General features: G+C 44.9%; 389 protein-coding genes, 8 pseudogenes and 4 riboswitches (2 of these 401 only partly in view). Of the genes and pseudogenes, 205 read left to right on the top strand and 192 right to left on the bottom strand.

The annotated features are described in order from the left end of the window. A protein-coding gene (locus tag A6E01_RS16340; protein ID WP_017028114.1) for a histone deacetylase family protein crosses the window boundary here: on the top strand, positions 1-587 show its 3' portion. The gene continues 331 nt to the left of window position 1, outside the view; only the last 587 of its 918 coding nucleotides appear in the window; its start codon lies beyond the left edge, outside the window; it ends in the stop codon at positions 585-587. 16 nt (positions 588-603) lie between these two features. Here A6E01_RS16340 and A6E01_RS16335 read toward each other — a convergent pair whose 3' ends face one another. Both A6E01_RS16335 and A6E01_RS16330 read right to left on the bottom strand, forming a co-directional pair. Next, on the bottom strand, positions 604-1,329 hold the full coding sequence (locus A6E01_RS16335; RefSeq protein WP_017028115.1) for a phosphatase PAP2 family protein: 726 nt from the start codon (positions 1,327-1,329) through the stop codon (positions 604-606). 126 nt (positions 1,330-1,455) lie between these two features. Next, complete coding sequence (locus A6E01_RS16330; RefSeq protein ID WP_065210731.1) at positions 1,456-2,271, bottom strand: thioesterase family protein; 816 nt, start codon at positions 2,269-2,271, stop codon at positions 1,456-1,458. A gap of 245 nt (positions 2,272-2,516) precedes the next feature. On the opposite strand from A6E01_RS16330, the gene A6E01_RS16325 reads away from it, so the two are divergent. Next, positions 2,517-3,074 (top strand): YceB family lipoprotein, encoded by a 558-nt coding sequence (locus A6E01_RS16325; protein WP_017032282.1) that lies wholly within the window; start codon positions 2,517-2,519, stop codon positions 3,072-3,074. 346 nt (positions 3,075-3,420) lie between these two features. On the opposite strand, the gene A6E01_RS16320 is transcribed toward A6E01_RS16325, so the two are convergent. Next, positions 3,421-4,803 carry an MATE family efflux transporter gene (locus A6E01_RS16320; protein WP_017032281.1) on the bottom strand — a complete coding sequence of 461 codons (1,383 nt, stop codon included), beginning with the start codon at positions 4,801-4,803 and terminating at the stop codon, positions 3,421-3,423. A 53-nt stretch (positions 4,804-4,856) separates the two neighbouring features. Here A6E01_RS16320 and A6E01_RS16315 point away from each other — a divergent pair, with 53 nt between their 5' ends. From A6E01_RS16315 to A6E01_RS21640, 4 genes are all read left to right on the top strand, one after another. Further along, positions 4,857-5,768: an AraC family transcriptional regulator gene (locus tag A6E01_RS16315; protein ID WP_065210730.1), complete on the top strand. Its 912-nt coding sequence runs from the start codon at positions 4,857-4,859 to the stop codon at positions 5,766-5,768. Between the two features lie 3 nt (positions 5,769-5,771). Further along, entirely contained in the window at positions 5,772-6,356 is a 585-nt protein-coding gene (locus tag A6E01_RS16310) for an acyl carrier protein phosphodiesterase (RefSeq protein WP_065210729.1), read from the top strand. A 39-nt stretch (positions 6,357-6,395) separates the two neighbouring features. Next, positions 6,396-7,667, top strand: a complete 1,272-nt coding sequence (locus A6E01_RS16305; RefSeq protein WP_065210728.1) for a DEAD/DEAH box helicase — start codon at positions 6,396-6,398, stop codon at positions 7,665-7,667. 166 nt (positions 7,668-7,833) lie between these two features. Beyond that, positions 7,834-7,965: a hypothetical protein gene (locus A6E01_RS21640; protein ID WP_257744253.1), complete on the top strand. Its 132-nt coding sequence runs from the start codon at positions 7,834-7,836 to the stop codon at positions 7,963-7,965. A gap of 268 nt (positions 7,966-8,233) precedes the next feature. Here the strand turns inward: A6E01_RS21640 and A6E01_RS16300 are convergent, their stop codons facing one another. From A6E01_RS16300 to A6E01_RS16290, 3 genes are all read right to left on the bottom strand, one after another. Beyond that, positions 8,234-9,268, bottom strand: a complete 1,035-nt coding sequence (locus tag A6E01_RS16300; RefSeq protein WP_065210145.1) for an IS110 family RNA-guided transposase — start codon at positions 9,266-9,268, stop codon at positions 8,234-8,236. Positions 9,269-9,609: 341 nt separating this feature from the next. Beyond that, positions 9,610-10,617, bottom strand: coding sequence for a low-specificity L-threonine aldolase (gene ltaE / locus A6E01_RS16295; RefSeq protein WP_017029914.1), 1,008 nt, complete (start codon positions 10,615-10,617; stop codon positions 9,610-9,612). Positions 10,618-10,628: 11 nt separating this feature from the next. Further along, entirely contained in the window at positions 10,629-11,147 is a 519-nt protein-coding gene (locus A6E01_RS16290; protein WP_065210727.1) for an NUDIX hydrolase, read from the bottom strand. A 259-nt stretch (positions 11,148-11,406) separates the two neighbouring features. Between A6E01_RS16290 and A6E01_RS16285 the strand changes: the two genes are divergently transcribed. The 3 genes from A6E01_RS16285 to A6E01_RS16275 all read left to right on the top strand — a co-directional run bounded on the left by A6E01_RS16285 (position 11,407) and on the right by A6E01_RS16275 (position 15,057). Next, positions 11,407-13,077 carry an ATPase RavA domain-containing protein gene (locus tag A6E01_RS16285; protein ID WP_065210726.1) on the top strand — a complete coding sequence of 557 codons (1,671 nt, stop codon included), beginning with the start codon at positions 11,407-11,409 and terminating at the stop codon, positions 13,075-13,077. A 9-nt stretch (positions 13,078-13,086) separates the two neighbouring features. Further along, positions 13,087-14,532, top strand: a complete 1,446-nt coding sequence (gene viaA, locus A6E01_RS16280) for an ATPase RavA stimulator ViaA (protein WP_017029917.1) — start codon at positions 13,087-13,089, stop codon at positions 14,530-14,532. A 111-nt stretch (positions 14,533-14,643) separates the two neighbouring features. Next, a complete protein-coding gene (locus tag A6E01_RS16275; RefSeq protein WP_017029918.1) occupies positions 14,644-15,057 on the top strand; it encodes a DUF3592 domain-containing protein in 414 nt (137 codons plus the stop codon). Between the two features lie 55 nt (positions 15,058-15,112). On the opposite strand, the gene A6E01_RS16270 is transcribed toward A6E01_RS16275, so the two are convergent. The 4 genes from A6E01_RS16270 to A6E01_RS16255 all read right to left on the bottom strand — a co-directional run bounded on the left by A6E01_RS16270 (position 15,113) and on the right by A6E01_RS16255 (position 20,778). After that, positions 15,113-16,771: an ABC-ATPase domain-containing protein gene (locus A6E01_RS16270; protein ID WP_065210725.1), complete on the bottom strand. Its 1,659-nt coding sequence runs from the start codon at positions 16,769-16,771 to the stop codon at positions 15,113-15,115. Between the two features lie 82 nt (positions 16,772-16,853). Further along, positions 16,854-18,758: a sensor domain-containing diguanylate cyclase gene (locus A6E01_RS16265; protein WP_065210724.1), complete on the bottom strand. Its 1,905-nt coding sequence runs from the start codon at positions 18,756-18,758 to the stop codon at positions 16,854-16,856. 171 nt (positions 18,759-18,929) lie between these two features. After that, entirely contained in the window at positions 18,930-20,123 is a 1,194-nt protein-coding gene (fabV, locus tag A6E01_RS16260) for an enoyl-ACP reductase FabV (protein ID WP_065210723.1), read from the bottom strand. Between the two features lie 58 nt (positions 20,124-20,181). Then, the gene (locus A6E01_RS16255; RefSeq protein ID WP_065210722.1) at positions 20,182-20,778 is read right to left on the bottom strand and encodes an arylesterase; all 597 of its coding nucleotides are present in this window, start codon (positions 20,776-20,778) and stop codon (positions 20,182-20,184) included. Here A6E01_RS16255 and A6E01_RS16250 point away from each other — a divergent pair. Next, positions 20,777-21,490: an ABC transporter ATP-binding protein gene (locus tag A6E01_RS16250; RefSeq protein WP_065210721.1), complete on the top strand. Its 714-nt coding sequence runs from the start codon at positions 20,777-20,779 to the stop codon at positions 21,488-21,490. The two genes, A6E01_RS16255 and A6E01_RS16250, sit on opposite strands and share 2 nt — an antisense overlap. An 8-nt stretch (positions 21,491-21,498) precedes the next feature. Continuing rightward, complete coding sequence (locus A6E01_RS16245; protein ID WP_065210720.1) at positions 21,499-23,955, top strand: ABC transporter permease; 2,457 nt, start codon at positions 21,499-21,501, stop codon at positions 23,953-23,955. A 362-nt stretch (positions 23,956-24,317) separates the two neighbouring features. On the opposite strand, the gene A6E01_RS16240 is transcribed toward A6E01_RS16245, so the two are convergent. From A6E01_RS16240 to A6E01_RS16230, 3 genes are read right to left on the bottom strand one after another with little or no spacing between them, the layout of a single operon-like run. After that, the gene (locus A6E01_RS16240; protein WP_065210719.1) at positions 24,318-25,265 is read right to left on the bottom strand and encodes a 5-oxoprolinase subunit C family protein; all 948 of its coding nucleotides are present in this window, start codon (positions 25,263-25,265) and stop codon (positions 24,318-24,320) included. Then, a complete protein-coding gene (gene pxpB / locus A6E01_RS16235) occupies positions 25,262-25,966 on the bottom strand; it encodes a 5-oxoprolinase subunit PxpB (protein ID WP_017029926.1) in 705 nt (234 codons plus the stop codon). Before pxpB ends, A6E01_RS16240 begins: the two co-directional genes overlap by 4 nt. Further along, a complete protein-coding gene (locus A6E01_RS16230; protein WP_065210718.1) occupies positions 25,963-26,694 on the bottom strand; it encodes a 5-oxoprolinase subunit PxpA in 732 nt (243 codons plus the stop codon). The genes pxpB and A6E01_RS16230 overlap by 4 nt, the downstream gene beginning before the upstream one ends. A 228-nt stretch (positions 26,695-26,922) precedes the next feature. Here A6E01_RS16230 and galE point away from each other — a divergent pair, with 228 nt between their 5' ends. Continuing rightward, positions 26,923-27,936, top strand: coding sequence for a UDP-glucose 4-epimerase GalE (gene galE / locus A6E01_RS16225; protein WP_017029928.1), 1,014 nt, complete (start codon positions 26,923-26,925; stop codon positions 27,934-27,936). Positions 27,937-28,370: 434 nt separating this feature from the next. Further along, complete coding sequence (locus A6E01_RS16220; RefSeq protein WP_017029929.1) at positions 28,371-29,258, top strand: LysR family transcriptional regulator; 888 nt, start codon at positions 28,371-28,373, stop codon at positions 29,256-29,258. Positions 29,259-29,307: 49 nt separating this feature from the next. Here the strand turns inward: A6E01_RS16220 and A6E01_RS16215 are convergent, their stop codons facing one another. After that, positions 29,308-31,674, bottom strand: a complete 2,367-nt coding sequence (locus A6E01_RS16215) for a bifunctional acetate--CoA ligase family protein/GNAT family N-acetyltransferase (RefSeq protein WP_017029930.1) — start codon at positions 31,672-31,674, stop codon at positions 29,308-29,310. A gap of 202 nt (positions 31,675-31,876) precedes the next feature. On the opposite strand from A6E01_RS16215, the gene A6E01_RS16210 reads away from it, so the two are divergent. Next, complete coding sequence (locus A6E01_RS16210; RefSeq protein WP_017029931.1) at positions 31,877-32,389, top strand: SPOR domain-containing protein; 513 nt, start codon at positions 31,877-31,879, stop codon at positions 32,387-32,389. A 30-nt stretch (positions 32,390-32,419) separates the two neighbouring features. Next, a complete protein-coding gene (locus A6E01_RS16205; RefSeq protein ID WP_017029932.1) occupies positions 32,420-33,412 on the top strand; it encodes a D-alanine--D-alanine ligase in 993 nt (330 codons plus the stop codon). Between the two features lie 18 nt (positions 33,413-33,430). Here the strand turns inward: A6E01_RS16205 and A6E01_RS16200 are convergent, their stop codons facing one another. Further along, the gene (locus tag A6E01_RS16200) at positions 33,431-34,396 is read right to left on the bottom strand and encodes a tyrosine-type recombinase/integrase (RefSeq protein WP_017029933.1); all 966 of its coding nucleotides are present in this window, start codon (positions 34,394-34,396) and stop codon (positions 33,431-33,433) included. Between the two features lie 166 nt (positions 34,397-34,562). On the opposite strand from A6E01_RS16200, the gene yciH reads away from it, so the two are divergent. After that, entirely contained in the window at positions 34,563-34,874 is a 312-nt protein-coding gene (gene yciH, locus A6E01_RS16195) for a stress response translation initiation inhibitor YciH (RefSeq protein WP_017029934.1), read from the top strand. Between the two features lie 98 nt (positions 34,875-34,972). Here yciH and A6E01_RS16190 read toward each other — a convergent pair whose 3' ends face one another. The 3 genes from A6E01_RS16190 to A6E01_RS16180 all read right to left on the bottom strand — a co-directional run bounded on the left by A6E01_RS16190 (position 34,973) and on the right by A6E01_RS16180 (position 38,326). Next, on the bottom strand, positions 34,973-36,346 hold the full coding sequence (locus tag A6E01_RS16190; RefSeq protein WP_017029935.1) for an NCS2 family permease: 1,374 nt from the start codon (positions 36,344-36,346) through the stop codon (positions 34,973-34,975). A gap of 100 nt (positions 36,347-36,446) precedes the next feature. Continuing rightward, a riboswitch (purine riboswitch) is annotated at positions 36,447-36,546 on the bottom strand. A 176-nt stretch (positions 36,547-36,722) separates the two neighbouring features. Then, entirely contained in the window at positions 36,723-37,295 is a 573-nt protein-coding gene (locus A6E01_RS16185) for an FMN-dependent NADH-azoreductase (protein ID WP_017029936.1), read from the bottom strand. Positions 37,296-37,432: 137 nt separating this feature from the next. Then, positions 37,433-38,326, bottom strand: a complete 894-nt coding sequence (locus A6E01_RS16180; RefSeq protein WP_065210717.1) for a LysR family transcriptional regulator — start codon at positions 38,324-38,326, stop codon at positions 37,433-37,435. Between the two features lie 173 nt (positions 38,327-38,499). Here A6E01_RS16180 and A6E01_RS16175 point away from each other — a divergent pair, with 173 nt between their 5' ends. After that, positions 38,500-39,195, top strand: a complete 696-nt coding sequence (locus A6E01_RS16175) for a pirin family protein (RefSeq protein WP_065210716.1) — start codon at positions 38,500-38,502, stop codon at positions 39,193-39,195. 298 nt (positions 39,196-39,493) lie between these two features. Further along, positions 39,494-40,084 carry an alpha/beta family hydrolase gene (locus tag A6E01_RS16170; protein ID WP_065210715.1) on the top strand — a complete coding sequence of 197 codons (591 nt, stop codon included), beginning with the start codon at positions 39,494-39,496 and terminating at the stop codon, positions 40,082-40,084. A gap of 484 nt (positions 40,085-40,568) precedes the next feature. On the opposite strand, the pseudogene A6E01_RS21560 reads toward A6E01_RS16170, so the two are convergent. The 10 genes and pseudogenes from A6E01_RS21560 to A6E01_RS16125 form a co-directional block, all read right to left on the bottom strand. Beyond that, positions 40,569-40,784: pseudogene (locus A6E01_RS21560) on the bottom strand (VOC family protein); the annotation flags it as partial. A gap of 226 nt (positions 40,785-41,010) precedes the next feature. Next, positions 41,011-41,244, bottom strand: coding sequence for a VOC family protein (locus A6E01_RS16160; protein WP_413329693.1), 234 nt, complete (start codon positions 41,242-41,244; stop codon positions 41,011-41,013). Positions 41,245-41,808: 564 nt separating this feature from the next. Beyond that, positions 41,809-41,964, bottom strand: coding sequence for a YoaH family protein (locus A6E01_RS21015; RefSeq protein WP_017029941.1), 156 nt, complete (start codon positions 41,962-41,964; stop codon positions 41,809-41,811). 22 nt (positions 41,965-41,986) lie between these two features. Beyond that, positions 41,987-42,868 (bottom strand): DUF2861 family protein, encoded by an 882-nt coding sequence (locus tag A6E01_RS16155; RefSeq protein WP_017029942.1) that lies wholly within the window; start codon positions 42,866-42,868, stop codon positions 41,987-41,989. Continuing rightward, complete coding sequence (vxrB, locus tag A6E01_RS16150) at positions 42,868-43,530, bottom strand: response regulator transcription factor VxrB (RefSeq protein ID WP_017029943.1); 663 nt, start codon at positions 43,528-43,530, stop codon at positions 42,868-42,870. The genes A6E01_RS16155 and vxrB overlap by 1 nt, the downstream gene beginning before the upstream one ends. Continuing rightward, the gene (vxrA, locus tag A6E01_RS16145; RefSeq protein ID WP_065210714.1) at positions 43,505-44,959 is read right to left on the bottom strand and encodes a sensor histidine kinase VxrA; all 1,455 of its coding nucleotides are present in this window, start codon (positions 44,957-44,959) and stop codon (positions 43,505-43,507) included. The genes vxrB and vxrA overlap by 26 nt, the downstream gene beginning before the upstream one ends. Positions 44,960-45,107: 148 nt before the next feature. Further along, complete coding sequence (gene pntB, locus A6E01_RS16140; protein ID WP_065210713.1) at positions 45,108-46,487, bottom strand: Re/Si-specific NAD(P)(+) transhydrogenase subunit beta; 1,380 nt, start codon at positions 46,485-46,487, stop codon at positions 45,108-45,110. A gap of 10 nt (positions 46,488-46,497) precedes the next feature. Continuing rightward, positions 46,498-48,036 (bottom strand): Re/Si-specific NAD(P)(+) transhydrogenase subunit alpha, encoded by a 1,539-nt coding sequence (gene pntA, locus A6E01_RS16135; protein ID WP_017243277.1) that lies wholly within the window; start codon positions 48,034-48,036, stop codon positions 46,498-46,500. Positions 48,037-48,216: 180 nt separating this feature from the next. After that, entirely contained in the window at positions 48,217-48,498 is a 282-nt protein-coding gene (locus A6E01_RS16130; RefSeq protein WP_017029947.1) for an HlyU family transcriptional regulator, read from the bottom strand. A gap of 212 nt (positions 48,499-48,710) precedes the next feature. Then, positions 48,711-49,688, bottom strand: a complete 978-nt coding sequence (locus A6E01_RS16125; protein ID WP_065210712.1) for a Solitary outer membrane autotransporter beta-barrel domain — start codon at positions 49,686-49,688, stop codon at positions 48,711-48,713. A gap of 298 nt (positions 49,689-49,986) precedes the next feature. Here A6E01_RS16125 and A6E01_RS16120 point away from each other — a divergent pair, with 298 nt between their 5' ends. Continuing rightward, positions 49,987-50,421 carry a DUF3069 domain-containing protein gene (locus A6E01_RS16120; RefSeq protein ID WP_017029949.1) on the top strand — a complete coding sequence of 145 codons (435 nt, stop codon included), beginning with the start codon at positions 49,987-49,989 and terminating at the stop codon, positions 50,419-50,421. 93 nt (positions 50,422-50,514) lie between these two features. Here the strand turns inward: A6E01_RS16120 and modC are convergent, their stop codons facing one another. The 7 genes from modC to nrdD all read right to left on the bottom strand — a co-directional run bounded on the left by modC (position 50,515) and on the right by nrdD (position 57,752). Then, positions 50,515-51,609 (bottom strand): molybdenum ABC transporter ATP-binding protein, encoded by a 1,095-nt coding sequence (modC, locus tag A6E01_RS16115; protein WP_065210711.1) that lies wholly within the window; start codon positions 51,607-51,609, stop codon positions 50,515-50,517. Further along, complete coding sequence (gene modB / locus A6E01_RS16110; protein ID WP_026026267.1) at positions 51,609-52,301, bottom strand: molybdate ABC transporter permease subunit; 693 nt, start codon at positions 52,299-52,301, stop codon at positions 51,609-51,611. Before modB ends, modC begins: the two co-directional genes overlap by 1 nt. A 7-nt stretch (positions 52,302-52,308) precedes the next feature. Next, entirely contained in the window at positions 52,309-53,058 is a 750-nt protein-coding gene (modA, locus tag A6E01_RS16105) for a molybdate ABC transporter substrate-binding protein (RefSeq protein WP_065210710.1), read from the bottom strand. 50 nt (positions 53,059-53,108) lie between these two features. Then, on the bottom strand, positions 53,109-53,756 hold the full coding sequence (locus A6E01_RS16100) for an ATP-dependent zinc protease family protein (RefSeq protein ID WP_017029953.1): 648 nt from the start codon (positions 53,754-53,756) through the stop codon (positions 53,109-53,111). Positions 53,757-53,789: 33 nt separating this feature from the next. Next, positions 53,790-54,971 (bottom strand): amino acid aminotransferase, encoded by a 1,182-nt coding sequence (locus A6E01_RS16095; RefSeq protein WP_017029954.1) that lies wholly within the window; start codon positions 54,969-54,971, stop codon positions 53,790-53,792. Between the two features lie 154 nt (positions 54,972-55,125). After that, entirely contained in the window at positions 55,126-55,596 is a 471-nt protein-coding gene (nrdG, locus tag A6E01_RS16090) for an anaerobic ribonucleoside-triphosphate reductase-activating protein (protein WP_017029955.1), read from the bottom strand. 35 nt (positions 55,597-55,631) lie between these two features. Next, positions 55,632-57,752 carry an anaerobic ribonucleoside-triphosphate reductase gene (gene nrdD / locus A6E01_RS16085; RefSeq protein WP_065210709.1) on the bottom strand — a complete coding sequence of 707 codons (2,121 nt, stop codon included), beginning with the start codon at positions 57,750-57,752 and terminating at the stop codon, positions 55,632-55,634. A 276-nt stretch (positions 57,753-58,028) separates the two neighbouring features. Here nrdD and A6E01_RS16080 point away from each other — a divergent pair, with 276 nt between their 5' ends. Next, positions 58,029-58,934: an exonuclease/endonuclease/phosphatase family protein gene (locus tag A6E01_RS16080; RefSeq protein WP_065210708.1), complete on the top strand. Its 906-nt coding sequence runs from the start codon at positions 58,029-58,031 to the stop codon at positions 58,932-58,934. A gap of 59 nt (positions 58,935-58,993) precedes the next feature. Here A6E01_RS16080 and A6E01_RS16075 read toward each other — a convergent pair whose 3' ends face one another. The 3 genes from A6E01_RS16075 to A6E01_RS16065 are packed head-to-tail and all read right to left on the bottom strand — an operon-like array spanning position 58,994 to position 60,214. Beyond that, positions 58,994-59,419 (bottom strand): YeeE/YedE family protein, encoded by a 426-nt coding sequence (locus tag A6E01_RS16075; protein ID WP_017029958.1) that lies wholly within the window; start codon positions 59,417-59,419, stop codon positions 58,994-58,996. Between the two features lie 4 nt (positions 59,420-59,423). After that, complete coding sequence (locus tag A6E01_RS16070) at positions 59,424-59,846, bottom strand: YeeE/YedE family protein (protein WP_017029959.1); 423 nt, start codon at positions 59,844-59,846, stop codon at positions 59,424-59,426. Between the two features lie 14 nt (positions 59,847-59,860). Then, positions 59,861-60,214, bottom strand: coding sequence for an ArsR/SmtB family transcription factor (locus tag A6E01_RS16065; RefSeq protein ID WP_017029960.1), 354 nt, complete (start codon positions 60,212-60,214; stop codon positions 59,861-59,863). A gap of 170 nt (positions 60,215-60,384) precedes the next feature. Here A6E01_RS16065 and A6E01_RS16060 point away from each other — a divergent pair, with 170 nt between their 5' ends. Together A6E01_RS16060 and A6E01_RS16055 are read left to right on the top strand one after the other, a co-directional pair. Then, the gene (locus A6E01_RS16060; protein ID WP_017029961.1) at positions 60,385-62,088 is read left to right on the top strand and encodes an FAD-dependent oxidoreductase; all 1,704 of its coding nucleotides are present in this window, start codon (positions 60,385-60,387) and stop codon (positions 62,086-62,088) included. A gap of 373 nt (positions 62,089-62,461) precedes the next feature. After that, a complete protein-coding gene (locus A6E01_RS16055; RefSeq protein ID WP_065210707.1) occupies positions 62,462-65,233 on the top strand; it encodes a glycoside hydrolase family 3 protein in 2,772 nt (923 codons plus the stop codon). 99 nt (positions 65,234-65,332) lie between these two features. Here the strand turns inward: A6E01_RS16055 and A6E01_RS16050 are convergent, their stop codons facing one another. Beyond that, positions 65,333-65,716, bottom strand: coding sequence for a thiol-disulfide oxidoreductase DCC family protein (locus A6E01_RS16050; protein WP_017032238.1), 384 nt, complete (start codon positions 65,714-65,716; stop codon positions 65,333-65,335). A 70-nt stretch (positions 65,717-65,786) separates the two neighbouring features. Next, positions 65,787-66,878: a ketoacyl-ACP synthase III gene (locus A6E01_RS16045; RefSeq protein WP_065210706.1), complete on the bottom strand. Its 1,092-nt coding sequence runs from the start codon at positions 66,876-66,878 to the stop codon at positions 65,787-65,789. A 156-nt stretch (positions 66,879-67,034) separates the two neighbouring features. Here A6E01_RS16045 and A6E01_RS16040 point away from each other — a divergent pair, with 156 nt between their 5' ends. Further along, on the top strand, positions 67,035-67,223 hold the full coding sequence (locus A6E01_RS16040; protein WP_017029964.1) for a DUF2986 domain-containing protein: 189 nt from the start codon (positions 67,035-67,037) through the stop codon (positions 67,221-67,223). A 98-nt stretch (positions 67,224-67,321) separates the two neighbouring features. Further along, positions 67,322-67,990 carry a YoaK family protein gene (locus A6E01_RS16035; RefSeq protein WP_065210705.1) on the top strand — a complete coding sequence of 223 codons (669 nt, stop codon included), beginning with the start codon at positions 67,322-67,324 and terminating at the stop codon, positions 67,988-67,990. Positions 67,991-68,040: 50 nt separating this feature from the next. On the opposite strand, the gene katG is transcribed toward A6E01_RS16035, so the two are convergent. The 4 genes from katG to A6E01_RS16015 all read right to left on the bottom strand — a co-directional run bounded on the left by katG (position 68,041) and on the right by A6E01_RS16015 (position 72,357). After that, entirely contained in the window at positions 68,041-70,203 is a 2,163-nt protein-coding gene (gene katG / locus A6E01_RS16030; RefSeq protein ID WP_065210704.1) for a catalase/peroxidase HPI, read from the bottom strand. Positions 70,204-70,447: 244 nt separating this feature from the next. Continuing rightward, entirely contained in the window at positions 70,448-70,939 is a 492-nt protein-coding gene (locus tag A6E01_RS16025; protein WP_017032235.1) for a LabA-like NYN domain-containing protein, read from the bottom strand. Positions 70,940-71,003: 64 nt separating this feature from the next. Next, positions 71,004-71,687 (bottom strand): HAD-IA family hydrolase, encoded by a 684-nt coding sequence (locus A6E01_RS16020; RefSeq protein WP_017032234.1) that lies wholly within the window; start codon positions 71,685-71,687, stop codon positions 71,004-71,006. Between the two features lie 115 nt (positions 71,688-71,802). After that, positions 71,803-72,357, bottom strand: a complete 555-nt coding sequence (locus A6E01_RS16015; protein ID WP_065210703.1) for a hypothetical protein — start codon at positions 72,355-72,357, stop codon at positions 71,803-71,805. A gap of 151 nt (positions 72,358-72,508) precedes the next feature. Between A6E01_RS16015 and A6E01_RS16010 the strand changes: the two are divergent. From A6E01_RS16010 to A6E01_RS15995, 4 genes and pseudogenes are all read left to right on the top strand, one after another. Continuing rightward, positions 72,509-72,982, top strand: a pseudogene (locus A6E01_RS16010) (CreA family protein); the annotation flags it as partial. A 197-nt stretch (positions 72,983-73,179) separates the two neighbouring features. Beyond that, positions 73,180-74,484, top strand: a complete 1,305-nt coding sequence (locus A6E01_RS16005) for an inosine/guanosine kinase (RefSeq protein ID WP_017028191.1) — start codon at positions 73,180-73,182, stop codon at positions 74,482-74,484. Between the two features lie 67 nt (positions 74,485-74,551). Further along, on the top strand, positions 74,552-75,181 hold the full coding sequence (locus A6E01_RS16000) for a thioredoxin domain-containing protein (protein ID WP_065210702.1): 630 nt from the start codon (positions 74,552-74,554) through the stop codon (positions 75,179-75,181). Positions 75,182-75,189: 8 nt separating this feature from the next. Then, positions 75,190-75,663 (top strand): FKBP-type peptidyl-prolyl cis-trans isomerase, encoded by a 474-nt coding sequence (locus A6E01_RS15995; RefSeq protein ID WP_017028189.1) that lies wholly within the window; start codon positions 75,190-75,192, stop codon positions 75,661-75,663. Between the two features lie 71 nt (positions 75,664-75,734). Here A6E01_RS15995 and A6E01_RS15990 read toward each other — a convergent pair whose 3' ends face one another. Further along, positions 75,735-76,352 carry a beta-phosphoglucomutase family hydrolase gene (locus A6E01_RS15990; protein ID WP_017028188.1) on the bottom strand — a complete coding sequence of 206 codons (618 nt, stop codon included), beginning with the start codon at positions 76,350-76,352 and terminating at the stop codon, positions 75,735-75,737. Positions 76,353-76,464: 112 nt separating this feature from the next. After that, a complete protein-coding gene (locus tag A6E01_RS15985; protein WP_065210701.1) occupies positions 76,465-77,175 on the bottom strand; it encodes a DUF1223 domain-containing protein in 711 nt (236 codons plus the stop codon). Positions 77,176-77,450: 275 nt separating this feature from the next. Here A6E01_RS15985 and A6E01_RS21670 point away from each other — a divergent pair, with 275 nt between their 5' ends. The 14 genes from A6E01_RS21670 to A6E01_RS15910 all read left to right on the top strand — a co-directional run bounded on the left by A6E01_RS21670 (position 77,451) and on the right by A6E01_RS15910 (position 91,509). After that, entirely contained in the window at positions 77,451-77,657 is a 207-nt protein-coding gene (locus A6E01_RS21670) for an SOS response-associated peptidase family protein (RefSeq protein WP_335673599.1), read from the top strand. Between the two features lie 50 nt (positions 77,658-77,707). Further along, positions 77,708-78,786, top strand: a protein-coding gene (locus A6E01_RS15975; RefSeq protein ID WP_167714325.1) for an IS3 family transposase whose coding sequence is annotated in 2 segments (ribosomal slippage) — positions 77,708-77,957 and positions 77,957-78,786 — 1,080 coding nt in all. Because the reading frame shifts where the segments join, the coding sequence is not laid out codon by codon here. A gap of 25 nt (positions 78,787-78,811) precedes the next feature. Next, complete coding sequence (locus tag A6E01_RS15970; protein WP_237334549.1) at positions 78,812-79,237, top strand: SOS response-associated peptidase family protein; 426 nt, start codon at positions 78,812-78,814, stop codon at positions 79,235-79,237. A gap of 95 nt (positions 79,238-79,332) precedes the next feature. Then, positions 79,333-79,875 carry a heme NO-binding domain-containing protein gene (locus A6E01_RS15965; RefSeq protein ID WP_017028185.1) on the top strand — a complete coding sequence of 181 codons (543 nt, stop codon included), beginning with the start codon at positions 79,333-79,335 and terminating at the stop codon, positions 79,873-79,875. A gap of 24 nt (positions 79,876-79,899) precedes the next feature. After that, complete coding sequence (locus A6E01_RS15960; RefSeq protein ID WP_017032226.1) at positions 79,900-81,609, top strand: ATP-binding protein; 1,710 nt, start codon at positions 79,900-79,902, stop codon at positions 81,607-81,609. Between the two features lie 220 nt (positions 81,610-81,829). Further along, positions 81,830-82,162 (top strand): STAS domain-containing protein, encoded by a 333-nt coding sequence (locus A6E01_RS15955; protein WP_017028183.1) that lies wholly within the window; start codon positions 81,830-81,832, stop codon positions 82,160-82,162. 53 nt (positions 82,163-82,215) lie between these two features. Continuing rightward, positions 82,216-83,043 carry an OmpA family protein gene (locus tag A6E01_RS15950; protein WP_065210700.1) on the top strand — a complete coding sequence of 276 codons (828 nt, stop codon included), beginning with the start codon at positions 82,216-82,218 and terminating at the stop codon, positions 83,041-83,043. Next, positions 83,030-85,114, top strand: a complete 2,085-nt coding sequence (locus A6E01_RS15945; protein WP_017028181.1) for an SLBB domain-containing protein — start codon at positions 83,030-83,032, stop codon at positions 85,112-85,114. The genes A6E01_RS15950 and A6E01_RS15945 overlap by 14 nt, the downstream gene beginning before the upstream one ends. Continuing rightward, positions 85,114-85,797 carry a P-loop NTPase family protein gene (locus A6E01_RS15940; RefSeq protein WP_065210699.1) on the top strand — a complete coding sequence of 228 codons (684 nt, stop codon included), beginning with the start codon at positions 85,114-85,116 and terminating at the stop codon, positions 85,795-85,797. The genes A6E01_RS15945 and A6E01_RS15940 overlap by 1 nt, the downstream gene beginning before the upstream one ends. Before the next feature lie 57 nt (positions 85,798-85,854). After that, positions 85,855-86,295: an Hpt domain-containing protein gene (locus A6E01_RS15935; RefSeq protein ID WP_065210698.1), complete on the top strand. Its 441-nt coding sequence runs from the start codon at positions 85,855-85,857 to the stop codon at positions 86,293-86,295. 32 nt (positions 86,296-86,327) lie between these two features. Then, entirely contained in the window at positions 86,328-87,845 is a 1,518-nt protein-coding gene (locus A6E01_RS15930; protein WP_065210697.1) for a sigma-54-dependent transcriptional regulator, read from the top strand. Beyond that, the gene (locus A6E01_RS15925; protein WP_065210696.1) at positions 87,823-88,896 is read left to right on the top strand and encodes a glycosyltransferase family 4 protein; all 1,074 of its coding nucleotides are present in this window, start codon (positions 87,823-87,825) and stop codon (positions 88,894-88,896) included. Before A6E01_RS15930 ends, A6E01_RS15925 begins: the two co-directional genes overlap by 23 nt. 160 nt (positions 88,897-89,056) lie before the next feature. Next, positions 89,057-90,588, top strand: a protein-coding gene (locus tag A6E01_RS21010; RefSeq protein WP_371955530.1) for an IS3 family transposase whose coding sequence is annotated in 2 segments (ribosomal slippage) — positions 89,057-89,519 and positions 89,519-90,588 — 1,533 coding nt in all. Because the reading frame shifts where the segments join, the coding sequence is not laid out codon by codon here. A gap of 33 nt (positions 90,589-90,621) precedes the next feature. Continuing rightward, positions 90,622-91,509 carry an IS5 family transposase gene (locus A6E01_RS15910; protein WP_065210695.1) on the top strand — a complete coding sequence of 296 codons (888 nt, stop codon included), beginning with the start codon at positions 90,622-90,624 and terminating at the stop codon, positions 91,507-91,509. A gap of 249 nt (positions 91,510-91,758) precedes the next feature. On the opposite strand, the gene A6E01_RS15905 is transcribed toward A6E01_RS15910, so the two are convergent. Together A6E01_RS15905 and A6E01_RS15900 are read right to left on the bottom strand one after the other, a co-directional pair. After that, the gene (locus A6E01_RS15905; RefSeq protein ID WP_017028176.1) at positions 91,759-92,331 is read right to left on the bottom strand and encodes a prepilin-type N-terminal cleavage/methylation domain-containing protein; all 573 of its coding nucleotides are present in this window, start codon (positions 92,329-92,331) and stop codon (positions 91,759-91,761) included. A gap of 205 nt (positions 92,332-92,536) precedes the next feature. Beyond that, positions 92,537-92,902 carry a hypothetical protein gene (locus A6E01_RS15900; RefSeq protein WP_237334548.1) on the bottom strand — a complete coding sequence of 122 codons (366 nt, stop codon included), beginning with the start codon at positions 92,900-92,902 and terminating at the stop codon, positions 92,537-92,539. Positions 92,903-93,159: 257 nt separating this feature from the next. Here A6E01_RS15900 and A6E01_RS15895 point away from each other — a divergent pair, with 257 nt between their 5' ends. The 7 genes from A6E01_RS15895 to A6E01_RS15865 all read left to right on the top strand — a co-directional run bounded on the left by A6E01_RS15895 (position 93,160) and on the right by A6E01_RS15865 (position 101,718). Continuing rightward, complete coding sequence (locus tag A6E01_RS15895; protein ID WP_065210694.1) at positions 93,160-94,392, top strand: glycosyltransferase; 1,233 nt, start codon at positions 93,160-93,162, stop codon at positions 94,390-94,392. Then, positions 94,382-95,542 carry a glycosyltransferase gene (locus A6E01_RS15890; protein ID WP_065210693.1) on the top strand — a complete coding sequence of 387 codons (1,161 nt, stop codon included), beginning with the start codon at positions 94,382-94,384 and terminating at the stop codon, positions 95,540-95,542. The genes A6E01_RS15895 and A6E01_RS15890 overlap by 11 nt, the downstream gene beginning before the upstream one ends. After that, positions 95,542-96,945 carry a lipopolysaccharide biosynthesis protein gene (locus A6E01_RS15885; RefSeq protein ID WP_065210692.1) on the top strand — a complete coding sequence of 468 codons (1,404 nt, stop codon included), beginning with the start codon at positions 95,542-95,544 and terminating at the stop codon, positions 96,943-96,945. The genes A6E01_RS15890 and A6E01_RS15885 overlap by 1 nt, the downstream gene beginning before the upstream one ends. Beyond that, positions 96,945-98,336, top strand: coding sequence for an O-antigen ligase family protein (locus tag A6E01_RS15880; RefSeq protein WP_065210691.1), 1,392 nt, complete (start codon positions 96,945-96,947; stop codon positions 98,334-98,336). Before A6E01_RS15885 ends, A6E01_RS15880 begins: the two co-directional genes overlap by 1 nt. A gap of 103 nt (positions 98,337-98,439) precedes the next feature. After that, the gene (locus A6E01_RS15875) at positions 98,440-99,186 is read left to right on the top strand and encodes an acyltransferase (protein ID WP_065210690.1); all 747 of its coding nucleotides are present in this window, start codon (positions 98,440-98,442) and stop codon (positions 99,184-99,186) included. Next, complete coding sequence (locus tag A6E01_RS15870) at positions 99,179-100,297, top strand: glycosyltransferase (protein WP_065210689.1); 1,119 nt, start codon at positions 99,179-99,181, stop codon at positions 100,295-100,297. The genes A6E01_RS15875 and A6E01_RS15870 overlap by 8 nt, the downstream gene beginning before the upstream one ends. Further along, positions 100,294-101,718, top strand: coding sequence for a GNVR domain-containing protein (locus tag A6E01_RS15865; protein WP_017028168.1), 1,425 nt, complete (start codon positions 100,294-100,296; stop codon positions 101,716-101,718). The genes A6E01_RS15870 and A6E01_RS15865 overlap by 4 nt, the downstream gene beginning before the upstream one ends. 83 nt (positions 101,719-101,801) lie before the next feature. On the opposite strand, the gene A6E01_RS15860 is transcribed toward A6E01_RS15865, so the two are convergent. The 3 genes from A6E01_RS15860 to A6E01_RS15850 all read right to left on the bottom strand — a co-directional run bounded on the left by A6E01_RS15860 (position 101,802) and on the right by A6E01_RS15850 (position 103,565). Next, the gene (locus A6E01_RS15860; RefSeq protein ID WP_017028167.1) at positions 101,802-101,981 is read right to left on the bottom strand and encodes a hypothetical protein; all 180 of its coding nucleotides are present in this window, start codon (positions 101,979-101,981) and stop codon (positions 101,802-101,804) included. A gap of 158 nt (positions 101,982-102,139) precedes the next feature. Continuing rightward, positions 102,140-102,898 carry a metal-dependent hydrolase gene (locus tag A6E01_RS15855; RefSeq protein WP_017028166.1) on the bottom strand — a complete coding sequence of 253 codons (759 nt, stop codon included), beginning with the start codon at positions 102,896-102,898 and terminating at the stop codon, positions 102,140-102,142. A gap of 259 nt (positions 102,899-103,157) precedes the next feature. Further along, complete coding sequence (locus A6E01_RS15850) at positions 103,158-103,565, bottom strand: VOC family protein (protein ID WP_065210688.1); 408 nt, start codon at positions 103,563-103,565, stop codon at positions 103,158-103,160. Positions 103,566-103,752: 187 nt separating this feature from the next. On the opposite strand from A6E01_RS15850, the gene A6E01_RS15845 reads away from it, so the two are divergent. Both A6E01_RS15845 and A6E01_RS15840 read left to right on the top strand, forming a co-directional pair. After that, positions 103,753-105,135: an MATE family efflux transporter gene (locus tag A6E01_RS15845; RefSeq protein ID WP_065210687.1), complete on the top strand. Its 1,383-nt coding sequence runs from the start codon at positions 103,753-103,755 to the stop codon at positions 105,133-105,135. A 141-nt stretch (positions 105,136-105,276) separates the two neighbouring features. Beyond that, on the top strand, positions 105,277-106,401 hold the full coding sequence (locus tag A6E01_RS15840) for a M14 family metallopeptidase (protein WP_065211024.1): 1,125 nt from the start codon (positions 105,277-105,279) through the stop codon (positions 106,399-106,401). 410 nt (positions 106,402-106,811) lie between these two features. Here the strand turns inward: A6E01_RS15840 and A6E01_RS15835 are convergent, their stop codons facing one another. From A6E01_RS15835 to A6E01_RS15820, 3 genes and pseudogenes are all read right to left on the bottom strand, one after another. Beyond that, positions 106,812-107,537, bottom strand: coding sequence for an SDR family NAD(P)-dependent oxidoreductase (locus A6E01_RS15835; RefSeq protein ID WP_065210686.1), 726 nt, complete (start codon positions 107,535-107,537; stop codon positions 106,812-106,814). 1,079 nt (positions 107,538-108,616) lie between these two features. Next, positions 108,617-109,623 (bottom strand): annotated as a pseudogene (locus tag A6E01_RS15825) (CobW family GTP-binding protein). Between the two features lie 35 nt (positions 109,624-109,658). Beyond that, positions 109,659-110,327 carry a DUF1826 domain-containing protein gene (locus A6E01_RS15820; protein WP_065210684.1) on the bottom strand — a complete coding sequence of 223 codons (669 nt, stop codon included), beginning with the start codon at positions 110,325-110,327 and terminating at the stop codon, positions 109,659-109,661. Positions 110,328-110,578: 251 nt separating this feature from the next. Between A6E01_RS15820 and A6E01_RS15815 the strand changes: the two genes are divergently transcribed. From A6E01_RS15815 to A6E01_RS15770, 10 genes are all read left to right on the top strand, one after another. Beyond that, positions 110,579-111,118: a helix-turn-helix domain-containing protein gene (locus A6E01_RS15815; protein WP_065210683.1), complete on the top strand. Its 540-nt coding sequence runs from the start codon at positions 110,579-110,581 to the stop codon at positions 111,116-111,118. Beyond that, positions 111,105-111,836 (top strand): AzlC family ABC transporter permease, encoded by a 732-nt coding sequence (locus tag A6E01_RS15810; protein WP_065210682.1) that lies wholly within the window; start codon positions 111,105-111,107, stop codon positions 111,834-111,836. Before A6E01_RS15815 ends, A6E01_RS15810 begins: the two co-directional genes overlap by 14 nt. Beyond that, positions 111,829-112,173 carry an AzlD domain-containing protein gene (locus A6E01_RS15805; RefSeq protein ID WP_065210681.1) on the top strand — a complete coding sequence of 115 codons (345 nt, stop codon included), beginning with the start codon at positions 111,829-111,831 and terminating at the stop codon, positions 112,171-112,173. Before A6E01_RS15810 ends, A6E01_RS15805 begins: the two co-directional genes overlap by 8 nt. 336 nt (positions 112,174-112,509) lie before the next feature. Then, positions 112,510-113,121 (top strand): thermostable hemolysin, encoded by a 612-nt coding sequence (locus tag A6E01_RS15800; protein ID WP_005464330.1) that lies wholly within the window; start codon positions 112,510-112,512, stop codon positions 113,119-113,121. 80 nt (positions 113,122-113,201) lie between these two features. Beyond that, positions 113,202-114,761: an AMP-binding protein gene (locus A6E01_RS15795; RefSeq protein WP_065210680.1), complete on the top strand. Its 1,560-nt coding sequence runs from the start codon at positions 113,202-113,204 to the stop codon at positions 114,759-114,761. A gap of 25 nt (positions 114,762-114,786) precedes the next feature. Continuing rightward, a complete protein-coding gene (locus A6E01_RS15790; RefSeq protein WP_005380662.1) occupies positions 114,787-115,470 on the top strand; it encodes a TenA family transcriptional regulator in 684 nt (227 codons plus the stop codon). 8 nt (positions 115,471-115,478) lie between these two features. Beyond that, positions 115,479-116,273: an SDR family oxidoreductase gene (locus A6E01_RS15785; RefSeq protein ID WP_005380660.1), complete on the top strand. Its 795-nt coding sequence runs from the start codon at positions 115,479-115,481 to the stop codon at positions 116,271-116,273. A 14-nt stretch (positions 116,274-116,287) separates the two neighbouring features. Continuing rightward, the gene (locus tag A6E01_RS15780) at positions 116,288-116,923 is read left to right on the top strand and encodes a tetratricopeptide repeat protein (protein WP_065210679.1); all 636 of its coding nucleotides are present in this window, start codon (positions 116,288-116,290) and stop codon (positions 116,921-116,923) included. A 3-nt stretch (positions 116,924-116,926) separates the two neighbouring features. After that, positions 116,927-117,583 carry a response regulator gene (locus A6E01_RS15775; protein WP_005393404.1) on the top strand — a complete coding sequence of 219 codons (657 nt, stop codon included), beginning with the start codon at positions 116,927-116,929 and terminating at the stop codon, positions 117,581-117,583. Further along, complete coding sequence (locus A6E01_RS15770; protein WP_065210678.1) at positions 117,573-118,991, top strand: sensor histidine kinase; 1,419 nt, start codon at positions 117,573-117,575, stop codon at positions 118,989-118,991. The genes A6E01_RS15775 and A6E01_RS15770 overlap by 11 nt, the downstream gene beginning before the upstream one ends. A 15-nt stretch (positions 118,992-119,006) precedes the next feature. Here the strand turns inward: A6E01_RS15770 and A6E01_RS21005 are convergent. After that, positions 119,007-120,538, bottom strand: a protein-coding gene (locus A6E01_RS21005) for an IS3 family transposase (RefSeq protein WP_371955530.1) whose coding sequence is annotated in 2 segments (ribosomal slippage) — positions 119,007-120,076 and positions 120,076-120,538 — 1,533 coding nt in all. Because the reading frame shifts where the segments join, the coding sequence is not laid out codon by codon here. Between the two features lie 778 nt (positions 120,539-121,316). On the opposite strand from A6E01_RS21005, the gene ltrA reads away from it, so the two are divergent. The 3 genes from ltrA (at position 121,317) to A6E01_RS15745 (ending at position 124,215) form a co-directional block, all read left to right on the top strand. After that, positions 121,317-122,789 (top strand): group II intron reverse transcriptase/maturase, encoded by a 1,473-nt coding sequence (gene ltrA / locus A6E01_RS15755; RefSeq protein WP_102328750.1) that lies wholly within the window; start codon positions 121,317-121,319, stop codon positions 122,787-122,789. Between the two features lie 433 nt (positions 122,790-123,222). Then, positions 123,223-123,825: a hypothetical protein gene (locus A6E01_RS15750; RefSeq protein ID WP_065210677.1), complete on the top strand. Its 603-nt coding sequence runs from the start codon at positions 123,223-123,225 to the stop codon at positions 123,823-123,825. Positions 123,826-123,834: 9 nt separating this feature from the next. Then, positions 123,835-124,215, top strand: coding sequence for a hypothetical protein (locus A6E01_RS15745; protein WP_065210676.1), 381 nt, complete (start codon positions 123,835-123,837; stop codon positions 124,213-124,215). 257 nt (positions 124,216-124,472) lie between these two features. On the opposite strand, the gene A6E01_RS15740 is transcribed toward A6E01_RS15745, so the two are convergent. The 4 genes from A6E01_RS15740 to A6E01_RS15725 all read right to left on the bottom strand — a co-directional run bounded on the left by A6E01_RS15740 (position 124,473) and on the right by A6E01_RS15725 (position 129,882). Next, positions 124,473-125,672 carry a hypothetical protein gene (locus A6E01_RS15740; RefSeq protein WP_065210675.1) on the bottom strand — a complete coding sequence of 400 codons (1,200 nt, stop codon included), beginning with the start codon at positions 125,670-125,672 and terminating at the stop codon, positions 124,473-124,475. Between the two features lie 172 nt (positions 125,673-125,844). After that, a complete protein-coding gene (locus A6E01_RS15735; protein WP_065210674.1) occupies positions 125,845-126,102 on the bottom strand; it encodes a hypothetical protein in 258 nt (85 codons plus the stop codon). Between the two features lie 128 nt (positions 126,103-126,230). Then, entirely contained in the window at positions 126,231-128,318 is a 2,088-nt protein-coding gene (locus A6E01_RS15730) for an AAA family ATPase (protein ID WP_065210673.1), read from the bottom strand. Positions 128,319-128,958: 640 nt separating this feature from the next. Next, entirely contained in the window at positions 128,959-129,882 is a 924-nt protein-coding gene (locus A6E01_RS15725; protein ID WP_065210672.1) for a LysR family transcriptional regulator, read from the bottom strand. 121 nt (positions 129,883-130,003) lie between these two features. Here A6E01_RS15725 and A6E01_RS15720 point away from each other — a divergent pair, with 121 nt between their 5' ends. Continuing rightward, the gene (locus A6E01_RS15720; protein WP_065210671.1) at positions 130,004-131,560 is read left to right on the top strand and encodes a carboxylesterase/lipase family protein; all 1,557 of its coding nucleotides are present in this window, start codon (positions 130,004-130,006) and stop codon (positions 131,558-131,560) included. Between the two features lie 165 nt (positions 131,561-131,725). Beyond that, a pseudogene (locus tag A6E01_RS15715) lies at positions 131,726-132,334 on the top strand (group II intron maturase-specific domain-containing protein); the annotation flags it as partial. A gap of 228 nt (positions 132,335-132,562) precedes the next feature. On the opposite strand, the gene A6E01_RS15710 reads toward A6E01_RS15715, so the two are convergent. The 4 genes from A6E01_RS15710 to A6E01_RS15695 all read right to left on the bottom strand — a co-directional run bounded on the left by A6E01_RS15710 (position 132,563) and on the right by A6E01_RS15695 (position 137,712). Further along, positions 132,563-133,471 carry an IS5 family transposase gene (locus A6E01_RS15710; RefSeq protein WP_017027019.1) on the bottom strand — a complete coding sequence of 303 codons (909 nt, stop codon included), beginning with the start codon at positions 133,469-133,471 and terminating at the stop codon, positions 132,563-132,565. 221 nt (positions 133,472-133,692) lie between these two features. Continuing rightward, entirely contained in the window at positions 133,693-135,138 is a 1,446-nt protein-coding gene (locus A6E01_RS15705) for a sucrose-6-phosphate hydrolase (RefSeq protein ID WP_065210670.1), read from the bottom strand. Beyond that, the gene (locus tag A6E01_RS15700) at positions 135,135-136,094 is read right to left on the bottom strand and encodes an aminoimidazole riboside kinase (protein ID WP_065210669.1); all 960 of its coding nucleotides are present in this window, start codon (positions 136,092-136,094) and stop codon (positions 135,135-135,137) included. Before A6E01_RS15700 ends, A6E01_RS15705 begins: the two co-directional genes overlap by 4 nt. A gap of 178 nt (positions 136,095-136,272) precedes the next feature. Next, positions 136,273-137,712, bottom strand: coding sequence for a sucrose-specific PTS transporter subunit IIBC (locus A6E01_RS15695; protein ID WP_065210668.1), 1,440 nt, complete (start codon positions 137,710-137,712; stop codon positions 136,273-136,275). Positions 137,713-137,946: 234 nt separating this feature from the next. Between A6E01_RS15695 and A6E01_RS15690 the strand changes: the two genes are divergently transcribed. After that, positions 137,947-138,933: a LacI family DNA-binding transcriptional regulator gene (locus A6E01_RS15690; RefSeq protein ID WP_065210667.1), complete on the top strand. Its 987-nt coding sequence runs from the start codon at positions 137,947-137,949 to the stop codon at positions 138,931-138,933. A 134-nt stretch (positions 138,934-139,067) separates the two neighbouring features. Here A6E01_RS15690 and A6E01_RS15685 read toward each other — a convergent pair whose 3' ends face one another. From A6E01_RS15685 to A6E01_RS15665, 5 genes are all read right to left on the bottom strand, one after another. Further along, positions 139,068-140,441, bottom strand: a complete 1,374-nt coding sequence (locus A6E01_RS15685) for a carbohydrate porin (protein WP_065210666.1) — start codon at positions 140,439-140,441, stop codon at positions 139,068-139,070. A 1,675-nt stretch (positions 140,442-142,116) separates the two neighbouring features. After that, positions 142,117-143,280, bottom strand: coding sequence for a dipeptidase (locus A6E01_RS15675; RefSeq protein WP_017029485.1), 1,164 nt, complete (start codon positions 143,278-143,280; stop codon positions 142,117-142,119). 127 nt (positions 143,281-143,407) lie between these two features. Beyond that, the gene (gene bla / locus A6E01_RS15670) at positions 143,408-144,769 is read right to left on the bottom strand and encodes a class A beta-lactamase (RefSeq protein WP_198598458.1); all 1,362 of its coding nucleotides are present in this window, start codon (positions 144,767-144,769) and stop codon (positions 143,408-143,410) included. Between the two features lie 225 nt (positions 144,770-144,994). Next, on the bottom strand, positions 144,995-145,180 hold the full coding sequence (locus A6E01_RS21310) for a hypothetical protein (RefSeq protein WP_026026117.1): 186 nt from the start codon (positions 145,178-145,180) through the stop codon (positions 144,995-144,997). Between the two features lie 448 nt (positions 145,181-145,628). After that, positions 145,629-146,120, bottom strand: coding sequence for a MarR family winged helix-turn-helix transcriptional regulator (locus A6E01_RS15665; RefSeq protein WP_065211022.1), 492 nt, complete (start codon positions 146,118-146,120; stop codon positions 145,629-145,631). A 97-nt stretch (positions 146,121-146,217) separates the two neighbouring features. Between A6E01_RS15665 and A6E01_RS15660 the strand changes: the two genes are divergently transcribed. The 4 genes from A6E01_RS15660 (at position 146,218) to A6E01_RS15645 (ending at position 149,899) form a co-directional block, all read left to right on the top strand. Next, positions 146,218-147,414: a multidrug effflux MFS transporter gene (locus A6E01_RS15660; RefSeq protein ID WP_065210664.1), complete on the top strand. Its 1,197-nt coding sequence runs from the start codon at positions 146,218-146,220 to the stop codon at positions 147,412-147,414. A gap of 138 nt (positions 147,415-147,552) precedes the next feature. Beyond that, positions 147,553-148,884, top strand: a complete 1,332-nt coding sequence (locus tag A6E01_RS15655; RefSeq protein WP_065210663.1) for an MFS transporter — start codon at positions 147,553-147,555, stop codon at positions 148,882-148,884. A 122-nt stretch (positions 148,885-149,006) separates the two neighbouring features. Further along, positions 149,007-149,273 (top strand): DUF3081 domain-containing protein, encoded by a 267-nt coding sequence (locus A6E01_RS15650; protein ID WP_017028156.1) that lies wholly within the window; start codon positions 149,007-149,009, stop codon positions 149,271-149,273. 128 nt (positions 149,274-149,401) lie between these two features. Then, positions 149,402-149,899, top strand: coding sequence for a CIA30 family protein (locus tag A6E01_RS15645; RefSeq protein WP_017028155.1), 498 nt, complete (start codon positions 149,402-149,404; stop codon positions 149,897-149,899). Positions 149,900-149,937: 38 nt separating this feature from the next. Here the strand turns inward: A6E01_RS15645 and A6E01_RS15640 are convergent, their stop codons facing one another. Continuing rightward, complete coding sequence (locus A6E01_RS15640; RefSeq protein ID WP_017028154.1) at positions 149,938-150,363, bottom strand: GNAT family N-acetyltransferase; 426 nt, start codon at positions 150,361-150,363, stop codon at positions 149,938-149,940. Between the two features lie 79 nt (positions 150,364-150,442). Continuing rightward, positions 150,443-150,616, bottom strand: a complete 174-nt coding sequence (locus A6E01_RS21470) for a hypothetical protein (RefSeq protein ID WP_167714329.1) — start codon at positions 150,614-150,616, stop codon at positions 150,443-150,445. Between the two features lie 199 nt (positions 150,617-150,815). On the opposite strand from A6E01_RS21470, the gene A6E01_RS15630 reads away from it, so the two are divergent. The 3 genes from A6E01_RS15630 to A6E01_RS15620 all read left to right on the top strand — a co-directional run bounded on the left by A6E01_RS15630 (position 150,816) and on the right by A6E01_RS15620 (position 153,451). Then, a protein-coding gene (locus A6E01_RS15630) for an IS3 family transposase (RefSeq protein ID WP_156744628.1) occupies positions 150,816-151,939 on the top strand; the annotation gives its coding sequence in 2 pieces (ribosomal slippage) (positions 150,816-151,068 and positions 151,068-151,939; 1,125 coding nt in all). A 175-nt stretch (positions 151,940-152,114) separates the two neighbouring features. After that, positions 152,115-152,765: a DsbA family oxidoreductase gene (locus tag A6E01_RS15625; RefSeq protein ID WP_065210662.1), complete on the top strand. Its 651-nt coding sequence runs from the start codon at positions 152,115-152,117 to the stop codon at positions 152,763-152,765. Positions 152,766-152,860: 95 nt separating this feature from the next. Continuing rightward, positions 152,861-153,451, top strand: coding sequence for a TetR/AcrR family transcriptional regulator (locus A6E01_RS15620; RefSeq protein WP_017028151.1), 591 nt, complete (start codon positions 152,861-152,863; stop codon positions 153,449-153,451). Between the two features lie 7 nt (positions 153,452-153,458). On the opposite strand, the gene A6E01_RS15615 is transcribed toward A6E01_RS15620, so the two are convergent. Further along, positions 153,459-154,049: a GNAT family N-acetyltransferase gene (locus A6E01_RS15615; RefSeq protein ID WP_065210661.1), complete on the bottom strand. Its 591-nt coding sequence runs from the start codon at positions 154,047-154,049 to the stop codon at positions 153,459-153,461. A gap of 41 nt (positions 154,050-154,090) precedes the next feature. Between A6E01_RS15615 and A6E01_RS15610 the strand changes: the two genes are divergently transcribed. From A6E01_RS15610 to A6E01_RS15595, 3 genes and pseudogenes are all read left to right on the top strand, one after another. Next, positions 154,091-155,212: an ISAs1 family transposase gene (locus A6E01_RS15610; protein WP_065209512.1), complete on the top strand. Its 1,122-nt coding sequence runs from the start codon at positions 154,091-154,093 to the stop codon at positions 155,210-155,212. Between the two features lie 362 nt (positions 155,213-155,574). Further along, positions 155,575-156,752 (top strand): IS3 family transposase gene (locus tag A6E01_RS15600; RefSeq protein ID WP_156744629.1). Its coding sequence is split into 2 segments (ribosomal slippage): positions 155,575-155,842 and positions 155,842-156,752, totalling 1,179 coding nucleotides; the frame shifts between segments, so codons are not numbered across the junction. Then, a pseudogene (locus A6E01_RS15595) lies at positions 156,749-157,897 on the top strand (Na+/H+ antiporter NhaC family protein); the annotation flags it as partial. The gene A6E01_RS15600 and the pseudogene A6E01_RS15595, both read left to right, overlap by 4 nt. 89 nt (positions 157,898-157,986) lie before the next feature. Here A6E01_RS15595 and A6E01_RS15590 read toward each other — a convergent pair. Continuing rightward, complete coding sequence (locus A6E01_RS15590) at positions 157,987-159,045, bottom strand: DUF1254 domain-containing protein (protein WP_017028148.1); 1,059 nt, start codon at positions 159,043-159,045, stop codon at positions 157,987-157,989. 202 nt (positions 159,046-159,247) lie between these two features. After that, positions 159,248-160,306, bottom strand: coding sequence for a DUF1254 domain-containing protein (locus A6E01_RS15585; RefSeq protein WP_065210659.1), 1,059 nt, complete (start codon positions 160,304-160,306; stop codon positions 159,248-159,250). A gap of 313 nt (positions 160,307-160,619) precedes the next feature. Here A6E01_RS15585 and A6E01_RS15580 point away from each other — a divergent pair, with 313 nt between their 5' ends. From A6E01_RS15580 to A6E01_RS15520, 13 genes are all read left to right on the top strand, one after another. Then, a complete protein-coding gene (locus A6E01_RS15580) occupies positions 160,620-161,588 on the top strand; it encodes an AAA family ATPase (protein ID WP_065210658.1) in 969 nt (322 codons plus the stop codon). Positions 161,589-161,599: 11 nt separating this feature from the next. Further along, the gene (locus A6E01_RS15575) at positions 161,600-162,529 is read left to right on the top strand and encodes a DUF58 domain-containing protein (protein ID WP_065210657.1); all 930 of its coding nucleotides are present in this window, start codon (positions 161,600-161,602) and stop codon (positions 162,527-162,529) included. 5 nt (positions 162,530-162,534) lie between these two features. Then, a complete protein-coding gene (locus tag A6E01_RS15570) occupies positions 162,535-163,038 on the top strand; it encodes a DUF4381 domain-containing protein (RefSeq protein ID WP_065210656.1) in 504 nt (167 codons plus the stop codon). After that, the gene (locus A6E01_RS15565; protein ID WP_065210655.1) at positions 163,031-164,056 is read left to right on the top strand and encodes a vWA domain-containing protein; all 1,026 of its coding nucleotides are present in this window, start codon (positions 163,031-163,033) and stop codon (positions 164,054-164,056) included. The genes A6E01_RS15570 and A6E01_RS15565 overlap by 8 nt, the downstream gene beginning before the upstream one ends. Further along, on the top strand, positions 164,049-165,032 hold the full coding sequence (locus A6E01_RS15560) for a vWA domain-containing protein (protein ID WP_065210654.1): 984 nt from the start codon (positions 164,049-164,051) through the stop codon (positions 165,030-165,032). Before A6E01_RS15565 ends, A6E01_RS15560 begins: the two co-directional genes overlap by 8 nt. After that, positions 165,026-165,655 (top strand): hypothetical protein, encoded by a 630-nt coding sequence (locus tag A6E01_RS15555; protein WP_017028141.1) that lies wholly within the window; start codon positions 165,026-165,028, stop codon positions 165,653-165,655. Before A6E01_RS15560 ends, A6E01_RS15555 begins: the two co-directional genes overlap by 7 nt. Next, on the top strand, positions 165,642-166,967 hold the full coding sequence (locus tag A6E01_RS15550; protein WP_065210653.1) for a BatD family protein: 1,326 nt from the start codon (positions 165,642-165,644) through the stop codon (positions 166,965-166,967). Before A6E01_RS15555 ends, A6E01_RS15550 begins: the two co-directional genes overlap by 14 nt. A 222-nt stretch (positions 166,968-167,189) precedes the next feature. Beyond that, entirely contained in the window at positions 167,190-167,831 is a 642-nt protein-coding gene (locus tag A6E01_RS15545; RefSeq protein ID WP_017028139.1) for a CatB-related O-acetyltransferase, read from the top strand. A 306-nt stretch (positions 167,832-168,137) separates the two neighbouring features. Further along, positions 168,138-169,220: a glycosyltransferase gene (locus A6E01_RS15540; protein WP_065210652.1), complete on the top strand. Its 1,083-nt coding sequence runs from the start codon at positions 168,138-168,140 to the stop codon at positions 169,218-169,220. 2 nt (positions 169,221-169,222) lie between these two features. Continuing rightward, complete coding sequence (locus A6E01_RS15535) at positions 169,223-170,395, top strand: glycosyltransferase family 2 protein (protein ID WP_065210651.1); 1,173 nt, start codon at positions 169,223-169,225, stop codon at positions 170,393-170,395. A gap of 25 nt (positions 170,396-170,420) precedes the next feature. Continuing rightward, on the top strand, positions 170,421-171,059 hold the full coding sequence (locus A6E01_RS15530; protein ID WP_017028136.1) for a sugar transferase: 639 nt from the start codon (positions 170,421-170,423) through the stop codon (positions 171,057-171,059). A gap of 248 nt (positions 171,060-171,307) precedes the next feature. Then, entirely contained in the window at positions 171,308-173,449 is a 2,142-nt protein-coding gene (locus A6E01_RS15525; protein WP_065210650.1) for an LruC domain-containing protein, read from the top strand. Between the two features lie 30 nt (positions 173,450-173,479). Further along, positions 173,480-173,974, top strand: a complete 495-nt coding sequence (locus A6E01_RS15520; protein ID WP_065210649.1) for a hypothetical protein — start codon at positions 173,480-173,482, stop codon at positions 173,972-173,974. A 425-nt stretch (positions 173,975-174,399) separates the two neighbouring features. Here A6E01_RS15520 and A6E01_RS15515 read toward each other — a convergent pair whose 3' ends face one another. The 5 genes from A6E01_RS15515 to nirB form a co-directional block, all read right to left on the bottom strand. After that, positions 174,400-175,248, bottom strand: a complete 849-nt coding sequence (locus A6E01_RS15515; protein ID WP_017028133.1) for a hypothetical protein — start codon at positions 175,246-175,248, stop codon at positions 174,400-174,402. Positions 175,249-175,467: 219 nt separating this feature from the next. After that, complete coding sequence (gene cobA / locus A6E01_RS15510) at positions 175,468-176,226, bottom strand: uroporphyrinogen-III C-methyltransferase (RefSeq protein ID WP_065210648.1); 759 nt, start codon at positions 176,224-176,226, stop codon at positions 175,468-175,470. A 139-nt stretch (positions 176,227-176,365) separates the two neighbouring features. Next, positions 176,366-177,211: a formate/nitrite transporter family protein gene (locus tag A6E01_RS15505; RefSeq protein ID WP_065210647.1), complete on the bottom strand. Its 846-nt coding sequence runs from the start codon at positions 177,209-177,211 to the stop codon at positions 176,366-176,368. 111 nt (positions 177,212-177,322) lie between these two features. Further along, positions 177,323-177,646, bottom strand: coding sequence for a nitrite reductase small subunit NirD (nirD, locus tag A6E01_RS15500; RefSeq protein ID WP_017032167.1), 324 nt, complete (start codon positions 177,644-177,646; stop codon positions 177,323-177,325). 12 nt (positions 177,647-177,658) lie between these two features. Beyond that, on the bottom strand, positions 177,659-180,217 hold the full coding sequence (nirB, locus tag A6E01_RS15495; protein WP_065210646.1) for a nitrite reductase large subunit NirB: 2,559 nt from the start codon (positions 180,215-180,217) through the stop codon (positions 177,659-177,661). A 585-nt stretch (positions 180,218-180,802) separates the two neighbouring features. On the opposite strand from nirB, the pseudogene A6E01_RS15490 reads away from it, so the two are divergent. The 4 genes and pseudogenes from A6E01_RS15490 to add all read left to right on the top strand — a co-directional run. After that, a pseudogene (locus A6E01_RS15490) lies at positions 180,803-181,621 on the top strand (sodium-dependent transporter); the annotation flags it as partial. A gap of 79 nt (positions 181,622-181,700) precedes the next feature. Continuing rightward, a protein-coding gene (locus tag A6E01_RS15480) for an IS3 family transposase (RefSeq protein ID WP_156744628.1) occupies positions 181,701-182,824 on the top strand; the annotation gives its coding sequence in 2 pieces (ribosomal slippage) (positions 181,701-181,953 and positions 181,953-182,824; 1,125 coding nt in all). Between the two features lie 54 nt (positions 182,825-182,878). Then, positions 182,879-183,493, top strand: a pseudogene (locus tag A6E01_RS15475) (SLC5/6 family protein); the annotation flags it as partial. 84 nt (positions 183,494-183,577) lie between these two features. Next, a riboswitch (purine riboswitch) is annotated at positions 183,578-183,675 on the top strand. Positions 183,676-183,705: 30 nt separating this feature from the next. Continuing rightward, positions 183,706-184,701, top strand: a complete 996-nt coding sequence (add, locus tag A6E01_RS15470) for an adenosine deaminase (RefSeq protein ID WP_065210644.1) — start codon at positions 183,706-183,708, stop codon at positions 184,699-184,701. 612 nt (positions 184,702-185,313) lie between these two features. On the opposite strand, the gene A6E01_RS15465 is transcribed toward add, so the two are convergent. From A6E01_RS15465 to A6E01_RS15455, 3 genes are all read right to left on the bottom strand, one after another. After that, positions 185,314-185,664 carry a YajD family HNH nuclease gene (locus A6E01_RS15465; RefSeq protein ID WP_017028127.1) on the bottom strand — a complete coding sequence of 117 codons (351 nt, stop codon included), beginning with the start codon at positions 185,662-185,664 and terminating at the stop codon, positions 185,314-185,316. Positions 185,665-185,748: 84 nt separating this feature from the next. Beyond that, positions 185,749-186,369: a LysE family translocator gene (locus A6E01_RS15460; RefSeq protein ID WP_065210643.1), complete on the bottom strand. Its 621-nt coding sequence runs from the start codon at positions 186,367-186,369 to the stop codon at positions 185,749-185,751. Positions 186,370-186,525: 156 nt separating this feature from the next. Next, positions 186,526-187,464 (bottom strand): LysR family transcriptional regulator, encoded by a 939-nt coding sequence (locus A6E01_RS15455; RefSeq protein WP_017028124.1) that lies wholly within the window; start codon positions 187,462-187,464, stop codon positions 186,526-186,528. Between the two features lie 129 nt (positions 187,465-187,593). Between A6E01_RS15455 and A6E01_RS15450 the strand changes: the two genes are divergently transcribed. The 3 genes from A6E01_RS15450 to A6E01_RS15440 all read left to right on the top strand — a co-directional run bounded on the left by A6E01_RS15450 (position 187,594) and on the right by A6E01_RS15440 (position 191,438). Beyond that, a complete protein-coding gene (locus A6E01_RS15450) occupies positions 187,594-188,676 on the top strand; it encodes a DUF1254 domain-containing protein (protein WP_017028123.1) in 1,083 nt (360 codons plus the stop codon). Between the two features lie 177 nt (positions 188,677-188,853). After that, a complete protein-coding gene (gene pdxY / locus A6E01_RS15445; RefSeq protein ID WP_017028122.1) occupies positions 188,854-189,726 on the top strand; it encodes a pyridoxal kinase in 873 nt (290 codons plus the stop codon). Between the two features lie 11 nt (positions 189,727-189,737). Beyond that, positions 189,738-191,438, top strand: a complete 1,701-nt coding sequence (locus A6E01_RS15440) for a cation:proton antiporter domain-containing protein (protein WP_017028121.1) — start codon at positions 189,738-189,740, stop codon at positions 191,436-191,438. A gap of 71 nt (positions 191,439-191,509) precedes the next feature. Here A6E01_RS15440 and A6E01_RS15435 read toward each other — a convergent pair whose 3' ends face one another. The 4 genes from A6E01_RS15435 to A6E01_RS15420 all read right to left on the bottom strand — a co-directional run bounded on the left by A6E01_RS15435 (position 191,510) and on the right by A6E01_RS15420 (position 198,051). After that, positions 191,510-193,825: a peroxidase family protein gene (locus tag A6E01_RS15435; protein ID WP_065210642.1), complete on the bottom strand. Its 2,316-nt coding sequence runs from the start codon at positions 193,823-193,825 to the stop codon at positions 191,510-191,512. A gap of 244 nt (positions 193,826-194,069) precedes the next feature. After that, a complete protein-coding gene (locus A6E01_RS15430) occupies positions 194,070-194,405 on the bottom strand; it encodes a PBPRA1643 family SWIM/SEC-C metal-binding motif protein (protein ID WP_017028119.1) in 336 nt (111 codons plus the stop codon). 117 nt (positions 194,406-194,522) lie between these two features. After that, positions 194,523-195,716 (bottom strand): acetate/propionate family kinase, encoded by a 1,194-nt coding sequence (locus A6E01_RS15425; protein ID WP_065210641.1) that lies wholly within the window; start codon positions 195,714-195,716, stop codon positions 194,523-194,525. 412 nt (positions 195,717-196,128) lie between these two features. Further along, positions 196,129-198,051, bottom strand: coding sequence for a DEAD/DEAH box helicase (locus tag A6E01_RS15420; protein WP_065210640.1), 1,923 nt, complete (start codon positions 198,049-198,051; stop codon positions 196,129-196,131). 398 nt (positions 198,052-198,449) lie between these two features. Between A6E01_RS15420 and rnb the strand changes: the two genes are divergently transcribed. The 3 genes from rnb to A6E01_RS15405 all read left to right on the top strand — a co-directional run bounded on the left by rnb (position 198,450) and on the right by A6E01_RS15405 (position 202,647). Beyond that, positions 198,450-200,435 carry an exoribonuclease II gene (gene rnb, locus A6E01_RS15415; protein WP_065210639.1) on the top strand — a complete coding sequence of 662 codons (1,986 nt, stop codon included), beginning with the start codon at positions 198,450-198,452 and terminating at the stop codon, positions 200,433-200,435. Between the two features lie 146 nt (positions 200,436-200,581). Continuing rightward, positions 200,582-201,364, top strand: a complete 783-nt coding sequence (locus A6E01_RS15410) for a helix-turn-helix domain-containing protein (RefSeq protein WP_065210638.1) — start codon at positions 200,582-200,584, stop codon at positions 201,362-201,364. Between the two features lie 134 nt (positions 201,365-201,498). Next, a complete protein-coding gene (locus A6E01_RS15405; RefSeq protein WP_065210637.1) occupies positions 201,499-202,647 on the top strand; it encodes an iron-containing alcohol dehydrogenase in 1,149 nt (382 codons plus the stop codon). Positions 202,648-202,717: 70 nt separating this feature from the next. On the opposite strand, the gene A6E01_RS15400 is transcribed toward A6E01_RS15405, so the two are convergent. Then, positions 202,718-203,158 carry an RNA-binding S4 domain-containing protein gene (locus A6E01_RS15400; RefSeq protein ID WP_017028666.1) on the bottom strand — a complete coding sequence of 147 codons (441 nt, stop codon included), beginning with the start codon at positions 203,156-203,158 and terminating at the stop codon, positions 202,718-202,720. A 57-nt stretch (positions 203,159-203,215) separates the two neighbouring features. Further along, positions 203,216-203,827, bottom strand: a complete 612-nt coding sequence (locus A6E01_RS15395; protein ID WP_017028665.1) for a glutathione S-transferase — start codon at positions 203,825-203,827, stop codon at positions 203,216-203,218. Between the two features lie 167 nt (positions 203,828-203,994). On the opposite strand from A6E01_RS15395, the gene A6E01_RS15390 reads away from it, so the two are divergent. Further along, positions 203,995-204,993, top strand: a complete 999-nt coding sequence (locus A6E01_RS15390; RefSeq protein WP_237334547.1) for a DUF4382 domain-containing protein — start codon at positions 203,995-203,997, stop codon at positions 204,991-204,993. 57 nt (positions 204,994-205,050) lie between these two features. Here A6E01_RS15390 and A6E01_RS15385 read toward each other — a convergent pair whose 3' ends face one another. From A6E01_RS15385 to A6E01_RS15370, 4 genes are all read right to left on the bottom strand, one after another. Further along, entirely contained in the window at positions 205,051-206,481 is a 1,431-nt protein-coding gene (locus tag A6E01_RS15385) for a coniferyl aldehyde dehydrogenase (protein WP_065210635.1), read from the bottom strand. Positions 206,482-206,708: 227 nt separating this feature from the next. Next, positions 206,709-208,010: a Kelch repeat-containing protein gene (locus A6E01_RS15380; RefSeq protein ID WP_065210634.1), complete on the bottom strand. Its 1,302-nt coding sequence runs from the start codon at positions 208,008-208,010 to the stop codon at positions 206,709-206,711. A 242-nt stretch (positions 208,011-208,252) separates the two neighbouring features. Next, a complete protein-coding gene (locus A6E01_RS15375) occupies positions 208,253-209,851 on the bottom strand; it encodes an isocitrate lyase (RefSeq protein WP_017030129.1) in 1,599 nt (532 codons plus the stop codon). 56 nt (positions 209,852-209,907) lie between these two features. Further along, a complete protein-coding gene (locus tag A6E01_RS15370; RefSeq protein ID WP_065210633.1) occupies positions 209,908-212,076 on the bottom strand; it encodes a malate synthase G in 2,169 nt (722 codons plus the stop codon). A gap of 170 nt (positions 212,077-212,246) precedes the next feature. Here A6E01_RS15370 and A6E01_RS15365 point away from each other — a divergent pair, with 170 nt between their 5' ends. Then, positions 212,247-213,800, top strand: coding sequence for a DUF3612 domain-containing protein (locus tag A6E01_RS15365; protein ID WP_082961389.1), 1,554 nt, complete (start codon positions 212,247-212,249; stop codon positions 213,798-213,800). 38 nt (positions 213,801-213,838) lie between these two features. On the opposite strand, the gene A6E01_RS15360 is transcribed toward A6E01_RS15365, so the two are convergent. The 10 genes from A6E01_RS15360 to A6E01_RS15315 all read right to left on the bottom strand — a co-directional run bounded on the left by A6E01_RS15360 (position 213,839) and on the right by A6E01_RS15315 (position 221,873). After that, on the bottom strand, positions 213,839-214,186 hold the full coding sequence (locus A6E01_RS15360) for a hypothetical protein (RefSeq protein ID WP_017032143.1): 348 nt from the start codon (positions 214,184-214,186) through the stop codon (positions 213,839-213,841). 338 nt (positions 214,187-214,524) lie between these two features. Beyond that, on the bottom strand, positions 214,525-215,142 hold the full coding sequence (gene thiE / locus A6E01_RS15355; RefSeq protein WP_065210631.1) for a thiamine phosphate synthase: 618 nt from the start codon (positions 215,140-215,142) through the stop codon (positions 214,525-214,527). Between the two features lie 10 nt (positions 215,143-215,152). Next, positions 215,153-215,944, bottom strand: a complete 792-nt coding sequence (gene thiM / locus A6E01_RS15350; RefSeq protein WP_065210630.1) for a hydroxyethylthiazole kinase — start codon at positions 215,942-215,944, stop codon at positions 215,153-215,155. Positions 215,945-215,972: 28 nt separating this feature from the next. Then, a complete protein-coding gene (gene tenA, locus A6E01_RS15345) occupies positions 215,973-216,638 on the bottom strand; it encodes a thiaminase II (protein ID WP_017032140.1) in 666 nt (221 codons plus the stop codon). A gap of 9 nt (positions 216,639-216,647) precedes the next feature. After that, positions 216,648-217,601: an ABC transporter substrate-binding protein gene (locus A6E01_RS15340; protein ID WP_065210629.1), complete on the bottom strand. Its 954-nt coding sequence runs from the start codon at positions 217,599-217,601 to the stop codon at positions 216,648-216,650. A 22-nt stretch (positions 217,602-217,623) separates the two neighbouring features. Next, complete coding sequence (locus A6E01_RS15335) at positions 217,624-218,577, bottom strand: ABC transporter substrate-binding protein (RefSeq protein ID WP_065210628.1); 954 nt, start codon at positions 218,575-218,577, stop codon at positions 217,624-217,626. A 33-nt stretch (positions 218,578-218,610) separates the two neighbouring features. Next, entirely contained in the window at positions 218,611-219,405 is a 795-nt protein-coding gene (locus tag A6E01_RS15330) for an ABC transporter permease (protein ID WP_017030120.1), read from the bottom strand. Beyond that, positions 219,398-220,168, bottom strand: coding sequence for an ABC transporter ATP-binding protein (locus A6E01_RS15325; RefSeq protein ID WP_065210627.1), 771 nt, complete (start codon positions 220,166-220,168; stop codon positions 219,398-219,400). The genes A6E01_RS15330 and A6E01_RS15325 overlap by 8 nt, the downstream gene beginning before the upstream one ends. 8 nt (positions 220,169-220,176) lie before the next feature. Continuing rightward, positions 220,177-221,001: a bifunctional hydroxymethylpyrimidine kinase/phosphomethylpyrimidine kinase gene (gene thiD, locus A6E01_RS15320; RefSeq protein ID WP_017030118.1), complete on the bottom strand. Its 825-nt coding sequence runs from the start codon at positions 220,999-221,001 to the stop codon at positions 220,177-220,179. Between the two features lie 61 nt (positions 221,002-221,062). Then, positions 221,063-221,160, bottom strand: a riboswitch (TPP riboswitch). Positions 221,161-221,213: 53 nt separating this feature from the next. Continuing rightward, positions 221,214-221,873, bottom strand: a complete 660-nt coding sequence (locus tag A6E01_RS15315) for a cupin domain-containing protein (protein ID WP_017030117.1) — start codon at positions 221,871-221,873, stop codon at positions 221,214-221,216. 76 nt (positions 221,874-221,949) lie between these two features. Here A6E01_RS15315 and A6E01_RS15310 point away from each other — a divergent pair, with 76 nt between their 5' ends. After that, positions 221,950-222,678, top strand: a complete 729-nt coding sequence (locus A6E01_RS15310) for a nitroreductase family protein (protein ID WP_065210626.1) — start codon at positions 221,950-221,952, stop codon at positions 222,676-222,678. 29 nt (positions 222,679-222,707) lie between these two features. Further along, positions 222,708-224,225, top strand: a complete 1,518-nt coding sequence (locus tag A6E01_RS15305; protein WP_065210625.1) for a phospholipase D family protein — start codon at positions 222,708-222,710, stop codon at positions 224,223-224,225. A gap of 54 nt (positions 224,226-224,279) precedes the next feature. Here A6E01_RS15305 and A6E01_RS15300 read toward each other — a convergent pair whose 3' ends face one another. Then, the gene (locus A6E01_RS15300; RefSeq protein WP_065210624.1) at positions 224,280-225,518 is read right to left on the bottom strand and encodes an OmpP1/FadL family transporter; all 1,239 of its coding nucleotides are present in this window, start codon (positions 225,516-225,518) and stop codon (positions 224,280-224,282) included. A 208-nt stretch (positions 225,519-225,726) separates the two neighbouring features. Between A6E01_RS15300 and A6E01_RS15295 the strand changes: the two genes are divergently transcribed. Next, positions 225,727-226,545, top strand: coding sequence for a LysR family transcriptional regulator (locus A6E01_RS15295; RefSeq protein ID WP_017030113.1), 819 nt, complete (start codon positions 225,727-225,729; stop codon positions 226,543-226,545). 72 nt (positions 226,546-226,617) lie between these two features. Here A6E01_RS15295 and A6E01_RS15290 read toward each other — a convergent pair whose 3' ends face one another. Together A6E01_RS15290 and A6E01_RS15285 are read right to left on the bottom strand one after the other, a co-directional pair. Then, a complete protein-coding gene (locus A6E01_RS15290) occupies positions 226,618-227,649 on the bottom strand; it encodes an HlyD family secretion protein (RefSeq protein ID WP_017030112.1) in 1,032 nt (343 codons plus the stop codon). A gap of 3 nt (positions 227,650-227,652) precedes the next feature. Next, positions 227,653-228,165 carry a magnesium transporter gene (locus A6E01_RS15285; RefSeq protein ID WP_065210623.1) on the bottom strand — a complete coding sequence of 171 codons (513 nt, stop codon included), beginning with the start codon at positions 228,163-228,165 and terminating at the stop codon, positions 227,653-227,655. Positions 228,166-228,615: 450 nt separating this feature from the next. Between A6E01_RS15285 and A6E01_RS15280 the strand changes: the two genes are divergently transcribed. The 4 genes from A6E01_RS15280 to A6E01_RS15265 all read left to right on the top strand — a co-directional run bounded on the left by A6E01_RS15280 (position 228,616) and on the right by A6E01_RS15265 (position 235,198). After that, positions 228,616-229,509 carry a LysR family transcriptional regulator gene (locus tag A6E01_RS15280; RefSeq protein WP_065210622.1) on the top strand — a complete coding sequence of 298 codons (894 nt, stop codon included), beginning with the start codon at positions 228,616-228,618 and terminating at the stop codon, positions 229,507-229,509. A gap of 85 nt (positions 229,510-229,594) precedes the next feature. Further along, positions 229,595-230,677 carry an efflux RND transporter periplasmic adaptor subunit gene (locus A6E01_RS15275; RefSeq protein WP_017032125.1) on the top strand — a complete coding sequence of 361 codons (1,083 nt, stop codon included), beginning with the start codon at positions 229,595-229,597 and terminating at the stop codon, positions 230,675-230,677. A gap of 8 nt (positions 230,678-230,685) precedes the next feature. After that, the gene (locus A6E01_RS15270) at positions 230,686-233,736 is read left to right on the top strand and encodes an efflux RND transporter permease subunit (protein WP_065210621.1); all 3,051 of its coding nucleotides are present in this window, start codon (positions 230,686-230,688) and stop codon (positions 233,734-233,736) included. Between the two features lie 10 nt (positions 233,737-233,746). Further along, positions 233,747-235,198, top strand: a complete 1,452-nt coding sequence (locus A6E01_RS15265; protein ID WP_017030106.1) for an efflux transporter outer membrane subunit — start codon at positions 233,747-233,749, stop codon at positions 235,196-235,198. Positions 235,199-235,269: 71 nt separating this feature from the next. Here A6E01_RS15265 and A6E01_RS15260 read toward each other — a convergent pair. From A6E01_RS15260 to A6E01_RS15250, 3 genes and pseudogenes are all read right to left on the bottom strand, one after another. Then, positions 235,270-236,112: pseudogene (locus A6E01_RS15260) on the bottom strand (polysaccharide lyase family 7 protein); the annotation flags it as partial. Positions 236,113-236,484: 372 nt separating this feature from the next. Continuing rightward, entirely contained in the window at positions 236,485-237,354 is an 870-nt protein-coding gene (locus A6E01_RS15255; RefSeq protein ID WP_026026280.1) for an endonuclease/exonuclease/phosphatase family protein, read from the bottom strand. Positions 237,355-237,509: 155 nt separating this feature from the next. Next, positions 237,510-238,274, bottom strand: a complete 765-nt coding sequence (locus A6E01_RS15250; RefSeq protein ID WP_065210620.1) for a TetR/AcrR family transcriptional regulator — start codon at positions 238,272-238,274, stop codon at positions 237,510-237,512. A 138-nt stretch (positions 238,275-238,412) separates the two neighbouring features. Here A6E01_RS15250 and A6E01_RS15245 point away from each other — a divergent pair, with 138 nt between their 5' ends. From A6E01_RS15245 to A6E01_RS15235, 3 genes are read left to right on the top strand one after another with little or no spacing between them, the layout of a single operon-like run. Next, positions 238,413-239,474, top strand: coding sequence for an efflux RND transporter periplasmic adaptor subunit (locus A6E01_RS15245; RefSeq protein ID WP_157935231.1), 1,062 nt, complete (start codon positions 238,413-238,415; stop codon positions 239,472-239,474). Then, a complete protein-coding gene (locus A6E01_RS15240) occupies positions 239,474-240,532 on the top strand; it encodes an efflux RND transporter periplasmic adaptor subunit (RefSeq protein WP_065210618.1) in 1,059 nt (352 codons plus the stop codon). Before A6E01_RS15245 ends, A6E01_RS15240 begins: the two co-directional genes overlap by 1 nt. A 2-nt stretch (positions 240,533-240,534) precedes the next feature. After that, positions 240,535-243,585 (top strand): efflux RND transporter permease subunit, encoded by a 3,051-nt coding sequence (locus tag A6E01_RS15235; RefSeq protein ID WP_065210617.1) that lies wholly within the window; start codon positions 240,535-240,537, stop codon positions 243,583-243,585. A gap of 90 nt (positions 243,586-243,675) precedes the next feature. On the opposite strand, the gene dkgB is transcribed toward A6E01_RS15235, so the two are convergent. Then, positions 243,676-244,479 carry a 2,5-didehydrogluconate reductase DkgB gene (gene dkgB / locus A6E01_RS15230; protein WP_017030100.1) on the bottom strand — a complete coding sequence of 268 codons (804 nt, stop codon included), beginning with the start codon at positions 244,477-244,479 and terminating at the stop codon, positions 243,676-243,678. 249 nt (positions 244,480-244,728) lie between these two features. Here dkgB and A6E01_RS15225 point away from each other — a divergent pair, with 249 nt between their 5' ends. The 3 genes from A6E01_RS15225 (at position 244,729) to A6E01_RS15215 (ending at position 248,848) form a co-directional block, all read left to right on the top strand. After that, complete coding sequence (locus A6E01_RS15225) at positions 244,729-245,109, top strand: DUF2750 domain-containing protein (protein WP_017030099.1); 381 nt, start codon at positions 244,729-244,731, stop codon at positions 245,107-245,109. A gap of 186 nt (positions 245,110-245,295) precedes the next feature. Further along, positions 245,296-247,056 (top strand): polysaccharide lyase family 7 protein, encoded by a 1,761-nt coding sequence (locus A6E01_RS15220; protein ID WP_026026278.1) that lies wholly within the window; start codon positions 245,296-245,298, stop codon positions 247,054-247,056. Between the two features lie 226 nt (positions 247,057-247,282). Beyond that, positions 247,283-248,848, top strand: coding sequence for a polysaccharide lyase family 7 protein (locus tag A6E01_RS15215; RefSeq protein ID WP_017030097.1), 1,566 nt, complete (start codon positions 247,283-247,285; stop codon positions 248,846-248,848). 129 nt (positions 248,849-248,977) lie between these two features. On the opposite strand, the gene A6E01_RS21300 is transcribed toward A6E01_RS15215, so the two are convergent. Both A6E01_RS21300 and A6E01_RS15205 read right to left on the bottom strand, forming a co-directional pair. After that, on the bottom strand, positions 248,978-250,117 hold the full coding sequence (locus A6E01_RS21300; RefSeq protein WP_237334546.1) for a DUF4382 domain-containing protein: 1,140 nt from the start codon (positions 250,115-250,117) through the stop codon (positions 248,978-248,980). 227 nt (positions 250,118-250,344) lie between these two features. Beyond that, positions 250,345-251,250, bottom strand: a complete 906-nt coding sequence (locus A6E01_RS15205) for a substrate-binding periplasmic protein (RefSeq protein ID WP_065210616.1) — start codon at positions 251,248-251,250, stop codon at positions 250,345-250,347. Between the two features lie 195 nt (positions 251,251-251,445). Here A6E01_RS15205 and A6E01_RS15200 point away from each other — a divergent pair, with 195 nt between their 5' ends. Continuing rightward, a complete protein-coding gene (locus A6E01_RS15200) occupies positions 251,446-255,255 on the top strand; it encodes a PAS domain-containing hybrid sensor histidine kinase/response regulator (RefSeq protein ID WP_167714328.1) in 3,810 nt (1,269 codons plus the stop codon). Between the two features lie 7 nt (positions 255,256-255,262). Further along, on the top strand, positions 255,263-256,291 hold the full coding sequence (locus tag A6E01_RS15195) for a response regulator (protein WP_017030091.1): 1,029 nt from the start codon (positions 255,263-255,265) through the stop codon (positions 256,289-256,291). Positions 256,292-256,723: 432 nt separating this feature from the next. Here the strand turns inward: A6E01_RS15195 and A6E01_RS15190 are convergent, their stop codons facing one another. Both A6E01_RS15190 and A6E01_RS15185 read right to left on the bottom strand, forming a co-directional pair. Beyond that, entirely contained in the window at positions 256,724-257,479 is a 756-nt protein-coding gene (locus A6E01_RS15190) for an SDR family NAD(P)-dependent oxidoreductase (RefSeq protein WP_017030090.1), read from the bottom strand. A gap of 260 nt (positions 257,480-257,739) precedes the next feature. After that, positions 257,740-257,949: a hypothetical protein gene (locus A6E01_RS15185; RefSeq protein WP_017030089.1), complete on the bottom strand. Its 210-nt coding sequence runs from the start codon at positions 257,947-257,949 to the stop codon at positions 257,740-257,742. A 569-nt stretch (positions 257,950-258,518) separates the two neighbouring features. Between A6E01_RS15185 and A6E01_RS15180 the strand changes: the two genes are divergently transcribed. After that, positions 258,519-259,454 (top strand): polysaccharide lyase family 7 protein, encoded by a 936-nt coding sequence (locus tag A6E01_RS15180; protein WP_017030088.1) that lies wholly within the window; start codon positions 258,519-258,521, stop codon positions 259,452-259,454. Between the two features lie 91 nt (positions 259,455-259,545). On the opposite strand, the gene A6E01_RS15175 is transcribed toward A6E01_RS15180, so the two are convergent. From A6E01_RS15175 to A6E01_RS15165, 3 genes are read right to left on the bottom strand one after another with little or no spacing between them, the layout of a single operon-like run. Further along, positions 259,546-261,102, bottom strand: a complete 1,557-nt coding sequence (locus A6E01_RS15175) for a hydantoinase/oxoprolinase N-terminal domain-containing protein (protein ID WP_065210614.1) — start codon at positions 261,100-261,102, stop codon at positions 259,546-259,548. Then, complete coding sequence (locus A6E01_RS15170; RefSeq protein WP_065210613.1) at positions 261,102-262,229, bottom strand: DUF917 domain-containing protein; 1,128 nt, start codon at positions 262,227-262,229, stop codon at positions 261,102-261,104. The genes A6E01_RS15175 and A6E01_RS15170 overlap by 1 nt, the downstream gene beginning before the upstream one ends. Next, positions 262,219-263,520, bottom strand: coding sequence for a cytosine permease (locus A6E01_RS15165; protein ID WP_065210612.1), 1,302 nt, complete (start codon positions 263,518-263,520; stop codon positions 262,219-262,221). The genes A6E01_RS15170 and A6E01_RS15165 overlap by 11 nt, the downstream gene beginning before the upstream one ends. A 118-nt stretch (positions 263,521-263,638) precedes the next feature. Here A6E01_RS15165 and A6E01_RS15160 point away from each other — a divergent pair, with 118 nt between their 5' ends. From A6E01_RS15160 to A6E01_RS15150, 3 genes are all read left to right on the top strand, one after another. Continuing rightward, complete coding sequence (locus tag A6E01_RS15160; protein WP_065210611.1) at positions 263,639-264,565, top strand: LysR family transcriptional regulator; 927 nt, start codon at positions 263,639-263,641, stop codon at positions 264,563-264,565. After that, positions 264,562-265,179: an NUDIX hydrolase gene (locus tag A6E01_RS15155; protein ID WP_065210610.1), complete on the top strand. Its 618-nt coding sequence runs from the start codon at positions 264,562-264,564 to the stop codon at positions 265,177-265,179. Before A6E01_RS15160 ends, A6E01_RS15155 begins: the two co-directional genes overlap by 4 nt. 945 nt (positions 265,180-266,124) lie before the next feature. After that, positions 266,125-267,159, top strand: coding sequence for an IS110 family RNA-guided transposase (locus A6E01_RS15150; protein ID WP_065210145.1), 1,035 nt, complete (start codon positions 266,125-266,127; stop codon positions 267,157-267,159). A 441-nt stretch (positions 267,160-267,600) separates the two neighbouring features. Here A6E01_RS15150 and A6E01_RS15145 read toward each other — a convergent pair whose 3' ends face one another. After that, complete coding sequence (locus tag A6E01_RS15145; RefSeq protein ID WP_065210609.1) at positions 267,601-268,260, bottom strand: NAD(P)H-dependent oxidoreductase; 660 nt, start codon at positions 268,258-268,260, stop codon at positions 267,601-267,603. 202 nt (positions 268,261-268,462) lie between these two features. After that, complete coding sequence (locus A6E01_RS15140; protein ID WP_065210608.1) at positions 268,463-270,280, bottom strand: cation:proton antiporter; 1,818 nt, start codon at positions 270,278-270,280, stop codon at positions 268,463-268,465. A 264-nt stretch (positions 270,281-270,544) separates the two neighbouring features. Between A6E01_RS15140 and A6E01_RS15135 the strand changes: the two genes are divergently transcribed. Then, positions 270,545-271,351 (top strand): hypothetical protein, encoded by an 807-nt coding sequence (locus A6E01_RS15135; protein WP_065210607.1) that lies wholly within the window; start codon positions 270,545-270,547, stop codon positions 271,349-271,351. 79 nt (positions 271,352-271,430) lie between these two features. Here A6E01_RS15135 and A6E01_RS15130 read toward each other — a convergent pair whose 3' ends face one another. The 3 genes from A6E01_RS15130 to A6E01_RS15115 all read right to left on the bottom strand — a co-directional run bounded on the left by A6E01_RS15130 (position 271,431) and on the right by A6E01_RS15115 (position 277,500). Then, positions 271,431-273,002, bottom strand: a complete 1,572-nt coding sequence (locus A6E01_RS15130; protein WP_017032106.1) for a polysaccharide lyase 6 family protein — start codon at positions 273,000-273,002, stop codon at positions 271,431-271,433. Positions 273,003-273,082: 80 nt separating this feature from the next. After that, a complete protein-coding gene (locus tag A6E01_RS15125) occupies positions 273,083-274,858 on the bottom strand; it encodes a sodium:solute symporter family transporter (protein WP_017032105.1) in 1,776 nt (591 codons plus the stop codon). Positions 274,859-275,718: 860 nt separating this feature from the next. Continuing rightward, positions 275,719-277,500 (bottom strand): sodium:solute symporter family transporter, encoded by a 1,782-nt coding sequence (locus A6E01_RS15115; protein WP_065210605.1) that lies wholly within the window; start codon positions 277,498-277,500, stop codon positions 275,719-275,721. 1,727 nt (positions 277,501-279,227) lie between these two features. Here A6E01_RS15115 and A6E01_RS15110 point away from each other — a divergent pair. The 10 genes from A6E01_RS15110 to A6E01_RS15060 all read left to right on the top strand — a co-directional run bounded on the left by A6E01_RS15110 (position 279,228) and on the right by A6E01_RS15060 (position 291,942). Then, positions 279,228-279,995 (top strand): carbohydrate deacetylase, encoded by a 768-nt coding sequence (locus A6E01_RS15110; protein WP_065211021.1) that lies wholly within the window; start codon positions 279,228-279,230, stop codon positions 279,993-279,995. Between the two features lie 513 nt (positions 279,996-280,508). After that, complete coding sequence (locus A6E01_RS15105; RefSeq protein WP_065210604.1) at positions 280,509-281,273, top strand: oligogalacturonate-specific porin KdgM family protein; 765 nt, start codon at positions 280,509-280,511, stop codon at positions 281,271-281,273. Positions 281,274-281,352: 79 nt separating this feature from the next. Then, on the top strand, positions 281,353-283,224 hold the full coding sequence (locus A6E01_RS15100) for a LamG domain-containing protein (RefSeq protein ID WP_065210603.1): 1,872 nt from the start codon (positions 281,353-281,355) through the stop codon (positions 283,222-283,224). Positions 283,225-283,579: 355 nt separating this feature from the next. Then, positions 283,580-284,688 (top strand): IS3 family transposase gene (locus A6E01_RS15090; protein WP_156744627.1). Its coding sequence is split into 2 segments (ribosomal slippage): positions 283,580-283,832 and positions 283,832-284,688, totalling 1,110 coding nucleotides; the frame shifts between segments, so codons are not numbered across the junction. Positions 284,689-285,449: 761 nt separating this feature from the next. Further along, the gene (locus A6E01_RS15085) at positions 285,450-286,208 is read left to right on the top strand and encodes an oligogalacturonate-specific porin KdgM family protein (RefSeq protein WP_065210601.1); all 759 of its coding nucleotides are present in this window, start codon (positions 285,450-285,452) and stop codon (positions 286,206-286,208) included. Between the two features lie 91 nt (positions 286,209-286,299). Further along, complete coding sequence (locus A6E01_RS15080; protein WP_065210600.1) at positions 286,300-287,532, top strand: right-handed parallel beta-helix repeat-containing protein; 1,233 nt, start codon at positions 286,300-286,302, stop codon at positions 287,530-287,532. Between the two features lie 156 nt (positions 287,533-287,688). Further along, complete coding sequence (locus tag A6E01_RS15075) at positions 287,689-288,636, top strand: polysaccharide lyase family 7 protein (RefSeq protein ID WP_065210599.1); 948 nt, start codon at positions 287,689-287,691, stop codon at positions 288,634-288,636. A 332-nt stretch (positions 288,637-288,968) separates the two neighbouring features. Continuing rightward, positions 288,969-289,730: an oligogalacturonate-specific porin KdgM family protein gene (locus A6E01_RS15070; protein WP_065210598.1), complete on the top strand. Its 762-nt coding sequence runs from the start codon at positions 288,969-288,971 to the stop codon at positions 289,728-289,730. Between the two features lie 463 nt (positions 289,731-290,193). Continuing rightward, positions 290,194-290,874 (top strand): oligogalacturonate-specific porin KdgM family protein, encoded by a 681-nt coding sequence (locus tag A6E01_RS15065; RefSeq protein WP_065210597.1) that lies wholly within the window; start codon positions 290,194-290,196, stop codon positions 290,872-290,874. 381 nt (positions 290,875-291,255) lie between these two features. Continuing rightward, positions 291,256-291,942 carry an oligogalacturonate-specific porin KdgM family protein gene (locus A6E01_RS15060; RefSeq protein ID WP_065210596.1) on the top strand — a complete coding sequence of 229 codons (687 nt, stop codon included), beginning with the start codon at positions 291,256-291,258 and terminating at the stop codon, positions 291,940-291,942. Positions 291,943-292,462: 520 nt separating this feature from the next. Here the strand turns inward: A6E01_RS15060 and A6E01_RS15055 are convergent. From A6E01_RS15055 to A6E01_RS15045, 3 genes are all read right to left on the bottom strand, one after another. Next, positions 292,463-293,170 (bottom strand): 3'-5' exonuclease, encoded by a 708-nt coding sequence (locus A6E01_RS15055; protein WP_017027875.1) that lies wholly within the window; start codon positions 293,168-293,170, stop codon positions 292,463-292,465. Between the two features lie 3 nt (positions 293,171-293,173). Then, entirely contained in the window at positions 293,174-295,039 is a 1,866-nt protein-coding gene (locus A6E01_RS15050; protein WP_065210595.1) for a DUF294 nucleotidyltransferase-like domain-containing protein, read from the bottom strand. 182 nt (positions 295,040-295,221) lie between these two features. Continuing rightward, complete coding sequence (locus A6E01_RS15045) at positions 295,222-295,941, bottom strand: FadR/GntR family transcriptional regulator (protein ID WP_065210594.1); 720 nt, start codon at positions 295,939-295,941, stop codon at positions 295,222-295,224. Between the two features lie 599 nt (positions 295,942-296,540). Between A6E01_RS15045 and A6E01_RS15040 the strand changes: the two genes are divergently transcribed. Continuing rightward, positions 296,541-297,251, top strand: coding sequence for a FadR/GntR family transcriptional regulator (locus tag A6E01_RS15040; RefSeq protein ID WP_065210593.1), 711 nt, complete (start codon positions 296,541-296,543; stop codon positions 297,249-297,251). Between the two features lie 227 nt (positions 297,252-297,478). After that, positions 297,479-298,768 carry an MATE family efflux transporter gene (locus tag A6E01_RS15035; protein ID WP_065211020.1) on the top strand — a complete coding sequence of 430 codons (1,290 nt, stop codon included), beginning with the start codon at positions 297,479-297,481 and terminating at the stop codon, positions 298,766-298,768. Between the two features lie 402 nt (positions 298,769-299,170). Here A6E01_RS15035 and A6E01_RS15030 read toward each other — a convergent pair whose 3' ends face one another. The 3 genes from A6E01_RS15030 to A6E01_RS15020 all read right to left on the bottom strand — a co-directional run bounded on the left by A6E01_RS15030 (position 299,171) and on the right by A6E01_RS15020 (position 305,478). Further along, complete coding sequence (locus A6E01_RS15030; protein ID WP_065210592.1) at positions 299,171-300,916, bottom strand: sodium:solute symporter family transporter; 1,746 nt, start codon at positions 300,914-300,916, stop codon at positions 299,171-299,173. 264 nt (positions 300,917-301,180) lie between these two features. Then, positions 301,181-303,322 carry a heparinase II/III domain-containing protein gene (locus A6E01_RS15025; RefSeq protein WP_065210591.1) on the bottom strand — a complete coding sequence of 714 codons (2,142 nt, stop codon included), beginning with the start codon at positions 303,320-303,322 and terminating at the stop codon, positions 301,181-301,183. Next, positions 303,322-305,478 carry a heparinase II/III domain-containing protein gene (locus tag A6E01_RS15020; protein WP_065210590.1) on the bottom strand — a complete coding sequence of 719 codons (2,157 nt, stop codon included), beginning with the start codon at positions 305,476-305,478 and terminating at the stop codon, positions 303,322-303,324. The genes A6E01_RS15025 and A6E01_RS15020 overlap by 1 nt, the downstream gene beginning before the upstream one ends. A 318-nt stretch (positions 305,479-305,796) precedes the next feature. Here A6E01_RS15020 and A6E01_RS15015 point away from each other — a divergent pair, with 318 nt between their 5' ends. The 5 genes from A6E01_RS15015 to A6E01_RS14995 all read left to right on the top strand — a co-directional run bounded on the left by A6E01_RS15015 (position 305,797) and on the right by A6E01_RS14995 (position 312,906). Beyond that, positions 305,797-306,132, top strand: a complete 336-nt coding sequence (locus A6E01_RS15015; protein WP_017027883.1) for a cupin domain-containing protein — start codon at positions 305,797-305,799, stop codon at positions 306,130-306,132. A 32-nt stretch (positions 306,133-306,164) separates the two neighbouring features. Further along, a complete protein-coding gene (gene kdgK, locus A6E01_RS15010) occupies positions 306,165-307,088 on the top strand; it encodes a 2-dehydro-3-deoxygluconokinase (RefSeq protein ID WP_065210589.1) in 924 nt (307 codons plus the stop codon). Between the two features lie 47 nt (positions 307,089-307,135). After that, entirely contained in the window at positions 307,136-307,759 is a 624-nt protein-coding gene (locus A6E01_RS15005) for a bifunctional 4-hydroxy-2-oxoglutarate aldolase/2-dehydro-3-deoxy-phosphogluconate aldolase (protein ID WP_017032088.1), read from the top strand. Positions 307,760-309,539: 1,780 nt separating this feature from the next. Then, complete coding sequence (locus A6E01_RS15000; RefSeq protein ID WP_017027886.1) at positions 309,540-311,294, top strand: sodium:solute symporter family transporter; 1,755 nt, start codon at positions 309,540-309,542, stop codon at positions 311,292-311,294. 409 nt (positions 311,295-311,703) lie between these two features. After that, positions 311,704-312,906: an ammonium transporter gene (locus A6E01_RS14995; RefSeq protein WP_017027887.1), complete on the top strand. Its 1,203-nt coding sequence runs from the start codon at positions 311,704-311,706 to the stop codon at positions 312,904-312,906. Between the two features lie 85 nt (positions 312,907-312,991). On the opposite strand, the gene A6E01_RS14990 is transcribed toward A6E01_RS14995, so the two are convergent. Beyond that, the gene (locus A6E01_RS14990) at positions 312,992-314,167 is read right to left on the bottom strand and encodes a patatin-like phospholipase family protein (RefSeq protein WP_065210588.1); all 1,176 of its coding nucleotides are present in this window, start codon (positions 314,165-314,167) and stop codon (positions 312,992-312,994) included. Positions 314,168-314,616: 449 nt separating this feature from the next. Here A6E01_RS14990 and A6E01_RS14985 point away from each other — a divergent pair, with 449 nt between their 5' ends. The 6 genes from A6E01_RS14985 (at position 314,617) to A6E01_RS14960 (ending at position 322,857) form a co-directional block, all read left to right on the top strand. After that, positions 314,617-316,266, top strand: coding sequence for a hypothetical protein (locus A6E01_RS14985; protein WP_418368976.1), 1,650 nt, complete (start codon positions 314,617-314,619; stop codon positions 316,264-316,266). A 234-nt stretch (positions 316,267-316,500) separates the two neighbouring features. Further along, entirely contained in the window at positions 316,501-318,639 is a 2,139-nt protein-coding gene (locus A6E01_RS14980; RefSeq protein WP_065210586.1) for a carboxylesterase family protein, read from the top strand. Between the two features lie 84 nt (positions 318,640-318,723). Continuing rightward, the gene (locus A6E01_RS14975; RefSeq protein ID WP_065210585.1) at positions 318,724-320,181 is read left to right on the top strand and encodes a phospholipase D family protein; all 1,458 of its coding nucleotides are present in this window, start codon (positions 318,724-318,726) and stop codon (positions 320,179-320,181) included. Positions 320,182-320,269: 88 nt separating this feature from the next. Continuing rightward, positions 320,270-321,118 (top strand): hypothetical protein, encoded by an 849-nt coding sequence (locus A6E01_RS14970; RefSeq protein WP_065210584.1) that lies wholly within the window; start codon positions 320,270-320,272, stop codon positions 321,116-321,118. Between the two features lie 69 nt (positions 321,119-321,187). Beyond that, on the top strand, positions 321,188-321,631 hold the full coding sequence (locus A6E01_RS14965; protein WP_065210583.1) for a hypothetical protein: 444 nt from the start codon (positions 321,188-321,190) through the stop codon (positions 321,629-321,631). Positions 321,632-321,699: 68 nt separating this feature from the next. After that, complete coding sequence (locus A6E01_RS14960) at positions 321,700-322,857, top strand: winged helix-turn-helix domain-containing protein (RefSeq protein WP_065210582.1); 1,158 nt, start codon at positions 321,700-321,702, stop codon at positions 322,855-322,857. A gap of 151 nt (positions 322,858-323,008) precedes the next feature. On the opposite strand, the gene A6E01_RS14955 is transcribed toward A6E01_RS14960, so the two are convergent. Together A6E01_RS14955 and A6E01_RS14950 are read right to left on the bottom strand one after the other, a co-directional pair. After that, the gene (locus tag A6E01_RS14955; RefSeq protein ID WP_065210581.1) at positions 323,009-324,712 is read right to left on the bottom strand and encodes an autotransporter assembly complex protein TamA; all 1,704 of its coding nucleotides are present in this window, start codon (positions 324,710-324,712) and stop codon (positions 323,009-323,011) included. A 146-nt stretch (positions 324,713-324,858) separates the two neighbouring features. After that, the gene (locus A6E01_RS14950) at positions 324,859-326,352 is read right to left on the bottom strand and encodes a DUF1254 domain-containing protein (RefSeq protein WP_237334545.1); all 1,494 of its coding nucleotides are present in this window, start codon (positions 326,350-326,352) and stop codon (positions 324,859-324,861) included. A 114-nt stretch (positions 326,353-326,466) separates the two neighbouring features. Between A6E01_RS14950 and A6E01_RS14945 the strand changes: the two genes are divergently transcribed. From A6E01_RS14945 to A6E01_RS14915, 7 genes are all read left to right on the top strand, one after another. Next, the gene (locus tag A6E01_RS14945; protein ID WP_026026123.1) at positions 326,467-327,405 is read left to right on the top strand and encodes a LysR family transcriptional regulator; all 939 of its coding nucleotides are present in this window, start codon (positions 326,467-326,469) and stop codon (positions 327,403-327,405) included. 101 nt (positions 327,406-327,506) lie between these two features. Next, positions 327,507-328,253, top strand: coding sequence for an amino acid ABC transporter ATP-binding protein (locus A6E01_RS14940; protein ID WP_017027898.1), 747 nt, complete (start codon positions 327,507-327,509; stop codon positions 328,251-328,253). Beyond that, the gene (locus A6E01_RS14935; protein WP_065210579.1) at positions 328,253-329,050 is read left to right on the top strand and encodes an amino acid ABC transporter permease; all 798 of its coding nucleotides are present in this window, start codon (positions 328,253-328,255) and stop codon (positions 329,048-329,050) included. The genes A6E01_RS14940 and A6E01_RS14935 overlap by 1 nt, the downstream gene beginning before the upstream one ends. Before the next feature lie 12 nt (positions 329,051-329,062). Then, a complete protein-coding gene (locus tag A6E01_RS14930; protein ID WP_065210578.1) occupies positions 329,063-329,872 on the top strand; it encodes a transporter substrate-binding domain-containing protein in 810 nt (269 codons plus the stop codon). Positions 329,873-329,949: 77 nt separating this feature from the next. After that, positions 329,950-330,867: an amino acid ABC transporter permease gene (locus A6E01_RS14925; protein ID WP_065210577.1), complete on the top strand. Its 918-nt coding sequence runs from the start codon at positions 329,950-329,952 to the stop codon at positions 330,865-330,867. 279 nt (positions 330,868-331,146) lie between these two features. Next, positions 331,147-332,754: an ATP-binding protein gene (locus A6E01_RS14920; RefSeq protein WP_065210576.1), complete on the top strand. Its 1,608-nt coding sequence runs from the start codon at positions 331,147-331,149 to the stop codon at positions 332,752-332,754. Next, a complete protein-coding gene (locus A6E01_RS14915; protein WP_017027903.1) occupies positions 332,751-333,440 on the top strand; it encodes a response regulator in 690 nt (229 codons plus the stop codon). Before A6E01_RS14920 ends, A6E01_RS14915 begins: the two co-directional genes overlap by 4 nt. A 33-nt stretch (positions 333,441-333,473) precedes the next feature. On the opposite strand, the gene A6E01_RS14910 is transcribed toward A6E01_RS14915, so the two are convergent. The 4 genes from A6E01_RS14910 to A6E01_RS14895 form a co-directional block, all read right to left on the bottom strand. Further along, a complete protein-coding gene (locus A6E01_RS14910) occupies positions 333,474-334,997 on the bottom strand; it encodes a tripartite tricarboxylate transporter permease (RefSeq protein ID WP_017243471.1) in 1,524 nt (507 codons plus the stop codon). Positions 334,998-335,009: 12 nt separating this feature from the next. After that, complete coding sequence (locus A6E01_RS14905; RefSeq protein WP_017027905.1) at positions 335,010-335,504, bottom strand: tripartite tricarboxylate transporter TctB family protein; 495 nt, start codon at positions 335,502-335,504, stop codon at positions 335,010-335,012. Positions 335,505-335,699: 195 nt separating this feature from the next. Next, positions 335,700-336,671, bottom strand: a complete 972-nt coding sequence (locus A6E01_RS14900) for a tripartite tricarboxylate transporter substrate binding protein (RefSeq protein ID WP_065210575.1) — start codon at positions 336,669-336,671, stop codon at positions 335,700-335,702. Between the two features lie 411 nt (positions 336,672-337,082). Then, positions 337,083-337,661 (bottom strand): uracil-DNA glycosylase family protein, encoded by a 579-nt coding sequence (locus A6E01_RS14895; protein ID WP_017027907.1) that lies wholly within the window; start codon positions 337,659-337,661, stop codon positions 337,083-337,085. 311 nt (positions 337,662-337,972) lie between these two features. Here A6E01_RS14895 and A6E01_RS14890 point away from each other — a divergent pair, with 311 nt between their 5' ends. Both A6E01_RS14890 and A6E01_RS14885 read left to right on the top strand, forming a co-directional pair. Beyond that, positions 337,973-338,203, top strand: coding sequence for a hypothetical protein (locus A6E01_RS14890; protein ID WP_017027908.1), 231 nt, complete (start codon positions 337,973-337,975; stop codon positions 338,201-338,203). A 216-nt stretch (positions 338,204-338,419) separates the two neighbouring features. Then, positions 338,420-338,791: a DUF2237 family protein gene (locus A6E01_RS14885; protein ID WP_026026124.1), complete on the top strand. Its 372-nt coding sequence runs from the start codon at positions 338,420-338,422 to the stop codon at positions 338,789-338,791. A gap of 150 nt (positions 338,792-338,941) precedes the next feature. On the opposite strand, the gene A6E01_RS14880 is transcribed toward A6E01_RS14885, so the two are convergent. Continuing rightward, positions 338,942-339,985, bottom strand: coding sequence for a GMP reductase (locus tag A6E01_RS14880; RefSeq protein ID WP_017027910.1), 1,044 nt, complete (start codon positions 339,983-339,985; stop codon positions 338,942-338,944). A gap of 674 nt (positions 339,986-340,659) precedes the next feature. Between A6E01_RS14880 and ggt the strand changes: the two genes are divergently transcribed. After that, the gene (gene ggt, locus A6E01_RS14875) at positions 340,660-342,396 is read left to right on the top strand and encodes a gamma-glutamyltransferase (RefSeq protein WP_065210574.1); all 1,737 of its coding nucleotides are present in this window, start codon (positions 340,660-340,662) and stop codon (positions 342,394-342,396) included. A gap of 64 nt (positions 342,397-342,460) precedes the next feature. Here ggt and A6E01_RS14870 read toward each other — a convergent pair whose 3' ends face one another. Beyond that, complete coding sequence (locus A6E01_RS14870) at positions 342,461-343,942, bottom strand: bifunctional ADP-dependent NAD(P)H-hydrate dehydratase/NAD(P)H-hydrate epimerase (protein WP_017027912.1); 1,482 nt, start codon at positions 343,940-343,942, stop codon at positions 342,461-342,463. Positions 343,943-344,137: 195 nt separating this feature from the next. Then, positions 344,138-344,494, bottom strand: a complete 357-nt coding sequence (locus tag A6E01_RS14865) for a hypothetical protein (RefSeq protein WP_017027913.1) — start codon at positions 344,492-344,494, stop codon at positions 344,138-344,140. 548 nt (positions 344,495-345,042) lie between these two features. Here A6E01_RS14865 and A6E01_RS14860 point away from each other — a divergent pair. The 3 genes from A6E01_RS14860 to A6E01_RS14850 all read left to right on the top strand — a co-directional run bounded on the left by A6E01_RS14860 (position 345,043) and on the right by A6E01_RS14850 (position 347,971). Beyond that, the gene (locus A6E01_RS14860; protein ID WP_017027914.1) at positions 345,043-346,275 is read left to right on the top strand and encodes an L-lactate MFS transporter; all 1,233 of its coding nucleotides are present in this window, start codon (positions 345,043-345,045) and stop codon (positions 346,273-346,275) included. Positions 346,276-346,474: 199 nt separating this feature from the next. Beyond that, positions 346,475-347,503, top strand: coding sequence for an acyltransferase (locus A6E01_RS14855; RefSeq protein WP_065210573.1), 1,029 nt, complete (start codon positions 346,475-346,477; stop codon positions 347,501-347,503). Between the two features lie 231 nt (positions 347,504-347,734). Beyond that, positions 347,735-347,971, top strand: a complete 237-nt coding sequence (locus A6E01_RS14850) for a hypothetical protein (RefSeq protein WP_017027916.1) — start codon at positions 347,735-347,737, stop codon at positions 347,969-347,971. Between the two features lie 72 nt (positions 347,972-348,043). Here A6E01_RS14850 and A6E01_RS14845 read toward each other — a convergent pair whose 3' ends face one another. The 3 genes from A6E01_RS14845 to A6E01_RS14835 are packed head-to-tail and all read right to left on the bottom strand — an operon-like array spanning position 348,044 to position 349,969. After that, the gene (locus tag A6E01_RS14845) at positions 348,044-348,595 is read right to left on the bottom strand and encodes a DUF805 domain-containing protein (RefSeq protein WP_065210572.1); all 552 of its coding nucleotides are present in this window, start codon (positions 348,593-348,595) and stop codon (positions 348,044-348,046) included. Continuing rightward, positions 348,596-349,519, bottom strand: coding sequence for a LysR family transcriptional regulator (locus tag A6E01_RS14840; RefSeq protein WP_017027918.1), 924 nt, complete (start codon positions 349,517-349,519; stop codon positions 348,596-348,598). A gap of 3 nt (positions 349,520-349,522) precedes the next feature. After that, positions 349,523-349,969, bottom strand: coding sequence for a methyltransferase family protein (locus A6E01_RS14835; RefSeq protein WP_017027919.1), 447 nt, complete (start codon positions 349,967-349,969; stop codon positions 349,523-349,525). A gap of 143 nt (positions 349,970-350,112) precedes the next feature. On the opposite strand from A6E01_RS14835, the gene A6E01_RS14830 reads away from it, so the two are divergent. From A6E01_RS14830 to A6E01_RS14820, 3 genes are all read left to right on the top strand, one after another. Next, positions 350,113-350,832 carry an SDR family oxidoreductase gene (locus A6E01_RS14830; RefSeq protein WP_017027920.1) on the top strand — a complete coding sequence of 240 codons (720 nt, stop codon included), beginning with the start codon at positions 350,113-350,115 and terminating at the stop codon, positions 350,830-350,832. An 842-nt stretch (positions 350,833-351,674) separates the two neighbouring features. Next, positions 351,675-352,877, top strand: coding sequence for an MFS transporter (locus tag A6E01_RS14825; RefSeq protein ID WP_065210571.1), 1,203 nt, complete (start codon positions 351,675-351,677; stop codon positions 352,875-352,877). A gap of 142 nt (positions 352,878-353,019) precedes the next feature. Beyond that, complete coding sequence (locus tag A6E01_RS14820) at positions 353,020-353,316, top strand: hypothetical protein (protein WP_026026125.1); 297 nt, start codon at positions 353,020-353,022, stop codon at positions 353,314-353,316. Here the strand turns inward: A6E01_RS14820 and A6E01_RS14815 are convergent. After that, positions 353,275-354,273 (bottom strand): tetratricopeptide repeat protein, encoded by a 999-nt coding sequence (locus tag A6E01_RS14815; protein ID WP_065210570.1) that lies wholly within the window; start codon positions 354,271-354,273, stop codon positions 353,275-353,277. The two genes, A6E01_RS14820 and A6E01_RS14815, sit on opposite strands and share 42 nt — an antisense overlap. Then, positions 354,273-355,604 carry an anaerobic sulfatase maturase gene (locus tag A6E01_RS14810; protein WP_065210569.1) on the bottom strand — a complete coding sequence of 444 codons (1,332 nt, stop codon included), beginning with the start codon at positions 355,602-355,604 and terminating at the stop codon, positions 354,273-354,275. Before A6E01_RS14810 ends, A6E01_RS14815 begins: the two co-directional genes overlap by 1 nt. A gap of 139 nt (positions 355,605-355,743) precedes the next feature. Here A6E01_RS14810 and A6E01_RS14805 point away from each other — a divergent pair, with 139 nt between their 5' ends. Both A6E01_RS14805 and A6E01_RS14800 read left to right on the top strand, forming a co-directional pair. Continuing rightward, positions 355,744-356,529, top strand: a complete 786-nt coding sequence (locus tag A6E01_RS14805) for a formylglycine-generating enzyme family protein (RefSeq protein ID WP_065210568.1) — start codon at positions 355,744-355,746, stop codon at positions 356,527-356,529. Between the two features lie 49 nt (positions 356,530-356,578). Next, complete coding sequence (locus A6E01_RS14800) at positions 356,579-358,252, top strand: alkaline phosphatase family protein (protein WP_065211019.1); 1,674 nt, start codon at positions 356,579-356,581, stop codon at positions 358,250-358,252. Positions 358,253-358,464: 212 nt separating this feature from the next. On the opposite strand, the gene thiC is transcribed toward A6E01_RS14800, so the two are convergent. Next, the gene (gene thiC, locus A6E01_RS14795) at positions 358,465-360,396 is read right to left on the bottom strand and encodes a phosphomethylpyrimidine synthase ThiC (RefSeq protein WP_065210567.1); all 1,932 of its coding nucleotides are present in this window, start codon (positions 360,394-360,396) and stop codon (positions 358,465-358,467) included. A 109-nt stretch (positions 360,397-360,505) separates the two neighbouring features. Continuing rightward, positions 360,506-360,604, bottom strand: a riboswitch (TPP riboswitch). Positions 360,605-360,828: 224 nt separating this feature from the next. On the opposite strand from thiC, the gene A6E01_RS14790 reads away from it, so the two are divergent. After that, positions 360,829-361,149 carry a hypothetical protein gene (locus A6E01_RS14790; protein ID WP_065210566.1) on the top strand — a complete coding sequence of 107 codons (321 nt, stop codon included), beginning with the start codon at positions 360,829-360,831 and terminating at the stop codon, positions 361,147-361,149. A gap of 335 nt (positions 361,150-361,484) precedes the next feature. Here the strand turns inward: A6E01_RS14790 and A6E01_RS14785 are convergent, their stop codons facing one another. The 11 genes from A6E01_RS14785 to A6E01_RS14735 all read right to left on the bottom strand — a co-directional run bounded on the left by A6E01_RS14785 (position 361,485) and on the right by A6E01_RS14735 (position 377,248). Next, a complete protein-coding gene (locus tag A6E01_RS14785) occupies positions 361,485-362,393 on the bottom strand; it encodes a LysR family transcriptional regulator (protein ID WP_065210565.1) in 909 nt (302 codons plus the stop codon). Positions 362,394-362,419: 26 nt separating this feature from the next. Then, positions 362,420-363,718, bottom strand: a complete 1,299-nt coding sequence (locus tag A6E01_RS14780) for a BatD family protein (protein WP_065210564.1) — start codon at positions 363,716-363,718, stop codon at positions 362,420-362,422. Beyond that, a complete protein-coding gene (locus tag A6E01_RS14775) occupies positions 363,708-365,402 on the bottom strand; it encodes a VWA domain-containing protein (protein WP_065210563.1) in 1,695 nt (564 codons plus the stop codon). The genes A6E01_RS14780 and A6E01_RS14775 overlap by 11 nt, the downstream gene beginning before the upstream one ends. Beyond that, on the bottom strand, positions 365,395-366,438 hold the full coding sequence (locus A6E01_RS14770) for a vWA domain-containing protein (protein WP_065210562.1): 1,044 nt from the start codon (positions 366,436-366,438) through the stop codon (positions 365,395-365,397). The genes A6E01_RS14775 and A6E01_RS14770 overlap by 8 nt, the downstream gene beginning before the upstream one ends. Next, complete coding sequence (locus tag A6E01_RS14765) at positions 366,431-366,979, bottom strand: DUF4381 domain-containing protein (protein WP_065210561.1); 549 nt, start codon at positions 366,977-366,979, stop codon at positions 366,431-366,433. Before A6E01_RS14765 ends, A6E01_RS14770 begins: the two co-directional genes overlap by 8 nt. After that, positions 366,976-367,920 (bottom strand): DUF58 domain-containing protein, encoded by a 945-nt coding sequence (locus A6E01_RS14760; RefSeq protein WP_065210560.1) that lies wholly within the window; start codon positions 367,918-367,920, stop codon positions 366,976-366,978. Before A6E01_RS14760 ends, A6E01_RS14765 begins: the two co-directional genes overlap by 4 nt. 21 nt (positions 367,921-367,941) lie before the next feature. Beyond that, entirely contained in the window at positions 367,942-368,940 is a 999-nt protein-coding gene (locus tag A6E01_RS14755; protein ID WP_065210559.1) for an AAA family ATPase, read from the bottom strand. A 73-nt stretch (positions 368,941-369,013) separates the two neighbouring features. Further along, positions 369,014-371,281 carry a multiheme c-type cytochrome gene (locus A6E01_RS14750; RefSeq protein ID WP_065210558.1) on the bottom strand — a complete coding sequence of 756 codons (2,268 nt, stop codon included), beginning with the start codon at positions 371,279-371,281 and terminating at the stop codon, positions 369,014-369,016. A gap of 109 nt (positions 371,282-371,390) precedes the next feature. Next, a complete protein-coding gene (locus tag A6E01_RS14745) occupies positions 371,391-372,938 on the bottom strand; it encodes an arylsulfatase (RefSeq protein ID WP_017027937.1) in 1,548 nt (515 codons plus the stop codon). A 138-nt stretch (positions 372,939-373,076) separates the two neighbouring features. Next, a complete protein-coding gene (locus A6E01_RS14740; protein WP_065210557.1) occupies positions 373,077-376,169 on the bottom strand; it encodes an efflux RND transporter permease subunit in 3,093 nt (1,030 codons plus the stop codon). A 2-nt stretch (positions 376,170-376,171) separates the two neighbouring features. Next, positions 376,172-377,248 carry an efflux RND transporter periplasmic adaptor subunit gene (locus A6E01_RS14735; RefSeq protein ID WP_065210556.1) on the bottom strand — a complete coding sequence of 359 codons (1,077 nt, stop codon included), beginning with the start codon at positions 377,246-377,248 and terminating at the stop codon, positions 376,172-376,174. Positions 377,249-377,669: 421 nt separating this feature from the next. On the opposite strand from A6E01_RS14735, the gene A6E01_RS14730 reads away from it, so the two are divergent. Both A6E01_RS14730 and gloA2 read left to right on the top strand, forming a co-directional pair. Further along, the gene (locus A6E01_RS14730; RefSeq protein ID WP_065210555.1) at positions 377,670-379,238 is read left to right on the top strand and encodes an arylsulfatase; all 1,569 of its coding nucleotides are present in this window, start codon (positions 377,670-377,672) and stop codon (positions 379,236-379,238) included. 108 nt (positions 379,239-379,346) lie between these two features. Further along, the gene (gene gloA2, locus A6E01_RS14725; RefSeq protein WP_065210554.1) at positions 379,347-379,730 is read left to right on the top strand and encodes an SMU1112c/YaeR family gloxylase I-like metalloprotein; all 384 of its coding nucleotides are present in this window, start codon (positions 379,347-379,349) and stop codon (positions 379,728-379,730) included. On the opposite strand, the gene A6E01_RS14720 is transcribed toward gloA2, so the two are convergent. The 6 genes from A6E01_RS14720 to nrfB all read right to left on the bottom strand — a co-directional run bounded on the left by A6E01_RS14720 (position 379,727) and on the right by nrfB (position 384,815). Continuing rightward, positions 379,727-380,107: a hypothetical protein gene (locus A6E01_RS14720; RefSeq protein WP_065210553.1), complete on the bottom strand. Its 381-nt coding sequence runs from the start codon at positions 380,105-380,107 to the stop codon at positions 379,727-379,729. The genes gloA2 and A6E01_RS14720 overlap by 4 nt on opposite strands. After that, on the bottom strand, positions 380,104-380,538 hold the full coding sequence (locus A6E01_RS14715; protein ID WP_065210552.1) for a cytochrome c-type biogenesis protein: 435 nt from the start codon (positions 380,536-380,538) through the stop codon (positions 380,104-380,106). The genes A6E01_RS14720 and A6E01_RS14715 overlap by 4 nt, the downstream gene beginning before the upstream one ends. Continuing rightward, positions 380,535-382,514 carry a heme lyase CcmF/NrfE family subunit gene (locus tag A6E01_RS14710; protein ID WP_065210551.1) on the bottom strand — a complete coding sequence of 660 codons (1,980 nt, stop codon included), beginning with the start codon at positions 382,512-382,514 and terminating at the stop codon, positions 380,535-380,537. Before A6E01_RS14710 ends, A6E01_RS14715 begins: the two co-directional genes overlap by 4 nt. Positions 382,515-382,586: 72 nt before the next feature. Continuing rightward, a complete protein-coding gene (gene nrfD, locus A6E01_RS14705) occupies positions 382,587-383,534 on the bottom strand; it encodes a cytochrome c nitrite reductase subunit NrfD (RefSeq protein WP_017027945.1) in 948 nt (315 codons plus the stop codon). Between the two features lies 1 nt (position 383,535). Next, positions 383,536-384,222, bottom strand: a complete 687-nt coding sequence (gene nrfC / locus A6E01_RS14700; RefSeq protein ID WP_017027946.1) for a cytochrome c nitrite reductase Fe-S protein — start codon at positions 384,220-384,222, stop codon at positions 383,536-383,538. A gap of 8 nt (positions 384,223-384,230) precedes the next feature. Continuing rightward, positions 384,231-384,815, bottom strand: a complete 585-nt coding sequence (nrfB, locus tag A6E01_RS14695; RefSeq protein ID WP_017027947.1) for a cytochrome c nitrite reductase pentaheme subunit — start codon at positions 384,813-384,815, stop codon at positions 384,231-384,233. Between the two features lie 506 nt (positions 384,816-385,321). Between nrfB and nrfA the strand changes: the two genes are divergently transcribed. The 5 genes from nrfA (at position 385,322) to A6E01_RS14670 (ending at position 390,456) form a co-directional block, all read left to right on the top strand. Next, entirely contained in the window at positions 385,322-386,707 is a 1,386-nt protein-coding gene (nrfA, locus tag A6E01_RS14690) for an ammonia-forming nitrite reductase cytochrome c552 subunit (protein ID WP_371958461.1), read from the top strand. A 90-nt stretch (positions 386,708-386,797) separates the two neighbouring features. Next, entirely contained in the window at positions 386,798-387,433 is a 636-nt protein-coding gene (locus A6E01_RS14685; protein ID WP_017027949.1) for a TPR domain-containing protein, read from the top strand. Positions 387,434-387,621: 188 nt separating this feature from the next. Continuing rightward, positions 387,622-388,983 (top strand): APC family permease, encoded by a 1,362-nt coding sequence (locus A6E01_RS14680; RefSeq protein ID WP_065210550.1) that lies wholly within the window; start codon positions 387,622-387,624, stop codon positions 388,981-388,983. Positions 388,984-389,226: 243 nt separating this feature from the next. After that, complete coding sequence (locus tag A6E01_RS14675) at positions 389,227-389,823, top strand: acetate uptake transporter (protein ID WP_017027951.1); 597 nt, start codon at positions 389,227-389,229, stop codon at positions 389,821-389,823. 240 nt (positions 389,824-390,063) lie between these two features. Then, positions 390,064-390,456 (top strand): 3D domain-containing protein, encoded by a 393-nt coding sequence (locus A6E01_RS14670; protein WP_156744626.1) that lies wholly within the window; start codon positions 390,064-390,066, stop codon positions 390,454-390,456. A gap of 102 nt (positions 390,457-390,558) precedes the next feature. On the opposite strand, the gene A6E01_RS14665 is transcribed toward A6E01_RS14670, so the two are convergent. The 6 genes from A6E01_RS14665 to A6E01_RS14640 all read right to left on the bottom strand — a co-directional run bounded on the left by A6E01_RS14665 (position 390,559) and on the right by A6E01_RS14640 (position 397,112). After that, complete coding sequence (locus tag A6E01_RS14665) at positions 390,559-390,945, bottom strand: DUF4174 domain-containing protein (RefSeq protein ID WP_237334544.1); 387 nt, start codon at positions 390,943-390,945, stop codon at positions 390,559-390,561. 86 nt (positions 390,946-391,031) lie between these two features. Then, entirely contained in the window at positions 391,032-391,250 is a 219-nt protein-coding gene (locus A6E01_RS14660) for a hypothetical protein (protein ID WP_017027954.1), read from the bottom strand. A gap of 31 nt (positions 391,251-391,281) precedes the next feature. Continuing rightward, complete coding sequence (locus tag A6E01_RS14655; protein WP_017027955.1) at positions 391,282-392,475, bottom strand: DEAD/DEAH box helicase; 1,194 nt, start codon at positions 392,473-392,475, stop codon at positions 391,282-391,284. Between the two features lie 133 nt (positions 392,476-392,608). Beyond that, positions 392,609-394,975: a glycoside hydrolase family 3 N-terminal domain-containing protein gene (locus tag A6E01_RS14650; protein ID WP_017027956.1), complete on the bottom strand. Its 2,367-nt coding sequence runs from the start codon at positions 394,973-394,975 to the stop codon at positions 392,609-392,611. Between the two features lie 145 nt (positions 394,976-395,120). Next, positions 395,121-396,224, bottom strand: a complete 1,104-nt coding sequence (locus A6E01_RS14645) for a helix-turn-helix domain-containing protein (protein WP_017027957.1) — start codon at positions 396,222-396,224, stop codon at positions 395,121-395,123. Positions 396,225-396,380: 156 nt separating this feature from the next. After that, on the bottom strand, positions 396,381-397,112 hold the full coding sequence (locus A6E01_RS14640) for an SDR family NAD(P)-dependent oxidoreductase (RefSeq protein ID WP_017027958.1): 732 nt from the start codon (positions 397,110-397,112) through the stop codon (positions 396,381-396,383). Between the two features lie 310 nt (positions 397,113-397,422). Between A6E01_RS14640 and A6E01_RS14635 the strand changes: the two genes are divergently transcribed. From A6E01_RS14635 to A6E01_RS21465, 3 genes are all read left to right on the top strand, one after another. Continuing rightward, complete coding sequence (locus A6E01_RS14635; RefSeq protein ID WP_017243425.1) at positions 397,423-398,544, top strand: ISAs1 family transposase; 1,122 nt, start codon at positions 397,423-397,425, stop codon at positions 398,542-398,544. A gap of 300 nt (positions 398,545-398,844) precedes the next feature. Further along, positions 398,845-399,789, top strand: coding sequence for a ribosome biogenesis GTPase YlqF (gene ylqF, locus A6E01_RS14630; protein ID WP_017027965.1), 945 nt, complete (start codon positions 398,845-398,847; stop codon positions 399,787-399,789). A gap of 124 nt (positions 399,790-399,913) precedes the next feature. Then, positions 399,914-400,075 (top strand): hypothetical protein, encoded by a 162-nt coding sequence (locus A6E01_RS21465; protein WP_017027966.1) that lies wholly within the window; start codon positions 399,914-399,916, stop codon positions 400,073-400,075. Between the two features lie 8 nt (positions 400,076-400,083). Here A6E01_RS21465 and A6E01_RS14625 read toward each other — a convergent pair whose 3' ends face one another. Beyond that, complete coding sequence (locus tag A6E01_RS14625; protein ID WP_167714327.1) at positions 400,084-401,103, bottom strand: AbrB family transcriptional regulator; 1,020 nt, start codon at positions 401,101-401,103, stop codon at positions 400,084-400,086. A 234-nt stretch (positions 401,104-401,337) separates the two neighbouring features. Beyond that, a complete protein-coding gene (locus A6E01_RS14620; RefSeq protein ID WP_065210547.1) occupies positions 401,338-402,318 on the bottom strand; it encodes a CobW family GTP-binding protein in 981 nt (326 codons plus the stop codon). Positions 402,319-403,267: 949 nt separating this feature from the next. Here A6E01_RS14620 and A6E01_RS14615 point away from each other — a divergent pair. Beyond that, on the top strand, positions 403,268-404,239 hold the full coding sequence (locus tag A6E01_RS14615) for a TDT family transporter (RefSeq protein ID WP_065210546.1): 972 nt from the start codon (positions 403,268-403,270) through the stop codon (positions 404,237-404,239). Positions 404,240-404,255: 16 nt separating this feature from the next. Here A6E01_RS14615 and folE read toward each other — a convergent pair whose 3' ends face one another. After that, positions 404,256-404,909: a GTP cyclohydrolase I FolE gene (folE, locus tag A6E01_RS14610; RefSeq protein WP_017032013.1), complete on the bottom strand. Its 654-nt coding sequence runs from the start codon at positions 404,907-404,909 to the stop codon at positions 404,256-404,258. Between the two features lie 171 nt (positions 404,910-405,080). On the opposite strand from folE, the gene moeA reads away from it, so the two are divergent. The 4 genes from moeA (at position 405,081) to A6E01_RS14590 (ending at position 408,718) form a co-directional block, all read left to right on the top strand. Then, on the top strand, positions 405,081-406,319 hold the full coding sequence (moeA, locus tag A6E01_RS14605) for a molybdopterin molybdotransferase MoeA (RefSeq protein WP_065210545.1): 1,239 nt from the start codon (positions 405,081-405,083) through the stop codon (positions 406,317-406,319). 8 nt (positions 406,320-406,327) lie between these two features. After that, entirely contained in the window at positions 406,328-407,080 is a 753-nt protein-coding gene (gene moeB / locus A6E01_RS14600) for a molybdopterin-synthase adenylyltransferase MoeB (protein WP_065210544.1), read from the top strand. A 135-nt stretch (positions 407,081-407,215) separates the two neighbouring features. Continuing rightward, a complete protein-coding gene (gene tal, locus A6E01_RS14595) occupies positions 407,216-408,172 on the top strand; it encodes a transaldolase (RefSeq protein ID WP_065210543.1) in 957 nt (318 codons plus the stop codon). Positions 408,173-408,511: 339 nt separating this feature from the next. Next, positions 408,512-408,718: a dodecin gene (locus A6E01_RS14590; protein WP_017028728.1), complete on the top strand. Its 207-nt coding sequence runs from the start codon at positions 408,512-408,514 to the stop codon at positions 408,716-408,718. Positions 408,719-408,766: 48 nt separating this feature from the next. Here the strand turns inward: A6E01_RS14590 and A6E01_RS14585 are convergent, their stop codons facing one another. Both A6E01_RS14585 and narQ read right to left on the bottom strand, forming a co-directional pair. After that, on the bottom strand, positions 408,767-409,372 hold the full coding sequence (locus A6E01_RS14585; RefSeq protein ID WP_017032008.1) for a response regulator: 606 nt from the start codon (positions 409,370-409,372) through the stop codon (positions 408,767-408,769). A 13-nt stretch (positions 409,373-409,385) separates the two neighbouring features. Next, complete coding sequence (narQ, locus tag A6E01_RS14580; protein ID WP_065210542.1) at positions 409,386-411,104, bottom strand: nitrate/nitrite two-component system sensor histidine kinase NarQ; 1,719 nt, start codon at positions 411,102-411,104, stop codon at positions 409,386-409,388. A gap of 177 nt (positions 411,105-411,281) precedes the next feature. Here narQ and napF point away from each other — a divergent pair, with 177 nt between their 5' ends. From napF to A6E01_RS14555, 6 genes are all read left to right on the top strand, one after another. Then, positions 411,282-411,800, top strand: coding sequence for a ferredoxin-type protein NapF (gene napF, locus A6E01_RS20980; protein WP_082961383.1), 519 nt, complete (start codon positions 411,282-411,284; stop codon positions 411,798-411,800). Beyond that, entirely contained in the window at positions 411,787-412,116 is a 330-nt protein-coding gene (locus A6E01_RS14575) for a chaperone NapD (protein ID WP_065210541.1), read from the top strand. The genes napF and A6E01_RS14575 overlap by 14 nt, the downstream gene beginning before the upstream one ends. Next, positions 412,113-414,602: a periplasmic nitrate reductase subunit alpha gene (gene napA, locus A6E01_RS14570; protein ID WP_017028724.1), complete on the top strand. Its 2,490-nt coding sequence runs from the start codon at positions 412,113-412,115 to the stop codon at positions 414,600-414,602. Before A6E01_RS14575 ends, napA begins: the two co-directional genes overlap by 4 nt. Before the next feature lie 68 nt (positions 414,603-414,670). Further along, on the top strand, positions 414,671-415,225 hold the full coding sequence (locus tag A6E01_RS14565) for a nitrate reductase cytochrome c-type subunit (RefSeq protein WP_017028723.1): 555 nt from the start codon (positions 414,671-414,673) through the stop codon (positions 415,223-415,225). A 32-nt stretch (positions 415,226-415,257) separates the two neighbouring features. Beyond that, positions 415,258-415,830 carry a NapC/NirT family cytochrome c gene (locus tag A6E01_RS14560; protein WP_065210540.1) on the top strand — a complete coding sequence of 191 codons (573 nt, stop codon included), beginning with the start codon at positions 415,258-415,260 and terminating at the stop codon, positions 415,828-415,830. Positions 415,831-415,839: 9 nt separating this feature from the next. Beyond that, positions 415,840-415,980, top strand: coding sequence for a TIGR02808 family protein (locus A6E01_RS14555; RefSeq protein ID WP_017028721.1), 141 nt, complete (start codon positions 415,840-415,842; stop codon positions 415,978-415,980). A gap of 629 nt (positions 415,981-416,609) precedes the next feature. On the opposite strand, the gene A6E01_RS14550 is transcribed toward A6E01_RS14555, so the two are convergent. Then, positions 416,610-417,688, bottom strand: a protein-coding gene (locus A6E01_RS14550; protein WP_167714325.1) for an IS3 family transposase whose coding sequence is annotated in 2 segments (ribosomal slippage) — positions 416,610-417,439 and positions 417,439-417,688 — 1,080 coding nt in all. Because the reading frame shifts where the segments join, the coding sequence is not laid out codon by codon here. A 444-nt stretch (positions 417,689-418,132) separates the two neighbouring features. Between A6E01_RS14550 and A6E01_RS21460 the strand changes: the two genes are divergently transcribed. Continuing rightward, complete coding sequence (locus tag A6E01_RS21460; protein ID WP_017029913.1) at positions 418,133-418,282, top strand: hypothetical protein; 150 nt, start codon at positions 418,133-418,135, stop codon at positions 418,280-418,282. Between the two features lie 98 nt (positions 418,283-418,380). Here A6E01_RS21460 and A6E01_RS14540 read toward each other — a convergent pair whose 3' ends face one another. Beyond that, on the bottom strand, positions 418,381-419,556 hold the full coding sequence (locus A6E01_RS14540) for a BamA/TamA family outer membrane protein (RefSeq protein ID WP_017029912.1): 1,176 nt from the start codon (positions 419,554-419,556) through the stop codon (positions 418,381-418,383). Between the two features lie 155 nt (positions 419,557-419,711). Here A6E01_RS14540 and A6E01_RS14535 point away from each other — a divergent pair, with 155 nt between their 5' ends. Then, positions 419,712-420,269, top strand: coding sequence for a DUF4136 domain-containing protein (locus A6E01_RS14535; RefSeq protein ID WP_065210539.1), 558 nt, complete (start codon positions 419,712-419,714; stop codon positions 420,267-420,269). Between the two features lie 437 nt (positions 420,270-420,706). Next, on the top strand, positions 420,707-421,384 hold the full coding sequence (locus A6E01_RS14530) for a MarC family NAAT transporter (protein WP_017029910.1): 678 nt from the start codon (positions 420,707-420,709) through the stop codon (positions 421,382-421,384). A 145-nt stretch (positions 421,385-421,529) separates the two neighbouring features. Here A6E01_RS14530 and A6E01_RS14525 read toward each other — a convergent pair whose 3' ends face one another. From A6E01_RS14525 to hutW, 5 genes are all read right to left on the bottom strand, one after another. Next, positions 421,530-423,311, bottom strand: coding sequence for an ABC transporter ATP-binding protein (locus A6E01_RS14525; protein ID WP_065211017.1), 1,782 nt, complete (start codon positions 423,309-423,311; stop codon positions 421,530-421,532). Positions 423,312-423,482: 171 nt separating this feature from the next. Continuing rightward, complete coding sequence (locus A6E01_RS14520; protein WP_065210538.1) at positions 423,483-425,639, bottom strand: TonB-dependent hemoglobin/transferrin/lactoferrin family receptor; 2,157 nt, start codon at positions 425,637-425,639, stop codon at positions 423,483-423,485. Between the two features lie 95 nt (positions 425,640-425,734). Then, complete coding sequence (hutZ, locus tag A6E01_RS14515; protein WP_065210537.1) at positions 425,735-426,316, bottom strand: heme utilization protein HutZ; 582 nt, start codon at positions 426,314-426,316, stop codon at positions 425,735-425,737. Next, positions 426,316-426,834, bottom strand: a complete 519-nt coding sequence (gene hutX / locus A6E01_RS14510; RefSeq protein ID WP_065210536.1) for a heme utilization cystosolic carrier protein HutX — start codon at positions 426,832-426,834, stop codon at positions 426,316-426,318. Before hutX ends, hutZ begins: the two co-directional genes overlap by 1 nt. A gap of 15 nt (positions 426,835-426,849) precedes the next feature. Further along, positions 426,850-428,247, bottom strand: coding sequence for a heme anaerobic degradation radical SAM methyltransferase ChuW/HutW (hutW, locus tag A6E01_RS14505; RefSeq protein WP_065210535.1), 1,398 nt, complete (start codon positions 428,245-428,247; stop codon positions 426,850-426,852). Positions 428,248-428,449: 202 nt separating this feature from the next. Between hutW and A6E01_RS14500 the strand changes: the two genes are divergently transcribed. The 6 genes from A6E01_RS14500 to A6E01_RS14475 are packed head-to-tail and all read left to right on the top strand — an operon-like array spanning position 428,450 to position 432,951. Further along, positions 428,450-429,148 carry an energy transducer TonB gene (locus tag A6E01_RS14500; protein ID WP_017029904.1) on the top strand — a complete coding sequence of 233 codons (699 nt, stop codon included), beginning with the start codon at positions 428,450-428,452 and terminating at the stop codon, positions 429,146-429,148. 24 nt (positions 429,149-429,172) lie between these two features. After that, entirely contained in the window at positions 429,173-429,844 is a 672-nt protein-coding gene (locus tag A6E01_RS14495; protein WP_017029903.1) for a MotA/TolQ/ExbB proton channel family protein, read from the top strand. Then, positions 429,841-430,260 carry an ExbD/TolR family protein gene (locus A6E01_RS14490; RefSeq protein WP_017029902.1) on the top strand — a complete coding sequence of 140 codons (420 nt, stop codon included), beginning with the start codon at positions 429,841-429,843 and terminating at the stop codon, positions 430,258-430,260. Before A6E01_RS14495 ends, A6E01_RS14490 begins: the two co-directional genes overlap by 4 nt. Further along, positions 430,260-431,105: a heme/hemin ABC transporter substrate-binding protein gene (locus A6E01_RS14485; protein ID WP_065210534.1), complete on the top strand. Its 846-nt coding sequence runs from the start codon at positions 430,260-430,262 to the stop codon at positions 431,103-431,105. The genes A6E01_RS14490 and A6E01_RS14485 overlap by 1 nt, the downstream gene beginning before the upstream one ends. 2 nt (positions 431,106-431,107) lie before the next feature. Next, the gene (locus A6E01_RS14480; protein ID WP_017029900.1) at positions 431,108-432,172 is read left to right on the top strand and encodes a FecCD family ABC transporter permease; all 1,065 of its coding nucleotides are present in this window, start codon (positions 431,108-431,110) and stop codon (positions 432,170-432,172) included. After that, complete coding sequence (locus A6E01_RS14475) at positions 432,172-432,951, top strand: heme ABC transporter ATP-binding protein (protein ID WP_017029899.1); 780 nt, start codon at positions 432,172-432,174, stop codon at positions 432,949-432,951. Before A6E01_RS14480 ends, A6E01_RS14475 begins: the two co-directional genes overlap by 1 nt. Before the next feature lie 213 nt (positions 432,952-433,164). Here the strand turns inward: A6E01_RS14475 and A6E01_RS14470 are convergent, their stop codons facing one another. Further along, positions 433,165-434,145 carry a bile acid:sodium symporter family protein gene (locus tag A6E01_RS14470; RefSeq protein ID WP_065210533.1) on the bottom strand — a complete coding sequence of 327 codons (981 nt, stop codon included), beginning with the start codon at positions 434,143-434,145 and terminating at the stop codon, positions 433,165-433,167. Positions 434,146-434,439: 294 nt separating this feature from the next. On the opposite strand from A6E01_RS14470, the gene A6E01_RS14465 reads away from it, so the two are divergent. Together A6E01_RS14465 and A6E01_RS14460 are read left to right on the top strand one after the other, a co-directional pair. Further along, positions 434,440-435,807 carry a thrombospondin type 3 repeat-containing protein gene (locus tag A6E01_RS14465; RefSeq protein WP_017029897.1) on the top strand — a complete coding sequence of 456 codons (1,368 nt, stop codon included), beginning with the start codon at positions 434,440-434,442 and terminating at the stop codon, positions 435,805-435,807. 18 nt (positions 435,808-435,825) lie between these two features. Next, positions 435,826-437,295: a hypothetical protein gene (locus tag A6E01_RS14460; protein WP_017029896.1), complete on the top strand. Its 1,470-nt coding sequence runs from the start codon at positions 435,826-435,828 to the stop codon at positions 437,293-437,295. A gap of 61 nt (positions 437,296-437,356) precedes the next feature. Here the strand turns inward: A6E01_RS14460 and A6E01_RS14455 are convergent, their stop codons facing one another. Further along, positions 437,357-437,704 (bottom strand): helix-turn-helix domain-containing protein, encoded by a 348-nt coding sequence (locus A6E01_RS14455; RefSeq protein ID WP_017029895.1) that lies wholly within the window; start codon positions 437,702-437,704, stop codon positions 437,357-437,359. Positions 437,705-438,248: 544 nt separating this feature from the next. Beyond that, positions 438,249-438,650, bottom strand: coding sequence for a VOC family protein (locus tag A6E01_RS14445; RefSeq protein WP_082961381.1), 402 nt, complete (start codon positions 438,648-438,650; stop codon positions 438,249-438,251). A 233-nt stretch (positions 438,651-438,883) separates the two neighbouring features. Here A6E01_RS14445 and A6E01_RS14440 point away from each other — a divergent pair, with 233 nt between their 5' ends. After that, positions 438,884-439,066: a hypothetical protein gene (locus A6E01_RS14440; RefSeq protein WP_026012716.1), complete on the top strand. Its 183-nt coding sequence runs from the start codon at positions 438,884-438,886 to the stop codon at positions 439,064-439,066. Between the two features lie 59 nt (positions 439,067-439,125). On the opposite strand, the gene queC is transcribed toward A6E01_RS14440, so the two are convergent. Continuing rightward, positions 439,126-439,833: a 7-cyano-7-deazaguanine synthase QueC gene (gene queC, locus A6E01_RS14435; RefSeq protein ID WP_133150924.1), complete on the bottom strand. Its 708-nt coding sequence runs from the start codon at positions 439,831-439,833 to the stop codon at positions 439,126-439,128. Between the two features lie 123 nt (positions 439,834-439,956). Between queC and A6E01_RS14430 the strand changes: the two genes are divergently transcribed. Beyond that, a complete protein-coding gene (locus tag A6E01_RS14430) occupies positions 439,957-440,412 on the top strand; it encodes a methylglyoxal synthase (protein ID WP_017029890.1) in 456 nt (151 codons plus the stop codon). Between the two features lie 121 nt (positions 440,413-440,533). Here A6E01_RS14430 and A6E01_RS14425 read toward each other — a convergent pair whose 3' ends face one another. From A6E01_RS14425 to helD, 3 genes are all read right to left on the bottom strand, one after another. Further along, the gene (locus tag A6E01_RS14425; protein WP_017029889.1) at positions 440,534-440,764 is read right to left on the bottom strand and encodes a hypothetical protein; all 231 of its coding nucleotides are present in this window, start codon (positions 440,762-440,764) and stop codon (positions 440,534-440,536) included. A 117-nt stretch (positions 440,765-440,881) separates the two neighbouring features. After that, positions 440,882-441,343 carry a hypothetical protein gene (locus tag A6E01_RS21555; protein ID WP_237334543.1) on the bottom strand — a complete coding sequence of 154 codons (462 nt, stop codon included), beginning with the start codon at positions 441,341-441,343 and terminating at the stop codon, positions 440,882-440,884. Positions 441,344-441,406: 63 nt separating this feature from the next. After that, a complete protein-coding gene (helD, locus tag A6E01_RS14415; protein WP_065210532.1) occupies positions 441,407-443,482 on the bottom strand; it encodes a DNA helicase IV in 2,076 nt (691 codons plus the stop codon). A gap of 207 nt (positions 443,483-443,689) precedes the next feature. Here helD and yccS point away from each other — a divergent pair, with 207 nt between their 5' ends. From yccS to A6E01_RS14395, 4 genes are all read left to right on the top strand, one after another. After that, complete coding sequence (yccS, locus tag A6E01_RS14410) at positions 443,690-445,852, top strand: YccS family putative transporter (protein ID WP_065210531.1); 2,163 nt, start codon at positions 443,690-443,692, stop codon at positions 445,850-445,852. 9 nt (positions 445,853-445,861) lie between these two features. Continuing rightward, positions 445,862-446,569 (top strand): DUF2057 family protein, encoded by a 708-nt coding sequence (locus A6E01_RS14405; RefSeq protein ID WP_017029885.1) that lies wholly within the window; start codon positions 445,862-445,864, stop codon positions 446,567-446,569. Positions 446,570-446,780: 211 nt separating this feature from the next. Continuing rightward, a complete protein-coding gene (gene glpD / locus A6E01_RS14400; protein WP_065210530.1) occupies positions 446,781-448,364 on the top strand; it encodes a glycerol-3-phosphate dehydrogenase in 1,584 nt (527 codons plus the stop codon). 325 nt (positions 448,365-448,689) lie between these two features. Further along, positions 448,690-449,517: an SDR family oxidoreductase gene (locus tag A6E01_RS14395; protein WP_065210529.1), complete on the top strand. Its 828-nt coding sequence runs from the start codon at positions 448,690-448,692 to the stop codon at positions 449,515-449,517. A gap of 18 nt (positions 449,518-449,535) precedes the next feature. Here A6E01_RS14395 and A6E01_RS14390 read toward each other — a convergent pair whose 3' ends face one another. Genes A6E01_RS14390 through A6E01_RS14370 form a run of 5 tightly spaced genes read right to left on the bottom strand, consistent with a single transcriptional unit; the run spans position 449,536 to position 455,048 of the window. Next, positions 449,536-450,495, bottom strand: a complete 960-nt coding sequence (locus A6E01_RS14390) for a hypothetical protein (RefSeq protein ID WP_065210528.1) — start codon at positions 450,493-450,495, stop codon at positions 449,536-449,538. Next, a complete protein-coding gene (locus A6E01_RS14385; RefSeq protein WP_065210527.1) occupies positions 450,489-453,017 on the bottom strand; it encodes a LuxQ periplasmic sensor domain-containing protein in 2,529 nt (842 codons plus the stop codon). Before A6E01_RS14385 ends, A6E01_RS14390 begins: the two co-directional genes overlap by 7 nt. Positions 453,018-453,019: 2 nt before the next feature. Then, positions 453,020-454,111, bottom strand: coding sequence for a substrate-binding domain-containing protein (locus tag A6E01_RS14380; RefSeq protein ID WP_065210526.1), 1,092 nt, complete (start codon positions 454,109-454,111; stop codon positions 453,020-453,022). Next, on the bottom strand, positions 454,108-454,383 hold the full coding sequence (locus A6E01_RS14375; RefSeq protein ID WP_065210525.1) for a GIY-YIG nuclease family protein: 276 nt from the start codon (positions 454,381-454,383) through the stop codon (positions 454,108-454,110). The genes A6E01_RS14380 and A6E01_RS14375 overlap by 4 nt, the downstream gene beginning before the upstream one ends. 11 nt (positions 454,384-454,394) lie before the next feature. Beyond that, positions 454,395-455,048 carry a YceH family protein gene (locus A6E01_RS14370; protein WP_065210524.1) on the bottom strand — a complete coding sequence of 218 codons (654 nt, stop codon included), beginning with the start codon at positions 455,046-455,048 and terminating at the stop codon, positions 454,395-454,397. Positions 455,049-455,256: 208 nt separating this feature from the next. Here A6E01_RS14370 and A6E01_RS14365 point away from each other — a divergent pair, with 208 nt between their 5' ends. From A6E01_RS14365 to A6E01_RS14355, 3 genes are all read left to right on the top strand, one after another. Continuing rightward, a complete protein-coding gene (locus A6E01_RS14365) occupies positions 455,257-455,571 on the top strand; it encodes a DUF496 family protein (protein WP_017029875.1) in 315 nt (104 codons plus the stop codon). A 163-nt stretch (positions 455,572-455,734) separates the two neighbouring features. Then, complete coding sequence (locus A6E01_RS14360) at positions 455,735-457,504, top strand: sensor histidine kinase (protein ID WP_065210523.1); 1,770 nt, start codon at positions 455,735-455,737, stop codon at positions 457,502-457,504. 2 nt (positions 457,505-457,506) lie between these two features. Beyond that, positions 457,507-458,844, top strand: coding sequence for a sigma-54-dependent transcriptional regulator (locus tag A6E01_RS14355; protein WP_065210522.1), 1,338 nt, complete (start codon positions 457,507-457,509; stop codon positions 458,842-458,844). On the opposite strand, the gene A6E01_RS14350 is transcribed toward A6E01_RS14355, so the two are convergent. From A6E01_RS14350 to A6E01_RS14340, 3 genes are all read right to left on the bottom strand, one after another. Continuing rightward, a complete protein-coding gene (locus tag A6E01_RS14350) occupies positions 458,841-460,202 on the bottom strand; it encodes a TRAP transporter large permease (protein ID WP_065210521.1) in 1,362 nt (453 codons plus the stop codon). The genes A6E01_RS14355 and A6E01_RS14350 overlap by 4 nt on opposite strands. A gap of 3 nt (positions 460,203-460,205) precedes the next feature. Then, positions 460,206-460,859 (bottom strand): TRAP transporter small permease, encoded by a 654-nt coding sequence (locus tag A6E01_RS14345; protein WP_017029871.1) that lies wholly within the window; start codon positions 460,857-460,859, stop codon positions 460,206-460,208. A gap of 137 nt (positions 460,860-460,996) precedes the next feature. Further along, positions 460,997-461,373: the final stretch of a TRAP transporter substrate-binding protein gene (locus A6E01_RS14340; RefSeq protein ID WP_017029870.1), read on the bottom strand. The gene runs 619 nt beyond the window's last position; only the last 377 of its 996 coding nucleotides appear in the window; its start codon lies off the right edge, out of view; it ends in the stop codon at positions 460,997-460,999.

Raw genomic sequence — 461,373 nt, 5'->3', positions numbered from 1 at the left:
CCATTGAAGAGGGTGTAGCGATACATCTTAGTGGTGGCTACCACCACGCGCATACGGATTATGGTAGTGGGTTTTGCCTGTTCAATGACTTAGTAGTTGCAGCCAATGAAGCACTAAAGCATCCAGACGTCGACTCAGTCATGATCATAGATAGCGATGTGCATCATGGCGATGGTACCGCCACCTTGTGTGCTGATAACCCAGATATTACGACAGTCTCATTTCATTGTGAGAAGAACTTCCCAGCGCGAAAACCCAGCTCTGATATTGATGTTCCTTTGGCAAGGGGAACCACAGATAGGGAATTTCTCGCCTCATTTACGTCAGTGGTTGAAATGGCGGTGAACCTTTATCGGCCTGATCTCATTTTATATGACGCAGGTGTGGATATTCACGAGGGGGATGAGCTCGGCTTTCTTGAAGTCAGCACTGAGGCTATTTACCAAAGGGATCGATTTATGCTTGAGGTTGCAACCGAGCGCAATATTCCCATTGCTGCAGTAGTCGGTGGGGGCTACCGCAGTGATCATTGCGACCTTGTGCCTATCCATATGCAGCTTTTTAAGGCTGCATTGGATCTCATCTAGATAAAATGTGATGACTCTAGTTTGAGTGAGAAGGTGCCGCTTGATTAGGCGCAGGTATCAATGCGGCGATAACAGCAACGACTACGCTAGAGCCGATCAGGTCTTCTGGACGATGCATGCCAAGCCACAATCGGCTATAGGCGACCGCTAGACCCCAAGCGAAAACAATGCCTAGCATTAGGTACTGTTTTCGTTTTACGAATAAACCGCCAAAGAAGAACACACACAGAGCCACGAATACAGTGTGACCCGATGGAAACGAATAATCCGTTTCTCCCTGCCAGTGAATGGTTCGCCAGTGAGATACCTTTTCGGATGCGACTTCTATGATGCTATTTTGGGTAGCAAAATCGAGCGTGTAAAAGCGACTTGGAGAATCAACCAGGTCCAACTGCGTCAATGCTTCGGTATACGGGCGAGGGCTTTGTGTGATCTCTTTCATTGCCGATTTTGCTGCAAAAGAGAGCACCAGTAGAACACCTAGTTGGATCAACAGTAGTAAGAGTTGCTTCTTGTTAGCGGTGCCGAGCGCAGTTATGGCAACAAAGAAGGCCAAAGTAATAAGAAACCCTTGTGAGCCGGCAGAGTAGGTGAGATAGGTAAGGATAGCGCCAAGGTAGTTTGATTCAGGGCTGAGTAGGTCGATGTTAGGGATTACGCTTGATAGCAGTCCAACCGCGAGCAAAAACCCGCCTAAAATGAGCAGCCCAGTTCTATTATTTTTCCAGTATTGCAATTGCATCGTCTAGCTTCGCTCCTTATCAATGGGCCGGTATTGTAGCGCGCTTAACCTAGACGTCATAAAACTGAAACTTATATTGCGCTTACTTGCTTGATACTTGAACAAAACTATGTACAAACGTTAAATTTAACTCGCTAAATCAACACTTTGGCGACTAATTGCGACGAGTCGATTGTCTTCACTCCAGATATTCGCCTCAACGTGAGCATAACCTCCTGCCATCTTTCTTATGTCTGATTGGTAGGCAAACCACTGCGTTCCTAAATCTTCATGATTGGCTGCAGGGAATTCTAAATTCCACATCATGATAGTCCCGGATTTTTGGTCCTTCATTTCTGAGCACGAGTACGTCGGCCATGCGTCAATGAGGCAGATAAGATGAGCGCCAGTGGTTCGCATTGGCGAGGTTTTTAGCTTCATCCACCCATGATTATGAGAGACATCTTGTGTGGCATCGGGTTGAGGTGATTTTGCTATAGCGAAGTCAACTTGCTCCGTGTATGTAAGAAGGTTACTTGCAGTTAGTTCTGTCGCTTGACCATTAGGGAGTTGTTCCACACGCGGTAGCGCAGGTGTTTGCTGAGGGGGATTCGATAAAGAAATATTTGCCATTGCTTCTTGACCAAAACAAGAGTGTTGAACCACGACTACCTCATCATTTTGCACTATACGCCCTGTCACTTTAGAGTGCCTGCTGTCTTCATTTAACAGTTCTATTTCAAAGGTAAAGGGCTGGTCGATAAGCAGTGAACTAATAAAATTGGTTTTAACTGAATAAAGGGGTCTACCCAGAGTGGCAAGGGGCGAGGTTACGTGGAACAACAGCGCGGCGGTTAGTCCGCCAAATACACTATCTCCCTGAGACCAATGCTGTGACACGACCATGCTCGTGTTGCCGGAAACGCACCGCTCGGCCATTTTTAAAAGCTCATCTATGTGCATACATAACCCCTATATGTTGCATGGTTGTAACGAGCAATATACTGGTCTAATCAGGTGGATCAATACAAACTCTTGTGGAGTGTGACTTAGGTTACGCAAATGTTAACGGTTTGTCCTATTTCCTAATCGTCAAAGGGTGAGGGTTTAGGACGTTGCAAAATCGAGAAGTGAAAGAAAACTTGACTCAAATGAGGTTTCACTCTTAGCTCTAGGTAGATTTAATTACTCAATGAGAGCTCAAGTTCATGATCAAAAAATGGCTACAAGGATGTGTTGTTTGTTTAGGGCTGCTTGTGAGTGGTTGTGCTAGTTACAGCATTACCGAAAAAGAAATGACTAACTATTTGCAGGACAACGTGAGCTTCGAGCAGTCAGTGGGCGTTGAGAATCTGCTTTATGCCCAAGTGTCGGTGGATGATCTCGAGGTAAGAATCGGGCGTGCAGATGTAGATCGTGTGTCTGTATTTGCCAGTACACTGGCAAAAATTCAAATGTGGGGAAATCAAAACCAAACCCTAGACCTGGATTTAGAATTTAGCGCTGTCCCTGAGTATGACGCGCAGAGCGGTGAGGTATTTTTAAAGTCGATACGATTAGAGCAGTTTAACGAGAAGGGCGATCAGCGCTTAGCCCCAGAGATCAAGCAGCTGTTAAAACCTGCGGTGTCGATGATTGGCTATGGTTTATCACAGCAACCCGTTTACAAGCTTGATAGTAATGTCGTTCAAGAGGCTTTAATTAAATCTGCTGAGCCCAGTATGGCTATCAAGGACAACAAGTTGGTGATTGAACTGTTTAACTAGCGGCCTCTTGTTACTACTAGGGTCTGTTGACCTTTTGCGATTAAATTTTGCTCGACCAGAAGTCATTTAATCAAGGCGAGGGACTTGCCGCCTAGTCATCTAAGCAAAAGTCGCTCAACGATGAGTAAATGGGTTCTGGACGAGCCCTTCGGGTAGCGCTTTGTTGGGCATTTCTACCGCGTTAGTCACTTTTCATGTGGAACCACCACACCTAAAAGCGACTGCCTTGTATTAATACCCAACAAATCGCTACAAAAACAACCTCAAAAGGTCAACAGACCCTAATCTATGCTAAATGGCTTAATACTAACGCCCATCGTAAAGATGGGCGTTAGTATTTCTAAAGCTAGGCTGGTGACAGTGTCAGGTTCTTAATCCATATGCGTTTCAAGAATCGGTGGAAACACAGGGCAAGCTTGACGATTTCTTCAGTGAGCATTAATGCGTAAACGTATTCAAAGCTCCATCCTGCGATGAATGCTCCCCATGCAAGGCATGGAATACCCACCATCCACATTGCAATAAAGTCCATCCTCAAACAGAACGAGTTCTCTCCGCCAGCTTTCAAGATACCGACAATGATCACCATGTTAAGCATGCGAATACCGAGCAATACGGTGAATACCATGATAGCTGGGGATGCCAGTTCATAAAGCTCTGGTTGGTTTAGGTTAAGGCCGACCAAAATAGACTCTCTGAACAAAAAGACCATTAACGCAAGCACGACTGAACAACCAAAAATCGTTTTGATAAACCAATTTGCCATGTTTCGAGCTTCATCGAATTCGTCATTGCCTAAAGACTGACCAATGAGAACCGCACACGCAATTGCTACTCCAAAGAACGCTGAATAACATAAGCCTTCAAAGGGGCCGAGCATACTGAATACAGCGAGCTCTGTAGTGCCCATATGCCCAAATATCACCTGATAGGATAGGGTACCCATACCCCAAATGATGGTGTTAGCGGTTGATGGAATCGCCAATTTACGAAATGACGTTGCTAACCTTTGTGGGTTTGGCAATACCTCTGATTTTATTAACCAGTGGTTTATCTTGAACAGGGCATAAAGGATAGCGACGACTTGGAAGACCCGTGCAATCGAGGTCGCTAAAGCGGCGCCTGCAACGCCCATAGGTTCTAAACCCATTCCGCCTTTAATTAGCCAAAAATTCAGGCCAATATTCAAGAAGACCGTCGCCCCGCCCAAATACAGAGGCAGCATTGCATTGCCTGAACTGCGAAGGCTAGACTCTGCAACAATGATCCAGTGTGTTAGCACTAGAACAGGTATGCTGTACCACAAATAGGTTGAACCTAGGCTTATCACATCAGGATCACTGGTTTGCAGTAGCATGATGTAACCAGAGAAAACCGTGATAATAAAGGTGAGCGGAACCATCAGCCAGGTGCCATACTTCAGCGCCAGCATGTTGACCGTTTTGGCAGAGCTCGCGTCTCGGCGTCCCCAATATTGCGCAACAAGGATGCCGTTGGCAGTGGCGATACCGGCAGAGACCATAATTATGACAAAGTGCCATTTAGTGGCGATCCCTACAGCGGCGGGTGCTTCTTTACCTAAATCACTCACCATCAGAACGTCTGCAAGCTGCAACATAGCCACTAGAGCACTTTGCAAAGCGACAGGTACGGCGAGGCGTGCAACCTTAGAGAAAAAACCATTTGGCATGGAATTCACACTTGCAACATTTTGCTTTTGACTTGACATAATAACCTCCCCGAAAATCAGGGTAACTATAGCCACACTGAATGGATAAAGGCATGTTCAAAGAAAGCCAAAACCTGTGCAAATCTGTCATGCAACTATTTTCACCTAAAAGTGAGTGGTCAGACAAAGTCTATTTAAGCGATGAGTGTAAAGAACGGTTTCTAACCAACACGGATATTCCCGAACTCGGCGAAAGTGGTTATTTTATGGCTGGTTTAGCTGAGCTAGAGGCAGGCTATGAAATCGAGCGTGAAGGTATTGGCATTCATACCCTGCTAGTGACCTTAGAAGGCAGTGGCGTGCTAATCACGCCGGAGTTTGTCAAAGAGCTAAAACCGTACAGTTTAACCGTGTTACCTGCAGGCTTACCTTATCGTTTTGAACTGCACCCAGATTTCACGCACTGGAAGATGGTTTGGATATTACTAGAGAAGCTCCCTAAATGGGATGACCTGATCTCTGGGGGGCAAGCGGTGATGCCGTTTGAGTCTAGCGAACAGGTATGGTCGCTAATGAACCTACTTCATTTGGAGATCAATGGCAGACCTGCATATCGACGCTTGCTAATTAGCGAGGTAAGCCGAATCTTGGCTCGGTTTGAAGCAAAGCCATATAGCTCTGCGATTCGAGTGCAAACCACATTTAACGATATAGAAGCCCAGTTGCATCATGACTGGACGGTTAAGTCGATTGCCGAGAGGTGCTTTATTAGTCAGGAACAGCTCAATCGTGTGTGCAAATCCCTATATGGGATGTCCCCAAGAAGTAAGCTTATTGCGCTACGTATGGATAAAGCGACGGATCTTCTGCGCTATGAAGATTGGGCAATCGCCATGATAGCTCAGCGACTGGGCTACAATGATCCCTATAACTTTACACATAGGTTTAGAAAATATTTTGGATGCTCACCACGAGAATATCGAAAACGCTTTAGAGAGGCAGACCCAAAGACCTCTGCGGGTTAATGAATGAATTTCTTAGGACACCTGCATCTTGCTGATGCGAGTAATAGCAGTCTTCTAGGCAATCTCCTTGGCGATTTTGTACGCGGAAACCCAGAAGGGCGTTACCCTCAAGAAATAACGCAAGGCATTCGCATACACCGATTTGTTGATAGCTTTACTGACAGCCATCCGCTAATTGCTGAGATAAAGCCATTATTTGGGGCAACGAGGCGTTTTTCGCCCATAGCTTTGGATGTGTTCTGGGATCACTGTCTAGCCAATCATTGGGACAAGTTTCATGCAAACTCCCTAGAAAGCTTTTGCTATCAAGCCAAACAAGCTACTCATCCTCGGTGTGTTGAAGCGTCTTTACCTGAACAATATCAGCGCGTCATAAGCTCAATGTGGGATAACCGCTGGATAGATTCCTACAGAGATCTGGATAACATCGGTTATGCGTTGGCGCGGATGTCAAACCGAAGTCCGCGCATGGGACCGCTAGCCGATTGCTTTGAAACGTTAGAGAAACACTATAAAGAGTTAGATCAGGTGTTTATGGATTTTTATCCAGACGTAATAGAGGCTGTAACTGAGACTAAATTCGAGTAGACTCACGCCCTAAAATGACCAAACAGTACGGAATTACCTATGTCTTCATCACAATTTGCTGCACTTGGCCTTGATGCTATTCTCGTTGAGCAGCTAGATAAGCTGAACTTTGTCACTCCTACACCCGTTCAACTTGAGGGAATTCCTCACGTTCTTGAGGGAAGAGACGTACTCGCAGCTGCTCAGACAGGCACAGGTAAAACCGCGGCATTTGGTCTACCTATTATTCAAAACTTGATGGGGCAGGTGAGCGTTCATAACACTCAATCGCCCTGCAAGGTAAAGGCATTGGTTCTCGTGCCAACACGAGAGCTAGCTCAGCAGGTGTTTGACGCTATTACGCAATACGCTGAGCCAACCGAAGTGAAGACGGTGGTTGTGTACGGCGGTACGAGCTTTAATGTACAGGCGAGTAACCTAAACAAGGGGTGTGATATCTTAGTCGCCACGCCCGGCCGTTTATTGGATCATCTGTTTAATAAGACACTCACTCTACAACATACGAAATATCTAGTGCTTGATGAAGCTGATCGAATGCTAGACATGGGCTTTATGCCAGATATTAAGCGTATTTTGCAAAAACTCAGCCCTGATCGCCAAACGCTATTCTTCTCCGCGACGTTCAAAAAAGGCGTAAAAAACCTTGCCTATAAGATCCTTGATAATCCTGTTGAAGTGGAAGTCAGCCCTGCAAATTCAACTGCTGATGCGGTCGAACAAATGGTTTACCCAGTCGATAAGAAGCGTAAACGAGAGCTACTTTCGTACCTGATAGGTTCAAGAAACTGGCAACAGGTGCTGGTCTTTACCCGCACTAAAGAAGGCGCAGAATCTGTTGCAAAAGAGCTTAAACTGGACGGAATCCAAGCGGCGTCTTTGCATGGTGATAAAAGCCAAGGCGCAAGGCAGCGTGCACTCGATGACTTTAAAATAGGTAAGGTGAGGGCGCTGGTGGCAACGGACGTTGCGGCACGTGGCATTGACGTGAAAGAGCTAGAGCATGTGATTAACTTTGATATGCCGTATAAAGCCGAAGACTACATACACCGAATTGGCCGTAGTGGACGCGCTGGCAACAAAGGCCACGCCGTATCATTAATGAGCCACAACGAGCAGTACTTACTTGAAGCGATTGAAAGATTGCTTGATGCCAAGTTACCTCAAGAGTGGCTAGAAGGCTTTGAACCAAGCCCAGAGTCTGAGATCCTTGAAGAAACAGGCGGTCACCGCCGCAGTCGCAGCGCCGAAAAGCGCAAAATGAAAGCGAAAATGGGCGTACATAAGAACCGAGGTAAGAGCCGCGGAAGGTAAGTTGATTTGATAGGAGTTCGGTAGTTTCTAAGATACTGGATAGCCACGTTGTGGCTTCCAGTATGACTAGGTTTGCTGACCTATCGGCACCATCACGTCATACTGGCGAAGGCCAGTATCTCAGAACGCACAAATCAGGCTAATTTCGTAATTGGTTTTTAAAACGATGAGTTGGGTTGTACCTAAGATACTGGATAGCCACGGTGTGGCTTCCAGTATGACGAAGTTTACTGAGCTATCGCCACCATCACGTCATACTGGCGAAGGCCAGTATCTTAGAACGCACAAATCGGACTAATTTCGCAATTAGCTTTCAAAACGATGAGTTGGGCTGTACCTAAGATACTTATATGGACCCCCTCGGTAAATCAACAAAGAATTTGGAAAACAAGTATAGATGCGCACTTATATACGGGCTTTATTGAGGAGCTACCTCGCCCTAAAATGTAGTCGCACCAGTAGGCTATTTCTCGATATCGGCAAGTCTACTGCCTCGAATCTTATCTAGCTCATACTGGTCGGTCTTACCTGTCTTACATCGCTCTTCGTTGACTATGCTCGGTCTATCATGACAATTTAATTGGCTGATAGTCCGAATCATTCTTTAATAAAGCATAAGCGGTTCGAACGGTTTTGTTCGCTAAAGCAATTGCAGCGATCTTTTTTCCTCGCCGTTCGACTAGCGCTTGTAACCACTGCTCTTTGTTTGTTGTCGCTGGACGGTTTAATACATGAGTGATAACGGAAAGCGCTCCTTGAAATAAAATTGAACGAAGTCGCTTATCCGCACTGTACTTAGATATATGTCCAATACGCTCTTTCCCGCCGGAACTGTTCTGTTTAGGTGTTAGCCCTATATTAGCGGATGCTTCTCGGCCATTAGAAAAGTTTTCACCTCGCCCTAATCGTAACGCTAACCCTAGCGCCCCTAACGGACCGACCCCTTCTAGCTTCATCAGCTTTTTGCAAATATGATGCGACTTAACCAAAGATTCGAGCTGCCTATCTAGTTCTTGCAAGTGTTCAATTTGGCACAATAAATGTGACCATGACCTGTGTAGCGCCGTTCTAAAACTATCAGGTAAAGAGTTATCAGCATCTTCTAGGATGAAAGGGATTTCCTTTCTTAACTTAGATAGGCCTTGCGGTAGAATAACTCCGAACTCAGCTAATACTCCTCGCATCTGGTTACTTTGTGCGACTAGTTGAACCTTAGCCAAGTGTCGCATACGCTCTAACGATTGAAGTGCCTGCTCCTCAGTTGAGTGAATATGAGTACCATGGATGTGCTCTTGCTGTGCTGCAACACCAATGGCTAAAGCATCATTCCTATCTGTCTTTTGCTTGGTTTGAAATGCTTTTACGGCTCTGGCGTTGATGACTTTTACAATGTGGCCTGCGCTAATTGCGAATCGAGCCCAGTAGTGTGCACTGCCACAGGCTTCCATAGCCACGAGGGCTTGTTTTTCATTTATCAGAATTTCTTTGAGTTTTGCTCGACTGACTTCGCGGTTGTAAATGACTTTTCCGTTAGGGCAGAGTTTGCAAACTTGGAATACATTCTTTGCTAAATCAATAGCTAATAGATTAGGCTTAGTCATGTATGGGCTCCTTTGGCTAATCTTTAGTCGGATTAAGACCGTAGCTCCTCAAGGAGAGGGAGTCCATACATCTGGATAGCCACGGTGTGGCTTCCATTATGACGAGGTTTACTGAGTTATCGGCACCATCACGTCATACTGGCGAAGGCCAGTATCTTAGAACGCACAAATCGAACTAATTAGGTAATTAGCTTTTAAAACGATGGGCTGGGTTGTACCTAAGATACTGGATAACCACGTTGTGGCTTCCAGTATGACGAGGTTTACTGAGTTATCGCCACCATCACGTCATACTGGCGAAGGCTGGAATGCCAGCCCAGCAATATCTTAGAGCGCACAGACTAACCTAGCTTTTCAGCCAACTTCTCTAGCAACACGTCAATATCATCCGTACTCACATCCTTATGCGTTACAAAACGAATAGGGTTGCTAGGGGTGATAGTGATGCCTTCTTTTTCTAGCTCCGCAGCGATATTGTCGATATCAACACTTTGGTCGAGCTTAGCAAACACAATGTTGGTTTGTACTAGCTCGGGTTTTACTGAGAAACCAGGCAGTTTAGCTAAACCGTGAACTAGTTTCTGCGCGTTGTCATGATCCACTTTTAGCTGCGCTACCTGCTCTGTTAGGGCGAGCTTACCAGCAGCGGCAAGTAAACCCACTTGGCGCATACCACCGCCGAGCATCTTACGAATGCGGCGTGCCTTATTAATCGTGACAGCGTCACCTAATAGTAGTGAGCCGATAGGCGCAGATAGGCCCTTTGATAAGCAAATGGTCATGGTATCAAAGTGCTGAGCAATTTCGTTAATATCAACATCTAACGCAACGGCTGCGTTGTAGACTCTCGCGCCATCTAAGTGAAGTTTAAGGCCGTGCTTATTGACGAACTCTCGTGCTTCCGCGAGATAAGATAAAGGCAGAACCTTACCATTGATGGTATTTTCTAGGCTCAGCAGTTTGGTGCGTGCAAAGTGGAAATCTTCTGGCTTAATGACCGCTTCTAGCTTCTTGAAGCAAAGCGTGCCGTCCGGTTCATTCATTACCGGTTGCGGCTGAATCGACCCTAGTACTGCAGCGCCACCCGCTTCATATTTGTAGTTATGGGCTTGCTGACCACATAGGTATTCATCACCACGCTCACAGTGCGCCATAAGCCCTAATAGGTTCGCTTGTGTGCCAGATGAGGTGAATAGGGCCGCTTCAAAGCCATGGGTATCAGCGGCCCATGCTTCTAACTCGTTGACTGTAGGATCATCTCCGTAAACATCATCTCCAACTGGAGCGTTTGCTATTGCGTCTCGCATAGCTTGAGTCGGGCGTGTAACTGTATCGGATCGAAAATCCATATTTATTCCTTTTAACTTAATGTTCCGCTAAGTAGCGCTTTAGATACCGCAGCTATGGTTTTAGCGTCGCTGATCTTATCTTGTTGAATCCACTGAAGTAATTCATCGATTGAGACTTCAAGTACTTCAATGACTTCGTCCGTATCGGCCTCGAGCCTTTGAGTGAGCGTTAAATCCTCGGCAAAGTAGAGGTATTGGATTTCGTTACAAAACCCTGCCATTGGAGTGAGTTTTCCAAGGCTTTGCCATTTTTTCGCGCTATAGCCGGTTTCTTCTTCCAGTTCGCGTTTTGCTGCCGCAAAAGGGTCTTCGTTAGGCTCTAGTGTCCCCGCTGGGATTTCAAGTAGCCATTCCTTTAATGAAGGGCGGTACTGATTAAGTAGCAGCAGCTTACCTGATGGCGTTTTAGCCAAGATTACAACAGCACCTGGGTGATTAATAGACGTATGGTTGGTAACGACTCCATTTGGCAAAGTGAGTGTTTCTTCAACTAATGACAGATTTTTCCATTTATGGAGTGTTTTTTGCATTCTTTGTTACTCTTTTTGCCTTTATTTTTAGGCCGTTTATGTACAAGATCACACTTTTCATGTTGACCTTTATTCACATCTCAAAACTCAAATTAACGTATTGATTGGAATGGTTAAATACCATATTTGCAATCTTAGTTTGCAGTGTGAGTAAGATCTCGTTAAGTTGTTATAACAGCTAGAGTTAATTTGCGTTTGTAACATATAATTAACCTGACTATAAAAATAATTAACAGCCGCTGTTTTATGGAGCATTTTAATAATGGAAACGACTCGTGTTTCTCACGCGCAACGTGCATTGCGTTCTGAACGTATCAACAAACTTGTAAAGGTGCTTTCAGAAGGCGTTTATGAACGCGAACACACCATTAAACTCTGCCTACTAGCCGCATTATCGGGAGAAAGTGTTTTCCTTTTAGGGCCTCCGGGTATTGCAAAAAGCCTTATCGCCAAGCGTTTGATATCTGCATTTGAAAGTAGCAGCTACTTTGAATACTTAATGACGCGCTTTTCTACACCTGAAGAAGTCTTCGGTCCCCTTAGCATCCAAGATCTGAAAGACCATGGCCGTTATGTTCGATTAACCAAGGGCTACTTGCCTACGGCGAACGTCGTATTCTTAGATGAAATCTGGAAAGCGGGTCCCGCTATATTGAATACGCTCCTTACTGTAGTCAACGAGAAAACCTTCAAAAATGGCAGTGAGATCGAGAAGGTGCCTATGCGCCTGCTTATTTCCGCGTCAAACGAATTACCAGACAAAGATAGTGGCCTAGAAGCTCTGTACGACCGTATGTTGGTGCGCATCTTCGTTAACCGAATCCAAGACAAACAAAACTTCCATAGCATGCTGACTGTGGGGACACCGCAAGAAGCGCAGGTGCCAGATGAGCTCACTATCTCTAATGAAGAGTATGCTCAATGGCTCAATGAGCTCGACAGCATGCCTTTATCCGATGAAGTGTTTGATAAGTTGTATCAACTTAAAACAATGCTTGAAGCACGCCATAAAGATGCCGAAGAAACCTTGAGTGCCGATGAGCTGTATGTGTCAGACCGTCGCTGGAAGAAAGCGGTGAAACTGCTTAAGGCGAGTGCGTTCTTTAATGGTCGTCAAAAGATCAACGCCCTTGATCTTATTTTGATTCAAGACTGCTTATGGAATAGTCCCGAGTCTCGTTTGATAGTGCGCGACGTGATACGAGAATTTGCTCTTAAGCGTGCGTTTAATCAAAGTGAAATACTGCAGACGATCGAAGACAGCAGTCAGATCCTAGAAGATATTCAGGCAGAGATAGAATCCAGTCATACCATGAAAGTAGAATCAGAGCCTGGCACTGGTTTACTACGCAAGGGCAAGGAAGACTTTAAGGCTAACTTTGATGACTGGCGTCCTCATAGTGTTGGCAATGCACGTAACCTAGTTAAACTTGTGCTGTTACAAAGCAATCAGTCTGTTTCTGAGCATGATAAAGGGGATACCCGCTATGTGTTCGTGCCACAAACGGATCTTGTGAATGCTATTAGTCATGGCGGTGGCGATGTCTATGGTTACGTCAATCAAAACCCAAACCTCATGTCACTGAAGTTTGCACTTGATGCCGATAATAACCTTGTTATTAAAGACATAGCTAATCGTTCTGTTTTGCTGAGCTTAGTGACTAACGAAGGCCTTGATCCTGAGAAGCATCAGTTATGGCATGCACAAGCGAACGAGGCGGTGAATAACCTAATGAATGCTGAGCTACTTTTAACAAAGGTGCGTTCTGATTTCCACGGCGCATTGCCGCATAATTTCATTGAGCCGGAACTTCCAACGGCAATGGAGTCGAGCCTACAGCAGCTCTCAGAAGCGCTTAGCTCTGCTCAAGCCACCTCAAAGAAAACAGCACAAAGAATCGGTTTTTTGGCCGGCTTCTTTGCGGAATAGGAGAGCGGGATGCTAGGTGCTGACGCATTAAATCTCGCAATGTCCGTTGCAGACTCTGGAATGGTAGAAACCGCGGTCAATGATCTTATTGGCCGCAGTCAGGTTCTTTTGTCTTCTGAAAAGCCAGGAGTGCAGACCTCGGTTAAAAACCACTTAAGAAAGTGGAAAGGGTCAGTCAAAAAACGCATCAGTAAGGTCTCTGAGTCTGAGCAAATCCAAGCTGAGCTTGCTCTTTATCAAAAGGTCATTCACTGGGATGAAGAGCAGTTTGATAAAGATATAAAATCTGTGGTGAGTGAGCTCAAAGGAAAGAGCCCATTTTGTGGTCCGGCGAAGAAACTCCTTGAGCGTCAAAAACACACACCTAATCCAATGTTTGCGCACTACTTTTGTGATCAGTGGTATCAATCCATATACAACACGATCAAACAGATGCAATTGGATGAACTCGAGCAAGATAAGCAGAAGTTCTTAGAAGATCTGTACAATCGCATGGAAAACATGAAGAACATGCGTCAAATTGGTGAGGCCGGAGACGAAGCACAACTAGGCCGTTTATGGGATATGGCAGCGGCTCGATTGAGTCGAACCGATGTCAGTACCATGGCCAAGTACGCGAGCTTTTTGCGTAAGCATAGTGGCTTAAAAGAGATTGCGAGCGAATTAGGTCGTATGGCTAGCCAGGTAGACGACCCTTCTTTAAGGAAAGCCCCTGTTGCTGAACTGCAGTTTGTAGAAGAGCAGTCTAATGAAGCCACCGATGATATCGTGGGGATTCATGAGAGCGACGATCTAAGTAAGATGTTGCCGAATGAAACCATGTTTTTGGCATACCCTGAACTTGAAACCATTTTTTATAAGCACTTAGTGGATAAGCGCTTGATGAGTTATCGTACTGAGGGGAAATCTCGCAAACTTCGTAAGATAAATGCGCAGCTACCTAACTCGAGCGAACTTGAGTTAGAAAAAGGGCCTTTTATTGTCTGTGTAGATGCCTCAGGTTCCATGAGCGGCTTCCCTGAACAGTGTGCGAAAGCCATCGCTTTTGCTCTTATGCAGATAGCCCTTGCCGAGCAACGAGACTGCTTCGTGATCATGTTTTCTACCGAGCAGATTACCTACGAGCTTACAAAAAAAGACGGCCTCAGAGAGGCGAGCGACTTCTTGTCTTATACCTTCCATGGTGGCACCGACTTTGAACCGGTACTGCAAAAGTGTATTGACCTTATGCACACCGACAAATTCTTGAATGCGGATATGGTGGTTCTATCAGATTTCATCGCACCGAGACAATCTGAGGATATGGTCAACAAGGTTGACGAGCTTAAAGCAAGACACAATCGATTCCATGCCGTGAGCTTATCTAAATATGGCAACCCGGAACTGCTAGATATCTTCAGCCACAACTGGAGTTATCATCCCGGATTGGTAGGACGATTCGTCAAAAAATTCTAACTTAGATTGGTAAACTTAGCCTCGCTTACGCGGGGCTTTTTATTTTTGTACTTCCTTAAACCATAAAATTATATTAGTATCTAGTACGAAAAAGTTTTATGGTGTGTGGAAATGAAAGCGTTTAAAGGCGTTGTTATCACTTTATGTGGGTTAGGTTTACTTGTCTTTGGAATAAAGTCGGCAACGTACAATGCGACCCTGATGGTGTTTGGGTCTCAAACTATTGGTGAAGTGATTGCTTTTGACCAATTGCAGAGGGGCAACAAGAGGCAGTATGCGGCTAAGGCGAGATTTGAGGTTGCAGGTGAAAAGTACCTCGTTACTGCAGACAATTACTCTTCAATGGGTCTGTATCGCACTCATCAGTCGATGGTTGTGACTTACCTTCCGTTTGCCCCTAGCTACGCTAAGTTAGCTCATGATGTCAAAGTAGGAGATGTTAGCTATCTGTCGATTGGGATCGGTTTCTTACTTATAATACTTGGATTTGGGCAAAGAACGAGTAGGGCACAAAGAGCTGCCTAAAGCATGATAAGAGCGCCATCAGCGGTAAACTAAATGGCGCTTTGGGATGATGAGGCTACTTCGCGGGTTTAAACTGAGCTTTGCGCAGACGGTTTAGAGTCGCTAGTAAGTCCAATATTCTCGGCTTCGCAATATCACCATTGTTTGGCATTAGTGCATGCCAATCATCGCTGTTGACAAGATTCTCGAATTCAACTTGCAGGTCTTGGCTCCAGCCAGGCACTTGCGCCACCTGAAACCATGTCCATCCTATCGCATTTACTTCATTTGACGTTTGAAGCTGCTCTAGCGCAGTGATATCGATAAACTCTTTACCAAAACGCAGAGAGGTTGTGCCTTTAGCTCCTACACGGAACTTGCCTTCTGCGAGTAATGTTTGCAAACATGCTCGATTGAATGAGCGTGGTTTGCTTTCTTGCAATGGCAGCTCACGCTCATGCGTTCGTTCTGTTGGATGTTGCTGTATTACCTGTTTGGCTCTCTCAGTGACATCGACAGGTTGATACTCGTGCATCTGAATAACGCAGTCAGCTTCATCAAGGTAGTCACCAGAGCCACCCATAACGATAATTGAGCTAATGCCCTCGCTGTCACGAAGCTCGGCGATACGGTCTACCAGCGGCGTGATAGGTTCGGCTTCTTTTGCTACCAAGGCTTGCATGCGCTCATCACGAATCATGAAGTTGGTTGCAGAGGTATCTTCATCTATCAAAAGACTCTTAGCGCCAGATTCGATGGACTCTTGAAGCCAAGCGGCTTGCGAGGTTGAGCCAGAAGCATCTTGCGTAGAAAAATCGGTAGTGGATTTGCCCATTGGCAGATGATTGATGAAGTTGGCAATATTGAGGTTATGAACACAGCGGCCATCTTCAGCGCGGATCTTCATGCTCAGTGGGTCAGTGACACAATACTCACGCCCATCTCCAGGGATATGATCATAAATGGATTTTTCGATGGCATTAAGCAGCGTAGATTTACCATGAAAACCGCCGCCGACGATCAGCGTGATGCCTTTTTTGATACCTAAACCTGTGATATCACCGCGGTTTGGCGTAGAAAGAGTGATTGCAAGCTCAGCAGGTGACTGCATTGCCAGTGCATCCTTCATCGGCATATCGCTCTCACCCGATAGGCGAGGCAGAATACTGTCATTGGCGATAAAGCTGACTAAATCATGTTTTTGTAACTGCTCACGAAGCGCAAACTGATCTTCTATAACTTCACAATGCTGAGTAAAGCGCTCTTGTGGTAGTTCTCTCCACAATGTGGCCTTACGCAGGTACTTTGGCAGGTAGAAGGTAATGATATTGAGTGCTTTCTTAGCCAATATGGAGCGACCATCAGCCGGAAGGTTGATGCGAAAACGCAGCTCAATGCCTTCGTCGGTAAACAATACCGCTGTGTTATCTAAAACAACTTGTCCTGTTGTCGCCACCGAAATTGCGTTGTCTTGTTTCGCGTATTCAGCAAGATTACGAGCGATGAAATCACGCGCGGCTAGTTGATAAGCAGGTGACTTCTCTTTAATGAAATCTAAGCCAGTCACAGACCACGGTCTTACTGCTCTAAAGCGCGATGCAGAGGCGTATGGGTCGCCTTGAACCTGGTCGATGTGCAAGGCAAAGTCCGTAAAGTCGTAGCTTCCCTTTATCTGTTGGTAGGCGCGATAGTTTTGTTTTTCGAGTTTTTTCAGTTTTGCGGTGAGCAGATCCATTTTGGAACCCTAGATTTCAAGCATTTAGCGATTATAACAATCCTACGCTGTAGATGTTCAGAAAAATGCATCGCTTGCGCATCTAATGAAGACTAATCTCACTTTGCCTGCATAAAGATTGCTCGAAGTCTTTGCGAGTCATAGGACCGTAGTACATTTTACCCTCAGCATAAGGAGTATCAAATTGCATTAGCCACTGCTCTTGCTCCTTGGTCTCCACTCCTGTGAGGACGGTATCAAGCCCAAGCTTTGTAGTGATCTGCATCAGCGAATGCAAAAAGGCTCTGTCTTCAGAGCTATGCTGCAGATTATCGGTAAAGGATTTATCAATCTTGATACGCTTAAAAGGGCTGTGCTTTAGGTAGCTAAAGGAAGCGTGGCCATGCCCAAAATCACACAGAGTGAGGTGCACGCCTATAGCTGACAGTTGCTCAAGAGTGGGTTGCAGGGAACCCTCATTGGCAAACAGTTGCTTCTCCGATACCTCAATTTCAAGGCAGTCCCCTGGCAAGTGTGCCGATTTGAGCCATTTCTGAAGTAGTTCAGGTAAGTCGTGAGAGGCCAACTGACAAGCGTTGAGCTTCACGGCAATACGAAAGGACGATTTAATGGCTCGCCATTGCTGTGCAATGTCGATGGATTTTTTAATGATGAAATGGCACATGGCGTCTGCGATTTCTGGTTGGTCACACAGTTGGTTGATAGACAGTTCAGACACATTGCCAAGAATAGGGTGATCCCAGCGAATGGAAGTGCTAGCACTATTCCATTGACGATTATCGAGTGCTATCTGGGGTTGGTAAAACAACTTGATAGCATCATCACGGATGGATTCCATGAAATAACTTTCCAAGCGATTTAAGCGAGTGCCTCTGTCTATTTGGTTATCATCATAAAATAAAATCCGTTTACCCGATTCTCGTGCATTTTGCATCGCTTGAAATGATTGAACGGTTAGGGCGAGGTTTTGTTGGCTGTGTTGTGGGTGACTCAAAGAAACCCCAACATAAACTTGCAAGCGAATCTTTCCGGAGGGCACATCAAAGTCCTGAGTGGTAATGTCCATTATCCGCTGAATGATGGTGTCGTAGTTCTTGCTGCTAGTGTTAGAAAGTAGAGTAAAGGCAATGTCATTTGAACGAGGCCTAGCGCACAGTTGCTTGTGGGGGCTGAGTTGTCCGAGCTTATCTTTCAATTGCTTAATGATCTGATCTAGGGTTTCCGCACCCATATCGATTTGAATGCGATGTCCGTTGCTAATGCCCAAGTAGAACACCGCGACTTCTTGGTTATAGAGATCGGCATGATTAACAATCCGGTTGGTTTCCAATTCCCATGCCTTTGCATTTAAAAGGCCACTACCTACATCGTGGTGCTGTTGATAATGCACCTCTCGTTCCAGTTGCTTTCGCTTGGTGGCTTCTTTATCGAGCTGATAACTTAGGTTAGCCAGTTCTACGGTGCGGTTTTGGATTCTCGATTGTAGATCCCGGTTAATGAGTTGCAACTTTTGGTTTTGATAGATAACGGTCAGCTGTGCTTCCACTGAGTCTTTGAACACTGATAGTAATTCACGAACGGAAATCTTAAAGTCGTTGGGTTTACTGTCTAAGATGGATAGGGTTCCAAAGGGAGTGCCATTTGGCCAATGCAGCGGAATGCCTAAGTATGACACCATGTTGTCGTCTAATGGTTCGGTGATGTTTTTCCATGTAGGGTCTTTATGTCTGTCGTTAACCACCAAAATGGAGTCTGTCTTCAGTGTAGTTTCGCAAAAGTGATGTCCGCCTAGGGCAAATGAATCGCCCATTTTGAAAGGGTTATCGGCATGGTGATTAATACAGAAAATGTCTAAGTGACTTTGATTAAGTCGATTGAGCATGGCAACGGGCACGTGCGCATATTGGGCAAGGATCTCAAGCATGTCTTGCCAAGATCCATAGATCTTGTCCGGCACCTCTAGCTTTTGCGTGTTGACTCTGGCCATTACGTAATCCGTTACCTTTACAATGAATACCAAGCGAGTGCATTAAAACTCCATCTCTTTAAGACGCGCTTTATCTTGTATAAGGATAGTCTGAATTACTCAGTTCGTTTGAAACAAAAACGGCTATCAAGTTAGATAGCCGTAAGTGGTTGAACTGTGGTCAAAGTGCGGTTACGGAGTAAGAGATTTTAGTGCTTCGAGGGAGTATTCTTGATCATAATCCACCCCGTCTATATTAAAACCGTTGAGTTGCATAAACTCAGTTTTAACCCCTTGGTAGTCTCCCAATTGCTTAAAATTAGTCTCAGTAAGCTTTGGTAGTATCTCGGCGACTTGTTGCTGAACGGAGTCTTTTAGCTCCCAATCATCCATTCGAATCAGTCGTTCGCTATCGACGATAGGCGTAGGGTAGAGCTTAGAGTTAAATAAGCGCTGCATCTGCTCAATACAGGTTTCGTGACGCCCTTGATCTTTCATCGACTTGTAGAGCGCTAGTACGTAAGGAGAGAATGTCGGAATAAAAACGCTTGCCTTGGTGACCAGCGCCTTACAAACACTGGCGTAAGCGCCACCATCAAAGGCTGAAAGCTTAAGATTTAATGCATGACTCGTTTGATGAAGATCGACCTTAGCTCTGCCTAAAGTGCCTTGATGATAGATAGCATGGGTGCATTCAGGCCCAATGTAAGAGAAGGCGATAGTCTGGCACTGCGGAGCGATAGCATCATGGTTAATAAGGAAATCAACCCAACTCTCCCAATCTTCGCCACCCATGACCTTCTGGGTGTCTATTATCTCTTGCTCAGTGGCCGGTGGCAGTTCAGATTCAAACCATGAATCGTGTTCAAAGCTAATGCTGGCGCCTTTGAGAGGCTCGCCAATTGGTTTGATAGCGGAGTGCCACATTTCATTGGAATTGGGCTTTGGCCTAACGCCCGTTGCCAGGCTATACACAATCAGATCCACCTTGCCATCAAACTCTTGTCGTATCGTGTCGATGACCTGCTGCCTAACCTTATCAGAGAAAGCATCGCCGATAATGTTGACCGCCTTAGAACCTACCATCTCAGCCTGCTGTTTGAAGAAGATGTTGTTGTACCAACCTGCACTGCCAACGCCTTTTTCTGAAGGGCCTCGTTCAAAAGACACTGCAATGGTATCTGCCTTTGCTCCGCCAAAGGTGAGTGCAATACGCGAGGCCAGTCCAAAACCAGATGAACCGCCCAGAATTAACACTCTTTTAGGACCTTCAGTGATCGCTTTTGAGCTCGTAACATACTCTATCTGATTCTTGATTGCTTGCTCGCAACCTGCGGGGTGCGCAGAGCGAGCAACGACGCCTTTGATGATGGGTTCAATTTTCATCCAATCAATTCTCTCTGTGTTAGGTGTTGAGTGTCAGGTGTTAGAAGAAAGTATGGAATCACAGTAGTGGCGACAGTTGCAGCGCGACAAATTCCGCGATCCATGGCTGAGCATTCGCCTTAGGGTGCAGACCATCTTGCATCATCAAGTCAGGGTCAGTGATGATCTCAGACAGAAAAAATGGAATTAAATCAACGCCCTTGTCTTCAGTTACGCTAGGATAGACTTGTTCAAACGATTGCGTATAGCGCTTGCCATAATTAGGCGGGACTTGTATTTGCATCACAATGACTTTAGCGCCACTTTCTTCACTGAGATCAATCAGTTTGGTTAGGTTATCTTTGATCAGTTTAGGGGGGAAACCTCGTAAACCATCATTAGCACCGAGTTCAATTAGCACGTAATCCGGGCGATGCTTGTCTAAAAGGGCTGGTAGCCTTGTTAAACCATTACCTGTGGTATCTCCAGATATGCTACCGTTAATGATTCTCATTTGATGACCGCGCTCTGAGAGCTCATCAGGCAATAGAGTAGGCCACGCCTTTTCGATAGGCATTTGATATCCTGCACTGAGGCTATCGCCAAGCACCAGTAAACTCGCGGCGTTGGCATTTATGGATAAAAATAGAAAAACAAAGGAAAGCACACGTATCATGACCACATCCGTAATTAAGGCTCAATCGGTAACTAAAACAGTCTCTACCAAACAAGAGCATTTAACAATCCTGCAGAATGTAAATTTGGATATTCATTCTGGAGAAAGTGTGGCAATTGTCGGTGCCTCCGGCGCAGGCAAGTCCACGCTAATGACGCTTCTGGCAGGGCTAGATGTCCCTAGCGAGGGTGAAGTCGAACTGCTGGGTCATGCGTTATCTGAGCTTGATGATGAGCAGCGTGCCGATTTGCGCAGCCAATATATCGGATTTGTATTCCAGAGTTTTCTTTTGATCCCAAGTCTCAGCGCCTTAGAAAACGTAACTCTGCCTTGCTTGTTAAGAGGCGAAGCCGAAGATGAGCAGCGAGCCAAAGAGCTCCTTGCCTCTGTGGGCCTAGAAAACCGTTTAGACCACCTTCCATCGCAACTCTCAGGTGGAGAGCAGCAACGAGTGGCTTTGGCGAGAGCCTTCATGTTGCATCCTCAGATCCTGTTTGCGGATGAACCTACTGGCAATCTCGACCAACACACGGCGCAGAATATTGTTGAGCAGTTATTCGCATTAAACAAGCAGCATGGTACAACCTTGATCATGGTCACCCACGACAATACGCTAGCCTCGCGCTGTGACAGAGTCTTTAGCATGCAATCGGGACATCTAGAAGGTGGCACCGTGCACAGTGAAGATACAGATTCTGCGCAACTGGCATAGGGGGCACTATGGAACAATCACAGGTTGCTACAATTCCCCAAGCCAATGCAAAGCTAAACAGACGTCTGCTTGCTTGGAGTTTTAAAGAGATTCGTCATGGTCAGTTATGGCCTATATCAGTGGCGCTGACCCTTATTATTGCGTGTGTGTTCGCATTATCAGCCTTAGCTGAGAGGATGGAGCAGGTCATCGTTAAGCAGGGTAGAGATGCCCTAACGGCTGATTTAGTATACCGCTCTGCAAACCCTGTTCCCGAAGCGCTAAATACGCAGTCATTGTCACCGGACATTGATGTCGCTTCTATGGTGAGTTTTGCCACCATGGCGTTTGGCGAAGAAGAGATGTTGCTGGTTTCCGTTAAGGCCGTTGATGATGCCTACCCATTGCGCGGCGATCTAGTCTTGGCATCTAACGAACGTACTACCTCCCATCTCAACAAGGGAGAGTTATGGCTCGAAGAGCGGGCAATGCTGGCGTTAGACGTTAAGCAGGGTGACAGTGTCACTATAGGCGATGCAGACTTTACGTTAAACGGCATGATAGAGCAGCAACCAGGGCTTAGCTTTAATCCATTCCAACAAATGCCCACAGCGCTTATACACTCTAGTGATATAGAAAGTACCGGAGCACTGCAACTGGGCTCAAGAGTGCGCTATCAGCAGTTTTTTACCGGGCCAGACGCACAGTTACAAGCCTTGAAAGATAAGGTAGAACTCTCTCCTAGTGATCGCTGGCGAGACCAAAACAGCCGCAGTCGTACCAACGATATGTTCACGCGAACGACGCAGTATCTGTCTTTGACCGTGGCGATTGTGGTGATCATGGCAGCGACCACCTTAGTATTGACCTGTCAGCATTATGTGGCAGGGCGCCGTCAAACTATTGCAATGTTAAAGAGTATAGGGGCAAGCAAGAAGTGGATAGGCCGCTGGCTTATGATTCAGGTGCTTCTTTTGTTTGTCACTGGCGTGGTGTTTGGCGTGGCTATTGGGTATGTGCTCGAGGTATTGCTGCGTGTACCGCTAGCGGATTTGCTCCCTAATCCACTTCCAAGTTACGGCGTCACTCCAATGTTGGTCGCCATCTCCAGCTGTTTCTTAATTGGTGTACCTGCTTTGGGCATCCCAATGATAAATCTGTTGAACACCTCGGCAACCAACGTGTTGCAACCTGTTGAGCAGCGTAACGGAAAAAGCTGGTGGCTAGTATTGGTGCCTATCATTCCAATGCTTGTGGTGTATGCGTCTAACACCTTAGTTTGGATAGTGTTAGCCGGCATGGCCGTACTGTTTGTGGTGCTAGCGGGTGTGGCCATGATGATTTCAAAGCTTATTGGAAAGCTGAAATTAAGCCCAGCGATGGCACTTGCGGTAAGTCGCCTTAACCGTTCATCATTGGCCAGTGGTCTGCAATTTGGCGCTTTGGCACTGTCTTTGATGCTACTCGCGATTGTATGGTTGGTTCGCACTGATCTTTTGCAAGATTGGCGAAGTACACTTCCAGAGAATGCGCCGAATGCATTTGCCATAAACATTGCTCCTTATGAGGTAGATGGATACCTGCGTCAATTAGATTCTGAAAATATAGAGCGCTCCCAAGCCTTTCCTATTATTCGTGGTCGCTTAGCCAAGATTAATGATGTAGACGCTAAGCAGGTGTCCAAAGACAATCAAGACACGGATGCGGTGAGACGAGAGCTTAATCTCACTTGGGCTAACGAACTACCCGATTACAATGAGCTGATAGAAGGTACATGGGGAAGCGACAACGGCGTCTCAGTGGAATCGGAGGTAGCCGAGGCTCTTAATCTCAGAATTGGTGATGAACTTGAGTTTGTGATCAGTGGTCAAGAGGTCAAGGCTGTGGTTAATAGCATTCGTAAGGTGGAATGGCGCGAAATGAAGCCCAATTTCTATTTTATCTTTGCGCCTCAATACGCGCCGCAAATGCCGGGTGCGTTTATGGTGTCTTACCGAATAGAGCCAGAGCATGACGCTATGATACAAGCCCTGTCCTCTCAGCATCCAACGGTGAGCTTGCTCGATATCAGAAAGATGGGCGACAAGATCCAGTCGCTGCTTTCTCAGATTATCTGGTCTATTACCGTTTTGGCAGCCCTGGGTGTAGTGGCAGGGTTATTGTTGATATTCACGCTACTGCGACTGAGTATTTCACAAAGACAGTTAGAAATACGTTTGTATCGTACGCTGGGTGCCAGCAAAAAGCGTATTTCAACCACGTTGTGGTGTGAGTATGGGTTAATGGCGCTTATCGCAGGCTTGGTGGCCAGTTTGGGCGCTGAAGCGAGCGTTAGTGGGTTGCTTTATTGGGGCTTTGATTTAACTGTCCGTATGCACCCACAGCTGTGGTTTGCACTTCCTGTGCTGACATTTGTGATTTTAGCCTTGGTGGTTAACAGTTTAATTAAGCAGTTATTGCTACCAGTAAAAAATGGTTCATTGTAGGCCGCAGGGCACAGCTTTATGAGCTGTGCCTGAACCGTTGTAAAACAACAGTAAGCCCTCAACCCTTTACCTAGTTGGGCTATGAGAAATTGTTTTGTAAAAAAGTTAACAAAATTAGGTAATATTTATCCACTAATGTTATTGCAAATCACTAGCATTCTAAGCGTATCAAGCATTTGCACCAAAATGGTTATCCACACGAATTGTGGATAACTAGTTGGATAACTCTTCGCAATAAATCCTCTAACTACGGCTTAACCTATAGCAATTCAAGGCTTCACAAACTTCGTTATTCACAATGTCGTTAGATCGGTTTTTTCGCTGAAATAGGTCAAGTATTTTTTTAAATAATTTGCGCTTTTTTATGGTGCTTCTTTTTGGAAAAATTTTAACCAGTTTTTATATTCTGAAAGACAGGTGTTTACATCTGATTGGATGAACTGAACTTTTGTTCCCGGTTTAGCTTGCGCGAGTTTAGCAAGGTCAAGCCTAGCGATAGTGCCTAGCTTATAGTATCCACCGATAGTTTGTCGTTCGCACAGCATGACTATAGGGCTGCCACTTGGTGGAACTTGCACAGCACCGAGGGCGATGGGTTCTGAGACTAGATGCTTTTTAGGGACGGAGATGGGGTTTCCTGCTAATTGATAGCCCATTTTATTGCTTTGACTGTCAACGCTATAAAGCGTTTCAAACAGGGTTTGTGTTGCATTTTGATCAAAAAGGGTATGTTGAGAACCGGGCAAAAGTCGAAGCGGTATGATCGATGTTGGTGCAAAGTCTGGGATGAACTGCGGTGCAACAGAGATTGGCTTACATTGTTTTAATGAAGGGGCAACGCAACACACTTCGTCCCCTGCTTTTAGCCCTTGTCCGTCACTGTATAGTCCACCTAAACGGTCTTTGGTTACTGTAGAGGCACTTCCATGATGTAAAGGCGCATTGATACCGGCAGGAAGGGCGATGTAATTCCTTAAGCCGGTACGTGGCATCCTAACGCTAAGGCGTTGACCTCGCTTAGCCCATACTCGGCTCCAGTTTGGCACCATAACGTCATCTAAGAAGACGTTATCAATTGCTCCTGTGACGGCAAACCAAGAATCTTGTGCAAATTCTGCTTCTAGACCGCCAAGGCTGGTTTCAATAACGGAACTCGCAAAAGGGTTTTCTAGTAGCTTATTTGCCCAATGAAAAGAGTACTCATCAGCGACCCCACCTTGGGTAATTCCTAGATGAGCGTAACCAAAGCGTCCATTGTCTTGAATGCTTGTTAGCGCATTGGTTTTAAGCAGGGTGAGTACCTTATTCACAACATGCCTCCAAGCTCAATAAACTGGCGTTTAGAGATAGCGATGAAGCGAACCTTGCCACCAGGTGACAATACAGTCATTGGCTCATGTTGTGGGTTGTATAGCTCTATGGGGGTTCTGCCAATGATATTCCAGCCACCAGGGCTTTCTTCTGGATACACAGCCGTTTGCGGGCCAGCAATAGCCACGCTGCCTTTTGGGACTCTTGGTCTAGGCGAATCTAGGCGGGGCAGTTGCAGAGACTCTGGTACTTGCGCCATAAACGCAAACCCGGGAGCAAACCCTAAGGCGTGCACTTGATATTCGGTAGAGGTGTGGATTTGTTGTAACTGCTGTAGCGACAATCCCTTCTCTTTAGAATAACGAGCCGCATCTAGTGCGACTTCCTCGCCATAATAAACCGGAATTTCAATGGTGCTTGGTGACGAAGGCACCTGATTACTACTGGGATCCAATAATAGTGACATCAGTTGTTCATGGATGAGTCTGTAATCAAACACCAGTGCAGAAAACTCGAGCAACAAAGTAGTATAAGAAGGCACACAGTTAATGGGCTTGGGCGCTAGTTTATAACGAACAATCGAAGCGAAATGGGCGATGTAACAGGGCAGAGACTCATCTATCTCATCTGAGAATCGAAGCAGTATTGCGCATTCACCCACCTGTTCAATGTATGGCTTACGGCTATGGATAAGGGTCACTTTGCTTGCTCACCAATTAAATGACGCAGATGTTGAGCAAAGGTTAGGGCGTTGCTACCGTCACCGTGAACACACAAGGTATCGGCAGCGACTTGAATCGGCGCATTATCAATACTGTTGAAGGTACTTCCGCTAATCAAAGCCTGTGCTTGCTGGTTCACTTCATCAAGGTCATTTATGACGGCGCCTTGCAGACCGCGGGAAGCAAGTTGTTTGTCTTGGGTGTAGCGTCTATCCACAAAGCCTTCGTGAATGAGAGCCACATTCGCCCGTTGTGCGATGTGTAAATAGTCTGCGTTGTCGGTTGCGAGCACCATTAACGGCAACTGCAATTGCTTAGCCGCCTCAATAACGGCTGTGAATAGCGCGATATCTTTCATCATGTCGTTATAGAGGGCACCATGGGGCTTTATATAATCGACGTCTGCCTGATGTAATCGGCATATACCCTGCAGAGCGCCTACTTGATAGAGGATAATATGGGTAACTTGAGCGCTAGTATGGGGTATAGAGCGTCTGCCAAAGCCTTGTAGATCGGCATATCCGGGATGGGCACCAATAGACACGCCATGCTCCTTAGCAAGTGCAACCGTGGCCGACATCGTATCGGGATCTGAGGCATGAAAGCCGCAGGCAATATTGGCCATATCGATAAGGGGCATGATCTGGGCATCGTTACCCATTGTCCATGCACCTAAGCTTTCGCCCATATCACAATTTAGTTTCATCCCTTCCTCTCTTGCATACGGATATCAATCCACTGACAGCAACTCTATGATGTTGTTGCGATTTATTACGTTCCACTTGTGTATTGTAAAGAATAACAATAAACCAGAGCATTTGACCAACTAAGGATTTACTCGCCGTACTTTTAAGCAGTGAAAGCACAATGGCAAATTCAAAACTTAACAAAAATGAGGTACTCTTATTTATAAATCAATCAGTTGGTAAAACTCATGAATGTACTTGTAACTGGTGGTATGGGCTATATTGGCAGCCATACCTGTATACAGCTTCTAGAAGCAGGGATGACACCTGTAATTTTTGACAACTTATATAACAGCAAGGCGAGCGTAAATCGGCGCATCAGCCTAGTTTCTGGCCAAAATGTTGAGTTCGTTGAAGGCGACATTCGAGATAAAGCACTACTCGTTAAAACAATGCAACAATACAATATCGATGCGGTTATTCACTTTGCAGGCTTGAAAGCTGTCGGTGAGTCGGTGGCTAAACCCCTCGAGTATTACGACAACAACGTCAACGGCACTCTTGTGCTGGTGGATGCGATGCGAGAGGCGGGTGTTAAGAGATTAGTGTTCTCTTCTTCTGCAACGGTTTATGGGGACCCTGCATCAGTACCTATTACCGAAGACTTCCCAACAAGCGCGACTAACCCTTATGGTCGTAGCAAGCTAATGGTAGAAGAGTGTCTTACTGATTTTCAGGCGGCGAACCCTGATTGGAGCATCACCTTACTACGCTACTTCAACCCTGTAGGCTCTCACCCAACCGGGCATTTAGGCGAAGATCCTCAAGGGATCCCGAACAACCTTATGCCATTCGTCTCTCAGGTTGCTGTGGGCCGTCGTGAATATCTGTCTGTTTTTGGTGATGACTATCCAACGCCGGATGGCACGGGCGTTCGTGACTACATTCATGTGATGGATCTGTCTGATGGTCATATTGCAGCGCTGCAGAAGGTAGGGAATGAGTCAGGTTTGCACATCTTTAACCTAGGCACAGGTAATGGTTCGAGTGTTTTGGATATGGTAAAAGCATTTGAACAAGCAAGCGGTACGACTATTGCGTACAAGATTGCACCTCGTAGACCCGGTGATATTGCCGAGTGCTGGGCGGATCCTGCCAAGGCTGAAGCGGTTCTAGGTTGGAAAGCAACGCGTACTTTGCAAGAAATGAGCGAAGATACGTGGCGCTGGCAATCGGAAAATCCGAAGGGTTACCCCGAATAATTCCGAATAACTAGATTTTTTTTTCGCCACAGGGTGTTACAATTGTTTTTAGAATTTAACGAATCTTAATAACTCTTTGATATCAGGTGGTGAAATATTATGGAACTAGCGCTAATCGTGACATTTATCGCAGCTTCAGTAGTAATGGTTACTAAAGAAATAAAAGCAAACAAGTAAGCTCGGTTTATTTTGCAATAATCCAACTTTTTGTTTTTCTTTTATTGATTGCAAAATTCCAAAGCCAACTCCATGTGAGTTGGCTTTTTCGTTTCTGTATTCCTCCCATTCTGTGTAAAATCAATAGTTTATAGCGCCTGTCATTTTTTAATCTATCTTTTCTTTCTTTGCCTTGCTTCAATATATTTGATGAAATTCAGTGACTTTATGCTTGATAGTGATTAAATAACACGAAATAAGCCTTGATAAGGAAGTCAATGATCACGCCAATCACTCTTGAAGCCATGCACATCCTCGATGCAATCGATCGTCGTGGTAGTTTTTCAGCAGCAGCAGAGGAATTAAATCGAGCGCCATCCTCCCTTAGCTACCAGATACAAAAGCTCGAACAAGAGCTGGATCTGTTTATCTTCGATCGCTCAGGCCACAGGGCTGAACTTACGCCTGCAGGAAAAATATTGTTAGAGAAGGGCAGAGTCATTCTCGCAGCTACAACAGATATGATTAATGATGCCACCAGTCTTGCAAATGGTTGGGAGCTAGATCTTACCATTGCTTTTGATGGTGTGATTCCGGTAGGACATTTTTTCCCTTTAGTTGAAAAACTGGCGAAACAAAGCAAAACACGCCTGAAACTCCAAGAAGAGATACTTGCAGGGGGGTGGGAGGCATTAGCCTACGATCGCGCTGATATTCTTGTAGCTCCAATGACGGATATCTCTATTCCCGAGGCAAAAATTGAAACAATAGGCAGCATAGGGCTAACCTGGGTGGCAGCGCCTGAACATTTTGTGCATAAGCGCGCTGGTGAATTTGATCAAGAAGCGCAATCGAACTATCGCGTCATCGCTATCGCTGACTCAGCAAGAACTAAACCTACACGCAGTATCAATGTGTTTGAAAAGCAGCAGCGCCTCACGGTAACTAACTTCGCCTCCAAGATAGAAGCTTTAGAGAGTGGTTTGGGTATAGGCACAATCCCTACGCATATTGCCAAAGCAAAAATAGAGGCAGGGCTTCTTAAGCAGATCAGTGGCAGTGAAGAGTCTGAGTTGCCGGTAATCATGGCGTGGAAGCGAAATCAGATGGGCAAGGCTAAAAGCTGGATGATTCGCAACCTGCCAAAGCAATGGAGCCTTAAATGATGGCGACCTCATTTAAGGCGTCGCTTAAGGCTCTGCGGGTGGTTTGCCTTTAAAGGGTCAGCGCCATCTCTACAACGCCTTCTTCAAAGTCTACATGGGCAGAAAACCCTAGTTTTTGTGCAAGAGTGACCATGCCCTTATTTGATGGCATGGTCATTCCTTCGATGCGAGCAATGCCCTTATCTCGACAATAATCGATGATGGCCTGCATCAGTATCCGGCCCAGTCCTTGACCTTTCATGTCTGAACGGATCAGCACAGCAAACTCTGCGCTGTTACTTCTAATATCGGTTATGGCGCGCACCACGCCGATAATTTGCGACTCTTTTTCAAGCACCAATGCCATCTCTCTGTCGTAATCAATCTGTGTCAGGTTGGCGAGAGCTTGATGATCAAACTCTCCAACATCACTAAAGAAGCGTTTATATAAATCCTCCTTGCTGACGTTATTGATGAACTGGGCGTGTAGGGGTTCATCTTCTGGTCTTATTGGGCGAAGCAAAGCCTCACTAGCGTCTTTGAGGCTAACTATTGATTCAAGCTCTATAGGGTAAGGTCGTATGGCTAAAACTCGGTTGAGGGTCTTTCCAATCTCAATGGACTGAGGCTCAAGTTTAAGGTGCTCAGAATCATCAAACGCTCCACTCAGGTGTATCGATTGGATCTCGGTCAAATCCACTATAAGTTGAGAAAATCTTACTAGGGTCTGTGTTAAAGATTCAAATTGTCCGGTGCTGACAGGAGGCAACTTCCCGCGCCTTAATGCCTTTTTAATCAGTGTTTCTGCCAGTTTCTGGTTGAGTGGCGGAAATCCTGCGACAAACTGTTTATCACAGACCTCACCCTTGTGGCCTAGCAGTATGACGGGACCAAAGGTGGCATCACATTGTAGGTGCAACGTAACATCTGTGTTTAGGCCCTGATCGGTTTCAATTTGATAGCAGTTCAGCAGCTGTGTGGTCTTATCTGTGGTAAGCGTATCGGTAGGGCTTTGAGACAAAATTTGCTTAGCCTTTAATACCGCTTCAGCCTCATGCTCGATAGAGAGCGGAGTTTCCATTAACTGAACTTGGCTTGCTCGGTAACGCACAAGATGCATAAACGCCATCACACTGCTTTCTGGAGTGCGATAGGTCGGTACGCCATGCTTTGAAAATAGGCTTCTTGCTTCTTTAGCTGAGGTTTCACCTAACCAGTTGGTGAGGAGGTTCACACGTCTTCGATGTGGGTGCTTTTGATAGATGTCGAGTAACTTAGTTGCGGTAGCGAGTGGATCAGCAATTGCTGAAGGGCTGAACATGATGAGTATTGCATCCATGTCCTTGCTGTCTAACAGCTGACTAAATGCGCGTAGCAATTTTGTGCTTTGCATATCGCCCGAGAGATCTAAGGGGTTGATGGTGCACTCGCTTGAAATCTTACCAAGTGCCGTTAATGTTTCCTCTGAGAACTCAGCCAGTTTCCCTCCTAAGTGATTGAGCACGTCGCTGGCAATGACGGCAGGGCCTGAACCATTGCTAATCATCGCTAGCCGTTTCCCCTTAAGTGGAATGGAGTGGGTAAGCGTTTCCGCAGCGGCAAACAACTCATGGGTGGAGTGCACGCGCAACAAACCACAGCGGTCAAAGGCTGAGTCATACACAATGTTGAGGGACTTGCTTCCACCATGGTGCAACATAGAAAGCTCTTTTCCTACTTGCGAGCGGGCTCCCTTAAGGACTAACACTCTCTTATTACGAGCGGCCGCACGAGCGGCTGACATAAAACGTCTAGCATCTTGAATATGCTCCACATACAAAAGAATCGCTTCTGTCTTACTGTGCATGGATAGGTAATCTATGACTTCAGAGACATTTACATCCGCCATACTGCCAATAGATACAAATGCCGAGAAGCCTATTTGCTTGTCATTGGCCCAATCGAGAACCGTGGTTGCGATTGCACCAGACTGCGAGATGAAGGCGATTTTACCCGGTTGTACGCTAACGGGCGAAAGAGAGGCATTTAGGTTAGTCCAAGGCATACAGATACCAAGACTATTCGGACCAATCATGCGTATATTGTGCTGCTTAGAGAGGCGCTTGATCTCGTTGGCGTGAGCTTCATCAAACAGCGAGTTGGCTATCAAAATAGCGGCTCTGATTCCTTTGTTATCAAGATCGTCAAACAAGGTGGTGAGGTCTTGATGGTCGATGCAGATAATGGCCAACTCTGGGATCAAAGGCAGTGATTCAAGGTTTGGGTAGCACAGCACACCTGAGACTGAGGTGTGGTTCGGATTCACCGGTAAAACGGTGCCATTAAAGCCAGAATGGAGGAGGTTATCAACTATGACCTTTCCAGGAGACATAGGTCGATTTGACGCACCGATCACGGCAATTGCATTTGGGTTAAACAGCGAATCCATCGGGCTCATACTTGTCATTCCTCTGTATGGTATCTGTTTAATTTTAAAGCTGTTTCAGCAACTAGTGTGACATTTTTAGCCACTTCAGTGGTTAAAGGCTGAAAACTGAGCCGTTGATCACGTCAAATTGCATTTAGACACCCGCTTACCCTTGATTATGCAACCGATGATGGGCATGATTTTCAGAACTAAGTGCGTAAGAGAACTAAAAATGAAAAAAACCGCAATTGTGTCATTGGCTTTATTACTGGCTGCATGTAGTTCAAGCGACTACGAATCTGACGTTCAATCAGAAAGCTATCAAGAGAACTATCAGACCAATCAAACTGAGGTTGACGAGAGCAAAGCTGAGATCGTAGAAGAAGATGTTGCTATTGTTGAAGAAGATACTGCAGAAGTGACTGAAGTATCAGAAGTGCCTGCAGAGACACCGGCAGTAGCACCGACGGAAGGTTTCTCAATTCAGCTTGCTACTATTTCAGAAGAAGAAAAAGCCAAAGCCTTTGCTAAAGCGCTGAATACAGAGTCGGCTTTGTGGCTACAAGCTAAAGAGATCAACGATAAGCCAGTTTATTCTGTTTTGATGGGCGATTTCGGTGATTACGATGAAGCTAAAGCTGCGGTTGCCGCACTTCCTGAAAGATTGCAGAAGCTTAAGCCATTCGTTAAAAACTTTACTGACAAAGAATTAGCAGCAACAGACAGCTTCCAGCTGTTAAAATAACTATTACTAAGATTGATTGGGTTTATCTAGATGTCGAACATTAATATTCTTTTGCTTTGTGGCGGCGGTTCCTCAGAGCATGAGGTGTCTTTGATTTCAGCTGACTATGTACAACAGCAACTGGAAACTACTACAGGTTTTAACGTTATTCGCGTTGAGATCACTAGCGAAAACTGGCGCAATCAACAAGCCCAAGATTGCTATCTAGACATACATTCGGCTGAGCTAGTGGAAGGAAACGATCGCTGTAAGATTGACTACATTGTGCCTTGTATTCATGGCTACCCTGGAGAAACGGGCGACATACAGTCACTGTTTGAACTATCAGGGATCCCATACTTTGGTTGCGGGCCAGAAGCGAGCAGCAACAGCTTTAATAAAATCACTTCTAAGCTTTGGTACGACGCGATAGGAGTTAAGAACACACCTTATCTGTTCCTAACTGAGAACAATCAAACGAGTGTACAGAAGACAGAAGATGCCTTTAACGACTGGGGTGGTCTATTTGTTAAGGCGGCTCGTCAAGGTTCATCGGTTGGCTGTTACAAGGTCACGGATGTTCAAGGCGTTGAGCGTGCGGTTAGCGATGCATTTAACTATTCAGAGCAAGTTTTGGTGGAAAAAGCCGTAAAGCCAAGAGAGCTTGAGGTTGCCGCCTACGAATACCAAGGAGAGTTGTTCATCACGCCACCGGGAGAGGTGATTGCGCCTTCAGATACCTTCTATTCTTATGAAGAGAAGTACAGCTCAGACAGTCACTCAATTACTGAGATTGTTGCAAAGGGTTTAACCCAAGAGCAGCTTGAACAGATAGCGGAATACTCTCGTAAAGTCTTCGTTCAGATGGGCCTTAAAGACCTGTCTCGAATCGATTTCTTCCTCACTGAAGAGGGAGAGATATACCTCAATGAGGTGAATACCTTCCCTGGAATGACACCCATCTCTATGTTCCCTAAAATGCTGAGCAATAACGGTCATGTGTTTTCTGACTACCTAGCTCAAGCGGTGAAAACGGCTCTTTAGAGAGCATGAGTACGAAAATCAATCCCAAGGTTTTATGACCTTGAATTTTAGCCTTTCACTGTCTGCCAATACCTGTTTACCCAAGTATTGCGCAGGCATTGCTGGGCTTATCCAACGCCCAAAGTCCGTAATATCCTTTACCCCATAGCCTTGTTTAGCCAGTTCTTTGGCAGCGCCCACGCGGGCCGATTGACCGGATAACTTAAGAGACAACCCCAGTTGTGTTTCTGTGGCTCGAAATACTCGATAGATCGACGATGCATCCAGCGCGTCATCGCCTATATTGCCATGACGGTCGATACGTCTGAAAACGGGACCTAGGTGGTCTGGAATCATTAGTAACCAGCGCTTAACGATTTCACTACTGGCCGACGAGAGTTGATAGGTGTTGTCGTTGATGGCGATATTAATGGGACTGTCGTCCAGCAATTCAAATTGTACTTGATGAAACAGTAGGGCTCGTAGCTCACTTCGTTTCATGGCACATTCAAACATAACAGAGAGAATGGCTGTATCTCTTAATTGCTTGAGGCTACTTTCAGAGTCGAGCTGCTGATGGATCTCTTTTAGGTGTTGAGAGTTGAAAGCCTCCGCTTGCTTAGCGTCGCCTCTTTTGTCTGAGCGAAGTTGAGCCAGCAACATCTTTACTTGTCGGTGGTTACAAGGGTCGGGGAACTCGTGAAAACGGTGCACAAGACCTAGAGTTATGGCCATGCGTTTTAAGGTGGCGTATTTTCGGGTTTCACTTTGTTTTTCAAGAAATAGGCGCACCGCGGTAGTGGAGGCGGGAAGCGCTGCTACCTTGCGTTGTCCACAAAACTCAACAAAGTGATTCCAGTCGTTAAACATAGACAGCAGAGAGTTACGGCTGTACTGCTGCTGAGTGAGGGTGTCTAAGTCATCTAGCAATATACGCTTATTGAATAAGGCACAGCTTTGCTGCTTCAACTGTGGATCAGTAATTGGAATGCATTTTTTTCTCATTGTGATGCACTATAACTAAGTGAACTGTAGTGTTTATAATAGCGGTTAAGATGCTGATTGGAAACACTATTTAACGAGAATTCTTCTAAGGATAAATATAACGGTGTTTAACCTTCTGACAGATCAGTGGTAAAATTGCTGCATAACTTCACAGATAAGGCACGTTATGTCTCTTGTATATTCAACGGAAGTCGGGCGTATCAAGCCTGAAGAAGAAAAAGTAGAACGTCCAAAGGGCGATGGTGTTGTGCGTATTCAACGTCAAACCAAGGGCAGAAAAGGCAAGGGCGTTTGTCTTGTCACTGGCCTAGATATGGACGACGTGGGTCTCAAGCTAATGGCTGCAGAACTTAAAAAAGTGTGTGGCTGTGGCGGTTCGGTAAAAGACGGTGTTATCGAGATCCAAGGTGACAGTCGAGACAAAATCAAAGCGCACCTAGAGAAGAAAGGTCATACCGTTAAGCTGGCCGGTGGCTGAATTCATTAGTTAGAATCAAAAAGGGCGATACTATTTACTAGTATCGCCCTTTTTATTTATATATCAGATGGTTACATAAGTGACGGCGTCACTTAAAGTTACATTAATACTAAGTAAGTAACGAAGATCGCTGATAAACCGTAGATGATTGGGTGTACTTCTTTACCCTTACCAGCAACAACCATAGAGAAAGAGTAGCTGATAAAGCCCATCGCCATGCCGTTCGCAGGGGAGAAGCTTAGAATGGTAAACATGATGGTAAAGAAGGCGGCAATGCGCGACTCTTTCTTTTCCCATTGAATGCTACCTAGTCTTCCAACCATATAGATACCCACAACCACCATTGCTGGCGCAACGATTGCGGTTGAGAAAATCGAAAATAGAGGGAACAAGAATAGAGACACAAGGAACAAACCAGACACCACCACTGCAGCGAGGCCCGTTCGTGCACCTTGAGAAGACGCAATACCTGACTCAGAGAAAGCGGTAATCGAGGTTGTACCCAATACAGTTCCAATAACCGTACCGCCAGCATCGGCAACGAGTGCAGACTTCGCGTTTGGTACCTTGCCATCTTTATCAATGATGCCAGCATCGCGACCTACACCAACGATGGTGCTTAACCCATCAAAGAAGTCGACAATAAAGAAGATGATGACGATAAATAACAGGTCAAATAGCTTTTCGGGTGTAAAGGCTGAAAAGTTAAAGATTGCACCAAAGCTTGGGGCTAAGCTTGGTGGCATAGATACCAGTGAATCAGGGATTGGTGCGTTAGCCGTACCCATAAAGGCATCGGCAGCAATAGTAAGTACAATAGAGGTAACAAATGAGATAAAGGTTGCTAGCTTAATGTCTCGTATCATACAACCAAGCGCCACGAAGATACTGATGTAAGCTATCAGGACCTGAGGCTCTTTAATATCGCCCATGCTTACAAGAATGAACGGGTTTGCAACGATAATGCCTGCATTTTTAAGACCAAGAAAGGCAATAAATAGGCCGAGAGATACGGTAATTGCCAGCTTGAGATCTTCAGGAATAGACTCAATCATGGTCTTTCTTATCTTAGTTAAAGAAAAGATAAGGTAGATGATTCCTGATAGGAAGATACCAAATAAGGCCTCATGCCATAGAAGAGCCACAGAGCCGCTAAACAATACGCCCTTGAAGAAGCCATTCATGCTCATGCCAGGAGCCAACATAACAGGGTAGTTACCAAACACGCCCATAATCAAGGTAGCAATGGCCGCCGCAATAGCAGTTGCGGTAAACACTGCGCCGCGATCCATACCTGGGATGTCACCCAAAATGGCAGGGTTAACCGCTAGGATGTAGCTCATCGCCAAGAAGGTTATGAAACCTGCGTACAATTCTGTACCAATGCTAGATTTACGTTCGCTGATCTTGAACTGACGGTCGATAACCGAAGTGCTACTCGGGCTTGGCTGTATAAGGGTTTCTTGACTCACAATGTGACCTTAATTAACTAAAACAATTAGGTAGTTGATCCATTTAATAAAAATGGAACAAGACATCGAAGCCCATGTGAGTGGTGGGTGCGCATAACAACAATGAGCACCGGAAAACTGTAGTCCCAGAGTTAGGTTCCGGGGTAGAAACGATTGGTCCAAATCACCAAACATATACAGCTTCGATATATTAAATTTGGCGCGTATAGTAAACGTTTGCGTGAGTAATTCAACCAATATTTTGGACAGTTTATGCTCTTATTGATCTGACTGTTCTATAATAGGATTTTTTCGTGTTTCTAAAGCAGTAAATAGAGCGAAGTAGCGGCGGCGGGAAATTAAAGGGCTTCACGATCGGAAAGCCCTAACTGTGGGATTATACGGTTAAAGCCTTAAGAGCGGAGCTACGACTCTCATCTGCCATATCGTCACCCATGTTCAAACCCTCGGCGTATACGAACCTTACGTTTGTGATACCAAAGAATTCTAGAATGGAAGTTAAGTAAGGGGCGATAGTGTCCGAGGTCTGGTCTTTGTGAATGCCTCCGCGAGTGGTAACGACAACAACTTCTCGATCTCCAATCAGACCTTTTGGCCCTTGTTCAGTGTATTGAAAGGTCACTCCAGCGCGCGCCATAATATCAAAGTAGTTTTTAAGCTGAGTAGGGACGCTAAAGTTGTACATAGGTGCACCGATGATCACGGTTTCAGCGGACTTAAGCTCAGCAATCAGCTCATCGGATAGCAGCTGTATCGGTTTTAACTCCTCGGTCAAGGTATCAACCGGTGAGTTGATAGCGGTCATTACATTTAGGTCAAGTAGAGGCACAGGATTGGCAGCAAGATCGCGAATGATGACCTCTTTTCCTTCAATCACTTTATTGATGAGTTGATTTGATTGAGAGTTGTCGCCAAGAAGGCTTGATTTTAATACTAGGATTTTAGACATGATTCACTTCCTTCATACAGTCATTTGTGAGTAGCTTGTTGAGCTTGTAATTCAGTCTAAGATAACGTCCTATGCTAAAAAATCGGAATATTTTAACAATGCACTTCAAATTATTTGAACTAACGCAATCGGGACTTTTAAAGGTCCCAATCAAGATTACATAGATGTTCTATGAACCATTCAAACGCTTTTCCTGTTTGGTCTTTATGCCAAGCTAGATAGATCTCATGGCTGGGTCTTGGGATAGCACATTCCTTTTCGACTAACTGACCCGACTCTAGAAAGGGCTTAGCAAGATGGGTAGGAATAAAGCCCACACCCAGTCCTTCAATCTGGGCCGCAATTTTGGACTCCATCGAGTTAACCCTTATCAATTGTCGGCTTTTAAACAACCCACTATCGCGAACGGGCAGTACTTGAGAGGTATCCGATACCACGATGGAAGCATAGTCTTGCAGTTGCTCATTACTAATTGTGTTGGGGGAATTGGCCAGAGGGTGTTTAGGGCTCAACGCAAACACAAAAGAGATCTCTCCCATTTTATGAGTAGAAAATAGTCCTTTAGGAAGTTCGCCATTGGCTCCTATAACAATATCGGCACGGCGGCTATGCAGTGCATCCCAACCGCCACCAAGTACCTCTACTCCAAGGTTAACGTCCACCTTTTGTTGGAGATTGTTGAACTTTGAAATCAACGGGAAAATCTTCTGCTCAGGAACTATGGTATCGCGTGCTAGACGAATTTCACTCTCCCAACCTGACTCCAACTCTTGCACCGAATCATAAAGCCGGTTGGTTGCCAATAAAATCTCTCGACCATGCTCCAATACTAGTCTACCTGCTGCCGTTAGCTGGGCTCGTTGCTTAGAGCGGTCAAACAGGGGGGTACCGACTTCATCTTCTAGTTTTTTTATTGTGTAAGTTAGGGCGGAAGGCACTTTATACAAAGATTCTGCAGCAGCTGCAAAACTGCCTTTTCTCTCTATTGCATCCAAGGCCCTAAGTGCATCAATGGAGATATTATTGTACATAATCACCTTCATTCAAAATAATTGAATTAAAACATCAGAACTTTCCGATTTTCTAATAAACCTAGCACACCTAGACTTAGATTAAACCAGACAAGAATGTTATTGGTCTTAAATATAGTAAGTTGAAAATATTTGAGATTAGTTTTGAGAATAGCCTTAAACGAGGAGAGATTATGATTACTTTACGTCGTTCGAATGAAAGAGGCAGCGCAGATCATGGCTGGCTGCAGAGTAAACACACATTTTCGTTTGCTAACTATTACGACCCACAACATATGGGCTTTTCTGCGCATCGGGTTATCAATGACGATCTTGTCTATCCGGAAGCGGGTTTTGATACTCATGGCCACAAGGATATGGAGATCATTAGTTTTGTTTTAAAAGGAACTATTGCTCATAAAGACAGTGAGGGAAATGTCCAAGAGTTGCCGGCTGGTGAGTTTCAATTAATGTCAGCAGGTAAGGGCATTTATCACAGCGAATACAATCCTTCGAGTACTGAGCCTTTGAAGTTCTTGCAGATTTGGATCGAACCTAATGAGATTGGCGGCAAGCCAGGTTATCAACAAAAAGACTTTGGCAAAAAACCTGGAATTACGACAATTGCATCACCTGATGGAAAAGACGATTCGTTAGCGATTAAGCAAGATATGAGTCTTCATCAATTGGTATTAGAAGCTAATAGCGAATTAGAGTTAGATATAGAGCAAGGCCGGAGCCTGTATTTGCACCAAGTACAAGGCTCAATGGAAACGAATGACCTAATTGTGTCTGAGGGTGATGGAATTAAGGTGCGCGATGAATCTAACATTAAAATAGCCAATCATAGTGATGATAGAATCGTGGCATTGATATTTGATCTGCCTTAAATGAGCTCAGGTAACTAAAACTAGGGGTACTGTATTTAAATACAGTACCCTTTTGAGATTAGGCCCTAGTGCTCTTTGATAGTTGTAACGTGACCGCATCAAAAACAGTTGGATAGAAATGTAGTGGCTGACAAAACTAGCCTCTCAACTAAAGGGTTTGTCGAACACACATGACAATGTAAAGCGATTGGATTTATCAAAGTACTGTGGGAGGATGAGCTCTAAGAGCGCAGTTATTTGATGTAAGGATCATGACAGTTAATAACTGGTATGGCTAAAAACAATAGTAAGGGAAAGTATGACTTGGGCTAATTTTATCTTCGCACATGGCGCTGGTGCCGGTATGGAGAGTGAATTTATGCAGACGATGACCGAAAAGTTAACGCAGCATGGTGTGTCGGTACATTTATTTGATTTTCCTTATATGCAAAAGGCGAAGGAGCTTGGTAAGCGCCGCCCACCAGATAAAATGGACAAGTTAGAGCAAGCCTTCTTAACAAAGGTAAGCCTCATAGATAGCTCTATGCCATTGTTTATTGGTGGAAAGTCCATGGGGGGACGGGTTGCTTCAATGATAGTGGAGCAAACTAAGGCGCAAGGCTGTATGTGCCTCGGCTATCCATTTCATCCCCCTGGAAAACCAGAAAAGTTGCGCACGGAGCACTTACTCGAACTGAAAAAACCGTTGCTAGTTGTGCAAGGTGAAAAGGACACCTTTGGCAAGAGAGATGAAGTGGAGGGCTATCCATTATCTGACAGCATCAAGGTAGTATATCTTCTGGATGGAGATCATAGTTTTAAACCACCAAAAAGATCGGACGCTACACTTGAAGGCAATATCGATAATGCAGTCGACGCCATGGTGGAATTTATGAAACGTCATATGTAAATCATCTCAGAGGTGATTTATTTTAGGACAAGTAATTCGTGCTAGGATTCGCTCACTTTCTAGAACCAGCGAACCATTACTCACTGAGCCGAGTCTAACTAGCGGACTTGGCTTTAATGGTATTTGACCATTAGGCTAATAGAAATGGACCAATATAAAGCGAGGGGATTGAACTATATGAGATTTTTCCTGATCGGATTTGTATTTAGACATAGGCGTAATGAAGTTCATGTGAGACCAATCTTAACAACAGACATGGAAGAGAGAAGTTGTATTAGGTGGCTGGGTATTTATAAACGCCATTTAACATAACATTGATTATGCGCACTTTAATGTAATCCGTTAACATAGTGCTGTACTGGCTCATTATTACTAGCTGACACCCGTTCTTGCGTGTTGTTATGCAAAAAAACAGCGACAGATTGACCTTATGCATCTCGTAGGTAAAATCTGGCGAGTTTCCGTGATGCAATACCTTAAGAATTTAATCTACCACGTCTTCGCAAAACCTAAACAGATAACCGTCAGGTGTCTGGACGATAAATTGCTTCTGCACTGCGTTATGGTCACCACAGAGATCTGACTTCGTTTCTAGATCTAGGTATATAGCATCTTTTGCAACCTTAGATACGTGCCAATATAGCGAATCTATATCCTTCACATCCCACTGAAAATTCACTCCTCGGCCAAATGGAAATTCAGCGGCTGCTACTAGGGTCTGTTGATCTTTTGAGGTTATTTTTGTAGCGATTTGTTGGGTATTAATACAAGGCAGTCGCTTTTAGGTGTGGTGGTTCCACATGAAAAGTGACTAACGCGGTAGAAATGCCCAACAAAGCGCTACCCGAAGGGCTCGACCAGAACCCATTTACTCATCGTTGAGCGACTTTTGCTTAGATGACTAGGCGGCAATTCCCTCGCCTTGATTAAATGACTTCTGGTCGAGCAAAATTTAATCGCAAAAGGTCAACAGACCCTAGCCATTTGCAACTTTTCCCATCAATGCCTTCCAGCATCAAGTCGACGCCATCTTTGGTTAGATACAAAAACTGTTCGTCCAATCGCTGGTACTTAACGGAGAAATTTAACACCTCAACGAAGAACTTCTTGTTAACCTCTATGTTTTGACAGTAAAGCTCAGGTACAACTCTTAGCGACATCAAATACTCCAGTCATGACTTTCTGCTATCTCACCATCATTACACCATTTTCCCTCTGATTAAAGCACAACAACTTTTGTGGAAGCTTAGCAATTAAAGAGTTTTGTTACAGTGTAATTTTAAAGAATTCAATAGACAGAACAGGCGCAGACTCTGAAGGACTCGTAGTTCATGCGTTTTAAGGCTCGCTGTTGCTGAACGCCACATCATAGCCAATCGATGTTAATGAATATTGGCTATCAAAGCCGAACTGTCCAATTCATAACCTGTATTAATAGTAGCCAAAGCCATAGTAAGTACAAACTCATGTAACGTTTAAAATGTGCACAGAAGAATATGCTGGGTATATTCTCATTTTTGTAAGTGACTTACATATAGCACACCATTTAGCGCCGAGTGACTATCTAAGTGACTGTTATATATAAATTTATAGCAGTAAACGCAAACTATTAGCCCATAAAGAATACTGTTTAATTTGAAGTTTTGGGGTGAGTATTTGTAGATAATATTAAGAAAGATATTTAGTTATAGTGCACTAAAGGTGCATAGGAAAAACCAAGAGCATTACTGCTCTTGGTCCTTTTTAAACTCAGCTCGAATGTCTTCAGCTACTTGCTTAATTGCTTGTGCTGTACTCATTCCACTTGCCATTAACTCTTGAATACGTTCAACAGCTTTCTGCTGTTCTTCATGACTTAGTGGTGGTAAATCATCTAACATAAATACTCCGAATTGCTCTACCCTACTCTTCTGTGTAGTCGATAGTCTTACTGATGGTTCGTTTATCTTTAAACAGTATCGGCCCTTGCCATTGTGACTGCGTCATAGATACGCTCACAACATATCGCTCAGGCTCTACAGCGTTGCGAGGCAGTTTAACAGGATAGTTAGACTCATACGACTTATTCCATACTGAAGAATACTGGCCATCTTTATAATCATACACAGTCACCTCTTGCACTGGTAACGGACAGTAGCGATTGAGTAAACGCTTCTTGTCTACCACCCAACTGTCTTGCGAGTCCCAACGTACGACATGCACAGGGTCGGCTTCCGTAATAACAATCCAATGTGACCATTTATTCTGGGCTTTATCTTCGATAGACAACTGATACAAACCAGACTTAAGTTGTTTATTTAAACTGTAAGTCGCTTCTGTTTGCTGCAAGGTGCGCTTTTCGTCAGTAATAGTTTCAAACGCATCTTGGTCTACAACCTCTTTAGAGATACTAGTGTCAGGCCACAAGGTTAACCTCACCTGAGAGAGTGACTCTTCAGAGATGATTTGCAGTCTCAATTTATGAGACAAACGTCCGGGACGCTGCACCGATACCTTTTCAATGGTGATAGAGTCTAGCCAAGTAGGCAAACCTTCAGAGATCAGGCTTTTACCACAATCCTTTTCGGTCGCCTGCTTAAGCAGCGACTCTAGATGTGGTTCAAGGTTATCCGTAGATTCCTGTTGCCATACCTGTACCATGAGATCGAACATGCCACTCAAATCATCTTCGAGTAGCTTCTTATGCATTCGTGTGACAGCGTTGTTTTCTTCAAACCATTGCGCATTGGTAGCCATTGGAACTACTGCAGGTAAAAGTAACAACGCGGTTAACAGCGGTTTCATTAGCTTTTCATCTTGTAACCAACGCCACGCAATGTCTCGATATCAATACCTGGCAATTTTTGACGAAGCTGAAGCACATGAGTGTCAACGGTACGCGTCGTTGGAAAGTGATTGTAGCCCCAAACGTGATCAAGTAATTCATCACGAGTAAATACCCGGCCTAGATTACTTGCCAAGAACATTAGCAGATCAAACTCTGTGCGCGTCAGTGAAATGCTAGCGCCATTGTAATCGACTTCGCGTGTGGCCTTATCGATGATTAGGCTGTCGGTAATGACTTTAGAATCATCGGTTCCCGACTCACTACCAGGGCTTCTTAGGTTAGCGCGAATACGCGCAAACAGTTCAGCTTCAGCAAAGGGCTTAGTGAGATAGTCATCAGCACCAGCATCCAGACCTGACACTTTATCCTTAACCGTTACTAATGCAGTTAAAAGGATAACCGGCACAGATTTCATTTCTTTCCACTCTGCGAGCTTGGAAATTGAATCGCCATCAGGCAGTTGTCTATCAAGAATAACTAGGTCCGCTTTTTCCCACAGTGCTGCTGTGTCCGCGATAGTTTCAGAGTGTAAACAGGTGTAGCCTGCTTGTTCAAGGCTCACTAATAAGCCATCTGCCAAGTTTTTATCATCTTCAACGAGTAGCAGTGTCTGTTCCACAAGGGATCTCCATTACAAATTTAGTTGGGGGACCAACAAGTTTCATGCTTCCCCCCATTCGTCCCACCATTGATTCAACAATAGTCAGCCCAAGTCCAAGACCCGCTTCACTTACAAACGGCTTTCTCAATTGCTTCCAATCTTTTGCACTCAGATTGCCTTCGTCTTGCACTTCAATGATGAGCGTGTTGTCGTTTCGATGCACACAAAGTTCAACCTTGCCCACACCATACTTAATTGCATTATTGACCAAATTATCAATACAGGTTCCAAGCCAATAGATGTTGACCCGCACCTCAATATCTTTTTCAATATTCAGAGAGACATCCCCTGAATAGTTTTCAACTTTATAATCGAGCCACTCTTGCATTGATGGCAGATGTTCGGTCGCTAAAGCCCGGTTATCTGATTGCAGATAATCTTTGCTGGCCTCAGCAAGTTGTCGAAGACGTCTCGAATCTTCACATAAACGCCTAAATTCATCATAAACCGTTTCGGGTAAGTGCTCGAATTCTCTCCTGAATCCCTCAACTGTCATAGACAAACTTGCGATAGGAGTGCGTAATTCATGGGTGAGTATCTGAAGAATGAGCATACGACTGCGCATCTCTTCTCGCTTACTGTTCCAGCGATAAACAGACCAGCCAATAATCAAGGCCAAGTTCAAAAGGACTAAGGCATAAAGAAGATTCTTTATTAGGTGACTGTTGTCGTGTTGCTGCCAACAAATATTGCCACGCTCAAAGAAACATTCATTCACTTGCGATACCAGGTTGAAGCTTAACTCAGCCTCTTTGGCATTATGCTCTAGTGTTTCCATGTCAAACACAAAGTAACTGTCGCCCTTTCTAAGCCAAAATTCGTTACCTTGTAACATCATAGGTGCGCCTGACAGCAAGGCAGAGATCGAGTCACTGTGCATCAGTTGCAACCTGCCTAGCAGACTGTCAGGCTCTGCCAATTGTCTCTCATTGATGTGCATGTACTGCTGGAGTTCATCAAAACGGTCTGGATGGGCTTTCACGTACCGAGCCGCATAGGTGCCGCCGCCCGGATGAATATGATTTGAACGCGCAAACCATTTTAGAGGTAGTTTGGTGCCTCGACACATTGCCCTTGTAAACACTAAGGGTTCGGTAACCGTTGGGCTAAGTGGTAGCTTGCCTTTACAGGTTTGCTCTAGTCTATACAGCAACTGAATATCTTTTAACGGATATTTACTGGTCTGTGGCAGCATGGAATTTGGGTTAATTAACGCCGTTGGAAAATCGGCTTGAATCACTTGCATGTCATACGCATCTTTCGCATCTTCAAACACAAATAAGCTCACCAAAGTATCTAACCTTTGGGGTAGTGTTTTCGCTGCTAGCATTGGGCTAACAGTCACTAAGCTTATGAATAGGAGTAAAGTTCTCAAAGAGTACAACATGTTTTAACTTGAATTTGCTAACTATACGCGTAAACAGTCCGGCATTCCAAACCGTACGCCATTATTGACAATGAAATGACACTCTCCTGTAGGAAAGTACACAAATAAAAAAGGGAGCCGAAGCTCCCTTTTACGCTAACTAACAGCCTTAAAGATGCTCAATGATCTTCAAGCAAGAGTCTTTAGCATCACCAAATAGCATTGATGAGTTCTCTTTAAAGAAAAGCGGGTTTTGAACGCCAGCGTAACCGGTATTCATTGATCGCTTAAACACAACGACGTTTTGTGCGTTCCAAACCTCAAGTACTGGCATGCCAGCAATGGGGCTTGTTGGATCTTCAAGTGCAGCCGGGTTAACCGTATCGTTCGCACCGATAACAAGAACAGTATCAGTCTCAGTGAAATCATCGTTGATTTCGTCCATTTCCAATACGATGTCATAAGGTACTTTCGCTTCTGCTAGTAGTACGTTCATGTGACCAGGTAGACGACCCGCTACTGGGTGAATACCAAAGCGCACTTCAATACCTTGAGCACGAAGCTTATCTGTAATCTCATGCACTGGGTACTGAGCTTGTGCTACTGCCATGCCGTATCCTGGAGTGATGATCACTGACTTAGAGTTCTTCAGCATTTCAGCCACTTCTTCAGCGGTTGATTCGCGATGCTCACCCTGCTCTTCATCACCCGTAGATACTGCGACTTCTTGACCAAAGCCACCTGCGATAACACTGATAAACGAGCGGTTCATTGCCTTACACATAATGTAAGACAGGATTGCACCTGACGAACCTACTAGTGCACCGGTCACGATCAGAAGATCGTTCGCTAGCATGAAACCTGCCGCAGCTGCTGCCCAACCAGAGTATGAGTTAAGCATTGAAACCACTACTGGCATATCCGCACCGCCGATTGAAGCCACCAAATGGTAACCAAACGCGAACGCTATCAGAGTCATTAGGAACAATGGGAATAGAGCGCCATCGCCACCTAGGTACCATTTCAACAATAGTGCTGAAACCACGATAGCCGCAAGGTTTAGCTTGTGCTTGTGCGGAAGGTTCAATGGAGACGAAGAAATGATGCCACGCAATTTACCAAAGGCTACTATAGAACCGGTAAAGGTTACTGCACCAATGAATACGCCAAGGTAAACTTCAACAAGGTGAATCACGTGCTCAGCATGAGTTGCTGCTTCTGGTGCATCTAATAGGCTGTTGTAACCTACTAGTACTGCTGCCATACCTACAAAACTGTGTAGGATTGCAACCAACTCTGGCATTTCGGTCATTTCAACTTTCTTGGCATAATGAATACCAATACCGCCACCAACAACCATAGCCAATAGAATCCAAGCAATACCGCTTGAATGTGGGCCAAAGATAGTCGCAAGCAAGGCGATAGCCATACCTGCAATACCGTAATAGTTACCTGAACGAGCCGTTTCTTGTTTAGAAAGACCCGCCAAGCTCATAATAAAGAACACAGCAGCAATAATATATGCGGCTTGAACTAATCCTGCAGACATAGTTTACTCCTTAGTCTTTACGGAACATTTCTAGCATGCGCTTCGTGACCGTAAAGCCACCGAAGATGTTGATGCTAGCAATTAACACGGCAATAAATGCAAGGAAGGTGACAACACCGTTACCTTGTCCTATTTGTAGCAATGCACCCACAATGATGATGCCCGAAATGGCATTAGTCACCGACATAAGTGGGGTATGCAAAGCGTGCGTTACGTTCCAAACTACGTAGTAACCTACGATACAAGCCAGTACGAATACAGTGAAGTGAGCGAGGAATGCAGCAGGTGCTACTGAAGCAACCCATGCAAATGCGCCAAGACCAATGGCAAGACCTGCAAGCTTTTTGATTGGAGAGACTGGCTCATCTTTCTTAGGCTCAGGTTTTACTGGAGCGGCTTTAGGTGCAGCCTGTGGCTGTGCAGACACCTGAATTGGTGGCGCAGGCCAAGTCACTTCACCTTCTTTCACTACCGTTACACCACGAAGCACTACATCTTCAAAGTCGATATCGATGTTGCCATCTTTCTCTTTGCAAAGCAGTTTCAGCAGGTTGACAATGTTAGTACCGTAAAGTTGAGAAGACTGGGTCGGTAGGCGACCTACCATATCGGTATAACCAATGACTTTAACGCCATTTGCCGTCGTAATGACCTTGTCTGCTTCAGTGTAAGCACAGTTACCGCCGTTAGCAGCTGCAAGGTCAACAATCACACTACCCGACTTCATGCTATCTACCATTTCTTTAGTAATTAGCTTAGGTGCTGGACGACCTGGGATAAGTGCTGTTGTGATGATGATATCAACGTCTTTCGCTTGCTCAGCGTAAAGCTCTTCCGCTTTCTTGTTGAAGTCGTCTGACATTTCTTTTGCATAGCCGTCACCAGCGCCAGTATCTTCTTGGAAATCCACTTCCAAGAACTCAGCACCCATAGATTCAACTTGCTCTTTTACTTCAGGACGAACGTCAAATGAACGAACGATAGCGCCAAGGCTTCCTGCAGCACCGATGGCAGCAAGACCTGCAACACCTGCACCCGCAACCAAGACTTTAGCTGGCGGAACTTTACCCGCAGCGGTAATTTGACCTGTGAAGAAACGACCAAATTCGTGGGCAGCTTCAACCACAGCACGGTAACCTGCGATGTTCGCCATTGAGCTCAATGCATCCAACGCTTGAGCACGAGAAATACGAGGTACCGCATCCATCGCCATCACGTTGATGTTCTTGCTCGAAAGTTTTTCCATCAATTCAGGGTTTTGCGCTGGCCATACAAAGCTAACCAGGCTCGCACCATCCTTGAGAAGCGCAATCTCTTCATCAGAAGGTGCGTTTACTTTCAGAATTAAGTCCGCGTTCCAAACAGTAGCGTGATCAACAATTGTTGCTCCCGCACTTTCAAACGCTGGATTGTCGAAGCTGGCTAACGCCCCGGCTTCCCCTTCTATTGAGACGTCAAATCCCAGTTTTATAAGCTGCTCTACCGTTTTAGGCGTTGCAGCTACGCGTGTTTCACCCGCGAGGCTTTCTCTAGGCACACCAATTTGCATAGCTATTCCCTACTATTGGCACAAAAATAAAAAACAAAATTAAAAAGTCTTCCTTGGCCCACCAATAAAAGCTAACCGCTTTTACCTGCGCCACCAATTCGGAAAAAATATCATCAATATCTGTAAGAAAACAACACATCATTGTCTTACAGGGCACTCATCAGACTAGCTAGCCTGAGCTTAGTGGTTGAAGATGGTTTCACCCATTTGATCGATCAACATTTGTGCTTTTTTGATCATCAATTCATTGGCATCACCTTCATTGCCAAGTAAGTCAGATCGAATAAAGCGGTGAGTCTTAATTGAGTCGCCCTCACCCAGTGTTATGCGTCCAGCAATGCGATACTGGCCACCCTCTGCAATGGGTTCAGCGTAAATTAAATACCCTTTGTACTCTATTGGTTCTACAACAACCTGTTTAGGTGCTTCAGACGAACCAAAGAGACGACTAAACCATCCCATAAAATCTCCAAAAATCTTAGACTTACTGATACTAAATCTATGTTAAACAAGGTTTAAAGGCGAGGATTAATATCAAGAACTTGAAGCTGATACGGGTAGTTTTTTGTATTAAAACTACATATCGACTTAAAAGAGTGATGGGGACATAATAACGCAACACACAAGCAACAAAACATTTACTTGGTTATAGCTAATAGCCAAAAATTAAATCATTAGTCTTCGTTAATCAGTAGGACCAAGGTTCCACCTTTTAAGCTACTTCCGTAGTTGATGTTGATGCCAAGGCCAACATTATCTAGATAGTCTTTCAAGAACGGAGGAGAAACGAGCCATCCTAAGCTCCATTCATAATAGTGAGCAGTGCCCATAGGTTCGCGCAGATCCTTACCGACATCGATACGACGAATACTGCTATAAAGGGTTTGTCCATATCCCCCCCAATGCGCAATATCATAAAACCCCTTTACGCCGTTGATCCAATACCACCCTTCGGGGTTACCTACGTCACCTTCATTAGCCTCACCCCAGCCAAAGCCATAGAAGTACTTCATTTCCGTGAAGGCTTCCCAATGCCCCCAGTTATGTTCGCGGTCATAATGCAACTCTACGCTAGGTTTGAAGGTTAGAGCCCATGCATCTGTATTAAACGCATAACCATCGAGCGCTTCTCTAAATGCTGTGGTTAATGAATTTCGGTAGGTGTAGTCATTGCGAAAGTACATCAGGTTGGTGCCGAGTCCCGTATTCAGGCTCCAACTTTCGGACAATGGATACTGAACCCAATATTTAGCGGCTAAAGTATATGTCTCGTCCCTTGCAGTATCTTCTGGCTCAGTGGGATCATCCCCAATAGAAAGGTCGCGCTTAGTCTTTAGATAGGAACCGACTACGGTAACGTTTTGCTTCAAACTTTTATCATCCAGAGATAAGTCGTTCAATTTAAACGTGTAAGGGATGGTGTAAATAGAAATTTGCTTACGCAACTCTAGTGACTCTTCAGAGCCTATATTTTCGTTATTAGTAACGAAATCATTCGGGTCGAAGTCTTGAAAACCAAACGAGATAGCATCACTGTCACTGAGCAAAACTGCAGTTGCAAAGTTCTGCTCTAACACTTTTTGCAAGGTTTCGTCAGCTTGAGCATAAACACTAGCAAGCAACACTAGCGGTATGAGGGCGTACTGTTTCAAATCAACTCCATTTGAACAACTTTTTCCGTTTACCTATCTGAGATTGAGAATTAAACGTTATTGTTAACCATTACAGTCAGTTACTTCTCAAGGTTAGTATATTACGCCTCGAGTTCAATCTGGATAAAGGTATTAAATATCATTTTGCACAAATACCCACCCTATAGTACAAATAGCCACCACCCTATAAGGTCGATGCCTTATTTATTGAGCATCCATCACCCAATACGCGTTTATAGTTTGACTTTTTTAGGTAACTTTTTACGATAAGGTGACCATCAATACAAGGTATGCCCTTATGTCAGAAATAATTGAAGATCAAACCATCGATCTAAGTGAAGTATCAGCGGAATTGCGTCAGGTCATCGAATTTGATGAAGTACCTGAGCAGATGTTCCAAATGGTTGTTTCTATACATGAGGCCGGTGAAGCAGAAGTACGCAAAGCGTGGGACGAACTGCCAGCCAGTGCACAGAATGTAGTAGACAACTTCGAGCAATTTCACGCTCTTACCTCAGTAAGCCAAGCCTTTGCAGGTGTTGGACTACTAGAAGAGTTCCCAACGCTTAACATTCCTGAAAACATGACGGAAGAACAAACTAACGCTTACAAAGCACAATTGTTAGACCAAGTTCTTTTCAACTGTATCAAGGACATGGTCAAGCAAATGAAGAAAGCTCGTCGTGACCCTATCCTTAAGCGCGATTTCAATAGTGTCTTTCTAAAAGACTAAGATCCTATCGCCTAAAGTGAACTCGAGTTGTTAATGCAACTCGAGTTTTTTATTGCCTAAAGAATATGTTGATTACCAGCTGTTATTTGAGGTTTAGTGTGTAGCCAGGTTTTGCTGTGTAAAACTCACCCCTTTAATCTGGGCAAAAACTTGACTGCCTTTCTGAAGGTTCAATTCTGCCGTAGCCCACTGAGTCAGTATCGATTTTAACGCTAGCTCTTCATTCAAGGCTAAAGTTAATAGGCAAGAGTGATCGTTTAGTTCTTCCATATCAGTTACTTGCACGGGAATGACATTTCGAATTGAGCTGCCAACCACAGGTGACAGTGTCACTGAAACATCTCTAGCATCAATCCTAATGCGCATACATTCGCCCTGCTTGTCCTCAAACGCTTGGTCAGGAACCCACAGTGCATGCCCCGCTACCTTCATTTTTCGCATAGCATAATTGGGATGTCGCTCAGAGACCTTGGCGGTCAGTAGTGCACTGTGCTGCTCACTCTCCTGCCATAACGCGAGCGAGTCTCCATTCCACACTTGTTCTACCGTACCGAAATCAGCAACCTTCCCCGACTCTAGAACCAGCAGGTTGTCAGCCAAGTGCATGACCTCTTCAAGGCTATGCGTCACGTAGACGATGGGAATGTCTATTTTGTGTGGCAGTTGACTGAGATAATGCATGACCTCCCTTTTTCTAGGTAAATCAAGACTAGCCAGAGGCTCATCCATCAACAGCAACTCAGGCTCACTCAACAACGCCCTAGCAATGGCAACTCGCTGCCTTTCACCACCACTGAGCTTGTTTGGTTTAGAATCTAACAGGTGCTCAATACCAAGTAACGACGTTAGCTCCTTAAATCGCCCACTTTGTAACTTGTTTGGCGAACCAAAAAGAAGGTTCTCTAAAATAGAGAGATGAGGGAACAAACGGGCATCTTGAAAGACGACCGCTATTTTTCGTTTCCAGACAGGCACATTGATACTGTGCTTGGTATCAAGTAGACAGGTTTCTATAAATGTCACCTCACCTTGATCAGGGGACAATAACCCACACAATACGTTTAGAAGCGTGGATTTACCGCTACCGGACCGGCCAAACACCGCAGTAACACCGGTCGAGGGGATAGTTCCTCTTATATCAAAGGATTGGTTATCGAATTGGTGCGTAAATGAGAACATTAACGTCATTAAATAAGCCCCAATTTCTGTTGAGACCGGCGCGACATCCATTCACTGATAAATAGCGAAACCAGTGCTATTACAATGGCTAAAATACACAGTCTCATCGCTTCAAACTCTGCGCCGGGCGTTTCTAGAAAGCTAAACATAGCAAGGGGGATGGTTTGAGTTTCACCTGGGATATTAGAGACAAAGGTAATGGTGGCACCAAACTCACCTAAGCTGCGCGCAAAGGCCAATACAAATCCAGAAATAACACCAGGCATAATCAATGGAAGTGTTACCCGCTGGAATACTCTCCAAGGGTTGGCACCCAGTGTCATAGCGGCGTCTTCAAGCTTGCTGTCCACAGACAAAATACTAAGGCGAATGGCCCTCACCATTAAAGGCAATGCAACCACTGCCGATGCTAAGGCCGCACCTCTCCAACTGAACGAAAAGTCGAGTCCGAGATACTGCTCTAGCCATTTGCCAAGCGGGCCTTGTTTTCCAAACAAGATCAGCAATACATATCCGATGACCACAGGAGGCAGAACTAACGGCAAGTGAATAAGTCCGTCGAGCAGACTTTTGCCATAGAACTCTTTTTTAGCCAAAAGCCAAGCCAGTGCAATTCCGATAGGTAAAATACAAATACTCGCAACAAAGGCTACTTTTAGGCTAAGTGCTAGGGCTGTAATTTCTAACTCGGTGAGCATCACACCTTCCCTATTGGGTTAATGGGGTAAATCCTAACTCTAGCAAATATTGACTCATCTCTTTGCTATAAAGGGCTTTATATACCTGATTTGCACTGCTTTTATCTGAAAGTAGCAACGCTGGGTACTTAATAGGCTCGTAAAGATCCATTGGGATAGCCGAAACTAGATGAGCCTGTTTCGACTGTTTTGCATCGGTAACATACACAATACCCATTGGCACCTGCTGCCTTTCCACCATGGCAAGCACAGCACGAGTATTTTTCATTGGAGCCGTGTGTTTTGACAGTGACTGCCACACGCCTAGATTCTGTAAGGCTTGTTTCGCATAGATACCAACAGGAACGGTGTTTGATTCACCAATGGCTAAACGCTGACCGTCTAACATTTTGTTCCAGTTAGAGAGATCATCTAGTCTATCTAACCTTACGTCTTTATTTCCTGACACTACAACAAGCTGGTTTCCCGCAATGTTAATCGAGGGTTTAACACCTTCGCCCTGTTGTTCTAGATAATCCATCCACTGTGTATTTGCGGATATGAAGATATCAGCAGGCGCACCTTGGGAAATCTGTCTGGCTAGGGAAGACGATGACCCATAGACCCCTTTTACTTCTATTCCCTGCCCTTGAGCTTTTTCAATTAACCTTTCAACAACCTGCGTCATAGATGATGCAGCATAGACGTAGACGGTTTGGTTTGAATTGGCGAATGAGAATGAAGAGAAGAGTAGTAAAAGCGGAATTAGAATACGCGGCATAAGGTTCTTAATAAGTAGGTGCCCAATAAAGGGCACCTAGTTGTTCGTTATTATTTAGTGATTTTTGGTTGTACGTATTTACGACTGACATCAACAATCGCCACATCTCGTACGAAACTACGTCCAAGCAACACTGGGAAGTCTAAGTGCGAGCGATCGACTAGAGTAAACTCTGTCTTCTCTTTCAGTTCAGAAAGCTGAATCCAAATCGCTACCACAGGACGTTTATCCGATTCTTCTGAGCTTGATTGCTTCACTTTTGCAAAGCGCTCAATTGGCAGGCTGATCTCTTTGCCAACTTTTCCGGCGTAGGCTGGTTTGAACTTCACCCACTTCTTGCCATCACGCTCAAACTGTTTAACTTCGATAGCGGATAGAGAAGACGTTGTAGCGCCTGAGTCAACGCGTGCTTTCACTGTCGCTTTGAATTCAGGGAAGAACAACCATTCTTGTTCACCAAGAATAAGTTTGCCATCTTCTGTTTTCGTCGGAGCAGGCGCTGGTTCAGCTTCCTTCTCTTCTTCAACAGCCACTGGCTCTTCTTTTTCTACCACTTCTTCAACTGCTTCTTCAGTTTCTTGCTCCATGACCGGCTGTTCAAACTTTATTTCTTCCTTACCACTTTCTTGTGGTGTGCTTGAACATGCGACCAAAGAGCCTGCAAACAAAGCAATACTTAAAATTTTCCAATGTTTCATCCAATCCACCCTGTTAATCTAAGTTATTTATTATTATCGAACCGCTGCTATAGCTGACGCTACGTAAGTTAAATCTTGTTCCCTTAGGCCTGCAATGTTGATACGGCCATCGTTAACACCGTACACAGCAAACTCTTCACGAAGTCTGGTCATCTGCTGCGCTGAGAAACCGAGTACACTAAACATACCTTTGTGTTGTTTAATAAACTCAAAGTCCTCAGAGTTTGTATTCTGAACCAACTCTAAACACAGCTGCTCTCTTAAGCTAACCAGTCTTAAGCGCATCTGCTCTAACTCAGTCATCCAAGAAGACTTTAACTCATTGTCTAACAACACAGTTTTAACTATAGACGCGCCATGCGCAGGAGGCATAGTATAAGTTGATCTTGCCATCTGTAATAGCTTACCGCGCGCATTCGTTGCATGGCTTTGCTGATCTGCTACTACGATCGCACTACCCGTACGCTCTCTGTATAAACCGAAGTTTTTCGAGCAAGAACTGGTCACCAACAACTCTGGAAGATTAGCGGCCATGTGCTGAACACCAAATGCATCTTGCTCCAGTCCATCACCAAAGCCTTGGTAAGCAATATCGATAAACGGCAAGAAGCCATTTTTTTGCGCGAGAAGCGTTACTTGCTTCCATGCATCTTGCGATAGATCTGCACCTGTTGGGTTGTGACAGCAGCCGTGAAGCAGCACAACATCTTTCGCACCAGCGTTACTCAAATCATCAAGCATTGCATTTACATCAACCTGCTTGCTCGCTGGCTCAAAGTAGCGATAGTGTTTTACCTTCAGGCCTGCAGCTTCCATCACTGGCTGATGGTTAACATAGCTTGGATTACTCAGCCAAACCGTAGCGCCCGGGTTTGAAAACGCAATCAGCTCTGCCAGCATGCGCAATCCACCACTCGCCCCTGGCGTTTGTACTGATATAGCACGTTCGCCAATAACTGAGTCAGGTAACACAAGCTTTAATGCTGCAGCATTAAATTCTTCATCGCCCGCCATGCCGACGTAAGCCTTTGTTTGTTGGCTATTGAGAACCACTTGCTCAGCTTTTTGTATAGACTCCATGACTGGCGTTACCCCGTCACTATTGCGATAAACACCGATACCTAGATCGATCTTTTTATCACGTTGGTCTTGTCTGTAAGCTAAAGATAAAGACAGGATTGGATCCTGTTGAGGTGCTGGAAGATTGGAGAACATGAAAGTCACAACCCTTTGAAATTCATTTGGATAGACTCACGTTATCACTTGGCGAAAGAAATCGAAACAGTTATTAATCGGCAACCCTGTTTCGTGATTATTTTTTGTTCAGATAAAGCAAAGGACGCTTAATTTGCGTCCTTTGATAAGGAAATTACTTGAGATCGAAGCGATGTATGACCTGATTAGAGCTGCCACGCCATTCTAGACGCACATCTGCAAAGTCTTTTTCATACTTGCCATCAATCAGCACATCGATAAAATCCACAACCTGTTGCTGCTCTGGGGAGAGCTCAGCCAGCAAATAGCCGGTCCAAAGCCAGATGTCCTTTCCTGGACACTCCTCTTTCACACGCTTGACCAGCTTGAGCACTGACTCAACATTGCCTGGAAACAAGGGATCGCCACCAGACAGAGATAAACCTCGGCGTTTAATTCGGGTGTCATTAAGATCAGCAATTATCTGGTCTTCCATCTCTTGAGTGTAGAGATGGCCAGAGCTTGGAGACCAAGTTGATTGGTTATAACAGCCACGACATTGATGAATGCAACCAGAAACAAACAGGGTACAGCGCGTACCCGGCCCGTTTACTACATCTACAGGATAATAGTTATGGTAATTCATCAATGCCCTACTCTATATGCTATCAGTATGGTTAATTATAGGTGCTTAACGCGACGTTTAACTTCTTCTTGTTTACCGAAATTAAACGGACGTGCGTCAGGGCTTCCTAGGTAACCGCACACACGGCGCGTAACCGATACCTTAGAAGAATCGTGATTGCCACAAGACGGACAAGTAAAGCCCTTACTTGTACACTCAAACTCGCCCGTATAGCCACACTCATAACACTCATCGATAGGTGTATTGGTGCCGTAATATGGAACTCGGCTATACGAGTAATCCCAAACGTTTTCTAGCGCTTCAATATTGCGTTGCATGTTAGGGAACTCACCGTAGCAGATAAAACCACCGGTTGAGATAAGCGGGTAAGGCATCTCAAAGTCAATCTTGTCGTATGGGTTAACCTTCTTCTCAACATCTAGGTGGAAGCTGTTGGTGTAGTAACCCTTGTCAGTAACGCCCTTGATCACACCAAACTCTTTAGTGTCTACTCGGCAGAAACGGCTACATAGGTTTTCACTTGGCGTGCCGTATAGGCTAAAGCCATAGCCCGTTTCTTCTGTCCAACGCTCTACGTTTTCTTTCAAGTAAGAGACGATCTTCAGTGCTTTCTCACGTAAACGCGCTTCATCAAATACATGCTCTTCGGTACCAAACAACGCATTGATGGTTTCATGAATACCGATGTAGCCCAGAGAAATTGAAGCACGGCCATTCTTGAAAATTTCAGATACTGAATCATCAGGGTTTAGACGAACACCACACGCGCCTTCCATGTATAGGATTGGAGCAACACGCGCCTTCACATTTTCTAGACGAGTGATACGAGTCTCTAAGGCGCGACGCGCTGTGACTAGTTTTTCGTCTAGTAACTCATAGAAACGTTCTTCACTGCCACCAGCTTGTAGCGCAATACGTGGCAAGTTAAGGCTAACAACACCAAGGTTGTTGCGTCCTTCATGGATCATCTCGCCGTTTTCTTCATAGACGTTGAGGAAGCTACGACAACCCATAGGCGTTTTAAATGAACCCGTGACTTCTACTACCTTGTCGTAGTTTAAGATATCTGGGTACATACGCTTAGACGCACATTCAAGAGCCAACTGCTTAATGTCGTAGTTAGGATCCGTTGGCTTATGATTCAAGCCATCTTGGATTGCAAACACCAACTTAGGGAAGACTGCTGTCTTCTTGTTCTTACCAAGGCCAGCAATACGGTTCTTTAAAATAGACGTTTGAATCAGCTTTGAAGCCCACGTAGAGCCAAGACCAAAACCAAAAGTAACAAAAGGAGTTTGACCGTTTGCTGTGTGCAGAGTATTGACCTCATACTCTAGAGATTGAAAAGCGTCGTAACACTCTTTCTCTGTACGAGAACGTGCAAACTCTTCAGGGTTATGGATGTCCCACTCTTTCGCTACTTCAAGGTGCTTTTCGTAGCTACAAGTCACGTAAGGCTCAAGAACTTCGTCAATACGGTTAATGGTTGTGCCGCCGTAAATGTGGCTTGCAACCTGTGCAATGATTTGCGCAGTAACCGCCGTTGCAGTAGAGATCGACTTAGGCGTGTCAATCTCAGCATTACCCATTTTAAAGCCGTGTGTTAGCATGCCTTTAAGGTCGATTAGCATGCAGTTAAACATTGGGAAGAACGGTGCGTAATCCAGGTCATGGTAATGGATATCGCCATCTTCGTGTGCTTGAACAATATCACGAGGTAAAATATGCGTTTTTGCGTAGTGCTTAGCTACAATACCAGCTAGGAGATCGCGCTGAGTTGGGATCACTTTACCGTCTTTGTTGGCGTTTTCGTTAAGAAGATCAGCATTTGATTGCTCAATTAAACCTTGGATTTCTTGGTTTAGAACACTCTTCTTCTCACGAGCCATATCACGGTCATGACGGTATTCGATGTACGAGCGTGCCAGTCCTTTATAAGGACCTTGCATCAGTTCGTTCTCGACTAGGGTTTGGATTTGCTGGATATCCACTTCTTGGCTATCTACCAGTTGTTGCTCAACAGATAACGCGACGCCCTCGGCATAGTTCGCTAAGTCTTCATCTGTGTGAGGTGCAGCACTTTTTATTGCTGCAACAATACGATCCTTGGTAAATGGGGCGAGAGATCCATCTCTTTTTAGAACAACTGGTTTCACATATTCTCCTTACCCACAGCATATACACAGATACACTATATAGGGTATTCATATTTGTTTTACACACTACATATTGTGGGCGTATTAAACGAGAACCGCCACCCAATGTTTTTGATCTAGATCAATGTAAGGGTTGAGTGAGCGATTTTGAGACCGATCTTTTTTGAATAAATGATCTCGTCCTCATAACAAAAAAAATCGCATAAATTTTTCAGAAAAACTTGCAATTTTTGAAGTGCTTTTGGAATGGGCAATGAAAAGGAACAACGGATTTAGATGCTAGAAAAACTAAAAAAATCACTTGCATTTACTTGGGTAATATTGCTGATTTCAGCGCTTCCAAGCGGTGCATATGCAACCACTATAAACCTCACCACTTGGAACATAGCCTGGCTATCTACGCAGAGTTATCCACAATATTCTGAAAGTAATAGGAGCATGGATGACTTCTCAAGCTTGTCTGGTTACTTTCATAAGACCCATGCAGACATCCTTGCTTTTCAAGAAGTCGATAGTGCTGAAGCCATCAGCAAGGTCGTTGGTACTGATTACCACATAATACTGTCTGATCGTGCGCTGACTACAAATTCCCATCGACAGTTCAACGATATCAACCAGTACACGGGATTTGCCGTGCGCAAGTCGCTTAAGGTTCATAACCACCCCGATATTGATTTGAACCCCAGTAAAAATGGTAAGCTTCGCTTTGCCAGCTATATAGAGATAGAAAGAAGCAACAGTAAGCCAAATATCCATGTGCTTTCTGTTCATCTTAAAGCGGGCTGTCAGGGGGCCAAACGTAACAACCGATCCTGCAAACTCTTGGATAAGCAAGGAACAATGCTCAATCAGTGGATTAAGGTTAGGCAGAGCAATAGAGATTCTTTTGTCATCATGGGCGATTTTAACCATAACCTTGCCTACCGAGGCGACTGGTTATGGGAGCAACTTACACAAGGCACAACTAATGCAGTTCTCGCATCAGCTGACTCTAAGGCCAAGTGTGAAGTGCGATCTAACAGAAACCCGAAACAAACTCATAGGTTCCGAAATCTTATTGATCATGTCATCGTAAGTTCCGACTTAGCGTTCTCTGAGCCTGCTCAAGACACTTTTTCAAAAAACGATGTGATTAACTATCAGCTCAGTGATCACTGTCCTGTCTCGCTCTCGATCAAGTAGTACACACAAAAACGCCCTCATATCTGAGGGCGTTGATTAATCGTCGACTCTAGCATTGCTCAAGACTTAGCTGTGACACTCGTTACGCGTCCGCCAATATAGAAACCCGCCAGCATTGCCACTAGGAACATCCATGCTTGTATGTTGCCTGCTCCTAATGACGAAACGACAGGTCCAGGGCAAATACCCACTAAACCCCAACCGATACCAAATAACCCTGCTCCCACTAGCAAACGACTATCGATAAGGCTGCTTTTGGAAATTGAAAATGTCTCTGCTGATAGTGGTTTTGGCTGCTTCTTAATAACCAAAAAGTACACAGGCAAGAACACGCCTAAGCCGCCACCCATCACAAACGCCAGACTAGGGTCCCAGTTGCCCGCTATATCCAAGAATCCAATAACCTTCACCGGGTCGACCATTCCTGAGATAGCCATACCCAGACCAAATAACACACCCGAAATAATTGAGATAAATTTAAACATACCCTTACCCCACTAGATGCAAGCGAACAAATACAGTAATACCAGACACCAGCATAAACACGCAGGTCGCGACGATTGAGCGCTTAGACAAGCGTCCAATTCCACAGATGCCATGACCGGACGTGCATCCATTGCCAATTTTAGTGCCTATACCCACAAATAAACCGCCAAGTAATAGCAGCATTAGGTTGGTGTCGTATTGCATTGGAATGTAAGCACCGAATGCATTTACTCCTAATACACCACCAGCGACCATGCCGATAACAAACAACCAACGCCAACCTCTATCTCCGGATTCATTTTTCATAAGACCAGAGACAATACCGCTAATGCCAGCAATCTTGCCGTTGAAAAGTAATAACATTGATGCTGAAACGCCTAAAAGCATTCCCCCGAATAGCGAGGACCAAGGAATGGTAAACTCCACAATCTTCTCCTTAATTAACAGTAAATTTGATATAGCGATTGGATAAGCTGTTCTACTTGCTGGTTTTTCAGCGAATAAAACACTTTTTGCGATTCTTTTCTCACTTGCACAAGTTCGTTGTCTCTTAGCACCTTAAGATGCTGAGATAATGCCGATTGATTAAGTAGCGATCCTTTCTGCAGGTCCGACACCCCTTTCTCACCCTCAATTAATTGGCACACCACCATCAAACGCTCTGAGTGAGACAATACCTTCAAAACAGACGCGACATTGTCCGCTTTTGCTTTTATCTCAAGAAGATCGGATGCCTCGGTTTGTGCACCAGTTTTTACATTGGTTTGTGCATAGCTTTGGTTATTTTGTATCAAGCCTCATACCTTTCATTTAATTGTATGACTGCGGATAGTGTAAACCACACACTAAATTAGTCAATGCTAATTTAGTGCTTGCAAATTTAGCCCTGTTAATATTAGAATTTACTTATTGAATTGAAATACTCACAGCCCACAAATATAAAAACAAGTTTGGAGCAACAACAATGACTAAGATCCTTATCGTAGGCGGTGTCGCCGGTGGCGCATCGGCGGCTGCCAGAGCACGTCGATTGAGCGAAGATGCAGAAATTATCATGTTTGAACGAGGCGAGTTTGTTTCTTTTGCCAACTGCGGTCTGCCTTATCACATCGGTGGTGACATCACCGACCGAAGCAAGCTTCTGCTACAAACTCCCGAGAGTTTCCTTGCACGATTTAACGTCGATGTACGAGTGATGAACGAGGTTGTTGCTATTCAGCGTCAAGAGAAAACAGTAACCGTAAAGAACCTGCTTGATGGCAACGAATACACAGAAAGCTATGACTTCTTGTTGCTCAGCCCTGGCGCAGGACCGATCGTGCCCCCTATTGACGGATTGGATAATCCACTCACCCACTCGCTGCGAAATATTCCCGATATGGATCGCATCATCAATACCCTAAAAATGAACAAAGCTGAGCATGCGACCGTTGTTGGCGGTGGGTTTATTGGTCTAGAGATGATGGAAGCATTTCATCAGCTGGGCATCAAAACTACCCTGATTGAAATGGCCGATCAGGTTATGACCCCTGTTGACCGTGAAATGGCGGGCTTTGTCCATACAGAAATTCTAGATAAGGGCATAGACCTCAGACTCGGCGTCGCACTTCAGTCTGTGGAATACAAACCTAATCGACATATCGCAAATACTGAAGCCGGTGAAACAGAGCATCATCAACACCTGCAAGGCTCGTTGAACCTAAGACTCAACAATGGTCAAGAGTTAGCCACAGACATTCTGATTATGGCCATTGGCGTTAAACCGGAAACTACACTCGCTCAACAAGCAGGGCTTGAGATTGGCGAGCTAGGCGGTATTCATACCAACGCGTCTATGCAGACCAACGACCCTTATATTTATGCCGTGGGAGACGCGGTAGAAGAAAAAGATTTTGTTACGGGCAATCAAACCCTTGTGCCTTTAGCTGGACCTGCAAATAGACAAGGTAGAATGGCCGCCGATAACATGCTTGGCCGTCAGGAGACCTATCAAGGCACACAAGGCACCGCCATTTGTAAAGTGTTTGACTTAGCCATTGCGTCTACCGGTAAGAATGAGAAACAGCTTGTACGTGAAGGCATCAATTTTGAAAAGGTGTATGTTCACACCGCTAGCCACGCAAGCTATTACCCAGGTGCAGAGATAGTCTCTTTCAAAATGCTGTTCGACCCTGTTACAGGCAAGATTTTTGGCGCCCAAGCAACCGGTAAAGATGGCGTTGATAAGCGCATTGATGTTATGGCCGTCGCCCAGCGCGCTGGAATGACGGTTGATCAGCTTCAACACCTTGAACTGACTTACGCGCCACCTTATGGCAGCGCTAAAGATGTAATCAACCAAGCTGCGTTTGTTGCCAACAATATCGTTAAGGGTGATTCGACTCCAATTCACTTTGACGAAGTCGATAGCTTGTCAGATGAACAAGTTTTACTTGATGTACGTAATCCCGGTGAGCGCGAGAATGGCAACCACATTCAAGGTGATATCAATATCCCTGTCGATCAGTTGCGCCATAGAATGCATGAACTACCGAAAGACAAAGAAATTGTGGTCTATTGCCAAGTTGGCCTACGCGGTAACGTCGCCTATCGACAATTGGTGAATAATGGGTTCAAAGCAAGAAACCTGATCGGCGGGTTCAAAACCTATAAGATGGCTAATGCTTAAAAGCCGTACTGCGTTTACTTAACTAGTTCCCAATAACGCTTCGTCTTGTGTAAGTACAAGGTGAAGCGTTTTTTTATTACCCCCTCTCCAAATTTCCCTTTTCCCTTTTCCCTGTAATTACGAGAGCAAGATCCCCTTATCAATACGCACAATGAGAATGAATTCACACTATTGATATTTCTTACGCACAAGCCCACTTTTGTTATTTACACTGCCAACAAATCAACAAAACCTTCCAGATAGTTCATCATGGGGGGGAAACATTAACGCGGACATTTTCTTTACACGCAGAAAGAAAGCGCTTTCTTTCTGGGGTGTACCAATCAAAAGTGTTCTTAAATTTAGCCCATTAATAGGTTTATCGGATAACTTTATGCAAACAGAACAAATACGCATTGCTCAGAAAAACTTAGTCCCAGTCAGCCGTCAGGCTGCTGGTGAAGGCATTGTATTATTAGAGAATCGTCAAAATACGCTTCCCCTTTCCTCGGAAGATACCGTTTCTCTATTTGGCCGCTGTCAGATTGACACCTATAGAAGTGGCACGGGCTCAGGTGGCGCGGTAAACGTACCCTACGCAATTAATGCGTTAGAAGGTCTGCGTGCAAATAAAGCCGTTGTTATCAATGAAGATCTGGTCAGCGTTTACGAAAATTGGATTACAGACAACCCATTTGACGATGGCGGTGGCGGTTGGGCAGCAGAACCTTGGTTCCAACACGAAATGCCTCTGTCAGATGACATTGTTAAGACTGCTGCAGGTAAATCAAACAAAGCAGTCGTCTTTATTGGCCGTACCGCGGGTGAAGACCAAGATAATGCAAACGAAGCAGGAAGCTACAAGTTAACTGATCTTGAGCTTGCTATGGTAAACAAGGTCAACGCCTTCTTTGATAACGTAATCATCGTCATGAACGTGACCAACATTATGGACATGTCTTGGCTAGAGACTGTTGACCATAAAGAGTCAATCACTGCGGTACTGTACAGCTGGGCTGCAGGTATGGAAGGTGGACACGCGCTTGCTGACGTATTGTCAGGTGATATCGCACCAAGTGGCCGCCTAACAAACACTATCGCCTACAAGTTATCAGACTACCCTTCTGATGCTAACTTCGGTAGCAAGGTATGTAACCAATACCAAGAAGACATCTATGTGGGTTACCGCTACTTTGAAACCTTTAACAAAGAAGCCGTTCAGTATCCATTTGGTCACGGTCTTTCATACACAAGCTTCGAGCGCGAGTGCATTTCATTCAAAGTGGAAGGCGAAGGAAAAGATCAATTCTTTACGTTTGACATAAAGGTCACTAACACAGGCTCACAATACAAAGCTAAAGAAGTGGTTCAGCTCTATGTAGAAGCACCTCAAGGTAAGCTTGGCAAACCTGCTCGTGTGTTGGCGGGTTTCGGAAAAACTTGCGAGTTAGAAGCTGGAAAAAGTGACACTGTGACTATCACTGTAGCATTGAGCGCACTGGCTTCATTTGACGACAACGGCGTTACTGGCAATGCTCACGCGTTCGTAGTTGAAGCAGGCACATACCAGTTCTACTTGGGTGAAAACGTACGTCAAGCAACCGCTATCGACGCTAAGGTTGAGCTAAAAGACCTAGTTGTAGTAGAGCAGCTTCAAGAAGCAATGGCAGCGATACAAGAGTTTGATCGTCTTAAGCCTGGTGCATTGGCAACAAATGGCTTGTACGAAAAAGCATACGAAGCAGTACCGCAACGCACCGTTTCTCTTGAGGAACGCATCACAGCCAACATGCCTAACACTTATGAAATCACTGGTGATAAGGGTATTCGTTTAGCTGATGTTAAGGAAGGCAAAGCAACTCTAGAAGAGTTCATTGCTCAGCTTAGTCTTGAGCAGTTAGCGACTATCGTTCGCGGTGAAGGTATGTGTAGCCCTAAGGTCACTCCAGGTACTGCGGCCGCATTTGGCGGTGTTAGCGATAGCTTGTTTGAGCTAGGTATCCCAACAGCAGCGGCGGCAGATGGCCCTTCTGGTATCCGCATGGATAGCGGACATAAAGCCTCTCAGGTGCCAATCGGCACATTGCTAGCTTGTACGTGGAACACACCGCTTAACCATGAGTTATTCAAGCTTGTGGGTGAAGAGATGCAAGCAAACCTTATTGATACCCTGCTTGGTCCTGGCATCAACATCCACCGTCACCCATTAAATGGCCGTAACTTCGAGTACTTCTCTGAAGATCCGTTCATGACGGGCATTATGGCAGCAGCGCAAACTCGTGGCCTTAAGGTTGCAGGTGTTTCAGGCACTATTAAGCACTTTGCAGCAAACGACCAAGAAACGGCGCGTGTAGATTCAGACAGTGCTATGTCAGCGCGTGCACTTCGCGAGATCCACCTTAAGCCGTTTGAAATGGCGGTTAAGCTAGGTGATGCAACCACTATCATGACCTCTTACAACCCAATCAACGGTCACTGGGCAGCATCAAACTACGACCTAAACACTACCATTCTGCGTGGTGAGTGGGGGTATTCTGGCATCGTGATGACCGACTGGTGGGCGAAGATGAATGACTGCGTTCTAGCTGGAGAAGAGTCTAAAACCTTTACTTCGTTCATGGTTCGCGCTCAAAACGACCTATACATGGTTGTTGAAAATGACACGGCTGAATCGAACGGTATGGGTGACAACACTATCCAAGCGGTAGAAGACGGCACACTGACCATTGGTGAGTTGCAACGTAGCGCAATGAACATCTGTCGCTTCATTATGGATGCGCCAGTGATGTCTCGTCCGCTTAAGAAGTACGAACCGATTAAGCCGTTTGCGCCGCAAGCACAAATCAGCGAAGACGCTATTTCTGTTGAACAGCCTATTGAGTTGAATACAGCAGCAAATGTGACTAAAACCATCAAGATCGAAACAGCAGGCGAATACCACTGCTCGGCTGTAGCGCATTACGATAGAAATTCACTGGCTCAGTCATCATGTAGCATGCACTTAAATGGCCTATTCAGCATGTCATTCCCAGTGAACGGTACAGATGGTAAGAGCGTTGATGTTGACGGCTTGACCGTTAAGCTAGAAGCAGGAACATACGAGGTCCACATCAACTTTGTTAAACGTGGACTGGTTCTTGAAACGCTAAGCTTCACCAAACTGTAACTAACAGCCAGTAGCTATCAGCTATCAGCTATCAGCTATCAGCTATCAGATGATATAGACCGAGTGCTCCCCCGTGTGTCTCGGTCTTTTTTTATTTCGCTACTTGAGCCTGCAGCTGTTACATCGTGAAGATCCGGTTAGCCAGCGGGAGATCGGGTAGCGATTTCTGGCAAACCATAGATAGATTTTGTCGCACAAAGGGCGAAACATTTTCCAACGCGTTGGCGCATACAGCCAACCTTTCCCTACTCTACTCCAAGCCTGGTAGGTGACATCCAAACCCAATAGAAGTTTTCCTTCTTCATTTAACGCGTGCAGCATTACCGATGCTTGTTTGGCATCTATATAGGGGTAATCAGTAAAGTGTTGAGCGTGAATATCGACGAGTAGCAGTTGATTGTAAGTGTCATGCTTTTTAAGGGACGTCATTTCCTTAACGCACAATGGGCAGGTGCCATCATAGAACAGGGTGAATTGACCCATATTTTCCTCTATCACCAGTAAGTGAGAATATTCTTCATACGGAGTAGCTGAAAATATAGGTCATAGAAGATTACCCTCTATTTGGGTTGCTCTTACAATGATCGATGGCTTGTTCTAAAAGCTCAAGGGCAGTTTTGTCACAACGAGGGAGAACTGCTTTGCTTTCTCTTATTGGCGTCACACGTTGACCCCATCGAATTCTACCCGCTCCCCAAGTCAGTCCGGCGCCAAAGGCAGCGGTTAAAATCTCAGCACCAGGCTTGATTGCGCCCTGCTCAGCGGCTTCGCAGATAGCAATTGGCACAGTAGCCGCCGATGTATTGCCGTAGTTTTGGATGTTGATAAAGGCTTTTTCTTGCTCAATACCCGCCAGATCGCACAGCGTTTGAATAATTCGTACATTCGCTTGATGGGGAATCACAAGGTCAATGTTAGAGGTTGGCAGTTGAGCTTCGGTTAATACATGTTGCGCCGCGCTTCCCATGCCTTTGACTGCGCGTTTAAATATCTCACGCCCTACAAAGTTAAACTCAAAGTAGCCGTTGTCTGTAGCAAATCTTTCCATTGAGGTACCAAAGCTTGGTACTGCTAGAATGTCTCTTCCTTCAGAGTCACAACCTAGTTTACTTTGCAGTAAACCCACTTCCTCTTCTGTCTCTGAAAGTACTACTGCGCCTGCGCCGTCTCCAAATAGAACCGCTGTATCACGCTGCGTCCAATCGATAAAAAAGCTCAGTCTTTCTGCACCTATGACCAAGACATGCTTGTAGGCACCCGCTTGAATCATGCGTGTCGCAGTTTCCAGGCCGTATACAAACCCTGTACAGGCAGCATTAAGATCAAAAGCAGCGGCTTGAAACGCCTTCAGGTTATTTTGCACTTTGGAGGCAATGTTTGGGATCAAGGTATCAGGGGAACACGTAGCCACGATGATAAGGTCAAGATCACTCGCTTGAATGCCAGCGCAATCAATCGCTTGCTGAGCCGCAACGGTTGCTAGATCTGAGGTTTGTACATGACTGATGCGTCTTGCGGATATGCCCGTTCTTGGTTTAATCCACTCATCTGACGTATCAAGAAACGTACTAAGATCATCGTTGGTCAATACTGTTGGTGGAAGACACTTTCCCCAACCCGAGATTTCTGCAAACTTCTTCGCCATACTACCTGCTTTGTTTCAAATCAATATTGGTCCAATGAGTATACTGCATTCAAAGGAGACAAATAACGCTTAGCGGTAGTTATTTACCTGCTTTACATCACCAAAATTGTGAGAATGTGATAGTCTTAGACCCGTTAAGCTAAGCAAGGTTAAAAAATGAACCGCAAGAAGAAAATCAATCAGATCTTTAAAAAGAGAATGAAAAAGCAAAACTCAAAACTCCATACCTCAAATAAGCCTAAATACATTTCAAAGGCAGAGCGCGCAAAAATGGAGCTTGAAGCTGAGCAAACCGAAATGTCTGTCGAGCAAGAGCCAACAGATCAAGCATCTCCAGCAGGGTAAAAAGCCCTTTCCCAAACTCGTTCCGACTCCAGAGGTGTTAGATTTATCTAGCACTTCAATTTGTCGTTTTCCAAAGATATTCAAACAGGAATTTCACTGTGATTTCTCGATTGCCAAAATGGGTGGAAGTGGGTGCTTTCATTCTTGCTTTGGTAGCAGGCTTTGTTAACTCAATCGGCTTGCTTGGTTTTGAGCACCAGTCTGTTTCGCACTTATCTGGAACGGCAACACTGCTCGGCATCAGCGTTATCGACAGTTCCTTTGCTCATGTCTTGCACCTGTTGGGCGTGTTGATTTCCTTTATGCTCGGCTCATCCGTCGCCGGTTACTTGCTCCATGACTCTACGTTAAAGCTCGGCAGACACTATGACTCAGTGCTTTTAATTGAGTCTTTGCTGCTGTTCATCGCACTAGCGCTTCTTTCCTCAGACAACGTTTCTGGTTTGTACTTTTCCTCTGCAGCCTGCGGCTTACAAAATGCCATGGCAACGACCTATAGCGGTGCGATCGTCAGAACGACCCATGTTACCGGGATTTTCACCGACCTTGGGATAATGCTAGGTAAGCTATTTAGAGGCGAGCCTCTAGATAAAAGAAAAGCTAAATTGTTTATCTACATTATCTTGGGCTTTGTATTGGGCGGAACTGCTGGAGTGATACTCTACGCAAAGTATCAGTTTATGTCGCTACTGCTACCAGCAACGGCGTGTTTTGTCATTGCGGTCATTTATAAGTTCTATTCAAGACAACACCGACCGTTGAGCTAACCAAAAATTAAAGCCCCATAGCGAGGTCACTATGAGGCTTTAACACTGGTTTACAGTAGATCGAATCTATCGGTATTCATGACTTTCGTCCACGCTGCCACAAAGTCGGATACAAACCTCTCTTTACTGTCGTCTTGGGCATAAACCTCAGCGTAAGATCTCAGTACCGAGTTAGAACCAAAGACCAGATCCACACGTGTTGCAGTCCACTTAATATCGCCAGTCGCTCTATCACGCAGCTCATACAACCCATCTTGTGTCGGCTTCCAAACATTATTCATGTCGGTGAGATTAACGAAGAAGTCGTTGCTCAATGCCCCTACATTGTCAGTGAACACGCCGTGCGAACTGTTAGCGTAGTTGGCACCTATAACGCGCAGACCACCCACTAGCACTGTCATCTCAGGTGCGGTTAGCCCCATTAGTTGCGCTCTATCCAGCAATAGCTCTTCTGACGTCACCACGTACTCTTTCTTTTGCCAGTTTCTAAATCCATCAGCAACAGGCTCAAGGACTGCAAAAGATTCAGCGTCAGTCATTTCACTGGTGGCATCACCACGACCTGGAGTAAATGGCACGCTTATATCAAATCCTGCAGATTTTGCGGCTTGTTCGACGCCTAAATTACCGGCGATGACGATAGTGTCAGCCACACTTGCCCCTGACTCACTCGCTATTGTCTCAAGCTCAGCTAGTACCTTAGCCAGTTTACTAGGTTCATTACCCTGCCAATCTTTTTGTGGCGATAAGCGAATTCGAGCGCCGTTTGCACCGCCTCGCTTATCTGATCCTCTAAAGGTTCTTGCGCTGTCCCATGCTGTAGTGACAAGCTCAGAGAGACTCAGCCCACTGTCTTTGATCTTTGATTTTACAGACTCTACATCATAGCCAGTCGCCCCACTTGGAATAGGGTCTTGCCAAATCAAATCATCAGCAGGAACATCAGGCCCTAGATAGCAACTCTTCGGTCCCATATCTCTATGAGTTAGCTTAAACCAAGCGCGCGCAAAAACTTCGTTGAAGTAGTCAGGGTCCTTATGGAAACGCTCTGAAATTTTGCGATACTCAGGGTCCACTTTAAGGGCCATATCCGCATCGGTCATAATCGGGTTATAACGAATATTTGAGTCTTCAACATCTACAGGCTTATCCGCGTCACTGATGTTCACCGGTTCCCACTGCCAAGCACCTGCTGGGCTCTTTTTCAGCTCCCACTCATAAGTGAACAATAGATGAAAATATCCGTTATCCCACTGGGTAGGATTGGTTGTCCATGCCCCTTCTAAACCACTAGTGACGGTGTCACGCCCAACACTGCGAGTTTGATGGTTCATCCAGCCAAGTCCCTGCTCAGCAACGTCTGCACCCTCGGGTTCAGCGCCAACCAAAGTAGCATCGCCATTACCGTGACATTTACCAACGGTATGACCACCAGCGGTTAACGCGACTGTTTCTTCATCATCCATAGCCATACGTGCAAAGGTAACTCGCATATCGTGAGCTGTTTTCAATGGATCAGGATTACCATCTACCCCTTCTGGATTGACGTAGATGAGCCCCATCATAACCGCCGCAAGAGGGTTTTCTAGGTCGCGTTCGCCGGAATAACGACTGCTTTCTGCGCCACTAGGCGCTAGCCATTCTTTCTCTGCTCCCCAGTAGATGTCTTTTTCAGGATGCCAAATGTCTTCTCGTCCGAACGCAAAACCGTAGGTTTTAAAGCCCATAGATTCATAGGCCATATTACCGGCAAGGATCATCAGATCAGCCCAGCTAATTTTGTTGCCGTATTTTTGTTTAATTGGCCATAACAGGCGACGAGCTTTGTCTAGGTTTGCATTATCAGGCCAAGAGTTAAGAGGTGCAAAGCGCTGATTGCCTGTACTTGCACCGCCTCGTCCATCGGCAATTCGATAGGTTCCCGCTGAGTGCCAAGCCATACGGATCATTAATCCGCCATAATGTCCCCAATCGGCAGGCCACCAGTCTTGGCTTGTGGTCATTAGAGCCTTTAAGTCATTTTTTAAAGCGGTGACATCGAGAGATTTGAGTTGTTGGCGATAGTCAAAATCATCACCAAGGGGGGTGGTTTTGGAGTCGTGTTGATGAAGAATATCGAGGTTGAGAGCCTTGGGCCACCACTGCTTCTCTGATCTCTGTTGAGAAGTCACCGCGCCATGCATTACTGGACATTTACCTTGTTTACCTGTCATACCTAACTCCTTGATTTTATCTTTGATAATGGCAATAGAAGTCAGGTTGACAGTTTAGCTCTCGCTACCCTTGTAATGTCAACACTCAGTCTATTGCGCGTTGGTATAAAGGTAGGTTTAAAAGCCGCAATATACTAATACTTAAGGGCTATAACTTTGATAGGTAAAAACGATGACATGTTGAATGCACTGATAGGCAACATCATAACAATGCATTCAATGGGTAGATTATTAGGATTTAAGGTTATCTCAGCAGAGAATCTTGAATGCCAATGAACTCTGAAGCCACTTCTTTCAATGCGTTGGCGGTTAATTGAGGCACGCCCAATACCACAACGTGGCAGTTATAGCGCTCAGCTACATGTTTGACCAACAACTCAAAATCACCGTCTCCAGAAAGCAGAATTATAGTATCTACTTCAGAGGCTCTTTCCATGATATCAATGGTGATACCCACATCCCAATCGCCTTTGGCACTGCCATCCGAGCGTTGAATATAAGGTTTCAACTTAACTTCAAAGCCTATGCCTCGAAGGATATGGTGAAACTGACGCTGCTTCGGATCGTGACTCGCTATGGCATAGGCTTGCGCTGAAGTAATTTCGCCATACTCCATCGCCAAAGCCCAAAAGGCGTTGTAATCAAAGTTACGACGATACGCATCTCGGGTGGTGTAATAGATGTTTTGCACATCCGCGAAGATGGCGACGCGCCTTTTAGACAGAGCTTGATTCATATTTGATTGATATCTCTATAGATTAAGTCTGAGAGTATACGTGACTTAGGCTGATTATCTAAGGCTAAATATGATACTCAAGAGGCGGAACGTCTGCGCAGTACTCAAGTACTTCACTAAGGTCGCTGATACTCATTGCCCCTTCTGCGCTCCATTTAGGAGATAAGGGGTTTGGACGATAATGAAGAGTAGTAATGTTCGCCGCGACACCGGCACGAATGCCTTGCAGCGTATCATCGACAAACAGGCACTCTTTAGCGCGAAATCCCATTCGCATCGCCGCATATTGGATAAGGTCGGGGTCGGGCTTCCAGCTATTTGCGTCAAAAGCACTGAACATCGCGCCTTTGAAATAATCGGATAAACCGCTGATTTCAAGTGTGTACTCTAGCTTACTGCGAGGTCCGTTCGACACAACACACACTTCAATTCCGTGTTGCTTAAGGGTATCTAAAACTTTGACTGCGTTCTTGCACGGTCTAAGTTGGTCTTGAAACAAGACCCTTGTTTTTTCTCTGTATAGAGGTTCGAGTTCGTCTATATCGACTTTAACACCAAGACGTTGGCTGGTTTCCACAAGGATATCTGCAAGTTTGCCACCGTTAAAATGACTGAGCGCCTCGTCCATACTCAGCTCGGCGCCATAGCAGTTAAAGACACTGACCAAGGCCTGGCAGCATAACTTTTCGCTATCAACCAGCGTACCTTCACAGTCAAAAATCACACACTTCATCTGTTCGCTGTCCATAGCATCTAATTGATTCTGTTTACGTTTATAACCAATAAGTGGTAACAAATGGAAAAGCAGTAGTGCTTACTGTTAACTACGCCCCTGTTTGTTGGCGATAAGCCGACCTGGATCACTAAACGTAAGCAAATGTTTGTAAAAATATCGGGCAGCTTTGCTCGCCTTGATTCATTTCTGTATCAAAAAGGTTCAAGATAGCGGCCACCTCAACGTCTTGGGCTAGGTCATTTTTAAGTATAAGGTCTGACACCAATACGATCTCTGAGGTATTTGAGACGATGCATGCCCCTACTACTTCTGAGCCTTCAAACCCGAGACACAATGAATGAGCACCTTGGTCATCAAGAATGATCTGAGCTAAAAACTCTTGTAAGAACTCTCTTGATGCTTCAGGTATGTCGCTGTGCGACGCCATAAAGCGCGCAAAAAGTACCGTAAGCTTGTGAAAGTCAGCTCTCAACCACTGTGTAGTACTCACTGCTTGGTTTAAATCTTTAGCTGGGAATACTAGCGAATTAATCTCACTGAACTTTTCGATAAGGTCCAGGTAACACGCTTTTCCTAAGACGCTTTCTCTCGTTGGGTAGGCCACATCTATCTGAGACAAAAGCCACTGGGTCTTTTGGTGCTGTAAATGCTCTACATTAGGTGTAGGCGCTGGGTTACTCATAGTCATGCTCATTTTTTGATTTTGTATAAGGATACACACGGATCTAAGTGTGAACAATTCTTTATCAAACAATCGCTTATTTAAACAAGATTGCCTGTATGTGTTAGACTCTACTCTATTCAATACCCTGTTTAATTTCTCGGAAATCGCAATGAAGAAAATCGCTCTATTGGCTCCACTCCTTGCCCTGACTCTTTCAGGGTGTGGCAAAAATGAAGTTGGTGACGTATCCCTTGGCTTTTTTACTCTTAAAGACATAAAAATATCGAATTTGGATGACGAGAAGATTCCAGGGGTAACGTGTCATATAGCCTCAGTTGAAGCGAATTTAAGCTTGTCTGACCCCAGTGACAGTTCAATCTCTTGTCGTCAAACTGGTGATATTACACCTGAAATGATCGCGTCAATCGACAAAAGTAAATCTGGTGAAGTGGTGTTCAAACAATCGAAAAGTGTTTTCTTTAAAACGATGAAAGTTCGACGCATCTATGACGCTGAAAACCAGACCCTACTCTACTTGTCTTATACGACTAAAGAGACCGACGGCAGTTTCAAGCATAGCCTGTCTACAGTGCCGCTATGGGATACATTGGCCTATCAATCTGCTGACGGCGTTCCAACCACCTCGGCGGAATCCGACTCAACAACGTCTAATGACGTAAATAAGCCTCAGACGGTAGGGGACGCTGCCTCTAAAAACAGCGAAGTTGTTTTTTAAATCATCAGTTAGGGTTCAAGTGCCTAGAATTTAAGCGCCCTCACTCATATGCAGAGTAAACCCTGTGGTATACTCTGCTCATCTTCCTTTTACATTACCCCATTATGAAGTTTCCTGGTCAAAGAAAGTCTAAACACTACTTCCCAACCCATTCTCGTGACCCATTGGTCAATCAGATCCGTCAGACACCCAAGCTATCAAGGCCTACGGTTGTTGGCGTGGGACAAACCATTGTTGATATCGAAGCTCGAGTCGATGATGAATTTTTGACAAAATATTCTTTGAGTAAGGGACACTCATTAGTTGTCGAACAGGAAGTAGCAGACGCACTCTACCAAGAGCTTGTTGAGAAGGGCTTGATCACCCACGAACACCCTGGCGATACCATAGGTAACACCCTACACAACTACTCTGTCCTAGCCGACAGCAAGTCTGTGTTATTGGGCGTCATGTCTAAAAACATCGATGTGGGTAGCTACGCGTATCGTTACCTTTGCCGCACCTCATCTCGCGTTAACCTGAATCATCTTCAGCGTGTTAATGGCCCTATTGGTCGTTGCTACACATTGATCACCGATGATGGCGAGCGTACCTTCGCTATCAACGAAGGCCACATGAATCAGCTGCTTCCTGAAAGCGTGCCTGAAAACGTGTTCGAGAAAGCCAGTGCGTTAGTGGTTTCTTCTTATCTGATGCGTGGTAAACCAGAAGATCCAATGCCTAAGGCTGTTCAGCGCGCCGTTGAACTGGCAAAAGAAAACAACGTACCTGTTGTCCTCACCCTTGGCACCAAGTACGTTATCGAAGGTAATGAAGACTGGTGGCAAAACTTCATCAAGGCCAACGTAACCATTGTTGCGATGAACGAAGAAGAAGGTGAAGCGCTGACCGGTGAAAAAGATCCCCTGCTTGCGGCTGATAAAGCACTTGAATGGGTAGACCTCGTTCTATGTACCGCTGGCCCTGTCGGCTTATACATGGCGGGTTACACAGAGAACGACAAGAAGCGGGAAACCGAATTTGCCTTGCTACCTGGCAATATTCCAGAGTTCAACAAATATGAATACAGCCGTGCGATGCGCTTTACTGACTGTAAAGACCCTATCCGCGTCTACTCTCATATCTCGCCTTACCTAGGCGGACCACTTGAAATCAAGAACACCAATGGTGCAGGTGACGGTGCATTGTCAGCACTGCTTCACGACATTGCCGCCAACGGTTATCACAAGAAGAATGTACCTGCGTCTGAAAAGCACAGCGCCTCATTCCTCACTTATTCGTCACTTTCGCAAATATGCAAATACGCAAACCGAGTAAGTTACGAATTGCTCACTCAGCACTCTCCTCGCCTGTCTCGTTCTCTTCCTGAGCGTGAAGATAGCCTTGAAGAAGCCTACTGGGATAGATAACAAAGTTTCAAATGGGTGATATTGTGATATCGCCTAGCCTCTGCCTACTAACAAGACTTAATGGACTATGAAAAAAATAACTCAAATAATTAGCCTAGTTTTCGCCTCTTTACTGTTACTGACTGCATGTAGCGAAAACCCAGAACCTCAACTGAACACTCACTACTCTCAGTTGCCAAACGATATTAGCGGTCTTGTGCAGCAACCTGTCGTTGAGGTGTTCTCTCTTACTTGTGGGCACTGCCTACAGATGGAAAAATTCATTCCTGAAATTGAAGAAGGGATCGGCCAGTCTGTTGGTAAGATACACGTCACCTTCAATGAGAGTGCTCAAGCTGCCGCTATGTTTTACTACGCTGCAGCAATGCAATCTGAAACGGGTAAGCCTGACGAAGGTATGATGACAGCGCTGTTTAATGCGTATCATGCCAATGCCGAGTTACCTGCAGAAGAGAGAACTCAATTACTGGTTAACGCTTATACAGAGCGTGGACTGGTTTCTCCATACGATCTAAACGAAGAGCAGAAGCAACAATTGTTTGAAGAAGTGACTAAAGCTGTCGATATTACGGGTAAGGGTTTGATCAACTCAGTTCCAACGTTTGTAGTAAACGGCAAGTATATGGTCATCACTTCAGCTCACAACGATCTGCCATCTATTGTTAACACAATCAAATACTTAATTGCGAAAGGATAACGACACTAATGTCTAAGTTTTTATTCCCTGCCATCATAGCGGTTTTGGCTGCATTCATGATCTACAGCATTTGGTCAAAAAATAAAGCGGGCCAAGAAAACTTCGCCCTCGGCCAAGCCTTCTTACAAGAAAACGGCCAACGTGACGAAGTCATCACCACTGAAAGCGGTCTTCAGTATGAAGTCCTTGTAAAGGGAGACGGCGAGACTCACCCAGCACCAACTGACACCGTTAAGGTGCACTATCACGGTACACTTATCGACGGTACCGTGTTTGATAGCTCTGTTGATCGCGGCGAACCGATTGAATTCCCTCTTAACCGTGTCATTCATGGTTGGCAAGAAGGCCTGCAACTGATGGTCGCGGGTGACAAGTTCCGCTTATACATCCCAAGCACGCTTGCTTATGGTAAAGACGGTACCGGTCCAATCCCTGCATCAGCAACATTGATCTTCGATGTCGAACTGATTGAAGTAAAGTAAGACATTAAAAAGGGCTGTCGATGACAGCCCTTTTACTTTCTAATGGTTTTATCTTTCGAGAACTAAATCGCCTACTCTGTAAACGCCGCCTCGTTCACTGGTTTAAACACAAAGCCAGAATCTGTCACTAGATAGCAATCCATACCTGCAGAATGCGCTGCCTGTAAGCCTAATAGCGTATCCTCAAACACCACACACTCAGTAGGTTGGCATTGCATGTTTTCAGCCGCCTGCAAAAAGGTATCTGGGAATGGTTTATGATTATTCACCTCTGTAGCGGTCACAACCGTATCAAAATAATCAAATACGCCACGAGCCTTTAACAGATCATGAGCACTGTCACGCTGTGCCCCTGTACCTATCGCCACTTTCTTGATTTGCATCTGATCTAACAGCACCTGATGGGTAATGCCGATCAACTCACCCTTAGCGTCATTGTTGGCAAACTGAGACATTTTAAAGCTAGAAACCTGTATTGGATCCAACTCTAAGCCAAAGCGTCGGTTTACTTCCAAAACAATCTTAGGACTTGGCATCCCCCCAAGGCTGTGAAGCCATTTAGGGTCGAAATCGAATCCAAACTCTTTAGCCGTCTGCTCCCACGCGGCGACGTGCGCTGGCATGGTATCAATCAGGGTGCCATCCATATCAAATATAATACCCTGATATTGTTCAAGTTTTGGCTGCATCCTTGGTCTCTCTTAATCTGTTAACGGGAACTATATTCACACCATAGCAGACTAAAATGACAAAACAATGCCATTTCGTTGACCAAACGACTCTTGCCTCAGCTTTTACCGATCACGGTTTGTCTATCCAACCCGCTACGGTTTGCACAGGAACAAAGTCTTTAGGCTTAGTTAACCACACAGCGACAGCATCTATTTGTGCAACGGGCTGTCGATTGTTCAATGAGAAGCCCCATTTTCCGGCAGCATTCTTCTGCTGCTTCTCGATAACAACAAAGTCGTGCTTGAGGGTTTTGCCTCGATTTTCACCTCGCTTAACGGGCGTGGTTTCGTTCATTGCTAACCATGCAATGTGCGCAGTGTATTGCTCATTGCCTGAAAAAGTGACAGTGTAATTATAATTATCTCGTTTTAGCTGCAGCTGTGTGGCGCTCGGCGCTTCAATATCTGGAAGCGTTCTTGTCCGATAACTAAAGAACCCTTTCCACTCCGCACCATTTACCACAAAGCCCGGAGTATAAACGCTATCAACGACACCATAGCTTCGATACAGCCTCTGCTTTTGACTATAAGAGGGGTGAGCAAAGCGGTCTTTCCAACCAATATAATCCCAATAATCTACGTGGTAGGCTAAAGGAATATAGTCGTCCCATAACGTGTCGGTTTCGGTATATTGAGAAAGATATTGATCCGCAGGCGGGCAACTAGAGCACCCTTCCGATGTAAAGAGCTCAATGACATAGGCTGGTTTTCCTTCGTGAGTCCAAACCTGAGCTTGCAGTAAGCTAGGCACCATCATGGCGAGTAATAGTGTAAAACGCATCCGTGTACTCCTACTAAAAGGGTTGTTTATACCAATCACACTAAGTAAGTGATCAGAAATAGCGCAGGAAAAATGCTTGAGAACAAGGCAGAACTTTTTGATAAGTAGTAATTCTACAATCAAAAATTCTAACGCCGTTATCGAGCATTTTAACCAGCTAGAATGAACAATTATTTAGTACGATTGGTATTACAGACCTGAGCTATGCCTATTCTCTTTCACTGTTTTAACTGTGCTAACTTATTAACAGGACCTCCAGCAGAGATAGAAGATAGATGTGTGGACGATTAAACATCACAGATGATCCTTTAGCGCAGTGGATATCAGACTCTCTGGGTCTTGAGTTTCATCCCTCGACAAATCACGATGTGCGCCCTACCCAGTCGGTTGGGGTCATTGCATCTACTCAGTCCCATCTTAAGCAGCAACAAATGCATTGGGGTGTTCAACCAAAGTGGTCGGGTAATCCCCCCAAAAAGTAACAGCATGAAAAAGTAGAATTTTCTCGTATAGTTAATACAGGAGATTCAACATGAAAAAATCACGATACACGGACAGTCAGATCCTCTCGATCTTAAAACATGCAGAAGCGGGAACCCCGATCCCAGAGCTTTGCCGAGAGCATGGTATGAGCAGCGCAACCTTCTATAAGTGGCGCTCAAAATACGGAGGTATGGACGCTTCCCTTATGGCTCGAATGAAAGAGCTTGAAGATGAAAATCGTCGCCTTAAAAAGATGTACGCGGAAGAGCGCTTAAAAGCCGAAGTCATATCTGAAGCCATGGCAAAAAAGTGGTGAAGCCCTGTGAGCGTCGCAAGATGGCTCAGCACTCGGTGGCGAACAACACAATTAGCATACGACAGGCTTGCCGTTGGTTTAGTGTCAGTGAGACTTGCTATCGGTATCAATCAAAAGGGCAACCTGAGAATGAACAGATAGCTCAGTTGCTTACTGAGTTGGCCGAAGACGAGTCTGACTGGGGTTTTGGATTGTGCTTTAACTATCTTCGCAATGTTAAGGGGCATACTTGGAATCACAAGCGGGTCTATCGCATATACTGCGAACTGGCTCTAAATCTGCGTATCCGTCCGCGAAGACGACTAAATCGTAATGTACCAGAGCCACTAAAAGACCCGATCAAGCCGAATCAAGTTTGGTCTATTGATTTTATGCACGATCAACTTTCCGATGGACGTAATTACCGCCTGTTTAATGTCATTGATGACTTTAAGCGTGAAGGATTAGCTATCGAAGCTGATTTCTCTTTACCAGCAGAAAGAGTTGTTAGGGCTCTAGAGCAGATAATCGAGCAACGAGAACAGCCTATCGCCATTCGCTGTGATAATGGGCCGGAGTTTATCAGCGGTCATTTTATTGAATGGGCTAAAAATCGAGGTATTCGTATTGACTATATACAGCCAGGTAATCCTCAGCAAAATGCTTATGTTGAGCGTTTCAACCGAACCGTCCGATTTAGTTGGGTAAGCAAGTATCTATTTGATTCGATAGCGGAAGTACAAGATAAAGCAACTCGTTGGCTTTGGTTCTACAACCATGAACGCCCACACAAAGCGAATGGAGGGCATCCACCACTGAAAATAGCCGCATAAATTCTACGAACAAGTGCCGTTATTAATGGGAGGATTACCGTCGAAACAACTCATCATTAATGCTCGCTCAGAAACCATAGAGTCTAAGCCTACCTTTAGAGAAGCGTTTAATCACAATAGAATCATAGTGCCGTGCAGCGGTTGGTATGAATGGGTCACCACAGAATCAGGAAAACAGAAATTTCAGTTCAATCCAGTCAAAAGTTCACAAGGGTTCTTAATGGCAGGGTTAGCTATGGGCAATGGTCACTTTGTTACCCTTACCACAGAACCCAATAACGAGTACGCCAGTTATCACCATCGAATGCCCCTTCTGTTTGACGTCAAAGACGCTCAGCAATGGGCTAGCGATCCGCATCAGGCGAAAAGACTACTCACTAAAAACAGCCAAATCCCTTTTGTGGCCAAAGCCGAGCCCATAGAGCCTATGCAAAACCTTTCCCTTTTCTAGATACAGCATGCACAAAAACGACAGAAGTAATTGTTTTTTAAGTGAGTTTGTACAAGAATCGTTAACAGAGATGCACAATTGTTAAGAGAGCTCAAATGAAAGGAATCATTTTTACTGAATTTTTAGACTTGGTAGAGAATCACTTTGGCCTTGAGGTGTTAGACCAAGTATTAGAAATGTCTGAAGACCAAGGTATCTATACCTCTGTAGGAAGTTACGACCATAAAGACCTAGTTAAACTGATCGTAAACCTCAGTAAAACATCAGATGTACCAGCCGATCAATTGCAGGAAGTGTTTGGGGAATCTGTGTTTAAGAAGCTACTAGCAACCATGCCACCAGCAGCGGCAGTGGCACAAAGCACCAATAGCTTCGAGTTCATTCGACACGTAGAAGATTACATCCACGTTGAGGTTAAGAAACTCTATCCCGATGCAGTCCCGCCCTCATTTGAGTTTATTTCAGAAAGCGAAACAGAGCTTGTATTAAATTATAAGAGTGCTCGTTGTATGTCTCATGTATGTCTAGGGCTAATTAAGGGATGCGCCAACCACTTTGAACAAAAGCTTGATATCCACATGAAGCCACTTAATGAAACGGGAAGTGAAGTTCGCTTCAATATCACCCTTGTTAGCTAACCCCAGTTTGGTGAGTAATTGGCGATGACAGATCAAAGCGTTGATATCAGACTGATTGAACGAAAGCTTGCGCGAGAGATGGCTTCGCGTAAGCAAGCTGAAAACTTGCTCGAACAAAAAAGTCTTGAGCTGTTTGAGGCCAACCAAAAGCTTGAACTTGCCGTAGCGCAATTGGAGAAATCTTCAGCGCAAGACATTCTAAAGCTTGAGTTCCAACAGCAAATCGACTCACTGCTCATCTACTTTGGTCGCGCCTTTCTCGACCATCATTTAGATGACGTTCTTCTATCTAATCTTGTCGGTAAGGTGTGTGATACCACGCTGGTAAGGGCGTGTTACCTTGAACTTAAACCCAATCTCAATCTTGGGTTAAAGAAACCCTTTTATGGCTCTGAGATCGAGGTCGACCCGAATAGCCTTAAGCTACAATGGCGAGGCTCACAGCTTGATATACCGCTTATCGTCAATAGAGAAAAGATTGGTTTGCTGAGTCTAAAGATCCAAGACACCGAGCAAGACAATCAATTTATTGAGCAGCCACTAAGGCTGATCGCCGACTTGCTTTGTAGAGCGGTGAACCGGCAACAAATCATCTATCGCAATATCGAATCGCGCAAAAAAGCAGAACAATCAGAGCGCGCCACTCGTGATTTCCTTGCCATGATAAACCATGAACTTCGCACGCCTCTTAACGGACTGCTGGGCAGCTCGGAGCTTCTGCAAGATACTAAATTGGATGAACATCAAAAAGAGTTGGTCGAGAACCTATCTCAATCAGGCGAGTTTTTGAGGGTGATTATTAATGATCTCCTTGATTACAGTAAGATCAATGCGGACATGTTTACCCTACTTCCTCGTAAGTTTGAGATTAAATCCTTACTTAAGACGCTTTCTAGTATTTTCAACTCTAAAGCGCGAGAAAAGTCTCTCAGCTTTATCGTCAATGTCTCCGACAAGGTGCCAAAGGCGGTTGAGGGTGATATGGAGCGCATCACGCAGATCTTCGTCAACCTTATTGGTAACGCCGTTAAGTTTACCGATGAGGGTTCAGTTACTCTAAACCTAGACTGGCACAGTGACAGTTTGCAGTTTGAAGTGATTGATACGGGTATCGGAATCAGCCCCAACGCTCAGAAAAAGCTGTTCCAGCCTTTCACTCAAGTAGACCGTTCCAGTAAACGAAACTTCGAAGGCACAGGTCTTGGACTGGCTATCTGTAACCAACTCATTCAATTGATGGGCGGCTCGATTAAGCTTGAGAGTACTATCAACGTCGGTACCACCTTTACTGGGAATATCCCCCTAAGTAAGGTCGAACAGCTCGCCAGCGCTGCCAAAGACCCTGCTAAACAACTGAACAAGTTGCTACCTAAGCACCTGTCAGTGTTGGTGGTTGATGATATTCGCATGAATCAAATCATCATCAATGAAATGCTCACTAAGCTCAATATCAAGCCTGATATTGCCAATAATGGTGTCGAGGCGGTGACTGCAGCACAGAATAAAGCGTACGACATGGTGTTGATGGATTGTCGAATGCCAGAAATGGACGGTTTTGAAGCCACCGGAAAGATTCGCGAATTAGGAATGAAAATGCCTATCATCGCGTTAACCGCCAGCACCACATTAACGGAGAGAGAACAGTGTTTTAAATCAGGTATGGATGACGTTTTAACCAAACCTTATCGGTCAGCAGACATTCAAAACATGCTCGTGAAATGGTGCCATAACTAACGCCTCATAGCATCCTCATACAGGCTCACATTGCGTGGGCCTTTTTTTTGTTATTAGTCCCTGCTTTTCTAAGAAATCCCAGTTCTCAATTTAAGAATCCTCATTTCTCATTTTGACACTCCACACTAAGCCATTGTATTTACTGTTTTTATTTTTTGGCACGGTTCCTGCTATCTACTAAGTACGCTCACTGAAGCGATTCTTAAACGGAGAGAACATCATGGAACTACGCAAAATTGAATCAAGTGAAAACCTACTTACTCTAGCGGTATTTGGCGACTTCAATGCACAAGCAAGTAAAGAAGCTCAGCTTTGTATTGATGATGTACTGACAGACGATGATCACCCTCAAATCGAGATTGATTTGGAGCATGTGGACTTCATGGATACGTCAGGCATTGGCGCCATTGTCTACCTCTACAAACGTCTAGTAGAAAGCGATCGCATCATGAGCATCAAGAACGTCCATGGGCAGCCTCAAAAAATGATGGAACTACTGCGCATTGGACAAGCGATTCCATTAACCACACAAACAGCAGAGCTTGAGCACTGATCGCTATTCACATGGAAGTGAACAGTTAATACAAGGGATTCAGGAGAGAAAAGATGAAATGGAGTAACCCACTTAAAGCAGGCACTACATTACTAGTAGCATTGGTAATGGCTGGCTGTTCAAGCTACCCAGACGAAGGCCAAGGTGGTATGGGCGAATACACTGCCATGTCTGATTTCTCTCCCGTATTTCCTGAAGAGCCACTAGGCCCAGAACACGGTCTACGATTTGATTTTCATTTAGCTCGCTTGCAGCTTGATAGCCTTATCAACCAAGGCGCTGAATGGTGTTTCCCTGCATCGGTCGTGCAGGCAGAAACCAAAGAAAAACGCATTGCACGAGAACTAGAAGGTGGTCTTCTTCTTGATGCGGCCAACGACATCGTCATTTTGAGAAAGAATCTAAACAAACTGGAGCTACAACTAGATTACGTCACTAGCGAAACAGAGTGTGTACCACCGTCGCAAAATGCATCATTTCAAAGTGATAAAGCCGTTATTACGCAGCTCGTTGACCTACTTAACGTAGACAATCAGTTTGCAGTGGGCTCTACCGAGATAAACCCAAAATACATGGGTCACCTTGCAGAGGCAGCTGGCATTTTAAAGCAGCACAAACACCTAAAACTTAGCGTTACTGGTCATGCTGATATGGCAGGAACGGCTGAGTACAACGAAAAGCTAGCAATGGGCCGTGCTAAGCAAGTTGAACGTTACCTTGTGATATTTGGTTTAGAAACGGCTCGCATACAAACCCTTTCTGTAGGTGAAACCCTACCCCTTACCGATGGCGATACACCTGCAATTCGCCTAACCAACCGTCGCGTTAGCATAGATATTGTGTCAACTAATGCGCAAGGAGGCGGCTATGAACATCTTTAAGGCTCTACTTATCCTAATGGTCAGCATCAGCTTTTCTGTATTTGCGAAACCCGTTCAGATTGGTGACCTTGTTCAGGTCAACCTTCCAGGAGAAGCGTCTCTTAACAAAGGCTTTCAGGTGGACAAATCAGGACGTATCTCACTTCCAGAGGTGGGCCCTACTTATGTAGCAGGTTACGAAGAAGACCAGCTGCAAAAAGTGGTTAAAGATGCACTAAGCAAGGTGTTTCGCGACCTGTCCAACGCCAGCATTTATGTTGCAGAGCGCCAAATTCTGCTCTCTATTCAAGGCTATGTTCGCTCACCAGGGGAATATACCCTACCTGAGTCATCAACAGTGCAAATGGCGCTGTACGCGGCAGGCGGTATTCGCCCTGGCGCTCAGCTTAATAAGCTACACATCAAGCGTGGTAGCGAGACCAAAGAATTCAACTACAAAAAATTCCTAGATTCTGGCGATGATTCTACTTTGCCAAAGCTTAAATCTCTAGACACTATCTTTGTGCCGGCCTCTCCTATGGTAGGCAATATTGAGCAAGAGTTTGACGCTGCTAAACTTGCTAATTCGGGAGACAGTGGCGATTCACGCAAAGCAATTAAGGTGTTTGGTGAAGTAAATGCTCCCGGTTCTTTTAGCTTCAAAACAGATACAGACCTTGTTGACATCATCATGCGCTCTGGTGGTGTGACTCGCTACGCAAGTGTTGAACAGATTCGAGTTATCTCGGACAACAGCCCTACTACGTTCAACCTTAAGCGCTACCTAGACAGCGGTGACGACTCAATGTTGCCCAAGCTAAACCCGGGTTCAATTGTGTTTGTTCCTAAGATGGAAGAAGAAATCAAGTCAGGCGCTAACATGGTTTATGTGATGGGCGAAGTTGCAGCTCCAGGCGCATTTGAAAGTAAACCAGGCGCTACCTTTATGGATATCCTTGCCAATGCAGGAGGTCCAACTCGCTTTGCTGAGTCTCGTCAAATTCGTCTAATCAAGGCCAACGGTCGAGTGATCAGATTTGACCTAACCGCATTTACTGAAGGTATTGGCGGCGTACGCCCACCGGCCATTGAAAACGGCGACGCTATCTTTGTTCCAGAAAAAACTGACATGAATGAAAAGTCTTGGCTGAAAGTATCACCAGATCGCGCGGTAAACATCATTGGTGAGGTAGTTCGCCCAGGACGTATCGAATGGTCTGATGAAATGGACTTGATGGACCTGCTTGCTCATGTGGGCGGCCCTACACTGCGCGCTGATACCACTACAATTGAAGTGGTAGACAGTGAACGCAAAGTACAAGTCTTTGATTTGGATGCCTATATCCGAAATGGCGCAAAGAGATCGCAGCTTCCAAATATCTCAGCTGGTTCAATTGTGCGAGTTCACGACTTGCCTCAAGACCCATCAGACAATAAATCACAGTGGGTACGTCAAAAATCAGAAGCCTCTATCTACGTGTTTGGCCAAGTCAATGCTCCCGGTCGCTACCGCTTTACCAAAGAGATGCATTTTCTAGATATTCTATCTGCAGCAGATGGTCCTACAGGCGAAGCAGACATTCACAACATTCGCATCACACATCGCGATAAAAGCTACTCTCGCGTAAGCAAGCTAAACCTTTCTCTTTACTTTGAAACAGGCGATGAGTCTTTGCTTCCTGTAGTAAGAACAGGCGATACCATCTATATCCCAGAGAAAGACAAAAACTGGCTAGACCGCTCTAAAGAATCAACCGTTCGTGTGCTCGGTGCAGTGAACAATCCCGGTCGCTACGTGTTTGATGACAACATGACCATCCTAGATTTGCTTGCTGAAGCGGGTGGTCCAAGTGAGCAAGCCTACCTTGAGAAAATCAGCGTCGTAAACATGTCTTGCTGCCAGAGCCAAGCGCGAGTCTTCGACCTTGTTGATTTCAGCAAAACGGCCAACTTCAGAAAGCTTCCAGTAATTCGCGCGGGAGACACTGTTTACATCCCTCACCAACGAGAGAGCTTGATGGAAAAAGCGCGAAATGGGCTTGATGATGTGTTGAAGATTGCCACTACCATAGTATTGATAGGAGCGTTGTAATGAGCATTAACCGTCTACACCCAGAGTTAGAGCAGACGTTCCTTAAGCTTGAGTTGGCAAAAACGCGCAGCATCTGTATCACTGGCGACAAGCCGGGTTGTGGTGTCACTCGATTTGCTTCAACACTGGCGGAGCACTACATGCTAGCGGGTTACAGAACCCTGCTGGTGGACCTAAATCTGGATAACCCAGCTTTTGAGCCTGCATTATTGCCTTGTGAAGCCAACGGGGACTGGATTTCAAACACAACTACTATGCAGTTGTTTTCCGGAATCTCGGTACCTACTACTCAATCAGAACAAATCGCCTTTCGCGATCCAAGAGCCCTAAGCCAAAAGATGGAGCATTGGCTAGCCGATTATGACCGAATCATAGTCGATGTAGGCTCCCTTAATAGTCATCAATCTGAGTTGCCAAGTGCAGTCATCGCTAATGCTTGTGAGGCCACCCTTTTGGCTGTTACAGGTGGCGCAACTAGCAAAGAAGAACTGTCAAACGCTCTTAGTTACCTGAGTGACGCCAATGCCAACGTATGCGGCATCATCATTAATCAATACTCTCAACAGACCTTATCCCAACAGCTGTTAAACATCATTAACCGACGAAAATTCATACCATCATTAGTTAAACGAGCACTTCAAAACGTCATTAAAAGCGCGCCAATACTGAATCACACCGTGTGATCACGTAAATAGTGTGAAACAAAAACTAGAAATAATGGGCGATAAAAGGAATACTAAATGTTAAGACGCTTTTTACACTCTCTTTACAAAGCCAGCCCTTTGCAACGTACAGAACAGATACAGCAAGAAAAGGAAGTCATTGTCGTGCCATCAGAACAACTTATAGATAACGCAGTTATAGAGCAGATCATTAGCGACACCAGTATCGAAATTCTTCCGTTACTTATAGACAGTTATTTGGAAGAATCGCAAGGACGCTTAGAGATCATCAACAAAGCAATAAGTGAAGAAGACTACCAAACATTAGAGTTTGAAACTCATACCTTAGCAGGTACGTCGCTTGCCATCGGCGTTGCAGCACTGGGCAAGTTGGCAAAATCGGTAGAACAGTCTTGTTTGCAACAAGATCATGCTGAGGCACTAAAAAACGGTGCCTTACTCAAAGATTTGGCAATTCAGTCACAACAAGCATTGCAAAGCCTTAAAGAAAGCCTATAAATTAATAAGTCATTGGTTTAAAAGGACGTTTCATGGAGCCAAAAGTACTACTAGTCGAGGACTCCAACTCACTAGCCATACTCTATAAGCAGTATGTAAAAGACGAACCCTATGATCTGTTTCATGTAGAGACAGGCAAGGATGCCAAACGTTTTATAGAGCACCACGCTCCGCAATTGGTCATTCTTGATCTCAAACTCCCCGACACTACCGGAGAGGAAATCCTTGATTGGATCAAGGAAAACGAAATCCCGACCTCAGTGATCATCGCCACTGCCCACGGCTCAGTAAATACTGCGGTGAGTCTGATTCAAAAAGGCGCTGATGACTTCCTAGAAAAGCCGATTACCGCAGACAGGTTAAAAACATCGGTTGCCCTGCACCTTAAGCGCACCAAATTAGAAAACTTGGTGAATAAGCTAGAGACTAAGTTTGATCGCCCTAACTTCCACGGTTTCATTGGGTCTAGCTTACCTATGCAGGCGGTCTACAAGATCATTGAATCTGCCGCCCCTACTACCGCCAGCGTATTTATCAACGGTGAGAGTGGTACAGGTAAAGAGGTGTGTGCTGAAGCGCTACACAAACAGAGTAAACGCGCAGACAAACCCTTTGTCGCCCTCAACTGTGGTGCGATTCCAAGAGATCTGATGGAAAGTGAGATTTTCGGTCACGTTAAAGGCGCATTTACCGGCGCTACCACCGACCGCAAAGGCGCGGCGATGCAGGCACACGGTGGCACCTTGTTCCTCGACGAATTGTGCGAGATGGAACTGGAGATGCAGAAAAAACTACTGCGCTTTTTACAAACCGGCTGTGTCACCCCGCTAGGGGGTAGCAAAGAATTAAAAGCGGACGTGAGAATCATCTGCGCAACCAATAAAGATCCCTTAAAAGAAATAGAAGCGGGACGATTCCGTGAGGATCTCTATTATCGAGTGCATGTTATCCCTATTGAACTGCCCGCTTTGCGCGAGCGAGACAAAGATATCGTCACTCTCGCTAAGCACTTCGTTAAACTGTACTCCAAGCAAGACGGCAAGGGCTTTACTGGATTGTCCACAGAGGTTGAGTCTATCCTCAAGGATTACCCTTGGCCTGGCAACGTTAGGCAGCTGCAAAATATTATGCGAAACGTGGTTGTACTCAACGATGGCACTAAGGTTGAAGCAAGCCAACTTCCACCACCACTTAACAGTGTCAACCCAGCTAAACCTGCTGTGGTAGCAATACCAGCAGCAGTAGCAACACTGACTCCTGCACCTGTTGCTGTACAAGCGCCACCAGCAACAAATGTCGAACCCGTAGTTAACCAGATCACCTCGCCTACTGAATCACAGCAAGCTCCAACAACAGTGAGTAGCGAATCATCGTCTACATTTGCAGTAAGGCCCATGTGGCAAGTGGAAAAAGAAACCATCCAGAACGCAATTAAGGTGTGCGACGGCAATGTCCTAAATGCCGCTGTCATGCTTGAACTCAGCCCATCGACTGTTTATCGAAAGAAACAACAGTGGGAAGCCGAAGATGACTTACAAGTCAGTGAGTGATCCCATCAACCCTCAAGAGGTATGGTTGTTATTAGACAGCCTTACCTTTGGGGGCATTGAAACCCATGTATTGGAACTGGCGCGAGGCATCGCGTTTTACAAAGTGCCCTTACGAGTCATTCTACTTACTCGCTTTAATGAACCATCGGCTATCATCGCCAAGCTTGAAAAGCACAATATCCCCTACAGTTACCTGCACACACTGCTCGATAATGAAAACCATCACTCGTTAGTTAAGCAAACCCTTGAACTGCGAAAGGCCATTGCTCAATTAAAGCCCATTGCAGTGCACGCTCATGGCTATAAAGCCAGCATTGTCAGCAAACTCGCGGTAAAAACCACCACACAACAAACCAAGCAGATCAGCACCTACCACGCAGGTGAAGTCCCCAAAGGAAAGGTTCGCCTCTACGACTGGCTTGATCGCTACAGCTCCTTACTATCCGATCAGAGCCTATGTGTGAGCCCAGAAATACAAGCCCGCCTTCCCGTTAAGAGTTTGTTTCTAAACAACTTTGTTTCCACACAAGGTTCTAAACAAAGCGAAGGTAAACAGATTGCCTTTGTGGGACGTTTGAGCGTTGAGAAAGGCCCTGACCGTTTCTTAGATCTCGCCGAGCAGCATCCCGATGAGTCTTTCTATTTGTATGGGGACGGCCCTTTAAGGGAAGGGCTCCAGGATCGCAAAGTCACTAACGCAGAGTTTTTAGGATTTCAAAAGAACATGAGCCAATGCTGGGAAAACATTGGTTTATTGGTGATATCTTCTCGCTATGAAGGACTGCCTATGACCGCGCTAGAAGCGATGGCGCGAGGTATCCCTGTGCTGACGCTCAATATCGGCGCGTTAGAAAGATTAATCGACCACGGCCATAACGGATGGATAGCCGATAGCACAGAAGAGCTTGCGCTATTACTAGACGAATGGCTTAACAGCACCGAAAGCGAACGAGAAACGCTGGCAGAAAATGCCAAAGAGACCATAGAGTCACAGTTTTCCACCGAAGCCGTAGTACCCCAGATCCTTCCTCTATACGGCGTTGTTGACTAAATCAGTTGAACCTTTTCTCAATCCTGCGATCTGATCCCATGTAGTAGAAGCATGGTGGTGTTATGGGTAAATCGAAGAAGAAGATAGCCCCCTGTGTCAGGATAGTTGTCGCCTCTGTTAGAACTTAATTATTCAGACAGGGAGCGGTAAGTTACTTTAGGTGAAGCTATATCCAGAAGATCATAAGAAAGCCATGGTTCAAAAGCTTATTGAAAGTGGTTTATCATTGAGTGAGTTTGCCCGGCAGGAACGCATCAGTGTATCTACCCTGTACGGATGGAAAAAGAAATACTCAGCAACAGGATTAAGAGTGTCAAAAGGTCATAGTTCAAATGGTTGGTCCGCAGAGCAGAAGTTTGCAGTAGTACTTGAAACTGCCGCATTATCTGAAGTCGAGTTAAGCAAATATTGTCGAGAAAAAGGGCTGTATCCAGAGCAGGTCAAGCAGTGGAAGCTTAGCTGTATTGCGGGCAATGAAAAAACGACTCAGACACCTAAGCTGCTAGCTCAAGAGCGCAAGGAAGATCGAAAGCGAATTAAGGAGCTAGAAAAGGAGCTAAAGCGCAAAGATGCTGCATTAGCTGAGACCGCGGCACTGTTGGTGCTAAGAAAAAAGCTAAATGCCTACTGGGGGGAAGACGAGGGGCATTAACCACCTTCCCAGATAGGCGATATTACATCAAGCTGATTGATGAGGCAGTAGCCTCTGGTGCCAGAAAGAAGCAGGCCTGTCAGGAGATTGGCCTGTCGCTCCGTACGCTACAACGCTGGATGAATGATGGTGAATTATCAGCGGATAGAAGACCTTTAGCTGATAGGCCAGAGCCAGCAAATAAGCTTGCAGAGGATGAACGGCAGCAGATCTTAATCGTGTGTAATGAAGGTGAATTTGCTGATTTACCACCAAGTCAGATCGTGCCCAGATTAGCTGATGATGGGATCTATCTTGCATCGGAATCAACGTTTTACCGGGTGTTGAAAGAAAACAACCAACTCACCCATCGAGGTAAAGATAAGCCGAAAGGTACACTAAAAAAACCAACCAGTCATAAGGCTACCGGGCCTAATCAGGTGTGGAGTTGGGATATTACCTACTGTCCGACGACCGTGATCGGCCAGCATTATTACCTCTACATGATTGAGGATATCTTTAGCCGAAAAATCGTTGGCTGGGAGGTTCACGAATGCGAATCGGGGGAGCATGCAGCCAACCTGTTGGAGCGAACGGTCTGGTCTGAAAAGTGCGTAGGTCAGTCGGTAGTGCTTCATTCAGATAATGGAAGCCCGATGAAGAGCCTGACGATGCTAGCCAAAATGCAAGAGTTAGGTGTTGCAGGCTCTCGCAGCCGACCACGAGTGAGCAACGACAACCCGTACTCAGAATCACTGTTCAGGACGGTGAAATACTGTAGGCGCTGGCCATCTGAAGGCTTCAAATCCTTAGAAGAGGTCCGGCAGTGGACTATGGAGTTCGTGCGTTGGTATAACACAGAACATCGACATAGCAGGATTAATTTTGTTACTCCTGAGCAAAAACATGAGGGGCAAGACACGGCGCTCCTCAAGCAGCGTGATGAGGTTTATAAATTGGCTCAGTTGAACAAGCCTGAGAGATGGTCAAAAGAGACGAGAAACTGGTCTCCGGTAACTGAGGTTGAATTAAATCCGGAGAACGAAAAACAAGCAGCTTAAGCACCGAGGCGACAACTACCTTGAAAAACGCCGATAGTGAATTGGAGTGAGTATAATGAAGCCTTGTGTAAGCGAGGCTCAGTAACGTTTTGGATTGACGACTCAGCCGTTGAAGCGTGGCAATGCAAAAGACACCATGGAAAACGTGGCAGAGGCTTTCAGTTTTCTGATACTGCTATTGAAACCGCTTTGATGGTTAAAGGGATATTCTCACTCCCGTTACGTGCGCTTCAAGGTTTTATCGACTCCATTTTTGCCTTGATGAACGTCCCTTTGCGCTCCCCAAACTACAGCAGTATTAGCAAGCGCTCAAAGACCGTTCAGGTACAATACAAGAACAAATCTAAAGGCTCAGTTCGCCATATTGCTATTGATTCAACAGGTCTGAAAGTCTTTGGTGAAGGTGAATGGAAAGTTAAAAAGCATGGAGCAGAAAAACGTCGGACTTGGCGTAAACTGCATCTGGCCGTTGATGTTGATACTCATGATGTGATTAGCGCAGAAGTCAGCCTCGTCAATGTCGGTGATAGTGAAGCTCTCCCAACATTGCTGAATCCGCTTCGTAGAAAAGTGCATTCTGTATCAGCAGATGGTGCTTACGACACGAAAAAGTGCCATGAAGTATTGCAGAATAAGGGTTGCAAACCTCTCATACCTCCTCGGAAAAATGCTGGTTATTGGGAAGAGGGACACCCTCGGAATAAAGTGGTCGATGCACTTAAAAGCGATTCGTTAGCTCAGTGGAAAACTGACTCTGGCTATCACGACCGTTCAATCTCTGAGACGGCAATGTCCCGATATAAAGGACTGACTAGCGGAACATTGAGCTTGAGATGTTATAACGCTCAAGTTGGTGAGGCGTTGGCAAATGTCAAGGCGATGAATAAAGTCCTAGGGCTAGGTATGCCCATTAGAAGCTAGCTGGCAAGTTCCGTAGGATAGCTACGTCCTTTTCCTGATTTGATCAACAACGCCCCTCTATACTCTAAACATCTCGTTCTTTCTTCGTTTGCTTCGAGATCGGTCGACGAATAAGTTAGAGAAATTGCGATTAACAAGGGCAAAATACCCCCCCGTCATTCGCATGAAAAAGGGAATCTGCTTTTCGGTTTAATGGAAAAGAGTTGGCAAGATTAAGCCCGACTATGCATGACACAAGAATAAAAGTAGTTAGCAGCCGTCAGTAACAGAACCATAAAGAGAATCTTCACCCTCAACTTTAGGGTGGTAGTAATACGCGTAGCATCTATCCGCTATTTTGAAGCCTTCTGGCCAAATGAATACCATTTTAGCGTTACTCGGAGCGGGTTTAGTCACAGCGTCAGGTAAGATGCTCTGATTGATATTATTAACGGTTTGGTTACCTACGCCACACAGCGAGTAATCAGAACACACTGAATTGAAGTTTGTATATGGAATCACTTCTCCAATATCAACCAGATAACGCCACGCGTTGTTCCAATGGCTATCAGCAAAACCGTACGCAACCGGTATTCCGTTATCCGGCGAACTAAAGCCTTTATCGTATACTTTCCCTGTTTGCCCTGTTTCATTATCAATCACAGCTTTGGCGTTCACTTGAACTCCACTAGTTTCCATAGCTGCGGAAACACCCTGAATAAAAGAAATTCTGGCATCATTTTGCAGATTCAAAAATCTTGGTGCAGCTACAACGGCGAGTACCCCTAGAATAACGAGTACAACCACTAATTCGATTAGCGTGAAGCCTTTTATTTTGACCATTCCTTGTCTCTATTAATTACTAAGCAACTTATTGATTATATTCCAATTGTCTAAGATGCACACTGGTCACTATTGCTTATTCGCTCTGAAGCTTAGTTGCTAAGTTGTTCACTTGCTAACAACGCTTTAAGTACATCCAGATCACTGAAGTCACACCAACATGAGATATGAGATGCCAAGCGTTGTCAGTCTGCTTAACTTATTTCTAAAGGATATTTCTGCGACGTGCTTCTTTTTTAAAGCTAGCTTCGCGATAAAGCCATAGAACACCGTTGCCTATCAACATTAGTAGTGTAAACAACGCAAAGTTGGAAGCTTGACTCTGGAAAAATGCAGGAACACCTTGCTCACTAACGGTAGAATATTGGAAAACAATACTAAAAACCAGATAGAAAGCTACAGCCCCAAGAGTGCTTTTAAACAGCCAACTTAAGAAACCCTGCTCTCGCTTTCTTTGCCAAATTTCAAACACTTTGTCGTTCATATAACTACCTAACTCAATTTTTCTTGTTGTTGATTTTGATACTTTGATTTTGCATGTTATCACTTTTACACGTGCAACGCCTCCCATAGACATGTCACTCAAAGTTCGCTTTTTAGCATTAAGTCTTGGACTATGATTGCTTTAGCCTAAGTGCCAATGGTTAAAAGTTTTTAACTATCAAAAAGCAACCACTTCCAATGATTTCAAAACTATTCATTCTGATTCTCAATTTGAGAATGAACATTTTGAACAACAAAAACCAAACAAAAACAGACACTTAATTTTGGCATCCTAATTGCAGTACCTCTAACAGTTTCCGTTTTAATGCTGTTAGGGAGAAAGGAATGCACCCAACGACTAACCTACTTATTGTTCACTATGGAGATGATTGGATCAGAGGCAGTGAAGCGTGTCTTTTGAATCTTCTTGATTCTCTGTCGACTATTTTCAAACCAGTGGTTTGGACTAACAATCAAGTACTGGTGCATGAACTAACAGCAAAGGGAATTGCTGTACACTCTTCAAGCTTTGAGTTGATTAACCTTCAGCAATCAGCCTTCAATGTGAAGACGTTAGTAACGCTGTATAAAACGGCGTCAGCAATCATTTCCGAGCACAACATTCACCTTATCCATGTTAATAGCGGCGCACCGTGTCAGTGGATGACCTTGGCAGCAAAAGCAAAACGCATTCCAATGCTTTGCCAACTCCACAGTCCTTACAACCTGCATGACCGCTTCACACTTGCTCTTCATTCAGCCCAGCGTTTAGTGGCAGTGAGCCATGCTGTTGCTAAGCCAATGCTTGATGAAGGCTATCCAAAACAACACCTTGCCGTTGTTCATAACGGCATCCCGAATATCGTTCTAAGCCAACCGCTAGATGTAAGAGAACGCCTAAATATTCCGACAAGTGCAAAGGTGCTTGTCAGCGTCGGTTCTCTTATTACACGCAAAGGCTTCGATAAACTCATTCAGGCCCTTGCTCGCTTAAACAGTAGCCAGGATCAGCATCACCTCATCATTATTGGAGAAGGGAGCGAGCGTCTGAATCTAATTAAGCAAATCCATTCACTGAATCTAGACTCTAGAGTTCATCTCGTCGGAGAGCAATCTAACGTCAGCGCATGGCTTGCAGGCGGTTGCGACCTGTTTGTCAGCGGCGCAAGAAGCGAAGCCTTTGGCTTGGTGTTAGTAGAAGCATCATTGGCGGGGCTTGCGGTTGTTGCCCCAAATGTTGGAGGCATAAGCGAGGTCATTGAACACGAATCCACTGGCCTGTTATATGAAAATGGTGATAACGAGATAGATTCCATTGTTGGTGCAGTAAACCAACTCATACAGTGCCCAGAGACTTGCAAAGTGATGGCAAGCCGAGGAAAACAGGTTGCCAAAGAATGCTTCTCTCTAGAAGGAAACACCTCTCAAATGGAGGCAATCTATAACCAGTTGCTAGAGGATGGGTCAAACCAATCTTGGGGTGCATGGTTTAGCTCCCTACTGCGCCCATTTACCACCTTCTTTAGAACGCGTTTCTTGGCAGAGAACAAAGCAGTAAGGGGCGCACATGAAGCCTAATCATTGCATCATATTTGACCCTATTCCATATCATGGAGGGTCGAAAGTCGCTACTCAGCTCGCTATACAGCAAGTTAACGACGGGACAATGTTTCATGTGCTTAGCGCTTCACCGATGAGTTGGAATCAAGGCCAAAGCAATAAGGTCAGTGTCACTACCTTAGCCATACCTAAATGCCTTGCGATCCAAACCCAAGGACTTGGCTACTGGGCAAAGCAAGCTTATCTAATGTTTTGTCTAACCATGTTTACAGCGTGGGTGGTGATTACCAAATTCAAAAAACCAAACACTCTAGTTATGGCATCGGGACCAGGCGTGGATTTTGCGGGCTACGCTGTCTCTAAACTAATGCAAATTCCCCTGCTTCAGCTTATTCACGGCCCTGTGGGAAAAAGTAGCGCTGCAAAATGGTGTCTCAACCAAGGGCATCCGACCTTCTATTTGCAATCAGCTGAGCCAAGTTTGCTTTTGTGTATGGATAGCGAATCACTTCCTGCAAACTTTACGACCTTCACCAATGGTTTGGACGAAAATGATTACCCAACACCCCATTCGTTTTCCAGCAATGGCATTACAAGCTTCTACTGGGCAGCCTCGCTTTTAAAATGGAAGGGGCTGGACATCCTTAAACATGCCATCGAACTGACAGAACCCAGTTCACAGCTCACAACCAACATCTGCTACATCAAGCCTCAGAACTCAAATGCGGAGCAGTCATTAGTTGATGCCACTATCCCTAACACTTGCTGGTATAACGAGCCCAACAACCTTGATGAAATCAGAGCTAAATCAGACATTTATATTTCCACCAGCACAAATGAGCCCTTTGGCTTATCTACCCTAGAAGCCCTTGCGGCGGGACTTATCGTGGTCATTCCTAGAGATAATGCATTCTGGGATAAGAAGTTACAGCATAACGTAAATTGCATTAAATACTCCGAAAATGACGCCCAAAGCCTAAGCCAAGCCATGGCTCGCATTGCTAAAAACCCAGAACAATACCAAGGCATTGCGAAACAAGGACAAAAGGTCGCAACGCAATACCTAGCAAGTAACACCTACCGCGATATTGCATGGGCAATCGAGACAAAAAGCTCTCAAAAGCAGCCTCTAGTCGGTGGATCTGAAATCAAATCGGGAGAACAGTGATGAGACTCCCTACCGTATCGGACGCGCAGAAACAGATGCTCGGCTATGCGTTCGCTCTGTTTTTCATGAAGGGGCTGTCCCTTATCATGTTGCCAATCACAACCCGCTTTTTATCGCCGGCTCAAATAGGCGAATTAGAGCTGCTCGCTGTTACTGCATCCTTCATTGGTATTTTACTGTCCGCTAGCCTGCACGAAGCCTTGTATCGATACTGCGCAGAACAAACCACTAAAAAACAAAAACTTACAACGGCATGCAACCTATTTACCCTAACCTTGTTAATCTCCATCTCATTCGCTTGCATTGGCTTACTGGTGACCCTGTCACTTGATTGGTCCGAAACATGGGCCCTTTCAAGACAAGCTGTGTTAGTGCTTTGGGTGTCACTGACCATTGAAGGCGCAATTGCCATATCGCTAGCTTGGTTAAGAATGCTCGATAAAGTAAAGGCGTTTTGCCGCATCTGCATCATCACCAGCCTGCTTCAAGTAGTGCTTGTATTAACATCGTTGCAATTAAGCTATGGCGTCATAGGGGTGCTTGTCGCTGGTTTCATTGCTCATTTCGTCCAGTTCACAATGCTTATCCTTGCAAGCAAACTCACCGTTACTCTTCCTAGCATGCAATTTATCAACACTACCCTTCGTTATTCATTGCCTCTAATGCTGTCCGGTTTAGTTGCGTTTGGACTCAATGGCGCTGAGCGCTGGTTGATGCTTGAGGGTGAGTCTCTCGCCATGGTGGGTCAATATGCGGTGGCCGCTAAGTTTGCTCTAGCGATGTGCGTTCTTGTTCAGCCCTTTGGTATGTGGTGGATGCCTAAGCGCTTTATTGTTGCAAACAGCAATCCTTTAAAAGCGGCTAGAACTACAGAGCTTGGCATCATATATGTGTGTCTTCTGGCGCTGTTCATCGCTCTATTTGGACAATGGCTGTTGGCGTTCGCCTTGACTGAAGATTACGCCATTGCAGGACAGTTACTAGTAGGTGCTCTATTCATGGTATTGGGCAAGGAATTCGCTGAACTTGTTAACCTTGGACTACTTCAAAACAAACAAACGAAGACAATCTTAAACGTTAACCTTTGCACTACTGTATTGACCTTACTCTGGTGCGGATTTACCTATCATTGGGGTATCTGGTCAATAATGCTGAGTATCGGGATCGCACAGTTAATTCGTGCGCTCATCCTTTATAAGCTTTCACAGCGCCACCATGCTCTTCCATATCGTAGCTTGAGATTGATCTTGTACCCGTTGATTACGCTTGCTGGACTAGCCGTTATTCAGTTGGGCTCAAACATTCAAGGTATTGGCTCGCTCGTTTGTTCAGCCCTGCTATTACTTGCGACCTACACAATTGTGCTACCACAGCATACTCAAGCTAGAAAGGTAGGTGCGTAATGACACCTTCAATCAACCATTCCGCTAACTCAATGACTGCGCCTAGTGTTATTGCAACAGTCGCCGTTACCCTGACCATCGCCTTGATTTGGTGGAAGGTTCCCCATCCAGCCGTTGGTCTAGCCCTATGTCTACTGCCCGTTGCCGTGCTAGTGGTGGTGAAACACTTGTTCTGGTTCGTAACCCTGTTTGTTGTGTTTTCTTTTTTCAGAATCCACGAAGTCATCCCAGCGCTCATGCCATTTAAAATCCCTCTATTATTGTCTCTTGGCGCCTTAGCCTCGTTATGCTGGCACTCTTTAATAAGCAGACAACTTAAAGTCTACTGGCACCCTTCTATGAAATGGCTAGTGATATTTTGGGTTTTGGTTGCCATTGGGTTAGCGTTCGCGACCAATCGCGGTGAAGCGTTATCAACCTTTAAAGGGATCTACTGGAAAATCATGTTGATGACCTTGGCCATCATTTGGATTATCAACACTAAAGAACAGCTGTCTAAGATATGTTGGACCATAGTCGCTGCAGGCTGTCTGGTGGCCTGCGTCGCTTTGTTTAATTCTGTTAACGGCATTGGGTTGGTTGAAGGCTCTCGAGTGACAATAGGACGCCAAATTGGGTCTATGCTCGGCGACCCCAATGACTTGGCACTCGTACTGCTGTTTCCGTTGGCGTTTTCTGCGAGTTTTTTCTTTAATAGTCGTCTATCAAGGATCAGTCGCTTAATGGGATTCACCGTTCTCGCTCTACTCTCGATGGCCATTATTGCGACGCAGAGTCGTGGCGGCCTACTCGGCATGGTAGCGGTATACGCTGTGTATATAAACCAAGCAGTTCGTTCTAAAGTATTACTTGTAAGTCTTGGAACCGTTGGATTAGCCGTACTTTACTTAGCTGCCGGGATCTCGGAACGTGCCTCAGGTGGCGCGGCTGAAGCAGGGATAGATTCTTCCTCTATGGGACGCCTATATGCATGGGAAGCAGCGGCAAAGATGGCTGTCGAGAATCCTTTCACTGGTGTCGGAATCAATAACTTTTACTCCAACTACTACTTTTACAGCTCTCACTGGGATGGATTAAACCACGCCGTACACAGTACATGGTTTGGCGTTTTAGCTGAAACAGGGTTCCTAGGTCTAATTGTCTTTATCACTTTGATTGTCTCTTTGCTTCGCACAGCTAAGCAATCTCTTAATTGCATCAAAGCATCAGCAACCTCATCACCCTATCTAGAAAGCTGTGCAAACGCTGTCTACGCCGGTCTTATTGGTACTATCGTATCGGGCACCTTTCTTACCCAGGCTTTCGTTTGGCCAATCTACATACTGGCTGCACTGATTATTTGCGTCTCGAGTATTGTTCAAAACGATTCTCAAATTGAGAAAGCACAATAGCCCTCACCTAACCAACTGTTTTTATTGACTTATATTTTTGGCACGTTCTATGTATTACCCATATAGGGAAAGTGATATCGGTAATGCACAAAGGAACATTGCTATGAACGTATTAGATGCCAATCAGCTAAAACAAAAACTAAAAACCAGCCAAAGCCCTCTGGGGAAAAAGCTCTTCTCACTGGCCAAAGCCATACGTGTTTGCGATATCCGCTATCCAATGCTGCTAAATAAATTCCTATATACCTCGCACGTTGGCTTTAGAAACGGCGTTAACTTCATCCTTCGCGTACTGGTTGAAACACCCGCTTTTCGAGGTCGCTGTCAACGATCAGGAAAAGCACTTTACCTGTATGGAGGCGTTCCTTTTGTGTCAGGGCCGCTTGCTATCACCCTTGGAGACCATTGCCGTATTTCAGGGCAAACCACCTTCAGTGCTAGCGCTCATACGAGCAACCCTTCCCTCACAATCGGCTCAAATGTTGGCATAGGATGGCAAACCACCATCGCCGTTGGTACAAAAATGGTCATTGAAGATAACGTGCGTATTGCAGGCAAGGCCAACCTGTTTGGTTATTCTGGCCACCCATTAGATTCAAGAAGAAGAGCAAAAGGCGAGCCGGATGATATTAGCCAGATTGGCGACATTGTATTAAAGCGAGACTGCTGGTTAGGCACTAACTGTATTGTAAAAGCAGGCGTTACTATCGGCCAAGGCGCCGTTATCGCTTCGGGTAGTGTCGTGACAGAAGACATTCCCCCATTTGTTATCGCCGCAGGCGTTCCCGCGAAGGTGATTAAGTACATATCCCAAGAAACACATTGTGAGCAAGGAGGCGAGCATGCGTGATCTCATTGTTTTTGGTGAAGACTTTGGCGGTCTTCCTTCTAGCACCCAACACATAATTACTCGCTTGAATCCGCAACGTCGCATTCTTTGGGTTAACTCCATTGGTTTGCGCAGACCTCGCTTATCCGCAAGCGACATGAAGCGCGCATACCACAAGCTGTTTTCCAAAAACACTGACAAAGCGTCAATGGCGACCAAGGTGCAAAGTATCCCGAGTAATATGGAAGTAATAAGCCTAAAAACCTTACCTGCACCTAAGTTTGCGTGGGAACGAAAACTCGCAAAAAGCTGGATGGCGTCTCAATTAGCGCCAACACTAGAACGCCTCGAGTTTAACAACCCAATTTTGTGGACCTCATTGCCAACAGCCGCCGACTTATGTGGTCACATCAATGAATCATCGGTGGTCTACTATTGCGGTGATGACTTTGGCGCACTGGCAGGTGTTGACCATAAAACGGTGATCCAACATGAGAACAAGCTTACCGATAAGGCGAATCTTATTCTAACGGCCAGCGAAGCAATGCAACAACGCTTCCCTGCCTGTAAAACACAATTACTACGACACGGTGTTGATTACGAACGTTTTTCAACTCCAGTTCCTCGAGCAAAAGATCTCCCCAATGGCAAACCCATCGCAGGATTTTATGGCAGCCTTTCCAACTGGCTCGACTACAACCTAATAAACCAAACCGCAAAAGCGATGCCTGATTGGGATTTCGTATTTATTGGCCGTAATGAGTTGGGACACAACCCATTTGCGGATCTCGATAACATTCATCTGCTTGGTCCGCGTGCTCACCACGAACTTCCGAGTTATTGCCAGCATTGGAACGTCAGCCTTTTGCCCTTTATTCTCAACGAGCAAATCAAAGCCTGCAGTCCGTTAAAGCTAATGGAATACGTAGCATGCGGAACCCCTGTTATCACCACACGTTTCCCTGCACTAAAACCGTTTGAAGACCAAGTTAATGTGGTCAATGACAGCAAGCAACTCATTGATTGCTTGAGTCGCCATCAGAGACTCACCCCTTGTCAGAGTCATAGCGTTGAGAACGAAAGTTGGCAGCAACGCTCTCAGTTTGTTGACTGGTTATTGGAGTTATTATGATTGAGCTTAAACTGCGCATAGCTGGATTAATAGTGAGTACCTGGCGCCGTCGTTGGGTAATATTACTACCTGCTTTGATCCTCCCTTTAGTGGCTATCGGGGTATCCAAGCTCGCCCCTACAAACTACAAAGCGCATACCAGTATGCTCATTCAAGAAACGGCTAAAATGAATCCATTTCTTCAAGATCTTGCCGTATCTACAATGCTTAACGACCGCTTAAACGCGGTAAAAACATTGCTTAAAAGTCGTCATGTCCTTTCCACCGTTGCACTAGAACTTGGACTTATTAACGAAAACAGTTCTAACTATGAAAAAGACCAAGTAATGGCAAGAATAGCAGCAAACCTTAACGTGGTTCAGCAAGGGAAAGATCTTCTAAAGATCGAGTACTCAGCCCCTTCTCCTTATGGGATGAAAGAACTGCTAGAGTCTGTGAGCCGTCACTTTATTGAGCAGTTGTTAGCCCCCGAGCGCTCTTCAATTCGCGACTCTAGCACCTTTTTAAACGAACATATTGAAAAGCGCTTTTCAGACTTGCAAATGGCGGAGCAAAAGCTTGCTGACTACACCAATGTCCACTCTTCATTAACCCCGGAGATCCGCTCGCAAAGCTACGCTCGTATTGCAGTGTTAAAACAAAGCCTGGCTGAAAAAGAGGCCGAGCTGTTTGGTGTGGAACGAAGCCTTGGCTCTTTGGATCAACAGCTATCTAGCACCAACCCCGTTGTCGGCCGTATTGAAGACAAGATCATTGAGATCCGCAGTGACTTAACCCTTTTACAAGCTCGATACACTGAGAATCACAGCTCAGTACAAGCAAAGAAAAGAGAGCTAAAGCGTTTAGAGCACGAGCGTGAGGTACTTCTCAATTCAAACCAACCCACACTGAATACCGACCAACTTCGCAATATGGCTAGCAGTCAGAACCTAAACAACCTAACGACTATTCAGCCACTACTAATGAGCCAGTTACAAAACCTACAACAAGTGCAAAGTCGCTTTGAGGCGCTCACTGAAGAGACGGCTCGATTAACCATTATGATTGCGGAGCTAGAACAGAAAACCCAAGGCTATGGTGACAACGTCAAAGAGATCTTTAGCCTGCAACGAGATGTAGAGATGAAACGTCAGTTGTACGAAGAACTTGTGCAGCGTTATGAAATGGCACAGTTAACAGGCGCTTTAGGTGTCTTTGAAGAGAACAAACGAGTGAAGATCATTGATTTGCCATTTACACCAAGCTCTCCCTCAAACTGGCCGACCATATTTTATGTAATATTGGGATTAATTGGAGGATTAGGGTTAGGAGTGGGTCTTGCCGTTGTTTTGGAGTTGTTCGATACCACCTTACGAAACAAAGCCGATGTAGAGTCTATGACCTCCATTCCTGTCATTGCTATTGCACCGCAACACGGATAAATACACGTAATCTGACAGACATAAAAAAGGACAAACCGAGGTTTGTCCTTTTAGTTTAAGCCATTAACGTTGTTATTTGTTTATTAGTCTAGCTCACATTGCACATATAGCACTTCTGTTTCTGCTTTATTTAGCTTACTCGCAATAGCGGCGCCTGCTTTATTGCATTCTTCTAACGACTTAAATTGAGTATTTACATCAAGCTCTGCCGTGCTTTGTGCACCGCCCATCATCAAGCTAAGGATTAGTGTCAGTTCGTACATAGGTTTGCCTCATTGTCAGTGAGCAAAGGCGTCCATTATGAAGAATTAAGATTATTAGATTCAATCCTAAGCACTTTGCTGATATGCGGCCATACTACTCAATCACAGCCAATTATACTTACCATTAGACGTCATCAAGATTAAAAACCAGTACCGTATCAGATGGTATTTTGGCTCATCGCTTTACGCGTGGAGGTAATCACTTCATCAAAGAAGTGCACCACTTCCCCTTTGTTTAACCAATCGGGTTTAAAACGAAACTCGCTCCAATTACTCACCTTATGCCAAGTATTATCCAAGGCAGGGCCATGCACATATAACACAGCGATCAGCAGACACTGGCAAGCACTAATAAAAGGATTCTTAGGTGAGAATACTTTAAGGGCAGTGCCAAAAGACATCTTTATGCGCCTATTGGCCAAATCTACGCTATATAACTCATCTAGCACAAGATGGACTACCCCACCAAAGCAGATGAAGGCGCCAGAAAGCCATGCCGTCACATCGCTATAACCGAGCAAAAACACCAACCAGACTATAAGCAGCCCTGACATCGCAATGAACGCCAATGAATGGCAAGAGCCCCGGTGAACAGTGAGCTTCTCTAGCATTGCTTTTAAGTTGTAGCGAATGGATAAATAGCAAAACAGGCTATAAACAATCAGCTCCAGCATGGATACCGTAAGATAAATATGACCCACGAAGCTGAAAGTGGTGAGCGCTCCAAACAAGCGAAAGAGCGTACTCATAGAGGTTGAGTTATCGGAATCGATATCAGGTAACAAGCCACCTATCGTACCTAACAGTATCAACCATAGTGCGGTAATGGGTACAATGTGCCCTGCCGAAAGCAGGGCTGTCGCCGCTAAACTACTCGTCAGCGCGGCTGTTCCAAGATGTGTATTGAAATTAGCCACTGTAATCACATTTACAAAGACAGCTATATCATCAAGACCTAAGGGCTCTCCCTATTAATAACGTCTTGTCTAATCGCTATCTTTGCCTTTTAAAACTGGATAAATAAACAGTATACATCCTAAATGAATATAACTGTACTAAATCACAGTAATATAGTCATCAAACCTTTTAACTGCGGTATTTTTGATCAGTTGTCTTTGTAACTAATACTCCTAAACACGTTTTTCACTAGCGGCAGTGAGACCTAAAGTCATTAAATTAAGCGTTGTATAATTGCAGCAGATCCCATTTGTTTCCATAAAGATCTTGGAATACCACCACTGTTCCATAGGCTTCTTCTCGCGGCTCTTCATTGAAGGTAACCCCGTTGTCTTTCATTAATTTATAGTCACGCCAAAAATCATTGGTTTGTAAAAACAGGAACACACGACCGCCCGTTTGGTTGCCAACCGCGTGACGTTGTTCGTCAGTAGAGGCTTGAGCAAGAAGCAGGTTTGTACCATTTGAGTTTGGCGGAGAGACTTGCACCCAGCGTTTACCATCACCCAAGTCAGTGTCTTCTACTAATTTGAATTGAAGCTTTTGGGTGTAAAATTCAATCGCATCGTCATAGTTTTCCACGACTAATGCGATGCTTCCAATTTGCTGCTGGATTACTTGAGACATTAAAATTTCCACTATAAAGAATATCGATATCGTCTATCGAGCTGCGACGATAGCCAAGCAGGGAGTTTTCGACACTTGACCCCAATAAGCAAGGTGTTTATATTTACGCCGCCTACTGGGCACACCCTAAAATGCACATCGCTATCCTGCCATCACTGGTGCATTTATATTGGTGTTAAGTCATTTCATGTTAACAAAAATTCGTTCTTTTACTCGCGAATCTGGTGCTTTAATGCATCTTTCCATTCCTATAATTCTGACTCAAATTGCAACTCAAGCTATGGGGTTTGTTGATACCACTATGGCTGGTCAAGTCAGTCCCGCTGATCTTGCGGCCATTGCGCTTGGAACGAGTCTCTGGATTCCAGTTTTGTTGCTACTAAGGGGCGTCATAATGGCATTAACCCCTGTCGTGTCCTTTCACCGAGGTGCTAAAGACTTCTCTAAAATCTCTATCGAGTTTTTTCAAATGGTATGGCTCGCACTAATCGCTAGCCTATTGCTTATCCTTTATCTCTTCAGCGCTAAGCCAATATTGGATTGGATAGGCGTAGCTGCTGAGATCATACCAATTGCTAGTGACTATGCCTTTGCACTTGCCTTTGGCGTTCCGGGTATCGCTCTATTTTATACGCTCAACGGATTCTGTGAGGGTATGAACAACACCAAAGTACCCATGATTGTCTCGGTGATAGGATTGTTAGTGAATATTCCCGTTAACTACATACTAATTTACGGCAAGTTCGGATTCCCTGAGTTTGGTGCCGTGGGTTGTGGATGGGCAACGAGTATAGTGTACTGGTTGATGTCTGTTTCGTTGTACTGCTATATCAAACGTCATCAACACTATAAAAACATCTTTTGCTTCACGGACATAACACCTAGATTGAAGGAGATGCTCCATCTTCTGAAGTTGGGTTTGCCTATTGGAATGAACATCGCCGTTTGTGGCAGCATCTTTGCGGTTATTGCATTACTTATTGGTCGCATAGGCGCTGAAAATGTTGCGGCGGCACAAATCGCACTGAATATTTCAAGCATGACCTATGTTATTCCAATGAGCATATCTTTTGGCATCACTATTCGAGTCGGTCATGCATTAGGAGAAAGAAATGAATCCAATGCCATTCAACGCAGCTCAATAGGTATAGTAGTGGCAGGGTTAGTCTCTCTGCTGTCTGTTACAACGCTATTATTGTTTCCTGAGTCCATTATTAGGCTGTATACCTCGGATCCTGTCATTAGCGCAACAGCAGCAACACTGCTCACCTTGACTGCGATGTATCAATTCAGTGACGCGTTGCAAACGTCAGCCAATGGCGCACTGAGAGGATATAAAGATACAAAAGTACCCATGTTTTTAGCCATTGCCTCCTACTGGGGACTCGCCCTACCCTTGGGTGTGTTACTTGGCCTAACGGATCATATTGTACCCGCAATGGGCGAGACCGGCTTTTGGTTTGGAATTGTCACTGGACTCACAGTGGCAGCAGGATTGATGCTTTTACGTCTGCGATATGTTATCAGGTCTAGAAACTCGCAACCGCTGATCGTTGCAACAGTAAACTAACGTTATAAAGCGCGAACTGTCAGCCGATAGTTGGCGCTTTTCATTTTCATTCGGCGCAAAACAGATTAGGCAGTCTGTGTGATAATCTGTAAATAAAATATGCTAGTCTTAGCTCACCCCTATCACGAGACATTCACTATCATGAAAATTTTCAGTAACTTCGAAAGCGGCAACATCAATGTTGTATCAGCAGATTCTTCACAAGACATTCAACTTACTATACCTGCCGATAACCAAACCGAAATTTCACAATGGTTTCACTTTCGTCTAGAAAGCGAAGCACAACAAGCACACCATTTTACCATCAGTGAATTAGCGACATCCGCGTATCCTGAAGGCTGGAGTGACTACGATGTGGTTGCTTCTTATGATCGTGAGGAGTGGTTCCGTATTCCTGCTCAGTTTGATGGCAACGCACTAACTTTTGATATCATTCCAGAACACGATTCTATGTACTTTGCGTATTTTGCGCCGTACTCATACGATCGCCACCAAGACCTTTTGCACAGCGCACAAACCCACACGGCGTGCAAGCTAGAGACACTTGGCCATACGCTTGATAACAACGACATCAGCTTACTGACTATCGGTGAACCAAGCCCTGAGAAGAAAAACGTTTGGGTCATTGGTCGTCAGCACCCTGGTGAAACGATGGCTGAGTGGTTCATCGAAGGCTTCTTACAACGCTTGCTTGATGAAACCGATACAGTGGGCCGTTCTCTAATGGATAGTGTTGTGATTCGTGTTGTTCCCAACATGAACCCAGACGGCAGTATTCGCGGTCACCTTCGTACCAATGGTATAGGCGTTAACCTTAACCGCGAATGGCAAACGCCTTCAATGGAGCGTAGCCCAGAGGTATTCCTAGTTAGAGAGCGCATGCTAGAAACGGGCGTAGACATGTTTTTGGACATTCACGGTGATGAAGCGATTCCCTACAACTTTGTTGCAGGTAGCGAAGGCATCCCTTCTTACGACGAACGTATCGCGCGTTTAGAGAAGCACTTCAAACAGGCACTGCTTACCATCACCCCTGAATTCCAAGATGAAGTAGGCTACGACAAAGACGAGCCGGGTAAAGCTAACCTTACAGTGGGTTCAAACTGGGTAGCAGAGCAGTTTAAATGCCTGTCTTACACCGTCGAAATGCCGTTTAAAGACCATATCAGCCATGCCGATGAGCTGTACGGCTGGTCTCCAGACCGCAGTGTTGCTTTTGGCCACGACATGCTAGCCGCTGTTTGGGCGACAGTTTCAGAGTTGTAATCTCTTTAGATACAATCAAAAGGGCCTGATAGCATTATTGATATCAGGCCTTATTTCTATGTAAACGTTACACAATTCTTTCTATTTAACTTCGTATCTCAACAACACTTCATTATCCAAAACCACATTGGTTGACCATATAAAGCTAGCGCCCGCTCCGCTGAAATTTTCGATAAAGTTCATATAGGCTCTCTTGTTGTTTACACCAATTTCATCTTCTGTGTAGAGGCTAGCCTCGGGCCAAACGCATTTCTCAGAAGTTGTTCTAAGAAGTGATTCCCCCGACTCTATTCACCCAGAATTGTCTGGGGACAATAGGGGGTGTTTTGGGTGGGGAGCTTACTGGTGAGATAGAAGACTAGGAACGCGCTATTACACATACATTCCTAGTCGATAGAGATGAGGGGGGCTTAATCTAGGAGGCTGTCTTGGTAAATCATTTTTTTACTCATTCCCCCATCGACGACCAAGTTATGGCCATTAATAAAGTCATTCTGTGGGTGCGTTAGAAAAAGACACGCGTTAACCACGTCTTCAGCTTTACCTACTCGACCTGATGGATGTTGTTGATGATCAAAACTATCTAATTCGTCATACCCTTGCACTTGAATCCAACCAGGACTCACCGCGTTAACGGTAATGGGGGTTTCAGACAAAGAGATAGCCATAGACTGTGTCATAGAAACCACACCACCTTTTGATGCACCATACGCATCCCATCCCGATTCATTTTGGTTCCCGCGCGTAGAGGCTATGTTGACGATTCGTCCGTAAGATTGAGCATGATTCAATTCGATAAATCGTCGAGAACAAGCAAACGCCCCCTTGAGGTTAACGTCAATCACACGTGAAAACTCTTCAAACGTCAGTTGCTCAATAGGCTTGCTAAAGTTGGCTATCGCACCATTATTGATGAGTACATCGACCTTGCCGTACCGGCTTTTGATCTCGTTAAAAGCTTGATCTACCGACTCAGGTTTTCCTAAATCAACAAGGTGAAATTCGACATATGGATTCTGGTTGGGGGCAATGTCGAATACGATAACTTTTGCTTGTTGCTCAAGGTAAGCCAGGGCTAGGTGTTGGCCAATACCCTTGCTACCGCCGGTAATCACGACCACTTTATCTTTATACATATTGCGTTCTTAGTTGTTTTTAATAACCACGATTTTAGAACTAAAGCACATAAAAAAATAGGTTAGGACATCGGCACCCCGCCACATCGCGCCCAAAGCAGCCGATTAAACCGCCGCTAATGTGGAAAGACAGTAAACTATTCAGCGAAAGCATAGCTGATCACTGGATTTGCTCGTACGCACGCTATAAAGGAAGTTCGGTTCACCCGGTAAATCGATACCTGAAGTTTTTTCTCATACCATTTCGTCAAAACTTACCAGTTAATGTCCACATCACTTCTTTATCATCGTTTTGGGGTTCGCGGTCCCTTCCATTATCGTTCAACAGAGTTTAATGGTGACACCACTATCTTTCATATCAAGTGTCCATCATGTCGTAGCCGTGATGTCATAAAAAAGGGAGCAAGCTCCGGCGATTTATCGCTACACCAATAGGCACGAAACCTAGGGCGCGTTGATCTTTCATGAGTGTTTTTTAAACAGCATGGTAAAGGGGAATAATTTGCTTCGCCAAAAGTAAAACCATAACTAAAACCAAAACCGATGTATTGTTGAACACGAAATGTACAGCAAAGAACAACACGCCCTAGTATTGCTGACGAAAGAGTGATGCATCATTTTGATGTCATGGTCATTTGTCGCCTTCGATTTGGGCTGTCGAAATGCTGTTAGCTTAGTTGTGAATTAATCGTTGCACAATTTGTGCTACCTATCTACGTAGCTCGACCCGTTGTAATTTCTGTCTACAAGTTCAAACTCCTATGTTTTTTGAGAGAAATTTAGCTCGCTATTTAGGTTATCAATGAGCAAAACAGAGAAGATAAAAGAGTCATCAGAGACCGTTGCTGTCTCTAACTACCTAGTGTTGGGAGGCGTTATGAAAAATAGAAAATTTGGCCAGGTAATGTCATTTAGCAGACTGTTTTCATTCATTTCCTTTCTATCAGCCACGCTCGCATGGATCTTAAGCATATATGCGGTGTTCGCCATTTCTGTCACATCTCTTGTTGTCAGTGCCGCTCTCTATATAAGAGATAAGCAAGCTTAAACAAGCGTTAGAGCGCCTTGGCGCTCTATTATCAATGCTCTAGACAACTCAATAACCGCTCTTCAAACAGGTCGTCTCCTTTATCGAATATCAGCTCTAGACGGCTCTCAAAGCTTTCATCCAATTCGTACTCAGTTAGCCCGTCACTTGTCGAGTTGTAACCGAAAATACCGCTTTCAGTAATGAACACCGCTTTCATACGCTCTATCTTGAGTTCGCCCAAAAACTGTAGCAATTTTTGTCGATTAAAGATTTTATCTGGGGCAATTCGCCAACCGACACTATAAAACCCGTCTCCTTTGTTGGTCGCTTTTAACATACCTTTTTCAGGTATAGGTTGTTCTGGAGCAGCTGATTGATCAGTGCGTTTCTGCTGAAAAAGATGCGATTTTTTCGCTGGTGGAATAGAGTGTTTCCCTCAAATTCATCCAAGGCAACAACGCCATGCTCAGCAAAGATCACGCGTGTGTCGGGTAAACCTAGCTTATGGACGTAAGCTTTAAGATTTTGTTCATCCCCCTCAAGGTAGAGGTCGCGTTTGTTCCCCACCACCGTATCAGCGATGGTCATTTGCTGGTTAAAGATATCATGATCGGTGTACCTTGAATCAGATAACTTGCGTGCATCAACCAAGGTAATATTCTTACGCAGATCAAGGATTTGGCGATAGTAATCTGTAGATAATACTTCAAGCACTTCTTTGGGGTGACCAAGGCCTGTGGGTTCAATCAACAATCGGTCTGGCCTGGCTTCGGACAAGAGTTAATTAAGAGCAATCTGCATCGGTAAACCTGCTGTACAACACATACAACCACCACGAACCTCGCGAATATACACCTCGCCGTCTTGGTTTTGCTTACCTCGCAACAAGCTACCATCGATGCCAATCTTACCAAACTCGTTGACCAACACGGCCCAGCGTTCATTATCAGGTTTATTCGCCAATAAGTGCATTATTGCAGATGTTTTTCCAACACCAAGAAAGCCAGTGATGATATTGGTTGGCACCCTAGAAATCAGTGCCTTATTAAAATTCAATTTCCATTCTCCAAAAGATTGCTCTATTCATTTATCTAAACAAAATCCAATGTCAGCAATAATCGTTTCTCATTTACCCCAACCTCTGGAGAACGATGTACTAGCCCTGTGTTTTCATTACCTTCCCAACCACTGCCTTTAAGTAACGCGACATCTCCCGCTTTTAACTGCTGGATTGACGAGTCTTGACTAACTAGTCCCGACAAGTGGTCCGGTTGTCCAAGGCTACCAGCTCCAAGCTTAGTGCGGTCAATACCCTCATTCTTAAGCCACTCTGTAGCGCTACCAACGTAGGTCGTAACCAGTCGACACGGTATGTGATCAACGTGAAATCTGGGACACATTGGATTATCTAAGCTCGTTAGCCTCAGGCCGACATCGTTCACATCAAATAGACAGCAAAACATATCGACGATCAAAGCGATGTCTTCGGCAAGGGCTTGTGCACATGCATATCCGTCCAGTTTATTTTCAATCCACTCGGCAACACTGTCTGGGGTAACAGTTTGTACCAACGCGATAGGCTCTCCCTCCGACAGCATTTGATTTATATCGTCTGCCATCGTCTTAGGAAACGTGCGTTGCCATACCGCAATATTTTGTGGTGCTTGATAGATATTGGTGAGAATGCTCGGTTTAGTCTCTAGAAATGATGGTGCTTCTGAGTGTATGGGCTCTGGAGTCGCAACTATATCTAAACTCATTCCTTGCCTCCCGGGATGGCTAATGTTGCTTCAGCTTGAGTGTTTGTGGCTAGTCATCGATGACTTTAAACCCTAATGCTACGTTATAACATAACAAATAAAATTTTCAATTCTACCTTACCAATGGTTACCAACCCCACGCCTCTGCAGATATAGAGAGCATTCTCTTGCGAAAAATAACAGAATATTTTATTGACATTCACCTGTTCCTTATATAGAACGTTCTTTATAGGGAACATAGAGGAGGCATTATGGATCAGCCAAACCTTGCTGTCTTAGGACGCAACATTCAGCAGTTACGCCAAGCCAAAGGAATATCACTGTCGCAACTAGCGTTAGATGCAGGTATAGCTAAGTCCAATCTGTCTAGATTAGAAAACGGCAGTGGCAACCCTACCCTAGATACAATCTGGCGATTGGCGGTGCAACTTAACGTTCCTTTTGGCAGTCTGGTTGATTCAGTCAATATCCCCATAGAAGATAATGGCGTGTTGGTACAGCTGATAGAGCAAGGTCTCGATGAACCCAAGGTAGATGCGTACTGGATGTCTTGCGCCCCGGATACCAAGATGCAGTCTAAGGCACACTCAGTTGGTACCTATGAGACAATTAGTGTCATATCAGGTGAAATCGAAACAGGCGAGCTGGGAAACACCAAGCTTCTGCGTGCCGGAGACATCTATCGTTTTCCTGCAGACCAGCCTCACCTTTATCGAACTACCAAAACAGGAGCAACGCTTTTAGTCACCATCAATTATGCAAGCAAGGAACAAGCTCATGAGCGCAAATAGTGAAGCATCAAGCTGGAAGCCTTGGGTTGCAGGTGCAACGGATGCCTTAGCTCTAATGGGTGGCTATGTCTCTGTCGCGATCTCTTTTGGGGTTATAGCACTGCAGTCAGGGTTCAGTGTTTGGGAAACCATTGCCATCTCTGTGTTCATTTATGCGGGGGCATCGCAGTTTTTGTTTGTTGCCATGGTTGCTTCGGGTGCACCACTATGGCTGGTGTTGGTCATGACACTGCTGATTAATGCCCGACATGTGGTCTATGGACCCAATATTGCGCCTTACCTAACTAAGAGCCCATGGTGGCTCGCCCTTCTTCATGGTTTGACCGATCAGATCTTTGCTCTAGCACACACCCGCCTGCCGCAACTTACCCCGAGCGATCGCCTTGGGTGGTTTGCAGGTGCGGCCTTATTGGCGTGGTTTAGTTGGATTGGCGGCACTGCTTTAGGCGCCATTGCGGGTGCAGAGCTTATTGCCAAATGGCCTTTATTGGGTGAGGTATTACCCTTTGCCCTGCCCGCACTGTTTTTGGTTCTACTAGCGCCAAAGTTCAACACCTTGCTTTGGACTATTTCATTGGCGGGTACCAGCTTAGTCGCACTTCTTTTAAAGCTTTATGGTTACCCCAATGCCGCGATCCCGTTGGCTGCACTGTGCGGCGCTCTGCTGTATTACGCAGTGAGGGGAGCATCAATCGCTAAGGAGAGTGACCATGGATAAATCATTATGGTTGGTCATGCTATTGATCGCAGCGGGAACCTTTGCGATGCGTGTTTTACCTATGCTGTGGATGTCTCGACGTATGAAAGATCGTGACCAAGGCAGTTCATTAAATAACATCCCTACTTGGCTTTCAGTGCTAGGACCTACAATGATAGCCGCCATGTTTGGCACATCGTTGATCCCCACGACGCCATCGGTTATGTCTTGGTTGGCGACTCTTGTGGGAACACTATTTACCCTACTCATTTGGTATTGGAAACGATCGCTGGGTTTGCCGGTACTTGCTGGCGTAGCCATATACGGCGCTATCATTTATGTGGGAGGGTTAATGTGATGCCGGATGACAATATAAGTGATCGATGCCGATAAGGATTGTCCAGTTTCAATAAAGTTTGTTGTGAGCCCCTAAAGGTATAGTTAGCCGGTTGTGATTTTACCGGCTACAGCTCTAGCACGCTTTTGGACAAAAACGTTTCAGAGGCTTTGCTAAATTAGTAAGTTATGGATAACTAAAAGTATCGAAAGTTGCTTAACTTGGTGTCCAATATTGATGGTGCAGATTACTTAGTGGTCTTTACAGAATAATTTATTTACAAACACTCATTCCTTAAGAGTTTCTTAAGTTTCGCGTTTTATTTTGTTAATAACTACTCAAACAAAGGAAGCGCTCATGAAACACCATGCACAAACTTCTGCAGATGGCTTTACTTTAGACATCGTTTATCCAATGCATCCGCTTTGGAGCCAAGTTATCGAGCATGTTTCTCAGCGTTATCAAGAAGCATTCTTTGCCGAGCTCAAACAGTTTATGCCGGCGTATTTAACCCTCATTGAAGGCGGCCAAATTGTTTCCGTATGCGGCTTTCGCATCGCCGAAGATGAGCCTTTGTTCCTTGAACAGTATTTAGAAGACGACGCCCAAAAGCTGGTTTCTAACGTATTTAACTGCGACGTAAAACGTTCGAACTTAGTGGAGTTTGGTCACTTGGCGTCTTTCGCTAAGGGCATGTCATCTCTGCACTTTTACCTCATCGCAGAAATGCTGGTCAACCTCGGTTTTGAATGGTGCATCTTCACCGCGACAGACCCACTTCACGCCATGATGGCGCGCCTAGGATTGGAGCCTCATATCATCGCGCAGGCCGATCAAAACAAAGTCCCCGATGCCGAGTCCACTTGGGGGTCATACTACGAACATCAACCGCGTGTGTTAGCTGGCAATTTGCAAAAAGGACTCGAACGTCTTCGATTAGTCCAAGAAAGAAAACGCAAACAAGCCTAGATAGAAAAGTAAACGTCGTTAAAACCGCAAACACAACCAGAACAACTTGGTTAAACACAACGCCAGAATATAGGTGAAGTATGAATATTCTCCTCGATGTCATTACAAAATGGGCAAAAACGACACCAGACCGAGCAGCACTTGTCGGCTACGAAGCGAATCAAACGGTTGAACTAACTTACTCTGAAGTGTTAAACAAGATCGAACTCGTTGCCGCCGAGCTTATTGCACAGAACATCAAAGCACTCGCGCTACGCGCAGAAAACGGTATCGATTGGGCCATTGTTGATTTGGCGGCGATGGCGGCAGACATAGTCGTCGTACCTATTCCGACTTTTTTCTCTGATGCACAAGTTGAACATACGTTAGAGCAATCAGGCGTCGATGCTTTAGTCGGCGATTGGCAAGCATGGTTGGCTTCTAATCCTAAGCAAAGCTTTAACCAGCAAGACCATCCGTTTTCCATTGCAAATTTGCCTTTGCTGCGTCGTAGCCAGTTGAGAGATGAAGATACACAGGTAGCTTATCTACCAGAAACCGGAAAAATCACATTTACGTCTGGCTCGACTGGTCAGCCTAAAGGCGTGTGTTTAAGCAATGATCATTTGTGTTTGGTGGCGAAATCGATCGCCGACGCAGTAAACGGCACGGCGCACTCACACTTAGTGCTGCTTCCGTTATCGACGCTTCTCGAGAACATAACCGGCGTTTATGTCCCACTCATGTTGGGCGTGACGTCATATATTTTACCCGGAGAGCAAACCGGCTTACTCGGTTCAAGCCAATTCGAACCGCATCTGTTTGCACAAGCATTAGCGACCATCAAACCAGAAAGCTTAGTGCTAACACCGGCTTTATTGCTTGCGCTCATTCATATCGCGAAACAGCAGCCCTCTCTTGTGGATTCTCTAAAATTTGTTGCTGTTGGCGGCGCAAGAGTGTCGTCGCAACTGATTAACACCGCGCATGCGCTGAACATCCCTGCGTTTGAAGGTTATGGCTTGTCTGAATGTGGCTCCGTCGTTTGTTTGAATACACCAGCCGCATTTAAAGCAGGAACGTGTGGCAAACCACTTCCCCACGCTCAGATTCGTATCGCGGAAGATGGTGAACTGCTCGTCAAAGGCAACGTTGCTCTTGGTTATTTGAATGAGCCGTTTACTCAAGAATGGTTAGCGACTGGCGACTTAGCCCAAATTGACGCACAAGGCTTTGTCTCTCTCTCGGGGCGTAAGAAAAACCTTATCGTCACCGCGTATGGCAGAAATATCTCACCGGAGTGGATTGAATCAGAAGCGTTGGCGTTTTTGCCGATGACGCCACTAATCGTTACGGGCGATAGCCAACAAACATTATGTGCCGTCATTGCCAATAGCGAAGACGTCGAAGCAAAGGTTCATGCATTAAACCGAACCCTACCCGATTATGCTCAAATCCGAACCTTATTGCTGCTGGACAACCCACGAGCCATCTCTGGTTGGTACACGGATAACGGCAAGCTCAAACGAAATCAAATTGAACATGATGTGGCTCAGTTATTAGCGTGCACAACGCCTGAATTAACGCTGCAAGCGCAAAAGATCCAACGCATCGATTTGCCCTTCCAGCAACACATTACGTCTTTCCAAACTGCATCTTAGTTAACGGCTTCTTAAGGAGAAGATTATGACTTTATTTTTCGAACAACTCAAACAAAGCACTGCCGCTGCTCAACAAGCAATGTTAACTGCGCCAGTCATTGCAGACGTTCAACAAGGCAGCATTTCCAAAGATATGTATATCGCCTTTCTAACCCAAGCTTACCATCACGTTAAGCACACAGTTCCCTTGCTGATGGCGTGTGGAGGCCGACTATCTGGCGAATACGAATGGGTACGAGATGCCATTGCCGAGTACATCGAGGAAGAGAAAGGCCATCAAGAATGGATTTTAAATGACATCAAAGCTTGCGGCGGCGATGCCGAAGCAGTGCGCAACAACAAAGATGTAGGTCAAGTAGGTGCACCGATTGAACTGATGGTTTCCTACCTTTACCACAACATTGACCGCCACAACCCACTCGCGCTGTTTGGCATGGTGTGGGTATTAGAAGGCACCAGCGTCGGCATTGGTGGCCAAATGGCTGAAAAAATCCAGTCAACGCTAAGCCTACCGCCTTCGGCAATGACGTACCTAGTTTCACACAGCGTGTTAGACCAAGATCATCTGCAATTTTTTGAATCACTGATGAACAAAATCACCAAAGTGGAAGATCAACAAGTCATCATCGACTCCGCAAAAATGGTGTTCGAATTGTACGGACAAATGCTGCGTTCTTTGCCTTCTTTCTCAACCCAACAAGCGGCGTGAGGTGAAGCATGATCATTAACAACAGAACCATTCTCCTGACAGGCGCAACGGGCGGAATTGGGCAAGCCATCGCGCAAGAGTTAGCAAAACGCGGTGCCAGCCTTATTCTTGTTGGGCGAAACGAAGAGAGCTTGCAAACACTACAGAGTGAACTGTCGAATCCAGAACGCCATAACCTAGTCGTTGCAGACATCACCTCATCAGAAGGACTAACTGCGATTAAAGATCGAGCGCGCCAACATCAAAAAGTGGACGCACTAATTAACAATGCGGGCAGCAACGATTTCTCGTTGTTAAGTCACAAGCGACCAACACAGATTGCAGACGAAATCCAACTCAATCTCGTTGCGCCGATACTGCTCTGCCAATCGGCGTTAACGTGGTTAAAGCAGCCTGGGGTGATTCTCAATATTGGTTCCACATTCGGCTCAATTGGCTACCCAGGCTATACCTCCTATTGCGCGGCAAAAGCGGGGTTGCACCGTTTTACCGAATCGCTCGACAGAGAGCTGTTCGCAACCGGAATCCGTGCGCTGTATTTGGCACCAAGAGCGACAGAAACCTCGCTCAATAGCGATGCCGTCAATGAAATGAATCGACAGCTGGGTAACAAAACGGACTCCCCGCAAGTTGTTGCCAATCACGTTGTCACCATGTTGGAAAAAGAAATTTCCGCGAAGTGGATTGGTTGGCCAGAAAAGCTTTTTGCACGCATCAATCAACTGCTTCCAAGCGTGGTTTCTTCTGCGATTCGTAAGCAACAAGAAACCATCCACCAATACGTAAACCGAGTCAGTCATTGAAGAGGACATGGACGATGAATACCAAACAACTACTTTGCGCTTTGACGGTTTGTTCAACGTTAGCTTCGACCGCTGCGTTGGCAGGTAATACTCCACTGCAACAGGTTCAAAAGAAATGGGCGGAATGTCAGTACAGCACGCCCGATGGTGACGAAAAGGAGCAATGCTTCCATCGTGCGATTGCCAAAACCAGTATTTATCTCGACAGAGAACCGGGCAATCCCGAACTCACTGTTTGGCTGGCAATCAATAAAGCATCGCTGGCTGGTGCTCAAGGTGGCTTGGGTGCACTATCACTCGCCAAAGAAGCCAAATCTTTACTCGAAGGGGTAATCGCAACTTCACCGCAAGCGCTTGATGGATCTGCATACACCAGTTTAGGTTCTTTGTATTACAAAGTTCCGGGGTGGCCAATTGGCTTTGGTGATGACGATAAAGCCGAAGAAATGTTGAAAAAAGCGTTAGAGATCAATCCAAAAGGCATCGATCCGAACTATTTTTATGGAGACTTCCTTACAGAAGAAGGTCGAGACAAAGAAGCGAAATTGTATTTGACTCGCGCAATGCAAGCATCACCTCGCCCTGACCGACCTTTGGCGGATAAAGGTCGAAAACTGGAAATTGAAGCGACTCTTGGGAGACTGAAATAAACCATGCGCTTATTACTCGTAGAAGATGACAAACTACTCGGTCAATCCATGGTGACTTCATTAAGTCGCCATGGATACACCGTGGATTGGGTGGAAAAAGGGTCTGGCGTGACTAGCGCACTCAAAACAGAAGCGTTCACTGCCGTGATTTTGGATCTCACTCTCCCCGATATCGATGGATTGGAAGTTCTGCGTAATATTCGCAAAGGCGGCTTTAAGCTCCCAGTGATGATACTTACCGCACGAGACGACATTCGCGATCGCGTTCAAGGCCTCGACGGCGGCGCAGATGACTACCTCGGAAAACCGTTTGCACTCGAAGAGTTGCTCGCTCGCTTGCGTGTGTTGATTCGCCGTCAATCCGGTAGTGCAGAAGAAATCATTCAAGTTGGACAGTTATCTTTATCCTTATCGGAACAAAGCATTCGCTACGATGACGCGCCGCTTAAACTCACACGCAATGAATTTAAAATCCTCACCAGTTTGATGACGAACGCCGGACGCGTGCAAAGTAAGGAGCAATTGCAACAATCACTACACGGCTGGGATGAAGGTTCAAGCGACAACGCTATCGAAGTTCATATTCACAATTTGCGTAAAAAAGCGCCCAAAGTGGTCATTAAAAATATTCGCGGTGTGGGGTACATTCTTGAAAGATAAGAAATCGTACTCGATCAAACGTCAGTTAACTCTATCAGTAGGCGTGTTGGTAAGTGTTCTCTTACTCATCTCACTTTATTTCAGTTTCCAATCTGCGAAGCACGAGGTCGAAGAAGTTTATGACGCTAGGCTTGGACAATCCGCAAAATTAATGTTGCTGACGCTCTCAATTTCAACGGAAGAGAGGACTCTCGCTAACCATCGAGAACTATTTAATGAGTGGATGGAAAACATTGAGTCAATGTCAAAGTCTGACGATGACAATGTCACAACGTTCGGCCACCCTTATGAACAAAACTTGGTTTTTCAATTCTATCGAGACAACACACTGCTCTGGAGCTCTGATCAAACCTTGCACGCACTCTCCACGTCCTTTGATAATAACGGCTACGCTGATATCGTAAAAGACGGTACACAATGGCGTACATTTCAGATTTCACTGCCACAAAAAAAACATGATAATGAATACGTCGTGGTTGCAGAAAAATACAAGATACGTAAAGAGATCATCCACGAAATTGCCCTATCCACATCAATAGAACAATTGCTGATACTACCAACTTTGTTACTTTTGCTGTTTTGGTTGATCGATAAACATTTCCGACCGATTAACGACCTGCGCACCGCCATCACACAAAGAAACGTACACCGATTAGAACGCATTCATGTAAAAGACAACACAGTTGAACTCGCACCACTTGTCGATTCGCTCAACTCTCTCCTCTCTGAACTAAAGTTAGCCTGGCAAAGAGAGAAACGCTTTACACGTGCTGCAGCGCATGAACTAAAAACCCCACTAACAATCCTTCGTCTTAACGTAGAAAATGCACTTGAAAGTAATGATCCGGAGCAACTGAGAGGAGATTTACTCAACATTCTGCAAGGCATTGAACGCACTGACCGCCTTATCCATCAGCTACTGACTTTAGCTAAAGTAGATAGCTTATCAGAACGTGTATTCGACACCGTTGAACTAACCCCTTTGTTGCAAACCGTTGTTGCTGATTTGGCACCGTTAGCATTGAAGCATAAGCAAGACATCAGTCTATCATCTTCCAACATCGCTATACCAGGAGATCGAATGTTATTAGAGGTGTTATTTCGTAACCTCGTCGATAATGCGATTCGTTACTCCGGCGAACACAGTGACATCCAAGTTAGCGTCATAGAGAAAAATAATACAATCAAAGTTTTAATTTCCGATACTGGCCCAGACATCCCGAAGGAAACTCGTGAAAGAATCTTCGAACAGTTTTATCGGGGTCATTCCGAACATGGCGACGGTGCGGGTTTAGGGATGTCAATTTGCAAAGACATTACTGCACTACACCGTGCAACACTTGAGCTTATTCCCAGAGAAAATCGTAGGAATACGTTTATAGTAGAGTTCCGGCGTTTTTCAAGGTAGTTGTCGCCTCGGTGCTTAAGCTGCTTGTTTTTCGTTCTCCGGATTTAATTCAACCTCAGTTACCGGAGACCAGTTTCTCGTCTCTTTTGACCATCTCTCAGGCTTGTTCAACTGAGCCAATTTATAAACCTCATCACGCTGCTTGAGGAGCGCCGTGTCTTGCCCCTCATGTTTTTGCTCAGGAGTAACAAAATTAATCCTGCTATGTCGATGTTCTGTGTTATACCAACGCACGAACTCCATAGTCCACTGCCGGACCTCTTCTAAGGATTTGAAGCCTTCAGATGGCCAGCGCCTACAGTATTTCACCGTCCTGAACAGTGATTCTGAGTACGGGTTGTCGTTGCTCACTCGTGGTCGGCTGCGAGAGCCTGCAACACCTAACTCTTGCATTTTGGCTAGCATCGTCAGGCTCTTCATCGGGCTTCCATTATCTGAATGAAGCACTACCGACTGACCTACGCACTTTTCAGACCAGACCGTTCGCTCCAACAGGTTGGCTGCATGCTCCCCCGATTCGCATTCGTGAACCTCCCAGCCAACGATTTTTCGGCTAAAGATATCCTCAATCATGTAGAGGTAATAATGCTGGCCGATCACGGTCGTCGGACAGTAGGTAATATCCCAACTCCACACCTGATTAGGCCCGGTAGCCTTATGACTGGTTGGTTTTTTTAGTGTACCTTTCGGCTTATCTTTACCTCGATGGGTGAGTTGGTTGTTTTCTTTCAACACCCGGTAAAACGTTGATTCCGATGCAAGATAGATCCCATCATCAGCTAATCTGGGCACGATCTGACTTGGTGGTAAATCAGCAAATTCACCTTCATTACACACGATTAAGATCTGCTGCCGTTCATCCTCTGCAAGCTTATTTGCTGGCTCTGGCCTATCAGCTAAAGGTCTTCTATCCGCTGATAATTCACCATCATTCATCCAGCGTTGTAGCGTACGGAGCGACAGGCCAATCTCCTGACAGGCCTGCTTCTTTCTGGCACCAGAGGCTACTGCCTCATCAATCAGCTTGATGTAATATCGCCTATCTGGGAAGGTGGTTAATGCCCCTCGTCTTCCCCCCAGTAGGCATTTAGCTTTTTTCTTAGCACCAACAGTGCCGCGGTCTCAGCTAATGCAGCATCTTTGCGCTTTAGCTCCTTTTCTAGCTCCTTAATTCGCTTTCGATCTTCCTTGCGCTCTTGAGCTAGCAGCTTAGGTGTCTGAGTCGTTTTTTCATTGCCCGCAATACAGCTAAGCTTCCACTGCTTGACCTGCTCTGGATACAGCCCTTTTTCTCGACAATATTTGCTTAACTCGACTTCAGATAATGCGGCAGTTTCAAGTACTACTGCAAACTTCTGCTCTGCGGACCAACCATTTGAACTATGACCTTTTGACACTCTTAATCCTGTTGCTGAGTATTTCTTTTTCCATCCGTACAGGGTAGATACACTGATGCGTTCCTGCCGGGCAAACTCACTCAATGATAAACCACTTTCAATAAGCTTTTGAACCATGGCTTTCTTATGATCTTCTGGATATAGCTTCACCTAAAGTAACTTACCGCTCCCTGTCTGAATAATTAAGTTCTAACAGAGGCGACAACTATCCTGACACAGGGGGGTTCCCAAAGTATGGAGAAAGAGCATAAGTAGAATTCATCAAGAAATGTGCTTATCAGGCTCACATTAGTATTTGTATGATCATTTTTATTAATAGTATTTGATTGAGTATTTAGTCTAACAAATAATGGGGCGTGCGACGTGAAGTCGTATGAAGCGCTGTTCACCGCTTAATGTGTGAACCATCTGTATCACCAGATGAACCTAAGGCTCTGAATAAAGTAGCGAGCCTGACAATGTAACGAAGGTTGGTCATAGACCAATCGGGATCAAAATCGTGAGAGGACGATCCTCCTGATAACCACAATCGGGTGAGTGCTAGGTAGTCAGTATGATGAACACAAGTGAATCCGCGTAAGGTGCGTTATGTGATGAAACAGCGGAAGTGGTTAATACGCTGTGGCCAAAAGGCACGAGAGTCGGAAAGGGATTGCCCCATGCTCTTTCGTGATCGTCGAACTCTCCGCACTATAGCGGGCATCTAACCTGACATTGCGCGACATACGGAACACGGTAAGCCTGTATCACTCCCTCTGGGAAAGCCTAAGTGGCCGATAGTGATGCAGGTAGAGGACGTTGGAAAAAGCGAAGGCTGTATTGTAACGGTGCAGATACAGACTTATGTCTGGTCACGAAAGTGAGCCCACTTCCGACTGGTCTTCCGTTGCGAGAGAATTTGAAGAACTTTATTCAAGGAGAAACGCAAATGATGATTTCAAAAGAGATTAGTGCCTCTCCTGACAACGTTCAATGGCAGTCAATCGACTGGAAATCTGTTGAGTCGCATGTATTAAAGCTTCAGATGCGTATCGCAAAGGCAACACGAGAAGGTAAACTCGGCAAAGCGAAAGCCTTGCAGTGGCTACTGACTCATTCTCGCTCAGCAAAACTTCTTGCTGTTAAGCGGGTATCTCAAAACAAAGGCAGTAAAACGCCAGGAATAGACGGTGTCATCTGGAATACAGATACACGCCGCATGAAAGCAGTTAATCAATTGAGCAGAAAGGCATATCAAGCCAAACCACTCAAGCGTATCTACATCCCCAAAAAGAATGGCAAACTTAGACCATTGGGCATTCCATGCATGATAGACAGAGCGCAACAAGCACTTCATCTATTAGCATTAGAGCCTGTGTCAGAAAGTCTTGCCGACCCTAACAGCTACGGTTTTAGACCAAGGCGAAGCACTGCAGATGCAATCAGCCAGTGTTTTATCTGCTTGAGTCAGAAGCGGTCAGCACAATGGGTTCTTGAAGGGGACATTAAAGCTTGTTTCGACAAAATCGGGCATCAATGGCTTATGGACAATATTGCTGTTGATAAACGGATGTTGGAGCAATGGCTAAAGTCTGGCTTTGTAGACAAAGGGCTATTTTACGACACAGATGAAGGCACGCCTCAAGGTGGGATTATATCCCCAACCTTGATGTTAATGACACTCTCTGGTTTCGAACAGCACATTAAATCTACTGCACTCAAAAAGGGTGCAAGAGCTAACTTCATTGGATACGCCGACGATTTCGTCGTCACTTGCGCTTCAAAGGAAGTGCTGGAGAACGATATCAAACCGTTGATTGCTGACTTCTTAGCGGACAGAGGCTTAACATTATCCGAAGAGAAAACGCACATCACTCATATCAACGATGGCTTTGATTTCCTTGGGTTCAACCTTAGGAAGTACAAAGGGAAACTGCTCATTAAGCCGAGTAAATCCAATACGTTGATGTTCTTAAGTAATCTGCGTGAACTCGTCAAAAAGCACGTAACCCTGCCAGTAAATGATCTTATCAAATTGATAAATCCGAAACTCAGGGGATGGTCGAACTATTATCGACACTGCGTGGCTAAACAGGTCTTCGGATATGTAGGTCACAAGCTATTTCATACGTTATGGCACTGGGCTAAGAGGCGTCATCCAACAAAGTCTAAAACTTGGATTGCCCTAAAATACTTCATCAACCGAAAAGGCCAGTGGCAGTTTCACGGTTGGCAGAAGATCATGGATATGGATTGCCAGTTCAATCTCTTCCAAATAGCTAAAGTGCCGATAGAAAGACATGTGAAAATCCGAAGTGCTGCAACGCCATTTGACCCTCAATACCAAGAATACTTGGCAAAGAGAAAGTCTAAAAGGCTAGCTCGTAACTCTTGGAACGAACCTGCTTCGACTGCCTTGTAAGTTGCTGGGTATCAAACGATGCCTTCGTGAAGGCTTGAGCCTAGTGCAGTGAAAGTTGCACGCTGGGTTCTTAGGGAGACGGCACTTGGTAACAAGTGTCGTCCACCCGACATTTTCGTGTTTCATGCCCCATCAGCACGCCTTTGGACAAAAGTTTGTCGGTGATTATCCTAAATTAGCTTTTCACGGCTTACCTGAAGTATTGCAAAACCTCTAATCTGCGGGCCAAAATCAATCATCCACTACAGGTCTAAGGGGCTAATGTCCCAAAGAGACCTGAAATCATAGTCTAAATGTACATTTACGTCTCAATTTCAATAGATTATGTGACTGATTTATAATATGAAAGTCACCCCCGCTACAATTTCTTGTATTCAACAGTTCAATCATCGCATTATAAACTCTTATTATTTGTAATGAACTAGAGTGCTCTATGTCCAACTACGGTAAGATCAACAAACTACTCTACTCATCGAGTTCTAGGGTAAACTCTCTAATACTTGAGGCTATAAGCCATTGGCAACATGGCCACTGTGAGTTAGTCACATCATTACCCAAGATTGATGATGAAGCTTGGGATAAATGGTTTGTAAAGATTCCAGAGAAAGGAAACGACAAAAGCATCAAAGCCATTATTGATGCATACCTACATTTGGGTTGTGCTTTTTCTTATGCTGATATATCTAAAGCAGAGATAGAGCGATGGATAGATGCTGGCGATAATTTTCAAAGCCTCACCTTAAAAGCCGGATTTAAAGAGTTAAGCTACGAACTTTACCATGCAATTGATAAGTTAGAATCTGAACTATTTCAGAATGGCCAAGAAATAAAAGCGATGATCTTAACGACTATTGGGAAACACATATCAATTGCCGATTATTCTCTTTTCGCCACAATTGCTAATTCGAAAGATAATTTTAGTTTAACTAATGGGTGTCATTTCGATGATTCACAAGAAATGTACCTAAAATTACATGTAGCAACTGGCCCAAAAACCAGATACGCAGACATCCCCCCATTTCTCAAGCACGGATAGGACTTATCAATGGATTATGAACATTTACAAGCTCTGTTTGAAAAGGAATTCGAGGAGATTGCTGAAAGATTTAAGTGTTTTAACTTATCTATAGAGCAAGCAAGAGCGTCTAATGAAGAGTGTATTTGGCATCCCGGTGTTTACATCTGGGTACATAAAAAAGACGGTGTACTACGCGTCGGTCGTAGCCTATCAAACTCTCGAAAAAGAGCTTTAGAGCATATTAATGCTGATACAGGGGGGCAAATGAGAGCATATGGAAAGGATGAAACTACAAGCCTATACCTTTTCAATGTTAGAGATCGCGATCAATACCACTGGGTTGCAGCTCTAGAAATTTATTTTGAGAACATGTTAAGACCAAAGATCAAGGCGGGAAGACTGGGCTAGAGTATAAATATTTTTAATAGCAACGAAAGTCGCTTTTGTCCCGATCCGAACCAGAAAACCCGGTGTCGTAATACGGTTTTGGACAGAAATGAGTTGGCCGAAACTTCCTGTTTGCAAAAAGATAGTGCAAACGCTAACGCTAAACTCTAGAAAAAAGAGCTCACAATGAGCTCTTTTAACAATCAGCACCTCAAAAGCGCAATGGCTTAGACACTAGGCTGGGGCTTTACTATCTGCCGTTTAACTTCAAACTCAGATCAACGAAGCGGCAAGCCATTTGCTGTAACGCTGTTTCCGTCAATAAGTAGCTTAGTTGTGTATCTGTTATCTTTGGTCAGCTCAAAGTAACCATTCAAAGCCTGTGGTGGCAAACCAATTCGACTCACCAACTCCGGGGATAGAGTTACGTCAAGCTCAGACTTAATAGCCGATCCCAGCTTCTGTCCCATTTGATGGTCATTCAAACCAGTGTAGTCCTGTGCACCAACTTCTAGGCTGCCCTTGATACTTGAGTCATTAAGGTATAAGTCTACGTCAGAAAAGCTTATACCGTCTCCCACAATCCTAAAGAGTACGTCCTGTACAATAGGCACTTGGTTATTCGCAGCTGCATCACTCAAGGCAATTAGCTTTTGGGTGTCGAAGTCACCAATTTTACCCTTTAGGCCCATCTTAGACTGGGGTAAATCCACCATTGGATTGTTAATGTCCAGCGTACCTACGGCCCAGTCGTAGCTCACTTTGGTTTTTTCGCCTACGTCAGCTTGAGCATTAAGCTTCACATCCTTAACCGAGTAAGAACCCATTTCATCAACGATAGTTGCGTCAGCAAGCAACAGATCAGCTTTATGAAGCTCAAGGCTGGAAACTGAATCAAAGGTTACCTTGCCTAGTTTGAAGCTGCTATCACCATCAACTAGCGTTGCACCATCCAAAACAATTTGCCCTGTATGATCATCTGCCGTACCTGTAATATTCATAGTCATTTTGCCAATCTTGGCACTGGACCTATGCTCACTTATCACACCCAGAGCCAAGCTACTCTGTACATCAAAAGACTGAGTAGCTGGAGCGAAGGAATATGTGAAACTCTCATTGAATGAGGTTACCTCTCGGATAAACTCCTCCGCTAACCCCTTGTCTTTTGGCAACACCAATTTGCCGTCAACGTTCATACCAAAAGTGCCAACTTTCGCAGTATGCGTTACATACAACGGAGTAGGAATGCGGTTGTTACCATCAGTGATATAGACAGCCAGTTCCTGTTTTACATCACCCTTACTCACCTCTGTGTTTACAATCTGTATGTCGACAACACTGTCGCTTGTACCTTCGACCACAGACTCAACTTGCTTAACCAGCTCACTCGCTGCCGTATCAATCATCATATTGTTAGCATAATAAGCGCCACCACCAAGTGCCACGGCCACTGCTACAACTACTAAGCCTTTATTCATTAGTCCTACCCAACCCTATGTTTTAATTAATTTATGTGATGAACTCTCTCTTATTTAAGAGTCATTCCGAACTAAAGAAAATGCTATACCTTTAACTGTTTTCTTTGAGCTAGATCTGCAATTAACGCGAACCGCCCGGTAATCCGAGCCGCTCTTAAAAATTTAGTTTTGATTAAAGAGTTAGAAGCATTGAGTCGTTCGCCAACGGCATCAATCCACCAAGGCATACTGCAACACGCGCCAAGTTCGCCCAGATTGTACTGCCTTGATAGCGACTCGCTGCATTGAGAGTCCCGGTGTTCAATTGAACTTGATAAAAGGCGTGCATCAAGAACGTTACTTTAAGCACCTTTAGGTCAGGCACTGGTCGGAAAAAGTCATCGATTATCACGTCAAAGCGTTCTAATCGCTTTTTCCCTCGAAGCGCCATGCAACATGTCTCTGGACAGAAACGTTCCAGCGCTATCTCTAATTTAGCATTCCATGAATTAACTCAAGTATGGCAAAAGGCGTTTAACTAGGTGTCCTAGTATTGCTGGAGTAGAACAGCTTAATTCCCTATGCTTCTATATATTTATCACATTCTATCCTGACATACTCAGGTATGAGGTCGAACTCACTGGGATCAAGCTGACAGATGTACTCATTTTCAATATGGTAAGTCTCATTAATAAATTTGCGTATGACAGAGTTGTTAACGTCCATATTAAACAGCCTAAATACTTGCAGCTTTTCATAACCGTTAGCACATCCATCATAAATTTCTTTTAGAGAAACTTGATTTTTCAAACGTTCCAAAGTGGCAGCATAATCAAAATCGGTGATTCTATTTGCAATAGTCGAGCAGCCTAGATCAAACTTCTCTGCATCCATTTCAGGGTACTCTTCACCAACGATAGGCTCCCTTGTATCAACAGGAACCTCTCTCAGGTGGAACAAGTTCGAAAGCACTTGATAAGCATCTTCTTTGTCATCCAAAATTTCATAATTTCTTCGAAGATAAATGAGCTTGAGGATTACATCACACTCTTTATCCATGACCCCACTACAGATCTGAGAAAAGGTCTTGATATCAGCCTTTGTTATTGATTGTTCGTATAATTCCCCTTGAGTGAACTTTAAAAAAGATGCGCTCACTGTATTATTAAACTGATCAGAAACAGCTTTGACGGTATCAATAATTGGCTCAACATCATGCGTTAGCATCAGGACTGTGTCACCTTGTAAGCACTCTCTTGACTTCCTACGGAACAACATCTCTAATATTGCGTACTTCTTGTTTTTATCAAAAGATGAGATGGGATCATCCAATACAATTAAGTCTGGTTTTTTAGCTAAACATTCATACATAAATAAGATGATTGCAAAGGCATTCCTTTCACCAAAGCTTAGGTGTTGATCACCTCCACTAACAAAATCATTGTAATCTATATGTCGAAGTTTTAACTGCGATTGGTCATCCTTACCAGAAATTTCGACTGCATACTTATATCCAGCGTAAGATAAGAAATTGTTTATATCTGTTTGATGCTTACTAATAAGCTTTTGCATTCCTGCCCGCTGCATATTGATTTTACCTTGAAGTTTGCCTGCTTGTTTGCTGACGTCATCGATAGAATCATTAATTGAGGCAATTGCTGCTTGCGTCTTTTCTGAGTCGATAATGGAGAAAAATTGCAAATCTAACTTGTAATCACTTAACTTTTCATTAACTTTTTCACCTTGTTTAAAATCGAACCCATTGAGTTTTTTAAGTAGTTCAAGCTTCTCAAGGAGGTTATCAATTTGGTTTTTTATATCACTTAAGAATTGCTCGTGCTCCTTGCCTAAACCATCAGGTAGAGAGGTTATTACCGTTAGCTTTTCTTTTGTATCATCTGAAAGATAATCACCTAGCTTTTCTATGACAGCGATTATAGCAACAAGGTTTTTGATGACTGTTTTATCATATTCCTTTCCAACTTTTTCTATCTGCTCTTTCTTTTCCTGTGTGTCGCTAGAGCAAAATGGGCAACAATCTGATATCCCAGAAAACTCCTTTTGTCCCTTGGTCTGCCAATCTATCCAGTTTACGTTGCTAGAGCTTCTAATAAACGGCTTATATGCCTCTAAATCAACAGGAATATGTTCAATTTTGTTTCCAGAAGATAAGCCTTTCATACCAGTCGAGGCCTTTGAGATTCCTGTTTTTGTTAGCTTGAAAGCGGCTCCTAACTCCTTAAGGTTGGAAATCAACGTGTCTAACTCAACGTTATCTGAGAACAACATCTTGATATTTTTAACAATATCCTCGATCTCTTTCTCAGTCTCAACATATGCTTCATTTCGAATAAATATATCGAAGCTATTACTCAAAAGTTCATCTGACTGGAATGTAAACTGACTAACATAATCTTCGTTAAAACACATTACCGTGTTCAACTCTTCTGTAACTGTCACCTGAGGCTTTAGCTCATCTGGATTGTCAGTTCTTAGTTTAAAAGGCATCAGCTCAGAAAGCTTATCTTCATCATTATTTGAGATTAAAGCTTTGGCTATAGTGCTCTTTCCTGTGCCGTTCGGAGCAAATTTTATGTTCAGTTTACCTTTTTCGATTTCTAAGCTGGCAATGTCAATGTTATTGCAGTTAGCTATGTCTATTCGCATATTAAATCCCTTACAAAGCTCAATCTCTAAGCTCACCACAGGTGCAGCAAGTTGTATAAAGTGCCATTCTAGGGGTTACATCCTGACAAAACTGTGCTTTTTCTTCAATATACCAATGTTCTTGCAAGCAAATCAGCTACCTGCAAGCTTTTCCCTGTTCCCCTTTTGAGTGTGAAAAATTTACGAATATTTTCGAGTGTCAGTTTGTACAAGAAAGTTGCTTATACTCAGCCCCAAACGAGTTGAGTTTTTCATTTGTTCTGGGAAAGCCTTTTGCGCTATGGACCATCAGGAAAGTTAGGGCTATTTACTGCTAAGGAAGATCGCAAGATTGTTGTGGAAACTCGAAATGGGGCAAAGATGAGTCAACAGGTAAGGATTTCTTACCTGTTGCTAACACGTTTCGGGGCAGAACCTTGTTAGCGATTATCGAGCTGAGAAGGTTCTGGACAATTCTGAGTTACGAACCATCAGACACGCTGAACTTTCACATAACTTCTAGTATCGCAACTCTACGGGCAGCAATTATGCAGCAGTCCAAATTAACTCATTCATTACATGTTGATATTACGAAAACTTTAGAAGTAACTAACCGATTAGGTAGGATACATTATTGCTTGGTTTCATTACCAACATAGCTTCATGAATCAATATTTCGCATATGATCATGCTTAATTGATAAATCTTCTTGCAAAAAGTCCAACAAGTGTCGATGTAGTTTGGGTTGATATTGCCTTGAAGGATACAGAGCCCATATGCCAATTGGATTGACTTCAAAGTCTTTCAACAAGATAGTCAAAGTCCCTGCTTGTATGTCGATTGCAATAAAAGGCAGAGGTAAACACGCTATACCTTTGCCATTAATCGCTGCATTAAGAAGTATGGAACTATCATTTACAGAGTAGTTACTTGTGACCGTTACATTAATAGGCTGAGCAGATTTAGAACCGACTTTAGAAACAAACAGCCAATCATTGCCTATTCGTTTGTGGATCAAGCAATTGTGATCGAGTAAATCTTCGGGAGATAAAGGAGCCCCATGTTCTGCTAGATATTGAGGGGAAGCGCAAACCACCGATGGACAATCAGCCAATTTCTTTCCAATTAAAGATTCGGGCAGGTCATTACTCAACTCGATTGCCATATCAACCCCATGTTTTATCAAATCCAGTGACTGATTCGACAGCGTGAGATCGACTTCTATGTCAGGGTACTTAAGCATGAATTGTTCAATAGCTTGGGCAAGATAACCCTGACCAAACGAAATGCTAGTAACCAGTGAAATTCTTCCTTTAGGTTGAGAGTGCTGCTCTTGGGCTAAGCTATATAGTTGGGCATTCTGCTCTAAAATATTCTGGCAGAAAGGCAATAAATCACGACCGGCGTTAGTGATACCTAAGCTTCTTGTTGAGCGATATAGTAAACATACACCTAAAGACTTTTCCAACGCGGTTATATGCCTAGTCGCCATGGATCGTGACATTCCTAAAGCCTCAGATGCTGCCGTCAGGCTTCCTAGATCGACAGTAGAAACGAAAACTTCCATTGAAACAATTCTATCCATACACCCTCAATAGTTCGATTTATGCAACAATCTATTGACGTATAGCATATATATCAACTTTAAACTAGGTTTTATACTGACCTTCTATTCCAATACCGAGCCGAATGAAATGAAAAAAACAATGGTACTAGTCGCATGCCTCAGTGCAGGTTTAATTCAAAGTAATACACTATTTGCCCATACTCAAAATGCTGAAAACTCAACGGTAGCAATCATTAAGTCTGGTAAACTTATGGGAAACAACCATGATGGCGTAGCCACATTTTATGACGTCCCATATGCAAAAAACCCTTTTACGGCAGATCGCCGATTTCGAGCACCGCAAGCATACGAAACTTGGAGCGGAGTATTAGATGCAACAAAAGCAGGTCAACCGGTCCCACAGCCTAGCCGAGATAAAAACACCACCTTGGTGGGGGCTCCCGATGATCTAACTCTGAACATTTGGACACCTACGAGCGCAGTAGCTACCAACAACAAGGCATCAAATAAAAAACTGCCAGTCATGGTGTGGATCCCTGGCGGCGCATTCATCCGAGAAGATGCGGCAGAGTTAGCCTACGACGGAACAAGCTTTGCTCAGAATGACGTGATTGTTGTAACGATCAATTATCGTGTAGGCGTTGATGGTTTTATGCACCTTGAGGGCGCACCGGATAATCGCGGCATTCTTGATCAGATCATGGCTCTTGAGTGGGTACAAAATAACATCGAAGATTTTGGTGGAGACCCTAGCCAAGTTACTGTTGCAGGTCAATCTGCTGGGGCAGAAAGTGTTGCCATTTTATTGGGTACCGAAAAAGCAGAAGGCCTATTCCAGAAAGCTATTATGCAAAGTCCTCCAATGGCATTTTTAACTCAGAAAGAAGCTCAGCAAATCACACAAAGCTATACCAAAAAACTGAATATTCCAGCCACCGTTAAAGGCTTATCGACCATTCCATTTCCTGAATTAGTTAAGAACGTTATTGATATGGGTTATACGATACAAGATCGCAACAAATGGGGAATGATATCATGGGGAGGCACCGCATTTTTGCCCGTTGTTGATGGCGATATCATTGTCGAGTCTCCAATGAAAGATCTCACTAAAGCTTCTCCTTCTATTCCGGTCATCGTTGGTAGCACCGATCAAGAGTCACGACTGTACCTTGTACCAAGTGATGCCGTAAACAATACGACCGAAAAAACGAAGTCGCTACTATTGTCTGACTTGTCACTGGAAGGCCGCCCTGCTGATGTGTATTCAACAAAAGACAATGGAAAAACTATTGGAGACACTTTTGCCGACATCCAATCTGATTTTACGTTTAGAATGCCAGCACTTCACATTGCTCAACAGTTAACTAAAAACGACAACAAAGTTTGGCATTATAACTTTTCTTGGATGTCACCTGCATTTGATGGTCATTTAGGAGCCGCACACTTTGTTGACGTGCCTTTTGTATTTAATACCACTGACAATGAACAAGCAAAAAGATTTGTCGGCTCACAACCTCCGATTGAACTTATTAACACCATGCATAGCCAATGGCTTACATTCATCAAGACAAGCAAAGCTGATTGGTCTCCATACAACTTAGCGGAACGACCAACAATGCAATTTGATGTTAAATCGAAACAGGTCAATGACCCTAATAGCTCAGTTCGAAAATTGTGGGAAGATTTTGAGTTCTAAGTAAAACGATTCAAATATTGGACGGTGGCTGCTGACATAATTCAGATTAGAAAAACTAAGTTATCACGTGGCTTGGTTTATTCTGTTGATAGATTTAACTAAAAGATAACGGGGCGTGCGACATGAGGTCGTATGCAGCGCTGTCCATCGCGTTAAGAATGGACCATCATTGCTGACTTCTTAGGGGTACGAGGCTTAACGTTATCCGAAGAGAAAACGCACATTACTCACATCAACGACGGTTTTGACTTCCTTGGGTTCAACCATAGGAAGTACAAAGGAAAGCTGCTCATCAAACCGAGCAAGGCCAACACTTTGACATTCCTAAGTAACTTGCGCGGACTCATCAAAAAGCACGTTACCCTACCGGTGAACGACCTTATTAAACTGATTAACCCAAAGCTTAGAGGGTGGTCGAACTATTATCGCCACTGCGTAGCCAAGCAGGTATTCAGCTATGTCGGTCACAAACTATTTCAAGCGCTATGGCATTGGGCTAAAAGGCGACATCCAACAAAATCTAAAACTTGGATCGCCTTAAAATACTTCATCAACCGAAAAGGCCAATGGCAGTTTCACGGTTGGCAGAAGATAAAGGATATGGATTGCCAGTTTAATCTTTTCCAAATAGCTAAAGTGCCGATAGAAAGACATGTGAAGATCCGAAGCGCAGCGACACCTTTCGACCCTCAATACCAAGAATACTTGGGAAAGAGGAAACACAAAAGGCTAGCTCGTAATTCTTGGATTGAACCTGCTCTCACTGCTTTATAAGTTGCTGGGTATCATTTGATGCCTTTGAAGAGGCTTGAGCCTAGTGCAGTGAAAGTTGCACGCTGGGTTCTTAGGGAGACGGCACTTGGTAACAAGTGTCGTCCACCCGACAGAACCGAGTTAGCGATGACCACTCGCTGAGAAGCTTTTGGACAATTTTGTGCTATATGAAATGGCGTTGTTGATCAAATCAGGAAAAGGACGTAGCTATCCTACGGAACTTGCCAGCTAGCTTCTAATGGGCATACCTAGCCCTAGGACTTTATTCATCGCCTTGACATTTGCCAACGCCTCACCAACTTGAGCGTTATAACATCTCAAGCTCAATGTTCCGCTAGTCAGTCCTTTATATCGGGACATTGCCGTCTCAGAGATTGAACGGTCGTGATAGCCAGAGTCAGTTTTCCACTGAGCTAACGAATCGCTTTTAAGTGCATCGACCACTTTATTCCGAGGGTGTCCCTCTTCCCAATAACCAGCATTTTTCCGAGGAGGTATGAGAGGTTTGCAACCCTTATTCTGCAATACTTCATGGCACTTTTTCGTGTCGTAAGCACCATCTGCTGATACAGAATGCACTTTTCTACGAAGCGGATTCAGCAATGTTGGGAGAGCTTCACTATCACCGACATTGACGAGGCTGACTTCTGCGCTAATCACATCATGAGTATCAACATCAACGGCCAGATGCAGTTTACGCCAAGTCCGACGTTTTTCTGCTCCATGCTTTTTAACTTTCCATTCACCTTCACCAAAGACTTTCAGACCTGTTGAATCAATAGCAATATGGCGAACTGAGCCTTTAGATTTGTTCTTGTATTGTACCTGAACGGTCTTTGAGCGCTTGCTAATACTGCTGTAGTTTGGGGAGCGCAAAGGGACGTTCATCAAGGCAAAAATGGAGTCGATAAAACCTTGAAGCGCACGTAACGGGAGTGAGAATATCCCTTTAACCATCAAAGCGGTTTCAATAGCAGTATCAGAAAACTGAAAGCCTCTGCCACGTTTTCCATGGTGTCTTTTGCATTGCCACGCTTCAACGGCTGAGTCGTCAATCCAAAACGTTACTGAGCCTCGCTTACACAAGGCTTCATTATACTCACTCCAATTCACTATCTTCTTCTTCGATTTACCCATAACACCACCATGCTTCTACTACATGGGATCAGATCGCAGGATTTAGAAAAGGTTCAACTGATTTAGTCAACAACGCCATATGAAATGCTAAATTAGCATTTAGCGGATAACTTGAAGTATAGCAAAGCCTCTAATGTAGTGGCCCAATTCACTTGGCCACTACAGAAATGCTTCAAGACAATACAAACCACGAGTAAAGTGGTTTGTATAATTGTAACAACTTAGTCATCTAGTCCTTTAACTGGGCTCATTGCGTGATAAACAGTTTTCACACCATCAGTAATGGACAGCGCGTTCAAGTCATCAATGAAGAAGCGACTGGTCATTGTATGTTTACCGCCATTTATGAAGATTTCGACCACCGACTTATCGACATAAAGCTCGATGGTTTGCTTGATGCTCAACCTCGGTGCTTTTCTCACAGAGCCAAACTCTTCCGCGTAAAGTTGAGACATCTTACTGCGATCAAGCATGAACTCAGAACCTGTAGCACTGAACACGATATTCTCACCCGCAGCGTTAGCAAGCGTTAACTCAAACTCGTCCGTTTCCGTTTCAAGCTGAACCATGAAGCCGGTTGTATCCAGTTCAAGAACGCTCTCAACCACGACAGCTTCGCCTTGCAACGCTTTCAATTCAGGTAAAGTCGATTGCACCAGATAGCCATCTTGGATGTGAAGCTCTCGTGGCAACGACAACATGCCCGCCCACTGATGCTCATTAGATGGTGTATCAATCTCAGGCAGACCAATCCAAGCAATCAAAATGCGGCGACCTTTATCATCTAAGTAAGTCTGTGGTGCATAGAAATCGAAGCCATAATCTGGCTGTGCGATATTTTGGTGGTTTTCCAGTTCTACCGAATCTAGATTTAAGCGGTCACCGACAATATAAGCCACCGAGTAGATGTTTTTGAAATCGTATGGGTTTTCGCTAGACACACCTTGTGGAGAAAACAACATCACCGACTGATTGTCTATGTCAAAGAAATCTGGGCATTCCCACATATAGCCAAGGTCGTTGTAACGAGTTTGAATTGGACCTTTGTGCTGCCAATTCATCAAGTCTCGGCTGCGATATAGCGCCATTGAGCCAGTCTCTTGAGGCGTTTGAGCACCCACAACCATCAGATAATCGTTGCCCTGTTTCCACACTTTTGGATCGCGGAAATGTTCGGTGTAGTGATCGTTTTCGATAACCACGCCGTGCTTTTCTATTTTGCCGTCAGCAGACATCTTGGCAAAACATTGAGTTGGCACTCGCAGCCAATTTTCATCGCGCTTGTTACCCGTAAAGAACAACAATGCATTGTCGTTTTCAACCAATGCACCGCCAGAGTAAACACCATGAGAGTCGTAATCTTGGTCTGGGTGTAGGCCAATGCCGTGGTCTTCGAAATGAACGAAGTCTTTGGTAGAAAGGTGGTACCAGTACTTCATACCATGGACTGGGCCAACTGGAGTCCATTGATAAAATAGGTGGTGTTCACCATTAAAGAAACACAGGCCATTCGGATCATTGAGCAGACCAAACTTAGGCGCAATATGGTAGCTCGGATAGCCAGCGTCTTGTTTGCGAAGATTGACCATCGCATCAATGCTGTCTTGTGAAATCTCTTCTATACGACGATATCTTTGCTCTACCGTCCAGTTCGAGTTCAAACTCATACACTCCCCTCTACGGCATTCGTATTTGAAGAGTCTTTTTGAATAAACTGAGTTAGAGCCTCTTGCGTTGGAAGTGCGGTCATCGCGCCTTTTTGCGTGGTTGCCAATGCACCACAACCATTCGCCCATAGGATTGCAGAATCAACGACTTGTTGATTATTCCAATCTTCATGTTGAGAAATCTTTGCAAGTAAACCGCCAACAAAAGCATCGCCTGCGCCTGTAGTATCCACTGGCATCACTGAGCGACCTGAAATCAACACACCTTGGTCTTCAAATACTCGCCAAACGCCTTTCGCGCCCTGTGTAACCAGAACAAGCGTGTTGTTAAGATCTGCAATGTTAGCCAAACCTTGTTCCATCGACGTTGAATCGGTTAAGAAATCCAGTTCTTCTTCTGAGAATTTAACCACATCAGCCAGCTCGACCGCCTTCATGACCACAGACTTAATTTCAGATGGGTTTTGCCACACTTCATCACGAAGGTTTGGATCGAAGCTGATGTAACCGCCCACGGCTTTCATGCGTCGGATCGCTTCAAAGGTGCTGCTTCGGCTTGGTTCATTAGCCAAAGAGATTGAGCAGACGTGTAGCCACTCGTTTTTCTTAAATTCGGGAATATCTTCAACAGACATAAACTGGTCGGCACTTGGCTTAACCATAAACGTAAAACTGCGCTCGCCTTGGTCATCAAGATCAACCACCACGGTTGATGTGCGTTGTTCAGGGTCCTTCACCAAACGCTCGGTATCCACACCTTCCTTTTGCAGAGTCACTTCCATAAAAGTGCCAAACGGATCGTTACCCACTCGGCCGAAAAATGCGCTTTTGCCTAAAAGGCGAGAAATCGCTACCGCGACATTGGCAGGCGCACCGCCCGGACATTTCAATAATGTCGCGTCAGTCTCCGGAATGAGGTCGACGACGGCATCTCCAGTTACCCAAACTTGATTCATCTTTCTTACCTTAAAACTTAAAATCATGACAACCGAAAGCAGTAGCAACCAAAAGCAAGGTGACACTTCATGCTGTCATGTAAAAATATAAAAAGGCTAGCTAAGCCAAATCACCTAGCTAGCACCCCAAAGCTTAGGAAATGAAGTGAAAAGGGGGCTTCACTTCTAGGGATAAACGTTAAGCTGTTGCTTTAATGTTTTGTTTGCTGCTCTCACGCAAACCTAAAACAACGGTCAGAGCAAAGGCAGCCACGAACGCGATAATCATACCTACCACGTAGTAGCCAATTTTTTCTGGCGATATTGAGATGATGCCAGGAATACCCGCGGCACCCAGTGCTTGTGCTTTCACATTGAACATGGTGATAAACGCGCTTGAAACCGCAGCAGCACAAACCGCAGCAATGAATGGGTAGCGAAGCTTCAAGTTCACACCGAACATTGCAGGCTCAGTAATACCAAGCAAACCGGTCACGCCAGAAGGAATCGCGATACCTTTCATTTTCTTATCTTTGCTCATGAAACCAACCGCCAGCGCCGCTGCACCTTGTGACACGTTAGACATCGCCGCGATAGGGAAGATGAACGTACCGCCAGTCGTTGCGATATCCGCAAGCAGCTGAGTTTCAATAGCAATAAAGCTATGATGCATACCAGTAATAACGAACGGCGCATAAATCAAACCAAACACCGCACCACCAATGAAGCCAGCGCTGTTGTATAGCCAGTTAAGACCGTCACCCAGTAGGAAACCGATATCACGTGTAAATGGACCCACAACCGTGAATGTCAGTAGGCCAGTCACGAAAATAGCCAGTAGCGGCGTTAGCAAGTTATCCAGAACCGAAGGAATAACTTTACGTAGGCCAAGCTCAACTTTCGCTAGAATAAATGCAGAAACAAGAACGGGCAGTACTGAACCTTGATAACCCACTTTCTCGATTTCGAAGCCTAGAATGTTCCAAACTGGAATGCTGCCCGACACCGATGCGCCACCGAAACCCCAGCCGTTAAGCAAGTCTGGGTGAACCATCAACATACCTAAAGCCGCGCCAAGGTATGGGTTACCACCAAACTTCTTACTCGCTGAAAATGCTAATAAAATAGGTAAGTACACAAAAGGAGCATTAGCAAATGTATTGATCATGTTTGCTAAATCGGTCAACCCCGGATTAGCGTCGATTAAAGATTTGCCATCAATGAACAAGCCTTGAGCCGTCAATAGGTTGTAGATACCCATCAAAAGACCACCGGCAACAATCGCCGGAATGATTGGTACAAAAATATCAGACAGACCTTTCACTGCGCGTTGCAGGATATTTTGGTTGTCAGCACCTGCAGACGCCACATCGTTGGTCGACATTTCCGTCATTTCAGTCAGCTTAGCCAGCTCAGCATAAACTTGGTTTACGATACCTGAGCCAAAGATGATCTGATATTGACCTGCTACTTTAAACTGGCCCTTAACCCCTTCTAGGTTATCAATCGCCTGTTCATCAATTTTATCTTGGTCTGCAACCGCAAGACGCAGACGAGTCGCACAGTGTGCGAGTGCGGTGATATTACTTTTACCACCTAATAGAGAAAGCAGCTCTTTTGCTATTTTTGGATAATTCATTACATACCCCATTGGATTATCATTTGAGTTTTTGAATTCTTGGGAACGTTTGCAAAACAAATTTTTGCCTAGAAATAACAAATGATCAAAGATAACGGCTCAATACTGTGAGAATGATCTTCAAATTATCTCCCTAGGATAAGAAAACAGGGTTAAAATCTCCTAATAACAGGTAAATTTGATGCTCTGTTTGCAAACAATCCCAAAACTAAAAATACAAATGGATAATGAATAATGGCTAGTCTTCATGATGTCGCTCGTCTCGCTGGAGTTTCCAAGTCGACGGTCTCAAGAGTAATCAACGATGAGTATGGCGTAAAAGACGCAACCAAGGTGAAGGTACGTAAAGCGGTTGAAGAGTGTGGCTATCTCCCAAACCAAGTTGCTAAAGACTTAAAGTCTCAAAAAACCAACCTGGTTGGCGTGATTGTTCCTAGGGTTTCTTCCCACGCAACCTCTCAGGGTGTCGATGGTTTAACCGCCATCTTAGAGCAAGCGGGCAAGCATGTTTTATTAGCGAGCACACACCAAACACACCATAAAGAACTTGAATATATTCAGATATTTAACCAAAAACGCGTTGAAGGTATCATCCTGTACGCGACCCACCTCGACAACAAATTAGTCAAAGCGATTCAAAGCTCTGCTGTGCCGGTAGTATTGGTTGGTCAAGACGGGTCAATGTTTAACATCCCAAGCATTGTGCACGACGACACTCGCGTAGGGTTTGAAGCGGGCAACCGCCTCATAGCGAAAGGTTGTAAGCATATGGGATTCATCGGCGTGCAAGGCGATGATATTGCGGTTGATAAGATGAGATCGGAAGGCTTCGCTCAATCGCTTCAATTTAACGACCTCACACTGCAATTTCACGCCCGTGGCGACTTCACCATAGAGTCAGGTTACCAACTGGCTAAACAGTCTCTAAAAGAGCACACCAAGCTCGATGGCCTGTTCTGCGCAACTGACCGTATCGCAATCGGTGCGATCAGAGCCATTCAGGAAGCTGGACTCATTCCAGGAAAGGATGTCTTGGTACTCGGCGTGGGTGACGATGAACTTGCTTCAGTATGCACACCAACGCTGTCTACGTTTAACTATGCGTTTGATAAAGCGGGAGAAAATGGAGCCAAGCTGCTACTCGACCGTATTGAGAAAAAAGGCTTTGAAATGAGTAAGATGGTGTTGACCTTCACCACTATTGACCGAGAGTCTTGCTAGCAATTTATTTCAAAGATCAGGTTATCCCAAGATAAAAAATGCCAACCTTCGAGTTGAAACGATAAGGTTGGCATTTGATGATGCGACTATCACATCATGATTAACACTCTCTACCTAAACAATATATCAGGTAATTAGAACCAAGTTTCCATCTGCAGTGCAAACAGAACCTCGCCGCCCTCTCCCATCGTTGCAGCATCTGCCTCAGTGCTGATCGAGTAACCATTCAGGTCTTCACTCCAATCCACATAACTCACAGCGAAACGCAGTTCTGGTCGGTCAAAGAAACCAGTGCTGGTTGAAAGCTTGAGTGTTGGTGCAACTGTCGCCTTGTAGAAACCACCGCTCGCTTGCTCTGTCGAGTTGTCTAAATCCATGTACTGTAATGAAACTTCGTAAACCATCTCAAAGTTCTCTGTGAACTCTTGAGCCAATCGAACGTTTAAAGAAGCCCATGTGAATTCGTCATTCTTCTTTAGACGGTCTTGGCTATGCTCTGCCATTAATGCAGGTGCTAAGCGCCAGTTGTCGCCAATGCGAGTGACACCATAGCTAAACAGGCGAACGGCTTTCGCGTCATCCAGTAGATCACCATTTGAACCAATGCCTTTTAGCTCAGCACCTAGGCCGCTACCCATTAACATGCCCGTTTTAGAGAAGCCTTCGCTCAGACCAAAGAAGTTGTCTCCATGGTACGCAAACATTGCGTGTACACCGCTTTCAGCTGCGCCATTTAAGCGGCTATCGTTGTCTGCTGAGGTCATGCCGCTCAACATCACTTGCCATTGCCCAATACGGTTATTCATGGTTGCAATGTAGTTTTCTACATCTGTTGATGAGCTATCAATCTCGCCAAAATCTCGGCCATAAATTGAGAAATTCGCTTTCCAGTTGTCGCTCATCTGAACATCGTAAACGCCCGCACCAGTACCTGATAAGAAGACAATATCCGAATCGAAAAAGTGAATATCAAAGTTGTCGCGATCGAATCGTTTACCCGCCCAAAACGTTGCTTCAGAAAACGCTTCGGATTCAGAGAACATGCTCAGACGGTTCAGTTCTGAATACACTTGTCGTACATTCAACTGGCTTTCACTGGCTGTCCATTCGTTATTTGTTTCAGTACTGTCGGCTAACATGATACGAAACAAGGCACTAGAACCATCATCCGCAAAGCGCTTATGAATCAAATTCGCTTCAACGTAATGATCATCTTCCACACCAAGTCGTCCAATAGGCGCACCAATCGCTCCCGCCGCTGTCATGTAAGGACCAGTACCTGTCGCGCCGTTTAGGTCGTCGTTGATCAATAACCCAGAGCGTGCATAGCCGTGAAACTCAAACGAAGAAGCCTTTTCATTGGCTTCGGTAGAAACCTGCTCCGTTTGTGCAACTCTTTGTTCTAATTCATTAATACGTTGCTCTAATGCTGCAACGTCTTCACTTGCTAATACCGATGTCGTCATTAACCCCATTGTTACAGCAACCGCTAAAGTGTGTAGTTTCATTCTTATGTTCTCACGTTAATTGTTTTGGATTGTATGCAAACGTTCCCAAAATAATTCGTAAGCGCATTTCGGCTTATACTTTTGATGTATAGGCTCTATATCGAAGAAGAAATAGAAATCAGTCGTGTTGATTACTTCACTTTTGTATCTGGGAGGATGATAGCTCGACACCCTCGGGAACGTTACCGAAAATGCGTAATTATGATAACTTCGTCACGCGTGAAAGTGATTAATGGGCGAAAAATAATATATCGTGCACATTGAAGGCTTTTCGAAGGTTTGAGGAAGGAGGTGCGCTCGGACAAAATAAACAACTTCTGACACACACTTTTCAGTATCAAAGACCGGAGCACTGTGACCAACACCTTGTTCAACAAAAAGTTGATTCTCTACACCGTACTTGTCTAATAATTGCTTGAGTAACTCACTTTGATCTAGTGGTACTGGTTTATCTAAATCGCCATGAAGCATGATAAACGGTAGCGAATTTTCAGTGATGTAATATAGGCTTCAAGTTCGCGAACAGACTAAACTCTTAAGCTACATTTGCTTGCTGCATTTGTATAGCACTAATTAGACGTCCAACAGCCGGTTTACCCTAGCATGACGCAGCCTCTATAAGTGCGTTATTTCAAGGGGGAATTCGGATAACTTTTAGTCGGGCAAGTTCATATTAACAAGGTATAAATGAGTATTTACTCTGAATGTCTTTGGGGCAAAGGCGAATTACGACATTCGCTGAAACGTCTCTGTCGGATAGACGGCACCTGTTACCAGGTGCCACCCTCCTCAGAACCGTACGTGCAACTTTCACTGCATACGGCTCAAGCCTCCACAAAGGCACCGTTAAGCACCCAGTAACAAAATTACCTTTGCGATACACACTCAAAGCTTTAAAACTGCCCCAATGACCACTTAACGAATAAGAAACCACGGTTCGTTGTCAGAAGACGCACTGATTTCATTCGAAATCATCATTTGCTTTTCTTCTTTAATAAAGTTCTTCAAGCTATCTCGCAACGGGAGACCAGTTAGAAGTCAGCTCGCTTTCGCGCCAGATATAAACCTGTATCTACTTCATTACAAAGTAGCATTCGCTTTTTCTAACCTCCTTTACCTGCACACCTATCGGCAACCTTCACAGGTTGCTTTCCCATAGGGAGATATACAGGCTTACCCTGTTCCGTATGTCGCGTAAAATGTCAACTTAGATGCCCACAATGGTGCGGAGAGTGCAATGACCACGAAAGAGTATTGTCCAATCTCTTTCCGACTCTCGTTGCCTTTTGGCTACAGCGTATTAACCACTTCCGCTGCTTCATCGTATAACGCGCCTTAAATGGATTCACATTACATTCATCATATTGACCCCCTAGCACTCACCCAACTTGTGGTTGTCAGGAGAAACGTCCTCTCACGATTCCGTTCCCGCTCAGTTTAACGACCAAGCTTCGTTACATTGTCAGAGCCGCTGCTTTATTCAGGCTCCTAGGGGCATCTGGTGGTACAGATGGTTCACTCTTCGTGGTGAACAACGCTTCATACGACTTCAGGTCGCACGGACAATAACAAGTTAGGAGCAGTCATAAACTGCAGTCTCATTCGAAGCGATTAAAAAAGCACTTCTAAACGAGATGTTAGAAGTGCTAATTATTGAGTAAATTTAATAAACTTCTTATACCCAGACTTGATCAAATACTCGGTACATGTTGCCACCTAAGAACTTGCTGCAGTCTTCTTCTGAGTATCCATTTTCAAGCATGGTATCAATTAGAGCTGCAACAATTTGATATGGTGCTGGGGTAGGAAACCCTTTTGCTCCTACAGCGGCACTATAGCCACCATCAGGGAATACGTTCTGCCCCATTGGTGTTTGAATAATAGACGCTGTAAAATTGATGTTCGGGATATAGTCTGAACCGAAGCCAACGTGGTCTATACCGACTAAGTTGACCATATAATCAATATGTCGAAATAATTGTTCAGTCGTCAATATATCTGGGTTAGATGTATCCATAAAGGCAGCCACCATATTTATTGAGCAAACCCCACCGGTTGCCGCAACACCTTTAATCACAGCGTCAGAAAGGCTTCTCTGATAATCGGCAATGGCTTTCGCACCTGAATGCGAAGAAATGACAGGTTGGCTACTGCGTTCAATCGCATCTAAGGAGGTTCGTTCGCCAGTATGGCTTACATCAACAGGCATACCGTATCGGTTATAAGCGTCGACAAGTTTTTTTCCATATTCAGTTAGACCACGGTTCTCAATTTCGAAGCAGCCATCACCCACATCATTACGTTGATTATATGCCAATAAACAGTAACCATAGCCCATCTCACGCCATAGTCCTACGCGATCAACATCACCACCAAATATTTGAGTACCTTGGTGAGTGAAGTAAATACCCAATTTGTTTTGTTTTACCGCTTCATCAATATCTTTGGTAGTGCGGATCATCATATAGTCGTCTGGGCGTTCTTTCATTTTGCTTAGGTAGAACTGAGCGCCTTTCATAATGCCTTCAACCGAGGCATCTAACGAGTCTGCGGAAGGACATGCTGCTAGTACCTTGAATCCAGCGGCTTTGCACTTGTCCATTTCATCATGGAATTCTGGTGCTTCAGGTGAAGACCATTGAGAGGGCCAAAGACCGGAAAAAAGGCTGTCAATAGCCATAGAATCTCGAACAATTTTTTTTGCACGTTCAGATGCAGGATATTTGTGTGTTCGTTGAGGGATTTTTGAATAATCTTTTATTTCAAATTCTGGTAATTTTGGTGCACCTGACTTTGTCGCTTTATCATTACTTGGTTCGATTTCAGATTTGTTGTCCATATTTGAAATTTTCCTTAACAGTGTTAGCTTCTATAAAATATAAATTTGACCCAGTCCGCGACAGCATTCTCTTTCTGCATAGATCGGGCTAAGTCCTCCTTTATGTTTTTGGCGATCTCTCGATCGGTCAGTTGGTGGCAAAGTAGTCGTAGAGCGTCCGCGCAACTTCGGCGACCGCACGGTCGCGGTCGGCCATCGGCGTGTCGCTCGACGCCGTGTAGATCGCGATGGCAAAACGGCGACCGTCTGGAAGCGTGACATAGCCGACGTCGTTCGCGACCCCGGTGGCGGTTCCTGTCTTGTGCGCCACGGGAGTGCCGCGCGGCAGAAGCCCCTTGATCCGGCCAGCGCCCGTTCGCGTGCGCGACATGCTCGCGATGAGGAAGTCGCGAGAATCTTCGCTGATCGCAGTTGCGCTGTCGATTTTCATGAGAAGGTCAAGCATCGCGAAGGGGGTGGACTGATCGCGCGGATCCGCCTCGTACTTCGGGTTTTTCGGAAACATAACGAGCTGCGTGACCATCTCGGGATTACTCTGCATGAATTCCTCAACCGCAGCCACGGTTGCCGGACTATCCATGCCGAGCACGTCCCTGAAAAGATCCTTTATATTCCGATCGATGCGCATATCCTTGATCCCGAGCTTCCGCATTGCGTCAGTGATCGCCTTGGGTCCGCCGGCGAGCGAGATAACGAAGTCCGCCGCGGTGTTGTCACTCATCGTGATCATTGGCTCGATCAGATTGGCGACCGAAAGCTGCAGACCGGGGTGCACGAAATTCTCGGCAATCACATTGTCGCCAGCAACCATGTCGTCAAGATGCAGCTCCACCATGTCATCAAGTTTGACCTCACCCGCTTCTACCCTTTTGAGTAAGGTTACCGCGGCGGGCACCTTGTAGGTACTCGCCATCGGGAAAGTCATGTCTCCGTTATATGCAATGATCTTATCGCTGCCGATGAGCTGGGCGGCGAAGCCCACCCGCCCGACCAAAGGAGCGGTAATTGCCTCGACCTGCTTTGGTTGAATGCTTATAAAAATTCTCTTCATGTTACTAACCCTCGATTTGGTTGCCGGCAGTGTGTTTCGGTCTTGAATCCCCCAGAAAAGCGAGTCTTTAGCAGACGGAACGTTGCCTGATCGATCCTGAGCAGGCTCTGCGAATTCACTACCTTCCAGGTGCGTGTGCCGGTCATGAAACTTTGTCCCCAGGCCTCCACGGATACGGGCTCGAAAGTCGTTATCATGACACAACAAAAGTGGGGCATTAAGTATGAGCGCATTGGCGAAAACCTCATCAAAACCTATCTGTGCTTCAGTAGGTGTCTCGGAACTGAGGTGAAGGCGGTTATGTACAGCGGTAAGACGTCCGTAACGAGAGGCAACTCGTTGTGCTTCAAACTGCTCATAAGTTGTTAAACCTTGTGCCATATAAGCGGCGCCTACACCAATTGCCCCTTCTCTTAAACCATTATCTAGAAGTTTCATTATCTCGTTGACCTGATCCACATTACTGCGGGTAACAGACCAGCCCTGCGTACCGTCTTTTGCGGTCTTATTAATATAGATCTTGCGTTACTACACGAGAATTGGATCACTTAATAGCGTTAAAATGTAACTCTATGAGAGGTGTTTATGAGCAAAGGCAAACGGTATCCAGCCATTCAAGTCTTGATGGGTACACTCCTAGTTAAGATCAAGTAACTCACAATTTCAAGTTACATAGTGTTCGACCATGTCTTGAACTAGGTAAGTGCTGCAATGCTCTTCCCATTTATCCTCATTAGCAGCCTCGATAGCACTGGCAACTGCTTCTTGCCGATGCTGTTGAGGGTCAACACCCTTTACCCTCATTAACTTATATTCTGTAATCTCTTCACACGCCTCAGCTAACGGCATTAATGGATTGTAGTGGTCAAGTAAATTTGGCCACGGTTTAGTAGCCGATTTTATATTTTCTCTCAGCTGCGTTCGGACTTAATCCATTGTTATGACTATGCGGCCTGGTTTTACTGTAATAGCCAACAATGTAATCCGTTATTGAGTGTTTCGCTTCGGTAAAATTACAACTGTCTAGGGTCAGGTCTTGCCTTTTGCCACTCATTACTTTTGGTATGTCAAAGCTAACAAAGCACCATTATTTGAACTTTGAGGCGCAACTCATTTCGGGGCAAAAGTGAGTTTGCTAGGGTAAAAGCAAGGAATAGCCGAGGGCAGACATTAGCCTTTAGGTTTTATATCAAAACTCGACATATGAAGCCTTAGAACCAGTACAAAAGCCCTCATTCAATTCACTTTTTCCATCAAAACTCTTTTTGTGCTGTCCTATCTGGGCAACGCACAGCCTTCATTCCCACTGCCCCAACACTTTATTTAAAAGCTGCTCCAATTGCTGTTTTTCTTCTGCCGTTAAAACATCTAATTGGCGCTGCTCCTGTTGGTGCAATGTAAGCGCCACCTGTTCGATGAGTTTGCGTCCAGTAACGGTCAATTTAACCAGTTTGCTGCGTCCATCCTGCGGATTTTCCAGTCGCTCAACTAAACCTGCTTTTTCAACGCGACTGAGGACTTTAGTTAGCCCGCCAGAACTGAATAGCATTGAGCGATACAAATCGGTAGGTGATAAACAATAGGGTTCACCGCTGCGTCTTAAAGTCATCAATATGCCGAAGTCTGCTTTTTGCAGATCATGTACAGCAATGATGTCTCCTAAGTCATCATCTAAATGGCTGTGTATTCGATGAATCATAAGGATCGTAGGCCTAAAGTTATCGAACGCCTCCGGCCAGTTGGCTCTTCCAAGCTTTAAAATTGTTTCTAGGCTTTCTTGTTTAGACATACTCGCCAACTCATTGTGATTGCTAATGATTGAAATATATCTTGCCAGGAAGATAATATCCACTTATTATCTTTCTGGAAAGATAAATGAGGTTTTAATGAAGAATTCTATTAGCCGCAGTCTCGTTGTGCTCCTTGCCGCGGTTTTTGCGATGACGCCGTTTGCAATTGATAGCTACCTACCTGCTATCCCCAGTATTGCCAACGAACTGAATGTCGATACAGCGATGATTTCAATTACGGTCAGTATCTATATCTTCGGTCTAGCCATTGGTCAGTTAATTGGCGGACCGCTATCAGACAAATTTGGCCGAATGAAGGTAATGGTTGCAGGCTTAGTGCTATTTGCATTTTGTAGCCTCATGCTTGCATTATCAGCAAGTGTTCATAGTTTCTGGTTTTGGCGTATATTGCAGTCTTTAGGTGGAGGCATTGCCGTCGTTGGCGTTCCTGCAACGATCCGAGATAACACCGAAGGCAGTGAGTCAGCAAAACTGTTCGCGCTGATCGCGTTGATCAGCATGATCGCCCCTTCAATAGCGCCTTCCGTGGGTACGGCGATTATGAACCTGCTAGGTTGGCACTGGATATTTATAATTTCTGGCACTTTGGCTTTAGTGGTCGCCTTTGTTGCTACTCGCGTTTTACCTAAAGCCAAAAAACGTGCATCAACCACCACTCCCGTTCGTTACAAACATGTGTTTACAGAGTCTAAAGCACTGGGCTACATGGTCTCACAAAGCTTTAGTTTTTCTGTATTGATGACATTTATTGCAAACGGTGCGTTTGCTTACATGATTCATTTTGGCGTGACCCCAGAGATGTTCTCTGCACTTTTCCTAGTAAACGTCATAGGTGTTGCTATTGTGAATCGAATCAACTCATTCCTATTGAGCTATCATTCACCTGAAACACTATTGGTTAAATTTATTGGTCTTCAGGTACTTGGCACAACACTATTAGTTACCTCACAACTCGTTGCACCCAATAACTTATGGTTTGCGGTGGTCGGCTTTGTTGTCAGCGTTTCCGCCAATGGCGGCATCATGGCAAACTCAAATGCCAGCTTCCTGAAGCATTTTGGACAAGGGGCTGGTGTCGCTTCTGCAGCGCTTGGGGCCACACAGTTTTTTACCGCCGCAAGCATTAGCGCACTCGCAGCCTTATTAAGTAAAGACTCTTTGTGGCCTATTGTCGGTATCATGCTTTGTGCGTCACTCATTTCATTATTTGGCGCGATCAAGGCCAACAATCACAATGGTGTCTATCGAGTGCCGTTACAAAGTGAAACCTAAGGTAATTTTTTAAAAACAAAGGGGTGCACACAGTGCTCCCCTTTTTAACGCATTTTGTTATTTCAAAGATTAAGCCTTTACCATTAGGGTGAAGTAGGTATATACCTAATCTATGTTATTCAAAATAAAGACAATTTAATGACGCTCAAAGAGATCCTGCAAATCCGTAACGTTCGTTACTTCTTAATGTTTCGCTGCAGCTACTTTGCGCGCTTTTACTATCCTATCTTTACTCTACTCTTCCTAGATTACGGCTTAACCCTATCCCAATTTGCAATGCTTAACGTGGTATGGGCCGCGACCATCGTTCTCGCAGAGGTCCCATCAGGAGCGTTTGCCGATACCCTGGGACGCAAAAAGTTAGTGGTACTCTCTTCTGTGATCATGTTTATTGAGATCGCCATGATCGCGGTGGTTCCTACTGACAATGCCAATTTGGTATTCGTTGTGTTTTTGATTAACCGAATTCTAAGTGGTTTGGCTATGGCGCTAGCCAGTGGTGCCGATGAAGCCTTGGCTTATGACACCTTAAAGGAGCAAGGTAAAGAGGAAGCGTGGCCGCAAGTGCTGCAAATACAACTTCGTATTGCTTCTAGTGTTGGCATTTTTGTTACCCTGATCGGTGCGGCTATGTATGATGTGAATTTTATGACTCATATCTATCAGTTTATTGGGCTCTCAGCACCTGAAACCACCCAAGACATCATGCGAATTCCAGTATTTGCGACTCTATTGGTGGCGATAGTTGCCATTTATGCAGCCATAAATATGCAGGAAGACCGCGATACACTGCCCAAGCATGACAGTAAACTTGCTACCTCAATAGCAAGTCTAAGACTGACACTAAACACAGGAAAGTGGGTGCTTTCGACACCGTATGTACTGTTTATATTGCTCTACTACAGCCTGTTTGAGCATACTTCTCGCATGTTCTTAACCATGAATAGCCAGTATTATCGCGCTATTGATATCCCTATTATCTATTTTGGCTTGATTGGTGCTGGAGTCAGCGTACTTAAAATACTATTAGCTGGGCAAAGTCGAAGACTAGCAGAGAGCACAGAACCAAAAATCTTCCTTGCCGTTGCGGGTGTAGCCACCATAGCAACCTACTATTGGATCAGCTTAGGCTGGTCAATATATGGGGTTATCCCCGTACTCCTTTTGATTTTCATCATCATGACGATGAACATATTCATCAGTTACCACCTTAATAGAAAGACAGAATCCCACAACAGAGCGACGGTATTAAGCTTTAAGGGGCTGATGTTTAATCTAGGTTACGGCTCAATAGGTGTTTTATATGCGTACTACTATAAATTGGTGTCTCAAAACTACACCGAACAACAAATAGAACAGCACCTAGACTTTCTAGCCTCACTGTCTTCATTTTGTTACTACTTTGCGTTTTTGTTCATTTCAGTCAGCGCCGCTTTCTATGTCAAAAACAAACAGAAAACGATTTTCTAACCGATACTGATCAAGACAATTAATCTGTTTAGCAATGGCTTCACTAAAGGCCAGTGATCGACATACAAAACCAGGTCGTAAGCAAAGCAATAGAGGCAACGAATCAATGGTAGGAAGTGAACATGGATAACCGCCTGAGCGTTATGGACTTTCTTAAGGTGTTTGACTGCATTCGTTCCACTGGAACAAAGCAAGATCATCAATATGTGTTGGCGGAGATGTGCGCATGGCACGATTATGACGGTTACACCTGTTGGTTAGGCTTCAAAGACGTCACTGTGACCCTGATGTTTCATGGATCATTGAAGGTCGAATACGACAAACCATCTAGTTATGCAGAGTTTCTTAATCGTTGCTTAGCACTGACCGCCAGCAAGCCATTACAATGATGCAGGTTATAAGCTCGAACACATCCTCCACCAGCGTTGCCTGCCGTTTCACACAAATGCTTCGCCTATGGACCTTGCTGACTGCTTCTCTTTTGTTTAGTCATTTTGTCGCAGCTTCAGAGGAAACTATGATTGATTTTACCCAACCCAATGAGTATCAACAGTGGCAGGCAGTCAACGACAATGTAATGGGTGGCATCTCACAAGGACGCTTCACCTTTGATGGCAATCATAGCCTTTTTGAGGGAGAACTATCGTTAGCCAACAATGGCGGTTTCAGCTCAATCAACCGCTCTATAGCGCCATTATCGCCGAATAAAGATCAAGTAGAACTCTCCTTCATTGGCGACGGACGAACCTATCAACTCCGACTCTCAACATGGAAAAACGGCGATCGAATTACCTACAAGCATGAATTTTCCACCACAAATGGAACGGAGCAAACTATGGTATTTCAGTTAGACGATTTCCAAGCAGTATTCAGGGGTAGACTGATAATGGGAGCGCCTACCCTTGTTGCACAAGATATTGAACAGATAGGCTTTTTAATTGCAGACAAGAAAGAGGGGCCTTTCTCTCTAAAGCTCCTGAAAATGCAATTTACATCCAGTGATATAATCCACTGATACTCATACAATTACAGACAAAATAGGCACTTTATCTATCAATCCACAGTGTTCATTTGCATTAAATAGTACTCACCAATACTGTCTCGATGTTTCGCTTTCTTGGTAAACCCTCTTAACTCATAAAACCGAATGGCATTTTGATTTTCAACCAAGCATTTTAAGCTCAGTTTTCCGTACATAGATTGCGCTTTGGTGAGCAGTAAACTGCCGACCCCTTTTCCAAGATGTTCGCTACTTACATACAGATGATGCACAAAATTTTCTGGCTCCCAGATTGAAATGAAGCCAATGGCCTTTTCATCTAACACCGCCAATAAAATTGTTTCACCCTCTGTATCTTTCTCAAAATCCGAAAGTTTAAAATCACTACTGTCTAGCCATGTAAATGTTGTCGTTCTTGACTCAAGATAAATCTCACTTAAATCAGATGCAAAACTAGGATGGTATTCAGTAATTCGCATGCTCTACTTACATCCCTTCATTAGTGACTGCTCCCAACACACAGTGACCTAGCCAATCTCAAAGGATAATGACTGCCAATTAACTCTGAGGGTTACTTCTATTGGCTTCTTTGTCAAAGAAACTAAATCCCTTAGGGATGAAAAACTCACAGGCCTGTCTTTTGGCTGACGTTGGTTGCTCCCAAGCGCCACAAAGGTCTTTGGTATTTTCTCGGGTTCTAGTGAACTGCTTACATTGGCCACAACGTTCCATTGTTTAACGACTCCTTGAAATGAAATAACGGCTCATTCACTTTACCTTAGCCCACTCTAGCCTAGTTTGACCTAAGCTAATTTTTCACTGTTGTTAACGCAATTAACACTGCCGTACACCAGAAGTGGTCCCCGATTTTCGGACATGACTTTAAGTGATTGATCTGTTTTGATAGTACCCAGAAATACTGGAGCAGATTATGACTAGAAAACGCAGAAACCACTCTCCCGAATTTAAAGCTAAGGTGGCATTGGCTGCCGCTAAAGGTGATAAAACTGTCGCTGAGTTAGCACAGAAGTACAACCTGCACCCCAACCAGATCTCAACATGGAAGAAAGAGCTGCTTGAAAATGCAGCCATGATCTTTGCCTCTGAAAGTCAGTTGGGCAAAGACAATTCTGAAGACGTGGACAAACTTCACGCTAAGATCGGTCAATTGACCATGGAAAATGATTTTTTGGCGAAAGTGCTCGGTCGTTAGATCGAGCACAGCGAAAGAGTTCGCTGGATAAATCCACCCAACTACCGATAAAGCGCCAGTGCGAGCTTCTTAATATTGCTCGCTCTACGGCTTATTACCAACCCATCGGACTTTCTACTGAGGAGATTGAATTGCGTCGAATGATTGACGAAATTCACCTTCAGTATCCGTTCATGGGCAGTAGGCGTGTTCGAACTGAGCTGGCTAAAAAAGGCCATAAGGTTAATCGCAAGCGTATCGTTCGGATCATGCGTGAAATGGGCATTGGAGCGATTTATCCCAAGCCAAAAACGACACTGGCGAACAAAGCACACAAGGTTTATCCCTACCTATTGCGTGACATCGAAGTTACTTACCCCAACCAAGCTTGGGCTATTGATATCACGTACATTCCGATGGCTAAAGGGTTCCTGTACTTGGTTGCCATTATCGATTGGTACAGCCGTAAGGTGTTGTCTTGGCGCCTCTCGAACACCATGGATACAGGCTTTTGTATTGATGCTCTTGAAGATGCGCTTCAACACTACGGACCACCCGATATCTTCAACTCAGATCAGGGCAGCCAGTTTACCAGTACTGAGTTCACACAGAAGTTGCTCGACCATAGCGTACGGATCAGCATGGATGGGAAAGGCCGTTGGATCGACAACGTTTTTATCGAGCGATTATGGCGAAGTCTGAAATATGAGGAGGTTTACTTAAAAGCTTACACCACGCCCCGTGAAGCCGAACTTGAAATCGGCCACTACATGGTGTTTTATAATGAGGAGCGTAACCATCAAGGCCTCAATGACCTAACCCCTGATGAAGTCTACTTCGGTAGGCAGAGATACGCTGCATGAGCTGGATCAACCACTTAAGGAATTAGCTTATGTGTCCAACCATTGGGGTCCACTTCTACCTTCACATCAATACACCATAAGTCTCACTCTACATTTTTCTTTCCTTTCCGTTCTATCGGTGTATTATTTAATCGTAACGATCGTTCAATAATAGAAATCCATCGAGGATGAGTTGATGAGCAGTAAAATAAAATTAGATATTGTTTCAGACGTGGTTTGCCCTTGGTGCATTATTGGTTACAACAACCTGCAAGCGGCAATCAACGAGCTAGCGCTTCAAGACAAGATTGATATTGAATGGCAACCGTTTGAATTGAACCCTGATATGCCCGCTGAGGGTGAAAACCTTAGAGATCATGTAGCTCGAAAATACGGTAGTAGCCCTGAAGATAGTGCTAGTGCGCGAGAAAGAATCGCAAAGGCTGGCGCTGAACATGGCTTTCAATTTAACTATTTCGATGACATGAAGATGGTGAATACACTAGAAGCCCACGTGCTTTTGGATTACGCCAGACAGCATGGCAAACAAACAGAGCTGAAACTGAGGCTATTCAACGCCTTTTTCAGTGAACAGAAAGACGTTTCTGATCGCGCCATCCTAAAACAAGAGCTTACTGCTGTTGGTTTGGATGGTGATCAAGGGTTGCTTTGGTTAGACAAGCCAGAGCTTAAAAATGAGGTTAGAAGTCAAGAAGCCCAGTGGCAGCAGATGGGCATCACAGGCGTACCCACAGTGATCTTTAATAGAGAGAGCGCGGTGACAGGTGCTCACCCAGTAGAAAACTATAAACAGATCTTACTCGAGCTAAGCAAAGAGCTAGAATGAACCGTTATTTAGTACGATTGGTACCGTATTGAACGATCGTTAATTTACTCGCTATAATCCGCGTGTGAGCAATTTTAAAGGCAGTAGGTAATACCATGGGCAAACGTGCACTTTTTGATAGAGACGATGTCATCAATAAAGCCAAAGATCTTTATTGGGAAAAGGGCTATCACGGCACCTCAATGCGCGCACTGCAAGACGCCCTTGATATGCGCCCAGGTAGTATCTACGCCGCTTTTGGTAGCAAAGATAATTTGTTCAAAGAGGCAATCCAACGTTACGCTGAAGAAGGTGGTGAGATCTTAAACCACAGCTTAGAGAACTCCGACTCTAATATTGGCGGCTTAAAGACATTTATTAAAACCATCATAATCGAAGGCAGAGGATCCGCCCCTAGCGGCATGTGCATGGTGGTAAAATCTGTTGCTGAATTAACAGAAACGGATAACCCAGAATTACTGACACTGGCTAAACAGTTACTTGGCAATGTAGAAGCAGAGTTGGCATCAATACTCACTAAAGCAATGGAGGCTGGAGAAATCCGCTCAGGTAAAGACCCTATTGAGCTAGCCCGTTACGTTCAAGTTCAAATTATCGGCCTCAGAACCTTCGCCCGCGCCACCAATGAAGTCGCTCTAGTAGAGAAGTTTATTGATGGCATTTTTGAAGATGGTCCATTTCGCTAGAATCCCGTTATTTACGGTACTTAGATAGCTTATATTCGAGGTTTTCTTTTACACTCAGCCATTCACTATTGAGAATTGAAAATACGACGGTGTCTCTATAACCACCATTGGGCAGTGTTTGATGATTCCTCAATACACCATCTTGTTTAGCTCCTAATCGGGCTATTGCTGCTCTTGAAGCTTGGTTATGCCAACTAGTGCGAAACTCTACAGCGATAGCCTCTAGAGATTCAAAAGCATGAGAGAGAAGTAGCAATTTGCACTCGGTATTCACAGACGTTTTTTGAAAGCGACTCGCATACCATGTGTAACCTATCTCTACTCTGTGATGCACCGGGTCTGCATTACAAAATCGAGTCGAGCCTATGATATGTCCAGTGGATTTCTCTATTACAACAAACGGGACAGCTAAACCCAAAGCTTGTTGCTCAAGGGCAGTATCGATATAGCGACTTACCGTTTCTGCACTAGGGACAGACGTAAACCACAAATTCCAAAGCTCACCATCGGATGCCGCAATGACAAGTGCATCGGCATGTTCACCAGGGTGAGATCGTGAACGTTTTTCAATCAAAATCACGATTGATTTGACGATCACATTTAGCTGTGATCATATACTCCCTTTTTAGGGAGAGCATCATGCACATTGACCACTTCAAAGAACATTTTCAAACGATTATCGACCAACGCCAAGGTGCAAAGGTCACATATTGCCTGTTTGAAGTCCTTTTTGGCTCGCTATGTGCAGTGATTGCAGGCGCGAAAGGTTGGTTCGATATTCGTGAATACATTCTCGGTCATCATGATTGGTTTAAGCGTAATGACTTGTTTTTGAATGGTATTCCTGCTGATGACACAATAGCTCGTATCATCTCTACCATTGAACCCGAACAGTTCCATGAGTGCTTCATTAACTGGATGTCATCAATTCATACTCTCACCGAAGGTCAAGTGATTGCGATTGATGGAAAAACACTTCGCGGCTCATATAATCGTGAAGACAGGACGAGCACCATTCATATGATTAGTGCTTATGCGTCGTCCAACAAGCTCGTACTGGGACAGCTAAAAACCGAACAAAAAAGCAATGAAATTACAGCGATCCCTGAATTGATAAAGATGCTCGATATCAAGGGGGCCCTAGTAACTATTGATGCTATGGCCTGTCAAACCAAGATTGCTAAAGCCATTGTAGATCAAGGTGGAGACTACCTGCTTGCCGTAAAGAGCAACCAAGGAAAACTCCGACAAGCAATAGAAAAGGCATTCTCTTCTCAGCGAGCCAATGTGGCTGATAACATCTCTCTTGAGCAAGGACATGGCCGTATAGAGTCTCGTCAATGCTATGTTTTTGACAGTGCAAAACTTGAAGGTAATTTCTCTCGCTGGAAAGGCTTGAAGAGCATTGTGATGGTTGAAAACTTTCGCCTTGAGAAAGATAAATCTGTCGACCTAGAGTACCGTTATTACATCAGCTCCAAAGAGCTTAGTGCAGAGCAAGCTGCTATGGCTGTCAGAGAACATTGGGGCATAGAGTCAATGCACTGGGTACTTGATGTCACCATGAATGAAGATGCATGCCTGATATACAAAGATCACGGTGCAGAGAACCTATCATGCCTACGTCATATGAGCTTGAACATGCTCCGAGAAGAGCCAACCAAGCTAAGCATTGTTGGTAAGCAAAAGCGCTGCATGATGAATACATCGATGCTAGAGGCAGTATTAAGTGCTGGTTTTACTCGAGTGGTGAAAAACTAGGCACTCATGCGGTCACCCTGGCATGTTCACGCTTCAATGGCGCAAGCTTTATCTTTTTTGATTCCATCTCAGTTTCGCGTAACCACATTACTTTATTCCTTGTTAACATATCAATAGTTAGACTTTGTCCATCACAATAAGGTCTCTTAGGTTCTTTCTCACAAAAGAAGATACATATTTATATAACTGATAAAAGTATCAAATCTTAGCCTTCTCCCACACTTCTAGCCAAACCACATTAAAACCTTGCACTAATAGTGATTAACCTTAGGTCACCATCTACACATGTTTGTAGTGGCATAGTTAATTTGGCCACCTGATTAGAGGTGCTAGAATGCACCTCGTACACAACAGGTGAAACTATGACAAAACGTACAAGAAGAACTTTCAGCCCCGAATTTAAGCTAGAAGCCGCTCAGCTAGTCACTGACCAAGGCTATACCGTTGTTGAAGCGGCGAAGGCGATGAACGTTAGCAAGTCAGCAATGGATAAGTGGGTTAGACAGCTCAAGCAAGAGAGGCAAGGTGTTACGCCAAAAGCTTCACCGCTCACTCCTGAACAGATTGAAATCCGTGAGCTTAAAAAGCGGATTGCTGAACTGGAAGAGCACAATGAAATCATAAAAAAGGCTACTGCTCTGTTGATGTCGGACTCACTGAACAATTCTCGATAATCGAGAAACTCAAACAGAGCTACAGCGTTGCCAAGCTGTGTAAAGTGTTCGGTATCCATCGAAGCAGTTTTAAGTATTGGAGTAAGAAGCCCAAGACTCAATCTGAAGAAGATGTCCGTCTACGAGCCCTAGTTCAAGAAGCTCACAGTGTTAGTAACGGCTCAGCCGGTGCGAGAACCATTGCCAGTATCATAACGAACTCGGGCATCAAGTTCTCTCGCTACAGAGCGACTAAGCTGATGAAAAAACTTGGGCTAGTTAGCCGGCAACTTCCTAAACACCGCTACAGTAAAGTAGCTCAGGAACACATTGAAATCCCAAATCATTTAGATAGGCAGTTCGCTGTGACTGCTCCTAATCAGGTCTGGGTCGGCGACGTGACGTATGTGTGGGCCGGAAATCGTTGGAGTTATCTTGCCGTTGTAATCGACCTCTTTGCACGTAAACCGATCGGTTGGGCGATGTCATTTTCGCCCGATAGCCAACTGACAGGTAAGGCGCTTAAGATGGCCTATGAGTCACGCGGTAAGCCCTCTAATGTGTTATTCCACAGTGATCAAGGGAGTCATTATACGAGTCGTAAGTACCGCCAAGTGCTTTGGCGATATCAGATAAAACAGAGTCTATCTCGACGAGGAAATTGCTGGGATAACAGTCCAATGGAACGCTTCTTTAGAAGCCTAAAAACTGAGTGGGTGCCAGCCAGTGGCTACAGTAGTTTATCTGAAGCTTGGAAGAGCATTGTTGGCTACATCATTAGATACTACAGCCAAATCAGACCGCACCAGTACAATGGTGGTCTAACACCGAATGAATCGGAGAGGCAGTACTGGGAAACTTATAAAGACGTGGCCAATTTTAGTTGACCACTACATTAATCGCGGGTCCAGTATTTAGGCCACTGTTTGATAAGCTCAAGGTCTCTCGTCAAAAGCTTGCGTTCATTATTGACTCTACTGCTTCCCCTGTGGCTATTTTGATTCCCTTTATTGGTTGGGGCGTGTACATCATGAGCCTGATTCAAAAGGAGTTCACGGCGTTAGAGGTAGGTATGAGTGAGTGGGATGCCTTTATTGGCGCGATTCCTTACCAATTCTATGCTTTCCTAGCTATCGCAATCGTTCCTATCTTGTCATTTTTCAAGCTGGATTTTGGTCCAATGGCTCACGCGGAAAGACTAGCTAAACAAGGCTCAGACTTTGGCAAAGTCCAAGACTCACTCAATGTGTTTGAGCACAAAAATGCCAAAACAAGCTTTGTATGGGCGCCACTTCTGGTGATGCTTATCGTGCTGTGCTCGATTCTGATTCCTCATGGTTTCCCGTTCCAACAAGTCTCAGGTTCAACCTTTAGAGCGGGGTTATCTTCTGCCTACTTTTTTGCGGCCATGACACTTATCGGCCTGATGGCGCTGTATGGTGTGAGAAAACTCTCCGATGGTATTCAGGTGTACCTAAAAGGTATGTCTAATATGATGTCTGTGGCGGTGATTCTTATCCTTGCATGGGCACTTAGCTCAGTAGGCAAAGAGCTAGGCGCAGCTGCGTACATTGCGCAGCAGGCACAAGCTGGCTTTCCTTATTGGTTAGTCCCTGCTGTTGCGTTTCTTCTCGCTGGGATTATCTCTTTTGCTACCGGTTCTTCGTGGGGAACCTTTGCCATCTTAATGCCGCTCGTGATTCCAACGGCCTTTGCTATTGATGCGCCTATGTTGGTCTGTATTGGCGCGGTTTTATCCGGTGGCTTATTTGGCGATCACTGCTCACCGATTTCAGAAACCACCATTCTTTCTTCAACGGGTGCGGGTTGTGATCAGTACGAACACTTCAGAACGCAGCTGCCTTATGCCCTTGTCAATGGTGGCATTGCGCTCATCAGTTTCGTTGTTTCTGGTGTTCTCGCTTCTCCACTGGTGGTGTTGGTCGCGATCATCGTGCAAATTGCGGTCTATCTTGTGCTCTCTAAACGACAGTCCACCAGCGGATCTCTAGAAAGCCAACCTGCTTCATAGAGTAATTCACCAAGCTAATTCCCATAAAAAAGCCCCGCTCTGCAAAGAGCGGGGCTTAACACTGATTAACCCTACGTCAAATCAATCAATTATTTTACAGCCTTAACCGTTGGCAAGATGCGATAGCCGTCTTTTACTTTTTGGCTAGGCATGTAGTGACGAATGCCTAGATTGAATACACCTGAGTCATTCGCTGTTTGAATGTTGTTTGGTGCATCTTCACCGCAACCAAAGCTGATCGTGTACGAGCCGTCTGCGTTAGGCTTCGCGGTATTAGAGCTTAGGTTTGCCACATCGTTAAACATGAACCCAGCTTTGTCATACACAGTGATAGACCAGAACGCTTGGTTCGCTGGATCTTCAAAGGTTGCTTGGTGACATTGGTTTGCTGGGTAGTTTCCTGATACTTCATAGATGTTGTCTTTCATCTGAGCACCACCCCAACCTATTGCCGCACCTACTGAGTATTTTTCTTCAGTATATAGCTCTTTTGACTCATCGTTAGGGTCTGTAAACATGCCCGTTAACGCTTGTCCACCATCGCGCTTCAAGATAGTTGGCATCTGCGATTTAAGCCCAATCTCCACCTTTTCAAATGAGGCTTGATCAACTTGTTCAGCGGTAAACATTCTATTTGAGTTAGCGTCAATGCTCATTTGGTCTTGAATCTTGCGAGCCTCTACCTCTGTGAACGTCGCATCTAGGCGAACCACGATATAGACATGATCGCCCGTGTGAGTTTTCAGCTCGTAGGTACCCGCGCCGTAACCCATAGCTTGAATTCTGTGGTCTTCAGTAACCACTTGATAAGATAGGTACTTGCCTTCTGGAACTTCAGGCAGTGTGATAGACGCGCCTTCAGATACATCGACAACCGCCATTGAATAATAAGTATCGCGGTTCATGCGAACAACAGGTTGTTGATCAGTAGGAGTTAGTTGGCGTTTGTGAAGAAATTTGTTGATACCAGCGAGGTCCTGGTTTTTAAGAATTTGGCGAGAACTTTCAAATACTGCGTAGTTTTCTACTGTCGTGATTTCTCCATCTTTACTAAAGAAATCCGCTTCGCTAGAGACTTCTGTTGCTGCAAAGGTAGGAAGAGCTGCGATACCCAAACCAAGTGAAACTGCTAGTGCAAGTTTTTTCATTATGTACTCCGGTAAATCAAAGATTCTGGGCATAAGCCGTTTCTCTATCCCTAAGTGCTCACTGCCTCTCTGAAAAAGAGAATAAACAAATAGCGTTATTTAATCGAATTACAGTTTTCTATATATGATATGCGTAAGAAGTATATCTAGGTGCTAGTTCCTAGGTCCCAGGAACCTAGGAACCAGCACCCCAATTACTCCCTTACTTTACTGCTTTAACGTAAGGTAGCACACGGAAGCCATCACGGATTTTTTGGCTTGGAATGTAGTGACGGAATGCTAAGTTAAACATACCTGAATCGTTCTTGGTTTCGATGTTGTTTGGTGCATCATCACCACAACCAAAGCTTACTGTATATGTACCGTCTGCATTCTTAGTCGCTGTGTTAGAGCTTACGTTAGCAACATCAGCAAACATGAAACCTTGCTTGTTGTACACAGTTACCGACCAGAACGCTTGGTTCTCTGGGTCTTCAAATGTTGCTTGGTGACAGGTATCTGCCGGGAAGTTACCTGATACTTCATAGACGTTATCTTGAAGCTGTGCACCACCCCAGCCGATTGCCGCGCCTACTGCGTATTTTTCTTTAGTAAACAGTTCTTTAGACTCATCATCTGGGTCAGTAAACATACCAAATGTGGCTTGAGCGCCATCACGTTTTAAAATCACTGGCATTTGCGTTTTCAGATCTTTTTCAACCTTATCAAATGCCGCTTCTTGAACTTGAGGAGCGGTAAACTCTGCTGTTGCTTTCGCTTCAATGCTCATTTTGTCTTGAATCTCACGCACTTCTGCTTCAGTGAACGTCGCATCGGTACGAATAATGATGTAGACATGGTCACCAGTATGAGTCGATAGGTCAAACGTGCCTGAGCCATACTGCATTGCTTGAATACGGTGATCTTCAGTAATTACTTCCATTGACATGTATTTGCCTTCTGGGATTTCTGGAAGCGTTACTGTCGCGCCTTCTGAAACATTAATTACTGCCATTGAGTAATAAGTGTCTCGGTTCATTCGAACCACTGGCTGTTCGTCGGTTGGAGTAAGCACACGTTTATGCTCGAAGTTATTAACACCCACCTTTTCTTGAGTTTTCACATACTGACGTGCTGTCTCAAAAACTGCATAGTTATCTGATGTAGTCACTTCACCTTTGTCGCTGAAGAAATCCGTAAGGGTTGAAACCTCTGTAGCTGCTAGCGTTGGTAGAGCAACAATGTTAAGACCTAGAGCGATACTTAGAGCAAGTTTTTTCATGGTGTGTTTCCTATAGTTTCAATTCAAATTAAACACTTCAAACCAACGCATGCTTCCCTTAGAGATTGACTTGATTTGTGCCTTTCACGTTTCACAGTTTACGGATTAGCCGATACAAAGCTATTGACTTAGATTTATACGTGATATTAATCAAAAGCATATTACAATTTTAATGGTAGGCACTATAGTTATATCAAAAGTTGACGATAGTACTGTTTCTTTAACATTTTCAGCGCAAAACCTGCGAAGAAACTATCTTTAACTATATGTATTTATTAACGTTATAGCAACGTAAACAACAAAGGGTAACAACATGAGCTCAACCTTAGACACGGTAATGCTACTTAAGAAGCAAATGCAGCAGTCTGTAATAGGACAACAACACATGGTCGATACTCTGTTGGTTGCTCTACTGACCAACGGCAATGTTTTGTTAGAGGGTCTACCAGGTACAGCAAAGACTCGCTCAATTAAGGCGCTCGCAGCGGCTTTATCCGTTGATCTTGGCCGTGTGCAGTTCACCCCAGATCTTTTGCCTTCTGATGTAACCGGTACTGAGGTTTATCAAGATGTGGACGGCAAACCCACCCTTACCTTCCAGCCCGGCCCTGTTTTCAACAACCTATTACTGGCCGATGAGATTAACCGCTCTCCCGCTAAGGTGCAGGCCGCTTTGCTAGAAGCGATGGAAGAGCGACAAATTACGGTTGCAGGCAAGACCTACAAACTGCCCGATTTGTTTATGGTACTCGCGACACAAAACCCTGTAGAACAAGAAGGTACTTACCCGCTTCCAGAAGCGCAGATGGACCGATTCATCATGAAGATCAATCTGGACTATCCAGACGCCGATGCGGAAGAACAGATCATCAAAATGGTGCGCGGTGAAGAAAAGCCTTCGTCAGAAAAACCAGAGCCTATCGATCCTGCTTGTATATTCGCGGCGCGCGAAGAGATCCAAGAGATCTATTGCAGTGACGCGGTACTTAAATATTTGGTATCCATTATTGTTGCCACTCGCCAACCAGAGAAATACCCCAACTCTGAGCTTGCAAACTGGATCGCAGTAGGATCAAGCCCAAGGGCGACTATCGCTTTAGATAAGTGCGCCCGCGCAATGGCTTGGTTGAAAGGCAAAGAGTTTGTTGATCCAGATGATGTGAGAGACGTGGTGCATGGCGTGCTTCGTCACCGCCTTATTCTTTCGTACGATGCATTAGCAGAAGGCGTCAGCTCAGATCGCGTTATTGATGAAATCTTGTCTCAAGTCGCAGTAGCGTAAGAGAGAAACCCATGACCAAATCCAATTCCATAGACGCGCAAATCTACACGGATTTAAAGTCGCTTCGTTTAATGAAATACAAGGCGACTGGCTTTGATTTTCTGCCGCCACAGCCCGTGAACAGTCTATTAACGGGACGACACGTATCGAAACTTCGTGGACGAGGCCTGAACTTTGAAGAAATGCGTCACTACCACATTGGTGATGACATTCGCACCATGGATTGGAAAGTCACCATGCGCACAGGTAAGCCGCATGTAAAGATATTCTCTGAAGAACGAGAGCGGAATGTTTACCTGCTCGTTGACCAAAGAACCAACATGTTTTTTGGTAGCACGGGAAAAATGAAATCAGTTATCGCGGCCGAAATCGCGGCTCTCATTGCCTGGAAGGTCACGGACTCCACAGACCGCGTCGGCGCCATTATCTACAACGATACGATGGCGGTGCCTATTGCCCCGCAGCGCAGTGCCAACCACGTATTGAAGATCTTAAATGAGATTGTGATTAAAAATCAGCAGTTGAAAGTAGGCATCGCCGAAGACTCTCAAGGAAACTCATTTAGCAAACTGTTTCATCAGGCCAAGCGCTTGGTTAAGCATGATGCCTTAGTCATCTTGATCACTGATGGCTACGGCTACAACGAGCAAAGTGAAGAGCAAATCAAAACCTTGTGCAAACACAATGATGTGGTGTTATGCCATGTGACCGATCCCCTAGAGCACAACCTAGCGGAATTGGACAAAATGGTACTCAGTGATGGAGAGATGCAGTTAGCAATTACAGGTAAGCAGGCTCAACTAAAAGATCGCTTTGCTAAAGATGTGACTGACACACTCGATAACTTTACCCGAGTCGCTAAGAAATATCGAATCCCGGTCATCAAAATCAATACCGTTCAACCTGCTGATCAGCAGTTGCGAAAAGCACTTGGAGCTTAATTGAGATGAGTACCACCGCTGAAACACTTAAACCCACGAGTATGAACTCAATGATGTCTGGGTTGGCAGAGCCTTCTCTGCCCGAAGGCATATCATGGATTCCCAATGCTCCTGGTTGGTATCTTGTGATTGGCATCATTGTTTGCTTTGCCTTGTATCGAGCTTACCTTGCTTATCGCCAGTATCAGGCCAACGCCTACCGCCGTATGGCTTTGCAAGAGCTAGAGAAACTACAAAAAAGCAGCGACGGGCTAGAGCGATTGCCTCAGTTGCTTCGCAAAACCGCACTTGATGCCTACCCGCGCAAACAAGTCTCCCCTTTACTTGGAGAGCAATGGGAACAGTGGTTGGATAAACAATGCCAAGGGAGCCAATTTTCAACTCAGTTTAATGGGTTACTAGCGTCACTTTCTTATTCGCCAAATGCGAGTGTCGATCAGCAACAGAGTTTAGGTTTGTATACGCAGACTGCTCATTGGATAAAACATCACGAGGTGAGACATGGTTGAGTTTGAATACCCACTCGCCTTTTTACTGGCCATATTGCCACTTTTGGTTTATCGCCTTGTTCCTGCCTATAAGGAATCCAAGAATGCGCTACAGGTACCCTTTTTTGAGCGCCTAGTTTCTGTCTCTGAAGATAAACCGTCGCAAAGTGCGACATTACTAAAGAGAAGAAAGATCCAATGGGCATTAGTAGTCATTAGCTATCTCTCTTTGGTGGCTGCCATTGCCAAGCCTATGTGGGTAGGTGAACCTATAGAGCAGAAAAAATCAGCGAGAGAGATCATGGTCGCTCTGGATCTATCGGGTTCCATGTCTGAAAAAGACTTTACCGATGAGAAAGGCAATAAACACGATCGCCTATACATTGCAAAACAAGTGCTCAGTGATTTCGCTAAGCAACGTGAACACGACCGACTAGGGCTTATTTTGTTTGCAGATGCGGCATACGTTCAAGCGCCGTTTACAGAAGATACCAATACATGGTTGGCACTATTGGAGAATGTCCAGCTAGGCTATGCCGGATTCCAAACTGCCTTCGGTGATGCTATTGGCCTTTCAATTGCCGTATTTGAACAAGAGCAAAGCAAACAACGAGTTATGATCTTATTGACTGACGGTGACGACACCAGCTCCAAAATGCCTCCCGTTAAGGCGGCCGAGATAGCCGCTAAGTATGGCGTGAAGATTTATACCATAGCCATAGGTGACCCAAGTACCGAAGGGCGATACAAAATGGATCTCCCTACCCTAGAGAAAGTATCTGAGATCACTGGCGGACAGATGTTCCATGCAATGAACCGAGCTGAGCTCGACCAAGCGTACGCCACCATTGATGAACTAGAGCAGCAAGAATTCGAACTACTGACTCATAGACCTCGTCATAGTCTGCATCACTGGGCTTTTGGCATCAGTTTTATGTTCAATTTGCTGGCTGCACTGTTTGTTTTTGCAGGCCAAGCTAGGCGCAATAAGCGTGTAAAAGAGGTGCTAACTCGCACGCAAGAGGTGCCAAATGAATAGTTTACTTGATTGGGGACTGACAGGTGATATCAGCAATTTCCATTTCATGCGTCCATGGTGGTTATTGGCTCTAGTCCCGTTACTCGCGATACAGCGCCTAATGACAAAGCAAGAGGATTTAGTGGCTCAGTGGCAATCTGTAATGTCCAAGAACATCATTGCGCACCTAACGCTGAATCAACAACGCGGCAGTTGGTTAACCCCTCTGAAACTGTTTCTGGTTTTCTCACTGTTATCTACGCTCGTGATGGCTGGCCCAACATGGAAAAAACAAGCGTCACCGTTTTTTGAAGATAACGCTGAGTTGATCGTCGCCCTTGATGTTTCAGGCTCGATGTCGCAAACGGATATTCAGCCCTCTCGTCTTGAGCGCGCTAAGCAGAAGATCTCACAATTGGCTGACCTAAGAGGCGATGCCAAGACTGGGCTGGTTGTCTACGGTGGAAGCTCTCACGTGGCAATGCCAGTAACCAAAGATAGAGAGCTGTTTCGCTACTTCTTAGATGTGCTACACCCTACTTTATTACCGGATAACCAAAGCAAGCCAGAATCGGTTATAGACCCAGTGGTAAGCCTGTTAAAGGAATCAAAGGTATCTTCGACGGTGCTGATCGTGACTGATAAAACAGACCAAAAAGCGATTGAGAAAATGCAGCAAGAATTTGGCTCTTTAGAACACCAGGTTTTGGTTTGGGCGATGGGTGAAAACCCTGACAGTGGCCGCGACGGAGCGCAAGGCTTATCAAGTACACAGATTCAAGAACTTGAAGCACTGGCTCAATCGGGGCATGGTTCGATGACGCTATTTACTCATGACTCAACGGATGTAGAGCAAGTATATGAAGATATTCAAAGCAACTTGTTTGCCGTAAACGACACGGCACAACCTTGGGTGGATTCTGGCTATCCGTTGCTGTTTTTGCTACTGCCTATTCAACTGATGTGGTTTAGACGAGGGTGGACATTGCAATGGTAACCATCAAACAATCGCGTATGGATTGGTTCAAGCAAAGACCAAGCTGGCAATGGATTCTCTTAATCCTTGTGGTATTGGCGCTATGGGGGGCTTTATCCCCTGCTCGCTTCATGAACTTTTGGCTAACCAAAGACCAACAAGGGCATATATATTTCCAGCAAGGAGACTACGCCAAGGCTCAGTCCTCATTTGATTCACAAGAGTGGAAAGCTCGCAGCGCCTATCTCGCTGGTGACTTTCAAAGCGCAATGACGCTGCTTAAAGGTCGTGAAGATGCTAAATCAAAATATTTGTTGGCGAATGTATTTGCCTATTCTAATCAATTTGAGCAAGCCAAAGCACTCTATGTTGAGCTAAGCCAGGACCCTGCCTTGCAGCAAGAGATGCAGCAGAATATTGAGGTCATGAATGCTTCTATCGAAAAGCTAAAGAATGCGCCTTTAGAAAAGAAAGAAGGCGAGAAAATGATTGATGATAGAAACATTGCCACCAGCGAAGAAGAAGCTTCGGAAGGTATCGAGGCCGAGCTCTCTGATCAGGTTTGGTTAAAGCAGGTTAGACAAGATCCTTCAAAGTTCTTGCGACAAAAGTTTCAACAGGAATACGCAAATGAACAAGAATAATCCATCGAAGAACTGGCTTTTCAATTGGCTCTCTTCGCTATCTCTGGGTTTGATGTTGATGGCAGTGTCTAACACCACCCTTGCCAATGACCTTCAGCCAATCATTGATGATAAACAATTGGCACTCTCAGTCGATGTGAAAAGCGAAAGCATTGCTCCGAAACAACAGGTTTTGGTTGAAGTAGAGATCAGCAGCACACAACCATTTGAAGATGCGATGGTAATGCCCTATCTGGATCTAAAAAATGCAGTGGTCAAAAAAGACGACCAACAAGTGGCGCGCTCTGCACGCATGCTAGATGGCCAAAAATGGTATACGCAAACGGCGAAGCTGTATATCTACCCTCTTACGGCAGGCACCTTTGTAATACCGAGCTTTGACGTTGCGGTTGTGCTTGATAATGATAAAGAAAACCCGCTAAAAGGCACGGTTTCCTCTGAGGAGACGACGTTTAATGTTGAAATGCCTGCGTCGCTTGATACGACTAACGAGTTTGTATCTGGCACAGATGCGGCGTTCACGCTTAAAACAGATAAACCTATCAGCGATGCGTTTGAGGTCGGTGAAGCTGTGGTACTCACCTACCAGCTGAAGGTAAAGAACTCACATATGATGCTTCTGCCGGATGTGAACGTACCAGACATTGCCGGTGTTGAGGTTTACCAAAAACCCGTCGCCAAAGAGAATATCTTTGATCGCTTAAGTAAGCGCAATACTGCTGTTTTAAACCAAGCAGTTACTGTGGTATTTCAAGAGTCCGGTAAGCTAGTCATCCCTTCACAATCAATACAGTGGTGGGACACTGAGACTAATGAACTCAAGACGCTGACCACTGACCCTCTTGAGTTTCAAGTTGGGTCTAGTAGTGCACTCTTACAAGCTCATAACTACCTTGAGGATATAACAGGATTTGCGTCTAAATACGGCGTTTACCTGATTGGTCTACTGGTTTTTGTTGGCCTGGTTATTACCGTGGTGATGAAACGTAAAGGCAAGCCAAGCACCCAAGAAAAGACGCCGGCCAAGGTCGACGTAGGCGTTAAGATCAAGCAGTATCAATCTGCGGCCGAGGGTCAACGCTTTGCTGAGGCGGTCGACCACCTTTACTTGATAGCAGGAAACCGAACATTTACCGATAGACTAGATAGCGAATCTGCAACCATTTGGAAGCAATTGCTCAGCTACTCTTTTGCTAATAGTGATAACAAGCAGCCTCTAACACAACAGCAGGCTCAGATCTTACTCAGTGCTGTGACGAGCAAAGAGTTAAGCTCAACGCCTGAGGGTTTTGATTGGCGACTTAATCCATAGAAAGGGTTTGATCTAAGTAGTCACTTGGTAATCGACAAGCTCATGCTTGTCGATTTTGTTTTTATAGTTCATTGCTCGCTGTGATATCCTTGTACCGTTCCAATTACTCAGATAACACAATGAAACTAACCCCTCTCCTCAAGCAACCCCGTATTCACTGACTTCTAAAACGTGACACTGTAATTTTTAGCTAATTATTCGTACACTTTTAGAGGTAACACTATGCAAGAAAAACATTGGTCAAAATACCAATTGTTGCATGAGGTCGTCAGCAATCCCAATATCCATATTAAAGGTAAGCACAGTTATTACAGTGACTGTTGGGACAATGGCTTTGAGGAGTCAGTCGTCCGATATCTGCACGGCGATAAGATAAGTCGTGAATGGGAACCCCGATGGGCAATTGATAAGCTCTTTATCGGCGATTATGTCTGTGTTGGGGCTGAAGTCGTCATTCTAATGGGTGGCAATCATACCCACAGGGTGGATTGGTTTTGTCTATATCCATTTATGGATTACATAGATGAAGCGTACATAGGGAAAGGCGACACGCAAATAGGCGATGGCGCTTGGCTTGGTATGCGAGCGATGATCATGCCCGGTATTACTATTGGTGAAGGCGCAGTTGTAGCCGCTAATAGTGTGGTGACTAAAGATGTTGCGCCATACTCGATTGTGGCAGGCTCGCCAGCAAAACTCATCAAAAGTCGCTTTGATCCAAAAATCATTGAAGATCTACTAAGCCTAGACGTCTACAACTGGCCATCAGAGAAATTTGAAGCGTTAAAGCGCTATCTATGTGCCTCTGACATCACAGCACTCAAAAGCGCTTCCGCGGCTTGGGATATCGGAAACGAAATCTAGCTTCCTAGCTTCCTAGCTTCCTAGCTTCCTAGCTTCCTAGCTTCCTAGCATTATATCGCCGAGCCATTTAACGCTCGGCTTTTTACTTTCCCTACTTTTTACTTTCCCGCTCTTTATTTTCAAAAAATGCACCCGCAATCATCCGTTATTCCTTTCAAAATGATTCTCAGAGTAAGAAAACACATTGCCAGCCTGAGAAAACCACAATAAAACAATGAATTAAAGTTGGCACGACTCCTGCTAAGTACAATCATAGTGAATTTTTGTTGCCTTGCAACACGCTAAGACTCTACACAAGGAATCGTTATGAAAAAGGATATTAAAACTGTCGTTCACGTGGTGCAGCATCTTGCCCCTGGGGGTATCGAGAGTTTGGCACTGGACTTCGTTTCTTTTAGTAGCGTTGATCACGAGGTGTATATTGTCAGCCTGCAGGGAACCAAACAGCAAGCCTTAGAAAAGTGGCCTCGACTTAAAGATTTTGCGAATCACTTAGTTTTTCTTAACAAACCCGATGCCTTCAGTCTAAAAACCATCTCTGACCTTAGTGCTTTGTTCCGTGAGCTAGGTGTCGATGTTGTTCACACTCATCACATTGGCCCCCTTCTTTATGCTGGCCTTGCTGCAAAGCAGTGTGGCATCAAGGCTAAGCTTCACACTGAACACGACGTGTGGCATCTAAATAGCTTTAAGCACCGTCAATTGCAGCGTGCATTGCTAATGTGGGTGCAACCTATGGTTGTCGCGGATGCCTTTAAGGTTGAAAAACGATTAGATGAGCTGTTTGCTCATTCAAAGCTTACAACCATCCACAATGGCATTGATACCTTGCGCTTTGTTGAGGGACAAAAACAAGCGTCTAGAGAGGCACTAAACCTACCTAAAGACAAAACCTTAATAGGCACAGCAGGACGTTTGGAGTCTGTTAAAGGTCATGACTTGCTGATTCAGGCGATAAGCGAACTCCCTCAGCAATACCAATTAGCCATCGCCGGTGACGGTTCTCAATTTGAAGCGCTTAAAACCCTCACTGATCGATTAGGTCTAGAAAAACGAGTGTTTTTCCTAGGTCGATTGGAAAATATGCCGATGTTTTATCAAAGCTTAGATCTGTTTTGCTTACCCTCTCGCCACGAAGGTTTTCCATTAACCGCTATTGAGGCGCAATCGTGTGGCACGCCTACCCTAGTGACTGATGTCGGTGCATCTGCCGAAACCCTGTGCCCAGATAGCGGACTATTGGTGGAAGCAAACTGTTCCCAAAAACTCGCACAAGCCATCAAAGCTTTTAAGCCATCCAGCACCTCACCAAGAGAGCATGTCGTTAACAAACACGATATTCGTGACGTCGTCTCTCGTTATCAACAACTCGCTAATATCGGAGCTTAATCATGTCTACTTACCACGCTCTACTTATTGCAGTATTCGTTGTCGCTAGCTTTCTTATTGTCTACCACCACGTAGGGTATCCTCTGCTGCTTAAGTTCATCGCTAAACGCACAGTAAAAGAAGAAAACACGGTTTCGCTGCGTCACTTTCAAAAAACAGCCGAAGACAGCGAACGCCCTACCATTACGGTTATTATCCCAGCCTACAATGAAGAAAAGTGGATTGCTGACAAGATCCGCAACACCGCCTCATTGGATTACCCCACACAAAAACTGTCAGTAAAGATCATCTGTGATGGATGCAGTGACAACACAGCGAATGTCGCCACCGCCACCATTCAAGAAGCCATTTGTGCTGACACTCTGTTTGAGGTTATTGAGCATAAGCAAAACCGCGGTAAAGTCGCCATCATCAACGAAGCCATGGAATCGATTCAGTCTGACTTGACCGTACTCAGTGATGTGACTTCGCTGATTTCTATCGATGCCTTACTGATTGCTGAATCTCACTTTCAAAATGAGCAAGTGGGCGTTGTAAACGGCACCTACTCGTTATTTGATTGCGGCAGCGAGGGGGAAGAAAAATATTGGCAGTATCAAAGCAGCATTAAATCTGCCGAGGCAAATCTCGCGACCTCTATTGGCTCGCACGGAGCATTCTACGTGTTTCGTAGTCACCTGTTTCAGCCTTTGGCCTCAAACAGCATCAATGATGATTTCATTTTGCCAATGCGAATTGTTCAAAAAGGTTATCTAGCAGACTACGACACCAATGTAATTGCCACCGAGATGCAACCTACGCAACTCAGCGATGACTTTACACGTCGCCTAAGAATCTCAGCCGGAAACATGCAGCAGGCCATTACTCTTTTTGGATTATTCCATCCAAGGTTTAAGGCGATAGCGTTCGCTTTCTTTTCAGGGAAAGGCCTTCGTTTGTTAATGCCATATCTAATGCTTGCCACCCTTGTAAGCAGTGCATTACTGCAACAATACGCTGTTTTCCAAATCGCCTTTTACCTGCAGCTTGCGATTTATGCCACCAGCCTTGTGTGTTGGGTATGTCCCCCGCTGCTGTCATTCAAACCCTTTGGACTCATTCATTACATATTACTAGGACACACCGCCAATCTGATCGGTGGTCTACGCTACCTGGTTATCAAAAATAGCCACTAACTTGTTAGTTTAAAAGGAATTACTTATGTACACGCTTACCAAAAAGAACAATACCATCACCTTAGGTAAACGCTTTTTCGACGTTACCGGGTCACTAATTGGTATCGCCTTATTGCTACCTCTAATGCCATTTATCGCCATTGCCATTCTCGGCACCTCAAAGGGTCCGTTGTTCTATCGTCAATTGCGAGTAGGGAAATCGACACCTAATAAAATGGCTCTGTTTGAGATCATTAAATTCCGCACTATGTATCAAGATGCAGAAGCAAAAGGTGCAGCATGGGCAACTAAGCACGACCCGCGAATTACACCTGTAGGCCGCTTTCTAAGAAAAACTCGCTTAGATGAACTGCCACAACTGTTTAACGTGTTGAAAGGAGAAATGTCGCTCATTGGTCCTCGCCCAGAGCGCCCAGTGTTTTACAAAACCTTAGAAAAAGAGATCCCTTTTTTTGCAGACCGTACCTACGGGGTACTGCCAGGTATTACCGGCCTTGCTCAGGTGAATCAAGGCTACGATACCTCCATAGAAGATGTTCGCTCAAAGGTAGGTTATGACCACAGCTATGCCCTATCTCACAACTCAGTTCGAAATTGGTTCGTCACTGATTTTCAGATCACAGTAAAAACATTGCGCATCATGGTCGATGGCAGAGGCCAGTAACTACTGAAAATCACTTCCTTTTAAATGCTAAGAATCTCCATTTGCCCAACCTAGTTGGGCTTTTTTTTATTTCTAGATTGCGGATTTTCGGGGTTTTCTCAAAATGAGAATCAAATCAGCAACAATCGCTCGATTTTCCCCATTAACGGCCCTTTTAAGTTGGCACGCATCTTGGAATACCTCTAGTACGAACAACATTAGCCGGTTATTCACCACTACTGGCGCCATCAACGTATAGGGAAATTAAGATGTCAAACCACAAAGGATTCAACAAAAGTCTTTTGGGCATTCTAGTCGCTACCGGAGCTAGTTTTATGGCTTCAGAGGCCGAAGCGGCTGCATTTGAGACTTGCCCAAGTAAAGCCTATTTGTTTCAAGCAAACCCAGTACAGGTTTACGGAGTCAATTTGGTGACAGGGCAAACCGCACTGCTACAAGGTGATACCGGGCTTAATACCAATATCAATGCCGTGGGTTTTGATTTCGATAGCCGATATATCTATGGCTATGACACCGGCAACAAACAAATAGTGCGATTGGGTGACAACTTTCAGGCGGAAGTCCTCAACACTGTAGGCCTACCAACCGATCACACCTTTTATGTGGGTGACGTGATTAACAACGTCTACTACCTATACCGTCAAGGTAAAGGCTTATTCAAAATAGACCTTGCACCATTAGACGATGATCCTAGCACTTACCTTGTCGTAGAGCAGATCAGTAACACGGCAAGCGTAAGGCTAACAGACTTTGCATTTCATCCGGGCGACGAAGAGCTGTATGGCATCGATAATGGCAGTGGCATCTTATATCGCTTTAACACCACCACAGGCGCCGCAACCGCTATCGGCGATACAGGCGTAACAGGCACCTTTGGCGCAGGCTACTTTGACGTAAACGGCAACTACTACGTTTCTCGTAATAGTGATGGAGATATCTTTCGTGTGGATCTTTCTGATCCTGAAAAAATCGCAGAGGGTATTGTTCCAGCGGTTAAATTTGCTGACGGACCGAGCTCGTCTCAAAATGATGGCGCTCGCTGCGCCAATGCGCCCATCATAGATGAAGACTCAATGATCGACTTTGGTGATGCGCCTGACAGTTACCTCACCACCCTAATGAACAATGGTCCCCGCCACCAACTTGATGGCATTACTTACTTGGGTAATCAATCACCAGATGGAGAACAAGACGGTCTTATCGCGCCGCTGAGTGATGATACGACAGGCATTGCAGATGAATCAGGTGTAGGCTTCGTAACCGCCATTGAGCCTGGACTAGACTCTATCGTTAGCATTAATGCCTCTACTCAGGGCTACCTGTCTGCATGGTTTGATTGGAACCAAGACGGCGACTTTGATGACGAAGGCGAGAAGGTATTTTCAGATGTTCAGCTCTCAGCCGGTCTGAATGCCCTGCCCTTTACCGTAGATTACAACGCGGTCGATGGGCGCACATGGACGCGCTTTAGATTTAGCCAACAACAAGGGCTGAATTATTTCGGTGGCGCTACCTCAGGTGAAGTAGAAGATCACCCTATCAATGTCTCAACCGCTGGCATCACAATCCGACATTTCCCTAGTGAAACGGGCTACGCTACCCTCGCCTATGAGGATAACTGGCCGTACACCGCCGATTACGACATGAACGATGTCGTCATGCACTATCGAGTTACAGAAGTGTTGCGTGACAACCAAGTAGAGAAATCCCTAGTTCAAGGACGATTAGCCGCAGTTGGCGCTGATTATCACAATGGCTTCGCGGTGCGTTTACAAGGTATTCTGCATACTGATGTCGATGCACTGTTAACTCGTCAATATCACAACGGCGTTTTGCTAGAAGATAACGGATTAGAGCTGGACAGTAACGAAGCCATCTTCATCATAGATGCCGACTTAACAGACTATAAAACCAATACTTGTTCGTTCTTCAGAACTCAGGCTGGATGTGTCGAGGACGAGAACTTTAGTTTTGAACTGCACATCACACTAGATACTAATAGCGATCGCAGTAACCTGATGGCCATGCCTTACGACCCCTTCATCTTCGCAACCCCAGGTTACTACCATGGTGAGGGACTGCCATTTCAACCAGGGCGACAATGGGAGGTTCACTTAGCTGACTATGCGCCAACGGAGAAATTTAACGGCGACGCCATGTTTAACCTAGGCGTGGATGCTAGTAATCCTGAGCAAGGCACCTACTTTAAAACCGACAATAACCTGCCATGGGCACTATTGATGACAGAAGAGTGGAGATGGCCTTTAGAGCGCACAGATTTAGTCCATGCCTACCCAGAATTTGCAGAATATGCGGAATCAGGGGGTCAACAAAAAACCACATGGCACAAGCGTAACCGCTCTGACCGTTCAAAAATCTACGACCAATAAAACTAAGCTAGGACTATAGAGGATTTCATTATGAATACATTCACTAAAACAACATCCATTCTAGCGGTTTTGATGCTTACTGCGTGTGGAGGCGGCGGTGGCGGCTCCGACTCTTCATCGGGAGCGGCTCAAGTCGATGAGCCAGAATCAGGTAACGACAATCCAGTGACCGAAAGCATTGCTAACGTACAGATACCGCAGCGCTCAATGCAAGATTTAGCCGTCCCTGATGATTTCGATTACAACCCGACCCTGTCAGTGGACGTTATCGTAGACATTAGCGGGATCAGCACGCAACGCGCCTATGTTTCGGTATACAGTGAGTATCAACAAAGCGCTGATGGCACGCTTACCCCAGATTACGCCTATCGCATAGCAAATGGCGCGCTAAACAGCGGTAAAGGAGAGCTAAATATCACCTACGCTCAAGAATATACCAGCCTGCTTGCTGAAGTTTGGTTCTATGACGGCACTGAGCCACTGCAGCGCATAATCACAAGGGACAACAACGAAATCACTTACTAATCTCGAACTAAAGTGCTGCCTGTTGTGGGTGGCACTTTCTCTAACTCTTACCCGCTAATCCACCTTTCTATCAGCCTTAACAAATTTCACTAGCGTAAGAATCTATACTTAAATAACCGTCATTCCCAAGGGCTCTTATCGGGAATCTATTCTCACATAACCGAAAAGGTCCCCGATAAAATAACTCGGGGACGACGGGAGTAAAAAAACCACACCTAAGTGAGTGCTACCAAAGATCCTAGATAAGCTGTCGCTTTCCAGGATGACAACAATTGAGAGAGGGAAATTAGGCTCTAAATAGCCAAGTTCACGTCACTCGGAGGTTTATTCTGGGCCAGTACACTACTAGCTTTAATGGCAATAAATACTAAAACGCCCCGTCACTACGACGAGGCGCTGAGTGCTGTTTAAAGCGACTATCCTATTTAATTTACAGACTCAGTGAGCATTCTTTGATGGTCGGCTATTTCCTGTATCCTTGCGACGATGTCTTCAAAGCGTTGCTTATCTGCGTTTGAGTAGAAAACGATAGCGCCATCTTGAATAGTCCAGCCATCACGGTTCACATCTAACATCTCTATAATGCTTCTGACTTCTTGTAAGGCAGCCAATTCAGCCTTCCACATTTCATTTTGCTGCTGAGCATGGAGGATCTGCGAATCAAGGTAATCGCCCTCCATATTTGCACTCGCTTCTGTGTCATAAACCTGCTGTTCAAGTTCGTGCACTTGCTGCTGTGTTTGTACAAGATGATTGAGAATGGCGGATTTTGTATCTTTGATAATCGCGTAGCTTTCCACTAGGTCGGTATCGTTCTGCAAACGAGAAATATCCAAAATTGAATACCAACCCGATTCCATAACAGCCTGTTGATAGCTCTGATTTAGATCAGTGGGCTGTGGCAACGTAATGGGTTCTTGGCTTTGCTGTGCTGGTGCAGAAACTTCGGCTATAGACACGCTAGGCGCTTGATATTCTTTTTGATGAACAGAATGCGAGCCAATAAACCGCCCTACACCAAGCGCGGCAATAATAATCACTAATGACCATATGGCTCGAACAGTGCGACGGGCACTGGTAAAGAAAATCAGCAACAGCCCCCAGCAAAATAAAATGCTAGCCAACCACTGCCAACTATTGGCAAAAAACGACGCGTGTGTAATTGGCGCCGAATACCCTTGATAGGTAGAGAGAGAGGTCACCAGTGCTAATCCGAACAGGAAATACACTAGGCTACCTGAAAGCGATGTCGCCCCCAGAATTCGTTTTTTCATATTTAGCTTTCCTTGCTAAAGCGTAACTGCGCTATTAGAGGCTTCATCCTGAAACTCTCATTACAGCTTTCAGCTATAACAATAGATCGACTTAGGATCATTTGCACCATTTGGAAGCGAATTTACTACTTCGCTCACAACAACTACCATAAAAAGTGCAACTCTTATAAGCTCCGTCTCATAAGGGCTTACCCCAAAAATAACCCAGTTAAATAATTGCTATTCGAACCAATTAAGTTGTGAATGAAGTCTCGTTACACTGCCGACTACAATCAGCGACGGGCTTTCAGCTTTTTTAGCTATCGTTGATAACTGGGAAAGTGTTCCAGTCAACACTCTCTGCTGAGGCGTAGTGCCACGCTCAATGATCGCAATAGAAGTCTCTTCCGATAAACCAGCACTCACTAATTTATCTTGAATGTTACCACTTTCTTTTAGTCCCATATAGAAGACTAAGGTTGTGTTGCCCTTGGATAAGGCGGCCCAATCTATATCCATACCTTCTTTTTTAAGATGGCCAGTAATAAAGTGAACACTTTGCGCATGATCTCTATGGGTCAAAGGAATGCCTGCATAAGCAGTACAACCTGCCGCTGCCGTAATACCCGGCACCACCTCAAAAGGGATCTGTTCTAGCGCAAGTTTTTCGAGTTCCTCACCACCACGACCAAAGATAAACGGGTCACCACCTTTAAGGCGCACAACGTGTTTATCCTGCTGCGCTTGATCAACCAACACTTGGTTGATTTGATCTTGGGGCACACAATGACGATTTAGACGCTTACCTACGTAGATAAGTTCCGCATTAGGATTAACTAATTCCATGATTTCAGGGGACACTAAACGGTCATAAACAATCACTTCTGCTTTCTGTATCAGACGTAATGCCTTTACAGTCAAAAGATCTGGATCACCTGGGCCAGCGCCGACCAAAGAAACAAATCCACCTTGATTTGCAGAGATTGATTTAGAAGTCATAAAAAAGTTCTCTAATGCAAAGGCCTTAAAACTCTCGTTCTAAAGCGACACAATTATTTATAAGAAGTGGCCAACAACTCGGCTCTCGACCACTTGTTATAAACAATTGCCCCACACAAAGGTGAGGCAATGTCAGTAATTAGCGCTGTGTTGCTAGCTCAGCTTCTACTTTCTCTTCAGCGTCGATTGCTGGAGCCGTTTTAGCGTGAGTTAGGTAAAGTGGGATACAAGTAAACAGTAGACCACCAACGATGTTACCTAGGATTGTTGGGATAAGGTTGAAGTTCAACCAAGTTGCAATACCAAAGTCAGCACCAAGCATCATACCAAGTGGGAACAAGAACATGTTTACTACTGTGTGCTCAAATACGAGTGCGAAGAAGATGAAAATCGGTAGCCACATTGCTGCAATCTTGCCCGCAACTGTACGTGCTGTCATGTTACCAATAACGCCCAAGCAAACCATCAGGTTACAGAAGATACCGCGCACGAAACACGTAATCCATCCGTCCATACCCATGTTCTCGAAGCCAACAGTACGAGCGGTAGAAACTGCGATGAATTTCTGCGCTACTGCGTTTGGATCAAGAGAGAAGTTACCCGTTAGTGATACTGCGATTAGAAACGCAACAATCAAAGAACCAATCAGGTTACCAAGACCCACAAGGCCCCAACAACGCATGATGCGGCCCCAAGTAACGCCTTTGCGGTTTTCAAACTTTGCTAGTGGAGCTAGGCCAAATACACCCGTCACTAGGTCGTAACCCATAAGACTCAAGATGCAGAAGCCCACAGGGAACACAAGTGCGCCCACAATGCCTACGCCAGTTTGAACAATAGTAGTGATTGCCACCACTACCGCTAGAGACAGGATGATACCCGCCATGGTGCCACGGAGAAGAAGATCTCGCGTGCTTGTTTTCACCTTGGCTTCACCAACGTCTATCATCGTTTGCACAAATTCTGCAGGTTTTAGATCATTCATTTTGCTATCCATATAAAAGTTAAAGTTAAAAATTGAAATTGAATAGTCAAAGGCTCCCTGCCCTTGCTCTTTAAAAACAAAAAGCAAGGAACCCTTTCGCTATTAAATCTCTTATGCAGAAACTTCTACAGCACCTTTCACTACGCGCGCTTTGAAAGATTTAACGTTAAAACGTTCGTCTTCCATGCAAGCACCTGTGCTTAGATTGAAGCGTTGCTTCTTCAATGGACTTGCAACCCACAACTCGTCTTTATGCTCAACAATCAAGCCACGTGACAACACGTTAGATTGCGCAAATGGGTCTGTGTTTGAGATAGCAAATACCTTCTCATCTGCAGAAGGACGAAATAATGCAACCTGCTGACCAGCAACGAGCGCACATACGCCTGTGCCCGGTACGATGTCATCGATTTTACAAACTTTTTCAAAACTCATGATTACGTCCTCTTACTCAGTAACGGCTGCGTGGAAGATATCGCCTTTCGCTTCAGGGTGTTTTTCCGTGAAGGTTGCTGGGCGATGTTGGTCACGCTCACTCACAAACACTACGTTGTCATCACGAAGGTCTGAGTTAATAAAGTGAGAGAAACGAGTCAGTTGTTTTTCATCGTTGATAGTGTCAGTCCACTCACAGCGGAATTCTTCAACTAGCTTAGCCACATCAGCCTCAAGTTGAGCGTTGATGTCCAGTTTGTCTTCAACGATAACGTCACGTAGGTAATCCACGCCGCCTTCTAGGTTTTCAAGCCATACAGAAGTACGTTGTAGTGGCGCTGCCGTGCGGATGTAGAACATCATGAAACGGTCGATGTATTTGATCAGAGTTTCTTGGTCTAGGTCTGTTGCAAGTAGATCTGCGTGACGAGGTTTCATACCACCGTTACCACATACATACATGTTCCAGCCTGCATCGGTCGCGATGATACCCAGGTCTTTACCTTGCGCTTCAGCACACTCACGAGTACAACCAGATACGCCAAACTTCATCTTATGAGGAGTACGAATACCCTTATAACGGTTCTCAATCATTGAGCCTAGGCCCACAGAGTCTTGAACGCCGTAACGACACCAAGTAGAACCCACACAGGTCTTAGCCATACGCAATGCTTTTGCATACGCTTGACCCGTTTCAAAGCCAGCATCAATCAGCTTGCCCCAGATAGCAGGAAGGTCGTCTTTTTGAGCACCAAATAGACCGATACGCTGAGCACCAGTGATCTTAGTGTAAAGATTGTATTCTGCAGCAACGTTAGCCAGCGCACCAAGGGCTTGAGGTGTCACTTCACCACCTGCCATACGAGGGATAACAGAGTAAGTACCATCTTTTTGGATGTTACCTAGGAAGTTGTCGTTAGTGTCGTGCAGCTTAACCAATTCAGGCTTAAGGATATGCTCACCCCAGCAAGATGCTAAGATAGAACCCGCAAGAGGCTTACACACTTCACAGCCGTAACCCTTACCGTACTTCTCTAGCAGCTCGTCAAAGGTTTTGATTTCTTCGATACGAATAAGGTGGAACAACTCTTGGCGAGAGTAAGCAAAGTGCTCACACACATCACTCTTCACTTCCACACCCGCTTTAGCAAGCTCAGCGTTAAGCACTGATGTCACTAGAGGGATACAGCCGCCACAACCTGTGCCTGCACCAGTCACCGCTTTCACGTCACCAATAGTGTGGTGGCCATCTGCAACTGCTTGAGCAATTTTGCCTTTAGTTACGTCAAAGCAAGAACAGATAACCGCGCTTTCAGGCAGAGCATCTGCACCTAGGGTTGGTTTTTCTGCGCCAGCGTGTGCCGGAAGGATCAATGCATCTGGGTGCTCTGGTAGATCCATATCGTTCAGCATTAACTGAAGAAGATCGCCATAATCAGAAGTGTCACCCACCATTACCGCACCAAGCAGTTTCTTGTTGTCTTCAGAAACGATGATACGTTTGTAAACTTCTTGCTCTTCGTTTTGGTAAACGTAGCTCTTACAGCCAGGAGTACGGCCGTTCGCGTCACCAATTGAACCCACTTTAACGCCCAGTAGCTTCAACTTAGCGCTCATGTCTGCGCCTTCAAACTGGCTGTCGTTACCCACAACGTGGTCAACAGCAACAGTGGCCATCTTGTAGCCAGGAGCCACTAGACCGAAGAAGGTTTCATTCCATGAAGCACACTCACCGATAGCGTAGATGCTTTCGTCTGAAGTTTGGCAATGGTTGTTGATTGCGATACCGCCACGAGGTGCGATGTCTAGACCCATTTGGCGTGCCAATTTGTCTTGAGGACGGATACCTGCAGAGAATACGATGAAGTCAGTCTCAAGCTCAGTACCGTCAGCAAAACGCATCACGTTACGCAGCTCTTTGCCTTCAGGAGCAATTTCAAGGGTGTTTTTGCTGGTGTGAACTCTAACGCCCATACGCTCGATCTTTTGACGAAGCTGGTTACCACCCGCTTGGTCTAACTGCTCAGCCATTAGCTTTGGAGCAAACTCAACAACGTGAGTTTCCACACCTAGTGCACGCAGCGCGCCAGCAGCTTCTAGGCCTAAAAGGCCACCGCCGATAACAACACCTACAGAACTGTTTTTCGCCGTTGCTTCAATAGACTTAAGGTCTTCGATTGTGCGGTATACAAAGCAGTCTTTGCTCTCGTTGCCTTTGATAGGCGGAACGAATGGGAAAGAACCTGTCGCCATTACTAGCTTGTCGTATTCGATTTCACGACCGGTGCTTGAATGAACGATACGGTTTTCACGGTTTACGTTGATAGCACGTTCGCCCAACAAAATGTTGATGCCGTGCTTTTCATAGAAACCTTCTTTAACAAGAGAAAGCTCGTCTGCGGTGTGGTGAGAGAAATAAGAGGATAGGTGAACACGATCGTAGGCGATGCGTGGCTCTTCGCAGAACACTGTAATATCCATGTTGGAAACATCAGTTTTCTCAACAAGGTCTTCAATATAACGGTGTCCCACCATGCCGTTTCCGATGATAACTAGCTTCATCTTGCTCATAGCGGTTCCTTAAAAAATATAAAAACTTGCGCGATTGTATTTGGGAACCACAATTCAAAATTGACCCAGATCAATTTCACAAAAATATACCCCTTTTTGGGTATTTGTCATACAAGACTACAATTAAGTCATTGATTCTTAGTATTTTTGTATCTCATTGACTTGCAACAGGTTGTAACCAACTAGTGACTTCTTTTGAATTTGAACGGAATTATTTTTGTTAAATCAAGGGATATTAGTGGTTATATAGTGAATTATTTTGAAGATGTAAATTAATGGCTTTGTTAATAGATAGGCACGATAAAGTGACATGACTTTATGCTCAGTCTTTGTTGCCGGATAACCGCCTTTCACCTCCTTTTCATTAATTCTTCATTAAGCTACTTATTGCATTCTCAACGTTTGGTCAGTACCAAGGCAAATAAAAATGTAAGTGCCGTATTTCTACTGTTTAGCTTCCCATTCTCTATCCCTATTATGCGCGGTTCTTTTTCAAGCTATGAAAGCCAACTCTTCGTTTTCATAGCGAACAAGAAGCACGGTTAGATCCAATTTTTATATATTTAAGACACTTTCGGAGATGTTGTGGCGAATAACCTTTCACAATCAAGAGACACATGGGGTTCAAAGCTAGGCTTTGTTATGGCAGCAGCAGGGTCTGCTGTTGGCCTCGGTAATATCTGGAAATTCCCTTATACCGCGGGTGAAAGTGGTGGTGGAGCGTTTGTTCTTATCTACCTAGCCTTTGTGGTTTTTATTGGCTTTAGTGTCATGTTGACGGAGTTTGCAATCGGCAGACATACACAGAAATCAGCGGTTGGTGCTTTTAAGACCACTGATAAGCGCTGGACATTTACCGGCGTAATTAGTGTCGTTAGTGGCCTGTTAATCATGGGCTTTTATCCTGTTGTAGGTGGTTGGTCTATTGCTTATATCTACAAGATTGCTTCAGGACTACTCAATACCCCACACTTGATAGGAGACAGCTTTAGTAGCTTCATTTCAACGCCAATAGAACCACTAATGTGGATGGGAGTGTATCTGGTCCTGAACGTCCTTATTGTAATAAAAGGCATTTCTGGCGGTATTGAAAAAGCAGGCAAAATTCTCATGCCAATGCTATTTGTTATCTTGATGGTTGTATCCATCAAAGGATTGTCACTTCCAGGTTCAACTGCGGGACTTAAATTCTTATTTAGCCCAGATTTTTCAAAAGTAAACAGCAATGTGGTACTTGCGGCTCTAGGCCAGGCCTTCTTCTCTTTAAGCCTCGCTACAGGTTGTATGATCACATACGGTAGTTATCTGAAGAAAAAAGAAAATCTAGTACAGACAACAGCAATGGTTGTTGCCATGGACAGTGGTGTTGCCCTACTAGCCGGCATCGCTATGTTCCCTGCTATGAGAAGTGGTCCCCGATTTTCGGACATGACTTTAAGTGATTGATCTGTTTTGATAGTACCCAGAAATACTGGAGCAGATTATGACTAGAAAACGCAGAAACCACTCTCCCGAATTTAAAGCTAAGGTGGCATTGGCTGCCGCTAAAGGTGATAAAACTGTCGCTGAGTTAGCACAGAAGTACAACCTGCACCCCAACCAGATCTCAACATGGAAGAAAGAGCTGCTTGAAAATGCAGCCATGATCTTTGCCTCTGAAAGTCAGTTGGGCAAAGACAATTCTGAAGACGTGGACAAACTTCACGCTAAGATCGGTCAATTGACCATGGAAAATGATTTTTTGGCGAAAGTGCTCGGTCGTTAGATCGAGCACAGCGAAAGAGTTCGCTGGATAAATCCACCCAACTACCGATAAAGCGCCAGTGCGAGCTTCTTAATATTGCTCGCTCTACGGCTTATTACCAACCCATCGGACTTTCTACTGAGGAGATTGAATTGCGTCGAATGATTGACGAAATTCACCTTCAGTATCCGTTCATGGGCAGTAGGCGTGTTCGAACTGAGCTGGCTAAAAAAGGCCATAAGGTTAATCGCAAGCGTATCGTTCGGATCATGCGTGAAATGGGCATTGGAGCGATTTATCCCAAGCCAAAAACGACACTGGCGAACAAAGCACACAAGGTTTATCCCTACCTATTGCGTGACATCGAAGTTACTTACCCCAACCAAGCTTGGGCTATTGATATCACGTACATTCCGATGGCTAAAGGGTTCCTGTACTTGGTTGCCATTATCGATTGGTACAGCCGTAAGGTGTTGTCTTGGCGCCTCTCGAACACCATGGATACAGGCTTTTGTATTGATGCTCTTGAAGATGCGCTTCAACACTACGGACCACCCGATATCTTCAACTCAGATCAGGGCAGCCAGTTTACCAGTACTGAGTTCACACAGAAGTTGCTCGACCATAGCGTACGGATCAGCATGGATGGGAAAGGCCGTTGGATCGACAACGTTTTTATCGAGCGATTATGGCGAAGTCTGAAATATGAGGAGGTTTACTTAAAAGCTTACACCACGCCCCGTGAAGCCGAACTTGAAATCGGCCACTACATGGTGTTTTATAATGAGGAGCGTAACCATCAAGGCCTCAATGACCTAACCCCTGATGAAGTCTACTTCGGTAGGCAGAGATACGCTGCATGAGCTGGATCAACCACTTAAGGAATTAGCTTATGTGTCCAACCATTGGGGTCCACTTCTATGTTCGCTTTCGGTATGGAGCCAGCTGCGGGGCCAGGACTTGTTTTCGTCGTTGTACCACAATTGTTCGCTGAAATGGGTGGCATCATTGGTCTATTATTTGCGCTGCTTTTCTTTGTTGGTCTTAGTGTTGCGGCACTCACCTCTTCTGTATCACTTTTAGAAGTTGCTGTTTCATACCTTATCGATGAAAAACACATGACAAGAACTAAAGCAGTGCTTATCTCATGCATTACAATGGTCAGTATGTGTACTCTTTCATCACTATCTCTGGGCGGCATTGGACCAAAACTATTCGATACCGGTGTTTTCGACATCTTTGACTTGCTTACCGATAAAATTTTCCTAGCAGTTTGTGGCATGTTCATTTGCATCTTCGCGGGCTGGAGAATGAACAAAATAGATTTAGAAAATGAGATCACTAACCATGGTGAAATATCATTTCCTCTGTTTAATGTTTGGTATCGCTTGGTTAAATACGTCATTCCTTTTGCCATCGCGCTAGTTGCCTTCATGGGTGTTAAAGCTGGCTTTGATAGTGGTAAAGGCGAAGTCATGCTACTCGGCCTAGCGTTTATCGCATTTACCGCTGTGATTTCAAAACGACTCTAATTGACACCCTATTAAACAAAAAGAGGCTCTAATAGGAGCCTCTTTTATCTGCAACAGTTTGTAACAACCACCAGCAGTTGCTAGAATCACGCCACAAATATGCTTCATATAATCCCTCTGATATGGTGTGGGAGTCTCTACCAAAGGCCTATCCTTTGATTATGAAGTCATTGTCTTTATTTGTTCCTCTCTCGTGATAAAGGTGACGACTTATGAATTTTTTCTCTCTCCCAAAAATTGACCTCCATTGCCATCTTGATGGCAGTGTTCGACCTGAAACCATTATTGATCTTGCGAACAGTCAGCAGGTTGATATTCCAAGCCAAGACGTTGATGTGATTCGCGATCTTATGATTGCTCCAGAAACCTGTGTCGACTTGCAGCAGTATCTTACTCGCTTTGACCTGCCCCTTCAGGTAATGCAAACCCAAGACGCTCTGGAACGAATCTCATACGAAGTGTTTGAAGATGCGGCTAGAGAAAACGTTAAGTACCTCGAAGTGCGCTTTGCTCCCCTATTGCATACCAATCAAGGCTTGACTGTTGAGCAAATTCTTTCGTCTGTGGTTAAGGGAATGAAGCGTGCTGAACAAGACTATGATATTCACGGTAATTACATACTGTGTATCCTGCGCACTATGCCAAAAGACGACATCAATTTAGTGATTGATGAAGGTGCTAAGTTACTAGGAAAAGGGGTACAAGCCTTTGATCTTGCCGGTGCCGAACTAACAGGCTTCTGCCACGATTTTGTTAAAGAAACCGAATACGCCCGCAGTAAAGGCTTCCACGTTACTATCCATGCTGGAGAGCAAGGTGACGGCCAGAATGTGCAAGACGCAGTGGAACTGCTAAAAGCTGAACGTGTCGGCCACGGCATTCATATTATGAACCATGAAGGCGGATATAACGCGGTTAAAAACAACCACGTTGGTCTGGAAACCTGCCCGAGCAGTAATGTTCAAACCAAAGCGGTTGAAAACATTGAGTCACATCCAGCAAAACGCTTTTATGAACAAGGCCTAGCGGTAACCATCAATACCGATAACAGAACGGTATCCAACACGACTATGACCAAAGAAGTACAAAAGGTATGTGAGTTATTTGAGCTTACAGACTCAGATTACAAAGCTATCTACCTCAATAGCGTTGAGCAAAGCTTTGCTAGTGATGATGTAAAACAAGAGTTGCGTAACTTCATTAAGTAATCGGCGATCTAAAAAGCCTGCATATGCAACAATTTCTGTTGGCAGTGCAGGCTCTTGTCTTTCCTAGGTTCTAGGTTCTAGGTTCTAGGTTCTAGGTTCTAGGTTCTAGGTTCTAGGGTCTAGGGTCTAGGGTCTAGGGTCTAGGGTCTAGGGTCTAGGGTCTAGGGTCTAGGGTCTAGGGTCTAGGGTCTAGGGTCTAGGGTCTAGGGTCTAGGGTCTAGGGTCTAGGGTCTAGGTTGATATGACCCCGTAAAACTAGACAGGGGGTTTTACGTTATTAGCTCGATATTTTGCTGTTCGTTAGATTGATCACTGTCCCCGAAGTCATTTATCGGGGACCTTTCGATTGTATGTAGTAACAGATTCCCGATAAAAAACCTCGGGAATGACGCCCCCCTAACGCCCTTGGCATACTCGAAGCAGCACTGCTGTTCTGGCATACTGGATGAACGCCTAGTGTTCTGAAGAATGACGTTTTTGGGATTGGACTAACCACGACTTACGATCAAAAGAAAGGCTTCTATCTCGTGACTTGAGGCTTGTGGCTAGAAGCTTTTAGCTAGAAACAAAAAGGCCACCCAATCATAAGGTGACCTCTCTCTTCCAACTACCCTACTTTTTCATCATCTTAGCAAGGTCGGCAAACGGGTTGTGTGTTGCCGATTGGTGATCGTCAGCTCTTGCTACAGGGTCGACACCATAGCGCTCATGATCTGTGTACTTAGAATGCTCATGATCATGGCAGTACAGGCAAAGTAGTTCCCAGTTACTCCCATCTTCAGGGTTATTCGTATGATCGTGATCTTTGTGGTGAACGGTTAATTCACGCAGGTTTGAATACACAAACTCTCGTGCGCAACTGCCACACACCCAAGGATAAAGTTTCAGGGCTTTATCACGGTAACCCGCTTCTTTGCGAGCGTATGCCGCGCTGCTGCCAGTATAATCTGATGAAGAAGACATCTTTATTTCCACATGCTTTGTTGATTTACGATTAAATTAGCACAAATTTGCTTATGACGCAGTTAGGCTAATGAGATCTATCACTCAACTCATAAACAACCACACCCCTACTCCAATCATCAATGTACCAGCAATACGGTTCATCAACTTTACATTGCTACTATTAGACAGTAACACTCTAAGTCCCTTGCCTCCTGAAGCATAAATACTCATACAGAGAAATTCAGATAACATGATAATGCTAACTAGGATCAAGAGTTGGGGGGCTACTGCATGGTTTGCGCTGATAAAAGGAGGCAACAATGAAATCATGAAGGCCCAGCCCTTTGGATTTGCAATAGCTGTTATAAAGCCCTGCGCCACTAGACCATAATTAGATGCATTCGACGACTCTAGATTTTCGTCCGTAATTGCCATCTTGCCTTTTGAGCGCCACATTTGTACGCCTAAGTAGCCAAGATATAGCGCCCCTACTGTTTTAAATCCAATGAACAGCATTGGCATTTTTATCATTACTGCTGCAATACCTAGTACCGCACTAATAGCAACGACAGCAACGCCAAACACCTCTCCTAGCATCATCCATAAGGTTCTTTTGTAGCCAATGCTCATACCTAAACCTAAAGCTAAGGTCATGCACATACCTGGTGTTATCGATACAAAGAGAAATGTGGGGATAAAAACCCATAAGGTGGCAAGTTCCAATTATAACGTCCCTATTGAAGTAGCAAAGAAAGATAAATTATCTAAGATCATATAGTTATGCAATTAGAATAACGATCAATTCAGTTGATTAAAAGTCACCGATAATACTTAATCAAAGAAATTCTGCGCGACTATAACGGGCGGCAACAAACGAATCTACAGTAATAGTTCGGAAATCTTTTCTGTAAGTAACTCCCCCATCCATTGATGTGCCGCACTATTATTACTGCGCTCGTGATGTATAAGAAAAACCGGTACCGAATAAGCATCGTTACTTTCAATCTGTATAGATTTTAATGACTCAAAGTCTTTTTTGTAACTTCTTAACCCCTGCAGACAGTTTGTCCCAAACAAAATGGCGTCTGAGTCCGACATAACATCAATCAAAACCTGAGTTTGGGTACTTCTTAAAATTGGGCGTCGTTCCACCATCAAATCTTTATATACCTGAGTAATAGGAGCGCTGAATGAGTGATACAGGTCCTCCTCTATCGCCATTCCCACCAAGGGATAACCAAAAGTGTCTTCGACACTGACATTAGCCTTTGCTAACAATGGGTGGCCAGGCCTAACAAACAATTGCGGTCTTAGTGTGCCAATTTGCTTCGACACATATCGCCGATTTGTCGAGTCAGCAAAGTGCACAGCAAAGTCTATTTGCCCCTGATCTAGAGATGAGTATGGGTTCGCCCTTGCGGCATATTCTGACATTCTAATTCTAGGGGCTATGCCTCTTAGTTCCTTCATTAATAATGGCGTTAATGCGCTAGATAACAGTGTCGGCAGCGAGATGGAAAACGCATGCTCTGCGTTTAAAGGGTCGAAAGTTTCCTCACTAAATACGGCACTTAATTGCGGTAACAACACCAATAGCTGCTTTTCCAGTTCCAATGCCTTCTCCGTCGGCACTAAACCTGATGCCACTCGAGTAAACAACGGATCATCAAATGTATCTCGCAAGCGCGCTAGGGAACGGCTTACCGCAGATTGAGATACAAATAGCGCCTCGGCGGCTCTGGTTACGTTTTTCTCTTTCAGCAAAACATCAAGCGTTACCAAAAGATTGAGATCTACCCTAGACAACAATCGGTTCATCAAACTCACCATTATTCGATTTGATCATAATTAACTATAAATATAAGTCGTTAGATGAATTTTATACAACTGGTTATTCTTTATTCCAACAACCAAGAGGTTTAACAACGATTTAATCTAGGAGTTACTATGAAAAACTTATTTAAGCTATCTGCTGTTTCATCTTTCGTTTTGGCAAGTGTTGCTCTACCACTGCAAGCAACAGATACCATCGCTGTTACGGAGCAGAACTACAACCAAGCAGCTGCGGCAAAATACATGGGCAACTGGGATAAGCGTGGCGCGGATAAGGAAATAGTACACCTGCCTATATTGGTCCCCGCTGGCAACAAGGCTCCTGTAGTGCGTATGAATCAGGATTCACTTTACTCATCTGCCATTGCGCATGCTGATAAAGATGGCTATATCCATGTCACTATTGACGAATTTGAAAACGAACCTGGCACAGAAGATATTTATACCTCTGTACATGTTTTGGATGAAAACTCCGCTTCGCCAATGTACAAAGTTGGACCGGGTGAATACTCCGTTAAGATAGACACCGACTTCGCATTTATTATCTTCAGAGCAGGCGTTGAAGACAAATCTGATCTCACTAATGCATTAGCTGCACAATCACGTTTTCACGTAGATTACTCAGCGACAAAAGAGTTTGCTCCAGAGGGATACGTAGCGCCAAACTATGATGTTGCTCAGCGTCAAGCGATGACTAAAAAGCTAAAAAAAGAGTTTCTAGAAGCTGGTGAAGACTTCTTCTATGTTGAAAGTTCTGATAGCCCTGACGCTAACAACGGTCGTCAGATGCGTTCAAATGCTCAAGGCTGGGGCGGTATGCCAATTGAGGTTGGTATTTCAAATATTTACCGAAATACAAAACAGTTTGATGGCTCTGTATGTCAGCAGACGACATTCGCAGAACCAGATAATAAGTATTTCACCTCAGTCACCCTGTACGATGAGGTTGGTTACATGCTAGATACTGACAGGTTCTCAATCAACTCATATGAATGGGACAAAAATAGCGATGGTACAGTAACCATTAGCTTCGGTTGTGGTGATGATGCACCAAACAATCTAGAAACGAATGGCGAAGACTTTAACTATACGGTACGCAACTACGGTGCTTCACACGATGTCGAGTATGACCTGTTTGGTGGACGTGAACTGAAATACTTAGCGGGCGGTAGTCTAAACCCAGATTACAAATCATAATTAAAGCAAGACCCTTTCTATTAAAGCCGCCTTTTTAGGCGGCTTTCTGGTTTTCGTCTCCCATACCCTTCCCTGTTATGTATGCTTTAGTCCTTCATACAGTATTAAAGCAAGTCACTAAGGAGCGTTAAACTCTCAAACTAATGTAACAAAATACCGCAAAGAGTTAGTTTTAAAATGACAAATATAATTTCAATTCAACCGCAAGTTGTATACGGACATGTTGGCAATAGTTCTGCTGTTTTTCCAATGCAACGAATGGGCGTTGAGGTTCTACAACTGGATACCTTGCAGCTAGCAAAAATCCCTCGTACAGATGATGATTGGTCCGGCTATAAAAGTGTTGAGTGTGGTATCGGCTCGCTAATTCAGGGGATAGATAACATCCATGAGCTTGAGCACTGCGGCGCTTTAATCTCCGGATATTTGGACAATGCTCAGCAGGTAGAAGAGCTCTATCACAGCGTAGCAAAACTGAAAAAGCGCAATCGCTCTGCTTTGTATATCTGCCATGCGGCCATGTATCAATCTAACGGCACACAGGTGACCCCTGATGAGGTGAAGGATGCATTGATCGCTGACCTCATTCCTATTGCTGATGTGGTAGTGGCAAATAAATATGAACTTTCTGCGATCACTGCAACACCACTCACTGACCAAGAGTCAGTCATAAACGCCTGTGAACACATACTCGATCTTGGTGCTCGCTACGTTATTGTCAGAGACCTAGACCTAATGTCAGGTATTAATGAAACCATGATGATGGTGACTCACCGCAATAGCGTTAAGACGCAGTGGCCTAAATTCCACTTTGCAGAGCCAATCATTGGCGTGGGAGACCTAATATCAGCGGTATTTGCCGGTTCAGTGGTAAACGGCGTCAATCCAATGAGTGCATTTTCTCACACGTGTAATGCCGTATACGGCATTTTAAAGATCACAGAAGAGCACGACTCTTACGAGCTACAAACTGTCGCAGGCCAATATGAATTCGTAGAGCCTACCTACGAGCTTCCTATAACTAAGATCGAACACGTTAACACTCACTGATTGGCTATTTTATGGACTCTGTCAGTTTCTTTTATTTCATCGCCTATGTGTTTTCAATAGCAAGTCTATTTGTTGTTGGCTCCTCAATATTGGGCATGGGCACCATTGTTGGATTCATTTTGGCTGGTGTAGCACTTGGCCCCTTCACCCCAGGGCTAGTTGCCGCTACCAACATTGAACTGCTACAACAAGTTGCAGATCTTGGCGTCGTTCTTTTCCTGTTCACGATAGGATTAGAAATGAAACCGATGGATTTGTGGCGAATGAAGAAAGGGCTGATGATACAAGGTGTGGGGCTCGTGGTAACGATGTCCCTACTCTTTGCCGGATTGGCTACTTTATTCGGGTACTCATGGCAAATAGGCTTAGTTGTGGGGGCCATCTTTGGCCAATCTTCTTCTGCGGTCGTCATCACCTTGTTAAATCAGAAGGGTGAGTTCAATTCTGAGCACGGCAAAAACATCTTCTCTAATTTGATGGGACAAGATTTGAGTGTGGTGCCTCTAATGGCGTTAATACCGCTATTGGTGAGCCAACAGATTGAGTCGAGCGCTCATTTTCTGCAAGACACTTTCACCGTCATTTGTGTTGTCGCGCTAATCATTGGAATTGGTAAATTCTTGTTGCCTTTAGCCCTTAACTGGAGCGTCAGAAAGCACAACAAAGATGCCTTTGCACTGTGCTTGTTTGGTTCCATTTTTGTAACCGTGTGCGTGATTGAATATGCCGGTTTGCCCTCTACCCTTGGTGCATTCTTGCTGGGTATGTTGCTGTCCTCTTCCGACTTCAGGCATAGCCTAGAAGAAACTGTAGTTCCCTTTAAAGGGGTACTCATGGCGCTGTTCTTCACGTCCGTTGGCATGCAGATAGATCCAACGGTGCTGCTAAATAACCTAGGCACAATCTTGGCCACTCTGGCTATCGTGCTCGTAGTCAAAACATTGCTTTCAATAGTACTCTCACTGCTTGATGGAAAGTCTTTGTCCGTAGGAGTAAAGACCGGATTTTGGCTCAACCACGTAGGTGAATTCGCCTTTGTGATACTAGCGCTAGCAACCTCTATGGACATTCTTAGCGAGTCACAGTCAGGCATTATGATCGCCGTTGTCAGCCTAAGCATGGTGTTATCTTCATTTAGCATTAAATTAGGGGACAAGCTCGTCTCTAAGTTTATTCATAGCGCTGAATCGTTTGACGAAATTGAGCATGAAGATACTAATTCTCTGGTCATCATTGGTTTGGATGAAGTCGGTCGGTTAATAGCTGAAATGGCTCGTAGAGCTGAGATCCCTTATATAGCGTTGGATCACAACTACGACCAAGTCAGAACCAGCAAACAACTGGGACTAAATGCGTATTTTGGCGATATTCTGAGATCCGGTGTACGTAACAAAATTCATCTAAAGAATGTAAAGGCTGTGTTTGTCTCTATCCATGAACCAGCGACGCTAAAGCGTGTTTGCGTAACACTCTCAAAGTACCCAAATCTAGATATCTATGCACGTACTAACTCAAAGCAAGACGAGTTGGAGCTAAAGCAGCTAGGTATTCACTTTGCCTCATCGACTTATGTGGAAAGCACGCTAATAAGAGGAAGGAAACTGCTGCACAAATTCGGCCTCGCAGAAGAGACTACTTTGGCTTTAGTTGATGAATTAATGACCGAAATGTCAGAGCTTGACTATCAAAATTACAAACAGCAGTGCACGTAGGACCAATGGCAACTAAAACTTTGTTGTAGCAACCGAAGCTATTTAAAAAACAGGTTCGGTTGTTCCTTATCCTAATTATAAATAGCAGCCCCTATTAGGACACTATCCCTATCCTTGAGCTGAGCCGATAGCGATGGAAAATGAGTTGAAATAAGATCTTTCATTGTAGTGTTATGTATCGCACGCAAATCACTTTGTGACCAACCATGGATACTGTTCTCAAACCAAAATCTATCTCCATACTTACTACGATAAAATTGGTCAGCAATTATCTCACCAGCAGTAGGCCCCACTATTCCATTTTTCACCTTAGCTTTATGGTTTAACTCATTACTACCTTCTAAGCTGCCAAATTTGCAGCCTGTACAGACTATTTCAGATTCTATCAACATTCCTACAAAGGGGTCGATTAGATCTAGTCGCTTGAAAGTATCTCTCAACTGCAACGCATAGTTAGAGTCTGTATCTTGAGTCAATGCTTCAAAGCATTGCAAAGGGTCGTACTCTTGGTTTTCCTGAGGTTCAGGGCAACCTTTAGTTCCGTATATGGCATTGCCTGTCCACTGCTTGGCAAGCTGATGATACGAAGGCAGTCCATGTGTTCGGCCTCTAAATACTGAAAAACCTGGAACGCTGACTGAAATAGCGCCACTAAAACAATTTGATACATCGAGCTTGTTCAGAGATATTTCGACATAGCGATCTACCATTTGAGCTCTAGAATTGACCAAACCTGCCATAATGGCATCATCAGGTGGTGAAGCACTGGGGACTTGAGCACCAATAAACGCCATCATTTCATCTACTGGAGCAAAAGCGGTGGATTGCGCCGCCGCTCCTAAGTGTATCCAATTTATTGAAGACTCAGCTGGAGAGTTCTGACCAAAATAGTTAGCCGGTAGTTGTTTCTGTTTTGTAGGAATTCTCTCCATACTAACGGGATCGAGAGGAAATACATCGTTAGTCACCATTGAATGCCCAAACCGCATAGCAGCAGCGGCAAAACTATTGCCAGTACGAGGATCAATAGCTTGATCATAATCACTGTCTTTATACTTTTGGGTTAGCTTATATTTCTGAGATAACGTCTTCCCTACAATTATTGGCAAGAATTCGTTGTACACTACCTTTTGGTAAACTCCGATAGTACGTGCTCTCGCCACTTGAAAAATTTGTTCATCACTCCAAGTAGGATTGTTTTTCGAAAGTAATCTCGCGTTACGGTTATGCTCTCTGAGCCAAAGGTTTTGTATGACCGTGATTCCTAGATTTTCTGTTGCTCTAAGATCCCCAGCGGCAAAAGCTTTACTCGGATCATTGGTCGATGCCGTAAGTTCATCAAAGGGCACTTGTGGGCTTGTTTCTGAAACAAAGGGCATCCAATCAACTCCGTCAGGGATGCTCCATTCGAAATCTGACCTAGTTGGGTCGTTTAAAGCGGCATAGTTAATACTGCATTTCACGTTCTCCAACAGCATTGGAGGAGTGCCAAGTGCACTATTGGGACAGCTATAAACACCCGGCGTTGCAGGTACTTCCCCTACCCCAGGTATAAATGTGCTTCCAAAGGAAGCTGCGGGAGAGACACACATATCGAGGTGTACAAACGGTTCAGGAATAAACCCTGGAGCACTCTCAACAAATACTTCTTTGATATTTGAAAGATCTTCGTTAAACATGCTCCAAGGTTCGCCAGTATCAGTGTTTACACAATCACAAAGATCCCGAGAGGGAGTATTTCTCCTAGTGAACCTAAAATCCTTTCGCTGTGCAGTCTTTAATAACCCCCCTTCAAACGTTCTCAACGCATTACTTATTTCCTTAGTGGGGCCATAGGTGGAAGACAAGTCTAAGAAAGCGGATGCCCCATTGTATTGCTGTGGAACGCCCTGTTCGTCAAGGTAATCAACCGTTGCGCCACCTAATAAAAAATCGGTACCTTCTGCATCTTTCTCAATGCCTAATCCCGCGTTGAGCGCGAGAGGATCTGCTGGTGGCGATACTGTGAGTGCCATATCATGGGTAACAAATTGCATCATATAGACAAAGAAAAGATTGGTATGAGACCAGTAGCGACCGTCTTCGACATTAATCTGCATTAAGTCAGCACTGGCTACAATAGGATTTGCAACTTCGTCTCTAGGGGATGTTCGAGTGGCTATATCGCTGTATTCTGCTTTCTCAAATCGCCTAAAAATTCCTTCTCTAACGGGACCTTCGCTATTTTCAATATCAATGTCCCAGGCGACCCCAAGATTTGGCTCTATTGGATTATTACAATACCCGGTAATAGTCCTGAATTCTTGCGCAGTACTTTTACACGTTTGCCCTTGGCTAACCGCAGGCAGTAAGGCTATAGCACCCCACAATACGATGATCTTTTTCATGTTATCCCTATCTATTCCATGCAATAACTAAAAGAGAAACAACGTATCAACCAATACTGATGCACTATCGCAACTAGGCTCTGATATTCCCTACAGACAATTGAAACCTAAATTTAAACCGCGTTTTATAAGTGACAATGCTATTCAGCTTAGTAAAAAGGGGAGACATCTGCTCTACTCAATTCCCGCGCATAAAAAAACCGCCCAGTGGACGGTTTAATGAGAAGCTTTAATTTTATCACTATTAGCGACCGCAGCACTTTTTGTACTTCTTGCCACTGCCGCAGCTACACGGGTCGTTGCGCTCAGGCGTTTTTTCGAAGCGTTGGGTTTTAGGCTTGTTTAGTATGCCTTCTAACTCAGCGATGTTCTCATCTGCTGTGGCGTCGACTTCGATATTAGCAAACAATTTGTTCTGCTCAACCAAGGCCGCAACCTCAAGCTTGCGCTGTTCGCTAGCCACTGTAAGAGACAGTGGTGCCCCTTCACTACCCAACTTAAGCGTAGGTTCTGGGTTGTAACCACTTTTTCCGTAATTACTCATGATATCTGGTGTACCACGATAGAAAAATTTAGACATGACTTCTCTCACAATTTTCAAAAATGCAGTGTACAGGTAACCGATGAGTTTAGCGACACTGATTGGAATGAAAAAAGGCGACCCTAGGGTCGCCTTTTATAGTTTGTTCTTTCTAACTTATAGAAGTTCTACAGATTGCTTAGCAATTACGAACTCTTCGTTAGTTGGTACTACTAGTACCTTAGCGCCTAGAAGCTCAGACTCAGCAATTTGACCTGCTGCACCAAAGCGAGCTGCTTCGTTGCCTGCTTTGTCTTCAACAAAACCAAGTAGGCCTAAGTTAGTCAGGATCTCACTACGGATATCTAGAGCATTTTCACCGATACCGCCAGTGAAGATAATTGCATCTAAAGAGCTAAGTGGAATCATGTAAGAGCCGATGTACTTAGCAACACGGTATGTGAATACTTGGAACGCTAGCTTAGCACCTTCGTGACCTTCGTCCATTGCTTCTAGAATGCCACGAGCGTCAGAAGTTACGCCGGATACACCCAAGAAACCTGATTTCTTGTTAAGCGTTTCGAATACTTGCTCTGGAGTCCAGCCTTTCTTCATCAAGAACTCAATGATACCTGGGTCAAGGTCACCTGAACGAGTACCCATCATTAGGCCAGCAAGCGGTGTGAAGCCCATAGAAGTATCAACACTTTCGCCGTTGGCAATCGCACATACAGATGCACCGTTACCAAGGTGAACAGTAATGAAGTTAGACTCTTCAACTGGCTTGTTCAGCATTTTTGCAGCTTCACGGCTTACGTAGTAGTGGCTAGTGCCGTGGAAACCGTAGCGACGGATGCCGTACTCTTTGTAAAGTTCATGAGAAATCGCACCCGTAAACGCCTTCTGTGGCATTGTTTGGTGGAATGCAGTATCGAATACAGCAAACTGAGGTAGAGATGGGTACGCCGCCATAGCTGCACGGATACCTTTTGCACCGGCAGGGTTGTGTAGAGGAGCTAGATCCGACAGATTCTCAATTTCTGTTAGTACAGCATCGTCAATTCGAACAGTACTAGTGAATTTCTCACCACCATGAACAATACGGTGACCTACAGCAACAATGGTCTCTTTAAGAGATAGCTCATCCATCAGTTTAACGATGCGGTTGATAGCTTCTTGGTGATGGTTGTCAGGAGCTGTGATTGCTTCTTTACATTTCTCACCGTTAAATTTCCATTCGATGGTCGCTTCTGGAAGACCAAAACACTCACCTAGTCCACTGACTAGCGCTTCACCAGATTCAGAGTCGATAACAGCAAACTTTAGAGAAGAGCTGCCTGAATTGATAACGAGTACGTTCTTGTTTGACATGAGTTAAATCCTAATTAGACGAGGGGGCATTCAATCTGTGTTTATGATTATCAAATAATTTGAAAATTATTCAAATTTTTTTTAGTTAAATAGTATTACAAAATAAGATACTTTGATCTTGATCAACCTGCAAATTTATTTAACGCCCGAAATTTATTCCCGACAAGAAAAATTCAACTATTTTTAAGTGTTCACGGGGCTTTCAGATGCGCTACGACTCTAGTTTTGCAAGCTAAGACTTCACTTTTGACCCTCTGTAAGCCCATAAATAATCATACATATAGTATTAACAATACCCATCGTACTCAATAACTCTTCAATCTCGCGAGTTGAAATACTCTAATCTCAGTTTATTCAGACAAAAAAAAACCGGGACATTATGTCCCGGTTTCAAAATCTAAATTACGCTAGATTACTCTGCTGTAGTGCGACGAGAGTGACCACGCTCACCACGGTGGTTACCACGGTTGTCACCGCCACGGTTGCGATCGAAACGACGCTCACCATCACGGCCGCCTTCACGATTGCCTTCACGGTTGCCACGATAGCCACCGCCTTCACGGTTACCACGGTAGCCGCCACCTTCACGTTGACCACGACCACCGTCACGACGACCACCGCCATCACGACGACCGCCACGAGACTCACGGAAGTCATCAAAATCACAAACTACTGCTGCAGTTTCTTTTTGACGAATACGTAGCTTGCTAAGTTTACCAGCTGTCTCAGAGTTCATCGCTTTTGGTAGCTGAACAAATGTGTGGCCTTGAGCCAATTTGATCGCGCCGATAGAACCTTTAGTTAGGCCTAGTTCGTTTGCTAGAGCGCCAACGATGTCTTTAACCTGAACACCTTGGTCACGACCAACTTGTAATTGGTAAGTATCCCAATCTTTAGTTTCGCCACCGTAGCTACGACCGCCTTCACGACCGCCTTCACGGCCACCGTCACGACCGCCTTCACGACGCTCTGCACGACGTTTTTTGTCACGTGCGATAGCAGAAGTCATTGGGTCTTCGCCAACGTAGAATAATGGACGCTTGCCTTGCTGACGACGAAGTAGAATCGCAGCTAGAGTTGCAGCATCAATTTCTAGGTTAGTCTGTAGCTTTTCAACTAGCTCAGAGAATTTCTCTAGAGAAGCGTGTTCTGTGTCTGCTTGAAGCTCAAGACCTAGCTTCTTCAGACGAGCTTCTGCAACTTGGTCACGTAGAGGAAGTTGGATTTCTTCCATTGCTGACTTAGTTACACGCTCAATAGTACGAAGCATACGCATTTGGTTAGTGCGAACTAGTAGGATCGCTTTACCTTTACGTCCAGCACGGCCAGTACGGCCAATACGGTGGATGTAAGACTCAACATCAAATGGAATGTCGTAGTTGAATACGTGAGTAATACGAGGCACATCAAGACCACGAGCAACAACGTCAGTTGCAACTAGGATATCGATAACACCACGCTTAATGTTGTCTACAGTACGCTCACGTTGTGACTGTGGAATGTCACCGTGAAGTGCCGCTACTTTAAAGCCACGGTCTGCTAGGTAGCCCGCTAGACGCTCAGTGTCTTGGCGTGTACGTACGAATACGATAGAAGCATCAGTTTCTTCAGTTTCAAGAATACGAGTCATTGCCTCGTCTTTCTCAATACCTTTAACTACCCAGAATTGTTGCTCTACTTTGTCAACAGTGTGGTTTTTACCAGCAACATCAACGAAAGCAGGATCACGCAAGAAGCGCTCAACAATTTTCTTAAGCATTGGAGGCATAGTCGCAGAGAACAATACGCGCTGAGCTGACGCTGGAGCGTGCTCAAGGATAGCGGTAACGTCTTCTACGAAGCCCATGTTTAGCATTTCATCTGCTTCATCAAGAACGAAAGTATTTACTTCGTCAAGGTGCAGACGGTCGCGGTTGATCAAGTCTTGTACACGACCTGGAGTACCAACAACGATATGAGTGCCGTTCTTAAGAGCACGCATTTGATCAACGATTGAAGCACCGCCGTAAATTTCAAGAACCTTAAGACCACGAATGTTCTTACCAAGGTTTTTGATCTCTGCTGCAACCTGAATAGCTAGCTCACGCGTTGGTGCAAGGATAATTGCTTGCGGCTTACGCTGGTCTAGATTCAGTTTGTTAAGAAGAGGAAGAGAGAAGGCAGCAGTTTTACCAGTACCTGTTTGCGCTTTACCTAGCGCATCCTTACCTTCAAGAAGCAGAGGAATAGAAGCTGCTTGGATAGGTGTAGGAGATACAAAACCCATGCCGTCAAGGGCAGAAAGGATTTGTTCGTTTAGTTCTAAATCGCTGAATTTAATTTCAGATTCTTGCATCGGGATCCCACTATAATGTGTTCATAAAAACGGTCCCAGGTGCTCTCTAAATTCATACACCGATCCAGCAATACACACTAAATCCTTTCAGAAGGGATAAGTATATAAAACGCATCAAGCCGCTAGGGACAAAGTCGAAGGAGGCGCATTCTGCACTAAAACCATGTAGAAAGCTAGAAAAAATTGAGTTCCGTCACAAAATTAAAGCATTTTGTCGTCAAACTGTCATTTCTGGCTCGTAAATTGATCTCTCGGTGCCCAATATTCGCCGTTCTTTTTCAATACGCAGTACAGTGTAGCGCCCAACTGGTTAAAATGCGCTCGATTTCTAACCAAGACTGGCTAAAAAGCCCCGAAATCATTATAGTGTGCCCGTTATTTCATTAAGATAAAGATAGATGTTTGCAGACAATCCGTTGCTTGCTCAACTAAAACAGCAGATCAAAGAAACTATCCCTACAAAAGAAGGGACCATCAAGGCGACTGATAAGAAGTTTGGTTTTCTAGAAGTAGATAACAAGACCAGCTACTTCATCCCGCCCCCGCACATGAAAAAATGCATGCACGGTGACAGAGTGGTTGCTCTGATCCGTTCTGAGAATGACAAAGAATTCGCAGAACCCGATCAGTTAGTAGAACAAGCCGTCACTCGTTTCATTGGTCGCGTTAAGCTGTTTAAAGGACGTCTCAACGTCGTTCCTGATCAACCACAGCTTCGTAATCTATCTCTTAAAGCGAAAACCGCTAAAGGCCTAAAGCATGACATGTTTGCTGAAGGTGACTGGGTTGTCGCTCAAGTCATTCAGCACCCTCTTAAGGGCGCCGATGGCTTCATGGTCGAAATTACCGAAAAGATCACCGATGCTAACGACAAAATAGCGCCTTGGTGGGTAACCTTAGCTGAAAATGACCTTCCTAATTCTGAGCCAGTTGGCATTGACGACTGGAAGCTTCATGATGATGCTGATTTAATCCGTGAAGACCTCACTCATATCCCTTTTGTCACCATCGATGGTGAATCAACAAAGGATATGGATGATGCACTGTATGCTCGTAAAACCGCCGAAGGTCACTTTGAGCTGACTATCGCCATTGCTGATCCAACAGCGTACATCACTCCTGATGACGAAATGGACAAAGTGGCGCGTGAGCGCGGTTTTACCATTTATCTGCCGGGTCGCAATATTCCAATGCTTCCTCGCGATCTTGCTGACAACTTGTGCTCTCTTATTCAAGACCAAGAGCGCCCTGCTCTATGCTGCACAGTGACAGTAAACAGTGATGGCACTATCCAAGACGATATTCGTTTCTTTGCGGCAAATATCAAATCTCACGCTCGTCTCGCGTACGACAATGTTTCTGACTTCCTAGAAACAGGTAGTTGTGAAAAATGGTCACCAAGCGAGGAGATTGCCTCCATAGTGACCGATCTTGCCGAGATGGCAAAAGCGCGCAGCGAATGGCGTGAAAACAACGCCGTTATCTTCCCAGATCGTCCAGACTATCGTTTTGAACTAAGTGAAGATAACGATGTTATCGCGATCCATTCTGATATGCGTCGCTGCGCCAACAAGTTGGTAGAAGAAGCCATGATCACCGCAAATATTTGTGCGGGTCGCGTGCTAAGTGACAAGCTAAATATGGGTATTTTCAATACTCATGCGGGTCTTAAAGAAGATAAAGTTTCTAACGTTATCGACTTAGTGACAGAGCATGGTGCAGAAGGCTTCGACGCTGAGAATGTCATCACTCTTGAAGGCTTTACCGCACTGCGTCGCTGGTTGAACAACCAAGAAACTCAATACCTAGATAACCGCATTCGTAAACATCAAAGCTATGGTGAAATGGGTAACACGCCTGCACCGCACTTTGCAATGGGTTTAGATATCTACGCGACATGGACCTCTCCTATTCGTAAGTACAGCGACATGGTTAACCATCGTCTTCTTAAAGCGGTGATTCTGAACAAAGAACCAGTGCAAACCCCTGATGATGAAGTGGGTGATGAGCTGGCGATTCACCGCAAGCACCACAGAATGGCAGAGCGTAAAGTAAGTGACTGGCTCTATGCCCGCACGCTGAAACAAGACGTAGAAGCTGAAACCACGTTCAAGGGTGAGATCTTTGATATTGGTCGTAGTGGTATGCGTGTTCGCTTGATTGAAAATGGTGCGGCCGCATTTGTTCCTAATTCTCTAATTATGGACAACAAAGAGCGAATCGAATCCAGTGCCGAGCAAGGTACAATTTCAATCGATAAAGAAGTTATCTACAAGCTAAGCGACATCGTAGAAGTTGTTCTTACTGATGTGGATATTGATAAGCGCAACATGGTAGCGAAACCAACTGAGGTTTTTGCTGATCTTCCGAAAGAAGACGCTTAATCTTCTCTCCCATAGAGTAGCCTACGCTACTCTATGGGACATTCGTCTCAATGTATTCATCAAATTCAACAACTTAAGTAAACTCTTTCCTATCAGTAGCAAATCTGAGATAGAATCACTCTATCGTCGCAGTTAGGGATTTGTGCGTGTCACCTTTTGCTTGCCTACATTTTTCAAATCATGACCAACTAGTCTTAAAAGATCACTCAACCAAGCCCGCAGGTTTTGTTGTAGTCAATAGTGGCCGTTTGAAATGGAAGCAGAACGAACAACAGCACGAGATTGTCCCAAACCAATTTGCATTTCTTACCCAAGAGCTGCTGACCTCCTCTATTGAAGCTGATAGTGATTTTGAAGCCACGCTAATACTTCTCGAGTACGAAGTGCTGCTCGGTTTTGGCTCTGCCCCTGATTCAATTGTAATCCACCAGCCTGTCTGTTCTTTCAAGGCTGAACCATTTGAGCATCAGCTTCTTGCCACGCTCATCACCAGTAGCGAGCTATCAGAATGCAAAGCCGAGGTTCAGCACTCTTTAGTGAGCGCATTGCTCTCACATACCATGGATAAATACCCTTCACTTTTAAACGCAGTGCAGCTCGCAACGCTTGTCAGTTTCTCTGAAAAGGTATCCCTGTTTATGGATGCAAGGCTGGATAAAGAACAAAGCCTACCTATGCTAGCTGAGCACTTACAGGTATCTGTAACTACGGTTAAACGCCGACTGGCAGAAGAAGGCTTATCGTTTACCGAGATGCTTAAGAAAAAAAGAATCTACAAAGGCGCTACAATCTTGCGCGCAGGACGTACAAGTGTCACTGAAGTGGCCTCTCTATGTGGCTTTAATAGTGCGACACACTTTAACAATGCCTTTAAAAGTATCTATGGCTGCACGCCTAAGGTGTTCAGGCGAGAACGCAGAACGCCATAAGCGACGCTTAAAATTCATGCATCATGGCGCGGCCAGCGTGGCGAGACCATCGTAGCCCGACCACCGTGGCGCGACCACCGTGGCCCGACCACCGTGGCCCGACCAAATGCCAATAACAACAAAGGACATGTTCCATGCAATTTAGTTATTCTAATCCAACAAATATCTTCTTTGGCCAAGGCCAAATCGCCGCAATCAACACAGTGATCCCAACAGACAGCAAGGTCTTGGTGGTGTACGGTGGCGGGTCGATTAAAAAGAACGGCGTGTATGATCAAGTGGCTAAAGCCCTTGAAGGTTATCAATGGCAGGAGTTTTCTGGTGTTGAGCCCAACCCTACCGTAGAAACACTTAACAAAGCTGTTGAGATCGTTAAAGCGGAAGGCATCTCCTACCTACTTGCTGTGGGTGGCGGTTCAGTAATCGACGGGACCAAATACATTGCCGCAGCCTCTCTCTATGACGGAGATGGCTGGGATATTATGACGGGTGACTATAAAGTTACAGACGCAATTCCAATAGGCGCAATCCTGACTCTTCCAGCAACGGGCTCAGAGTCTAATAAAGGCGCTGTAGTTACTAAAAAAGCAACGCAGCATAAGTCTGGTTTCTTATCTCCGCTTGTACAGCCTAAATTTGCTGTGCTAGACCCTGACGCTATGAAAACCCTACCTGAGAGACAGCAACTCAATGGGCTCGTGGATGCTTGGGTACATGTGTGTGAGCAGTACATCACTAAGCCTGCTGGCGGTATGGTACAAGACGGCTTTGCCGAGGCGCTACTGAAAAACCTCAAGGCTTTGGGTGATGATTTTGCCAACCGAGATAGCGACTCTTGGCGTGCAAACCTGATGTGGTCTGCGAACCAAGCACTGAACGGCTTGATTGGTGCTGGTGTTCCGAACGATTGGGCTACTCACATGATGGGGCACGAATTAACTGCACTCTACAATGTTGATCATGCTCGTTCTCTTGCCATCATTCAGCCTTCACTGTTACGAAATCAAATAGAATTCAAACGCGCTAAATTAGAACAAATGGGTAAAAACGTGTTTGGGCTACAACAAAGTGCAGATCTGGCGGAGCGTACTATTGATGCAATTGAAGGTTTCTACCAAAGCCTAAATGTCCCAACAAAACTAACAGAACATGGCAGTGATAAAGCAGCCGCTATCTCTGAAATCCTAGAGCAACTTAAGTCTCATGGAATGACGGTTCTGGGTGAAAACCAGTCGATTAACCTTGATGAAATGAGCAAGATCTTAGACAACGCAGTAGCGTAATCCAATGCGACAAGATGACTAAAACAAAGGGCAGCCAAATGGCTGCCCTTCTGATATCTAACTTATACAGTTAAAAGAAGTCTATGGACTTGCGCCCAGTTCTAGGGTTCTTTGGTTTATCGTCTTCTTCAACAACCGATTCTTCTACTTGCTCTGGCTCTTCGTCAAAGTAGGCAACCTCGTCATCATAACCTTGGTCACCAGCATCATAGTCAGTGGCAACAACGTCAACTACTTCACTTTCTCGTGCAGCCACTTCTTCTGGGTCAACGTAGATCACTAGATAGAATTCTTCATTAAATTGAACCAAGTCACCATCGACAAGCTTACGGCGTTTACGAGTATCGATCTCACCATTCACTGCAACATAGCCTTGGCTAATCGCTTGCTTAGCCTCACCGCCACCGCTAACGGCGTCGGCAATCTTCAGCACTTTATAAAGCTCAACGGGTTGTGTTGTAACTTCAACACCAATCGCTTCAATTTCGATTTCTTCTTCTAAATGATCCACAGTATTTCCAACTTATATGTTCGAGCCAAGCTCGCTATCTGGTCGCCATTCTAACTGCTATTGGAACTCAGGCATAGCGCCAAGTTTTGTATGCCACACATGTATGTGCGAATAACCCTCTTCTATCTCCACTTTAAACGCAGCCTTCATCAAGTTGATAAAGAGAAAACCCGTTATATCCGCCACAGACAAATGATCTCCGGCGATAAAGCTAGAATGGCTTAACCTTGCATCTAACTTATCGAGAAATGCGATAGCTCGCCCTTTAGATTCCTCTCCCCACTCGCTCACACAGTTCTCTCTATCGGAGTAAAACCCTGTGATATTTCTAAATGCTTGAAACCCAGAAATTAATCCCTGAAACTCTACAATGCGGTGCCACATTTCAACTTGAGCACTTTCCAGACCTGGTGCCCCAAATAAATTCGCACTATTAGGCACTTGATGATCAAAATAACGACAAATGGCCACTGACTCACTGATATTGGTGCCATCATCCAGCTCTAATAGTGGTACTGTTCCACTAGCACTCTTGGCTTGAAACTCGGGGGTAATGTTCTCTCCCCCTTTCAGATCCACAGAAACTCGTTCGACTTCTGCACCAATTAACTTAAGAAAAATTGAAACACGTCTACAGCTAGGCGTTGCCGCCGATTCATACAACTTCATTGATTACTTCCCTATTAAAAACAATTGCCTAGCATAGTTTAGACAATTTATAAGTATATGCTTGTTGTTTTGCATTCCACTAACAACAAACTGACAGTCAAGGCTATGCAACCACTAGAATTCCCCCCAACGACTACAATTACATACGTTAGGTACAAAAGGACGTGATGATGAAGATTTTAAAATACACTGCAGTGGCTACAGCGCTAACTATTGGCCTTTATGGCTGTGGTGGTGATAGTGATGACGGAAGCACTGCCACTTCTCAGGTTTCATTTTATGTGTCTGATGCTCCAGTAGATAGTGCAGAAGAAGTTGTTATTACTGTCAAGCAAATCGAAGTGGTGAGTGTTGAAGGTGATACCTACACTCAAGACCTAAGTGATGGCAATAACGACTACGTACAATTTGATATATTGGATTACGAAGGAACAGAGAGACTGCTAATCGCAGAAGACTTTACATTGCCAGTCGGTGAATACAAAAGCATGACCCTTCATGTAGTCCCTGACTCTAGTGCAACGATGAATTACGTTCTAGACGAACAAATTCAACACCCCTTGAAGCAACCTAGCAATAAGTTAAAGCTTGGTGGATTTGAAGTAACAGTAGAGGGTACTCAAGGCTTTACTATTGAATTTGACCTTAGGAAATCACTTGCTGAACGAGGTGTAGATGCCAAGAATGGTTACATCCTAAAGCCTCATGGAATCACTATTCATGACAACACAACAGTAGCAAGGCTAAGTGGTATCGTTTCAAGTGAGCTTTATAACGGTGTTAACTGCCCTGTTGATGACGACCTAACACAAAATGGCTTTGTTTATCTGTATCAAGGTCACGGCTTAGTTACAGACAATTTAATCGATAATTTCGACCCAACGGACGAAGAGTTTGATGGCAACATGCCACCAGTAGATTATCAAGTACCTGTAGCATCAGTAGGTGTAGATCCAGTTACTGGCGAGTATGAGTTTGGTTACGTCGCAACGGGTTTATATACTGCGGCCTATACTTGCGATGGTTCTTCTGATTCACCAATTAATTGGGACGACCTCGATATCCCTTATACTCAAACAAGCTTAGCAACGGGTGATGACGGCTTAATTGAAGTGGAACTGACTGATGGAATGGATAAAGACGACGCAGACTTCAACCCTCTATAGAGCTTTAACGTACATCCAAAGCGTAAAGTGAAAGAACCGGCTACTAGCCGGTTCTTTTTATTTAACAAACAGCTTCTTCATCACCGACAGCATCGATTTGCGATACTTCATCAATAGACGAGTTCTCGGCAGCCAACTAGGGGTATGCAGCACTGTGCGAGCGTGACTAAAGGTTCTGAACCCTTCTTCACCATGGTAATGGCCAATACCTGAATGACCTATTCCACCAAACGGTGCGTCTTCGGCAGCCACATGGAAGATGGTGTCGTTAATACACACACCACCAGAGTGCGTGTTGCTGAGTACATAATCAATGCTTTGACTGTCATCACTCATAATGTAGAGCGCTAATGGTCTCTCTCTATCATTAATGTATTCAACCGCTTGCTCGAGTTTTTCATAGGTAATGATCGGCAAAATCGGGCCAAATATTTCCTCTTTCATCATGTCTAAATCATCACTTGGATTAAACACAAGATGAGGCAGTATTTGGTGGTTACTTCCTGCATTGTCGTGTTCCGCAACAGGAACGACTCGAACTGATTCTTTGTCACGTGCTTGCTCAAGATATGACTGCAAACGTTGGTACTGTGATTGGTTGATGATATGGCTGAACTGAGTTAAGTCTTTACCAAAATTATCATTGAAACGCTTAATAAACAGCTCTGCAAACTCGTCTGCTCGATCTTGCTCGATTAAGACATAATCAGGCGCTACGCAGATCTGGCCTGCGTTAACACATTTACCGAACAAAACCGCATCTACAATCTTTTCTAACTGTGCATCAGGAGCGATGACAACAGGTGATTTTCCGCCTAGCTCTAGAGTGACTGGAGTCAGGTTTTTTGCCGCAGCTTGCGCGACCAATCGCCCGACTTGAGTCGAACCAGTAAAAAGCAAATGATCAAAAGGCAACGCACTAAATCGGCTTGCTATCTCTGCTCCGCCTTGCACTACAAACACTTCTTCATCGATAACCGACAGAATGTTCTCAATCACTTCGTTAGTCTTAGGCGTGAACTCGCTAAGCTTAAGCATCACCTTATTACCCGCTGCAATGGCGGTCGCTACCGGCGCTAAGCTCAGAATAATTGGGAAGTTCCACGGAGATATGATCCCCACTACGCCAACCGGTTGATACTCAACTCGTACCTTTGATGGCGTTAGTAGCAAGCCAGCATGACGCTTTGAAGGACGCGCCCATTTATGTAGGTTTTTAACCGTGTACTTGATATGACCGACCGTCGGAATAATATCCGTTAGTATCGAATCAAAATCAGAACGAAAACCAAAATCTTTCGATAGTGCTGCTATCAACTGTTTTTCATTCTCGATGATCGATTGGTTCAGTAGCAAAAGACGTTGCTTTCTCAGTTCAATACTTGGGGAAGGTTCTTGCGAGTAGCTTGATTTAAGCTGTTCCAATTTCAGAGTGAGATCGTCACTTTTTTTAAGGATATCATCCGAAACTAAATTGAGTTGCCCCATATAAGGTGTTCCTATCTCTTGCTATCTGTAAGTAACTATTACGGGGATTGTATGGTATTAATGTCAAAGTCACTAATCTTTGTGATCACAAAATTTTGTCTAGTTTTAAGAACCAAGACTGTGAGATCGGATTATGTGATTAGTATCGTCTTCCTAACATAAAAAAGGTCAGAGGGTTTTCCTCTGACCAAAACTAAAAGAAATAGTGTTGATGTCAAATAGTAGACCTACTTAGAGAACTTCCACACATCTGCATCAACCTTTCCAAAGTTTTCGCTATTATCATATTTTTGATCATCACCAATGTCCCCAAGGGGCAAAAATAACTCTCTATCACCGCCGAAAGTATATATGGCCTGATCGTGGAATAGATATGGATTGCCAGTCTCAGCAATAGCAAAATCATACTTGATTAACGTTGGATTAAATCCAACGTTCCAAGGAGGCATTATCAGTTGTTGCCATACCTTACCATCACTGCTTACCTGGACGTCAGTAGGGTTGATTGGAATACCAAATCCTCCAAAGCAGACAATTCGACCGTACAACACACCACACTGGTGGCCAGGCCTAGCTAACCAACCTGCATCTTCAGTAACTAGATGCCAATGTTTACCATTTTTTGACCGCCATACGTCATTAAAATAGGGCAATTCACACAGCTGAAAATCTGCTGGCGGTCCTTGCTCATCCCCTATCGGTGGCGCACCACTATCACAGGTAAAACCAGCCTCTCCGCCGATCAAATAGATATACCCATCTTTAACCGTTGTTGCGGCTCCAGCTCGTTTACTCCAAGGTGCACCCGCTGTCTCTAATTTCCAATGAATACCATCCACCGAACTCCAGACATCATTAAAGTACTCACGAACTGGTGGACCGCCCACTATTGCAGAATCATCGTTCTGCGAGCCACCAAACACATAAATACGACTCCCTTTAACTACTGCACTTAAGCCCGCTCTTCCTTGCCAAGGCGCATTGCCAAGAAAGGTCCAATTAATACCATCCTCACTTCGCCATACATCATTGAAAAAAGTCGAATTCGCCACACATGGCCCACCAGGAATGCAAAGAGGAGTGAAATTTTGTCCCCCAAGCACGTACATATACTTTCCTTTTTTTACCGCTTTAAAGTAGGCCCGTGCAGGCCAATGAGAGCTGTCATCAGTATCAAGTAGTTGGGTCCAGTTGGCTGCATCATCACTGACCCAAACGTCCCCATGCAGAGTACTTTCGCCGGCAAACTGAATACGCTCTAACGGGCTACGTCCGCCCATTAGATAGAACTTATCATCGAGGTGAACAACTTGCAGCCCTGCTCGCTTTTCCCAAGCGGCTTCACTTGTAATCTCATTCCAGCTAAGCGTGTTGAGATCCACGTTGCTTTCAATTTTCTCTACGATTTTGGGTGGAGGTGTTTTCTTCAGCCTCTTAGTGGAGCTAAATGCTTGCGCGTCGGACACAAACCCTATAGAGAGGATTACCGCTCCCACCACTCCCAGATTACTTATTTTTTTCCAACACATCGTCTATTCCTTCATTAACAAAGCTATAAATGAAAAAACAACTGCCGCTTCTAATTTGAGAACAAATAAGATTTCTCAAGAAGTGTGTTTAGTGGGGTCAGTATAGTCAGTGGTTATTATATTAGCGATTAGTAATAGAAAACGACTATTTTTAGCTCACCTTCTACATGGATCAAAAAAAGGCCAGAGCGTAAAGCTCTGACCTTGTTGCGACCTAGAATTTTAGGGGGCTTCTAGTACCGCTAAGCGAATTGATTCATCGTATTATTTTCACCCGACGCTTTAAGCGCTTGGTCTCCAGAAAAGTACTCTTTGTGGTCATCACCGATATTTGAACCAGACATATCTTGGTGTCTAACCGAAGCGAGTCCCTGACGGATCTCCTTACGCTGAACACCCTTAACATAAGCCAGCATACCCAGTTCACCGAAGTAATCTTTAGCAAGGTTATCAGTAGATAGCGCCGCTGTATGGTATGTCGGTAGCGTGATTAAGTGGTGGAAAATACCAGCGTCACGAGCGGCATCTTGCTGGAAGTTTTGGATCTTGATATCCGCTTCTCGTGCCAACTCAGACTCATCGTAAACACTGTTCATTAGCTTCTCACGCTCATAAGCCGATACGTCTTGGCCTTGCTCCTTCCACATATCAAATACTTGCTGGCGGAAGTTCAGAGTCCAGTTGAACGATGGACTGTTGTTGTAAACAAGCTTCGCATTTGGCACCACTTCTCGAATACGGTTTACCATGCCTGCAATTTGCTGAACGTGGGGTTTTTCTGTTTCAATCCAAAGAAGGTCAGCACCATTTTGTAGCGAAGTAATACAATCTAACACCACGCGGTCTTCACCGGTATTGGGTTTAAAGCGAACCAGTCCATTAGGTAGTCGCGTTGGCTTGATGTACTTGTCGCCTTGCTTTATCGCCATCTCGCCACTGCCTAAATCTTCTAGCTTAGTGATTTCTTCACCGTCAATGAACGAGTTGTACATATCTGCCAAGTCGCCTTCTGACTGACTGACCGGTATCTTCTGAGTTAAACCAGCACCCAAGGAGTCAGTACGTGCAACGATTACCCCATCATCGACACCCAGCTCTAAGAACGCATAACGAACTGCATTGATTTTCGCCAAGAAGTCTTCGTGTGGAACCGTTACCTTACCGTCTTGGTGACCACACTGTTTTGCATCAGATACTTGATTTTCAATTTGAATACAGCATGCTCCTGCTTCAATCATTTTCTTCGCTAGAAGATAGGTAGCCTCTTCATTACCAAAGCCTGCATCAATATCCGCAATGATAGGAACAACATGGGTTTCAAAGTTATCGATCTGATTTTGTACCGATTGCGTTGTGACAGCGTCACCAGTGTTGCGTGCTTGGTCTAGGGCTTTGTAAAGGTGGTTAAGCTCACGGGCATCCGCTTGCTTCAAAAAGGTATAAAGCTCTTCGATTAGCATAGGTACCGAGGTTTTCTCATGCATCGACTGATCTGGCAGTGGGCCTAGCTCAGAACGCATTGCAGCAACCATCCAACCTGAAAGGTATAGGTATCGACCGCGAGTGGTTTCAAAATGCTTCTTAACCGAAATCATTTTTTGTTGGCCGATAAACCCATGCCAGCAACCCAAAGACTGAGTGTAATTAGCACTGCTTTCATCGTACGACTGCATATCTTCACGCATGATTTTTGCTGTGTAGCGAGCGATATCTAATCCGCAGTTAAATCGGTTCTGTAGCTTCATTCGTGCTACGTATTCCGGATTAATTGCAGCCCACGTTTGACCGTTTTGATCAATAGTGCCCTTTGCTGTTTCGATTACTGATTTGTAGTTATCCATAATGTCCCTCTCTCAGTGATTTTAATAAGCAGTACTTTGGTAGCTAGTAAATGGGGTTATCGTTTTGCCTGTAGTCGATACTCATGAAGTAGTGGTTCTGTATAGCCATTTGGCTGCTCAGTACCTTGGAAAATTAGCGCCTTCGCACATTGGAATGCATGGCTAGTTTCAGTATTTGGAGTCATTGGGTAATAACCTGATGTTCCATCATTTTGCTGGTCTACGGTTTCCGCCATCTGTTCAAGCACGCTATTAACTTGCTCTTCTGTACAGATGCCATGCTTAAGCCAGTTCGCAATATGTTGGCTAGAGATACGCAGGGTTGCGCGGTCTTCCATCAATGCGGTGTTATTGATGTCCGGCACCTTTGAACACCCTACTCCCATCTCAATCCAGCGAACTACATAGCCTAAGATCCCTTGGATGTTGTTCTCTAATTCGCGAATGATCTCACCTTGAGTCAATTCGTTTTCTTGAGCCATCAAAGGAATGGTCAACATACCCTTTTTGTAGTCTTCGTTATTTGCAGACAAACGCTGTTGTTGCTGCTTTACATCGATTTCAAGGTAATGAAGCGCGTGCAAGGTTGCTGCTGTTGGCGAAGGAACCCAGGCCGTGGTTGCGCCAGCTTCTAAATGAGCTGTTTTTTGATCCATCATCTGCGACATCTCATCAGGCATCGCCCACATGCCTTTACCGATCTGAGCTTTACCCGACATTCCCGTATTTAAACCCGTTGAAACGTTGTTCTTCTCGTACGCGTCAATCCATGTTTGGCTTTTTAGCTCGTGCTTAGGTAGGAAAGGACCCGCTTGCATACTGGTATGAATCTCATCACCAGTGCGGTCTAAGAATCCAGTATTGATAAAGAACACTCTTGATTTAGCAGCACGAATACACTCTTTAAGGTTCAATGAAGTTCGACGCTCTTCATCCATGATGCCAATCTTGATGGTATTCGGCTCAAGGTCGAGCATACGTTCTACTCGACTAAACAACTTGCAAGAGAACGCCACTTCTTCAGGACCGTGCATCTTTGGTTTCACGATATAGATGCTACCAGTACGGCTATTTTTCATTCGGCATAGGTCTGGGTTTTTAATCTCTACCGCCGCTATTAACGCTGTTACTACCGCATCGATGATGCCTTCTGGTGCTTGCTCTCCATTTGATAATGTCATCAAGTCGCTGGTCATTAGGTGGCCAACGTTACGAATAAGCAGTAGCGAACGCCCATGCAGGTTGTAATCCTCTCCGTTTCGACCTGTGTAGCTCTTGTCACCTTCAAGGCGGCGGATTTGCGTTGCACCATTTTTCTCAAAAGAAGCGTGCAGAGACCCTGTCATTAAGCCTAACCAATTGCGGTACGCATCAATCTTGTCTTCGCTGTCTACCGCAGCGATAGAGTCTTCCAGATCCATAATGGTCGATACCGCTGACTCAACAATGATGTCGTCAATATGCGATAGGTCAGTCTTTCCAATTTTGCCTTGACGATTGATGATGATCTCAACGTGTAGGCCATTGTTTTTCAGTAGAATTGAAGTGGGCTCACGCTCAGGGTCGCTGGCACCTACGAACTGCTTTGGTTGTTTTAAGCCTGTATGAGTACCATCAGGGAAATGCGCCATCAGACCGTTGAAATAGATGGTGTAGCTCTCTACATCATGGTGTGAGCCCTGATCCAGAGGGAATACTCTGTCTAGAAAATCCTTAGCGTAAGCAATAACGTGCTTGCCGCGCGCTGGATTGTATTTCTTGCCCGCTTTCATCCCTGGTTCAGTTTGTGGAATGACGTCTGTACCATAAAGAGCGTCATACAAGCTTCCCCAACGCGCATTCGCCGCATTCAAAGCAAAGCGTGCATTCTTAATAGGAACCACTAGCTGTGGGCCAGCAATCATCGCAATCTCTTGGTCAACATTTTCAGTCTCTATTGAAAAGTCTTCCCCTTCGGTTTGCAGATAACCAATCTCTTTCAAAAAGGTTCTGTACTGCTCTGCATTGAATGAACGATGTGTTTCGTGGAACTGATCAATTTGCTTTTGCATCTGAGAGCGCGTCTCAAGCAATGCTTGGTTGATCGGCGTTAGCTCGGTAACCAATTGCGTAAAGTTGTTCCAAAACTCATCGACATCCAAACCGACAAGTGGCAGCACTTCAGTGTTGATAAACTGGCAAAAGCTCTGTTGTATCTGGCATTCCTTAGTCATTGGTAGATTCATGGCATCATTCCTCGTGATTGTCATTGAAGTGCTTTGTCACCTAGCTGCTGTTGCATAAAGAAGAAGTTAATCTGTTACTGCGGTCTAATTTCTTCTGTCTACATTTTTACTTTAACTAAATATTCACTAGAATTTCACAAATAAAATTACACAGTGTAAATTTTACAAATATGAAGACAAAAACTAGCTTATTCAGACAATCGCATTTTCTTGGTACTAAGATCCGAAACCTGCGTAAGAGAAATCACCTCACCCTTGATGATCTCTCGTCTCGCTGTATAAAACTCAACCCAGAATCTGCGCCATCCGTGTCGTATCTCTCCATGATTGAACGCGGTAAAAGAGTGCCAAGTGAAGACATGCTTGAGGTAATTGCGGATGTGTTTCAAAAGCCGGTAAATTGGTTTTTGGACGATGCCAAGGAGCAAAGTGAAATTGTTCCTGAAAAAGGCTCAAGAGGCGGCGTCGTTGGCATGGCCCTGGAGCCTAGCTTTCTGTTTTCAAAGGAAATACTTCAGATAGCCATACCTGAAATGCTGGCACAAACTGGCACTACAGGACGGCAGTTTGCCCACTTATTGATTCGAGCCCATCAAGAGCACAACCAAAACCACTTCCCCGACCTTGAGCGTGCAGCTGAAGAAATAGGCCAAAAGAAAATGCCACTCGCCGTCGATGATCTCTTCGAGATCTGCGTGGATATTGGCCTTAAGATAAAGTGGTTCAAGGAGCTACCAGAAACCGTTACTGAAGCGAGTGGAGATAAGAAGCAGCGCGTTGCTCGCTCCTACTTTGAAGCACCTAATATTTTGCATATCAACAACATTCTTAAAGATGACCCTATCCGGCTGAAATATGACATTGCGGTCAATATTGGTCACATGGTGCTGCATCAAGGAGACGGTGAAAAAAGTAAACTCATGTCGGATAGCAAGCCAAGCTACGGCGTGAGAGATGAAAAACAACAAGGTGGCTCTGTAGAGCTCGACTCCACAAAGATACTGCACGCATGGCGAGATTTTGAGTGTTCATTCTTTGCTGGGGCTTTGCTTTGTCCAAAAGTCCCTTTCAGGCAACTTCTCGACCGAAACGGTTACGACATTAGTGTGTGTAAATTGGCAGGGGTATCAGAATCAATCGCAATGCGCCGCATGACAGCAGTATCTCCCTACCCTCACTGGCACTATTTTGACGCCTATTACCCAGGTACATTAAAAGCCGTGTATAGAGGCAATGGTATTCCTCTGCCGTGGGGAAACATGAAGATGGTTGAAGACCCATGCCAGCACTGGGCGGTTTTTCGCATGACCACCAAAGACACGGATTTTAACGTTAGCATCGCGCAAATATCCATCTTGATGCAAAACGACGTGCCACATATCTACTGCTGTGAATCGGTCAAAGTAAAGGATTTTGCAGGTAATGCACATGTATTGTGTAGCGGTGTCGATCTCAACCATGCTATTCAAGCACAAGGGTTTGATGCGGTAGACGTTGCAGAAAGACTGAAGCAGTCTTGTATTGAAAACGGCGGTACCGGCCCGATCCCAAGGGATATTAAAGAGCTGTTATTGACCGTAGGAAGGATCTTAAATATAAACTGGATAGAGCGAGGAATGGACAACAGAGCAAGGCTCATCTGCTCTCGCGGTTCGGTCTGTCCGAGACAGCCTCAGTGTAAACGTCGCACTAAGGCTGAATCAATCGAGATCACGCAAGAGTGATGGTTGATGTTCCGTATCATTGCTTAGATAAACTCCGTTTATAGGTTGTTCTTGTGTGCATCGCGATTCTTTTGCTTTAAGTGAAATTTCGGCAATGAATCAACGTCGGCAGAGAAGCCAATAGACCCCGCTGGATCGTGATCAGATGCATCGATGTTGTCTTTTTTAGCAGGCTCGCCTTCTACTCTTTCGTCAGCGTTTGCTTTGGTTTTGTGAAAGCTAAAGTTTGGCAGTGAATCTGGCGTAGCAGACAGTCCGATTGAACCTGGTAGTTCATCTTTCGATAAATCGATTACTTGCTGGTCTTGGGTGTTAGCCGCGAAAACAGTTGATGAAACAAAAAGTGAAGCCAATAGTAGAAGGCCAGTGCGTTTGTTGAGGGTCATGTCTTTTCTCCAAGTGGTGTATTACCAATCGGACTAAATAACTGATCATCCTAGCTGGTTAAAATGCTCAATAACGGCGTTAGAATTTTTGATTGTAGAGTAACTACTTATCCAAAATTTCTGCCTTGTTCTCGAACATTTTTCCTGCGCTATTTCTGAGCACTTACTTAGTGTGATTGGTATTAATTAATCAACACGCACATATTAATCGGCTATTGCGAAACAACTAACTCTCACTTGGCGGACCAAATCCGTCAAAAATTGATAGTGGCTAAAAAAGAAAAATCCGCTGGCCTTCCTAAGAAGATCAGCGGATTTATTTTTTAGTCTAGGTGTAACTAGCTACGCATCTTGTTTAGAAGATCTTTACTCGCCTGCGTAGGATCGCTCGCCGCAGAGATTGCCGATACCAAAGCGATACCGTCTACCCCAGTATCAACCACACTCTTAATATTTGAGTCGTTGATACCGCCAATAGCCACCAATGGAAGTTTTGAAAGCTCAACCGCTTTGGTTAAACCCTCAACTCCCCAATGCTTCACGGTATTGGTTTTGGTAGGAGTAGCAAAAATAGCGCTGACACCTAAATAATCCACAGCAAAAGATTGCGCTTCAAGTAGCTGCTCTTCACTCTCCACTGACAAACCTAGTAGCTTGTCGTCGCCGAGCAGCCGTCTTGCATCGGCTACAGGCATATCCGATTGTCCTAAATGAACCCCGCACGCATCTACAGCTAGGGCAACATCAACACGGTCGTTGATGATCAGTGGCACTCCACTTCCCCGCATGACGGATTTTACCGCTCGTGCTCTTTCAATAAACGCACGCACATCACCGTGCTTTTCTCGAATTTGCACCATAGTGACGCCACCAGCAATGGCTTGTTTAACCACCGAGCATAGAGTCTCTATATCTTGTTGGTCATCGGTAACAAAGTAGAGTTCATAAGGGTTCATCGAATTATCCTTATACCTGCTGCAGTTTTAAGCGCGCTAATACGCTTTCAACATCAAGTTGATACAGAGTATCTAGAAGGTTCATTTGCAGTGAACCTGGGCCTGCTGATTTTTCAGCAGCGATTTCGCCTGCAACGCCCAAAATAGCCGTAGCGGCAAGACCAGTAACCTCACCAACCGCGGCGAACGCACCAGTAATAGCAGTGTGCGAACATCCCATACCCGTTACGTACGGCATCATTTCATGCCCATTGTCGAGCTTGTATGTCGCCTCAGTGGTTACAACATAATCGCTTGCGCCAGAGATAACCACATTCGCGCCGTATTGCTCAACGCAGAATTTCGCAGCATTCACCGCTGAATCACTGCTGTCTAGCGCATCCACGCCCTTAGATTGAGCTTGCTCACCCGCCAAAGCGATGATTTCAGACGCATTACCACGAATGATCAACTTGTCGGCTTGCTCTGCAATCTGACGAGAAACCTCTGTGCGAAGCGTACTTGCGCCACAGCCAACCGGATCGAGAATGACAGTTTTGCCATTGATGTTAGCCTGCTCAACGGCAAACAACATACGTGGGATCCATACGCTATCCAGCGTGCCGATGTTAATGACTAAGCTACCAGCAAAGCTCATCATCTCTGACATTTCTTGAGCCGAGTGCGCCATGATAGGAGAAGCGCCAATAGCCAACAGTGCGTTAGCTGTGTTGTTCATCACTACGTAGTTAGTTACGTTCACAACCAAAGGTTTGCTATCCCGAAGTGTTTGCAGACTTTGGGCAATTTGTTGTTTATCCATTTATATAATCCTATTTAACGGCCTACTATCATCGAATCGAATTGTAGCCTTGTTCCCAAAATGCGATTTCCATGCGTGTCGCAGTTCTAAATACCTCGATTAATTCTTTGCCTCGAGCGCTTTCTAGCGGGATATCAGCAATTAATTGATCAAGATTCTCTATGCACTTCACCACGCCTTGCTGGAACTCTTCGCCCGAATACATTTCAAGCCAACTGCGATACGGATTGCCTTCCAATTTTGTTGTATCACGCTTAGCGAGGTTATCGCCAATGACACCATAACCGATGGCACAAGGGGCGAGTGCCGCATAGAGATCAACCAGATCACCCGCATTACCCGTGTCGAGTACATAGCGCGTGTAGGCCACTGTACCAAAGTCTTCGGTTTCAGCTTCCATCTCTTGTTCGCTAATGCCCCACTTCTCACAAAACTCGATGTGATGACCAATCTCAGAATCCAGCAAGTTGTGTAAGCTGGGTAGCGCATTTCTCATCTGAGATAGACTTTTTGCTTTGTAAATTGCTAAGGCATAGGCGCGCGTGTATTGCTTCAAAAACAAGAAGTCTTGTTTTAGGTAATGAAGAAATACCTCATGTTGCAAAGTGCCATCCGCCAATTGATGGACAAAATCATGTTCAATGTAGCCATTCCACTCTTGTTGGCAGGCTTCGATTAGTTGCTGGGTATTCATGGGATTACCTTAAAACGTTGGCAAGTATTTAGCGCTGTTTGGAACGCTATTGATGATCTTATTCTCAAACATAAACTGTGCGTAATTATCATAACGCTGACGGTCAACTGCCGCTGGGCGCAACGCAAAGCGGGTTAATGTGTCTTCCCACGCGCGACGGTTTAGCTCGTTGTCCAGCGTATCTGGGTTATAAGCCACAAACTCTTTCCACGCTTGCTCTGGGTGATTCACAATATACTGTGTGGCTAACTCAATCGCTGAGTTAAAGCGCTTCAATGCTTCAGCGTCATAGCTGTTGGCATTGGCAACAAAGACCAATTCATCATAAGCAGGTACGCCGTGCTCCTCTGGGAAGAATGCTTTGGCTTTAAAGCCCTCTAGTGCAAGCTGGTTGGTTTCAAAGTTGCGCAGTCCGCCCCAAATCGCATCTACTTTTCCGGAAGCCACCGACGACGACAGTGCCCAACCAACATTAATGATCTCTACATCTGAGAACTCAAGTCCCGCTGAGCGCAGCATAGTGCCAATTGTCGCTTCTTCATTGCCCGCAATTGCAACGCCGACTTTCTTACCTTTCAGGTCTGCAACAGAGTTGATCTTGCCGTTATCGATAACCATCAGCGTGTTAAGTGGTGTAGAAATCAATGTGCCACTGCGAATGAGCGGCAAACCTGCAGCCACATCAATGGTCAGTGTCGGTTGGTACGACACTGCAAGGTCGATCTTATTTGCCGCCACCAATTTTGCAGGGACACTTGGGTCCGCAGGCTCTTGGATATTCACCTTTAAACCTTGAGCTTCAAACAAGCCTCTCTGTTGAGCAATAACAATTGGGCCATGGTTTGGGTTAACAAACCAATCCAGCATCAGGGTAAGCTCTGTTTGTTTAGCTTGCGATAATGGGCTGAGCAAAAGAGTAGAACTGGCAAGCAATGCAAACAGTTTTGAGGTAAATCGTTTCATGGGTCTTCCTTGTGACACTGGCTTAAAAGTTAATGAGGTAGTTATTGCTATCAGGGATAGTCTTGATGATTTTTAGGTCGTACATAAACTGGCTGTAATCATCGTAGCGCTGCTTATTCACCGCCGACGGGCGCAAAGCAAAGCGGGTCAAGGTATCAATCCAAGCTCTATGGTTAAGCTCGTTATCCAAAGTGTCTGGGTTATAGGCGATAAACTCTTTCCACGCCGTTTCTGGATGATTCACTATGTATTGAGTGGCCAGTTCTAGTGCCTTATTAAAGCGCTGAATTGCCTCTTTATCGTAGTTTTCTGCATTGGCCACAAACATCAACTCATCATAAGGTGGGATGCCGTGCTCTTCAGGAAAGAAGCTCTTAGATTTGTAGCCTTCAAGATCTAACTGATGAGATTCAAAGTTGCGCATTCCTCCCCAAATCGCATCGACTCTTCCCGATGCTAGTGAAGAAGACAGCGCCCAACCCACATTCACAATCTTGATATCAGAATAATCGACATTTTCATTACCCAGCATCTTGCCGATAATGGCTTCATCTGTGCCCGATACTGATACGCCAACGGTTTTTCCCTTTAGATCAGACAAAGAGTTGATCTTGCCGTTATCTAGTACCGTTAGCGTATTTAAAGGTGTTGCCAGCAAAGTACCGCTCCACACCAAGGGTAAACCTGCGGCTACATCAATGAGAAATGAGGGCTGATAAGAGATGGCGAGGTCTACTTGATTTGCTGCCACAAGCTTTGATGGAACACTTGGGTCAGCAGGCTCTTGAATGGTTACCTTTAGGCCTTGCTCGGCAAACATGCCTTTCTCTTGGGCAATCACGATAGGGCCATGATTAGGATTAACGAACCAATCCAGCATCAAGGTCAGCTCTTTGTCCTTACCAGAAGCACTCGCGCTCACTAAAAGCGCAATACCGGCCAGTACTGCACTGAATGTATTTTTAAACAAGGTCATGTCTCTTCCTTAACGACATTAAAAGATTGGCAGTTAATCAAACTGCCAAGGGATAAATTTGTTGAGTAGTCTGTCTGTGATGAAATAAAGGGTGACCGAGATAAGTGCCAGAATAAACAGCGCCGCAAACATCTCATCAATCATCATTCGTGCGTTGGCCTGAAGCATCAAGTAACCAAGACCGGCGCTAGAGCCAACCCACTCGCCCACTACTGCACCAATCGGCGCAACCACCACAGCCACACGAATACCAGAGGCCAATGCTGGCATGGCTGCAGGTAATCGAACTTGTGTGAGTTGTTGCCAGCGCGTGGCTCCCATGGTTTTGCTCAAATCAAGGTAGCCCTTTGGCGTATTACGCAGCCCGTCATAACAACAGGTGGTAACGGGGAAAAAGATAATTAGAGCGGCCATCACAACCTTTGAGGCTATGCCATAGCCAAACCACAGCATGAGTATTGGCGCAATGGCAAAAACGGGAATCGCTTGCGAGGCAATCAATATAGGCAGTAACCAACGACGCAGTGGTTCAAAAAGCAACATCTGAAGCGCAAACATCAGGCCCATGCTAAGGCCTAACAAAAGCCCTAAAACAATCTCTTGCGAGGTAACAATCGTATGTTGAAGCAGCACATCACTGCGGCTGCCAAGGCGATCAAATACCGCAATAGGTTCAGGTAAGATAAAGCTAGGTAAATCAAAAAGTGACACCGTTGCCTGCCATAAACCAAGCACCACCAAGCACGAGATGATCAAACGTATCACGTGAGAAGTATTTGCTTTTACTCGGCTGGTAAGGCCTTGCTGCACGACGACTTGTTTAGTCATCACGACCTCCCAATTGCTCGATAATGCTTTGTTGAAGCTCGGCCATTTCGGCATTGATCAGGCGCGGTGTATTTCCACTTGGCACAGGCACAGTTTCAATCTCTACTGGCTGAGATTGCATCAGGTAGATATGGTCACTAAGGCGCAAGGCCTCTTGTGGATCGTGGGTAATCAACACCACCGTTTTACCTTCAAGCATCTCACAAGCAAGATCCTGCAAGCGATAACGAGTGACAGCATCTAAGGCAGAAAAAGGTTCATCCATTAACACTACAGGCTTGTCTTGCATCAAGGTTCTTGCAAGAGCGACGCGCTGTTTCATTCCGCCGGAAAGCTGTCTTGGATGGACATGTTCTTGCCCTTCTAACCCTAATTTAGACAGCAATTTACTCGCTTGTTGTTTTCGCTCAGCCTGTTGCTGTTTATTCAGCTTTTTTTGACTAAAGCGGTCACTGAAGCACACATTCTCAAGCACATTCAGCCAAGGCATTAACAAGTCTTGCTGTGCCATGTAGGCAATTGAATCCGATAGATTATGCTCGAAGCCACTGTGAATAGAGCCACTCCAATGTACGTCTTCGGGCAATAACCCTGCTAATAAGCGAAGCAGGCTTGTTTTACCACAGCCACTTTTACCCAGCACACTACTAAAGCTTCCCTCAGGAAAGCGCAGATTTAGGTCGCTAAACAGGGGTGAGCTTGCATCAGAGAACTGCAAGCTTCCGTTTTCAATCACAATGCCCATAGGCGAATGAACCGACATAACCTGTACTATTTGTTTAAGGCGTAGAAATGGTGCACGGGGCCGTGACCACTGCCCACTTCCAATTCATCCGCATGGGCGATGGCATTGGAAATGTAGTTCTTTCCTAAAGCGACGGATTCACTCAGTGAGCCCGTTTGAGCTAAGAAAGAAGCGATCGCTGAAGATAAGGTGCAACCCGTACCATGGGTATTTTGCGTATTCACACGCTCAACGGTAAAGGTTTCAACCTCATTAGGCGTAATAAGAAGGTCTGTACTGGTAGATTCACTTTCTAAGTGACCCCCCTTAAGCAGTACCGCTTTACAGTCCAAGCCTCGAAGATCTTCAATCATCGCATTCATTTGCGCCTCGGTCGTTGGCAGAGACTGACCTAACAACGTTGCTGCTTCCGGCAAGTTTGGCGTGATGACATCCGCAAGTGGAAGAAGCTCTGTTTTCAGGGTTTCGATAGCCGATTGCTGAAGAAGAAGATCACCGCTTGTTGCCACCATAACAGGGTCAACAACTAGGTATCTTGGTTGGTATTGCTTAAGTTTTTTGACTACCGCTTGAATGAGACCCGCTTCAGCAAGCATGCCGACTTTTACCGCTACAACATCAAGGTCGGTAAATACAGCATCAAGCTGCTGTTCGATAAACTCCGCCGAAATCGGCAAAATACCAGTCACACCTTGAGTATTTTGCGCCGTCAATGCAGTGATTACAGAGCAGGCGTAGCTACCGGTTGCTGAGATGGCTTTAATGTCGGCTTGAATACCAGCACCGCCACCACTGTCAGAGCCAGCGATAGTGAGAACAATTGGAGTCTTTTTTGATTGGGACACAGGCATTTCCTTTTCGTCAGACGAACGGAAACCAGGCCTGCTGTGCTATGGACAGTAAGATCTATAGCTAGAATGGCGACTAGTTCCCTACGTCAGCACTAACTGAATCAGGTTCCACGGGTTCGCTACTGCGATCTCAGCCTATTGGCTCCCCGACTAATACGATGGGGCGATACTAACAGAGTCAGTATGGGTAGGAAACTAGAAATAGACAAAACTCAGAGTCTAGACAATAAATGCCCTGTCTTGACATAGATAATGGTGTCTTCTTCGACAAATGGGAAATGTTGACTCTGGTGAGGGCTACGAATCCAAGTGTATTGAGGATATTGACCAAACTCATCTTGGAACTCGCCAGAAAGAACCAAAATCTCCTCTCCACCAAAATGAGAATGAGGTTGAAAGCGTTCGCCTTTCGGCCATTTTACTAAAGCCACATTCTCAGCCTCAAAAGAATGCAAAGGCATAACTTCCAAGTTACCAATTCCCGCCAGCCAAGGCTGGGTTTGGGTATTGATTCTCACTGTGGTTTTATCTGCCTTATCAAATTGATTAAGCTTCACAAACAAGGTACACCCCTGCTCGCTAAATGGAGAGTGTTTGCTACCAGGAGGATTGCGAATATAAGTGCCCGCAGGGTAATCCCCCTCCTCATCTGAGAAGACACCTTCTAGTACGAAGATCTCTTCTCCAAACGGATGACTGTGCTCAGAAAACCGAGAACCAGCCTCGTATTTAACTATTGAGGTCACAAGCCCTGTTTCGGCCGCTTCACGCTCTAATGGTTTTCGCCATACGCCTTTGGCTGGGCTGGCCTGCCAATCCATATTCAATGCTTGTATCACAACGCCTTGTTTTACATCCATATTCAATGACATTCATTTCCCCTACTTTGTTGAAATATATCAAATTAGCTGTTACAAACACGAATCCTTAATCATTTTAGTCTTTGTTATGTCAGAACATCTTCCCTTTTTAGAATTAATTCACTCTCGTCGATCCGTTCGCAAGTACGATCAAACTGCGAATTTCGACCACGACAAGGTACAACAAGCTCTGGAGTTGACTGTGTTGAGTCCAAACAGCAGTAACATGCAGTTGTGGGAATTTCATCGAGTCATCAGTGAAGAGAAGCGTGCCGAGCTTGCGAAATACTGTATGGGGCAGAATGCAGCTAAAACGGCCAATGAAATGGTGGTTTTTGTTACTACGCCAGACAAATGGCAGCAAAGAGCTAAAATGAATGCATCGCAGGTACGCGAGAATTTTGCGGGCAGGCCAATGGATGACATCGCAAAGCGTGCGACTAAGTACTACGAAAAACTGATTCCGTTTGTTTATAGTAATGACAGCTTGGGCATCAAAGGTTTTCTTAGAAAGATCATGATGACCTTTATGGGCATAAAGAAGCCTATGTTCAGAGAAGTTACCAAGCAAGACCTACGAGTCTGCCTGCATAAAAGCACATCTTTAGCCGCAATGACCTTTATGACTGCGATACGCGACCAAGGTTATGACACCTGCCCAATGGAAGGCTTTGATTCAGTTCGCGCTAAAAAGCTACTTGGCTTGGGTAAAAATGATGAAATCACTATGATTGTTAGCGTAGGCAAGCGAACGAAAGAAGGTATCTACGGAGAAAGACATCGAGTGCCGAACGAAGACGTCATTTTCAAGCATTAAGCATCAACAGAGAACAAAGGAAGTCACCATTGCCAACATTTGCTCATTGGAAACTAATACTGGTTTTATTTGTTGGCATCCTTTCAGGGTGTGCTACTCAACAGCAGACTCCTCCTCCAAAGTCAGTCACACATCAACTTGGCTATCAGGCTGACAGTAAGTTAGCTCAATACTTTGACCAATCAGAGTATGACACCTCAATCTATACTGGATTCTACCCCTTAGATAAGGGTCACGATGCGCTACTTGCACGCATTGTGTTGATTGAGTCTGCAGAGCACACCTTAGATCTTCAATATTACATCTACCGTGACGATGCCACTGGCAACTTAATGACTTGGCGGTTATTCGAGGCAGCAGAACGCGGTGTTAGGGTTCGAATATTGCTAGATGACATGCAAAAGCGCAATGACGATAATCTTGCCTACCTTCACTCACACCCTAATATTGATGTTCGGCTATTCAACCCAAACAACTATCGCTCGGCGAGAGGTCTGGGATTTCTTGCCGACTTCGAACGACTAAACAGCCGCATGCACAATAAGTCCCTTACCGCAGATAGTGTCGCTAGTGTTGTAGGCGGTAGAAACATAGGAAATGAATACTTTTCCTATCACTCACCAGTAGAGTTTGGGGATTTTGACTTATTAATTTATGGCAATACGGTAGAACAAACCGGAGAGCAATTCGACAAGTACTGGAACAGTGATTTTGCTGTTCCTATTGATTGGATTACCTCTAGTGCAACAGAATTAAAGAGAGAAGAAGTAGAACAGTTTGCAGTGGATGAGGAGCTTGAGGAACAATTTACCTCTGGAGTGTACGACATGACCCGCCTGCAATTCTACTCCAAGATGAGAGAGCATAAACTGCAGTTATATTGGGGCGAAGGTAAACTTCTCTATGATAGGCCCAACAAAATCGTTGGCGAAGGAAGCCAATTAATCGATGACCTGCAGTTAATTTTGGAAGGTGTTGATTCGGAGCTCATCATTATTTCGCCTTATTTCGTACCCACTGCGGATGGTACTGCATTGCTAATCGATGGCGTCAAATCAGGTAAGAAAGTAACCATTATTACCAACTCTCTCGCCTCTAACGATGTGTATGCCGTGCATGGTTGGTACTCTAAATATAGGAAAGACCTTCTTGAAGGTGGTGTAGAGCTTTGGGAGATAAAAGCTTCTGCCAATATAAAAAGTAAGTGGTCAATGACGGGTAGCGGTCACTCTAGTCTGCATGCCAAGATCATGCTCATTGACGACCACATTTTGTTCGTTGGTTCGATGAACTGGGACCCAAGGTCTGCCCATATCAACACTGAAATGGCCGTAATTCTCGATCATGAACCCTTCGTAACAGAGTCAAAATCAGAAATACAAGCGCAGCTAATAGAGTCAGCCTATAAATTGGAAATAGAAGATGGTGACCTAGTTTGGCGAGATCTAGAAAGTGGAGAAACCTTGACTAGCGAGCCTGATGCAAGTGTATGGAGGCGAATGGGATCATGGATGGCGGGTATTCTGCCTATTGAAGACCAGTTATAAAAATAGCCGACTTAAAGTCGGCTATTTCGTATGTTTTGCTTTTGTTTATCTAGATTAGATAGTTAAGTTCACACCTACGAAGTGGATGCGTCCGTCGAAGGTGCCGTTTACGCCAGCTCTGGCTGTCTCGCCAACAAAAGAACGTTTCGCTGATTCTACTTCACCAAGGTCTGCGTACTCATAGAAGAAGTCTATTCCGACATTGTCCCAATTTGTTGATGCGCCTACCGAGTAACGATATTGCTCGCCTACTGGTAAATCAACCCATTGTTTTTCCGGATCATCTTGTGGTGATGTTTCATAGGAGAAGCCAGCCTTCAAACGCCAATCTGAGTTCAATTTGTAGTCTGCACCAATAGCAAACTTCCAAACGTCATCCCAGTCACGCTCAATTGCTACGCCATTAGCAACACCTAGATCCAGAACCGTCGCCTCCCATGCACTCCAGCGATGAAACTGTACGCTAGTCAATAAGTTTAGGTCTTCACTAACTCCATAGCGAGCACTCAAATCGATGATTTCTGGCACTTCAATATCTGTAGAAACTGAAAGAGGTAGAGTTTGTAGTTCAGCATCGAAACTATGTTCGGATTTCGAGCGATAGCTTAAACCTAAGTCTAGATTATCAGTAGGACGATACATCACTCCTAGGTTATAACCGTATGCCCAATCAGTATCCTGTTTAGTTGCTATAGCCGCTGTAGATTGTTCAAACGCAGCCCAACTAAACTGTACACCACCACCAACCGACCATTGATCATTAATCTTGTACGACAACGATGGATTAAGAACAATTACGTTCAACGTAATAGAATCTAATGCACCCGCTCCTGCCCAGTCGTCACCATAAGATAGGCTTGAGCCACCAGCAGCACCTAACGCCAAACCTAAGTGAACCTTCTCAGAAACCTGATGAGCATGGAAAATTGAAATAGATGGTAGGTAAGATTGTGCTTCTCCGTCTTGCGCTGGCGTATCCGCATCATGGAACTTCATCTTGAGATCAAACGCCATTAAATTAATGGTCGTTAAAGAGTCACCCATGTAAGACATAGTCGCAGGGTTTGTCCACATTGCTGCCGCGGATTCGGTATACACACCGTCACCTGCGCCAGCAACACCAGCATTTGCTGTCACTGCTTCTTGAAGAAATAAGCCACTAGCGTTTGCCATTGTTGGCATAGCAGAAGCAAGTGCTACAGAAGTCATCATGGCTAAGCGAGAAAGTGATAAGTTAGAAGATTGCTTAGTTGACACTGCCGATGTGATGAATGGAAGTCTATTTGTTGACATAATTTTCCAAATCTATAAGTGAGTAGGCTTAGGGATTTAGCTCATCAATAGCCAAATCCATATCTGTGCGTATTATACGGATAGGCTTATAGCTTGTAGGAATATCGAATATCACTGGAAAATTAAACGGGACTTATTCGTTATAAGCTTATTGATTTCATTGGTTTTTTGCTACTCTATAATAATCTAATGTAGTAATGGCGATAAGATGAGAATTACAGACCTCAATTCATTGAATGTGTTTTTGAATTTAATGCAGACACACTCCACACTACGAACGGCAAAAAAACTGGGGCGCTCACAGTCTTATATTTCAAAAGTATTGGCTCAGTTACGAGAAGAACTTGATGATCCTCTATTCACTCGCAGTGCTGAGGGCTTGTCGCCCACCTCTTATGCCATAAGCATACAGCCCAAAATTCAAAACGCCATTGAGCAAATTTCTCACTCGCTTGAACCAGAAGAGTTCTCACCCGCCAACGTAGATCGAGTGACTCTTCATATTTTGGAACCCTTATCCATACGGTTTTCCAACCCTATTATTAGAAAAATTAGACAAGAAACGAACGCCATCATTGAGGTAAGAAACTGGACCAAGCTATCAGAGAACATGATTCTCGATGAAGAAGTCGACTTGGGGTTTCACATCCTTAGCGATAAACCTCAAACCCTCTATCAAAAGAAATTGTATACAGGTTCGGGGCTCATTAAAGGAAACAAAGAGGGTGAGTTTGTTAAGTATATTGCGTCTGGAGTAAACGAGTACGAAAATCGCTTTCAGCGTGCCCTTCCCGATGTTGAAGCCACTATTTTTGTTGATAATTATATGCTTTTAACGCAACTAATGGATTGCGCACATACCATGCGATATATCTCCTATAGAACTGATGCAGATATTCCAGATTTAGACATTGATACGGCAATAGTACTGAAATCCTCTAAAAGAAAGTCTCCAAAAAGTCAGTGGCTTGCCAATCTTGTTGAGAAATGTGTAATGGAAGAACTTAAAGCGAATCCATCACTTTAGTAAGCTATCCTCAATGCAAAAGGCAGCATCAAATAATGATACTGCCTTTTTTAGTTCACACTTTAGTGTTTGTTATATTGCCGACAAATACGCTTTATAAGCCTTGAGGCGAACGGTCGCACCACCGATGATATCCATAAAGCCTAGCATTGGGTGTGGCTTTTCTGCTGAAACCCAGCCAGAACCTGTTGCACCAATTGGGATGTTGTAACCCTCTGGCTCATTAAACTCAATCACAATAGTACGGCCATGAGAGTTCATGTTATTTCCAACGTGCTGTCTCACATGTTGGCTACCCTGGCGCACTTGAACCTGAGCTTCACCCGTACCAGCAGTGACACTGTGTACACGGCCACGGAAGATCTCACCAGGGTAAGCATCAACATAGAACTCAGCAAACTGCCCTACCTTGATGCCACGATACGTTTGATCCGGAATACGCATCTCAACAAACTTCTTCTCTGTTGAGTACAAGTGCATGTTACCGGTACGTGTACCGCTAGTGATGTTGGTAATGGATAGCTGGCCATCAAATGGCGCTCGAACTTCACGACGTTCATGTTGCCACTTTGCCGAAGCAACTTGCGCTTCAATATTCATGATCTGCGCATGTGCAGCTGCAATTTTCGCTTCAGCCGTTTCAATGGCCGTTCGCGTTTTATCGCGCTCAGCGTCATTTGAAAAATCTTTTAGCTTCTCAAGTCTTCCTAGAGTTTTCTTATCGTTTTTCTGTTGTGTTCTCAACGACAAGATTTCAGCTTCGCTGGCTCTCTTTTGAGCGGCTAGGCTCTCTAATTGTGACTCGGTATCTTCTGAGCGAAGTGTGTAAATCAGATCGCCTTTTTTCACCATCTGATTGTGAGTAACGAATACTTGATCCACTTCCTGACCAAATAGTGGACTCAAAACAGCATGAGGGGCTTTAACCGTTGTACTGTCTGTTAAGTCAGCAGGAGACCAGAAACGGTGAGCAATAAATAACATGGTCGCTAGGAGCATACCTGTACCCACCATAAAGGTGCCGCTTCTCAGGTTCCATTTAACCACACCCGTCTTAACCAAAATCCAGCAAATCAGGATGTAAGGTAGCATAATCTCTTTCATTGATTACTCCTCAGATGCTTTTGTTTGAGCTTTGCCAGAAACGCCGTTGCGGATAATTTTAGAGATAGACTCCCCAATCACATCCCAGCGAGCAAATGCGATGATGATGGCTAGTACCCACCAGACCTTATTGATAAACAGACCACACAAAGAGAGGGCAAAAACGATTTGGGTGTGGGCGCTCGACATTTCTGAGGCCTTGTGTACGGCAATTTCATGCAGTTGCCAAAACAGATACACCAAATAAACCAGTATTGCGATGGTGACAAAGAATACGAAGCCCATGAAGACTTCAGAGTCGAGTAGTTTGAGGATTGTAGGGTATCCGTCGACGAAATATTCAGCGGGTAGATCCTTTCCATGGATCGAGCCTAATTTGGATAAAGCAATAGATGCTCCGGCGATAACGCCAAAAACAATCACAGCCTTAAGCACATATAAGACAACTGAAATGATGCTCCTTGCTATTTTTCTTCCCAGGCCTTCGTTAGAAGAAGGTAAAGACGTAGCAGACATTTTGTTTTCGCTTCTTGTTATGAGTTTCGCGCGAATTCTATGCTATCTGCAGTACGCTGTAGGAATATGCGTTATTCCTTTTCTTACGCGCACACTTAAGCACTGCTTACGTATAAGCAGTACTCATTAAAAACAAAAACTACTTACTTAAAATTGATGCCTATAAGGCGCCAAAGAATATACACACAAGCAACATACCAATGGCGATGGCAATGTGTCCTATTTCAATAGGCCCTAATCCAAACTCAAGCTTTTTCATGTCTGCTTCTCTTTATTTTTTTACTTGGTTCATTGTAACCAAGCACTTGAAAGAGATAACGTCACTGGCGTTTAGATGGTTTATAAAACTGATTTATGAATAAGAACTGTAACCACTGCTATATCGAACGCTAACTAACTAAGTTATCCTAAAATAAACTTACTAGCACTCACTCAAATAATAGATTTTTCATGAAGACTGAAGACTTGAAACTGTTCCTTCGCGTAGTTGAATTGGGTAGCTTTACCGCTGCTGCAAACGCGCTTGACCTGCCTCGTGCTAATGTCAGCAGACGCATCAGCGAACTTGAAAAAGAACTCAATACACAGCTATTCCACCGCACTACTCGCTCTTTGTCGCTCACTCACAATGGTGATAGCTACTTCAGCAAAGTACAAAAGGTTGTCGAGTTGTTAGACGATGCCAATCAAGCTGTGACCTACTCTAGCCGAGAAGTGTCAGGAAAGGTCAAACTTGGCTTGCTTGCAGAAACCTACGAGTTTGTTCAGCCCGCCCTGTTTGACTTTCATGATACGTATCCGAATGTCGAGCTTGATCTTCGAACGGTGAGCAACGGCTTTCAAGAAGTGTATCAATATGGTTTAGATATCTCTTTTCATGGTGGCGCTCTAGAAGACTCTGATTTAATCGCTAAGCCACTCATACCATTGAATCACAGCTTACTCGCCTCACCTGCGTATATTAAAAATAACGAACCAATACAAGCGTTGGCCGATCTGCATAAACATAAAGTAATGTGTTACCGCTGGCCTAGTGGCAACATAGACAATTTGTGGCATTTTGAGTCAGGAAAAATTTCAGCTTCTCCATGGCTAGTGTGCAATAGCGTAGGATTTATTCGTAGAGGACTAGTTATGGGAAGAGGAATTGGTTTCTTGCCAGAACTTGCCGCTAAAGAAGAGTTACAACAAGGCAAGCTGATAAAGGTATTACCTGATACTGCTTCAGTGACACACCAGTCCTACTTACTGCATCCTAAGCCACAGACATTGAATTATGCCAGCCGAATATTGATAGAATATTTATTACAAAGAATTCCTCAAGATATACTATTGTCACAATAAATGAGACAGTGATTCTTAACTGAGACAGATTATCTAGTACAAAGAAACACTTACAATCGGGCTATTAGAATATAGGAGCCCGAATATGCAGTATTCAAAAACCATACTAGCAAGCACTGTAGTCCTGCTACTTAGCGCATGCCAACAGATAGAATCCACACCTAAGCTTGCTTCAAAGCCTCAACGCAGCATTCAGGTTGTAGAGCTTGAAGACCCGTCTTTTAAATCCACAAAACAATTTACTGGTGTAGTTCACTCTCAAGAAAGAGCCGGTGTCGCCTTTCGTGTTCCTGGAACCATTAATGAACTTCTCGTCAGCAAAGGCGATTTTGTAAAGAAAGGCCAAACCATTGCTCGCCTAGACCCACATGACTATCAAGTAGCTTTAGAAGAACTAGAAGCTCGAATGCTTGAAGCTCAATCAGCACACAAGCTGGCTAAGGCCGAACTGGCTCGTGTAGAGCAAGCGATCGAAGACGATGCAATAGCGAGTGTCAATCTTGACCGCGCGATTAGTGGTTATGAACGAAGCTTATCTGCGGTAAAAGTAGTACAAAAAAACATTCAACGCGCAGAAGACACCCTAAGATACACCGAATTAAAAGCACCATTTAGTGGGGCCATCGGTAGCGTCAATTACGAACAGCACGAACAAATTCTTCCTGGTATCGCCGTTGTATCATTGCAGAACAACAACAAACTTGAGGTGGATATCGATGTACCTGAAAACCTTATTCATGAATTCAAAGCTGAACAGCAAGTAGAAGTGACTTGGTATCAAGCCAAAGAATCACTTCCAGCAACCGTTAGTGAAATTGCTACAAAGCCTCACCTAATCAAGCAAACCTATACGGTGACTATGACGTTAGACAAACCATCTGATGTTGTCTTTCCAGGAAAATCAGTGACGGTTTTAGCAAATTTGTCACTGGCTGACTCCTCTTATTGTATTCCTTACTCTGCTCTATTGGGCAACAAGCACGATATGCGCGTGCATGTTGTCGAAGAGGGCATCATTGCTCCACGTTCCGTAGACCTAGATTCAATCGATGCCAAAACTGCCTGCATTAAAGGTGAGTTTTCGACAGGAGATCAAGTGGTCATCAGCGGTACACACTACCTTGAAGAAGGCGACAAAGCAGACAAAATCACTGTGCGAGAGTTATAGGAACAAACATGATTAACCTAGCTGAATTTGCTATTAGACAACGTACCTTCGTACTCTTTTTCACCGTGTTGAGTATCATCGCGGGGCTGTACTCATATTTTGATCTTGGAAAATTAGAAGACCCTACCTTTACCGTTAAGACGGCGGTTGTTGTTACTCTTTATCCTGGCGCAAGCGCAGAAGAAGTAGAGCAACAAGTCACAGATACCGTAGAAACCAAACTACAAGAGATGGCAGAGCTCAATCGCTTACGCTCGCTATCTCGTCCTGGGGTATCTATGGTATTTGTCGACCTCAACGAGAGCTTGAACTCCGATGAGTTACCCCAACAATGGGAACTACTTCGTCGCAAGGTTTCAGATGTAAAATTGCAATTGCCAACCAGTGCTCAAATCTCGATCGTTCAAGATGAGTTCTCTGAGGTATACGGCATGCTGTTCGCCATTCACGGCACTGACGCCGCGCCTGAAGAGCTGCGACAATATGCCGAAGAGTTGCAACGCCGTATCAAAGCCGTAGAAGGCATTAAGAAAATAGAGCTGCACGGCGTTCAGCCACGTGTGGTTTACATTGATATGCCGGATGAGCGCTTGGCGCAATACGGGCTTTCTGTCGCTCAAGTTTGGAGCCAATTAAATACTCAGAACATGACCTTTGAAGCGGGTCAGTTTGCAGCCGGTCAAGAACGAATCAGAGTGGCACAAACCAGTGAGTTTGAATCCTTAGCCGATATTCAGAATTTGATCATTAAGGGCGGTATCAGTGAACTTGGAAGTGGCATGATTCGCTTAGGTGATATTGCAGATGTCACTATGGGCTATCAAACGCCTGCAATGACTGAAAATCGCTTCAACGGGGACCCCTCAGTCACCCTTGCCGTTAGCCCAGTGGATGGCATCAACGTTGTCTCTCTTGGCGATACGATTAATCAGGTTATCAATGACTTTGAAGCAGAACTGCCACTGGGAGTCGATGTTTCAATAGTTGCCTATCAGCCTGAGCAAGTGCAAATTGCTATCGATGACTTTGTTGTAAACCTCATGGAAAGTATCGCGATCGTATTTGTTGTATTGCTTATTTTTATGGGCTTCAAAAGCGCATCTATAGTGAGTGCAAGTTTGCTTATCACTATCCTGCTGACCCTAATATACATGAATGTTGCAGAAATAGACTTGCATCGTGTCTCTCTAGGTACCTTCATCCTTGCCTTAGGGATGTTGGTCGATAACGCTATTGTAATTACCGACATGATGCAATCTAAGATGAACAAGGGCATAGAGAGAACCAAAGCTGCCATTGATTCAGTGAAGGAAACTGCAGTGCCACTGTTAGGCGCAACAGTTATCGCAATCATGGGTTCTAGCCCAGTGCTATTCTCAAAAACCGATGCTGCAGAGTTTGCTGGTTCAGTGTTTAGTATCATGGCCTCTTCGCTTTTATTATCTTGGCTTGTCGCTATGACCCTGACTGCACTGCTGTGTTGGTTATTCTTAAAGCCAAGCAAAAAGGGTGCGAACCAAAAGAATCCTCTACTCTCCAGAATGATCAACGCAATAGTCGACCATCCTATAAAAACACTAAGTACACTTATACCGCTAGTTGTAGCGACAGCAGTATGTGTTCCGTATATAGCCATCAACTTTATTCCGCAATCAGACAGGCCTATTGTATTTCTAGACTATTGGCTTCCAAATGGCGCGAAGATAGAGCAAACCTCTGCCGATATGAAGCAGATTGAACAATGGCTTCTTGCTCAGCCAGAAGTAGAAAGTATTTCTACATCAGTCGGTGCCAGTGCCCCAAGATTTTCAGTAACCGTAGAACCAGAACCACTTGATCCCGCTTATGGTCAAATCTTGATTAATGCCACTGATTACTTCGCTATTGATGATCTTGTATCCCGCGGTGATAAGTGGCTTGCAGAAACGTTCCCAAATGCAGAGCCAAGATTTAGAGCCCTTAAACTGGCTACCGCAGATAAGTACGCCGTAGAGGCACGTTTTTCAGGCCCTGACGAAGAAGTGTTGCACCAACTTGCAGATGAGGCAAAAGCCATATTTGAAAGCCACCCCGACGCAAAATACGTTCGTGACGACTGGCGCCAACAAAGCAAAATGCTGACACCTATCATCAACCAAGACAAAGCCCTTCGCGCTGGTATAAACCGAGCAGACATTGCCTTTGCGATGAAACGAGGAACTAACGGCATGCCGTTAGGTCGCATGAACCTTAACGATGAGCTGATCCCTATTCAGCTGCGTGGTTCAAATCAAGATATGGCATCCCTTGAAACCTTGCCTGTGAAGTCTCTGCTAGGACTGCACTCAGTACCTCTAGGTCAAGTAGTGGATGGTTTTGAGCTGGCAACAGAGGAAAGCATGATTTGGCGTCGCGATCGCGTCAAGACCATTACCGCACAAGCCGCTGTTCAACGCTACACAACTCCGGCCAATGTTCGAAATGCAGTAAAAGACCGAATAGAAGGTATCTACCTTCCACCTGGTTACAGCATGGAATGGGGCGGCGAGTACTATGACGAGCACAAAGCCGTTGCCGATATCGTAAAGCAGTTGCCAAAAGCCCTACTGATCATAACCATCATCATGATTGCTATGTTCAATGGCTTTAAACAGACCGCCATTATCTACACTACCCTGCCACTGGCAGCAACGGGCGCTACGTTCTCACTACTGTTACTGGATAAGCCATTTGGATTTATGGCTCTAATAGGCGCAATTACTTTGACCGGTATGATCATTAAAAACGGCATTGTATTGATGGACCAAATTGAGCTTGAAAGGCGCAACGGCCTTGAACTCTCTGATGCGATAAAAGAAGCTACCATGAACCGTACCATGGCGATTTCTATGGGGGCATTGACCACAGCATTGGGCATGATTCCGCTTCTGGGCGATCTATTGTTTGACCAGATGGCGGCTACCATCATCGGCGGATTAGCTGCAGCAACGGTTCTTTCATTAATGGTAATGCCCGCGATGTACAAGCTTGTATACAAAGAAAAAGCACCGAAACAAACCATCAGCACAGAAATAGCATAAGGGAATTATCATGAACTTAATAAAAAAACTGACTCCCATTTCACTGGCTTTGTTGATTGCAGGCTGTGCTGTAGGACCGGACTATGAGGAGCCTGAAACAACACTCGCTCAAACCTACCTATATGCGGGTAATGAGGAGAGCGTCAATTCGGAATACTGGTGGAAACAATTCAATGATCCAACCTTGAATCAAATGATCGTCGATGTACAGCAACAAAACATTCCATTGCAGCTGGCAGCTGAGCGCATCAAAATGGCAAATTCATACAAAAAAGCCGTCGAGTCATTCAAAGTGCCAACTGTCAGTATTGGGGGTGGCTATTATAATTACCAACTCAGCTCAAATAGCTCCTTATTGGGGCCTGCATTAAATCCAATTGATACATCAGACGGCGGTACAGTAACCCTACTGGACAACCAACATGATGGTGTTTTTATTGGGGGATCAATAAACTGGGAACTGGACCTTTTCGGAAGAATTGATAGGCAAGCGAACGCTGCCTCTATCAGAGCAGAACAAGCAGAAATTTTTCAAGTAGGACTAACAACGTTAATAACGGCAGATTTAGTACACAACTATGTGCAATACCTAGGTGCAAAAGAGCGTAAAAAACTTGCAATGGAAAATATTGAAGACCAACGCCAAACACTTATCTTAGTAGAGAAAATTGTTAAGTCCGGTTATGGTTCAGATATGGATTACGCCCAAGCAAAAGCTATGCTTGCAGCTACTGAATCCGTTATTCCACAGTTAGAGATCGCTGAACAAGTACATAAACACCGCCTCGCCATTTTACTGGGAGAGCCTCTCACACAAGTTGATGTTCGGCTGACAAACGACAGTGGACTACCAGAGCTATCAGCGCTAATTCCTGTAGGGTTACCCTCTGATTTGGTTAAACGCAGACCCGATATTCGAATGGCGGAGCGGGAAATGGCGGCTGTGAACGAAGAACTTGCAGCAAGCGTTGCTAACCGTTATCCAAAGTTCTTTCTGACAGGTACACCTGGAGTTTCGGCAAGCAGCTTCGATGAACTTTTTAGTAGCGATTCATTTGGCTGGATGGGCGCTGTAGGCGTTAACTGGAACGTCTTTGACGGTGGCCGAGGTAAGGCTATGGTTGAGTTAAACGAGGCTCGCTTTAAGTCAGCTGCGTTGAGCTATCAATATACTGTCGATTCAGCCTTTGCTGAGGTTGACTCTGCTCTCTTCGCTTATGGCCGAAGCCAGCAAAATCAAACCCAGCTTAGCGAAGCGGTAGAAGCGACCGATAAAGCGGTATCAAAGGCGAAATCTCTGTACAAAGCAGGCTTGATTGACCACTTATCGGTGTTAGATGCTCAGCGTCAGCAACGGGTTATTCAAGACCGCCAAGTTGCAGCCAAACTGCAATCGGCTAACAGCACAATAGCGGTGTATAAAGCATTAGGCGGCGACTGGAGCACTTCCCCTCAAGCTTAGAAACGACAGTGCCGTTATAAAGAAAAAAGCCACTTCATTATCTGAAGTGGCTTTCGTTTAAAATGGTTGGATTAGTGAGTCACTTTCAAGTCGTAGAAAGTCGCTTGCACGTAATCATCAGGCTTACCCGATTTGTTTTGGTTGTATACACCCGCTTTGAAGTACATGTACTGACCGCCTTCGTCGTAGCCACTCTTAGACATGTCTACTGTTTTAACGATGTCGTCTTTACCTTCACGCATGATAGTCGCCGTTAGCTCGTTACCTGTTACGTTAATGCGGTAGCTAAACACTTCACCAAGCTTGATACCGTCTTTAGGCTCTGCTGGAGTCGCGTCTTGATTCCAATAGTTTGGTAGTGAGTTACCAATCATGTCGTGCCAAGTTTCATCACCAAAGTCTTCGCGTGGTTCATGTGCAAAGTAGATGGAACCTGTTTCATGCTGAGGAAGCTTTCTGTAGTAAAGACGAATTGGTTCATCGTTGTTTGCATGGATCTGGCCTACGATCACACGACCTACCTGCCAGTTTTCACCGGTAGTGGTGACATGGTCAACTTTCAAAGTTGCTTCTAGAGTACCATCAACACCAGCGGCTGCTTTTAGGTCTGCTTCAGGTGCACTAGAGAAAACCCAGTTGTTACCGTTAACGCCCTTGGTTTTATGAGAAGTGTTGCCACGACGCATCATTTCACGCAGTTCCGAGCGAGTATAGGTGGTGTTCTTTGACGTTTTAGCGCCTTTAATAGGAGCCTTAAATACCATACCGCCATCTTCATCTAGGTAAAAGAAGTCAGCGTCTGAATAGCCACCAGCCAGCTCATTCTCTTTGATTTGGTCTGACTTGCCGTCACCGTTTGAGTCAACTGGGACACTAATCGTCCAGCCAAGAAGGTCAAATTTGTCAGAAGGTGCTTTTGTCTCAGCTTGTGCGCCTGCGCTAATGGTTAGAGCAGCAGCGAAAGTAGCAACTGTGCTAAGTGCAAACTTCTTGCTGGTAGCAAAACTAAGGGTCTTAGTATTCATCATGTAGGATTCAACTCTATGTCGTATTGTATGATTTATGAGAATATTAGCACCGAAATATTGGATTATGCACCCCATCAAACATGAAGTTGATCACACATTTTCGGTTCATTTTTCAATTACCTCATCAACCTATTCACATGATGAATCAGTATAAAAGCGATCATTCATACCACAATTGTCACTCTAGAAAATACGCACTATTCATCCAAAACCTTAGAGAGCATTTAAGTCACTAAGAGGTAACTTCCACTCCTTAGCTTAAAGTCCTAAAAGTGTCTTAACGGGTACATGATCTGACCCTTGTACTTCACTAAGAGCTTCTCGAGCACAAATAGAGAAATCAGAATTCACACCACTCGTTAGCCAAAGGTGGTCGATTGAAGCCATAGCAATTGCGGGGATCTGAATATCGGATCGTATGCCCTTCCAGCTTGCTACGGGCAGGGATTGATAACCCACAAATGCATTTTTATAGGATGGACTTGAAGACGACAGATTAAAATCGCCGATCACCATATTTCGCTCAACTGCAGAGCTATTGGCTAAGTATTCTGCTGTACGAATTAACGCATCTCGTCGATACCACAATGCTTTAGTGCGTGGTGATGGGGGATGCGCTGCGAGCAACCCTATATCGACACCAACTCTGGGTTGCCATATACCTCGAATGATGTTCTGCCCATCTGGTGTGCGAAATACCGACATGCCGTACAGTAGGTGGCGACTCAATATTAATTGGTTTGATGGATAGCCCACCTTAGGTTGTCCGCCATAGCGATGAGGGTAGAGATTCGATAAATGTGCAAAGGCTTGACCGTGTTCAGGTGACACTTCTTGCATCACCACCAAGTCAGGTTGCGTTCTTTCTAAAAAATCCGTGAATTGTTTTAGGTTGGTATTTTCAAAGGCTAAATTGTATTGAACAATTGTGACAGTGTCACCACAAGCATCCTGAGTTACCGCCTTACTGTTTGGTGTGATCGAGTAAAACAGCAGTGCAAAACCAATATTTATCGCTGACAGCACCTTCTCTTTTAAAAACACTGAAAGCAGCGACAGAGTTAGGTAAGCGACAAGCATAACAAAGGGAACAGCGGTGAGGTTTTCGGCCCACCATGCGCCGGACACAAAATAGCACCACCCCCAGACTGCGATAGGGATAGTGCTAAGTAGCGAAAGAATCAATTTCTTAATATCAGCAAGCCTATGAAAAATAGTAACTATTCTACAGTTTAATTTTACTTTAGCCTCACTGCTGTGCAAATTCAGGACATACCAACGTATCAATTGGCTCCACATTCTGGAAAGTGGCTTTGGAACAGGGCGTCCGTTTCTTCATCCAACACCTGAATATCTAAAATTACGTCCTTAAGCTCTGTGGCAGATAATCGATCCTCTGGCTCAATGTGATACTCGAGCGCAATTTGCTGCTCATAAAGCTTCCAGTGAGAAAATAAGCACTGCTCAACATTCAATGAAGGCCAAGCCGTTGATAAAAATGGTTTAAATGCTACTGCCCCGCCAGCATGAACCAAAAATCGCCACATCACCACATCAGGCTCAGTAGTATGAGCACGAACAGGATCAGGCAAACAGTCGGTCGTCATTTTAACTAGGTTGGTAATATTACTGCGCATTTCACCAAATTTCTTGTCGAGCTGTTCGACTTCGTTCTCAGGGTGATGGATATAGTCGAGCATAATCTGGATCATTTGAGGCTTACGTAACATATAGCCCATCAAGTGACTCAAAAATAAATACAGTCGTTGCTGGCTTGGTAAGTCAGCAGAAATCCGTGCATTCAACTTATCGGTATAGTCATCCATATACTGATGAATGGCTTGAATAATGGAGGACCATATCTGATTTTTAACGCCAAAATAGTGTCTCACCAAACCATGAGTTACGCCTGCTTTCTCACTTATATCGCGAATAGAAACCTGGTTGTAGCCATTTTCACAAAACAGATAAGCCGCACTGGTCAGTATTTTTAGTCGTGTACGCTCAGCTTCTTCCGCTGTTCGTCGCCCTTGCTTTCTTTGATTCATTCATCGCTCCGAATTTCTCTTCCTCAATACTACCACTGTTTTATCAAAGTTTATTACTACACAAGTGTAAAATATATTGATTAGATCAATATGACTCCATTATACTGCACGCCTGTGTAATAAAATCGAGTGCGTATTGTGAAGCATTTATTCGTAAGAGGAGCGGCCATCCTAATTGGTCTCTCATTAAGTGGATGTTACAAGGCAGGTTCCAACGAACCCGTCGTTGAACTCACGAAACCAGTAAAGATTGAAAGATTTGAATCCAACAAAGATTCGACCCCATTTCAATTCTTAGGAGAGGTTTCAGCCTCGCAAACTACCCCTATCTCTTTCCGATTAGGCGGGGAGATCTCTAAGATCTATGTAGAAATGGGTCAGGAAGTGAAACAAGGACAACTTCTTGCCGAGTTAGATAAATCGGACTACCAACTATTGCTTCAAAGTAAGCAAGCGCAGTTCGACTTGGCTAAAGCGCAATACTTACGCGCCAAACGTATGGCCAGCCAAAAGCTGATCAGTAAAGACTCTTATGAACAAGCCGTGACTCGCTATCAATCGACTCAAGCTGAGCTGGGTCAAGCAAAGACCGACCTGTCCTATACCCAGATCCATGCGCCGTTTGATGGACAAATATCCATTCGATTTGTAAATCCTTACCAACTTGTCGCACCGCAGCAACCTATTTTCAATCTTGTTGATACCTCTTCCTATGAGGTTGTTGTGTCTGTACCTGTTGTTACCGCTCATAAACTGATGGGGCGAGAATACTCATTAACTTTTGAATTGGATGGCAAGCCCGCTCAGCCAATGAAAGCCAAGTTAAAAGAAGTATCGAGTCAGCCAGATAAAGACACCAATAGCTATCAAGTAACAACGACCATAGATAACGAAGAAATCCCGCTATTGCCTGGTAACTCTGGAAGGTTAACCGTTCACTTTCCGCTTGAATCCAACGCATTAGAGCAACTCTCTGAATCTACATGGATAGCAGTCGAGTCCCACTCACAGGAAACGGTTGGTGAGCTTTGGGTGTTTGATGAAAACACCACAAGGGTAGAAAAGAGACAGGTATCTATTAACGCAGCAACAGGCAAAGTGACCGGCTTAGAGGATGGCGAACTTATCGTAGAAAGTGGCGTTCACTCTCTTCAAGAGGGACAACGCGTGCGCCCATGGACACGAGAGCGAGGCATCTAATGAAAAAACTAATTGTAATATCAAGCTTGTGCTTGGCACTAAGCGGCTGTTTTTCTAACGGTGAAACGAAAGTGCGTGCACCGCTTTTTGTTAAGGCTTATACGGCCGATCAACAAGTCGTCATCAGCGAACGTACATTTCAAGGCACTACTGTCCCTGCGGATATGACTCCCCTCGCCTTTAGGCACGACGGCAAGCTTGGGCGACTGACGATCAATTCCGGTGACAGAGTCACAAAGGGTGACGTGCTTGCAAGCCTAGATACAGCAAAGCTCAAACAGCAATTACAAGATGCAAAGGCGCAGCGTGATCTTGCGAACTCGCAATTTAAACGCGCCGAGACTCTGAAAAATAAAGGAATGTTATCTCCCTCTGAATACGACGAGTTAAAGGCTAACAAGCAGCTAACCGCAATCCAATATAAGGTGCTAATGCAAGAGCTAAAGCACTCTCATATTATCGCACCCTTTGATGGGATCGTGGCGACCATTGACGCTGAAAGCTATCAAAACATTTCCAGTGGAGAGACCGCGCTTTCTATCTATAAAGATGATGTTATCACTATCGATGTACCCGTATCGGAAGCCTTTATTGAGCAACTTAAGAAACTTGATGACCCCTATGAGGTTCAAGCTGAAGTGCGCGTCAAGACGCTAGATAAAAGCTACGACGCTAAGCTAAAGCTCTTTTCCGCCGAACCGGTAGCAGAGATAAAAGGTTACTTGGCAAGATTCGAACTAGAACAGTCCAGTCGCCTATTGCTACCTGGGACCTCGGCACTCGTTGCCATCAACATCGACCAATTTAAAGACAGTAACCAAACGGCACTATTGGTGCCTTTAAACCTGCTTGTCGCTCAAGCAGAGCAAGGTGACTTCTCTGTTTGGCGGGTCAATGAAGCTGGCTCTGCCGAGCTTACTAAGGTCTTAGTTTCAACAGTCACAGCTGAAGGTGCATTGGTCATCGATGGCGTAGATTTGGGCGACCAACTCATCGCGTCGCAGCTTTCTAAGTTAACCCAAGGCAAAGCAATCCAATTCGTGGACGGACACCAGTAATCATGAATATCGCAAACCTATCAATTAAGAACAGCGTTATCAGCTGGATGTTTATTGTGATCCTAGCCATTGGTGGGATCTCCTCTTTCTCAAATCTTGGTCGATTAGAAGACCCAGCATTTACATTGAAAGACGCCATGGTCATCGCTACCTATCCTGGTGCGACAACGCTAGAGGTTGAGGAAGAGCTCACCTATCCGTTAGAAAAAGCCATTCGTCAGCTTCCCTACATCGATAAGATCACCTCCACCACATCAGCAGGTAAAACGCAGATTATGGTGAGCATGGGAATGGAGTATGGTCCAGATGAGTTACCGCAAATCTGGGATGAGATGCGACGCAAAATCAATGATTTGAGCCCTAGTCTTCCCCAAGGAGTCCAAGGTATAAGCATCATGGATGACTTTGGCGACGTGTACGGTATGTCGCTACTGCTCACAGGTGACGTGTATACCTACCCAGAGCTTAAGCGATTTGCCGACTTTTTATCGCGCGAATTAGAGCTGGTTGATGGTGTCGGCAAGGTGATGATCACGGGCGATCAACAAGAGCAGATATTCGTGGAGATGTCCACCGAGCGTCTGGCTAGCCTAAACCTTGATTACGCCACCGTGGTTGGGCTACTTAGCCAGCAGAACGCAGTTCAACCTGCCGGTGATGTGATGATCTCAGGGCTGTCACTGCCTCTTCGTCCTACGGGCAATCTATCTAGCACAGAACAGTTAGAAGACTTGGTTATACATGGTAGAGATACGGGTAAACTGATTCGTCTAAAAGACATTGCTGACATCTCTCGAGGCATAGTAGAGAAGCCACAGAATATTGTTTTATATAACGGTCAGCCGGCTCTCAACATAGGCATTTCTTTTGCCTCTGGCGTGAATGTCGTTGAGATTGGCGAGCAGGTTAAACAGCGATTAGCTGAGCTTGATAAAGACACCCCTGCGGGTATGGAGATCAACTACTTCTATGATCAATCACAAGAGGTGGCTAACTCCGTAGACGGCTTTATTATCAGTCTCGCTCAAGCCGTCGGCATCGTTATCGTCGTACTCTTGTTTGCTATGGGGCTGCGAAGCGGTTTAATCATTGGCTTAGTGCTGCTATTGACCGTGTTTGGCACCTTTATCCTAATGGATTACAACAATATAGAACTCCACCGCATCTCACTGGGCGCGCTTATCATTGCCCTAGGTATGCTGGTCGATAACGCCATAGTAGTCGTTGAGGGGATCTTAGTCGGCATTAGGCGTGGGTTGTCAAAAACCGATGCCGCGATCGCCATAGTAAAACAAACGCAATGGCCTCTGCTTGGCGCGACGGTTATCGCTATTACCGCGTTTGCCCCTATTGGTTTGTCTGAGGATGCCACGGGTGAGTTCATGGGCTCTCTATTCTGGGTGCTGTGTTACTCACTATTTCTAAGCTGGGTTACGGCGCTGACCATTACCCCATTCTTAGCCGAGAAGTTCCTACCCAACAGCAAACAAGAAACCGCAGATGATGACGAGTTGTATAAAGGCGCAATCTTCACTGTCTTTAGATGGAGCTTAAAGCTTGCTCTTCGCTTCAGATGGACCACCATCGTTGCCTTAGTCGCTTTATTGGCATCGGCTGTATTTGGGTTTGGCTATGTAAAACAGCAGTTCTTCCCTGTCTCTAATACACCCATATTTTACGCCAACGTATGGATGCCAGAAGGCACTGATATTCGAGAAACAACAACAGTCACTAATGAAATCGAGAGTTATGTACGCTCACTTGAAAATGTAGAATATGTAACGACCACCATAGGACAAGGCCTGCAGCGTTACGCTCTGACTTATCAACCAGAAAAGTCTTATGAGTCCTACGCTCAACTGGCTATAAGAGCTGATTCGCTGGACAATATGTTCGGGCTAATAAGCACCTTGGATAGCGAGCTGTCAAAACGCTTCCCTGTTGCTGATTTCAGGCTGCAGGTGGTGGAATTTGGGCCTGCGCCCGCGTCTAAGATTGAAGCAAGGGTTGTTGGTCCGGATACACAGCAGCTAAAAAGTATCGCGGCTGATCTCGAGCAGATTATCGCTCAAGATCCTGGCGCAAGAAACATACGCAATAACTGGCGTGAACAAACCAAAACCATAGTGCCAGAGTTTAATGAGTCGAAAGCGCGACGCTTTGGGATCTCAAAAGAAGACGTCTCCAACATGCTTAACATGGCATTTGGAGGTAGCACTATTGGTGTCCTGCGTGATGGTACTAAGCAGCTGCCAATAGTTACGCGATTGCCTGACTATGAGCGCTTAGATATTGAAACCATTAATTTGTTGAAGATCTGGAGCCCGGTGTTGCAAACCTATGTTCCTATCGAACAGGTTATCGATGGACTCAATCTCGATTGGGAGCAATCTCTGATCATGCGACGCGATCGTAAGCGTGAGATTAGCGTTCTAGCGGATCACGACATCCTTAGCGATGAAACCCCAGCAGTACTCTTCTCTCGCCTGAGACCTATGGTTGAAGCTTACGAATTGCCAGAGGGCTATTCGCTAGAATGGGGAGGAGAATACGAGTCTTCCAAAGATGCTCAAGAAGGTCTAGGCGCCGCCATGCCAATGGGTTATCTAATGATGTTTATCATTACCATGTTGCTGTTTAATTCGTTTAGAAAGCCTCTGGTAATTTGGTTGACTGTCCCTCTATCTATCGTGGGTGTCAGTTACGGGTTGTTGGCCACCAATCTTCCGTTTAGCTTTACCGCCCTGCTTGGTTTGCTAAGTCTTAGTGGCATGATATTGAAAAACGGCATAGTACTGATGGACCAAATCAATATTGACTTAGCCAGTGGCAAAGCGCCTTATGTGGCAATACTTGATAGCGCAACGAGCCGCGTGAAACCGGTCAGTATGGCGGCATTAACTACCATATTAGGGTTAATACCACTTGTCGCTGACCCATTCTTTGGCTCGATGGCAGTAACGATAATGGCAGGTCTTGGCTTTTCGACAGTGTTAACACTGATAGTGGTACCCTTGCTATTTGCAACGCTCTACAACATCAAATCAGCCTAAACCGATAATCTGAGCCATTTAGTGAAAGAGCCCGAAAGACACTGTCTTTCGGGCTCTTTTTATCTAGCGAGTAACCTCACGGTTAATGGTTTAATCCCAGTCAGGTGCAAAGCTCGGGCTGGCAAGGCGATGGTCTCTATCAAGCCTAGCGATCCTCTCCATATCAGACTCCGTCAACGTCACCTTTTCGGACTGCAAGTTGCTCTCAATGTTGGCTTTCTTGGTTGATGAAGGGATCGTCACGAACTCGTTTTGACGCATCCACGCAAGCACAACCTGAGCAGGACTCACATCATGCTCCTTGGCAATGGCTTGAATGGTTTCATCTTGTAGTACGTCACCGTAAGCAAAAGGCATGTATCCCGTTACAATCACGCCGTTCGCTTCACAGAAATCAACCACCTTATGATTTTGCAAATACGGGTGTACTTCAACTTGGTTAGTATAAATCTCGCCGTCACCTAGGATATCGATGGCTTTTTCAAGCTGCGCATTGGTGAAGTTAGACACACCAATATGACGAACCAAGCCCGAATCTTTTAGCGCTTTTAGTTCCGGAAGGTACTCTTCCATCGGCACTTCATCATCTTTAAGAGGCCAATGAATCAACAACAGATCGATGTAATCTGTCTTTAGTTTTTGTAGGCTTTCTTGAACGCTAAGTGCAAACTTTTCCTTAGCAAAATTATCTATCCAAACCTTAGTGGTCAGAAAGACATCTTCACGTGGAATGGAAGAATCGGCAATCGCTTGGCCTACTTCTTCTTCATTCCCATAGATCTGAGCCGTATCGATATGACGAAATCCTGCTTCTAGTGACATTTTCACCGAATCATAGCCAGCACCGTCTTTGAGTCTGTAGGTGCCCGCGCCCAGAAGGGGTATAGAGTTCATGGTTTTCTCCAGTTAGTAGATACTGGAATGATTCTGGCAGAAAAATAGAAAGGAAAGTGAAAAGGTCGCACATTTTTAGCACGACCTCTCAGAGTTTTAGTTGTACGCACCACTTCGTTAGGAATCTCAGTTCACCCTCTCAGTGATGCGTTGATATTCATTGATGGCTGAAAAAGTGACTTGCTTCTCGCTCTCGCTATTACACAGGGTTATACTGTGTGGGACACACTTATATATCAAAGGCATGCAATGACTTCTGCTACTACTCCAAATGTCCCAAAGGATCCATCAGAGCGCTTTAATTTATTCTTTAAGGCTGCAGTAAACGATAAGAAAATCTGGCTATTAATTGATGAGCACGGAAGTGTAATGCTAAACACTGAAGACGAAGAATGCGTTCCAGTGTGGCCTTCAGAAGAACATGCATTGCTTTGGGCTACTGGTGAATGGGAAGGCTTTACTGCTGAACCTATTTCAATAGCCAAATGGAAGTCTCGCTGGACTCATGGTCTTGAAGAAGACGAGTTATCTCTGGTTGTCTTCCCAGACCACGAAGGTGAAGGCATCGTTCTTTACCCTGACGAGTTCGAGATGGAACTTGTTAAGCGCGAATCAAAATCGCAAAGATAAACCTACGAGTTTATAAGCATCAGGCCTATCGAAAGATGGGCCTTTTTTATGCCAAAACAAAATCTCGTTCACATATCCTTACCACCTCTGTGCATATGCTCACAGTTTCCATGACATCGAATTGACATAAAATAGTACAAATAACATTCTTAATTATTACTTTTTGTTACAGATATTCTCATGGAAATGAATAAATCAATTTTGGCATTGATGCTAGCAACCGCACTGACTGGTTGTGGAGGCAGTGATAGCTCAGGCAATAACAATAATCCCAATGACTCAGACCCCGGCACGAGTGAACCTGTTGAGCCGGGCGATCCAATTGCTCCTTATAGTATTACTAAATATCAAGATATCCTTTCAAATTCAGACTTACAGCAGTCTGACCCTTACGGTAGCGCATCCAATAAAGAGAGCGTTGTGACCAATGGGAACTTTTATGGGTACTATGATGAATACTTTTATGCCCAAGAGAACACGCAGTATCTTGTGTTTAAGATGTCGAACTACTCTATGCGCAATGAAGTTCGCGAAAGAGACAATTTCGATATTAATGTTGAAGATGAAAAACGTACCCTACTCGCTGAGGTGAAACTGCCAGGTATCGAAGATGCCATGAGCGACTCTTCTTCAAGTCGAGACCAGGTTACGTTTTTGCAGATTCACAATAAGGGAACGTCAAGTGATGGTACGGGATACATCCCTCACCCGCTTTTGCGTGTTGTCTACGAACTTGAGCGTGACGGTAAATACGGTCACTACTGGGCGGTTGTAAAAAATAACGCCGTAGATTGTAAGGGTGACGGTTCTGACCCAGATTCTGCAGAGTGTCAGAATGCCTACGACCGATACGACCTTGGCGAAGCCGATACAGAAGCATTCACTAAGTTTGAGTTAATCGTTCAAGAAAATAACCTATCCATTGAAGTGAATGACATTGTCAAAGCTGATCTGAATATCGCTTACTGGGAACACCTGCTGAGCTACTTTAAAGCGGGCGTGTACAACCAATTTGAAAATGGTGAATCAGAAGCTCACTTCCGAGCACTCAAAGTTCTAACGGGCGATTCAAACACTGCTTACGATTGGGATATTGATAGCTGGAAGCTCACTATTCCTGCGAGCAAAGATGATTACTATTTCTCTGGCGGTGATAGTGCAGCTGAGCTTACTCCAGAACGCTGTGGTTATTCAGACAAGGATACACTGGCAAACGATGAAGACGTCATAGATAAAGACCCAGACAACAATACCACCTACTTCAGTGTAGAAGATGGGCGAATGCACTTTAGAGCTGACATGGGTTACGGTTCCTCTACTGCCAACTCAAGTTACATCCGCTCAGAGCTTAGAGAACTGTTTATTAGTAACAATAACCCTGATTGTAGCACCAGTGATGAAGACACTAGCTGGTATCTAGACGATTCAAGAACAGGTGATTCTACTCATACATTAAACGCAACCCTTAAAGTCGAACAGCATCCAAACATCAGTCAACCTAAAGTGGTTTTAGGTCAGATACATGGTTGGAAGATCAATCAAGCGCTAGTTAAGCTGCTTTGGGAAGGCGATAGCAGACCCGTTCGAGTCATCCTAAATGATGATTACGAAATCAATAACCAAGACTGTGGTCACTGTGAGCCATTTAGCGTTGAATTAGGCACCTATGCTGCTGGTGAGGAATGGAGTTATACCATTCGTGCCGATGAAGATGGTATCTACCTTGCTACCTATGACACTGATGGCAGTAACCGAGTCGCGCACTCAATACCTTGGGGTCAAAACTACACCGATAAAGATGGCGACACTGTGGTTTTATCCTCAGATTGGGCCTCTTCAGATATCGCTTTTTACTTCAAAGCAGGAATCTATCCTCAGTTTAAACCTGAATATCCTGGACAAATTTTCGACGTTAGCTTCAGTTCTTTGAACATAGATCACTATTAGAGAATCTGAATTAGACCTTGATCGCATTTACAAATACTTATTTACATTTGTATTATTAAAATATGTATTCTTAATTTGTAAATGCATTGAGCAATCAAGTTCTAAAGGGCATCAGGCGATGTAGAAGCATGGATAGATAAGCCTTCTTCATCAAAAAAACGATTCAAAATTCTTTTTATATTACAAATTACATTGTTGGTTTTCACAACATTAGGTGAATGGATAAATGAAACATATATATCTAAAAAGCTTATTAGCTACTTCTGTATTACTAGCTGTTGGCTGTACTTCTACTTCAGTTCCACAGTTCGACAACAACAAAGAGACGGGCGAAGCTCTTCTTACACCCGTTGCTATTACAGCAAGCAGCCACGATGGTAATGGCCCTGATCGCCTTTTCGACCAAGATCTAACGACGCGTTGGTCTTCAGCTGGTGACGGCGAGTGGGCAATGTTGGACTACGGTTCAGTACAAGAATTCGACGCTGTTCAAGCGGCATTTAGCAAAGGTAATGAGCGTCAATCTAAATTTGATATTCAAGTAAGTGAAGATGGTGAAACGTGGACGACTGTACTTGCAGACCAAATGAGCTCAGGTGAAGCCCTCGGCCTTGAGCGTTTCCAGTTTGAGCCTGCGGTTAAAGCTCGTTACGTAAAATACGTTGGTCACGGTAACACAAAAAGCGGTTGGAACAGTGTCACTGAACTAGCAGCTGTTAACTGTAACGTTAACGCTTGTCCTGCTAGCCACATCATCACTTCAGACGTTGTAGCTGCAGAAGCCGTAATGATCGCTGAAATGAAAGCAGCAGAAAAAGCACTTAAAGAGGCGCGCAAAGACCTACGTTCTGGTGACTTCGGTGTAGCTGCAGTTTACCCTTGTGATACTACAGTAAAATGTGACACTCGTAGCCCACTACCAGCAGTAACGGGTCTACCAGCAACTCCACTTGCAGGTAACGCACCAAGCGAAAACTTTGACATGACGCATTGGTACCTATCTCAACCATTCGATCATGACAAAAATGGCAAGCCAGATGACGTTTCTGAGTGGAACCTTGCAAACGGTTACCAACACCCAGAAATCTTCTACACTGCTGACGACGGCGGCCTAGTATTTAAGTCTTATGTGAAAGGTGTTCGTACCTCTAAAAACACTAAGTACGCACGTACAGAGCTTCGTGAAATGATGCGCCGTGGCGACCAGTCTATTAGCACTAAAGGTGTTAACAAGAACAACTGGGTATTCTCAAGCGCTCCTGAATCAGACCTAAAAGCAGCTGCTGGTATTGACGGCGTTCTAGAAGCAACGTTGAAAATCGACCACGCAACAACTACGGGTAACGCGAACGAAGTAGGTCGCTTTATCATCGGTCAGATTCACGACCAAAACGATGAGCCAATTCGTCTGTACTACCGTAAACTGCCTAACCAAGCAACAGGTGCTGTTTACTTTGCACACGAAAGCCAAGACGCAACTAAAGAAGATTTCTACCCTCTAGTGGGTGACTTGACTGCTGAAGTTGGTGAAGATGGTATCGCTCTAGGCGAGAAATTCAGCTACCGCATTGAAGTTAAAGGCAACACTATGACTGTGTCTCTAATGCGCGAAGGTCACGATGACGTAGTTCAAGTTGTAGACATGAGCGACAGTGGCTACGACGTTGGCGGCAAGTACATGTACTTCAAAGCGGGTGTTTACAACCAAAACATCTCTGGCGACCTAGACGACTACTCACAAGCAACTTTCTACCAGCTAGACGTATCTCACGATACTTACACAGCTAAGTAACTTGTAAGCAATCTATTGAAAGCCTCACTCTTTGAGTGAGGCTTTTTTCGTTCTAGCAGACTTGAGTATTTAAAATGAAAAAGGTCGCTTTCGCGACCTTCTCTTTGCCAATAATTAAGTTATTGCTATCTAAAACTCAATCCTTGTTGTGCGACCAGGCTCAACAATAATGTTATTAATGGACTGGTAAATTTCAAAACCAGATCCGTTTGTCTCTTCTGTATCATGTTGCGCAGTACAAGTGTACCCAACGGCATATTCGTCTGCATACACACTGTCAAACACAAACTGCCCTTTTAGACCAGATGGATCAGCAATCAAAGGAATAGCAATTGGTGCGCCCTCTTTTGGACGACGCTCACCTTCTATTCCTTCGCGAAGGGTATGAAAGCCAAGCATTTGTTGTTGCTCAGTGGCACCGCGATACAAATACACAGAATCTACCGCATCGAAGCTGTTTTCATGACACACACTTTGAATCGAATCTATGTCAATTGTGCCATTGATATGACCTAAGCGAGGCGGGATGTCATCAATATGAACTATTTCAAAGTTCTTATTGCTTAAGAATCTCCAATCATGGTTCTTGTTGTAGCGAAGGGTATCTTCAAGATTGAACCAGACCGCTAGGTTGTTATAACCCTTCTGCACAGTGAATGTCTTACTTACTAGTCGACCTGTTGGACGAGCGTTTTGTGGCGGTTTTGCACCAGCACAAGAACCTTGGCTAGGAGTAGAAAGATATAAGTAACTGCCATCGATATCGCGAACGTGCGAATCATAGTCGATATCAACCTGACCACCACCTTGGTGCTGGCCATTAATATACAGACACATTTGGTAGTCACCCGCAGATAGTCTTAGGTCTTGGAACAAGGGCGCCGCATCACTGCCGTTTGCGTTCATAACATCAATCATTCGCAGCTCATTCGCTTCATGCTCAAAGGTCACATGATAAGCTTCACACTCACCCGTTTGATCGCACGTTGCATCACTGCTGCTGCCATCTACTCGTTTCAGGAACACATAGTTAAACGCGATCACCGCTTCATCAACATCGGTCAAGCATTTGCCGTGGTTACAGGTCGAGTCAGCATTCAAAAGAGATGCATCTTCACTTTCAACTACAGTGGAACCCAGTTGATTAATCACCGCTAAATTAAGCGTTGTTTGCGTCGGCGTTGGAGAATTGCTTTCGTCACTATCGGAGTTACAACCGACAAGAGCGAATCCCATAAATAGAGGTAAAACTAGCTTTGTTATCTTCATTACGTATCCTGCGTTTTATTTTGAGCAGAAGATATCGCTAGGGCATGCAATCAATGTCATGCACCTGTCAGCCAGAGGCAAGAGTGCTGCTAGTGGGGACAATGAGGAGATACACACATAAAGTCTCTTACAAACAGAAACTTAACCGAGCAAAGAACACTCAATTTGTGTTATTGAAATGGTTCTAGCTATCGTATTTAAGACTTCGACCTAAACGATCGGTAACGTTAAGGCTGAGAATTCAACTCCAGCCAAAGCTCTTTTTTGAATGTTGGAACCGATTTAGGAAGCCTTCTATTCGGCACACTATAAATCGTAGAACTCTCCCACTTAGACAATGGAAAGGCAGACTGAGTAACAGGATGATTTTTTAGTAAAGCCTCCAACTCACCGTTTTCTACCATTTTTTCTAGGCCATATTGCATTTTCGCAGCGAGTTCATAGTTACTGTGGCTAGTATAAAACAGTAATGGAACCTGATAGTGAATCAGTATCGAATCAAATTTAGCCAATGGCTTATCTGGATTATTTTCGTTGTAATACTCTAACTCTCCGTAGCCTTCTGTGATCCCTCTTGGGAAGTAATCACATCCGCCATCATGCAGCTTTTCAAACATCTGCTCGAACTTATCCACTCGCAGCACCTTGTAGCCACTATCTTCGAGAATATCAGCATCAGGCCAAGCCGTTCCCTGACAAGCGACTAAGTTTTTTAACTGCTCTTCGGTAGTAATCCCCTCAAACGTTGCCACTTTCTCAGGAGAAATGATCATCATCCGATATCCTAATAAACCCATAAATATCGGTACTTTTACTGAAAGAAATGATGCTTCTCTCTTTGCCGTTGGCGCAGAAGATACTATGTCTAGCACACCACCAATACCCAACAGCTGTAGAACACGATCTTGGCTTAGCATGATAGGCATAAACTCTATTTTGCTAGGTCCAAAGTGCTCTTCGGCCAATTGCGTTGATCTAGCAACAAGCTGAACTAGATAGTCATGAGAAACATCTTCTTCTGACTGCTTTGGTGTCATTTTTATAGTTTGAATGTCATCGGTTGCCGTGCTTACAGGCGCTAGTGACAGACTAGACAGGGCAAAAATGATAGGTAACAGACGAAGTCTTGGCATTTTTCTATTCGATATAGTTTAAAGGTGCTATAACATATTGGTAATCTTTTGTATTTAAGTCAATATCTTATCCGCAATCACTGACGATCGCCTAGTACAAAACATGAAGGATTCAAAACGCTGATGAAAGGACTAATCGGTCGGTTTCTTTGTAAAGTATTCACCCATTCTGTACCGCTATTCGGGGGCTTACTCTTGAGTGCATCTGTACACGCGAACTCATTAACTGGGAGTACTATTTCTAACCCCACCATAAATCCTGTAGTTGAAATTGGCTTGGGCATACTGCTCATCACAATGGTGCTACTAGTGCTCTCTATCTTTATTCGCATTTTTCGTAAAAAGTATGAGAGTTTTTTTAGCCAGAGAAAAAGTAAGCGATTTTTTGCTGTATTCGTACTCAGTGTATGTACCACTATGGTTCTTGGCATAGTCGTTGTGTTACAGACCGAAAAAGCGAACACCTTAAATTCATACAACGGACGATTAGACCTTGCACAAAACGGTATCGAGATAATCCTTCAAGAATGGTTAGGAGAAAAGTCGACCAACATAAAGCTCCTTATCGATGAAGACTTTATTGTGTTAGCCCAACTATTGGATGACATTTCCAGCCTCGACTTTCCTGCTGATGAAAAAGCCGAGATTATTCTCAACTCTCCTATCCAAAAGCGCATAAGACGACACGTTAAGAGCCGCATTAGCCTAACCTCCACCGCTGGATTCACCATTATTGGGCAAAGCAACCTCAACCTTGCGTCTACAAATGATGAATATGTGGGTCGGAAAAGCGAGTTAGAATCAACGTCGGCTAAGTACTTAAACAGAGCATGGCAGGGAGAGGTTGTCCTGCTTCCACCAATACGAAGTGACGAAGCCTCACAGGATGTGTCTGACAACGACAAAGCCTCGTCTATGTTCTTGCTCTATCCTATCAAAGACGAAAATCAGGGCATTTTCGCTATTTTTTCTCTCAAAATAGACCCTAGTAAAGGGTTTACCCGAAATTTTCGCGCTGCCAAGATAGGTCAAACAGGGCGCGTATTTGGAGTCGATAGTAAGGGCTACATTATATCTAATAGTCGCTCACAATCTTCGACAACAAAGTACGACGAGATATTATCTAAGAAAGTCTCTGCGACACTTCTAAGCACCATCAGCAACCTAAAATCCAACCCAGAAGTGAATGACGCAAATTTTGAAAACCTGGTCACTCTTCAAAATCAAGAAATGTTAACTTCGGTTCGATGGCTACCACAGTATGGTTTCGCCATAGTGGCTGAAATAACACTAAACGAAGTCTTTAGCGTCTACCGGACCACTCGTTTTGTTTTAATCGCCTTCTTACTCATTTCAATTGGCTTGATCATTTCCGTTTCTGTTTTTCTACTTAAAGTTGGCACCCGTTCTTATGAAATAATGAACAAATCCAATGCCGAACTGGAAGAACAAATCAACCTTCGAACGCAAGAACTCAATAACAAGCAACAAGAGTTAATGCAGATACTGGAGTCTTCCCCCATTGCAGTCGCAATAATTCAAGAGAGCCGTCCTGCTTATACAAATCCAAGAGCACTAGAACTGTTTAAGATTTCAAAACAAGAAATTAATAGCTATGACGTATCAAAGATATACAGTTCACCCGATGATCGCACCAAAGTATATGAAGAGCTTGTTGCGAAAGGTGCTGTTATTGATAAGGAAATGGAGCTATGTAAGCAAAATGGTGAGCGCTTTACTGGGAGAGTCAGTTACTACCGAACTCATTTTAATGATAAAGAAGCGGTTTTATTCTGGGCCTATGATGTCAGTGATATGATCGAGCTGACTACTATGCTAGAACAATCGCGTGAGCAGGAAAAACAAGCTAACCAATCAAAGAGTCAATTCCTTGCCAATATGAGCCATGAGATTCGAACGCCTATGAATGCCATCATAGGCATGACTCATCTAGCACTGACTCGTAACCAAGACCCCACAGTTGCAAGGTACTTGAACAAAGTAGAACAGTCTTCTTCTACCCTTCTCAATCTCATCAACGACATTTTAGACTTATCAAAGATAGAAGCTGGCAAGCTTGAACTCGACCAGCAGTCATTCTCTCTTGAACAATGCATGAGAAGACTCGCTGACATTTGCACCATTAAAGCCACAGAGAAGTCCATTCGATTATACTTCGAGATAGATTTTAACGTAGAACGCCATTTAATCTCAGATGACACACGTTTGTTTCAAATACTGCTGAACCTCACCGGTAATGCTATTAAGTTTACGCAAGCAGGTTCAGTAGTAGTCAAAGTTCAACTATTAGAGAGTTTCGATAATCAGCAACAGCTCAGGTTCAGCGTCGTCGACTCTGGTATTGGCATCAGTGAAGAACAAAAATCTAGGTTGTTCCAATCATTCCACCAAGCGGATGCATCCACTACCCGTAATTTTGGTGGAACCGGTCTTGGTCTGTCGATATCAAAGCAGCTTGTGGAAAAAATGGGGGGATCACTACAGCTAGAGAGCAAACTCGATGTCGGTAGCACCTTTTACTTTGACGTAGCCCTAGGCATCGACTTAGCCCACAAAGGCCAATGGCAAGAGACCATCAAACAACACTCTGACTATCATCTTTGGATCCAAAGTGAAAACACCTTATCTAATCAGCTAATACAGTCGGCATTTTCCGCTTTGAGTACCAAGGTATCTTTCTTTGATACCATCCAAGAAATAGAACACGGCATCGATGAAAAAGAACGTAATACGCTACTTACCGTCGATAAGGCGTGTGCAGAAAACATTCATGATCTTAAGCAGTTCGCTAATCGACTAAACCTCAACGTCGTTGTCTCGACCGATCAAGATACTCGAGTGGAAGAGTTCCTCAATGCAGGATGGCGATGTGTCTCTAACCCTTCTTTGCCTGACGAGATCTATGACGCAGTGTTTGAAATATCAGCGTTTCATGAACCAAGACTAGAAAAAGAACGCTCTAAACTTATCTTCCCCAACGCTCGCATACTATTGGTTGAAGATAATGACATTAACCAGGAGCTTGCGGTAGGGATTTTAGAGCCATTTGAAGTTTCCATCGATATTGCGATTAATGGTCAACAGGCCATAGATAAAGCGAAGGGTAACGAGTACGACCTGGTGTTGATGGATATTCAAATGCCAGTCATGGACGGCTATCAAGCTACCTCGATACTTAAAGAATCCGGTTATCCAACACCTATCGTTGCTATGACAGCAAACGTCATGGATGAAGATATACAGCGTGCCAAAGATGCTGGATTTGATGACCACATCGGCAAGCCCATTGATTTAGATAAATTGCAGTCAGTGCTAAGTAGATACCTGGATTCACAAACCGTTAAGCATGATGATTCCGCTTTGTCGCTCTCAGTAGCAAATGCCTCAGAGCAGTTCGATGCAAACTTGGGATTGGGAACAGTCAATGGAAACCAAAAACTGTATACAAAGCTTTTAAGCAAATTTCTCGACTCAGCTCCAGAGCAGTTGTCTGCAATGAGCCACAGCATAGAATCAGCTACTTACTCTGCCGTTGAAATCACCGCCCATACATTAAAAGGCCTAGCGGCAAGCCTCGGTATGCCAAGCGTTTCGACAATAGCAGGAGCAATAGATGCTCATCTGCAGTCACAATCAATAGATCCAGATTACCTTAGACAGCAGGCAACATTACTTGAAGCAGAACTAGCAGAAACCACAGAGCTAGCGAGGGGTTATCTCGATAGCACGAAAGCAACGACAGAAAACGCCGTTGATATACCGTCCGGTGATGTTGTTCTTAAAAAGGATATACAAGATCAGCTGCTTGATTTGCTCAATGCAATCGAAGCCTATGAATTTGAAGCGCAAGGGATACTAGAATCATTACTTGCCATGTCACTAGACAGCACTACGCGTCAGCAACTAAAAGCGGTTAAGCAAGCGATGTCCAACTTCGATTACGAAGATGCGGCGAAGCTATTAAAAGATTTGATAAAGGAATAAAAGTACTATGGCAGACAATAAACAAACGATTTTGATTGTTGACGATACTCCAGCGAATATTGATGTTCTTGCGGGTACCTTTCAAGACAAGTATCGAATCAAAGTAGCGAACAGCGGCAAACTCGCGATCAAAATAGCGCAAATGACTCCCGCTCCAGACATCATTTTACTCGATATTATGATGCCAGAAATGGATGGCTATGAGGTATGCAGTATCTTGAAAAGTCAGCCCAACACTGAGCATATTCCGATCATTTTTGTTACCGCCAAAATCACGGCAGAGGATGAAATCAAAGGCTTTCAACTTGGCGCTGTTGATTACATTACCAAGCCCATCACTCCATTAATTGCCATACAGCGAGTTAAAACTCACCTAGCGCTTGCCAATCAAAACCGCGAACTTTATCTAAAGGTTAAAGAGCAAACTGATGAGATAAATCAAACCAAACTCGAAGTCATTCAGCGTCTTGGACGCGCTGCAGAATACAAAGACAACGAAACCGGTTTACACGTACAGCGCATGGCACACTATTGCCACCTGTTGGCTATTGCTACAGGAATGAACGAAGCTGACGCCGATCTTCTGCGTGACGCGGCGCCTATGCACGACATAGGTAAGATAGGCATTCCTGATGGCATATTGCTGAAAGATGACAAATTGACCGCAGAAGAGTGGGAGGTAATGAAAACCCACGTTAACATCGGCGGAGACATCCTATATGGTTCAAATAACTCTGCAGTGCTGCAACTCGCCCATACAGTGGCTATGACCCACCACGAAAAGTTTAATGGCAAAGGGTACCCAGCAGGCATTTCAGGTGAGGACATTCCGCTAGTGGGCCGAATCTCCGCCATCGCGGATGTTTTTGATGCTCTCACCTCCCCTCGCCCCTACAAGAAAGCATGGGATACTGAAGATGCCTTCCAGCTACTCGTCGACGAAAGAGGTGAACACTTTGACCCTAAATTGGTCGATATCTTCTTAGAACATAAGCAGCAGATACTCGAGATTAAACAGCGCCTTGCGGATTCTTAGAGGGGGTGTCTGAGTGAGGTTCCACTTTAAATTTCGAACTACCCAAGATCCTCGATTAAAGACCTCGAGGATGACGGTGTATGAAGGCTTGAAACTGAGTATGAGTGAAGGCATGGAGAGCGAAAAAACGCTATCAATCAAGCCCTAATCACACCACAAACAACGTCATTCCGGAAACTACGGTAGTAATTATCCGGTATGCCGGCCCAGCAGAATCTTAGAAACTGCCCAACTCAGTATTTACATCTCTCTTGCCTTCAACCGTAACCTTTAGATTCCGAACCACCCAAGATCCTCGATTAAAGACCTCGAGGATGACGATGAATGAAGGCTTTTACATACTGCTAAAAATAAAGCGGCTGGTCTCTTTCGAGATCAGCCGTTAAAACGATAATGTAGGTTCAATATCTAAACAATATTGAGACTCAGGTATTAGATACCTAGAGCTTGACCACCACCGATTTGTAGCGTTTCAGCAGTGATGAACGATGCATCTTTGCTTACTAGGAAAGAGATTGCAGATGCAACCTCTTCTGGTTGGCCTAGACGGCCTAGCATGATGCTGTCAGCCCAAGAAGCGAATACTTCTGGCTTAGTCGCTTTGATTTGTGCGTGGAACGGAGTATCGATAGTACCTGGAGATACAGCGTTAACACGGATGTTTGCTGGAGCAAGTTCTTTCGCTAGAGCACGAGTTAGAGTGTGAACTGCAGCTTTAGAAGTGCCGTAGATACCTGCACCTGGGCCACCTGCGTTCCAAGCAGCGTTTGAAGTGAAGTTGATGATTGAAGCATTTTCAGACTTCTTCAGGAATGGGATAGCAGCGCGAGATACGAAGAATGCGCTATCTAGGTTAAGAGCCATTACTTTACGGAAGAAATCAGTCTCCATGCCTTCGATTGGGCTACGACCACCTAGGCCACCAGCGTTGTTAACAACAACGTCGATCTTACCGTACTTCTCACCAACAGCGTTGATAGCAGCAGTTACAGCGTGCTCGTCAGTTACGTCGAAACCGTGGTATTCAGCTTCGATGCCTGCTTCTTTAAGCTCAGCTAGACGCTCAGCGCCTTTTGCATCTTCGATACCGTTAAGGATAACTGTGTAACCGTCTTGACCTAGACGCTTAGCAACTTGAAAACCGATACCGCCAGTAGCGCCTGAGATAAATGCAACTTTAGTAGACATATTGATATTCTCTGTATGAGTTAATAACTGGCTAACCGAGTTAGAACTTAGTGTAAGTCTTACTTGGCAACCTATTTGTATTACAATAATGCTATTGTAATCATATACAGGAAAGAATCAAGTGCCTGGCTAGTCTCCTCTAGCACTCACCTAGCTTGTTCATAACAAAAATGTGATCTTTTACACATTTAGTTGCATCTAATCTGTGCGCTATCAAACATGTATAAGGCTAGAAAGCCCCACTCTTAAAGGAGCTAAGGTCAGTTGATCTCTTGAAGTTGTTTTTGTGCTCTAAAATGGGAACGCGTTGCTTCATTCACTTTAAAGATTTGTTCGGCTTCTCTTCGGTCGACTGCATCAAAGATATTCAATACAGCAAGCATCTCAACAGCTTGGAGGTGCTCTGTTTCTTCAAGAGTAAGGACGGTCGTTTTGTTGTTGCTTTTTTTGAGTACTTCGCAAAATGTCATTGTGTAGCATTGAAAATAGATGGAGAAACTCAAACAAATACGCTCTCAGCTATATTTGTTTTCTCTCAACTAAGTTCCTCGGGGCGAGCAGTTCAACGCAGGCAAACTGGCACGTTTTAGAAAAAAGACGGGAACAATTCCATAATTATTAACAACTCGGTTTCGCATACCAATTAGATGCTATTAAGAAACCTAATGAGTTTAATGTAACTTGATCTATCACTGAAACATTATGCCTTAGTGGGCATATTAATTTGACACAGTTATCATAGTTCTTTTTTACACTTCTCTGTCGAGCGAATTAAAACACATCAATATTAAATATTTATGCAAAGCTAGAGGCGCAACAACCTCACAATTGTTACAAAACATTACCCACTTACCAAAGTAGAAAAAAGTTATTCCATAAAAAAGTGTTTTAAAACAGTATATTAATCTCGCCCCCATCAAAAACTGAAACACTCCGTTACACCATTACTCATTTCGACACGCGCCATGTCACAGAAAAAGGCTCATTAAAATCTTAATATTCTTGTCATACAAAAACACATAATGAATAGGAAAACTTCATGTCTTCATTCAGCAAGATCGCTATTGGCGTTCTTTCAACATTTGCCGTTTCATCAGCGATTGCAGCCCCTACTCCAAACGAGGTTCTAGACCTAAGCTGTTGGAAAACAACATTACCTGTATCACTAACCGGTGGTGACAAACCAACTGAGTTCAGCGAGAAAGAAATCGCAGAAGGCGCGCAACATTCAGAGTACTTTTACGTGAATGAAGCTGGCGACGGTGTAGTTTTCCGCTCTCCTGTTTCTGGTGTTAAAACATCAGAAAACACCAAGTACATCCGCTCTGAACTTCGTCAAATGCTTCGTTGCGGCGATACCTCTATCAAGACTCGTGGCACAAACAAAAACAACTGGGTATTTGGCTCAGCACCTGAAGGTGATCACGCTAAAGTGGGTGGTGTGAATGGCCGAATGGAAGTCACCATGTCTGTTGATGAAGTAACGACTACCGGTGTTGATTGGCAACAAGGCCGTGTAATCATCGGCCAGATCCACGCACCTAACGATGAGCCAATCAAGGTTTACTACCGTAAGATGCCGAACCACAAAACTGGCTCTATTTGGTTCAACGTAGAACCAGATCGTCGCTCAGGCCTGCGTGACGGCGACATCACTTTCCCTGTTCTAGGCTCTACAAAACCAAACTACTGGCATCAAGGAGAGAAGAACATCCCAGAATCATTCGACGATGGTATCGCTCTAGGTGAGAAATTCTCATACGCGATTGATGTTCAAGGTAGCATGCTAACCTTCGAGCTATACCAAGAAGGCAAAGACCCACGTAAGGTTTCTGTAGACCTAGACATCTACGGTGTTAGCCTACAAGACAGCTGGAACTACTTTAAAGCCGGCGTTTACGTACAAAACCGTACTGGTGAAGCAGACGACATGACTGCTGCTACCATCTATGACCTTAACGTAACGCACGACTAATTGCGTCGAGTGCTTTTAAAGGCTAGTTAAAACAAAGCCCCTAAGTCTTCGACTAAGGGGCTTTTTAATTTTCGGTGTTTTCTATATAAGACTAAGCAATCTTACCCGCAGCCTTGATCTTCACATGCACCATATTGCCTTGAAGGTAACTCAGTGGGATCTCACTGCGCTCGATTACCAATACACTTTCAGGGCAAGCGCCGGCTTCAATTGCCGTATGTTTTGCTTCTTGCTCTAGGGCATCAAGCACCTGTTGGCGCTCGTTGGCTGCGATTGGCACTATCTTGTCTAATTGACCCGAAATCTCGCCAAGGGCAACGCCGATGGCATTGGCAACCTCAAAGTTTTCAGGGCGAACTACCTCGCTAACTCCGACAAACTCATCAGGTAGTAGCGCACTACCACCACCCACTAGAATAACCGGAACCTGCGCCGCCGAGGTTTTCATCTTATCGATGCCCTCTTCTACCACCTCAATCATCTGCTGATAGATGGCTTCAACCGATTGCTGGGAAAGCTCAACCGCTTGCGGTTTGTTGTCCGCATGCCATTGCATCTTGTCTAGAGTAAGCGCTACGTCGGTTAGTGTAAGTGTTTCACCACCAAAGCTTTTGCCCTTTTGCAGAAGCTCATGACCCACACTGTCAGGACCAAGTGTATAGCCTTGTTCTTGTTCGCGAACAACAGTGCCGCCACCAATAGCCAAAGCAAGGATATCCGGCATACGGAAGTTGGTTCTTACCTCACCAAGCTCAACTGCAATGCTAGACTCGCGTGGGTAACCATGTACTAGAGCGCCGATATCGGCTGTGGTTCCGCCCACATCCACAACGATGGCATCGTCGAGCTTAGACAGATGGCTGGCTCCGCGAATGGAGTTAGTGGGGCCACATGCCACGGTTAGAATTGGATACTTAAGCGCAAATTCTTGTGACATCAAGGTGCCATCGTTTTGTCCAAAGTATGGGTGAACAAGGATGCGGTGCGACTCAAGCGCGTTGCAAAAGCCTTGTACAAAGCGCTTGGCAGTGCCCTGAAGCGCGGCATTTAAAATGGTTGCGTTCTCACGCTCAAGAATGCCTAGGCTACCCACTTGGTGAGAAACAGAGATGTTTACCTCAGGCAGTTCTTCACGAACCCACTGCGCTACTTGGTTCTCTTGCTCACCGTTGACTGGAGAGAAAACTCCGCAGATAGCGATTGAGTCCACCTGACCGCGCATTTTTGCGCAAAGATCACGAATCTCTTGTTCTTGAATATCGGCAATGAGCTGACCGTCATATTCGTAACCACCATGAGCCTGATAGAAGTGCTCACCCAGCAATGCTTGCCAAGAGTCACTCCAACCGCAAAGCGGCGGAACACTGCTACCGCTTGGCAAAGCAAGACGGATCATGCCAACACGGTCTAAGCCTTTTTTCTCTACAATGGCATTGGTGCATTGTGTTGTGCCTAGCATGGCATGTTTGATCTGCGCGCCGGTTGCGCCACTTTGTTCTAATAGCGCCGAGATAGCCCCGTCGATACCAGTAAAAATATCATGTGAGGTAGGCACTTTCACCTTAGCCACACACTCTAGATTTGAGTCAAGCAATACACCGTCTGTGTTAGTACCGCCAACATCTATACCCAAACGAAACTGTTGCATTATGTTGACTCTCCCTCGGTTAATTGCTCAATGGTTTTGTATTCAACGTCGTAACCAAAGTAGTTAGGACCGGCGACTTCAATGCCCTTTGCTGTGCGCCATTTCGGATCACAAGGATAAGCAATCAGATCAACACGCTGCCCGTATCTAAGCTGCTCAGTTGTTACCGGCTGACCCGTTTCATGGTCAAGAATAGAGATAAGGTCTGGAGTCGCCGCCAGCAGTGACTCTTGGCTAATATCTTCGGCTTTACGGCCTTCGTGTGCCAATAACAGTTCATTCTGGAAGTGCACGTACACATCCTTTGGTTGAGATTCAGTGCCGGCCTTGTTTAGCTTCTCAATGATCACACCGCCGGTAACAAAACCGCCTGCTGTAGTGCGCTCAATATCAACAATCTTACCGCTCACAAGGCGTGTCCCGCCGACAATCTCAAGCACAGCATCAACCGCGTTCTCGCCATTCTTATTGGCCGCACGGATTGCCTGACCAATCTGCATTGCTTGGGTCAGGGTGCCGCCTAAGGCACTTCGCTTGAGGTTGCGACCCTTCATTGGGTAGTCACACATAGCGGCACTGCCACCCATCTCTTCGGTAATTGGGCGAGCAAATCGTTCAGACCAAACACCATCAAGTGGATGAAGGGTGACAACATTGCCTTTCTCATCAGCAAGGGTATTTGGCGCCGATGGCAAGCCATCTAAATAAAAGGTCACCATCTGAGATTCAGGGAATGCGCGCCCCATGGCGTCACAGTCCACAACAGGAATGCCCTTTTGCGCTGCTACCAAGATAGGAATCAAGGAGTTAAACCCGCCTACCTCGATAGGAAACGTTGCCTGAATATCTTCGCCTAGGGCTTGTTCCATCGCTTCAAATGCCACCAGCATCTGAGACTCTGAGTTAATCTTTTCAATTGATACCGTTGGCGCGCCAATCATGGATGAAGGTACTGTCATCCAATCATCTTTTACTTCGTCCAGAGATATAATCTCTACAGGCTTCTCGGCGTTCTTGATAGCAACCTTCGCCATCAGGGCACCACTATAGGGATCACCGCCACCGCCAGTACCAAGCACCGTCGCGCCAAGAGCGATATCGTCAATAATCTGCTCATTAATAATCACCCACAGTCTCCTTGCTCTTTCCCAAAGACGTTACTTTTGCCAACACCATGTAGGCCACAAATGAAGCCAAGATCCCATCAATAGCTGAGATTGAAGTGATGGAGAATAAGTTGAAGAACTCACCAGCGGTACATGCACTGATAGCGCTACCAAATGCCCAAGCTAGTAGGCCATTGACCTTCCATGAAGGAACGTTTTGAATGGCTTCAAAGGTAAAGTCTTGTTTGTTTATGAAGTAGTACTGAGCCAGATATACGCCGGCAGATGGAGCGATAGTCACGCCAAGAAGAGTTAAGAAGGCGGTAAATTTGTCCACCATACCAAACTGAGCGATAGCTAGACCGATGATAGTCATCAAGATAACCCATACAGGGCGTGGTACACGTGGTAAAGCAACCGACATGCCTAGCGCACCCGATACTAGGTTACTGCTGTTAGTCGTCCACTGTGCGAAAACCAAAATGGTGATTGCAACCATACCAAGGCCAATCGTGAAGAAGACTTCAACTAGATTGTCTGTACCTGTCATTTCGGTTAGTAGAAGTGCAACAATAATAGTGGCACTGTTACCCAGTAGGAAACCAAAACCTGCGCCAAGAATGGCGTCTTTACGTGTCTTAGCGTAGCGAGCGATATCTGGAGAGGCGATTGCCGCTAGGATCCAGATAGACATAACAAAAGAGATTGCTTCGCCCATAGACATAGGCGCGATAAGTTCTCTCTCTCCACCAGATTGTGAACCCGAAGCCATAATAAGACCAAGGGTAATCAAACCAACCATTAGCGGAACAGAGTAAGTAGAAAGCTTACCAAGGGCACGCACACCATAGATAGCGGTGGCCATCATCAAGGCTCCGCCTCCCACTAAGGCGGCGAAATGTGATACGTCTACATTATATTTGGCAAGAGCCTCTACCAGAATTAACGCAAAGAAATCGGCCTGAAAAGCGAACCAGCCAACTAAGGAAACACCTGTAATAAGGCCTAATAATTTACCACCATTGCGGCCGAACACTGCGCTACTAACTAGCGGAGTAGATACGCCTGATTGAAAACCGATGTTTGCACACAGCATAGCTAGAACAGCTAGAATGGATGAACCAATAAAGGTCGCTAGTAAGGCATCGTTAATTGCCATGCCTTCACTCAAGATCGCTCCCAAGAACAAGCCTGAAATATCAATACCAATAGCCAACCAAATTAGGCTGATTACCCACCAAGAACGCTTGGCTTTTTCAGGCACTGGCTCTAATTCGAAATCGTCAATCTTTGACTTAGGTTTTGCAGACATCCGTCTCTCCTACATATTTATCCATATTGGTCACATAAAAAAAGTTAGCACCTTGTTACATGTAAATAAATACATATTATTGAATCTAAACATTCATAATTTGTTATGTATAGAATTTATGTCCATTAACATCGAAAAATTAGACAAGCGTGACCTACGCCGACTCGAGCTTTTTTCAGAGATCGTTGAGCAGGGTGGGATCAGCAATGCTACCTTAACCACTGGCCTCAGTCAGCCAGTGCTCAGCAAGGAACTCATCACCCTAGAAAAAAGCCTTGGTGTAGTACTTTGTAACCGAGGTCGAAGCGGCTTTGTGTTAACTGACGAGGGATGCAAAGTATATAATTATGCAAATGAGATCAATAGCTTGCTGTCAGACTACGCTGCCAAACTCAAGGGTGTCAGCTCTAAATTAATAGGTCACGTTCGTGTCGGTTGCTTGGACAATACCGTTTCTCTGTCATCCAATCCTCTCTCCAAGGCTATCGAGGCTTATTATAAGCTCAGCGATGACGTAGAACTGACTCTTGAGATAGGAGATTTCACCGTACTCAACGAAAAATTAGCGAAAAACCAGTTAGATATGATGATTGTCGTGCTCGATGATCATCAGACCTATTCTTACGCTCATGTAGAGCCCATTTTCACTGAAGAAAGTCGTCTGTACGCACGTAAGGATCTCGCCAACAAGATTCGAGACAACGGCTATTCACTGGAGTCACAGAGAATCAATGTTGGTGGCTATGCCGCAGATACTATGTACGCCTTGCTCGACATTGGCCAATATCAAAATCTTAAACTCATAGACGGCTGGCACGTAGAATCTGGTTTAATGCTGACCCTTGCAGGAACCCACGTTAGTTTTCTTCCTACACACCTTATTGAAAATCACGATTATCGAGATCAATTCACAGCATTAAAGCCGGAACAATGGCACTTTAATAGTCAGTTCTCCATCGTACTGAGAAATCACCTAAGAGGGCTCTCTCCTGCCGCATCAGCCTTCTACGATTGTTTAATTTCAGCGGCAAAGGAATCAGCATGAATCAGTGGCTAGAATGGGTAAAACAATTACAAGCAATAAGCCAAGCGGGAAAAACCTATTCCAAAGATAAATTTGATCTAGAACGCTTTGACCAAGTGGCAGATATCTCGCATAAAATGTTTGCTGAGCTTAGTAACCAGCCTGTAGAAAAAGTGGCGAATCTCTTTATCGCTGAAAGCGGATACCCCACTCCGAAAATTGACGTTCGAGCTGGTGTTATTAAAGATGGAAAGATCCTCCTGGTTCGAGAGCGTGAAGACAATTGCTGGACTCTGCCTGGAGGCTGGGGCGATGTGTGTGAAACCCCAACCCAGGGCGTCATCAGAGAAGTCTTTGAAGAGTCAGGGTATGTCGTTTCCAACCCTAAACTGGTTGCCATCAAAGATAGAGCGGTACACCCCTACTCACCCCCATACCCTTTTCATATCTATAAGATGTTTTTCTTGTGCGAATTAGAGTCTGGTACACCCACTATCAACATAGAAATCTCAGAGATCGGATTCTTTGCCCTTGATGAACTACCAGAGCTTTCAAAAAGTCGCACAATGAAGGAAGACATTGAGATGATCTTCAAGTTTGCGAACAATCCGAATACTGAGGTTTATGTTGATTAGATTGGTCAGATACTGGGCGATTTTAACTCGCCCCCGTCATCTCAGAGCGCTCTTATCGAACGTCATCTCCGAGGGCTCTTATCGGAGATCTGGGCAACAGATATTCACATAACCTCTGTTTTCAGCGGTACCTTTAGACTCCGAGCTACCCAAGATCCTCGATAAAAGAACTCGAGGATGACGGTGTGTGCGTCGCGGGTATGACGGTGCGGCATACCATAGGGTTAACACCGGGTTAAGTCCCTGCGAGCGAGAGGACGCCATCAATGAAAACAACTACTGTTGACTAGATCGACAAGGAAGCCAAACAGCGTCATCTCCGAGCACTCCTATCGGACGTCATCTCCGAGTGTTCCTATCGAACGTCATCTCCGAGTGCTTTTATCGGAGATCTAGCGCAACAGGTATTCACATAACCTCTGTTTTCAGCGGTACCTTTAGATTCCGAGCTACCCAAGATCCTCGATAAAAGAACTCGAGGATGACGGTGTGTGCGTTGCGGGTATAACGGTGCGGCATGCCATAGGGTTAACACTGGGTTAAGTCCCTACGAGCGAGAGGATGCCATCAATGAAAACAACTACTGTTGACTAGATCGACAAGGAAACCAAACAACGTCATCTCCGAGCACTCCTATCGGACGTCATCTCCGAGTGTTCTTATCGAACGTCATCTCCGAGTGCTCTTATCGGAGATCTGGGCAACAGATATTCACATAACCTCTGTTTTCAGCGGTACCTTTAGACTCCGAGCTACCCAAGATCCTCGATAAAAGAACTCGAGGATGACGAATTCGAGCGACTTGGGAGCGCGGAGACGCTAATATTACCATCTCCAGCCACGTCATTCTGGAAGTTGCCCAGCAACTATCCAGATGTATGGACTCCCTCTCCTTGAGGAGCTACGGTCTTAATCCGACTAAAGATTAGCCAAAGGAGCCCATACATGACTAAGCCTAATCTATTAGCTATTGATTTAGCAAAGAATGTATTCCAAGTTTGCAAACTCTGCCCTAACGGAAAAGTCATTTACAACCGCGAAGTCAGTCGAGCAAAACTCAAAGAAATTCTGATAAATGAAAAACAAGCCCTCGTGGCTATGGAAGCCTGTGGCAGTGCACACTACTGGGCTCGATTCGCAATTAGCGCAGGCCACATTGTAAAAGTCATCAACGCCAGAGCCGTAAAAGCATTTCAAACCAAGCAAAAGACAGATAGGAATGATGCTTTAGCCATTGGTGTTGCAGCACAGCAAGAGCACATCCATGGTACTCATATTCACTCAACTGAGGAGCAGGCACTTCAATCGTTAGAGCGTATGCGACACTTGGCTAAGGTTCAACTAGTCGCACAAAGTAACCAGATGCGAGGAGTATTAGCTGAGTTCGGAGTTATTCTACCGCAAGGCCTATCTAAGTTAAGAAAGGAAATCCCTTTCATCCTAGAAGATGCTGATAACTCTTTACCTGATAGTTTTAGAACGGCGCTACACAGGTCATGGTCACATTTATTGTGCCAAATTGAACACTTGCAAGAACTAGATAGGCAGCTCGAATCTTTGGTTAAGTCGCATCATATTTGCAAAAAGCTGATGAAGCTAGAAGGGGTCGGTCCGTTAGGGGCGCTAGGGTTAGCGTTACGATTAGGGCGAGGTGAAAACTTTTCTAATGGCCGAGAAGCATCCGCTAATATAGGGCTAACACCTAAACAGAACAGTTCCGGCGGGAAAGAGCGTATTGGACATATATCTAAGTACAGTGCGGATAAGCGACTTCGTTCAATTTTATTTCAAGGAGCGCTTTCCGTTATCACTCATGTATTAAACCGTCCAGCGACAACAAACAAAGAGCAGTGGTTACAAGCGCTAGTCGAACGGCGAGGAAAAAAGATCGCTGCAATTGCTTTAGCGAACAAAACCGTTCGAACCGCTTATGCTTTATTAAAGAATGATTCGGACTATCAGCCAATTAAATTGTCATGATAGACCGAGCATAGTCAACGAAGAGCGATGTAAGACAGGTAAGACCGACCAGTATGAGCTAGATAAGATTCGAGGCAGTAGACTTGCCGATATCGAGAAATAGCCTACTGGTGCGACTACATTTTAGGGCGAGGTAGCTCCTCAATAAAGCCCGTATATAAGTGCGCATCTATACTTGTTTTCCAAATTCTTTGTTGATTTACCGAGGGGGTCCATATAAGAATCTTAGGTATGACGGTACCTGTGAGCCTTGGGAGTGCTTGTGTGGCAGTCCTTACTTCAGAAGTGACAGCCCATCGAAAACCTTGAATTACTACAGTTCAACGGGACCTTAGCTTTTATCTTGCGCCTCGTAGCTTGAAACTAGCAGCTCGTGGCTCGTAGCTAAAAAACCAAAAAAGGCCAGAGTCTCCCCCAGCCTTTCTCACCAATCACTTGCCATTAAACAACAGTAATAACATCTTCTGTTGCTAGGCGCGCTTTTGGCTTGCCATAGTTGTAGTCTTCACCTTCTAGGTGGTAACCGATAGCGAGTGCGAAATCACACTGGAAACCGTTTAGCTCTTCTGCAAATGCTTCACCGATAAGGTCAGGGTCAACACCTTCCATCGGAGTCGATGCGATGCCCATGCGAGCTAGAACGTGCAGCGTGTTACCAACAGCAATGTAGGTTTGAGCCTTAGTCCAGTTGCCGTTGAAGCCGCTCTCGTCAGTGTTTAGCTCAGCAAAACCGTAAGCGCCGTTTAGCATGTTGTCGTACATGTCTGCTGGTAGGTGGCCAGAGCTAACTTCTACATCGACAACTTTGCGGTAGTCATCTTTTGTGTAGTTCGGGTTGTGAGCAAACAATATAACGTGCGACGCTTCTTTAGCGTGAGGCTGGTTAAATTGGTGCATGTTGGCAAAAGTGTCATGGAAACGCTGCTTAGCCGCATCACTCTCAATCACAATAAACTTCCAAGGCTGTGAGTTGATAGAAGAAGCTGACAAACGGATGGCTTCTTTGATAACATCCATATCTTCAGCTGAAATGCGCTTGTTTGTATCGTATTTCTTTGCTGTGTAACGGCTGTTTAGGTCTTTAATGATTGGGTGCGACATAATGAAATTCCTCATAAGCGTTGTCGATGGCGAGCATAATAAGAGGTTCATCACACTTTAAAAAGAGCCAATACTTCCAATCATTATGGATAAATATCTCCATAATTATTTCCGTTTGGAATGTAATGTTTGAGAGGCATAAATAAGATAGGCAATGAAAAAGCCTCATGTTAAACGAGGCTTTGAATTGATACGGTTAAAGCTAGGCTCTATCTCCTCGCCTATCTTCCCCTACCCATTGTTTTTTAATTAATGAAACTACAGTTTCTCCCGATTGTGGGGCAAACTCGCTTTCATCGCCAACCATATGCACTCGTTGCTGAGCTGTGACCACAAACAAAGGTTGGATAAGGCTCTCACTATATTGTTTTAGGTAGTCTTGATAAGTAAAGCTATCACTCAGCTTGGTATGCTTCACTTCCGCTCCTTGATTGATCAAGCTCGCGAGCTTTTTGAAGCTATGCTGTCCAGCAAATAGCGTTTGTCCAAAGGACTTTTTACCCACAATGTGTTTATCACCATTGGTGTTTTTTGTATCCCTTAGACAGAACACTCGATTCACACCAAAGTCTGACAGATACTGCATACACGCCATGATATTAAAATGTTTATCAGGGCTCATAGCCACCACATGCCCAACCCCGATCAGGTCAAGGTATTCATCAGCATGACTCGATGTGGGATTGCCATAGTAATACTCTAAACCTGCCATTTTCGCCTGACTAATGTAATCCCAGTTAGAGTCTGTCACTACAACCCTTAAGTCGTACTTAGACAGGGCCAGTGCGACAGCGCGTGCGACATCATTGGCACCTACAATCAAGAAACCGCGCGGAGCCGTCTCTGCTACACCTAATAGTTTCGCCATGGGTTTAGCTGAAAAGCTTTGTAAAACAACGGTGCCAATGATCACCATAAATACCAAAGGAACCAATAACTTAGCTTCTTCCATACCAATGTTGTATAGCTTGATCGCAAACAGTGCAGAGATAGATGCAGCAACAATGCCTCTAGGTGCTACCCAAGCCAGAAAGACCTTCTCTTTGAAGCCTAAACTACTGCGTAATGTAGAAGCAAAGATAGATAAAGGACGAGAAACAAGTTGGATGACGACGAACAAAGCGACAGCACTCCAACCAAGCGCTTGAAAGTCTTCAAGGTCAATGCGAGCCGCGAGTATGATGAACAAGCCCGTAATAAACATGATCGTTAGGTTTTCTTTAAAGTGCAGAATGCTTTGAATGTTCACGTCTCTAGCATTGGCTAGCCACATTCCCATCACCGTCACCGTCAAGAGCCCAGATTCAGACTCTAGATGGTTTGAACCGGCAAACACCGCAAGAACAATGGTTAACACGCCAAAAGGTTGTAGATACTCTGGTAACCAACCTCGCCTGAGCACCTCAGCCACACCTGCGCCCGCAGCAACACCAATACCAAAGCCTATGACTAAGATAAGCCCAAACACTTCAAAGCTTTGCGCTGAACTGCTTGAGATAATGAACTCATACACCATGACCACAAACAGCGCGCCAAGGGGATCAATTAAGATGCCCTCCCAGCGAAGAATATTGGATAAGCGCGCGGTGGGTCTGACCGTTCTAAGTAGAGGCACTATCACTGTAGGACCAGTTACCACCGTCAAGCTACCAAACAGCAGTGCCAACGACCATTCAAAGCCCAATAAATAGTGTGTAGCGATACTGGTGACCGCCCAAGACACTAGAGCGCCTATAGAGACAATGCTCCACACGGTATTGCTGACGCCCTTTATCTCAGAGAACTTTAGGGTCAAACTCCCCTCAAAGAGAATCACCGCAACTGCCAGTGAAACCAGTGCAAAGAAATGCTCCCCTAAAACCACTTGAGGCTGTAGCCAACCCATGATGGGACCGGCAATAATACCCGCTACAAGTAAAAACAAGATAGCCGGTAATTTCAGACGCCAAGCTAGCCATTGGCACCCAAGCCCAACAATACCTACAGCAGCAATACCCAGCGCAGCCCAATCTTCGTGCATAGTGACTCTTCAACTTTGTGATTACCTGTAAACACCTTAGTAGATTCAAGCACTTGTGCCACTTTATTCGATAAAACAACAGGGGGAATTTTTGCTTGTTTAAGCCAGTAAGCTAGTGCACCTCATTGGTGCTAACTGCACAAGATAAAAGCACAAATTCTCAGCACACAAATAATATATGCTATTAAAATCAATAAGTTAGTTATTGGCATCATAGTTGCTTGGTTAAATATGATAAATGTCTTCATAAATAAGGATGTGATTATGGACATATCAAGCAACATGCTACTGATCAACCGAGCAGGTCTCACCAATGCGCTCTCTTCGCCCTTTGAATCCCCTATCACCCAAGGGCAACAAGCCGTCAAGTTTGTGTTTGATGCAATAGATGCGGTGCGACTTCATCGTTCATTTGTCTACGAGGAAATGACAGGTGAAGAGATAGATCAAGAGGCGTATGCCGAAGTTAAATCGACGCTGTTTTCCCTAAGTAACAAAGTCAGTAACTATAGCTATCTAGGCAGTCGACCTGAGCGGCACGTCTTAAGTATGCGTCTAGAAGCCTTAAGCCAAACCAGTGATGAACAATCACTATCAAAGCGACTCGTCGTTCACGGACAAACGATACGTTTATTATTCTTTTGCTGTGATTGCGCTGTGCTCAGAAGCCTTAAGGGGCAAGAGTTATCAATGACGCGCTATAACGAACAATGGCAAACATTGATGGATACTGTGGATGCGTTAACACAATATCGAATCTGTATCAGTTCGGTGGTTCAAAACGGATTACGAAATCCAAAGTTGTTGGTAGGACGCGCTAGCAATTTATTGAATAAAGCGAAGCGTTTTCAAGATCAGGGTTTTAGTAATCAATATACTCTGGATGAAGCCATCGCTCGTCTAGCAGACTCAATGCACGACCTCACCAAGGGTGAAGCTATCTCTGCACCGTTGCTCTATCTCGACACTAGCTTCATGTCGTTCGAGCTTATCAAAGTATACAAACAAATCGTTAGAGATCAGCTAAATCGATGCAAGAACCAACAAGATAGCGGCAAGATGCCTGCATAAGCAATCACTAAGTTAACTCCAAAGAAAAAGGCGAGCAATGCTCGCCTTTGTTTTACCTAGCCATCTACGTTGTTATTTTTTATTGAATTACGTAGTCTGGTCCTGCAACCTCAGCGGTGATGATCTTCAGTTTAGAAGCATCAGCACCGACGTTTTCTGCAGATTCAAAGCCATTCACGTTTGTGATTACTGGCAATTCAGTAGAGTAGTTAGAAACTTGCTCCGCTTCTGTCACTTGACCAACGTACACTTCATCGGCATAAGTTGCAGCATCAAGTGGGAAGTCAGCAGTAGCGCGAACAGCAACAAACTCAGGGTTAGCAGAGTTGTCTACAAGGTTCTTGCTAAAGTGTACATCTACACCACCAAAGATATTTTCCACTTCTTTGTTGTCGAACAGGCTTACACGGTGAGTCTGGTTGCCATAGACAATGCCCCACTCTGTATCAACTAAAGTATTGTTTTCAATAGCGATGTTCTTTGGCGTCCACTGCTTGTTTAGCTCTTTGCCTTTCACAGATTGGTCAAGCTCTTCGCCATTCGCTACATCGATGATGCCGGTATTGATAACAATACCACCACGAAGATCCGCATTACCTTCAATCAGACCATCACGGCCACGAGTGTTAGCAATGTAGTTATTACGGATTACATGGTCTTCATCATAGATACGCATGCCGCCAGTAAGACGCTTGCCATTACCTAGAATTACGTTGTCTTCAACGACGTTGGCTTTACCGTGGCGAAGAGAAATCAATGCTGTGCTTTCAAAAATAGTGTTACCGCCAATAATGTTGCCACCTGATTTAATGGAGATAAGCTCACGCTCACCGTCCATGTTAATCATTAGGTTCTCAACAAACTGGCTGTTTGATGGCCATTGTGATGCTTTAGAGTCACCAATTCGAATCGCTTCCCAGCTGTTGCCGTTGTAGCGGATCGCTTCTTTAATGTCGAACTCATTGAATTGGTTTGGTTTTTGGTCCAAGAAAATGTTGTGCTTGATAATGTGGTTATCAGGCGTTTCATTTTTCTGAACACCGATCAAAGTACCGCGTTTTTGCTTGCCTTCAAAACGGTTATTGATCACTTGACCATCTTTACCCCATAGAGAAACCCAAAGGTACTTTGGATACTCTGAGCGGCGCTCGTCTGGTTCATATGGGTAATCATCATTGAAGTAGTAGAATGTTGAATTCTTCAGCGTGATTCGGTCACCCATCATACGTACGCCACCAAAGCGCTCGTTTGGACCGCCTTCAGTGAATACCAATCCATCTAAAGTAATGCCATCACCGTTCAGTTCAAACTGAACAAGGCCAGTGATCCAAGCAGTACCTGCCTTTCTCGCTTTAATCGTTACGTTGTTCGCTTCAATAGTCAGTTGACCAAGGTTGCGATACTTGCCTGGTTCGATTTCAATCACGTCACCGTTTTTGGCGTTGAGGATCTTCTCACGAAGTGCATCAACTTCACCTTTATAGGCATCTTCCATAGACGCTTTTTCAATAACCGTTAAACGATCACTTTCTAAAAGCATGCTGCGGTTTACATCCGCAACGGTCATAGGCTCTTCTGGTTGAGAGTTGTTGAAAAGGCTACATCCAGACAAAGCTAACGTAGCAGCTAAGGCAATGGCAGTTTTTTTCATGTTTTGTCTCTTCTTTTTAGGGATTGCAAAGCAAAAAATGCGGGCTAAAAAGGCCCGCATTAAATAATTATGAAACTCTATTATTCCGCGGTTTGTTCACGCAGTTCTTCGACTGTGTCATCCACTGCTTTAACAAGTAGTAGACCAACACTTAGAACAATCACACCACACAATACGAAGATCATGCGTCCCCATAGTGGGTTAGGTAGCAAGAACATTAGCATTACACCAACACCTGCAACTGCGATAAGTGAACCAAGCATACGACGCTGTTTGTTATCCAGTACTTTCTGTTCGTTAGACTCAGCAACTAGTGGAGTGTCTAGGTTCTCGAAGAACTTATCTACGTCCGCTTGACGCTCAGCTGTAAGTGGCTTGTAGAACAGTGTAGTTAGGCAGAAGAAACCTGCTGTAAACACTAGGTGACCGATAAGACCGATAGCAACCTTAAGATCTGACCACTCACGACCAGTAAGAGGCTCAAGGTTAAACCAGTTAGCAACCATATCAGCTGTAATTACAAAGCCTACGTAGTAAGAAACAATAGCACCTACTACTAGCGTACCCCAACCTGCCCAGTCTGGAGTCTTCTTAATGAAGAAGCCACAGAATGCTGGAATGGTCATTGGGAAACCGATTAGAGCACCTACATACATCATCGTATCGAATAAGCTTAGACCTTTTAGCGAGTTAATGAATAGTGCTACAAGGATAATTGCGATACCGAAGAAGGTAGACGTCAATTTAGATACTACTACTAGCTCTTTTTCAGTTGCGTTTGGACGACAAATCGGCTCGTAGAAGTTCTTAACAAAGATACCCGAGTTACGGTTTAGGCCTGAGTCCATTGAAGACATTGTTGCTGCGAACATTGCTGCAATTAGAAGACCAACCATACCTGCTGGCATGAATTCTTCTACAAAGTATAGGTAAGCGAAGTCACCTGCTTTAGAACCAGCTTCTGGGTAGATAGCTGCTAGATCAACACCTTGACCTGCAATGAACCAAGAAGGCATGAACCAAATCATTGGACCCATAGTCATTAGAACACAAGCAAGAAGTGCTGCTTTCTTAGCATTCTTAGAATCTTTAGCCGCAAGGTAACGGTAAGAGTTAAGCATGTTGTTCGTGATAGAGAACTGCTTCACGAAGATGAAGAATGCCCAGATACCGAAGATGCTTAGGTAGTTAAGGTCGTTACCCGAAACGAAAGAAGCGCCTTCGTCAGTCGGGAAGTTAGCGATAATTTCACCAACACCGCCACCTTGAATGACAGCAACAACCGCACACGTTACTGTTACAGCCATGATGATAACCATCTGCATGAAGTCAGATGCAATTACCGCCCAAGAACCACCCGTTACAGACATTACTAGTACAACAAGACCCGTAAGAACGATAGTCGTTGTCATGTCGAAACCGAAGATGCCTGAAGCAATGATTGCTAGACCGTTTAGCCAGATACCTGCAGAGATAACGCTGTTTGGCATACCAGACCAAGTAAATACTTGCTCGTTAAAAGAACCAAAACGCATACGAATCGCCTGGATTACCGTAACAACACGTAGCTGACGGAACTTAGGAGCGAAGTATAGGTAGTTCATTAGGTAACCAAATGCGTTTGCAAGGAAGATTACCGCTACCGCGAAACCATCTGCGTACGCTTTACCAGCTGCACCGGTAAATGTCCAAGCACTGAACTGAGTCATGAAGGCAGTTGCACCTACCATCCACCACAGCATACTACCGCCCCCGCGGAAGTAATCACTTGTTGTACTTGTAAACGTTCTGAACATCCATCCTATTGCAATCAAGAATAGGAAATAGACACCAACAATAACTGTATTGAGTTCCATTTGTAGACCTTTGTGAGATTGATTTCTTTGTGTAAGTGCGAAAAGTCTAACCAGAACAACCGCTCACTTGTACTACAATAAGGCTTAAATGTGACGAATACCTCGTCAAATACTGATGAATAAATCATACAAGTGATCTAGATCTAACATTAAGTAACGTTTGAAAACTTGCAGAAATGCACATAGAAACATACTGTTACATGCTGTAATGAGCAGTTACAGACGGAAATGGTAGAGACTGATCACATTAATCATGCAATCGGATGATTGGTATTCATTATTGAGGTTATGGGGAAATTTAAGAGAAGATTCACCAGAAAGCTCAATAGTATTACTATTGGTAATTGAGTGGTTCACCTCTAAGCGTTAAGACGTGACTACTTGATTGAGGACAAACACGAAAACGAACTAATAGGATGCACGTGTTATCTCCAACCACACCGTCGACTCTGATCCAACGTCGTCTAAAACCCACCGTCGTCTTCGAAGTGTTTTATCGAAGACCTTTTCAACTGTTGAGCTATTTAGGTCCTCGATAGAAGCACTCGAGGACGACGGCAATCGACCACAAAACCTCAGAACCATAGCGCCATAGCTCCATAGAACCGTAAATCCGCACAGCAAACTCACCACACCCCTCCGTCATCTCCGAACGCTTTTCTGGGCCAGCACACTGGTCGGAGATCTCTTCACCAGCTACACTCCCAAAAATCCACAATAAACCACACGAGTCAAAATTGAAACTCGCTCTTCTAACTTGCAGCTTGCAGCTAAAATCTGTCAGCTTCCCCTCCCCCATAAACACAAAAAGCGGGCCCAAAGGCCCGCTTTAATATTCAAGTTTGCTTTAATCTAAATGATTATTTAGTAGCAACACTCTCTTGAAGATCTTCAACAGAATCATCAACAGCTTTCACAAGTAGAATACCAACACCACCAACGATTGCACCACATAGGATGAACACGCCGCGGCCCCACATTGGGTTAGGTAGGAATGCCATTAGCATTACACCAAGACCCGCTACTGCAATTAGTTTACCTAGCATTTGACGCTGTTTGTTATCAAGTTTCTGTTGAGCTACTGACTCAGAAACTAGAGGCGTTGATAGGTTACCAAAGAACTTGTCTACGTCTGCTTGACGCTCTGCAGTTAGAGGCTTGTAGAACAGAGTAGAAGCGATGAAGAAACCACCTGTTAGTGTGATGTGACCGATAAGACCGATAGCAACCTTAACATCAGACCATTCACGTTTAGTTAGCTCTTCTAGACCAAATGCGTGAGATACCATGTCAGCGTTGATAACGAAACCTACGATGTAAGAAACGATAGCACCAACGACTAGTGTACCCCAACCTGCCCAATCTGGAGTCTTCTTGATGAAGAAGCCAAGGAATGCTGGGATAGTCATTGGGAAGCCGATTAGGGCACCAACGTACATCATTGTATCGAACAAACTCAGACCCTTAAGTGAGTTGATGAACTGTGCGATAAGAATGATCAGGATACCGAATACAGTAGAAGTGATCTTCGATACTGTTACTAGCTCTTTCTCTGAAGCTTTACCTTTACGAACAACTGTTTCGTAGAAGTTCTTAACAAAGATACCTGAGTTACGGTTTAGGCCAGAGTCCATTGAAGACATTGTTGCTGCGAACATTGCCGCTACAAGTAGACCAACCATACCTGCTGGCATGTATTCTTGTACGAAGTATAGGTAAGCGAAGTCACCTGCTTTAGAACCTGCATCTGGGTAAGCAGCTGATAGGTCTACACCTTGACCAGCGATGTACCAAGAAGGCATGAACCAGATGAATACACCACCAAGCATAAGTACACATGCAAGAAGTGCAGCTTTCTTAGCGTTCTTAGAATCTTTTGCCGCTAGGTAACGGTAAGAGTTAAGCATGTTGTTCGTAATAGAGAACTGCTTAACAAAGATGAAGAATGCCCAGATGCTGAAGATGCTTAGGTAGTTAAGGTTGTTACCCGCAACGAAAGAACCTGTGTCGCCTACAGGGAAGTTATTGATGATTTCACCAACACCGCCACCTTGAACAACAGCAACTACCGCACAAGTAACCGTTACCGCCATGATGATAACCATCTGCATGAAGTCAGATGCGATTACCGCCCATGAACCGCCCGTTACAGACATAGCAAGTACAACCAAACCTGTAATCCAGATGGTCATTGTCATGTCGAAACCGAAAATACCAGAAGCGATGATTGCGAGTGCGTTAAGCCAAACACCTGCAGATACAACAGAGTTAGGCATTGAAGACCAAGTAAATACCTGCTCGTTCGCAGCACCAAAACGCATGCGGATAGCTTCGATTACCGTAACAACGCGAAGTTGGCGGAACTTAGGCGCAAAGTACGCAAAGTTCATGAAGTAGCCAAATGCGTTCGCTAAGAAGATGATAGCTACTGCGAAACCATCGTTGTATGCCTTACCAGCAGCACCAGTAAATGTCCAAGCTGAGAACTGAGTCATAAACGCAGTTGCACCAACCATCCACCAAAGCATGTTACCGCCGCCACGGAAGTAGTCACTAGTGGTGCTTGTAAATGTTCTAAACATCCAACCTATCGCAATCAAGAATAGGAAGTAGATGCCAACAATTATAGTATTGAGATCCATTGCATTACCTTAAACTGTAAATAATTATTTCAAATCCAGTTCAGTCTAAACAGATATCCCTATCTTTTGTATTACAATACTTCATAAATGTGACCCATGACTCAAGACTAGCTCTAGATTAAATCATACAAGTGATCAAGAGCAAAAAGACCCATAAATCGCTACAAAATACCCACAAATGTAACTAAATACTTCTGAGGCACCATTATATAAGGCGTGGCGTATAAGAACATAAGGCTTATGTTCCCAAGCAAAGTAAACGCAGCTAATAAAACTCAAGTCAAACATGTTGCAGATGACACATTTCAATACAAATAATACTACTTAATTGAACCGCCATTTCATTGAAAATTCGAAGTTATGACATGGCACAGTGACCTTTCTCAGAAGAAAAAGTGAACAATTGAGGGCCAGCAGCTTGGAAGTAGCCTCTTATAGAGAGTCTTAAAAACACGTTAAAGCAGTGTACTTACCTACTTTCTTTGTCTAAGCGTTATAAATTTAGGTAAGGTTTAGATAGGACTTCGGGATACGATTTGGCCCGCAAACGTAAAGAAGCACCCATAGTGAAAAGCAAAATCTTTGATAAAAGCCCTTTACGAACCGAAGCACTGTATTCAAGGCAAAAAAAAACCCATAGGCAAGTGCAAAGCCTATGGGTAAATCGGTGGTGTACCGAGCCTAAACACTAGAAGGGTATGTTTAGGCTGTTATTAGTAGTTATGGAGCTTCACTATCAAAAGTCGATTCCATCCTCGAACCCACTTTCTTTAGTAATTGTTTACTAAGGCAACACTCGTTGAGTCTTGTCTTCTAGTATTCTGTTTCAATAGCGCTTAAAGCCTCTATTGAATTGGTGCAGCAAACAGACTTGATAACCTAGCAAACCCCTAGAGGGTATGCCGTTTTTGCTCTCTGCGACCCCAATAAGTATATTGTATTACAAATAACAAAAGCAAGTTTAAATACACTATTTGAGCAATAAAAATTGCCTAATTTGCTTCCTGTCAATCATCGACCCGACAGAAAAACCAAATATAACAATACGATACCATCAGTTACAATTAGCGGCGAATATCACCAGATGAAAGTTAGACTTTACGGAAATGAGATCGATTTCACAGATGAGGCACAATCTAACCGCAATTATTTGTAAGACATATCACAGAAAATGAAAAATGATTTGTAGGGATTCTAGTAGTGCCCTACTCGCCCACCCAATCCGCACAGCTTTGGGTTACAAAGGAAATAAAGGCCAACTACAAGCAACCCGTTGCAATTGCGCTCAGATAGGGGGGCTTTTTCAAACAACGGCTATTAAAGCAGTGCTCCACTCTAACCTTCCCCCTATAGTTCTTGCTTTAACTCACAGCTGACAACCTGACTTCCATACACAAGTATTGATAGTCGACCTAAATGTGATTTAACAGAGTGTATGCCTTATTCGATCACTACTTTTATATCCATCTGATTAATAAACGTCGTCCCCGGGGGTTTTTATCGGGGACCGTTTATAGAAACAGATGCCCGACCAGAGTGCTGGCCGAGAAAAGCACTCAGGCATAACGGATACCCTAAAGTCCGAGTTGTGATCAAGATACATGCTGACAGCTTGAAGCTGATCGCTACAAAATCCCTATAACCTCACAGAGCTACAGAATTTTTCATAAACTCCCTCAATTTAGATAGTATATTGAGACCTCTAGATGACAACGAATTACTTAACAATGAAGCTAATCTTCAATGCCGACGACTTTGGCTTAACCGAGCAAGTCAATATCGCCATCCAAAAAGCAATGGCATTTGGGATTGTGCGGTCCACGACTATAATGATGAATCAGCCTGGTACTGATCATGCGATACACCTATATAAAGAGGGAACGATCCCAGAGGTAGGATTGCATCTCACTTTGACAAGCGGCAAACCACTCTCAGATCCAAAGCTCATTCCCGATCTTGTAAACGATAGCGGCTATTTCCTAACAAGGAAGGAACTAACAGAAAAGCCGAACATCTCTTCTGAGCAAATAACTCGAGAGTTTGCAGCTCAATATCGGCTAGCTATAGAGTCTGGTCTGCAGATCAATCATATAGATAGTCATCACTTTGCTGCTGTCTACCCAGCCCTTAAAGATGCTTTTATCCATTTCGCTAATAACATTGGGCTACCAGTAAGACGTGCAGATGCGGTATTCGAAGGCCAACACGGTTTAAAAGTTCCTTGCCCCGATGTATTTGATATTGGCTTTTATGATGAAAGTGTAAGCTTGGAATGGCTTAAAAACCGATTATTAGCACACAAAGCGAACTCACAAGTAAGCTGCGTCGAATTCATGTGCCATCCGGGTTATAAACAAGATAGTACTTTGCAAACACTATCTAGCTATGTATCTCTCAGAGAGAAGGAATTAGAGATATTGACGTCTGTTGAGCTAAAAAAATGGTTGGGTGGCAATGATATAGAGTCTGTTGGTTTCAATTTCCTATCTAGATAGCAACGCCTATTGTCTTGAGAAACTCGGATTAATCTTCAATAAACTGCCCCTTTACTACTTCTTGTATTACTACTATGAATCAATTTACCTCATCAATATTCACCAATTGTATTCTTTTATAACTCTTGGCCTAACAAACTCCCCCTCCAAAATTCTCAATCAACAATGCCAAATTTCATCTTTTTCAAATGACATTTCGCTCACAAATAGCAACAGACCGTTACAAATAAGAGTTGAAAACCCAGTTTAGATTCGAGTTTTCATCTCAAAAACCCCTCGAAAAGTTCAAAAAAGACAAAAGTTAAGCTGTAAAATTCTAAAACAGCAAATGATTCGCTTGTTTTTTAACCGATCTCGTTCGAATTTTGAGAGATCGCCCTCACTTTTTTTTATGCGCTTGAACACTGAGCATCAAATTGTACTTACGTCACAGTTTGTAACCAAGTGTTACCATAAACTAATTGTCATACATTAAGTCAATTACTCAAACGGACAAAAAGGGTAAATCTCCCCATGAAAAACAATAAAATTGCACTGGCAGTGGTAGCCACACTTTTCGCAGGCGCAGCAAGCGCAGGTACTTTAGATTACCGCACAGAATACAAACACGATGATGAGAAATGGGCTCACCGTGCAAAGATTGGTTCAAGTGTAAAAATCTCTGATCCAGCAAAACTTTACTTCAGCATTGAGCAAAAATGGCAAAGTGAATCAAATGATGATGGTTCAGTAGATTTCTGGAACAACACATCACGTGGTGACTCTGAGTTTGATTGGGGTGTTCGTTACGCTCTTGATGGTGGCTGGTGGTTACAACCAGGTATGCCAATTACTTTCGCATCAACTAAGACTACCTACAAACCTCAATTCCGTGTGGGTTACAAGGCAGGCTTTGGTCTAACTACTGCACTTCGTTACCGTCACGAGTTCCAAGATTACACTAGCGATGGCGGCACATTTACTGATACGGACGGCAATCAAGTCGACCGTGCTGATAAAACCTTACAACAAGGTAAGTGGACTCTTACTGGTTCGTACAAATTTTCAAACCCAACTTTTAAGAACCTGAAGCTGAGCTACGAAGCTAACTACGTTAAGAGCTACGAAAACGAACGTAAAGCAAACAATGAAGATTGGGAATGGGATCTAGGCGTAATCGTTGGTTACCAGATCGATAACTTCCGCCCATACATGGAATTCTGGACAGTTGACCAAGGTTCTTCTGCAGAAGACAACCGCCAGCTAAGAACACGTATCGGTCTAAAGTACGCGTTCTAATAACAACTAATTAAACAAAATTAGAACGGGTAACACGGAGTCGCCCGTTCTATTACTAACGTGAAAAGAGAGAAGTTATATGGAAATTTCTAAATCAGCGATTGCAGTAGCAATTTCAGCAACATTTTTGTTTGGCTGTGACTTTGATGTCGGCCCAGATTCTGGTGGCGATAGCGGCACAACACCAACAACCCCAACTTCTGACCTAGTAGGTCCTTACTGGAATTTTGAAGCTGCATCTAGCGCTTCAACTCAATCTACTGACCTTCCAAACATTTACGTTTTTGATGGCGAAAATCAAAAATACTACACCGATAACACGTCAGATACTGTCCTTGGTACCTATGTAATTCTTACAGAAACCTATAGCGAAGAAGACGGTGTAGTTACTTTCACCTACTATGACGCTGAAGGAAACCCAACTAAGGCTACAGGCCAATTTGAAGTTGTCGATGGAAATATCACCATTGATACGGATACAGTAGGTGTTCTAAACGGTACTGACGATCAAACTGAAGAAGTTAAAGCGGCAGTTGCAGCAGCGAATGCTGAAGCTGGTTTTAACAACCTTGTTCAGATTCTAGATACAAAAAGTGATGATACGGGTGAGCTTCGCCTGAAACTTGCTGACTCATCAACTGACGTGCCGGTAGATCAAATAGCTAGCGGTAAAATCACAGTAGACTTGATCTATCAAAAGCATGAAGATACTGAGCAAGTAGAAGATGAAGACGGCAACAACGCTTACATCACGCTTTACGCTTCTGGCACAGGTAATGCGCAGTTGTACGGTGAAGCAGTATTCAATAATGGCGAAATCTTCTACCGTTCAAACACTATCGAAGGTGGAAAGCCACAACTATCTGATGCGATCGGTACTTATACATTGGGTGAAGATCTTGCTGTTGAAGTTGAATGGGGTAACGATGAGTACTCTTTCTCTGTCAACGACACTACATATGGTCCTTTCCCGTACGCGGCTGATAATACTCCAGTACAAGTAATTGCTCTTAAAATGGGTGACAACAGCAATACAACACACTTTGAACTACTTGCTGATAACTTCAAGGTTTATAACATTGAAGGTGCAAATGAAGAGCTAGTATTCGAAGATAACTTTGACGGTTACGCTATCGGCCAAGACCTATCTGGTAACCCATATAACAACAACAGTTCTGAAGCTGTGGTTGTTAGTGCAACAGGTGAAGAGCCAGAGCCTACTCCAGAGCCTGATCCAGAACCAACTCCAGATCCAGACTTTCCAGTAGCTGACTTCGCATGGGATTTCTCAGCAGTTGATGGTGGTGCAGTTATCGGTAGCAAATCTCTTACGATCAGTAAAGATAGCGATAATCCTAAAGTGATAACTGATGGCGCAGTAGAAGTCGATGGTGCAGTTCATACTACACAATCGCTGACTTCAGGCACCTACGGATATTACTACACTGCAATGGAAGGAACTTCGGATCCACTTGCATTTACTGACGGTACGTTTTCAATGGAAATCGTCTTCAGTATTGACGATGTAACATTCAACCCTGGCTTTAGCCAAGACCTACAGCTTTTAGAGAACACTGATAGCAACAAGGGTTACAAGTTAATCATTGATAAGAGCTCTTTAAAACCTAAACTACGCATTTACGATGGTTCAGGTAGCTCATCGGTAGAAGCTGAAACAACTGTTGCAAATGGCGAATTCATGCATGTTGTAGCAACGTTTGATAACGGCACTGCTAAGGTTTACGTCAACGGCGTTGAAGAGGGTACTGGTGGCGATCTAACTTTTGTTCCTAACACTAAAGATGGTGACAAGGTATATGTTGGTGGTGGTTCAAACTCATCTCAGAAAAACCTTGAAGGCGCACTTGATAACGCAGCATTCTTTAACGATGTGCTAACTGCTGAAGAAGTTGCACTTCGAGCTGCTGAGTTTGGTTTTACTACTAACTAGACAACAAAGCATATTTGGAAAACAAAGCCATAGCATCTGCTATGGCTTTTTATTGATGCTAACGAATAGTTTTAAACCTTTCATTGCAAGCCACACAACTAGCTTTCACATTCAGACTTCAAATTATAGTATCCTCGCCTGCTGTAAAATCACACACCTTCAACCTGCCTCATTAAACAGCGAAACGCACGCATATAAAAGCAAACTACTTGAGTCTCACCTACGCTCTAAAAATCAACAATAACAAACATATTGACTGCAAAGTCTTTTGTATCCAGAAGTGGTCCCCGATTTTCGGACATGACTTTAAGTGATTGATCTGTTTTGATAGTACCCAGAAATACTGGAGCAGATTATGACTAGAAAACGCAGAAACCACTCTCCCGAATTTAAAGCTAAGGTGGCATTGGCTGCCGCTAAAGGTGATAAAACTGTCGCTGAGTTAGCACAGAAGTACAACCTGCATCCCAACCAGATCTCAACATGGAAGAAAGAGCTGCTTGAAAATGCAGCCATGATCTTTGCCTCTGAAAGTCAGTTGGGCAAAGACAATTCTGAAGAAGTGGACAAACTCCACGCTAAGATCGGTCAATTGACCATGGAAAATGATTTTTTGGCGAAAGTGCTCGATCGTTAGATCGAGCACAGCGAAAGAGTTCGCTGGATAAATCCACCCAACTACCGATAAAGCGCCAGTGCGAGCTTCTCAATATTGCTCGCTCTACCGCTTATTACCAGCCCATCGGACTTTCTGCTGAGGAGATTGAATTGCGCCGTATGATTGACGAAATTCACCTTCAGTATCCGTTCATGGGCAGTAGGCGTGTTCGTACTGAGCTAGCTAAAAAAGGCCATAAGGTTAATCGCAAGCGTATCGTTCGAATCATGCGTGACATGGGCATTGGAGCGATTTATCCCAAGCCAAAAACGACACTGGCGAATAAAGCACACAAGGTTTATCCCTACCTATTGCGTGACATAGAAGTTACTTACCCCAACCAAGCGTGGGCAATTGATATCACGTATGTCCCGATGGCTAAAGGGTTCCTCTACCTTGTTGCTATCATCGATTGGTATAGCCGTAAGGTACTGTCTTGGCGGTTATCTAACACCATGGATACTAGCTTTTGTATCGAAGCTCTTGAAGAAGCGCTTAAGCACTACGGGCCACCCGATATCTTCAACTCAGATCAAGGCAGTCAGTTTACCAGCACTGAGTTCACACAGAAGTTAATTGACCATAATGTACGGATCAGCATGGATGGGAAAGGTCGTTGGATCGACAACGTTTTCATCGAACGATTATGGCGAAGCCTGAAATATGAGGAGATTTACTTAAAAGCTTACACCACGCCCCGTGAAGCCGAACTTGAAATCGGTTACTACATGGTGTTTTATAATGAGGAGCGTAACCATCAGGGACTCAATAACCTTACCCCTGATGAAGCCTACTTCGGCAGGTAGAGATACGCAGCATGAGCTGGATCAACCACTTAAGGAATTAGCTTATGTGTCCAACCATTGGGGTCCACTTCTATCCTCACTTCCTCACCTCCCAAATTCTATGTGACAACTGCCTGAGTATTGTTTAAACAAGTATAGAGTCCTATTTTCCGTTTCAAACTACAGCTATATCTTTGCCATTGGTTAGTAAACTTCCCTCACCAATAAGAAGTGTCGAAGCTTCAAAACGGTAAAATCATGAACGAAAATCTAATCTAGCACCTTCCAAATCATTAATTGTATGATTTATCGAGGGATTAAATTGTAAGTAATTATTACAAATCATCATACTTATCTCTAAGTATAGATAACCGTTCTATCTTCAAGCTTCGCTGGTATATAAAGAAAAGAGCATCTGAAATTTATGTATCAAAGCGCCCAAACAATCGCCCCCAAGAGCAATCAATTGCACATAAAGTGCGCTCATAATAACAGGAACCCTAAGTGCTGGTGTTTACCCCTAAATATGTGAAATATGTCGCATAAAAACCCAAATAAAAACCAAAAACAGAAAATAAACCCACTAAAAAACATGAAGCTCGACATCTTTTTCGGCCAAAACAAGGGTATTTTCTGAGATCTCCATCTCATTTCTTTTTATAAAACGGCCATCTGAATAGTAATCTGTACCTTCGTCACAGTTTCTAGGAATCCATTCCAATAAACTATTTGTCATACATTAAGGCAAGACATCAGACTTACTCAAAGGAAAATTAAATTCCATGAAAAACACTAAAATCGCATTAGTAGTGGCCGCATCTCTTTTCGCAGGCTCAGTTAGCGCCGGTTCACTTGACTACCGCGCAGAATACAAACACGATGAAAAGACCTACGCGCAGCGTATTAAGATTGGTGAGTCTGTAAACATTGCAGACAAGACAAAACTTTACTTTAGCGTTGAACAGAAGTTCCAAAGTAGTGACAACACAGACTTTTGGAACCAAATGACTCGTGGTGATTCTGAGTTTGATTGGGGTATTCGCTACGACATCAACAAGCAGTGGTACATACAGCCTGGTATGCCAATCACGTTTGGTAATGAAAGAACGACTTATAAACCACAACTACGTGTGGGGTACAAATCAAGCTTTGGCCTAACTACTGCTCTTCGTTACCGCCATGAGTTCAGAGAGTATTCAGATAGCGATAGCAACGGCAACCGAACTCTTACAGATGGCACAAGTGTTGCCTCTGCTGGTAAAACTTTCCAAGAAGGGAAATGGACTCTTACTGGTTCATACAAATTCTCTAACCCAGATCTGAAAAACCTTCGCCTAAGCTACGAAGCAAACTACATCCACAACTACGATGATGTTCGCCTCTATAACAACACCAATGAAAACTGGGATATCGGTGGCATCATCGGTTACCAAATTGGCGACATCCGCCCATACATGGAATTCTGGAATGTTAAAGGTGCGGGCTCAACAAGCGATGACCGCCAACTAAGAACACGTATTGGTGTCGCTTACTCATTCTAAGTTACCAAATTCTAATAGATAAAAATGGTCAGACTTTAGGCCCCACAGTTCCAACGTCTGGCCTTAGAAACAAATTATAAGAGAGAATATTATGAAAATTACTAAAACAGCTATCGCAGTAGCGATTTCATCAGCGTTTTTGTTCGGCTGTGACTTTGATGTGGGTAGTGAAAACAACGAACCTACAACTCCACCTCCTACTGACCCAGGCGAACCTACAGAAGTTTATTCTATTGAAAACATCTACTGGGAACTAACAGGTGGCGACATTTCATCGCAATCACTCAGCGGAACTTCACCATATCTGTTTGATAATGATGAGGAAGGTACACGTGCTCTAAGCATTTACAGTGGTGACGTAGATAGTGGTTACACTTTTGAGAGTTCAGCATATACGGCTGAAAAAGAGGGTGTTGTTTCCTTTGATGGTAATGACTGTACTTATACAGTAGCTGACAAACAACTAGAAATGACCTGTGAAAACGGTGGCGCAGAAACAGCTTATTCAGGCACAGAAATTGAAGACCAAGATGTTATAACAGCACTAGAAAATGCTACTGATGGAAAACCTAGATCCGTAGAAGAAGTGAACGCTGCAATCGCATCAGCAGTAGATGGCGCTACTATTGGCTTATCATCTGAAGGTACGTTTGATACAGGCGTTATCGAACTAAATAAAGCAGTCACACTTGATGGTGCTGGTTTAGCAACCATTACCGGAGATGCTTGTATTGATGTCACTGTACCAGGTGCGGGTATCAAAAACATGACTTTTGCCAATGACAATTTGGCAGGATGCTTTGGTAGAGAATCAGCAGGTACTTCAGATAATGAAGCCGGTGCGATCGTCATTGGTAAAATTGGTAAAGATTCAGATCCTGTAGCGCTTGAAAATCTAAAATTCGATGCAAATGGCATTACCGAAGAAGAAGATCTAGGCACTAAAAAAGCAAGTTGGTTATTCTCTCGTGGCTACTTTAGGTTAGACAATAGCGAATTTGTCGGTTTGAGTGGCAGTCTCCAAAATAATGCGATTCGTATTAACTGTAGCAGTGACAACGGGCGATTTGGTTCACAAATCACAAATAATACATTCACTATTACCCCTGGTGGTAGTGATGTTGGCGGCATTAAAGTTGGTGACTCTAGTGGTGCTATCATAAAACCTAGTGACGATAACCTTGGCTGTAATGTTACTATCGAAAGCAATACGTTCAATGGTTATAAAACCCTACTTTCAGAAGACAACACTAGCAACAATAGAAATACAGCTATCTACGCACAACCAGCTGCAGTATCTGGTGAAGAAAATATCTTGAACTAAACCTAAGAATATCAAAACAGACAAGTAATTGACTTGCTGTTTGCTTATCTTAGAACCTGACTGATTCAAAGCCATAGCAACTGCTATGGCTTTTTGATACTGACGAGTTCTTCCTACCATGCTGAAATACACAAACTTCCTTCTGAAGACATAGAAATGACCAAGAAAATAAACATTTTTACTCCATTTGTTATCGCTATCATTCTAAGTGGTTGCCAAGGTAGCTCAAAAGACAACGTTCAAAATAATCCAGTACCACCAGTAGAACCTGGTGAAGGCTGGAATATAGAACAATGGAAAATAACACTTCCCGTGAGTGAATCGTACTACAAAGAACACTTTGGCGTCAGTTCCGGTTTAAATGATCGCGACAGCGCTGTCGAATTGCTTCCAAGTAAATGCAGTGGCAAGGATGTATTCTCATTAGAAACATCCCTCCCCTATTTTTATGTTGCTGATAACGAAGATGTTCACTTCATTGTTGATTTAGGTGACGCCGGAATATCCACCACGACCAACACTAAGTATGCACGTTCGGAGTTAAGAGAGCTGTATAACTATAATTCTTCTAGCATCTGCTCATCATCCACGCAAAACTGGACGGTAGACGACGCAAACCACCAACTGCAAGCACAGTTGCAGATTGAGGATTACCCGAACATCTCAGGGAAAGACCCAAAGGTCATTGTGGGACAGGTGCACGGCTATAAAATCAAGCAAGCCCTGATTAAGTTACAATGGGAAGGTGGGAATAAACCTATTAGAGCAATCTTAAACAATACTTTCTTACCTGACGATCAATCTTGTAGCTATTGTAAATCGTTCAGTGTGGACTTAGGCACAGCCGAAGCGAACTCAGACTGGAGATACAATATCGAAGTGAATGAAAATGGTGTTGTATTAGAGGCTGCCGGAGTAAGTAAATCATTTGCTTGGGGCGAAAAAATCGAAAATACCGGTTATGCACTAGACCCAGATTGGGCGCATAGCGATAACAGTTTCTACTTCAAAGCAGGTATCTACCCGCAAATAGAGCCTAGCTCATCGCTTTCTGGTCAAATCTTCGACGTAAGCTTCAGTGAAATAAAAATCACCCACCAATAATTGTTACTGTTACATTTACCTGTAAGCGGCCATGTGCCGCTTTTCTTTTAACTAGATCACACCCATCCGCTATTTGTATTATAAAAATATATAACACCACCTCTAGTCTTGTACATTAAAACAGCGTACGGGTTATTTTAGAAAAATAATTGGAACTTCTCCACCCCTTTCTATACCTGCCTTGCAACTAGTTTCAACACAATTTTCCACGCAAAAAAACATAAATACGCTCCCCTTAGAGATCTATGTCACATCACTGAATATCGCAAATACTTAAGATGCTTGTCATACATTACGACTTATTAGCAAACGTAAGCAAAGGTTAACAACCAATGAAAACAATGAATAAAGTAACAATCGCACTACTTACTACAGTTGCAGCAGCATCTGTAAACGCTGGTTCTCTTGACTACCGTGGAGAGTACAAACACGAAAGTGAAGAGTTTGCACACCGTGTTAAAATTGGCTCTTCAGTTAAGATCTCTGATCCAGCAAAACTTTACTTCAGCATTGAACAGAAGTTCAACAGCCACGATAAGTCTGACTTCTTCTACCAAGTAGAGCGCGGCGATTCTGAGTTTGACTGGGGTGTTGCTTATACTCTAAATAAAAACTGGTACGTGCAACCTGGTATGCCAATCACTTTTGGTAATGGTAAAACCACCTACAAACCACAACTACGTATCGGTTACAAAGCTGATTTCGGTCTGACAACAGCCCTACGCTACCGCCATGAGTTCCAATCTTTTGTAGATGGCACGTCAGATGCAACATCATCTGATGGTAACAGCAAAATTTCCCGTGATGGCAAGACTCTTCAGCAGGGCAAAATCACACTAACAGGTTCTTATAAGTTCTCAGATGAAGCATGGAAAAACCTTCAACTTAGCTATGAAGCCAACTACAACCACAACTACGACGACGTTCGCCTGTCTAACAATGAAAATTGGGAGTGGGATCTTGGTGTGAAAGTAGGCTATAAAATTGATAACTTCCGTCCATACGTAGAGCTCTGGAATATCAAAGGTAAAGACGGTTCAAAGACTGATGACCGCCAACTTCGTACACGTGTTGGTATTACTTACAGCTTTTAAGCCGTAAGCATGCAGTATATTTAGGCGATAGAGTGTCTATCGCCTAGTTTTTCACTAATCAAAAAGTGAAGCTAGCTTGTTTACAAAAGCTTAAATCTTCTATTCCTCCACCGCACACAACAATTAGGGTTTAACGACTTATTTAAAAGTTCCCTTTCAACACTGCCACCTGTGAAACAGATCACCTTTTGTACACACCTGAATTCAATTGTATTATTAATATATGTAAATAAAGCAAGAGATTTAGCACATTTCTAACTCGATTAGCTTTTTTTATGCAACTAAATCAATACACGCTGAAAATATTATAAATCAAGTACTTACAATAAATTCAATATCATCTTGAAAAACATAAAAGCTAAAATCGACACTTAAGGTGACGAAGATCACATGCATCCAATCACCAACACCCTTAATATATTTGTCATACATTAACACCAATAATGACTCCTAAGGGTTATCCATGAAAGCTTTAAACAAAGTTACTCTTGCTCTACTTACTACTGTAGCGGCTACTTCAGTAAGCGCTGCTTCTCTTAACGTTCGTCACGAATACAAGAGCCACACTGAACAGCACTCTACCCGTATTAAAATGGGCGACAGCATCGGTAACTTCTACTTTAGTGGTGAACTTAAATTTAAAGGCGCTGACGGCGACTTTATGAAAGATCTTAAGAACAACGGCTGGGAACTAGACCTAGGCTACCGTTATAAGGTTGACGGCACTAACTGGACTATCCAACCAGGCATGCCAATTGAAGGCCGTGAAAGCGGTATGACATATAAGCCTCAGCTACGTGCTACTTACGCTCTAGAAAGCGTTGACGGCCTTAGCCTAAGTGCTCGTTACCGTTACGACATCAAAACCTACAGCAACGGCGACAGCACAGAAAACCGTCACCGTATTACTGGTAACGTAAACTACTCTGTAGCTGATTGGAAATTTGGCTTCGAAGCTAACTACTACAACGCTGATGGTTACAACATCTACGACAACACAGAAGAAAACTACGAGCTAAACCTAACGGCTGGCCGTAAGTTTGGTGACTGGTACCCATACGTTGAGTTCGGTGATGTGAGCACAAGTTCTTCTAAAGCGACTCGTGAACTGCGTAGCCGTGTAGGTCTAACTTACAGCTTCTAATTACTTGTTTAAGTAACTCTCTTAAAGGCCTCCTATCAACGGGAGGCCTTTTTTCGTTTAGACTCCCTTGTTTCCCCCTACCAGTTCCATCTAGCAAGCCTACTGTTTTTGAAAATGCACAAATATGCATCGCCATTAGTGAATGTAACAAAATGCGAACGCAGATCGTTAATCGAAATGACATTTTAATTCTTTTTACAAATCACTAAATCAGATAAAAATCCATTTATTACAATAAGTTAAAGGTATCCAGTGTATTGATAATATTGGCAGTTCTAAAACCACAAACATTAGTGACGGAGATCACATTAAGCACACGTTAAACCCCCTAAGATGCCCGCCCTTATATCAAGACTGTAGATAGTCCCTTTGAGTTACATAATGAAAACCTTTAAGCCTACATCCCTAATACTAACAGCTTGCACAGTAGCAATTTCACTACCTTCATCCGCTGCATCATTTGACGTTCGTCACGAATACAAGAGCCACACTGAACAGCACTCTACCCGCGTTAAAATGGGTGACAGCATCGGTAACTTCTACTTTAGTGGTGAACTTAAATTTAAAGGCGCTGACGGCGACTTTATGAAAGATCTTAAGAATAACGGCTGGGAGCTAGACCTAGGCTACCGTTACCAGGTTGACGGCACTAACTGGACTATCCAACCAGGTATGCCAATTGAAGGCCGTGAGAGCGGTATGACATACAAACCTCAGCTTCGCGCTACCTATGAGTTTGAATCCGTTGCCGGTTTAAACGTAAGTGCCCGTTACCGTTACGATATCAAAACCTACAGTACCGGAGAAAGCACGGACTTACGTCATAGACTTACCGCCAACGTCAATTATGCGTATGCCGATTGGCGTTTTGGTTTTGAAGGAAACTATTACAATGCTGACGGGTATGAACTGTACAACAATACGGAAGAAGATTACGAACTGAACCTAACGGCGCGTCGCGTAATTGGAAGTTGGGCGCCCTACGTTGAGTTTGGTGATGTAAGCACAAGCCCGGAGAAGTCGACTCGTGAGTTACGCAGCCGTGTTGGTGTAACATATAGCTTCTAGCCAGATTCTCACACACGATTATTAAAGATTTGGCTAAGTTGTCACCCTCGATACAGTAACGCTGTTGACTGGGATCTTGGGGTGCGCTGCAAGTAAACCACGTGCGCTCTAAGAGTCTGCTGACCCGGCATACCGGATGACATTTTTTGTAGTCGGTCGATGTTGAATTGTACGGAGTAGATTCCCGACCAGTGTGCTGGCCCAGAAAAGCACTCGGGAATGACAGGAATTGAGGCTCGAACTCTTACCTTCGTCGTCCTCGAGGGCTCTTATCGAGGACCTGTCTAGCTGAATGTGTAGCATTAGATTCCCGATAAAAACATACGGGAATGACAGGCATTTGACACTCGATCCCTTATCTTCATCGTCCTCGAGGGCTCTTATCGAGGACCTGTTTAACTGAATGTGTAGCCGTAGATTCCCGACCAGTGTGCTGGCCCAGAAAAGCGCTCGGGAATCACAAGCAATTCAATCTAGGTCCTAGGTCCTAGGGCCTAAAACCCTAGTACCCTACTCCCCCTCAATTTCCCATCTTATACAAATAGCCAAACTTCAAATCATGATTAGGTTCAAGACGCTTAACTTGTGCCATAAGTAACTCAGCCGTAGCCAGAGCATCACTTAATGCATTATGACCGTTGTATTCGGGCAGTTTATAGCGTGCTCGAGTGCCGGACAGCGTTAGATCCACATCTTCAACATCATTACGTGCTTTTGCCATCTTTTTCTCAATACACAAAGTATCCAACCAGATTAGCGGTAAATCCCACACGTGGTAGTTGCTCTTCAAGTATCGGTTGATGAAGTTGGTTTCGACCACACAGCCATGAGCCACAATAACTTTGCCTAAAGCCGCATCGTAAAATGATCGCATTGCGTCGTGTATCGACACACCTTCATCGAGCATCTGTGGAGTGATGTGGTTGATTATCGCCGTCTCTGGCTTAACCTGAGACTCTTGGTTGATATAGAAATGACAGGCACTGGTAAGGTCTACCTTTCTCTTGGATAACACCACCCAGCCTATCGACAAGATCAGATCGTTTTCGCTGTCTAATCCTGTGGTCTCAAGATCCAGAATAATGTAATCCAAATCATTGTGTAGAGTCTCTACCTCCGGAGAAGGGTTCTCTAGCAATCTCTTGAACAGTCTTGGCGTCGTCTTACTATCTACTAGTGACTTTCTTTTACGCTTAGTGCTTTCTAAAGGATGAAAATATTTAAACATAATCTATCGCGTCCCGAATCTCACTTTTGCAGCCTCTTGCAGATCGGCAATGATCCTAAACGCATCCTTTAGATGCCCGCGCTCAAAACTACCAAAGCTATTTGGATCGATGTGATTGTTTGGCTCTTCGCCATTCTTCAGCGCAGTCAACTGATGGCTAAATCTAAACGACAAGATAAACTCATACGCCCCTAAAATGTTCTTATATGAATCTTCAGACAGTAAGCCCTTCTCATACGCAATTTGAAAGCGCTTGTCTGTTGCTGAGGTATCACTCTCTACCGCTAAGCCGTAAATTCGTGCCAAATCGATAATGAGGTTTATGGCATACTTCTTAACGTTGAGTGTCTTCTTGTTCTCACCCGATTTTTCTAATACAAGGCTGTTGAAGATACCTAATGGCGGACTGGTATTCACTGCATCGTTTGTCAATGAAACTAAGAACTCTCGGCTGTTACGAATGTTCATATGCATTTCATCGCGGAGAATTTTTTCAAAGTCATTGTTGCCGTAAACGGAACGAATTTCTAAGAATACGCTGATGTTAAGCAGACGCTCGTATTCTGGATTTGCTACCCACTTTTTGTAGTAGTGCTTCCACATGCTAACCGGTTGTAACCATTTCGGGTTTGCCGCCATGTAATTACCAGGACATAGCGGATAACTACAGCTTGCAAGGCCATTACACACAAGGCTAGCAAGATGTTTAAAGTAAATCTTATCGTTATCGGTCGCATCATCAGTCAGTACGATGGCACTGTCTTGGTCTGACAGCATGTGTACTTCGTTTCTCGCGTGAGAGCCTGCCACAATCCACGCAAACTCACACGGTGGAGGCCCCAACTTATCAATAGATATCTGAATAATTCGGCGAGTATACGCATCCATGATCATCGTCATTACCTGCCCAATGACCTCTGGTGCAACCTTCCCTTCCACCAAAGCTTCGAAGATAGCTTGTCTTTCTGGGGTAAAGCTCGACAGAGACTTGATACTGGTGGCGTACTTGATTTTCTCAATCAAGAAAATGGCTTGAACGCGGTGATTCTGTACAAGGTGAGAGGTGGTTAACAAGCCAATCACTTTATTGTTTTCAACAATTGGCAGGTTGCGAATATTGAATTGCATCATTACCGAAGCAGCATGCAACACTAAATCATCGGGTGCGATGGTCAATGGCGAGTATGTCATTACCGAAGAGATAGGCTGGTCGATAGACGCACCTAACGCGATCACTCGCTTGGTCATATCTCTATCAGTAATCAAACCCACGATTTCATCGTTATCATAGATAACAGCACAAGACGAGCGCTTAACTATACGCATCTCATGAGCCACTTCTTGGATTGTGTTGTTCGCCTGCATGACCGCAACTCGGCCACTAGCGACCTCGCTTACTCTTTTTATGAACAGACCTTTTTCACGATCTGACCATACAACATCTAAAGCCGATTTGAGGCGGACTTGCGCTTGGGATGCAAAGTGTTCCGCGCTCTCAGGAGATGACTTAAACAGTTGCTGCAGTGCAGAGTGAGGAATCAAGTAGAGCAACGTATGCTCAATCGCTACTGCCTTGTAGCCTTTGTCGCTATCGATTTCAGAGTCTAGAAACGTAAAACCGAATAGGTCTTCAGGCCCTAGGCGAGCGCGCAGTACACCATCGGATTTTCGCTGCTCCATAGAACCGGTACGCACGATATACAGGTACTTCTCATCACCCTCAACACAGAGATCAACATCTTCTCCCTTACTGAGATAGGTGATTTTCACCTGAGACGCGAGCTCTCTAAGAGCTGGTTTTGGGATCTTGTCAAAAGGGTCAATCTGACTGATAAACTGAATGATATTGGGTAATAGAGATTGAGGCATAGAAGTTCTCGTAAACTATAGTGAGAGCGCCAAACGGCTAATTAGTCTTATTATATATCTAACGTGCGAGTTAGTAACGAAATTGTAACTAATGTGACCGTGATTTATTTCTATAAATCGTTAATTTTTCACATAAAAAAAGCACGCATAAGCGTGCTTTTACAATATTAGTAAAGAAACTACTAAATTACTTCAGGAAGACGGTGATTTGTCGCCTGCAAGTGTTCTGCTGATGCTTGGCGTGCTTTGTCGCTGTTGCCGGCCATGATCGCATTGTAGATTGCGCGATGCTCGTTGATGCAAGTGCTACCTTCTTCTGACGAATGAACAATAAAGTTCACAAACATAGTCGTCAAAATATTACCAAACGGCAGATAGAAATCGTTACCTGTTGAATTGAAGATCAAGCTATGGAAACGAGTATCTACGTCAGTCCAACGCTCAATATTAAGCTCTGACTCTGACGCAACTTCTACCATCTCTTGGAAGGTTTCAGACAGTTCGATGCGCTGCTCTGCAGTCGCAAATTGTGCAGCAAGTGCACACGCTTCTGGTTCAATTGCACGGCGCAAACCCAAGAATTGCATACAGAATTGATCAACATCCGCTAGACCATCCATCCACTCTATTAGTTGTGGATCTAAGAAATTCCAGAATGCTCTGTTAACAACTTTAGTGCCTACCTTTGGACGTGACTCCAATAAGCCTTTTGAAGTTAGAAGCTTTACGGCTTCACGAAGTGCTGTACGGCTAATACCGAACTGCTCACACAAGCTCATCTCACCTGGCAAAATTGAGCCTTGAGCTAACTCTCCAGAAAGAATGCCGCGCGCAATTTCGCGAGCAACCTGTACATGCAAACTGCGCTTTGAGCCCGCGATTGAATTAAAGGAACCTGACATAATTTAACTTACTTATTATTAATGTATTATCTAAGGCCAAATATATCACTCTGATTCAAATTCGCCACAAACCTATACTGTAAACGTGACATGCCCCGTCTAATGGGGGGATCATGGTGGTAACACAACGCCAACCCTACTCCTTACTCCAACACTTTCCTCATACAACTCATTAACATAAAGCATAGCATCGAATGTGCAACGCCGCCCCTAACGTGACTAAAGTCTGAATTCTAGCCTGTAAATTGACTTATATCTCAGAATTAGTTGATGTTGTAAAATGTTATTGTATTATTTTAACTCATGGTGAATGTAGGGGTACGTTGCGATTACTAATTTGGTAATTGTTAAATTTGACATCCCCTACTCGTAGTGACTGTGGTTTCACAGGAGAGACTACACTTTAATAAGAACGATGATTGCTCTCTCAATGTTAAGTATTCGCTGAGTTGTCTCATGAACTTTGAACGAATTACTTTGTTACCCATGCTACGCCTCACCGCACAATGAAAGGCTTTAAATCCTTTCGTCACCTAATTTTGGTGACCATTTAAGACCAGTTTTAGCTGGCTTTTGTATATAACTCAGGTGGTAGAAAAATGTCGCTTTTTGCGTTGGTGGAGAATTCAGACCGCCGAATACATGTTCAGGTTGCTAGACAGATTGCACGAAAAATTCTGTCTGGTGAGCTTAAAGAAAATCAAAAAATCCCGTGTGAAACGGAGCTTTGTGAAGCGTTTGGGGTTAGCCGTACCGCTTTGCGCGAGTCAACCAAGCTTTTATCTGCTAAAGGCCTTATCGAATCTAAGCCTAAGGTTGGAACTCGTATCTGCCCACGTAGTCAGTGGCACTTCCTAGATCCTCAATTCTTAGATTGGATTCAAGACCTAGAAGACAATAAGCCTTTCCTAGCTCAGTTTCTGGGTTTACGTAAGGCGATTGAACCTGAAGCGTGCGCGCTTGCAGCGACCAATGCTACAGCAGAGCAGCGTAAAGAATTATCAAAGTACTTCCAGCGCATGACCGTTGCAGCTAATGAATTCGACTATGAGAACTGGACGATTAACGATCATCTGTTCCATCAGACAGTGTTCTTAGCCACTGGTAACCAGTTCTACGTGCCTTTCAGCAATATTCTGTCGACTATCTTCAAGCAGTTTATCGACTACTCTGCTGTTGGCGGACGCTTCTGCTTAGAAGAACACAAAGCAATCTACGATGGCATCATGTCTGGTAACGCGAGCCAAGCACGCGATGCGTCTCAAAGCCTACTAGACGATGAGAACCAGACGTTAGCTAAAGCTTCATAAAACTTTTCAGTTAGAAGCTATAAATATCAAACTAACGTTTTGATTATTGATTGTCATCGCAGTCAATGGCACCATTGTAGAAAATAAGTACTATTTTATTACCAGCGAATCAAGTCTTGGCTTGATTCGCTTTTGTTCGTTAATACCAAGGTAATGCTGTGCCAGCTCAATCTTACGTTAGAAAAAACATCTCTATAGCTTGGCCATTGGCGTTGAATGCACTGTTGATGCAGTCAATGTTGATGATCGACACCTTCTTAGTATCGCCCTTAGGTGAGGTCTCCCTTGCCGCTATGGGTATTGCTAGCACCATCGTTGCCTTTATTATTGGCATTCAGATGGCCCTAGCAAATGGTACACAGCTAGTACTAAGTCGCGCCGTTGGCTCTGGTGTTCAGGCATCTTTATCTAAGGGGTTCTGGTCAGGAATGATCATTAACTTCTCGGTAGCGGCGCTCTTTCTAATTCTACTGCAGTTTTTTGATCACCAGCTTATCGAAGCACTGACCGACGACACCTCTTTGTATGAAGAGATTAACGACTACCTATCGGTTTCCCAATACCTAGTACTGTTCAATGCCATCACTCAAGTGATCATTGCGCTTTTTAATAGCTTAGGTCGAACTAAAATCCCATTTAAAGGCTATCTCATCGAGATGCCCATTAATGCATTTACCTCTTATTTCCTCATCTACGGGTTTGCCGGTTTTGAAGGAATGGGCGTTAAAGGAGCTGCGACAGGTACCCTAATCGCCATTATGATTAGAATGGCTTACTTGCTTGCTTGTATGCATCTGTCAAACGAGGTTGACCTGCCATTTAAAAAGCATATTGATGGCATCAGACACAGTATTAAGAACCATTTTATTGAGATATTCCCAGTTGCAGCAAATGTCACCATCTTGTCCATAGGTGCCACTGTTTACCAATTGCTTTACTCTCAGCTCAACATCAATGCGTATGTAGCCATCACACTGGTGATGCCTTGGCTTCGCTCAGGTACGCAATTTATCACCGCATGGGCTCACTCTTCGGCAATATCCATTAGCCAAGCCATCGGGTCTAATAAGATGGACGATCTGGCGAAAAATGTGGATACCAGCATTGATATTGCCGTATGCATCTCGATTATCTGCGCGGTGTTCTTTGGTATTTTGAGCCTGTTCATTGCCGATATTTACCCAAATCTAGACCCTGCAACTTACGTTGCTTTAGCTACCATCGCACCTTTGTATATATTCCTGCCTATTGTGCGTGGCTACAACACAGTACACGGCCATGTATTGCGAGCATTAGGAAAAACAACCGCGGTATTTAAGATCAACTTCACCGGCCAATGGGTCATTTCAATCCCACTGTGTGCGTTAATTATCATGGTATTTGACGGCTCAATTTTTTGGGCGTTCGCTATTCAGCCTTTTGAAGAGATAGTTAAGGCCCTGCCTTTCAGACACTTAGCAAGAAAGTCACTGAAAGAGTTTAACAGCGAGAAAGCTAAGAAGTTGATGTACGATTAGGTCGTATTGTTGGTTGGCTGGCGTTGGTGCAACTCCGTTAGCATGCCTTAGAAAGTATCTTTTAAGCTCTGTGCGTAAGAAGATCCCGGATATCTTCTCCGAAGATTCCGGGATGACGACGTGGTTTGTTTTTATATCAGAGTGACACTGCGCTGTATCAAAACCACCGGCACGTGCGCCGAACATGGGCACTCTCCAAGATCCTGAATCAAGTTCAGGATGACACTTCCCTGGGCATTACATTTTTGAATCCGTCGTCCCCGAAGTGTTTTATCGGGGACCTTTTGCAGAAACAGTTTCCCGACCAGTGTGCTGGCCCAGAAGAGCACTCGCCAAGATCATGAATCAAGTTTAAAATGACACTTGTTTAAGCCCTGCACGATTAAACCATATTACTGCAAATTAATTAGCTAACATTTGTGGCGCTTTACGGCTTCGATAGAGGTGGCAACCTGCTAGGAATATTAAGCAGCCAATAATGATAAATACCCCTTTATCAGCCCAAGCCTCAAACCAAACGCCAATACCCACGATAAAGATACCCAAGATCTGACTCATGCGACCTAGGTATTTACCTTGGCGTCTGTCTACCTCTGCTTCTTCTTTGCTAGTGATCGGTGTGGTTAAATTCGCCATCATGCTATTAAACTCTGAGGCTCTTTGCCCTTCTCTATCTTTATAAAACAGTCGGGTGCTCACAAAGAATCCACCGGTAATTACAATCTGCGCTACTAGAGCACACACAACCGATAAGTCGACATACTCTCGGTGTGTAAATGCTTCTGCATTGAACAGAGACAGCAACCAATTTACTTCAAAAATGAAGTGCATAAAGGCAGAGACACAAAGCCCAACAACTATCGTCGCCCATCCTGACCAGTCAGGCGTTCTCATAACAACCAGAGCTAACAATGATGGAATCGACAATGGCATCTGTAGTAGAGCACCAAACAGCATCATCAAATCAAAGAAGCTATATTCACGAATTGAAGCAAACAATAGCGCTGCGCCTACAGACAATAGTCCCGAGATGAGTGTGGCGATCTTGCCCATTTTCATCTGTTGGCGCTCTGATGCGTTTTGATTGATCACCGATTGATAGACATTACGCACAAATATACCGGCATTTCTGTTCAATGCAGTGGTCATTGGTGCGACCGTTGCCGCTATCATTGCCGCCATTACCAAACCGAGAATCCCTTTTGGCATGTAGTAATCGATGTAATAGACATAAGCGGCATTGTTCGCGCTGTCACCCAAGTTCGGGTAGACGGATTGTAAGTTCACGCCAAGCCCAGCCGTAACCCAAGGTGGGATAAACCACATCACAGGGCCAACAATAAACAAGATACCTGCCACTAAGGCCGCTTTCTTGGCTTCTTTTTCATTAGTGGTGACCAAAAAGCGGTAGCATGTCAGGGCGTTGTTGGTGTTGATGGTCTGCTTACCCATAATGATGAACACCCAAATAGCGCAGATCTGCCAGTATTGGATATCAGACCCCAGCAAGAAGTCACCAGGATAGTTCTCTACCATCTGAGTTGGACCGCCACTGCTATACAGCGCAAATCCGCCCACTGTCATGGTGATGGATACTAATAGAATGAGCTGAATGACGTTGGTTGCAGAAACAGTCCATGAACCGCCGCTTACCGCTACAAAGGTAACTAACGAGCCCACAATCATTATGGTTACATAAAGATCAATACCAAACACGGCAGCGACAAAGATAGCGAGACCGTTCAGCCAAATCGCAGCAGAAAGAATACCAAGTGGGAAACTCAGCCAAGTGTAGAACTGCTCCGAAACCTTACCAAAGCGCAGCTTGATGACCTCCATTGGAGTATCTACACGCAACTTCCGATAGCGCTCTGCAAAGTACAAGGCAGCTACAAAGAAACCTAGAGCATTGCCCCAGAACAGGAAGAGTACGGTTAGCCCATCTTCGTACGCTTTGGCTGCGGCTCCGGTAAACGTCCACGCAGAAAACTGTGTCATAAAGGCGGTTGCACCAGCCATCCACCACATCATCGCTCCCCCACCACGTATATAACCTGACGAGGTTTTTGCAAAGCGCTTAAATACTAACGCCGCAAAGATAACGAAAACGAAGTACGCAAGTACTATGGTGAGATCTAGCAGTTCCATAGGGCTCCTGAATTAATAACGACCAATAGCGATTCAATTGGAAAATATTATTGAAATGACGGTCCATATTTTACCATTCAGCCCATATGGTTTTTGTCGCATATGACCGGTTTCACAGATTTGCTAAGCACGGTGCTCAGTTAATATGCAACAAAATATTACATTTACTTCAAACACTTAGGCATAAAAAAACGGATGTAAGGTTAAACCCTACATCCGTTTATCTATTATGTTGTGCCAATCTAGAAGATTAGCGACTCACTCTTAGATTTGAGCGAAAGAACCAGTCCAAGTGAACTCGCCTACCGTGTGCTCAGATTGTTGAGCGTCTTCTGCACGGTTAGAGATACCGAAGTGGTACGTGTTACCCGTAGTCGTTTGAATACGAACCACTGTACCGTCTACTGTATCAGCCACTACGTTTACAGACTCAACTAGACCACGAGCATTTACAGATTGCTCGAACTCTTCGTTGAAGTAACCGTGAGTTTCAAGAACAGAAGCAAACACATGATCTTTACCCGATTGGCGCATGATCATTGCAGGTTCGCTACGCAGGTTGAAGTCATGGTCGTTCGCACCTAGACGAGCAAAAATTACTTCGCTGTCAGCTGCTTGTGCGCTAGTCACTAGTGAGTAGTAGCTGTTGTTAACAAGCCAGCTAACAAGAGAGCTACCTTCAACCTTGCCAGAGCCTAGGTTCCAAAGGTGTTGGTAACCGTCAGACTCACCGACAGGCTTAAGCGTGCTTTGGGTTTGGTATTCAAAATCAGTACGAATGATCTGGCCTGTGTAGTGTACAGGTAGGTCGTACTGGTGCTCTTCTTCAGACTGGATGCGGTAAACATCAATCACTAGAGGCTTTTCGAACTCTTCAAGGTCAGCAAGGATGATGCTGCGCTGCATATCGATGCCTTCGTAGTAGCCAGAGATGCGACCACTCATGCCTTGTAGCTTGTCATTGTCAATGTTGAAGAAGTGCTTCTCACCAAACTTAGACTCAGCTAGTGCTGTGTTGAAGTTGTTCTGAGTTTTCTGATCAACAGTCACAGTGTTGTGAGCAACAGTTTGCTTACAGTAAGACTTGTTCTCAGGAATGTAGCGACCACCGAACTTAGGCTCAACGTTTACCCAACGGCCGTAACCGTAGTCGTGAAGCACTTCGATACCACGGTTGAATACACTTAGGTGCAGGCCATCGTAGTGACCGTGATCCAGTGCAGAGTGGTACTGGTGATCAGAGCCGTGCTGACCAAACCAGATAAGCGCCATAGTGTCGTCATCTTGCGCGTCACGGTGACGTAGGATGCCTAGACCGCCTTTCTCACCTTGAGGGCCATCTGTGATGTATAGGCTACCCCAGTTAAATGGCTTGATTTCATCAGCTGCTTCAACGGCATTAGATAGAGTCAGACCAGAAGTATGAACCCATACGTTTTGCTGGTGGTTAGCCATTGCTAGTAGTGTTTCAGCTTGCTCGTAACGCTGGAAACATACAGATGTTGCCATCACAACGCCTTCATCATTGATAGAGATAGTCTTAGATGAATCGTTACATGCTGGTAGAGAACCGTCTGGGAACGCTGTTTTGAATACTGCGTAAGAGGTTGTCTTGATCACTGAGTCATTAAACTCGTAGATACCAATTTCAGGCTGGCGACGCTCGATAGATTCTGCGAACAGGTAGATCGGACGTAGAGAGAAACGGTGGTAGTAAGGACCTTCCATGTAGTAGCCATCTGGCGAGAACAGTTGGTCAAGCTGAGCTAGGAAACCGCCGCTTACTTTGTCCATTTTCAGGCCGTAAAGCGCTTTGTCTACTGACTCTTGATCGTTAATCGCGTAACCACAGATACCTACTGCTGCTACAGCCCAAAGGCCGTGGTTATGAACGATGTCGAAATCGTGACCGTAAGTCACCACAAACAGGTCGATCATTTGCTTGAAAAGGTCGTTTTCAATCAGTGCTTTTTGCTCATCAGAAAGCGTGTGGAAGATGCAAGAGTACGCACAAGAAGCGTAAAGCATCCACATGTTTTCGTTAAGTGTTTGGTGGAAGATCTTACCTGGAGGGTTAGTATCTTTACTCACGTTGCTTTCAAGCGTTGGGTATACCTTCGCGTATGCAGTAAGCATATCGGCGATATAATCACGGTATTTTGTTTCTTCAGTGATCAGGAACAAACGACCCGCTAGATCCATGTGGATGTAGTTTTGCTTGTGACGGTTGTGCTCGTAGCCACCACCTTCACCGTGTCCTGGTACTTCAATGCCTACTTCAGCCATGTACGCGTCAGTTTGTTTAATGTCGCGCGCTAATGCTTTACCTAATAGGCTATCCTTGCCAAGTTCTTTACGGAGTTCAGCTGCTTCTTCAAAGTTAAGCAGCAATGGTTGGTAGCTCATTAAATCGTCTCCTGAGATTGGGTTTTAACTTCCACTGAATAGTGTCCTGTCCAGTTGAAGGTCTTATCATTAATTATAATTTGATTAACTGTGTTTTCGGTGACATCCGCTTGATTAGAAACAAGCATAGTCACGATAGAATCTTGGGTGGTGATCTCGATAGCAGATCCGGTCTCGTTGTGAGCAAGCACACGAATGTCTTGAACTCGGCCACGAGCATTCACTGATTGCTCAAACTCTTCGTTGAAATAACCGTGCGTTTCAACAACAGAAGCAAATAGAGTGGACTCGCCACGGCTACGCAGAATGAATGAAGGCTCACTGCGAAGGTTAAAGCTTGGATCATTAGCGCCAGAGCGAGTAAAGATGACTTCACCGTTGTCGTTAGAGCTTGTGCCAAGCCAAGTGTAATAGCTGTTGTCTTGCAACCAACTTACTAGCGCCGTTTCATTAGCTTCACCTGCAGCTACCTTCCAAAGGTGCTGGTAGCCGTGATCTGAACCTAGAGTTTCTAGTTCTTTATAAGCCTCATACTCGAAGTTAGTGCGAATAATCTGGCCATTGTATTGGTGAGAGTAATCGTACTGATGCTCACCCTCGCCCACTACGCGATACAAATCGATTAACAGTGGCGCTTCTAGCTCATCTAGGTTAAGCAGGAACACACTACGTTGCTGACCAAAGCCATCGTGGTGGTCGTTCGCAAACGCGCTCATGCCCTTTAGGTTGTCATCGTTAACCTGGAAAAAGTGGGGAATACCGTGAACTGAGTCTGCACGATCTACATCGAAGTAGTTCTGACAGGCTTCATCAATGGTCACGCTATTGTGTGCAATGGTTTGACGAGCGTATGACGGGTTTTCAGGAAGGTAACGACCGCCAAACTTAGGCTCAACGTTAATCCAACGAGCAAAACCGTATTCGCGAAGTACTTCATGACCACGATTGAATAGCGTAATGCCTAGTGTGTCGAAGTGGCCGTGACCCATACCGTGCTGACCGTAGTTCATCACTAGTTGAGTAACATCGCCATTTTTGTCCTGCATACGAACAAAGCCTTGTGCGCCTTTGTCGCCATCAGGGCCTTCGTTGAGTTCTACACTTGGCCAGAATGGCATGCCGATAGTGCGCTCTGCCGATGCTTCTTCATAAGCGCGAGACACTTTAAGACCGCAAGGATGCATCCAAACACCGTCTTGAATCTTCGCCATACCCAGAATATTGTCGTCTAGTGAGTAGTGCGCGCCGTAAATGCTAACAGCAACCTGCACACCCATATCCGCAATGCTCATGCTTTGTGACGCATCGTTCATTGCAGGGAATACACCGTTTGGATACGCAGACGCCAGTAGTGCTTGTACTGTGTTGCCTACTACGCCGTTTTTGTAGTTGTAGATATCCACCTCTGGCATGTGGCGATGAATAATCTCAGCCAGCAACACCAGTGGACGAATCGTAAAGCGCGAGTAGTAAGGACCTTCTAGGTAATAACCAGAAGGAGCAAATAGATTAGACACTTGGTCTAGGAAGCCACTTGATGCGTCACGGTCTTTACCGTAAACCGCCATTTCCAAATATTCTGGCTTACCAATCGCTACGGCACACGCACCAACAGCGGCAACGGCCCAAACACCGTGGTTGTGAATGTGGTCAAAGCGATGTGAGTACTTATCAATGCTCATCTCAATCATAGGGATAAAGATGCGATCGATAATGCGCTGACGCTGCGCCTCAGTCATAGTTGATGCAACGCAAGAGTACGCGATGCTGGTGAATAGCAACCAACCATGTTCGTTGAGGATCTGGTGGAAAATACGACCCGTTGGGTTTGTGTTCTTCTGAACTTGGAAACCGAGCTCTAGGTACTTGTCTGCATACTCTTCAAGCAGTGCAGTCACGAAGTCAGCGTATTTCTGTTCTTCGGTGATGAGGAAAAGACGACCTGCAATGTTCATGTAGGTATAGTTATCTTTGTGACGGTTGTGCTCATAGCTCCCGCCATCACCGTGACCCGGTACCTCTAGTGGTAGGCTCATGAAACGTTCAAGTTGTGCAACGTTCTTAGCGATGGTCTTGCCCATCAGGGTGTCACGGCCGACTTCCTTGCGAAGTTCAATGATCTCTTCGGCAGTCAGCAATATAGGTTGTGTCGTCATTTTGTAGTTTTTCCTCAACTAACGAGAATAATTGTAAACCCACATAAAGTAATACAATATTAACTTTAATCCTATGTGGCGGTCAAAAAAGAATGAATGCTGTCACATAAACAATTTCAAAAAATAACTATTTGTTACCTATACTTCCATTTCTCTCTGTCGCTTGGATATTGTAGGTAAACAAACTTGCTTACAGTTGACCTATGTCACACAACTATAAACTTATTGTATGACAATTAAAAATAATCCATTATTATATGCATAGTTAAAGTTAATTTTTTAGTTTGTAAAAACTCAAAACCATTAAGGAACCTCATCATGAATCCATTTTTCATTTCAAAAGAACAACCTTGGGAAGATCTAGGCGAAGGTCTTAGCCGTCAGATCGTTGGTTACACTGACGAACTAATGGGCGTTCGTGTACGTTTTGAAAAAGGCGCAATCGGCCACCCTCACGCGCATGAAATTCATGACCAAATCGGTTACGTAATTTGCGGTAGCTTTGAAGCAGAAATCGAAGGCGAAAAGAAAATCCTTGTTGCTGGCGACGCTTACATTGCTCCTAAGCATTTTGTACACGGTGCAGTAGCTCTAGAAGAAGGCAGTGAGCTTCTTGACCTGTTCTCTCCAGCACGTGAAGATTTCCTTAAGTAATCTTTGAAGTACATTTAGGCTTAGGTAAGCATATGACATCATTAAATATCGCTATCATTGGCGAGTGCATGGTAGAACTTCAGCAAAAAGGTGAACTTCTAAAGCAAGCATTCGGCGGTGATACACTGAACACGGCTCTGTATCTATCTCGCCTGACTCACAAGCACGGTATCAAAACTAGCTATGTAACAGCATTGGGCCAAGACCCATTCAGTGCTCACATGCTAGAAAGCTGGGAGTCTGAGAACATCGATACAAGCCTAATTGCACGTCTTTCAGACAAGCAACCAGGTCTTTACTACATCGAAACTGATGACACTGGCGAGCGTAGCTTCCACTACTGGCGCAATGACGCTGCAGCGAAGTTCATGTTTGATCAAGCTGAGTCAGCTTCTCTTGTTGACACGCTAAGTGGCTACGATGCTGTTTACCTAAGTGGTATCACTCTAGCTATCTTGACTGAAAACGGTCGCAACGAGCTATTCAAGTTCCTTGAGAACTTCGAAGGCAAAGTATTCTTCGACAACAACTACCGTCCAAAACTATGGGCTAGCCAAGAAGAAGCTCAAAAGTGGTACCTGAAGATGTTAAGCTTCACGGATACAGCACTTCTGACTTTCGACGACGAGCAAGACCTATACGGTGACGAGAACGTTGAGCAGTGCATCGAGCGTACAACTAACGCTGGTGTTAAAGAGCTTGTTATCAAGCGTGGCGGTAAAGAGTGTCTAGTAGTTGAAGGCGAAAGCGCAAACTACGTTTCAGCTAACCAGATCGACAACATCGTTGATACGACGGCAGCTGGCGACTCTTTCAGTGCAGGTTTCCTAGCGAAACGTCTATGTGGCGGCACAGCTGTTGAATCAGCGGCTAGCGGTCACGCTGTTGCAGGTACAGTAATTCAGTACGCGGGTGCTATCATCCCTGCTGAAGCAATGCCTGAGCTGTCTCTATAAATTGTCCTGCTCACGCAGACTCACACATTATTTCGATGAGAAAAAACATGACAACTTTGAACGAAAAACTAGCAAGCCTTAAAGTGATTCCAGTAATTGCTATCAACCGCGTTGAAGATGCAATTCCACTAGGTCGCGCTCTTGTTGAAAACGGCATGCCTTGTGCTGAAATCACTCTACGTACTGAGTGTGCAGTTGAAGCTATCCGCGTTATGCGTAAAGAATTCCCAGAAATGCTAATCGGTTCTGGTACTGTTCTTACTAACGAGCAAGTTGATGCTTCTATCGACGCTGGCGTTGACTTCATCGTAAGCCCTGGCTTCAACCCACGTACAGTTCAGTACTGCCTAGACAAAGGCGTTGCTATCGTACCTGGCGTTAACAGCCCAAGCCTAGTTGAGCAAGCAATGGAAATGGGTCTTCGTACTCTTAAATTCTTCCCAGCTGAACCATCAGGTGGCGTTCCAATGCTTAAAGCACTAACTGCTGTTTACCCAGTAAGCTTCATGCCTACTGGCGGCGTTAGCCTTAAGAACGTTGACGAGTACCTAAACATCCCTGCAGTTCTTGCATGTGGTGGTACTTGGATGGTTCCAACTAAGCTAATGGACGAAGGCAAGTGGGACGAGCTAGGTGAACTAGTTCGCGACGCAGTAGCTCACGTTAGCTAATATTGCTTTGCAATTGTTTTGAAAAAGCGAGCCTAGGCTCGCTTTTTTTGTGTCTGGAGTTTGGTGGCGCTGGATGAATTGTTTGGGATGGTGGGCATGGAGTTTGTGTTCAGTCCGTTCGTTACGTTATCACTTTAGGTTTGATTGGATGAGCCGACTCTGTGCGTTCTAAGATCCTGAGTCGAGCTCAGGATGACGTAACGGTTGAGTATTGCTGTTGGGACTGATACTGCTGACATACAGGAGTTAGCAACTAACCAGCATCATTCACCCTACACGCAAACTCAACCTTTTGCCTGCACCTACCCACATACAACCCCTGCCGCCTCATGCCCGTCATACTGGAAGCTATGAAATAGCTATCCAGTATCTTAGGTACTTCAGAGCTTAATTGGTCAGCGGAATAAAGACACTCAGTGCTCTCTAAGATCCTGAGTCGAGCTCAGGATGACGGAATGGTTGAGTGTTGATGTTGGAAGCGATACTGATACTGGTGCTGATGAAATGCTTCAGTAAGCACTCTTGCCCGCCCTTCCCCATATGCGGATTCAACTCCCCCACCCCGTCATACTGGAAGCTATGTAATAGCTATCCAGTATCTTAGGTACTTCAAAGCTTAATTGGTCAGCGGAATAAAGAAACTCTGTGCGCTCTAAGTTCCTGAGTCGAGCTCAGGATGACGGAATGGTTGAGTGTTGATGTTGGAAGCGATACTGATGACATACAGGGGATAGTAACTAACCTGCTTCACACACTCTACACGCAAACTCTATCATTTACTCGCACTTCCCCGGGTACAATCTCAGCCCCACACCCCGTCATACTGGAAGCTATGTAATAGCTATCCAGCATCTTAGGTACTTCAAAGCTTAATTGGTCAGCGGAATAAAGACACTCAGTGCGCTCTAAGATCCTGAGTCGAGCTCAGGATGACGGAATGGTTGAGTGTTGATGTTGGAAGCGATACTGATGACATACAGGGGATAGTCACTAGCCTGCTTCAAACACTCTACACGCAAACTCTATCATTTACTCGCACTTCCCCGGGTACAATCTCAGCCCCTCATACCGTCATACTGGAAGCTATGCAATAGCTATCCAGTATCTTAGATACTTCAGAACTCGACCGTGTGTAGGGCATTATTAACTTTGTGCGGCCTTAGAGGCTGAATCGAGTTCAGGATGACGATTGGTTACCTACTAGCGTAGAGAGGTGACCCATAAAACGGATTTTCGTACTGAGAATAAAGCTAGAATCGATCACACAATGTACGAGTTGCTCCTTAACTGACAAGCACATCAACCTTCAAACTCTAATACCTATACCGATTGTGACATCTATAAGTTAACAGCGCGTCATTTTGGCGTAAGCCATGCCCGTAGAAAACACAGACTGACCAATATACCCTCTCATGAAGCACATTATTAAAGTGCGACAGCATCTGCAGATGATCCTTCCTGCAAACTCATAAATTTGGTCTAACCTATTAACTACTAAACTATTTTTGGTACTTATAAAATCGAGTTTAGTAGGCTAGAATAGTGGTTACATTTTGTAATACTAAAGTACTTTCGTATTTGGCATATAAGTAACCAATAATGGAATTACAAACACTCAATTTTAACTTAAGTTGTTGTTTTTAATAATAAAAAGCACCAAAATACACCCCGAAGCCAAAATGTGCTCTAGATCACGTTAGATGCATATTGTAGTACAAATAAATCACGAAAAACGCTATATTATTCGCAGTTAATCTAAAGACCTTTAAGGCTGAAAAAAATGACTATTGATACTTTTGTTGTTCTCGCCTACTTCTTCTTCTTAATGGCTATTGGCTGGATGTTTAGAAAGTTTACAACATCTACCAGTGACTACTTCAGGGGTGGCGGTAAAATGTTGTGGTGGATGGTTGGTGCAACCGCCTTCATGACACAGTTTTCAGCATGGACGTTTACGGGAGCCGCAGGACGCGCGTTCAGCGACGGTTTCGTCGTTGTTATCCTATTCCTAGCCAATGCATTTGGTTACTTCTTGAACTACATCTATTTTGCTCCGAAGTTCCGTCAACTTCGTGTAGTAACCGCTATCGAAGCAATTCGTCAGCGTTTCGGCAAAACTTCAGAACAGTTCTTCACTTGGGCAGGTATGCCTGACAGCTTGATTTCTGCTGGTGTATGGTTGAACGGTCTTGCTATCTTCGTAGCAGCTGTATTTAACATCCCAATGGAAGCAACCATCGTAGTTACCGGTTTAGTTCTCATGTTGATGGCTGTTACTGGTGGTTCTTGGGCGGTTGTTGCATCTGACTTCATGCAGATGCTAGTAATCATGGCTGTTACAATTACTTGTGCAATCGCTGCATACTTTGCAGGTGGTGGTCTAGGAAACATCGTAGACAACTTCCAAGGCGACTTCATGCTGGGCAACAACCTTAACTACGTGAGCATCTTCATCCTTTGGGTTGTGTTCATCTTCGTTAAGCAGTTCGGTGTAATGAACAACAGTATCAACGCATACCGTTACCTATGTGCTAAAGACAGTGACAACGCACGTAAAGCTGCAGGCCTAGCTTGTATCCTTATGATTGTTGGTCCACTAATCTGGTTCCTACCACCTTGGTACATGGCAGCTTTCCAACCTGACTTTGCGGCACAATACGCTGTAATGGGTAACAAAGCAGGTGACGCAGCATACCTAGCATTCGTACAAAACGTAATGCCTGCTGGTATGGTTGGTCTACTAATGTCAGCAATGTTCGCGGCGACTATGTCTTCAATGGACTCTGGTCTTAACCGTAACGCTGGTATCTTCGTAATGAACTTCTACAGCCCTATCGTACGCCCTCAAGCGTCTCAGAAAGAGCTAGTAGCAGTGAGTAAAGTGACTACCATTGTAATGGGCTTGATCATCATCGGTATCGGTCTGTTCATCAACTCACTGAAGCACCTAAGCTTGTTCGACATCGTACTTAACATCGGTGCGTTGATCGGCTTCCCAATGCTTATCCCTATCCTACTAGGTATGTGGATTCGCAAGACTCCAGACTGGGCTGGTTGGGCAACGCTAATCGTTGGTGGTATTGTTTCTTACATCTTCGGTATCGCACTAACTGCAGACGACATTCAAAACGTATTTGGTCTAGAGCATGCTCTAACTGGACGTGAGTGGGCTGACCTGAAAGTTGGTCTAAGCTTAGCAGCACACGTAGTGTTCACCGGTGGTTTCTTCATCGCGTCTACTCTACTGTACAAAGGCCTATCGCCAGAGCGTGAAGCTGAAGTTGAGCAACTATTCGTTAACTGGAACACGCCTGTTGTTTCAGAAGGTGAAGAGCAGCAAAACCTAGATACTAAACAACGTTCTATGCTTGGTAAGCTAATCAGCACAGCTGGTTTTGGTATCCTAATTATGGCTCTTATCCCGAACGAGCCGACTGGACGACTATTGTTCCTACTATGTGGTTCAATCGTACTAAGTGTTGGTATCCTACTTGTTAACGCATCTAAAACTGGTGCAGTGAAACAAGCCGCTTAATTCCCCCAATAATTAAGCTATAACTCGAAGCCCTGGCTATTTAGCTGGGGCTTTTTGTATTTGTTCGCTTTATACCACTCGTAACCATTCACCACATTTTCGTATTACGAACCTCACTGCACCAGATCACAAATCCCATTTGCACCAACATGACGCACCATATGCGTGCACACCGAGCTGCTTGCGCACTAAAATCATGCAACTCATCGTTAGCAGTGAATGCTTGAATAGTGCACCTCCTGCAATCCCCTCCTCAACACCTTCAATTAAAACCTCCGAAATCTCACTAAATACGGGCTTTGCACTCTTTTTGCATTCAGTTTGTTATTTTCCTTACTTATTGCACCAAAGTTGGAATGGTTCTTGCAGAAAACTGTTCAGAAACTTAAACACCTTTGGAACTATTTATATGGACAACATTAGTCAGGCAATCGATGCCGTAGCACAAAGCGCAGACACTTTATTTATTCTTCTTGGCGCGATCATGGTTTTGGCCATGCATGCAGGTTTTGCTTTTTTAGAAGTTGGTACGGTTCGTCATAAGAACCAAGTAAATGCCTTAGTTAAGATCATGGCTGACTTCGCTCTAGCGGCAGTGGCGTACTTTGCTATTGGTTATCAGATTGCTTATGGGCAACACTTCTTCGTCAGCGTTGAAACGCTGACAGAAAATAATGGATATGAACTGGTTAAGTTCTTCTTCTTGCTGACCTTTGCTGCTGCAATCCCAGCGATTGTTTCTGGTGGTATTGCAGAGCGCGCTAAGTTCCGCCCTTTCCTACTTTCTTCGGCATTAATTGTTGCTTTTGTATACCCATTCTTTGAAGGCGTCATTTGGAATGGCAACTTTGGTTTCCAAGATTGGTTGAATAGCCAGTTTGGTGCAGAGTTCCACGACTTTGCAGGCTCCGTTGTGGTGCACGGTATGGGTGGATGGCTAGCATTAGTAGCAATCTACTTGCTAGGTTCACGCCAAGGTAGAAAGCCTGGTATTGCTTTTGCGCCTTCTAACATTCCGTTCCTAGCACTGGGTGCTTGGGTACTGACTGTTGGCTGGTTTGGCTTTAACGTTATGTCAGCGCAAACGCTAGATGGCATTAATGGTTTAGTTGCAGTGAACAGCTTAGCCGCAATGGTAGGTGGTACTTTAGTGGCGCTGATTGTAGGTAAGAATGACCCTGGCTTTATCCACAATGGTCCTTTGGCTGGCCTAGTTGCTGTCTGTGCCGGCTCTGATCTAATGCACCCTGTTGGCGCATTTATCGTTGGTGGTGTTGCAGGTGCTTTATTTGTTTGGGTATTTACTCGCCTTCAACGCAGCAGCAAGATTGATGATGTTCTCGGTGTTTGGCCTCTACACGGCTTGTGTGGTGTTTGGGGTGCTATTGCTGCGGGTATCTTCGGTTTGCCAGCATTGGGCGGTCTTGGCGGTGTTAGCTTTATGTCTCAGGTTGTAGGCACTTTAGCAGGTGTTATCGTTGCTGTTGTTGGCGGTATTATCGTCTATGGACTGGTCAATAAAACCTCTGGTTTACGTCTTAGTCAAGAAGATGAATTTATTGGTGCAGACCTTGCTATCCATAAGATTGGTGCAACCAACGCTGATAAGTAATCTATAGAACTGTAAAACGAAACTAGTACTAAAACACCCTCTTTGCCACTATATACGTATTGGCTAAGAGGGTGTTTTTATATACCTACTGGGGTACTTCCGTTTCCCAAAGTTCTCCAGTGACGGCTTTATCGTAACCGTACTGATAGATAGCCTTCATGTAATCAAGATCAAACAAGTCTTTAGATTGCTTAGCTTCTGAGAAGTCTTGGTCAATGTAAGTAAACTGCATTTCTAAATCATCAATTTCACTGAGATACTTCATTCGATACATATCCCCACGAGTCTGCATCATGGTTAAACCCGATAAACTCTTGGTTAATAGAGCTACACCTTTGTCATTTACTGGCTTATAGGGTGTTTTAAGCAATCCATTACGAATCACATCAAGCTGCGGCGTCGCTTTTAATCCTAAAGTTTCTGACACCAGTTGATAGTCAAAGCTAGAGGGATTGTAAAAAACTTGAGCAGCCAGTCCACCATCTACATGCATTTCTTCTAATACGGTTTGCTCATCACGAACATTGAAGAACTGCGGTGGAAATACGCCAGGAATCGATGCACTGCTTGCTAATACTTTGTGTACCAGTTCCACTCTGTTTGGAAGTTCGCTATTTGCAATAGCGCCCAAATTCCAAACCATTAATTCCCCAGAATCAAGATGTGTAGAGCCTATAAATATACGTTTGCCCTTCCTATGTTGTAGCGCAATTTTATCTATCATTTCCTCAGGGTAAGATTTGGCAATAAATTCAATAAAACTATCACCATCGGTAAACGCATCCTTGAAAATCGTATTTAAAAAATTCTTTTTACCCAACACTTCTTTATCATTAATGCCTAAGATTACGTCTTCCAAACGTTCTACTTCATCGCCACCAACAAAGACAAAGGGAGCGATCAATGCTCCAGCACTAATTCCAGTGATAACAGAATAGTCTTTAAGCTCACCTTTATCAGCAAGCCCCATCAATACACCTGCGCCAAATGCGCCGTTAGCACCACCACCGGATAGAGCAAGAATATTTAGAGTGTCACCCTTAACTGTAATCGGTGTTGTTTGAGTATTTTGGTCATAGAGAAAATCTGGCTTCTCTGATCCCCAGAAGCGCAAAGGTTCTTCAACCTTTACATTAGTATCTAGGGTTACTTCCTTATAGTTGTCTTCGGTAACACGCTTATCCAAAGTGTGCGTTGTGCTACAAGCCGCAACAGAAACAGACAATAGTACAACGGTGAGAATGTTTGATTTGCGCGTCATGGCAAGCCTCTAAGGTTTGTCGATAAAAATGCCACCAGCAACTCGTTTGCTATGGCTTAACTGACACGAATAATAAATGAACATTACCAGTAGCAATAATCGCCAGTGTAGGACATAACCCTACAATTCAACTCTTGGATAAATCATCAAAAATACCCACTGCGATCGTTTTCGTAACACATTGATACTCAGTTATTTCCCTATTCCCTCGTTATAAGGCACAACCAGATTTTGTTAATGGAGGGTTGCGTCCTACATATGTGATTAATACAAACCGTGATTTGCCTCTAATATCCGCTCCACAGCTAATTTATACGGCAATAACCCACACGGTTTTCCTGGCTAACGGTCAGTGAGTGGACTTGTCATTCCGTCGAACAAAGGGTGTTCGATGAAAAGTTTAAATTTCTGAATGCTCATAGGTTTGAGGTTCTGACAAGTAAAAGTGAATATCAATGTTTAACGTATTAAAACAAGTAGCAAAACGTTCTGTTCTTACCATCATAGCTTCAGCGATGCTGGCCTGTTCTTTTAATGCAATGGCTGACAATGCAATTGCGTTCAACCCTGACCTAAAAGGTAAAGAGATCTTTGCTCACTATGGCATCGACAATGATCTGCCAAAACTTGGCATCAGTTCTTTGGCTTTGGGCGAGCAGCTTGTTGAGCAAGTAGACCGCACTATTAACATCGGTGACGAAACAAGAGAGTCTTCTGTATTCTTAGTAAAAAGCACTGACCAAAAAGGCAATATTGACCTTCGAATCAAGCATGACATAAGCAAACTAGATAAACATTTTGATGCTGTCGAAGAAATTGAAAACAGTACTCGTACTCAATATCGCCTTCGCAACTGGGCGCAAAGCTACGACCCTTCTTCCATTGAAGCGACCGAGTTAGAAAATGGCCATGTGGTTATTTCTTTTAACTACTCAAAATACGGTTTACCACAAGATATTGCTTACTTCCGTTTTATGAAAGTAGAGGTATTAATCGTTGATGGTCAACCAAAGCAAATGGTCATCAGCAACCGCTCTCCTTTTAAATTGGATGGCTACAACATTGAAACTTATCGCCAGCAGATCAACTTCATGACTTTAAAGTCAGGCAAATTACTGATGGTAGAAAAGCGTGTTGAGAAAATTGGTAAGAAAGGCAAAAAACCGGTAAACATCCTAGAAACCGTGGTGCCAATTGCGCTATATGATGGCGACGGCGTAGATATTATCGATGAAGCTCGTCTGACAGAGGCCTCTGATCCTCGTCTTATTGAAGAGCGTGTTGAAGTAGATCGCGTCTTCCCATTAATGGGGGATATGGTCGTTCGTCAAGGTATCGATCTACCTCTGCCTTTCGGTATCTCTATGGCATACCGAAACCAAGACATGACCTTACCGACAAATGATTTCATCATTGGCGGTGTGCGACTCAATGAGTTTTTCGATCCAGAAGATACGTTTGCTACTGTGACAGCGGAGTCTCTTACGCTTCGCGGTGACGTTAACATCCTACCGTTTTGGAACGTATTTGGTTACGTAGGGAAAATCAACGTAAATGCAAACGTAGATGCAGGCTACACAGGCGCAGCTGGTGAGAAAATTCAAGAAATGCTGAATGACAAAATGCCAGGTTTAGGCGACGGGTTCTGTGAGAGCTTGGCTGTCGCGTGTAACCCTGGGCGCCTTAACGTACCACTAAAACTAAAATATGACCTAGTTGGTGTCGGTACCACTCTATCTGTAGGTTATAGAGAATTCTTTGCATCGGTAACAGGTACGTACTCAACTACTCGTATTGAAGGTGGCGACAGCTGGGGCGATGGCATCATTACTGTACAGCCTATGCTGGGCTATCAGCTAGTGGATTACCGCGCACAAATATTCGTAGGTGCTGAATACCAAGGCCTGAAATCTCGCATGCAAGGTACCGTTGTCACCGATAGCATCGAATTTGACTACGATGTGGGTGTTGACCTTAACCAGTGGGCAGCTCTAGTGGGCGTCAATAAACAGTTTGGTAAGCACTACCAAATGACTTTCCTATACAACAAGGGCGAAACGCGCGACTCAATGACTTTAAACCTTGGGTACCGCTTCTAGCCTCCCGCTTAAATAAGAATAGTCCTCGCTCGCAGCTTGAAATAACAAGCTGCGATAAACGTAGGATTCAATCCGACATAAGCGATTCAACGAATCATGAATCGCAACGTACTATAACGCCTAAGAAACAGAAGTTCGAATAGCGCAAAGGACTGAGAGCGCCAAATTCGATTGTTTACATAGCGGCGTTACTTAAAAAGTACTCCAAACTGAATATTGAATGTGGAAAAAATTATGACCTTATTACATCGTTCTCTAGTTGCTATCGCAATCAGCGCATCTCTTGCAGGTTGTTACACCGACGTAGACGCTACCGTACCGATGCCTGAGAACCCAGAGCCAATGCAGCCATTGCCAGCTGAAAAAATTTCATTAGAAATCGGCGACTCAATTATCGATGCAATGAAAGAATCTGTGGTTATTACAACACTTGAAGGTGAAGAGAAGCGCGTTAACGTTGAGACTTTTAAAGGCATCGAGTACGCCACACAAACTCGCTTTGCGCACAGCATCACAAAAGAGCTAGAAGAAAACGTTAATGCCACGGCATTTGGCGATGCATGTATGCAAGTTCGTTCAACGATACAAGACCAAAGCGAAGACTGCTTGAACCTAAACATCTGGCGTCCTGCTGGCGCTGATGCAGGTGAAAATTTGCCGGTATACGTGTTTATTCACGGTGGTGATTTTGAATATGGTTCTGGTTCAGAAGTACTAGTTCACGGTGATACTGTGGTTGCTCAAGGTAGCGATGACAGCAAGCCATTCATCTACATTAGCTTGAACTACCGTTTAGGTCAGCTAGGCACGCAGTGGGTTAAAGGCACTAATGTTGACGGCAACTATGGTCTTGGCGATCAAAAGCGCGCTCTTGAGTGGGTGCACGACAACATCGCAAGCTTCGGTGGTGATATCGACAACGTAACCGTTATTGGTCAAGGTTCTGGCGCTATGTCTGTTGGACTTCTACAGCAAGATGACAACATCTCTGGTAACTACTTCCAGCGTGCAATCATGCAAAGTAATCCGTATGGCTTTGAATACCCAAGCTATGACGTTGCTAAAGACCGTAGCCAAGAGTTCACAGCTGAAACCTCAATTGATGAGATCATGGCATCACAAAAAACGGCTCTTAATGGCCTTGAGCAGCTAAAGAACTGGTTACTGAGTTCTCTTTCACTTTCAGTTTCAGTACCGGTTCCTCTAGTACCTGATATTGAGATAGGTCCAAAGTCAGACAACACTCCGATGTCTACATTGATGCCGTTTGCTCCTTACATACAGTGTGAAAAAACCAGTCTACTCGGCTCTTGCAGCGAGTCTGCTAAGTCTCCAATGCAGACTGAGCTCACTGTACCAAGTGTACTAGGCAACAACGCAAGCGAAGCAAACAGCTTTGGTATGTTGTTCAGCGTGACATTCTTGATTCCAACTATCATCGAACTGATTACAGATGAGGAACCTGCTCTTGTAGAAAACGTTGAGCCAAAGGCTTTAGCTATGAATCTAGTTGAGTGGTTAGACGACGCAGAAAACCAAGCTAAGGTAGAGCGAGAACTAAGTCAGATGGATACAAATGACCTTGCGACAAACGCTGGGTTGTCATTAACAGCGTACAGCGCCGTAACACAGTTGTTCTGGGGCCTTGATACATTTATCGACATAGATGATGCGGCTTTGGACTGTCTATCAGAAGAAGATACTCTAGGGATCCTTAGTTGTGTTGTAGCCGCAACTAGCATTGAGCTGACAGGGCATGACGAAGTCAAAACAGCTCTTAACCTAACAGACTTCTACCCTAACTCAGAAGCGGCTTTAGGCGGTGCAACGGCAAACATGGCACAGTTTAAAACCATGCTAAACGATACGCTGTTCAACGGCCCAGCACGTCATATGGCGGCAAACAGCACTGAAGCTGCGACTCTATATCGCTTTGACAAAAAACCTAGTTTCAGCATGTGGAACTACAACACAGCGCAAGATGAAGAAACTGGACAGTACGGTGAGCTTTCAATCCTAGACCTATTCAAGACGATTGGTTGTATCAGCGGTGCATGTAACGGCTCAGAACTGCCATTTATGTTCAACAAAGCAGTACGCTTTGATGGTAGCGAGATCCACCCAAACACAGGCGAGAAAGCATTAATGAACGAAATGTCACGCCTATGGTTTAGCGAAGAATTGTTTACTAACTACCAGTACAGCGATTCTGCTGACAACGTGCTTGTTATCGAAGCGGAAGGCTTTAGCGACACTACCACTTACGATTGGGACTACGTGACGAACCCTGGTGTTGATCCAAAGCTTCGTCAAGGTCGCCTAACCGGTTTAGAAGAGCAAGGTCTTATGCCTTGGCAGTGGTACCTAAACTAAGCACATCCGAGATTCATCCTACTGTAACGGCCAGCTTGCTGGCCGTTTTTATATCCAGATTTCACGATTTAATGCAGGTTTATTATGACACTGAGCAAACTAAAAACAGCGTGCGCCTTTATGCTGGTTGCTTTGGTCACAGGATGTGCCCAGCCTTTCCCTGAAGTGGAACAAAGCTTCGAAGCAAGTTGGAAAACCGATGAATATCAAGCCGAGGCTTACCTAATTCCAACCGCAGATGAAGCCTTTGCACGTCGCGTTGACCTTGTGCGCAATGCCACAACGTCTATTGATATGACCTATTTCTCTTGGGACAAAAACACCCTTGGCTTGATGCTTCTTGATGAACTTAAGCAAGCAGCTGATCGTGGCGTTCAGGTACGTCTTACGCTTGATGACCTATTGATCTTTAACGAGAAATGGCTTACTGAGCTAAGTGACCATGACAACATTCAGATCAAGATCTTCAATCCTTTCAACTCAAGAAAAATAGGTTGGATTGGTCGTGTGTTCGACTTCGCCGGTAATCAAAAGCAGCTAGACAATCGTCTGCATGAAAAATACTTCAATGTTGATCATCACTCGATGATCCTTGGCGGCCGAAACATTGGTGATGAGTATTTTGGATTCAATAAAGACGCAAACTTCTTTGATATGGATACCCTGTTCACAGGTGACATCATCAAGCCGTTCGCCAACAACTATGAATCCCTTTGGCACAGTGAGTACGTGACACCGATCAATGAACTCATCTCTGTAAAACAGGGCTCGGATTTCGCGACGTTTGACAAAGCGTATGCCAAAGCTAGCAAAAAGAACCCTGAAATATTGGCGGTTATTGAGCGCAGTGTCGATCGACTAGAGCAGCCAAACGCCATCTCTGTTGAGGTTACACCAGTGTTTGATTCGCTTCACAAGCTACATGACAACAAGCCATATTTCAGAACTCGCGCAGAGCGTACCATTGGTGAATATTTAGATAGTGCTAAAACCGCTATTATCTCAACGCCTTACATTGTGCCGTCTGACGGCGAGTTTAGAACCATAGATAGACTTACAAACAACAACACTGACGTTACGCTGATCACTAACTCATCGGCATCTAATGACTCAGGCTTTATACCTGCGTATTACGAAAAACATCGCACTGAATTATTGAAAAAAGGTGTGAATCTTTTGGAGTACAAAGACGATGCGATTAACGAGGATCACTACTACCATGCGGACACTTACTATCACAACAAGACCGTCATCTTAGATAGCAAACTGACCTACATAGGTTCATCTAACTTCGACCCTCGTTCTGACAATCTAAATATCGAATTTGGCGTGTTTGTTCACAGCCCTGAATTTGCCAAGCAAATCGAACACTACTTATTAAGCAAGAAGAAAGAGTTGTACTGGCAGGTAGCCCTAAACAAAGAGATGAAGCCTGTTTGGTATTCAGGCGATACTGTCACCATCAAAGATCCAAACTACAGCAGTATGCATAAAGCAACCAATTGGATATTCCGAAAGATGAATGGCGAGTCAGAGCTTTAATCCCCCTTAACTTTGCAGTGCTTGCGCTCTCGATGAGAGCGCACACGTTTAACTGTTTGTCACTTAACGAGCGCAGAGGTAAAGGCCGGTGAAGGGCGTTTTCTTTTCAAATCGATTAATTGCACTATTGTGCTCAGCCTTGTTCACTCCAGTAGCTTTTGCCGGAAGCTTTGAGATTGAAATTGGTGCCTTCTTCTCCAAGACCAGTACTGACATCGAGGTATTTGATCCCCTACACCAAGAATATGTCGATCTTAATTTTGAATCGGAACTGAATCTTCCTCATGATGATGTTCTGCCCTATTTAAATCTAGAATATCGTTTTAACAGTAACCATCAGATTTATTTCGATTGGCGCAGTCTACATCGAAATGGATATCAAGATTACGTAGCCCGACCTTTTCAACTTACGCTTGAGGGGCACACCTATACTATCGGTGGCGAGGCCGACCTGCTCACTTCACTCAATATAGATATTATGCGTCTGGGCTATGGCTATCGTTTTTACAACTCTGAGCATTTGGATGTTCATTTTTTGGCCGGCTTTCATGTCACCAAGCTTGAGCTTGGCATGCGCGGAGAAATTGATGTCGAAGTCCATGAGAATGCATCATCCGAGGCTACTTTGATCGCAGAGGGCTTTGATAGTGGCATAACAGCGCCATTACCCAATCTCGGATTTTTGGTGGAGCATAAGATACACGATGACATTTTGCTAAAAAGCCACGTTCATGCCTTTTATTTACAATACGATGAGATCTCAGGCTGGATGTATGAACTGGAAATGGCAGCACGCTATTACGTTACCGACAACTTTAGCGTTACCGGATCGTTTAACTATTACGATCTGGGCGTAGGGTACGAAGCTGAGCATACTAGCCTAAAGGTAGACTACCGATTCTTTGGCCCTATGTTGAAAATGGCTTATCGTTTTTAATCGCTGTATGTAACCCGTACTATGCTTTAAAATCCGCTATCACTATGTTTCGTCAATACATTAAACACTATGATCGATAAAGAGCAATTACGTCAAAGCTTACTAAGCACCCTAAATCGTCAACGAGAAATTGCCTTGGCGGCTGCAGAAAGTGCTCACGATGCTGCCACACATGAACAAAGCGTCGCTGAAACCCAATACGACACCGTAGGGTTAGAAGCAGCATACTTAGCTCACGGTCAGTCCCAGCGGGTAGCAGATTGCGACGCCATGATAAACCAACTGAGTTCAATGGTGTTTCGTGATTTTGATGAAGATGACGGGATAGATATTGGCGCACTAGTGACTATCGACAATAAAATGGTCTGCTGGTTTTTACCTATTTGTGGTGGTTACAAGCTTGAACAAGATGTCGTTGTGATTACTCCTCACTCACCGCTAGGACAAATGCTGGATAGCGCTGAATTAGAAGAGAAACTACAAGATGGCCGAGTCATCACCGACATTCGCTAACGCTTTGCTGCTTGTGATCTCGACCTATACTCAACAAGGTCTCACTCCCATGGATAAAGCGCGCCTCTATGATTCATCTATCTCAATCTGAAGCGCAAAAACTCGCGTTGCTTTCCCAAGGGTTATGCTCAGCCACTCCCAAAGGAGTGGTTGCCACAAACGTTCTTGGTTCAATCCAACAAATCGGCTATGTGCAAATTGATACCATCTCAGTGGTTCAGCGCGCACATCACCACGTGCTTTGGAATCGTAACGCAAAATACCAGCCAACACATCTCGATCAGTTAGTCGCCAGTAAGGCTCTATTTGAATATTGGTCTCATGCGGCCTCTTATCTTCCGATGAAAAACTTTCGCTATACCCTACCTCGCAAGCACACCTTCAGGTCGGGACAGCAAAAACATTGGTATAAAAAAGATGAAGCACTGATGCGTAGCGTTTTAGATAAGATCAAAGCCGAAGGTCCTTTAATGGCGAAGGACTTTGAATCAAAGGTACTAAAACGCACCGGATGGGAAAGCAAACCCACCAAGCAAGCGCTAGAGCTTTTGTACATGCAAGGCGATTTGATGATAGCCGAGCGACGTAACTTCCATAAGGTGTACGACTTAACAGAGCGTGTTCTGCCCGATGATCTAGACACAACAATGCCAACAGAAACAGAATACGGTGAGTTTCTTGTGCTTAATTACCTAAAAGCGCACGGCATAGGCACCCTTTCAGAAATGTCGTATCTGTTAAAGGGGTCAAAAGCCTTAATCCAACAATCGTTAAATGAGTTATTAGAATCAAAGCAGATTGAGCAGGTGTCGGTGGCAAATCAACAGTTTTACACGACAACCAGTTCACTAGAACTGCTCAACAAGCGACTTGCTCGAAACAGGGTTCACCTACTCTCTCCTTTCGACAATGTGCTTATTCAAAGAAAGCGCATTAGTCAGTTGTTTGACTTTGACTACCAGCTAGAGTGCTACGTTCCTGCTGCTAAGCGAAAATTTGGCTACTTTTGTTTGCCGATAGCCTGGGATGGGAAATTGATAGGAAGAGCAGATTGCCGTGTAGAAAAATCCACGTCTACATTGCAAGTGACCAACCTGTATATTGAAAAAGCATTCACCCATCGAGACGGGTTTGATGGAGCCTTAGCCAAAGAGCTCCACGCATTCGCCACATTTAATCAGTGCACAAGCTATCAAATACTTAGCTGCTCAACGCTCGATAATTAACAACCCGCCCTCCGTTAATAGAGTGACCTTCTTGGGTTTATTAAGAACAGATTCCCGACCAGTGTGCTGTCCCAGAACTGGCCCAGAAAAGCCCTTGGGAATGACCTGGGCGAGAATGACGCGTACCAATACCTTGACTCTATAAACCGTCCTAAAACTGCGCACCAAGAGAAAGATAAACCTTCCACTGATCGCCTTTATCTGCATCCAACCCGTGAGCCACATCGAATTTAATTGGCACAAAACCAGATTCCCAGATCACACTAAGCCCTGTACCGACCTTTGCATCAAATTTAGATTCAAAGGCATCACCGACATCCACAAAACCGCCAATCCAAAACGCATCCAATATACGATGTTGATATTCAAGGCCTGAGCTCAGCATATAAGGAGCACCTTTAAGCTCTCCATTCTCATCTACCGGAGAGATGGACTCATAATCATACCCTCGCAGACTGCCATCACCACCAGCAAAGAAGCGCAAAGAAGAGGGAATATCTGATAGGTCATCAGAGATATTTGCCCCCATACTTACTCTAAAATTGAGCCTTTGATTATCACTGATAGCCCATGACAATGCGGTTTCTCCAGTTAGGCGCAATATCTGAGTATCTGACACCACACGAGAGTCAGAATACTCAATGGCGTAAATGTGCTTGTGCTTAATACGCTTATTGTCTTGCTGCTTATCCACATAAGAGAATGAAATCCCTGGCATCAATAGACGAGATAAACCCTCATCCATCGCCTGTTGATAGTCCTCATACAAGAACTTTACATATACAGTGCTCTGCCAGTCATTGTCTAGCTTCCAGTGCTTTTCAAAGGTAAGGTCGCTTGCAAGACTTAACGTATCTAGATAGTCCAAATGCGTCGTTTCAAACTTGATACCGTAGTAGTCATTTAGGATATCTCGCGTCGGGATCTTGTAGCCCAGCAATAATGACTGCTCGGGTTGTGACACACTCACGGCACTCTGGAAGCTATGCCCTCGGGCGTTATACCACGGCTGAGCCCAACCCAATGAAGCCCTTACTCCCATATCAGAGGAGTAACCGCCACCGACTTCAACAATATTTTTCGAGCGTGGTGCAACGGTAACCTCTACTGGCACTTCCAGATCTGCTGTTGAAGCATAATTCGGATGAACATCGATAGCATTAAACCAGCCCGTTTCAGAGAGTGACGTTTGATATTCACTGAGCTTCACCACATCAAACGGTTCACCTTGCTCAAAGTCTTTAAGATTGACCAGTCGTTCATCTTCGATCTGGCTATTCGAGATGCTGGTATCTCCAAAATAGTACTGTTCACCACTATTAAAATGAATACGGATATTGGCTTCGTTGGTGCTGGGTATGACCTCCAGACGTGTCATTGTGAATTGACCATCCAGATAACCGTGGCTCAAGGCAAAGGATTGAATCTTACTCTTCAGGCTATCGTACTCTTGATGGTGCAAGGCTTGGCCCTGCTTGAGGTTGCTTTGCTCTACTATCTTCAATAACTCAGGATTAGTGGATGCTTGACCCGATACAATAATATCGGACTCTTGGATAGTAGTGATAGGGCCAGTGGAAACCTGCAGTTTTATCTCTTTGTCATCAACACGCATCAGTTTAGCGGTTGGATGATAGTAACCAAATGGATTAAGGGCTTCGTTGACGATTTTAGTCAGTTTTACATTGCCCATTTTGGTCATCGAATCACTGTCCAGAGACTCCAGATGATAGGTCAGGTTTTTTTCTAAAGGCTCAGGCAAGCCAGAGATGGAGATTTTATTTGCAGGGGCGCTGTAAACTGAAAAAGGGATGATCACAAATAAAAGAACAACCCACTGCGTTAATTTAACCACACTGCCCCCTCTTCAATTCGCGAAAAGAAACAATGTAATAGCAACGAGAAAATGCCGTTAATCGATGATGACGTACCCAACCCTACAAAAGAAAAGGCCCTAACTTTCGTTAGGACCTTTGATAGCTAATTGACTAGCGGGACAGCTTACTTAACCAATGTCACGTCCGTTGGTTTCCATGACTTATCAAACCACGCTTCTGTTGGGCCATACATACGGAAGATAAGGTTAAATCCTTTGCCTTCTGTGGTCTGTACCCAGTTGCCTTCAGCGCCTTTTGGAGCCTCTGGTGCAAAATGTATAGTTATAGAGCCATCAGCGTTCTTTTCCACGCCTTCCGTTAACCCATCAATACCTGCTTTGACTTGATCGGTCTCCAACATAGAGCGCGTCTGGTTATCGTAAATCATGAATGACCAGAATTTAGTCGCCGGTACGTTAGCAGGTAACGTTACAGTGTAATGTTTATTGCCATCCAGAACTTGCCCTTCTCTATCAATTGTTGCTAGTAAGTAATCTGAGCCTTGACCCGGAGTAGACGCCACCATATCTGGTGTAATCCCCGTTGCCATAAAGTGGAACGTTGCGCGCATTTGGGTATCCACAACACCATTTTCGTCTTTAAACTCATGCCCAGACACTAACGGTGTGAACCATTTACGGTCGTCGTATACCATCTGCTCTTTAGTTGGCGCATAGTAATAAGAGCGTGCTTCTGCTGTGGCAATCTTCGCCGCTTCTTTGAACACTTCTTGCTGGTATTCGTTAGGCTTAAACTCTTGACCCTTTTCGATACCCACTCGCTTAGCTAGTGACAGCCATTCACCATCAAAGATCTCTGTTGGCTCGTACTGAATAAGTGTGTTGATCTCGTCATAGAAAGACTCATCCATAGCGTGGACCGTATTGTATTGCACGCCAGAAATGTTCATAAATTCGGTCTTCGGCTCCATACCGTAAGGGTATAGTTTCATTGTATCTTTCAGCTTCTGAACGTCAGCTTCAACATTATCTGGGGTAGTAACAATGCGCACTAGCAACCAATGCTGGTAACCGTCGGTTTCCACTGGAATCATCCCTTCAGGGATCTCTCCAGTGTATGAGCTATGGTAGATAAAGTATTTCCCACCCTTCCCCTTATCTTGTGGGTGAGTGACACCAACGCGAGAGACAAATTTAAAGGCAGCGTTATCTAACAAGCCCAAAATTGGCGTGCCTACTTCGAGAACAACAGGCCCATTCTTAACATCAATCTCACTGGTGACATAAGGCGTAGTGGTATTTGCTGTCAGCCATAGGCTTTTCGCATTCAGCATCTGTTCAGAGATAGCAATAGTTTGGTTAGGCACCATTCCTACGCTTTCATGACCAGCCAACAAGCCCTGAATAGAAGCAACAGGTATGCCAGAAAGAAACACTCGAACCGCATCCGCAACATCAACAAAGCGGTTTGCTTTAAGTGTAGTGTCTGCACTTGGAGCGCCATCGGTGTAACTTAACTCGCCCAAATATTCCGACTCAACGTGATCTGGAGTAATGATACTCGCAGGCACCTTTGCTTCGTATTTTGCAGCGGATGCCACTGAAGCCATCGTTAATCCTGCGGTCGCAATCATCATCGCTTTCATTATCTTGTTCATATCTTAACCCTCAATTGGTTGCTTCTTAACTGTATGAGGCCATCATATTCAAGCTTGCATTTTGCGTCCAATTACTAATAATCAAGTATAGTTATGATTTAAAGTGATATTACTATGGATAAATCAAAGTCCCTGTCTAGAGTCGACCTAAATCTACTCGTCATTCTCGACTTACTGCTAAAAGAGAGAAACGTGTCACGGGTCGCCGAAGAGATCTATCTTACCCAGTCGGCGGTAAGTCGCTCTCTAAAGCGATTGCGAGAAGCCTTTGATGATCCCCTATTCACTAGAACTGCCAAAGGGTTAATCCCCACCCGCAAGGCTCTAGAATTAGAAAAGGAGCTGAACAAGATACTGCCGTCATTACAGCAATTATTTGATGCAGAAGAATTTGACTCTAAACAATGTGATGACACCTTCTCACTGTCACTGCCCACCTTTATGGGTTCGACCTTAATACCTAAGCTATACGCACATTTATCAGAGCATGCGCCACTGGCCGCCATTGAGGAGACGCCAACAAAGGCCAATCCCTTTCAATTACTTGATGCCAATAAATTAGACTTTGCTATCCACTATGAACCGACTCATGATCCTAAGTATCGTTCTGAGAAACTAGGCACGCTTTACCCTGTTCTATACGTGAAAAAGAATCACCCGTTAACCAAGCTAAAGCACCCAAGCATAGCAGAGGTACTCAACTATTCGCTTATTGGTATGACTATCGAAGATGACAGGCAGCTCTCGTTTCGCTCGCCGATTACTAAGATCTATCAAGACCTGTTGCAAACACAAGACAAACCAAAATTAAGAAGCTCACAAACGTTGACCTTGCTAGAGATTACTCGAACCACTAACGCTGTGCTGTTTGGCTCAAACGGATTAAAGAAAATGGCTCACTTTAATGACGAGTTTGTAGAGATATATTCGCTGGAAGAACACGCCAAGTACCATGTACCCATGTTCCTGATTTACCATAGTCGGCACGAAACAAGCCCCACCCATCAATGGTTCTATGAGCTATTTAAAGAGTTGGTTTTAGAAATCGTTTAGTGCTTTACGTCTCATGGAGCCCTTTTGAAGTTCTCAATACCACCAAATTCATGTGCATTAGAGTATCTAAATTGATATGGTAATTTATACATACACTATCAATGAATAATAGTTTGAACAATCAACAAGGAATGGTTAAGTTTCAATCACTTAACAAGTGGTATGGTGATTTTCACGCCCTAAAAGACATCGATTTATCTATCCATAAAGGTGAGATTGTTGTTGTCTGCGGGCCGTCTGGCTCTGGCAAATCAACCCTGATTCGCTGCATCAATCAACTGGAGCCTTTTGATAGCGGTGAGCTTACAGTGCTCGACCATACATTACCCTGCCAGTTTAAAAACCCAGGTAAGGTGGGGATGGTTTTCCAACACTTTCATCTCTTCCCACACCTAACCGTTCTAGAAAACCTCACACTAGCCCCAATACGCACGCTGAAAATGAGTAAGCAAGAAGCGGAAAAAATTGCTATGCACTATTTAGAGCGTGTGCATATTCAAGAGCAAGCGCACAAATACCCCGTGCAGCTTTCTGGTGGGCAACAGCAACGTGTCGCCATAGCCCGCTCTTTATGTATGAAGCCTGAGCTATTGCTGTTTGATGAGCCCACCTCAGCCCTAGATCCTGAGATGATCAACGAGGTTCTCGATGTGATGGTTGACCTTGCCAAAGAGGGAATCACTATGGTGTGCGTTACCCATGAAATGGGCTTCGCTAAAAAAGTGGCCGACCGTGTTATTTTCATGGATGAAGGCCAGATAGTGGAATCAAATAGCCCACAGGCTTTGTTTGAGAACCCGCAACATAAGCGCACTCAAGCCTTCCTCAAGCAGATCTTAAGCTACTAATGTTTAGCCGTATTGTTAAACCCACCCTCTCCGCCATAGTGCAAATTGTTGTTCTAGCTTTGGCTGTAGCTTGGATATTGGATTCCGGAGCACAAGCCATGGGATATCGCTGGCAGTGGGATAGAGTGCCCGATTATATAGCCTTCTATGAGGATGGAGAGTGGTGGCCTGCTGAGTTGTTAGAAGGGCTGTTAGTCACAATACAGATTTCGTTGATTTCTCTGGTTGCTACATTGGCAATAGGTTTAGTCACTGCGCTTTTGAGAAACTCTAACTCTATTGTGGGCAGAACAGTCGCTACAGGCTACGTTGAGCTTATCCGCAACACTCCGCTTTTGGTGCAAATTTATCTTCTGTACTTTGTGTTTGGGCCTGTTATCGGATTGGATAGATTCAGCACAGCGGTGTTGGCATTAGCGCTGTTTCAGGGAGCCTATACCGCCGAAATCTTCCGCGCAGGGCTCAACAGTATTGAGCGAGGACAGTTTGAAGCCGCTCGCTCTCTCGGTCTATCCAGAACATACACCTTTGGGGACGTTATCCTCCCCCAAGTTATCCAAAGAACATTACCTCCATTAACCAACGAGGTGATATCTCTTATTAAAAACTCTTCAATTGTTAGCGTTATGGCAGTGTTTGACCTAACGACTGAAGCCAGAAACATTGTTTCTGAAACCGCGATGCCATTTGAGATCTGGTTCTCTGTGGCGATCATTTATCTCGCTCTTACCCTTTCACTCTCTGCCGTTGCCGCTTGGCTTGAACATAAACTTGGAGCCAACTGGCGAACCCAATAAGGATTATTCAGCATGAAGCTATTTAAAACCGCTATTACCGCTCTACTAGCACTCGCAGTTAGTCTGCCTGCGTTAGCCTCACAAACGCCAAATCTAGATAAGATCAACGATAGAGGCACCTTGCGAGTCGGCATGTCGACCTTTGTCCCTTGGGCCATGCGCAATAAACAAGGGGACCTCATCGGTTTTGAAATCGATGTGGCTAAGCGCTTAGCCGCCGATTCGGGTTGGAAAGTAGAGTTTGTGCCTACCGCGTGGGATGGCATTATTCCATCGTTGCTATCGCAAAAATTTGACGTGATCATCGGCGGTCTGTCTATCACCGAAGCTCGCTCAAAAAGCGTTCTATTTACTCAGCCTTACTCACATTCGGGCGTGCAATTGGCTGCAAGTAAAGAGCTTGCAGAAGGCTTTAGCAAGATCTCTGACTTTGATTCTCGCCGAGTGAAAATTGCCGCTCGTCGCGGCGCATTTACTGTTCAAGTAGCGCGCGAAACCTTCCCTAAAGCGAAGGTACTTCAGTTTGATGACGATGCTCAGGCATTCCAAGAAGTGTTAAACGGCAATGCGCATGCGGTGATTGCATCTAGCCCAAAACCAGAGCATGAAGCGATCAAAAACGCAGATTCTTTGTTCATTCCCTTTACTGAGCGCCTATCAAAAGGCAATGAAGCCTTCGCTGTGCGCTTAGGGGAAACGGACAAAGCGGAATTTTTCAACGAGTGGATCAAAGCTCGCACTGAAGATGGTTGGCTAACAGAGCGCTACGAATACTGGTTCTCTACCCTAGATTGGCAAGACCAGATCGCTCAAGGTCAGTAATTGCCACTATTAATGGGCTGAGCGAGATGACAAGCACAGCCCATAATCCACAGAAGTAGAATTGAAATAGGAATAACGTGAGTAGTACCAGCCCATCCATTACCGCAAAACCTGCCGTTTCTAAGCGCTATTGGTATCAACGTCTCAATCTATTGGACGGTGTATTGCTGGCTATCATTGGTGTATTCATCGGCTGGCTATACTACCGCTCGGCTGTGGGTATCAACTATCAATGGCGATGGGCTGATGCCTTTAATTTGATTTTTATTCCGCCCTCGGAAGGCAACATCCCCTACTTCTTTCAAGGTCTAGTGGCAACACTGCGCCTAAGCCTTTGGAGCATGGTACTAGCCCTCTCTTTTGGTACTCTGCTGGGTGTTGCTCGGCATTCAAAGCTAGCAGTGTTCAGAACACCCGCCCTATTGTTTATTCAACTTGTGCGCAATATTCCGCCGTTGGTGTTTGTGTTCATCTTTTACTTTTTCATATCCAATCAGCTCATTCCGCTACTTGGCCTGCAAGGTCTACTTCGCGAGCACAGTGGCGATGTTAATGCTGTACAGCAGTTTCTCTTTGGCCCTGCTAACTTGTGGGAAAATCTAGCCTCGGGAGTCATCTGCATAGGCTTGTTATCATCGGCTTATATTGCCGAGGTGATACGAGCTGGGTTAGAAAGTATCCCCAAGGGGCAATGGGAAGCGGCGGACTCTTTAGGTCTGCCTGGACTCGACAAATATCGATTTGTTATCGGACCGCAAGTGCTCACCGCCATCACTCCACCTTTGGCCGGGCAAGCAATCTCTCTGGTCAAAGACACCTCCATTGTATCCTTGATATCCATACAAGAGATGACCTTTGTAGGCACCGAAATGGCCAACTCATCAGGGTTGATTTTCGAGATTTGGTTGATTGTAGGGGCTGTATATTTCTGCCTATGCTTTGCTCTGTCTCGTCTATTTAATCTCATTGAGAAGCGCTCTAGAGCCTATCTTTAATTGCGGCGGTTACCACTGATTAAACGCAAAACAGGCCACTGATTAGTGGGTTGTCTTCTCGCCCCATTTTTAATACGTACACCGGCTGCTCTGGTTCAGAGTGGACCACTTTTCCTCCAGCTTTGTTTATCAATAGAACCTCACTCCCTGTTTGATGAACATCCAATTACCCGAAAACAAACCCCGCGCTACTTCTCACTATTTGTCCCACACACAACACTTTTGTTGCTCAAATGTTACATTTCGTAACGAGCGTTGGTTTGCATCAGGGAGTGGTCGGTGAATTGGAATAAATTAAGTATTAGAAAGCGATTATTGCTTGTGATGATGCTTTCAGGCCTAGCCGAACTTCTTATTCTTTCTGTCGCTGGCTTCTATTACATCAAGAGCTCTCAAGAACAAGAAATGGGAGAGAAAGCCTTAGGCATAGCAACCTTCCTCAGCAACAGTCCCTCTATTATTAAGATGATAGAAACCAAGCAAGTCGGTACTCTAGATACCAAATTAGCCTCTCTCACGAAAGCCGTTGGCGCGACATTCATCGTCATTGGTGATTCAAATGGGATTCGATTAATTCACCCTTCACGAGATCGTCTTGGACTTCCAATGAAAGGTGGGGACAATGACAGAGCTCTTATAAATGGGGAAGCCTATGTCTCCTTTGCAAAAGGCTCTTTAGGACATTCTGTTCGTGGTAAAACCGCGGTATTTGACAATCAAGGCAACATCATTGGCGTCATCTCTGTTGGGTACCTTCTCGATAACCTACAAGAAAGAATTGAGCCTTATCTTGTCTACCTGCTTTGTATTGCTCTTGGAGTAGCTTTACTCAACGGTGTGCTCTCAAATTACGCCTACAAACGATTTAGAAAAACCTTACTTGGATTTGAACCAGAACAGATATCACGCCTATATAGTGAATTGGATACCACATTAAGCACGATTAAAGAAGGTGTGGTCAGTGTTGATCATCAAGGGATGATTCGAATATTTAACACTCGAGCAGCGCAAATTTTAGGCGTTCAAGACAAAAATATCATCAACAAGCCTCTTTCTTCGGTGTTGCCTGAAAGTGAATTGAATCAACTGCTAAGCACTCATACTGCAGAAAATGACATAGACCTGCTGCTCAATGGTGTTCACATTGTGGCAAATAGACAACCGATTACTGTCGATGGTCAGGTCATTGGCGCAGTATCAAGTTTTCGCCCAATAACCGAAATCAATGAACTCACGCGCCAACTGTCTCAAACCCAACAGTATGCGGAGCTATTGCGCTCTCAGACTCATGAATATCGAAACAAACTCAATACGATTAGTGGGTTATTGCACTTAAATAGAATCGATACGGTTCAAGAGTTGATAGGACAGGAATCGGAGCATTATCAACAATTGATCTCACAGCTACATCAAAATGTTCAAGAGCCACTAGTTGCAGGACTCATTCTTGGCAAAATCGAACGAGCAAGAGAATTGGGTTTAACACTTAAAATAGAAGAAGGCAGTCATTTATCACCGCTACCTTCGCATATTCAAGCCCAAGACATCGTTACCATACTCGGAAACTTAATTGATAACGCCTTCGACGCCAGTAAAGCGCTCGATCAACTGAACAAGCAAAGACCTATCGAGCTGTCGGTGTCTGACTTAGGCAATGAAATCATCTTAGAGGTCACCGACTTTGGTGCTGGATTACCTGAAAATCATGCCATTAATAGGCTCTTTGAGCTTGGCGTGTCATCGAAAGCCGATAAAGGACATGGCATAGGTTTGCATTTAGTTAAAGAGATCGTAACCAAATACAGCGGCACAATAGAAGCCGACAACGGCCCTGATAAAGGGGCTATTTTCGCCGTATTTATCCCCAAGGACGGTATACAAGCATGACAGATAAAGTTCGTACCCTGATCATTGAAGATGATGAGGCGATGGCACAATTGCATTTACAATACTTACAAATCAACGCTAGATTGGATATTCAAGGTATTGCTCTAAACAAGGAGCAGGCTCTAATACAACTTGAGATTTTTGACCCTGAGCTATTGATATTGGACGTTTATTTGCCCGATGGAACGGGACTTGAAATCATTCAAACCCTAAGACAACAAGGTAAAAAAACTGACATTATCTTAATCACAGCTGCTAGAGAGCCCGAAATATTGCAAAGTGCTATGCGCTTAGGGGTTGTTGAATATCTACTAAAGCCCGTATTACTGCCACGCCTTAACGCTGCGATTAATAATTACTTGGAGAAACGTGACAAGATCGTTTCCAATGACAGCCTTGATCAAGGGTTCATTGATTCCATGCTAAACATGTCACAAACCCAGCCAAGCGGTGAAAGTGGTCGATTGCCTAAGGGAATAGACTCAGTCACCTTAGATAAGATTCGCTCACTGTTTACTGAGCGAGAGTCTTGGAAAGCGGAAGAAGCGGGACAAGAAATTGGCGCAAGCCGTAGCACTGCTCGTCGTTATTTGGAGTTTCTAGTAAGTACTCATGAAGTGAGAACGGACGTAGTTTATGGCACTGTAGGTCGCCCTGAGCGAACCTATGTACGGACTCAAAAATAAGCGCAGACCATCAATGGCCTGCGCTATTCTTTTTTAGTTTATTACTTCGTGTTTCGGGCGGAGCTTGCGAAACAACAATCGCAATACGGGAGCGGTTAACACTAACACCGACAATATGGTAAAGGTCATGGTGATTGGTCGCTCCCAAAGGAATGACAATTCACCGTCACTGATCATCAGAGCTCGTCGAAGATTTTCCTCCATCATTCCTCCAAGGATAAAACCCAGTAACAGAGGAGCTAGAGGGAAATTGGCTAATCGTAATGCAATCGCCGCCATCGCAACTAACAGCATCACGAAGACATCCATCGTATTGAAAGACACGAGATAGACGCCCGTTATTGAGAAGAACAGGATCATCGGTAATAGTACCGTTCTTGGAACCGCTAATAGCTTCGATATATACGGGATCAGAGGGAGATTGAGAATCACCAGCACAATATTGCCAAAGTACATCGAAATAATTACCGACCAAAAGACTTCAGGGTGCTCAACAAATAAACGTGGGCCCGGCTGAATGCCATAGGCAATCAAAGCGCCAAGCATAATAGCCGTTGTACCAGACCCTGGTATACCTAGCGTCAGCAACGGAACGAATGAACCACTTGACGCAGCATTGTTTGCAGACTCAGGTGCAACAAGCCCGCGAAGACTTCCTTTTCCAAACTCTTTTTGCTTATCTTTTGGTGCTAAACTCCTCTCCATACCATAACTCAAGAATGCCGCTATGGTGGCGCCAGCTCCTGGCAGTACCCCGATAAAAAAGCCAACAATGGATGAGCGGATTGAAGTGGGAGCAACATCTTTGAACTCTTCCTTACTCACCTTCATGCTGCCGATATTACTCATCTGTTTGTTTTCTTCTGCGCTCGTATCTTTAAAAGGCTGCATTATCCCCATCAAAGTTTCACCTAACGCAAATGTCGCCATCGCTAAGAGTAAGAAACTAAAGCCATCCATAAGGTCGGTTAAACCAAACGTAAACCGCTCTACCCCTACCCCCTTATCGATTCCAACCGTAGATAACATAAGGCCAAGTACTGTCATCATCCAAGCTTTGATGACCTGACCCGGTCCGGCAAAAGCAGCAACAGCCGATAGGCCAAGCAGCATTAAGGCAAAGTAGTCTGAAGACTGAAAGCTTAGAGAAACAGTCGCTAACGCTGGCGCGGCAACCAACAACATCAACGCAGACAGCGTTCCGCCCGTAAACGAGGAATAAGCAGCTAACGCTAACGCCTTTCCGGCTTGACCCTTTTGTGCCATAGGATAGCCATCAAACGCGGTAACCACTGTCGATGAACAGCCTGGAGCATTGATCAATATAGAAGAGGTGGACCCGCCAAACACGGCGCCATAATAAACGCCGGCCATTAATATCAGGCCCGATGAAGGCTCAAGACCATAAGTAATTGGGATCATAAGGGCGATAGCTGATATTGGTCCCAAGCCTGGTAGCATGCCAATAAAGGTACCGACAAAACACCCAACCACCACCATAAGAATGTTCCATGGCATGATGGCTGTAGAGAGCCCTTGAAAAATTCCGTCTAACATTCTCAATTCTCCCTAATTGAACAGTAGAAACAACGTGCCTGGTTCTAGGTAGATATCCAAGACCTGGGTAAGTAGCAGATAAAAAGCAATAACAAATGGAAAAGAGGCGCCTAACAAGATCGACTTTCTTCTCTCTCCTAGCAAATAAAATCCTGCCAACAGAAACAGGCTAGTTGCCAATACGAAGCCCAATACCGTTAGACCTACGCCATAAAGAGCCATCAATACCAAAAACCCAATAAGTAGTTTCCAGTTAAAGTCAGTGATAGCACCACTGTTGTCATCTGTCTTACCCGTCACTAACAGCATCAGAGATAAAGCCACACCTAGCCAGGTTAAGATGGAAGGTAGTGTTCTCGCCGTAAAGGGTTCGTATTCGTCGCCAGGAAAAAGAGGGATTAGGGTGGATTGATATCCATAGCCTAAACAAAATAACAAAAACAGCATTGCGCCAACGCGATCTCGGCACAGAAGCTTTTTCTTAAAAGCGGAAGATAGATGACTCATCTCTCTCTCCAATAAAAAACTGCATATGGGAAGTTCAACAACAGGAAGAACAAGACCGACTCTTAGAAATACTCTAATCATCAATAAACAAAGGAGAATGAAGGGCTAACGTTTCGACGCAACTAAACGAGGAAAAGCCAGCATTCCCATATGCAGAGAATGGGTAATACATAGGCCAGTAAACTGGCCTACTGACTATTTTAGAAAGCCGAGTTCTCTCATAAGAGAGCCCATTTGCTTCTCTTGATCCTCAAGGAAAGAATAAAAGTCTTGGTCTGGCTTGTAGTTATCGATCCAACCATTACGGTCTCGTACTACCTGCCATTGGTCAGTACTGTACATCTCAGCCAGAACCTTATTCCACTCATCAATCTTCGCTTGATCTGTACCTGGAGCGGCAAAGAATCCACGCCAGTTAGCAAACACAGTATCGTTACCATATTCAACTAAAGTTGGAATATCTGGAGCAGCCTCAAGGCGCTTTGGCGCAGTAACGGCAAGTACACGTACTTGACCAGATTTAGACATTTCTAGTACTTCACCAAGGCCAGTAGAGAGCAATTGCGTCTCACCTGACAGTAATGCAGCCATCGCTTTGCCGCCCGCATCATAAGCAATGTATCGGACCGCTTTAGCATCAAACCCTTCACCCTTAAATGCTGCTGCAACCACCAAGTGGTCCATACTGCCTCGAGCTGAGCCTCCCGCTATTTTTACGCTGCGTGGATTCTCTTTAAAATCAGCAACAACATCTTCCCACGTTTGATATTTTGAATCCGTCGAAGTTACGATCGCACCATAATCAGCAATAGTCGCAGCCACCGGAGTAAGGTCACGGAAAGACTGCGGGAAAACTCCAGTGAGTGAGCGAACAACGATGGGAGTCGAGTTAACCATAAGAGTATCTTGCTGACGTTCAGCCGTTTCAATAAGGTGTGCTATAGCTTTACCACCACCTCCACCAGAGAGGTTTTGAAAAGAGACATTTTCAACAAGGTCTTCTTTCACCAGCACATCACCTGTGCCACGCGCGGTCATATCCCAGCCACCACCAGCACCGCCAGGGATCAGAAAGTGGATCTTCTCAACATCTGCAGCCGTTGCAGAAAAAGAAAAAACAGTAGCTAGCAATGCCGATGCTATCGAAGGTTTAAACTTATGTAACATGGTTCACGTTCCTTATGCCCACCAAAGTGGTCTTAGTTTTAATGTATGACGTTTAAGCTAAAAGTCATTCACGATGTAAGGTCAGTGAGAAAGTTAATACAATGTTAACTCTGAGTCTGCATAGCGCTGATAATGTGAATTAGAAACTTAATGGCCATTTTGTTCATAATGTTCACGAGAGAATTAATGGTTTTTTTGACAAAAAAGAGCCGCTAAAAGCGTGGTTTTGAAGTGAGGGTAAGAGCTCGCCATTAGATAACGTCGATGAATAATAATGAGTGTTTCGTGTTCGCAGTTATTAAAAGCCTCTGCGCCTTTCAACTCAATACTCTGCGCGATCCACTTCTGAGTTAGTCGTGAGATGGTTAGAGTTCTTGTGACTCATCTTATGTTTTCTCTAGATTGACATGACTAGCCAAGAATCTCTTTTACCCTTGCTTGAAGTACGGGTACAAATTCTTTTTCAAACCAAGGGTTCTTACTAAGCCAGATATTATTTCTTGGACTGGGATGGGGTAAAGGTGCCATAGCAGGCCAGTAGTTGTGCCACGACGACACAAGCTCGGTTAATGAAAGCTTGGGGTTATCAAAGTGATAGTTCTGAGCATATTTTCCGAGGACTAAAGTCAGCTCAACATTAGGCAATTGTGCGAGCAGTTGCTCACGCCACATTTTTGCACATTCAGGCCTTGGAGGTAAATCACCCGATTTGCCCGTACCTGGAAAACAGAACCCCATGGGCAGTAGCGCGACCGTCTTTTCATCGTAGAAAACTGCCTTTGAAATCCCCATCCACTCTCGCAATCGGTCCCCACTAGGGTCGTTAAATGGAATACCGGTCTCATGCACTCTTTTTCCCGGCGCTTGGCCCGCCACCAATATTCGAGCATCAGGGTGCAATTGCACAACAGGTCTCGGCCCGAGTGGCAAATGTTCGCTACAGAGCGTACAACGCTCTACGTCTGCTAACAGCTTGGTAAATAAACTCATACTGGATTTGGAGTGACGACACTATAAGTGGGTAAAAAGCCATGAATACCATCCTAGTTCAGTTTCACTAATCCATACCAGCAGAATGCACGTGAGACTCTTTAGTCAGGTTGCTAAAGATAAAACCTAACACAGAGATCCTTCTCTCTGTACCAACTGAAACTCGTGATATTAAAAGAGGAAATTACAAATCTTTTTAAATCACACGAAATATTTTCAGCTCAGCTAGGGTCTCTTAAATTGAACGCAATATTTTCAAGTCGACGGGAATGCGATTCAGCTATCAAAAACATAACTGAATAGGTGAAACCATGAAAACTCTAAAAGCTCTATTGCTGACCTCTTTGTTTGTAGCACCCGTGGCCTTTGCGTCGAGTCTACCTGTTAACCCAACCTTTAACTCCCAAACCAACTACGTTTGGGAAGACCCAAGCGAGCGAACCGGTGGCGGAGGCTACACATGGGCCGACCCGAGTGAAAGAACCGGTGGTGGAGGTTACACATGGGAAGACCCAAGCGAAAGAAGAGGTGGTGGACGTTAACTTCACACCAAATTTAACTATGCCATCCCACTGGCAGACAATGATAAAACTCCGCAAACAGAGAGCCTCTGCCATGAGGCTCTTTTTTATAACCTCTTTTATACGCTTGCTTCAGATATTCCCGGCAACTTGAACCCTGACATAACGCCCATCTAACAACTACACTGAGATCGCAGGGTGAGAGTTTTTCATGGGAAACGATGGAGAGAAATGAGCATGGCGCAGAAAAGAAATGTACTCGGCGAACCTCTACAACTTTGCAGTTGCTCACCCAATACCGGCTTTTTTAGAGACGGCTACTGTCATACCCATGGCAGTGATAATGGGCGTCATGTTATATGTGCCAAGATGACAGTGGATTTCCTTGCATTCTCCAAAGCTCGCGGTAATGACCTTACCACTCCCAGTCCTGATTTCGATTTCCCCGGTCTTAGACCCGGCGATCATTGGTGCCTGTGTGCTTTACGCTGGAAAGAAGCATGGCAAGCAGGTTGGGCACCGTTAGTAGTATTGTCCAGCTGCGAAGAGAGCGCCTTAGAGGTTGTGCCCCTTGATGTATTGAAGATGTATTCAACGGAATCCGAATAAATTCTTTAGAGCTTTAGCATAACCATTAATAAACATAGGAAGTCTGTATTGCCATTTTGTCGGTACTTCCAAATTTTGCACAAAAAAAGAGCCTCTAACTAGAGGCTCTTTTTTCATTAATTCAAGCTATCGTTTTGAGCGCTGCTCAGTTTACTCTTTACCGAACACGTTGTTCTCTTGCTCTTGTACACGGATGAACGTGGTACGCTTGGTTAGCTCTTTAAGCTGCGCTGCGCCTACGTAGGTACACGTTGAACGTACGCCACCAAGGATGTCAGAGATGGTGTTGTGAACGCTACCACGGTAAGGCAATAGTACGGTTTTTCCTTCAGCTGCACGGTATTTAGCAACGCCACCAGAGTGCTTCGCCATCGCGCTTTCTGAAGACATGCCGTAGAACTTCATGAATTGCTTGCCGTTTTCTTCAACAACTTCACCGCCAGACTCAGAGTGGCCTGCTAGCATGCCGCCAAGCATAACGAAGTCAGCGCCGCCGCCGAATGCTTTAGAAACGTCACCAGCACATGCACAGCCGCCGTCACCGATAATGCGACCACCAAGGCCGTGTGCTGCGTCAGCACATTCGATGATTGCAGAAAGTTGTGGGTAACCAACGCCTGTCTTAACACGAGTAGTACATACAGAACCAGGGCCGATGCCTACTTTAACGATGTCAGCGCCAGCTAGGATGAGTTCTTCAACCATGTCGCCTGTTACTACGTTGCCTGCAGAGATAACCTTGTCAGGGAATTCAGCACGTACGCGTTGTACATACTCAACAAGGTGCTCAGAATAACCGTTTGCGATATCGATGCAGATGAAGATGAACTCATCGCTAAGTGCCATGATTTGCTTAGTTTTCTCAAACTCAGCATCAGAAGTACCCGTAGAAACAAATACGTTGTTTAGCGTTTTCTTGTCCGCTGTGTTTGCAAACTCTGCCCACTGCTCAACAGTGTAGTGTTTGTGAACAGCAGTCATTACATCATGTTCAGCTAGCGCTGCAGCCATTTCGAAGCTTGCTACAGAGTCCATGTTTGCTGCAATTACAGGAACACCAGACCATTGACGACCACTATGCTTGAATGTAAAATCGCGGGTTAAATTTACTTGAGAACGACTTTTTAGAGTAGAACGCTTAGGGCGGAATAGTACATCTTTAAAGCCTAACTTAAGTTCTTGTTCGATACGCATTGTTGGATTTCCTTGATTCAATAGATGATGTGCCAATTACAATGCAGGTCGTGCTTTGGCAGAAGCGTTGACCATTCTTCGGACACAAAAAAACCGGGGCGTTGGCAGACGCTCCGGTTTTCAGCATTATAGAGCCAGATAAATTTGTCGCAAGACTGATTTTTTGTTTTTTTTTGTGCTACTATCTTGAAACTTGCAAATCTGCGCCTCGCAAATTCTAGTTTGATTATATAAATCAACAACTTAAAAACCCTTTATGCTCGTCACCCTAAGTTGAACACCTCTAATACCGTCTATATTTGGTGATCCAGTTCACTATCTGTGTATAAATCCCTGTATTTCCCGCTCATTGACTCACTATTTTTACAGCATTTTTTTGCGAAAATTTCGTTTTTGGCGTGAATAAATCAAAAATATGGTCACTTTGTTTCGGTCAGGGCTCTATAGCCGTTCGTAGCCAATATCCGTATCGAACCAGCTACGCATTGAATTACTCTAATACATATCACCAAGAACCATGGATAGTATTCAAAATTATTCACTCTGCTTATATCATTGAAAAATAAAGAAAAAACATAACGATCTCACACTGTTTTCACATAACTAATCAGGCAGAATGCTATACCTCGGTCTACTATTAGCAGTGCTAAATATTCTTAGTTATAGAGGTCTTAATGCAGCGTCGAATTTTTCTCCTTCTTTCTACCCTCTCCACTACAGCCTTAGCTATCCCTTATCCTTTACCCACAGCGCCCGATGCCACTGGTGACCAATTTATGGTCAGCGCCACTAATCAGTATGTCACTAGCACAGGTTATTCAATCTTAAAGCAAGGTGGTAACGCCATTGATGCCATGGTCGCGATGCAAATGGTTATGTCCGTTGTTGAGCCTGATATGACCGGGATTGGTGGTGGTACATTTGCTTTGTATTACGACAAGGCAACGGACTCTTTTATCGCTTATGACGGACGCGATACCGCTCCATCAAGTGCGACTCCTGATATGTTTCTGAACGAAGGTGGCAAAGCGATTTCGAGAGATGACATATTAGGCCCTCGCTCGGTCGCGATCCCTGGAACCTTAAAACTGCTCTACTCCACGCACCAGAAGCACGGCAAATTAGAGTGGGCGGAGTTACTCGAACCCGCTATCGACTATGCCGAGAATGGCTATGCCATGAACAGCTATACCTACGACATTCTGGTTCGAGAACAGTCTCGTCTGGAAAGTGACCCTGAAATCAATGCTCTGTATTGGGATGGTGATGACATCAAGCCAACCGGCACTTTGATGACTAACCCGGAATTGGCCAACACCCTAAAGCTTATTGCTAAGCACGGTGATAGCTATATGTATAGCGGCCCTCTGGGTGAGCACATTGTTGAGACGGTCAATGCGCAGCTTGATGACGAGCAGCATAAGCTGAGCATGAAGGACTTTAATAACTACCAAATGGTAGAGCGGGATATTGTTCAATCCACTTATCGTGGTCACGATATCGTCTCTTTTGGCTATCCAGCTTCTGGGGGAGTGTTAGTCGCGCAAACGCTTGAGATGCTAGAGCCTTATAAGATCAACGAAATGCATCACACCGAAGCCGAACCATGGAGACTAATGACCGAGGCGATGAGGTTAGCTAAGGAAGACCGCATTGCCTATGCAGGAGACCCTAGCTATGTGGATGCTCCCGTGGAGAAGCTTCTTGATCAAAACTATCTTGCGCAGCGCGGCAAGTTGATTCCTAAACAAGGCTCTATGAGGCAAAGCGACGTAAAGCCGGGAAATATCAGTCAAAAGAATCTCGCTAATGTTGATGGATTTGAAGGCCAAGATACAGGGCATATCTCCATTGTCGATGCTGAGGGCAATGCCATAGCAATGACCAGTACTGTGGGCACCGGCATGGGCTCAGGGGTTATGGTAGATGGCGTCTTGCTTAATGCTCAGATGGCGAATTTTTCTCCAGAGCCTGAAATCGATGGAAAAGCTGTGCAAAATTCGATTATGGCTGGAAAACGTCCCCGCTCTGCCATAACACCATTAATGGTGATGGAACCAAGTGGCAGTCTTAAACTGGTTGTGGGCAGCCCAGGAAGCTCGCAAATCCCAGGATATGTTCTTAAAACGGTCGTAGGAGTGATCGATTGGGATCTCTCGGCGCAAGCAGCCATCGATCTGCCCAACATACAGTACGGAACCAAGATCGACCGTACCAAGTCTTATAACCCAACGGGGCTTTTGGTAGAAAAGCGTACCTACGCTGAAATACTGGTTCCTGAATTTACTGAGATGGGTTATCAGGTGCATGTCATCCCTGTCGTCAGCGGCTTGAATGCGATTGAAGTTAAAAATGGTCAGCTTTATGGAGCAACCGATCGTCGACGCGCCTCTACGTCTCTAGGTGACTAACCCAAGGCTATGAGTCCACTGTTCTTATTAAGCGATAGCCTTATTAAGGCAGTGGACTTTCTATTTAGCATTGATTGATAAGAGAGCGAATTTCAGGTAACAAATCGGTAGCCAGCATGCCAATTTTCCCTGACTGCGTAGCAATATTATCCGCTGCAGTAGAATGTAGCCAGGCTCCTAGACATGCCGCATCTATTGGCTTTAAGCCCTGAGAAAGCAATCCAGCAATAACCCCGGTTAACACATCGCCCATTCCCCCGCTTGCCATGCCAGAATTTCCCGCTGTGATCACATTGGTCATTTGTCCATCGCATATCAAGGTACCTGCTCCCTTAAGCAGCACGACACACTGATATTTTGACTGGATCTTCTCAACTGCAGCATAGCGATCTTGCTCTATATCCTGAGCAGAACACTCTAGTAACCTTGCCGCTTCCCCTGGATGAGGAGTTAGTATGGTTTGGCTTAAATCATAAGATGAAGCACTCTGAGCAAGAAGGTTCAGCCCATCGGCATCAATGACCTTAGGTTTTAACTGCGCTATGCCTTGTTCAAATAACCTCTTAGACCAATCATCTGTGCCTAAGCCTGGTCCTAAGGCAATAACGGTGGCAGAGTTCATCGCATCTACCAGCATTTCTTCATCGCTCGCTTTATCTATAGCAATGGCCATTACCTCAGGCTGGCGGGTAAGCACTGGAGTAATGGTATCTTGATGAGTCATCACGCTAATTAATCCAGCCCCCACCCGACAACTTGCCTGAGCGGCCATAATAATGGCGCCACTGGTTCCTTGATGGCCGCCCACTAATAACGTGCGACCACACTGCCCCTTGTGAGAAGTGTGTTTCCTTTTAGGTAATCGCTTATGGGCTTGCTCTTTATCAAAGATGCAGGCTAGCTCGGTTTCTAAGCTTGAGAACTCAGACCCAACACCAAGGTCGCCTAGGTAAAGCTCGCCAACGGTATCTCTGGACTGCCCTGTCACTAGCCCTCTTTTATTCCCTATAAAAGTCACTGTAGTAGTCGCCTTGACTGCAACACCTAAGATCTTGCCCGTGTCAGCATGCAGGCCCGAAGGAATATCAAGACTGAGAATTGGACGTTTGGATTGGTTAAGGCTGTTAATCACCTTAGCAAGATTGTCTCGAACATTACCGGTTAACCCCGTACCTAGCAGGCCATCAACAATAAGGTCATAGTGCTCTAACTCATCGATGTTGCTAGATATTACTTTGCTATGACTTAGCCACCGCTGTTTTGCTTGCGCTGAATCTGCGGTGTTGGATTCACAGTAGGAGGGCTGAAACACGTCTACTTCATAGCCAAGCTCTAGCGCTAATCGAGCCACCACAAAGCCGTCACCACCGTTGTTCCCTGAACCACAACAAACCAAGACTCTTCCGGCGTTAGGTAGCATGGACTGCAAGCGTTCAAACGCGGCGTGCCCAGCCCTTTCCATTAGTTGATAAAGAGTAATTCCGGCGAGATCTGCTGCTTGAGGTTCACTTTGTTTAATTTGCTGCGGAGAATACAGGCGGTGCATGATCGATACCTCACCATCTATTGCTTAAGCGTATGTACTACCAATCGTACTAAATAACTGATCATCCTAGCTAGTAAAGTACTTAGTGTTATTGATATAAGAATAGTGAAGTTTTGAGGCTAAAAGTGAACAGGCACAAAAAAACCGCTGTGCTTTCGCGACAGCGGTTTTCGTAATGATTCCAAACACTAAGGTTTACGCTTGATTTAAGCCTAGCTTGCGATTTGTGCTTTTATCTTTGAAGTAGAAGTACACGTAAGTCGTCGCGATCGCAAAGAATAGGTACGAAAGAGAGAAGATCAACGGTGAAGTAATCAATCCGGCGTTAACACCCACAATGGTCGAAACAACAGTAATAGTCAGTTTGCAAAGCATGCCTGTTAGTAGAAGGAACACTGCAAGTTGTGGCCAACGAGATGAACGGAAAGCCAACCAGAAGCAAACACCCACAGCAAGCGATGCTGTACTCAGTCCGTAAAGGAAAGAAGTTAGGTGCTCAGCTGATGCTGCGCCCGCGGAAACAGAGATAAGTAGAAGTAAAAATATTTTCATGTGTAACCTCACTAAAGCTTAGTAAAGCATCCTTTCAAATTTGGAATCTTAGATTTCACTGTATTTTGACTGAAAAACACTCGTTTGCAAGCTGTTTTTTTGAGCTATTTTTCGCCTAAATCATTGAAATACACATCAATTTTACATCTACGCAACAATTTAACATTGTTTTAAATCAAATAAGCACCATATAACCGTTTTACGATGATATTAACGATCTAGATGTTTAAATTGTTAAAAAAATGCTAAAGCGAAATTTTCTTTCATAGACGCCGAATACATCACATTCCGTTGGGTAAACAGTCTATAGGCAGTGTTTTATCCTGCGAAAATCACCGCAAATTTTGGGAACCATCTCTCAATTTGTACCAATGGTAAAAAAGCGCAAAATTATTTTCCATTTTTCGCAAAAAGAGATTCAAATCACAAAAAACTTGTGTACAATTCGCGCATCTCGCTCTTAGAAATTTTGAGAAACCTAAAAAGTTTTTTAATGTTTCAGACAATTAACACAATCAACCTAGCCATCACGGCACCGAGAACAAACGATGAAAAAGATTGATAAAGCGATGCGCATCCTGATTGCAGGATTCTGTATCAACCTTTGCTTAGGCATTCTTTACGCATGGAGTGTATTCAACAAAGCTCTAGTTACTGATTTAGGCTGGAATGCAGCAGATGCATCTCAACCATACGCTATCGCAACGGTTACTTTCTCTATCGCTCTTCTTGTTGCTGGTATCCTTCAGGACCGTATGGGTCCACGTAACATCCTTATCTTGGGTGCAACGATGACTGGCCTAGGTATGATTGCTTCAAGCTTTGCAACTACTCCTGCAATGCTAAGCATGACCTTTGGTGTTGTAGCTGGTGCTGGCATTGGTTTCGGTTACGCATGTCTTTCTCCTGCTGCGATGAAATGGTTCCACGCATCTAAGAAAGGTCTAGTAAACGGTTTGATTGCTGCAGGCTTCGGTTTAGCCGCGGTTTACCTTGCTCCGCTGACTTCTACGCTTATCACTAACTACGGTATCGACCAAAGCTTCCTTATCCTAGGTGTTGGTGTACTTGTTATTGCTGTGCCTCTAGCGGCAACAATCAACAACCCACCAGCAGATTACGTACCAGAAGCGCCTAAGGTAAAAGCAGGTCAAGCACCAGTTGCTGTTAAGAAGAGCAACGACATCTCTTGGAAAGTAATGCTGAAAACACCTCAGTTCTACTCTCTATGGATCATGTACGCATTTGCTTCTGCAACGGGCCTTATGATCATTGGTAACATCACGACTATTGCAAGTGTTCAAGCGAACCTACCAAACGCGGTATACCTAGCATCTATCCTTGCAGTGTTTAACTCAGGCGGTCGTATCGGCGCTGGTATCCTATCTGACAAGATTGGTGGCCTACGCACATTGTTCATCGCATTTGCTCTGCAAGGCGTTAACATGGTTCTATTCGCTACCTTCAAATCAGAAGCAACGCTGATCCTTGGTACTGCGATTGCAGCGGTAGGTTACGGTACGCTACTGGCGGTATTCCCATCTATCACTGCTGAATTCTACGGTCTTAAGAACTACGGTACTAACTACGGCGTGCTTTACACTGCATGGGGTATCGGTGGTGCTATCGGCGCGGCAGTTGTTGGTTTCTCAATGACTCACGGTGAAGGCTATACTCTAGCGTACACAATCTCTGCTGTAATGATGGGTGTGTGTGTTGCACTATCTCTAGTGACTCGCCCTATCAGCGAAGAGAAATCTGCACAGCTTGCTGCTGCTTAATTTTCTCAAATGGTTTAATACCAATTGAATTAGATAACAGGCTCGCTTCGGCGGGCCTGTTTTGTTTTTGTTACAACTCTTCGTTTAAAAAGCCGAGATTTGAGACAAGGCTAGTAATTCTGATTAACGCCTCATTATTCAGATAGACGAACTCTAGCGTCTGTTATACAAAGCAGTGTCACTTCCTGAGATATTGTTTATGTCCACTACTAACCAACGCATTCCAAGTTTAGAGCTCGGTCGCATCATCGCTATACTGGCTGTTATCACCATACATAGCCAACTCTTCGTTGCTTATCCCTTATACAAAGAGACGCCTTGGCTTGGAGATTTTATTAATCAAGCTAGCCGCTTTGCTGTACCTTACTTTTTTCTTTTAACGGGTTATTTGCTTCAGCCTAAGCTCAGTCGAGATCCTATTGGTACGGCTCTTTCTTACATTAAACCGCTCACGATAATTTGGTTGGTTTGGAGTGTCATTTATCTACTGATGCCCTTTAACTTAATGACGGCAATGACAGAAGGTTACGTAGCTGAACGCTCTATGTACTGGGATTACTTAGCGCTAACCCCGTTCAACTCTCTTCTTGAAGGAGGCTTAGTTCATCTGTGGTACCTACCCGCTCTCGTCATTGGTGTTGGTCTAGTCTCCATTTTAATTAAAGCCAATCTTCAAAGATTTCTTCTTCCATTAAGCATTATATTATTTATATACGGCGTATTGGCGGGTAGTTATTTTAATGCGACAGATATTCCGTCTCTTTTTTATACAAGAAATGGGCCTTTCTTCAGCTTAATAATGATCGTTTTAGGATTTGAAATTCGCAGATTAAATATTTCGGTTAGCTCAGTAAAAGCACTAATTATATTAACAATAGGGATGTTGATTCACTTTGCTGAGGCTTATTATCTTCTCAGTTGGGATGTTGATTTTCGTATCCATGATTATTTATTTGGTACCCCTATTTGGGCTTTAGGGTTTTTCTTTTTCTTGTTGGCCAATCCTAGTTTAGGAGAGAGTAAGTGGGTGCAACCAGTTGCTAACCTCACTCTAGGCATTTATGTTTCCCATCTGCTATTTGTTATCTATCTATCTAATTTAGCTGGGTTTTTAGGTTTTGAACTATGGAAGAAAGACCTACTGGTATGGTTTGGCACAATTGTTATATCGACTCTATTTACTTACCTGATGATGAAGACACCGTTAAGAAGAGTATTATTTAGATAGGGATCACATTCTAATAGCAGTGTATGGCTCATTTCGTTCTATTTTAGACGAAATGAGCACCTCATTTAATTTGATTTGCCTCGCAAATATTTGTCACTTCTTTTGCTATTCTTTGATCGTATTCACACATACACTCCAGAAATATTAGTATGTGACCTATCTCTATTTAAATATGAAAAATATAAGCGATAGTTATCAATATGGATAGTTGTGATTCTTCAAGGAGTGAAGATGGAAGTGGTAATTTATAACTGCAATAAGGGCAGTGAAGTGGAAAGGTTCAAGTTATCCCCCTACAAGATGGATACCTTCCTTGAGGAGATGCATTGCGAGGGTCAATGCAATACCTGCAATAATGGTGTACTGGTTGAGCTTTACGAGGCAGGTCGACTGACAATGTCTAAAAGAACCAACCTAACGCCGCAACTTGAAAGGCTATTAAAGTCGAATAAATCTCTACTTGCCTAGGCTGATAGAAGTTGCCACTACAAATGGATGCTGAAATTATATTATGAACGGGCTTTCGCCCCTTTTTAGATCTTATATATTCTTTGATTGTGGGTTAAACAGTAGATACAGCCATAATACGGTGCTTGCCACCCCCATCAAGAAGGTATCTATTAGCATAGTGACCACCAAAGCAACGGCGTAATACCACCCCTTATGACCACAGTTTTTCCATCGCGCTACCGATAAGCCAATGGAGAACCAAAATAGCGCGATTAGGATCGGGAACAGTAAAAATAGTGCACCGCCGCCATCTGAATTACTCGCCTGCTGGGTGAGCATAAACATACTCAAAGCCGCAACTATAAAGCTTGAGAACGAATACCCCAGATAAGGAAGACGTCGTAATCGGTTGGTTTTGAAGAGAAACACATTCTTGATGCTAACGTCATGCTCACTATGCGTAGATTGGTTCTCTGCACGATAGATAGCAACAGCTCGATCCTCAGAAACAGCCTGTATGATACGACTAAAAATCTTAAAGCCTTGTTCGTTTAGGCTTTTTATTTCTTCTGAGGCGTTGGCATTGCCAAGATTCACGGCTAACACCACATTCTTTTTATACAAAATCTGATAGCTATTCACTTATTTTCCTTTTCGAGCATCGCGTTCGGTTCTTAGTGATTCAAATTGTTGGTAGATAAATTCAATCAGCCTAACCAAACGTGCGGGTCTGAATCTGTCTTTATGGTAAATCATTGAAAAGTCTACACTAGGTATATGCCAATCGGAAAATACTTGTTGCAATCTTTTGTCCTCGACCTCCTTTTGGCAATACAGTAGAGGCACACGAATAACACCATTGCCTAGCAAAGCCCCGTTCACCAAAGCGCGACCATTTTTACACTGTAAATTACCGCTAATATTCACTTCAAAAGTTTCACTGCTTCCGTCACGAACGAAACTCCAACGATTCACAGACCCAGTTAAGCAACGATGCTTTTCTAGTTGTTTAGGGTGAGAAATAACGTCATGTTGCTGAAGGTATTGGGGACTGGCTAAGGTGACCATATCAATATCCAGTAGCTTACGAGCGACAAAGCTAGCATCTTGCAACGTTCCCATACGAAAGGCGATATCAAAGTCGTCTTGTATCAAGTCAACCCTATGACTACTAAAGTCCAGACTCACGTGTACATCTGGATACAGAGACATAAATTCGTTGATCATAGGCACTAGGATATCTTCACCCAATACCCCGCCTACGCAGTTGATGGCAATGTGTCCCCTCACCTCTTCAACATCATCTATTGCCGACAATAGCGCTTGGTCGATGTGACCTAGAGCGAGCTGGCACTGCTCAAACAGCTTTTGACCTGCTTGAGTAAGCTTGAGAGTGCGAGTGGTTCTTACTAGCAAGGTCACCCCTAGATCAGACTCTAGCTGAGTCATCTGGCGTGATATGTGAGAGCGAGACACCTTTAACGCCTCTGCTGCTCGAGTGAAATTGCCAAGCTGTGCGATTAATACAAAAGAGCGGATCTCTGACAGGTTTACCTTATTCAACATAGGCTACAGCCACCTTCTTACCTTGTGGCAATACTCTTCATACTGCTTGCCAAATTTAGCCTTCAAGACCTTCTCTTCCGGTTTGATCTGGAACCAAGTTATGTACAGCACAAACACGCCACAAAACGCCAACGCGGCTACAGATAGCAACAGGCAGGACCAAGCCACTAGGAACAATGCGAGAGATACATACATGGGGTTTCGGCTAAATCTAAATATGCCATGAGACACCAATTGACTGGTTTGAGAGGGATCCAATGGATTGATGGTGGTCTTGGCCTGCTTAAAGGAAACAATGGAAACCACAGCCAGCCATACTCCAGTAGCAAAGATGACGACGGCTATTAGCCATACCAGTGGTTCCGATGAAAATGTGAAACCATCTAGGTAGCCTCCTAACCCACCGCACGCCAGCATCACTAACGGTGGTGGTATTTTGTTATTCAACATTTTTGCCTCAAAGATTTACACGATTATTGTTGCAGTATAGCAACAGTGTTTCACCTAAAGGGATATATATCAACAAAAGATTCTTCACTAAAATGGCCTCCATCGACACAAAGGGTGTTGCAAACCATATTCGGAGAAGAATGATGAAAAAACTTATTGTTGTTACTGGCGCAAGTTCAGGTATCGGTGAAGCGATTGCACGTCGTTTAAGTGATGAAGGGCATCCTCTTCTTCTTCTTGCACGTCGCGTAGAAAGACTTGAAGCCCTGAAACTTCCAAACACACTATGTGAAAAAGTGGATGTAACCGACCAAGGTTCATTTGAAACGGCTATCGCCAAAGCTGAAGCACAATTTGGCCCTGTAGATGGTTTAGTCAACAACGCTGGTACTATGCTTCTTGGTCAAATCGACACTCAAGATGCACAAGAGTGGAAGCGTATGTTCGATGTGAACGTATTGGGTCTACTGAACGGCATGCAATCTGTGCTAGCACCCATGAAGTCTCGCAACAGCGGCACCATCATTAACATCAGCTCAATTGCAGGAAAGAAAACATTCCCGAACCACGCAGCGTACTGCGGCACTAAGTTTGCGGTACACGCTATCTCTGAGAATGTTCGTGAAGAAGTCGCGGCTGATAACGTTCGCGTTACCACTATCGCCCCTGGCGCTGTAGAAACCGAGCTTCTATCGCACACCTCTTCTCAAGAGATCAAAGATGGCTACGACTCATGGAAAGAAGACATGGGTGGCGTTCTAGCCGCTGATGACGTAGCTCGCGCTGTGCTGTTTGCATTCCAACAGCCTCAGAATGTTTGTATTCGCGAGATTTCGCTAGCGCCGACTAAGCAGCAGCCGTAGAAATTATAGCTGCGAGTTACTAGCTTCAAGCTTCAAGCTGCAAGCCGTCAGCTGTCAGCTGTCAGAGGGGGCTTGTTGGCAATCTCACCGCTTGTGCGTCCTAAGATCCCAGCTAAAATCATGCTGGGATGACGACCCTCTTGTAGCTGGCAGCTCGAAGCTAGCAGCTTTAAGATCGTCATTGCCGAGGTCTCTTATCGGCAATCTCACCACTTGTGCATCCTAAGATCCCAGCTAACAACATGCTGGGATGACGACCCTCTTGTAGCTGGCAGCTCGAAGCTAGCAGCTTTAAGAGCGTCATTGCCGATGTCTTTTATCGGCAGTCTCACCACTTGTGCACCCCAAGATCCCAGCTAACAACATGCTGGGATGACAGCCTTCTTGTAGCTGGCAGCTTGAAGCTAGCAGCTTTCAGATCGTCATTACCGAGGTCTCTTATCGGCAATCTCACCGCTAGTGCATCCTAAGATCCCAGCTAACAACATGCTGGGATGACAGCCTTCTTGTAGCTGGCAGCTTGAAGCTAGCAGCTAGCAGCTTTAAGATCGTCATTGCCGAGGTCTCTTATCGGTAATCTCAACGCTTGTGCATCCTAAGATCCCAGCTAACAACATGCTGGGATGACGGTATAACAACCTCTTGTAGCTGGCAGCTTGAAGCTAGCAGCTCTAGAACCATTCTGAAAGCTGAAAGCTTGCGGCTGACAGCTTTCCCTTCTTCATTTTTCCAAAAACAACAAAAGTCATTTGTTAAAGACACTATTTTTCACAAACCGGTTTTGCTGAATAATCCACTGCATCGAATGATACACACCGTATCAGCATAGAGAGAGAAAGATTATGCCTTTAGCATTACTAGCGTTGACGCTAAGTGCGTTCGCAATCGGAACAACAGAATTTGTAATTGTGGGTTTGATTCCTACTATGGCTGCTGACCTTAATGTGTCAGTTCCTTCCGCTGGACTTCTTGTTAGCCTTTACGCTCTTGGCGTGGCGATTGGTGCTCCAGTGCTTACTGCCCTTACTGGTAAGTGGAACCGTAAAAAAGTACTACTTGCAGTAATGAGCCTTTTTGTCGCAGGCAACCTTTTGGCATGGCAGGCGCCGAGCTATAACACCTTAATACTTGCGCGCATCTTAACCGGTCTTGCTCATGGCGTGTTCTTCTCTATTGGGTCGACTATCGCAACGGGGTTAGTCTCTAAAGAGAAAGCCGCAAGTGCTATCGCGATTATGTTTACTGGCTTAACAGTGGCCCTAGTAACAGGCGTGCCTCTAGGAACCTATATTGGCCAAACATTTGGTTGGCAGGCAACGTTTTTGATTGTGGCACTCTTAGGTCTTATTGCGTTAATTGGTAGTGCGCTACTTGTACCGAACAACCTAAAACAGCCACCAGCGGCAAAACTGTCTGCGCAGTTAAAGGTATTAACTCAGCCTCGTCTACTGCTTGTGTATGCAATAACAGCACTGGGTTACGGCGGTACGTTTACAGCGTTTACCTTCCTAGCGCCTATCTTGCAAGACGTGTCAGGCTTTAACCCAAGTGCCATCGGCATTATCATGTTGGTGTACGGCGTATCAGTGGCGATTGGTAACATCTGGGGCGGTAAAATGGCCGACAAGATGGGTCCAATAAAAGCACTAACAGTGATCTTTTCTGGCTTGGTGGCTGTACTGTTCGTATTTAACTTTACGGCTTACAACTCAATTGCAGCAGTAGCGACTATCTTGGTGTGGGGTGCATTTGCTTTTGGTAACGTACCTGGCCTGCAAGTTTACGTAGTGAGCCTTGCTGAGAAGCACACACCTGAAGCCGTTGATGTAGCGTCAGGACTTAATATTGCAGCGTTTAACGTTGGTATCGCGTTAGGTTCTTGGGGTGGCGGTATGATTGTTGCTCACGAAAGCCTTGGTTTGATGCATACTCCATGGATTGGCGGTGTCGTCGTGATTGTGGCACTGCTTCTCACTCGCTTTAGCGGCGCATTAGATAAGCGCGCCCAGCAGCAGGATTGCCCAGCGCAAGTAGAAGCGGCTTAGTCAGAACTCGATTAACAACTCCCATTGAACTTAAAGGTCTGCACTTTGAAAGAGAAAGTGCAGACCTTTTTTTATTGAAATATCTCTACACCACAAGCCTATTTGTATTATGATAGCGCTTTCATTAGTATAAAGATTGACCATGCTCGCTCGCAAACCTGACCGCCTTACTGCAATGCACAACATAATTGAGCAAGTGAAGCTTGAGCTGCCTCTGTATGAAGATGAAACCTTTGTCTGCGGTACCGGGACTGATTGTGTGGGCTGCCCTAAAAAACTCATGGAGCTGGTTGATACCGAGCTTAGCTACTGGGAGCACTATATCTCAGATGGCACTGCGCCCAACTTTGATGACATTAGGCGCTTTGGCAAGCTGTGCAAGAACGTAAGAAGAGCGTTAGTGCGTAACAACGTCCCCTTGCTCAATTCGACTCCGTAGATTAGCAACAACATGTGGCGGAGCGACTTTTTCTAGCTGCATCACGCATACCTCCGCTTTATTGTCCGAATGGCGGATCTTAAAGTCACATATCGCATACAACTGCTCTGGCTGCTCTGAGATCTCATAGGCTTTTTTCAATGAATCTAGCGCCAGTTTCTGATCATAAGCCTCTTGAAGCACGCCGTTAACATACCAATACTGACTATTGGTTTCGGCAAGCTTTGCTGCACTATCCATGCTTTTCGCAGCTAGCTTTGGCTCATCTAATCGCACCAGCGTCAGAGACTTTGCGTACAATAATCTTGGCTCGTTAGGGAAAGCAACTAGCCCATCATTGAGCACCGTTAACGCCTCATCATCTTGCTTATTAAGGCGATAGCTTTCAGCAATACCTATCCACGCATCAACCCCACCCTTAGAGCGTTCTATCAATTTTCCATAGACATCCCTTGCCGCCTTATAGTCACAAATATGCAGGTAGCCTTGAGCTAAAGCCATCATCGAGGCTTGGGTATCCTCAAGAATCAAGGTAGACGCCCAATCATCAAACAAGGGATCAAATTGCTGCCTTTGAACCGCGTTCAATTCTGCGTAATCGACCACAAGATTTTCAGCGACCGCCATTCTTACATCTAAGACTAAATCGTCCATCAGGGGTGACAGTAAACGCCAGCGGTGAGTCAATTGATACGGCGCTGACGCTTTAACGGAAGCCTCACGAATATCATGATGATTATCCTTAAGCCCGCGAGCGATTGCGATAAGGGCACTTTGACTTGGAAAACTGGTCAACTGCTCTAATGCGTTAATACGCTCAGAGCGTTCGTTGTTTTTGTCCTGTGCGATATATGACAACTGCTCTACCGTTCGATTGGCAGCGCTAGAAGATGGAGAAATTAAGAGCAAGGCCATCATCGCAATTACGGTAATAAGGATGTTCGTTCTTACACTCATCAAAACTTGGCACCAAAGGTATTGCTTGGCTGAGGTTGAGACATGGCCTCTCTTACGATCTTATCGCTAAACTTGCCATGTGCGACGGGGTAGCCCATGACTCGCAGTAAATGTGCAATTGAACGGTCCGCATGTTTATAAAATTTGTGCCAGCCAGCACAAAGGTAATTGAGCCCGGGCTCACCAGAGCGGGTGCGAATAAAGCGATTCTTTGGACACTCACCAAAGCAGGCAAACTTATAATCACATGTGTTGCACTGCTCTGTCAGACTCTTAGTTTTATTAAACCCAAAGCTCTGCTGTTTGCTAGAGAACGCCAAATCATCCAACTTATCGACGTGAATATTGCCAATTTTATACTCTGGATAAACATAATGGTCGCAAGCGAATACGTCACCCGTTGGCTCCATCGCCAAACCCTTACCGCAAAACTCACCTAATGTGCATAATGGGTTTCTGCGCCCCATCCAAGTCTCAACAAAGGCTTCGAAATATTGCACAAACACCTTACCGACATCACGGCTCGCCCACTCATCAAATACCGCAATCAGAAAGTTGCCCCATGCCTCATCCGATACGCACCAAGACTCCATCACAGAGTTTTTTGAGCCCGGGATCAGACGTTTATCACCTTGACGCGGTTGTTGCTGCTCTTCCCATGTCTGAGGTGCGGTATCGCGGAATGTTTTTTGTTCAACAATGGGGATGAACTGCATTTGCGGGGACTTTACTTCGTCACGCAAGAATCGATAAACCTCTAAAGGGTTACGGCTGGTAAGGTTATTGATACAGGTCAGCGTAGCAAAACTCACTTGGTATTCATGGAGCAGTTTCACCGCTTCCATAACTTGTTTGTGTGTACCGCGACCGGCTTTGTTGGTTCGATAGGCGTCGTGATACATGGCTGGGCCGTCAATACTCAGGCCCACCAAAAAGTTATTCTCTTTTAAAAACTGACACCATTTTGCGTTCAGCAAGGTGCCATTGGTTTGCAAATCGTTTGAGATGCTTACGCCAACAGGCTGATATTTTTTCTGCAGTTCAACGATCTTTTCGAAGTAAGGAAGCCCTAATAACGTCGGCTCTCCGCCCTGCCATGAAAAGATAATCTCCGGCGTGTTTTGAGCCTCGATATACTGCTTAATGTATTGCTCAAGGTCGCGCTCACTCATCTCTGGAGAGCACCCCTTCTTGTAGTCCAGCAGGTCTTGCTTGCTTAGGTAATAGCAGTAATTGCAATCAATATTGCACGCAGCACCAATGGGTTTCGCCATTACATGCATTCGCTTTGAGGGTTTGCCGTTAAATTGCGGGCCTTGAGTCAACAACATATCGATACCGTTATCTTGGATGCCAAAAACAGCCTTATTTTAACTTTTGGTTATATCAAAGGCTTGTTATTGCGCATATAACCATTTGGAAAATTGGGAATTGTTAAACTAATGTCTCATTTTTTGACAGAGACCAAATATGACCCTGCGTTTGACGAATTTTCGCCCTTTATTAGCATGGACGCTAGTGTTAACAATGACAGGATGCTCACTATTTGAACCTCACCCTCTGACCACTCAGATCGAAGCCGACATGGTATTCGTTGACGGTGGCGCTTATGTCATGGGGTCCGACGCTGATGATGCCAAAGCCTCAGAACAACCCGCTCACCAAGTGAATGTTGATAGCTTCTATATCTCTAAGTTCGAGGTCACACAGTCTTTATTTGAAGAGGTGATGGGCCATTCAAGAAGCTTCTTTAAAGACCCTCAAATTCCAGTGAATAACTTGAGTTGGCAGCAAGCGAACTACTTCATCGAAAAACTCAATGAAATCACAGGTCAAAAATACCGCTTGCCCACTGAGGCCGAGTGGGAGTTTGCCGCGCGTGGTGGCAATCAATCGAAGGGTTATACCTATAGTGGATCAAACAACATCGATGAGGTCGCATGGCATGCAGGCAACGCTAACAATCGAGCACACCGCGTTGGCCAGAAAAAGCCTAATGAACTAGGACTGTATGACATGACAGGCAATGTAGGCGAATTCACTATCGATGCCTACGAAGCGACATTTTATCGCAGTTCACCAACGCACAATCCAAGTAATGCACAAGATACCAATATTGGCCTTGCCCATAAGTCAGTTCGCGGTGGCAGTTTTTCCTATGCCGACAATGAATCTGAAAACTACCGAAGAGACTTTGCTAGCCAGTCTATAATTATGTCGGATATGGGACTGCGTCTAGTACGGGACGCGCGCTAATTCATTTATAACAAGGACACATGCCCTAATGATAAAACGCTATTGTGCGATGAGCCTGATCGGTCTTGGCCTTATCAGTTCTCCCGCTTTCTCTGCAGAGAGCAAACCTAAGCTTGTGCTACAGATTACTGTAGATGGCTTACGTGGAGACCTATTAGAACGCTATAAACACAACTTTGGCGAGGGTGGCTTTCGTTACCTCATGGATCAAGGGGTGTATTACACCAATGCTCACTATCAACACGGAAACACCGAGACCATTGTAGGCCACGTATCGCTTGCCACAGGTGCTCCCCCCTCAGTACATGGCATGGTGGGTAATGTTTGGTATGACCGCAGTCTAGAACGTCTGATCTATAACGTAGAAGATGGCGACTACAGCTTGCTGACCAGTGGCGCTGATGTGAATAAATCCACCGAGATTGATCCGACACAGCGTGCTGCCACCAAAGATGGCCGCTCCCCAACCCCAATACTGGTGTCCACCTTCAGTGATGAACTCACTGTATCAAATAGTGGCCAATCCAAGGTATTTGGCGTCTCTATTAAGGACCGCGGCGCAATTTCTCTAGCGGGACATACCGGTAAAGCGTTTTGGTTTTCTAAGGCGACCTCTGATTTTGTCACCAGTGACTACTACTACGACGCATATCCTGCGTGGGTAGAGCGTTGGAACGAAAAGGATATTCCTGCACGGTACTCAGGTAAGCGCTGGGAACTGGCACTGGACAGAGAAAAATACACCCTAGAAGAAGTCTCTCAAGAGCAAAAGTTTGATCTGGCCGGTTTTCAACGAACCTTTCCACACCCCTATGGGCCGGCAAGCTTCCAGTATTATTCAACCATGCTAACCGTCAGTCCTGCTGGCGATGAGCTCACTGCGGATTTTACCAAAACCTTACTACAGCAAGAGAAACTGGGCTCTCGAGATGTGACCGACTACTTGGCGGTCAGTTTTTCCTCTAACGACTATGTTTTGCATTTGTATGGCCCTTCAAGCTTAGAGGCAGAGGATAACCTGATCCGTTTGGATAGAACGCTGAAAGCTTTGTTTGAAGACATCGACCATCATGTTGGCTTGGACAACACCTTGATTGTGCTTTCCGCAGACCATGGTGCGCCCGAATCCTCGACCGTTGCAGCCTCTTTAGGCCTGAAGCGTGCACAGTATTTCGACAAGACGACACTGCTTACCGACAATCTCAAGCAAAGACTTAAAAATGAGTTTGGTGTGGGTGAAGAGATCTTCCGACTGTATGCTCAGCCGTATGTGTATTTAAACCATGACGTGGTGAGAGAGAAGAAGATCAACCTTGCTGAACTGCAAGCGGTGATTGCAGAAGAAGCGATGAAGATTGATGGGGTTGCCTATGCGGTAACCAGTTCAGACGTGGCGGCAGGACGTTTAGCCAATACCCATATTAACCAGTTAGTGAGTAATAATTATCAACCTAACCGCTCTGGTGATGTGTATCTAGTGTTTGCACCTCGCACCTATATCAATGATATGGATGGTCTGACTGTGGCTTCGACTCACGGCTCTCCATGGAGCTACGATACTTATGTGCCAGTGATCTTTGCAGGTTTCAATACCAAACCGCAAAAGGTAGAGCGCGCCGTGACACCCTATGATATCGCTCCAACACTATCGAATGTACTCGGCATTACTCCGCCAAGTGGCACTACGGGTGATGTGTTGAAAGAGGTGGTCAACGCCAACTAACCTGGCTTTCATTTGTAACTATTGGCCTCTAGTTCAGTTGCTCTTTAAGTTAATTGCCGTCGTCCCCGAGTGATTTTATCGGGGACCTTTTACACATAACATGAGTCATAAGAGTCACAACCGTCATCTCCGAGTGCTCCTATCGGAGATCTAAGCACTGCAAAAAAAAGGCGGCTCCTTTAAAAGAGCTGCCTTTTTCTTATCTACCCAGTCTAACTAACCGTCTCTTTTGGATGATAAAGCTCCGCTCCAGTCTCTAGAAACTCTTGCGACTTTTGACGCATGCCCTCTAGCGGATCATCTAGCATCTTAATCTCTAACCTCTGGTCTTCGGCTACTTGTTTTGTATCCTTGGCATACTCTCGCACCTCTTGGGAGATCTTCATGGAACAGAACTTGGGGCCACACATAGAGCAGAAGTGTGCGACCTTGCCCGACTCTTGAGGCAGGGTTTCATCATGAAAGGCGCGCGCAGTATCTGGGTCTAGCGAGAGGTTAAATTGATCCTCCCAGCGGAACTCAAAGCGCGCTTTAGACAAGGCATTGTCACGTATCTGAGCACCAGGGTGTCCTTTTGCCAGATCCGCTGCATGCGCGGCCAGTTTATAGGTGATGAGACCGGTTTTAACGTCTTCCTTGTTAGGCAAACCTAAATGCTCTTTCGGTGTGACATAGCAAAGCATGGCGCAGCCATACCAACCGATCAAAGCGGCACCAATCCCCGAGGTAATATGGTCGTAACCCGGTGCGATATCTGTGGTCAGCGGGCCTAGCGTGTAAAACGGCGCTTCATGACAGTGCTCAAGTTGCTCTTGCATGTTCTCTTGAATCATATGCATAGGCACATGGCCTGGGCCTTCGATGATCACCTGTACGTCATATTCCCAAGCCACCTTAGTTAGCTCTCCTAACGTGCGCAGTTCAGCAAACTGCGCTTCGTCATTAGCATCCGCGATTGAGCCTGGGCGCAGGCCATCTCCTAACGATAATGCCACGTCATATTTGGCGCAGATCTCACAGATCTCTCTAAAGTGTGTGTATAGAAAGCTTTCTTGATGGTGGGCCAAACACCACTTAGCAATGATGGAGCCACCGCGAGAGACAATGCCAGTGACGCGTTTCGCTGTCATTGGCACATAACGCAATAACAAGCCTGCGTGTATGGTGAAGTAATCCACGCCCTGCTCGGCTTGCTCAATCAAGGTGTCTCGCATCACCTCCCAATTCAGATTCTCGGCAACGCCATTAACCTTTTCCAATGCTTGATACATTGGCACTGTGCCAATAGGAACTGGGCTATTTCGCAGTATCCACTCACGAGTCTCATGAATGTTTCGTCCAGTGGATAAGTCCATCACCGTATCGGCGCCCCAGCGGGTCGACCACACCAGTTTCTCAACCTCTTCTTCAATGGATGAGCTGACCGACGAGTTTCCTATATTGGCGTTCACCTTAACCAAGAAATTGCGACCGATGATCATAGGCTCAGCTTCTGGGTGGTTGATGTTAGAAGGGATGATCGCGCGTCCTTCAGCCACTTCCCTTCGAACAAATTCAGGGGTGATCTCTTTAGGTAGGTTTGCGCCAAAGTTATGCCCCGGATGTTGATGGTTTAACTGTTCATCCGCAAATTTCTGCCTGCCCATATTCTCTCGAATAGCGATGTACTCCATTTCAGGGGTAATAATGCCTTTTCGAGCATAGTGAAGCTGGGTGACACACTGATTCTCGTTTGCTCGACGAATACGTGGCAGATTGCCGTAGCGCAGATCATCAAGGGTGTCGTCTTGCAAGCGAGACTTCGTATACACAGAGCTCACCTCATCCAATAACGCAGTATCACCGCGCTCTTCTATCCACTGCTCTCTTAGTTTTGGCAATCCGCTATAAAGATCAATGGCGTGTTTTGGGTCTGTATATACACCGGAGGTGTCATAGACATGGATGGGTTCATTGGGCTGGAAAATAGGCACATCTTTAGTGCCTCCCACTAGACTGTCTGCAAGGGCGATTTCACGAACTGGCACCTGAATATCAGCGCGCAGTCCCTGGATATAACACTTAGTGGAATTGGGGTATGGCTCAACAGACAAAGAATCAATAAAGTGTTTCGCGTCTAGCCTTGCTTGTTTACGTGTCGACATAGCATTTTTCCTATTAATTAAGGGTTATCAAATGCTTGGCGGATGGATGCAACAAGAAAGACCATAACTCAGATAGAGCTATGATCTGGGGATAGAGATCTGTGGTGGTGTGATCTCTACTCTTGTTCCCTTCGCAGGTATTAGCCTGATCAGGTTCAACGGATCCCGAGTTAACGGTCTCAGCCTTATGGCACTCCGACAAGTATTTTCGAGTATACAATCCCTTTTCGACGAAGAAAAGATGCAGATTACTCTGCTAAATCAATCGCATACTACTTTATGGGTATAAATGTAAATTAGTGTGATTTTTGTAGACGGATTGCCTTTCTGGATCTAGGATGCGCCGATCTTTTTCAAGACTGTTGATCATAAAATATGACCAGTCATACTGAGAAAGTGGTCTTTTGATTATTACTAAGTGGGAATGCATCAATGGATACATCCAAACTATCATTGCTTAAAAGCTCTATCGCTACTGACATCGCAAATGGCGAGTTAGGCTGGATCAACAAACACGCTTTACTGCGTGGCGAATCAAGCGTAATTGAGAGCTACCTGACTCAAAAAGCGAGAAAGCTAGCTAGAGAAGAAGCGATTACTGGTACAAACGAAGATATGTTCACCATCTACAAATCTTTTTTCAACCAGTTCACTGAAGCGCAAGAAAACACCCAGTGCACTCCATCGACATATCTAGAACGTATGTCGTCGCTCGTAGGATTCGAAGCGGGTAAACGCTGGCATAGCCTATAACATATAGACTAACGACCCTCTTGGTATTTAAGGGCCTGCTGACCTTTTGAGGTTGTTTTTGTAGCGAATTGTTGGGTATTTATACAAGGCAGTCACTTTTAGGTGTGGTGGTTCCACATGAAAAGGGACTAACGCGGTAGAAGTGCCCAACAAACGCTACCCGAAGGGCTCGGCCAGAAGCCATTTACTCGTCGTTAAGCGACTTTTGCTTAGATGACTAGGCGGCAAGCCACTCGCCTTGATTAAATGGCTTCTGGCCAAGCAAAATTCAACCGCAAAAGGTCAGCAGGCCCTATGGAGTGATAATACCAAGTGGGCCTTTTCTCTTCATCACGCTAATCTTTAAAGATCACCTTTGACACTGACTGCACTTGGCTTCGTAACCATTTATGGCCATTTTCTGTGGTTCTACTTGGGTGCCAAAGCATGCAAATATCTTCAGAAATATCTAGAAATGGGGTCTCTAAACTCTGAATTGGATAGTGCTTTGCCATAGTATCAATGGCTGAGGCAGGGAAAAGAGCGATGTAATCCGTTTTACATACCACCGGCAGCATCTCTAATACCCCAGGAGAACGATAAACAATCCTTCGTTTGTTGAGATCTTGAAAGTGGTGGTTAGATAGTATCGCACTTCGGCTTTTCCAACGTGATACTGCAACATGCCCCTCTTGCAAGAACTCGTCTACTGTTATCTCTCCAGATAGCCTTGGATGCTCCTGTCGAGCGATTACTTTTATTGATTCTCTGCCCAATTTAGCGACCTTAAGAGAGGTTCTTTCTAGTGGCTTCATATCAATCACCAAGTCATATCGTTGCAAACGCAAATCTGATTCATGATCCTCCGTAAATAGAGGGTGTACCTCAAGGTCTATGTTGGGTGCTTTTGACTTAATCTTAAGTAAAAGTTCAGGCATCAACTGATAAGCAATGGGCGTCATGCAGGCTATTGAAAAAATGCGCTCCGATATCTTGGGATCGAAATCCCGAGTCGCGGATAGAGTAGAAGTGAAGTTCTTAAACGATGCAGACAATGCAGGATAGATGTCCTCAGCAAAGGTCGTAGGCGTGACCCCTGTTGGGCTTCTGTGGAACAAAGGATCGTCATAAATCTCTCGTAGGCGCTTTAAAGACTTACTGACCGCAGGCTGGCTGACCCCAAGACGATTGGCGGCTTTAGACATACTGCTTTCTTCGTACACTGCGACAAAGAAAGGGATTAAATTTAGCTCAGTACTTTTCATAGGTTCCTATTGTGTTTACCCCAAAGCTAAGATTTAGGGCCTTTGTAGCGCTCATTTAGCCTCGCTAATTGGGGCAAAGCGAGATAATGCGATTTCCTTTGCTCATTTTTTTGATTAGCCAGTCTTCCTATTTCTCGCCATAGAGAACATCCCTTAATAAAAGAAATTTTCTCGTGTTGAATTTGCTTCGCTAGTATTTGCCAATCAGCACTGCTCGACAATGCACTCAATTGTAAGTCACCCGATTGAGAGCGTAATCGCGCATACAAACAGGCACGGATTCGCTGTTCATTACCTAACTTCAATTCTTGAACAAACAGCCACCAAGCAGGCTTAGGTTGGCTGTTATAATAGCGTTTTAACGCCAAATAAAACCCAATAACTGAGATAAAAACAAACAATGTAATCAGTAAGTTATCTTTATAATAGCGCACCCATGAAGAGAAGGTATGAGACACCTTAAAAGACTGCCCCTCAAGTCTCAATTCACGCAACTCACCTTTGTCTGAATCCCACCAAGAAATGGAGTACTCAGGAAAGGAGAGTTCTCCGCCAGTTTGCAGTACATAGACCTCTTCTTCGACTCTCTGAGCTTGATACTGACCTCGATTTTGCGTGTCCGATAACCTGACTGGCTTTGCATACGCTTGATAGCGATTGCTTCTATTCACGCTATCGGTAGCCATTATTGGAGGTAACAACACCGATAAGGTATCTGTTGCCTCAACGCTAATGGTGCGGGTAATGGTATCACCGGCTTTGAGTTCTTGATTAGACTGCTGCCACTGCTGGCTTATTTCAGCCTTAGGGCTATTAATCCACAGCGTTTCTTCCGTCAATAGTCCGCTTGGCAGGCTAGCCGTAAATCGCAACGGTTCAGTGTAGAGGTTGCCTTTCACATTCTCGCCGCTATCAATAGAGACTTGTACCTGCACCGCAAGCGGTGGGATAACAAACTCTCCGCTCTTCTGCGGATATAGGTCAACCTCCCATAACTGTACTGACCAGGTCGCGCCCTTTCGCCTCTCTGCGTAATTAACCGCTAGTTGGGAGCGCTGCTTGGCTATGACATCCGGTATTTCAATGCCACCAATTCGAGTCCCGCCGGTAAACCAGCGCGGTGTCGATACCTCTATATATAGGGTGAGCTGCTCATTGATAGTGACCTGCTCTGGTTGTTTGATATCTTGACGATCATTCAACCAGCTCTTTATCTGCACCCCGCCACTGCGTTGCAACTGCGCTATGTCATTGGCAAGGCTACTTGTCGAAAACGCCATAAACATGAAAGCGATGAAGATAAGACGCCAACCGTTATTTCGCATGACTTGGCTCCTCACTTTGACGGTTAATTAACTCAATTTGAAACTTAGCTCTTAAAAAGAACTTAGGGTCGGACTCCACCTTACGTAGCCACTTATCAGCAAGCTCATTACTGCCCAGTATTTCATTGGCATTGAGCGTCTCTTTTAGCATCATTGCCGCCACCGCTTGGTCTTCAGCGCCATCCCCTGTTTGTGGCTTGTCGCCAAGCTCCATGGAGTCTTCAGGACCATCAGTGGTGCCAGCCTGACTCTCACTGAGCCGGTTCACCTCATCAACAATGGCCTGCATCGCTTTCAAGTTATGCTCCACATCCGTGGTCAGTTGTTCTGATAAATCCCATTTTTCTTGCTTGAGTAGATAGGCGAACAAATCCCTAGCTTTAAGGTACTCACGCTGTCTCGCCAACGCATTGCCTGCATAGAACAGTGACAGGGCTGAGTCTGCATTTAGAAACTGCGCATGAGCCTGTTTAAACTCGCCAGCATAGTAATAGGCGATGCCCTTACGAAGCGGGTCTTGATAATGAATCGCCGCCTCAAGATAGTTTTGTCGATTAAAGTGCCACTGCCCTTGCTGGTCTGGTGTCAGCCATAGATCGGCCCACATTTGAGAAACTTTGTCCCACTGCGTGACTTCCATGCGAGTCTCTGTTGATTCGGCTTTGTGCATCTCGAGTGATGCATAAGCGTTATTCACAGACAGAGCAGGCGTGAAAATACAAAACAGCAGCGCCCATTGAACCAGCCAACCCTTTCTAAACCAAAACAGCAGCAATAAAGCGATAGGCACTAGCAAGTAATACCCCATGTCTTGCCATGGCATTGCTGACTCATTGTTAAGCTGCATATGACGTTCAATCTTTCGATTTAATGCGTTGATATCGGCATCATCAATGGAGATCACCTCTATGCTTCCACCGCTTTCACTCGCTAATTGCTTTAACGAGTTGAGGTCCATTGGGTTACTGCTTTGCACTTGCTGGTTGCCTGCGGCTAGAACAAGCAGTTGATGTCGACTTTGATTAAAGTATTGGGCAAGTGGTTCGAGGCTGTTTGGTGTAATACCATCACTAATAAGAAGTACGGTGCCCGCTTTATCACTCGCTAATTGTTCATCGATAAGCGCTATGATGCTGTCCGCTTTCTTTCCCTCGACAGGCATAATGCTAGGCTCAATGGCGGCTAAGAAAGGAGCGAAAACAGAACTGTCTTTGGTCATTGGCATGGCAAGGTGGGCTGTGCCCGAATACACCACTAGGCCTGTCTGCCCGCCACCGCGAAGCGCTAAGAGATCCTGCACCTTCTGCTTTGAACGCTCTAACCTACTAGGTGGTAAGTCCTCGTTGAGCATTGAGGGGCTGTTATCCAACGCAATCAGTAGTGATGCCTTGTCTTCACCAAAAGGTGATGGCGCTCTTTGCCAGGTAGGCCCTGCGCAGACAATAATGGCCATTAGCATAGAGACAAATAGCAACTTTAGAGGCAGTTGCTTTCGCCACCCCATATCGCCGATGGTCAAAGGCTTTCTTAGATGATCTGGCAGCAAGGCTTGCCAACTGCCAACGGTATCATGCTTCCAACGCAGATAGACCACGGCCATTAGTGGGGCAAGAGCAAGGAGCCATAGCGGCCTAATGAAATGAAATTGAGTAAACACTTGTTGCCACAAAAGAGAATCAAACATCCGTTCTCTCCTCTTGTATCTCGTTGGTATTGGTTCTCGCCATTCGTTTCACTGTACTGACCATGAAGGCCAGCAAATACAGGGCAACCACCAGCATAATTGGGTAGGCATGCACGCTGGTTTTAGGGCGATAGGTTGAGCTCTCATAGAGCTGTGGCTCAAGCTCGCCAATTTCTTCATACGCTCGGGCCAGAGCTTCTCTATCCAGAGCCTCAAATGCCTCACCACCGGTTTCTGAAGCAATTCGAGCAATGGTGTCCATATCCAAGGCCTGTTCACCCACAGTGGTGGGATCGCCAATGGCAATCACATGGATCTTCACCCCCTTCGCACTGGCAACCTTAGCGGCATCGATTGGCTCAACGAAGCTTCCCGTATCATTGCCATCGGTTAGCACAATCGCGACCTTTTCACGTGCCCCTTCTGCACTCGCTTGAGCACTGTTTTCAAACACCTTAATAGCCAAGCCTATAGCATCACCCAGATAGGTACTGGCCCCTGCCATCCCAACATCGGTTTGCTGCAAAAGGTTTAGCCATACCGTTTGGTCAGCAGTAAAGGGGGTTTGAATGAAGGCCGCATCGCCAAATAAGATAAGCCCTAATCGGTCGCCTTTTCTTGATTCGACGAAGGTTTCTAGCACCTCTTTTACCGCATCCAGCCTAGAGATTTTGTCACCCGTTTGCGAAGTGAAGTCTTGCTCAGCCATAGAGCCAGACAAATCCACGACGACCATCACATCACGCCCCAAGCGCTCACGTGTTTGAGGTTCGCCGAGAATCGTCGGTTTACACAAGGCAAAGATCACTAAACACCATGACATCACCAAGATGCATCGTTGCCACAAGGACGGGCGTAATTGACTGGCACCCTCGCTCGGCAACTCTCCTAAAGCCTTAAGCAAGACGCCAAAAAAAGGCACCTTTATGGCAGACTGCTTGGTGCGATAGGCCGGAATGAGCCAGTGCACCAACAGCGGTAAAGGCAGAGCCAATAACCAATAGGGATGCAACAGCTCCAGAGAAGAATCAAGCATTACTGATCTCCCCGGATACAGTTTGAGCTAGGGTAAGGTGTCGCTTCACCCATGCCTGACTATCAGCAATCAAGGCCAAGAGTTCCGCCTTGCTAAGGGCGTTTTGCTGCACAAGCAAAGATTGCGGCCAGTGCGACCATTGACTTGCAAATACATCAAGGCCAGGCTTAGTCTGAGCATCAAGAGATTGCAGAAAAGGCAGCCCATATAACGATCGTGTTTGCGGATTAACCGCCAACAATACTGTCCTCAAAACGCTATACACATCTTGAGAGATCTGCTGATGATAGGCTTTATCTGCCTCCTGTGAGGTTTTGCACGCTTGTAACAGTAAACCCAAACTGGCTATGGCCTCGCGCCGATATCGGTTGCCCCACCAACGCTGCAAGCTTTTATAGGTCCAAACGATAGCAAAGGCCGATGCAATGACAGTGACCACTTTCCAACCTATGGTTTGCGGCATCCAACTCACTGACGGTGCCACAGCAACCTCGACAATATCACGCAACATATAACTTTGCGGTGGAGTATGTACCGTCATCGATGTACTCCCATACCACGCTTAAATTGCTCTAGATGATTGCCTGATGTATCTAGATGAATCAAAGGCAGCCCTTTTGCGGCCATCAAACGTACCAGCTGACTCTTTTTGAGCTCTTGATGTTGCTTTAATCCGAGGTTCGCTTGTTTGAGCTTTGCAGATTCACTGATATTAAGCTGATGGGTACCGTCTCCCATTACCCAGTTAGAGCGAGAAGGAAGTTCTTCTTCAAGTCGGTCAGAGATCAATACCGTTAGCACATCATTATGGGCCTGAAGCTGCTGCAACCTATCAACATCTGACTCCTTTGCCCCATGCCAATCACTAAGCACTATGACGGTAGAGCCTTTGGTTGCCACGCGGGTAATGACTGACATCAACTGCCCAAATGAAGCCGATTCACTATCTTGAGAGGAAACGTTAAGAGACTGATTAGCTTCGGCAAGGCAATGTAGTCGATGTAACAAATGGGAGCGGCTTCGCTGCGGCTTGTACCAATCAACGCTATCCGGCCTTGCGATAACAAAGCCCACTCGATCACTGTCCTTAAGCACTCGCCAAGCACTCAAAGCCGCAATCTCAGCAGCGACGACCGATTTCATTACCTCGATAGAAGAAAAAAACAGACTGGAGCGCTGATCAACACACAAAATAACGTTGCGATCTTTTTCTTCTGTGTAGGCGCGCACGTGCGGCTTACCTGTGCGCATTGTGACTTTCCAATCAAGGTTGCGAATATCATCGCCATTTTGATAGTGACGCAGCTCTTCAAAATTTAATCCACGGCCACGAAACAGGGATTGGTGGCGGCCAGACAAAATAGTGCCCGCCTTCAATTGGGGTAAAAAGGAGAAAGCACCCACCTGCCCTTGCAGTTGAACTAAGCGAGCATATTGACAATAGATTCGAGCATCACCGGTTTCACGTTGAGCTGATTTCATAGTGTTACCTCCGCAAAGCGACTAGCCGATGGCTACGGTATCAAGAAGCTCATCGACTATCTGCTTCGCAGAAATCCCTTCTGCCAGTGCGTCATAACTTTGAGTATGTCGGTGCCCAAGTACGCCATGAGCAACTGCTCGAACATCATCCGGCTGCACGTACTCTCTTCCTTTTAACCAAGCATACGCTCGTGAACACTTATCAAGAGCAATAGTCGCACGTGGGCTTGAGCCAACTTGAATCCAGCGCGAGAGATTTGATTCAGGGTAGCGATCTGGATGTCGCGTCGCCATGACTAGGGCAACGATATAACGCTCAGCGATCTCCGATACCTCGACTTTGGCAATTTCTTCTCTTGCCTTAAGCACGTGCACGGGATCGATCGAGGTTATGTTTTGTTGTTGTGATTGAGTATTGCTTGAGGTCTCTTCAGAGCGTACCAAGCGCATGATGTCCATCTCAGCATCATCGTCAGGATAATCCACCGTTACCTTTAAGATAAAACGGTCCATTTGCGCCTCGGGCAAAGGGTATGTCCCTTCTTGCTCTATGGGGTTTTGTGTCGCCAATACCATGAACAAATCAGGCAGTTGATGCGTCTCGTCACCCACAGTAATGGTGCCCTCTGCCATTGCTTCTAGAAGCGCGGCCTGCACCTTAGCGGGTGCGCGGTTTATTTCATCCGCCAGCACAATACTGTTAAAGATAGGACCTGGCTGAAAGTACAGTTGTGGCTTACTCTTGCCCGAACCATCCGCAACGTCTTGATAGACCTCAGTGCCCGTGACATCCGAGGGCAACAGGTCGGGGGTAAATTGAATACGGCCAAAGGATGAGTGCAGTGCATCCGCTAGTGCCTTCACTGAGCGGGTTTTTGCGGTTCCCGGAAGTCCCTCTAGCAATACATGACCGTTAGTTAGTAAACCTAACACTAAAGACTCAACAACGTGTCGCTGTCCAACAACAGACTGCTCTACCTGAGAGACTAACGCTGCAACCGCTTCTTGTGACGCACTCATAATTCATCCTCAAACATCGAATATCTCTATTCTACGCAAGATAAACATAACTAATGGTTATACAGGTTCGTCGTTATAGCTTAGCTCGCAATCCTTTAATCACCTCTGGCGGGGCATATTTCTCAAGCTCAGTGATGCATTGACGCGCTTGGAACTCGATACTCGAGTCTTTGCTGTATTTCACTAACATCTCGCATCGAGCGTAGAGTTGCTGAGGGTTACCGCTGACTCTAAAGGCTTTATCCAGTGCTTTTGATGCCTGCGACACGCTTGTCGATTCCAACGACAAGCCATACAGATACCAATACTGTGCATTGTCGGGCTCAACCTCTGTCGCTTGCTGCAGATATTGAGTGGCTTGACTATTTTTGCCTTGGCGCAACAACGACAATGCTGCGCTGTATCTTAACGCACCGGATTTTGGCTGTGCCTTAATGCCCTGTTCAAGTGTCGAGAACACTTGTGGCTCTTTTTCTTGTACGCGATAAAGGTCGGCAAGATTCACATAGCTATTGGCAAAATAGGGCTCAACCGCTATTGCTCCCTTATATTCCTTGATCGCTTGTGCATAATCACCTTGCACTCGATAGACGTTGCCTAAGTTGGTCCGCCCAAAGCCTCTGTCAGAGTTAAATTCTTGTATCTCCATGTACTCTTGCAATGGCTTGGCTAGGACTTGCTTTTGCTGCTCGTTTAACTCAGACCAGTAAACCACCAGCGCGCTTGCCGCTTCTGTGCGCACGCCTAGTACTTTGTCTTCCAGTAATGGCACGAGTATTTGCCAGCGGTCTCTTGGTTTAAAGCCAGCAGAGCCTTGCACCGCAGAAACTCGAATCAACTCACTGTCATGCTTCACTGCCCGCGCAAGCGCCACTGTGGTGTTCTTTCCTTGATAAGGCGCTAAACGACTGGTGGCAGAGGCCCTGATAATCTCCCTTTGAGTATTATCTTGCGCCGTATAGGCCAGCGCATCTTCAGCCCCTTGATAGCCAATTTCTGCCGCATAAAATGCCACTGCGAAGTGTTGCTGATTTTGATGTTTTGAATTGGGGAACCATTTTGCTAATGACTCAGATGCCCATTCATTGGTTTGGTCTTCATGGCAAGAGGTGCACACATTAGGCGTACCTAAATGGGTGCTGAGATCTGGCCTTGGGATCTGCCAGCTATGATCGCGTCGTGGATCCACCTGCATATAGGTCGTCTCAGGCATGTGGCAAGTGGTACATTTTGAGGCTTCAGAGTCTTTGTCGTGGAAGGTATGGTTTTCCGGTGAGAAGTTCGTCGGCAAATGGCACTGGCTACACACCGCCTCTTCGGCGATTTCCAGCTTGGCTGTGTGCGGGTTGTGACAGTTAGTACAACTCACCCCTTTTTCCGCCATTTTTGATTGGAGAAAAGAGCCATAGACATAATCCTCATCAAAGATTTGCCCATCCGCATGATAAAGCTCTGGCGTAATAAGGCTCAAACGATAGCGGTCGAGTAAGTTACCCTGTACATGGTCTTCATCTTCGGTCAGTTGCGTACGACGGCTGTGGCATTGGGCACACATGGTCATTTGGTCGGTAGGGTGAATGCTCTTAGGTTGCAGGGCTGGCATGTTTTCTTCAAATACCCACTCTTTCACGGCTTTTGAAAGGTCGCGGTCAAACCCCAGATGAGCAGCCTGACTGCTTCTATCGCCGTTTGCCCAGGTCATATGCTCTTGGCCTTTTCCATGGCAAGCCTCACATCCTACGTTGATCTCAGACCAAGTGGTGGCGTAGGTGTCTTTTTCACGGTCGTAGTTCTTTTCTAAATTAGTTGAATGGCAATCGGCACACATGAAGTTCCAATTTTGCCCTGAGTTAGTCCAGTAGAACTCATCGGTGGGTGTTAGATCTGGATAGAGGTGAAACCAGAGCTGGCCGCCTTCTTCTTTTGAGCGAGAGTCCCAAGCAAATGGAATCAACTGGACACGACCATCCTCAAACTCAACCATATATTGCTGAAGAGGATCGTAGCCGAAGGTATATTTGATCTGATAATCACGATATTGACCGTCGTCACCTTGAATATTGACCCAATATTGCTCGCCCTTTTTGAAGAAGCGATTTTCGACCCCTGCAAACTCGAACCTAGCGTCATTGAAGTCACCCAATACACTCGCTTCATCTGCGTGTTTCATTGCCATTTCATGATCAGAGCCTAGCCACTGTTGATACTCCTGCTGATGACAATCAAGGCAAACCTTGCTTCCCACAAACCCTGAGTCTTCAGCCTGCGCAACTGCTAGAGCTAACCCAACCCCCATCGTTGCGATGAACAAAATTAGCTTCCTGCCAAATCGTTTCAACATACTACCCTTATAGCGAACGTACTTTCAATTTTCCTATTAATAACAATAGCTTAAAAAGAAAGACCAGAACCAAATAAATGGCTCTGGTCTTAGGTTTCTACAACTTATTTTATTTATTCTGCGGGGTTTGCAGTTTTTCCATTACCTGATCCAAGCTAAAGCTTGCTGCTTTTTGTCTTGGAGGAAATTCCTCGAAGGTTGCCAAGTACTTGCCTACGTAGGCCTGTGCAGGCACTAGCATAAAGGCGCGGTCTAGCATCCAATCGTAGTAGGTATTGGAGGTTCTATCGGCAACCTCGTAAGGGTCCATTCTTAGGTTGAAGATCTTTGGAACGCGAAGCGGTGTGAACGGTTCAGCCCAGATGTTCAAGGTTCCTGTGGAGCGTTGCTCTAGGAACACCACCTTCCACTTGTTGTAACGAAGAGCGGCAAGATCACCGTCATCGGTAAAGTAGAAGATCTCTTCTCGGCGACCCTGTTCTTCTTCACCCGTTAGGTGTGGTAAGAAGTTATAGCCATCAAGATGAACCTTGTACTTGGTATTACCAACAGAGGTGCCTTTCACCAATTTTTCTTTGATTTCTTCATCACCAGCAGCCGCGGCAAAGGTAGGTAACCAATCCATGTGATGCATGATCTCATTGGACACGCTTCCCGCTTCTATCTTACCCGGCCAGCGAACCATTGCAGGAACACGATAAGCCCCTTCCCAGTTGGTGTTTTTCTCTCCGCGGAACGGTGTTAAGCCCGCATCTGGCCACGTGTTCATGTGGGGTCCATTATCTGTTGAGTAAAACACTATGGTGTTGTCTGTGATTCCGAGATCATCGACCGCTTTCAGTAGCTCCCCAACATGGTTATCGTGTTCGACCATACCGTCAGCATAGTTACTGATGCCTGTGGAACCAGCGAGTTCTGCTTTCACATGGGTTCTAAAGTGCATTCGGGTGGCATTCCACCAGACAAAGAAAGGCTTGTCGGCTTTTACTGAGCGCCCCATGAAATCGATGGCCGCCGCTAAGGTCTCATCATCGACTGTTTCCATACGCTTACGCGTTAGTGGCCCTGTATCTTCAATCTTGCCATCAGCATAAGATTTTATAACGCCGCGCGGGCCAAACTTCTTACGAAACTCAGGGTCTTTCGGATAATCGATATTCTCAGGCTCTTCCTCTGCATTGAGGTGATAGAGGTTGCCAAAGAATTCGTCAAAGCCATGTGCGGTTGGCAAGTGCTCATCCTTGTCGCCAAGGTGGTTCTTACCAAACTGACCCGTGGCGTAACCCATAGGCTTGAGCACTTCGGCGATGGTGACATCTTCTGCCTGTAAGCCAAGATCAGCACCGGGCAAACCCACCTTACTCAGGCCAGTGCGAAGAACACTTTGACCCGTAATGAAGGTAGAGCGACCTGCGGTACACGACTGCTCGCCGTAGTAATCAGTGAACATCATGCCTTCTTTCGCAATTCGGTCGATATTTGGGGTTTTGTAGCCCATCAAACCAAAGGTGTACGCACTGATATTGGACTGGCCAATATCATCGCCCCAGATAACCAAGATATTCGGTTTATCCGCAGCAACAGTGGCGGTCGATACCCCCATTAGTACCGATGCTATGATAGCTAACCTGCGTTTAGCACCCTTAAAAGACTTCATAGAAACTCCTTGTCGTGTATTCCTAGAGCTCAATCTCGAAGAGTTCGAAATTGAGCTCAGTAAGCAACATCAGTTATACGCTTAGCCATTGAGTTATAGGCTAAAAATTAACCATATGCGACAAGATGCAGCTTTTCTTTAGGTGTGCTCCGCTAATAAGTTATTGACCTGATTAACACGAGCTTCAGGGGAGTGGCTATGACCTCCTATCCAAAGATATAGGCTCGGTATGACAAACAAGGTCACTACTGTGGTGAGCAGCATACCGCTGAAGATCACGATACCCACAGAAAAGCGTGTCTCTGAACCTGCCCCTGTCGCAATCAACATAGGTATAGAACCAAGAAGTGTGGTCATTGCCGTCATCACAATTGGGCGAAGGCGCTGCTCAGATGCATTAAGAATCGCTTGTTTAACGTCTTGACCGCGATCTCTTAGCTGATTGGCAAACTCTACGATCAAAATGCCATTTTTGGTCGCCATGCCAATGAGCATTAGCATCCCAAGCTGGGAATAGAGATTAAAACTATCTCCAGCTAACAAGATACCAATCAGGCCGCCCAATAATCCTATCGGTACCGTTAACATGACAATTGTTGGACTCACAAAACTTTCGAACTGCGCGGCAAGCACCAAGTAAGAGACAAACAGTGACAAGGCAAAGATAAGCCACACTTCACGTTGATTGTCGTAGTAATCTTTAGACTCTCCCGCGTAGTCGTAGGTATAACCCGGCGGCAGTAACGGTGATGCTTTTTGCTCTAGGTAATTCAGAGCGCCACCTAACGTCACTCCATCCATTAAGTTTGCTTTAAGAGTAATGGACTTCTTGCGTTGATAATGAAATAGACCACGCGCAGACGCTACGTCATTTACAGACACTAAGATATCTAAAGAGATCAACTCGCCCTCTTTCGAGCGAAGATACACCTTACTCAGATCCGCCGCAGAGTTAAATTGAGCTTCATTGGCCTTAAGGTAGACGTCATACTCTTCACCAGACTCTTCAAAGCGGGTTTCTGTTGCGCCCCCAAGTAACACTTCTAGGGTTGAGGCGATCTCGTTAACACTGACACCCAGGTCTCGAGCGACTTCTCGATTTACCGTCAATAAAATCTCTGGCGTGGTCGGGTTGTAATCAAGCTTAATGCCATCCATCTTACCACTCGATTCCGCTGACTTTTCCAGCTCTTTGGCGATCTCATAGATGACGTCATGCTCTTCACCCTGCAGCACAAACTGCACGGGTTCACCCATTCCTCCACCAAAGCCAGGTTGATAGGGGAACACCTGCACGTCAGTCACATCACGGGTCAGTTCTTTAATATGATTGACCACTTCTGTGGCATTCATCTCTCTATCGTTCCAGTGTTTAAGCCGGATAATAAAGAAGCCTTGATGGTCTGCCCATGTGCCAAAAGCGGGTGTAGAATAATTAAGCGAGGCCACAGGACCTTCTTCTGAGGCAAGTGGCATCAAGCGATCGTTAATTTGCTCCATACTCTTAAGCATTCGCTCATAACTGGTGGCTTCTATACCGCCAACATAAACGTTCACCGCACCTCGGTCTTCCACTGGCGCAAAAGCTCGCTGCTGCTGTTGATAGACAAAGTAAAGCCCCGCAGAGCAGACGATAAGCACAAATAGAGAGAAGGTTTTCCACTTCAGAACCGATTCTAAGCTCTTGCGATAAACAGCCTGGATACGACTCACGCCCTTATCCACAGCCAAACAAACGCGGTTAGGCTCTTCAAGTTCTTTACGGAACAATAGCTCGCTTAGCACGGGACCAAGAGTAAGGGCGGCGATGGATGAAAAGCCCACAGCGGCAGATAAGATAACCGCAAATTCTGCGAACATATTGCCTAGCTTTCCCTCTAGAAAGATCAAAGGCAGGAAGGTCATGATCAACACCAGTGTGGTGGCGATTACCGCAAAGTTAAGCTCTTTGGTTCCCTTAAACGCCGCCACCATAGCAGGCGCACCGTTTCGCCTATGGCGCACAATGTTTTCCACCACAACGATGGCATCATCCACCACTAAGCCTATGGCCAGAATCAAGGCCATCAGTGTGACGAGATTGATGGAGTAACCACATAAGTAAGCCACAGAAAATGCCGAAATAAGGGAAACAGGGACGGTTATCGCAGGGACAATCGTGGTCGAGAGTCGTCCCAAAAAGAGATACAGCACTAACGTCACCAGTACAGCAGTAATGGCCAACGTAATGTAGACCTCTTTTATGGCCTCACGGATAAAGACAGTACTGTCGTAATCAACCTGTAGATCAACCCCTTCGGGTAAAAAGTGCTGCAGTGATTTGAGCTCATCCAGAACAGAATCCGATACCGTCAAAGGGTTTGCTTGAGACATAGCCACAATGCCAAGACCCATACTATCGACGTTATTGGCTTTAAAGGTGGTGGTCTCTTTTTTGGCACCTATGTAGACATTGGCTATGTCCTTCAAAAGCACTGATTCACCGTCTTTCTCGGCAATTTGTAGCTGCTCAAAGTCTTCGGCTTTTTGATACAGACGCTCTAAACGAACCACCACATTCAGTGATTCATTCCTTACATACCCAGCAGGGAGCTGCAGGTTCTCTGCCCGCAGTGCTTGCGCCACGTCAGTGGTGGTTAACTGGCGTGCGGCAAGATCTTCTGGGTTGATCTCCACATACAACACGCGCTCAATCACACCTGAGGTATTGATGGAACTGACACCCGGCACCAAGCTTAGGCGTTCAATTAATATGCGCTGTGCATAGTCACTCAATTCGATGCGATCGTGCTTAGTGCTGGTGAGATTGAGCCACATGAACGGGTCACCCTCACTGCTGTTCTTGCGCACAATAGGTTCATCAACATCATCAGGCAGACTGCCACGTGCTCGGCTTACGGCATCGCGCACATCACTGACTGCTTGGATCATGTCGTAGCCAGACTTGAAGGTGATGTTGATGCCTGACCAACCATCCCATGAAGAGGACCAAATATAATCAATACCATCGATACCGCTAAGTTGGTCCTCGATAGGCTTAGTTATTTGACTCTCAACAATGGATGAAGCACTACCGCCATAGGAGGTACCCACGGAAACCACACTCGTTTCAACATCGGGCATTTCTCGAACGGCCAGCATACTTGCGCCAACCAAGCCAAACACAATAAACAGAATGTTTAACACTATCGCCGAGGTTGGGCGATACATTGCGAAATCGGACAGTTTCATGATTAAACGTCACCACTTGGCAAATGAGTGTCTACCGTTTCAATGACTTCCACTTCTGCATTTTCACGCAGCTTCACCGTTCCGCGATAAACAATTTCCTCTCCGATCTCCAGCCCCTCAAGGACTTGTACTTTCTCACCCGTGCGCTCACCCAGTGTCACTATTCGCTTTTCTACATGACGTTTTTCTACTTTGCTGTCTTGCACCACATACACAAAGCGCTCATGCCCTCGATACACCACTGACTGCAAAGGAACGGTGACTTCGGCTTGCGCCGGCAGCGGTAATTCACCCAGCACAAGACTGCCTGGGGTTAAGTCTGCCTCATCATTGTCGATGCGAAACTGCACTTGGATGTTTTGCGTTTGACTGTTTACTCGGCTATCTAAACTTGTCAGGGTAGCCTTTACAGACTTCGCCCCTTCGATGCTGGAGAGTTTAGTGGTTTGTCCGACCTTAAGTTGACGCAGATACTTAGCGGGAAGAGCCACATTCAATCTAAGATGGCTCGAGTCATCAAGCGTAGTTAATACGCTCTCGCTTTCTACATTTTGCCCAATAGTAATATCGACTAGGCCCAATGTACCTGAGAATGGAGCAGTGACTCGCTTATCTTGAAGCGTTGCCTTAGCGAGATCTAGCTCAGCCTTTTGCATTTCAACGTTAGCCAGCGCTGCGTCCACATCTCCTTGCGGAACGGCGCCATTAGGCAAGAGTCGCAGCAAATTACTGTGTTGGCGTTGAAGCTCTTTCAAGCTCGCGGCTTCTCGCTGAACCACAGCGCGCTGATGTCTATCATCAAGCAAAAATAGTAATTGTCCTTTCTTAACTTCCTCTCCCGATTTCACTAAAACCTTTGAGACCTTTCCTTTCTCTTCTGGCTTGATATCGACGGATTGGTGAGCAAACGTATTGCCCAACATATGAACGCTACGCTCAAGGGTATCCTGCCCTGCAAAAGTCGTATCCACGGTCAAAGCGCTCGACAGTGTTGGCGCTTCTTTTTCGGTCGTATGAAGGGAAAATGCAGAGAACCCCGCGATGGAGAGAATAACTGCAATCAGTGCGTATTTTTTCATTGTGCTTGGAAAGGCTTAATGGTGTAGAAATGTGGCGCTATTCTACTTGTTGTGTATGAGACTAGATAATATTGATCTCATAATTTGACGCCTATCTCAAAAATCGCGACGTTAAATATTGCTACAAAATGATACTGATTCTGGCACCTCAGGTTATTAGGGTTCTTGAACCCCTCATATACAAAGCATTTATCGTTAGTCTCCCATTCCATTGATAAAGCAAACCCTTGGTTTATTACCAATGGTTATACAGTCTATAAAGCGACAACACCCATCTTGAAAATTACATTATGTGCCAACAGCAGTTCAGATAAGTCATCTTTTCAGCCTCTTAGTGTTAGTCCCGGGTAACGTTAACAGCCTAATTCTGCTTCGCTGAACTGTCGCAATCCTTTTCCCTACTAAACGTGATGGAGTCTCAATGACTAATCAACTCAGCAAACTGGCTATTTCAGCAGGAATGTTAGCAGCATCAGCGTCAGCTGTAGCTGCAGACAAGCCAAATATCCTTGCCATCTTCGGCGATGATGTGGGCCTATGGAATATCGGCGCATACAACCAAGGCATGATGGGCTATGAAACCCCTAACATCGACCGTATTGCCAACGAAGGTGCACTATTTACTGACCACTACGGTCAGCAATCCTGTACTGCAGGTCGTGCCGCATTCGTTACTGGCCAAGAACCGTTTCGTACTGGTCTTCTCACTATCGGCATGCCTGGTTCAACTCACGGCATTCCTGATTGGGCGCCAACCATTGCTGATCTATTGAAAGATCAAGGCTACATGACGGCTCAGTTTGGTAAAAACCACCTTGGTGACCAAGACCAGCATCTACCAACAAAACACGGTTTTGATGAGTTCTTCGGTAACCTTTACCACCTAAATGCCGAAGAAGAGCCAGAGACTTACTACTATCCAAAAGACCCTGAGTTTCGTAAGAACTACGGCCCTCGTGGTGTCATCAAGTCTTACGCTGATGGCCGCATTGAAGATACAGGCCCTATGACGCGTAAGCGCATGGAAACGGCGGATGAAGAGTTCCTAGATTCTTCTCTAGCCTTCATGGAAAAAGCAGTAAAAGCGGACAAGCCTTTCTTCATCTGGCACAACACAACACGTATGCACGTGTGGACTCGCCTTCAAGAGAAATACCAAGGCAAATCAGGCATCAGCATCTATGCCGACGGCATGTTAGAGCATGATGACCACGTGGGTATTTTGTTAGACAAACTGGATGACCTAGGTATTGCTGATAATACTATCGTTATCTACTCTACCGACAACGGTGCAGAGACAGTATCTTGGCCGGACGGCGGTGCTACACCGTTCCATGGTGAGAAAGGCACAACTTGGGAAGGCGGTATGCGTGTTCCTCAGCTTGTTCGCTGGCCTGGCGTGATTGATCCTGGTTCTCGCTACAACGACATGATGGCGCACCAAGATTGGTTGCCAACTATCATGGCTGCAGCCGGTGTTCCTGATGTGAAAGAGAAGCTTGCTGAGGGTTACACCTCTAACGGTAAAGAGTGGCGCGTACACATCGATGGCTACAACTTCATGCCTTACTTTGAAGGCAAGCAAGAGAAAGGTCCTCGTGAATCACTACTTTACTTCACAGCAAACGGCGAGCTAAATGCTATCCGCTGGAATGATTGGAAACTGCACTTTGCAACGCTAGAAGGCAACATCACTGACGCGGTGCGCTTTGAGTCTAACTGGCCGAAGATCATCCACTTGCGTGCTGACCCATTTGAGAAAGCACCACACGAATCAGGCATGTACCTACGCTGGATGGCGGACAACATGTGGCTATTCGTACCGGTTCAAGATGAGCTTGGTAAGTTCTTTGCAACTCTAGGTCAATACCCTCGTCAAGAAGGTCAAGTTTTGAACCCTGCTGCGATCAGCCAAACCTCTTTGGGTGTGAAAGCAAAACTAAATCAAATCGACCAGCTACAAAAGCAAATCGATGAGATGAACAAATAGACTTCCTATTACTACAATTATGTAGCTTTTAAGACTTTGCTCAGCCCTTGCGGCTGAGCTTTTTTATTCGTGTTAGTATGAAGCAATAACAATGACTTAGGGTTTGCCATGCTAAAGGGTACGCATCATGTCGCCATCATCTGTAGCGACTACCAAACATCAAAGCACTTCTACACACATATTCTTGGCTTAGACATTATTGCAGAGAACTATCGAGCACATAGAGACTCCTACAAGCTTGATCTCGCCTTGCCTGATGGAACACAAATAGAGCTATTCTCTTTCCCATCGCCACCACAACGCCCAAGCACTCCTGAAGCTCAGGGGCTGAGACATTTAGCATTTAAAGTCGAAGACCTTGATAGCTGTATAAAACACTTACAAAGCAATGAGGTCGAGGTAGAAGCCGTACGCGTTGATGAATTCACAGGAAAGCGCTTTACCTTCTTTAAAGACCCTGATGATTTGCCACTGGAGCTTTACGAGGGTTAATAAGGGAGCGTTTCTGGGTCAAGGTCGATGAAATGCGGTGCAATAGGCGTTGTAAACTGCACAGCCTTGATATGTGTTTCGCCTTGCATCAATACCTTACAAACCCGATGCATGCCGTCCATCACCCGTCCTTCATGACACAAGATAATGGGATAGTTAAGGTCTGTCTGTTGAATCAATTTGGCATGCTCCACAATGTTGCGACAGGTTGGTTTAGCACCGCCAAGATCATACCAAAAGGCCTCATCTAGTTCCTGGATTGCATCAAGAGGCACAGTGATGACTGGCATTGCTTGCGCCATCTCGACGAGTTTGATTACGTCCCAGATCAAAAGCTGACCTTCTGTAGAGCGTCTGAAGTGGTATTGCTGTCTCAATGTATGCCTCGAATCGAACGCTTGATATGCCCAATACTAAAACCAATCATAAACAATCCTAATGCGATAGGGATCCCCCACAACAGGGCATTCTTCATGCTAAACGAAGGTTGATAAAGTACGTGCTCACCGTATCTCGCCACCATATACTCTTTCACCTCACTATCTGACTTCCCTGCCTTAACCAACTCAAACACTCGAAGTCGAATGTCCTTGGCAACCGCCGAGTTAGATTCAATCAAATTTTGATTTTGACACATGGGGCAGCGCAAGGTTTTAGCCAGATGAATCGCTTGTTTTTGCTGAGCCACAGAATCAAACTCAAACAAATCGACAGGATGAGAGATGCTTTGATAACCCGCTGCATGGACACTTGACCCAAAGGTGAGGCTTAACGCCAACAATACTATCACACGCCTTACTAGTTTCATGCTTGATACTCCCGAGTAATGGCTCTTCGCTTGCGTGGATTAAATTGTTTAATCCACGCACCACGGATAAGTAAACCAGTACCTGCCAATACCACCAGCAAGCCGCCTATTCCAATCCATCGAATAAAGGCCTTAAACTGAATTCGAACCGCGTAATGCTCGGAATCGATCTTTTCTCCTAGCGTGATATACACATCTCCATTCCAATACGGCGTCAATGAAGGCTCTGTCATATTCATTACTCGAACGGGATAGTGACGCTTCTCAGGTCTTGCAATCACACTATTGCCGGAGGGTTCGGTAATCTCGATGACGCCCTGTTCTGCGGTATAGTTTGGCGCAACGTAAAGCTTAGTGTGTTGGTAATGGATCTTATAATCACCAAACTGTACCTCACTATTTGAGCCAAGTTTGGTTGGACCCAGCTTAGCGGTCAGCTCGTAAGAGTAATAGCTGTTCATGCTGGCTCCAAAGGCCAGTATAGCGACGCCAATATGAGCAATGGAGACTAAGTAAACCTTGTATCGGTATTCCTGTTTACGCACTCGCAAGCAGCGAAGAACATGGGTCACCGTGAGCCATAGTGCCGCCCAAGTGGTAATGAACGCGTAGGTGGACCATGTGGCTGCGACCTCACTGTCTTGATGGGTGTAATAACGAATAAAGGCAAAGGCCAAGAAAGCACTCACCGACGCGCTAATGAATGCCAGTTTCCTCGGAAAAACACCCGACTGCGCCTGCCATTTGAGTAATGGACTTAGTGCCATTGCTACTAGAGCAACAATGGTTAATGGCGCAAATAATAGGTTGAAATAAGGTGCACCCACGGAGATATTACCTAAGCCGAGCAATTGGTACAGCATGGGATAAAACGTGCCGAGAAGGACTATCGCCATGGCCAATACAAATAGGTTGAGAGCCCATAAAATAAAGGTATTTTTGCTGGAAAATCGTGAGATAGCATTGGACTTGATTGAAGCGGCGCGATGGATAAGCAAAACATAGGCACTCACAAACACTAAGCTTAAAATCCCAAGCAATGTCAGCCCCTTGCTTGGATCCACAGCAAAGGCATGTACCGAAGTTAATACCCCAGAACGAACAATAAAAGTACCCAGAATGCTAAGGCAGAAGGTCACTATCGCCAGCGAGAACGTCCATACCTTTAGCTGGCCTTGCTTTCGGCTTGCCATGACAGAATGCACTAACGCCGTCGCCGTTAGCCAAGGAAGAAGAGAGGCATTTTCAACAGGGTCCCAGAACCACCAACCGCCCCAACCTAGCTCGTAGTAGGCCCACCCCGCACCAACGATGATCCCTGCGCTTAAGAAGACCCATGCCAATAGCGTATGACGAGTTAAGCGCTCAAAGATATCGGCTTCGCCCTTTGCCTCGATCAAGTAGCCACAGGTTAACCCCAGAACAGAGGCAAACCCCACATAGCCTACGTACAACAACGGGGGATGAATGATTAGCCCTATGTCTTGCAGCATAGGGTTAAGGTCTCGCCCCTCAAAAGGCATCACTTCATTCATTGCAAATGGATTCGATGCCAGCAGAGTAAACCAGCTAAAAATGGCCACCAGCGCTAACATCAGCCAACTGGCATGAAAATCACTGGCACTATTAGTTCGTCGGGAAACCAGTACAGACCAGCCTGAAATGATGGCAACCCAAAACAACATGGAGCCTTGATGGCCGCCCCAAGTAGCCGCGATCTTAAACGGCAACGCTAAGGCACTGTTGGAGTTATCCGAGACATACGAAAGTGAGAAGTCATCACTGGCAAACGCATAGCTCAGTAGTAATAGCGATAACCCAGCAAAAAGGAAGGCAACAGCGGACAAAGAACGAGAAATAGTCGCAGGTACAAGAGTTTGCTTGCGCAGCAAAAGGCTATAAAGCCCTACTGCGGCGCCGCAACTACTGACTACTGCCGTCAGGATCAAACAAAACAATCCTAGATTCGCTAGCATCCCATTCCCTATAAAAATAAACCCAAGTAGCTCGAACGAATCCAAGTTACCTGGGTGCTGAAAAGACGGATTCTAAATGACCGTCATCTGCCCTGCATACAATACAAAGGTACGTAGCATCAATACGCCTATCAAGCTAAGACTAGTCACGGTGAGAATAAAACCATGATTATGTTTAGTGCTAGAAGGACTAAAGTAGTTCATCGCCAGCGGCAACAACATACCGATTCCCACTACCCCAAACCAGAACCAATTGGACCAGAACCCGCCACCGATGGCATTCCAAGCTGCCGCTTCATGTTGTCCACCGGTAAAGATAAGACCGGTGAAAAACGTAACCAGAACAAATAATTCAAACATCACTACTGGACGCTCGAAGCTATGAATCCAGGCCACACTTGAGCTATGCGCATCCTCTTTAAACACCAGTATGCCAAACAACAAACACGCCGCCGCGCCTGATGACAAACTAGAGAACAAGAAAAGGATCGGCAGCACAGGATTGTTGAGCATTGGATAGGTTTGTAGCGCTGACAACAAGAATCCAGTGTAGGCCGCTAGAGCAATGGCTAGGAATCCTAGGAATAACTCAATGCCATTCTCGAAGCTTTTGAACTTGAGAAGCAGACCATCCACAAACTGAAACTTACCGCCTAAGAAATTCACGATGGTGGTTCTAAAGATGATGCCAATCCAGACAAACAATACCGCCATGTAGACCTGGAATAGGATCACACCCATCGACATGACCGACGTTGGGTTGTAGTAAATCATGATCTTCCAAAAATCTAGTGGCTTGGTCAGGTGGAATACCAATATCAACAGACCCACAATAATGCCAAAGGGCGCTAACCATGCGATGGCTTTCATGATGCCATTGTCCGATGCATCGCCGGTGATGACCTTGCGTTTAAGATATAAGCCAACGATCACCGCACCTGCGGACATCCCTGCGAGGAAAAGATAGATTGCAATGATCCAATCCCACACCAAAGAGTCGAAATGAAATGCACTATTCATGTTACACCTCCCCCTTATCAAACGGCACTTTATACAGTTGAGGCTTTGTGCCTAAAGTGACCTTGTCACGATAAACTGGCTTGGCCTGAATTGCTTGGTTGATATTGCTGTTAGGATCATTCAGATCGCCGAACACCAATGCGCTGGTTGGGCAACTTTCCACACACGCTGGTTGCTTACCTTCTGTAAGATTGGTATCACGACAGAAATTACATTTATCCGCTGATTTGTTTTCTGGATGGAAGAAGCGCACTTGATACGGACATGCCGCTAGGCAGTAACCACAACCCACGCACTTCTCTTTATGGACATCAACAATCCCAGTCTTCTCATCCTTGTAGGCGGCCCCTGTTGGGCACACATACACACAAGGTGGATTCTCACAATGTTGGCAAGAGTCTCGAGTAAATCGATACTCCACGTCAGGGAATTCGCCAATGGGTTCAGATCGCTCAATCTCTAAGCGACTGACTCCCTCAGGAACATTATTCACCTCGCGGCATGCCTCAGTACACGCAGTACATCCAATACAGGCATTCTCATCATGTAGCATGCCGTATTTGATCTTCGCCTCTTCTTCGCCACTGGCAAACGAGTTTCGGCTCGATATTGCCGCCGTCGTGCCAACACCTGTAGTAAAGATGACAGCGCCTGCGCCAGCTATGAAGTTTCTTCTAGAACAACTCATATCATCTCCTACTCTTCGCGCTTGTGGTTAAAGTCTGAATGACAATCTACACACATACCGACGATAGCCTTATGGTCATAGGACAGCACCTTGGCATCGGTTCCATGAACCGTGTGGCAGTTAGAACAAGTGAGGTTCTTGGCGTGTACATCATGTGTCCAGCTTGATTCACGTAGGCTTTCAGGCGTATGACAATCCATACAAGTACTGTTTGCCTTAAGTATCATCTCAGGGGATAGCTGTTGCTTATCTGTCCCTGCTTGAGACTGAGCATCAGAGTATTTGATGACGGTTGATCCACCGTCGCGGTGATCTGGCCCGATGTTGCTATGACAATCGGTACAATTGGCTTCTTTACCCATTGCGTCGATGACATTTTGTCCATGAGATCCAGCTAAAGTGTGTTTAGAGTCTTTGTGACATTGAGTACATTTGTAATCTTTGTCTCTTATCAACTCTACTTTAAAGCGTTCTGATGTTGCTGAATCACTAGGGACACCATCATTGGCCAAAGCATTAATAGAATAACCAAATAGGCACAGCACCAATAAAGATTGGAGCATTGTGGCTATGGTCAATTTAATATTGCCCATCGTATCCTTTCCTTAAATCGAAATAGAATCTAATTTATTTCGACCACTAATTAACAACTCTCAGCTCAATATTATTTGAGCCAAGTGCAATCAATTCTTATTTAGGATAAGCCACAACGCTTTACCCGTTAATAATAGTTACTTATGTGCTACATAACGAGTCTATTGACGCATATTAGTGACACAGATCCATTAAATAAACCTGCCATAAGCGTCGTAAACCATTGATTTTTAATTGATAATTGATCTCATTAATCAATTTTTACATATAAGTTAATTTTTGTGACCTGCCTCTATACCATAAATTGATCTAGATCAATTCAGCTGTTATTGGCTAATGTGGCATCTTATTTATCACTTACACTTACTCCGTTGTCTATATAGCGCCACCGTATAGACTTCTCCTCCGATTCTTTTTAGGAAGCTGCCCCACAACGCAATTCATAAAATGAGAATATGGAGATAGCATTGTGAACAAACAGTGGAAACTAGGGTTTTTCGCGCCTATAGCTTTGTTAGGTCTTTTGACCTGCAGTGCTTTTGCGTCTGCCGAGGATGGAGTGCGCATTGATCCGCGTAATCAAGCATTCGAAGAAGCACATCCCGATCAATATCATAGCTGGAAAGCCACCAGCGAAAGTGAAGAAATAGACGATGCGCTTGCCGGTGACCCCAATATGGTCATCCTTTGGGCGGGCTACGGCTTTGCCAAAGATTACAACAAAGCACGCGGCCACTTTTATGCGGTTGACGATGTAAGGCAGACCTTGCGTACCGGCGGACCTACTGATGCAGAGTCAGGACCTATGCCTATGGCGTGTTGGAGCTGCAAAAGCCCTGACGTTGCTCGTGTAATTGATGAGCGTGGTGAAGACGGCTATTTTGAAGGTAAATGGGCGCGCCTTGGTGGCGAAATCGTTAACCCTATTGGCTGTTCTGACTGTCACGATACTGGCAGTGAAAAATTCAAAAATGGCGAGCCTGAGCTAGCCATTACCCGTCCTTATGTCGACCGTGCTATGCAAGCCATTGGCAAACCTTTCGAAGAACAATCTCGACTAGACCAACAAGCGAGCGTTTGTGCGCAGTGCCACGTTGAGTACTACTTCGTGAAAGATGCTAAAAACGCCGTTAAATTCCCTTGGGATATGGGTACGAGCGTAGGCGAAATGGAACTTTACTACGACGCCTTAGGCTTTGCAGATTGGACCCATGGCGTCTCTAAAGCCCCAATGCTAAAAGCTCAGCATCCTGGCTACGAAACGTGGCGTGATGGTATTCACGGCAAGAACAACGTCGTGTGTGCTGACTGCCATATGCCTAAAGTTGAAAGAGAAGACGGCACTGTATACACAGATCATAAGATTGGTAACCCATTCGACCGCTTCGAAGATACCTGTGCGAACTGTCACACTCAAAGCAAAGATCAACTTCAAGGCATAGTTTCAACGCGTAAAGCACAAGTGCTGAACATGAAGCTGACTGCAGAGAAGCAAATTGTTGCCGCTCACTTTGAGGCAAAAGCGGCTTGGGATGCTGGCGCGACAGAGCAAGAGATGGAGCCTATCCTACAAGATATTCGTCATGCTCAATGGCGCTGGGATTACGCTATCGCATCACACGGTGTGCACATGCACGCTCCTGAGATTGCGCTAGAAGTCCTAGGTACTGCGGTAGATAGAGCAGCAGATGCAAGAACGAAGACGATTCGCCTTCTTGCGAAGAAAGGGATTACAGACCCAGTACCAATCCCTGACATCTCAACCAAAGAGAAAGCTCAAGCGGCTCTTGGCATGGATATGGATGCGATGAATGCTGAGAAAGAACACTTCTTGAAGACTGTTGTGCCAAAATGGGAAGAAGAAGCCAAAGCGCGTGAAGCAACATACTAAACGCTGCTTGAAGACGTAATGACCTAACCGAGGCTCCGATAAATTCGGAGCCTCCTTGTCATAGTAATATCAAGGGTCACAGGAGAGTCAATGCACAGCACGGCGGCGATAGTATTCAGTTTGGTCTTAATCACAGTGGGCATGCTCTATGTCGCGCTGCGCAGACAGCTGTCAAATAATGCCAGCCTTGCTCTTTCAAGTTTGGTGACTGTGGTTGTTTTTAGTTCGACATCGGGTGTTTGGTTTGTACTAAAAAACGAAATACCGCCCCCTCCCCTTGCTATGGAGCCGATGACCATTGAACAAGTCATGGAGGAAAAGCAACAACATCTTACCGGCAACCCTAACGATGCTAAAGCCTGGTTTGAACTTGGCCAGCTGTATATGGGTCGATACGAATTTGACTCCGCAACGACCTGTTTTGACTATGCAATAAGGCTTTCAAAAGCCCCTTATGCAGGGCAATTTGCCGCCCTTGCCACTGCCCAGTACTATCAACACTCACAAACCATCACAGCAGATGTTCAGCGTTTATTAGACATTACCCTAGAGATGGATCCATTTAATGAAACAGCGCTGCAACTGATAGCCTCAGACCACTTTATGAGCGCACGATATGAGCAAGCTATCGCTCATTGGACAATGATATTGGACTCTGATCGCTTAGGCGTTGATAGAGCTAAGGTCATTGGTAGCATCAATCAGGCTCTGTCTTTTATTCGTTAGTCACCTTTAGAGCGCTTACTTTCTCTCCTATCCTTGATGACATCTATGACTATCTAGCGCAATCCATCGTTATCTTATATGACTATGGTCGCATTTATTTTCAGTTAGTCTAAACTGCACGCCTTTGAATATTTTGCTTGGGTTTTATCGCTCAAGATTTTTGTTAGAAGTTAATTGAGGTAGTAGAAGTGCACGAAAAGTTACAGCCTAAATACGGTTTAGGTACGGCAGTGTCACTGGTTGTTGGTATCGTTGTCGGTATTGGCATTTTCTTTAAGGCAGGCCCTGTCCTGCAAGCCACAGGTGGCAATGGCACCTATGCTGTGATCGCATGGGTTTTAGCGGCGCTACTCACCACCATCGCAGCCATAGTGATCTCAGAGATTGCATCAATGGGCTCGAAAACCGGCGGATTAATGTCGTTCAGTGAAACCGCATGGGGTGAGCGCTTTGGGTTCTTCGTTGGTTGGGTACAAACCGTTCTTTATATACCGCTCATTCTTGCTGTTATCCTTTATTACTCAGCGGTATTTACCTGTGCGTTCTTGCAAATTGAGCCGACACTGCCTGTATTAGCAGGTCTCTCAGCACTGTATTTCGTCACCTTTGCTGCAGCTAACCTGTTGGCTGAATCTTTGGGCGGACTACTTCAGCGCATCGCAACGCTAATAAAGCTGATCCCGCTTCTTGCTATCGCATTATTTGGTTTCTTCTACCAAGGTGACGCCGTTACAGCTTCTGCTGATGCGATTGCTTCGGTAACTCAGGTGAGTTTTGCTGCAGCCATTGCGGGAGCCATGATCCCTGTATTGTTTGCCTTTGATGGTTGGATCTTTGTGACCACCATTGCACACGAAATCAAGAACCCGCAACGTAACCTGCCTTTAGCTATGGTCGGCGGTCTAGCAATCATCGGCTTGGTGTACGTGATCTTTACCCTTGGCTTGCTGTCAGTGTCTGAGGGTGCCGCTTTTGCCAATGGTGAAATGGGCGTTTCTGAGGTGGCTAATCTACTATTTGGTGAAAGCCTAGGTAGAACTCTATCCTTCTTCATTGTTATCTCAGCACTCGGCGGCTTTAATGGCTTGATGCTATTGGGTATGCGTATGCCTTACTCTCTTGCTATGCGCCGCAACTTCATTGGCTCTCAAGCATTGCTATCAGTTTCTACAAGAACCAACCTACCGGTTCGCTCTGGATTAACCATGCTGGTATTGCTGGCGTTTTACATGCTAGTGGGCTTTGCCCTTGCTGGAACAGGTGTTCACAACGGTATCTTTGATTTGTATGGTGACCTGCCTATCGCGCTTATGTGGATCATCTACGCACTATTATTTATCGGTGTTTGGCGTTTACGTTCAACTCAGCCAGATGCACAGCGCCTAATTCGCGTTCCGGCTCTGCCACTGTTTGTCGTTCTCGCTATCGCGGGTACAGGCTATGCGCTGTACGGATTCATTCCATCCAATATCACCTCTTTCGTTCTATCTAGTGCGATTGCAGGTCTAGGATTCATCGTATATGCGAAATCATCTCCTAGAGCTAACTAAGCACTAAGTTGCACATATAAGAACTAAAGGGGATCAGCACTTGCTGCTCCCCTTTTTATTTTACTAGCCTGAGTCCGAACGCTTTCATGGCAAAACCTCAACATTCTTTCATTAATGACTTGTCATGCACTGCAGATTCCAAAAATAGAATCTTAGTTCTCATTTTCATTCTTTTGTAATTTAATGGGTCTACATTAAACTCTCCATCGAATTTTTACGCACATTTTTGAATAAGGTGACTCAATGTCAAACAAACTGGCTAATCCAGCTCCACTAGGACTTATGGGTTTTGGTATGACTACCATCCTACTGAACATCCACAACGCAGGATTCTTTCCAATGGATTCTATGATCCTTGCTATGGGTATCTTCTACGGTGGTTTGAGCCAAGTTATTGTGGGCATCATGTGCTTTAAGCGTGGCGATACTTTCGGTACGACCGCGTTTACATCTTACGGTCTATTCTGGCTAACGCTTGTGGGTATCATCGTGATGCCGTACATGGGTCTACCAGCGAGCCCAGCAGGCTTTATGGCTTGGTTCCTTGTGTTATGGGGCATCTTCACAGGCTTCATGTTCATTGGTTCGCTTCGTTACCCTCGTGCTAAGCAAGTAGTATTCGGTTCGCTAACCGTTCTATTCTTCCTACTGGCCGCTCACGACTTCACTGGTAACAGCACCATCGGCTTCATTGCTGGTATCGAAGGTATCTTCTGTGGCGCATCTGCAATCTACTTTGCAATGGCGCAAGTGCTAAACGCAGAATATGGTCGCACCATCCTACCTGTAGGTAGCCCAGCACTAGCTGCAAGCGCACCTCAAGAAACTGCGACTGCGTAAACAAAAAACACAAAAAAAATGCCACCTAGAGTTGTCTCTTAGGTGGCATTTTTGTATCTGCTTAATAGCTTATAGAGCAAGGGAACAAGGGAACAAGGGAACAAGAATAGAAGCTCTATAACAATGAGTGCATTTTGTTATGGCTGAGACATCGCGCGATACGTTACTATGAACCAATAACGCTCGATTGGCTCTATGGTTATTCGCAATATGGATCTTTAAAAGGTAATGGACGACATCATGAAGAAATTTAACTCTTATATCGCTATCACACTGGCGGTTTTTGCACTTTCAGGGTGTGACAGTAATGAGCAATCCTTAAAGGTAACGGCTAGCGCTTATACCTCAAGTGTTGGTGAAACTGACTCAACGCCAAATCTAGCCGCTTGGGGAGATACTCTAAAGCCAGGCATGAAGTCTATTGCGGTTTCACGTGATCTCATCGACATGGGGCTGACCCACAATCAAGAAGTCACTATTGAAGGATTGGATGGTACTTATTTGGTTCTCGACAAAATGAATAAGCGTTGGACAAAAAAGATTGATATCTACATGGGTAACGATGTTGAGAAAGCGCGAGAGTGGGGTAAAAAAGAGGTCACTATTCACTGGACAGTGGATGAAGAAAAGTAAGCAAGGCTGTTTATAACCGCTTAAAAACCGCAACAGCGTAAGTAAAAACACCATAAAAAATGCCACCTAGAGTTCTCTCATAGGTGGCATTTTTGTATCTGTTTAAAGTAATTTGCTGTTCATTTCAGCTTGTCGCATCGGCATAGAGTCTATGGTGGAAAATATGGAGGGTAAGCTTAGGCGTTCTTCTCGCATTTTTATTCCGCCGTCTTTACCAATCAGCACCACAGGTTTGTCTGAGATTCGCTGTCTGATGTCTTGTTGCAATGGCTCAGGAACAGAATCGGACAAGTTAGAAACAACTCGGTTAGGCAAAACTAGGAACCAGACTAGGTGCCTATCTGCAATCTCTTCTGAGGCGTTGGTGAGCGTTTGTTGGTAGTCTGGACGATCTTGTATCAACAAGATGCGATATTGCCACTTCATCTCAGAAAGTTGCAGGAAAGAAGCGTCACTCTTACTCGATGCCAATACACTCATTGTTGTCATAGATATAACCCAAATCAAAATCCTCATGATGCCTCTCCAACCAAGGTTCGCTAATACCTACGACGTTGGCTAGCCTCATGATCAAATTAAGGCTCAATCTCTCCAATAGAATATAGGACTAGATGCTCAGGGTTCATGCCTTCGCCCAAGCTTTGAATGTCTTCGCCCTCACTTTTTAGCTCAGCAATAATGACTAATGCGTCCTCTTGCTCAACATCAATAACGGTTTTCATCTCAGATGCGGAGATACCATAACGGGTTGCTATCAATAGGTCTTTAACCTTCTGTTTGTTTGCATTTGTCATCGTATCTCCTTTCTCACTCGATTAAAGAAACCTAATCGTTAGGCTCTCTCTTATGTTTTGGTACGTAGTTTAAGATCGAGATCGGCACTTCTTTGCTTGGAACAAAGCCCTCGATTTCACGCCTTTCAATTAAGTGACCAAGACGACTTTCAATCATGCAAAGGTTCTTAAAGTTATCTCTAGACACAAACGAGATAGCTTCACCGTTCTTGTCCGCTCGACCTGTACGCCCAATACGATGCACATACTCATCCGCAGGATAAGGCAGGTCGTAGTTAATCACTCGCGGAAGCCCGTCAATATCGATACCACGCGCACCAATGCCGGTTGCAATCATGTACTGGATCTTGCCTGCCTTGAAGTCTTCAAGCAGTTGAGCTCGAACCTTTTGGTTGCGGCCACTATGGAAAGGTTCTGCAGCAATGCCACGCTTCTCAAGTTGAGCCGCTAGCTTGGCTGCGCCGTGTTTGGTTTCAATAAAGATAAGGGCTTGATCCCATTGATTCTCATTGATCATGTGAGCCAATAGAGAAGATTTCTTATCTTTATCTACCGTCACCAGCCACTGCTCAATATTCGACTTCGAAGCACTGTGCTTAGCAATAGAGATCTCTACCGCGTCATTAATTGCGCTCTTTGCAAGGTCGCGAACCGGGTTCGACAAGGTTGCTGAGAACAACAGGTTTTGAATATCTTGTGGCAGGCGAGCAATGATCTTGTTGATGTCTTCAATAAAGCCCATGTCCAACATGCGGTCCGCTTCATCAAGTACCAGCACTTCGACTTCTTCAAAGTACACCGCTTTTTGACCATAAAGATCAATCAAGCGTCCCGGCGTTGAAACCAGTACATCCACACCATCAATGAGGCCTTGCTTCTGCGGCTGATACTCTACCCCGCCATACATGGCCATAGAGGTGAGTTTGGTCTCTTCAGCGTATTGCTTGATCTTTTCATCCACCTGAATCGCTAGTTCACGGGTTGGTACCACTATCAAGGCGCGAATACGCTTCTTACGCTGAGTTTCGCCTTTGCTTAGCATCTCCAAAATAGGCAATACAAAGCTCGCCGTCTTACCCGTACCTGTCTGCGCTGCCGCAATCAAGTTCTTCCCTTCTAGGACGATCGGAATCGCTTTTTCTTGAATGGGTGTGGGCTTATCGTAACCAACTTTATTGATGGCATTGAGGATAGGTGTGCTTAAACCAAGCTTGGTAAATGGCATAGATTACTCATTAAAAACAGATGGACAGCAATAGCATAGGCTATGGCTCGAAAACTTGCGGAATGGTATCACGCACAAACAAAAAAGCCACTCGCAAGAGTGGCTTGAATTAAGGCCTGTTGTGTTTAGAGGCTTACGCCGACTGAACTTCTTTTGTTTCACAGATCATACGCCACTCTTTAGGTAGGGTATTCACCTTACCATTGACGTTAACGATAGAGCTGTGTTCAATCTCGCTTGATGAACGGCCAATCATAATTTCAAACTCGCCACCTTCAACAACGCGCTGTTGCTTGGCGTTGGTAAAGTTGAGCATATCGACAGGTAGGCTAAAGGTAATACGCTTGCTCTCACCCGCTTCTAGCCAGACTTTGTGGAAGCCTTTTAATTCTTTCACCGGACGCACCACAGAGCACAGCTTATCGCGGGTATAGAGCTGCACCACTTCTGCGCCCGCTCGTGCGCCTGTGTTAGTGATGGTCACCGACGCCTCGATAGTGCCATCAAACTCGACACTATTGCTGGTTAGCTCGACATCCTTGTAATCGAACTGGGTATAGCTCAATCCAAACCCAAAGTTGTACGCAGAACCAAAGTGATAAGCAATTGGTGTGCCCGCACTCTTGAGTTTATGGTTGTAGAAATAGGGTACAGCACCGACATTTTTTGGGATCGATAGGGTTAGCTTGCCACTTGGGTTTTCCTCACCAGAGAGGATATCAGCAATGGCGTTTGCACCCTCTTGGCCCGGTGCCCAACCATACAAAATAGCACTAGCTTCATCTTCGGCTCTGCCCAATTGGTAAGGGCGACCGCCGGTCACTAGCACTACCACAGGTTTACCCGTATCCAACAGTGCATCGAGCATCTCACGTTGTACGCCTGGCAGTTCAAGGCTATCGGTATCTGAACCTTCTCCAATGGTGCCCGTTTGGAACAAGCCTGCTAAATCACCTACGCATGCCACAATTACCTCGCTTTGCTGAGCTACATCGACAGCCTGCTGGATATATGAGGTGTCTTTGCTCACTGGAGACGTTTGGTCTTGCGCAATGGCCATATTCACATCGCCCGGGAACACAGGGGCATTAGCTTTGCGCTCAGTCAGGATCTCGCAACCTTTGGCATATTCTACTGTTTCAAAAGAGGCTTTGAGACTTTGCAATAATGTATTTGAATTCAGCTCACCACTGTCCGTATCACTTAAAATTAAATGTACAGGGAAGCTATAACCACCGAGTAATGCCAGAGGATCGTTCGCTGTTGCACCAACAACCGCAATAGGCGTTTGCTTAGACAGAGGTAAGGTACCGTCATTTTTTAGCAATACTGCAGATTCACTGGCAATTTTGTAGCTAAGCTCTGTGCTCTTGTCGTTGTGCAGTGGCTCTGTTGGGATCTCAGTGTAAGGGTTCTCAAATAAACCAAACTCAAACTTGGTCTTTAAGATGCGCTCTACGATGGTATCTATAGTATCCAAGCTGACAAGACCGGCTTCTAGCGCCTTCGTTAGGCGGTTCGAGCAAGCATCGTCTGGCAGTTCAACATCAAGACCTGCGTTAAACGCAAGCGCTGCTGCTTCCGTGCTGTCTGCAGCAACAGCGTGGTGAGCCGCAAGTAGATCGATACCGCCATAATCAGCCACGATCAATCCATCAAAGCCCCATTGCTCACGCAGCACCTCAGTCAATAGGTAATGAGACGCATGGCATGGCTCACCATCGATATCATGATATGCCGGCATCACTGAGCCCGCATTGCCTAGTTTAACCGCCATTTCAAACGGCAACATAAAGGTGTCATTAAGCTCTTTAAAGCCTAGATTAACTGGAGCGTGGTTACGTGCGCCCTCGCTTGCGGAGTGGCCAACGTAGTGTTTTAGAGTAGCGTATAGGTCTCGATTTTCGCCCTGCAAGCCCTTAACGTATTGCGTTGCCATAACGCCAACTAGGTATGGGTCTTCACCTAGCGTTTCTTCGGTACGTCCCCAGCGAACATCTCTAGATACATCTAGCACAGGCGCAAGCCCTTGCTTCGCACCAACCGCTCGAACCTGACGGCCGATATCACTGGCTGCGTTATAAATCAGTTCAGGGTTCCAAGTATGCCCATAGTTAAGGGAAGACGGATACAGGGTCGCCTCTGAGCTCATCAAACCCACAAGACACTCTTCATGGGAGATGGCAGGAATGCCAAGGCGAGTCTCTTCCACAAGAAATTTTTGCAGCTCGTTTAAGGCTTTAACACCATCAACCGGAGAAACTGTATGTGTCCCTAGTGGGCGAGTGATCTGACCGATACCCAGCTTTAATTTGTCACTTAACGTGCGTCCAGATTCGCTATCACTCATTTCGAGCTCTCGCTCCTTGTGCTCACCTTCTGGATCGAGAATGAGCCATTGAGCTCCAAGCTGAGCAATTTTTTCTTCTATAGTCATTCTTGCCATAAGATCGGCAACCCTTTCTTGGGTTGAGAATGATGCATCTTTGTATAGGGTCATAACGATACTCCGTTTAAACAATGCAACGGATTATCGCGATAATCGATAAGAAACTCTGCTTGATGGAGCGCAGTTATAAAATTGATAATTCAACTTACCAAATATATAAAAAAGAAAGGTTACTGCGCCAAATAACTAACAAAATCTAGAGCGATGATTTGTCTATTTGCTGACGATAACGGTTTGGTGTGGTGCTTAACTCCTTCATAAACACTTGAGAAAGATAGCTCTGATTAGGGTAACCACACTGTTTGGCGATGGCATCGATACTGTCCTCGGTAGAAACCAGTAATTGCTTCGCTTTGTCTAGCCTTTGTTTGGTAATGAACTGATGGGCTGTTTTGCCATAGCTCTGTAAAAAACGGTTGTCTAAGGTTTTTCTCGATACTCGGCAATGGTCAGTGACTTGCTTGATCTTAATGTTTCTATGAAAGTTATTGCGAATAAATCCTTCAGCCTTTACCAGTATGGTATCTAGCTCAAGCGCAGACTGCGTTGTGCCACCGTGGAGCAGCTCGTATGAGGAGAACATCTCTTGATAGGATTTTTTGTATCTAACTGATTTAAATAGCGTTTCGATACAAAGCTTACCTAACTCAACAGGGTTCAAGGCAACGGAGCTCAAAGGAATTGAAGATAACATCCGCTCGGTATCATCGTAGTCTGTGCCTATGATGGACACCTGCTCAGGTACGCTCACAGAGTTACGATAACAAAGATTAACCAGCTTTCGTGCTGAGCGATCTGACGAGCAATACACCCCTATCGGGAAATCCTTGTTGGTAATAGCCTGCTCAATATCTTCTACGATGGCAAAACCGCCGGTTTGGGCAGACTGAGTAAAACCCGCACGGCGCTCTAAACACCACTGCTCATCTTTATCTTGCTGACTGGTGTAGTAACCGACGGCCTGATAGCCACTGTTTTTAAAGCTTTGCAACGCCGTATCAGCGAGGCCAAAATTGTCGACAGTAACGGAAGAAAAACCGGCAGGTATGTCCCCCCCATCATGGTTTCTAAACACTAAAGTATGGGCACTCAGTCCTTGCAGAGCATCAGTGACATTAGGTTTATTGAGGTCAGCAATAACGTAATCCCATTTCTGGGAATGCAGATAATCCGTATCCGTGTAGGATTCTAGATGAAGTTCGACCTTGAGGCTGAGTTCTTCGACTTTAGCCTGGATACCCTTTAGTACCTGTCGGTCAAAGTAGATCATGCTATCTAATAGCAACAACAGTTTTTTCACATCAGATTCTCAAGCATGTTCAACTCATCGGCACATCAGTGCATGAACTGTGAATAGGCTTAGAATTATATCGAAACCTGATAGTGGTAAAAGTACCTACTATGCGCCTTTGTTAGTGGCGCATCACAAATAACAACACGCATCACGAAATTTGCTCTATTCGTACCCAAACAAAGGGTCTTGAATACGCATAGTCTCGCCCTCTCGCAGAGAAACGATCTGGTCACTGGCATACAAACGGTAGGCAAAGTTCGCCATTTCTTCCGCGGTGTGTGGGCCTTCCCACTCACTCTCACTCATGCTGGATTTTGTAATGGCGTTTTTTTCAAACTCTGTAGTGACAGGGCCGGGAGCAAGCAGCTTAACCCTAAGGGGGAAAGCCCCTTCCTTGAGGTTTTGCGCAATCCCTTCGGTAAACGCCGAGACATAGAATTTAGTCGCAGAATAGGCCACCGCATCAGAATAAATGGCGTATCCCATCGCAGAGGACACATTAATCAAAGTAACAGGTTTCTTCTTATGATCTTGAATGAAACGTAAAGAGAGTCTGGTGAGCGCTTTAACATTCACATCAATCATCTTGCTAATCTGGTCTATATCCACGTCCCAGGCTCTGTTGTAATCACCAAAGCCTGCATTATTCACAAAAACTTCAATCTCATGCTTCATGGCACGGTCGTACATTTCGTCGACTGCCTGTGGCACAGCGAGATCCGCAGGGCAAATGATCACTTCAACCCCATAGCGCTCTTCGATGTCTTCTTTAATCACATTCAGTTTATCGACTTGGCGTGAAACCAAAATAAGCGGATGATGTTGCCTCGCAAATTTATAGGCAATAGCCTTGCCAATGCCCTCACTGGCCCCCGTTACTAGAACGTATCCCATACTCCCTCCTTGAATTTGGAACTCTATTAAAGATTAGCTTGATTTGAGATTTTAGGCGTAAGGAAAAAACTGAAGCAGTAAGGATCTAGCTCTTTAGGCGGTAGTTTCATTAAGATTCAATATTTAAGATACTGGTCCTGTTCAGGGTATTTACATTGTGGAGTTTAACTGATCGCTCGCATAAGAGTTAATTTACGTGACCTTACCACTACGTCAGGGTGAGATCGTGAACGTTTTTTAATCAAAATCACAATCGATTTGACGATCACATTTAGCTGTGATCATATACTCCCTTTTTAGGGAGAGCATCATGCACATTGACCACTTCAAAGAACATTTTCAAACGATTATCGACCAACGCCAAGGTGCAAAGGTCACATATTGCCTGTTTGAAGTCCTTTTTGGCTCGCTATGTGCGGTGATTGCAGGCGCGAAAGGTTGGTTCGATATTCGTGAATACATTCTCGGTCATCATGATTGGTTTAAGCGTAATGACTTGTTTTTGAATGGTATTCCTGCTGATGACACAATAGCTCGTATCATCTCTACCATTGAACCCGAACAGTTCCATGAGTGCTTCATTAACTGGATGTCATCAATTCATACTCTCACCGAAGGTCAAGTGATTGCGATTGATGGCAAAACACTTCGCGGCTCATATAATCGTGAAGACAGGAAGAGCACCATTCATATGATTAGTGCTTATGCGTCGTCCAACAAGCTCGTACTGGGACAGCTAAAAACCGAACAAAAAAGCAATGAAATTACAGCGATCCCTGAACTGATAAAGATGCTCGATATCAAGGGGGCCCTAGTAACAATTGATGCTATGGCCTGTCAAACCAAGATTGCTAAAGCCATTGTAGATCAAGGTGGAGACTACCTGCTTGCCGTAAAGAGCAACCAAGGAAAGCTCCGACAAGCAATAGAAAAGGCATTCTCTTCTCAGCGAGCCAATGTGGCTGATAACATCTCTCTTGAGCAAGGACATGGTCGTATAGAGTCTCGTCAATGCTATGTTTTTGACAGTACAAAACTTGAAGGTAATTTCTCTCGCTGGAAAGGCTTGAAGAGCATTGTGATGGTTGAAAACTTTCGCTTTGAGAAAGATAAATCTGTCGGCCTAGAGTACCGTTATTACATCAGCTCCAAAGAGCTTAGTGCAGAGCAAGCTGCTATGGCTGTCAGAGAACATTGGGGCATAGAGTCAATGCACTGGGTACTTGATGTCACCATGAATGAAGATGCATGCCTGATATACAAAGATCACGGTGCAGAGAACCTATCATGCCTACGTCATATGAGCTTGAACATGCTCCGAGAAGAGCCAACCAAGCTAAGCATTGTTGGTAAGCAAAAGCGCTGCATGATGAATACATCGATGTTAGAGGCAGTATTAAGTGCTGGTTTCACTCGAGTGGTGAAAAACTAGGCACTCATGCGGTCACCCTGGTCTCTCTATGGTTTGAAATTTTTGCCATTTATATACTTATTTGACACAGAAAGAGCTTTGTACCGATGGCCTCGAAAGCAGTCATATGATGTTAAAGTGAGTGGTTACCAGCAGAAAACTCGCCCTTTCGCTGTAAAGTGTTAAAATCCCTTTATCTGCTCATTCTGTTGCTAAACTATCGTACTCAGGAACAAAAGTTCTTTTTCAATAATTAATAATTTAGGTATCCCTACTGATACCTAAAACGCAAACAGAAGAAAATAAAGGTAAATTTTTCAAATGGTTAACAACACAATCCAATGGTTTCCGGGTCACATGCACAAGGCTCGTAAAGAGATCGAAGAGGTCGTGCCTCAGATTGATGTCATTATCGAAGTGCTAGATGCACGTATCCCCTACTCGTCAGAGAACCCTATGATCTCTGAATTGCGTGGTGATAAGCCTTGTATCAAGGTGCTCAACAAAAGAGATCTGTCTGATCCTGAGCTAACACAAATGTGGATTGAGCATTTTGAGCTTCAAGAGGGCGTTAAAGCGATGGCTGTGACCACCGAGAACCCTCAAGAGATCCATAAGATCATGGAATTGTGTCGCAAGTTGGCTCCTCATCGTGAAGCGATGGGTAAGAACATTCGCACCATGATCATGGGTATTCCAAACGTAGGTAAGTCCACCATCATCAATACCTTGGCTGGACGTACCATAGCTCAGACGGGTAACCAGCCTGCCGTAACGCGTCGTCAGCAACGTATCAACTTACAAAACGGTGTTGTGCTTTCGGATACTCCAGGAATCCTATGGCCTAAGGTAGAAAACCCTCATAGTGGTTTCCGTCTTGCGGCTACTGGCGCTATTAAAGATACGGCAATGGAATACGACGAAGTGGCTTTCTACACTGTTGAGTATTTGGCACAGCAGTATCCAGAACGTTTGATGGAGCGCTACCAGCTAGACGAACTGCCTGATACTGAAATTGAGTTGATGGAAGCGATTGGTCGCAAACGTGGCGCGCTACGCTCAGGTGGACGCGTCGATCTGCACAAGGCTTCCGAAATCTTGTTGCACGAACTTCGACAAGGTGTACTGGGTCAGGTCACTCTCGAACTTCCTGAAATGATCACTGAAGAGTTGATCGAAGTAGAGAAAGAAGCCGTCCGCAAAGAAGAAGCAAAGATTAAGAAGAAAGAAGAGCGTCGTAAGCGATATCTTCGAAATAAGCGTTAAACTTGTCGCTAAAATACTGCAAAAAACAAAAACCTCAGCTCACTTTTTGAACTGAGGTTTTTCATTTCTAGAATAATTGTTCTATATTTAGTCGCAAGCACCCTTTCTTCATGGAGGAAGAAATATGCTACGCAGACTACTTTACCCTGCGATTGGCCTATTCATTATTGCCTGTCTTTTCTTTGGAGAAGACATGTGGAAGTTCTTTACTGGTGATCCTATCCGCGACGTTCAAGACTGGGCGCAAGGTATCATGAGGGCATTCAATCAATTTATTAGTGGCTAGCCTGATAGCTATTGATGCTGTTTCGGCTTAAATGCCAGCACCACGACAGGCACTATATGCAATATCATCATACGGATAACATGACTTAGCATAATAAGCGCAGGCTCAAGCCCCAAATAGAGAGCTGCGACGGTCATCGCTTCAATACTCCCAGGCATCCAAGAAAGAGAAAGAACAATAAAGGGCTTGTCTAGCCAAAGAGAAAAAGCAAACGCGCATACAAAGGTCACACTTAGGCTCAAAACAGTGACGCATAAACTCGCAAACGTGAATCGACGAAACTCTTGAGCCGATATATTACAAAGCCTCAGCCCCATTACCACACCAAGAGCAGAAATCGCTACCATCATAATAAGTGGCGAGATAGAAAGATTGAGCTCCGGCACAAAGCCGTTTAGTCCAATACCCACTAACATCCCTGTAACCATATAGGGAGCGGGGATTCCTAGTTTATTCAATACTACTCCGCTTCCCCCAGCCAACATAAACGCCAAAGCAAAGGTCAGAACATTGAAGCCCAGAGGTTGTTCGAGCAAATGGGTGTTTGATTGCTGTGAAACGAGTAATCCTGATAGCAAAAGAAGAAAGATAAGCCGGAAAGTATGTACAAAGATAACCTTAGCTGAAGGCGCCTTTTGAGCTTCGTTTAATACCATGACGGCTGCCATAGCGCCCGGTATAGAAGCAAGTAAGCTATCCCCTTTACTCCACGAGAAACGCTGTAACAACCAGTAACCGCATGACACCTGAAGTGCCATACAAATTACCAGCCCTGCAAACATAACGAGAGGAAAGCCGGTTGCAAAGAACGAAGGGGGAATAAGTCCACCAACACTCAAACCTAGTGCCAGTTGGACAAGTACCAGAGTATGTTTGGGAACCTTTGTTTGAACCCCTAATTTACTCAATACAATGATGATAACAATACTGCCAAACATCTCTCCAAGAGGAATAGATAGAGCGACAAACAACGCTGAAAAAGCGAAGGCAACCAGTAAAGTTGTTATTGAGTTGAGAGAGCGCTTCAAACTTAACATTCCTTGTTATTGAGCAGGTCACATCGTAACAAAGAACAAGAGCAAGCTAACTGTTTTATCTGAAGAATGTGGTCACGAAATGTAAGAAGCGTTCGTTATGCTAAAAGCAGAGCATAAATTCAGCCTTGATAGGAGGTACTCAAAGAGCAATGGCTACAGCTATCTAATAACTGCAGCTCAATGTAATGTCTAATTCTCCTAGTCGACTGCGCCTATCTACAGACGTTATTTATTGCCACCAGCCAGATTCAGTAAAATATCTTCAAGTTGATTCCACGGCATTAGTTCGGTATCGATAACCTCAATGCGTGACTCAAATCCCTCTAGAGACAGGTCATTTACCGATAATACGCCATCTGTCTTATTGAACGCATAGCAGCCTTTATCAGTATTCATTACTGCCTTAACACGGTCAGCGGTAAGATCGCTTAACATCGAAAACAAAGAATCAAAATCAAAGGTCATCTCTGCGCCAAACAGCCAACCGCAGGAGAAATAGCCCTGTCCTTTATTCTCTTTGCGAATATGGGTTTGGTTAGGTGGCAATTGGAACTGAGGTTCTAGCGCTGCATGGTGATGATGGTGTTCTTCTATGTCCATATCATCACTTGGTTTCACAAACATATCCAATAGAGACGGTTCTATATCCCCTCTTGTCGTGTTGATAACAGTAGAATGGATATCTTGAGATTGCAGCCAGTCATGCATTGTCGCAACCTGCGCTTTCGCCGCTAGCTCACTCTTATTAGCAATGATGATATCCGCCACTTCCAACTGTTGCTTGAAATTGGCATTTGTCGTGTACTTGTCATTATCAAAGTATCTAGCATCGGTGAGGGTCAATGTTGAACGCAGTTCGATATAAGGGCTGAACTGAGAAGAGGAGAGCGTAGCCATGATCTGCTTTGGATGGCCTAGACCTGTAGGCTCAATAATGAGTCTGTCTGGATTGCTACGCAATAAAGCGGTAATAGCAACGCTCGTGGGTACGCCTGCAGTGCAACAAATACATCCTCCCGGTACCTCTTTAATCAGGGCGCCACTGTCAGACATCATAGCCCCATCAATACCGATCTCACCGAACTCATTGACTAATACTGCCCAATTTTCATTCGCGGGTTTGGCCTTTAATAGCTCTAAAATGGTAGTGGTTTTGCCTGTACCTAAGAATCCAGTGATGATGTTAGTGGGTGTTTTGCGAGACATAGACGCCGTTGTGAGCAGATGAATTATGCTTAGAGTCTACAAGATTCAATAATAGGGAGAAAGGTTAAAACTAAGGATGCAACAAAGAAGGATAAGATAAGCAAGAGAGGAGAAACAAAGGGGTGCATGATTGTCCTTAACTAGGACCCCTGAACTGAGATACGAGATACCTATTTAATGGTTAAAACCGTATCCCAGATACTACCTGCGTGCGCCATAAAAGTACTAAAAAGAGCAAAAAGAATGACCACAGCAAACGCAGACATCAATGCGTATTCGACAACCTTCATCAACCACCTCATTGGAAAACACACCAAACTCAGCAAGAAATACTCTCGAATGCTTGATATGCGACAACTTGAAAGATGGAGGATTATACATTTGTCGTACAAATAATAAACAGCAGCCTTATTCTCGAAATACGTAAACTAAGTTTCCATAATTAGAAGAAAAATTTATCTATAATTTTCAGTTAGTTAGACACGTTAGGAAAAACAGGAAAATGAAACAAATTGTAACTCAGGTGGGGATTTACGGTCTATGATGCCTAAAAAGGGCTATTTACTACCATTTTCACAAACGCCAGAAAGCACAAAGGCGCACTTTGCATGCGCCTTATGGTCTCGTTACTCAATCGTGAGTTTGCGAATCTCGCGGGTTGTTGACCGGAGAACTATTAACGAGCGTTAAAGTATTTACGGCTCTTCAGCTGTGAAGCGATTACACTTAATGTATTACACTTAATGTTAATCAAAGTGAGGTAACCCTTTCCTCCCTGTCAGATTCGATTTTTACCTCACGATTTAACTATGGCGCATTTTTTAAAAACTGCAAGTATTACCAGATAATGAATTGTTTATTACTTTTTTGATCATGGCAATAAGCGCTCGGTTGCGGTTTAATATGCAACATTCCAGATTAGCCACTTTACCCTCGGAGAATAAGAGACTTGTTACGCAAATTTCATCGGTTCCATCACATTCCGCCTTCGCAAGCCGCGCTTGCACTGGGACTGATAGGTTTAGGACAGGCATGGGCATTGTATATCCCAGATGTTGGCAATGTTATTCGTCCGTATTTAGCGTTAATTGGTACTCTGATACTGATTCCAGTACTGCTAAAGTACACCCTTAATCCGCGTCTTTTTTTCGCTGACATTAAGCACCCCCTCAGCGGCAGTTTAATGGCGCCGATGAGCATGGCGCTGCTAGTGCTTTGTGACTATCTCGCCACTGAGATCCCTGATATCGCATCCGTGTTATGGTTTGCTTCGCTGGGCCTACATATCACCATGATGGTGCTATTTTTTGGATTCCAATTCGCCAACTTTAAGATGGTCAATATTGTGCCGAGTTGGTTTCTTTACCCGGTGGGCGTGATCAGTAGTACCTTGGCGGGATCAGAGCTGGGGCATAACGTGTTTTCGCAGAATATGGCCATGCTGTGTATTAGCATCTATTTCCTCATGCTTCCGTTGGTTCTCTACCGATTGGTGTTCTTTGGAAAATTACCTCGCCGAGCGCGTCCAACGCTTGCCATTATGGCCGCACCGATCAACCTTACCCTTGCGGCTTATTTGGTCAACTTCCCAGATCCGGACCCCATTCTAACAGGGGCTTTAGCCGGCATCGCCATTACCATGACCTTGCTTATCTACCTTTGCTATATCAACCTATTGAGACTGAAGTTCCAGCCTTCCATTGCCGCCGTTACCTTCCCATCAGTGATCAGTGCAATTGCCATGTCGAGGCTGACCACATGGTTTGAATTGGCGCACGAAGATTGGTATTGGCTACATAAATTTGGGATGTTCGAGCTGACAATAGCAACGCTATTGGTGTTGTGGGTATCGGCAGGATATGTGGCCATGTATTGGCCAGAGCGGTTTAAGCCTCAACACAAGAAGATTAAACCGCAATAGATGGCAAGCTAGGAGATTAACGCAGGCCGTGAAGAAACTCGTGACGAGTGGCCGCGTTAGATTTGAAGATACCGCCTAGTGCAGTAGTCGTGGTTTCACTGGTCGCGTCCATTACGCCGCGTGACTTAACGCAGTAATGCGTAGCATCAATGGTAACCGCAACATCTTCACTCTCAAGCAAGGTTTGCAGTGCAATAAGGATCTGCTGAGTCATGCGCTCTTGTACTTGAGGGCGCTGGGCAAAAAAGCGCACAATGCGGTTAATCTTCGACAAGCCAATGATCTTGGTACGAGGGATATACGCCACCGCTGCACGACCATCGATAGTCACCAAGTGATGCTCACAAGTACTAGTCAAAGTAATGTCTTTCACACGCACCATTTCGCTCACGTCCATCTTGTTTTCGATAACCGTGATCTTTGGGAAACGCGCGTAATCAAGGCCAGAGAACACCTCGTCCACATACATCTTAGCGATACGTTTTGGCGTGTCTTGCAAAGAGTCATCCGTTAGATCCAATTGCAATAAGCCTAAGATCTCACGCATATGATGCTCAATCTGCTGCTTTTTATCTTCCGCAGTAAGGTCACTGGCTACCATTGGGGTTTCTAAACCACGATTAGCAAGTGCTTCTTTTACCAGCAGAGCTGATTCGCTTAAACCTGACATTTAACTCTCCATCTGTACATCTTTGCATCGCACGACCAACATTTTCGCGATGGCGAAAGAGAATACTTGGATTTCATCAAAATTACATCATCTAATTTAATCACTTAAGTGTCTCACTCTTGGCATCGTGTTACAGTTTGTTTTTTATCGCTGTACAAACAAGGAATTATGATGGGTTGCTGTGACGCTCCGGGCTTAATGCCGATTGAAGAGGCAATGGCCAAAATTCTCGAAAACACTCATACCGTCCAAGAGACTGAATCACTGGCCCTCGACAAGGCTATTGGCCGAGTACTCGCTAGTGAAATATTATCCCCTATTCATGTTCCCCCTTTTGATAATTCAGCCATGGATGGGTATGCGGTAAGAATTGCAGACCTAAATACTCAATCAACGCTTCCATTAGCAGGGCAATCTTTTGCGGGTGCTCCTTTACAAGGAGAATGGCCAGAAACGACGTGTATTCGCATTATGACTGGCGCGCAAATCCCTGAAGGGTGTGACGCTGTAGTAATGCAAGAGAATGTCACTGTAACAGACGAAGGGATCGTGTTTGACCCTTCGAATGTAAAAACCAATCAGAATATCCGCCCACTCGGTGACGATATCCAAGTAGGGCAACTTGTGCTTAGCAAAGGGAAGCGACTCACTGCTCGTGATCTACCCATGCTAGCCTCACTTGGCGTCGCGCACCTTGAGGTGTACCGCAAGCCTATCGTGGCCACTTTTTCCACCGGTGATGAACTAAAACCGGTAGGAACGCCACTTGGCGCAGGCGAGATATACGACAGCAACCGCTACGGAACCATACCTCTGTTTGAGAAGTTTGGCTGTGATGTTGTTGACCTAGGCGTTATCCCTGACGATATGGAACTGCTCGCGCAAGCGTTTGAAAAAGCAAAGACAGAAGCGGACGTTGTGGTGACTTCCGGTGGTGTGAGTGTCGGTGAAGCCGATTTCACCAAAGATATCCTGGAACAAAAAGGCGAAATTGGTTTTTGGAAACTGGCAATAAAACCAGGGAAGCCTTTTGCATTCGGAAAATTGGATGATGCCCTATTCTGCGGCCTGCCAGGAAACCCTGTCTCCGCCTTTATGACCGCTTACATCTTAGTTCAGCCATTGCTAGCTAAACTTGGTGGCGAGAGTGAATGGAAAGAAGCGCCAACCTTACCGGCTAAAACGCTATCGTCATTCAAGAAAAGCCCTGGCCGTACAGATTACCAACGTGGTATCTACGCCATAAACGAGCACGGCAAGTTTGAAGTGGAAACAACGGGGAACCAAAGCTCTGGAGCCTTCCGCTCAATGAGTCTAGCAAATTGCTTTGTCATTCTTGAACGCGAGCGTGGCCGAGTGGAAGCGGGAGAAACCGTTCAAATCCAATTGTTTAACTCCACCCTATATTAGAGGCTGATATGGAAATCTTGAGCGACAAAGAGATGCTTCGCTACAATCGACAGATCATCTTACGCTCCTTTGATTTTGAGGGCCAAGAGGCCCTCAAACAAGCCTCAGTGCTTGTTATTGGTGCTGGAGGCCTAGGTTGTGCGGCAACGCCTTATCTAGTCTCTGGTGGCGTTGGCAAGCTAACCATCGTCGATGATGATGTTGTAGAGCTCTCCAATTTGCAGCGACAGATCCTTCATACAGAATCTGATATCAAGGCCCTAAAGGTAGATTCCGCCAAAGCTAGCCTATCTCAGCTCAATTCAAATTGTGAGATAACCGCAATAGCGCGTCGCTTAGACGACAATGAGCTTGGTACCGCCGTTGCCAATCATTCGTTGGTCATTGATGCCAGTGATAACCTCACCACTAGAAACCAATTAAATCGACTGTGTCACAAACACAAAACGCCTTTGGTTTCTGGCGCCGCAATTCGACTTGAAGGACAGGTAATCAGCTTCACCTATCAAAATGATGAGCCGTGCTACGAATGTTTAAGCACTCTGTTTGGTGCTAATGAACTAAGTTGTGTTGAGGCAGGGATCTTAGCGCCTGTTGTTGGCGTTATCGGCAGTATGCAGGCTTTGGAAGCTATCCGTCTGCTGTCAAATTTGGGCACGCACAAGCCCGGAAAATTAATGATGTTCGATGCTCTGAGCATGAAATGGCAAGAGTTTACTCTGCCAAAACAGTCGTCATGTCCTGTTTGTAAAAATCAGTAAACGTTTGCGTAAGATTTTTATCACATTCTTCCAATGAAAATGATTCACAAACTCGCTTCAATACCTTAGATTAATCCTATCTTTAAGGGTGGCACTCCCCTCCACCCTGTTTTTCTTGTATAGGATGAACAAGACATGAGCAATAAACTAGAACAACTTCGCTCTATGACTGTAGTGGTCGCTGACACAGGTGATATTGAAGCAATTGCTAAATATAAACCTCAAGACGCTACAACAAACCCTTCACTAATTCTGAAAGCCTCTCAACTTGAGCACTACGCTTCGCTAATTGATAGCGTCATTGCCCAAACCAAGCAGAAGTTTGATGACCTAGACCAACAACTAAATTATGCCGGTGACTTGCTTGCAGTAAACATTGGTAAAGAAATCCTAGGTATTGTTCCAGGTCGCATCTCAACTGAGGTTGATGCTCGTCTATCTTACGATACCGAAGGCAGCATCGCGCGCGCTCGTGGCTTAATCAAGATGTACGAAGAAGCGGGTATTTCAAAAGACCGCGTTCTTATTAAATTAGCATCTACGTGGCAAGGCATTCGTGCTGCAGAGCAACTTGAGAAGGAAGGCATCAACTGTAACCTGACTCTACTGTTCTCATTTGCTCAGGCGCAGGCGTGTGCTGAAGCAGGCGTATTCCTAATCTCGCCATTCGTTGGTCGCATCATGGATTGGTACAAAGCCAAAGAAGGCCGTGATTTTGCTGCTAGCGAAGACCCAGGCGTTCAATCAGTATCAGCAATCTACGACTACTTTAAAGACCACGGTTACAAGACAGTGGTAATGGGAGCAAGCTTCCGTAATACAGGTGAAATCCTGGAGCTGGCTGGCTGTGATCGTCTAACCATCAGCCCTGCTCTTCTTGAAGACCTGGAGAATGCTGAAGGTGTTGTTGAAGAGAAGCTTGTTGATAACGGTGCAACTAAAGAGCGCCCTACTCCTCTAACAGAAGCCGAATTCTTCTGGGGTCACAACCAAGACCCAATGGCAGTAGAGAAACTCGCTGAAGGCATCCGCTTGTTCGCAGTCGACCAAGTTAAGCTAGAAGAAATGCTGACAGCGAAGCTAACGGCGTAACACACAGCTCGCTTCATTCGCTATTGATAGGCTCCTACTCTGTAGGGGCCTTTTTTATATTAACTGAAAGCTTATAGCTGACAGCTTTCAGTCGTCAGATTGAGATTTGGCTGGCCCAGAAAACACTTCGGGAATAACCAGATTTGACCCTGTCATCTCCGAGCGCTCCTATCGGAGATCTGGCTGCAACCGTGCAATGGAAAAAAGCTCAAACGCCACCAGCTTTTGATTTTCAACTGAAAGCTTATGGCTGACAGCTTTCAGCTATAAGTCCTTGCCACACTCTCAGAGCACAACTAGGTTTACTAAGTTCCAATTATTATTTCAAGGAGAACCTAGATGCCACACCATACCTACAAAAAAATGGAAATCGTTGGATCATCAAGCGTCGGTATTGACGACGCAATCAATAACGCCGTAGAAAAAGCCAGTCAAAGCGTTCACAACATGCGCTGGTTCGAGATGCAGGAAGTTCGTGGTCATATCGAGGAAGGAAAAGTCGCCCATTGGCAGGTGACAGTAAAGATTGGATTTACGTTGGATTAGACATTAAAAAAGAGGCACAGAGCCTCTTTTTTAATGCTTGTAGCAAGATTAACCGTAATGCTCCAAATACAAAATAGTAGCGGCGGTACGTGATTTCACTTGTAGCTTTTTCAGCAAGCTCTTCATGTGTACCTTAACGGTGGACTCAGAGATAAATAGCACGTCCGCTATCTGCTTGTTGCGGTGGCCTAGAGCCACTTTAGATAGGATCTCTAACTCACGTTCAGTGAGGCTATCTAGCAAACTTGGGTTTTCAGCGCGGTCACGAATGTGTTGAGCCACAATATCGCTGTATACCTTGTCACCATCTAGGGCTGAATGAAGGTGTTCAATCAATTCATCTGGTTCGCTATCTTTCAATAGGTAGCCGTCTGCGCCCGCTTTGACGATGGCATCAATGTCTGCAGGTGAATCCGACACTGTGAGGATCACGATCTTTGCTGTAATGCCCTCAGATCTCAGTGCTTGCAGGGTATTTAGGCCTGACAGCCCCTTCATGTTTAAGTCCAGCAAGATAAGATCTAGTTCATGTTGATGAGCCAACGCCAATGCTTCGGTACCGTTGGTTGCCTCACACACAATGTCGAACTCATCTTCAAACGACAGCAACTGCTTGATGCCACGACGAATCAATGGATGGTCATCCACAATCATAATGCGATAGGTACTACTCACTGTCAGATTCATCCTTACAGGTAAAGGTTATTTGTACTGTGCTCCCAACACTGGGCTCACTGGTAATGGTTAGCTTGCCATTGAGATACTGGCTTCGCTCATTAAGAATAGATAGACCGTAATGGTCTGCTTTCTCAATCTCGGTGTCAAATCCTTGTCCGTTATCTATGATAGCGACGGTAATCTGATCCCCTTCTTGCAGACATTGCACATGCAATATGCTCGCCTCTGCATGTTTGATGGCATTGTTGGTTGCTTCACGAATGATCTGCAATAAATGCACTTGCTGCGAAGCCTGAAGCTGGATGGAGGAGAGGTTATTCTCTACATGTATCTCTGCATCCGTTGTGGTTTGTAGCTTATCGGTCAACACATTGAGCGCATCACCAAAATTCGCTTCATCAATACTAAACCTAAAGGTACCGAGTAATTCCCTCAATTGGGTGTATGCCTCTCGCAAGCCATCATCGATTTCTTGAACGATAGCGGAAGACTTCGGCATCTCGGCTATTGAGCCTTCTTTTTTCATCGAGCGTTTCAACAGGCTCATTTGGATCTTCAAAAACGACAAGGATTGGGCCAGAGAGTCATGCAGTTCTCGTGCTATCGCACTTCGCTCAGCATAGATAAGCAGCTGCTCAAACTTCTTTTGTGCCTGATTGTAGTAGATACCCCTAGCCAGAATATAAGACATATTGTCGATGAGCTCTTGCTCAGCAAATTGTGGTGTCGTTTGTAAACATAGGCTCCCCAATCTCACCTCATCAAGAATCAAAGGTGTCTCTTGCCATTCGTCTCCAACAACTTCACCCGCGATTAACTCGGTAGATTGACCCGCGCTATCATCGATAATCAGTTTGACGGCATCGACGTTCTCTACCGTCGACATATTGCTGATGATCTGTTGAAAATGTGCCGGTGCCAGTCGTGATGCAGAAAGTTGCTGGGTGCTTTTATACAACACCTTCAGCGAGCGGTTTGCATGGCGCAGTTCCTCTGTCTTATTTTCTACTGTTGCTTCCAACCTTTGATAGTGATTCTTTAGGTTTTGAGTCATACCATTAAACGTAGAAGCCACCGTGCCCAGTTCATTATTGACCGATTCATTCAACACCACATTGAAATTCTGCGACTCTACTTCTTTGCTGGCATTAACCAAAGATTGCAATGGCTGCAACACCTTGAGCCTAACAAAGCGCATGATGACTAAAGAGATAAGGATAATGCAGGTCAAACCAAACCCACTGAACACCACCATATTGAGAAGCTTTTGCTCAGTATTTAGCTGCAATTTAAATACAAACTTATCGATGCGAGATACAAATACTGGGACGTGTTGCTGGTATTCAGGATACCTTCCAGAAAGCAACAGATCCTTCATCACATGCCAGCGATCGACAATGGACTGGTAGTCCTCTTGAATATCAGTGGGCACATTCCAGCGAATCAGGTTTTGCATTGAGGGTGAGAACAATGATGTTTCAAACTGCTCGATATGCCCAATTGTTTCTGGAGAGTCTGTCTCTATGTCGTAAGCAAGCCTATAGCTTTGCATCCTCATTGAGCCTGAGACATTCACAGCCTCCGCATCGTCAAAACTGGAATAGACCGTTGCCACTGCTACGATGATAGTTAACGCAGACAGAATCACCATCAAGGACACTGCACCACCAATGGTAAAAGACACAGACTGTGTTGTTCGTTTTTTCACTTAAAATCCCATTCGTAGTTTCGTGATCTTGCCAACATTAACTATTTGATCTAAAACAATTTAAGCATAAGTTTAACCCTTTTGAGGTATATCGAATACAATTTATTCACCTAAAATTAGTGGGTATTTACGTTAACGCTCTATTCATAGTTTAAGCTCAATTGCTCAGGGACGAAATTGGTCGATCTATCAAAACGAAAATTATTCACTCGACGAGCTTCGAAATCTCAACTGGTTTACGAAACGGGTCAACGCCTGCCATGGGCTAAAACTGACTCTGAATTTGTCGATGGCTGCACCCAATGTGGCAAGTGTATAGAAGCGTGTGAAACAAATATTATTATTAAAGGTAGCGGTGGATTTCCCACCGTTGACTTTGAAAAAGGCGAATGCACCTTCTGCGAAGGTTGTGTGACAAGCTGCCCTGAACCTATCTTCAGGTCAACAAAAGAGGCAGCTTGGGAAATAACGGCTAAAATTAACGATACGTGCCTTGCCTACAAAAATGTCGAATGTCGCACCTGCGGCGACGAATGCGAACCAATAGCAATACAATTTTCTTTTGGCGTTGGGCATGTACCCCAACCCAAACTAGACTCTCAGTTGTGCACTGGATGTGGAGCCTGTATTAGTGCTTGTCCCGTGTCAGCTATATCTATGACTGACTGCAACGAGGATAGCAATGCCAGCCAGTGAAGTTCATATCTCAAGTTTTGTCGTTTACTGCTCTCCTGAAGCCATGGAGACAGTTCGAAGCAAGGTGAATAGCTTTTCCGCCACCGAAATATATGCCGAAGATTCAGGCAAGTTTGTTGTGGTCATGGAAACTCAAAACGAAGGCTATATCACCACCACTATCGATGAAATTAACGACCTACCAGAAGTAATTAGTACGGCTTTGGTTTACCACCAAATCGAAACCGATATTGACACCCTTGACACCGACATCCATGCAACGGCTACGACCGATGCCAGCATCGGTTCAACGACCCCGCAAGAGGACACATTATGAAAATGACACGACGCGAGTTTGTGAAAGCAAACGCTGCTGCATCAGCTGCAGCGGTAGCCGGAATTTCACTTCCCGCTTCTGCGGCCAATCTCATCGCAAGCTCAGACCAAACCAAAATCAAATGGGATAAAGCTCCTTGCCGTTTTTGTGGTACTGGCTGTTCAGTACTAGTCGGGACTCAAAACGGTAAGGTTGTTGCAACTCAGGGTGATCCTGAGGCACCGGTAAACAAGGGCTTAAACTGCATTAAGGGTTACTTCCTATCTAAGATCATGTACGGCCAAGATCGCTTGACTCAGCCTCTACTGCGTATGACGGATGGCAAGTACGATAAAAACGGTGAATTTACTCCCGTATCTTGGGACGTTGCTATGGATACCATGGCAGACAAATGGAAAGAGGCACTGAAGAAAAGCGGACCGACTAGCGTTGGTATGTTTGGTTCTGGTCAGTGGACCGTTATGGAAGGCTACGCTGCTTCGAAAATGATGAAGGCAGGCTTCCGTTCAAACAACATTGACCCTAACGCTCGTCACTGTATGGCCTCTGCGGTAGTAGGTTTCATGCGCGCCTTTGGCATCGATGAGCCAATGGGTTGTTACGATGACTTCGAAAATGCGGATGCGTTCGTACTTTGGGGTTCAAACATGGCCGAGATGCACCCGGTTCTATGGACGCGTATTGCAGATCGCCGTTTAAGCCACCCTCACGTAAAAGTGAACGTTCTGTCGACCTACTATCATCGTTCTTTTGAATTGGCAGATCACGGCTACATTTTCCACCCTCAATCTGACCTTGCGATTGCCAACTTTATCGCCAACTACATTATTCAAAACAACAAAGTAAACCAAGACTTTGTTAACAAGCACACTCACTTTAAACAAGCGGATACCGATATCGGTTACGGTTTGCGTGATGAAGACCCATTGCAACAAGCGGCTGCAAATCCAAACTCAGGCAACATGACTGGCATCAACTTTGATGAGTATGCTAAATCAGTAGCGCCATACACGGCAGCTAAAGCGAGTGAAATTTCAGGCGTGTCAGAAGAACATCTTGTTCAACTGGCTGAGCAATATGCCGATCCAAACACTAAAGTAATGTCACTTTGGACTATGGGTGTTAACCAGCACACTCGTGGCGTTTGGATGAACAACCTGATTTACAACATTCACTTGTTAACAGGTAAGATTTCAACTCCAGGTAACTCTCCATTCTCACTAACGGGCCAGCCGTCAGCGTGTGGTACCGCTCGTGAAGTAGGTACGTTTGCACACCGTCTGCCAGCAGATATGGTGGTTGCAAACCCTAAACACCGTGCCATTGCAGAAGATATCTGGAAGCTTCCTGAAGGAACTATTCCACCTAAACCAGGTTACCACGCGGTATTGCAAGACCGCATGCTTAATGATGGCAAACTAAACGCTTACTGGGTGATGTGTAATAACAACCTGCAAGCCGGTCCAAACATCAACACTGAACGTTTGCCGGGTTATCGTAACCCTGAAAACTTTATCGTATGTTCAGACCCATACCCAACAGCAACTGCGCAGGCTGCTGACTTGATCCTACCAACCGCAATGTGGATTGAGAAAGAAGGCGCTTATGGTAATGCTGAACGCCGTACTCAGGCTTGGTACCAACAAGTTGAAACCGTTGGCGAAGCGAAGTCTGACTTGTGGCAGCTGATGGAGTTCTCAAAACGCTTCAAGATGGAAGAAGTTTGGCCAGAAGACTTGCTGGCTAAAGCACCTGAATATCGCGGAAAAACCATGTACGACATGCTGTTTAAAAACGGTCATATCGACAAATATCCGCTATCTGAGGCGCAAGAGCTAAACGACGATGCAAAAGCACAAGGCTTCTATGTTCAAAAAGGCCTATTCGAAGAATACGCTACCTTTGGACGTGGTCACGGACACGATTTAGCACCTTATGATGTTTATCACCAAGTACGTGGCTTACGCTGGCCTGTAGTGGATGGAAAAGAAACACTGTGGCGCTTTAAAGAAGGGTCGGATCCATACGCTAAAGCAGGCTCTGATTGGGACTTCTATGGCAAACCCGATGGTAAAGCATGGATTATCTCAGCACCTTATGAGGCTCCACCAGAGGTGCCTGATGCAGAGTTCGACATGTGGCTATGTACCGGTCGTGTTCTAGAGCACTGGCACACAGGTACTATGACTCGTCGTGTACCAGAGCTTTATAAGGCTGTTCCAGATGCGGTCTGCTACATCCACCCTGCAGATGCTAAAGAGAAAGGTCTACGTCGTGGTGATGAGGTATTGGTGTCTAACAAACGTGGTGAAATTCGTGTTCGCGTCGAAACTCGCGGCCGTAACCGCCCGCCTAAAGGCTTAGTTTTCGTGCCATTCTTTGATGCACGAATTCTGATCAACAAGCTGATCTTAGATGCAACCGATCCTCTATCTAAACAGACTGACTACAAGAAATGTCCAGTCAAGATCACCAAAGTGGCTTAGGCCTTTGTCAAATATTCGGGGCTAGTACTCTAGCCCCCAAAATTTAGCCATTAGGCGGAGAAATAATAATGAAAAAGCTGTTGATTGCTCTGTTATCAATAAGTGCTATTGCCGCAGGTATTGTTCAGGCGGACGTTGAAGGTGTTAGCAATGCAAAACCGGATATGGATGATGCAATGCTAGAGCAAACCGATATGGAGAAGGCAGAGAACGCGGGCGTTGAGCAAGCTGAACTGCACAATCCTGGCGGTATTGGTGGTGTTGAATCATTGCGTGGTGTTAGCGAATTAGAAGCAACTCGCGCTGCGGATTCCTTCAAAAAGTACCCTCGTGAGCAAGTCATTACAAGTGACTATGTTTACCAGCCACCATTGATCCCTCATAACATTCGAGGGTATGAAGTTTCATTAAATGCAAACAAGTGTCTTGCATGTCACAGCTGGAAAAATGCTAGTGAAATGGGCGCTACCAAGGTGAGTGTTACTCACTATGTAAACCGTGAAGATGCTGTATTGGCCGACGTATCTCCACGCCGTTACTTCTGCTTGCAATGTCACGTACCGCAAGCAAATGCAAAACCACTGGTAGAGAACGAATTTAAACCTGTTGATTCACTTCAATAACCTTTACTAGTCGTTAACATAAGAGGCTATTTATGAAATTTTTACTAGCGTTTTGGAAGAGACTAAAAACTCCAAGTAAGGCTGCCGCAGGCATCGTTCTTTTCATGGGGTTTGCTGGTGGTCTTCTATTCTGGGGCGCATTCAATACCGGGATGGAATACACCAACACCGAAGAGTTTTGTGCTGGATGTCATGAGCCTATCGTGCAAGAGATACAAGAGACTATCCACTACTCAAACCGCTCCGGTGTACGAGCAATCTGTTCAGACTGTCACGTACCACATGAGTGGACTGATAAGATAATTCGTAAAGTTCAGGCATCCAAAGAGGTGTTTGCGCACATCATTGGTACTATCGATACAGAAGAGAAATTCAAAGCTCGTCGTGGCCACTTGGCAGAACGTGAGTGGGCTCGTCTAAAAGCTAACGACTCCCTAGAGTGTCGTAACTGTCACGAGTTTGATTATATGGACTTCTCTGAGCAGGGTGACCGCAGTGTTAAACAACACTCAACTGCACTCGCTTCAGGTGACAAAACCTGTGTAGATTGTCACAAAGGTATTGCACACAAATTGCCAGATATGCACGGCATTGAAGGTTGGTAAGGGAGAGTTATGAGTCAATTAGAATCCATCATCTGGCACGTATTGGGTTATAGCGCTATGCCAGTGATTATCATAGGTGGTTTTGCAGCAGTTGCCGCTATCTGTATCTGGCTACTTTCAATCACAGCCGATAAAGAAGAAACAAGCTAAACCGAGGTTGTATTCGGTTACTGATTAAGCTCGATGTTGAATGCATCGAGCTTTTTTTATGCGTGGGTTTTGGGTTCTGGGTTCTGGGTTCTGGGTTCTGGGAAAGAATATCGTCATTCCCGCATGCCGTTAGCGGGAATCTTAGAACGCACAAACATGAAGATTGCCGATAAGAGACCTCGGCAATGACGAAATACCGGTGACGATCTACACACAAAATACGCCCCGTCATTCCCGCATGTTGTTAGCGGGAATCTTAGAGCGCACAAACATAAAGATTGCCGATAAGAGACCTCGGCAATGACGGAATACCGTTAACAGTCTACACACGAAATACGCCACGTCATTCTCACATGCCGTGAGTGGGAATTTTAGAACACACAAACAGAAAGATTGCCGATAAAAGACTTCGGCAATGACGAAATACCGGTGACGATCTACACACAAAATACGCCACGTCATTCCCGCATGTTGTTAGCGGGAATCTTGGTGCGCACAAACCTAAAGATTGCCGATAAGAGACCTCGGCAATGACGGAATACCGTTAACAGTCTACACACGAAATACGCCACGTCATTCTCACATGCCGTGGTAATCCTCCCATTAATAACGGCACTTGTTCGTAGAATTTATGCGGCTATTTTCAGTGGTGGATGCCCTCCATTCGCTTTGTGTGGGCGTTCATGGTTGTAGAACCAAAGCCAACGAGTTGCTTTATCTTGTACTTCCGCTATCGAATCAAATAGATACTTGCTTACCCAACTAAATCGGACGGTTCGGTTGAAACGCTCAACATAAGCATTTTGCTGAGGATTACCTGGCTGTATATAGTCAATACGAATACCTCGATTTTTAGCCCATTCAATAAAATGACCGCTGATAAACTCCGGCCCATTATCACAGCGAATGGCGATAGGCTGTTCTCGTTGCTCGATTATCTGCTCTAGAGCCCTAACAACTCTTTCTGCTGGTAAAGAGAAATCAGCTTCGATAGCTAATCCTTCACGCTTAAAGTCATCAATGACATTAAACAGGCGGTAATTACGTCCATCGGAAAGTTGATCGTGCATAAAATCAATAGACCAAACTTGATTCGGCTTGATCGGGTCTTTTAGTGGCTCTGGTACATTACGATTTAGTCGTCTTCGCGGACGGATACGCAGATTTAGAGCCAGTTCGCAGTATATGCGATAGACCCGCTTGTGATTCCAAGTATGCCCCTTAACATTGCGAAGATAGTTAAAGCACAATCCAAAACCCCAGTCAGACTCGTCTTCGGCCAACTCAGTAAGCAACTGAGCTATCTGTTCATTCTCAGGTTGCCCTTTTGATTGATACCGATAGCAAGTCTCACTGACACTAAACCAACGGCAAGCCTGTCGTATGCTAATTGTGTTGTTCGCCACCGAGTGCTGAGCCATCTTGCGACGCTCACAGGGCTTCACCACTTTTTTGCCATGGCTTCAGATATGACTTCGGCTTTTAAGCGCTCTTCCGCGTACATCTTTTTAAGGCGACGATTTTCATCTTCAAGCTCTTTCATTCGAGCCATAAGGGAAGCGTCCATACCTCCGTATTTTGAGCGCCACTTATAGAAGGTTGCGCTGCTCATACCATGCTCTCGGCAAAGCTCTGGGATCGGGGTTCCCGCTTCTGCATGTTTTAAGATCGAGAGGATCTGACTGTCCGTGTATCGTGATTTTTTCATGTTGAATCTCCTGTATTAACTATACGAGAAAATTCTACTTTTTCATGCTGTTACTTTTTGGGGGGATTACCCCGTGAGTGGGAATTTTAGAACACACAAACAGAAAGATTGCCGATAAAAGACTTCGGCAATGACGGTATACCTGTGACGATATACACATCAAATACTCCACGTCATTCCCGCATGTCGTTAGCGGGGCATCTCAGGCTTGGTAACTTGTGGCTTGTCGCTTGTCGCTTGTCGCTGACAGCTGACAGCTGACAGCTAAAATCCCTGAAACCTCACTCATAACCCATGAAATTGCACTCATATTCCATTATGTGGTCGACATCATAGAACCGAACCACCTCCTAGATGCAGTTCAAACTTTTCACAATGTGCACTTTTTTTGACCATGATTGAGAGTAAGTTAGCCCTATATTCATTCACTCATGAGGTACTCGCATGATATACAGTCAGCATGCAGATGAGATAAACAAAGCAACTACACACAAAATTGGACGTCTTATTGCCATTATTGTTGCGGTAAAAATTGGCTTAATTGCACTGCCAAGTCTTATTTCTTCACTGCACGGGTTAGGCCACTTCTTTTAATTTCTATTTTGCTTACACCTAAATAAAAAGCGACAGCCTCCCTCTCAGTAATAAAGAGAGGTACTGTCGCTTTTTTAATAGTAATAGATAGCTACCGGCTAGAAGACTTCGTTTACATTGAAATAGAATAAGGTTTCGTCCTCACCAAACCCTAGATCAGCCCTCAAGTTAATCCGTCCCTTCAAGCGATAACGTAGCCCCAAACCATAGGTGGTTAGTACATCATCACTTAGTTGATCAACATCTTCGCCTATGGAGCCTACACCGGCCCAGAAAACGCTCCCCCAGCGGCGATAAATGGGCAGTCGATACTCCGCCTGTACCATGGCCATCTGTTCATCACGATGTCGTCCTAGTATGTAGCCACGCATTGAATACGCTCCCCCCAGATCAGGGAGTCGATTCCAAGGTACATCGCCAGATGTGAACTTGCCTTGGCCTTGCAGTGCCAACACGCCTGGTACCGGCTCTAGATCAATGAAGTGAGCAAGTTCAATATCATACTTACCAAACGAATCTGAATTGAGGTCGCTGTAATAGGCGCCAAAGTCAGCCTGGAGTAGCGTTCCTCTTTCGGTGTTTTCGACATAGTTTCGGCTATCGTATAGCAAGGTAACAAAGCCGCCGGCAGACGTGTTCGATTCTAAATCATTGAATAGGATCGGGTTACCACCGTTATTCACCTCATCACCCACTTCAGGGTCTCGAGTATCAACGTAGGTGATATTACCCCCTAAACCAACAAACCAGTTGTCTGCCATACGGTGATACCAACGTGGGGTTAGTGTCACTAAGGTTTCCGTATACAGCACCTTGTTATCATCAACGCTGGTAGAGTCATAGCCTCGTCCATAATACACAACGGGCTCGTCATGAATTTCTGCATCAATCTCGAAGCGGTTGTTTCCGTTATTGAGGAAGGTAATGTTATCAAACGTCACCCCTACGGATAGGTTGGTTGATACATAGGCGTTAACGACAAAAGAGGAAGGCTGTTCAAAATCCATTGCGGAGTCGGTTTTGTAAAGCCCTATAATCAAAGCTCCCCCACCAAACTCTTGTTCTGGATTATAAAACACTGACGGGATATAACTCATATCCACCCCTTTATCAGGGTCAAACCCACCATCGGCACCCACAAAATCAAATGCTTTATCAACAAAGGTGGGCTCTGCATCAGCAGGTGTTGGGAAGAGTGGTTCTACCGCTAATGATGGACAACTCAATAGAGCTAAAGTGCTTGCCAACCACGGGTAATAAATTCCTTTTACCACATGAAATCCTTTTCGTATGAATGTATGCAAGAATGTAACAACCCTATGTTACGGTTTTAACTGGACTTTTAATTGTTTACTCGTCTATTCTACCTCATGAACCATTCAACTAAACAAATATTTAACATTACTTATTCTATTGTTTTGAGGTGATCATGAAGTGGCTTTTTGCTGTAGCTTTTGCCCTAGTTTTATCCGCCTGTACCACAACGACTAAACCTGCCAATAATTATGCCATCGGTATCGTTTCTAGCGGTGACTATCAATTCATTCGACCAGGAGCGAAAACCTATGCTTGGCACCCTAAATCAGGCGTCGCGTATGTTGACTCAGGAGTCAGCAAGAAAACGCTCAAGCACGTATTTAACGAAGCCATAGGTAAAAGCCTAGCAGAAAAGGGCTATCAAAGAGTATCACTTCAACAACAACCCAACTTCATCGTTGGTTACGGAGTAGCGGTTGAGTCTGCATTAAATGACGATGAGTTGTTCGATAAAACACAGCTTGCTACGGGCATTCCTGCCTCTGATTTTAGCGATAGTGAGCAGAAAGGTACTATCTTCATCGCAATGTATAACTATCCGCTTATGGAGCTAAAGTGGAGGGCTCTAGCTCAAGGTGCTTCAGCTCCAGAGATGGATCCAGAGAACAGCCAAGATAGGATAAAAAGCTACGTTGATACCATGCTAAAAGAGATGCCTGTGGCACAATAGTACCAATCACACTAAGTAAGTGATCAGTTATTTAGTACGGTTGGTATAGCCACCTCTCGCAGAATAAAAAGCCGGCTCATGAGCCGGCTTCGTTTTAATGATTAACCAACCTGTAAGCTGCCGTAAAGCATTTAAAACTGAGTCCAATCTCTCTGTGTCACTTTGGGGCAAAAGTGAATTAGCTCAATAGCCAAAAGACTCACACGATGAAGTACGCAAAACACCTAGGATACACCTAGTAACTAACCCTCCGCTTACCCACAGAACTGCTTTTCAACACCAGAATTGAATCGCTGAAATTCATGTCAAATACCGGCATTTCTAGATACTTTCTTTCTAACAAAACTACCACATAAGGCCATCGTACTTTGGTGCCGAAGGAATTATGAAGTTTAAACCGTCATTTCTTATTGATATAAACAGAGTGGACACATCGAATGCTGAGCTTTTTTGAAGTCATAGTGCTAACCTTTTTCGCACTACTGCCAATATCTAACCCCTTTAGTACCATCCCCTTATACTTGTCATTGACTCGTGGGCACACGAAAGAATGGTCTAACCAGCAAGCACTTAAAGCCTGTTTTTTCATGGCGGGTATATTGCTTGTTTTCCTATGGTCTGGTGCAATCATTATTGAGTTTTTTGGCATTTCAATACCAGCGATTAGGGTAGCGGGTGGCATAATCATTATGCAAGTTGGTTTTAGTATGTTGTCGCCAAAGGGAAATAGTCAGGAAATTTCTGATGAGGCAAAAGCAGAATCAAAACGTAAGGATGATATCGCTTTTACACCGTTAGCTATGCCATCGCTAAGTGGCCCAGGCTCGATTTCTGTTGTGATCAGTATGGCTGCTGGTTCAGACAATCTAACTGGTTACTTTGCCATTTCAACCGGTATTTTAGTGGTTGTATTCGTTGCCTGGCTAGCAATGCGAGGAGCCCCGTTTATTTCAAAAGTGCTTGGAGTCACGGGCTTAGATGCACTAACAAGAATCATGGGCTTTATACTAATTTGTATCGCTTTCCAATTTGTGTTTGATGGCTTAGGAGGCTACTTCGCAAGTGAACGCTTTATGGAACCACTATTAAATGCTATTTCGCTCAATGCGAACTAATTAAACGTAACATGTGACTTTGCTAATGGTTCTAACTCTATGTCAAAGAACCAATAAATAAAGGAGCTCATTTGAGCTCCTTTTATATTTCCCCACAAGAAGGCCTGATAGCTTGATGCCTAAGACACTTCCCTTACTACCAAACTTACCCTGCTTGTAACGACCCATACAAAGTCTGATAAAGTCCGTCCGTTTCAATCAAATCTATATGTGTACCCGACTGTATGACCTTTCCGTCTTCGAGAACATAGATAAGGTCTGCCTGTTTAACGGCAGACAGTCGATGGGCAACAATGAGTGTTGTACGATTCTTCAAGAAACGATTTAGCGCAAGATGTAGCGCTGCCTCGGTGGAGGTATCAAGCGCTGAGGTCGCCTCATCTAGAATAACCAATTCAGGGTTGCTCAGAACCATTCGAGCAATAGCTAGCCTTTGTCGTTGACCTCCAGATAAACGAACACCTTGACGACCGATATGAGAATCGAGCCCGTTAGGTAAAGTGTCTTTTAGGCTAATAAGTTGAGCCACCTCAAGGGCACCCCAAAGCTCATTATCACTATAGTCTTGTCCAAGGGTAAGGTTCTGACGAAGCGTGTCATTGAAGATCATCGGTTGTTGCAGCACGACCGCTAGTTCTTTTCGCAATGCCTCATAGCTGACTGTTTCTATAGTATGCCCGTTAACCAGAATGTCACCGCTGTCTTTTTGATAAATACCGAGTAGGAGCTGAATCAATGTAGATTTTCCGCCACCGGATGCACCCACCAAAGCCACACGCTTGCCTTTCGGGATCTTTAGCGAGAAGTCATCCAGTACGTTTCGCTCCGCATCATAGGCAAAGCTGACGTTCTTGAACTCAACTTCAATAGGTTCGCCCTTCTCAAAAGGGTTAACAGTCGCAATAGGACGGTTCTCTTCCGGCATATCCAATATACCATTCAAACGCTTCATTGCAGCCGACGCACTGTACCAAGAATACTGAATACTCAGCAGCTCTTGAACCGGCGAGAGCATGAACCACAGATAACCAAACACCGCGAAGATCTGCCCTATGGTGAGGTCACTAAATAGCACCATCAACATAGCCGCAGCGCGAAAAATCTCGAAGCCTATAAGGAACATCAAAAACGACAAGCGGTTTGCAGCATCCGATTGCCACGCATACTTGTCAGCATCTACTCGTATAGACTCGGCATCTTGCTTTAGCTTGCCTAAGTACTCTTGCTCTCTGTTAGCGGCACGAAGCTGATAGATGCCATCTAAGGTTTCTACTAGCCTCTGCTGGAACCGTTCAAAAGATTGATTTTCCTTCTTTTTAAGGTGCTTAACTCTTTGCCCAAGCATGCGAGAAAGATAGATAACCACAGGGTTCATTAAGATAATAAATAAGCCCAGTTGCCAATTAAGCCACAGAAGGATCCCGCCAGTACCAATGACGGTAAGTACGCTAATCACAAAGCGACTCAGCGTATTACCAATGAACTTGTCAATGGTCTCTATATCGGTCACTAGATGAGAGGTCAGCCCCCCGCTACCCTTTTCCTCATATTGCTGCATGGACACACGACCTAGCTTGTCGAGGATCCACTGACGCAGTTGACAGGTAAGCTGCTTCGATACCAAAGTAAACTGGCGGGTTTGCAAGATATTAAGGGCCTGACTTCCGATCCTCATTACGATGATCAGAAGAAGAACTGTGACGATATAACCGGTGGCTGTTTGCAGCCCCTGAGGCAAAAATGAGTTGAGGAATGCCAAACCCTTGGCAGGTTTATCAAGTAAGACTTCGTCTACCATGAGAGGCAAAAGTAAGGGAATGGGTACACTCATCAGGGTCGCAACAAATGCGATAAAGTTGGCGTAGATAATCATTTGTTTATGCTTCATCGCCTGCTGATATAACCACTGTTTATTGAGCTTTGGCATCTCGCCAGCTTGTTGTTCGGTCACTCAAAATCCTTTCTATGATTGCTAATATCAATTGTACGCTTTGAATTGAAATCTTGTTTAATTATTGATTGATTATCATGTTTTAAATGCTCTAAAACACAACAAGCCGAGCCCCTATAAGGAGCTCGGCTTTCAATGGAAATGTGTTTAGAAGAAGTATTCTGCGTTCACACCCCAGTTTCGACCTGCTTGAGTATCAAAGTCTGTGCGCTCTGTTTTGCCGCTCAGGTCTTCATACAGCCAGTACTTCTCGTCAAAGGCATTAAACAAGCCTGCACGTAAGGTCAGGTCTTGAATTGGACGGTAGTAGGCTGTCACGTCAAGGATGCTGTATGACGGAGCCTCTACATTGTCCTCTTCAGTCCAGCTGTCTTTGCTTGCCACCATGGTGAAATTAGCTAGCGCGCCCAGAGTCTTGTTCTCGTTGTCATAACCAAGTCCAATGACACCCGTTAGCGGCGCCACTGAATCGAGCTCACGACCCGTATTCACATCCTCACCATAGGCGTAAGCGATGCTCAACTTAGTGTACATGCCCTTAGGACCAAGGATGGTACCAGCGGCCTCAGCACCATAGATTCGCGCTTCATCAATGTTCACCATGGTGATGATATCTTTACCGCCAGACTCGCCAATCTTCTTGCTAGTAATGAAGTCATCGTACTCGTTGTAGAAGCTGCTTACTTCATACTGGTAAATCTTGCCTTTACCACGGAAGCCCACTTCGTACGAGATGCTCGTCTCTGCGTCTAGATTCGGGTTACCTTGGAAGATGGCACCTTCACTGTATGAGTAATACAGGTCATAAACGGTTGGCGCTTTAAAGCCTTGGCTAATTTGTGCATATGGGCTGAACCAATCTGCTACATGATAAACCGCACCAATACGGCCAGTCACAGCGTCATTGTCGTTGCTCTCATGCTCAACATCATAACCATCTGAAGTGTCTGGGTCTGTCGAGAATGAGTCATAACGTAGACCCGCAGAAAGCACCAGTTTCTCATCCATCAAGAACGCCTGATCCTGGACAAAGATGCCCCATTGTTGCACCGTTGCATTAGGCAGGCCTGTGCTTCCCGGAGCAGAACTCGGTGGCGCACCTGTGCCGCTTTGGATGAAGTGATCGGTGTTTTCCAATGAGAAATCGTTATACAGGAAGCTTCCGCCATACGTCAGCTCATGGTAGTGGCTATCTGCCATAATCAGCTTGTTAAACTGCATATCAAATTGGTACGAGTCGTCTTTAGCAACACGCTGACGGTTACGAATACGGTCAGTGTAAATAGGGAATCCGCCAGAAACCCAGTTGGTTGTATCGTAGTTGTTTGATTCGCTCTCGGTCGTTTGATACGAGACCTTCCAAGCTAGATCATCAGCGATGAGGCTATTCATTGCCCACTCATGCTCGAAGCCTACACGCATTCGCTTGTTGTTATCTTCAACGTACGAGTCGGTATATACAAAGCCAGGCATGATCTCATAGCCCTCTTCTGAGGCTAGGTATGAATCATACTGGTAATCAAAGTATTCAAAGGTTAGACCAACGCGATGGTCGTCATTCGCTTGGTAAAATACCTTTGCCAATCCATTGTATAGCTGAGTGTCTGCGGGGTCAGCGGCACCACGGTCTGGGCCTAGGATGTCTGCGCCATCACCGTGTGTCTGATATTCACTGCCATCAGCATAGGTAAACATAGCAATGGTTTCCCATTTGCCTTGGCGCATTGCCCAGGTCGCTGTGTTCTTAAACTCGCTGTTTACCGAAGAGTAAGCCGACTTGATACCAAAGCGGTGCTCATAGCCATCTGTAACCAGTACATCGTCAGGGTTCTTGGTGCGCATCAATACCACGCCACCCAGTGCATCTGAGCCGTATAGGCTTGACGATGGACCTTTGTTTACTTCGATTCCCGCCAGAGTGTCTGTTTCTATGGTGTTTTGATATTTACGCTGCTGGCTAGCACCTGGGTTATAAGGTACCGGCTGCTGAACCCCATCGACCATCACCTTAACGCGGCTGTCTTCCATACCGCGAATGTTAAAGCCCGATACGCCAAAGCGACCACTGCCTTGAGCCTGAACGCCCGGTGTATATTTCAAAGTGTCTTTAAGATTGCTGTTCATTTCCGCATCAAGATCCTCGCGGCTCACTGTCGCAACAGAAGAGGAGACATCGCTCTTATTTTGTTCCGTACGCGTTGCTGAAACCACAACCTCATCAAAGGTGAAGGTTTCTTCTGCGAACACTGCTGATGATGCACACACTGCACTGATGGCTAATGCCAGACTTGTTTTTTTGTACATGGTTTGACCCAAAATCCGTTTTATAAAAATGTAAGTGCCCGGCCGACTGAAAATATCAGTCGGCTAGAAAAAATGTTGATTATGAAAAGTAAGAGTTAGGCTTTTTCGGCAGTCAGTTCTGCGATTTTTTGCTTCTCTTTTTCGACGTGCCCTTCATTGAGGTGAAGGAAATCTACAAGATCATTACCTGAGACATTAAATGCTTGGCCAAAGCCTTTAACGTAGCGACCACTGCTAGGTGTCAGTTTGTAGAGATTAAAATCACCCAGCTGCGCTAGGTTTTGAGCCATTTCGCCAAAACGTTCAATCAATGCTTGAACGCCCGCCTTACCTTGCTCAGAGTCTTTATTGATATGCTCTGCTGTAGTATCGAAAGTCAGACGCTTTCTTGCATGAACGCTCTTTGCTGACGCTTCGTCTTGAACCATCATAATAGAGACATTTTTATTGCCTTTAAGGTTCTGCCCATGAGCGGCTAAGTCGCTCACGAGGATGTAATAACCCGCTTGGTCAAACGCAAAGGGAGAATAGCTAACGTGTGGCAGACCATCTTTAGTAATCGTCGCAAGCTGCAGAGTTTGGCAAGCGTTACGAAACTCTTGAACCTCTGGACCCAAGCGACCTTGTAGACGTTGTTGTCTGATCTCAGCGCGATCTTCTGCGTTTTGAGTGCTCATTATGCAAATTCCTTTTTTAGCTGCTCTAGTTTTTCAATTTGTTCTGGGAAAAGTTGACGCTTTTTGTCTCGGCCTAGATAAACCTTGAATACGCACTCCCCTGCCTGGTCATAGAAGCCGATGTAATGGCTAGCCATCTTGCGAAATGGTTTTGAAACCAAGGCAATATGTTCAACAAGATCCAGTCTTAAGTGACCATGGAGTTCGCCTTCACGCCCCATCAAGTTGTAGTATCCATGCGCAACCTTGCCCTTAGGGAAAGAGGCTTTGTACTCAAAGATAGAGCCGAACGAGTGCACAATAGTAGTGACCTTACCCCATGCAGGAAGCGCCTCTAGAATCTCCTGAGCCTTCTCTCCTGGTACCGCTGTCATCATGTTAGATGGCAATACGAAGGTAATCTCGCCTTCTGTGACATTCAGCTCGCTGGCCATCTGCGATACTGGAACTGCGTCATCGCTTTCCATCATGGTAGCGACCGCTTCCAATACCTGCTGTTTAGTTAATGATGTGTACATCTTCTCCCCCTAAAATTAAGCTGCTTTGATGCTTTTTTTATCGAACTTGTTGTTATGTTTTTTCATCAGGTGATTCGGTTTTTGGCTACCGGAAACCACCTGTATTAGATTCTGCGCCAGCGTTACTGACCAAAATTGCCCTGCTAGGGTCAATGAAAGATAACCACCGCTTAGGTTGACCAATCCGTTCTTTTGCCACGCCTCAAACAGTGGTTTAAGTGCTGCGAACATGCCTTGAGGTAACACTCTGTCGCTAAGAACGCCTCGGTCAAAGGCCGCCTTGATGCTATTCACTAAGCTGGCATTTGGCGCACTGTAAAACGCCATGCCTGCGGCAAACTCATCCGCTTTACCAGCTTCAATGTACTTTTCCATATCACGGTATTGCATTGAGCTAATGCCATTCACATTGCCACCAGCACCTGCGCCAAGTGGCATTACTTGAGCCGATGTCTTCGCCAAGCTGTTGTATATAGAGCGTTCGCGATTGTCAGAACTCCAGTGATTGACACTAAGGCGTCTTTGATGGTGTTTAGCCATAAACTCCACACCCATCTGGTACATGCTTGCCTTCACTTGCGTGCTAGCAGGCTCTGGCAGTTTGCCTTGCTCAACCAAGCGTCCCATTGGCAGATTCTGCATTTCAATCAGCTGGTATAAATCAACGCCGTGGGCACCACTTTCTAGATACAGCTCAAGATCTGAAGCCCACGTATCTAGAGTTTGATGGGGTAGTCCATACAAAAGATCGATAACGATAGGCGCGCTGTCATAACTCACAAAGTGCTGAAGGCGATCTAGTACTTCTTCACCATCATTCAATCTTTTGGCACTGCGACGAACCTTAGTATCAAAACTTTGCACACCAAACGAGAATCGGTTGATGCCACCTTCAAGTGCAGATTCAAATTTCTGGTCGTCAAAGCGATTAATACGCCCTTCCAACGTAATTTCACAATCTGGGGTTAGCGGAAAATGACTGCGAATCATCTGCCCCAACTGCTTGATCTGCGCCGCACTTAGGTCTGTGGGTGTGCCTCCACCGATGTACACCGCTTGAAACGGAAATGCCTGAGTCCAAGGCATTGCAGCCTTCCATAGCAGCTCTTTCTTCAGCGCTTCGAAGTATTCATCTATCAGCTTAGTGCTAGAGGCATATTGGAAGAAGTTGCAGTAGGTACAGCGCACACGGCAAAAGGGAATATGGATATAAAGACAACGAGGTCCCTTATCCCCTTGCTTAGAGAAAGCTTCAGTAAGTGCTGATTGGGTGAGATCAGTTGGAACTGGCTTTGCCATTCCTCCTGCGTGTGGGCCTTTCTTTTTCGCAAAAGCAAAGCGTAATGGGTCTGGTGAATGGTTGCCCACTATTTCTGGGTCAAGCAGGTCCTGGTTGTTCAATTCAAGATTCATTGTTTCTTCTAGCTTTTCAATGTGCTACGTGGCGAATTGCTATTATTTGTGCCACAAATATAAATGCGAACAAATCTCATTCGCTCGAATTTGTGACCACTATATTGATCTTGATAAATAATGCAAATGATAATTGATATTATTCGCATTATCTGCATAATGCTTTTCATTAAGACTCGAATACGATTGGTTTCCAACCACTGTGAAGAAATACAGATATCTAGTTGCTGGCGCTGTTTCCCTTTTAATTCATGGGGTTGCCTTATCATTCTCTGCGCCAAAGCAGGAGATAAGTCTTGCCAGTAGCAATGAGGGGCATGCGGTTAGCATTCAGTTTGTCTCTTTAGCACAACCAGAAAAAAAGGCTGAGAAGAAAGAAGCTCCAAAAAAGCCAGAGCCAAAAAAGGAAACACCAAAGCCTGTTGCCAAGCCGAAGAAGGTTGTTGAAAAAAAGCCCACCCCTGCCAAATCCATAGAGCCACGACCGGCTAAAACAGCGGTGGGTGAGCCTGAGAAGCCTATCGAACCTACGCCAAAAGAGGCTCCTGTTGAGGATAAGGCAGAAACAGAAACGGAAACACCGCAAACCGCATCGACTAATGCCGCCACTGCCAGCAAGCCGAAAATGGTCGAAAAGCCGACATTTTCAGCCAAGCCAACACCCGTGAGTTACCCAAGGCTTGCGCAAAAACGCGGCTGGCAAGGAAGCACATTGGTGGAGATTTGGGTCAATGAAGAAGGGAAACAGATCAAGCAAACAGTGGTGAATTCTTCTGGGCACAAACTGTTAGACGAAGCAGCGCTTAATGCCGTTTCAGAGTGGCAATTTCAACGCCGAAACGAACAAGGGCAACGCATCGCTTACCGAGTGCAAGTTCCCATTAACTTTCAACTTAACTAAAAGCAAACTTAACTAGAGCAAACTATGCAAATCTTGATAACGCTTCACGGCCAACTCGGAATGATGACCATACCGCTGACGGTACTCTCAGCCCTTACTCTGATGCTCATTATTGAACGCACCCTTTTCATGTTGGTTAATGGACGAACTCATACCACGCAGATTCTTTCTAAGGTGCACCACATCAACTTCGCGAATTCAGCGCAAGTTGAACGCTTTATAGAGCAGGACTTACAAGGGAAAACCATCATTTATCAAGCAATGCGTATGCTCCTTGGGCACCGCAGCTTTACCAAGGAACTGCGAGAAGAAGCAGTCAGCATTTGGTTGTTCAAAAAGCGCCAGCAGTATAAATCAGGGATCCGCATTCTATCGATTATTGGCGTTATCAGCCCCTTGATTGGCTTGTTAGGCACAGTGCTTGGTTTGATTGATATGTTCAAAGGATTAGCTCACACCTCAGGAGCAATCTCTCCGGCAGTCCTTGCCGATGGTCTTGGCTTAGCCATGTCAACAACTGCGGTAGGTCTATTGATTGCCCTACCCGCTATTACTGGAGCGCAACTCCTTAGCATGTGGGTTGAGAAAACCTTGGCCAAGATTGAGTACACCCTAAACCACAGCAATCTGCACATAGAAGGCATCTACATTGACTGCCAAGACAATGCTAAAAACTGTGAAGAGGTCGTCGCATGATCAAGTCGCAATCCAGCTTGTTTGATGAAGAATTTACCCCAGACCTTACGCCTTTGCTGGACATCATCTTCATCGTAATGGTGTTTCTTCTATTGACCGCCAACATCACCATAAAAACCATGGATGTAGCGATCCCTCAAACGGACGACGCTCAGGTGCTAAACGATCAAGACAAAGAAGTGATTGCCATAAATATTCTTGCCTCCGAGCCTAAATGGGCCATTGATGGGGTCAGTTTCTCAGACTGGGAGGCATTCACTAGTGAGTTGCTACTGCAAGTTCAGTCCTCACCAAAACGAGATTTGATTATCTCACCCGACAAATCCGCCGACGTAGAATCCATGCTTAAGGTTCTTGCGTGGCTGCAAAACAATAATATCGACGCTACCAATATCGTCATGGAAGAGAGTAAATAATGAAACCGTTCCTGTTACTACTTAGCCTTTTCTTCGTGCTACCGGCCTTTGCCAACTCGACGAGTGAACAAAATCGAATCATAAGTGTTGGCTCTAGCATCACTGAGTTGATGTACGCCTTAGACTCCAAAGATCAGCTGGTTGCCATTGACGTAACCAGTCGCCATTTTGATAAGTCAGGCGCAATGCCTCAAGTGGGGTACCATCGTCAGCTTTCTGCCGAGGGCCTGATGGCGCAAAACCCAACCCATGTGATTGGTTCACATGAGATGGGGCCAGACTCTACTTTAAAACTCCTTGAATCGGCAGGTATTGAGGTCATCACAGTTCCATCAGGGGATAGCGAAGCCGATCTTGCAGATCGTATCGACACCATTGCCAAGATCACAGGTAAGCAAGAGCAAGCTGTAGCGTTAAAAGCACAGCTCCATCAACAGATTGAGACCTTAGAGAACCTTGATTCGACACATAATCCAAAAGCCATATTCGCCATGCTCAGTGAAGGAAGGCCCGCAACGGTCGCACGATCTGAAACTACTATCGATAAGATCATTCAGCTTGCAGGTGCAACCAACCCAATTAATGACAATTTCAGCTCATACAAGTCGATGTCATTTGAGGCGATTGTAGGCGTTCAGCCAGATTATATATTGGTAGCCCAACGTACCTGGGATGCCCTAGGCGGACAAGAGGGGATCATCGAAAAGTTCCCTCTGCTAGCGGCGACTCCAGCGGCAACTAAGAATAAGATCATTCCAATTCCAGGCAGTGCCATTATTGGCGGCTTTGGCATTGAGAGTGTTGAGTTAAGCCAATCACTACATCAAACATTTGAGCGCAACTGATCATGAACTTTGCATCGCCATTGAAATTGCCAACGCCAGCACTGCTGGGGATTGCTTTGCTAGGGGTTTACCTTGCTAGCATCCTTTCGATCAGTGTTGGTCCTATGGATATCAGCTTTACTCAAAGCATGAGTGCACTGCTTCCTGACTTCACCATGCCGGGTATGCCAAGCTCTGAACTGCCGGCGCACGTCAACATGATAGTGCAGCAAGTCAGGCTTCCGCGCACGCTACTTGCTATCGCTATTGGTGGGATATTAGCGATCTGTGGCACTGTTATGCAGGGTTTGTTTCGTAACCCACTGGCTGACCCTGGCATTATCGGTGTGTCTGCAGGTGCAGCATTAGGCGCGGCTTTGGCCATCGTAGTGTTTGGCTCTCTTGCCCAAACCTACCCTACCCTTTTAATGTTTGGCACAGTTCCTGTCTTTTCCTTTTTGGGCGGGGCGATTACCACACTTGTAGTGTACCAGTTGGGCACATCCCCTAACGGCACGTCAGTTACTATGATGCTACTGGCCGGTGTCGCCATTGGCGCACTCTCTGGAGCAATGCTTGGACTGCTCAACTATTATGCTGACGACCAAGCCTTACGTGATTTGTCTTTATGGACAATGGGATCACTGGCAGGAGCCAACTTCTCTGGGGTTGTATTTGGGGGCATCGTATTGCTAGTTCTTGGTGTTTTGTTCTACCGAGAATCTGCAAATCTTAACGCTTTACTGCTGGGTGAAGCAGAAGCAGGTCACTTAGGAATCGACGTGCAAAGGCTAAAGCGTCGCTTGATTCTTCTTACCGCAGCTGGCGTGGGCGTGACCGTCTCTCTAGCTGGCATGATTGGCTTTATTGGCCTGATCGTTCCTCACCTAGGACGAATGATTGCAGGGCCAAACCACAAGGTGCTGATCCCACTTGCAACCGTACTAGGGGCGTTGCTTCTGCTCATTTCGGACATGCTATCGCGAATCCTAGTCGCTCCTTTGGAAATCCCTGTAGGTATTATTACCGCAGTATTAGGTGCTCCATTCTTCCTATGGCTACTTATCTCACAAAAGGGACGAATCTAATGCACACACCAGCCGTTCAGTGCTCCGATATTTCCGTCAGTATTGGCAACAGAACAATTCTAGATAAGATAAACATTGAATTTTACCCCAATGAGTTCACCGTATTTCTTGGTCCAAATGGCACAGGTAAAAGTACCCTACTCAAAACGCTGAGTAATGAAATGCCTTATACAGGGCAGCACTTTTTGTTTGGCAAACGCACTCAAGATTGGGATAAGAAATCACTTGCGAAACAATTTGGCGTACTGCCACAATCTAGCTCACTGACCTTCAATTTCACGGCCCAAGAAGTAGTTGAATTAGGCGGGTTAACCCTGTCTGGAGGGCAGAAAGCCATCAGCCGCATCGCCCGAGAAAAAATGAACCTAACCGGGGTGCTTCCTCTTGCGCAGCGCCTTTACCCTAGCCTATCAGGAGGGGAAAAACAGCGCGTTCATTTTGCGCGCGTACTTACTCAATTAGACTCAGTTGAACACAATAAGGTGCTGTTCCTTGATGAGCCAACCTCTGCCCTTGATCTGAGCCACCAGCACAACACACTCAAGCTCGCCAAGGCTCAGGCCGACTCAGGCGCATGTGTTGTAGCTGTGCTCCATGACCTCAACCTAGCGGCACAATACGCCGATAGAATTGTGGTACTCAACCAAGGCAATATCGTCGCCGATGGCACGCCTTGGGAAGTACTGAACTCGCAAACCATTGAAGAAGTCTACCGCTGGAAAACCCAGATAGTTCCGCATCCAACACACCGTCACCCGGTGATATTGTCGGCGGCTTGATTGTGTTGTCGATAGGGGGTAAACCTAAGTTAGGCAGTCTCTAAGGTCCTGATTTTCATCAGGATGACGGTTAATTTGGATTGTGTATTTGAAATTAAACTATCGCGAACAGCAAACTTAAAATCCCATCAATATCTTAGCAACTGAACTGACCCCGACCCTGTCATCCTGACGAAAGTCAGGATCTTAGATACAACCATAGTCAGTAAAACACTAAGCCGTTGCGACCTTCGCATAGCGATTCGCCAGCACGGCACAGTAGAAAATCTGGATCGGGTGATACAGCATGATGGGTAGCAGTATCATCCCCAAATTAGGGTCGTGAGCAAAGATAACCTTGGCCATTGGGATACCGGCGGCCAAGGTTTTTTTAGTACCACAGAATACCGCAGCCACCTCATCTTGGTGTGTAAAGCCAACCTTGCGTGCACCCCACTGTATGCCGTGCACCATCACCATGAGTACAATCAAACAAATCAACGCAGAGATGAGTAGCAGAGTCGGTGAGAAGTCACTCCAAATACCATGGTCAATGGAGTCACAAAATGCGCTATAAACAATAAGAAGGATCACGTATTTGTCTAACTTATTCACAACTGCTTTATGCTTTTGAGTCCACTCAAGTAACCATGGACGCATTATTTGCCCTAATATCATAGGCAAAAGTAACATCTTAGAAATGGATATTACCGAATCCATTAGATTCAATTCAGCGCCTTCCATGCCCATAAAAACTTGGATAAGTAAAGGGGTAATAAATACACCAAGAATACTAGATAGAGAGGCGTTAAATATCGCTCCTGGAAGGTTTCCTTTACCAATAGCGGTCATTGCAACAGAAGAAGAAATAGTGCTCGGCAGTACAAATAAATAGCAAAAACCAAATGCCAAGGCTGCCGGCATATATGCAAGAAATCCCTGCCCAAACACTACCCACAACAATGGGTATACGACAAAGGTGGCACCCTGAACATATAGGTGCAACTTCCAGTTAGAAAGACCCTCAACAATAACCTTTGGTGACAAACCCAGTCCATGTAAAAAGAACACCAGCGCAATACCCAGCACTGTCACACTATCGAGGTGCAACGTACCGCCTGTCTTTCCCAAATCAGGAGTAAGCACTGCCAGCACAATAGCCATGACCATGCCAACAAGGAACCATTCCTTTTTTATTTTTTTGATTATCTGCACTGCGACTTCAACTTCAACTAATTAAAATTAATATTCTTGATTCTGTAATAATACATCATTTTACTGTGATTATTACCCTATAAATTGTGCCAAAATATTCAAATAACTATATCCGTAGACCATGTAAGAAAATATGGAGTATTTTCTTATGAAGGATCTTGCTATTTGTAATTATATTTCGCTCCTACTTGATAAATAGCAAATAACGCTCAAACCTTATTTGTTTCAAATTGGTTAAATTGCCAAGATATTGACAAACAAAAGTAACAATATGTTTCAGGAAGGAGTCTGACAGTGAAAAAGAAGACCTTGGTGTTAGCTATAGCGTCTTGTTTACTCGTAGCGTGTAGTGACAGTGACTCACCGCAAGTTTCGACAAGCAAAGACGTATTGGAAGTTAAAGCCATAGATGGGTATTTACGCAATGCCCTAGTTTGGCTTGATATTAATGACAATTATCAACTTGACGAAGGAGAACCCTCAGCAAGAAGTGGAGATAGCGGATTAACGAGTTTGGATGTATCTGGAATTGATAACTATCAAGACTATCCAGTGGTCGTGAAGGCTATCAAGGGAGAGACCATAGACGAGGATGAACCAGAAAAAGCCATAACTTACGATTTCGTTATGTCGGCCCCCGCAGGAGAAACCAACATTACCCCATTCACCACCCTGGTGAAGATAACAATGGACACCACCGGCGCCTCGAAAGAGGAAGCAACTGCCGAAGTGGCTGAACTTGTTGGTGTACCAGAAGAGCAACTGATGACCGATTATACAGAGGTTGATGAGGTAGCGAACAAGGCGGCAAACATAGTGGAAACCGGCGTTTTGCCAGAGACCGAAGAAGAAGCTGTTGAGGTTTCAGAAACTGAAAACTACTTAACTGAGACAGAAGAGGTTACCGAGGTAATCGCTGTCGTCAAAGAACTCGAGGCTGACCAAGTCATCATCACTGACGGCGAGACCTATGAGGCTGTTGAAGACGAAGGAGACAATGACCGAGATAACGATGGTTATCTAGATGATAACGATGCCTTCCCAATGGATAGCAGCGAATGGCTTGATTCAGATAACGACGGCGTTGGCGATAACAGCGACGTATTCCCTTTAGACCCTAGCGAAACCATAGATACTGACGAAGATGGCGTTGGTGATAACGGCGATGCATTCCCAAGTGATCCAACGGAAACTCAAGATAGCGATAAAGATGGTGTTGGTGACAACGGCGACGCCTTCCCCGAAGACCCGAGCGAAACAAAAGATACGGATGACGATGGTGTTGGGGATAACAAAGACGCTTTCCCTAAAGACGGCGACGAAACCCTCGATAGTGATGGCGACGGAGTGGGCGATAACGGCGATGCTTTCCCATTAGATCCTGAAGAGACCCTAGATACCGACGGTGACGGTGTTGGCAACAATGAAGATGCCTTCCCTGAAAACGAAGATGAAACTCACGACTTTGATAACGATGGTACGGGTGACAACGCTGATACCGATGATGACAACGACACAGTCGCAGACTCAGACGACAACTGCCCATATGTGCCGAATGATGCACAAAAAGACTTTGATAATGATGGCATAGGTGATGCTTGTGACACAGAAACGTTAGCAACCTTTGGTGATGCGACCTTTGGTTCAAGTAAATGGCTTTAAATTAAGGAAGATTTAACTATGAAACTGAATACTATTACTACTTTACTTCTCGTATCATTCGCAACAAGTGCTGTTGGGGCTGAACTTACCACCTTTCAAAGCGGCGACTACATCGAAGCGTCGAAAATGAATGAAAACTTCCAGTACTTGATCGATAAGATGGAGGACGCAGGCTCTAAATCAGGCGCTATCACTTATGATGTTGACTGTTCTACCGAACCAACACAGTTAACAACATTTATGGAGCATAGCCATACCGCAGACTTTATCATTGTACAGATCACGGGAGATTGTGAATGGACTGGTGGGGAAGCAAACCGTGGGCAAATGATGTTTACAAAGCACCCAGATGTTATTAGTGCTTCTATAACAAATGCCTACAATTCTCCAATCCATATTGATAGACCAAACATCGGCTTTACCTACTTAGATGTTCCTTACGGCTTTCACTACGATGGTGGCGGTTCAGGTTGGGTAGAAGGGGTCACGTTCAATGCGGATAGCTGGATTAGTGTTGATGGCAACGCTACCTTGGCTATAAATAGTCTGGAAAGTGGCACAAATCTAGATATTTCGAACAGCTCTCGCGTTTGGCTTAGCCAAGACACCGACTTTAACGAATTAATAATCGCGAATAATTCTGTGTTCAACACGAACTCTCGAGTGACTGCCAACTATATTGGAGTGAAAAACAATAGTTACCTCACTGCGCCCGAGATCACTGCGTACAATGAGATTGTAGTTCGGAGAGGTTCTATTATTAGCAGTGATGTTATTACTACACCTATTCTAGCTCTTCGGGAAAATGGTATTGCCCTCGCAGATATCTCAATAACCGCTTCCACTAATCTATATATGGATATGGGAGCAGGTATTAAAACAGAGGCTGTTTCTGTCGGCACTGACGGGTTCCGCCTAGCGCAAGGGGCAAAAGTACGAGTAACCAGCATTGATTCGGACGGTCCAATTGAAGCAGTAGGTAATAGCAACATTGATGTTCAGAGTATCACTGCACCTAAGTTCGACTTACATGGAGGTAGTACTCTCTACGCTGAAGAATTAACCGTTGACTCTGAGATCTACCTAGAACAAAACAGTAGCGCTGAGGTTGACAATATCACAGCAACAAATCTCACTTTACGAACCGGTTCATCGATTGACGCTGAAGTATTGACTATCAGTGGTAATATCTACGCCGAAGGTCGCTCGACCCTTAGCGCTGATGATGTTTATACTAACACTATGGGGTTGTACTCAAGTGATATGAACGTTTGGAATCACTTTGATATAACTAATGTAGCGGAATTTGCTTGGAGTTTAGGGGCTTACTCTACATTACGCACGCCAACTGCAGTTGACTCAACAAGCTACGATGTACTGAGCTTTTTCTGTAATTCTAGAGATGATTATCCTATGGAATTTATGTACTTCGAATCGAATGGTCAGTATCGTGATTTCTCAGAAGGCACGTGTAACCCTACCCCTTAAGTTTGATATGAGTTAGAAGCGTTACAAAGGCAGGCCACAATGGCCTGCCTTTCAGTTCTTATCAGCAAATACGATGCTCGTACTCTACAACTACCTGATTACCATCCACATATACATTTCTGATATCGCCATCCACTGACATTCTCGAGCATAAAGTAACAACGCTGTTTTCAACGGTGACATTCACACGCAGTGATGGGATCGCATAGGCTGGATCAACCTTGAGGTACTCACAAAAGCGAGTAATAAACGGGTATGTTAGGGGCGCGCGTCCACGAAGCAATTGTCCAAATTCAGCCTGAGATACTCCTAGTTTTCGGGAGATCTCCATTTGCGTTAGACGCATCTTGGCTTTTTGGGACATCCATGTTTCGTATAGGGCAGCTCTGTCTTGTTCAGTAAATTCCATCGGGCTCAACGGGGGTAAGTTTCACATAGAGATAGTGTCCCTTTTGCCACCTATTGTTATGTCAATAATGCGTAAGCTTACTGTTTGCACAGTGACAGATTGCACACGGTTATTTGTTGAACGCACATTCATCGCCCTACTGAATAGGTTAGAGCTATTGATAGCGAGTCAAGAGAGCTCAAATTCAAATAAGCAAGTTAAGGGGCCACCGTAATGAAGTAGATGCCCTCAAACGCTAGAATCAAAACCTAAACCATCATCCTAGAATTTGCACAGCAAATATCTAGGATCTTATGAAGTGCCTTAGCCAACTATGTTCACTCTAAGATACTGGATAAATACTCTGTATTTTCCAGTATGACGCACTTTTGGAGTTTGATGTTGATGAGATCCCGGTTAAAAGCGCAGACTAAAACAGCCGTCATCCTGAACTTGATTCAGGATCTTAGTGCGCACATAGCTAACTTTGATACTCAACCAATGATGTCCAGCCAAAGTGCTGACCCAGAAAAGTACTCGAGCATGATGACAAATCAAAAGGCATTTAAACAGGCTTAAGCTCAACCACATTCTTCTCTGGATCGTGCACATATAAAGACCAACCTAACCCCGTCGCCCCGTAACGAATTGCATCAGGCAAGATATCGACGTCATGATTACGCAGGTATGCGAGTAACTGTTGTTGATTGATTGGCGCTATTTGCAGGCAAAAGTGATCCATATTGCGCCCGTTTTGTTGCGGTGGCTTACCACCAAGCTTCCCCAGTGGGCTATCAACATCAATAATGTCTATCAGCGCATTGCCTGCTCGAAGCTGGGTGAGTCCCTCCTCAGCAAGACGCCTTTCTACCTCACATCCAAGAACGTTACAGTAGAACGATAGCATGCTTTCCACTTGGGTTGAGCGCAAAACCACGTGATCAATACCTTGGATCTCTATCATCATTGTCTCACTAAAATTTATTAATTTTCTTTTTTAGTAGAGTCAAAAGCTTAGCGCTAGATCTTAATACCGTCCTCTCTACGCACAACATTACTGGTTATTTTATGAACTATAATTCCGTTGAAAGTCAGAGTATGACTCGTTTGTTGAAAGTGAAGATTAATGATCTTCATGGTGAGCCAATTGAGTAAGCCGCTCGTAAGCATAAACACTGCATACCTAGGGAGGCGATTATGATGACCGTACGCGACAGAATAGAAGATCTCGAGCAACAAATTTACATTGCCTGCTCAGAGGGAAATTTTGAAACGATGGACATGTTGGAGCAACAACTGGAGACTCTTAGAGGAAGAGCAAATCACGTATTCGAAGACGACCCTTACGCAATCGAAGGACGTTTAACTGAGGATGATTATTAGGACATTATGTATAAAACACAAATGAAGGCTCCTACGGTATGTCGGAGCCTTTTCAATTCTTACTGCGATTTGTGCTTGTAAGACGTCATGACTTCATCGGCATTGTCTTGATACTCAGCAAGACCTTTTGCTCTTAAATCACAAGCGGGGCAGTCCCCACAACCTCTACCAACGATGCCGTTGTAGCAGGTCAAGGTTTCATCCCTCACCATCTCTAGTGCGTTATAGTGATCCGCCATGGCCCATGTTTCCGCCTTGTTTAACCACATTAGCGGAGTCTTAATATCTAACTGGTAATCCATTCCCAGTGAAAGCGCTGCGTTCATCGCCTTCACAAACTCATCCCTGCAATCTGGGTAACCCGAGAAATCTGTTTCACAGACACCGGTGATCAGGGTTTTTGCTCCGACTTGATAGGCGTAGATACCTGCTAGCGTTAGGAATAGGATATTGCGTCCAGGTACAAAAGAGTTTGGTAATCCGTTCTCACCAAGGTCGTGAGAAACCGGGATATCGTCTCGAGTCAGAGAGCTCACAGCCAATTCATTAAGCAATGTTACATCCATTACCTTGTGTGCCTTTGCACCTAGCTTCTTTGCTAGCTTCTGAGCAATCTCAATCTCTTGACGATGGCGCTGACCATAGTCATAAGTAATCGCATGCACCTCATCAAATTGTGTGAGCGCTTGCACTAGGCAGGTTGTAGAGTCTTGACCTCCACTGAAAATAACGACCGCTTTGTTCATACTTATACCTTTCACTGACATTGAGTTAATCGCGCACAATCTAACAAATTTATCAGGGAAAACAAATTTTTAAATCTGTCCCCACAGCCAATAAGAGTAATGGTAATATCTTATGAAACGACAACAAAAATTAGGTAATGAACCATGGAAAAAACCACCCGTACTATGCAGGCTCGCAAGCACGTAGCCTTAGTAGCTCACGACCACTACAAAAGAGAACTCCTTCACTGGACCAAAGAAAACCAACAAAAGCTAGAAAAGCATACTCTGTATGCAACTGGCACAACTGGCCATCTACTTAGCCGAGAGACGGGTCTTGAAATTAAAAGCCTGATCAGTGGCCCTATGGGAGGCGATCAGCAGTTGGGTGCAATGATTGCAGAAGGTAAAATTGATGTAATGATCTTTTTCTGGGACCCGCTGAATGCCGCTCCGCACGACCCTGACGTAAAAGCACTGCTTCGTATCGCGAGCGTATGGAATATTCCTGTAGCCACCAACCGTGCTACCGCGCGATTCCTATTTGACTCTTCTTTGATTGGTGAAGAAGTGGAAATTGCGATTCCAGATTACGAGTCTTACCTAGCGAAACGTACCTAGAAAAGTCCTGACCAAAGATCAGCCCTCACTATCTTTGAACAATACTCTTCCCGTTAAGCCACCTAAATTAGTATTACTAGTCGAAGGTGGCTTAATCATTTTTACTACCTAAAAATAATTGTTACTCAATATAAACGTTGGCATCCACTTCAGTATCCTCTTCATACGGCTCAGGAACTGGACGCTTGCGTCGATTGTCATTACTAGTACCAGCGCGGTTTTCCGCAACTTCAGTAGAAAAGGTGCCAGTAATGAAGTTTTTGAAAGCGTTGAGCTGTGGGATATTGCTGTTGAATCCCAGATAAATAACTGCCAATAATAATGACAATATGATGATGACTTTTAGGTTCATTGGAACCTCCTTCTTAAACACTGTTTAAGCTGTGTGCGCACCTATAGTGTAGTTACAACTCTAGATAGTTCCTCTTCCATTTTTAGATTTAATAGTCCGATTTTGCAGTTTTGATCTTTATTGGCCACGAAAACGGAGCACTCCTCCAAACAATACGAGCAATGCACTAGCGATCAAAAGCCCCTTACCCACTATCACCGCAAGCTGATTATCACTCTTCCAAGCATCTTCAATTTGCTGATAGCTTTTTATTGTCTGAGAGCCAATTTGTAAAGAAAGTACGTTGTAGAACTGACGTTCATCGCCAACCGGAGATCCACTAAACCCATAAGCGTATCCTACTTTTAAGAGCTCCCCTTCGTTGCGCTGCAATGCTCGATAGACTGTCTCAATATCACCGGCTTTAGAGGAGTACTGAAACCAACTTCCATCAATCAATTGTAGGCGTACCGATTTGCTGCCCCGAACAGGAGTGAGATATTTCAATGAACTGAGTTGCCCTGAGCGAATCATTAACTCAGATGCAGGAGGTAAGCTCTGGTTTGAGGCAAACGAAAACAAGCCAGCTAGAGCGAGCAAGCTAAGGCTTACAACAAAATAAACACTAGATTTTCGAATAAGCTCACCAACCTTTAAAGTAATTTACTTCTTTTTCACTGCATAGGAGCCTTCAAGTAGCTCTGTGATAAAGGGAGATGGCTGAAGATCGTAGCTCACAATCGCCTCTTGTTTTGCGCGAGTCAGAGCCACATAAAACAAACGGCGTTCTTCTGCAAACGGGAAAGATTCGTTACTTGATTTAAGCGCGACATCCAGATGCGGTGCTCGCTCTTTTTGTGGGAAGTTATGCTCATTCACTCCCATCAGAAGCACAACATCAGCCTCTTTTCCTTTACTCGAGTGACAGGTCATAAAACTAAATTCGAGGTTGCTGTACTCCGATTGCCATTGCTTAAGCTTGCTCGGCTTATCTTTGTGAGTGCGCCCAAGCACTAAAACCGACAAGGGCTTGTGAGTGTTGTTCACACGTTGCAGTGTTTTCTCTAGCTTAGCTTCGGCAACCACTGACACCGCTTTTTGTTTTTGCTGCTTGTGTGCGGTGAGGGTTTTAGTGAGCTGCAGAGGGTTTTGCAGTATAAACTCGCCCGCCACGTCCGCAATCTGGGAATTGAAACGATAGGTGGTATCGAGATGGTGCGTCGCCGCATCTGGAAAGCGCTCAAGGAAGCCAGTAGTCAGGTTTACATCTGAGCCAGCAAACTGATAAATAGACTGCCAGTCATCGCCAACGGCAAATAACGAGCGTCTTCCTTGCTCGCAGGGTTGATTCACAATCGCTTCAACTAACGCTAAGCGCGCAGGAGAAATATCTTGATACTCATCCACCATTAAGTAGCGCCATGGAGCCTTAAATCGATTCTTAGACACATAATGCGTGGCTTTTTCTATCATTGAATGGAAATCCAATTCACCTTGTTCTTTTAAGTACTGTTTCCACGCTTGATAACAAGGCCACACCAACTGCAGTTCACTATTAAGACGCGAATACTCAGGATGCTCAATAATCTGCTGTTGAATGGATTTCTTGGTGACACTCATCGAGCACAGTTGATCCAACTGTTGATCAAGCCAAGCGATCAATTTCGGGTTTTCAAACTGGCTACCAAGGTCCACATCTCCCTTCAGATAGGCAATAGGCCATTGTGATAGATGTTTTTGCCAGCGTTTAAAATTCGTGGCGTTAGTCCAGTGTTCTTTTAGCCATTGTGCGCACCACTGCTGCTTTTGCTTGCTCTCAGATGCCAGTGAACTCACCTTCGCCGGGCTGCCTTCCACATGTTGGATAATATGCAGCGCCATCTTATGGAAGGTACTTACATTCACCTTTTGCGACGTCACACCTATTTTGTTCGATAGGCGCTGTGACATCTCCGTGGCAGCATCTTTGCCAAACGCGAGCAGGGCAACATCTTCAGCTTGGGCTTGATGACTTTGCAATAGATACGCCACTCTAGCCATAAGTACGCTGGTTTTACCGGTACCCGCTCCCGCTAAGATCAAGTTGTGATCATTATTTAGCAAGACCGATTTTTGCTGAGACGCATTTAGAGGAGAGTTTTCAATTTGAGCAAACAACACTTGCCAGTTCTGAGTTTCATTGGTGAGCCAGAGTTCATTACGCTCCTTAACCATGTCCCCTTTAGGGCATAGCCATTGGTTCACCTCCTGCATATTTTCAGGCATGCGCTGGTTTGCATCATTCAAGCTGATGTTCATCTCTTCAAGATCAGCATGCACCATCTCTTGCCAAGAACGCCACTCGGAGTGTGCAAGGTACGCGGGCTTCTGACGCAGTAATTGCAGTTTTTGTTGCCACTTAGGCAAGTAGAGGTTCAGCTGACGACATTGCAGGCGGTGCCACTTCTCATAATACTGAACGGCAGTTCGGCCAAATGACTTGGCCTTTCCCCAAGATAACCCCTGGATCTGCCAGGCGTTTTGCACCGCTTCATCAGCTTGCTGTTGCTGGTAGCCATAAAAGGTAATGCTTCCCCATACTAAGCCACGCTCAATGGAGGTTTTACCGCTCCATTCCGAAAAAGGAATCGAGGTTTGATTCTCTCGAGAGGTAAGAACCAACTGATCCTTCTCTAGCTTGATATCAAAGTATTCGTCTTGTAAGAAAAAACGAGCTGACGGGGTGGCTTGCAACTGCATGTTAGCGTACTTGTCCTTAAGATTTCGGGTTGAACCGCTTCAGTTTACTATGATTAATCCAATGAGCGCATTAAGCGGTAGGTAATTTTTAGGTTTTTCTTTGAAAGTTCAGTAAGATCGCACGCACAGTCGCCTCTCAATTGAGTGCAAATCACATTAACCCTGTGTAAAGTAACAAGATATTATAAAAGGCTAGCCTAAAACTCTGTGAACACTTCTGCCACACTTCGCCAATATTGGGCGAATAAAACGATTAACTACAGCCTTCTCATCCTAGTCACCATGTTAGGCGTCGTACTGCCATGTTGGTATCTAGGTCAATATACTCTCATTACACCATTGGTTCTTGGCGTCATCGCAGCCGCTCTTGCGGAAACTGACGACAACTTCTGGGGACGTTTAAAAGCACTCACCCTAACCTTTATCTGTTTTGCGATTGCGAGTATTTCCATCGAGGTGCTCTACCCTTATCCCCTTGCTTTTGCCGTGGGGTTATTCATTTCAACCTTCACTTTTATCATGCTAGGCGCCATTGGTCCGCGCTATGCGAGCATCGCCTTTGGTTCATTGCTGATCGCCATCTATACCATGTTGGGGGCCAGCGAAAGTACCGATATTTGGAGTCAGCCAATCCTGTTGTTACTAGGTGCAGCTTGGTACTATTTGCTCTCTTTAATATGGCAAAGCCTGTGGCCAATGCAGCCCGTTCAGCTGAGTCTTTCGCAGACCTTCCACCAGCTATCGCGCTACCTGGATACAAAAAGTCGCCTTTTTCACCCGACAACAGGCCTTGCGCCTCAGCCGATGCGCATTGAGGAAGCAAAGCTCAATGCAAACACGGTAGAAGCATTAGAGCTATGCCGTGACACCCTGTTAAAGCGCTCAAAGAAAGGGCATGTCGATGGCCCTAGTGACCGATTTTTGCGTATCTACTTTCTTGCCCAAGATATGCATGAAAGACTCAGTTCCAGTCACTACCGCTATCAAGACCTTGCACTGCATTTTGAACGCTCAGATGTGCTATTTCGATTCAAGCACCTCATTCAGTCCTACGCCAAAGAGTGCGAATATATAGCGGAATCTCTAAGGCTGAACCAGCCTTATAAACGCAGTCAGGAGTCGGTTATCGCCTTGGATGAACTGCAAGGTGCAATGACTCACCTCATTGAGCAACGTAACCCTGAGTGGCAACAATCTTTAGCTCAGCTTCAGTACCTATTCAATAACTTGTGTACGGTCGATAGATTGCTGAATAACGTGAACAACCCTGATGCACAATCGTTTGATCATGTGCTGGATGATAGAACCGCGCATACCGCCAAACAGATGTGGCAGCGAATTAGCGACAGTCTTTCCCCTTCATCAGTGCTATTTCGCCACGCCATAAGGCTCGCAACGGCACTCACCGTTGGTTATGGCATCATTGAATTATTCTCCATTGAGCATGGGTTCTGGATACTGCTGACCACCTTATTTGTCTGTCAGCGTAACTTTAGCTCCACCAAACAAAAGCTATTTCATAGGATCAGTGGCACCTTTGCCGGATTGATCCTTGGCGTTGTGATGCTCTCTCTTATCCCTGAAGTGGAAGGCCAACTGTTTGTTATTGTCATTTCCAGCGTACTTTTCTTTGCGTTTAGGCTGCAAAACTACGCTTATGCGACGGCAATTATTACCGTACTGGTGCTGTTCTTGTTCTCTCAACTTGGAGCCGGATATGCGGTGATTGTCCCAAGATTGATTGATACCCTGATAGGAAGCCTACTGGCCGCAGGCGCGGTCTACTTCATTCTGCCTGATTGGCAAGCCAAGAAATTGCCCTCTCTTATGGGACAGGCAATTAAAGCCAACGGAAATTACCTCGCTCAGATTATCGCTCAGTATCGACTAGGAAAAACCGACGACCTCAACTACCGCATCGCTCGCCGTGCTGCTCATAGTCATGACGCGAACCTGAGCGCAGCGATTAGCAATATGCTCGCCGAACCTGGTAAATATCAGCATGCCGTCAACGAGAGTTTTCGCTTCTTGACCTTAAACCATGCCCTACTCAGTTACGTCTCTGCACTGGGCGCACACAGAACACAGCTCAGTGATGCGACAACGCACAAGCTAGTAATTGATGCATATCAGGAGATTCATGTTAAGCTCGATGCTATTGAGAAGGCTTTGCGTGATGAACCCTTCGATGAAAAAGTGTTCGATACCAATCATATCCAACACAAACTATCACAATGGCGTGAGAGTGATGGCACATCTGCACAGATGATCTTGCAACAACTGCACTTGATCCACAGAATGTTGCCAGAGATAAAAATACTCAGCCAAACTTTTTCAAAATCAAAATTGGTCTTAGACCCAAAACTTTAGAGAAGCTCTATGTACAAGAAAATTTTGCTAACCGGACTAGCACTATCACTGACTGCACCTGCATTTGCAGAGGTCACCATCGGTCTTCCTGAGGATGTTGACTTACTACTTGTCAACGGCACAGAACCTGAGATTGACGGTGGGTTCTTCTCATCAAGCTCTACAGCAATTCTACCTGACGGCGAAAACCAGATCGTATTTCGCTACGTTCCTAGCTTTAAACAAGGCCAAGAGTTCGAGAAAATGAACTCTGACGTTATCGTAGCGAAGTTTACCGCTGAGAACGAAAATCTAGAGTTTGAATTTCCTAAGTACCGCAACATCCGTGAAGCACAGAGATTCAATAGCAACCCTGATTGGAAATTGGTGAATGAGTCTAACCAAACCATAGAGATGACCCAAGACAAGCTGGTCCATGAAGGCATGCAAATTGGTCGTGATTACGAAACCGAGATGATTAAGTTCAATGCTGCGGGTGGCGCTGCTGCCATTGCAACCACCAATAGCGCTGCATATGCCGCTGTAACAGCAGCACAAGCCTCTGGGCAGACAGTTACCGTAGTACCTGTTGCTGAAACAGCAACAACGAATGCAACGCCAACGCAACTACCAGAGACAACAACAGCGACCACTGAAGAAGAGATGCTGATGTTCTGGTACGGCAAGGCAGACGATGCAACCAAAGCACGCTTTAAAGCCTACGTGAACAGCCAGTAATACCGACTCCTGCAGTCAAGAGTTGGAGTCTTGCACCTAAAAATAGAGACTCCTCTCTCAAATCTGGGCGATTTTCATATAAAATCATGAAAATTGCCCTAGCTTCTCCATTTCCTTAATCGCAATGTCTTAAGCTATACGTATAAACTCAAACTAGCATTCTTCACTTTTCGAGTTAAAAGTGTAAACGTTCTCATAGGGTAGTTAGCTAATGAACCAAGCAAGATCAGAGCGATTACAGCACGACCACAACGAATCGCAGATTCTCGATATTATTGTAGTTGGCGGTGGTATCAATGGTGTTGGTATTGCAGCCGATGCCGTCTCTAGAGGCCTGTCTACCGCCCTATTTGAAGCCAAAGACTTCGCTAGCGCGACCTCGTCTGCCAGTTCTAAACTGATTCATGGCGGTTTGCGCTACCTAGAACACTACGAGTTTCGCTTAGTCTCAGAAGCTCTGGCTGAGCGTGAAGTCATCCTCAAAAAAGCCCCTCATATAGCAAGACCGATGAGATTTCGCCTGCCTCACCGTCCTTTCCTTCGCCCTGCCTGGATGATCCGCACCGGAATGTACTTGTACGATTATCTCAGCACACGTAACTCGCTCCCCGCTTCTTGTAAGGTTTCCCTAGGCGATGACGGCATCATGTATGATGAGTTTAAGGTTGGCTTTGAGTACTCTGATTGCTGGGTGGATGATGCTAGATTGGTGGTTCTCAATGCAATGCAAGCCAAAGAGAACGGCGCTGAAGTGCGAAACTACTGTGAGGTCGTTTCTGTTACCCAGCAAGATAAGATATGGACCGTTGAGCTTCTCGACCATCGAACCGGTGAGCGCCTAACCCGTCGCTCTCATTGTGTAGTCAATGCCACTGGGCCTTGGGTGAAAGAGTTCATTACCGATACCGTGCAAACCAAATCACCTATGGGCATTCGCCTTATCAAGGGTTCGCACATCATAGTTCCGAAAATCTATTCTCAGGAATTTGCTTATATCTTGCAAAACCAAGATGGACGCATTGTTTTCGCTATTCCCTATTTAGATAAATACTCTCTGATAGGCACAACCGATGTTGAATACAAAGGCGATCCCCGTAAAGTCACCATTTCTGATGATGAAATAGACTACCTATTAGACGTGGTAAACCTACACTTTAAGCACACCACATTCAAAGACGACATCATATCCAGCTTTAGTGGCGTACGACCTCTTTGCGATGATGAATCTGACTCCCCTCAGGCAATCACCAGAGATTACACCCTCACCCTGCAGCACTCCCTAGAAACTGCGCCTTTACTATCGGTATTTGGTGGCAAGCTTACGACCTATAGAAAGTTGGCAAATGCGGCGTTAGGTAAGCTAGAACGCGTCTTTCCTGAGATGCCCCCCTGCACAACCGAAGACACCCTTTTGCCGGGTGCAGAACAGTTTGATAAACAAGATCTACTTGCGCAATTAACTGAACTTGCCCCCTTTGTAAGCCAAGAAATCATCCAACGTTGGGTAAGTATTTATGGCACTCGTGCACTGATCATTGCTCATTCATTGCGCGAAGAACAAGACCTAGGTAAACGCTTTTCAGCGCAACTGTATGCAGCAGAGGTGGACTATTTGTTTGAGCATGAGTTCGCACATTCTGCGCAAGATATCCTCTATAGACGCACAAAGTTGTACTTGGAAATGTCACAGGTAGAAGTGGATGCTCTCAAACATTACTTACTCAATAAGGCTTCAACGTATCAGAAATCCATAGATCTCGACTGCAATGAAGAAGCTACAATACAAATGCCATAGCAGGCCATTAATAACAACCGCACTAAGTATGCAATCGCTGAGTACGATTGCTCTAAGGGATAGCTACCTTCTCTTTTTCATTGCTCTGTCAATACGCATCAATAAGTGTAGAAACTGTCGCTCCGTAAGAAGTCCGATCTTAAACAATTGATACGCTTTATACGCAGGGACTTCGAACATAGCCATCTCTTCTATAACCTACCTTTAGTCCTTATTAGTGTTGTTTAAGACCTTATTCGACAAGCTAGGTTCCGTTAGATTCTGCTAACATAAGTGTTTTCAATGGTCAGGCACTCAGATTTCTAAAAATCCAAACAGGATACAAATGAAAGAATCAATCTTAATTACTGGCTGCAGCAGTGGCATTGGCTATCACTGCGCCAAGCAATTACATCAAACGGGATACACAGTTGTAGCCAGTTGCCGAAGCAGTGACGATGTCAGCAGACTCAAGAACGAAGGGCTTAATTGTGTTCAACTTGATGTCACAGATGCCGAGTCGATACATTCTGGATTAGCAGAAGCGTTGGAGATAACCAGTGGAAGACTCGATGCACTGTTTAATAACGCAGCTTACGGACAATGTGGCGCGTTAGAAGACTTGCCTACCGAGGCACTTCGAGCTCAGCTAGAAACCAACCTTATAGGTTGGCATGAACTCACCAAAGCGGTGATTCCCATTATGCTGAAACAAGGCAATGGCAAGATCATTCAAAACAGTTCGGTGTTGGGATTAGTGGCAATGAAATATCGTGGCGCATACAACACCAGTAAGTTTGCCCTTGAAGGGTATACCGATACCTTACGATTAGAACTGATGGACACACCAATCTCAGTGAGCTTGATAGAGCCAGGGCCGATAGTGAGTAAGTTTCGAGAGAATGCCCTTAAGGCATTTGAACAAACAATAGATACTGACAACTCGAGACACAGTAAAAACTATCAAAATACCATTGAGCGTTTAGGCAAAGAAACCTCTACCAATCGATTTACCTTGCCTGCCGAAGCGGTTCTTGTGCCAGTCAAAAAGATACTCACCAGCCAGAAACCAAAGGCGCGTTACTATGTCACGCAGCCCACTTACGTGTTTGGTTTTCTTCGTCGCATCTTACCCACAAGCCTACTTGACCGCTTGTTGGCAAAGAGCGACTAACTAGGGTCTGGAACAACCTCAGCTATTCTGATTCCAAAGAGCATAGTTGGGGTCGTGTTGTTCACTCCAACTATCGTCTTGACGCGCTTCGAGATAGAGTTGTAGTCCGTGATAGAGCGCAAAGGCAGCAACGCCACCTAAGTGCTCATGTTCATCAAAAAACGCATCTTCACACTGCTGCAATTCAACAAGATCACCAATGTCTCGCCTCATAGCCCAAGCTATGGCCTCTGGCTGCACCTGCTCACTACCGAGAGTAACCGCAGAAATACTCTCAATGTTGACATCCTTTAATCCAGATCGATGCTCGGGTTGCCTTAGCATTTCCGCTCGGTCAAACTCTTGCTCGGTAATCTCTGCAATCACTTCATCAGCCATTCGCTTACTGATAGAAGGGTGAAGTCGCGCCACTCTCAAAGCATAAGCGAAGCGATCTTGTCCCAACAATGAGACTAATCCATCGATGAGGTATTTATTCAAAGACTCCGCTTTTTGATAAAACTCTACCGCGGCATCAAAGTTAATAAAACGTGCTCCATCAAAGTCATAGCCGTAGCTGTCATCGATAATATCCAGTGGCACTCCATTGATCGCAAGAGGCCAACCCGAGAAGTTCACTCGCCCTTTCGCGATCTCGTACATCATCCAAGCGCTATCGGTAAAACCCTTGAAAGAGGTCCCCTCTAACGTGGTTTCTTCCAGTTCTTGCTTTGTCCAATTCACGCCAATACCAAGGTGTTTTGCATATCGCTTCATCAGCGCGTTATTAACCTGAAGTCGCAGATCCCAAATAGAATCTGTGATGCAAGACCACGCAATAACTTTACACTCACGACACGCAGGCAGTTGCAAAGGCACGTGCGCAAGATAAGGTGAAGCCACCTTAGGATACTGAACTATGTCATTGCTTGGCTCGGCGCAAAACCAACAGGTGTGACGATGATTAAAGGGAATATCAATAGGTTCGTAATTCAACATTTAGCGTTTTCCATAACCTTGCGCAGGGTCTGTACAAGGTTCTCTTCTAAAATGGGTTTCACTATTACGGCATTAGCCCCAGCGGCTAAGAATGCGTCTGTCGTTGACTGGTAGCCGTCTGCGGTACAAGCGATAATTGGAGTCGATAAGCGCAATTCGTTACGTAGCTTCTCAGTCGCCTCGATACCATCCATGTTGGGCATTTGGTTGTCCATTAGGATGAGATCATAGTGATTGTCTTGGGCTTTTTCGATAGCCAGAATACCATCTGTTACCCAATCAAAAACTAAGCCGTGTTTCTTGCCTAAGGCTTGAATAACAAAGGCGTTGGTGGTGTTATCCTCAACCAATAGCACCTTCGCCTCACCTTCAAAGACAAAAAGTGGTTCCTCTTGTGCCTCTGGCCAGGGCTGCTTTCGCTCTACGGTAAGAATCGGCATAGTAATAGAGAAGCGACTGCCATTGCCTAACTGGCTTTCAACATTGATTTTACCCTCAAGGTACTGAACCAGGCTTTTAACGATGCTCAGGCCTAAGCCGCTGCCACCATATTGTCGGCTAATATGAGTATCCGCTTGGGTAAATGATGAGAAAATGCTATCAAGGTTATCTTTAGCAATCCCAATGCCTGTATCCGTCACCGAGAAATAAAGCTCCGCTCTATCCGCTAAGCGATTACGCAATTCAACATCGACAACCACCGCTCCTTTGGTAGTGAATTTGATGGCGTTGGTCAGTAGGTTGAGGAAGATCTGCGTTAGCCTCATTTGATCACTTCGTACCGTTACATCGTCTTCAAAGTTCTTATTTACGGCAAACTTCAAGCCCTTCTGTAAACAACTCGGCTCAGCAAAAGACTCTATGGTTTCTAGGGTTTGATTCAGGGAAAACTCAGAATGCTCAATAACGACTCCTCCCTTGTCAATTCGAGAGAAGTCGAGGATATCGTTGAGCAAATTCAAAAGATGTTCACTACTGTTATGTAGCACTTGTGTTTGGCGTTTCTGTTCATCTGAAATCGCCCCTTGTTTGAGAAGTTGAGCCATGCCCAATATCCCATTTAAAGGCGTTCTAATTTCATGGCTTACCTTGGCTAAGAACTCAGCTCGAGCCAATGCTGTCTGCACTGCTTCCAGCCTTGCTCGCTCACTTTGACGCTCAGCTTCAACAAATTGAGTAATGTTTTTGCCTTGGACGACCAGTGTTGGCGAAGCACCATCGACCAAAATTGGAGCGATACTCCAGCGGTAAATCTGCTCTCCTACGTGCGTATCAACCTCTGCGTTTTGCTGGGTTTGCAACACACAATCAAAATGGGTATCGAGCTCTTTCTTGAGAGCCGCCGCTCCTCTGTCATTAGCGAATGCCTCAATAGCGGCAGGGTTCAGCTCTAGAACCTGCTTGTCGCTATTAAGCAGTGCCGTAGGCAATAATGAAAACTCAAACAAGTTTTTGAACGAGGTTTCTTTTTGTTTTTCACGTCGAATACTGGCCTGAAGGGTATGCCCTAAACGGTCAAACTCAATAATGTTCGAGCCTTTAAAAGAGATGGTTTTCTTAGCGCTATCAAAGCTGTCAGCTAAATACATCACCCCTTTGATTTCTCTTTCTACTCTGCGTTGCACTATTTGAGTGATGATGACTGCCGAAGCGGTTATAGCGAACAACGCCAGCATTAATGAGGCAGCAAAGCTGATCTCAACCCTTTCTAGCTTACTCGTATTTTGCACAAATACCGCCTTCACAGGCGTAAGCACACCACCCACAATCACATCAACTTGACTGATCATTTCAGAGTCATATTGAGTCTGGTCTTCAAGCCTTAATGGTGAATCTTGCTCTAGAAGCTTAATCATCTTTGGAGAGGAAGCGGCGATCACCTCTCCATTTTCTACCAACATAAGGTCATTAATATTGCCGTCTAGAACCACATTGCGAATGAGCCTAAGATTGTTATCAAGCACTAAAACCACAAAATAATAACCAATCAACTCTCCGCTCTCAGGGTTAATAAGCGGAGAACGGCGAATCATAGTGTGCTTATTGCCAAGGCTTGTAGACGGGACCAAGAAATACCAGCTATTGCTGAAATCAACTTCATTTCCTAAGACCATCAACTGTGCATGACTAAAGCCATAAAATGCCGCATTACCATCCTCCCAAGCCAATTCTCCATATCGGTACATGAAACGAAAATCAGCAGCTCCCTCTGGATCAAACTCCTCAAGCTTTAGCATGTAATTATCAACGGCGCGATATTGCTCAGAGTCAAACAGCTCGATTAGAGTACGGGACTTCGAGGATATATCCTGAGTCACCTGTATCGTTTGTAAGCGATTTTCCATCAGCTGCTTCACCACGCGAGCGGTCTGATTGAAATTTCGCTCAAGCTCAGTCTCAAAGGTCTTGGTGCTAAGTTGATAGTTGTAAAAGAAAAAACCTAAGATCACCACAAACCAAGATACCCATGCAACACGGATAATCTGAGTGGTCAGTGATATCTTTCTATCGACTACTTTCATGCTTACCTATTGGAATATCGGAATGCCTTGAGTTTCAAGGCTTCTGCTAGACTGGATTCGTCATTTTTGGTGAACACTTGATATTCTCCCGAATATACCAAAGGCACAGGGTCATTTTGCAGATCGAGTTTGATGGCTTCTGCCATCGCTAGCCCTGTGTCATCATTTATTCTCACTACGGTAAAATCCAACAATCCACTTTGAACTGCTTCAATCTCTGAGCCACCACCCCAACCATTGACTGCAATGTCTTCTCTACCTAGTTCAGACAGCGCATCTGTCACACCAAACGCTATATCTGTTGAGCTTGCGTAGATAAAATCGAGATTACCCTCCTGCTCTATCATCGACAAAGTCGCCTGATACGCTGTCTCTCGATTGGCTTTGGTAAAATACGCTCGTTTTAACGAATAATCCCCGTCATCTTTTAAGTACTTAACAAAGGTGTCTCCTCGAGCTTCGCTGATATAGCCTGGTGAAAAATAAACCAAGCCGTAATCCGCAGAATTTGGAAACATTTTCTTATATTCGTTAGCTAATAATTGAGTCCCTCTAAAGTGGTCAAAGCCAACGTACATTAAAGGCTGTTTTTCTCCCCACCGTTTAATTGGAGTCGTAATATTGAGAAGAATCAACTTGGTGTTAGGATTGCTCATCACACTCTCAGCAAACTTCTTGTGTCTGCTTGTATCCAGAGTGAAAATCAAATAGTCAGAGTTGTTTTTTAGTACCTGTTGCAGGCTTTCACTTTCTTGTCGATAGTCCAAATTAGGGCGCGAAGAATATTTATTCAGCTCGTATTCGATACCGAGCTCCTGCAGTCTAAGTTCTAGGGTCTTAATATTGCGCCACCAGTAGTCAGATAGCTGTGAACCGGGATAAACGATATCGATTTTAACTGGGCGCTGTTGCTGTATAGCCAAAGGAACAGGCGCTTGATATATACGCTTCTCCATTTCTTCGGTTAATTTTTTTTGTTCAGGATGCTCGTCCAAATACAAGTCATACTCCCAATACTCGCGAAGTATCATGTTCTCGGCAAAACATTGAAAAGCTGAAAATGACAACAGCGCCCCTACCAGCAACAGCTTCATAACGTTAGCCCCTCAAGAGCAATAGACTCACCGGCCACTAAACGTTCTTTGCGTTGCTTACTCAATTGCTTGATTCTGTATTCCAATTTCAATGCCTGCGACTTGTTCTCAACGTTAGTGGACCACTCTAGAGTCAAAGGCCCTTTACCCTTTAGTGCCTTCGCGCCAGTTCCATTTGCATGTTGCGAGAAACGGCGCTCAAGATCATTCGTCACCCCGCAATACAGTGCGTTATGACGATTTCGAATCAAGTAGACGAACCACTCACTCATGGCTTTTTTGTTCAGAGTACTGACTCAATCAAGGCTCTAAGTTCAGCCACTTCAGATTTTAATGACGCCACCTCTTGCTCCAGTGCCTCTAGCTTCTCTGCTGTAGGCGTTTTCACTGAAGAAACTGCCGTAGCGGTTGCTAACGCTTCGATATCCACCTCACCACAAAACAGGTGCTGATAACGAGATTCACGCTTACCTGGTTCTCTTGGCAACTTAACGACAATCGGAGTATCTAGGTTTGCTAGCTTATCTAGAGTCGCTTCTACTTCTTTTACATCCGCAAACTGAGCCAGACGGTTGGTACGAGTACGGATTTCACCAGGGGTCTGCGCACCGCGCAGTAGCATCACACACACAATGGCCTTCTCTTGAGCAGAAAACTGTAGGTCTCCGAATTCCGTATTACAGAATCGATGACGATACTTAGCAGTGCGGCTGTTGAAGCTACTTTCATCATTCACAAGGCGACGGTCAGTTAAGGCATTGATGCCATCAAGCACCTCTGCATCACTAAGCTCCATCACTGGATCACGATTGCTCTTTTGATTACACGCTGTGGTTAAACTGTTTAGGCTCAAAGGATAGTAGTCTGGAGTGGTGACTTCTTTTTCGATAAGGCAGCCAATAATACGAGCTTCTAGAGGGGATAATTGCAATAACATTCTTAGGATCCATCTTCATGTTTCATTTAGTAAGATTGTATGCAAGTATTGACTAGGTTGCGATAGCAAGCATATGAATTAATGTTTGTTTTACTCTCAACGCTGAAAAAGCAGGCAGCAGTCTTCAGAGCTTGATCTACACACTGTATGTTTGCCAAAGCTTATGGTTTAATTTCCAAAGTTTAATATTGGTTCTAAAGGATAGAAAATGAACAACGTATATGAAATTGTTAATTTAGCTCGTCGCAAAAATAAGCTTAAGCGCGAAATCCTCGACAACGAAAAGAAAATTCGTGATAACCGCAAGCGTGCTGACCTACTAGACAACCTGATGGATTACATCAAGCCAGATATGACTCACGATGAAATCATTATGATCGTGAAAAACATGAAGGCTGACTACGAAGACCGTGTAGATGATCACATCATCACAAGTGCTGAAATCTCGAAAACTCGCCGTGAAATCAGCCGTAAGATTCGTGAACTGACAGAAGAAGACAAGCAAGTACACGGCAAAAAATAGTCGCTACTGCTAGATAGAATGACAAGCGCGAGCCCGTAATTAAGGCTCGCGTTTTTTATTTCTATACACACCTCTCAATAACTCTCCCCTCTTATCGCAGTTACATAAAATTAACATATACTTTCAGCAAGCTAACCTATTGGAATCTCGCTGATTTACTGCAATGTATCGTCAATTTTTGCTGATATTGATTTTGTTTGTCTGCACCCTAGTATTGGGCGGACGGTGGGTGTGGAACGAAACCAAAGACGAATTAATTAGCCAGCAAAAAACACACATTGAAAAGCTCTCGCAATACATCACCAGCGAGCTGGATAAATTCAGTCATATCCCCGAGTTAATATCAAAAGACAAAGAATTAATCAACGCACTGCTGACACCCAACAACAGCGCTCAAATAGAGATCACTAACCGTTATTTGGACCATGTTAACGAAGTCGTCTCAGCAGCCGATACCTACCTGTTAGATTCCTATGGCACCACCATTGCAGCCAGCAATTGGTTTTTAGAACGCTCCTTTATTGGCAAGAATTTCGCCTTTCGTCCCTACTTTAAGGACGCCATACAAGGCCGAGAGAGTGAGTATTTTGCTCTTGGTTTAACCTCTGGATTGAGGGGATATTACTACGGGTTTCCCGTTGTCTATGCGGCGGAAATTATTGGTGTAGTGGTAGTAAAAATGGAGCTATCCGCTATTGAGTCTACGTGGCAACAAAGCCAAGGAGCGTTTATTGCCACCGATGATAACAACATCATATTTATGTCCAGTGAGCCTTCTTGGCTCTTCAAAAGCCTGACCAACCTACCTGAAGATACCCTTACACAAATCAAGCAGAGTCGGCAGTACTTAAATGCTGATATCGAGCCCTTAAATGCCACTGGCGATCTTACGGTTTCACCTAGCCTGCTTAACCTAAAAGACAACAATACCAAGGGTGAGTTTCTTACTCTCGTTGAGCGTTTTCCAAGAGCCAAATTAAACCTCAGAAGCTTAGTCTCCACTAAGCATCTGTACTGGTCGCTGATCAATTTCGCTGTTATCGTCGCATTAATATTTGGTGTCTTGTCCCTACTGCTATTGCTGGCAAGACATAGGCATTTGAAGCATCAACAAATAGACCGAATACAAGCAGAAGCAAAGCAAAAGCTTGAGTTTCAAGTACTGGAGCGTACCGCTGAATTGCAGGTGGAGGTTCGCCAACGTACAGAGGCAGAGCAGCAACTAATAAAAACCCAAGGTGAACTCATCCAAGCTGCAAAACTGGCACTGCTGGGCGAGCTGTCCACCAGCATCAGTCATGAGCTCAACAACCCCCTCGCCGCTATTCGAAGCTATGCCGATAACGGCGCTCGTTACCTAATCAAAGGCAACAGTGAACAAGCATCCGAGAATTTTTCAAAGATCACTCAGCTCACACAACGAATGGCAAACATCAGCCAGCAACTGCGCTCCTTTGCTAAAAAATCGGATAACACCGACCTCAGCTACATAGCATTAGATCCTGTGCTGTTCTCCACCAAAGCACTGCTCAACCCACAGCTCAAATCTCTTAATATCAACCTTATTGAGGCCGAACCCTCTTCCTACTCGGTATTGGCGAATCCAATTCAACTGGAGCAAGTACTGGTCAATCTTCTCACCAATGCGATGCAAGAGATTAAGGATCTGAAAGAGCCCAAACTGACCATCTCTCTAGAAGACAGCTCTGATGGTTGGCTATTCATACACATAGATGACAATGGCACCGGTGTAGAAGAGCAAAAAATTACGCGCCTGTTCGAGCCTTTCTTTACCACTAAGGACAATGGGTTGGGTCTGGGGCTCTCCATCTCACGGCAGATAATCGATAGCTTTGATGGTCATTTGCAGTATGCCCCAAGCCCCCTTGGCGGCGCTCGATTCACTATTTCACTACTCACGGCTAAGGACTAGTTATGTGCCACGCTTTCATTATCGACGACGAGCCAGAGATCCGCTCAGCATTAAAGCAGAGCTTCGAGCTAGAGGGCATTGAAGCCCAGTTTTATGAAAATGCCGAGTTAGCCTTGCAAGCCTTGGAGACCACACTACCTCACGTCATCATCTCGGATATTCGCCTTCCGGGTTTATCGGGTTTAGATCTTCTGGAGGGTCTCAATAAGCAGCACCCTGAGCTTCCTATTATTCTGATTACCGGCCATGGGGATATTTCTATGGCGGTAGAGGCAATGCATAAGGGAGCCTACGATTTCATAGAAAAGCCCTTTGCTACCGACAGATTGCTAGATACCACCAAGCGAGCCATTGAAAAGCGCCAGCTCACCATAGAGAACCAGCGCCTTCGAAACTCGTTGAAGGCCAGCCAAACACTCGGACCTCGCATCATTGGTGATACCTCTGCAATCTTGCACCTCAAAGAGACGATTACTCATATTGCCGATACCTCAGCGGACATCCTTATCTTTGGCGAAACCGGAACGGGTAAAGAGCTAGTCGCACGCTCTTTGCATGAACAAAGCGGTCGCCGAGATAATAACTTTGTCGCGGTAAACTGCGGCGCTATCCCGGAAAACCTTATCGAGAGTGAACTTTACGGCCACGAAAAAGGCGCCTTTACGGGGGCAGAATCTCGGCGTATTGGCAAACTTGAACATGCGCAAAATGGGACGCTTTTTCTTGATGAGATAGAGTCGATGCCAATGCAGGCACAAATAAGATTGCTACGGGTTCTGCAAGAGCGCGCCATTGAGCGCGTCGGCTCAAACTCTCTTATCCCTATTGATATTCGCGTTATCGCCGCAACAAAAGTGGACCTCAAACAGGCCGCTCAGCAAGGCAGTTTCCGAGAAGATTTATACTATCGCCTGAATGTTGTCACCCTTGAGCTTCCCCCTTTAAGGAAGCGCAAAGAAGACATTGCAACCCTATTCCACCACTTCCTACTCGTTGCCGCCTCACGCTATGGTAAAACCTCGCAGGCATTGAGCTCTCAAGATTTAAGCTTGCTGCTCAATCATGATTGGCCGGGTAATGTGCGAGAACTGAGAAATATGGCAGAGCGCTTTGTGCTTTTAGGTCGACTGACACTTGAGAATTCAAGTGCCAATGAAAAGTCAGATCTGAGCTTAGCGGAGCAAGTGGCGGAGTTTGAAAAGTATACCTTGGAGCAAGCACTGACTGACAATCACGGTAGTATCAAGCAGACAATGGAAACGCTGCAACTTGCGCGTAAAACCCTTTACGACAAGATGCAGCGTTATCAACTCGATAAAGACAACTTTAAAGCCGACTAGCGAGTCACTATTTCAGGCCCCATGAGCAGGGTCGGAAGCCAAGTGGATACCCAAGGTACGTAAGTCACAATGATGAGGAACAAGAACATCACGCCTACCCAAGGTAGAGCGGCTTTTACTACACCTAGCATTGACATCTTAGCCACCCCAGCGGTGACAAATAAGTTGAGTCCCACCGGCGGTGTAATCATACCTATCTCCATGTTCACCACCATCATGATCCCCAAGTGAATAGGGTCAATGCCTAAAGCGATAGCAATCGGGAACACTAGAGGTGCGACAATAATCAGTAGGCCTGATGGCTCCATGAACTGACCACCAATCAACAGCAAGATATTCACGACAATCAAGAAAGTAATAGGACCCAGACCTGCTGATAGCATGGACTCTGTAATTAACTGAGGAATACGCTCTTCTGTCAGTACGTGCTTTAGTATCAATGCGTTAGCAATGATGAACAGCAACATAATGGTCAGCTTACCCGCTTCAAATAATGTATCTTTGGTATCCTTATGCACAAAAGTCTGTACCACCTTTAGCAACAACGGTTTCTTGTTAGACTTGTCCGCAAACGGGCCCATATCTTTGTAGACAAAATTGGCAATAAAAAACGCATACACAGCGGCAACTGCAGCCGCCTCCGTTGGCGTAAACACTCCGCCATAGATACCGCCAAGAATAATCACAATCAGCAATAATCCCCAGCTAGCATCCCTAGCAGCTGCGCCAATCTCTCCCCAACCGGCAAAAGGTTGCGCAGGCAGGTTTTTAATTCTTGCTGCAATGTAGATAGCAATCATCAACATCACACCGGCTAACAGACCCGGAATCACACCACCTAAGAACATGCGCCCCACCGAGACATCAGTTGCTGCGGCATACACCACCATAACGATGGAAGGCGGAATAAGAATACCGAGCGTACCCGCGTTACAAATTACCCCTGCAGCAAACTCTTTGGTGTAGCCATTCTTCACCATGCCCACAATAACCAGACTACCGATAGCCACAACGGTCGCCGGAGATGAGCCCGACAGTGCCGCGAACATCATACACGCCACAACCGACGCCATGGCCAATCCACCTCTAAACCAGCCCACTAAGGCAATCGCAAAGCGAATGATACGACGCGCTACCCCGCCTGTAGACATAAAGCTGGATGCCAGAATGAAGAAGGGAATCGCCAGCAGCGTGTAGTGCCCTTCAAAGGCGTTAAACAAGGTTTGTGCAACTGACGCTAATGAGGCATCAGAGTGAATCATCAAAAATAGAATACTGGCTAATCCAAGCGACACGGCGATTGGCACGCCAATCAGCATGAACAGGATAACCATGACAAACAATCCCAAAACAGCCATCGTCTAATCTCCCTTTTCAGCGATGTTAGCGCTGTCATGTTTTAGTTGTTCTAGTTCTTCTTCGGCCTCATGGCCTGCAATTAAGCGATCCGTTTTTCCGGTAAAGATGCGCACTGCGGCTTGAACAAATCTAAAGGTGAGCAAGCCCATCCCAATAGGCAGAGCCATATAAGGGATCAGTCGCGGGAGCTTTTCATAGCGCTCCCCCTCATTGAGCCAGTCCGACATAAACTGGAAGATTTCAGGCATAGGGATATCGTCGGTTTCATACCATGCTCTGTCCGTTGCAAATGGGTACCAGTAGTTCCAAGAGCCGACTAGCAGTAGCAGTGCGAAAGCCAAGCAACAAACAACGGACAGCATAGCGCAGGCCTGTCTCGCTCTATCCGGTAGGATGTTGATAAACGCATCCACCCCAATATGAAAATGTTTCTTCACGCCATAAGACGCGCCAACTAATACCAGCCAAGCAAACAAGAAAACGGTCAGCTCCAATGCCCACAAGATGTTGTCATTGAACACGTAGCGCATGACCACATTGGCAAAGGTCAGCAGTGTCATGGTGCCAAGAAAAAAGGCGACCAAGGTTTCTTCAATTTGATCAGTAACCCGACCAATTCGATCCCAAGTAGATTCGGTTTGATGATTATCGTTCATCGTGTAGTACTCACATCCGTTGTACGAGAGGTAATCACACCTAAAGAGATTGCTGCTTATTGGTTAGATCTAGATTTCTTATAAAAGCAGAACGCCATTTAGGGTGAAACTAAGGCTTCCGAAGAAGCCTTATCCAGTTATTGGTTTGAAGCGAGTGCGGCATCGATCAGTTCAGCACCGATGTCTTTCTCAAACTTCTTCCATACTGGTTGAAGGGCATCTACCCACGCTTGACGTTGCTCTGGAGTCAAGGTTCTCACTGTGCCACCTGCGGCGATCACGTTCTCTTTGTTGGCTTGGTTAACCTTGGACGACTCTGAATTACGAGTCTGAGTGACTTCCATCAAGATAGTGTCTAACTGAGTACGCACATCGTCTGGTAGCTCAGTCCAAAAGTCATTTGAAGTCACCACAAGGTAATCTAGGATGCCGTGATTGGTCTCTGTCACACCATCTTGAACCTCGAAGAATTTCTTACCATAGATGTTCGACCAGGTATTCTCTTGGCCGTCGA

The sequence above is a fragment of the Vibrio breoganii genome, assembly GCF_001677275.1.
In the GTDB taxonomy this organism is placed as follows: Bacteria; Pseudomonadota; Gammaproteobacteria; order Enterobacterales; family Vibrionaceae; genus Vibrio; species Vibrio breoganii.
The sequence above is the reverse complement of the archived record's forward strand: the minus strand, read 5'-3'. Positions and strand labels throughout refer to the sequence as shown.

What these genes read in the sequence shown, in the direction of transcription:
- thiC (WP_065210567.1), bottom strand. Translation starts at nt 360,396, where the DNA reads ATGTCGACACGTAAACAAGCAAGGCTAGACGCGAAACACTTTATTGAT.
- A6E01_RS15805 (WP_065210681.1), top strand. Translation starts at nt 111,829, where the DNA reads ATGGATAAATCATTATGGTTGGTCATGCTATTGATCGCAGCGGGAACC.
- A6E01_RS15340 (WP_065210629.1), bottom strand. Translation starts at nt 217,601, where the DNA reads ATGAAACGATTTACCTCAAAACTGTTTGCATTGCTTGCCAGTTCTACT.
- A6E01_RS15895 (WP_065210694.1), top strand. Translation starts at nt 93,160, where the DNA reads ATGCACCCAACGACTAACCTACTTATTGTTCACTATGGAGATGATTGG.
- A6E01_RS15130 (WP_017032106.1), bottom strand. Translation starts at nt 273,002, where the DNA reads ATGAAAAAAACTGCCATTGCCTTAGCTGCTACGTTAGCTTTGTCTGGA.
- A6E01_RS15535 (WP_065210651.1), top strand. Translation starts at nt 169,223, where the DNA reads ATGTCTACTTACCACGCTCTACTTATTGCAGTATTCGTTGTCGCTAGC.
- A6E01_RS14990 (WP_065210588.1), bottom strand. Translation starts at nt 314,167, where the DNA reads ATGACGCGCAAATCAAACATTCTCACCGTTGTACTATTGTCTGTTTCT.
- A6E01_RS15430 (WP_017028119.1), bottom strand. Translation starts at nt 194,405, where the DNA reads ATGTCTAAATTTTTCTATCGTGGTACACCAGATATCATGAGTAATTAC.
- A6E01_RS14495 (WP_017029903.1), top strand. Translation starts at nt 429,173, where the DNA reads ATGCAAATCTTGATAACGCTTCACGGCCAACTCGGAATGATGACCATA.
- A6E01_RS15330 (WP_017030120.1), bottom strand. Translation starts at nt 219,405, where the DNA reads ATGACTAAACAAGTCGTCGTGCAGCAAGGCCTTACCAGCCGAGTAAAA.
- A6E01_RS14885 (WP_026026124.1), top strand. Translation starts at nt 338,420, where the DNA reads ATGGCGCAGAAAAGAAATGTACTCGGCGAACCTCTACAACTTTGCAGT.
- A6E01_RS15530 (WP_017028136.1), top strand. Translation starts at nt 170,421, where the DNA reads ATGTACACGCTTACCAAAAAGAACAATACCATCACCTTAGGTAAACGC.
- A6E01_RS15590 (WP_017028148.1), bottom strand. Translation starts at nt 159,045, where the DNA reads ATGAAAAAACTTGCACTAGCAGTTTCACTTGGTTTGGGTATCGCAGCT.
- A6E01_RS15275 (WP_017032125.1), top strand. Translation starts at nt 229,595, where the DNA reads ATGCAGTATTCAAAAACCATACTAGCAAGCACTGTAGTCCTGCTACTT.
- A6E01_RS15790 (WP_005380662.1), top strand. Translation starts at nt 114,787, where the DNA reads ATGACTTTATTTTTCGAACAACTCAAACAAAGCACTGCCGCTGCTCAA.
- A6E01_RS14975 (WP_065210585.1), top strand. Translation starts at nt 318,724, where the DNA reads ATGACACTGAGCAAACTAAAAACAGCGTGCGCCTTTATGCTGGTTGCT.
- A6E01_RS15620 (WP_017028151.1), top strand. Translation starts at nt 152,861, where the DNA reads ATGGGCAAACGTGCACTTTTTGATAGAGACGATGTCATCAATAAAGCC.
- A6E01_RS16045 (WP_065210706.1), bottom strand. Translation starts at nt 66,878, where the DNA reads ATGGCGAAGAAGTTTGCAGAAATCTCGGGTTGGGGAAAGTGTCTTCCA.
- A6E01_RS15940 (WP_065210699.1), top strand. Translation starts at nt 85,114, where the DNA reads ATGAGCATTAACCGTCTACACCCAGAGTTAGAGCAGACGTTCCTTAAG.
- A6E01_RS15785 (WP_005380660.1), top strand. Translation starts at nt 115,479, where the DNA reads ATGATCATTAACAACAGAACCATTCTCCTGACAGGCGCAACGGGCGGA.
- bla (WP_198598458.1), bottom strand. Translation starts at nt 144,769, where the DNA reads ATGAAACTTCTAGATAATGGTTTAAGAGAAGGGGCAATTGGTGTAGGC.
- A6E01_RS16215 (WP_017029930.1), bottom strand. Translation starts at nt 31,674, where the DNA reads ATGAGCCCGATGGATTCGCTGTTTAACCCAAATGCAATTGCCGTGATC.
- A6E01_RS16095 (WP_017029954.1), bottom strand. Translation starts at nt 54,971, where the DNA reads ATGTTCTCCAATCTTCCAGCACCTCAACAGGATCCAATCCTGTCTTTA.
- A6E01_RS15575 (WP_065210657.1), top strand. Translation starts at nt 161,600, where the DNA reads ATGACCAAATCCAATTCCATAGACGCGCAAATCTACACGGATTTAAAG.
- A6E01_RS15380 (WP_065210634.1), bottom strand. Translation starts at nt 208,010, where the DNA reads ATGTGTTGGAAAAAAATAAGTAATCTGGGAGTGGTGGGAGCGGTAATC.
- A6E01_RS15720 (WP_065210671.1), top strand. Translation starts at nt 130,004, where the DNA reads ATGGTACTAGTCGCATGCCTCAGTGCAGGTTTAATTCAAAGTAATACA.
- A6E01_RS15540 (WP_065210652.1), top strand. Translation starts at nt 168,138, where the DNA reads ATGAAAAAGGATATTAAAACTGTCGTTCACGTGGTGCAGCATCTTGCC.
- nirB (WP_065210646.1), bottom strand. Translation starts at nt 180,217, where the DNA reads ATGAGCAAGATGAAGCTAGTTATCATCGGAAACGGCATGGTGGGACAC.
- nirD (WP_017032167.1), bottom strand. Translation starts at nt 177,646, where the DNA reads ATGAGTTTTGAAAAAGTTTGTAAAATCGATGACATCGTACCGGGCACA.
- A6E01_RS16300 (WP_065210145.1), bottom strand. Translation starts at nt 9,268, where the DNA reads ATGACTAAGCCTAATCTATTAGCTATTGATTTAGCAAAGAATGTATTC.
- A6E01_RS14475 (WP_017029899.1), top strand. Translation starts at nt 432,172, where the DNA reads ATGCACACACCAGCCGTTCAGTGCTCCGATATTTCCGTCAGTATTGGC.
- A6E01_RS15110 (WP_065211021.1), top strand. Translation starts at nt 279,228, where the DNA reads ATGAAGCTAATCTTCAATGCCGACGACTTTGGCTTAACCGAGCAAGTC.
- A6E01_RS15070 (WP_065210598.1), top strand. Translation starts at nt 288,969, where the DNA reads ATGAAAACAATGAATAAAGTAACAATCGCACTACTTACTACAGTTGCA.
- A6E01_RS15270 (WP_065210621.1), top strand. Translation starts at nt 230,686, where the DNA reads ATGATTAACCTAGCTGAATTTGCTATTAGACAACGTACCTTCGTACTC.
- A6E01_RS15075 (WP_065210599.1), top strand. Translation starts at nt 287,689, where the DNA reads ATGACCAAGAAAATAAACATTTTTACTCCATTTGTTATCGCTATCATT.
- A6E01_RS15280 (WP_065210622.1), top strand. Translation starts at nt 228,616, where the DNA reads ATGAAGACTGAAGACTTGAAACTGTTCCTTCGCGTAGTTGAATTGGGT.
- A6E01_RS14520 (WP_065210538.1), bottom strand. Translation starts at nt 425,639, where the DNA reads ATGTACAAAAAAACAAGTCTGGCATTAGCCATCAGTGCAGTGTGTGCA.
- A6E01_RS16015 (WP_065210703.1), bottom strand. Translation starts at nt 72,357, where the DNA reads ATGAGTAACCCAGCGCCTACACCTAATGTAGAGCATTTACAGCACCAA.
- A6E01_RS14490 (WP_017029902.1), top strand. Translation starts at nt 429,841, where the DNA reads ATGATCAAGTCGCAATCCAGCTTGTTTGATGAAGAATTTACCCCAGAC.
- A6E01_RS15865 (WP_017028168.1), top strand. Translation starts at nt 100,294, where the DNA reads ATGATTGAGCTTAAACTGCGCATAGCTGGATTAATAGTGAGTACCTGG.
- A6E01_RS15700 (WP_065210669.1), bottom strand. Translation starts at nt 136,094, where the DNA reads ATGAATCAAGTTTGGGTAACTGGAGATGCCGTCGTCGACCTCATTCCG.
- A6E01_RS16155 (WP_017029942.1), bottom strand. Translation starts at nt 42,868, where the DNA reads ATGAAACCGCTGTTAACCGCGTTGTTACTTTTACCTGCAGTAGTTCCA.
- A6E01_RS15365 (WP_082961389.1), top strand. Translation starts at nt 212,247, where the DNA reads ATGAAGACAAAAACTAGCTTATTCAGACAATCGCATTTTCTTGGTACT.
- A6E01_RS14655 (WP_017027955.1), bottom strand. Translation starts at nt 392,475, where the DNA reads ATGCCATTTACCAAGCTTGGTTTAAGCACACCTATCCTCAATGCCATC.
- A6E01_RS21465 (WP_017027966.1), top strand. Translation starts at nt 399,914, where the DNA reads ATGCTACGCAGACTACTTTACCCTGCGATTGGCCTATTCATTATTGCC.
- A6E01_RS14930 (WP_065210578.1), top strand. Translation starts at nt 329,063, where the DNA reads ATGAAGCTATTTAAAACCGCTATTACCGCTCTACTAGCACTCGCAGTT.
- A6E01_RS14350 (WP_065210521.1), bottom strand. Translation starts at nt 460,202, where the DNA reads ATGGCTGTTTTGGGATTGTTTGTCATGGTTATCCTGTTCATGCTGATT.
- A6E01_RS15440 (WP_017028121.1), top strand. Translation starts at nt 189,738, where the DNA reads ATGGACTCTGTCAGTTTCTTTTATTTCATCGCCTATGTGTTTTCAATA.
- A6E01_RS15465 (WP_017028127.1), bottom strand. Translation starts at nt 185,664, where the DNA reads ATGTCTTCTTCATCAGATTATACTGGCAGCAGCGCGGCATACGCTCGC.
- A6E01_RS15360 (WP_017032143.1), bottom strand. Translation starts at nt 214,186, where the DNA reads ATGACCCTCAACAAACGCACTGGCCTTCTACTATTGGCTTCACTTTTT.
- A6E01_RS15140 (WP_065210608.1), bottom strand. Translation starts at nt 270,280, where the DNA reads ATGCACGAAGATTGGGCTGCGCTGGGTATTGCTGCTGTAGGTATTGTT.
- viaA (WP_017029917.1), top strand. Translation starts at nt 13,087, where the DNA reads ATGCTAGGTGCTGACGCATTAAATCTCGCAATGTCCGTTGCAGACTCT.
- nrfB (WP_017027947.1), bottom strand. Translation starts at nt 384,815, where the DNA reads ATGGGCAATATTAAATTGACCATAGCCACAATGCTCCAATCTTTATTG.
- pntB (WP_065210713.1), bottom strand. Translation starts at nt 46,487, where the DNA reads ATGTCTGCAGGATTAGTTCAAGCCGCATATATTATTGCTGCTGTGTTC.
- A6E01_RS15655 (WP_065210663.1), top strand. Translation starts at nt 147,553, where the DNA reads ATGACGCTCAAAGAGATCCTGCAAATCCGTAACGTTCGTTACTTCTTA.
- gloA2 (WP_065210554.1), top strand. Translation starts at nt 379,347, where the DNA reads ATGCTAAAGGGTACGCATCATGTCGCCATCATCTGTAGCGACTACCAA.
- A6E01_RS14660 (WP_017027954.1), bottom strand. Translation starts at nt 391,250, where the DNA reads ATGACAAATGCAAACAAACAGAAGGTTAAAGACCTATTGATAGCAACC.
- A6E01_RS15640 (WP_017028154.1), bottom strand. Translation starts at nt 150,363, where the DNA reads ATGCGAATTACTGAATACCATCCTAGTTTTGCATCTGATTTAAGTGAG.
- A6E01_RS15335 (WP_065210628.1), bottom strand. Translation starts at nt 218,577, where the DNA reads ATGACCTTGTTTAAAAATACATTCAGTGCAGTACTGGCCGGTATTGCG.
- A6E01_RS14715 (WP_065210552.1), bottom strand. Translation starts at nt 380,538, where the DNA reads ATGAAACTAGTAAGGCGTGTGATAGTATTGTTGGCGTTAAGCCTCACC.
- A6E01_RS14535 (WP_065210539.1), top strand. Translation starts at nt 419,712, where the DNA reads ATGAAGTGGCTTTTTGCTGTAGCTTTTGCCCTAGTTTTATCCGCCTGT.
- A6E01_RS14640 (WP_017027958.1), bottom strand. Translation starts at nt 397,112, where the DNA reads ATGGGATACGTTCTAGTAACGGGGGCCAGTGAGGGCATTGGCAAGGCT.
- A6E01_RS14830 (WP_017027920.1), top strand. Translation starts at nt 350,113, where the DNA reads ATGAAAAAACTTATTGTTGTTACTGGCGCAAGTTCAGGTATCGGTGAA.
- A6E01_RS15385 (WP_065210635.1), bottom strand. Translation starts at nt 206,481, where the DNA reads ATGGGGCAACTCAATTTAGTTTCGGATGATATCCTTAAAAAAAGTGAC.
- A6E01_RS15565 (WP_065210655.1), top strand. Translation starts at nt 163,031, where the DNA reads ATGGTTGAGTTTGAATACCCACTCGCCTTTTTACTGGCCATATTGCCA.
- A6E01_RS14345 (WP_017029871.1), bottom strand. Translation starts at nt 460,859, where the DNA reads ATGAACGATAATCATCAAACCGAATCTACTTGGGATCGAATTGGTCGG.
- A6E01_RS14890 (WP_017027908.1), top strand. Translation starts at nt 337,973, where the DNA reads ATGAAAACTCTAAAAGCTCTATTGCTGACCTCTTTGTTTGTAGCACCC.
- A6E01_RS15780 (WP_065210679.1), top strand. Translation starts at nt 116,288, where the DNA reads ATGAATACCAAACAACTACTTTGCGCTTTGACGGTTTGTTCAACGTTA.
- A6E01_RS14755 (WP_065210559.1), bottom strand. Translation starts at nt 368,940, where the DNA reads ATGAGTGCGTCACAAGAAGCGGTTGCAGCGTTAGTCTCTCAGGTAGAG.
- A6E01_RS15030 (WP_065210592.1), bottom strand. Translation starts at nt 300,916, where the DNA reads ATGGAACTGCTAGATCTCACCATAGTACTTGCGTACTTCGTTTTCGTT.
- A6E01_RS15265 (WP_017030106.1), top strand. Translation starts at nt 233,747, where the DNA reads ATGAACTTAATAAAAAAACTGACTCCCATTTCACTGGCTTTGTTGATT.
- A6E01_RS15995 (WP_017028189.1), top strand. Translation starts at nt 75,190, where the DNA reads ATGTCTAAGTTTTTATTCCCTGCCATCATAGCGGTTTTGGCTGCATTC.
- A6E01_RS14355 (WP_065210522.1), top strand. Translation starts at nt 457,507, where the DNA reads ATGTGCCACGCTTTCATTATCGACGACGAGCCAGAGATCCGCTCAGCA.
- A6E01_RS16005 (WP_017028191.1), top strand. Translation starts at nt 73,180, where the DNA reads ATGAAGTTTCCTGGTCAAAGAAAGTCTAAACACTACTTCCCAACCCAT.
- A6E01_RS15125 (WP_017032105.1), bottom strand. Translation starts at nt 274,858, where the DNA reads ATGGAACTCAATACAGTTATTGTTGGTGTCTATTTCCTATTCTTGATT.
- A6E01_RS15815 (WP_065210683.1), top strand. Translation starts at nt 110,579, where the DNA reads ATGGATCAGCCAAACCTTGCTGTCTTAGGACGCAACATTCAGCAGTTA.
- A6E01_RS16120 (WP_017029949.1), top strand. Translation starts at nt 49,987, where the DNA reads ATGTCAGAAATAATTGAAGATCAAACCATCGATCTAAGTGAAGTATCA.
- A6E01_RS15645 (WP_017028155.1), top strand. Translation starts at nt 149,402, where the DNA reads ATGATTGATTTTACCCAACCCAATGAGTATCAACAGTGGCAGGCAGTC.
- A6E01_RS15205 (WP_065210616.1), bottom strand. Translation starts at nt 251,250, where the DNA reads ATGCCAAGACTTCGTCTGTTACCTATCATTTTTGCCCTGTCTAGTCTG.
- A6E01_RS15215 (WP_017030097.1), top strand. Translation starts at nt 247,283, where the DNA reads ATGAAACATATATATCTAAAAAGCTTATTAGCTACTTCTGTATTACTA.
- A6E01_RS16255 (WP_065210722.1), bottom strand. Translation starts at nt 20,778, where the DNA reads ATGATACGTGTGCTTTCCTTTGTTTTTCTATTTTTATCCATAAATGCC.
- A6E01_RS14480 (WP_017029900.1), top strand. Translation starts at nt 431,108, where the DNA reads ATGAACTTTGCATCGCCATTGAAATTGCCAACGCCAGCACTGCTGGGG.
- A6E01_RS14825 (WP_065210571.1), top strand. Translation starts at nt 351,675, where the DNA reads ATGCCTTTAGCATTACTAGCGTTGACGCTAAGTGCGTTCGCAATCGGA.
- A6E01_RS15165 (WP_065210612.1), bottom strand. Translation starts at nt 263,520, where the DNA reads ATGTCTGCAAAACCTAAGTCAAAGATTGACGATTTCGAATTAGAGCCA.
- A6E01_RS15045 (WP_065210594.1), bottom strand. Translation starts at nt 295,941, where the DNA reads ATGTCAGGTTCCTTTAATTCAATCGCGGGCTCAAAGCGCAGTTTGCAT.
- A6E01_RS15420 (WP_065210640.1), bottom strand. Translation starts at nt 198,051, where the DNA reads ATGCAAGAATCTGAAATTAAATTCAGCGATTTAGAACTAAACGAACAA.
- A6E01_RS15015 (WP_017027883.1), top strand. Translation starts at nt 305,797, where the DNA reads ATGAATCCATTTTTCATTTCAAAAGAACAACCTTGGGAAGATCTAGGC.
- ylqF (WP_017027965.1), top strand. Translation starts at nt 398,845, where the DNA reads ATGGTTAACAACACAATCCAATGGTTTCCGGGTCACATGCACAAGGCT.
- A6E01_RS16080 (WP_065210708.1), top strand. Translation starts at nt 58,029, where the DNA reads ATGCTAGAAAAACTAAAAAAATCACTTGCATTTACTTGGGTAATATTG.
- A6E01_RS15505 (WP_065210647.1), bottom strand. Translation starts at nt 177,211, where the DNA reads ATGAATGATCTAAAACCTGCAGAATTTGTGCAAACGATGATAGACGTT.
- A6E01_RS14620 (WP_065210547.1), bottom strand. Translation starts at nt 402,318, where the DNA reads ATGTCTCGCAAAACACCCACTAACATCATCACTGGATTCTTAGGTACA.
- A6E01_RS16230 (WP_065210718.1), bottom strand. Translation starts at nt 26,694, where the DNA reads ATGAAACTAAATTGTGATATGGGCGAAAGCTTAGGTGCATGGACAATG.
- A6E01_RS15185 (WP_017030089.1), bottom strand. Translation starts at nt 257,949, where the DNA reads ATGACATTTTGCGAAGTACTCAAAAAAAGCAACAACAAAACGACCGTC.
- napA (WP_017028724.1), top strand. Translation starts at nt 412,113, where the DNA reads ATGAAAATGACACGACGCGAGTTTGTGAAAGCAAACGCTGCTGCATCA.
- ltrA (WP_102328750.1), top strand. Translation starts at nt 121,317, where the DNA reads ATGATGATTTCAAAAGAGATTAGTGCCTCTCCTGACAACGTTCAATGG.
- A6E01_RS21310 (WP_026026117.1), bottom strand. Translation starts at nt 145,180, where the DNA reads ATGCCGTTAGCTGAGGCGTGTGAAGAGATTACAGAATATAAGTTAATG.
- A6E01_RS15905 (WP_017028176.1), bottom strand. Translation starts at nt 92,331, where the DNA reads ATGGTCAAAATAAAAGGCTTCACGCTAATCGAATTAGTGGTTGTACTC.
- A6E01_RS15880 (WP_065210691.1), top strand. Translation starts at nt 96,945, where the DNA reads ATGACACCTTCAATCAACCATTCCGCTAACTCAATGACTGCGCCTAGT.
- A6E01_RS16175 (WP_065210716.1), top strand. Translation starts at nt 38,500, where the DNA reads ATGATTACTTTACGTCGTTCGAATGAAAGAGGCAGCGCAGATCATGGC.
- tenA (WP_017032140.1), bottom strand. Translation starts at nt 216,638, where the DNA reads ATGAATACCCAGCAACTAATCGAAGCCTGCCAACAAGAGTGGAATGGC.
- A6E01_RS15455 (WP_017028124.1), bottom strand. Translation starts at nt 187,464, where the DNA reads ATGAACCGATTGTTGTCTAGGGTAGATCTCAATCTTTTGGTAACGCTT.
- A6E01_RS14855 (WP_065210573.1), top strand. Translation starts at nt 346,475, where the DNA reads ATGTCCACTACTAACCAACGCATTCCAAGTTTAGAGCTCGGTCGCATC.
- nrdG (WP_017029955.1), bottom strand. Translation starts at nt 55,596, where the DNA reads ATGAATTACCATAACTATTATCCTGTAGATGTAGTAAACGGGCCGGGT.
- A6E01_RS16040 (WP_017029964.1), top strand. Translation starts at nt 67,035, where the DNA reads ATGAACCGCAAGAAGAAAATCAATCAGATCTTTAAAAAGAGAATGAAA.
- A6E01_RS15435 (WP_065210642.1), bottom strand. Translation starts at nt 193,825, where the DNA reads ATGAAAAAGATCATCGTATTGTGGGGTGCTATAGCCTTACTGCCTGCG.
- A6E01_RS14895 (WP_017027907.1), bottom strand. Translation starts at nt 337,661, where the DNA reads ATGAGTTTATTTACCAAGCTGTTAGCAGACGTAGAGCGTTGTACGCTC.
- A6E01_RS15970 (WP_237334549.1), top strand. Translation starts at nt 78,812, where the DNA reads ATGGGAGGATTACCGTCGAAACAACTCATCATTAATGCTCGCTCAGAA.
- A6E01_RS15870 (WP_065210689.1), top strand. Translation starts at nt 99,179, where the DNA reads ATGCGTGATCTCATTGTTTTTGGTGAAGACTTTGGCGGTCTTCCTTCT.
- A6E01_RS15135 (WP_065210607.1), top strand. Translation starts at nt 270,545, where the DNA reads ATGGACATATCAAGCAACATGCTACTGATCAACCGAGCAGGTCTCACC.
- A6E01_RS15840 (WP_065211024.1), top strand. Translation starts at nt 105,277, where the DNA reads ATGAAAATTTTCAGTAACTTCGAAAGCGGCAACATCAATGTTGTATCA.
- A6E01_RS15745 (WP_065210676.1), top strand. Translation starts at nt 123,835, where the DNA reads ATGGATTATGAACATTTACAAGCTCTGTTTGAAAAGGAATTCGAGGAG.
- A6E01_RS14430 (WP_017029890.1), top strand. Translation starts at nt 439,957, where the DNA reads ATGGAAAAAACCACCCGTACTATGCAGGCTCGCAAGCACGTAGCCTTA.
- A6E01_RS15710 (WP_017027019.1), bottom strand. Translation starts at nt 133,471, where the DNA reads ATGGGTAAATCGAAGAAGAAGATAGTGAATTGGAGTGAGTATAATGAA.
- A6E01_RS14790 (WP_065210566.1), top strand. Translation starts at nt 360,829, where the DNA reads ATGGATACATCCAAACTATCATTGCTTAAAAGCTCTATCGCTACTGAC.
- A6E01_RS14575 (WP_065210541.1), top strand. Translation starts at nt 411,787, where the DNA reads ATGCCAGCCAGTGAAGTTCATATCTCAAGTTTTGTCGTTTACTGCTCT.
- cobA (WP_065210648.1), bottom strand. Translation starts at nt 176,226, where the DNA reads ATGACTTCTAAATCAATCTCTGCAAATCAAGGTGGATTTGTTTCTTTG.
- A6E01_RS15580 (WP_065210658.1), top strand. Translation starts at nt 160,620, where the DNA reads ATGAGCTCAACCTTAGACACGGTAATGCTACTTAAGAAGCAAATGCAG.
- hutW (WP_065210535.1), bottom strand. Translation starts at nt 428,247, where the DNA reads ATGAATCTTGAATTGAACAACCAGGACCTGCTTGACCCAGAAATAGTG.
- A6E01_RS14900 (WP_065210575.1), bottom strand. Translation starts at nt 336,671, where the DNA reads ATGTTACATAAGTTTAAACCTTCGATAGCATCGGCATTGCTAGCTACT.
- A6E01_RS15220 (WP_026026278.1), top strand. Translation starts at nt 245,296, where the DNA reads ATGAATAAATCAATTTTGGCATTGATGCTAGCAACCGCACTGACTGGT.
- A6E01_RS14670 (WP_156744626.1), top strand. Translation starts at nt 390,064, where the DNA reads ATGAAGAAATTTAACTCTTATATCGCTATCACACTGGCGGTTTTTGCA.
- glpD (WP_065210530.1), top strand. Translation starts at nt 446,781, where the DNA reads ATGAACCAAGCAAGATCAGAGCGATTACAGCACGACCACAACGAATCG.
- kdgK (WP_065210589.1), top strand. Translation starts at nt 306,165, where the DNA reads ATGACATCATTAAATATCGCTATCATTGGCGAGTGCATGGTAGAACTT.
- A6E01_RS15950 (WP_065210700.1), top strand. Translation starts at nt 82,216, where the DNA reads ATGAAATGGAGTAACCCACTTAAAGCAGGCACTACATTACTAGTAGCA.
- A6E01_RS14685 (WP_017027949.1), top strand. Translation starts at nt 386,798, where the DNA reads ATGCACAGCACGGCGGCGATAGTATTCAGTTTGGTCTTAATCACAGTG.
- A6E01_RS15515 (WP_017028133.1), bottom strand. Translation starts at nt 175,248, where the DNA reads ATGAAAAAACGAATTCTGGGGGCGACATCGCTTTCAGGTAGCCTAGTG.
- fabV (WP_065210723.1), bottom strand. Translation starts at nt 20,123, where the DNA reads ATGAAAATTGAACCCATCATCAAAGGCGTCGTTGCTCGCTCTGCGCAC.
- A6E01_RS14815 (WP_065210570.1), bottom strand. Translation starts at nt 354,273, where the DNA reads ATGAGTGTAAGAACGAACATCCTTATTACCGTAATTGCGATGATGGCC.
- A6E01_RS14940 (WP_017027898.1), top strand. Translation starts at nt 327,507, where the DNA reads ATGAATAATAGTTTGAACAATCAACAAGGAATGGTTAAGTTTCAATCA.
- A6E01_RS15050 (WP_065210595.1), bottom strand. Translation starts at nt 295,039, where the DNA reads ATGCCTCAATCTCTATTACCCAATATCATTCAGTTTATCAGTCAGATT.
- A6E01_RS14995 (WP_017027887.1), top strand. Translation starts at nt 311,704, where the DNA reads ATGGACAACATTAGTCAGGCAATCGATGCCGTAGCACAAAGCGCAGAC.
- A6E01_RS15035 (WP_065211020.1), top strand. Translation starts at nt 297,479, where the DNA reads ATGCAGTCAATGTTGATGATCGACACCTTCTTAGTATCGCCCTTAGGT.
- A6E01_RS15695 (WP_065210668.1), bottom strand. Translation starts at nt 137,712, where the DNA reads ATGAATTATCCAAAAATAGCAAAAGAGCTGCTTTCTCTATTAGGTGGT.
- A6E01_RS15295 (WP_017030113.1), top strand. Translation starts at nt 225,727, where the DNA reads ATGAGAATTACAGACCTCAATTCATTGAATGTGTTTTTGAATTTAATG.
- A6E01_RS15990 (WP_017028188.1), bottom strand. Translation starts at nt 76,352, where the DNA reads ATGCAGCCAAAACTTGAACAATATCAGGGTATTATATTTGATATGGAT.
- A6E01_RS15450 (WP_017028123.1), top strand. Translation starts at nt 187,594, where the DNA reads ATGAAAAACTTATTTAAGCTATCTGCTGTTTCATCTTTCGTTTTGGCA.
- A6E01_RS15875 (WP_065210690.1), top strand. Translation starts at nt 98,440, where the DNA reads ATGAACGTATTAGATGCCAATCAGCTAAAACAAAAACTAAAAACCAGC.
- nrfC (WP_017027946.1), bottom strand. Translation starts at nt 384,222, where the DNA reads ATGAGTTGTTCTAGAAGAAACTTCATAGCTGGCGCAGGCGCTGTCATC.
- A6E01_RS16160 (WP_413329693.1), bottom strand. Translation starts at nt 41,244, where the DNA reads ATGTCGCTAAGAGTTGTACCTGAGCTTTACTGTCAAAACATAGAGGTT.
- A6E01_RS14375 (WP_065210525.1), bottom strand. Translation starts at nt 454,383, where the DNA reads ATGAGTGAGTGGTTCGTCTACTTGATTCGAAATCGTCATAACGCACTG.
- A6E01_RS14760 (WP_065210560.1), bottom strand. Translation starts at nt 367,920, where the DNA reads ATGAAATCAGCTCAACGTGAAACCGGTGATGCTCGAATCTATTGTCAA.
- A6E01_RS16055 (WP_065210707.1), top strand. Translation starts at nt 62,462, where the DNA reads ATGCAAACAGAACAAATACGCATTGCTCAGAAAAACTTAGTCCCAGTC.
- A6E01_RS15160 (WP_065210611.1), top strand. Translation starts at nt 263,639, where the DNA reads ATGTCCATTAACATCGAAAAATTAGACAAGCGTGACCTACGCCGACTC.
- A6E01_RS14485 (WP_065210534.1), top strand. Translation starts at nt 430,260, where the DNA reads ATGAAACCGTTCCTGTTACTACTTAGCCTTTTCTTCGTGCTACCGGCC.
- A6E01_RS15885 (WP_065210692.1), top strand. Translation starts at nt 95,542, where the DNA reads ATGAGACTCCCTACCGTATCGGACGCGCAGAAACAGATGCTCGGCTAT.
- queC (WP_133150924.1), bottom strand. Translation starts at nt 439,833, where the DNA reads ATGTCAGTGAAAGGTATAAGTATGAACAAAGCGGTCGTTATTTTCAGT.
- A6E01_RS15315 (WP_017030117.1), bottom strand. Translation starts at nt 221,873, where the DNA reads ATGTCATTGAATATGGATGTAAAACAAGGCGTTGTGATACAAGCATTG.
- A6E01_RS14905 (WP_017027905.1), bottom strand. Translation starts at nt 335,504, where the DNA reads ATGAGTCATCTATCTTCCGCTTTTAAGAAAAAGCTTCTGTGCCGAGAT.
- A6E01_RS14525 (WP_065211017.1), bottom strand. Translation starts at nt 423,311, where the DNA reads ATGCCAAAGCTCAATAAACAGTGGTTATATCAGCAGGCGATGAAGCAT.
- A6E01_RS15085 (WP_065210601.1), top strand. Translation starts at nt 285,450, where the DNA reads ATGAAAAACACTAAAATCGCATTAGTAGTGGCCGCATCTCTTTTCGCA.
- thiD (WP_017030118.1), bottom strand. Translation starts at nt 221,001, where the DNA reads ATGCCTGTGTCCCAATCAAAAAAGACTCCAATTGTTCTCACTATCGCT.
- A6E01_RS15390 (WP_237334547.1), top strand. Translation starts at nt 203,995, where the DNA reads ATGATGAAGATTTTAAAATACACTGCAGTGGCTACAGCGCTAACTATT.
- A6E01_RS16220 (WP_017029929.1), top strand. Translation starts at nt 28,371, where the DNA reads ATGATCACGCCAATCACTCTTGAAGCCATGCACATCCTCGATGCAATC.
- A6E01_RS15310 (WP_065210626.1), top strand. Translation starts at nt 221,950, where the DNA reads ATGTCAGAACATCTTCCCTTTTTAGAATTAATTCACTCTCGTCGATCC.
- A6E01_RS15285 (WP_065210623.1), bottom strand. Translation starts at nt 228,165, where the DNA reads ATGTCTGCTACGTCTTTACCTTCTTCTAACGAAGGCCTGGGAAGAAAA.
- A6E01_RS16335 (WP_017028115.1), bottom strand. Translation starts at nt 1,329, where the DNA reads ATGCAATTGCAATACTGGAAAAATAATAGAACTGGGCTGCTCATTTTA.
- A6E01_RS14915 (WP_017027903.1), top strand. Translation starts at nt 332,751, where the DNA reads ATGACAGATAAAGTTCGTACCCTGATCATTGAAGATGATGAGGCGATG.
- A6E01_RS15150 (WP_065210145.1), top strand. Translation starts at nt 266,125, where the DNA reads ATGACTAAGCCTAATCTATTAGCTATTGATTTAGCAAAGAATGTATTC.
- A6E01_RS16170 (WP_065210715.1), top strand. Translation starts at nt 39,494, where the DNA reads ATGACTTGGGCTAATTTTATCTTCGCACATGGCGCTGGTGCCGGTATG.
- A6E01_RS15985 (WP_065210701.1), bottom strand. Translation starts at nt 77,175, where the DNA reads ATGCGTTTTACACTATTACTCGCCATGATGGTGCCTAGCTTACTGCAA.
- rnb (WP_065210639.1), top strand. Translation starts at nt 198,450, where the DNA reads ATGTTTGCAGACAATCCGTTGCTTGCTCAACTAAAACAGCAGATCAAA.
- nrfD (WP_017027945.1), bottom strand. Translation starts at nt 383,534, where the DNA reads ATGAATAGTGCATTTCATTTCGACTCTTTGGTGTGGGATTGGATCATT.
- A6E01_RS14945 (WP_026026123.1), top strand. Translation starts at nt 326,467, where the DNA reads ATGGATAAATCAAAGTCCCTGTCTAGAGTCGACCTAAATCTACTCGTC.
- A6E01_RS15860 (WP_017028167.1), bottom strand. Translation starts at nt 101,981, where the DNA reads ATGTACGAACTGACACTAATCCTTAGCTTGATGATGGGCGGTGCACAA.
- A6E01_RS14590 (WP_017028728.1), top strand. Translation starts at nt 408,512, where the DNA reads ATGCCACACCATACCTACAAAAAAATGGAAATCGTTGGATCATCAAGC.
- A6E01_RS15725 (WP_065210672.1), bottom strand. Translation starts at nt 129,882, where the DNA reads ATGGATAGAATTGTTTCAATGGAAGTTTTCGTTTCTACTGTCGATCTA.
- A6E01_RS16025 (WP_017032235.1), bottom strand. Translation starts at nt 70,939, where the DNA reads ATGAATCAAGCTCTGTCTAAAAGGCGCGTCGCCATCTTCGCGGATGTG.
- yciH (WP_017029934.1), top strand. Translation starts at nt 34,563, where the DNA reads ATGTCTCTTGTATATTCAACGGAAGTCGGGCGTATCAAGCCTGAAGAA.
- A6E01_RS21670 (WP_335673599.1), top strand. Translation starts at nt 77,451, where the DNA reads ATGTGTGGACGATTAAACATCACAGATGATCCTTTAGCGCAGTGGATA.
- A6E01_RS16000 (WP_065210702.1), top strand. Translation starts at nt 74,552, where the DNA reads ATGAAAAAAATAACTCAAATAATTAGCCTAGTTTTCGCCTCTTTACTG.
- folE (WP_017032013.1), bottom strand. Translation starts at nt 404,909, where the DNA reads ATGTCAGGTTTAAGCGAATCAGCTCTGCTGGTAAAAGAAGCACTTGCT.
- A6E01_RS14860 (WP_017027914.1), top strand. Translation starts at nt 345,043, where the DNA reads ATGAAAAAGATTGATAAAGCGATGCGCATCCTGATTGCAGGATTCTGT.
- add (WP_065210644.1), top strand. Translation starts at nt 183,706, where the DNA reads ATGAATTTTTTCTCTCTCCCAAAAATTGACCTCCATTGCCATCTTGAT.
- A6E01_RS14380 (WP_065210526.1), bottom strand. Translation starts at nt 454,111, where the DNA reads ATGAAGCTGTTGCTGGTAGGGGCGCTGTTGTCATTTTCAGCTTTTCAA.
- A6E01_RS15105 (WP_065210604.1), top strand. Translation starts at nt 280,509, where the DNA reads ATGAAAAACAATAAAATTGCACTGGCAGTGGTAGCCACACTTTTCGCA.
- A6E01_RS16305 (WP_065210728.1), top strand. Translation starts at nt 6,396, where the DNA reads ATGTCTTCATCACAATTTGCTGCACTTGGCCTTGATGCTATTCTCGTT.
- A6E01_RS15180 (WP_017030088.1), top strand. Translation starts at nt 258,519, where the DNA reads ATGTCTTCATTCAGCAAGATCGCTATTGGCGTTCTTTCAACATTTGCC.
- A6E01_RS14370 (WP_065210524.1), bottom strand. Translation starts at nt 455,048, where the DNA reads ATGTTATTGCAATTATCCCCTCTAGAAGCTCGTATTATTGGCTGCCTT.
- A6E01_RS14965 (WP_065210583.1), top strand. Translation starts at nt 321,188, where the DNA reads ATGATCGATAAAGAGCAATTACGTCAAAGCTTACTAAGCACCCTAAAT.
- A6E01_RS14810 (WP_065210569.1), bottom strand. Translation starts at nt 355,604, where the DNA reads ATGTTGTTGACTCAAGGCCCGCAATTTAACGGCAAACCCTCAAAGCGA.
- A6E01_RS16275 (WP_017029918.1), top strand. Translation starts at nt 14,644, where the DNA reads ATGAAAGCGTTTAAAGGCGTTGTTATCACTTTATGTGGGTTAGGTTTA.
- A6E01_RS15100 (WP_065210603.1), top strand. Translation starts at nt 281,353, where the DNA reads ATGGAAATTTCTAAATCAGCGATTGCAGTAGCAATTTCAGCAACATTT.
- A6E01_RS16310 (WP_065210729.1), top strand. Translation starts at nt 5,772, where the DNA reads ATGAATTTCTTAGGACACCTGCATCTTGCTGATGCGAGTAATAGCAGT.
- A6E01_RS14805 (WP_065210568.1), top strand. Translation starts at nt 355,744, where the DNA reads ATGACCCTGCGTTTGACGAATTTTCGCCCTTTATTAGCATGGACGCTA.
- A6E01_RS15935 (WP_065210698.1), top strand. Translation starts at nt 85,855, where the DNA reads ATGTTAAGACGCTTTTTACACTCTCTTTACAAAGCCAGCCCTTTGCAA.
- A6E01_RS14960 (WP_065210582.1), top strand. Translation starts at nt 321,700, where the DNA reads ATGATTCATCTATCTCAATCTGAAGCGCAAAAACTCGCGTTGCTTTCC.
- A6E01_RS15395 (WP_017028665.1), bottom strand. Translation starts at nt 203,827, where the DNA reads ATGAAGTTGTATGAATCGGCGGCAACGCCTAGCTGTAGACGTGTTTCA.
- A6E01_RS16250 (WP_065210721.1), top strand. Translation starts at nt 20,777, where the DNA reads ATGACCACATCCGTAATTAAGGCTCAATCGGTAACTAAAACAGTCTCT.
- moeA (WP_065210545.1), top strand. Translation starts at nt 405,081, where the DNA reads ATGGGTTGCTGTGACGCTCCGGGCTTAATGCCGATTGAAGAGGCAATG.
- A6E01_RS14840 (WP_017027918.1), bottom strand. Translation starts at nt 349,519, where the DNA reads ATGTTGAATAAGGTAAACCTGTCAGAGATCCGCTCTTTTGTATTAATC.
- A6E01_RS15810 (WP_065210682.1), top strand. Translation starts at nt 111,105, where the DNA reads ATGAGCGCAAATAGTGAAGCATCAAGCTGGAAGCCTTGGGTTGCAGGT.
- A6E01_RS15195 (WP_017030091.1), top strand. Translation starts at nt 255,263, where the DNA reads ATGGCAGACAATAAACAAACGATTTTGATTGTTGACGATACTCCAGCG.
- A6E01_RS14455 (WP_017029895.1), bottom strand. Translation starts at nt 437,704, where the DNA reads ATGGAATTTACTGAACAAGACAGAGCTGCCCTATACGAAACATGGATG.
- pntA (WP_017243277.1), bottom strand. Translation starts at nt 48,036, where the DNA reads ATGCAAATTGGTGTGCCTAGAGAAAGCCTCGCGGGTGAAACACGCGTA.
- A6E01_RS14585 (WP_017032008.1), bottom strand. Translation starts at nt 409,372, where the DNA reads ATGATTGTGGATGACCATCCATTGATTCGTCGTGGCATCAAGCAGTTG.
- A6E01_RS16100 (WP_017029953.1), bottom strand. Translation starts at nt 53,756, where the DNA reads ATGAAACATTGGAAAATTTTAAGTATTGCTTTGTTTGCAGGCTCTTTG.
- A6E01_RS14865 (WP_017027913.1), bottom strand. Translation starts at nt 344,494, where the DNA reads ATGAAAATATTTTTACTTCTACTTATCTCTGTTTCCGCGGGCGCAGCA.
- vxrA (WP_065210714.1), bottom strand. Translation starts at nt 44,959, where the DNA reads ATGTTGTACTCTTTGAGAACTTTACTCCTATTCATAAGCTTAGTGACT.
- A6E01_RS14560 (WP_065210540.1), top strand. Translation starts at nt 415,258, where the DNA reads ATGAAATTTTTACTAGCGTTTTGGAAGAGACTAAAAACTCCAAGTAAG.
- A6E01_RS16205 (WP_017029932.1), top strand. Translation starts at nt 32,420, where the DNA reads ATGTCGAACATTAATATTCTTTTGCTTTGTGGCGGCGGTTCCTCAGAG.
- A6E01_RS15730 (WP_065210673.1), bottom strand. Translation starts at nt 128,318, where the DNA reads ATGCGAATAGACATAGCTAACTGCAATAACATTGACATTGCCAGCTTA.
- A6E01_RS15850 (WP_065210688.1), bottom strand. Translation starts at nt 103,565, where the DNA reads ATGTCTCAAGTAATCCAGCAGCAAATTGGAAGCATCGCATTAGTCGTG.
- A6E01_RS14710 (WP_065210551.1), bottom strand. Translation starts at nt 382,514, where the DNA reads ATGCTAGCGAATCTAGGATTGTTTTGTTTGATCCTGACGGCAGTAGTC.
- A6E01_RS21300 (WP_237334546.1), bottom strand. Translation starts at nt 250,117, where the DNA reads ATGAAGATAACAAAGCTAGTTTTACCTCTATTTATGGGATTCGCTCTT.
- A6E01_RS15250 (WP_065210620.1), bottom strand. Translation starts at nt 238,274, where the DNA reads ATGAATCAAAGAAAGCAAGGGCGACGAACAGCGGAAGAAGCTGAGCGT.
- A6E01_RS16330 (WP_065210731.1), bottom strand. Translation starts at nt 2,271, where the DNA reads ATGCACATAGATGAGCTTTTAAAAATGGCCGAGCGGTGCGTTTCCGGC.
- A6E01_RS14935 (WP_065210579.1), top strand. Translation starts at nt 328,253, where the DNA reads ATGTTTAGCCGTATTGTTAAACCCACCCTCTCCGCCATAGTGCAAATT.
- A6E01_RS15735 (WP_065210674.1), bottom strand. Translation starts at nt 126,102, where the DNA reads ATGGCGCTTCGAGGGAAAAAGCGATTAGAACGCTTTGACGTGATAATC.
- helD (WP_065210532.1), bottom strand. Translation starts at nt 443,482, where the DNA reads ATGCAGTTGCAAGCCACCCCGTCAGCTCGTTTTTTCTTACAAGACGAA.
- A6E01_RS14880 (WP_017027910.1), bottom strand. Translation starts at nt 339,985, where the DNA reads ATGCGTATCGAACAAGAACTTAAGTTAGGCTTTAAAGATGTACTATTC.
- A6E01_RS14395 (WP_065210529.1), top strand. Translation starts at nt 448,690, where the DNA reads ATGAAAGAATCAATCTTAATTACTGGCTGCAGCAGTGGCATTGGCTAT.
- A6E01_RS15175 (WP_065210614.1), bottom strand. Translation starts at nt 261,102, where the DNA reads ATGCAACAGTTTCGTTTGGGTATAGATGTTGGCGGTACTAACACAGAC.
- A6E01_RS15520 (WP_065210649.1), top strand. Translation starts at nt 173,480, where the DNA reads ATGAATACATTCACTAAAACAACATCCATTCTAGCGGTTTTGATGCTT.
- thiE (WP_065210631.1), bottom strand. Translation starts at nt 215,142, where the DNA reads ATGAACCCTTATGAACTCTACTTTGTTACCGATGACCAACAAGATATA.
- A6E01_RS14740 (WP_065210557.1), bottom strand. Translation starts at nt 376,169, where the DNA reads ATGAAACTGTCCGATTTCGCAATGTATCGCCCAACCTCGGCGATAGTG.
- A6E01_RS15115 (WP_065210605.1), bottom strand. Translation starts at nt 277,500, where the DNA reads ATGGATCTCAATACTATAATTGTTGGCATCTACTTCCTATTCTTGATT.
- A6E01_RS14390 (WP_065210528.1), bottom strand. Translation starts at nt 450,495, where the DNA reads ATGTTGAATTACGAACCTATTGATATTCCCTTTAATCATCGTCACACC.
- A6E01_RS14780 (WP_065210564.1), bottom strand. Translation starts at nt 363,718, where the DNA reads ATGCGAAATAACGGTTGGCGTCTTATCTTCATCGCTTTCATGTTTATG.
- A6E01_RS16315 (WP_065210730.1), top strand. Translation starts at nt 4,857, where the DNA reads ATGTTCAAAGAAAGCCAAAACCTGTGCAAATCTGTCATGCAACTATTT.
- A6E01_RS15190 (WP_017030090.1), bottom strand. Translation starts at nt 257,479, where the DNA reads ATGTCTACTAAAGTTGCATTTATCTCAGGCGCTACTGGCGGTATCGGT.
- A6E01_RS14665 (WP_237334544.1), bottom strand. Translation starts at nt 390,945, where the DNA reads ATGACAACAATGAGTGTATTGGCATCGAGTAAGAGTGACGCTTCTTTC.
- A6E01_RS15585 (WP_065210659.1), bottom strand. Translation starts at nt 160,306, where the DNA reads ATGAAAAAACTTGCTCTAAGTATCGCTCTAGGTCTTAACATTGTTGCT.
- A6E01_RS14365 (WP_017029875.1), top strand. Translation starts at nt 455,257, where the DNA reads ATGAACAACGTATATGAAATTGTTAATTTAGCTCGTCGCAAAAATAAG.
- A6E01_RS15685 (WP_065210666.1), bottom strand. Translation starts at nt 140,441, where the DNA reads ATGAAACTACACACTTTAGCGGTTGCTGTAACAATGGGGTTAATGACG.
- A6E01_RS14785 (WP_065210565.1), bottom strand. Translation starts at nt 362,393, where the DNA reads ATGAAAAGTACTGAGCTAAATTTAATCCCTTTCTTTGTCGCAGTGTAC.
- A6E01_RS14405 (WP_017029885.1), top strand. Translation starts at nt 445,862, where the DNA reads ATGTACAAGAAAATTTTGCTAACCGGACTAGCACTATCACTGACTGCA.
- A6E01_RS14750 (WP_065210558.1), bottom strand. Translation starts at nt 371,281, where the DNA reads ATGTTGAAACGATTTGGCAGGAAGCTAATTTTGTTCATCGCAACGATG.
- A6E01_RS15005 (WP_017032088.1), top strand. Translation starts at nt 307,136, where the DNA reads ATGACAACTTTGAACGAAAAACTAGCAAGCCTTAAAGTGATTCCAGTA.
- A6E01_RS14425 (WP_017029889.1), bottom strand. Translation starts at nt 440,764, where the DNA reads ATGAACCTAAAAGTCATCATCATATTGTCATTATTATTGGCAGTTATT.
- A6E01_RS15080 (WP_065210600.1), top strand. Translation starts at nt 286,300, where the DNA reads ATGAAAATTACTAAAACAGCTATCGCAGTAGCGATTTCATCAGCGTTT.
- A6E01_RS21015 (WP_017029941.1), bottom strand. Translation starts at nt 41,964, where the DNA reads ATGTTAGATGATTTACCACCACTAAGTCATGAAGAACAGCAGAAAGCT.
- A6E01_RS14775 (WP_065210563.1), bottom strand. Translation starts at nt 365,402, where the DNA reads ATGTTTGATTCTCTTTTGTGGCAACAAGTGTTTACTCAATTTCATTTC.
- A6E01_RS15000 (WP_017027886.1), top strand. Translation starts at nt 309,540, where the DNA reads ATGACTATTGATACTTTTGTTGTTCTCGCCTACTTCTTCTTCTTAATG.
- A6E01_RS14745 (WP_017027937.1), bottom strand. Translation starts at nt 372,938, where the DNA reads ATGAAGTCTTTTAAGGGTGCTAAACGCAGGTTAGCTATCATAGCATCG.
- A6E01_RS15425 (WP_065210641.1), bottom strand. Translation starts at nt 195,716, where the DNA reads ATGTCAAACAAGAACGTACTCGTTATCAATTCAGGCAGCTCTTCTCTA.
- A6E01_RS14980 (WP_065210586.1), top strand. Translation starts at nt 316,501, where the DNA reads ATGACCTTATTACATCGTTCTCTAGTTGCTATCGCAATCAGCGCATCT.
- A6E01_RS21640 (WP_257744253.1), top strand. Translation starts at nt 7,834, where the DNA reads ATGAGTTGGGTTGTACCTAAGATACTGGATAGCCACGGTGTGGCTTCC.
- A6E01_RS15300 (WP_065210624.1), bottom strand. Translation starts at nt 225,518, where the DNA reads ATGTCAACAAATAGACTTCCATTCATCACATCGGCAGTGTCAACTAAG.
- A6E01_RS15145 (WP_065210609.1), bottom strand. Translation starts at nt 268,260, where the DNA reads ATGTCGCACCCAATCATTAAAGACCTAAACAGCCGTTACACAGCAAAG.
- A6E01_RS14770 (WP_065210562.1), bottom strand. Translation starts at nt 366,438, where the DNA reads ATGCTTGATTCTTCTCTGGAGCTGTTGCATCCCTATTGGTTATTGGCT.
- A6E01_RS15555 (WP_017028141.1), top strand. Translation starts at nt 165,026, where the DNA reads ATGGTAACCATCAAACAATCGCGTATGGATTGGTTCAAGCAAAGACCA.
- A6E01_RS14820 (WP_026026125.1), top strand. Translation starts at nt 353,020, where the DNA reads ATGCTCGCTCGCAAACCTGACCGCCTTACTGCAATGCACAACATAATT.
- A6E01_RS15290 (WP_017030112.1), bottom strand. Translation starts at nt 227,649, where the DNA reads ATGAAAGAGATTATGCTACCTTACATCCTGATTTGCTGGATTTTGGTT.
- A6E01_RS14735 (WP_065210556.1), bottom strand. Translation starts at nt 377,248, where the DNA reads ATGAAAAAATACGCACTGATTGCAGTTATTCTCTCCATCGCGGGGTTC.
- A6E01_RS15965 (WP_017028185.1), top strand. Translation starts at nt 79,333, where the DNA reads ATGAAAGGAATCATTTTTACTGAATTTTTAGACTTGGTAGAGAATCAC.
- A6E01_RS15845 (WP_065210687.1), top strand. Translation starts at nt 103,753, where the DNA reads ATGTTAACAAAAATTCGTTCTTTTACTCGCGAATCTGGTGCTTTAATG.
- ggt (WP_065210574.1), top strand. Translation starts at nt 340,660, where the DNA reads ATGCAGCGTCGAATTTTTCTCCTTCTTTCTACCCTCTCCACTACAGCC.
- A6E01_RS15740 (WP_065210675.1), bottom strand. Translation starts at nt 125,672, where the DNA reads ATGAATAAAGGCTTAGTAGTTGTAGCAGTGGCCGTGGCACTTGGTGGT.
- A6E01_RS15690 (WP_065210667.1), top strand. Translation starts at nt 137,947, where the DNA reads ATGGCTAGTCTTCATGATGTCGCTCGTCTCGCTGGAGTTTCCAAGTCG.
- A6E01_RS15550 (WP_065210653.1), top strand. Translation starts at nt 165,642, where the DNA reads ATGAACAAGAATAATCCATCGAAGAACTGGCTTTTCAATTGGCTCTCT.
- A6E01_RS15570 (WP_065210656.1), top strand. Translation starts at nt 162,535, where the DNA reads ATGAGTACCACCGCTGAAACACTTAAACCCACGAGTATGAACTCAATG.
- modA (WP_065210710.1), bottom strand. Translation starts at nt 53,058, where the DNA reads ATGCCGCGTATTCTAATTCCGCTTTTACTACTCTTCTCTTCATTCTCA.
- A6E01_RS15225 (WP_017030099.1), top strand. Translation starts at nt 244,729, where the DNA reads ATGACTTCTGCTACTACTCCAAATGTCCCAAAGGATCCATCAGAGCGC.
- A6E01_RS15750 (WP_065210677.1), top strand. Translation starts at nt 123,223, where the DNA reads ATGTCCAACTACGGTAAGATCAACAAACTACTCTACTCATCGAGTTCT.
- A6E01_RS15930 (WP_065210697.1), top strand. Translation starts at nt 86,328, where the DNA reads ATGGAGCCAAAAGTACTACTAGTCGAGGACTCCAACTCACTAGCCATA.
- A6E01_RS15020 (WP_065210590.1), bottom strand. Translation starts at nt 305,478, where the DNA reads ATGACGACACAACCTATATTGCTGACTGCCGAAGAGATCATTGAACTT.
- A6E01_RS14565 (WP_017028723.1), top strand. Translation starts at nt 414,671, where the DNA reads ATGAAAAAGCTGTTGATTGCTCTGTTATCAATAAGTGCTATTGCCGCA.
- A6E01_RS16210 (WP_017029931.1), top strand. Translation starts at nt 31,877, where the DNA reads ATGAAAAAAACCGCAATTGTGTCATTGGCTTTATTACTGGCTGCATGT.
- A6E01_RS16270 (WP_065210725.1), bottom strand. Translation starts at nt 16,771, where the DNA reads ATGGATCTGCTCACCGCAAAACTGAAAAAACTCGAAAAACAAAACTAT.
- A6E01_RS15925 (WP_065210696.1), top strand. Translation starts at nt 87,823, where the DNA reads ATGACTTACAAGTCAGTGAGTGATCCCATCAACCCTCAAGAGGTATGG.
- ltaE (WP_017029914.1), bottom strand. Translation starts at nt 10,617, where the DNA reads ATGGATTTTCGATCCGATACAGTTACACGCCCGACTCAAGCTATGCGA.
- A6E01_RS15900 (WP_237334548.1), bottom strand. Translation starts at nt 92,902, where the DNA reads ATGGGAGGCGTTGCACGTGTAAAAGTGATAACATGCAAAATCAAAGTA.
- A6E01_RS14950 (WP_237334545.1), bottom strand. Translation starts at nt 326,352, where the DNA reads ATGAACAAGATAATGAAAGCGATGATGATTGCGACCGCAGGATTAACG.
- A6E01_RS14530 (WP_017029910.1), top strand. Translation starts at nt 420,707, where the DNA reads ATGCTGAGCTTTTTTGAAGTCATAGTGCTAACCTTTTTCGCACTACTG.
- A6E01_RS14635 (WP_017243425.1), top strand. Translation starts at nt 397,423, where the DNA reads ATGCACATTGACCACTTCAAAGAACATTTTCAAACGATTATCGACCAA.
- A6E01_RS15235 (WP_065210617.1), top strand. Translation starts at nt 240,535, where the DNA reads ATGAATATCGCAAACCTATCAATTAAGAACAGCGTTATCAGCTGGATG.
- A6E01_RS15040 (WP_065210593.1), top strand. Translation starts at nt 296,541, where the DNA reads ATGTCGCTTTTTGCGTTGGTGGAGAATTCAGACCGCCGAATACATGTT.
- A6E01_RS15560 (WP_065210654.1), top strand. Translation starts at nt 164,049, where the DNA reads ATGAATAGTTTACTTGATTGGGGACTGACAGGTGATATCAGCAATTTC.
- A6E01_RS16130 (WP_017029947.1), bottom strand. Translation starts at nt 48,498, where the DNA reads ATGGGATGGTTTAGTCGTCTCTTTGGTTCGTCTGAAGCACCTAAACAG.
- A6E01_RS15405 (WP_065210637.1), top strand. Translation starts at nt 201,499, where the DNA reads ATGCAATTTAGTTATTCTAATCCAACAAATATCTTCTTTGGCCAAGGC.
- A6E01_RS16060 (WP_017029961.1), top strand. Translation starts at nt 60,385, where the DNA reads ATGACTAAGATCCTTATCGTAGGCGGTGTCGCCGGTGGCGCATCGGCG.
- A6E01_RS15065 (WP_065210597.1), top strand. Translation starts at nt 290,194, where the DNA reads ATGAAAGCTTTAAACAAAGTTACTCTTGCTCTACTTACTACTGTAGCG.
- A6E01_RS14870 (WP_017027912.1), bottom strand. Translation starts at nt 343,942, where the DNA reads ATGCACCGCCTGTATTCTCCGCAGCAAATTAAACAAAGTGAACCTCAA.
- A6E01_RS14360 (WP_065210523.1), top strand. Translation starts at nt 455,735, where the DNA reads ATGTATCGTCAATTTTTGCTGATATTGATTTTGTTTGTCTGCACCCTA.
- A6E01_RS15835 (WP_065210686.1), bottom strand. Translation starts at nt 107,537, where the DNA reads ATGTATAAAGATAAAGTGGTCGTGATTACCGGCGGTAGCAAGGGTATT.
- A6E01_RS14800 (WP_065211019.1), top strand. Translation starts at nt 356,579, where the DNA reads ATGAGCCTGATCGGTCTTGGCCTTATCAGTTCTCCCGCTTTCTCTGCA.
- A6E01_RS15665 (WP_065211022.1), bottom strand. Translation starts at nt 146,120, where the DNA reads ATGTCTAAACAAGAAAGCCTAGAAACAATTTTAAAGCTTGGAAGAGCC.
- A6E01_RS15890 (WP_065210693.1), top strand. Translation starts at nt 94,382, where the DNA reads ATGAAGCCTAATCATTGCATCATATTTGACCCTATTCCATATCATGGA.
- A6E01_RS15960 (WP_017032226.1), top strand. Translation starts at nt 79,900, where the DNA reads ATGACAGATCAAAGCGTTGATATCAGACTGATTGAACGAAAGCTTGCG.
- A6E01_RS16185 (WP_017029936.1), bottom strand. Translation starts at nt 37,295, where the DNA reads ATGTCTAAAATCCTAGTATTAAAATCAAGCCTTCTTGGCGACAACTCT.
- A6E01_RS15820 (WP_065210684.1), bottom strand. Translation starts at nt 110,327, where the DNA reads ATGAGTTTAGATATAGTTGCGACTCCAGAGCCCATACACTCAGAAGCA.
- pdxY (WP_017028122.1), top strand. Translation starts at nt 188,854, where the DNA reads ATGACAAATATAATTTCAATTCAACCGCAAGTTGTATACGGACATGTT.
- A6E01_RS21470 (WP_167714329.1), bottom strand. Translation starts at nt 150,616, where the DNA reads ATGGAACGTTGTGGCCAATGTAAGCAGTTCACTAGAACCCGAGAAAAT.
- A6E01_RS15705 (WP_065210670.1), bottom strand. Translation starts at nt 135,138, where the DNA reads ATGAGTTTGAACTCGAACTGGACGGTAGAGCAAAGATATCGTCGTATA.
- A6E01_RS14835 (WP_017027919.1), bottom strand. Translation starts at nt 349,969, where the DNA reads ATGTTGAATAACAAAATACCACCACCGTTAGTGATGCTGGCGTGCGGT.
- A6E01_RS14555 (WP_017028721.1), top strand. Translation starts at nt 415,840, where the DNA reads ATGAGTCAATTAGAATCCATCATCTGGCACGTATTGGGTTATAGCGCT.
- A6E01_RS15795 (WP_065210680.1), top strand. Translation starts at nt 113,202, where the DNA reads ATGAATATTCTCCTCGATGTCATTACAAAATGGGCAAAAACGACACCA.
- moeB (WP_065210544.1), top strand. Translation starts at nt 406,328, where the DNA reads ATGGAAATCTTGAGCGACAAAGAGATGCTTCGCTACAATCGACAGATC.
- A6E01_RS15060 (WP_065210596.1), top strand. Translation starts at nt 291,256, where the DNA reads ATGAAAACCTTTAAGCCTACATCCCTAATACTAACAGCTTGCACAGTA.
- A6E01_RS14385 (WP_065210527.1), bottom strand. Translation starts at nt 453,017, where the DNA reads ATGAAAGTAGTCGATAGAAAGATATCACTGACCACTCAGATTATCCGT.
- A6E01_RS15775 (WP_005393404.1), top strand. Translation starts at nt 116,927, where the DNA reads ATGCGCTTATTACTCGTAGAAGATGACAAACTACTCGGTCAATCCATG.
- A6E01_RS14650 (WP_017027956.1), bottom strand. Translation starts at nt 394,975, where the DNA reads ATGACCCTATACAAAGATGCATCATTCTCAACCCAAGAAAGGGTTGCC.
- A6E01_RS14850 (WP_017027916.1), top strand. Translation starts at nt 347,735, where the DNA reads ATGGAAGTGGTAATTTATAACTGCAATAAGGGCAGTGAAGTGGAAAGG.
- A6E01_RS14460 (WP_017029896.1), top strand. Translation starts at nt 435,826, where the DNA reads ATGAAACTGAATACTATTACTACTTTACTTCTCGTATCATTCGCAACA.
- A6E01_RS15525 (WP_065210650.1), top strand. Translation starts at nt 171,308, where the DNA reads ATGTCAAACCACAAAGGATTCAACAAAAGTCTTTTGGGCATTCTAGTC.
- katG (WP_065210704.1), bottom strand. Translation starts at nt 70,203, where the DNA reads ATGACAGGTAAACAAGGTAAATGTCCAGTAATGCATGGCGCGGTGACT.
- A6E01_RS15545 (WP_017028139.1), top strand. Translation starts at nt 167,190, where the DNA reads ATGCAAGAAAAACATTGGTCAAAATACCAATTGTTGCATGAGGTCGTC.
- A6E01_RS15945 (WP_017028181.1), top strand. Translation starts at nt 83,030, where the DNA reads ATGAACATCTTTAAGGCTCTACTTATCCTAATGGTCAGCATCAGCTTT.
- A6E01_RS15800 (WP_005464330.1), top strand. Translation starts at nt 112,510, where the DNA reads ATGAAACACCATGCACAAACTTCTGCAGATGGCTTTACTTTAGACATC.
- A6E01_RS14730 (WP_065210555.1), top strand. Translation starts at nt 377,670, where the DNA reads ATGACTAATCAACTCAGCAAACTGGCTATTTCAGCAGGAATGTTAGCA.
- A6E01_RS16020 (WP_017032234.1), bottom strand. Translation starts at nt 71,687, where the DNA reads ATGGACAGCGAACAGATGAAGTGTGTGATTTTTGACTGTGAAGGTACG.
- A6E01_RS15660 (WP_065210664.1), top strand. Translation starts at nt 146,218, where the DNA reads ATGAAGAATTCTATTAGCCGCAGTCTCGTTGTGCTCCTTGCCGCGGTT.
- A6E01_RS14765 (WP_065210561.1), bottom strand. Translation starts at nt 366,979, where the DNA reads ATGACGGTACATACTCCACCGCAAAGTTATATGTTGCGTGATATTGTC.
- A6E01_RS14445 (WP_082961381.1), bottom strand. Translation starts at nt 438,650, where the DNA reads ATGATGATAGAGATCCAAGGTATTGATCACGTGGTTTTGCGCTCAACC.
- A6E01_RS16265 (WP_065210724.1), bottom strand. Translation starts at nt 18,758, where the DNA reads ATGGCCAGAGTCAACACGCAAAAGCTAGAGGTGCCGGACAAGATCTAT.
- A6E01_RS16075 (WP_017029958.1), bottom strand. Translation starts at nt 59,419, where the DNA reads ATGTTTAAATTTATCTCAATTATTTCGGGTGTGTTATTTGGTCTGGGT.
- A6E01_RS16290 (WP_065210727.1), bottom strand. Translation starts at nt 11,147, where the DNA reads ATGCAAAAAACACTCCATAAATGGAAAAATCTGTCATTAGTTGAAGAA.
- A6E01_RS16320 (WP_017032281.1), bottom strand. Translation starts at nt 4,803, where the DNA reads ATGTCAAGTCAAAAGCAAAATGTTGCAAGTGTGAATTCCATGCCAAAT.
- A6E01_RS15610 (WP_065209512.1), top strand. Translation starts at nt 154,091, where the DNA reads ATGCACATTGACCACTTCAAAGAACATTTTCAAACGATTATCGACCAA.
- A6E01_RS15955 (WP_017028183.1), top strand. Translation starts at nt 81,830, where the DNA reads ATGGAACTACGCAAAATTGAATCAAGTGAAAACCTACTTACTCTAGCG.
- A6E01_RS14440 (WP_026012716.1), top strand. Translation starts at nt 438,884, where the DNA reads ATGACCGTACGCGACAGAATAGAAGATCTCGAGCAACAAATTTACATT.
- A6E01_RS15370 (WP_065210633.1), bottom strand. Translation starts at nt 212,076, where the DNA reads ATGAATCTACCAATGACTAAGGAATGCCAGATACAACAGAGCTTTTGC.
- A6E01_RS16325 (WP_017032282.1), top strand. Translation starts at nt 2,517, where the DNA reads ATGATCAAAAAATGGCTACAAGGATGTGTTGTTTGTTTAGGGCTGCTT.
- A6E01_RS15625 (WP_065210662.1), top strand. Translation starts at nt 152,115, where the DNA reads ATGAGCAGTAAAATAAAATTAGATATTGTTTCAGACGTGGTTTGCCCT.
- galE (WP_017029928.1), top strand. Translation starts at nt 26,923, where the DNA reads ATGAATGTACTTGTAACTGGTGGTATGGGCTATATTGGCAGCCATACC.
- tal (WP_065210543.1), top strand. Translation starts at nt 407,216, where the DNA reads ATGAGCAATAAACTAGAACAACTTCGCTCTATGACTGTAGTGGTCGCT.
- A6E01_RS16050 (WP_017032238.1), bottom strand. Translation starts at nt 65,716, where the DNA reads ATGGGTCAATTCACCCTGTTCTATGATGGCACCTGCCCATTGTGCGTT.
- A6E01_RS15055 (WP_017027875.1), bottom strand. Translation starts at nt 293,170, where the DNA reads ATGTTTAAATATTTTCATCCTTTAGAAAGCACTAAGCGTAAAAGAAAG.
- A6E01_RS16180 (WP_065210717.1), bottom strand. Translation starts at nt 38,326, where the DNA reads ATGTACAATAATATCTCCATTGATGCACTTAGGGCCTTGGATGCAATA.
- A6E01_RS16245 (WP_065210720.1), top strand. Translation starts at nt 21,499, where the DNA reads ATGGAACAATCACAGGTTGCTACAATTCCCCAAGCCAATGCAAAGCTA.
- A6E01_RS14675 (WP_017027951.1), top strand. Translation starts at nt 389,227, where the DNA reads ATGTCAAACAAACTGGCTAATCCAGCTCCACTAGGACTTATGGGTTTT.
- hutX (WP_065210536.1), bottom strand. Translation starts at nt 426,834, where the DNA reads ATGTACACATCATTAACTAAACAGCAGGTATTGGAAGCGGTCGCTACC.
- A6E01_RS15675 (WP_017029485.1), bottom strand. Translation starts at nt 143,280, where the DNA reads ATGGACAACAAATCTGAAATCGAACCAAGTAATGATAAAGCGACAAAG.
- A6E01_RS15155 (WP_065210610.1), top strand. Translation starts at nt 264,562, where the DNA reads ATGAATCAGTGGCTAGAATGGGTAAAACAATTACAAGCAATAAGCCAA.
- hutZ (WP_065210537.1), bottom strand. Translation starts at nt 426,316, where the DNA reads ATGAGCACTCAAAACGCAGAAGATCGCGCTGAGATCAGACAACAACGT.
- thiM (WP_065210630.1), bottom strand. Translation starts at nt 215,944, where the DNA reads ATGGATAAACAACAAATTGCCCAAAGTCTGCAAACACTTCGGGATAGC.
- A6E01_RS21460 (WP_017029913.1), top strand. Translation starts at nt 418,133, where the DNA reads ATGATATACAGTCAGCATGCAGATGAGATAAACAAAGCAACTACACAC.
- modC (WP_065210711.1), bottom strand. Translation starts at nt 51,609, where the DNA reads ATGACGTTAATGTTCTCATTTACGCACCAATTCGATAACCAATCCTTT.
- A6E01_RS16200 (WP_017029933.1), bottom strand. Translation starts at nt 34,396, where the DNA reads ATGAGAAAAAAATGCATTCCAATTACTGATCCACAGTTGAAGCAGCAA.
- dkgB (WP_017030100.1), bottom strand. Translation starts at nt 244,479, where the DNA reads ATGAACTCTATACCCCTTCTGGGCGCGGGCACCTACAGACTCAAAGAC.
- A6E01_RS15240 (WP_065210618.1), top strand. Translation starts at nt 239,474, where the DNA reads ATGAAAAAACTAATTGTAATATCAAGCTTGTGCTTGGCACTAAGCGGC.
- A6E01_RS15025 (WP_065210591.1), bottom strand. Translation starts at nt 303,322, where the DNA reads ATGAGCTACCAACCATTGCTGCTTAACTTTGAAGAAGCAGCTGAACTC.
- A6E01_RS14910 (WP_017243471.1), bottom strand. Translation starts at nt 334,997, where the DNA reads ATGTTAGACGGAATTTTTCAAGGGCTCTCTACAGCCATCATGCCATGG.
- A6E01_RS15325 (WP_065210627.1), bottom strand. Translation starts at nt 220,168, where the DNA reads ATGTCGGTTCATTCGCCTATGGGCATTGTGATTGAAAACGGAAGCTTG.
- A6E01_RS15375 (WP_017030129.1), bottom strand. Translation starts at nt 209,851, where the DNA reads ATGGATAACTACAAATCAGTAATCGAAACAGCAAAGGGCACTATTGAT.
- A6E01_RS15650 (WP_017028156.1), top strand. Translation starts at nt 149,007, where the DNA reads ATGGATAACCGCCTGAGCGTTATGGACTTTCTTAAGGTGTTTGACTGC.